Annotated in this window: 401 protein-coding genes, 1 tRNA gene, 49 pseudogenes and 1 riboswitch (2 of these 452 only partly in view); of the genes and pseudogenes, 201 read left to right on the plus strand and 250 right to left on the minus strand. The window is 63.9% G+C overall.

Going from position 1 to position 455,557, the window contains the following annotated elements; translation table 11 throughout:
- The 3 genes from ACVWYI_RS26445 to folE all read right to left on the minus strand — a co-directional run.
- On the minus strand, positions 1-530 hold the 5' end (the start) of the coding sequence (locus tag ACVWYI_RS26445; protein WP_456664577.1) for a lytic transglycosylase domain-containing protein. It extends 550 nt beyond the left edge of the window; only the first 530 of its 1,080 coding nucleotides appear in the window; the start codon lies at positions 528-530; the stop codon falls past the left edge of the window.
- Between the two features lie 87 nt (positions 531-617).
- Positions 618-1,040, minus strand: coding sequence for a phosphoribosyl-AMP cyclohydrolase (gene hisI / locus ACVWYI_RS26450; RefSeq protein WP_247353178.1), 423 nt, complete (start codon positions 1,038-1,040; stop codon positions 618-620).
- A gap of 28 nt (positions 1,041-1,068) precedes the next feature.
- Positions 1,069-1,758, minus strand: a complete 690-nt coding sequence (gene folE, locus ACVWYI_RS26455) for a GTP cyclohydrolase I FolE (RefSeq protein WP_247353176.1) — start codon at positions 1,756-1,758, stop codon at positions 1,069-1,071.
- 242 nt (positions 1,759-2,000) lie between these two features.
- Here folE and ACVWYI_RS26460 point away from each other — a divergent pair.
- A pseudogene (locus tag ACVWYI_RS26460) lies at positions 2,001-2,457 on the plus strand (iron-sulfur cluster assembly scaffold protein).
- Positions 2,458-2,506: 49 nt separating this feature from the next.
- Here ACVWYI_RS26460 and ACVWYI_RS26465 read toward each other — a convergent pair.
- Positions 2,507-3,406 (minus strand): COG3904 family protein, encoded by a 900-nt coding sequence (locus ACVWYI_RS26465; protein WP_247353172.1) that lies wholly within the window; start codon positions 3,404-3,406, stop codon positions 2,507-2,509.
- 231 nt (positions 3,407-3,637) lie between these two features.
- On the opposite strand from ACVWYI_RS26465, the gene yidD reads away from it, so the two are divergent.
- Complete coding sequence (gene yidD, locus ACVWYI_RS26470; protein ID WP_247443327.1) at positions 3,638-3,976, plus strand: membrane protein insertion efficiency factor YidD; 339 nt, start codon at positions 3,638-3,640, stop codon at positions 3,974-3,976.
- 79 nt (positions 3,977-4,055) lie between these two features.
- Positions 4,056-4,268, plus strand: coding sequence for a hypothetical protein (locus ACVWYI_RS26475; protein ID WP_247353168.1), 213 nt, complete (start codon positions 4,056-4,058; stop codon positions 4,266-4,268).
- On the opposite strand, the pseudogene ACVWYI_RS26480 reads toward ACVWYI_RS26475, so the two are convergent.
- Together ACVWYI_RS26480 and ACVWYI_RS26485 are read right to left on the minus strand one after the other, a co-directional pair.
- Positions 4,269-5,484 (minus strand): annotated as a pseudogene (locus ACVWYI_RS26480) (hypothetical protein). It abuts the gene before it with no gap.
- 2 nt (positions 5,485-5,486) lie between these two features.
- On the minus strand, positions 5,487-6,854 hold the full coding sequence (locus ACVWYI_RS26485) for an APC family permease (RefSeq protein WP_354104025.1): 1,368 nt from the start codon (positions 6,852-6,854) through the stop codon (positions 5,487-5,489).
- A gap of 329 nt (positions 6,855-7,183) precedes the next feature.
- Between ACVWYI_RS26485 and ACVWYI_RS26490 the strand changes: the two genes are divergently transcribed.
- The gene (locus ACVWYI_RS26490) at positions 7,184-8,506 is read left to right on the plus strand and encodes an alpha/beta hydrolase (protein WP_456664578.1); all 1,323 of its coding nucleotides are present in this window, start codon (positions 7,184-7,186) and stop codon (positions 8,504-8,506) included.
- Between the two features lie 42 nt (positions 8,507-8,548).
- On the opposite strand, the gene ACVWYI_RS26495 is transcribed toward ACVWYI_RS26490, so the two are convergent.
- Together ACVWYI_RS26495 and ACVWYI_RS26500 are read right to left on the minus strand one after the other, a co-directional pair.
- Positions 8,549-8,941 carry a hypothetical protein gene (locus ACVWYI_RS26495; protein ID WP_456663599.1) on the minus strand — a complete coding sequence of 131 codons (393 nt, stop codon included), beginning with the start codon at positions 8,939-8,941 and terminating at the stop codon, positions 8,549-8,551.
- Between the two features lie 92 nt (positions 8,942-9,033).
- Positions 9,034-10,206: an MFS transporter gene (locus ACVWYI_RS26500; RefSeq protein WP_456663600.1), complete on the minus strand. Its 1,173-nt coding sequence runs from the start codon at positions 10,204-10,206 to the stop codon at positions 9,034-9,036.
- Between the two features lie 186 nt (positions 10,207-10,392).
- Here ACVWYI_RS26500 and thrS point away from each other — a divergent pair, with 186 nt between their 5' ends.
- From thrS to ACVWYI_RS26515, 3 genes are all read left to right on the plus strand, one after another.
- The gene (gene thrS, locus ACVWYI_RS26505; RefSeq protein ID WP_456663601.1) at positions 10,393-12,492 is read left to right on the plus strand and encodes a threonine--tRNA ligase; all 2,100 of its coding nucleotides are present in this window, start codon (positions 10,393-10,395) and stop codon (positions 12,490-12,492) included.
- A 94-nt stretch (positions 12,493-12,586) separates the two neighbouring features.
- Positions 12,587-13,150, plus strand: coding sequence for a nitroreductase family protein (locus tag ACVWYI_RS26510; protein WP_247443315.1), 564 nt, complete (start codon positions 12,587-12,589; stop codon positions 13,148-13,150).
- Between the two features lie 63 nt (positions 13,151-13,213).
- Complete coding sequence (locus ACVWYI_RS26515; protein ID WP_247443314.1) at positions 13,214-14,482, plus strand: serine hydrolase domain-containing protein; 1,269 nt, start codon at positions 13,214-13,216, stop codon at positions 14,480-14,482.
- A gap of 860 nt (positions 14,483-15,342) precedes the next feature.
- Here ACVWYI_RS26515 and ACVWYI_RS26520 read toward each other — a convergent pair.
- A pseudogene (locus ACVWYI_RS26520) lies at positions 15,343-15,616 on the minus strand (LysR family transcriptional regulator); the annotation flags it as partial.
- Between ACVWYI_RS26520 and ACVWYI_RS26525 the strand changes: the two are divergent.
- Positions 15,554-15,736: a hypothetical protein gene (locus tag ACVWYI_RS26525; protein WP_456664635.1), complete on the plus strand. Its 183-nt coding sequence runs from the start codon at positions 15,554-15,556 to the stop codon at positions 15,734-15,736. The pseudogene ACVWYI_RS26520 and the gene ACVWYI_RS26525 overlap by 63 nt on opposite strands.
- 72 nt (positions 15,737-15,808) lie before the next feature.
- Here ACVWYI_RS26525 and ACVWYI_RS26530 read toward each other — a convergent pair whose 3' ends face one another.
- Complete coding sequence (locus tag ACVWYI_RS26530; protein WP_247353153.1) at positions 15,809-16,090, minus strand: hypothetical protein; 282 nt, start codon at positions 16,088-16,090, stop codon at positions 15,809-15,811.
- Between the two features lie 257 nt (positions 16,091-16,347).
- Positions 16,348-17,421 (minus strand): hypothetical protein, encoded by a 1,074-nt coding sequence (locus ACVWYI_RS26535; protein ID WP_456663602.1) that lies wholly within the window; start codon positions 17,419-17,421, stop codon positions 16,348-16,350.
- Positions 17,422-17,662: 241 nt separating this feature from the next.
- Here ACVWYI_RS26535 and ACVWYI_RS26540 point away from each other — a divergent pair, with 241 nt between their 5' ends.
- Positions 17,663-18,691 (plus strand): patatin-like phospholipase family protein, encoded by a 1,029-nt coding sequence (locus ACVWYI_RS26540; RefSeq protein WP_247353151.1) that lies wholly within the window; start codon positions 17,663-17,665, stop codon positions 18,689-18,691.
- Here ACVWYI_RS26540 and ACVWYI_RS26545 read toward each other — a convergent pair whose 3' ends face one another.
- Together ACVWYI_RS26545 and ACVWYI_RS26550 are read right to left on the minus strand one after the other, a co-directional pair.
- Positions 18,692-19,120: a CBS domain-containing protein gene (locus tag ACVWYI_RS26545; protein WP_247443311.1), complete on the minus strand. Its 429-nt coding sequence runs from the start codon at positions 19,118-19,120 to the stop codon at positions 18,692-18,694. It abuts the gene before it with no gap.
- Positions 19,121-19,359: 239 nt separating this feature from the next.
- A complete protein-coding gene (locus ACVWYI_RS26550) occupies positions 19,360-20,196 on the minus strand; it encodes a rhomboid family intramembrane serine protease (RefSeq protein WP_456663603.1) in 837 nt (278 codons plus the stop codon).
- A gap of 464 nt (positions 20,197-20,660) precedes the next feature.
- Between ACVWYI_RS26550 and ACVWYI_RS26555 the strand changes: the two genes are divergently transcribed.
- Together ACVWYI_RS26555 and ACVWYI_RS26560 are read left to right on the plus strand one after the other, a co-directional pair.
- Complete coding sequence (locus ACVWYI_RS26555; protein ID WP_354046464.1) at positions 20,661-21,215, plus strand: PAS domain-containing protein; 555 nt, start codon at positions 20,661-20,663, stop codon at positions 21,213-21,215.
- Between the two features lie 226 nt (positions 21,216-21,441).
- On the plus strand, positions 21,442-22,230 hold the full coding sequence (locus ACVWYI_RS26560; RefSeq protein ID WP_456663604.1) for a Crp/Fnr family transcriptional regulator: 789 nt from the start codon (positions 21,442-21,444) through the stop codon (positions 22,228-22,230).
- 256 nt (positions 22,231-22,486) lie between these two features.
- Here the strand turns inward: ACVWYI_RS26560 and ACVWYI_RS26565 are convergent, their stop codons facing one another.
- Positions 22,487-22,978 carry a phasin gene (locus ACVWYI_RS26565; protein WP_247353142.1) on the minus strand — a complete coding sequence of 164 codons (492 nt, stop codon included), beginning with the start codon at positions 22,976-22,978 and terminating at the stop codon, positions 22,487-22,489.
- 499 nt (positions 22,979-23,477) lie between these two features.
- Between ACVWYI_RS26565 and ACVWYI_RS26570 the strand changes: the two genes are divergently transcribed.
- Both ACVWYI_RS26570 and ACVWYI_RS26575 read left to right on the plus strand, forming a co-directional pair.
- Positions 23,478-23,906 carry a cupin domain-containing protein gene (locus tag ACVWYI_RS26570; protein WP_247353141.1) on the plus strand — a complete coding sequence of 143 codons (429 nt, stop codon included), beginning with the start codon at positions 23,478-23,480 and terminating at the stop codon, positions 23,904-23,906.
- A 281-nt stretch (positions 23,907-24,187) separates the two neighbouring features.
- Entirely contained in the window at positions 24,188-24,694 is a 507-nt protein-coding gene (locus tag ACVWYI_RS26575; RefSeq protein ID WP_456663605.1) for a GNAT family N-acetyltransferase, read from the plus strand.
- Positions 24,695-24,751: 57 nt separating this feature from the next.
- Here ACVWYI_RS26575 and ACVWYI_RS26580 read toward each other — a convergent pair.
- From ACVWYI_RS26580 to ACVWYI_RS26595, 4 genes and pseudogenes are all read right to left on the minus strand, one after another.
- A pseudogene (locus ACVWYI_RS26580) lies at positions 24,752-26,745 on the minus strand (DEAD/DEAH box helicase).
- A 310-nt stretch (positions 26,746-27,055) separates the two neighbouring features.
- Positions 27,056-27,568 carry a hypothetical protein gene (locus ACVWYI_RS26585; RefSeq protein WP_456663606.1) on the minus strand — a complete coding sequence of 171 codons (513 nt, stop codon included), beginning with the start codon at positions 27,566-27,568 and terminating at the stop codon, positions 27,056-27,058.
- A gap of 113 nt (positions 27,569-27,681) precedes the next feature.
- Positions 27,682-28,110 (minus strand): VOC family protein, encoded by a 429-nt coding sequence (locus ACVWYI_RS26590; protein WP_456663607.1) that lies wholly within the window; start codon positions 28,108-28,110, stop codon positions 27,682-27,684.
- Between the two features lie 111 nt (positions 28,111-28,221).
- Positions 28,222-29,374, minus strand: a pseudogene (locus ACVWYI_RS26595) (zinc-binding dehydrogenase).
- Positions 29,375-29,806: 432 nt separating this feature from the next.
- Between ACVWYI_RS26595 and ACVWYI_RS26600 the strand changes: the two are divergent.
- The 4 genes from ACVWYI_RS26600 to ACVWYI_RS26615 all read left to right on the plus strand — a co-directional run bounded on the left by ACVWYI_RS26600 (position 29,807) and on the right by ACVWYI_RS26615 (position 33,909).
- Positions 29,807-31,054, plus strand: coding sequence for an MFS transporter (locus ACVWYI_RS26600; RefSeq protein ID WP_456663608.1), 1,248 nt, complete (start codon positions 29,807-29,809; stop codon positions 31,052-31,054).
- A gap of 51 nt (positions 31,055-31,105) precedes the next feature.
- Positions 31,106-32,272: an MFS transporter gene (locus ACVWYI_RS26605; RefSeq protein WP_456663609.1), complete on the plus strand. Its 1,167-nt coding sequence runs from the start codon at positions 31,106-31,108 to the stop codon at positions 32,270-32,272.
- Between the two features lie 67 nt (positions 32,273-32,339).
- Complete coding sequence (locus tag ACVWYI_RS26610) at positions 32,340-32,951, plus strand: PilZ domain-containing protein (RefSeq protein WP_247353131.1); 612 nt, start codon at positions 32,340-32,342, stop codon at positions 32,949-32,951.
- A 331-nt stretch (positions 32,952-33,282) separates the two neighbouring features.
- Positions 33,283-33,909: a transglutaminase-like cysteine peptidase gene (locus ACVWYI_RS26615; RefSeq protein WP_456663610.1), complete on the plus strand. Its 627-nt coding sequence runs from the start codon at positions 33,283-33,285 to the stop codon at positions 33,907-33,909.
- Positions 33,910-34,032: 123 nt separating this feature from the next.
- Here ACVWYI_RS26615 and ACVWYI_RS26620 read toward each other — a convergent pair whose 3' ends face one another.
- On the minus strand, positions 34,033-35,781 hold the full coding sequence (locus ACVWYI_RS26620) for a CYTH and CHAD domain-containing protein (protein ID WP_456663611.1): 1,749 nt from the start codon (positions 35,779-35,781) through the stop codon (positions 34,033-34,035).
- Between the two features lie 169 nt (positions 35,782-35,950).
- On the minus strand, positions 35,951-37,258 hold the full coding sequence (locus tag ACVWYI_RS26625) for an amidohydrolase family protein (protein ID WP_456664579.1): 1,308 nt from the start codon (positions 37,256-37,258) through the stop codon (positions 35,951-35,953).
- A 391-nt stretch (positions 37,259-37,649) separates the two neighbouring features.
- Between ACVWYI_RS26625 and ACVWYI_RS26630 the strand changes: the two genes are divergently transcribed.
- Positions 37,650-37,829 (plus strand): hypothetical protein, encoded by a 180-nt coding sequence (locus ACVWYI_RS26630; RefSeq protein ID WP_456663612.1) that lies wholly within the window; start codon positions 37,650-37,652, stop codon positions 37,827-37,829.
- Between the two features lie 17 nt (positions 37,830-37,846).
- Here the strand turns inward: ACVWYI_RS26630 and ACVWYI_RS26635 are convergent, their stop codons facing one another.
- Complete coding sequence (locus tag ACVWYI_RS26635; protein ID WP_456663613.1) at positions 37,847-38,554, minus strand: GntR family transcriptional regulator; 708 nt, start codon at positions 38,552-38,554, stop codon at positions 37,847-37,849.
- Between the two features lie 266 nt (positions 38,555-38,820).
- Between ACVWYI_RS26635 and ACVWYI_RS26640 the strand changes: the two genes are divergently transcribed.
- The 6 genes and pseudogenes from ACVWYI_RS26640 (at position 38,821) to ACVWYI_RS26665 (ending at position 44,390) form a co-directional block, all read left to right on the plus strand.
- Positions 38,821-39,807, plus strand: coding sequence for an ABC transporter ATP-binding protein (locus tag ACVWYI_RS26640; RefSeq protein ID WP_456663614.1), 987 nt, complete (start codon positions 38,821-38,823; stop codon positions 39,805-39,807).
- Between the two features lie 40 nt (positions 39,808-39,847).
- Positions 39,848-41,137, plus strand: coding sequence for an ABC transporter substrate-binding protein (locus ACVWYI_RS26645; protein ID WP_456663615.1), 1,290 nt, complete (start codon positions 39,848-39,850; stop codon positions 41,135-41,137).
- 4 nt (positions 41,138-41,141) lie between these two features.
- Entirely contained in the window at positions 41,142-42,101 is a 960-nt protein-coding gene (locus tag ACVWYI_RS26650; protein ID WP_456663616.1) for an ABC transporter permease, read from the plus strand.
- Positions 42,102-42,107: 6 nt separating this feature from the next.
- On the plus strand, positions 42,108-42,986 hold the full coding sequence (locus ACVWYI_RS26655; RefSeq protein WP_247338811.1) for an ABC transporter permease: 879 nt from the start codon (positions 42,108-42,110) through the stop codon (positions 42,984-42,986).
- Positions 42,986-43,719, plus strand: a pseudogene (locus tag ACVWYI_RS26660) (aspartate/glutamate racemase family protein). The gene ACVWYI_RS26655 and the pseudogene ACVWYI_RS26660 overlap by 1 nt, the downstream one beginning before the upstream one ends.
- 176 nt (positions 43,720-43,895) lie before the next feature.
- Positions 43,896-44,390, plus strand: a complete 495-nt coding sequence (locus tag ACVWYI_RS26665) for a hypothetical protein (RefSeq protein WP_456663617.1) — start codon at positions 43,896-43,898, stop codon at positions 44,388-44,390.
- A 177-nt stretch (positions 44,391-44,567) separates the two neighbouring features.
- Here the strand turns inward: ACVWYI_RS26665 and ACVWYI_RS26670 are convergent, their stop codons facing one another.
- Both ACVWYI_RS26670 and ACVWYI_RS26675 read right to left on the minus strand, forming a co-directional pair.
- Positions 44,568-44,948, minus strand: a complete 381-nt coding sequence (locus tag ACVWYI_RS26670) for a hypothetical protein (RefSeq protein ID WP_456663618.1) — start codon at positions 44,946-44,948, stop codon at positions 44,568-44,570.
- 103 nt (positions 44,949-45,051) lie between these two features.
- Positions 45,052-45,369 (minus strand): hypothetical protein, encoded by a 318-nt coding sequence (locus ACVWYI_RS26675; protein WP_247338819.1) that lies wholly within the window; start codon positions 45,367-45,369, stop codon positions 45,052-45,054.
- A gap of 96 nt (positions 45,370-45,465) precedes the next feature.
- Here ACVWYI_RS26675 and ACVWYI_RS26680 point away from each other — a divergent pair, with 96 nt between their 5' ends.
- Positions 45,466-45,681 carry a hypothetical protein gene (locus ACVWYI_RS26680; protein ID WP_456664636.1) on the plus strand — a complete coding sequence of 72 codons (216 nt, stop codon included), beginning with the start codon at positions 45,466-45,468 and terminating at the stop codon, positions 45,679-45,681.
- Between the two features lie 59 nt (positions 45,682-45,740).
- On the opposite strand, the gene ACVWYI_RS26685 is transcribed toward ACVWYI_RS26680, so the two are convergent.
- Both ACVWYI_RS26685 and ACVWYI_RS26690 read right to left on the minus strand, forming a co-directional pair.
- A complete protein-coding gene (locus ACVWYI_RS26685) occupies positions 45,741-46,271 on the minus strand; it encodes a gamma carbonic anhydrase family protein (RefSeq protein WP_247446455.1) in 531 nt (176 codons plus the stop codon).
- 90 nt (positions 46,272-46,361) lie between these two features.
- Complete coding sequence (locus ACVWYI_RS26690; RefSeq protein WP_247338823.1) at positions 46,362-46,691, minus strand: DUF6949 family protein; 330 nt, start codon at positions 46,689-46,691, stop codon at positions 46,362-46,364.
- A gap of 220 nt (positions 46,692-46,911) precedes the next feature.
- On the opposite strand from ACVWYI_RS26690, the gene ACVWYI_RS26695 reads away from it, so the two are divergent.
- A complete protein-coding gene (locus tag ACVWYI_RS26695) occupies positions 46,912-47,619 on the plus strand; it encodes a hypothetical protein (RefSeq protein WP_456663619.1) in 708 nt (235 codons plus the stop codon).
- Positions 47,620-47,634: 15 nt separating this feature from the next.
- Here the strand turns inward: ACVWYI_RS26695 and ACVWYI_RS26700 are convergent, their stop codons facing one another.
- Both ACVWYI_RS26700 and cysE read right to left on the minus strand, forming a co-directional pair.
- Positions 47,635-47,853 carry a DUF3126 family protein gene (locus ACVWYI_RS26700; protein ID WP_027567779.1) on the minus strand — a complete coding sequence of 73 codons (219 nt, stop codon included), beginning with the start codon at positions 47,851-47,853 and terminating at the stop codon, positions 47,635-47,637.
- Between the two features lie 149 nt (positions 47,854-48,002).
- Positions 48,003-48,827, minus strand: coding sequence for a serine O-acetyltransferase (gene cysE / locus ACVWYI_RS26705; protein WP_247338828.1), 825 nt, complete (start codon positions 48,825-48,827; stop codon positions 48,003-48,005).
- 275 nt (positions 48,828-49,102) lie between these two features.
- Here cysE and ACVWYI_RS26710 point away from each other — a divergent pair, with 275 nt between their 5' ends.
- Entirely contained in the window at positions 49,103-50,482 is a 1,380-nt protein-coding gene (locus ACVWYI_RS26710) for a hypothetical protein (protein WP_456663620.1), read from the plus strand.
- Here ACVWYI_RS26710 and ACVWYI_RS26715 read toward each other — a convergent pair.
- Both ACVWYI_RS26715 and ACVWYI_RS26720 read right to left on the minus strand, forming a co-directional pair.
- Entirely contained in the window at positions 50,468-51,223 is a 756-nt protein-coding gene (locus ACVWYI_RS26715) for an alpha/beta fold hydrolase (protein ID WP_247338830.1), read from the minus strand. The genes ACVWYI_RS26710 and ACVWYI_RS26715 overlap by 15 nt on opposite strands.
- 36 nt (positions 51,224-51,259) lie before the next feature.
- A complete protein-coding gene (locus tag ACVWYI_RS26720; RefSeq protein WP_456663621.1) occupies positions 51,260-52,396 on the minus strand; it encodes a hypothetical protein in 1,137 nt (378 codons plus the stop codon).
- Positions 52,397-52,716: 320 nt separating this feature from the next.
- On the opposite strand from ACVWYI_RS26720, the gene ACVWYI_RS26725 reads away from it, so the two are divergent.
- Complete coding sequence (locus ACVWYI_RS26725) at positions 52,717-52,962, plus strand: zinc-finger domain-containing protein (protein ID WP_007602543.1); 246 nt, start codon at positions 52,717-52,719, stop codon at positions 52,960-52,962.
- A gap of 19 nt (positions 52,963-52,981) precedes the next feature.
- Positions 52,982-54,184, plus strand: coding sequence for an FAD-dependent monooxygenase (locus ACVWYI_RS26730; protein ID WP_456663622.1), 1,203 nt, complete (start codon positions 52,982-52,984; stop codon positions 54,182-54,184).
- A gap of 25 nt (positions 54,185-54,209) precedes the next feature.
- Here ACVWYI_RS26730 and ACVWYI_RS26735 read toward each other — a convergent pair whose 3' ends face one another.
- Positions 54,210-54,629, minus strand: coding sequence for a twin-arginine translocation pathway signal (locus tag ACVWYI_RS26735; RefSeq protein WP_456649399.1), 420 nt, complete (start codon positions 54,627-54,629; stop codon positions 54,210-54,212).
- Between the two features lie 172 nt (positions 54,630-54,801).
- Between ACVWYI_RS26735 and ACVWYI_RS26740 the strand changes: the two genes are divergently transcribed.
- The 3 genes from ACVWYI_RS26740 (at position 54,802) to ACVWYI_RS26750 (ending at position 56,548) form a co-directional block, all read left to right on the plus strand.
- Positions 54,802-54,890 (plus strand) — tRNA-Leu (locus ACVWYI_RS26740).
- Positions 54,891-55,103: 213 nt separating this feature from the next.
- Complete coding sequence (locus tag ACVWYI_RS26745) at positions 55,104-56,354, plus strand: multidrug effflux MFS transporter (RefSeq protein WP_456663623.1); 1,251 nt, start codon at positions 55,104-55,106, stop codon at positions 56,352-56,354.
- 53 nt (positions 56,355-56,407) lie between these two features.
- Entirely contained in the window at positions 56,408-56,548 is a 141-nt protein-coding gene (locus ACVWYI_RS26750) for a hypothetical protein (protein WP_456663624.1), read from the plus strand.
- 9 nt (positions 56,549-56,557) lie between these two features.
- Here the strand turns inward: ACVWYI_RS26750 and ACVWYI_RS26755 are convergent, their stop codons facing one another.
- Positions 56,558-58,180 (minus strand): glycosyltransferase family 39 protein, encoded by a 1,623-nt coding sequence (locus ACVWYI_RS26755; RefSeq protein ID WP_456663625.1) that lies wholly within the window; start codon positions 58,178-58,180, stop codon positions 56,558-56,560.
- Between the two features lie 17 nt (positions 58,181-58,197).
- On the opposite strand from ACVWYI_RS26755, the gene ACVWYI_RS26760 reads away from it, so the two are divergent.
- On the plus strand, positions 58,198-58,341 hold the full coding sequence (locus tag ACVWYI_RS26760) for a hypothetical protein (protein ID WP_247446446.1): 144 nt from the start codon (positions 58,198-58,200) through the stop codon (positions 58,339-58,341).
- A 37-nt stretch (positions 58,342-58,378) separates the two neighbouring features.
- On the opposite strand, the gene ACVWYI_RS26765 is transcribed toward ACVWYI_RS26760, so the two are convergent.
- On the minus strand, positions 58,379-59,989 hold the full coding sequence (locus tag ACVWYI_RS26765; protein ID WP_247446445.1) for an ABC transporter substrate-binding protein: 1,611 nt from the start codon (positions 59,987-59,989) through the stop codon (positions 58,379-58,381).
- A gap of 16 nt (positions 59,990-60,005) precedes the next feature.
- Here ACVWYI_RS26765 and ACVWYI_RS26770 point away from each other — a divergent pair, with 16 nt between their 5' ends.
- From ACVWYI_RS26770 to ACVWYI_RS26810, 9 genes and pseudogenes are all read left to right on the plus strand, one after another.
- On the plus strand, positions 60,006-60,245 hold the full coding sequence (locus ACVWYI_RS26770) for a hypothetical protein (protein ID WP_456663626.1): 240 nt from the start codon (positions 60,006-60,008) through the stop codon (positions 60,243-60,245).
- A gap of 11 nt (positions 60,246-60,256) precedes the next feature.
- Positions 60,257-61,388 (plus strand): annotated as a pseudogene (locus ACVWYI_RS26775) (M20/M25/M40 family metallo-hydrolase).
- Between the two features lie 167 nt (positions 61,389-61,555).
- Positions 61,556-62,497, plus strand: coding sequence for an ABC transporter permease (locus tag ACVWYI_RS26780; RefSeq protein WP_007602533.1), 942 nt, complete (start codon positions 61,556-61,558; stop codon positions 62,495-62,497).
- Between the two features lie 19 nt (positions 62,498-62,516).
- Complete coding sequence (locus ACVWYI_RS26785; protein WP_354103988.1) at positions 62,517-63,404, plus strand: ABC transporter permease; 888 nt, start codon at positions 62,517-62,519, stop codon at positions 63,402-63,404.
- Positions 63,404-65,053: an ABC transporter ATP-binding protein gene (locus ACVWYI_RS26790; protein WP_456663627.1), complete on the plus strand. Its 1,650-nt coding sequence runs from the start codon at positions 63,404-63,406 to the stop codon at positions 65,051-65,053. The genes ACVWYI_RS26785 and ACVWYI_RS26790 overlap by 1 nt, the downstream gene beginning before the upstream one ends.
- Before the next feature lie 142 nt (positions 65,054-65,195).
- Positions 65,196-66,701: a M81 family metallopeptidase gene (locus ACVWYI_RS26795; RefSeq protein WP_456663628.1), complete on the plus strand. Its 1,506-nt coding sequence runs from the start codon at positions 65,196-65,198 to the stop codon at positions 66,699-66,701.
- A gap of 13 nt (positions 66,702-66,714) precedes the next feature.
- Positions 66,715-67,887 (plus strand): M20 aminoacylase family protein, encoded by a 1,173-nt coding sequence (locus ACVWYI_RS26800; protein ID WP_456649393.1) that lies wholly within the window; start codon positions 66,715-66,717, stop codon positions 67,885-67,887.
- Positions 67,880-69,303: pseudogene (locus tag ACVWYI_RS26805) on the plus strand (amidase). Before ACVWYI_RS26800 ends, ACVWYI_RS26805 begins: the two are co-directional and overlap by 8 nt.
- 99 nt (positions 69,304-69,402) lie before the next feature.
- Positions 69,403-70,293: a crotonase/enoyl-CoA hydratase family protein gene (locus ACVWYI_RS26810; RefSeq protein WP_456663629.1), complete on the plus strand. Its 891-nt coding sequence runs from the start codon at positions 69,403-69,405 to the stop codon at positions 70,291-70,293.
- Positions 70,294-70,351: 58 nt separating this feature from the next.
- On the opposite strand, the gene ACVWYI_RS26815 is transcribed toward ACVWYI_RS26810, so the two are convergent.
- Positions 70,352-71,338 carry an NADPH:quinone oxidoreductase family protein gene (locus ACVWYI_RS26815; protein ID WP_456663630.1) on the minus strand — a complete coding sequence of 329 codons (987 nt, stop codon included), beginning with the start codon at positions 71,336-71,338 and terminating at the stop codon, positions 70,352-70,354.
- Positions 71,338-71,946: a DsbA family protein gene (locus ACVWYI_RS26820; protein ID WP_456663631.1), complete on the minus strand. Its 609-nt coding sequence runs from the start codon at positions 71,944-71,946 to the stop codon at positions 71,338-71,340. The genes ACVWYI_RS26815 and ACVWYI_RS26820 overlap by 1 nt, the downstream gene beginning before the upstream one ends.
- 109 nt (positions 71,947-72,055) lie before the next feature.
- Here ACVWYI_RS26820 and ACVWYI_RS26825 point away from each other — a divergent pair, with 109 nt between their 5' ends.
- Both ACVWYI_RS26825 and ACVWYI_RS26830 read left to right on the plus strand, forming a co-directional pair.
- Positions 72,056-73,078 (plus strand): methionine synthase, encoded by a 1,023-nt coding sequence (locus ACVWYI_RS26825; protein ID WP_456649388.1) that lies wholly within the window; start codon positions 72,056-72,058, stop codon positions 73,076-73,078.
- Complete coding sequence (locus ACVWYI_RS26830) at positions 73,075-73,311, plus strand: hypothetical protein (protein ID WP_354103981.1); 237 nt, start codon at positions 73,075-73,077, stop codon at positions 73,309-73,311. The genes ACVWYI_RS26825 and ACVWYI_RS26830 overlap by 4 nt, the downstream gene beginning before the upstream one ends.
- On the opposite strand, the gene ACVWYI_RS26835 is transcribed toward ACVWYI_RS26830, so the two are convergent.
- The 3 genes and pseudogenes from ACVWYI_RS26835 to ACVWYI_RS26845 all read right to left on the minus strand — a co-directional run bounded on the left by ACVWYI_RS26835 (position 73,308) and on the right by ACVWYI_RS26845 (position 75,248).
- Positions 73,308-73,925, minus strand: a complete 618-nt coding sequence (locus ACVWYI_RS26835) for a hypothetical protein (protein ID WP_456663632.1) — start codon at positions 73,923-73,925, stop codon at positions 73,308-73,310. The genes ACVWYI_RS26830 and ACVWYI_RS26835 overlap by 4 nt on opposite strands.
- Positions 73,926-73,953: 28 nt before the next feature.
- Positions 73,954-74,481, minus strand: a complete 528-nt coding sequence (gpt, locus tag ACVWYI_RS26840; protein ID WP_247338869.1) for a xanthine phosphoribosyltransferase — start codon at positions 74,479-74,481, stop codon at positions 73,954-73,956.
- 28 nt (positions 74,482-74,509) lie between these two features.
- Positions 74,510-75,248, minus strand: a pseudogene (locus ACVWYI_RS26845) (competence/damage-inducible protein A).
- Between the two features lie 275 nt (positions 75,249-75,523).
- Between ACVWYI_RS26845 and ACVWYI_RS26850 the strand changes: the two are divergent.
- From ACVWYI_RS26850 to ACVWYI_RS26870, 5 genes are all read left to right on the plus strand, one after another.
- The gene (locus tag ACVWYI_RS26850; protein ID WP_247446432.1) at positions 75,524-76,942 is read left to right on the plus strand and encodes a circularly permuted type 2 ATP-grasp protein; all 1,419 of its coding nucleotides are present in this window, start codon (positions 75,524-75,526) and stop codon (positions 76,940-76,942) included.
- A 4-nt stretch (positions 76,943-76,946) separates the two neighbouring features.
- Positions 76,947-77,891: an alpha-E domain-containing protein gene (locus ACVWYI_RS26855; protein ID WP_247338872.1), complete on the plus strand. Its 945-nt coding sequence runs from the start codon at positions 76,947-76,949 to the stop codon at positions 77,889-77,891.
- A gap of 151 nt (positions 77,892-78,042) precedes the next feature.
- Complete coding sequence (locus ACVWYI_RS26860) at positions 78,043-78,891, plus strand: transglutaminase family protein (RefSeq protein WP_247338873.1); 849 nt, start codon at positions 78,043-78,045, stop codon at positions 78,889-78,891.
- Between the two features lie 122 nt (positions 78,892-79,013).
- On the plus strand, positions 79,014-79,772 hold the full coding sequence (locus ACVWYI_RS26865) for a proteasome-type protease (RefSeq protein WP_247338874.1): 759 nt from the start codon (positions 79,014-79,016) through the stop codon (positions 79,770-79,772).
- A gap of 26 nt (positions 79,773-79,798) precedes the next feature.
- Positions 79,799-80,557 (plus strand): SDR family oxidoreductase, encoded by a 759-nt coding sequence (locus tag ACVWYI_RS26870; RefSeq protein ID WP_247338875.1) that lies wholly within the window; start codon positions 79,799-79,801, stop codon positions 80,555-80,557.
- Between the two features lie 185 nt (positions 80,558-80,742).
- On the opposite strand, the gene ACVWYI_RS26875 is transcribed toward ACVWYI_RS26870, so the two are convergent.
- Entirely contained in the window at positions 80,743-81,981 is a 1,239-nt protein-coding gene (locus ACVWYI_RS26875) for an MFS transporter (RefSeq protein WP_456663633.1), read from the minus strand.
- 156 nt (positions 81,982-82,137) lie between these two features.
- Here ACVWYI_RS26875 and ACVWYI_RS26880 point away from each other — a divergent pair, with 156 nt between their 5' ends.
- Complete coding sequence (locus tag ACVWYI_RS26880; protein WP_456663634.1) at positions 82,138-83,388, plus strand: NupC/NupG family nucleoside CNT transporter; 1,251 nt, start codon at positions 82,138-82,140, stop codon at positions 83,386-83,388.
- Positions 83,389-83,491: 103 nt separating this feature from the next.
- The gene (locus ACVWYI_RS26885) at positions 83,492-85,627 is read left to right on the plus strand and encodes an O-linked N-acetylglucosamine transferase, SPINDLY family protein (protein WP_456663635.1); all 2,136 of its coding nucleotides are present in this window, start codon (positions 83,492-83,494) and stop codon (positions 85,625-85,627) included.
- 12 nt (positions 85,628-85,639) lie between these two features.
- Here the strand turns inward: ACVWYI_RS26885 and ACVWYI_RS26890 are convergent, their stop codons facing one another.
- Positions 85,640-86,167, minus strand: a complete 528-nt coding sequence (locus tag ACVWYI_RS26890) for a cupin domain-containing protein (RefSeq protein WP_354046394.1) — start codon at positions 86,165-86,167, stop codon at positions 85,640-85,642.
- Between the two features lie 155 nt (positions 86,168-86,322).
- A complete protein-coding gene (locus ACVWYI_RS26895) occupies positions 86,323-86,610 on the minus strand; it encodes an usg protein (RefSeq protein ID WP_247338894.1) in 288 nt (95 codons plus the stop codon).
- A gap of 380 nt (positions 86,611-86,990) precedes the next feature.
- On the opposite strand from ACVWYI_RS26895, the gene ACVWYI_RS26900 reads away from it, so the two are divergent.
- Both ACVWYI_RS26900 and groL read left to right on the plus strand, forming a co-directional pair.
- Entirely contained in the window at positions 86,991-87,305 is a 315-nt protein-coding gene (locus ACVWYI_RS26900; RefSeq protein ID WP_247338897.1) for a co-chaperone GroES, read from the plus strand.
- A gap of 46 nt (positions 87,306-87,351) precedes the next feature.
- Positions 87,352-88,992: a chaperonin GroEL gene (groL, locus tag ACVWYI_RS26905; protein WP_456663636.1), complete on the plus strand. Its 1,641-nt coding sequence runs from the start codon at positions 87,352-87,354 to the stop codon at positions 88,990-88,992.
- Between the two features lie 103 nt (positions 88,993-89,095).
- Here groL and lepB read toward each other — a convergent pair whose 3' ends face one another.
- Both lepB and ACVWYI_RS26915 read right to left on the minus strand, forming a co-directional pair.
- A complete protein-coding gene (lepB, locus tag ACVWYI_RS26910; protein ID WP_456663637.1) occupies positions 89,096-89,842 on the minus strand; it encodes a signal peptidase I in 747 nt (248 codons plus the stop codon).
- Between the two features lie 116 nt (positions 89,843-89,958).
- On the minus strand, positions 89,959-90,798 hold the full coding sequence (locus ACVWYI_RS26915; protein WP_456663638.1) for a LysR family transcriptional regulator: 840 nt from the start codon (positions 90,796-90,798) through the stop codon (positions 89,959-89,961).
- A 131-nt stretch (positions 90,799-90,929) separates the two neighbouring features.
- Between ACVWYI_RS26915 and ACVWYI_RS26920 the strand changes: the two genes are divergently transcribed.
- Positions 90,930-91,523 (plus strand): cysteine hydrolase family protein, encoded by a 594-nt coding sequence (locus ACVWYI_RS26920; RefSeq protein ID WP_456663639.1) that lies wholly within the window; start codon positions 90,930-90,932, stop codon positions 91,521-91,523.
- Positions 91,524-91,536: 13 nt separating this feature from the next.
- Positions 91,537-92,175: a glutathione binding-like protein gene (locus tag ACVWYI_RS26925; RefSeq protein ID WP_456649377.1), complete on the plus strand. Its 639-nt coding sequence runs from the start codon at positions 91,537-91,539 to the stop codon at positions 92,173-92,175.
- A gap of 116 nt (positions 92,176-92,291) precedes the next feature.
- Here ACVWYI_RS26925 and ACVWYI_RS26930 read toward each other — a convergent pair whose 3' ends face one another.
- Complete coding sequence (locus tag ACVWYI_RS26930; RefSeq protein WP_456663640.1) at positions 92,292-93,356, minus strand: tlde1 domain-containing protein; 1,065 nt, start codon at positions 93,354-93,356, stop codon at positions 92,292-92,294.
- A 654-nt stretch (positions 93,357-94,010) separates the two neighbouring features.
- On the opposite strand from ACVWYI_RS26930, the gene ACVWYI_RS26935 reads away from it, so the two are divergent.
- The gene (locus ACVWYI_RS26935) at positions 94,011-94,535 is read left to right on the plus strand and encodes a FecR domain-containing protein (protein WP_247338934.1); all 525 of its coding nucleotides are present in this window, start codon (positions 94,011-94,013) and stop codon (positions 94,533-94,535) included.
- 91 nt (positions 94,536-94,626) lie between these two features.
- Positions 94,627-96,514, plus strand: a pseudogene (locus tag ACVWYI_RS26940) (CHASE2 domain-containing protein).
- A gap of 27 nt (positions 96,515-96,541) precedes the next feature.
- Here the strand turns inward: ACVWYI_RS26940 and ACVWYI_RS26945 are convergent.
- The 4 genes from ACVWYI_RS26945 to ACVWYI_RS26960 all read right to left on the minus strand — a co-directional run bounded on the left by ACVWYI_RS26945 (position 96,542) and on the right by ACVWYI_RS26960 (position 100,160).
- Positions 96,542-98,044 (minus strand): glycosyltransferase family 39 protein, encoded by a 1,503-nt coding sequence (locus tag ACVWYI_RS26945; RefSeq protein ID WP_456663641.1) that lies wholly within the window; start codon positions 98,042-98,044, stop codon positions 96,542-96,544.
- A 6-nt stretch (positions 98,045-98,050) separates the two neighbouring features.
- Entirely contained in the window at positions 98,051-99,196 is a 1,146-nt protein-coding gene (locus tag ACVWYI_RS26950) for a glycosyltransferase family 2 protein (protein ID WP_456663642.1), read from the minus strand.
- Between the two features lie 289 nt (positions 99,197-99,485).
- Positions 99,486-99,689 (minus strand): hypothetical protein, encoded by a 204-nt coding sequence (locus ACVWYI_RS26955; protein WP_354046373.1) that lies wholly within the window; start codon positions 99,687-99,689, stop codon positions 99,486-99,488.
- Between the two features lie 90 nt (positions 99,690-99,779).
- Positions 99,780-100,160, minus strand: coding sequence for a hypothetical protein (locus tag ACVWYI_RS26960; RefSeq protein ID WP_247338945.1), 381 nt, complete (start codon positions 100,158-100,160; stop codon positions 99,780-99,782).
- Positions 100,161-100,273: 113 nt separating this feature from the next.
- Here ACVWYI_RS26960 and ACVWYI_RS26965 point away from each other — a divergent pair, with 113 nt between their 5' ends.
- Both ACVWYI_RS26965 and ACVWYI_RS26970 read left to right on the plus strand, forming a co-directional pair.
- Entirely contained in the window at positions 100,274-101,095 is an 822-nt protein-coding gene (locus ACVWYI_RS26965; protein ID WP_247338947.1) for a DUF72 domain-containing protein, read from the plus strand.
- Positions 101,096-101,103: 8 nt separating this feature from the next.
- Positions 101,104-101,565 (plus strand): DUF488 domain-containing protein, encoded by a 462-nt coding sequence (locus ACVWYI_RS26970; protein ID WP_247444518.1) that lies wholly within the window; start codon positions 101,104-101,106, stop codon positions 101,563-101,565.
- Positions 101,566-101,769: 204 nt separating this feature from the next.
- On the opposite strand, the gene ACVWYI_RS26975 is transcribed toward ACVWYI_RS26970, so the two are convergent.
- From ACVWYI_RS26975 to ACVWYI_RS27000, 6 genes are all read right to left on the minus strand, one after another.
- Positions 101,770-102,684: a PhzF family phenazine biosynthesis protein gene (locus ACVWYI_RS26975; RefSeq protein WP_456663643.1), complete on the minus strand. Its 915-nt coding sequence runs from the start codon at positions 102,682-102,684 to the stop codon at positions 101,770-101,772.
- A gap of 240 nt (positions 102,685-102,924) precedes the next feature.
- The gene (locus ACVWYI_RS26980) at positions 102,925-104,235 is read right to left on the minus strand and encodes an adenylate/guanylate cyclase domain-containing protein (RefSeq protein WP_456663644.1); all 1,311 of its coding nucleotides are present in this window, start codon (positions 104,233-104,235) and stop codon (positions 102,925-102,927) included.
- Positions 104,236-104,264: 29 nt separating this feature from the next.
- A complete protein-coding gene (locus ACVWYI_RS26985; protein ID WP_456663645.1) occupies positions 104,265-105,428 on the minus strand; it encodes an ABC transporter permease in 1,164 nt (387 codons plus the stop codon).
- Positions 105,425-106,357 carry an ABC transporter ATP-binding protein gene (locus tag ACVWYI_RS26990; RefSeq protein ID WP_456663646.1) on the minus strand — a complete coding sequence of 311 codons (933 nt, stop codon included), beginning with the start codon at positions 106,355-106,357 and terminating at the stop codon, positions 105,425-105,427. The genes ACVWYI_RS26985 and ACVWYI_RS26990 overlap by 4 nt, the downstream gene beginning before the upstream one ends.
- Entirely contained in the window at positions 106,354-107,295 is a 942-nt protein-coding gene (locus ACVWYI_RS26995) for an HlyD family secretion protein (RefSeq protein ID WP_456663647.1), read from the minus strand. The genes ACVWYI_RS26990 and ACVWYI_RS26995 overlap by 4 nt, the downstream gene beginning before the upstream one ends.
- Positions 107,292-107,987 (minus strand): TetR/AcrR family transcriptional regulator, encoded by a 696-nt coding sequence (locus ACVWYI_RS27000; protein WP_456663648.1) that lies wholly within the window; start codon positions 107,985-107,987, stop codon positions 107,292-107,294. The genes ACVWYI_RS26995 and ACVWYI_RS27000 overlap by 4 nt, the downstream gene beginning before the upstream one ends.
- 109 nt (positions 107,988-108,096) lie before the next feature.
- Between ACVWYI_RS27000 and ACVWYI_RS27005 the strand changes: the two genes are divergently transcribed.
- The 3 genes and pseudogenes from ACVWYI_RS27005 to ACVWYI_RS27015 all read left to right on the plus strand — a co-directional run bounded on the left by ACVWYI_RS27005 (position 108,097) and on the right by ACVWYI_RS27015 (position 109,320).
- Entirely contained in the window at positions 108,097-108,432 is a 336-nt protein-coding gene (locus ACVWYI_RS27005; protein WP_247338966.1) for an ArsR/SmtB family transcription factor, read from the plus strand.
- Positions 108,429-108,893 (plus strand): SRPBCC family protein, encoded by a 465-nt coding sequence (locus ACVWYI_RS27010; protein WP_456663649.1) that lies wholly within the window; start codon positions 108,429-108,431, stop codon positions 108,891-108,893. The genes ACVWYI_RS27005 and ACVWYI_RS27010 overlap by 4 nt, the downstream gene beginning before the upstream one ends.
- 12 nt (positions 108,894-108,905) lie before the next feature.
- Positions 108,906-109,320 (plus strand): annotated as a pseudogene (locus ACVWYI_RS27015) (GFA family protein).
- Positions 109,321-109,487: 167 nt separating this feature from the next.
- Here the strand turns inward: ACVWYI_RS27015 and ACVWYI_RS27020 are convergent.
- From ACVWYI_RS27020 to ACVWYI_RS27065, 10 genes and pseudogenes are all read right to left on the minus strand, one after another.
- On the minus strand, positions 109,488-109,898 hold the full coding sequence (locus ACVWYI_RS27020; protein ID WP_456663650.1) for a DUF2000 family protein: 411 nt from the start codon (positions 109,896-109,898) through the stop codon (positions 109,488-109,490).
- A gap of 65 nt (positions 109,899-109,963) precedes the next feature.
- The gene (locus tag ACVWYI_RS27025) at positions 109,964-110,353 is read right to left on the minus strand and encodes a DUF4189 domain-containing protein (protein WP_247444508.1); all 390 of its coding nucleotides are present in this window, start codon (positions 110,351-110,353) and stop codon (positions 109,964-109,966) included.
- Between the two features lie 189 nt (positions 110,354-110,542).
- Positions 110,543-112,148: pseudogene (locus ACVWYI_RS27030) on the minus strand (NTP transferase domain-containing protein).
- Positions 112,145-112,846 (minus strand): XdhC family protein, encoded by a 702-nt coding sequence (locus ACVWYI_RS27035; protein WP_456663651.1) that lies wholly within the window; start codon positions 112,844-112,846, stop codon positions 112,145-112,147. The pseudogene ACVWYI_RS27030 and the gene ACVWYI_RS27035 overlap by 4 nt, the downstream one beginning before the upstream one ends.
- A 2-nt stretch (positions 112,847-112,848) precedes the next feature.
- The gene (locus tag ACVWYI_RS27040; RefSeq protein ID WP_007602422.1) at positions 112,849-113,172 is read right to left on the minus strand and encodes an XdhC family protein; all 324 of its coding nucleotides are present in this window, start codon (positions 113,170-113,172) and stop codon (positions 112,849-112,851) included.
- Between the two features lie 9 nt (positions 113,173-113,181).
- A complete protein-coding gene (locus tag ACVWYI_RS27045) occupies positions 113,182-114,384 on the minus strand; it encodes a vWA domain-containing protein (protein ID WP_354046348.1) in 1,203 nt (400 codons plus the stop codon).
- A gap of 71 nt (positions 114,385-114,455) precedes the next feature.
- A complete protein-coding gene (locus ACVWYI_RS27050; protein WP_247444504.1) occupies positions 114,456-115,379 on the minus strand; it encodes an AAA family ATPase in 924 nt (307 codons plus the stop codon).
- A 62-nt stretch (positions 115,380-115,441) separates the two neighbouring features.
- On the minus strand, positions 115,442-116,248 hold the full coding sequence (locus tag ACVWYI_RS27055) for an FAD binding domain-containing protein (protein WP_247338985.1): 807 nt from the start codon (positions 116,246-116,248) through the stop codon (positions 115,442-115,444).
- A gap of 32 nt (positions 116,249-116,280) precedes the next feature.
- Positions 116,281-116,766 carry a (2Fe-2S)-binding protein gene (locus ACVWYI_RS27060; protein ID WP_247338997.1) on the minus strand — a complete coding sequence of 162 codons (486 nt, stop codon included), beginning with the start codon at positions 116,764-116,766 and terminating at the stop codon, positions 116,281-116,283.
- 149 nt (positions 116,767-116,915) lie between these two features.
- A complete protein-coding gene (locus tag ACVWYI_RS27065) occupies positions 116,916-117,362 on the minus strand; it encodes an SRPBCC family protein (protein WP_247338999.1) in 447 nt (148 codons plus the stop codon).
- Positions 117,363-117,533: 171 nt separating this feature from the next.
- On the opposite strand from ACVWYI_RS27065, the gene ACVWYI_RS27070 reads away from it, so the two are divergent.
- From ACVWYI_RS27070 to ACVWYI_RS27080, 3 genes and pseudogenes are all read left to right on the plus strand, one after another.
- A complete protein-coding gene (locus tag ACVWYI_RS27070) occupies positions 117,534-118,889 on the plus strand; it encodes a 3-carboxy-cis,cis-muconate cycloisomerase (RefSeq protein WP_456663652.1) in 1,356 nt (451 codons plus the stop codon).
- Between the two features lie 36 nt (positions 118,890-118,925).
- Positions 118,926-119,708 (plus strand): 3-oxoadipate enol-lactonase, encoded by a 783-nt coding sequence (gene pcaD, locus ACVWYI_RS27075; protein WP_456663653.1) that lies wholly within the window; start codon positions 118,926-118,928, stop codon positions 119,706-119,708.
- Positions 119,709-119,813: 105 nt separating this feature from the next.
- Positions 119,814-120,207 (plus strand): annotated as a pseudogene (locus ACVWYI_RS27080) (carboxymuconolactone decarboxylase family protein).
- On the opposite strand, the gene ACVWYI_RS27085 reads toward ACVWYI_RS27080, so the two are convergent.
- Complete coding sequence (locus ACVWYI_RS27085) at positions 120,169-120,693, minus strand: hypothetical protein (RefSeq protein WP_247339008.1); 525 nt, start codon at positions 120,691-120,693, stop codon at positions 120,169-120,171. The pseudogene ACVWYI_RS27080 and the gene ACVWYI_RS27085 overlap by 39 nt on opposite strands.
- A 639-nt stretch (positions 120,694-121,332) precedes the next feature.
- Between ACVWYI_RS27085 and ACVWYI_RS27090 the strand changes: the two genes are divergently transcribed.
- From ACVWYI_RS27090 to ACVWYI_RS27110, 5 genes and pseudogenes are all read left to right on the plus strand, one after another.
- Complete coding sequence (locus ACVWYI_RS27090; protein ID WP_247339012.1) at positions 121,333-122,250, plus strand: ABC transporter permease subunit; 918 nt, start codon at positions 121,333-121,335, stop codon at positions 122,248-122,250.
- Between the two features lie 11 nt (positions 122,251-122,261).
- Positions 122,262-123,582, plus strand: a pseudogene (gene livM, locus ACVWYI_RS27095) (high-affinity branched-chain amino acid ABC transporter permease LivM).
- Complete coding sequence (locus tag ACVWYI_RS27100; protein WP_456663654.1) at positions 123,579-124,412, plus strand: ABC transporter ATP-binding protein; 834 nt, start codon at positions 123,579-123,581, stop codon at positions 124,410-124,412. The pseudogene livM and the gene ACVWYI_RS27100 overlap by 4 nt, the downstream one beginning before the upstream one ends.
- Positions 124,409-125,152: an ABC transporter ATP-binding protein gene (locus ACVWYI_RS27105; protein ID WP_247444497.1), complete on the plus strand. Its 744-nt coding sequence runs from the start codon at positions 124,409-124,411 to the stop codon at positions 125,150-125,152. Before ACVWYI_RS27100 ends, ACVWYI_RS27105 begins: the two co-directional genes overlap by 4 nt.
- A 184-nt stretch (positions 125,153-125,336) precedes the next feature.
- Positions 125,337-126,455: a branched-chain amino acid ABC transporter substrate-binding protein gene (locus tag ACVWYI_RS27110; RefSeq protein ID WP_247339034.1), complete on the plus strand. Its 1,119-nt coding sequence runs from the start codon at positions 125,337-125,339 to the stop codon at positions 126,453-126,455.
- A gap of 81 nt (positions 126,456-126,536) precedes the next feature.
- On the opposite strand, the gene ACVWYI_RS27115 is transcribed toward ACVWYI_RS27110, so the two are convergent.
- Positions 126,537-126,923, minus strand: a complete 387-nt coding sequence (locus ACVWYI_RS27115) for a response regulator (RefSeq protein WP_247339044.1) — start codon at positions 126,921-126,923, stop codon at positions 126,537-126,539.
- 241 nt (positions 126,924-127,164) lie between these two features.
- Between ACVWYI_RS27115 and ACVWYI_RS27120 the strand changes: the two are divergent.
- Positions 127,165-129,976 (plus strand): annotated as a pseudogene (locus ACVWYI_RS27120) (PAS domain S-box protein).
- Between the two features lie 58 nt (positions 129,977-130,034).
- Entirely contained in the window at positions 130,035-131,033 is a 999-nt protein-coding gene (locus tag ACVWYI_RS27125) for a P1 family peptidase (protein WP_456663655.1), read from the plus strand.
- A gap of 164 nt (positions 131,034-131,197) precedes the next feature.
- Here the strand turns inward: ACVWYI_RS27125 and ACVWYI_RS27130 are convergent, their stop codons facing one another.
- Entirely contained in the window at positions 131,198-132,004 is an 807-nt protein-coding gene (locus ACVWYI_RS27130) for an EF-hand domain-containing protein (RefSeq protein ID WP_247339061.1), read from the minus strand.
- Positions 132,005-132,255: 251 nt separating this feature from the next.
- Between ACVWYI_RS27130 and rpe the strand changes: the two genes are divergently transcribed.
- From rpe to ACVWYI_RS27145, 3 genes are all read left to right on the plus strand, one after another.
- Positions 132,256-132,957, plus strand: coding sequence for a ribulose-phosphate 3-epimerase (gene rpe, locus ACVWYI_RS27135; RefSeq protein WP_456649355.1), 702 nt, complete (start codon positions 132,256-132,258; stop codon positions 132,955-132,957).
- Between the two features lie 291 nt (positions 132,958-133,248).
- Positions 133,249-133,428, plus strand: a complete 180-nt coding sequence (locus ACVWYI_RS27140) for a hypothetical protein (RefSeq protein WP_456663656.1) — start codon at positions 133,249-133,251, stop codon at positions 133,426-133,428.
- A gap of 21 nt (positions 133,429-133,449) precedes the next feature.
- Positions 133,450-133,632 (plus strand): hypothetical protein, encoded by a 183-nt coding sequence (locus ACVWYI_RS27145; protein WP_247339077.1) that lies wholly within the window; start codon positions 133,450-133,452, stop codon positions 133,630-133,632.
- Between the two features lie 25 nt (positions 133,633-133,657).
- Here ACVWYI_RS27145 and ACVWYI_RS27150 read toward each other — a convergent pair whose 3' ends face one another.
- The 5 genes from ACVWYI_RS27150 to ACVWYI_RS27170 all read right to left on the minus strand — a co-directional run bounded on the left by ACVWYI_RS27150 (position 133,658) and on the right by ACVWYI_RS27170 (position 137,994).
- The gene (locus ACVWYI_RS27150) at positions 133,658-135,082 is read right to left on the minus strand and encodes a serine/threonine protein kinase (RefSeq protein ID WP_456663657.1); all 1,425 of its coding nucleotides are present in this window, start codon (positions 135,080-135,082) and stop codon (positions 133,658-133,660) included.
- Between the two features lie 5 nt (positions 135,083-135,087).
- Positions 135,088-135,828, minus strand: coding sequence for a metallophosphoesterase family protein (locus tag ACVWYI_RS27155; RefSeq protein ID WP_247444490.1), 741 nt, complete (start codon positions 135,826-135,828; stop codon positions 135,088-135,090).
- Between the two features lie 114 nt (positions 135,829-135,942).
- Positions 135,943-136,548, minus strand: coding sequence for a hypothetical protein (locus ACVWYI_RS27160; protein WP_247339080.1), 606 nt, complete (start codon positions 136,546-136,548; stop codon positions 135,943-135,945).
- Positions 136,541-137,227, minus strand: coding sequence for a hypothetical protein (locus tag ACVWYI_RS27165; RefSeq protein WP_247339081.1), 687 nt, complete (start codon positions 137,225-137,227; stop codon positions 136,541-136,543). Before ACVWYI_RS27165 ends, ACVWYI_RS27160 begins: the two co-directional genes overlap by 8 nt.
- Complete coding sequence (locus ACVWYI_RS27170) at positions 137,224-137,994, minus strand: MotA/TolQ/ExbB proton channel family protein (RefSeq protein WP_247444488.1); 771 nt, start codon at positions 137,992-137,994, stop codon at positions 137,224-137,226. Before ACVWYI_RS27170 ends, ACVWYI_RS27165 begins: the two co-directional genes overlap by 4 nt.
- 198 nt (positions 137,995-138,192) lie before the next feature.
- Here ACVWYI_RS27170 and ACVWYI_RS27175 point away from each other — a divergent pair, with 198 nt between their 5' ends.
- The 3 genes from ACVWYI_RS27175 to ACVWYI_RS27185 all read left to right on the plus strand — a co-directional run bounded on the left by ACVWYI_RS27175 (position 138,193) and on the right by ACVWYI_RS27185 (position 140,667).
- Positions 138,193-139,563 carry a sensor histidine kinase gene (locus ACVWYI_RS27175; protein ID WP_456663658.1) on the plus strand — a complete coding sequence of 457 codons (1,371 nt, stop codon included), beginning with the start codon at positions 138,193-138,195 and terminating at the stop codon, positions 139,561-139,563.
- A gap of 7 nt (positions 139,564-139,570) precedes the next feature.
- On the plus strand, positions 139,571-140,221 hold the full coding sequence (locus ACVWYI_RS27180) for a response regulator (RefSeq protein ID WP_247444486.1): 651 nt from the start codon (positions 139,571-139,573) through the stop codon (positions 140,219-140,221).
- A 143-nt stretch (positions 140,222-140,364) separates the two neighbouring features.
- Positions 140,365-140,667 (plus strand): hypothetical protein, encoded by a 303-nt coding sequence (locus ACVWYI_RS27185; protein ID WP_247339087.1) that lies wholly within the window; start codon positions 140,365-140,367, stop codon positions 140,665-140,667.
- Positions 140,668-140,721: 54 nt separating this feature from the next.
- Here ACVWYI_RS27185 and ACVWYI_RS27190 read toward each other — a convergent pair whose 3' ends face one another.
- Entirely contained in the window at positions 140,722-141,306 is a 585-nt protein-coding gene (locus tag ACVWYI_RS27190) for a TetR family transcriptional regulator (RefSeq protein ID WP_247339089.1), read from the minus strand.
- A 519-nt stretch (positions 141,307-141,825) separates the two neighbouring features.
- Between ACVWYI_RS27190 and purB the strand changes: the two genes are divergently transcribed.
- The gene (gene purB, locus ACVWYI_RS27195; protein WP_456663659.1) at positions 141,826-143,133 is read left to right on the plus strand and encodes an adenylosuccinate lyase; all 1,308 of its coding nucleotides are present in this window, start codon (positions 141,826-141,828) and stop codon (positions 143,131-143,133) included.
- 124 nt (positions 143,134-143,257) lie between these two features.
- A complete protein-coding gene (locus ACVWYI_RS27200; protein ID WP_354103940.1) occupies positions 143,258-144,430 on the plus strand; it encodes a M20 aminoacylase family protein in 1,173 nt (390 codons plus the stop codon).
- 181 nt (positions 144,431-144,611) lie between these two features.
- On the opposite strand, the gene ACVWYI_RS27205 is transcribed toward ACVWYI_RS27200, so the two are convergent.
- The 4 genes and pseudogenes from ACVWYI_RS27205 to ACVWYI_RS27220 form a co-directional block, all read right to left on the minus strand.
- Positions 144,612-144,773 (minus strand): hypothetical protein, encoded by a 162-nt coding sequence (locus tag ACVWYI_RS27205; protein ID WP_456664637.1) that lies wholly within the window; start codon positions 144,771-144,773, stop codon positions 144,612-144,614.
- The gene (locus ACVWYI_RS27210; protein WP_456663660.1) at positions 144,773-146,581 is read right to left on the minus strand and encodes a caspase family protein; all 1,809 of its coding nucleotides are present in this window, start codon (positions 146,579-146,581) and stop codon (positions 144,773-144,775) included. The genes ACVWYI_RS27205 and ACVWYI_RS27210 overlap by 1 nt, the downstream gene beginning before the upstream one ends.
- 38 nt (positions 146,582-146,619) lie before the next feature.
- A pseudogene (locus ACVWYI_RS27215) lies at positions 146,620-148,469 on the minus strand (caspase family protein).
- A 166-nt stretch (positions 148,470-148,635) separates the two neighbouring features.
- The gene (locus ACVWYI_RS27220) at positions 148,636-150,543 is read right to left on the minus strand and encodes an acyl-CoA synthetase (RefSeq protein ID WP_456663661.1); all 1,908 of its coding nucleotides are present in this window, start codon (positions 150,541-150,543) and stop codon (positions 148,636-148,638) included.
- Positions 150,544-150,783: 240 nt separating this feature from the next.
- On the opposite strand from ACVWYI_RS27220, the gene ACVWYI_RS27225 reads away from it, so the two are divergent.
- Both ACVWYI_RS27225 and ACVWYI_RS27230 read left to right on the plus strand, forming a co-directional pair.
- On the plus strand, positions 150,784-151,881 hold the full coding sequence (locus ACVWYI_RS27225; protein ID WP_456663662.1) for a SecDF P1 head subdomain-containing protein: 1,098 nt from the start codon (positions 150,784-150,786) through the stop codon (positions 151,879-151,881).
- A 248-nt stretch (positions 151,882-152,129) separates the two neighbouring features.
- Positions 152,130-152,938: pseudogene (locus tag ACVWYI_RS27230) on the plus strand (Crp/Fnr family transcriptional regulator).
- An 18-nt stretch (positions 152,939-152,956) separates the two neighbouring features.
- Here ACVWYI_RS27230 and ACVWYI_RS27235 read toward each other — a convergent pair.
- Both ACVWYI_RS27235 and ACVWYI_RS27240 read right to left on the minus strand, forming a co-directional pair.
- A pseudogene (locus tag ACVWYI_RS27235) lies at positions 152,957-153,600 on the minus strand (glutathione S-transferase family protein).
- 64 nt (positions 153,601-153,664) lie between these two features.
- Entirely contained in the window at positions 153,665-154,213 is a 549-nt protein-coding gene (locus tag ACVWYI_RS27240) for a cytochrome b (protein WP_456663663.1), read from the minus strand.
- A 173-nt stretch (positions 154,214-154,386) separates the two neighbouring features.
- Between ACVWYI_RS27240 and murI the strand changes: the two genes are divergently transcribed.
- The 7 genes from murI (at position 154,387) to ACVWYI_RS27275 (ending at position 159,882) form a co-directional block, all read left to right on the plus strand.
- On the plus strand, positions 154,387-155,184 hold the full coding sequence (gene murI, locus ACVWYI_RS27245; RefSeq protein ID WP_456663664.1) for a glutamate racemase: 798 nt from the start codon (positions 154,387-154,389) through the stop codon (positions 155,182-155,184).
- A gap of 61 nt (positions 155,185-155,245) precedes the next feature.
- Positions 155,246-156,019, plus strand: a complete 774-nt coding sequence (locus tag ACVWYI_RS27250) for an HpcH/HpaI aldolase family protein (RefSeq protein ID WP_456663665.1) — start codon at positions 155,246-155,248, stop codon at positions 156,017-156,019.
- 59 nt (positions 156,020-156,078) lie between these two features.
- Positions 156,079-156,477, plus strand: a complete 399-nt coding sequence (locus ACVWYI_RS27255; RefSeq protein ID WP_456663666.1) for a cupin domain-containing protein — start codon at positions 156,079-156,081, stop codon at positions 156,475-156,477.
- A 105-nt stretch (positions 156,478-156,582) separates the two neighbouring features.
- On the plus strand, positions 156,583-157,350 hold the full coding sequence (locus ACVWYI_RS27260) for an acyltransferase (protein WP_456663667.1): 768 nt from the start codon (positions 156,583-156,585) through the stop codon (positions 157,348-157,350).
- 198 nt (positions 157,351-157,548) lie between these two features.
- Positions 157,549-158,166: a 30S ribosomal protein S4 gene (rpsD, locus tag ACVWYI_RS27265; protein WP_247339107.1), complete on the plus strand. Its 618-nt coding sequence runs from the start codon at positions 157,549-157,551 to the stop codon at positions 158,164-158,166.
- A gap of 114 nt (positions 158,167-158,280) precedes the next feature.
- Complete coding sequence (locus ACVWYI_RS27270) at positions 158,281-158,508, plus strand: hypothetical protein (RefSeq protein WP_456649339.1); 228 nt, start codon at positions 158,281-158,283, stop codon at positions 158,506-158,508.
- A 306-nt stretch (positions 158,509-158,814) separates the two neighbouring features.
- On the plus strand, positions 158,815-159,882 hold the full coding sequence (locus ACVWYI_RS27275) for a threonine aldolase family protein (protein ID WP_247444471.1): 1,068 nt from the start codon (positions 158,815-158,817) through the stop codon (positions 159,880-159,882).
- 19 nt (positions 159,883-159,901) lie between these two features.
- On the opposite strand, the pseudogene ACVWYI_RS27280 reads toward ACVWYI_RS27275, so the two are convergent.
- The 4 genes and pseudogenes from ACVWYI_RS27280 to grxD all read right to left on the minus strand — a co-directional run bounded on the left by ACVWYI_RS27280 (position 159,902) and on the right by grxD (position 163,378).
- Positions 159,902-161,163 (minus strand): annotated as a pseudogene (locus ACVWYI_RS27280) (serine hydrolase domain-containing protein).
- Between the two features lies 1 nt (position 161,164).
- The gene (locus tag ACVWYI_RS27285; protein ID WP_456663668.1) at positions 161,165-162,451 is read right to left on the minus strand and encodes a serine hydrolase domain-containing protein; all 1,287 of its coding nucleotides are present in this window, start codon (positions 162,449-162,451) and stop codon (positions 161,165-161,167) included.
- Between the two features lie 45 nt (positions 162,452-162,496).
- Positions 162,497-163,048 (minus strand): O-acetyl-ADP-ribose deacetylase, encoded by a 552-nt coding sequence (locus ACVWYI_RS27290; RefSeq protein WP_456663669.1) that lies wholly within the window; start codon positions 163,046-163,048, stop codon positions 162,497-162,499.
- A 3-nt stretch (positions 163,049-163,051) separates the two neighbouring features.
- On the minus strand, positions 163,052-163,378 hold the full coding sequence (grxD, locus tag ACVWYI_RS27295) for a Grx4 family monothiol glutaredoxin (RefSeq protein ID WP_247339126.1): 327 nt from the start codon (positions 163,376-163,378) through the stop codon (positions 163,052-163,054).
- A 241-nt stretch (positions 163,379-163,619) separates the two neighbouring features.
- Here grxD and egtB point away from each other — a divergent pair, with 241 nt between their 5' ends.
- Together egtB and egtD are read left to right on the plus strand one after the other, a co-directional pair.
- Positions 163,620-164,918, plus strand: coding sequence for an ergothioneine biosynthesis protein EgtB (egtB, locus tag ACVWYI_RS27300; RefSeq protein ID WP_456663670.1), 1,299 nt, complete (start codon positions 163,620-163,622; stop codon positions 164,916-164,918).
- A gap of 50 nt (positions 164,919-164,968) precedes the next feature.
- Positions 164,969-165,940, plus strand: coding sequence for an L-histidine N(alpha)-methyltransferase (gene egtD / locus ACVWYI_RS27305; protein WP_456663671.1), 972 nt, complete (start codon positions 164,969-164,971; stop codon positions 165,938-165,940).
- A 56-nt stretch (positions 165,941-165,996) separates the two neighbouring features.
- Here egtD and ACVWYI_RS27310 read toward each other — a convergent pair.
- Positions 165,997-167,191 (minus strand): annotated as a pseudogene (locus tag ACVWYI_RS27310) (low temperature requirement protein A).
- A 25-nt stretch (positions 167,192-167,216) separates the two neighbouring features.
- Positions 167,217-167,462: a BolA family protein gene (locus ACVWYI_RS27315; protein WP_212487351.1), complete on the minus strand. Its 246-nt coding sequence runs from the start codon at positions 167,460-167,462 to the stop codon at positions 167,217-167,219.
- Between the two features lie 205 nt (positions 167,463-167,667).
- Between ACVWYI_RS27315 and ACVWYI_RS27320 the strand changes: the two are divergent.
- A pseudogene (locus tag ACVWYI_RS27320) lies at positions 167,668-168,024 on the plus strand (DUF427 domain-containing protein); the annotation flags it as partial.
- 136 nt (positions 168,025-168,160) lie between these two features.
- On the opposite strand, the gene ACVWYI_RS27325 reads toward ACVWYI_RS27320, so the two are convergent.
- Entirely contained in the window at positions 168,161-168,334 is a 174-nt protein-coding gene (locus tag ACVWYI_RS27325; protein WP_007612121.1) for a DUF1328 domain-containing protein, read from the minus strand.
- A gap of 189 nt (positions 168,335-168,523) precedes the next feature.
- Here ACVWYI_RS27325 and ACVWYI_RS27330 point away from each other — a divergent pair, with 189 nt between their 5' ends.
- A complete protein-coding gene (locus tag ACVWYI_RS27330) occupies positions 168,524-169,702 on the plus strand; it encodes an acyltransferase family protein (protein ID WP_456663672.1) in 1,179 nt (392 codons plus the stop codon).
- A 122-nt stretch (positions 169,703-169,824) separates the two neighbouring features.
- On the opposite strand, the gene purL is transcribed toward ACVWYI_RS27330, so the two are convergent.
- Positions 169,825-172,035: a phosphoribosylformylglycinamidine synthase subunit PurL gene (purL, locus tag ACVWYI_RS27335; RefSeq protein ID WP_456663673.1), complete on the minus strand. Its 2,211-nt coding sequence runs from the start codon at positions 172,033-172,035 to the stop codon at positions 169,825-169,827.
- Between the two features lie 183 nt (positions 172,036-172,218).
- Between purL and ACVWYI_RS27340 the strand changes: the two genes are divergently transcribed.
- Together ACVWYI_RS27340 and ACVWYI_RS27345 are read left to right on the plus strand one after the other, a co-directional pair.
- A complete protein-coding gene (locus ACVWYI_RS27340) occupies positions 172,219-172,698 on the plus strand; it encodes a PaaI family thioesterase (protein WP_456649330.1) in 480 nt (159 codons plus the stop codon).
- Between the two features lie 74 nt (positions 172,699-172,772).
- On the plus strand, positions 172,773-173,729 hold the full coding sequence (locus tag ACVWYI_RS27345) for a DMT family transporter (RefSeq protein ID WP_456663674.1): 957 nt from the start codon (positions 172,773-172,775) through the stop codon (positions 173,727-173,729).
- A gap of 14 nt (positions 173,730-173,743) precedes the next feature.
- Here the strand turns inward: ACVWYI_RS27345 and ACVWYI_RS27350 are convergent, their stop codons facing one another.
- Positions 173,744-174,715 carry a tripartite tricarboxylate transporter substrate binding protein BugD gene (locus ACVWYI_RS27350; RefSeq protein WP_456663675.1) on the minus strand — a complete coding sequence of 324 codons (972 nt, stop codon included), beginning with the start codon at positions 174,713-174,715 and terminating at the stop codon, positions 173,744-173,746.
- Positions 174,712-175,413 carry a phosphoribosylformylglycinamidine synthase subunit PurQ gene (gene purQ / locus ACVWYI_RS27355; RefSeq protein WP_247444459.1) on the minus strand — a complete coding sequence of 234 codons (702 nt, stop codon included), beginning with the start codon at positions 175,411-175,413 and terminating at the stop codon, positions 174,712-174,714. The genes ACVWYI_RS27350 and purQ overlap by 4 nt, the downstream gene beginning before the upstream one ends.
- A gap of 163 nt (positions 175,414-175,576) precedes the next feature.
- On the opposite strand from purQ, the pseudogene ACVWYI_RS27360 reads away from it, so the two are divergent.
- Positions 175,577-176,594, plus strand: a pseudogene (locus tag ACVWYI_RS27360) (magnesium and cobalt transport protein CorA).
- 10 nt (positions 176,595-176,604) lie between these two features.
- On the opposite strand, the gene purS reads toward ACVWYI_RS27360, so the two are convergent.
- Positions 176,605-176,847, minus strand: coding sequence for a phosphoribosylformylglycinamidine synthase subunit PurS (gene purS, locus ACVWYI_RS27365; protein ID WP_007602264.1), 243 nt, complete (start codon positions 176,845-176,847; stop codon positions 176,605-176,607).
- A gap of 12 nt (positions 176,848-176,859) precedes the next feature.
- Positions 176,860-177,628 (minus strand): annotated as a pseudogene (gene purC, locus ACVWYI_RS27370) (phosphoribosylaminoimidazolesuccinocarboxamide synthase).
- Positions 177,629-177,948: 320 nt separating this feature from the next.
- On the opposite strand from purC, the gene ACVWYI_RS27375 reads away from it, so the two are divergent.
- Positions 177,949-178,272: a DUF1476 domain-containing protein gene (locus ACVWYI_RS27375; RefSeq protein ID WP_247339149.1), complete on the plus strand. Its 324-nt coding sequence runs from the start codon at positions 177,949-177,951 to the stop codon at positions 178,270-178,272.
- Positions 178,273-178,281: 9 nt separating this feature from the next.
- On the opposite strand, the gene ACVWYI_RS27380 is transcribed toward ACVWYI_RS27375, so the two are convergent.
- Together ACVWYI_RS27380 and ACVWYI_RS27385 are read right to left on the minus strand one after the other, a co-directional pair.
- On the minus strand, positions 178,282-179,043 hold the full coding sequence (locus tag ACVWYI_RS27380; RefSeq protein ID WP_456663676.1) for a substrate-binding domain-containing protein: 762 nt from the start codon (positions 179,041-179,043) through the stop codon (positions 178,282-178,284).
- A 73-nt stretch (positions 179,044-179,116) separates the two neighbouring features.
- Positions 179,117-179,386: pseudogene (locus ACVWYI_RS27385) on the minus strand (LysR family transcriptional regulator); the annotation flags it as partial.
- Between ACVWYI_RS27385 and ACVWYI_RS27390 the strand changes: the two are divergent.
- Positions 179,375-180,202 (plus strand): isocitrate lyase/PEP mutase family protein, encoded by an 828-nt coding sequence (locus ACVWYI_RS27390; RefSeq protein WP_456664580.1) that lies wholly within the window; start codon positions 179,375-179,377, stop codon positions 180,200-180,202. The pseudogene ACVWYI_RS27385 and the gene ACVWYI_RS27390 sit on opposite strands and share 12 nt — an antisense overlap.
- Here the strand turns inward: ACVWYI_RS27390 and cynS are convergent.
- Both cynS and ACVWYI_RS27400 read right to left on the minus strand, forming a co-directional pair.
- Positions 180,189-180,678 (minus strand): annotated as a pseudogene (gene cynS / locus ACVWYI_RS27395) (cyanase). The gene ACVWYI_RS27390 and the pseudogene cynS overlap by 14 nt on opposite strands.
- Positions 180,679-180,766: 88 nt before the next feature.
- The gene (locus ACVWYI_RS27400) at positions 180,767-182,335 is read right to left on the minus strand and encodes an alpha/beta fold hydrolase (protein ID WP_456663677.1); all 1,569 of its coding nucleotides are present in this window, start codon (positions 182,333-182,335) and stop codon (positions 180,767-180,769) included.
- Positions 182,336-182,483: 148 nt separating this feature from the next.
- Here ACVWYI_RS27400 and mddA point away from each other — a divergent pair, with 148 nt between their 5' ends.
- From mddA to ACVWYI_RS27420, 4 genes are read left to right on the plus strand one after another with little or no spacing between them, the layout of a single operon-like run.
- Positions 182,484-183,254, plus strand: coding sequence for a methanethiol S-methyltransferase (gene mddA, locus ACVWYI_RS27405; RefSeq protein WP_456663678.1), 771 nt, complete (start codon positions 182,484-182,486; stop codon positions 183,252-183,254).
- The gene (locus tag ACVWYI_RS27410; RefSeq protein ID WP_456663679.1) at positions 183,251-183,922 is read left to right on the plus strand and encodes a helix-turn-helix transcriptional regulator; all 672 of its coding nucleotides are present in this window, start codon (positions 183,251-183,253) and stop codon (positions 183,920-183,922) included. The genes mddA and ACVWYI_RS27410 overlap by 4 nt, the downstream gene beginning before the upstream one ends.
- A complete protein-coding gene (locus ACVWYI_RS27415; RefSeq protein WP_456663680.1) occupies positions 183,919-184,896 on the plus strand; it encodes an NADPH:quinone oxidoreductase family protein in 978 nt (325 codons plus the stop codon). The genes ACVWYI_RS27410 and ACVWYI_RS27415 overlap by 4 nt, the downstream gene beginning before the upstream one ends.
- Positions 184,897-184,920: 24 nt before the next feature.
- Entirely contained in the window at positions 184,921-185,673 is a 753-nt protein-coding gene (locus tag ACVWYI_RS27420) for a PaaI family thioesterase (RefSeq protein ID WP_456663681.1), read from the plus strand.
- 114 nt (positions 185,674-185,787) lie between these two features.
- On the opposite strand, the gene ACVWYI_RS27425 is transcribed toward ACVWYI_RS27420, so the two are convergent.
- Positions 185,788-186,987 carry a TrmJ/YjtD family RNA methyltransferase gene (locus ACVWYI_RS27425; protein ID WP_456663682.1) on the minus strand — a complete coding sequence of 400 codons (1,200 nt, stop codon included), beginning with the start codon at positions 186,985-186,987 and terminating at the stop codon, positions 185,788-185,790.
- A gap of 334 nt (positions 186,988-187,321) precedes the next feature.
- Between ACVWYI_RS27425 and ACVWYI_RS27430 the strand changes: the two genes are divergently transcribed.
- Complete coding sequence (locus tag ACVWYI_RS27430) at positions 187,322-188,533, plus strand: NADP-dependent isocitrate dehydrogenase (protein ID WP_247444450.1); 1,212 nt, start codon at positions 187,322-187,324, stop codon at positions 188,531-188,533.
- A gap of 92 nt (positions 188,534-188,625) precedes the next feature.
- Positions 188,626-189,120 carry a DUF3455 domain-containing protein gene (locus ACVWYI_RS27435; RefSeq protein WP_456663683.1) on the plus strand — a complete coding sequence of 165 codons (495 nt, stop codon included), beginning with the start codon at positions 188,626-188,628 and terminating at the stop codon, positions 189,118-189,120.
- A gap of 20 nt (positions 189,121-189,140) precedes the next feature.
- Here the strand turns inward: ACVWYI_RS27435 and alaS are convergent, their stop codons facing one another.
- On the minus strand, positions 189,141-191,813 hold the full coding sequence (gene alaS, locus ACVWYI_RS27440; RefSeq protein WP_456663684.1) for an alanine--tRNA ligase: 2,673 nt from the start codon (positions 191,811-191,813) through the stop codon (positions 189,141-189,143).
- A gap of 222 nt (positions 191,814-192,035) precedes the next feature.
- Positions 192,036-192,126: riboswitch (glycine riboswitch) on the plus strand.
- A gap of 167 nt (positions 192,127-192,293) precedes the next feature.
- Here alaS and gcvT point away from each other — a divergent pair.
- From gcvT to gcvP, 3 genes are read left to right on the plus strand one after another with little or no spacing between them, the layout of a single operon-like run.
- On the plus strand, positions 192,294-193,442 hold the full coding sequence (gcvT, locus tag ACVWYI_RS27445) for a glycine cleavage system aminomethyltransferase GcvT (RefSeq protein WP_456663685.1): 1,149 nt from the start codon (positions 192,294-192,296) through the stop codon (positions 193,440-193,442).
- A gap of 10 nt (positions 193,443-193,452) precedes the next feature.
- Positions 193,453-193,821 carry a glycine cleavage system protein GcvH gene (gene gcvH / locus ACVWYI_RS27450; RefSeq protein ID WP_247339164.1) on the plus strand — a complete coding sequence of 123 codons (369 nt, stop codon included), beginning with the start codon at positions 193,453-193,455 and terminating at the stop codon, positions 193,819-193,821.
- A gap of 17 nt (positions 193,822-193,838) precedes the next feature.
- Entirely contained in the window at positions 193,839-196,703 is a 2,865-nt protein-coding gene (gene gcvP, locus ACVWYI_RS27455) for an aminomethyl-transferring glycine dehydrogenase (protein WP_456663686.1), read from the plus strand.
- Positions 196,704-196,844: 141 nt separating this feature from the next.
- Here the strand turns inward: gcvP and ACVWYI_RS27460 are convergent, their stop codons facing one another.
- The 4 genes from ACVWYI_RS27460 to recA form a co-directional block, all read right to left on the minus strand.
- On the minus strand, positions 196,845-197,819 hold the full coding sequence (locus ACVWYI_RS27460) for a hypothetical protein (RefSeq protein WP_456663687.1): 975 nt from the start codon (positions 197,817-197,819) through the stop codon (positions 196,845-196,847).
- Between the two features lie 54 nt (positions 197,820-197,873).
- Complete coding sequence (locus ACVWYI_RS27465; protein ID WP_456663688.1) at positions 197,874-198,872, minus strand: hypothetical protein; 999 nt, start codon at positions 198,870-198,872, stop codon at positions 197,874-197,876.
- A 10-nt stretch (positions 198,873-198,882) separates the two neighbouring features.
- Positions 198,883-199,869, minus strand: a complete 987-nt coding sequence (locus tag ACVWYI_RS27470; RefSeq protein WP_456663689.1) for a hypothetical protein — start codon at positions 199,867-199,869, stop codon at positions 198,883-198,885.
- Positions 199,870-199,973: 104 nt separating this feature from the next.
- On the minus strand, positions 199,974-201,062 hold the full coding sequence (gene recA / locus ACVWYI_RS27475) for a recombinase RecA (RefSeq protein WP_456649315.1): 1,089 nt from the start codon (positions 201,060-201,062) through the stop codon (positions 199,974-199,976).
- Positions 201,063-201,766: 704 nt separating this feature from the next.
- Here recA and ACVWYI_RS27480 point away from each other — a divergent pair.
- Positions 201,767-202,018 carry a hypothetical protein gene (locus tag ACVWYI_RS27480; protein ID WP_456663690.1) on the plus strand — a complete coding sequence of 84 codons (252 nt, stop codon included), beginning with the start codon at positions 201,767-201,769 and terminating at the stop codon, positions 202,016-202,018.
- A 635-nt stretch (positions 202,019-202,653) separates the two neighbouring features.
- Here ACVWYI_RS27480 and ACVWYI_RS27485 read toward each other — a convergent pair.
- Positions 202,654-202,911 (minus strand): DUF2798 domain-containing protein, encoded by a 258-nt coding sequence (locus tag ACVWYI_RS27485; protein WP_247352184.1) that lies wholly within the window; start codon positions 202,909-202,911, stop codon positions 202,654-202,656.
- Between the two features lie 274 nt (positions 202,912-203,185).
- Between ACVWYI_RS27485 and ACVWYI_RS27490 the strand changes: the two genes are divergently transcribed.
- Positions 203,186-203,419 carry a DUF6894 family protein gene (locus ACVWYI_RS27490; protein ID WP_247351877.1) on the plus strand — a complete coding sequence of 78 codons (234 nt, stop codon included), beginning with the start codon at positions 203,186-203,188 and terminating at the stop codon, positions 203,417-203,419.
- An 8-nt stretch (positions 203,420-203,427) separates the two neighbouring features.
- Here ACVWYI_RS27490 and ACVWYI_RS27495 read toward each other — a convergent pair whose 3' ends face one another.
- The 3 genes from ACVWYI_RS27495 to ACVWYI_RS27505 form a co-directional block, all read right to left on the minus strand.
- On the minus strand, positions 203,428-203,682 hold the full coding sequence (locus tag ACVWYI_RS27495; protein ID WP_247351879.1) for a hypothetical protein: 255 nt from the start codon (positions 203,680-203,682) through the stop codon (positions 203,428-203,430).
- A 101-nt stretch (positions 203,683-203,783) separates the two neighbouring features.
- Positions 203,784-204,095, minus strand: a complete 312-nt coding sequence (locus ACVWYI_RS27500; protein WP_247444440.1) for a hypothetical protein — start codon at positions 204,093-204,095, stop codon at positions 203,784-203,786.
- 92 nt (positions 204,096-204,187) lie between these two features.
- Positions 204,188-204,322: a peptidylprolyl isomerase gene (locus ACVWYI_RS27505; RefSeq protein WP_247351882.1), complete on the minus strand. Its 135-nt coding sequence runs from the start codon at positions 204,320-204,322 to the stop codon at positions 204,188-204,190.
- Between the two features lie 144 nt (positions 204,323-204,466).
- Here ACVWYI_RS27505 and ACVWYI_RS27510 point away from each other — a divergent pair, with 144 nt between their 5' ends.
- Positions 204,467-204,931: a PaaI family thioesterase gene (locus tag ACVWYI_RS27510; RefSeq protein ID WP_247351884.1), complete on the plus strand. Its 465-nt coding sequence runs from the start codon at positions 204,467-204,469 to the stop codon at positions 204,929-204,931.
- A gap of 111 nt (positions 204,932-205,042) precedes the next feature.
- On the opposite strand, the gene ACVWYI_RS27515 is transcribed toward ACVWYI_RS27510, so the two are convergent.
- A complete protein-coding gene (locus ACVWYI_RS27515; RefSeq protein ID WP_247444439.1) occupies positions 205,043-205,336 on the minus strand; it encodes an HdeA/HdeB family chaperone in 294 nt (97 codons plus the stop codon).
- A 180-nt stretch (positions 205,337-205,516) separates the two neighbouring features.
- On the opposite strand from ACVWYI_RS27515, the gene ACVWYI_RS27520 reads away from it, so the two are divergent.
- Positions 205,517-205,759 (plus strand): PilZ domain-containing protein, encoded by a 243-nt coding sequence (locus ACVWYI_RS27520; protein WP_456663691.1) that lies wholly within the window; start codon positions 205,517-205,519, stop codon positions 205,757-205,759.
- A gap of 46 nt (positions 205,760-205,805) precedes the next feature.
- On the opposite strand, the gene ACVWYI_RS27525 is transcribed toward ACVWYI_RS27520, so the two are convergent.
- Both ACVWYI_RS27525 and ACVWYI_RS27530 read right to left on the minus strand, forming a co-directional pair.
- Positions 205,806-207,854, minus strand: a complete 2,049-nt coding sequence (locus ACVWYI_RS27525) for a pyrroloquinoline quinone-dependent dehydrogenase (RefSeq protein ID WP_456663692.1) — start codon at positions 207,852-207,854, stop codon at positions 205,806-205,808.
- Positions 207,855-208,088, minus strand: a complete 234-nt coding sequence (locus ACVWYI_RS27530; protein ID WP_247351890.1) for a hypothetical protein — start codon at positions 208,086-208,088, stop codon at positions 207,855-207,857.
- Positions 208,089-208,250: 162 nt separating this feature from the next.
- On the opposite strand from ACVWYI_RS27530, the gene ACVWYI_RS27535 reads away from it, so the two are divergent.
- Positions 208,251-208,760, plus strand: coding sequence for a hypothetical protein (locus tag ACVWYI_RS27535; protein ID WP_456663693.1), 510 nt, complete (start codon positions 208,251-208,253; stop codon positions 208,758-208,760).
- 10 nt (positions 208,761-208,770) lie between these two features.
- The gene (locus tag ACVWYI_RS27540) at positions 208,771-209,100 is read left to right on the plus strand and encodes a hypothetical protein (RefSeq protein WP_247444436.1); all 330 of its coding nucleotides are present in this window, start codon (positions 208,771-208,773) and stop codon (positions 209,098-209,100) included.
- A 72-nt stretch (positions 209,101-209,172) separates the two neighbouring features.
- Here ACVWYI_RS27540 and ACVWYI_RS27545 read toward each other — a convergent pair.
- Both ACVWYI_RS27545 and ACVWYI_RS27550 read right to left on the minus strand, forming a co-directional pair.
- Positions 209,173-209,641, minus strand: a pseudogene (locus tag ACVWYI_RS27545) (DUF6691 family protein).
- A gap of 5 nt (positions 209,642-209,646) precedes the next feature.
- Positions 209,647-210,075: a YeeE/YedE family protein gene (locus ACVWYI_RS27550; protein ID WP_456663694.1), complete on the minus strand. Its 429-nt coding sequence runs from the start codon at positions 210,073-210,075 to the stop codon at positions 209,647-209,649.
- Between the two features lie 171 nt (positions 210,076-210,246).
- Between ACVWYI_RS27550 and ACVWYI_RS27555 the strand changes: the two genes are divergently transcribed.
- Positions 210,247-211,416: a GNAT family N-acetyltransferase gene (locus tag ACVWYI_RS27555; RefSeq protein WP_456663695.1), complete on the plus strand. Its 1,170-nt coding sequence runs from the start codon at positions 210,247-210,249 to the stop codon at positions 211,414-211,416.
- Between the two features lie 7 nt (positions 211,417-211,423).
- Here ACVWYI_RS27555 and ACVWYI_RS27560 read toward each other — a convergent pair whose 3' ends face one another.
- Entirely contained in the window at positions 211,424-212,089 is a 666-nt protein-coding gene (locus ACVWYI_RS27560) for a DsbA family oxidoreductase (RefSeq protein WP_456663696.1), read from the minus strand.
- Positions 212,090-212,173: 84 nt separating this feature from the next.
- Positions 212,174-212,995 carry a helix-turn-helix domain-containing protein gene (locus tag ACVWYI_RS27565; RefSeq protein ID WP_456663697.1) on the minus strand — a complete coding sequence of 274 codons (822 nt, stop codon included), beginning with the start codon at positions 212,993-212,995 and terminating at the stop codon, positions 212,174-212,176.
- A gap of 102 nt (positions 212,996-213,097) precedes the next feature.
- Between ACVWYI_RS27565 and ACVWYI_RS27570 the strand changes: the two genes are divergently transcribed.
- Positions 213,098-213,328, plus strand: a complete 231-nt coding sequence (locus ACVWYI_RS27570) for a hypothetical protein (RefSeq protein WP_354046215.1) — start codon at positions 213,098-213,100, stop codon at positions 213,326-213,328.
- A 37-nt stretch (positions 213,329-213,365) separates the two neighbouring features.
- Entirely contained in the window at positions 213,366-213,764 is a 399-nt protein-coding gene (locus tag ACVWYI_RS27575) for a hypothetical protein (RefSeq protein WP_456663698.1), read from the plus strand.
- Between the two features lie 162 nt (positions 213,765-213,926).
- On the opposite strand, the gene ACVWYI_RS27580 is transcribed toward ACVWYI_RS27575, so the two are convergent.
- The gene (locus tag ACVWYI_RS27580; RefSeq protein WP_247352186.1) at positions 213,927-214,487 is read right to left on the minus strand and encodes an SET domain-containing protein; all 561 of its coding nucleotides are present in this window, start codon (positions 214,485-214,487) and stop codon (positions 213,927-213,929) included.
- A 164-nt stretch (positions 214,488-214,651) separates the two neighbouring features.
- On the opposite strand from ACVWYI_RS27580, the gene ACVWYI_RS27585 reads away from it, so the two are divergent.
- Entirely contained in the window at positions 214,652-215,257 is a 606-nt protein-coding gene (locus ACVWYI_RS27585) for a hypothetical protein (protein WP_456663699.1), read from the plus strand.
- 29 nt (positions 215,258-215,286) lie between these two features.
- Here ACVWYI_RS27585 and ACVWYI_RS27590 read toward each other — a convergent pair whose 3' ends face one another.
- Positions 215,287-216,021 carry a TetR/AcrR family transcriptional regulator gene (locus ACVWYI_RS27590; protein WP_456663700.1) on the minus strand — a complete coding sequence of 245 codons (735 nt, stop codon included), beginning with the start codon at positions 216,019-216,021 and terminating at the stop codon, positions 215,287-215,289.
- A 107-nt stretch (positions 216,022-216,128) separates the two neighbouring features.
- On the opposite strand from ACVWYI_RS27590, the gene ACVWYI_RS27595 reads away from it, so the two are divergent.
- The 6 genes and pseudogenes from ACVWYI_RS27595 to ACVWYI_RS27620 all read left to right on the plus strand — a co-directional run.
- Positions 216,129-217,526 (plus strand): carotenoid oxygenase family protein, encoded by a 1,398-nt coding sequence (locus ACVWYI_RS27595; RefSeq protein ID WP_456663701.1) that lies wholly within the window; start codon positions 216,129-216,131, stop codon positions 217,524-217,526.
- A 40-nt stretch (positions 217,527-217,566) separates the two neighbouring features.
- The gene (locus ACVWYI_RS27600) at positions 217,567-217,830 is read left to right on the plus strand and encodes a hypothetical protein (protein ID WP_456649302.1); all 264 of its coding nucleotides are present in this window, start codon (positions 217,567-217,569) and stop codon (positions 217,828-217,830) included.
- A 77-nt stretch (positions 217,831-217,907) separates the two neighbouring features.
- Positions 217,908-218,479, plus strand: a pseudogene (locus tag ACVWYI_RS27605) (hypothetical protein).
- Positions 218,480-218,491: 12 nt separating this feature from the next.
- Positions 218,492-219,067: an inner membrane-spanning protein YciB gene (locus ACVWYI_RS27610; RefSeq protein ID WP_456663702.1), complete on the plus strand. Its 576-nt coding sequence runs from the start codon at positions 218,492-218,494 to the stop codon at positions 219,065-219,067.
- Between the two features lie 84 nt (positions 219,068-219,151).
- A complete protein-coding gene (locus ACVWYI_RS27615) occupies positions 219,152-219,448 on the plus strand; it encodes a hypothetical protein (RefSeq protein ID WP_247351923.1) in 297 nt (98 codons plus the stop codon).
- Positions 219,449-219,565: 117 nt separating this feature from the next.
- Positions 219,566-219,688 (plus strand): annotated as a pseudogene (locus ACVWYI_RS27620) (SH3 domain-containing protein); the annotation flags it as partial.
- Between the two features lie 134 nt (positions 219,689-219,822).
- On the opposite strand, the gene ACVWYI_RS27625 reads toward ACVWYI_RS27620, so the two are convergent.
- Positions 219,823-221,478, minus strand: coding sequence for a fumarate hydratase (locus ACVWYI_RS27625; protein WP_456663703.1), 1,656 nt, complete (start codon positions 221,476-221,478; stop codon positions 219,823-219,825).
- Between the two features lie 247 nt (positions 221,479-221,725).
- On the opposite strand from ACVWYI_RS27625, the pseudogene ACVWYI_RS27630 reads away from it, so the two are divergent.
- Together ACVWYI_RS27630 and ACVWYI_RS27635 are read left to right on the plus strand one after the other, a co-directional pair.
- Positions 221,726-222,200, plus strand: a pseudogene (locus ACVWYI_RS27630) (hypothetical protein).
- A 496-nt stretch (positions 222,201-222,696) separates the two neighbouring features.
- Entirely contained in the window at positions 222,697-223,371 is a 675-nt protein-coding gene (locus ACVWYI_RS27635; RefSeq protein ID WP_456663704.1) for a methyltransferase family protein, read from the plus strand.
- Positions 223,372-223,529: 158 nt separating this feature from the next.
- Here the strand turns inward: ACVWYI_RS27635 and ACVWYI_RS27640 are convergent, their stop codons facing one another.
- From ACVWYI_RS27640 to flgB, 10 genes and pseudogenes are all read right to left on the minus strand, one after another.
- Entirely contained in the window at positions 223,530-224,237 is a 708-nt protein-coding gene (locus ACVWYI_RS27640; RefSeq protein WP_456663705.1) for a glutathione S-transferase, read from the minus strand.
- An 83-nt stretch (positions 224,238-224,320) separates the two neighbouring features.
- A pseudogene (locus tag ACVWYI_RS27645) lies at positions 224,321-224,570 on the minus strand (lectin); the annotation flags it as partial.
- Between the two features lie 126 nt (positions 224,571-224,696).
- On the minus strand, positions 224,697-225,689 hold the full coding sequence (locus ACVWYI_RS27650) for a Tim44 domain-containing protein (RefSeq protein WP_247351935.1): 993 nt from the start codon (positions 225,687-225,689) through the stop codon (positions 224,697-224,699).
- Between the two features lie 191 nt (positions 225,690-225,880).
- On the minus strand, positions 225,881-228,451 hold the full coding sequence (gene cckA, locus ACVWYI_RS27655; protein WP_247351937.1) for a cell cycle histidine kinase CckA: 2,571 nt from the start codon (positions 228,449-228,451) through the stop codon (positions 225,881-225,883).
- Between the two features lie 154 nt (positions 228,452-228,605).
- Positions 228,606-229,685, minus strand: coding sequence for a flagellar biosynthesis protein FlhB (gene flhB / locus ACVWYI_RS27660; protein ID WP_456649296.1), 1,080 nt, complete (start codon positions 229,683-229,685; stop codon positions 228,606-228,608).
- A gap of 11 nt (positions 229,686-229,696) precedes the next feature.
- Entirely contained in the window at positions 229,697-230,467 is a 771-nt protein-coding gene (gene fliR / locus ACVWYI_RS27665) for a flagellar biosynthetic protein FliR (RefSeq protein ID WP_247351941.1), read from the minus strand.
- Between the two features lie 17 nt (positions 230,468-230,484).
- A pseudogene (gene fliQ / locus ACVWYI_RS27670) lies at positions 230,485-230,749 on the minus strand (flagellar biosynthesis protein FliQ).
- Between the two features lie 134 nt (positions 230,750-230,883).
- A pseudogene (fliE, locus tag ACVWYI_RS27675) lies at positions 230,884-231,193 on the minus strand (flagellar hook-basal body complex protein FliE).
- A gap of 16 nt (positions 231,194-231,209) precedes the next feature.
- Positions 231,210-231,635, minus strand: coding sequence for a flagellar basal body rod protein FlgC (gene flgC / locus ACVWYI_RS27680; RefSeq protein WP_027567607.1), 426 nt, complete (start codon positions 231,633-231,635; stop codon positions 231,210-231,212).
- 76 nt (positions 231,636-231,711) lie between these two features.
- Positions 231,712-232,116, minus strand: a complete 405-nt coding sequence (gene flgB, locus ACVWYI_RS27685; RefSeq protein WP_247351945.1) for a flagellar basal body rod protein FlgB — start codon at positions 232,114-232,116, stop codon at positions 231,712-231,714.
- A gap of 347 nt (positions 232,117-232,463) precedes the next feature.
- On the opposite strand from flgB, the gene ACVWYI_RS27690 reads away from it, so the two are divergent.
- Together ACVWYI_RS27690 and fliP are read left to right on the plus strand one after the other, a co-directional pair.
- Positions 232,464-233,414, plus strand: coding sequence for a flagellar biosynthetic protein FliO (locus ACVWYI_RS27690; RefSeq protein ID WP_456663706.1), 951 nt, complete (start codon positions 232,464-232,466; stop codon positions 233,412-233,414).
- A complete protein-coding gene (gene fliP, locus ACVWYI_RS27695; protein ID WP_456663707.1) occupies positions 233,411-234,169 on the plus strand; it encodes a flagellar type III secretion system pore protein FliP in 759 nt (252 codons plus the stop codon). The genes ACVWYI_RS27690 and fliP overlap by 4 nt, the downstream gene beginning before the upstream one ends.
- 53 nt (positions 234,170-234,222) lie before the next feature.
- On the opposite strand, the gene ACVWYI_RS27700 is transcribed toward fliP, so the two are convergent.
- From ACVWYI_RS27700 to fliL, 5 genes are all read right to left on the minus strand, one after another.
- Entirely contained in the window at positions 234,223-237,951 is a 3,729-nt protein-coding gene (locus ACVWYI_RS27700; protein ID WP_456663708.1) for a tetratricopeptide repeat protein, read from the minus strand.
- 1,094 nt (positions 237,952-239,045) lie between these two features.
- Positions 239,046-239,795 carry a MotE family protein gene (locus ACVWYI_RS27705; RefSeq protein ID WP_247351952.1) on the minus strand — a complete coding sequence of 250 codons (750 nt, stop codon included), beginning with the start codon at positions 239,793-239,795 and terminating at the stop codon, positions 239,046-239,048.
- A 9-nt stretch (positions 239,796-239,804) separates the two neighbouring features.
- Positions 239,805-240,251 (minus strand): DUF6468 domain-containing protein, encoded by a 447-nt coding sequence (locus ACVWYI_RS27710; protein WP_456649293.1) that lies wholly within the window; start codon positions 240,249-240,251, stop codon positions 239,805-239,807.
- The gene (fliM, locus tag ACVWYI_RS27715) at positions 240,248-241,450 is read right to left on the minus strand and encodes a flagellar motor switch protein FliM (protein ID WP_456663709.1); all 1,203 of its coding nucleotides are present in this window, start codon (positions 241,448-241,450) and stop codon (positions 240,248-240,250) included. The genes ACVWYI_RS27710 and fliM overlap by 4 nt, the downstream gene beginning before the upstream one ends.
- 19 nt (positions 241,451-241,469) lie before the next feature.
- Positions 241,470-241,961 (minus strand): flagellar basal body-associated protein FliL, encoded by a 492-nt coding sequence (gene fliL, locus ACVWYI_RS27720; protein WP_247351957.1) that lies wholly within the window; start codon positions 241,959-241,961, stop codon positions 241,470-241,472.
- 380 nt (positions 241,962-242,341) lie between these two features.
- On the opposite strand from fliL, the pseudogene flgF reads away from it, so the two are divergent.
- The 4 genes and pseudogenes from flgF (at position 242,342) to flgH (ending at position 245,830) form a co-directional block, all read left to right on the plus strand.
- A pseudogene (gene flgF, locus ACVWYI_RS27725) lies at positions 242,342-243,104 on the plus strand (flagellar basal-body rod protein FlgF).
- Positions 243,105-243,120: 16 nt separating this feature from the next.
- On the plus strand, positions 243,121-243,909 hold the full coding sequence (gene flgG / locus ACVWYI_RS27730; RefSeq protein WP_211397591.1) for a flagellar basal-body rod protein FlgG: 789 nt from the start codon (positions 243,121-243,123) through the stop codon (positions 243,907-243,909).
- 10 nt (positions 243,910-243,919) lie between these two features.
- Positions 243,920-245,062, plus strand: a complete 1,143-nt coding sequence (flgA, locus tag ACVWYI_RS27735; RefSeq protein WP_456663710.1) for a flagellar basal body P-ring formation chaperone FlgA — start codon at positions 243,920-243,922, stop codon at positions 245,060-245,062.
- Between the two features lie 3 nt (positions 245,063-245,065).
- Positions 245,066-245,830 carry a flagellar basal body L-ring protein FlgH gene (flgH, locus tag ACVWYI_RS27740; RefSeq protein WP_247351962.1) on the plus strand — a complete coding sequence of 255 codons (765 nt, stop codon included), beginning with the start codon at positions 245,066-245,068 and terminating at the stop codon, positions 245,828-245,830.
- A 275-nt stretch (positions 245,831-246,105) separates the two neighbouring features.
- Here flgH and ACVWYI_RS27745 read toward each other — a convergent pair whose 3' ends face one another.
- The 10 genes and pseudogenes from ACVWYI_RS27745 to ACVWYI_RS27790 form a co-directional block, all read right to left on the minus strand.
- Entirely contained in the window at positions 246,106-246,432 is a 327-nt protein-coding gene (locus tag ACVWYI_RS27745) for a helix-turn-helix domain-containing transcriptional regulator (RefSeq protein ID WP_247351964.1), read from the minus strand.
- Positions 246,433-246,436: 4 nt separating this feature from the next.
- Positions 246,437-246,760 (minus strand): type II toxin-antitoxin system RelE/ParE family toxin, encoded by a 324-nt coding sequence (locus ACVWYI_RS27750; RefSeq protein WP_456664581.1) that lies wholly within the window; start codon positions 246,758-246,760, stop codon positions 246,437-246,439.
- A gap of 809 nt (positions 246,761-247,569) precedes the next feature.
- Entirely contained in the window at positions 247,570-248,349 is a 780-nt protein-coding gene (locus ACVWYI_RS27755) for a 2-keto-4-pentenoate hydratase (RefSeq protein ID WP_354103878.1), read from the minus strand.
- Positions 248,350-249,069: 720 nt separating this feature from the next.
- Positions 249,070-249,804, minus strand: a pseudogene (locus ACVWYI_RS27760) (class I SAM-dependent methyltransferase).
- Positions 249,805-249,821: 17 nt separating this feature from the next.
- Positions 249,822-250,280, minus strand: coding sequence for a nuclear transport factor 2 family protein (locus ACVWYI_RS27765; protein WP_247456121.1), 459 nt, complete (start codon positions 250,278-250,280; stop codon positions 249,822-249,824).
- A gap of 143 nt (positions 250,281-250,423) precedes the next feature.
- A complete protein-coding gene (locus ACVWYI_RS27770) occupies positions 250,424-250,897 on the minus strand; it encodes a methyltransferase family protein (RefSeq protein WP_354046175.1) in 474 nt (157 codons plus the stop codon).
- 21 nt (positions 250,898-250,918) lie between these two features.
- Entirely contained in the window at positions 250,919-251,812 is an 894-nt protein-coding gene (locus tag ACVWYI_RS27775) for an NAD(P)/FAD-dependent oxidoreductase (protein ID WP_354046173.1), read from the minus strand.
- A gap of 49 nt (positions 251,813-251,861) precedes the next feature.
- Positions 251,862-252,476 (minus strand): TetR/AcrR family transcriptional regulator, encoded by a 615-nt coding sequence (locus ACVWYI_RS27780; RefSeq protein ID WP_354046171.1) that lies wholly within the window; start codon positions 252,474-252,476, stop codon positions 251,862-251,864.
- 15 nt (positions 252,477-252,491) lie between these two features.
- Positions 252,492-255,602 (minus strand): efflux RND transporter permease subunit, encoded by a 3,111-nt coding sequence (locus ACVWYI_RS27785; protein ID WP_354068872.1) that lies wholly within the window; start codon positions 255,600-255,602, stop codon positions 252,492-252,494.
- Positions 255,602-256,705, minus strand: coding sequence for an efflux RND transporter periplasmic adaptor subunit (locus ACVWYI_RS27790; protein ID WP_354046167.1), 1,104 nt, complete (start codon positions 256,703-256,705; stop codon positions 255,602-255,604). The genes ACVWYI_RS27785 and ACVWYI_RS27790 overlap by 1 nt, the downstream gene beginning before the upstream one ends.
- A 233-nt stretch (positions 256,706-256,938) precedes the next feature.
- On the opposite strand from ACVWYI_RS27790, the gene ACVWYI_RS27795 reads away from it, so the two are divergent.
- The 6 genes and pseudogenes from ACVWYI_RS27795 (at position 256,939) to ACVWYI_RS27820 (ending at position 260,523) form a co-directional block, all read left to right on the plus strand.
- Positions 256,939-257,517 carry a TetR/AcrR family transcriptional regulator gene (locus ACVWYI_RS27795; RefSeq protein WP_247295401.1) on the plus strand — a complete coding sequence of 193 codons (579 nt, stop codon included), beginning with the start codon at positions 256,939-256,941 and terminating at the stop codon, positions 257,515-257,517.
- Positions 257,518-257,591: 74 nt separating this feature from the next.
- Positions 257,592-258,392 (plus strand): SDR family NAD(P)-dependent oxidoreductase, encoded by an 801-nt coding sequence (locus ACVWYI_RS27800; RefSeq protein WP_354046165.1) that lies wholly within the window; start codon positions 257,592-257,594, stop codon positions 258,390-258,392.
- Positions 258,393-258,770: 378 nt separating this feature from the next.
- Positions 258,771-259,280 (plus strand): annotated as a pseudogene (locus tag ACVWYI_RS27805) (alpha/beta fold hydrolase); the annotation flags it as partial.
- A gap of 82 nt (positions 259,281-259,362) precedes the next feature.
- On the plus strand, positions 259,363-259,701 hold the full coding sequence (locus ACVWYI_RS27810; protein WP_354125601.1) for an alpha/beta fold hydrolase: 339 nt from the start codon (positions 259,363-259,365) through the stop codon (positions 259,699-259,701).
- Between the two features lie 68 nt (positions 259,702-259,769).
- The gene (locus tag ACVWYI_RS27815) at positions 259,770-260,027 is read left to right on the plus strand and encodes an NAD(P)H-binding protein (protein WP_456663711.1); all 258 of its coding nucleotides are present in this window, start codon (positions 259,770-259,772) and stop codon (positions 260,025-260,027) included.
- Between the two features lie 16 nt (positions 260,028-260,043).
- Entirely contained in the window at positions 260,044-260,523 is a 480-nt protein-coding gene (locus tag ACVWYI_RS27820) for a hypothetical protein (RefSeq protein ID WP_456663712.1), read from the plus strand.
- A gap of 257 nt (positions 260,524-260,780) precedes the next feature.
- Here ACVWYI_RS27820 and ACVWYI_RS27825 read toward each other — a convergent pair whose 3' ends face one another.
- A complete protein-coding gene (locus ACVWYI_RS27825; protein ID WP_247495113.1) occupies positions 260,781-261,122 on the minus strand; it encodes a hypothetical protein in 342 nt (113 codons plus the stop codon).
- Positions 261,123-261,447: 325 nt separating this feature from the next.
- Between ACVWYI_RS27825 and ACVWYI_RS27830 the strand changes: the two genes are divergently transcribed.
- Complete coding sequence (locus ACVWYI_RS27830) at positions 261,448-261,915, plus strand: MarR family winged helix-turn-helix transcriptional regulator (protein ID WP_354046159.1); 468 nt, start codon at positions 261,448-261,450, stop codon at positions 261,913-261,915.
- A gap of 122 nt (positions 261,916-262,037) precedes the next feature.
- Positions 262,038-262,250, plus strand: coding sequence for a hypothetical protein (locus ACVWYI_RS27835; RefSeq protein WP_354046550.1), 213 nt, complete (start codon positions 262,038-262,040; stop codon positions 262,248-262,250).
- On the opposite strand, the gene ACVWYI_RS27840 is transcribed toward ACVWYI_RS27835, so the two are convergent.
- The gene (locus tag ACVWYI_RS27840; RefSeq protein ID WP_354046157.1) at positions 262,157-262,600 is read right to left on the minus strand and encodes an ABC transporter substrate binding protein; all 444 of its coding nucleotides are present in this window, start codon (positions 262,598-262,600) and stop codon (positions 262,157-262,159) included. The genes ACVWYI_RS27835 and ACVWYI_RS27840 overlap by 94 nt on opposite strands.
- A gap of 315 nt (positions 262,601-262,915) precedes the next feature.
- On the opposite strand from ACVWYI_RS27840, the gene ACVWYI_RS27845 reads away from it, so the two are divergent.
- The 5 genes from ACVWYI_RS27845 (at position 262,916) to ACVWYI_RS27865 (ending at position 267,050) form a co-directional block, all read left to right on the plus strand.
- A complete protein-coding gene (locus ACVWYI_RS27845; RefSeq protein ID WP_354046155.1) occupies positions 262,916-263,452 on the plus strand; it encodes a DUF4142 domain-containing protein in 537 nt (178 codons plus the stop codon).
- A 460-nt stretch (positions 263,453-263,912) separates the two neighbouring features.
- A complete protein-coding gene (locus ACVWYI_RS27850) occupies positions 263,913-264,311 on the plus strand; it encodes a response regulator (RefSeq protein ID WP_456663713.1) in 399 nt (132 codons plus the stop codon).
- Between the two features lie 88 nt (positions 264,312-264,399).
- Positions 264,400-265,188, plus strand: a complete 789-nt coding sequence (locus tag ACVWYI_RS27855; RefSeq protein ID WP_354046151.1) for an alpha/beta fold hydrolase — start codon at positions 264,400-264,402, stop codon at positions 265,186-265,188.
- Positions 265,189-266,370, plus strand: coding sequence for a PAS domain-containing sensor histidine kinase (locus ACVWYI_RS27860; RefSeq protein WP_354046149.1), 1,182 nt, complete (start codon positions 265,189-265,191; stop codon positions 266,368-266,370).
- A gap of 182 nt (positions 266,371-266,552) precedes the next feature.
- Positions 266,553-267,050 (plus strand): hypothetical protein, encoded by a 498-nt coding sequence (locus ACVWYI_RS27865; RefSeq protein ID WP_354046147.1) that lies wholly within the window; start codon positions 266,553-266,555, stop codon positions 267,048-267,050.
- Between the two features lie 30 nt (positions 267,051-267,080).
- Here the strand turns inward: ACVWYI_RS27865 and ACVWYI_RS27870 are convergent, their stop codons facing one another.
- From ACVWYI_RS27870 to ACVWYI_RS27900, 7 genes are all read right to left on the minus strand, one after another.
- Positions 267,081-267,518 (minus strand): hypothetical protein, encoded by a 438-nt coding sequence (locus tag ACVWYI_RS27870; protein ID WP_456663714.1) that lies wholly within the window; start codon positions 267,516-267,518, stop codon positions 267,081-267,083.
- A gap of 136 nt (positions 267,519-267,654) precedes the next feature.
- The gene (locus tag ACVWYI_RS27875) at positions 267,655-269,433 is read right to left on the minus strand and encodes a hypothetical protein (protein WP_456663715.1); all 1,779 of its coding nucleotides are present in this window, start codon (positions 269,431-269,433) and stop codon (positions 267,655-267,657) included.
- Between the two features lie 3 nt (positions 269,434-269,436).
- Positions 269,437-270,501, minus strand: a complete 1,065-nt coding sequence (locus ACVWYI_RS27880; RefSeq protein WP_354046143.1) for an ATP-binding protein — start codon at positions 270,499-270,501, stop codon at positions 269,437-269,439.
- Positions 270,502-270,507: 6 nt separating this feature from the next.
- Entirely contained in the window at positions 270,508-270,948 is a 441-nt protein-coding gene (locus ACVWYI_RS27885) for a hypothetical protein (RefSeq protein ID WP_456663716.1), read from the minus strand.
- Between the two features lie 70 nt (positions 270,949-271,018).
- Positions 271,019-272,713 (minus strand): hypothetical protein, encoded by a 1,695-nt coding sequence (locus ACVWYI_RS27890; RefSeq protein ID WP_456663717.1) that lies wholly within the window; start codon positions 272,711-272,713, stop codon positions 271,019-271,021.
- Positions 272,714-272,865: 152 nt separating this feature from the next.
- The gene (locus ACVWYI_RS27895; protein ID WP_354046139.1) at positions 272,866-273,639 is read right to left on the minus strand and encodes a Tn7 transposase TnsA N-terminal domain-containing protein; all 774 of its coding nucleotides are present in this window, start codon (positions 273,637-273,639) and stop codon (positions 272,866-272,868) included.
- Positions 273,636-275,534 carry an AAA family ATPase gene (locus ACVWYI_RS27900; protein ID WP_456663718.1) on the minus strand — a complete coding sequence of 633 codons (1,899 nt, stop codon included), beginning with the start codon at positions 275,532-275,534 and terminating at the stop codon, positions 273,636-273,638. The genes ACVWYI_RS27895 and ACVWYI_RS27900 overlap by 4 nt, the downstream gene beginning before the upstream one ends.
- Before the next feature lie 1,052 nt (positions 275,535-276,586).
- Between ACVWYI_RS27900 and ACVWYI_RS27905 the strand changes: the two genes are divergently transcribed.
- Positions 276,587-276,901 carry a hypothetical protein gene (locus tag ACVWYI_RS27905; RefSeq protein WP_456663719.1) on the plus strand — a complete coding sequence of 105 codons (315 nt, stop codon included), beginning with the start codon at positions 276,587-276,589 and terminating at the stop codon, positions 276,899-276,901.
- A 30-nt stretch (positions 276,902-276,931) separates the two neighbouring features.
- Here ACVWYI_RS27905 and ACVWYI_RS27910 read toward each other — a convergent pair whose 3' ends face one another.
- Together ACVWYI_RS27910 and ACVWYI_RS27915 are read right to left on the minus strand one after the other, a co-directional pair.
- A complete protein-coding gene (locus ACVWYI_RS27910) occupies positions 276,932-277,780 on the minus strand; it encodes a metallophosphoesterase (RefSeq protein WP_354046134.1) in 849 nt (282 codons plus the stop codon).
- A 1,144-nt stretch (positions 277,781-278,924) separates the two neighbouring features.
- The gene (locus tag ACVWYI_RS27915; RefSeq protein ID WP_456663720.1) at positions 278,925-279,203 is read right to left on the minus strand and encodes a helix-turn-helix domain-containing protein; all 279 of its coding nucleotides are present in this window, start codon (positions 279,201-279,203) and stop codon (positions 278,925-278,927) included.
- Between the two features lie 377 nt (positions 279,204-279,580).
- Here ACVWYI_RS27915 and ACVWYI_RS27920 point away from each other — a divergent pair, with 377 nt between their 5' ends.
- On the plus strand, positions 279,581-281,050 hold the full coding sequence (locus ACVWYI_RS27920) for a TM0106 family RecB-like putative nuclease (RefSeq protein ID WP_354125602.1): 1,470 nt from the start codon (positions 279,581-279,583) through the stop codon (positions 281,048-281,050).
- A gap of 177 nt (positions 281,051-281,227) precedes the next feature.
- Positions 281,228-281,689 carry a hypothetical protein gene (locus ACVWYI_RS27925; RefSeq protein ID WP_354046128.1) on the plus strand — a complete coding sequence of 154 codons (462 nt, stop codon included), beginning with the start codon at positions 281,228-281,230 and terminating at the stop codon, positions 281,687-281,689.
- 191 nt (positions 281,690-281,880) lie between these two features.
- Here the strand turns inward: ACVWYI_RS27925 and ACVWYI_RS27930 are convergent, their stop codons facing one another.
- Positions 281,881-282,051 carry a hypothetical protein gene (locus tag ACVWYI_RS27930; RefSeq protein WP_354046126.1) on the minus strand — a complete coding sequence of 57 codons (171 nt, stop codon included), beginning with the start codon at positions 282,049-282,051 and terminating at the stop codon, positions 281,881-281,883.
- 1,294 nt (positions 282,052-283,345) lie between these two features.
- Between ACVWYI_RS27930 and ACVWYI_RS27935 the strand changes: the two genes are divergently transcribed.
- From ACVWYI_RS27935 to ACVWYI_RS27945, 3 genes are all read left to right on the plus strand, one after another.
- The gene (locus ACVWYI_RS27935; protein ID WP_354052817.1) at positions 283,346-283,537 is read left to right on the plus strand and encodes a hypothetical protein; all 192 of its coding nucleotides are present in this window, start codon (positions 283,346-283,348) and stop codon (positions 283,535-283,537) included.
- A 489-nt stretch (positions 283,538-284,026) separates the two neighbouring features.
- Entirely contained in the window at positions 284,027-285,307 is a 1,281-nt protein-coding gene (gene nhaD / locus ACVWYI_RS27940; protein ID WP_354052815.1) for a sodium:proton antiporter NhaD, read from the plus strand.
- Between the two features lie 293 nt (positions 285,308-285,600).
- The gene (locus ACVWYI_RS27945; RefSeq protein WP_354052813.1) at positions 285,601-286,821 is read left to right on the plus strand and encodes a cytochrome P450 family protein; all 1,221 of its coding nucleotides are present in this window, start codon (positions 285,601-285,603) and stop codon (positions 286,819-286,821) included.
- A 72-nt stretch (positions 286,822-286,893) separates the two neighbouring features.
- Here ACVWYI_RS27945 and ACVWYI_RS27950 read toward each other — a convergent pair whose 3' ends face one another.
- The 13 genes and pseudogenes from ACVWYI_RS27950 to ACVWYI_RS28010 all read right to left on the minus strand — a co-directional run bounded on the left by ACVWYI_RS27950 (position 286,894) and on the right by ACVWYI_RS28010 (position 296,296).
- Positions 286,894-287,067: a hypothetical protein gene (locus ACVWYI_RS27950; protein ID WP_354052811.1), complete on the minus strand. Its 174-nt coding sequence runs from the start codon at positions 287,065-287,067 to the stop codon at positions 286,894-286,896.
- A gap of 363 nt (positions 287,068-287,430) precedes the next feature.
- The gene (locus ACVWYI_RS27955) at positions 287,431-287,634 is read right to left on the minus strand and encodes a hypothetical protein (protein WP_354052809.1); all 204 of its coding nucleotides are present in this window, start codon (positions 287,632-287,634) and stop codon (positions 287,431-287,433) included.
- Positions 287,635-287,675: 41 nt separating this feature from the next.
- Positions 287,676-289,049, minus strand: a complete 1,374-nt coding sequence (gene nhaA / locus ACVWYI_RS27960; RefSeq protein WP_354052807.1) for a Na+/H+ antiporter NhaA — start codon at positions 289,047-289,049, stop codon at positions 287,676-287,678.
- Between the two features lie 936 nt (positions 289,050-289,985).
- Positions 289,986-290,177, minus strand: a complete 192-nt coding sequence (locus ACVWYI_RS27965; RefSeq protein WP_354052805.1) for a hypothetical protein — start codon at positions 290,175-290,177, stop codon at positions 289,986-289,988.
- A gap of 134 nt (positions 290,178-290,311) precedes the next feature.
- Positions 290,312-290,527 (minus strand): hypothetical protein, encoded by a 216-nt coding sequence (locus ACVWYI_RS27970; RefSeq protein WP_456664638.1) that lies wholly within the window; start codon positions 290,525-290,527, stop codon positions 290,312-290,314.
- Positions 290,528-290,576: 49 nt separating this feature from the next.
- Positions 290,577-290,981, minus strand: a pseudogene (locus tag ACVWYI_RS27975) (trehalose-6-phosphate synthase); the annotation flags it as partial.
- The gene (locus tag ACVWYI_RS27980; RefSeq protein ID WP_456663721.1) at positions 290,947-292,581 is read right to left on the minus strand and encodes an alpha,alpha-trehalose-phosphate synthase (UDP-forming); all 1,635 of its coding nucleotides are present in this window, start codon (positions 292,579-292,581) and stop codon (positions 290,947-290,949) included. The pseudogene ACVWYI_RS27975 and the gene ACVWYI_RS27980, both read right to left, overlap by 35 nt.
- 532 nt (positions 292,582-293,113) lie before the next feature.
- A complete protein-coding gene (locus ACVWYI_RS27985) occupies positions 293,114-293,473 on the minus strand; it encodes a BA14K family protein (RefSeq protein ID WP_456663722.1) in 360 nt (119 codons plus the stop codon).
- Between the two features lie 193 nt (positions 293,474-293,666).
- On the minus strand, positions 293,667-293,942 hold the full coding sequence (locus ACVWYI_RS27990; protein WP_354052801.1) for a DUF5985 family protein: 276 nt from the start codon (positions 293,940-293,942) through the stop codon (positions 293,667-293,669).
- Entirely contained in the window at positions 293,942-294,199 is a 258-nt protein-coding gene (locus ACVWYI_RS27995; protein WP_354052799.1) for a DUF5985 family protein, read from the minus strand. The genes ACVWYI_RS27990 and ACVWYI_RS27995 overlap by 1 nt, the downstream gene beginning before the upstream one ends.
- A gap of 2 nt (positions 294,200-294,201) precedes the next feature.
- Entirely contained in the window at positions 294,202-294,573 is a 372-nt protein-coding gene (locus tag ACVWYI_RS28000) for a hypothetical protein (protein ID WP_354052797.1), read from the minus strand.
- Positions 294,574-294,743: 170 nt separating this feature from the next.
- Complete coding sequence (locus ACVWYI_RS28005; RefSeq protein ID WP_354052796.1) at positions 294,744-295,253, minus strand: PRC-barrel domain-containing protein; 510 nt, start codon at positions 295,251-295,253, stop codon at positions 294,744-294,746.
- 401 nt (positions 295,254-295,654) lie between these two features.
- The gene (locus ACVWYI_RS28010) at positions 295,655-296,296 is read right to left on the minus strand and encodes a Crp/Fnr family transcriptional regulator (RefSeq protein WP_354052794.1); all 642 of its coding nucleotides are present in this window, start codon (positions 296,294-296,296) and stop codon (positions 295,655-295,657) included.
- A 293-nt stretch (positions 296,297-296,589) separates the two neighbouring features.
- Between ACVWYI_RS28010 and ACVWYI_RS28015 the strand changes: the two genes are divergently transcribed.
- Together ACVWYI_RS28015 and ACVWYI_RS28020 are read left to right on the plus strand one after the other, a co-directional pair.
- The gene (locus ACVWYI_RS28015; RefSeq protein WP_354052791.1) at positions 296,590-298,683 is read left to right on the plus strand and encodes a sensor histidine kinase; all 2,094 of its coding nucleotides are present in this window, start codon (positions 296,590-296,592) and stop codon (positions 298,681-298,683) included.
- Complete coding sequence (locus tag ACVWYI_RS28020) at positions 298,655-299,329, plus strand: response regulator transcription factor (RefSeq protein ID WP_354052789.1); 675 nt, start codon at positions 298,655-298,657, stop codon at positions 299,327-299,329. The genes ACVWYI_RS28015 and ACVWYI_RS28020 overlap by 29 nt, the downstream gene beginning before the upstream one ends.
- A 381-nt stretch (positions 299,330-299,710) precedes the next feature.
- On the opposite strand, the gene ACVWYI_RS28025 is transcribed toward ACVWYI_RS28020, so the two are convergent.
- On the minus strand, positions 299,711-299,911 hold the full coding sequence (locus ACVWYI_RS28025; RefSeq protein WP_456663723.1) for a hypothetical protein: 201 nt from the start codon (positions 299,909-299,911) through the stop codon (positions 299,711-299,713).
- A 24-nt stretch (positions 299,912-299,935) separates the two neighbouring features.
- Here ACVWYI_RS28025 and ACVWYI_RS28030 point away from each other — a divergent pair, with 24 nt between their 5' ends.
- From ACVWYI_RS28030 to ACVWYI_RS28040, 3 genes are all read left to right on the plus strand, one after another.
- Positions 299,936-301,135 (plus strand): IS256 family transposase, encoded by a 1,200-nt coding sequence (locus ACVWYI_RS28030; RefSeq protein WP_354052785.1) that lies wholly within the window; start codon positions 299,936-299,938, stop codon positions 301,133-301,135.
- 504 nt (positions 301,136-301,639) lie between these two features.
- Positions 301,640-301,825, plus strand: a complete 186-nt coding sequence (locus tag ACVWYI_RS28035; RefSeq protein ID WP_354052783.1) for a hypothetical protein — start codon at positions 301,640-301,642, stop codon at positions 301,823-301,825.
- Positions 301,826-302,047: 222 nt separating this feature from the next.
- Positions 302,048-303,298 carry a cation:proton antiporter gene (locus ACVWYI_RS28040; RefSeq protein WP_354052781.1) on the plus strand — a complete coding sequence of 417 codons (1,251 nt, stop codon included), beginning with the start codon at positions 302,048-302,050 and terminating at the stop codon, positions 303,296-303,298.
- 35 nt (positions 303,299-303,333) lie between these two features.
- Here the strand turns inward: ACVWYI_RS28040 and ACVWYI_RS28045 are convergent, their stop codons facing one another.
- Both ACVWYI_RS28045 and ACVWYI_RS28050 read right to left on the minus strand, forming a co-directional pair.
- On the minus strand, positions 303,334-305,151 hold the full coding sequence (locus ACVWYI_RS28045) for a chloride channel protein (RefSeq protein WP_354052779.1): 1,818 nt from the start codon (positions 305,149-305,151) through the stop codon (positions 303,334-303,336).
- 158 nt (positions 305,152-305,309) lie between these two features.
- The gene (locus tag ACVWYI_RS28050; protein WP_354052778.1) at positions 305,310-306,488 is read right to left on the minus strand and encodes an FAD-binding domain; all 1,179 of its coding nucleotides are present in this window, start codon (positions 306,486-306,488) and stop codon (positions 305,310-305,312) included.
- Positions 306,489-306,788: 300 nt separating this feature from the next.
- On the opposite strand from ACVWYI_RS28050, the gene ACVWYI_RS28055 reads away from it, so the two are divergent.
- Positions 306,789-307,844, plus strand: a complete 1,056-nt coding sequence (locus ACVWYI_RS28055; RefSeq protein ID WP_354052776.1) for an AI-2E family transporter — start codon at positions 306,789-306,791, stop codon at positions 307,842-307,844.
- Positions 307,845-308,601: 757 nt separating this feature from the next.
- Here the strand turns inward: ACVWYI_RS28055 and ACVWYI_RS28060 are convergent.
- The 4 genes and pseudogenes from ACVWYI_RS28060 to ACVWYI_RS28075 form a co-directional block, all read right to left on the minus strand.
- Positions 308,602-308,805 (minus strand): annotated as a pseudogene (locus tag ACVWYI_RS28060) (DUF4396 domain-containing protein); the annotation flags it as partial.
- Positions 308,806-308,989: 184 nt separating this feature from the next.
- Positions 308,990-309,238, minus strand: coding sequence for a helix-turn-helix domain-containing protein (locus tag ACVWYI_RS28065; RefSeq protein ID WP_456663724.1), 249 nt, complete (start codon positions 309,236-309,238; stop codon positions 308,990-308,992).
- Between the two features lie 362 nt (positions 309,239-309,600).
- On the minus strand, positions 309,601-310,101 hold the full coding sequence (locus ACVWYI_RS28070; RefSeq protein ID WP_354052772.1) for a DUF417 family protein: 501 nt from the start codon (positions 310,099-310,101) through the stop codon (positions 309,601-309,603).
- Positions 310,102-310,270: 169 nt separating this feature from the next.
- Positions 310,271-312,250: a BTAD domain-containing putative transcriptional regulator gene (locus ACVWYI_RS28075; protein WP_456664582.1), complete on the minus strand. Its 1,980-nt coding sequence runs from the start codon at positions 312,248-312,250 to the stop codon at positions 310,271-310,273.
- A gap of 232 nt (positions 312,251-312,482) precedes the next feature.
- On the opposite strand from ACVWYI_RS28075, the gene ACVWYI_RS28080 reads away from it, so the two are divergent.
- The 5 genes from ACVWYI_RS28080 to ACVWYI_RS28100 all read left to right on the plus strand — a co-directional run bounded on the left by ACVWYI_RS28080 (position 312,483) and on the right by ACVWYI_RS28100 (position 317,077).
- Entirely contained in the window at positions 312,483-313,049 is a 567-nt protein-coding gene (locus ACVWYI_RS28080; protein WP_354052770.1) for a TMEM175 family protein, read from the plus strand.
- On the plus strand, positions 313,036-313,929 hold the full coding sequence (locus ACVWYI_RS28085; protein ID WP_354052768.1) for an alpha/beta fold hydrolase: 894 nt from the start codon (positions 313,036-313,038) through the stop codon (positions 313,927-313,929). Before ACVWYI_RS28080 ends, ACVWYI_RS28085 begins: the two co-directional genes overlap by 14 nt.
- A gap of 79 nt (positions 313,930-314,008) precedes the next feature.
- Entirely contained in the window at positions 314,009-314,803 is a 795-nt protein-coding gene (locus ACVWYI_RS28090; protein ID WP_456663725.1) for a DUF427 domain-containing protein, read from the plus strand.
- A gap of 41 nt (positions 314,804-314,844) precedes the next feature.
- Positions 314,845-316,605, plus strand: coding sequence for an MOSC and FAD-binding oxidoreductase domain-containing protein (locus ACVWYI_RS28095; RefSeq protein ID WP_354052765.1), 1,761 nt, complete (start codon positions 314,845-314,847; stop codon positions 316,603-316,605).
- The gene (locus tag ACVWYI_RS28100; protein ID WP_354052763.1) at positions 316,586-317,077 is read left to right on the plus strand and encodes a VOC family protein; all 492 of its coding nucleotides are present in this window, start codon (positions 316,586-316,588) and stop codon (positions 317,075-317,077) included. Before ACVWYI_RS28095 ends, ACVWYI_RS28100 begins: the two co-directional genes overlap by 20 nt.
- 170 nt (positions 317,078-317,247) lie before the next feature.
- Here the strand turns inward: ACVWYI_RS28100 and ACVWYI_RS28105 are convergent, their stop codons facing one another.
- From ACVWYI_RS28105 to ACVWYI_RS28140, 8 genes and pseudogenes are all read right to left on the minus strand, one after another.
- Positions 317,248-319,548 carry a hypothetical protein gene (locus ACVWYI_RS28105; RefSeq protein ID WP_354052762.1) on the minus strand — a complete coding sequence of 767 codons (2,301 nt, stop codon included), beginning with the start codon at positions 319,546-319,548 and terminating at the stop codon, positions 317,248-317,250.
- 3 nt (positions 319,549-319,551) lie between these two features.
- Positions 319,552-320,622, minus strand: a complete 1,071-nt coding sequence (locus ACVWYI_RS28110) for an ATP-binding protein (RefSeq protein WP_456663726.1) — start codon at positions 320,620-320,622, stop codon at positions 319,552-319,554.
- Between the two features lie 6 nt (positions 320,623-320,628).
- The gene (locus tag ACVWYI_RS28115; RefSeq protein ID WP_354052759.1) at positions 320,629-321,000 is read right to left on the minus strand and encodes a hypothetical protein; all 372 of its coding nucleotides are present in this window, start codon (positions 320,998-321,000) and stop codon (positions 320,629-320,631) included.
- 245 nt (positions 321,001-321,245) lie between these two features.
- On the minus strand, positions 321,246-322,985 hold the full coding sequence (locus tag ACVWYI_RS28120; protein ID WP_456664639.1) for a hypothetical protein: 1,740 nt from the start codon (positions 322,983-322,985) through the stop codon (positions 321,246-321,248).
- A complete protein-coding gene (locus tag ACVWYI_RS28125; RefSeq protein WP_456664640.1) occupies positions 322,982-323,221 on the minus strand; it encodes a hypothetical protein in 240 nt (79 codons plus the stop codon). The genes ACVWYI_RS28120 and ACVWYI_RS28125 overlap by 4 nt, the downstream gene beginning before the upstream one ends.
- Positions 323,222-323,327: 106 nt before the next feature.
- Positions 323,328-323,498, minus strand: a pseudogene (locus tag ACVWYI_RS28130) (hypothetical protein); the annotation flags it as partial.
- 7 nt (positions 323,499-323,505) lie between these two features.
- A complete protein-coding gene (locus ACVWYI_RS28135) occupies positions 323,506-323,745 on the minus strand; it encodes a hypothetical protein (protein WP_456663727.1) in 240 nt (79 codons plus the stop codon).
- A complete protein-coding gene (locus tag ACVWYI_RS28140; protein ID WP_354052755.1) occupies positions 323,742-325,820 on the minus strand; it encodes an AAA family ATPase in 2,079 nt (692 codons plus the stop codon). The genes ACVWYI_RS28135 and ACVWYI_RS28140 overlap by 4 nt, the downstream gene beginning before the upstream one ends.
- A gap of 1,104 nt (positions 325,821-326,924) precedes the next feature.
- Here ACVWYI_RS28140 and ACVWYI_RS28145 point away from each other — a divergent pair.
- Positions 326,925-328,871: a hypothetical protein gene (locus tag ACVWYI_RS28145; RefSeq protein ID WP_354052753.1), complete on the plus strand. Its 1,947-nt coding sequence runs from the start codon at positions 326,925-326,927 to the stop codon at positions 328,869-328,871.
- A 249-nt stretch (positions 328,872-329,120) separates the two neighbouring features.
- On the opposite strand, the gene dksA is transcribed toward ACVWYI_RS28145, so the two are convergent.
- Together dksA and ACVWYI_RS28155 are read right to left on the minus strand one after the other, a co-directional pair.
- Positions 329,121-329,486 (minus strand): RNA polymerase-binding protein DksA, encoded by a 366-nt coding sequence (dksA, locus tag ACVWYI_RS28150; RefSeq protein WP_008554760.1) that lies wholly within the window; start codon positions 329,484-329,486, stop codon positions 329,121-329,123.
- Positions 329,487-329,703: 217 nt separating this feature from the next.
- The gene (locus ACVWYI_RS28155; RefSeq protein WP_456663728.1) at positions 329,704-330,315 is read right to left on the minus strand and encodes an NAD(P)-dependent oxidoreductase; all 612 of its coding nucleotides are present in this window, start codon (positions 330,313-330,315) and stop codon (positions 329,704-329,706) included.
- 149 nt (positions 330,316-330,464) lie between these two features.
- Between ACVWYI_RS28155 and ACVWYI_RS28160 the strand changes: the two genes are divergently transcribed.
- Positions 330,465-330,833 carry a winged helix-turn-helix transcriptional regulator gene (locus tag ACVWYI_RS28160; protein ID WP_456649815.1) on the plus strand — a complete coding sequence of 123 codons (369 nt, stop codon included), beginning with the start codon at positions 330,465-330,467 and terminating at the stop codon, positions 330,831-330,833.
- 4 nt (positions 330,834-330,837) lie between these two features.
- Here ACVWYI_RS28160 and ACVWYI_RS28165 read toward each other — a convergent pair whose 3' ends face one another.
- Positions 330,838-331,251, minus strand: a complete 414-nt coding sequence (locus ACVWYI_RS28165) for a flagellar assembly protein FliX (protein WP_247351970.1) — start codon at positions 331,249-331,251, stop codon at positions 330,838-330,840.
- Between the two features lie 270 nt (positions 331,252-331,521).
- Between ACVWYI_RS28165 and ACVWYI_RS28170 the strand changes: the two genes are divergently transcribed.
- From ACVWYI_RS28170 to ACVWYI_RS28185, 4 genes are all read left to right on the plus strand, one after another.
- Positions 331,522-332,646: a flagellar basal body P-ring protein FlgI gene (locus ACVWYI_RS28170; RefSeq protein WP_247351972.1), complete on the plus strand. Its 1,125-nt coding sequence runs from the start codon at positions 331,522-331,524 to the stop codon at positions 332,644-332,646.
- On the plus strand, positions 332,646-333,011 hold the full coding sequence (flgJ, locus tag ACVWYI_RS28175) for a flagellar assembly peptidoglycan hydrolase FlgJ (protein ID WP_247351973.1): 366 nt from the start codon (positions 332,646-332,648) through the stop codon (positions 333,009-333,011). The genes ACVWYI_RS28170 and flgJ overlap by 1 nt, the downstream gene beginning before the upstream one ends.
- Positions 333,012-333,022: 11 nt before the next feature.
- The gene (locus tag ACVWYI_RS28180) at positions 333,023-333,520 is read left to right on the plus strand and encodes a hypothetical protein (RefSeq protein WP_456649289.1); all 498 of its coding nucleotides are present in this window, start codon (positions 333,023-333,025) and stop codon (positions 333,518-333,520) included.
- Positions 333,521-333,679: 159 nt separating this feature from the next.
- On the plus strand, positions 333,680-334,039 hold the full coding sequence (locus ACVWYI_RS28185) for a hypothetical protein (RefSeq protein ID WP_247351977.1): 360 nt from the start codon (positions 333,680-333,682) through the stop codon (positions 334,037-334,039).
- Between the two features lie 3 nt (positions 334,040-334,042).
- Here the strand turns inward: ACVWYI_RS28185 and ACVWYI_RS28190 are convergent.
- The 6 genes and pseudogenes from ACVWYI_RS28190 to ACVWYI_RS28215 all read right to left on the minus strand — a co-directional run.
- Positions 334,043-334,186 (minus strand): annotated as a pseudogene (locus tag ACVWYI_RS28190) (hypothetical protein); the annotation flags it as partial.
- Entirely contained in the window at positions 334,183-334,551 is a 369-nt protein-coding gene (gene flaF, locus ACVWYI_RS28195; RefSeq protein WP_247351981.1) for a flagellar biosynthesis regulator FlaF, read from the minus strand. The pseudogene ACVWYI_RS28190 and the gene flaF, both read right to left, overlap by 4 nt.
- A gap of 287 nt (positions 334,552-334,838) precedes the next feature.
- The gene (locus ACVWYI_RS28200) at positions 334,839-337,130 is read right to left on the minus strand and encodes a DUF1522 domain-containing protein (protein ID WP_456663729.1); all 2,292 of its coding nucleotides are present in this window, start codon (positions 337,128-337,130) and stop codon (positions 334,839-334,841) included.
- Between the two features lie 215 nt (positions 337,131-337,345).
- A complete protein-coding gene (locus ACVWYI_RS28205) occupies positions 337,346-339,625 on the minus strand; it encodes a DUF1522 domain-containing protein (protein WP_247351985.1) in 2,280 nt (759 codons plus the stop codon).
- 324 nt (positions 339,626-339,949) lie between these two features.
- A pseudogene (locus ACVWYI_RS28210) lies at positions 339,950-342,230 on the minus strand (DUF1522 domain-containing protein).
- A gap of 358 nt (positions 342,231-342,588) precedes the next feature.
- A pseudogene (locus ACVWYI_RS28215) lies at positions 342,589-344,870 on the minus strand (DUF1522 domain-containing protein).
- 321 nt (positions 344,871-345,191) lie between these two features.
- Between ACVWYI_RS28215 and flbT the strand changes: the two are divergent.
- Positions 345,192-345,632, plus strand: coding sequence for a flagellar biosynthesis repressor FlbT (gene flbT / locus ACVWYI_RS28220; protein WP_247351989.1), 441 nt, complete (start codon positions 345,192-345,194; stop codon positions 345,630-345,632).
- 99 nt (positions 345,633-345,731) lie between these two features.
- Here flbT and ACVWYI_RS28225 read toward each other — a convergent pair whose 3' ends face one another.
- From ACVWYI_RS28225 to ACVWYI_RS28265, 9 genes and pseudogenes are all read right to left on the minus strand, one after another.
- On the minus strand, positions 345,732-347,237 hold the full coding sequence (locus tag ACVWYI_RS28225; protein WP_456663730.1) for a pyridoxal phosphate-dependent decarboxylase family protein: 1,506 nt from the start codon (positions 347,235-347,237) through the stop codon (positions 345,732-345,734).
- A complete protein-coding gene (locus ACVWYI_RS28230; protein WP_456649284.1) occupies positions 347,234-348,487 on the minus strand; it encodes a hypothetical protein in 1,254 nt (417 codons plus the stop codon). Before ACVWYI_RS28230 ends, ACVWYI_RS28225 begins: the two co-directional genes overlap by 4 nt.
- An 85-nt stretch (positions 348,488-348,572) precedes the next feature.
- A pseudogene (locus tag ACVWYI_RS28235) lies at positions 348,573-348,979 on the minus strand (hypothetical protein); the annotation flags it as partial.
- A 67-nt stretch (positions 348,980-349,046) separates the two neighbouring features.
- Positions 349,047-349,832 (minus strand): hypothetical protein, encoded by a 786-nt coding sequence (locus ACVWYI_RS28240; protein ID WP_456649283.1) that lies wholly within the window; start codon positions 349,830-349,832, stop codon positions 349,047-349,049.
- Positions 349,833-349,903: 71 nt separating this feature from the next.
- A complete protein-coding gene (locus ACVWYI_RS28245) occupies positions 349,904-351,784 on the minus strand; it encodes a flagellar protein (RefSeq protein ID WP_456663731.1) in 1,881 nt (626 codons plus the stop codon).
- Positions 351,785-351,805: 21 nt separating this feature from the next.
- Positions 351,806-353,689 (minus strand): flagellar hook-associated protein FlgK, encoded by a 1,884-nt coding sequence (gene flgK, locus ACVWYI_RS28250; protein ID WP_456663732.1) that lies wholly within the window; start codon positions 353,687-353,689, stop codon positions 351,806-351,808.
- Positions 353,690-353,724: 35 nt separating this feature from the next.
- Positions 353,725-355,977, minus strand: coding sequence for a flagellar hook-basal body complex protein (locus tag ACVWYI_RS28255; protein ID WP_354052867.1), 2,253 nt, complete (start codon positions 355,975-355,977; stop codon positions 353,725-353,727).
- 239 nt (positions 355,978-356,216) lie between these two features.
- Entirely contained in the window at positions 356,217-356,741 is a 525-nt protein-coding gene (gene msrB / locus ACVWYI_RS28260; RefSeq protein ID WP_456663733.1) for a peptide-methionine (R)-S-oxide reductase MsrB, read from the minus strand.
- A gap of 86 nt (positions 356,742-356,827) precedes the next feature.
- Positions 356,828-358,285, minus strand: coding sequence for an NAD(P)/FAD-dependent oxidoreductase (locus ACVWYI_RS28265; RefSeq protein ID WP_456663734.1), 1,458 nt, complete (start codon positions 358,283-358,285; stop codon positions 356,828-356,830).
- 195 nt (positions 358,286-358,480) lie between these two features.
- On the opposite strand from ACVWYI_RS28265, the gene ACVWYI_RS28270 reads away from it, so the two are divergent.
- On the plus strand, positions 358,481-359,011 hold the full coding sequence (locus ACVWYI_RS28270) for a SixA phosphatase family protein (RefSeq protein ID WP_456663735.1): 531 nt from the start codon (positions 358,481-358,483) through the stop codon (positions 359,009-359,011).
- A 101-nt stretch (positions 359,012-359,112) separates the two neighbouring features.
- A pseudogene (locus tag ACVWYI_RS28275) lies at positions 359,113-359,539 on the plus strand (universal stress protein).
- A gap of 881 nt (positions 359,540-360,420) precedes the next feature.
- Here the strand turns inward: ACVWYI_RS28275 and ACVWYI_RS28280 are convergent.
- The gene (locus tag ACVWYI_RS28280; protein ID WP_247352012.1) at positions 360,421-360,657 is read right to left on the minus strand and encodes a DUF1127 domain-containing protein; all 237 of its coding nucleotides are present in this window, start codon (positions 360,655-360,657) and stop codon (positions 360,421-360,423) included.
- Positions 360,658-360,841: 184 nt separating this feature from the next.
- Between ACVWYI_RS28280 and ACVWYI_RS28285 the strand changes: the two genes are divergently transcribed.
- A complete protein-coding gene (locus ACVWYI_RS28285; protein WP_247352014.1) occupies positions 360,842-362,185 on the plus strand; it encodes an aminotransferase-like domain-containing protein in 1,344 nt (447 codons plus the stop codon).
- A 26-nt stretch (positions 362,186-362,211) separates the two neighbouring features.
- Here the strand turns inward: ACVWYI_RS28285 and ACVWYI_RS28290 are convergent, their stop codons facing one another.
- Entirely contained in the window at positions 362,212-362,811 is a 600-nt protein-coding gene (locus ACVWYI_RS28290) for a YdcF family protein (RefSeq protein WP_456663736.1), read from the minus strand.
- Between the two features lie 100 nt (positions 362,812-362,911).
- Positions 362,912-363,499 (minus strand): hypothetical protein, encoded by a 588-nt coding sequence (locus ACVWYI_RS28295; protein ID WP_456663737.1) that lies wholly within the window; start codon positions 363,497-363,499, stop codon positions 362,912-362,914.
- A 78-nt stretch (positions 363,500-363,577) separates the two neighbouring features.
- Between ACVWYI_RS28295 and ACVWYI_RS28300 the strand changes: the two genes are divergently transcribed.
- Positions 363,578-364,012, plus strand: coding sequence for a hypothetical protein (locus tag ACVWYI_RS28300; protein WP_354052852.1), 435 nt, complete (start codon positions 363,578-363,580; stop codon positions 364,010-364,012).
- Positions 364,013-364,073: 61 nt separating this feature from the next.
- Here the strand turns inward: ACVWYI_RS28300 and ACVWYI_RS28305 are convergent, their stop codons facing one another.
- From ACVWYI_RS28305 to ACVWYI_RS28315, 3 genes are all read right to left on the minus strand, one after another.
- Complete coding sequence (locus tag ACVWYI_RS28305) at positions 364,074-366,473, minus strand: bifunctional diguanylate cyclase/phosphodiesterase (protein WP_456663738.1); 2,400 nt, start codon at positions 366,471-366,473, stop codon at positions 364,074-364,076.
- A 113-nt stretch (positions 366,474-366,586) separates the two neighbouring features.
- Positions 366,587-367,990 (minus strand): MFS transporter, encoded by a 1,404-nt coding sequence (locus ACVWYI_RS28310; protein ID WP_456663739.1) that lies wholly within the window; start codon positions 367,988-367,990, stop codon positions 366,587-366,589.
- 143 nt (positions 367,991-368,133) lie between these two features.
- The gene (locus ACVWYI_RS28315) at positions 368,134-368,640 is read right to left on the minus strand and encodes a YciE/YciF ferroxidase family protein (RefSeq protein ID WP_247352026.1); all 507 of its coding nucleotides are present in this window, start codon (positions 368,638-368,640) and stop codon (positions 368,134-368,136) included.
- 438 nt (positions 368,641-369,078) lie between these two features.
- On the opposite strand from ACVWYI_RS28315, the gene ACVWYI_RS28320 reads away from it, so the two are divergent.
- The 9 genes and pseudogenes from ACVWYI_RS28320 to ACVWYI_RS28360 all read left to right on the plus strand — a co-directional run bounded on the left by ACVWYI_RS28320 (position 369,079) and on the right by ACVWYI_RS28360 (position 381,681).
- Positions 369,079-370,161 carry a lysylphosphatidylglycerol synthase transmembrane domain-containing protein gene (locus ACVWYI_RS28320; protein WP_456663740.1) on the plus strand — a complete coding sequence of 361 codons (1,083 nt, stop codon included), beginning with the start codon at positions 369,079-369,081 and terminating at the stop codon, positions 370,159-370,161.
- Between the two features lie 94 nt (positions 370,162-370,255).
- Positions 370,256-372,208: a hypothetical protein gene (locus ACVWYI_RS28325; RefSeq protein WP_456663741.1), complete on the plus strand. Its 1,953-nt coding sequence runs from the start codon at positions 370,256-370,258 to the stop codon at positions 372,206-372,208.
- Positions 372,209-372,526: 318 nt separating this feature from the next.
- The gene (locus ACVWYI_RS28330) at positions 372,527-373,879 is read left to right on the plus strand and encodes an MFS transporter (protein WP_247352031.1); all 1,353 of its coding nucleotides are present in this window, start codon (positions 372,527-372,529) and stop codon (positions 373,877-373,879) included.
- Between the two features lie 122 nt (positions 373,880-374,001).
- On the plus strand, positions 374,002-374,907 hold the full coding sequence (locus ACVWYI_RS28335; RefSeq protein WP_247352033.1) for a LysR substrate-binding domain-containing protein: 906 nt from the start codon (positions 374,002-374,004) through the stop codon (positions 374,905-374,907).
- Positions 374,908-375,030: 123 nt separating this feature from the next.
- On the plus strand, positions 375,031-375,975 hold the full coding sequence (kdgD, locus tag ACVWYI_RS28340) for a 5-dehydro-4-deoxyglucarate dehydratase (RefSeq protein WP_247352035.1): 945 nt from the start codon (positions 375,031-375,033) through the stop codon (positions 375,973-375,975).
- Between the two features lie 29 nt (positions 375,976-376,004).
- A complete protein-coding gene (gene gudD / locus ACVWYI_RS28345) occupies positions 376,005-377,348 on the plus strand; it encodes a glucarate dehydratase (RefSeq protein ID WP_247352037.1) in 1,344 nt (447 codons plus the stop codon).
- Positions 377,349-377,424: 76 nt separating this feature from the next.
- A complete protein-coding gene (locus ACVWYI_RS28350) occupies positions 377,425-378,873 on the plus strand; it encodes an aldehyde dehydrogenase family protein (RefSeq protein WP_247352039.1) in 1,449 nt (482 codons plus the stop codon).
- Positions 378,874-378,889: 16 nt separating this feature from the next.
- Positions 378,890-380,432: pseudogene (gene garD, locus ACVWYI_RS28355) on the plus strand (galactarate dehydratase).
- A 43-nt stretch (positions 380,433-380,475) separates the two neighbouring features.
- Positions 380,476-381,681, plus strand: coding sequence for a mandelate racemase/muconate lactonizing enzyme family protein (locus ACVWYI_RS28360; RefSeq protein WP_456663742.1), 1,206 nt, complete (start codon positions 380,476-380,478; stop codon positions 381,679-381,681).
- A 69-nt stretch (positions 381,682-381,750) separates the two neighbouring features.
- On the opposite strand, the gene ACVWYI_RS28365 is transcribed toward ACVWYI_RS28360, so the two are convergent.
- Together ACVWYI_RS28365 and ACVWYI_RS28370 are read right to left on the minus strand one after the other, a co-directional pair.
- Positions 381,751-382,353, minus strand: a complete 603-nt coding sequence (locus ACVWYI_RS28365; protein ID WP_247352043.1) for a DUF2147 domain-containing protein — start codon at positions 382,351-382,353, stop codon at positions 381,751-381,753.
- 123 nt (positions 382,354-382,476) lie between these two features.
- Positions 382,477-383,506, minus strand: a pseudogene (locus tag ACVWYI_RS28370) (NAD(P)/FAD-dependent oxidoreductase).
- A 183-nt stretch (positions 383,507-383,689) separates the two neighbouring features.
- On the opposite strand from ACVWYI_RS28370, the gene ACVWYI_RS28375 reads away from it, so the two are divergent.
- A complete protein-coding gene (locus tag ACVWYI_RS28375) occupies positions 383,690-384,157 on the plus strand; it encodes an acyl-CoA thioesterase (RefSeq protein WP_247352047.1) in 468 nt (155 codons plus the stop codon).
- 13 nt (positions 384,158-384,170) lie between these two features.
- Here the strand turns inward: ACVWYI_RS28375 and ACVWYI_RS28380 are convergent, their stop codons facing one another.
- Together ACVWYI_RS28380 and ACVWYI_RS28385 are read right to left on the minus strand one after the other, a co-directional pair.
- Positions 384,171-384,491 carry a 2Fe-2S iron-sulfur cluster-binding protein gene (locus ACVWYI_RS28380; RefSeq protein ID WP_045008721.1) on the minus strand — a complete coding sequence of 107 codons (321 nt, stop codon included), beginning with the start codon at positions 384,489-384,491 and terminating at the stop codon, positions 384,171-384,173.
- 164 nt (positions 384,492-384,655) lie between these two features.
- Positions 384,656-385,030, minus strand: a complete 375-nt coding sequence (locus tag ACVWYI_RS28385) for an Hpt domain-containing protein (protein ID WP_247352049.1) — start codon at positions 385,028-385,030, stop codon at positions 384,656-384,658.
- On the opposite strand from ACVWYI_RS28385, the gene ACVWYI_RS28390 reads away from it, so the two are divergent.
- Both ACVWYI_RS28390 and ACVWYI_RS28395 read left to right on the plus strand, forming a co-directional pair.
- On the plus strand, positions 385,029-385,283 hold the full coding sequence (locus tag ACVWYI_RS28390) for a hypothetical protein (protein ID WP_247352051.1): 255 nt from the start codon (positions 385,029-385,031) through the stop codon (positions 385,281-385,283). The genes ACVWYI_RS28385 and ACVWYI_RS28390 overlap by 2 nt on opposite strands.
- 143 nt (positions 385,284-385,426) lie before the next feature.
- Positions 385,427-391,138 (plus strand): apolipoprotein A-IV repeat region-like domain-containing protein, encoded by a 5,712-nt coding sequence (locus ACVWYI_RS28395; protein WP_456663743.1) that lies wholly within the window; start codon positions 385,427-385,429, stop codon positions 391,136-391,138.
- Between the two features lie 282 nt (positions 391,139-391,420).
- On the opposite strand, the gene ACVWYI_RS28400 is transcribed toward ACVWYI_RS28395, so the two are convergent.
- The 3 genes and pseudogenes from ACVWYI_RS28400 to ACVWYI_RS28410 form a co-directional block, all read right to left on the minus strand.
- Positions 391,421-392,299 carry an MlaD family protein gene (locus tag ACVWYI_RS28400; RefSeq protein WP_456663744.1) on the minus strand — a complete coding sequence of 293 codons (879 nt, stop codon included), beginning with the start codon at positions 392,297-392,299 and terminating at the stop codon, positions 391,421-391,423.
- A gap of 16 nt (positions 392,300-392,315) precedes the next feature.
- Positions 392,316-393,098, minus strand: coding sequence for an ABC transporter ATP-binding protein (locus ACVWYI_RS28405; RefSeq protein ID WP_456663745.1), 783 nt, complete (start codon positions 393,096-393,098; stop codon positions 392,316-392,318).
- A 2-nt stretch (positions 393,099-393,100) separates the two neighbouring features.
- Positions 393,101-394,235, minus strand: a pseudogene (locus ACVWYI_RS28410) (MlaE family ABC transporter permease).
- A gap of 143 nt (positions 394,236-394,378) precedes the next feature.
- On the opposite strand from ACVWYI_RS28410, the gene dgcA reads away from it, so the two are divergent.
- On the plus strand, positions 394,379-395,374 hold the full coding sequence (gene dgcA, locus ACVWYI_RS28415; protein WP_456663746.1) for an N-acetyl-D-Glu racemase DgcA: 996 nt from the start codon (positions 394,379-394,381) through the stop codon (positions 395,372-395,374).
- Here dgcA and ACVWYI_RS28420 read toward each other — a convergent pair.
- Entirely contained in the window at positions 395,344-396,540 is a 1,197-nt protein-coding gene (locus tag ACVWYI_RS28420; protein ID WP_456663747.1) for an MFS transporter, read from the minus strand. The two genes, dgcA and ACVWYI_RS28420, sit on opposite strands and share 31 nt — an antisense overlap.
- 75 nt (positions 396,541-396,615) lie before the next feature.
- On the opposite strand from ACVWYI_RS28420, the gene ACVWYI_RS28425 reads away from it, so the two are divergent.
- Positions 396,616-397,995, plus strand: coding sequence for a hypothetical protein (locus ACVWYI_RS28425; protein WP_456663748.1), 1,380 nt, complete (start codon positions 396,616-396,618; stop codon positions 397,993-397,995).
- Between the two features lie 283 nt (positions 397,996-398,278).
- On the opposite strand, the gene ACVWYI_RS28430 is transcribed toward ACVWYI_RS28425, so the two are convergent.
- Together ACVWYI_RS28430 and ACVWYI_RS28435 are read right to left on the minus strand one after the other, a co-directional pair.
- Positions 398,279-398,641 carry a hypothetical protein gene (locus tag ACVWYI_RS28430; RefSeq protein WP_456663749.1) on the minus strand — a complete coding sequence of 121 codons (363 nt, stop codon included), beginning with the start codon at positions 398,639-398,641 and terminating at the stop codon, positions 398,279-398,281.
- 98 nt (positions 398,642-398,739) lie between these two features.
- The gene (locus ACVWYI_RS28435) at positions 398,740-399,183 is read right to left on the minus strand and encodes an RbsD/FucU family protein (protein ID WP_456663750.1); all 444 of its coding nucleotides are present in this window, start codon (positions 399,181-399,183) and stop codon (positions 398,740-398,742) included.
- Between the two features lie 349 nt (positions 399,184-399,532).
- Between ACVWYI_RS28435 and ACVWYI_RS28440 the strand changes: the two are divergent.
- Together ACVWYI_RS28440 and ACVWYI_RS28445 are read left to right on the plus strand one after the other, a co-directional pair.
- Positions 399,533-400,625 (plus strand): annotated as a pseudogene (locus ACVWYI_RS28440) (caspase family protein).
- Positions 400,606-401,061, plus strand: a complete 456-nt coding sequence (locus ACVWYI_RS28445; protein WP_456663751.1) for a hypothetical protein — start codon at positions 400,606-400,608, stop codon at positions 401,059-401,061. Before ACVWYI_RS28440 ends, ACVWYI_RS28445 begins: the two are co-directional and overlap by 20 nt.
- A gap of 75 nt (positions 401,062-401,136) precedes the next feature.
- Here ACVWYI_RS28445 and ACVWYI_RS28450 read toward each other — a convergent pair whose 3' ends face one another.
- The 4 genes from ACVWYI_RS28450 to thiD form a co-directional block, all read right to left on the minus strand.
- Positions 401,137-402,120: a threonine/serine dehydratase gene (locus tag ACVWYI_RS28450; RefSeq protein ID WP_247352069.1), complete on the minus strand. Its 984-nt coding sequence runs from the start codon at positions 402,118-402,120 to the stop codon at positions 401,137-401,139.
- A 63-nt stretch (positions 402,121-402,183) separates the two neighbouring features.
- Positions 402,184-403,002 carry a glycosyltransferase gene (locus tag ACVWYI_RS28455; protein WP_456663752.1) on the minus strand — a complete coding sequence of 273 codons (819 nt, stop codon included), beginning with the start codon at positions 403,000-403,002 and terminating at the stop codon, positions 402,184-402,186.
- A gap of 13 nt (positions 403,003-403,015) precedes the next feature.
- Positions 403,016-403,828 carry a UDP-2,3-diacylglucosamine diphosphatase gene (locus ACVWYI_RS28460; RefSeq protein WP_456663753.1) on the minus strand — a complete coding sequence of 271 codons (813 nt, stop codon included), beginning with the start codon at positions 403,826-403,828 and terminating at the stop codon, positions 403,016-403,018.
- Positions 403,829-404,033: 205 nt separating this feature from the next.
- Positions 404,034-404,834, minus strand: a complete 801-nt coding sequence (thiD, locus tag ACVWYI_RS28465; protein WP_456663754.1) for a bifunctional hydroxymethylpyrimidine kinase/phosphomethylpyrimidine kinase — start codon at positions 404,832-404,834, stop codon at positions 404,034-404,036.
- Between the two features lie 130 nt (positions 404,835-404,964).
- On the opposite strand from thiD, the gene ACVWYI_RS28470 reads away from it, so the two are divergent.
- A complete protein-coding gene (locus ACVWYI_RS28470) occupies positions 404,965-405,210 on the plus strand; it encodes an Lrp/AsnC ligand binding domain-containing protein (RefSeq protein WP_247352077.1) in 246 nt (81 codons plus the stop codon).
- Here the strand turns inward: ACVWYI_RS28470 and ACVWYI_RS28475 are convergent.
- Complete coding sequence (locus ACVWYI_RS28475; protein ID WP_456663755.1) at positions 405,207-406,133, minus strand: c-type cytochrome; 927 nt, start codon at positions 406,131-406,133, stop codon at positions 405,207-405,209. The two genes, ACVWYI_RS28470 and ACVWYI_RS28475, sit on opposite strands and share 4 nt — an antisense overlap.
- A gap of 156 nt (positions 406,134-406,289) precedes the next feature.
- Here ACVWYI_RS28475 and ACVWYI_RS28480 point away from each other — a divergent pair, with 156 nt between their 5' ends.
- Positions 406,290-406,706, plus strand: a complete 417-nt coding sequence (locus ACVWYI_RS28480) for a CHRD domain-containing protein (protein ID WP_456663756.1) — start codon at positions 406,290-406,292, stop codon at positions 406,704-406,706.
- A gap of 80 nt (positions 406,707-406,786) precedes the next feature.
- Here the strand turns inward: ACVWYI_RS28480 and ACVWYI_RS28485 are convergent.
- The 9 genes and pseudogenes from ACVWYI_RS28485 to ACVWYI_RS28525 all read right to left on the minus strand — a co-directional run bounded on the left by ACVWYI_RS28485 (position 406,787) and on the right by ACVWYI_RS28525 (position 418,577).
- Positions 406,787-408,083 (minus strand): annotated as a pseudogene (locus tag ACVWYI_RS28485) (cystathionine gamma-synthase family protein).
- 224 nt (positions 408,084-408,307) lie between these two features.
- Complete coding sequence (locus ACVWYI_RS28490; RefSeq protein WP_456663757.1) at positions 408,308-408,757, minus strand: cytochrome c; 450 nt, start codon at positions 408,755-408,757, stop codon at positions 408,308-408,310.
- Between the two features lie 91 nt (positions 408,758-408,848).
- Positions 408,849-411,158 carry a xanthine dehydrogenase family protein molybdopterin-binding subunit gene (locus ACVWYI_RS28495; protein ID WP_456663758.1) on the minus strand — a complete coding sequence of 770 codons (2,310 nt, stop codon included), beginning with the start codon at positions 411,156-411,158 and terminating at the stop codon, positions 408,849-408,851.
- 386 nt (positions 411,159-411,544) lie between these two features.
- Positions 411,545-411,961, minus strand: a complete 417-nt coding sequence (locus ACVWYI_RS28500) for an SRPBCC family protein (protein ID WP_456663759.1) — start codon at positions 411,959-411,961, stop codon at positions 411,545-411,547.
- Between the two features lie 162 nt (positions 411,962-412,123).
- A complete protein-coding gene (gene murJ / locus ACVWYI_RS28505; RefSeq protein WP_456663760.1) occupies positions 412,124-413,650 on the minus strand; it encodes a murein biosynthesis integral membrane protein MurJ in 1,527 nt (508 codons plus the stop codon).
- Between the two features lie 137 nt (positions 413,651-413,787).
- The gene (locus tag ACVWYI_RS28510; protein ID WP_456664583.1) at positions 413,788-414,939 is read right to left on the minus strand and encodes a DegT/DnrJ/EryC1/StrS family aminotransferase; all 1,152 of its coding nucleotides are present in this window, start codon (positions 414,937-414,939) and stop codon (positions 413,788-413,790) included.
- Between the two features lie 39 nt (positions 414,940-414,978).
- Positions 414,979-415,983 (minus strand): Gfo/Idh/MocA family oxidoreductase, encoded by a 1,005-nt coding sequence (locus tag ACVWYI_RS28515; RefSeq protein WP_456663761.1) that lies wholly within the window; start codon positions 415,981-415,983, stop codon positions 414,979-414,981.
- A 184-nt stretch (positions 415,984-416,167) separates the two neighbouring features.
- Complete coding sequence (locus tag ACVWYI_RS28520; protein WP_456663762.1) at positions 416,168-417,580, minus strand: mannose-1-phosphate guanylyltransferase/mannose-6-phosphate isomerase; 1,413 nt, start codon at positions 417,578-417,580, stop codon at positions 416,168-416,170.
- A 7-nt stretch (positions 417,581-417,587) separates the two neighbouring features.
- Positions 417,588-418,577, minus strand: coding sequence for an SDR family NAD(P)-dependent oxidoreductase (locus tag ACVWYI_RS28525; protein WP_456663763.1), 990 nt, complete (start codon positions 418,575-418,577; stop codon positions 417,588-417,590).
- A gap of 193 nt (positions 418,578-418,770) precedes the next feature.
- Here ACVWYI_RS28525 and ACVWYI_RS28530 point away from each other — a divergent pair, with 193 nt between their 5' ends.
- A complete protein-coding gene (locus ACVWYI_RS28530; RefSeq protein WP_247443624.1) occupies positions 418,771-419,730 on the plus strand; it encodes a lysylphosphatidylglycerol synthase transmembrane domain-containing protein in 960 nt (319 codons plus the stop codon).
- Entirely contained in the window at positions 419,727-420,746 is a 1,020-nt protein-coding gene (locus ACVWYI_RS28535) for a glycosyl transferase (RefSeq protein ID WP_456663764.1), read from the plus strand. Before ACVWYI_RS28530 ends, ACVWYI_RS28535 begins: the two co-directional genes overlap by 4 nt.
- On the opposite strand, the gene ACVWYI_RS28540 is transcribed toward ACVWYI_RS28535, so the two are convergent.
- The 6 genes from ACVWYI_RS28540 to rfaD all read right to left on the minus strand — a co-directional run bounded on the left by ACVWYI_RS28540 (position 420,734) and on the right by rfaD (position 428,692).
- Positions 420,734-421,681 (minus strand): NAD-dependent epimerase/dehydratase family protein, encoded by a 948-nt coding sequence (locus tag ACVWYI_RS28540; protein ID WP_456663765.1) that lies wholly within the window; start codon positions 421,679-421,681, stop codon positions 420,734-420,736. The two genes, ACVWYI_RS28535 and ACVWYI_RS28540, sit on opposite strands and share 13 nt — an antisense overlap.
- Positions 421,678-422,898, minus strand: coding sequence for a glycosyltransferase family 4 protein (locus tag ACVWYI_RS28545; protein WP_456663766.1), 1,221 nt, complete (start codon positions 422,896-422,898; stop codon positions 421,678-421,680). The genes ACVWYI_RS28540 and ACVWYI_RS28545 overlap by 4 nt, the downstream gene beginning before the upstream one ends.
- Positions 422,899-422,900: 2 nt before the next feature.
- Complete coding sequence (locus ACVWYI_RS28550) at positions 422,901-424,814, minus strand: SDR family NAD(P)-dependent oxidoreductase (protein ID WP_456663767.1); 1,914 nt, start codon at positions 424,812-424,814, stop codon at positions 422,901-422,903.
- Positions 424,815-424,929: 115 nt separating this feature from the next.
- Positions 424,930-426,219: an O-antigen ligase family protein gene (locus tag ACVWYI_RS28555; protein ID WP_456663768.1), complete on the minus strand. Its 1,290-nt coding sequence runs from the start codon at positions 426,217-426,219 to the stop codon at positions 424,930-424,932.
- Positions 426,216-427,700 (minus strand): D-glycero-beta-D-manno-heptose-7-phosphate kinase, encoded by a 1,485-nt coding sequence (rfaE1, locus tag ACVWYI_RS28560; protein ID WP_456663769.1) that lies wholly within the window; start codon positions 427,698-427,700, stop codon positions 426,216-426,218. Before rfaE1 ends, ACVWYI_RS28555 begins: the two co-directional genes overlap by 4 nt.
- Before the next feature lie 11 nt (positions 427,701-427,711).
- The gene (gene rfaD, locus ACVWYI_RS28565; protein WP_456663770.1) at positions 427,712-428,692 is read right to left on the minus strand and encodes an ADP-glyceromanno-heptose 6-epimerase; all 981 of its coding nucleotides are present in this window, start codon (positions 428,690-428,692) and stop codon (positions 427,712-427,714) included.
- Between the two features lie 176 nt (positions 428,693-428,868).
- Between rfaD and waaF the strand changes: the two genes are divergently transcribed.
- Positions 428,869-429,939 (plus strand): lipopolysaccharide heptosyltransferase II, encoded by a 1,071-nt coding sequence (gene waaF / locus ACVWYI_RS28570; protein ID WP_456663771.1) that lies wholly within the window; start codon positions 428,869-428,871, stop codon positions 429,937-429,939.
- Between the two features lie 177 nt (positions 429,940-430,116).
- Here waaF and ACVWYI_RS28575 read toward each other — a convergent pair whose 3' ends face one another.
- Entirely contained in the window at positions 430,117-431,154 is a 1,038-nt protein-coding gene (locus tag ACVWYI_RS28575; RefSeq protein WP_456663772.1) for a glycosyltransferase family 4 protein, read from the minus strand.
- 126 nt (positions 431,155-431,280) lie between these two features.
- On the opposite strand from ACVWYI_RS28575, the gene galE reads away from it, so the two are divergent.
- From galE to ACVWYI_RS28590, 3 genes are all read left to right on the plus strand, one after another.
- On the plus strand, positions 431,281-432,294 hold the full coding sequence (gene galE / locus ACVWYI_RS28580; RefSeq protein WP_456663773.1) for a UDP-glucose 4-epimerase GalE: 1,014 nt from the start codon (positions 431,281-431,283) through the stop codon (positions 432,292-432,294).
- Between the two features lie 119 nt (positions 432,295-432,413).
- The gene (locus ACVWYI_RS28585; RefSeq protein ID WP_456663774.1) at positions 432,414-434,216 is read left to right on the plus strand and encodes an ABC transporter ATP-binding protein; all 1,803 of its coding nucleotides are present in this window, start codon (positions 432,414-432,416) and stop codon (positions 434,214-434,216) included.
- 35 nt (positions 434,217-434,251) lie between these two features.
- Positions 434,252-434,953, plus strand: coding sequence for a fumarylacetoacetate hydrolase family protein (locus tag ACVWYI_RS28590; RefSeq protein WP_027566820.1), 702 nt, complete (start codon positions 434,252-434,254; stop codon positions 434,951-434,953).
- A 78-nt stretch (positions 434,954-435,031) separates the two neighbouring features.
- Here the strand turns inward: ACVWYI_RS28590 and ACVWYI_RS28595 are convergent, their stop codons facing one another.
- A complete protein-coding gene (locus tag ACVWYI_RS28595; protein ID WP_456663775.1) occupies positions 435,032-435,490 on the minus strand; it encodes a YybH family protein in 459 nt (152 codons plus the stop codon).
- A gap of 128 nt (positions 435,491-435,618) precedes the next feature.
- On the opposite strand from ACVWYI_RS28595, the gene ACVWYI_RS28600 reads away from it, so the two are divergent.
- Positions 435,619-436,161, plus strand: a complete 543-nt coding sequence (locus tag ACVWYI_RS28600; RefSeq protein ID WP_456663776.1) for a periplasmic heavy metal sensor — start codon at positions 435,619-435,621, stop codon at positions 436,159-436,161.
- A 41-nt stretch (positions 436,162-436,202) separates the two neighbouring features.
- Here the strand turns inward: ACVWYI_RS28600 and ACVWYI_RS28605 are convergent, their stop codons facing one another.
- From ACVWYI_RS28605 to ACVWYI_RS28615, 3 genes are all read right to left on the minus strand, one after another.
- On the minus strand, positions 436,203-437,132 hold the full coding sequence (locus ACVWYI_RS28605) for an aspartyl/asparaginyl beta-hydroxylase domain-containing protein (protein ID WP_456663777.1): 930 nt from the start codon (positions 437,130-437,132) through the stop codon (positions 436,203-436,205).
- A 134-nt stretch (positions 437,133-437,266) separates the two neighbouring features.
- The gene (locus ACVWYI_RS28610) at positions 437,267-437,422 is read right to left on the minus strand and encodes a hypothetical protein (RefSeq protein WP_247352127.1); all 156 of its coding nucleotides are present in this window, start codon (positions 437,420-437,422) and stop codon (positions 437,267-437,269) included.
- A 145-nt stretch (positions 437,423-437,567) separates the two neighbouring features.
- Positions 437,568-438,491, minus strand: coding sequence for a LysR family transcriptional regulator (locus tag ACVWYI_RS28615; protein WP_456663778.1), 924 nt, complete (start codon positions 438,489-438,491; stop codon positions 437,568-437,570).
- A gap of 213 nt (positions 438,492-438,704) precedes the next feature.
- Here ACVWYI_RS28615 and ACVWYI_RS28620 point away from each other — a divergent pair, with 213 nt between their 5' ends.
- The 3 genes and pseudogenes from ACVWYI_RS28620 (at position 438,705) to ACVWYI_RS28630 (ending at position 440,808) form a co-directional block, all read left to right on the plus strand.
- A complete protein-coding gene (locus ACVWYI_RS28620) occupies positions 438,705-439,415 on the plus strand; it encodes an SDR family NAD(P)-dependent oxidoreductase (RefSeq protein ID WP_247352131.1) in 711 nt (236 codons plus the stop codon).
- A 15-nt stretch (positions 439,416-439,430) separates the two neighbouring features.
- A pseudogene (locus ACVWYI_RS28625) lies at positions 439,431-439,511 on the plus strand (4-oxalocrotonate tautomerase); the annotation flags it as partial.
- Positions 439,512-439,566: 55 nt separating this feature from the next.
- Positions 439,567-440,808 (plus strand): MFS transporter, encoded by a 1,242-nt coding sequence (locus ACVWYI_RS28630; protein WP_456663779.1) that lies wholly within the window; start codon positions 439,567-439,569, stop codon positions 440,806-440,808.
- 18 nt (positions 440,809-440,826) lie between these two features.
- Here ACVWYI_RS28630 and ACVWYI_RS28635 read toward each other — a convergent pair whose 3' ends face one another.
- The 6 genes from ACVWYI_RS28635 to ACVWYI_RS28660 all read right to left on the minus strand — a co-directional run bounded on the left by ACVWYI_RS28635 (position 440,827) and on the right by ACVWYI_RS28660 (position 448,477).
- Entirely contained in the window at positions 440,827-442,287 is a 1,461-nt protein-coding gene (locus tag ACVWYI_RS28635; protein WP_456663780.1) for a flavin-containing monooxygenase, read from the minus strand.
- Between the two features lie 174 nt (positions 442,288-442,461).
- Positions 442,462-443,619 carry a group II intron reverse transcriptase/maturase gene (gene ltrA / locus ACVWYI_RS28640; RefSeq protein ID WP_456664584.1) on the minus strand — a complete coding sequence of 386 codons (1,158 nt, stop codon included), beginning with the start codon at positions 443,617-443,619 and terminating at the stop codon, positions 442,462-442,464.
- Positions 443,620-443,651: 32 nt separating this feature from the next.
- Complete coding sequence (locus ACVWYI_RS28645; RefSeq protein WP_456663781.1) at positions 443,652-443,837, minus strand: hypothetical protein; 186 nt, start codon at positions 443,835-443,837, stop codon at positions 443,652-443,654.
- 478 nt (positions 443,838-444,315) lie between these two features.
- Positions 444,316-445,737, minus strand: a complete 1,422-nt coding sequence (gene ahcY / locus ACVWYI_RS28650; protein ID WP_456663782.1) for an adenosylhomocysteinase — start codon at positions 445,735-445,737, stop codon at positions 444,316-444,318.
- A 127-nt stretch (positions 445,738-445,864) separates the two neighbouring features.
- Entirely contained in the window at positions 445,865-447,061 is a 1,197-nt protein-coding gene (gene metK, locus ACVWYI_RS28655) for a methionine adenosyltransferase (RefSeq protein ID WP_247352142.1), read from the minus strand.
- Positions 447,062-447,121: 60 nt separating this feature from the next.
- A complete protein-coding gene (locus tag ACVWYI_RS28660; protein WP_247352192.1) occupies positions 447,122-448,477 on the minus strand; it encodes a hypothetical protein in 1,356 nt (451 codons plus the stop codon).
- Positions 448,478-448,652: 175 nt separating this feature from the next.
- On the opposite strand from ACVWYI_RS28660, the gene ACVWYI_RS28665 reads away from it, so the two are divergent.
- Positions 448,653-450,365 (plus strand): caspase family protein, encoded by a 1,713-nt coding sequence (locus ACVWYI_RS28665; protein WP_456663783.1) that lies wholly within the window; start codon positions 448,653-448,655, stop codon positions 450,363-450,365.
- A 173-nt stretch (positions 450,366-450,538) separates the two neighbouring features.
- Here the strand turns inward: ACVWYI_RS28665 and ACVWYI_RS28670 are convergent, their stop codons facing one another.
- The 6 genes from ACVWYI_RS28670 to ACVWYI_RS28695 form a co-directional block, all read right to left on the minus strand.
- Positions 450,539-451,657 carry a cobalamin-independent methionine synthase II family protein gene (locus ACVWYI_RS28670; RefSeq protein ID WP_456663784.1) on the minus strand — a complete coding sequence of 373 codons (1,119 nt, stop codon included), beginning with the start codon at positions 451,655-451,657 and terminating at the stop codon, positions 450,539-450,541.
- A gap of 20 nt (positions 451,658-451,677) precedes the next feature.
- The gene (locus tag ACVWYI_RS28675; RefSeq protein WP_247352147.1) at positions 451,678-452,394 is read right to left on the minus strand and encodes an ABC transporter ATP-binding protein; all 717 of its coding nucleotides are present in this window, start codon (positions 452,392-452,394) and stop codon (positions 451,678-451,680) included.
- Positions 452,387-453,142: an ABC transporter ATP-binding protein gene (locus ACVWYI_RS28680; RefSeq protein ID WP_456663785.1), complete on the minus strand. Its 756-nt coding sequence runs from the start codon at positions 453,140-453,142 to the stop codon at positions 452,387-452,389. The genes ACVWYI_RS28675 and ACVWYI_RS28680 overlap by 8 nt, the downstream gene beginning before the upstream one ends.
- Positions 453,139-454,167 (minus strand): branched-chain amino acid ABC transporter permease, encoded by a 1,029-nt coding sequence (locus tag ACVWYI_RS28685; protein WP_247443644.1) that lies wholly within the window; start codon positions 454,165-454,167, stop codon positions 453,139-453,141. The genes ACVWYI_RS28680 and ACVWYI_RS28685 overlap by 4 nt, the downstream gene beginning before the upstream one ends.
- A gap of 8 nt (positions 454,168-454,175) precedes the next feature.
- On the minus strand, positions 454,176-455,045 hold the full coding sequence (locus tag ACVWYI_RS28690; protein WP_456663786.1) for a branched-chain amino acid ABC transporter permease: 870 nt from the start codon (positions 455,043-455,045) through the stop codon (positions 454,176-454,178).
- A gap of 150 nt (positions 455,046-455,195) precedes the next feature.
- Positions 455,196-455,557, minus strand: partial view of an ABC transporter substrate-binding protein gene (locus ACVWYI_RS28695; RefSeq protein ID WP_456663787.1) — the final stretch only. It continues 829 nt past the right edge of the window; only the last 362 of its 1,191 coding nucleotides appear in the window; the start codon falls outside the window, past its right edge — the gene reads right to left on this strand; its stop codon occupies positions 455,196-455,198.

The following is a 455,557-nucleotide window of genomic DNA, read 5'->3' on the forward strand; positions in this document are numbered from 1 at the left end:
ATCAGCTTTGCGGCGCCGCCGAGGCCCATGAAATGGGCCATGTAGAGTTCGCTGTCGCTCGGCCTGCGGCCAAGCAGTCCAGTAAGCTTGAAGCTGTTCGACTGCGTCAGCGCAGCCGCCATGCTGGATGCGGCCTCCGGATCGTCGCGCAGCTTCATGATCGATCGCTTCATCGCGGGATCATCGACGGTGTAGGTGCCCGACGAGGTCCTGGTGATGGCGTCGGAATAATTGCCATAGCCGAGCTGGGCGCCCGCCTCCTTCACCGTGCCGAGCCAGGTCTGGTCGATGAACTGGTAGAGCCCATGCGCCGACGATGTGGTGGCACCGGCGCTCGGATCGAAATCCGATTCCATCTTGGCGGTGGTCAGCATGTATTGGAAGCTGACGCCCGCGACGTTCGAGGCCTGCTTGATCGCACCGGCGACGCGTGCCCGCGACGGATCGAGAACCGCCGTCTGCGAGCCACTGGAATTGTCGACCGACATGATGGAGGGCCCGCCCCGCGCGGCATTGAGCGACGCCGGCAATTCGGCGCCCTGTCGTCTCACCGTGGGACAGGTATGGTTAATGCGGGGTTAATTCGGCCGCCAGCCCGCCTCCGCATGACGGCAGGACTATTTCTTGTAGACCGCGTCCGGATCGAACAGCCGCTCCGCATCGACGAAGACGAGCTTGGCACCGCCGTCTTCGGCCTCGACCTTGCGATAGAAGCAGGAGCGTCGGCCGGTATGACACGCGGCGCCGATCTGCTCGACACGGAGCCAGACCGCGTCCTGGTCGCAATCGGTACGCATCTCGACCACGCGCTGGGTCTGACCCGACGTCTCACCTTTTCGCCACAAGGCATTGCGCGAGCGGCTGAAGTACCAGGCTTCGCCGGTCGCGATGGTCTTGCGCAACGCTTCGAGGTTCATGTGCGCGACCATCAGCACGTCGCCGGTCGCGACGTCGGTCGCGACGACGGTCACGAGGCCAGCGGCGTCGAACCGCGGCTGGAAGGACAGCCCTTCCTCGGTCTCATGGGAGTGAGCGGACACAACGCCCTCGCCGGTCAATTTCGCAAGGTCAGCGCGTGCCTCGCACCAGGGACAGGAAACGAGCCTGCTCCGCCGGATTGTCGCGGAACATGCCGGTGAAGCGGCTGGTGAAGGTGGAGGCGCCATGCTTGGCGACGCCGCGCACCGACATGCAGGTATGCTCAGCCTCGATCAGCACGGCAACGCCGCGCGGCTTGAGGACCTCGTCGATCGCCGCAGCGATCTGCGCGGTCATGTGCTCCTGGGTCTGGAGCCGGCGGGCGAAGATGTCGGTAAGGCGCGCAAGCTTCGACAGGCCGACCACGCGTTCCACCGGCGTGTAGGCGATGTGCGCCTTGCCGTAGAACGGCATCATGTGGTGCTCGCACTGCGAGGTGAACTCGATGTCGCGCACCAGCACGAAATCGTCATACCCGGCGGTCTCGCCGAAGGTCCGATCGAGCACCTCGGCCGGGCACTGGTGGTAGCCCTGGTAGAGCTCGTCGAAAGCCTCGACCACGCGGCGCGGTGTGTCGAGCAGGCCCTCGCGGTTGGTGTTCTCGCCAATATAAGCGAGCAGCGTCTTCACCGCCTGCTCGGCCTCGGCGCGCGCCGGGCGCGGCTGGTCGGCGCGGACGGCAGCCGCGAGGAATTCGGAAGGATCAAGCTCTGCCGGGCGGCTCTCGGGCTGCCGATCGGAGGGCTTGCTGGGGCGGATGGATTTGATTGTAGCGTCCATGTCTACTCCGTTCGACGGCCTTGCGGCCGGAGTGTCACCGGCAGACGGGGCGGCGAAGCCGCCGGACGCCTGTAGAGAACAGCTTTGACGAAAAAGGTCCTTGGGTCATCACGCTGGCAGCGCAGATCTGAAAGACCGCCAGCGCACCGCTGGGCTGTTTTTCCGCCAGTTCCAGCACTATATAGGACCATGGACGCCGCCCGCCAAGGCCGATCGGGTGAGGAAGTGCTGGACTCCATCACATGCTGAACGACATCTATAACAAGCGGATTCATCGAACTAGCCGGGAATATTCCGCGACTCGGGCGGTTGTCGGATCCCGATGCCACCGCGACCGCCCACTCCAAGCTGTGCGGCTCGACCGTGAAAATCGACCTCAAGATGGAGGGCGACAAGGTCACCGACTTCGCCCATGACGTGAAGGCCTGCGCGCTGGGCCAGGCCTCTTCATCCATCATGGCAAGTCAGATCGTCGGATCGACTGCGAGCGAACTCCGTGAGTTACGCGAAACTGTTCGCAAGATGCTGAAGGAGAACGGCGCGCCTCCTGAAGGCAAATGGGAAGAGATCAAATTCCTTGAGCCGGTCCGCGACTACAAGGCGCGCCACGCCTCGACGCTCCTGACCTTCGATGCGGTGGTCGATGCCATCGGTCAGGTCGAGGCCAAGGCCAAGCAGCCGGCTCCAGTGCAAGGCTGACTCCGGGCTCGTAGCCAGAGACCCCGGAAACGAAATCGGACATTCGAGGCTACTTCTGCGACGCCGTGCCCGGCTTGGCTACGCCGCCCGTCGGCACCAGGGCTTCCGCCGTCTTGGTCGACTTGGCAGGCTGCTCCGATTCCGCGCCGAACCTCGCCTGCGTCTTCGGTGCAAGCTCCGCCATTGCCGGCGCTGAGATGTCCACATGCGGCAGCACGTCGGCCACGAGATCAGTGGTCACAAGATTGGTGAGCTTGAGCTCGCCTGCGTCGAGCTCGTGTAAATCTTCCCACGGCGGGACGCTGAGCGCGAGCGACAGCAGATCGCCGGCACCGCCCATGTCGAATGTGTATTTGGCGAGCCGACCGATGTCGCGCTCCACGATCATCAGGTCCTGCGCGCTGTAGCTCGCCGCCCTGGCATCGTCGGCGCGATCGCCCATCCAGATCTGGTGGACCCGGACATGGGCCGCGTCTGGCACGTAGCGCTTCTTGCCGGCCAGCAGCAGGAACACGCACATGGATTCACAATAGGCCTCAGGCGCGACCGCCGGACGGGCCGACTGGCCGCCGCGGTTCTGAACGCTGATGCCGACCGTGGTCAAAAGTCCGAGATTGCGGAAGCGCCGGCCGAGCGTGATCGCGTCGTTGACGGAACCGCCGCTGGAATCGAGCACCACAGTGGCGCCGCCGAGCTGGCGTCCGCGAGAAAATTCCTCGAAATCCCTGGGCGTATCAGCGGTGATGATGCCGGTCGCGCTGACCCATCCGCGGCAATTCGGCTCGCAGGCGATCCAGCCAAACTTCATTGGCAGCTTGCGCTCTTCGAGGGCAACACCGGCTCGGGCCGACGACCCGAATGTGGCGACGGCGCCAGCCACCATGACCCCACAGGCAGCGGCTCCCACCAGCAACCAGCCGCGAAGATTGAGCGCCTTCAGAAATTTCAAACCGGTCCCTTCCCCAAGGCTCCTAAAGCGATTCAGGTAAGCCCTGCTCCGACGTTCCAATAAGTCTCACATGAACGTCACAAAAATGGTATCCGGGGGAATACAGATCGTCCACCGGTACTTGCTGCACTGCTCCCAAAAAGCACGTAAAATGTGGCGTACAAACAACAGCTTACAGTTCCCTGCGTCGGAACCGCGCAAAACCTCGCTCACGATCGCGGCAAAGCGCCCATGAAGCATTCAGCCTGCGAGCACTGTTCCACTCCCGTCGCGGGCGCGTTCCGGCTACCGCGCAGATTCGGCCGCGCTCTGATCTGGCTGTATCGCCACACGCTCTCGCCGTTGGTTGGCTACAATTGCCGGCACCTGCCGACCTGCTCCATCTATGGCGATGAGGCGATCGAACGGTTCGGGCTCTGGGCTGGCGGCTGGATGACGCTCGCTCGCCTGCTCCGCTGTAACCCGTTCGGTACCTCGGGCATCGACAACGTGCCCCTTACCGCACCACAAAGCGCGCGCTGGTATTTGCCGTGGCGTTACGCCCGCTGGCGCGGCGTCAACGCCCCCTAAGCGGGATGGAGCGCTGCCTTGAGTGGAACCGGAATGCTCCGTTCGCGTTGATGTGATGCTCCCACGGGAGGAAACAACAATGCGCTGGAAAATCAGCCCTCATTCTCGCTTCAGCCTTGGGCTGGGTTCCCGGGGTGGTTCGAGAGGCCACGACCCCAGAACCCTCGACATGATCGCCATCGTCGCCCTGCTGGTGCTCGTCGTCGGCTCCGGCTGGTACTTGGCGACGAGTATTGCAACGCCGCCCAGCACGACGGCGTTCATCGTGCCGAGCCAGAGCGTTCACTGGTAATCAGCGGGACCAGAAAAAGCGTCCGGGCGGCGGTGGGATCGGCTCCGGCGGACGTGGCCGCTTCGGACGCGGCGGTTTCGCCGATGGCTCTGCGGATGAGGTCGTCTCCGCATCCGGCACTGTGTCGCTTCCCGGTACCCTCACCGACAGCAGCAAGTTCGATTCATGCATGCGCCAGCGATAGCCGACGCCGAAATCGATCGGCTGGGCGCGCGTGAACAGGTTGGCGTAGCGCTCCTGATGGCGACCGGGAAATTCGCTGATCGGCCCGAGGTAGCGGCCGAACGGGAAGAACCGCCATTGCCGCGCGTTGTAGCTGGAAAGCGGAATGCCGGAATCGTCCTGGATGATGGTCGCGCTGTTGGCAAGCAGCCAGTCGCGCGCGACGGTGAAATTGCCGGAGTGCAAGAGATAGGACGCGCTCTTGATCAGGCTGTTGCCGGGGCCGAGCGTCTCGCAGAACTTCAGGAAACCCGCCGCGCGTGCACCTGAATTGGAGAGATCGGTCGAAAAATAATACAGGGTGCGCGCTTCGCCGTCGCTGCCGACGAAAGTGATGCGGGCGCCGCGCGTCGCGTTCGGTCCTGGATTGTCGTTGCCGACATGTATCCCGCCCTTGTCGTCGAGCGCGACCATCTCGACATTGCGGATGGTCTTGCCGGAGCGGACCAGGAAGACATAGAGGATCGGCAAGGTGCCATTGACCTGGTTGGTGTGCAGGTCGACTTTCATTTGCTTGGTGATGAAGAAGGAAAAATTTCAGGATCGAGCCGAGCGATCGCTCGACATTGTAGAGCGCGGCGCCCACCGAACCGCGCGGCAGCCGCGTCAGGTCGGGCACCGCACCGACCGGCTCCAGCGCGCCGAGCACATAGGTGCTGGCCTTCGAATAAAAGGCGTTGGCATAGAGGAAGTCGGGGCCGCTGAACAAATAGAACACGGTCGGCCTGGGTGCCGCCAGATTGACATCGGACCAGTTGCGGATCTTCGCGAGCTGACGCTGCTCGAGCTGCGCGAAGGCGCCGTCGAAGAACTTTGCGTGGCGCTGCCAGCCCGGGTCCTTCGTGAGCGGCACCAGCGGCGAATCCGCCGAAGGCTGCATGCCCGCAAGGAAGCGCGCGGTATCGTCGAAAGTGACGTCGGCGGCACGCGCGGACGAAACGGCCGCAGCCAGCAAGGCGAGAGCGACGGCCGCAATTCTCATGGGTCGAAACATGTCTATTCGCGATGTGATGACGTGCCAGCGGCGACCGGCCGCCTGCGGAAAACAGCATAAATCAACAGGCCCGAGAGCATGACGAGCATTCCCGACAGCGACTGCAGGGGCCGCTCGGTCAAAAGGTAGTACATCATGAAGGCGGTCACGAGCAGGAAAACGAGCGGAGTGAACGGGTATCCCCAAGCCCGATAGGGCCGCGACAAATCGGGATCGGTGATGCGCAGCTTGATGACGCCGGCGACCGTGAAGAACGAGCAGAACAGCAGCGCGAACTGGATGAAATCGAGCACCGCCTCGAAACTGCGCGTGAACAGCAGCAGATTGGCGACGGCGAGCTGAAACAGGATGGCATAGGCCGGCGCGCCGCTCGTCGACTTGCGGGAGAACACACGCAGCGCCGGAATGTCCTCGCCCATCGTCATCATCACGCGCGGGCCGATCCACATCATCGCGCTGATCGAGGAGATCAGGCCGAAGCAGATCATCGCGCCAACGATCCGGCCGCCAAGGTTGCCGAAGATCGCGCTGCCGGCGACGCTGGCGACGTCGAGCTGACCCGCGAGCGCGCCGACCGGCGTAGAATAGAGAAACACCGCATTCAGCGCGACGTACAGCACGAGCACGATCAGCGTGCCCGCGAGCAGTGCACGCGGTAGGTCCCGCTGCGGCATGTTCATTTCGCCGATGATGTAGGTCGCGGCATTCCAGCCCGAAAACGAGTACATCACAAACACAAGCCCGATCGCGAAGGGGGCGCTGACGATGTGTGCGAGGTCACCAGCCTGCGGGGTGAAGGCGATTGGCTGCGGGGTGCCAATGATGAAGCCGGCAACCAGGAAGGCCACGATCAGTACGACCTTCAGGATGGTCGAGATCAACTGGAAGGTCGAGGAGTGCCTGACGCCGGTCAGTTGCACGAGCGAGACCAGCCACACCACGGCGATGGCAAGCGGGATCGGCGGCACACCGGGCACGACCGATTTGGCGTATTCGCCGAACGCCATTGCGGCGAGCGCGACGGGCGCTGCAAAGCCAACCGTCGCCGACACCCAGCCCGCGAGAAAGCCGAAGGCGGGGTGATAGGTGCGGCCGAGGAAATTGTATTCGCCGCTGGAGCGCGGAAACATCGCGCCGAGTTCGCTGTAGGCGAACACCCCGCACAGCGCGACAATGCCGCCGATGGTCCACAGCAAGAGGATCGAGAAGCCCGAGGGGATGTCCTTGACCTGAAAGCCGAGGCTGGTGAAGACGCCGACCCCGATCATGTCGGCAACGACGATGGCGGTTGCGACCAGAACGGAGACCCCCGATCCGCTTCCGGTCAGCCGGCCAGTCCAGGCCGCGGTACCCGCATCTGATGCCGTCATCGGGGTCCTCAACCTCAGGCGTCATGCCTCGTGGGAAGCATCGTGCAGTTCGAGCCAGTCAATTCAAGCAGGGTTAACAAGGGTTAAATGAGGCGGGCTAAATCGGTACTCCGGCACCCTTGCTGCGCGGTCTTGGCCAATAAACCTGCGCAAACACCGGGACGTCCCGTCTCCCTTCCCCACAATCGCGACACGATTACGTGGTCCTTTTGGCCGTTCCGGATGTGGGGAAGTTTCTCCGGACACTTAACGTCGCCTAAACGCCCATCGGTTCAGTTGTCTTAATGATTGCCGATGGACTTGTGGTCATGACTTGGGGTCATGGGTGGATGGTCGGGGCCGTTCCGAAACTGAGAGCTGACATTCGTGCCGACCGGACGACGTCCGGTGCGCGCGGTCGTGCGCTCCGGATCGCTCTGATCCCGGCCGTGGTGCCGCTGTCGCTCACATTGGTTCAATGCGGCAAGGCGCCCAATCCGGCGGCGCTCGCGGCGAACTCGCAGGCCAACGTCCAGATCGTTGCGAAGACAAATCAGCAGGTCGCAAGCAGTGACACGTTCGAGGATCGCTTCCCGGCCCCGCAGTTCACGGAGCGGTTCCCGTCCGCAAGCGAGGGTTTTCTGCAACGGCAAATGTCGGACTTCTCGCCCAAGCGCGCCGTGCAGCAGCCACAGCCGGAGCAGGCGCCCTACAGGGTCGCTTCGCTCGCGCCGCAGGCCCCCTACCAACGTCCGGTGCGCGAGGACCTGACGACGCTCGTCAGCATGAAGTCGTCAGCATTCCCCTATTTCGGCAACAACCCCGCCTCCGACTCGCCGTTCCTCAACATCGCCAAGGGCGACCGCCGCGGCCACCGCAGCTATTCCGGGCGCGTGTTCTGGCAGGACGAGACCTACAGCGACAACCGCGTGCTGATGCACGTGCCCGAACATTTCGACGTGCGTAAGCCAGGCGTGATCGTGGTGTTCTTCCACGGCAACGGCGCAACGCTCGAGCGTGACGTGCGCGACCGGCAGCTGGTGCCGCAGCAGGTCACCGATTCCGGCGCCAACGCCATCCTGCTTGCTCCGCAAATGGCGGTGGACGCCGCCGATTCCAGCGCCGGCAAGTTCTGGCAGGCAGGCGGCCTCAAGCGCTTCCTGGAGGAGTCTGCGAACCATCTGGCCCGGCTCACCGGCGATCCCAACAGCGCGCGCGCCTTCGCCAATATGCCGATCGTGATCGTCGGCTACAGCGGCGGCTTCCTGCCGACGGCCTGGAGCCTCGAGGTCGGCGGCATCAGCGACCGCGTCCGCGGCGTCGTGCTGCTCGACGCCGTCTACGGCGAAATGGACAAGTTCGCCTCATGGATCGAGAGCCACCGCTCCGGCTTCTTCGTCAGCTCCTACACCCGCTACACCGCGCGGCGCGACCGCGAGCTGATGAGCACGCTGCGGCAGAAAGGCATCAGCGTCTCCGAAGACATGGACGGACCGTTGCGTCCCGGCAGCGTGGTGTTCGTCGAAACCGGTGACGGCATCACCCATCGCGACTATGTGACCCGTGCCTGGACGCGGGACCCGCTCAAGGACGTGCTGGTGAAAATGTCAGCGACGCCATCACTCGCACTGACGCGCGTGGCCTCCACCAATCCATCCCCGTCGAGTCGCTGATCAGCGACTAACCGTCCGGCTTGCAGACCTTAGCCATTGGCCTCAGGTTTTGGGCAGCTTCGGAATGCTCTCGGCAAATCCGTTGAAGCAGGCCAGCCGCTCGTCCTCTTCCTTGAAGAATCGGCAATCGGCGTAGCCCTTGGCCTTCGGCGGCTTCGGCTTCGGCGTCGGCGCGATCACCGCGTCGTAGCAATTGAGCCGGTCCTTGGTGCCGTCATCGAGGTCGAGGCAGGCCTGGAGCCGCGCCGCGATCGATTGTGGCTTGCCCTTCGGCGCCGCGGCGGGCTTGGCAGCCGCCTCTTGGATCCCGGCCTTGGGCCCCTTGGGCTTGACCTGCATCAACGGCTTGTCCCCGACCATCGGTGGTGGCTTGTCGGCTTGCGCAAACGCGGAGGCCGAATAGAGCACCGCGGCAACCGCCAGAATCATCCTCATTTCAGTCAACTCTCTTTGGTCCCCATACCTCGCCTTCTACCGCTCCTGCGCGCGGTTTGCCAAGCGCCTTGCGCACACGAAAACCCTTCCGTTCAGGCCGGGGCGGCGGTAGCCGGCCGGGGCCGGGTCAGGACTACCAGGGTCAGCGCCAGCACGACGAAACCGACCGCGACGAAGCCGAGCGTATGCAGGAGCTCGCGGGCGAACAGCAGTCCGCCGACGGCAGAGCCGACAGCCTGGCCGATATAGAGGACGGAGGTGTTGAGTGCGACGGTCGCCGATGCCAGCGACGGTGCGGCCGAGACCAGCCGCACCTGCTGCATCGAATTGGTCGAGGCAAAGCCGAGGCCCCAGATCGCGACCGCACCCGCCATCAATGCGAGCGTGCCGGCACTGAGCGCCCAGCCCGTGATCCCCGCAAGCAGCAGGCAGGTGAACAGCAGCGAGGTGCGATAGGGTCCCGAGGTGTCGACGATGCGGGTCGCGATGACAACGCCGAGGAAGCCGCAGACGCCATAGAGAGCGAACACCATGCCGATCGCATCGGGCCCGGCGCCGGTCAGCTTCTTGAGCAGCGGGCCCATGAAGGTGAACACCACGAACTGCCCGGCCATCTGCAGCATCGTGATCGCAAGCAGCAGCAGGATCGTCCCGTCGCGGCCGACGGCGCTCCAGGTCTTCAGGTCCACCGGCGTGCCCTTCAAGCCGGCCGGCAGCCGGATCAGCAACAGCAGGAAGCTGATGCAGCCGAGCGCGCCGATCCCGCCATAGGCCGCGCGCCAGCCATATCGGCTGGCGATGAAGGTGATCAGCGGCAGGCCGACGGCGGCAGCGAGCGACCAGCCGAGAAAGATGTAGGCGATCGTGCTGCCGCGACGCTCCACCGGCACGATCAGTGCCGCCGTGCCGGCGGCCTGCGGCGTGTAGAGCGCGCCGACCGCGAGCATCGCCAGGCGGGTGACAAGGAGGCTCGTGTAGTCGGGCGCAAATGCCGATGCGAGATTGCCAAAGGCGAGCACCGCCAGCGTCGTGGTGAGCAGCCTCCGGCGCTCGATCCGGCTGGTGAGCCAGGCCGTCAGCGGCGATCCGATGCACAGGATGATGGCGCCGAAGGTGATCAGGAGCGCGGCCGCGTGGATGCTGACGTCGAGCCCCGCCGCCAATTCCGGCAGCATGCCCGCCGGTGCCAATACCGAGCAGCCGGTGACGAGATTGCCGAGCATCAGGGCAGTAGGCGCGAAACGGCCGGCGCGTGCATTTTCCATGCAGATGCATGTAGAGCAGACCTGCGACCGGTTAAAGGGCGTCGCCCAGAATAGTTCGTGCGGCGCCCCGGCTTTTGCGCGCCAGTTTCTTGGAAATGCCGGATTGCGCAGGCCGAATCGCCTGATATATCGCTCGTTCCCGCTTACCTGCGCTCGTTCGCAGGAGTGAGCCTCAGGAGACATGCAATGACCGACCAGCCCAAGGACCAATCCAGGTCCGAACAAGCCAAGGCCGAACAGACCAAGGCCGAACAAGCCAAATCCGAATCCGGCTTCCAATACAGCCTCAGCAATTTGAGACCCGTGACCCCACCGGAAAAAATCACTCTCACCTTCCCGGACGGCGCCCGGCGTGAATATGCCAAGAGCATCACCGGCCTCGAACTCGCCAAGGGCATTTCGCCGTCGCTGGCCAAGCGCACGGTCGCGATGGCGCTCGACGGCGTGGTCTCCGACCTCGATGATCCCATCGAAGCCGATGCCAAGCTCGAGCTGATCAACCGCGACGATCCGCGCGCGCTCGAGTTGATCCGCCACGACTGCGCCCACGTGCTCGCCGAAGCCGTGCAGACGCTGTGGCCGGGAACCCAGGTCACCATCGGTCCCGTGATCGAGAACGGCTTCTATTACGATTTCTTCCGCAACGAGCCGTTCACGCCGGAAGACTTTGCCGCAATCGAGAAAAAGATGCGCGAGCTCATCGCGCGCGACAAGCCTTTTACGAAAGAGGTTTGGGATCGCGAAAAAACCAAACAGGTGTTCCGCGACAAGGGCGAGGCGTTCAAGGTTGAGCTGGTCGACGCCATCCCCGGCAACGAGCCGATCAAGATCTACTATCAGGGCGACTGGTTCGATCTCTGCCGCGGCCCGCACATGACCTCGACCGGCAAGGTCGGCAACGCCTTCAAGCTGATGAAGGTGGCCGGCGCCTATTGGCGCGGCGACAGCAACAACCCGATGCTGACCCGCATCTACGGCACGGCGTTCGCCAAGCAGGAGGACCTCGACGCTTATCTGAAGCAGATCGAGGAAGCCGAAAAGCGCGACCATCGCAAGCTCGGGCGCGAGCTCGACCTCTTCCATTTCCAGGAGGAAGGTCCGGGCGTGGTGTTCTGGCACGCCAAGGGCTGGACCATCTTCCAGCAGCTGATCGCCTATATGCGCCGACGCCTGAGCGGCGACTACAGCGAGGTCAACGCGCCGCAGATCCTCGACAAGTCGCTGTGGGAGACCTCCGGCCATTGGGGCTGGTACCGCGAGAACATGTTTGCGGCGCAGTCGGCCGGCGACGAAGCCGAAGACAAGCGCTGGTTTGCGCTGAAGCCAATGAATTGCCCAGGCCACGTGCAGATCTTCAAGCACGGCTTGAAGAGCTACCGCGATTTGCCGCTGCGGCTCGCCGAGTTCGGCGTAGTGCACCGCTATGAGCCGTCCGGCGCCATGCACGGCTTGATGCGCGTGCGCGGCTTCACGCAGGACGACGCTCATATCTTCTGCATGGAGGATCAGCTCGCCGACGAGTGCCTGAAGATCAACGAGCTGATCCTGTCGACTTACGCCGATTTCGGCTTCACCGGCGATCTCACGGTGAAGTTGTCGACCCGACCGGAGAAACGCGTCGGTACCGACGCGATGTGGGATCACGCCGAGCGCGTGATGGCCACCGTGCTGCGCGAGATCCAGACGCAGAACAATCACATCAAGACCGAGATCAATCCGGGCGAAGGCGCCTTCTACGGGCCGAAGTTCGAATATGTGCTGCGCGACGCCATCGGCCGCGACTGGCAATGCGGCACCACGCAGGTCGACTTCAACCTGCCGGAAAGGTTCGGTGCGTTCTACATCGACCACGACAGCGGCAAGAAGCCGCCGGTGATGGTGCACCGCGCGATCTGCGGTTCGATGGAGCGCTTCATCGGCATCCTGATCGAGCACTATGCCGGCAACTTCCCGCTTTGGCTGTCGCCGGTGCAGGTGGTGGTCACCACCATCACGTCGGAGGCCGACGAATACGCCAAGCAGGTTCTGGAGCAGGTCCGGCGTGCGGGACTTCGGGCCGAGATCGACCTGCGCAACGAAAAGATCAACTACAAGGTCCGCGAGCATTCGCTGGCCAAGATTCCGGCACTGCTCGTGGTCGGCAAGAAAGAGGCCGAGACACAGTCGGTCTCGATCCGGCGGCTCGGCAGCGACGGCCAGAACGTGACCACGACGGTGGAGGCGCTCGCCGCCCTCGTCGACGAGGCGACCCCGCCGGATGTGAAGCGGGCGCGTGGCGCGGCCTGATTCCTGAAATCGATCTAAACCCGCTTTCGGTTGCGGAGCGTGCATGCTTATCTCGGCATGGCACGCCCGACGACCAGCCGAAGAGGATATCGCAGTGCCTGACGCCATCGAACTCCTGAAGACCCGCCGCTCGGTCAAGCCGCGCGAGATGTCCGGACCCGGGCCCTCCCCGGCCGAGCTCGAGACCATCCTCACCATCGGTTCGCGCGTGCCCGACCATGGCAAGCTTGCGCCCTGGCGCTTCATCATTTTCGAGGGCGATGCGCGTCGGCGCGCCGGCGAGGTGATCGCAAAGGTGTTTGCCCGGAAGAATCCTGGCGCGCCTGCCGCCGATGTCGAGACCGAGCGCAAACGCCTCACGGATGCGCCGCTGGTGATCGGCATCGTCAGCTTCACCAAGCCGCATCCGAAGGTGCCGGCCTTCGAGCAGGAATTGTCGGCCGGCGCCAGCGTCATGAACATCGTCACGGCCGCGACCGCGCTCGGCTACGGCGCCTGCTGGCTGACCGGCTGGTTCTCGTTCGATCGCGACGTGCTGGATGGCCTCGGCCTCAAGCCGGACGAGAAGCTCGCCGGATTCGTCCATATCGGCACCCCGACCAAGCAGAGCGATGACCGTCCGCGACCGGTCCTTTCTGAAATCGTGACGCGATTTTAATCGAAGGCGTGTTGACGCCTTCGACGTCTTGCGGCTTTGATCCCGGCGAGGGAGGAAGCCCGGATGAAGCGTCGTGAATTTCTGGTCGGAGCCGCGCTGCTGGCCGGCACGATGGCGCGGAGCCGCGCCGCCGATATCCCCGCTCCGTCGTCCGACGGGCTCGACCGCATCACAAAGTATTTTGACAACGAGGTGACGAGCGGCCGGCTGCCGGGCGCCGTGGTCCTGGTGCAGCAGCACGGCAAGCCGGTCTATCTGAAGACTTTTGGCGTGCGCGACACCAGGACGGGTCTCGCGATGACGCCCGATACGATCTTCGCCATCCACTCGATGACCAAGCCGGTCACGTGCCTCGGCGCGATGATGCTGATCGACAAGGGCAAGCTTGCGCTCACCGACCCCGTGTCGAAATACATTCCCCTCTTTGCCGACACCAAGGTGGGACTGGAGGTCACCAATCCCGACGGCACGTTGCATCTGGATCTCGTGGCCCCGGTCCGTCCCGTCAACATCGAGGATCTGCTGCGGCACACCTCGGGCATCAGCTACGATTATATCGGCGGCAAATGGGTCGAGCAGGCCTACAAGGCTGCCGACATCTTCGAAGGTCAATTCAACAACAGGGAATTCGCCCAACGCATCGCAAAGCTGCCGCTGGCGCGGCAGCCGGGAACGCTGTGGCGCTACGGTCATTCCACCGACGTGCTCGGCAGCGTCATCGAGATCATCTCGGGCCAGACGCTGTACGAATTCCTCAAGCAGCGCATCCTCGATCCGCTCGGCATGAGCAGCACCAAATTCGCGCTGGCGAGCGCGGACGAGCTCGCTCGGATGGCGCGGCCGCTGCCCAATGACTTCATCCTGCTTGCTGCCGAGCGCGACCGCCTCGACCATCCCGAATGGCAATCCGGCGGCGGCGGGCTGCTCTCGACCATCACCGACTATCGGCGTTTCTCGCAGATGCTGCTCAACGGCGGCGAATTCGAGGGCAAGCGCTATCTGAGCCCCGCGGCTTTCAAAGCCATGACCACGGATCACGTCGGGCCCGGCTCCGGCGTTGGACGCGATTATTTCTATTTTCCGGGCGACGGCTTCGGTTATGGCTATGGCCTTGCGGTGCGGACCGATCCCGGCAACGCCAAACCGCCGCCGCCGGGCTCGCTCGGCGAGTTGAAATGGGACAGTGGCAGCGGCACCTATTTCGGCGTCGATCCCAAGCTCGACATGGTCTACCTCCTGATGCAGCAGACCCAGAACGAGCGCAGCCGCATCACGCCTGCCTTCAAGGCGCTGGTCTATGACTGTTATCCGTCCGAGTTACGCCGCCCGTGAAGCACGCTGGCCGAAATCGGCGAGCAGCTTTGCGGTCTCGGCGCCGCAATGACGAACTGTGACGACAACGCTCGTCTTTCTCGTGTCCCGGACGCGGTGCGGCACGCAGTGACGCGCCGCAGAGCCGGGATCCAGGAAGCCGCGCCGTTCGCTGTTGCATGGGCCCCGGCCCTGCAGCGCACAGCGAAGAGGCGCTGCGCTGCGTCCGGGGCACGAGATCGTTGTTGAATAACTGACATGGGCTTGCATCCTCGCGGCGTGTTTCGCCCGAGCTTTGCTTCGTCGCTTCACCCTCAATTGAAAGAGGGTGCAGGGAAGACCGGGAGCCGGCTGGCTCCTATTGCTCCGCTATGCCAAGGGCAGATTGCGCTACATTGCACAGCGGGAAACAGGGCAACCGGAGCATCCCGGCCTTCCCTGCGCAATGGTTGGAACGGCTTATGTCGTGTTCTCCCCGGGAAGCGATGCACTATTGCCCCCGTCGCCCTGCGGATGGCTGATGCGTGTGCCCGGTCGGGCTGCACCCATCACCGCAAGACTTGGCGCACAGACCCCGGGCGCCAGGACGACACGATTTGGCCGTACGCCGATCACACCGGTCGTGCGCGCGACGCCCTCGCTCACGGCTCTCCGCCCTGCGAAACCCTTCGCGCCGATGTGATCGGCGTCCACCGCCGCCCGGCCCGCGTTCGTGACGATCGCGATACGCCCTCTTCCTTGGGCCGGAGTGAGCAGAAGATACGATAATTCCGAATTCTGTAAAGGCGAATATTTTTACGCCTGCCCGTTGACCGACAATTTGTGTGTGTTGCCCGACAGGCACCGCAAGGTCTCGCGTAGCCCGGGATGAGCGAAGCGACCTCGCGGCGCGGCAGGCTGTAGAGGCGCGCATCGGTCAGAAGCTCGACAATTATCTTGGGATGGCGTTTGCCGAAGGCGGCTATTCACCGGCGAGAGCATCACCGTCCCGAACCAGTCCGACGACGACAGGCGCAGCAAGCCGTCGAGCTGCGTCTCCGCGCCGGACGCACGCCGCTCCAAAGCGAGCGCCTCCTCTTCAATCCGCTCGGCATGGCGCAGCACGGCTGTGCCCTCGTCGGTCAGCACGAAACCATCCGTCGTGCGCTGGAACAGCGTCTGTCCGAGCGACTGTTCGAGCGCAATGCCCGGCACTTCACACTGGAGAAAGTCGGCAATGCCTATGCGCTGATCCGCGATCACGCGGCGCAGGGCAAGCTCGTCGTCGACATCTGACGGCGCTCGCAGAGACGTTTCGGAGCCCGGAGGGAGCGAAGCGCAATCCGGGCTACGGAGCTGTGCCTGCCGCTAGTCCTCGCTGGGGGCGGCGGAGCGGTTGCGCAGATGGGCCTGCGACAACAGGAAGAACAATGCGCGCTCGCCATGATATTTGGCAGACGGCCGGGAGCGCTCGAAGCCATCGGCAAATATCTTGCCGGCGTGGTCGCACACCCGCCACCGCCAGCCAAACCGCTTTCGCCTGGTGAGGATCACTTCGAACATGCCGACGAGCTTGGTCCCCTGCTCCTTGCCGGTCTCGCAGACGCACGAGGCTGCTCCGGCCTCCCCCGTTAGAGGGATGCCCGACATATAACGCAGCAGGATGGAAAGCGAATAAAATTGATTGTCGGAAATAGGTATCTTGCACCGGCTGTGAGGAAGTCGAGACGCTTCCGGAATAAGCGGATGGTGCCGGTGTTGATTGGCGCGTAGCGAAAAGCATCTGCTTCCCGCACGCGCGACGCGACTGACGGTACTAAGATATGGGACATTCGTGCGCTGAATGAGAAGCGTTCGCCAAGCGCACGAACGACAGCGTCGGCCGCATGCGGGATCCCGCTTAAGCGTTAGCGCGCGACGACTTCCACTTCGCCGTCGACGCCGTTGACGACGTTGAAGCCGCGCTCGTAGACCTTGCCCTCGTTCTTGGCGATGGCGCGGTATTCGCCTTCGGAGAGCACCACGCGCGGGAAGGCGCCGATCGATTCCTTGATGACGTCGCCGCCCGGGGTCAGCACCGACCAGGCGGTGTTGGCGAGCGCCTCGCCCCCTCTGTCGCTGACCAGCTTGAGCGTGATGACGGCGGCGCGGTGGGTGATGGTGACGTCGGTGAGCTTGCTTGCCTGGACGCGGATGTCCGAGCGCACCACCGAATTGGCGTCGCCGTAGTTCGAGATGATGTAGTAGGTGCCTTCCGGCAGCAGCACGACGTCGCCGGCGGCGACGTTCGGCACCAGGGAGGCGCGCTCGCCGGACTCGAACTGGCTTCCCTTGTAGATCGCGAACGATATCTGGTTCTGCGGAATGCGGCTGGTGCCGACCCGGCCCTCGATGCGCAAGCCGCCGGCCGGCAGCACGAATGATTCGCGGTCGGTCTCGGCCTTCAGGCTGACTGTGCGCACCGCGCTGACGAGGCCAAAGGCAACGTGCACGACGTAATTGCCGGGCGGCAGCACGATGTTGGGCGTGGCGTTGCGGTCCTCGCGGATCAGCTTGAAGGTGCCGTTCTCGTCGGGACGATCGGCAAATACGCGCCAGACCAAGCCGTTGGTGATCGGCGGGGTGTCCTTGCCGTATTTCGCGGTCAGCGACAGTACGCCCTGTCCGGGCACGGCCGCGTTGAGTGGCGCGGCGGACGGCACGGTCGTGACCGCAGGCGGCGGCATGCTGGGCGTGGTCGGCTGCATGAGGGTCGGCGGCAGGCTCGGAGGTCCGGCACCCGGGCCGGACGGCGGCGCCAGGCTGACGGCGCCGCCGGGGTCCGGCACCGAAGCGGGCGGCACCGGCGGCGGACGATCAGAGAAAAGCTGCGCCTGCGCAGCGTTTTGGCCGAGGGAATAGAGGCAGGCAGCAAGGATCAGCATCGGCAGCAGCGATGCGCCGCGCCGCCATCCGATGATGCCGTCACCCCCGAGAGTCATGCCACCTGCTTTTCACCGAAAACGCGGCAAATTCAAGCCTCCGAAACCCCAAGAAATACGGCCCAATCCGGTTTTGGAACCCGGTTGACGCCCGCGCGATTACCCCACACGCAACCGCCCGTCGCCATACTCCTGCCCCGTGTCCTTCCCAAACCGGCATAAACCATGCTCCGGCCCGGTTCTGGCGGAGCGCGAGTACGGCGCCTAATCTGATGGCGGGTCCAGGTGTAGGAGAGTTTCGGTGCTGGATATATTGAAGGGTCGGGGTTCGAACGGCGAGAAGGTCGGCCTCGGCAGCATCCGCCGGCCGGTCATTGGCCTAGCCCTCGGCGGCGGCGCCGCGCGCGGCTTCGCCCATATCGGGATCCTGAGAACCCTCTTGGCCAATGGCATCGTGCCTGACGTGGTGGTCGGTACCTCGATCGGCGCGGTGGTGGGCGGCCTCCATGCGGCCGGCCGGCTCGATACGCTGGAGGAGTGGGGGCGCAGTCTGCAAGGTATGCGCAACATCCTCGGCTATCTGGACATCCGCCTCAATGGCTCCGGCCTGATCGGCGGCGAGAAGCTTGCAACGCGACTTGAGGAGGCGGTCGGCCAGACCCTGATCGAAGATCTTCCGATCAAGTTCGCGAGCGTCGCGACCGAGGTCCGCACCGGCCACGAAATCTGGCTGACGCGCGGCCGCGTGGTCGACGCGATGCGTGCCTCCTATGCGCTGCCCGGCATCTTCTCTCCGGTCCTGATCGGGGATCGCTGGCTGGTCGACGGCGCATTGGTGAACCCGGTGCCGGTCTCGGCCGCCCGCGCGCTCGGCGCCGAAATCGTCGTCGCTGCAAATCTTTCCAGCGATATCTTCACCTATTCGACGACGGTCTATTCGCACGGCGCGATGCCTGAACCGGTCGTTCCTGCGGCCGAAGAGACGACGTCAAAGCGGCGCTTCCCGAGATTCTTCTCGCCCGAAAAAACGGTGAAGCGCGAATTCTTCGGCGGCGGCAGCGCCCGGCCCGGCCTCTCTTCGGTGATGGTCGATGCCTTCAACATCATGCAGGACCGCATCACCCGCGCCCGCCTCGCCGGCGATCCGCCCGATATGCTGATCACACCGCGGGTCGGCCATTTCGGCTGGTTCGACTTCCACCGCTCCGAAGACCTCATCGCCCTGGGTACCCGCGCTGCCGAGCGAGCGCTGGAGTCCATCCAGGAGGCAATCCACGAGCTGGCGCCCGCGCCCGAGGGCACCGCGCCGAAAGCCGGCCAGCAGGACTGATCAGGCCGTCTTGATGTAGTCGCGCAGGGCTTCCTGCTCGGACTCGTATTCCTGCACCCGGCGCTTGACGATGTCGCCGATCGAGATCAGGCCCACCACCTTGCCGCTGTCGATCACGGGCAGATGCCGGAACTTGCCGGTGGTCATCACCTCCATGAGCTCGGCGACCGTGTCGGTCTCCTTGCAGGTGACGACCTTGCGGGTCATGACCTGAGAAACCGGCTCCTCGAGCGCGCCGGCGCCGCGCTCGCCGATCACCCGCACGATGTCACGCTCCGACAGGATGCCTTCGAGCCGGCTCTGGTTCATCACCAGCACCGCGCCGATCTTCTTCTCACCGAGCAGCTTGACCGCGGCCGCCAGCTTCGCGTCCGGCTCGACGCTCATGACCTGGTGGCCCTTGTTGTTGAGAATCGAACGTACCGTCATTGTCGCCTCCCTGAATCCGAACCGCCCGCTTTTCGCGGTTGGACTTGTTCATCGAGTCTTCAACCAACAGACTTGGAGTCTTCAACTAACAGTCTTGAACTAACAGTCCTGAACTAAACAGGCTTGGCGCCGGTTTCACCCTCAGGCGCTTGTCGAGGCATTGCCTCTACGGGCTTGTCGCTTCGGAACATTCTTCACGAGAATGATGGATGAATTCGGGCGGCGCCGCAAGCGCAGCTTCAAATACGGTCTGAAATGTCCTGTGATGACGCATCCGCAGCATCGCTTCGCACGCGCGGCACGGGATCGAACAGCGTGAACAGCAACAGGCCGGCAAGGAAGCCGCCGATATGCGCCTGCCAGGCAACGCTCGTGGTCTCGCTATCGACGCCGATCGCGCCGACACCGAAGACGATATTGACGCCGAACCACACCGCGAGGAAACCGAGCACCCGCCCGTCGCGCAGCGCGCGCGACAGCGGCAGCGCCGGAACTCTTGCGGCGGTATCGGCATCCGATCGGCTGAACGACAGGAAGCTGCCGCGAACGAAGGCGAAGCGGATCGCCGCCGCCATCGCGCCGGACACCGAAGCCGAAGCGCCGATCATCGGCGCCACCGCGTGCTCATGGGTGACGAGATGGGCGAGCGCGCCGGCCGCCGCCGTCACCGCGAGGAACAGGAAGAACCTGATGGTGCCAAAGCGCCGCGCCAGCGCGCTCCCGAACGGCAACAGCCACAGCACGTTGAAGCCGAGATGGGTGAGATTGGCGTGCAGCAGCGAATAGGTGACGAAGCTCCAGATTTTTGCGCCGGCGCCGCCCGGAATCTCCAAATTAAGCAGCGAGGAATCGTAGCGCTTGGGGATGAAGCCGAAGACGTCGATGGTCCAGTTCTCCAGTTCCGGCGGCAGCAGCACGCGCAGATGGATCACCGCCAGCAGGATGATGTAGGCGGTCAGCGCCACGGGCAGCGTCAGGATCGGCTCGCGCGGAGCCTCCTCATTGACGGCCGGCACGTCCATCGAAGCATCATGCAACGAAGGATCTTGCGGCGGGGAATCTTGCGGGGAATCCAAGGCAGCTTCGCTTTCAGGCGCGATCGGAGCGACAGGCTTAACGACAGGCCTTGGAGATAGTCGCCTTTGCCCGCCCTGCGCAAGTGCACAAAAGGAAAAGGCAGGGCCCTGGGAAAGCCCTGCCTGTCCGTGTCGGACTTCCGGTACCCAGAGAGACAGGGGTATCCACCCCTCCCCCGCGGCCGGTGACCAAACTGTTTGACGCCTGTGTACAGGCCTCGCCGAGAACCTGGAGAAAAGCGGCGAGGCTTGCGACTGCGGTCACCATAGCAGCGGGGCGGCGGACGGAAAGCGCATAGTTAATTTAACGTTAACGACGCAAAGGCAGCGTCAGGGAGGCCGAAAACGCCTCCACGGCATGGACGGTGCAAATCCCCTCCTGCACAACAACACAGGGATCGCGGCTGCACTGAAGCGGGACAGGATTGTCCCGCGAGGTTGCGCCCGGGGATAAGCGTTCAGTCATGAAACATCCGTCGAACCGCGAGTTCTTCGCGTATTGGGACAAGAAGCGCGGCACCGAGCGGGCCCCTGACAGGGCCGATATCGATCCGGCTGCCGTGCGCGGCCTGCTGGGCGACATCTTCGTGCTGTCCTGCGAGCCCAGTCTCGGCTTTCCGTTTCGCGTCGCCGGCACGCGCGTCTGCGCGCTCGCAGGATGCGACCTCAAGGACGCGAGCTTTGCAGCGCTGTTCAACGAGGCCAGCCGCCGCGAGATCGAGGAGATCACGACCGTTGTCGCCGACGAGAGCCTCGGCGCGATCGCCGGTATCACCGCCACGCGTGAGGACGGCAGCAAGGCGCATCTCGAGCTGTTGCTGCTCCCGTTCAACGCCCGCCCGCATACGCCGGTAAGCGTGACAGGCGTGCTTGCGCCATTCGACGACGAATGCGGGGCGCTTGGCCCGTTCACCCTCACCTCCTGGCGTTATCTGCACCAGCCGGAGAAGCTCTTGCCGCGCGCGATCCGCAAGCTGCAGATCGCACGCGGGCTGATGGTGTATGAGGGACTGAGGTAGGAGTGACCCTCGTCTCAGGGCGCGCAGCGTTTGCCAGCCGCCCTATCTTCATTGCAGTCAGACGCGCCGGCCCCCCGGCGCGCAGGCTCGCGATCCGTGATTGGAACCTTATCTGTTGAAGTGCGTTTATCCGCTTGCCGTCGCTGGTGTCTGCGCGGCAACGCGGCTCGGTCGGAGGCGATGCGTTTGCTAGCCGCCGGGCCTCCGTCGAGGGGCGATTCCCGTGATGGAGCACGCGACCAGAGTTGGTAATCGCCTGTTAGCTGCGTTACCGCCGGCCGACTTCGCTTTGCTTGCACCGCATTTGCGGAAAGTACCGCTCCAGCACGACGCAGTCCTGGTCGGGTCGGGCGACCGCATCGAACATCTCTACTTCCCCTGCAGCGGCGCGATCGCCCTCATCATGGAGTTGCCGAACGGACAAACGGCCGCAACCGCAGTGATCGGCAACGACGGCGCCGTCGGACTCATGACGGCGCTCGGGCCCGTCCGATCCCCCCTGACCGCGGTTGTCCGCGTGGCCGGGACCGCACTGCAGATCTCGCCCGCGCGATTTCACGCGATGCTCGAACGCAGTCCCGCCGTCGCAAGCGCGGTTCAGATTGTCACCAGGGCGTTGATGACGCAATTCCTGCACGTCGCGGCCTGCAATGCGCTGCACTCGGTCGAAGCGCGCCTCGCCCGCTGGCTGCTGCACATTCACGATCGGACGGATGGCGGTGATGTCCTGCCCTTGACCCAGGAGACGTTGTCGGAATTGCTCGGCGTCCGCCGTACCACGGTCACGCACGTCGTGAGTGCACTTCGAACATCAAGCGCGATCAAATCCAATCGACGCGGCCAACTCGAGATCGACAGGCAACGGCTCGAGGTCGTCGCATGCGAGTGCTACAAGGTGATGAGCCGCAGGATCGATCGGATCGTTTCGCAGGATGCGCCAAGGCTCCTTCACGCCGCGCCGGCGCGGGACGGCTGCCCGTCTCCAGACTTCCCGTTCGCCAAAACCGACTCGTAAACCCAGGCCTCCCTGGCGAACCACTCGTGCGTCGCCGCGCACATCCGGCAATAGGTACGCGAAAAGAACACAGTACTGCAGCGAAACCTTTCGCCATCCATCTCGATGCCTGTCGGAATTGCGCTCCCCGTTTCCGGACACTTGATCATCACCATACCCATCCTGATTTCCCTCCAGCTTGGCATCACCTCACGGCAAGGCTGGCCGCCATCGGCTGGACGGCGTCTCTTCTTGCGAAGACGCTCGTCCAGCCGATTCAAGCAGCCCTATGCAGAACCCGGTTGAAGCTGTTCTTGATCGGCTCGGCCGTCTCGGTCGCGACCTTCTGGGCCAGATCCCAAAGCTCCCGATTCTGGGCGGAAGCCGCTTCAAAGGTCTTGCGGCCGTGAGCGGTGGAGAGGTTCACGAGGTCCGCAAACGACTTCGCGTCTGCAAGCTGGGAGAGGAATTCCAGCGCGGAGCTGGTATTGTTGTTGGATATTTCGATGACCTTGGTGCCGTAGTCGGCGGCACGCCTGGCATTGGTCGAACAGGCATCGCGGAGAGCTTCGGTGATCTCCTCGGAAGTCGCCTTCATCTGCTCGAAATTTGCCTTGGCCCGCGTGGCGGTCGGCGCGGCGAGATCGCCGAAGATCGCCTGGATGTTGAAAAACGGTATGTCGAATTTGAAGTTTGCATTTCCGTTCGCCGTCCCATTTGGCGGAGCGGCATTCGTTTCGGCTTTCACATTGGCATCACTCACGGGCATTCATCCTTTCAAGCGAAACTAGATAATGGATTGAAGACTCCCCGACGCGCCCAGGTGCGTACTGCACCGGGACCCCAGTGCCTCTACTTTCACGATGGTGGGATGCTGCTGCATATGCAGCTCTTGCCCCCTGCCGGAGGCAACTATGACCGACGAAGGTCGAAGCTTCGGTTCGCTTTCGGACTCTCAATTTGAATTAGTTCGACTCGTGCGATGCTGCGGCGCAATCAAAATTCTGCATCTTTGAAGTTGCTGCTGTTGCATGCGCCAACCTGAGATCAGCGCCGGCGAGCTATTAAGAGGCTCGATCCCGGAGCCGTTTGAGCCGGAATGTTCTGCCGCTTGCGCAACCGGCAGGTCGACCTGCAACGGTCCCTGTGCGATAAATTGGCCGGTCACACGCGGGCTGATGGGTGTATCAGGGGGCTGCGGTAGTTCTCGTTTCGACGTGAGCGAGCGCCGCGATCTCGATGCAGCCTCTCACCTGGACGAAACGACCATGTCCGACATCATCAATTTCGGCTCGCTTCAGCTCCGCTTCCTGCAGAGCAAGGATGACACCGGCGGCAGCGTCGATATTTTCGAAATGACGTTGCAGCCGAATGCGCGGATGCCGATCCCGCATTATCACGACCGCTGGGACGAAACGATCTACGGGCTGTCCGGCGTCTCGACCTGGACGATCGATGGCAAGCAGAACGATCTCGGCCCCGGAGAATCCGTCTTCATCAAGCGCGGCATCGTGCACGGCTTTACCAACCGCTCGACCGGGCCGGCGACATGCCTGTGCATCCTGAGCCCCGGGGTACTGGGCACGCAATATTTCACGGAGATGGCCGCGCTCCTGTCGGCGGGCGCGCCACCCGACCCCGCGAAGATGAAAGAGACGATGCTGCGCTATGGACTGGTGCCGGCGCCGGCTGCGTGAGCCAAGGTCGCCGCCCAGCGGAAATGGCCGGTCCCGCGCTAGCGATCCATCACGGCCGGCGACGCGGCGAATGCGGTGGGAATCATCGCGAGCGATATTGCGAGCGTGAGCGCGAGGCGGATCGAGGACGTCATCGTATCTCCTGTCATGCAATGGGCTTGCATGGGGTAGGACGCCGCGCGAGCCGTGGTATTCCTGAGATAACGGCAAAGATATTTTTCGCTGCGTGCCTCGTCGCATCGGAATAAACTGGGATGATTGAGACGGAACGACGGATCGACATGAGCAAGCCGCATTGGCGTCCCGCGCGCGCGTCCGACCTGCCGGCGATCAGCGCGATCGCAGCGCGCATCCACCCCGATCTGCCTGAACGCCCCGAGGTGTTCGCGGAAAAGATGCGGCTCTATCCCGATGGTTGCCGCGTGCTTGCCGCGGAGGACGAGATCGTCGGCTACGGACTCGCCCATCCCTGGACGCAACACCGGATTCCGCCGCTCGACGGCTTCCTCGAACAACTGCCCGGCGATGCGGACTGCCTCTATGTGCATGACGTCGCGGTGCTGTCCGACTTTCGCGGCGGCGTCGCGGGCGATTATGTCGCTGCGATCGAGCAGCTCGCGCGCGCGTCAGGGATCGCGACGCTCGCGCTGGTGTCGGTCTACGCCACGCGGCCGCTGTGGGAACGCCTCGGCTTTCGGGCCGTCACGGCGAACGCAGAGCTGCGTGCAAAGCTCGCGTCCTACGGCGACAACGCGACCTACATGCTCCGCGATCTCGCTGCGACGTAATGCCCCTTCACGGTGCAATCCCGCGGCAACATTCTTGCCGACGCCGGAAGGCAGCCGTCAGTCTCGATGCTTCTTTTTCGTCTTCGGCTTCTTTCCGGGTGCGCTCTTCCCAGGCCACGAAGTGACCGAAGGCTCTGCGTGGCCCGGCTTGTTCTTCTTCTTTTTCTTTGCGAAGGAAGGAGCATCGTCGAATTTCGGTCCACGCTCGCCCTGCGCCTTGTCGTATGGCTTGCCGTGTGGTTTGCCGTGCGACTTGAACCCACCCGGCTCGCGCGGGCGATCGTCGCGACGTTCACGATGGTCGCTGTCGCCGCTCTCGCGCCGCGGCGCGTGGGACCGCTCTTCCGAAGGCGCCTGCCGCTGCGGCGCATCCGCCATCGACTCGATGCGGATGTTGTCTTCCTTGTCCGGACGCTTGATCTTGGCGGCGAAAGATTCCACGACCCGCTCGGAAATCTCGAACTCGGTCGTGGTGTCCATGATCTTGATAGCGCCGATGTCGTTCTTGTCTATGCCGCCGCGGCGGCAGATCATCGGCAACAGCCAGCGCGCTTCCGCATTCTTGCGTCGCCCGATGTTGGCCCGGAACCAGACGGTGGCCTCCCCCATGCCGTGACGCGGCGAGGATTTCCCCTTGGAGCGCGGCCCCGCAGGGCGATCATCGCCGCGCGAGGTGCGGACATCGTCGCGCGGTGCGCGGGCATCGTTGCGACCGCGATCGTCGCGCGGCCGGCTGCTTCGCTCGCCCGGGTCCATGATGTCTTCGGGCGACGGCAGCCGCGCGCGATAGAGCCGTGCGAGCGACGCGGCGATCTCCTCAGCCGACCGCTCTCGGCCAGCAACGCCTGCGCCAGCGCCAGATCGTCGGCGGTCGTCTCCTCGGTGAACAACACGTCCTTCATGCGCTCGTGATCGAGCTTGCGGATCTCATCCGGCTGCGGCGCCGTCCCCCAGACCGCGTCGATCCCCGAGACATTCAGCAGCATTTCCGCACGCCGCCGTCGCACGGGCGGCACCAGCAGGATACTCGTCCCCTTGCGACCGGCGCGACCGGTGCGGCCCGAGCGATGCTGCATGACCTCGGCGTCGTTGGGCAGGTCGGCATGAATGACAAGGTCGAGGCTCGGCAGATCGATGCCGCGGGCGGCGACGTCGGTCGCCACACAGACGCGCGAACGTCCGTCCCGCAGCGACTGCAGCGCCGTGGTTCGCTCGTTCTGCGTCAATTCGCCTGACAGCGCGACCACCGAGAAGCCGCGCTCCAGCAGCGCCGCCTGCAAATGCCTGACGTGATCGCGCGTGCTGCAGAAGACCAGAGCGCTCGGCGCCTCGTAGAAGCGCAACACGTTGACGACCGCGTGCTCGGCATCGCCGGGCGCGATTCGGATCGCGCGGTACTCGATATCGGCGTGACCGCCTTCGTCGCCGGCGACCTCGATCCGGAAGGCCTGCTGCTGATACTGCTTCGCCAGCGCGACGATGCCGCGCGGGAACGTGGCCGAGAACATCAGGGTGCGGCGCGTGTCCGGCGTGGTCTTGAGGATGAACTCCATGTCCTCGCGAAAGCCGAGATTGAGCATCTCGTCGGCCTCGTCGAGAACCACCACCTTCAATTCGGAGATGTCGAGACGGTTGCGCCGCAGATGATCGCATAGCCGGCCGGGCGTACCGACGACGATGTGAGCGCCGGCCGCAAGCTCGCGCTGCTCGCGCCGCGGATCCATGCCGCCGACGCAGGAGACGACGCGCCCGCTCGCATGCTCGTACAGCCACGCCAGCTCGCGATGGACCTGCAAGGCAAGCTCACGGGTCGGCGCCACGATCAGGGCAAGCGGTGCACCCGCCCGCTCGAACCGCTCGGCGCCATCAAGCAGATCCTTGAACAGGTCCTTGGCCATGGCCAGCCCATAGGCCAGCGTCTTGCCGGAGCCGGTCTGGGCCGAAACCAGCAGGTCGCGGTCAGTGGCCTCGTCGGTGAGCACGGCGAGCTGAACGGGGGTCGGACGGTCGTAGTTGCGCTCGGCCAAAGCTCGGGCGAGCGGCGGACTCATGGTCGGAAAAGACACGGGATAAAACCTTGGTTGGTCCAGGCGCGGAACGTTGAGCCGCGCGACCTGAAGCTGCGTAGGCGGCAAATGGTCCAGCCGCACGCGTGGTGATTTGATTTGCACGCTCTTTACGCCAAGCGCGGGCAAATCACCATGCCTATGACGCATGGCTTTGGCGGCATCGAGAATAAGCTTACCGCTGGCGCCACCCACTACATCCAGCGTTTTCCGGCCGTTTTTCTGCATATAGCGAAATTTTGCGTCAAAGCCACCACCGCAGCGTGCAAGCTCGCATAGAGACGACGCGCCGGCCCTAATCCCGGGAGGTCACCAGCCTGCCGAAGCCGCCGACCAGCCTGACTCTTGCCCGCGCAACGGCGTCTCTTGCCGCGCGGCTCAAGGCATGGACCGCGCGCCAGGCTTCGGTGGCTTGCAGCCATGCTCTCACCTCGGCGAACTTCCCATAGACCCAGGCAAAAGCCGGAATCCGCATCAGCTTGTCGCGCGTGAGATGGAACAGGCGCTCGACCAGCACGAGCTTGAGCAACTCGCCGACGATGAGAGTCGCGGCGCCACTCACGAACTGACCGGTTGCGGCGAGATAGGCCGCCACAGGCTTGATCGGCTCCAAAATGATCACGGGCACGGAAAACAGGGCGAGCGACGGATAAGGCGGCAGCGATCTGATCCAGGCGCGCAATCGCCTGAATTGGAAATGCCGCCCAATCCAGCGCGAGATTGGCCTCGCCACAGCCATGAAGACCGCATCCACCAGGAAGTAGATGGCGGCCAGGATGTAAGTGACCGGTTTCAGGATTCGCTTCACGATACCTCTCCTGCGAACTGAAAGCCGGAACTGGGGCCTAAGTTTCACCTCGGCGTGAATAACTCGCGGATTTCCGATGGAACTTTTCGGGCGGCGGCCCGGCTCCCCGCATTTCAGATCTCCGCATAGACCTCCAAAAGATAGCCGTCGGGGTCGCGGAAGAACAGCGTCCGATGCCCGAACGACTGGTTCGTCGGCGGCGACAGCAGCGCAACGCCCCGCCGCACGAGTTCGTCAGCGCACGCATCGACTTCGGCCGCGGAGACCTTGAAGGCAAGCTGCAGCGAGGCGCTGCCCGCTGGCGTCGGCGCATCGGCCGCGGTCCGGCTCGATTTTGCGAGAGCGAGCGTGTTGCTGCCCAAGCCGTACTCGATCCAGTTCGTCGACAACTCGCGCAGCAGCGGAAAGGCAAGGACGTCTTCATAGAAGCGGCGCATCGCCACCATGTCGCGCACGAAGATGACGGTGTAGTCGATCGCGCGGATGGCGTGGAAGGGGGAGCGCGTGCGTTGGTCTGGTTCGGGTGTCTCGTCCATCATCATGCCTTTCACTCCAAACGTCCGCACGCAGCTTGTATGGAGCGTAGCGGAATACGAGGAGCCACAAGCGAGAATCCCGGCTTACGCTACAGCGCAATCCGGGCCACGAATTTCTCACTCCACCAATTCCGGCCACGGCACGATGGTCGACTTCACCGTCTTCATCGCCATGGCGTCCCTGACCGCCTGCGCGACGCCTTCTTCCATGAAGGGGTAGATCGTCTGCATCTTCAGCCAGGGATATTTGTCGCGGGTGCGATAGAGCATGTCGACGCCGAGCGGAAGATCATTACCGGTAAAGCCCCAGGATCCCAGCACGTTGAGGTCTTTGGTGCAGATGCGGTGCCAGGACGTCTCGATCGAGCCGGCGTCGGTGAACTGGCCCATCTCGACATAGGTGCCGCCGTCGCGCAGCATCTCGATGCCTTCGGGGCCGGCGGTCGGATGGCCCGAACAATCCATCACGAGATCGGCGCCGAAGCCCCCGACAATCTCGCGCACGCGCGCGATACGATCTTGCGGCGATTTGATCTCCTCGATGTTCACAGTCGCCTCCGCGCCGAATTCGCGCGCGAGCTTGAGCCGCGGCTCCTCCGGCGCACCGACGCAGATCACGCGCCCTGCTCCCATCTCCTTTGCGGCCGCGACGGCGAGAATGCCGATCGGACCCGAGCCCTGGATCACCACCGTGTCGCCCCAGGTGAAACCGCCGGCTCGGCCAGCGCGGTTGAAGGCGCGAATGCAGGAGGTCAGCGGCTCCGACAACGCGCCCAGCCGCAGCGACATGTCGTCGGGCAATTTGTAGATCTTGGTGCCCGGCAGCATGTCGAGATCGACATAGACATATTCGGCCCAGCCGCCCCACATGTGAGGCGCTTTGTCGAAGCCGAGATATCGGCCGTAGTAGACCGGCGTACAGGCACTTGTTGGCTACTTGCGGATAATGGATGCAGTAATAGCAGCGGCCGCAGGGCATCAGCGGCGGGATCATCACTTTCGATCCCACCTTGAGCGGCTTGCTCATGAAGTCCTCGGTGAATTCGTCGCCGCATTCGACGATCACGCCGCCGATTTCATGACCGAGCGTGAACGGCCAAGGCAGCGGCTTCGGCCAATGTCCCTTCAGAATGTGCAGGTCCGTGCCGCAGACGCCGCACGCGCCGACCTTGATCAGCGCGGCCTTTTTGCCGACCTTTGGCCATGGCACGCTGCGGATGACAGGCTCGCTGCCCGGTCCCGCGTGGGTGCAGACGCGGATTTGGTCCATGGCTGTTTCCTCGATGCCCGCTTTTGTTATGTTTGGTGGTGCGGGCTGCGGGGAAGCGTATTTGAGATGCGCGGTCGTGCCAAGGTGCGGTCTCGTAGCCCGCATGAGCGAAGCGGAATGCGGGACCGGCGCTCCCGGATTTCGCTGCGCTCCGTCCGGGCTACGGCGCCCAACACATTCACCGCCGTCATCCTGAGGTGCGAACCTTGCGATGCATTTGCATCGCAAGGTAAAGCCTCGAAGGATGGGCCACAGGCGCTCGCGGCCTATCCTTCGAGGCGCGCAAGGGCGCGCACCTCAGGATGACGGTTGAGCTTGTGGCAGCAGCGCATGGCTGATCTCCAAGCACACCCAAGTAGCTTGAGCGCTTAAGTATCTTGAGCGCTTACCGGCGAACGTGTAAGGCCCCAAGAGTCCCACCCAGGTGCCCCCTTGAACCCCCTCCCCCAAAATCCTGTCGTCGCGTCCGGATCGTTCGCGGCGATGAAGTCGGTGCCGTACCGCCTCCAGTTCATGGCCTACGTGCTGGCGATGATGGCTGACAATATCGAGCATGTGATCAGCTACTGGGTGGTGTTCCAGAAATTCCATTCGCCGGCGCTGGCGGGCTTTGCCGTGCTGTCGCACTGGCTGCCGTTCCTGTTGTTCTCGGTCGCGGTCGGGGGGCTCGCCGACCGCTTCGATCCGCGCCGCATCATCCAGTGCGGCATGCTGCTGTTCATCGTGGCCTCGAGCGGATGGGGCTTCTTCTTCATCACCGATACGATCCAGATGTGGCACGCGATGCTGCTGCTGGTGGTCCATGGCTGCGCCGGCGTGTTGTGGCAGACGCCGAACCAGCTCCTGCTCTACGACCTCGTCGGTCCCGCCGATCTTCCGAGCGCGGTGCGGCTGAACGCGATGGCGCGCTATCTCGGCATCCTGGTCGGGCCTGCCGTCGGCGGAATCATCATGCTGACGCTCGGCACCTCGCATGGCATCATCTTCAACACGCTGTTCTACCTGCCGATGCTGCTGTGGCTGTTCTGGGCGCCGGTACGAGACAAGAGTGTCGCCGTGCGGCGCTTCGCGGTGCGCGGCCTTGCCGACATCATGTTGACGATGCGCGCGATCGGCACGCAGCCGGTGCTCACGGCGATGACATGGCTTGCCGGCCTCACCTCCTTCATGATCGGCAACGCCTATCACGCCCAGATGCCGGGCTTTGCCGGCGATCTCGGCCACGGCGACCCCGGAATCTCCTACAGCGTGCTGCTCGCGGCCGATGCTGCGGGCGCACTGCTCGCGGGCATCGCGCTGGAATCCTGGGGACGGCTCAAGGGCACGCCGCGCACCGCGATCATGCTCGCCATGTTGTGGAGCGTGGCGCTGCTCGGCTTCGCCTCGGTGCGGATCTATCCGGTTGCAATCGTGCTGTTGTTCTTTGCAGGCCTCTTCGAGCTGTCGTTCAACACCATGGCGCAGGCGCTGGTGCAGTTGAACGCGCCGTCCGACATTCGCGGCCGCGTCGTCGGCCTCTACAACATGGCGGGGCTCGGGATGCGGGCGTTCAGCGGCATCACCGTCGGGCTATCAGGTGCGGCGATCGGCATTCACTGGTCGCTCGGCCTGTCGGCCGCGGTGCTGCTGGCGCTGCTGTGTCTCCTGTACCAGCGCGCGATGAGGAAGGCAGCCGGTTGACTCCGGCCTCGCTCCACCGCACCCTCGATACAGGGCTGGGGAGATGAGGCGTTGCGCAATCGCTGGTGCATTCTTGCGATCCTGTTCGTCGTTCGCCTCACCATTGCGTTCCAGTTCCAGAGCGTGGCTGCGGTCGCGCCGCTGCTGCAACAGACTTTTGGAGTCGGGCTCGCCGACATCGGCATCCTGATCGGGCTGTATTTCACACCCGGCATCGTGCTGGCGCTGCCGGGCGGCGCGATCGGCCGGACCCTTGGCGACAAGCCCACGACCATCGCGGCACTGCTGCTGATGACGGCCGGCAGCCTCGTCATGGCCGCCACCGATGTCTGGGGCTGGCAGATGGCGGGCCGGCTTGCCTCCGGCGCCGGCGGCGTGCTGCTGACCGTGCAACTCACCAAGATGGGCACCGACTGGTTCGCCGATAAGGAGATCGCCACCGCGATGGCTATCTTCGTCAACTCCTGGCCGGCGGGCGTTGCGATCTCGCTGCTGGTGCTGCCGGCGATCGGCACCGCCTATGGCGCGGGCGCCGTGTTCCTCGTGGCCGGTGCGCTGACCGCGATCGGCATTGTGCTGATCACGTTTTATCAACCGCCGCCGGGAGCCACCGCCAGCGCAGCCGGCTCCGGGCGGCTTGATCCGCTTGCTCTCTTGGCGGTGATCGTCGCGGGCGCGATCTGGGGCCTCTATAATGTGGGCTTCGCCATGATCTTCTCGTTCGGCCCGTCATTGCTCGCCGAGCGCGGCTGGAGCATTGCCACGGCGGGATCGGCGATCAGCCTCGTAATGTGGCTGTCGGTGATCTCGGTGCCGGCAGGCGGCTATCTCGCCGATCGCTTCAAGCGACCGCTCGTGCTGGCGATCGCGGCCAGCCTCGTGGTGGCGGGGCTGTTGGCCTGGCTGACCCGATCCGACGCCGTGATCACGATCCTGGTCCTGATCGGCCTGATCGGCGGCCATCCGGCCGGCCCGATCATGAGCCTGACCGCCCGCGTGCTCGTGTCGGAAACGAGGGCGATCGGGATGGGCGTGTTCTACACTCTCTTCTATGCCGCGATGATGCTGGGACCGGCGGTGGCGGGGCGGCTCGCCAAATCGGCCGGGACCGCCGCGGTCGCGCTCGACCTCGGCGCATTGACGGTGCTGGCCTGCCCGCCGCTGATGTGGCTTTTCGAGCGCATCGTGTCTGTCCGTAATCGACGCGCCCAATCCTAACGCGGCATTAACCCTGTGCACCTTAGGGTCGTCCCGGACTCCGCCAGGCGGGGGGTCGGGTGTGAAAATGGCGTTGGCGAACAAAAAATTTCTTCCGGCCGCCGAGGAACGTCGGCGTTTCCAGCGGGTGAAGGTTCACCTGCTCGGCCGCTACATGCTGCCGGACCGCCGTGAATTCCCCTGCCAGGTAATCAACATGTCGCCGGGCGGGCTGGCACTGCTGGCCCCCGGCATCGGCAATGTCGGCGACCGCGTGGTCGCCTATCTCGACCATATCGGCCGCGTCGAGGGCAAGATCACCCGCATCATCGACAATGGCTTCGCCATGACCGTGGGTGCGACGCCGCGCAAGCGCGACAAGCTCGCCGCGCAGCTCACCTGGCTCGCCAACCGCGACATCCTCAATCTGCCGGAAGACCGCCGCCATGACCGTATCGTGCCGCGCAACCCGATCGCGGTGCTGACGCTCGAGGACGGCACCAAGATGACCTGCCGCATCATCGACCTCTCGCTGTCGGGCGCCGCCATTGCCGCCGAGAACCGCCCGCCGCTGAACTCGACGGTTCTGCTCGGCCGGGTGCAGGGCCGCGTGGTTCGAAACCTCGAAGATGGCTTCGCGCTCGAGTTCATGCATTCGCAGCCGATCGAGACACTCGAAGAGAGCGTTACCGCGCGGTAAAGCGCGAAGGCGCCAAAACCACTGTATTTCACGCCCTGATGGCGGCCTCCGCGATGCGGACGCCGCCTTTTTCATGGGTCGTGACGAGCCTCGCGCGGGTTAACGCGAGGGCTGCGGACGCGTGCAAACAACGGTTCCGCCAGCGTTTCTGCGTTAATCGATAAAATTTGAATCAATTGCAGTCATATCGAATTTTATTCGAATTTGATTCAAGTATAGTTTGAATTCGTCGCGCCTTTTACTTGTATTCGTCTCGACTTTACTTGGCCGATTTAGCGGCAACTCAAAAGCTGCGTGCGCAATGTGGTCCCAACAAGAAACGGGGGCCGCAATGTTTGATTTCAGGGGACAGGGGAAGGGAATGGCGCTGGCCGCCATGCTCTTCGGAATGAACGCGGCAGCGCAGGCCGGCGAAGGCCGTCTGCTCTATGCAAGCCTCGGCGACACCACGCGTTCGCCGATCGGCTGGGTCGAATTCTGTGCGGACAATGCCGCTCAGTGCCAGGGCGCGCCGACGCAACCGCGCGACATCGTGATGTCGCAGGCCGCATGGCGCGACCTCGTCAAGGTCAATCGCTGGGTCAACGAGACCGTCAAGCCTTTGACCGACCAGGAGCACTGGGGCGTGATCGAGAAGTGGTCGCTGCCGTCGGACGGTTACGGCGACTGTGAAGACTACGTGCTGTTGAAGCGCAAGATGCTGATCGATGCCGGATGGCCGCGCGAGGCCCTGCTCATCACCGTCGTGCGCGACAAGAAGGGTGAAGGACACGCGGTGCTGACGGTGAAGACCGACAAGGGCGAGTTCGTTCTCGACAATCAGAACGAGAACATCGTTGCCTGGACGGAGACCGGCTACCGCTTCGTCAAGCGCCAGTCACAGAGCGATCCCAACGTCTGGGTTTCGCTGGGCGATACCAGGCCGGCGGTCTCCACCGCCAGCGCAAGAGACCAGTAAGAACGAGACAAGGAGTTACGCGACCCGGTCACATCCCCACCCCTCCCCGTCCCAGACCGGTTCGCGCGCGGCCAGCCATCCCCCAATGGCTGGCCGCAACTTTTTTTGGGGATGTCGTTTCGTTCAATCCTGCTGCGTCTGCCGCGACCAGGGCACGCGCGCGGCGGTGAAATCGCGCCACGTGCTTTGCAGAGCGGGCTGCACCCCGACCGACGCGCGCGCCTGCCAGCCGGCGATCGCCGCCGCGGCGATGGCGCTGTCAGGCCCGGCACCGAGCCCTTCGAGCAATGATGCCGTGACCGCCATGTCATTGAAGGCGCCGAGCTGCTCCTGCAAGCCGGCGAGCCTGCGCGAGAATTTTCGCGCGGATTTGCGGTCCTCGTAGAGCGGCAGCAGGAACTCGCTGAGATAGCGCAGCCGCTTGGTCGCGAGCCGCACCCGGTGCAGATCTTCGGCGGCAAGCGACTTGAAGCGGCGGCCGCGCTTGAGCAGCTTCGCATGTTGCTCCGACAGAATGCGCTGCGCGAAGTTGATGGCGGGCTCGGCGAGCCGGCCGGGGTCTTCGGCGGCGACGTCGTTGCGCCAGCCCCGCGTCTCGATCCAGTTTCCGAGGCCGATCAGGAACGTGGTGCAGCGGCGATCGTCAAGTGCGTGATGCGCCTTGCGATAGGCGTCGGACCGACGCGCGGCCGCAACCCGGCCCAGTGCATCGAAGCCTGCGACCGACGGACAGGCCTTTGCGATGGTCGGCAAGGTCTCGAGCCGGAACACGTCCCAGTCACGCGCGGCGGAGAGGTCTTGCGCCAGCCATCTGGCTTCCGACCGCAGCGCATCGAGATTGCTGAGCGCGCCGACCGATCGCATCAGGTCCAGCGCCGATCGAAGCCTGCGCAGCGAGACGCGAAGCTGATGCACCCCTTCCGGATTGCGACCGTCCTCGGCCGCGGGCAGTGATTGAAGCAAATGGAGGAAGCAGGAGCGCAGGATCGTCGCGAACGCCTCGTCGAGCGTAACCGACGCATCGAGGCGAAGTTTTCGCGGACGTCGCGCCGAGGGCGGTTTGTCGGCGGCAAGATCGAAGCCGCGCGCCGATTTGGTGCGAACCGACGGCTTCACCGCCCCGTGCTCGGCAAGCCGCAATGCGATCTCGTAGATCGCGCTCGCGCTGCCGCTCTTCAGCTCAAGTTCGATCTCGCTCACCGGTAACGTCCGGTCGCCGGCCGTGAGGACGCCCCGGTCAAACGCGATTTCGACCGTGCCGGACGGCAGGTCAATCATCCGCGCATGACGATGAACGTCGGCCGTGAACACCGCTTCGAGCGGCTGCGCTTCGAGATGGCTGCGAAGCTTCTCCGCAATGAAAGGCATCGCCAGAGCCGGGTCGGGCGCAAGCGACGACACCCTCGCCTCCCACTCGCCGCGGCGCAGTGGATCATGCACCGCATCGGTTTTCACGGTTTGCACGAAGCGTGCGCCGCTCTGACGAACGCGCAAGCTCAAGCCGTTGCGACGCAGCGTCCGCTCCGGCGTGTCATAATAGACCGACTTGAGATGTTTGCGCGCGCCCTTGTTGCGCGCGTTCGCCGCGATGACGGGCGCTGCGTTGAAATGCGCCATGCGATCGGCATCGACGAGAAGCTTGAGCTCGATTTCACCGGCGGGCCGCGCGGCGGCGTTCGACTGGGTTGGCCCGGGTGCGGGCGTCGCCTCTTGCGATGGCGTCTGGTCGATCACAGCGCCCTCGACGATCCCTGGTTCCACGCCGGGCTCGGCCGGTTCACGCTGCCTGAAGAAGCCGGCGGCGACTTGCGTCCGGCGCGCTCGAAGTCTTGCAAGCCGGCTTAGCGTCTGATTGAGCATTTCCGGTGACATGACAGTTCAATGACAGAGCGCCATTCTATAGCCGGTACCGTCCGCAAGGAATAGTCACGTTACGCCGCGGTGCGTGGCCGTCGACACGATGTCACGCGCAAAAATCGGGCAACGCCTGTCACAATCCGGGGTAACGATGCGAATTAAATTGCTGCACTGCGCGTGCGCGTCAGCGTGCCAGACTGTTCTTGTAGATCCTGCCGCCCTTCATGATCAGCACAAAATTCTTCGCGGGATCTTCGACGAGATTGATGTTGTCGAGCGGATTGCCGTCGACCAGCAAGAGATCGGCAAGCGCGCCCTCCTCCACCACGCCGAGCTTACCTGGGTAAGGATTGCGCAGGCCTGACAGGTTCAGCAGCTCCGCATTGGTCGACGTCGCCATCGCCAGCGCTTCGGCCGGTGTGTACCAGCGCGTCAGCGCGGCCAACATCGAGCCCTGCCTGTCCGCCAAGGCCTTCGAGAACAGCACGTCAGTGCCGAACGCGGTCTTGATGCCGTACTTCTTCACCAGCGCGTAGACGCGATCGGTGCCGGCAACCACCTGCCGCATCTTATCCTGCTCCGCTGGCCCCAACCCCGCCGCGGCGGAGAGGTCGAGGAATGGCTGCGTGCTGAGCCAAATCCCCTTCTCCGCGATCAGCTTCGCGCTCGCCTCGTCCATGAGGTGACCGTGCTCGATGCATCTCACGCCGGCTGCGATCGAGCGCTGGATCGCGACCGGCGTGTAGGCGTGGGTGGCGACATAGGTGCCCCAATTGTCGGCGGCCTCGACGGCGGCGCGCAGCTCGGGCTCGGTGAAGGTGGAGACATCGAGCGGGCTGAAGGGCGACGCGACGCCGCCGCCCGCCGTGAGCTTGACCTGCGAAGCACCCTGCATGAGCTGCTCGCGCGCGCGCACGCGCACCTCGTCGGGACTGTCGGCGACCATGCTGCCGCCGATCCGCTCCATGCGGCTGAGCATGCCGCCGATGGTGCGCGGCAGATCGGAGAGCTGGCGGAAATCACCATGACCGCTGGTGATGGTGATGATGGCGCCCGAGGGATAGATGCGGGGACCGGCGACAAGATCCTCGTCGATGGCCTGCTTGAGGCCGAAGCTCGGCCCGCCCATGTCGCGCACGGTGGTGAAGCCGCGCATCAGCGTCGCGGTCGCCTCGCTGGCCGCAAGCAGGTTGTTGTAGCCGATATCGCCTGCGAGCGCGGCCATCGGCGTCGGGCGCACCAGCATCGTGTGCCAATGCGCATCGATCAGCCCCGGCATCAGCACGCGGCCGCCGCCGTCGATCACCTGACCGGTGGCTGCGATGTCGGCAGTCGATATCTTCTCGATCTTCCTGTCCCTGACCAGAACATTGGACGCAACCGAGAGCGTCGCGTTCTTTCCGTCGAAAATCCTGACGTTACGGAACAGGACGGCAGCGTCCTGCTGGGCCGCCGCAGGCGACGCATTGCAGAGAAGCACTGCAAGCAGCATCGCGAGCCCGCCCCGCACTTTCAATCCCGGCATGATCTCCCGCTCCAGAACCCAACCGCGCGATGGTAGTTGATGCCTCGTGCCCCATGGAGTCAATTTGCAACCCTAGGGAGATTCTGCAATTCAGCCATCCGACTGCGGCAAAGGTGCACCGCGAACTTTGCTCGGGAATATCAGGAAACTGAGTAAGCGCGGCTGTCTCACATACATCGAACTCAAATCAAATGCAGACGCTGCAAAAGTCCAGGATCAACGCCAGATTGCAATTTGCGCATTCGAGAGTACGATCGCGCCGGCCTGCTCGACTGGGGAGAGAAGTAACAGGGACCGCGAGCGCAGGCGCGAAATGACGAGGCGCAACATGGTGGCACAAACAACTGACGGACACGTCATGCTGGTCAAGAAACTCGGCGGACTCCTCGCAATCATCATCGGATGTCTGCTGACGGGAATCGGCGTGACCTTCGAATACGGCGGCACGACGTTCGCCGGCGTTCTTTTCCTGATCCTCGGCGCGATCCTGCTCGTGCTGAAGATCATGAAGCGCAACGAAGGGTCTTCGCTGCCGTAGCCAAACGATGCGGTTCGTTAGGCGCCCAGCACGTCCGCGAGCCGCAACTCGTCCGCGGCGGGATCTTTCAGAAACAGCTCGGCCTCGATCTCGTTCAGATGCGACAACATCTGCGCGCGGGCGGCCGCTCTGTCGCGTTTGCGGATCGCGGCGACGATGCCGGCGTGATGATCAGTGCCGCAGGCCGGCGTGTCGTGGCGGCGATAGAGCAGGATGATGAGCGAGGAGCGCGCGATCAGCTCCTTCAGGAAACCGAGATAGATGCTGTGACCACTCATCTCGGCGACGAGGCGATGAAAGTCGCCGGAGAGCCGGACCGAGGCGCGCGCGTCGCCGCGTGATTCCGCCTCGCGTTCCTCGGCAAGATGCCGCTGGAGACGATGGATCCAAGCCGGTGACACCGCGTCAACCGCGTGATCGACGATCGTCGGCTCGACCAGGCGGCGCGCCTCGAACACTTCGCGGGCATCCGCAGGCGTCGGACGTGCGATGAAGGCGCCGCGGTTCTTCTCGATGTTGACGATGCCCTCATGCGCGAGCTGCTGGAGCGCGGTGCGAACCAGCGTGCGGCTTGAGCCGTAGATCTCGCCGATCTCGTCCTCGCCGAGTTTCGTACCCGGCAGCAGACGATGCTCGAGGATCGCCGCGGTCACGCCTTCCCGGATGCGGCTGACGCGATCGTTCGCATCTGGCGCGTCGGATTTCGGTCGGGACTTGGCGGCCATGGGTGTGAGGACTCGATCGGCAACGTTCGGCCTCGAATGGTAGTCGACGAGCTGTATCCAATCACAGGCGAAACTTTATACAATCCGCGCCTGTTTTGTGTGCACGCAATTGCGAAGGCAGCGAGCCGACCGGACGCACGAGATTCGATCTAACGATCTGACTCCGCAGCACTGTTTTGCAATTCGGCCAGCCCAGGACGATTCAAGCGCGCTTGGCACGGACCTTGCGGAGAGAGGCGAAGCATCGCCCTCTCCCCGGACACGCCATGGCCACTCCCGCCGCTCTCGAACTGGTCGCCGTCACCAAGCGTTACGACACGACGCTGGCGGTCGACACCGTCAATCTGAAGATCCCGGCAGGCACCTATTGCTGCCTGCTCGGCCCCTCCGGCTGCGGCAAGACTTCGACCTTGCGCATGATCGCGGGCCACGAGGCGGTCAGCGAAGGCGACATCATCCTTGGCCCGCAAAACGTCACCGACCTCGCGCCCGCCAAGCGCGGTACAGCGATGATGTTCCAGTCCTACGCGCTGTTTCCGCACCTGACCGTGCTCGACAATGTTGCGTTTGCCCTGAAAATGCGCGGTGTCGACCGCGCTATCAGGCACAAGCGTGCCGGCGAACTGCTCGAGCTCGTCGCAATGAGCTCCTATGCCGGCCGACTGCCGGCCCAGCTCTCCGGCGGCCAGCAGCAGCGCGTGGCGCTCGCCCGCGCGCTGATCACCGAGCCGCAGATCCTCTTGCTCGACGAGCCGCTCTCCGCGCTCGATCCGTTCCTGCGGGTCAGGATGCGCGGCGAGCTGAAGCGGCTGCAGCGCGAGCTCGGCATCAGTTTCATCCAGGTCACCCACGGCCAGGAAGAGGCAATGGCGCTTGCCGACCACATCGTGGTGATGAACCAGGGCAAGATCGAGCAGCAGGGCTCGGCCCGCGACATCTTCCATCACCCCAGCACCGAATTCGTGGCGCGCTTCATCGGCGGCCACAACGTCCTCAGCGACGCCGGCAAACTCATTGCCGTGCGCGCCGATCAACTCGGCATCACGCCGTTTGTTGAGGGTGCGTTCGGCGCGCCGGCGCTGCTGACCCAGACCGAGTACCAGGGCTCATATGTCGCCGTCTCGCTTACGCTCGACGACGGCACTGCCTTGTTCGCCCACGTTCCCGAGACCGTGTTCGACGCCCGCCCTTTCCGTCCGGGCGATCGCGTTCTGGTCACCTGGGATCCCGCCAAGGCGCAGCGCCTGCAATAGCGTCCATTGATCGAAAATGCGCAACAGAGGAGTGACTGGTATGACCGAGACGACCAAAAAGACCGGCGTCAGCCGCCGCACGCTATTGAAGAGCACCGCTGGTCTCGCCGGCCTTGCCGCCGGCTCCGGCGCAATCACCGGCTTCCCCTACGTGATGTCGGCCGAGCCGAAGGTGCTGCGCTATCTCGGCACCGCCGTGAACGAGGGCGACGACATCTCCAAGCAGTGCCTGAACGACACCGGCATCAAGATCGAATACATCACCGCGACCACCGACGACGTCACCAAGCGCGTGATGACCCAGCCGAACTCCTTCGACGTGCTGGACACCGAATATTTCTCGCTGAAGAAGATCGTGCCGTCGGGCAACATCCTTGCCCTCGACTCCAGGAAGATCAAGGAATTCGACAACATCACGCCCGTCTTCACCAAGGGCCAGACGCCCGGCGGCAAGAAGATCGGCGGCCAGGGCACCGCGCCCTGGAAGGTGCTGTATCTCGAAGGCAAGGACTCCAAGAAGTTCGCGACGTCGGCGACCGAATTCGTCACGCTGATTCCGACCGTCTACAACGCCGACACGCTCGGCGTCCGTCCCGACCTGATCAAGCGGCCGATCAGCTCGTGGGCCGAGCTGCTCAACCCGGAGTTCAAGGGCAAGGCCTCGATCCTCAACATCCCCTCGATCGGCATCATGGATGCCGCGATGGTCGTGGAAGCCTCCGGCAAGTACAAATATGCCGACAAGGGCAACATGACCAAGGAAGAGATCGATCTCACCATGAAGGTGATGATCGAAGCCAAGAAGGCCGGCCAGTTCCGCGCGTTCTGGAAGGACTTCAACGAGAGCGTCAACCTGATGGCGTCGGGCGAAACCGTGATCCAGTCGATGTGGTCGCCGGCGGTGACGAAGGTGCGCTCGATGGGGATCGCCTGCACCTTCCAGCCGCTTAAGGAAGGCTATCGTTCCTGGGCTTCCGGCTTCTGCGTCTCCAAGGGCGTGTCGGACGCCAAGCTCGAATGGGCCTACGAGTTCGTCAACTGGTTCCTGGCCGGCTATGCCGGCGCCTATCTCAACCGCCAGGGCTATTACTCCGCCGTGCTCTCCACCGCGAAAGCGCATATGGAGCCCTACGAGTGGGCCTACTGGATGGAAGGCAAGGCAGCCGAGAAGGACATCAAGGCGCCCGACGGCTCGCTGCTCGAAAAGGCCGGCGCCGTGCGCGACGGCGGCTCCTACGAGGACCGCATGGGCGGCGTTGCCTGCTGGAACGCGGTGATGGACGAGAACGACTACATGGTCCGCAAGTGGAACGAGTTCATCGCGGCGTAATCTGATGGACACGTCGGAGGACATCCTGCAACAGGCATCCCCGGACCTCGTCCGGGGGTCAGGCACAGCGCGCGCCGCGAAAGCGGCGCGCCTGTCGCCATCCTTCGTCTCCTGGCTCCAGGCCGGGCCGATGATGTTGGTGTTTCTCGCCTTCTTCTTGATCCCGCTGGCCTTCGTCGTCATCGTCTCCTTCTGGGACTACAACGAATACCAGTTGCTGCCGGCCTTCTCCGGCCGCGGCTACACCGACACGTTCGAGGGCTGCATCGCGCAGCTCCCCGATCTCTGCACCATCGCCAAGACCTATTTGAAAACGCTGAAGCTGTGCTTCCTGGTCTCGGCAATCACGCTGTTCATCGGCTTCTGGGTCGCCTATTTCCTGGCCTTCCACGTCAAGTCCAGGACCTGGCAGATGGGATTGTCGCTGCTCTGCACGATCCCGTTCTGGACCTCCAACGTGATCCGCATGATCGCGTGGATCCCGCTGCTCGGGCGCAACGGCCTGGTCAATTCCGGTCTGGTCAAGACCGGTGCGATCAATCAGCCGCTGGAATGGCTGCTGTTCTCCGAGTTCTCCGTGGTGCTGGCGCTGGTCCACCTCTTCACCTTCTTCATGGTGGTGCCGATCTTCAATTCGATGGTGCGCATCGACAATTCGCTGATCGAGGCCGCCTATGATGCCGGCGCCACCGGCTTCCAGACGCTCGTCAACGTCATCATCCCGCTGGCCAAACCCGGCATCGTGATCGGCTCGATCTTCGTCATCACCATCGTGATGGGCGACTTCATCACCATCGGCGTGATGGGCGGCCAGCAGATCGCGGCCGCCGGCAAGATCATCGAGACGCGGGTGAACGCGCTGCAATTCCCGGCAGCGGCCGCAAACGCCGTGATCCTGCTTGTCATCACCTTCCTGATCATCACCATGATGTCGCGCATCGTCGACATCAAGAAGGAGCTATAGGAGGCGATGAAGGAGGGACGCCCGCGCAGCTTCTACGTGCTCGCGATCTTCTTCGCGGCCTACACGCTGTTCCTCTACGGCCCGATGATCGCGATCTACGTGCTGTCGTTCCAGGGGCCGCAGGGCGGCCTCACCTTCCCGATGAACGGCGTCTCGACCTTCTGGATCGCAAAACTGTTCCAGGGAACCGGCATCGTCGATCTCGGCGCGGCCTTTCGCCGTTCGCTGCTGCTTGGCATCATCGTGATGATCGTTACCGTCGTGCTGTCGGTTGCTGCCGGCATGGCGTTCCGCAGGAAGTTCAAGGCGCAAAGCATCTTGTTCTATTCGGCGATCGCGAGCCTCATCGTTCCCTCGATCATCACCTCACTCGGCATCTCGCTTGAATTCCGCATCATCGACGATCTGATCAAGGCGCATTGGAACGAGAACTTCGAGACCTCGATGGGCCTGCTGACCTCGGGCCTTGGCGCACATCTGACCTGGACGCTGCCATTCGGCCTGCTCATCATGTTCGCGATCTTCAACCGCTTTGATCCCCGGCTCGAAGAAGCCGCACGCGACCTCGGTGCGACGCCGTGGCAGGCCTTCCGTCATGTCGTGCTGCCGATCATCCTGCCGTCGGTGATCGGCATCGGTCTGTTCGGATTCACGCTGTCCTGGGACGAGCTGGCGCGCTCGAGTCAGGCGATCGGCGCGGTGAACACATTGCCGCTCGATCTCCAGGGCCTTACCACGACGGTGACGAACCCGGATATCTATGCGCTCGGCACCATCATCTCCGCGGTTTCGTTTGCGGTGATCACGCTTGCGCTCGGCACCATCCACATGCTCAACAAGCGGCAGGCGGCGAAGGGCTCGGACGCCGGCAAGGGACTTGTCTGATGCGGCTTCACGTCGTCAATCCCAACACTACGGGCGTCGATGACAACGAAGATCGCCGCCGCCGCGCGCGCGATCGCCCTGCCCGACACATTGATCGATGCGCGCCAGCCGGCGATGGGCCCGGTCTCGATCGAGGGATTTTACGACGAGGCCTTTGCGGCGCCCGGCATGCTCGGCTGCATCCGCGACGCCGATCGCGACGGCGCGGACGCCCACATCATCGCCTGCTTCGACGACACCGGCCTCGACGCCGCGCGCGCGATCGCGACGGCACCGGTGATCGGCATTGGCGAAGCGGGCTTCCACATGGCGAGCCTGATCGCCGCGCGCTTCGCCGTGGTGACGACGCTCGGTGTCTCCATCGTGCCGATCGAGCATAATCTTAAGAGGTACGGTCTCATCGAGCGCTGTGCCCGCGTCCGCGCTGCCGAGGTGCCGGTGCTCGCGCTTGAGGAGCGCAATACTGATGCGCTCGCAAAAATCTCCGCGGAGATCACAGCCGCGATCCGCGACGACCGCGCGGAGGCCATCGTTGCTCGGTTGCGCCGGCATGGCCGATCTCGCTGCAGAACTCGCCGCCACGCACGGCCTGCCCGTGATCGACGGCGTCGCCGCCGCAGTGACCTTGGCGGAATCACTGGTGCGCCTGGCGCTGAAGACCTCCCGGCTCGGGCCCTATGCGGCGCCGCGATCGAAGACCTATGCCGGGCCGTTTTCTCCGTTTCAGCCCTGATCCCTATCCTGAAGAGACCTTCGGAGGTCTCAAGGCCTGTGTTTGCTGGCTTTTTTTGCTCTTAGCCTCTTTTTGGTCCCATTCCTTGCCGAAACGTAACGCTTTCGGGACACCCCGGTGATCTCAGGGTTGCCGGTTTTCGTCACTCACCAAGTTTCAATTTGGGTTTGTCAGCGATGATCGATCTCGCAGAGGACGCACCGTCCAACCCCCTCCTTCGTCTCGGCGCCCAGCCCATCGCGCTGACCGCTGCCACCCTCCTCCTGCTGATCGCCGGCGTGACCTCGATCGCGATCTGGCGCGCCTATACCGGCTCAGCTCCTGAGACCGACCGGGTGGTGGCGTCGCGGCAGCTTCAAGCCCGCACCGCACAGGCCTCCGAGCAGCTGTTCGAGAAGACCAAGGGACTGGAGGCGACCCAGCAGGAATCGATCGACCAGCTCCAGGTCGTGCAGGACCAGCTCCAGACGGTGAAGCGGTTGCTCGCATTCCAGCAGGCCGACACCAAGCGCCTGTCCGAGCAGGTCGCAACGCTGAACGAGTCGATCGACGGCCTGCGGCAGTCCTTTGCCAGCGTCCGGACGACCGAGGTGGAGACCCCCTCGGTTACCCGCAGGAAACCGGTGCGGCAGCGCGTCCACGCCAGCGCGCGCAAGCGCTCGCGCGGCTGAGCTGCTCGCGACGCAGCTTTAAATTTTTTGACTTGTGAACTGGATCACATTCGCCAATATGAATCTGAGCGATGCTAGCCGTTACCGGATGGCGTGAGCCGATTTCAATGTCCGGGGCTGGCAAGGTCGTTGACGGTATACTGCGTCGACGACCTTGTTTTTTGATGGGTACAGCGCCTATTCGCAGACATCCACACGGCGGATACGCCAGCCTGACTGCGTCATGACGCGCTTCCGCACGACGTAGCAGCCGCCATAGCCACCATCGTCGTAGCCGGTACCATAGTAATACGGATTGCCGTAATAGGGTTGGCCGTAGCCGTAATAGCCGCCGTAGTAGCCGGCTCCGGCGATACCCGCCCCGATCGCGATTCCCGGCCAGAAGCCGCCGCCACGCCAGCCGCCGCCATGACCCCAGCCACCGCCATGGCCCCAACCGCCGCCGTGGCCCCAGCCGCCGCCGCCGTGACCGAAACCGCCGCGCGCCTGGGCCGCCTCTGGGGCCGACAGCCCGACTATCGCGACGGCCAGCGCCGCCATCATCATCTTGCGTAACATCACTCGATCCTCCGCGTGGACACGCTCCACGCCTCAAAGCAGGACCAAGCTAGCGTCCCTTGGGCATTCCGGACAGCTATACTGCCTCACTTCCGCGCGAGCATCAGCAGCCGCGGCAGATGCTCTTGAGCTTCTTGTCGAGCAGCCGGTTCTCGGTGTTGACGGTGGCATCAGCCTCACCTGCGCCTGTGCCGGTGCCGGTGGTGACGCCGGGCGAACCACCAGATGATTGCGCCGTACCCAGGCTGTTGGTGCCGGGTGGCGAGGCGGGAGAGTTTGAGACACCACCACTACCCGTGCCGGTCGATCCAGCGGAGCCGGTTGCGCCGCCGGTCGCTTGCGCGAACGATACGGCCGGCATCGCCGCAAGGACAAAGATCACGAGGACGGTCTTGAGGAGGACTGTGGACAATCTGGCCATCGGAAATTCTCCTTCGCCGGTCAACGGCCGCAGCCAAGGCCGGTTCCGGAACAAAGGCCGTTGCATCAACTTGAAAGCGGCAAGGCAGGCACGATCATGCCCAAACCAAACGCGTTCGACGCGGCAAAACCGACAGGCGAAATCACGATGACGGATCGCGATCCTCTTGCAGAGGGCGAACGTTCCGCGCGCGAGAACATCCCGGCAGCAGCCAATCCATACCGGGACGGCAGCAACGAGCATGCGTTGTGGGCCGCCGGGCACGAGAAGGTCGCCGGCCCGATCGAAGCGAGCGAGTCCGAGGGAAGCTGACGCGCGGGTGTTTCTACGGTACGAAACCAAATGCCGGCCGCGCACGGCCTGCGTGCATCTCAGCCGATCCGTTTCAGGCCCTTGGCGAACCGAGGACCGTTTGCGGCATAGAATCTGGCTGCGCTCCCCATCTTCTGGACCTGGCTGTCGTCGAGCGTGCGGATCACGCGCGCCGGCGAGCCGATGATCAGGGACCGTTCGGGGAATTCCTTGCCCTCGGTGATGACGGACCCGGCGCCAACGATGCTGTTGCGGCCGATCCTGGCGCCGTTCATCACGATCGAGCCCATGCCGATGAGCGCGCCCTCCTCGATGGTGCAGCCGTGCAGGATGACATTGTGGCCGACCGTGCAGTTGCTGCCGATGACGAGGGGAAAGCCGAGGTCGGTGTGGCAGGTCGAGCCGTCCTGTACGTTGGCACCCTCGCCGATCTCGATCCACTCATTGTCGCCGCGCAGCACGGCACCGAACCAGACGCTCGCACCCGGCTTCAGCCGCACGCGGCCGATCACAGTGGCGGTCTCCGCGATGTAGTAATTGCCGTCGGCGGGAAGGTCGGGCGCCTGCCCGTCGAGCTCGTAGATCGCCATGAGGGTCTCCTGTCACGCTAAGACTGGCATAGCGAAACGGAGGCCTCGACGCAAAGGGCCGCCGCGCCGGCAGCTCTTAAAGCGCGCGCATCAGACCAGAACGCCGGCCGCGCGCAGCGTCATCAGGAAGAAGGTGCCGCTCATCATGCTCCAGAAGCCGGCGATGACGGTCGCCATCATCACGAACTCGACTCGGCGGCTTTCCACCTGCATGCCGCGCAGGGTGTTGCGCATGATGATGAAGGGCGCCGCGAACACCAGGAACGGAACCGCCGCGAAGGTCTTCGGCGCCACGCCGTCCTGCAGCAGGCCGAAGCCGGCAGGCCGCTGTGCGACCGCCTGGTATCCGCTCACGAGTGCGCCCGCGAGCGCAAAACCGATGAAGATGGAGAAGAAAGTGTTGAGAGCTTCAGGTGTCATCGGAACGGTCCGCCTTACGCAACGCCGGGGCCTTCCTGTGACAAATAGGGCTGGTTAACGCTACATTATCCTTAAGGGAAGGTTAACGCCGCCGGCCATCCCGCGCAGGCCCCTCTCCCTTTCCCGCAGCCGGCGAACGCTCCGCGAAATCGCCGCCGCGTGGCATATTCGCGGCTGATTCGTCGGCCATCGGCCGACCTCGGACTCATTCGCGCGGCTCATGACGGTGTTTTCGGCAACCTCTCCTCAGTCCCCCCGAACGCGAACCCGGGCGCATGTCGTCCCGATCGTGCTCGGCGGCGCGGCCGCGGTGTGCGCGGTCGCGCTCGTCGCCTATTTGTTGTGGCCGACCTGGGGCAGTAGCGGCGCGAACGCCCCGGACAAGCTGCCCGTGAGCGTCGGCGGTACGCTGTTCAACCTGCCGATGACAGCGATCCGAATGAAGATCCAGCGCCACTCCGGGCCGCAGGAGCGGATCGATCTCGACTTCCTGTACCCTTCGCTGGAACCGCCGGGCGCGCCGAAGCACGTCACCGCCGATAGCGTGGATGCGGCAATGCAGCCGATCGACCGCATCTTCCTGTCGATCGCCGCGCATCGCGATGCGCTCTCGCCCGAGCAGCGTACCGCCACGATATATCCGCGCTATCTCGACCAGGCTGCGGCGATGCCCGCGGACGGGCTGACGATGCGGATGTTCCGCGCCGATACGCCTTACGGCAGCGAGGATTTCTATTCTGCTGCAAGTCCCGCGCTGACCGCGCGCTGTACGCGCGATGCAGCGACGCCCGGCATGTGCCTGTCCGAACGCCGCGTCGGCGGCGCCGACCTCACCTTCCGCTTTCCGCGGAGTTGGCTCTCGCAATGGCGCGATGCGGCGGAAGCGATGGACCGGCTCGCCGCGCAGTTGCGCGGGCCGCGGCTCTAACACCCGTGGTGACGATTATTCCTGATCGACGAGATCGTCCTCGAGGATCGCCATCTGGAATTGGAACGAGCGATCGTCGTCCTCGTCGTCGACGAAGAGCACGCCGATGAATTCCTCGCCAATATAAACCTCGGCGGAATCATCCTTCTTCGGCCGCGGCACGACGCGGATCTTGGAATTGCCGAATACGCGCTTCAGGTACGCGTCGAGCTTCCTAACTTCCTTGACGTCCACGGCAAGTCTCCAATCGAAATCTGGGTTGGCGGGGTTTTAGGACGAGACGCGACGAACCGCCAGCATGAATTGCCAAAGAATTTGGGGACCAAAGGGCCGGAAAATCCGACCCTTCTGACAAGCTCAAAGTCCCGTCTCAGAGTCCCGTCTCAGAGTCCCATGGCGTTGATCATCTGATCCATGGTGCGCGACGGCTCGGCGCAGCCGGCTTCGCCGACGACCTTGGCGGGCACGCCCGCGACCGTGACGTTGTGCGGCACGGGCTTGACCACGACCGAGCCGGCCGCGATGCGCGCGCAATGGCCGATCTCGATGTTGCCGAGGATTTTTGCGCCGGCGCCGATCAGGACGCCGTGACGGATTTTCGGATGGCGGTCCTCGTTCTCCTTGCCGGTGCCGCCGAGCGTGACGCCATGCAGGATCGAGACGTCGTCTTCGATCACGGCGGTCTCACCGCAGACGAAGCCGGTGGCGTGGTCGAGGAAGATGCCGCGGCCGATGCGCGCGGCAGGATTGATGTCGGTCTGGAACACCGCAGACGCGCGGCTCTGGAGATAATACGCAAAATCCTTGCGGCCCTTCAGCCAGAGCCAGTGCGCGAGGCGATGGGTCTGGATGGCGTGAAAGCCCTTGAAGTAGAGCAAGGGATCGATGAAGCGCGAGGTCGCGGGGTCGCGGTCGTAGACGGCGACGAGGTCGGCGCGGAAGGCGTTGCCGAGATCGGGATCGTCGCGCAGCGCCTCGTCATAGGTCTGGCGCACGAGATCGCCCGACAGCGCGGAGTGATCGAGCCGGTCGGCGACACGATGGATCACCGCATCTTCCAGGCGGCTGTGATGCAGCACCGTCGAATAGATGAAGGTCGCAAGCTCCGGCTCGCGGTGGACGATGTCCTCAGCTTCGCCGCGGATCCGATCCCAGATCGGATCAAGCGTTGCGAGCTTCCCTCCCGGATTGACCTGATGCACTGCCATGGGATCTGTTCTTTCGAATTGGCTAGTTTTGCTGGCTCTATAACACAGTCTAGGCGACAAAGTCCCGACGGGCTTGCCTGAGAGTGAACAGTGCGTTGTCCCGCGAAAGTATGCCAACGCGTTGAATCACAACTACTTATTCTGACGCCCCAAGCGGCAAGGTCGGCTCAAAATGGTCAGGGTTTCGCCAAATTCAAGCCGGGCGGCGTCAAACTATTGGTGAATTCCGCCTCAACGGTGATTGCGGGCATGGTCCGCGCGAGGACGGAGCGGATTTGACCACCACCACCACCGATCATTTGCGCGCGGGGGCCGCGGGCTCATTCTGGCTGCGGTTGGCCGCGATGGCCCTGCCGCTCATGATGATCGCACCGGCGTTCTGGAACGGCTATCCGCTGTTGCAGTGGGATACCGGCGGCTATCTGGCGCGCTGGTACGAGGGCTACCTCGTCCCGAGCCGCTCCACCGTGTTCGGCCTCTATCTGCATTATGGCGAGAGTTTTGGTTTCTGGATCAACCTCGCGGTCCAGTCGGTGGCAACGCTGTGGCTGCTGCAGCTCACCTTGCGCGTGCTCGGCCTGATGCAGACGTTCCGCTTCGTCGCGATCAGCCTGCTCTTGATCCTGTCGACCGCGCTGCCCTGGCTTGCCAGCATGCTGCTCACCGACATCTTTGCAGGGCTGTCCGTGCTATCGCTGTTCCTGCTGGTCGTCGCTGGACCGCGGACCTCCGTGCTCGAGGAAATCTCGCTGTTCGTCTTCACCGCCTTTGCTGCCGCGACCCACAGCGCCACGCTCGGCGTGCTGCTCGGGCTCTGCGTCGCCGGCTGGATGGCGCGGCCGTTGCTGGGGCGCCGGCTTCCGATCGCCGGATTGGCTCAAGCGAGTATGACGATCGTCGCCGGCGGCCTGATGCTGGTGTCGGCGAACCATGCCTTGTCGGGCAAATGGGCCTGGACCCCCGGCGGCTACGGCGTCGCGTTCGGCCGCATGATGCAGGACGGCATCGTCGCGCGCTACCTCAACGACCATTGCCCGCGCGAGCGCTACAAGCTCTGTCCCTATCGCAACGAATTGCCGGCGACCGCCGACGAATTCCTGTGGGGCAAGAGCATGTTCAACACGCTCGGCCGCTTCGAAGGCATGAACGACGAGATGGGCACCATCGTCGTGCATTCGCTCACCGACTATCCGGCGTGGCAGGCCGGCGCAGCCTTGAGAGCCATGGGCCAGCAATTGCTGCATGTGGCGACCGGCGAAGGCACCAATGGCTGGATCCCGCACACCTATGGCGTCATCGAGCGCTACATCCCCGCGCAGGTCGCGCAGATGCGCGCGGCGCGCCAGCAGCACTGGGCTGTCAATTTCGACGACGTCAACTGGCTGCACGTTCCCGTCGCGCTGGCCTCGATGCTGGCGCTGGTCGTGTTGCTCGCGCTTTCGCTCAGGGACCGCCGGCTCGACGATCTGACATTGCTGGCGGCAACCGTCGGGCTGGCACTGCTCGGCAACGCCTTCATCTGCGGCGTGATTTCCGGACCACACGACCGCTATGGCGCGCGGATGGTGTGGGTTGCTACCTTCGTGGTGTTGACGGCACTGGCGCGGCGCTTGAGCAACGACGAACCGGCGGACGAGACCTCAGCTGCGGCGTGACAGGAAATCGAGTACGCCGGTCTTGTAGACCTTGTCGCCGACCGCACGCATGTGATCGCGGTTCGGAATGTCGAGCACTTCCGAACCCGGGATGATGGCACCAAGTGCGCTGGCCGAGCCCGCGACGTCGTCGGTGCTGCCAACCGCGATCAGCACGGGCAAATCGATCCGCGCGGCCTCGTCCTTCGTCATGAGGTCGCGCGTGCCGCGCAGGCAGGCGGCAAGTGCCTTGCGGTCGGAACGGGTTTGGTCTGCAAAAGCACGAAAAGTGCGCCCGACGGGATCGGTGACGTCGTCGAGCGAGGGCGCTTCCAACGCCTTCGCCACGTTCTCGCCGGGCCCGGTGCCCTCGATCAGGCCGCCGATGCCGATGCCGCCGAGGATTGCCGAACGCAGGCGCTGCGGCTCGTTGAGGGAGAGCCAGGCCGTCATCCGTCCACCCATCGAATAGCCCATGAGATCGGCCTGCGGGATGGCGAGATGATCCATCAGCGCGAGCACGTCGCCGCCCATGGTGGGGATCGAGTACTGCGAGGGCTCGTAGAGCTTTGCGCTTTCGCCATGGCCGCGATTGTCGAGCGCAATGACGCGGCGGCCGTTCTTGCGCAGCTCCGAAACCCAGGTCGGATAGACCCAGTTCACGTTCTTGCTGGAGGCAAAGCCGTGCACCAGGATGATCGGATCGCCCTCGCCTTCGTCGAGATAGGCGATTTCAACGGCGCCGTTGTGAAAGCTCGGCATCATCAGTTCCGCAATCTTGAGGGGAAGAAGTCGATCTTAGGCGGTGACGGCAGCGCTTGCCAGAGCGGCTTCGGCTGCGATTTGGGCCCGGCGAAGTCGCCGCGTCCGTCTGCGATCGCACCAGGCCTGGGTCAGGCGCTCCGTCGTCGCCTTGATCGACGACAACAGGCCGAACAGCGTCAGGGCCGCACCGAACAGCCAGAGTGCGAGATTGAACGCGCCGCCGATCAGCAGCAGCGCGCCGCGGCCGAACAGCTTCATGATCGCGCGCGTCTTGCCGCCCTGCGCTTCCGCGAGCCGGGCCGCGCGTGCGACATCCTTGGGGCCTTCGGCGATACGCAAGCTATCCATAGCGCCGCGCGTGCCGGTCTTCTCGACGACGCGCGTGACATCCTTGCCGAGCCGAACCAGTGCGCCGGCCTTCTCGGCGTGGAACGCGGTCTTGATCGCGCTCACGGTCTGGCCCGGCCGCAGCACCGAGCCGGAGGCGACCGCGTTCTGGAGCATCGGGGTATCGACGACCTCGCGCGCGGACCGGCCGGCCCATGCAGCGAGTCCTTCGCCGAGTCGCCCCACCTTGCGCGCGTCCTTCACCAGCGTCAGCCCCGCGCGCACCGGCGCGGCGCCGCCGACGGAGACGTAGGTCATGGCCGTGACCGCGAGACCAGCGGCCGCAAGGCCCAGCACCAGGCGATCGGTCTCCTCGCCCATGGCGAGATGCTTGCCCTCGCGGACGACGTCCCTGATGTCGCCGATCACGAAGAGATCGCCGGCCACGGTTCCCGACAGGCTCGCAACATCGTCCGCGTTGCCGGTGACGAGCCCGGCGGCAAACCGTTTTGCGAAATGCGAGGTGGAATTTTCGTCTTTGACCGCGTCGCTGACGCGGCTCAGGAGGTCGTCAGGCAGCGCGACGTTGCGGTCGTGCGCCAACGCGACAAAACTGTCCGCGAGATCGGCGTCGCCCGATGCGAGCGCGGCCTCGATGTTGCTCTGAATCAGACGATCGTTTTGCCGCAGCAGCGCATCGAGCTTGAGTTCGGAGAGCGCGGCGGGATCCTCCTGGGCGGCCAAAATCGCGCCGGCCTCGCGCGCATGCGGTGCTACCTGCGCGAGCATGAAGCCGCATGCCGCAATACCGGTCAACGCTGTGCTGATTCGCAGCCATTTCATGCGGAAAACCTGGACGGTCCTGAGATCGTTGACGCCTTGACGGTTCGTCTTTCGTCGCAATTGCGCTCGCCCACCGACATAGTATGCCAAAGTTGTATGCCAAAGTTGCGACACAACGTCCCCGACGAAAGAAGGGCTTCTCTCAAGCCGCAAGATTGTGTCGAATTTGCATGAGCAAAACGAGCATGGGGCAAGTGCGGACTTTCGGTTCCGCTGGACTAGCAATCATCTGCACCCGCCAGTATGGTCCGCGGCGCCATAATGATGCCGCGTCTGTCGTGATTGTATCTGCTGCCATTGCCACTCCAGGATGAACTACGATGTCCGACCATGTCGTCCCGCACTTCCATAACGATGCCGGTGTCCCCGTCATCGAAATCGGCTCGCAAGAGTTCATGTGCGTGGGCGCCAACCCTCCGTTCGACCATCCGCACGTCTTCCTCGACCTCGGCAACGACAACGAGATCATCTGTCCCTACTGCTCGACGCTGTACCGCTTCGCCGCCGACCTGAAGGCGGGCGAAGCCCGTCCGCCGGAATGCGTCCTGAAGGACAAGGTGGCCTGACCGCTGCCATCGGTCAGGGGTGGCGCTCTCCCGAACCATTGTCATTGCCGGTGCCGGCATAGGTGGACTGACGGCTGCGCTTGCGCTCGCGGCCCGCGGCTTCCGCATCGTCGTGCTGGAAAAGGCCGAGCGGCTCGAGGAAGTCGGCGCCGGTCTGCAACTCTCCCCCAATGCCAGCCGCGTGCTGGTCGAGCTCGGCCTCACCGAGCGGCTCAAGCTGCGCGCCGTGACCCCGGAGGCGGTCTCGATCATGAGCGCGCGGGCCGGCGGCGAACTTTTGCGCATGCCGCTGGGAGAAGCTGCCGCCGCGCGCGCCGGCGCCCCCTATTGGGTGGTGCACCGCGCCGACCTGCAATCCGCCCTCGCCGGCGCAGTCGCCGACCATCCCGATATCGACCTGAAACTCGGCGCGACCTTCGAAGACGTCGCGCCTCACGCCAAGGGGCTGACGGTCGTCCATCGCAGCGGCACGATCCGCCGCAGCGATCTCGCCAGTGCGCTGATCGGCGCCGACGGCATCTGGTCGACGGTGCGCCAGCATCTGTTTCCCGAGGTGCAGCCGCGCTTCTCCGGGTTGATCGCCTGGCGCGGCACGCTCGATGCCACGCAACTGCCGAAGGACTACACCGCGCGCCGGGTCCAGCTCTGGATGGGGCCGAACGCCCATCTCGTCGCCTACCCGATCGCAGCCGGACGCCAGATCAACGTGGTCGCGGTGCTGCCGGGCACTTGGAACAGGCCGGGCTGGAGCACGCCCGGCGATCCCGTCGAGGTGATGGAAGCCTTCGGCGCGCGGCGCTGGCCGCCGGCGGCGCGGATGATGCTCGCCACGGTCGATAGCTGGCGGAAATGGGCGCTGTTCGGCGTGCCTGACGACTGCCCCTGGAGCAAAGGCCCGGTCGCACTGCTCGGCGACGCCGTGCATGCGATGCTGCCGTTTGCGGCCCAGGGCGCCGGCATGGCGATCGAGGATGCCGCCGTGCTCGCGCAGCATTTGACCCTTGAGACCGCCGAGAGCACCGCGGGCATCGCTGCTGCACTGAGACAATACGGCCGTGCGCGCCAGACGCGCGTGCGGCGGGTGCAGCGGACGGCGCGGCAGCAGGGCCGCATCTATCATTTCAGTGGGCCGCTCGCGTTCGCACGCGATCTTGCGATCCGCACGCTCGGCCCGGACCGCATGCTGGCGCAGCAGGACTGGATCTACGACTGGCGTCCGTGATGCGAGGCGCCGTCGGCGCGATGTCTCAGCGCACCGATCTTGCGGATTTCGAGGAAGGCTTGGCGCCAGGCGCGGGCGCGGCGGCCGGTGTCGCCTCGGGTGGCGTTTCCCGGCACTTGTTGCGACGCCAGGCGTCTTCGGCTAGCTGCGCCTGCCCGCGCACCGAGATGTATTCGTTGCGATAGGCGAGCTCTGACACGACGGCGCCACCGGTGCCCGTCTGCGCCTTGTCCATCAACCTCTGCAAGTCCGCGGTGCGGGTGGCGAGCGTCTTGCGCTCCGACTCGAGCTGCTTGCACTCGTACAATTCGTATTTGGCGGGATCGGCAAAGGCCGGGGCGACCGTCTCGCTCATGCCGGCACAACCAGACAGCGCCAAGCCGGCCGCAACCAGTGCGACGGCCATGCAGCACGCGCGCAGGCGATATTGGATCAAAGCTGACATGCCGGATGAATAGTCCCAGTGGATTGAGAATGCCTAAAGCAGCAACAGATGTCCGCATTGAGGCTTTGCCTTGTGCGGCCGGCTCGCTTAAGGAAGAACCGCCCGACCGGCTCACCAGGCGCCAATTCCAGACGGCCGGAAGGGACTTAAGTGTTTGATCTCTTTGGATCAAGCGGGCATGGCGGAATTGGTAGACGCAAGGGACTTAAAATCCCTCGGCGCGCAAGCGCCGTGCCGGTTCGACCCCGGCTGCCCGCACCACGAGAGCTGACGGCGCGAACGTGCAGCAGCATGATCCACAAGATGCACTGATGACGACCTCCCGCATTCAATCCTTCAGCGTGCAGGCGATGACGCAATCATCGTGCACTCGCAGGTGCCGTTCCGGCTCCGCCTGCCAGCCATCCCGAAACATAGCTTGTGCAATGCAGCATGGGCGTTAGATAAAGCCTCTGAAATCAGAGGTGAACTTCCTTGTCCGACGTCAATGCCGACGATTGGGTGTCCGCGGGACATCGTCCGATGGGTTTTCCCGAATTCGTCATCGTGATCGCGTCGATCATGGCGCTGAATCCGCTTGCGATGGACATGATGCTGCCGGCGCTCCCCAATATCGGGTCAGCCTTCGATATCCCCGTCGCCAACCATCTTCAGCTGGTGCTGTCGACCTTCCTGATCGGCTTCGGCGCCGGCCAGTTCGTCATGGGCCCATTGTCGGACCGCTTCGGGCGCCGCCCAGTGCTGCTCGGCGGCATGGCGGTCTATGCGGTCGCGAGCGTGCTGGCGGTCGCGGCGCCTTCGTTCGAGACGCTGCTGCTGGCGCGTGCGCTGCAAGGGCTCGGCACCTCGGCAACGCGCGTGATCGCAACCTCGATCGTGCGCGACTGCTATGTCGGCCGCCGGATGGCGAGCGTGATGTCGCTCGCCATGATGGTGTTCATCGCGGTGCCCGTGATCGCGCCCTCGTTCGGTCAGGCGGTTTTGCTGGTGACGGCGTGGCGCGGCATCTTCGTCGTGCTCATGCTCTACGGCCTGCTCGCGCTCGCATGGAGCGTGCTGCGACTGCCTGAAACCCTTCCCGAGTCCGAACGCAGATCGCTGGCGCCTGCCGACGTGCTCTCGGCGTTCCGGCAGACTGTGACCAACCGCCAGACCATCGGCTATGCGACGGCTGCCGGCAGCGTCATAGGCGCGCTATTTGCCTATGTCTTCTCGGCCCAGCAGGTCTTCACCGGCATCTATCACCTCGGCCATTACTTCCCGATCGCCTTCGCTGCGATCGCGGCCGGTACGGCCATTGCCGGCTTCCTCAATGCAAAGCTGGTCGGGACCCTCGGCATGCGCGTGATCTCGCACGGCGCGCTGACGCTTTACACCGCGGTCGCGGCTGTGATGCTGCTGACGGAAAGCCTCGGCATGCTGCCGCTTCCCGTATTCATGGTGCTCTCGGCGCTGATGATGTTCTCGTTCGGCATGATGGTCGCCAACTTCACCGCACTCGCGATGGAGCCGCAGGGCCACATCGCCGGCACGGCGTCCTCGCTCTACGGCTCGATCACGACGTTGATCGGCATCGTCGTCGGCATGGCGATCGGACAAAGTTTCGACGGCACGCTGATGCCGTTCTCGGTCGGCTTCTTCGTGTCGTCACTCGCAGCTCTCGCGATCGTGCTGGTGGTGGAAAAGGGACGGCTGTTTAAGCCGCATCATCGCTCTATCGCGTGAGGAACTTCGCGGCGTTCTCGATGTTGTACTGCAGCAATTTGAAAGGCTGCTCCATGGAACCGGAACACCGTAAAGACCACGATGCCGCGGAGCGAGCCAAGACGGAACGCACGCCGTCGAACGCCGAGAAGCCCGCCTTTACCGTACCATTCGCGAGCGAAGGGCTCGAGCGGGTCCGCGACAGCCACTGCTGAGCGCGACGCCTATTCCGCCGCGCGTCTGCTGGCGCTGAAATCGTCTGCGGCGCTCTCGGGCGTTCCACGGGGCGGCACCATCATCACTATCACTTCCCGCGAGAGACCGGGCCGGCCCCATAGCTGCGCCTGCGCGGTGAACTCCCGCCTGACGAAGTGCCCGGCGCGCCCGGACACCAACTCCATCCACCGGCTGCAATCATCCTGATCGCGGAAACAGAGCGCGGCCCAGCCGCGGTCCAGCGTCGTCTTGCGCGGCAAGCCCGAGGCATCTTGATACGCGAACGGCCGCGCGTAGTGCGGGTGGTCCGGGCTGTAGAACGCCGTCGCGAAGGCCAGCGAATCGTCGCCACTGACGGCGGCGAGCGGCTCGCCGGTCAGTTCGCGCCACTGGCGTGTCAGTTCGCTGGCCGCCTGCGCGTAAAGATTGCGCCCCTCCTCGTAACCGTGATCGTTGCGATAGACTGCATGGATCGGCGCAGCGACGAGGACGGCCGCGAGCGCGACGCCGGCCACGATCACGGTGAGGTTGACGGTGTAGAAGCGCTGGATCGGGTAGCTTGTGCCGCAGACCACGAGAACGGCGAACAGAAACAACCCCTGCAACGCCCACAGCGACGGCAGATCGGTGCCGATCACCAGCGAGATCAGGACCGGCAGCGCAATCGTGCCGATGGCAACATAGAAGAGAAGCCGCAGGCCTGGATTCATCGCGGCGAAATCGGCCGGAAACTGCTTCAGCCGCGTACCGGCGATCAGGACCCAGAGCACGACCGACGCACTCATCGCCGCCGCCAGCCCCAGCAGGAAGTTCCTGACCTCACCGAGCGAGCTCGCAGCATTGCCGTTGGCATGGTTCAGCGCATAGGCGAAGGTCGATGCCCCCGTCGTCGCGAGCCAATAAAGATGCGGTGACAGAGCAGCAAGCCCGACAACCACCGAGATCCAGGGCGAAGCCGACGTGAAATAGGCACGTCGCGCCGGATGCGCCAGCGCGGCAAACGCGAAGCTCGCGATCAGGAAGATCGAATAATATTTGCCGACCATTGCCAGCGCAGTTGTCCATCCCACCGCGACGGCCCACAGTGGCGCGCGCGTCTCGAACGCGCGCAGGAAGCACCAGGTCGCCAGCGGCCAGGTCGCGAGCAGCACGGCATTGGCGTTGAAGCGTTGGGCGTGGAATTGATAGGCCGGCGTCAGCATCAGGAGCGAGAGCACCAGGATACGCTTATGCCCGCTCACGAATTGACGCGCGACCAGATCGACGAAGACCAGCGCGAGCCCGGCATTGGCCATCGCCATCAATTGCAGCGACCAGTCGCTGAGCGGAAAGACGGAGGTCCAGCTCGCGGCAACCCAGCCGGTCAACGGCGGGTGCTTGTCATAACCCCACGCGAAATGCCGCCCCAGCGTCCAGGCCTCCAGCGTATCAGGATGCAGGCCGCCGCCGGCATAGGCGACGGCGAGATAGAGCGTCCAGATCGCAACGAAGCAAGCGATGAGAAGCGGCACGGCCCAGCCCGCCTCGACGCCGTCGAGCCAACGCAGGAATGGCAGGCGCCATCGCGCCGGCGTGCGATCGGACCGCTCGGCCATCGCCTGGAATGCAAAATCGATCGGCACGGGAATCAAATGGAGGAAGGAAGGTGATGCGCGAGAACGACACATCTACTTCAGAACAGAAACAAATAGCAATGATTGGAAACTGGAAGATTTTGAAAGTGTCCGCCTTCTCAGCTTGCGCAAGATCGACGAAAGAAAACGGCGCCGCTGATGACAGCGGCGCCGCATGATGATGCGGACGAAATGTGCCGAGGAGGCGCCTTCGCCTTACTCCGACTTGTCGATGTTCCAGAACAGCGGCGTCGCGGGACCGTCGAGCACGCCGGTCAGCGATTTGCGCCAGCCGCTCGGCAGGAGATACTGCCCCAGCGGGATGTAGATCACCTGCTCATAGGCTTCCTTCTGGATGTCCGCCGCGATCTTCTTCTGCTCGTCGAGCGAGGGCGCGCGGACGAAAGCGTCCTTGAGCTGCTCGATCTTGGCGTCTTCCGCCCAGCCGAACCAGCCGCCCTTCTTGCCCTGGCCGCCGATCGAGAGATTGGCGATCGGGTTGGAGACGTCGGCCGCGACCCAGTTCGTGAAGAACATGTTCCAGCCGCCCTCCTTCGGCGGCTTCTGGCTGGCGCGGCGGCTCACCACCGTCTGCCAATCTGTCGCTTGCAGGTCGACCTTGAAGCCGGCCTCGCGCAGCAACTGAGCCGCAACGATCGGCTGCGCCTTCAGCGTCGTGACGTCACCGGGCGCCATGATCACGACCGGGGTGCCGTCATAGCCGGACTCGGCGAGCGCCTTCTTGGCTTCCGCCATGCCGTTGCCCTTGATCAAGGTCTCGGCACCGACCTCGGTCGCGAATGGCGTATCGCACACGAAGAAGGCGCCGCAGATCTTCTGATATTTGGCGTTGCCGACGAGCGCGTCGAGAACGTCCTTCTGGTTTATCGCCAGAAAGGCAGCACGGCGCACTTTGACATTATCAAACGGCGGATAAAGGAAGTTCATCCGGCCGAGCGTCTGGAAACCGAACTTGTTCGAGACCTCGAGCGTGATCTCCTTGTTCGCCTCCAGCAACGGCAGCAGGTCGTAGGGCAGATTCTCCATGAAATCGATGTCGCCCGACTGCAACGCGTTCACTGCGGTCTGCGAGTCCGGCATGGTGATCCATTCGACACGGTCGACCTTCACCACCTTGCCTCCGGAGGTCCAGCTCGACGGTTCCTTGCGCGGCACGTAGTCGGTGTTCTTGACGTAGACCGCCTTCACGCCCGGCTGGAATTCCGATTGCACGAACTTGAAAGGACCCGAGCCGATCTGCTCGGGGATCTGCTTGTCCGGCGGCGTCTCGGCGAGGCGCTTCGGCATCATGAAGGCAACGCGGGAGGACGGCTTGCCGATCGAGTCGAGCACGAGGCCGTAGGGCTCCTTCAGCTTCAGCGTGATGGTCTTGGCATCGGTCGCCTCGATGCTCGCGGTGAAGTCGAGCAGCTTCTGGCCCATGCCGTCGACAGCGGCCCAGCGCTTGAGCGAGGCAACGCAGTCTTCCGCCGTGACCGGCGCACCGTCATGCCACTTCAAGCCGTCGCGCAGCGTGAAGGTGTAGGTGAGCTTGTCGTCGGAGATCTTCCAGTCCGCCATCTGCGGCTGGATCTTGAAGTTCGAATCGGGCGCCACCAGCGTGTCATAGATCATGTAGCCATGATCACGCGTGATGTAGGCCGTGGTGAAGATCGGATCGATGATGCGCAGATCCGAATGCATCACCGCCGTGATGGTCTTGCCGGCCGCAAGCGCCGGCGAGGCCAGCGCGGTCGAAAGCGCGACGACCGACAGCGCAAGTTTGGAGGCGAACGCGCGAGTCCCCCGGCGCATCAACTTAAACATAAAAATTTCTCCTGACGTGAAACTGTTCAAAGGCAGGTTATTGGTTGAGCATCCGGTTCGTTCTTTAGGCGAACCAACCTCATGCAATGCCTTTATCTTCCCGAGACTTGCAGACAGTGCCGAGCGCGTCAATCCGGTTTCGCTGCAAGCCCAAGCGGCGCGCGCACGGGCTCCGCAAGGATCGGTTTGGCTCTACAACACTTTCCGCCTGTCCCGCCCCGCCGATGCAATGCGCGTTCCATCTTCCGAAGCTTGAGAGACATTGAGATGAATCCAGCCAATCTCCCCTTTGATCCCGAAGCGATGCTCCAGGGCCTGCGCGGCTGGGTGGAATGCGAAAGCCCGACCTGGGACGCGGGCGCCGTGAATCGCATGCTCGATATCGCAGCGCGGGAGATGGCGATCATGGGTGCGACGATCGAGCGCATCGCCGGCCGCCAAGGCTATGGAGGCGTGATCCGCGCACGCTTTCCGCATCCGAAGCAGGGCGAGCCGGGCATTCTGATCGCCGGACACATGGATACCGTCCCACCCCGTTGGCACCATCGAGAAGCTGAAATGGCGCCGCGAAGGCAGCAAGTGCTACGGGCCCGGCATCTACGACATGAAGGGCGGCAACTATCTTTCGCTGGAAGCGATCCGCCAACTGGCCCGCGCCGCGTTCACGACGCCGCTGCCGATCACCGTGCTGTTCACGCCCGACGAGGAAGTCGGCACACCCTCCACGCGGGATATCATCGAGGCGGAGGCCGCGCGCAATAAATACGTGCTGGTGCCCGAGCCCGGCCGCGCCGACAACGGCGTCACCACCGGACGTTACGCCATCGCGCGCTTCAATCTCGAGGCGACGGGCCGGCCCAGCCACGCCGGCGCGACCTTGTCGGCGGGCCGCTCGGCTATTCGCGAGATGGCGCGGCAAATCCTCGCCATCGACGCGATGACGAGCGAGGACTGCACCTTTTCGGTCGGCGTCGTGCATGGCGGACAATGGGTCAATTGCGTTGCCACGACCGCCACCGGCGAGGCGCTGTCGATGGCCAAGCGCCAGGCCGACCTCGATCGCGGCGTCGAGAGGATGCTGGCGCTCTCCGGTACAACCAATGATGTCGCCTTCAAGGTGACGCGCGGCGTGACACGTCCCGTGTGGGAGCCTGATGCCAGCACCATGGCGCTTTACGAAAAGGCGCGCGGTATCGCCAAATCGCTCGGCGCAGAACTGCCGCATGCGAGTTCCGGCGGCGGCTCCGACGGCAATTTCACGGGCTCAAGGGGAATCCCGACTCTCGACGGCCTGGGCGTGCGTGGCGGCAACGGCCACACGCTCGAAGAGTATATTGAGGTCGAGAGCCTAGCCGAACGCGGCCGGCTGATGGCGGGGCTGCTCGCGACTCTGGAGTGACAACGCGCGCCAGCTCACCAAAACCGAGCCAAATCGCCAAAACAGGGTGACCGCACTGCAAAAACTGTGGTCCGGATGGCACGGGAATTGCTGAAATGTTAGGCTGATGGCAGAACCCTGGCTGCAGCCGCGGCCTCTGTGTTGACTCTAATCTGACGGGATCCAACTTGCTCGGATATCTCCTTCGCCGAATTCTCGCAGCTGTGCCCGTGATGGGCGTGGTGGCGCTGTTCGTGTTCCTCCTGCTCCGCCTCACCCCGGGCGATCCCGCGGCAATTCTCGCCGGCGACAACGCCACGCCGGAACGGCTCGAGCGCATCCGCACCTCGCTCGGTCTAAACGAGCCGCTGATCGTGCAGTTCATCACCTGGCTGAACAAGCTGCTGCACGGCGATCTCGGGACTTCCCTGATCTCCAACCTGCCCGTCATGAAGATGATCGGCCAGCGCGTCGAGCCGTCGATCTCGATCGCGCTGTCGACCATCATTCTCGCCGTCATTGTCGCTGTTCCCCTGGGCGTCATCGCGGCGTGGAAGCACGGCACCTGGATCGACCGCTTCGTGATGGGCCTGTCCGTGCTCGGCTTCTCGGTGCCGGTGTTCGTGGTCGGCTACATCCTGATCGAAGTCTTCGCCATCGACCTGCGCTGGGTGCCGGTGCAGGGCTTCCGCAGCATCTCGAACGGTTTTGGACCGTTCTTCGAGCGCATCATCCTGCCGACCTGCGCGCTGTCCTTCATCTACATCGCGCTGATCGCGCGCATGACGCGCGCGGCGATGCTCGACGTGCTCGGCGAGGACTACGTCCGCACCGCGCGCGCAAAAGGCATCAACGAGGTCGCCGTGATGATGCGCCACGCGCTGCGGAACGCGGCCGTGCCCGTGATCACGGTGATCGGTACCGGCTTTGCGCTTTTGATCTCCGGGGTCGTGGTCACCGAGAGCGTGTTCAACATCCCCGGCATCGGCCGCCTCACGGTGGATGCGGTGCTGGCGCGCGACTATCCAGTGATCCAGGCGATGATTTTGCTGACGTCGTTGATCTATGTCGTGGTCAATCTCCTGATCGACGTCGCCTACACGCTGCTCGATCCCCGGATCCGGTACTGAGGCAAGGATAGCAACAAAAATGTCGGTCGATACCCTTCCCCAGTCGTCCATTCCGATCACGTCGCCGCTGCGGCCGCGCTTCGGATTCCTCACCTCGACGCCGATCATCGCCACGGCAACGGTCTTGCTCGTGCTGATCGTGCTGATCTCGATCCTCGCGCCGCTGATCGCGCCGCATGATCCGATTCAGCTCGCGCCCTCGCAGCGGCTGAAGCCCTCTTCGGCGCAATTCCTGCTCGGCACCGACGCCTATGGCCGCGACCTGCTGTCGCGCGTCATGTATGGCGGACGCATCTCGCTTCTGATCGGCATCGGCTCGGCGATCATGTCGATCGTCATTGGGCTGGCGATCGGCCTCGTCTCCGGCTTCTTCAAGCTGGTCGATTCCGTCATGATGCGGATCATGGATGGCCTGATGGCGATGCCGAGCATCCTGCTCGCGATCGCCGTGGTGTCGCTGTCCGGCGCCAGCCTCTGGACCGTGCTGATCGCGATCACGATTCCCGAAGTTCCGCGTGTGGCACGCCTGGTGCGCTCGGTCGTGCTGTCGGCGCGCGAAGAGCCCTATGTTGAAGCGGCGATCTCGGTCGGCTCGTCGCTGCCAAAGATCATGTGGCGGCATTTGATGCCGAACACGATCGCACCTCTGATCGTGCAGGGCAGTTACGTCTGTGCCTCCGCGATCCTCACCGAGGCGATCCTCTCCTTCCTCGGCGCCGGCATCTCGCCGGAGACGCCGACCTGGGGCAACATCATGGCCGAGGGCCGTCAGTATTTCCAGCTCAAGCCGACGCTGATCTTCTGGCCGGGCCTGCTGCTCTCGATCGCGATCCTCAGCATCAATTTGATCGGCGACGCCGCCCGCGACGCACTCGATCCGCGCATGAAGCAGCGGGAAGGCAAGTGATGACCAACCCGATCCTCGACATCAACAACCTCGTCGTCTCCGTCGGCAAGAAGCCTAATGGGCCGAAGATCATCGACGGCATCTCGATCCAGGTCCATGAGCGCGAGACGCTGTGCCTCGTCGGCGAAAGCGGCTCGGGCAAGTCGGTGACCTCGCTGACCACGATGGGCCTGCTGCCGAAGGGCACGCTCGTGCCTACCGGCGGCAGCGTCAAGCTGGTCGGCGAAGAGCTGCTCACCGCGACCGACCGCCGCCTGCGCCAGCTGCGCGCGACGCGGATGGCGATGATTTTTCAAGAGCCGATGACAGCACTCAATCCGGTGGTCCCGGTCGGCCGCCAGATCGACGAAGTCCTGCGCGCGCACACCAATCTCGACGCGAAGGCGCGGAAGAAGCGCATCCTCGACATGATGGAGCAGGTGCGCCTGCCCCAGGTCGAGCGCATCTTTGCCTCCTACCCTCACCGACTCTCCGGCGGTCAGCGCCAGCGCATCATGATTGCGATGGCGCTCGTGCTCGAACCGAAGCTGCTCATTGCCGACGAGCCGACCACCGCGCTCGACGTCACAACGCAGAAGCAGATTTTGACCCTGATCCGCGACCTCCAGCGCGATCACGGAACCGCCGTGCTGTTCATTACCCATGACATGGGCGTGGTCGCCGAGATCGCCGACCGCGTCGCGGTGATGCGGCAGGGCCGATTGGTCGAGACCGGCACACTCGATTCCATCCTGCGCAATCCGACCATGGAGTACACCCGCAACCTGCTCTCCGCGGTGCCTAGCCTGGTGCCACGCGCCGCGCGGCCCGAGACAAAGGAGCCGGTCGTGCTGGAGGCCAACGAGCTCGGCAAGGTCTACAAGGAGCGCGCGTTCTTCGGCAAAGGCCGCGAGGTCGTCGCCGCCGACAAGGTCACGCTGACGCTGCGCAAGGGTCGCACGCTCGGCATCGTCGGCGAGAGCGGCTCGGGCAAGTCGACCGTCGCGCGCTGCATCGTGCGCCTGATCGATCCGACCTCCGGCGGCGTGCGCCTTTCCGGCCGCGAGATATCGGACCTGTCGCGCCGCCTGCTCCAGCCGCACCGGCAGAAGATCCAGATCGTGTTCCAGGATCCCTACCGTTCACTCAACCCGCGCGTCACTGTCGGTGAGACCATCGCGGAGGGTCCAATCAACTATGGTGTCTCCCACGCCGATGCGATGAAACGCGCGCGCGAGCTGCTCGAGCTGGTCGGCCTGCCGGTCGATGCGGTCTCGCGCTATCCGCACCAGTTCTCCGGCGGTCAGCGCCAGCGTATCGCCATCGCCCGTGCGCTCGCGCTCGATCCCGACGTGCTGGTGGCGGACGAAGCAGTCTCGGCGCTCGACGTCTCCGTGCAGGCGCAAGTGCTGGAACTGTTCGACGAGATACAGAAGCGGCTCGGCATCGCGATCCTGTTCATCACCCACGATCTGCGGGTCGCAGCACAGATTTGCGACGAGGTCGTGGTGATGCAGCACGGCCGTGTCGTCGAGCAGGGCCCGGCCGCCGAAGTGCTGACGCATCCGAAGGAGGCTTACACCAGAGCCTTGCTCGAGGCAGCGCCCGGCCGCGGCTGGGACTTTGCGAATTTCCGGCCGGTGTCGGAGGGTGTGGCGGCGAGCGCTTAGTCTCTCCCTCGCAATGACGGCGATTGCGGCAAGCATTCCCAAAACAGCTTGACGCCATGCACGGCGCGATTGCTTCCCACCTTGCTCTCGCCTCAGCGGCAGGGCTAACGTCGCGCACTTTCAATTGCCTGGACTTGAGTTGATGACACGTATCGCCGTCGGCGGCTTCCTGCACGAGACCAACACCTTCGCTCCGACGAAGGCGACTTTCGCAGACTTCCAGCACGGCGGCGGATGGCCGGCGATGACTGAAGGCGCCGACGTGCTGAGGGTGATGCGCCGCATCAATGTCGGCCTCGCCGGTTTCGTCGACAGCGCCGAAGCCAAGGGCTGGGAACTCGTTCCGACGATCGCGTGCGGTGCCAGCCCCTCCGCGCATGTCACCAGGGACGCCTTCGAGCGCATCGTCAAGGTGATGGTCGACGGCATCGCGGCCGCCGGCGCGATCGACGCCGTCTATCTCGACCTGCATGGCGCCATGGTGACCGAGCATCTCGACGACGGCGAAGGCGAGATTCTGGCGCGCGTGCGCCGCGTCATCGGCAAGGACGTTCCGCTGATCACCAGCCTCGATCTCCATGCCAACGTCACCCCCGACATGATGGAACATGCGGATGCGCTGATCGCCTACCGCACCTATCCCCATGTCGACATGGCCGAGACGGGCCGCGCCTCCGCAAGGCATCTCGCGCTGCTGCTGGACACGAAACAGCGATTCGCAAAAGCCTTCAGGCAATTGCCGTTCCTGATCCCGATCAGCTGGCAATGCACCAACGACCAGCCGACCAAGCGCATCTACGAAAAGCTCGCCGCGCTGGAGAGTGATGCGGTTCCGACGCTGTCCTTCGCGCCCGGCTTCCCCGCCGCCGATTTCCGCGATTGCGGGCCGAGCGTGTTCGCCTATGGCAAGACGCAAGCCGATGCCGATCGCGCAGCGGATGCGATCGTAAAACTGATCGAAAGCCACGAGGACGATTTCGACGGCAAGATCTGGTCACCCGATGACGGCGTGCGCCACGCGATGGAACTCTCGAAGGGCGCGAGCAAACCGATCATCATCGCCGACACCCAGGACAATCCCGGCGCCGGCGGCGATTCCGACACCACGGGCATGCTGCGCGCACTGGTACGCAACAAGGCGAGTGCTGCGACCGGCGCGATCTACGATCCGGAATCCGCCAAGGCCGCCCATGTGGCCGGCGTCGGCGCCACCGTGACGCTGTCACTCGGCGGCAAGTCCGGCATTCCCGGCGACGAGCCCTATCGCGAGTCCTTCGTCGTCGAAAAACTCTCCGACGGCCGCTTCGTCGCGCCCGGCCCTTACTATGGCGGCCGCGAGATGGAGATGGGCCCCTCTGCCTGCCTGCGCATCGGCGACGTCCGCGTCGTCGTGAGCTCGCACAAGGCGCAGCTCGCCGACCAGGCGATGTACCGCTATGTCGGCATCGAGCCGACCGAAGAGAAGATTCTGGTCAACAAGAGCTCGGTCCACTTCCGCGCCGATTTCGAGCCGATCGCGGAAATGCTGATGATCTGCGCCGCGCCCGGCGCGATGCCGGCGGACACAGCCACCCTGCCATGGACGCGCCTGCGGCCGGGTATTCGCATCAAGCCGAACGGCCCGGTTTTCACTCCCTCCTCACGCTAACTGGACACAACACATGCCCACGATTGACCGCATCGACGGCTATGCCGACGAACTCACAGCCATTCGCCGCGACCTCCACGCCCATCCGGAGATCGGCTTCGAGGAAGTGCGCACCTCCGGCATCGTCGCGGACAAGCTGAAGAGCTGGGGCATCGAGGTGCATCGCGGTCTCGGCGGCACCGGCGTGATCGGCGTCATCAAGGGCAAGGGATCTAGCGGCAAGCGCATCGGCCTGCGCGCCGACATGGACGCGCTGCCGATGGAGGAGAACACCAATCTGAAATGGAGCTCGAAAATCCCCGGCCGCTTCCACGGCTGCGGCCATGACGGCCACACGACCATGCTACTGGGCACCGCGCGCTACCTCGCCGAGACCAAAAACTTCGACGGCACGGTGCATCTGATCTTCCAGCCGGCCGAGGAAGGCCTTGGCGGCGCCCGCGCGATGATCAAGGACGGCTTGTTCGAGAAGTTTCCGTGCGACGAGCTCTACGGTCTGCACAACGCGCCCGACCTCAACCACGGCGAGATCGCGATCCTGCCCGGCCCGGCGATGGCCAGCGCCGACTTCTTCGACCTCCGCATTACCGGCTACGGCGCGCATGGCGCGATGCCCGAACGCTCAAAGGACGCGGTGATCATCGCGACCACGCTGGCGCAGGCGATCCAGACCATCGTCAGCCGCAACGTCGAGCCGCTGCAGGCCGCCGTCATCTCGATCACGCAGATTCACGCCGGTTCCGCCTACAACGTCATCCCCGGCGAGGCGCATCTCTGCGGCACCATCCGCACCTTCTCCGATGAAGTCCGCGCCCTGATCAGCCAACGCATCCGCACGATCTGCGCCGGCATCGCGAGCGCCTTCCAGTGCGAGATCGAAGCCGACATCCGCGACACCTTCGGCGTGCTGGTCAACCAGGTCGAGCAGTCCAAGGTGGTCGAGGAGGTCGCGCGCACCGTCGTCGATCCTGCCAAGGTGATTACCCGCACCCAGCCGAAGATGGGCAGCGAGGATTTTGCCGACATGCTGCAAACCATTCCCGGCGCCTATTTCTGGGTCGGCCACGACGGCTCGGTGCCCGTGCACAATCCCGGCTTCGTGCTCGACGACAAGATCCTGCCGATCGGTGCCAGCATGTTCGCCCGGATCATCGAGACCCGCATGCCGGTAGGTAGCAATGCATAAAAAGAGCGTCGAAGAGGCGGTCACCTCGCTGCACGATCTTTCCGCGGTCGATCTGATCGCGGGCTATCGCGCCAAACAATTCTCGCCAAGCGAGGTGCTGGAAGACGTGCTCGCGCACGTCGCAGCGTGGGGGAGCCGCATCTTAAAGCGCTCTATGCATTCGATCCCGACGGCGCGCGCGAGACCGCGAAGGCCTCGACCGCGCGCTGGACCGGCGGCGAGCCGTCGGGCTCGCTAGACGGCGTGCCTGTGACGGTAAAGGACAACATCGCGACCAAGGGCGTGCCCGTGCCGCTGGGGGCCGCGAGCGTTAAGCTGGTGCCGGCCGAGAAGGACGCACCGCCCGCCGCGCGCCTGCGCGAAGCCGGTGCGATCATCTTCGCAAAAACCACCATGCCCGATTACGGCATGCTGTCCTCGGGGCTCTCCAGCTTCCATGCGCTCGCGCGCAATCCCTGGGACCTCTCCAAGAATCCCGGCGGGTCCAGCGCCGGCGCGGGCGCCGCTGCGGCAGCCGGCTATGGTCCGCTGCATCTCGGGACCGATATCGGCGGCTCGGTTCGTTTGCCCGCGGGCTGGTGCGGCCTGGTCGGATTGAAGCCAAGCTTTGGCCGCGTGCCGATTGATCCCGCCTATGTCGGCCGCGTCGCGGGGCCGATGACCCGCACCGTCGATGATTGCGCGCTGATGATGAGCGTGATGGCAAAACCCGACCGGCGCGACGGCATGAGCCTCCCCGCCGAGCCGCTGAACTGGAAGGGGCTGGAGAAATCGCCGCGCAAACTCCGTATCGGATTGATGCTCGATCCCGGCGTTGGCCAGGCGCTGGAGAAGCCGGTGCGCGAGGTCGCGGTGAAGGCGGCGAAAGCGTTCGAATCCGCAGGCGCCGTCGTCACCGAAGTCGACGGCATCCTCACGCGCGAAATGCTCGACGGCCTCGACAACTTTTGGCGCGCACGGATGTGGGATGATCTGTCGAAGCTGACGCCCGCCGAGCAGGCAAAGATACTGCCCTACATTTTCAAGTGGGGCGAGTCTGGCGCGAAGCTCTCGGGTGTCGACGTCATCAGGGGCTTCAACCAGACCATGGCGATCCGCGCCGCGGCATCAAAGCTGTTCTGCGAGCTCGACTATGTGATCTCGCCGACCGCGCCGAACGTGAACTATCCGGCGGAATGGGCCTCGCCGACCAACGATCCCATGAAGCCGTTCGAGCACATCGCCTATACCGTGCCGTGGAATATGTCGGAGAATCCGGCGATCTCCATCAACGGCGGCTTTGACGCCAGGGGTTTCCCCATCGGCGTCCAGATCGTCGGACGCCGCTTCGACGATATCGGCGTGCTCGGCATGGCCAAGGCGTTCGAGAGCTTGCGCGGCCCGCAGAAGCCCTGGCCCAGCCCGCCCGCGACGTAGAGCTTGGCCACCACACGCCCAGTCCGCGCAAGACGGACGCTGGCGGCCGTGCGTGACGTCTCCTCGATACGGAAATTCAGGACAGGGAAGGAAACCACCATGGCGTATGAGACGATCAAATACGAAATCGCCGAGCAGATCCTCACCATCACGCTGAACCGGCCCGACAAGCTCAACGCCTTCAACGCGAAGATGCAAGGGGAGCTGATCGACGCGTTCGATGCCGCTGACAAGGACGACGACGTCCGCGCCATCATCGTCACCGGCGCCGGCCGCGGTTTCTGCGCGGGCGCAGACCTTTCGTCGGGCGCCGACACCTTTGATCGCGACGCACGGCGCGGGCCCGTAAAACGCTTCGCCGACGGCAAGGTCGACTACAGCGATTCCCAGGTGCGCGACGGCGGTGGCCAGGTGACGCTGCGCATCTTCAAATGCTTAAAGCCGGTGATTGCCGCGGTGAACGGTCCCGCGGTCGGCATCGGCGTCACCATGCAGCTCGCGATGGACATCCGCATCGCCTCCGACGCCGCCCGGTTCGGCTTCGTGTTCTCCCAGCGCGGCATCGTGCCGGAGGCGGCCTCGAGTTGGTTCCTACCGCGCATCGTCGGCATTTCCCAGGCGCTGGAATGGTGTTATTCGGGCCGCGTCTTCCCAGCCCAGGAAGCCCTCGCCGGCCGTCTCGTCAGCAAGGTCGTAGCCCCGGATGATCTGCTGCCGACCGCCCGCGCGCTCGCCAAGGAGTTTGCCGCCAAGACCGCACCGGTGTCGGTGGCACTGATCCGCCAGATGATGTGGCGCATGATGGGCGCCGACGATCCGATGGAAGCCCATAAGGTCGACAGCCGTGGCATCTACGCCCGCGGCCGCTCGGACGATGTGAAGGAAGGCGTGACATCGTTCCTTGAGAAACGCCCTGCGCAGTTCAAGAACAAGGTGTCGAGCGACATGCCGGACTATTTCCCGTGGTGGACCGAGCGGGAGTACAAGTGAGGCCTCTTAACTTTCTGCGCTTCGAGAGAAGTGGTGGGTTACGCTTCGCTAGCCCACCTTACTTTTCTCCATGCATCATCAGCGCCACACGCCCGATCGCCTTGCGGTCAAGCAACAGCCGCATCGCCTTCGCATAATCTTCCAGCGGCAGGCGGTGCGAGATGTTGGGCCGCAGCTTGCCCTCCTCCGCCCATGTCAGCAGCGCCTTTAGACGCACCTCGCCAAGCGCGGGATTTTTCCGCACGGCTTCGCCGGCACGCACACCGAGCACGCTGGCGCCTTTGATCAGCAACAAATTGGTCTTGGCCGAGCCGATGCCGCCGGTAAAGCCGATCACGAGGAGCCGCGCGCCCCAGGCGATACAGCGCATCGAATTCTCGAACACCTCGCCGCCGACGGGATCGAACACGACGTCGGCCCCGCGACCGTCAGTGATACGCTTGACCGCATCACGAAACGGCTCGCGGTCGTAGCGGATAAGATGATCGGCGCCGCGGGATTTCGCGATGGCAAGCTTCTCGTCGCTGGAAGCGGTCGCGATCACGGTCGCGCCCAGCATCTTGCCGATCTCGACGGCAGCAAGGCCAACGCCCCCGCCGGCGCCATGCACCAGCAGCACCTCGCCCGGCTCGACTCGACCGCGGTCGATCAGCGCGTGATAGGCAGTGCCATGCCCGGCGAGATAAGTCGCAGCTTCGGCATAGTCGAACGTCGATGGCATCGGCGTGAGCTGCGACGGCGTCACCACGGCTTCATCCGTGAAGGCGCCGTGCCGCATCTTGACGATGACCTTGTCGCCGACGGCGACGCCGCTTGCCTCTGCGCCGACCTCGGTAACGTCGCCGGCCGCCTCCATACCCGGCGTGAACGGCAGCTCGGGCTTGAGCTGGTATTCGCCGGCCGCCATCAGCACGTCGGGAAAATTCAAGCCAGCGGCGCGGATCGCGACCCGCACTTCGCTCGGCTTCAGGTCGTGCGACGGAAACTCCTCCAGCCGCAACGTTTCGGGCGCGCCGAGCGCCCGGCAGACGACAGCCCGCACCATCAGGCCGCGCTCGCCTTGCGGCGCAGGATCGCCTCACGGATCAGCGGGAGGCGGTCGTTGCCGAAATACATGTCGGTCTTGCCAACGAAGATCGTCGGCGAGCCGAAGCCGCCGCGGGCTACGACCTCTTCGGTGTTGGCCTTGAGCTGGTCCTTGATCGGCTGCCCGGAAATGCCCGCGAAGAATTTCTGCTCGTCGACGCCGACCTTCCTGCAGATGTCGGCGAGCACTGCGTCCTGCGAGATATCCTTGTCCTCGCCCCAATAGGTCTCGAACACCGCCATGGCGAAAGGCACCGATTCCTGCCCGAGCCAGATGCAGCCGCGCATCGCTTTCACACTGTTCACCGGAAACACCGTCGGCGGCATCTTGATCGACAGGCCGGCCGAGCGCGTCCAGTCGGCAAGGTCCTTTTTCATGTAGCGCGCCTTCAGCGGCACCGGCGTCTCGCGCTGCGCATAGACGCTCGGATTGACCGTGTTGAAGATGCCGCCGACCAGGATCGGCCGCCAGATGATCTCCGCGCCGAGTTCTTTGGCGAGCGGCTGGATGTTGTGGAAGGCGAGATAGGTCCAGGGGCTGGAACAGTCGAAGAAGAACTCGATCATGGCGTTTCCGGTCCGGCGTCGCGGGTTTCAAGGCGACTTTTGTTGTTCTGTACCTCGACGTTAAGACATGGCAGGAAGGGGCGCAACACAACCCGCCGGGAGGGCCGCCATGCTGTTTCCAACCACGATCGCCGGCTCCTTGCCGAAGCCGGAATGGCTCGCCGAGCCCAACATGCTCTGGGCGCCATGGAAGTCGCAAGGCGACGAGCTCGTCCGCGCCAAGCGCGATGCGACCATGCTTGCCGTCAAAGTCCAGGAGGACGCCGGCATCGACATCGTCACCGAGGGCGAGCAGGCCCGACAGCATTTCGTCCACGGTTTTCTGGAGAAGATCGAGGGCATCGATTTTGCCCACAAGGTCGAGATGGGCATCCGCAAGGATCGCTACAAGGCGATGGTGCCGCAGGTGGTCGCCCCGCTCCGGCTGAAGAGCCGCGTTCACGCCGATGAGGCGCGCGTCGCGCGGATGCATACAAAGAAGAAGCTCAAGTTCACCCTGCCCGGCCCGATGACCATCATCGACACCATTGCCGATCGCTACTATGGCGACCGCGTCAAGATGGCCTTTGCATTCGCCGAACTCCTGAACGAGGAAGCCAAGGCGCTCCAGGCCGACGGCGTCGATCTCGTGCAGTTCGACGAGCCCGCCTTCAACGTCTACATGGACGAGGTCAACGACTGGGGCATCAAGGCGCTGGAGCGCGCGGCGCAAGGCCTGACCTGCGTCACCGCCGTGCACATCTGCTACGGCTACGGCATCAAGGCCAACACCGACTGGAAGGAGACGCTCGGCGCACAATGGCGGCAGTATGAGCAGATCTTCCCTGCGATCGACGCCAGCCCTATCCAGCAGGTCGCGATCGAATGCCGCAATTCGAAGGTGCCGCTCGATCTCCTCGCGCTGCTCAAGAACAAGATCGTGCAGGCCGGTGTGATCGATGTCGCTAGCGACACGGTGGAGACCGCCGAGGACGTCGTGCAGGTGATCGACGCTGTGTCGAAATTCGTACCCAAGAGCAACATCATCGCCACCACCAATTGCGGCATGGCGCCGATGCGGCGGGAGATCGCCGAAGCCAAGTTGATGGCGCTCGGTGCCGGTGCCGCCCTGGCACGCGAGAAGCTCGGATGATGACGGTGATCCGGACGGCGCTCGTCGTCGCAACATTTGCGGCGATCACCTCGTCTGCGCGCGCGGAGGATCGCTCCGTGCTCCTTACCTGCAAGGCGATGGTGGAGCGCGCATCGCGAGATGCGAATGCCGCGAGCGAAGTCGAGCTGACCCGGTGCCGCCAGGTGATCCGCGAATGGGCATTGCGCGATGCGCGGACAAATGTGGATGAAGAAGGCAGGCCGCTCCGCTAATCCAGGGCGGTGGGATGCAGCAGCAACTGATATCCGGCACTGAGCGCGCGCAGTGTGGACGGGGGAGTCAGCAGCATCGCGCTCGCCAGCTCACCCGTAGCGCGGACATAGCCGGCAGGCGACCACGTTAGCGCTCGTCCCTGTATCACCAGAAAACTCTCTTCACCCTGCTGCACCATCGCGCCGTCAGGCAATTCTGCGAGGGGCGCAGGCAGCGGGTGCAAACGCTTGCGACCATGATCCAGACGTTCCAGGTGCAGTTGGACATCAATCTCCTTCGCACGCGCGTTGCTCACGCCGTTGCCCGTCTCCCACGCTGCGCGAAAGCGCTTGGCGTCGTCGCGGCGGCAGAAGAAGCAGGGACGGTGACCCGCGGCAAACGCCGTGGCCTCGTCGAGAAAGAACAGCTCGGTCCAGCTCCGCCGCGCCATCACCGGCCGCCGCCAGCCGCGGAATTCACACAGGCAAACGATCCAAGCCGACGACGACCACCGCTTCCTCAGCAGCGTCTTCGTCGCGGGATCATGGATGATGCCGCGGTTGCCGGTGAACAGGCCGCGGTGCGGTGTGGCAATGATCTCGCCGGTCGGCGTGACGCGGTTTTGAAGGGGCATCGATGGCTCCGCCGCGCGGTCGCAATAGTCACGCCGCCCCGTCGCGGAGCGGCGGGTGGTAGGACAGCGCTGTGTCCCACGGGAAGAATATCCAGGTGTCCTGCGAGACTTCGGTGATGAAGGTGTCGACCAGCGGACGTCCCTTCGGCTTGGCGTAGACGGTTGCGAAATGCGCATCGGGAAGCATCGCGCGCACCAGCTTGCCGGTCTTGCCGGTATCGACGAGATCGTCGACGATCAGGAGCCCCTTGCCGGTGCCGCCGCCGAGTTTCATCGCCGCATCTGAAATGCCCTTGAGAACCTGCAAGTCACCCTGCTTGTCGTGATCGTAGCTGGCGATGCAGACCGTATCGATCACGCGCACGCCGAGCTCGCGCGCGACGATCGCGGCCGGCACCAGGCCGCCGCGCGTGATCGCGATCACCGCGTGGAACGGGCCGACCTCGTTGAGCCGCCAGGTCAACGCCCGGCAGTCCCGATGGAACTGGTCCCACGAGACAGGAAAAGCCTTGCCTGCACGTTCCTGCGCGCTCAGTTCCGGTGCATCACCAGCCATTGTCGTCTCCTAATTCGTCTGCCGGCAGCTAGCGGGTGATATTCAATCCCGCCAGCATTTCCTTCACCGCCACCATCGCTGCCGCCAGCTTGTCCGCGTCGCGCGAGCGCACCACCAGGTTGGTGTTGGGCTTCTGCTCTTCATCCATGAAGGGATAGCTGCCGATGATGGTGTCGGGGTGCTCGGCGGCAATCACTCGCAGTGGGCTGCCGATGTCACCCTCACGCGCATTGGCGCGGACCGATTCGGAAAGCATGCGCACGCCCGATTTCAGCTTGGGCGAGACGATGTCCATCATCGCCTGCATGATCGAGGGCACGCCGGCCATCACGATCACATTGCCGATCTTGAAGCCGGGGGCGAGGATGGTCGCGCTCTGGATCAACTCCGCACCGTCGGGAATGCGGGCCATGCGCAGGCGGGCCTCGTTGAGATCCTGCTCGCTCCATCGCTCGCGGAAACGGGCGACCACCTCCGGGTGATGGTCGATGCCGACGCCGAACGCCTTGGCGACGCTGTCGGCGGTGATGTCGTCGTTGGGTCGGGCCAATGCCGCCGGTGGTGAAGACATAGGTGTAGCGATGCCGCAGTGCATCCAACGCGGCAATGATGTCGGGCTCGTCGTCGGAGACGACCCGGACCTCCTTCAGGTCAATGCCGATATTGGTCAGGTATTCGGCGATGAAGCCGATATTCTTGTCCTTGGTCCGGCCGGACAGGATTTCGTCCCCAATAACCAGAATGCCCGCCGTGACGATCTCGCTCATAAACTATCCCTCACTTTTAGGGTCGACTTTGCCGAGGTAACGCGTTGAAGTCACGCGCTTTTGCTGCCGAAATAAGCAGTCCTCAGCCATTTTTTCAGGCAAGCCGCCGGCCATCCCCGGCAAATGTCCTCTGCCCATGCTTATCGCGCTGGCCCGGCCCTTGCTACCGCATGAAAGTCATGCACTCTTGCCGCATGGCCAGGACGTTGCGGTCTCCATCAAGGCCTGACGACCTGTCGAATGGCGCAACGCCTTGCGGAGACAAGTCGGGATCTATGGCACTCGCGTTTGATGAAATGAACATTCCCGGTGGGGACCTTCGCCCCGCCTATCAGGAGCTGGCACGCTGGCTCAAGGAGACGCCGCCCGAGGCGCTCGAATATCGCCGCCAGGAAGCCGAGCTCCTCTTCCGCCGCATCGGCATTACCTTCGCGGTCTACGGCGATACCGAGTCCACCGAACGCCTGATCCCCTTCGACGTGATCCCGCGGATCATGTCCGGCAAGGAATGGGCGCTGCTCGAGAAGGGCCTGAAGCAGCGGGTGCGCGCGCTCAACATGTTCCTGCGCGACATCTATCACGGCCGTGACATCCTCCGCGCCGAGGTCGTGCCCGACGACCTCATCTTTCAGAACCCGGTCTTCCGGCCCGAGATGAACGGCCAGCAGGTGCCGCACGACGTCTACGTGCACATCGCCGGCATCGACATCGTCCGGGTCGATGCAGAGGACTTCATCGTGCTGGAGGACAATGCGCGCACGCCCTCGGGCGTGTCGTACATGCTGGAAAACCGCGAGATCATGATGCGGCTGTTTCCGGACCTGTTCGCCCGCCACAGAGTGGCGCCGGTCGAGCGCTATCCGGACGAGTTGCTGTCCGCCCTGCGCTCAGTGGCACCGCAAAGCGCCTCCGGCGAGCCGACCGTCGCGTTGCTTACCCCTGGCGTTTACAACTCGGCCTATTACGAGCACTCCTTCCTCGCCGACAAGCTCGGCATCGAGCTGGTCGAGGGCCGCGACCTCATCGTCAAGAACAACGAAGTGTTCATGCGGACGACCGAAGGCGTGAAGCGCGTTGACGTGATCTACCGTCGCGTCGACGACGACTACCTCGATCCCCTCACCTTCCGCCCCGACTCCGCGCTCGGCGTGCCCGGGCTGATGTCGGCCTATGCGGCCGGCAACATCACGCTTGCCAACGCGGTCGGCACCGGGATCGCCGATGACAAGGCGATCTACTCCTACATGCCGGACATCGTAAAATTCTATCTCGGCGAGGAGCCGATCCTGAAGAACGTGCCGACCTGGCGCTGCCGCGAGCCGAAGGATCTCGCCTATGTGCTCGACCATCTGAACGAACTCGTCGTGAAGGAGGTGCATGGCTCCGGCGGCTACGGCATGCTGATCGGTCCTGCCGCGACCAAGGCGACGATCGAAGCCTTCCGCGAAAAGCTCAAGCGCGAGCCCGAGGGCTTCATTGCGCAGCCGACGCTGGCGCTCTCGACCTGCCCGACCTGCACGGCATCCGGCCTTGCGCCGCGCCACGTGGACCTGCGGCCGTTCGTGCTCACCGGCAGCAAGAGCACCACGATCGTGCCGGGCGGGCTGACACGCGTTGCGCTGAAGGAAGGCTCCCTGGTGGTGAATTCGAGCCAGGGCGGCGGCACGAAAGACACCTGGATTCTGGACGAGTAGAGAGATGCTGTCGCGTACCGCCGAAAACCTCTATTGGCTCGCCCGCTACGTCGAACGGGCCGAGTATCTCGCGCGCACCATCGATGCGACGCTGCGCGTCACCGCGCTTCCCGCCGCCTATATCGGCAAGACCAACGAATGGGACTCGGCGCTTTTGACCGCCGGCGTCGCCGCGAGCTTCTATCAACAGTACGAAGAAGCCAACGAGCACAACGTCGTCGATTATCTCTCGTTCTCGGCCGATAATCCGTCCTCGATCAGGAATTGCATCGAGGCGGCGCGGCTGAATTCGCGCTCGGTGCGCACAGCGCTGACGAGCGAGATGTGGGACACCATCAACTCGGCCTGGATCGAGTTGCAGGAGGTCTGGAGCAGAGGAACCTCCACGCGCGAGGATCTCGCAAAATTCCTGCGCTTCGTGCAGGAGACCTCGCTGCGCTTCGACGGCTCGGCCTACCGGACCATGCTGCGCAACGACGCCTACTGGTTCTCGCGGATGGGCCTGCATCTCGAACGCGCCGACAACACCGCGCGCATTCTCGACGTGAAATACCACGTGCTGTTGCCCGAGGAGGAGCATGTCGGCGGCCCGCTCGATTTCTACCAGTGGACCTCGATCCTGCGCTCGGTCTCGGCGCTGACGGCCTATCACTGGGTCTATCGCGAGACGCTGAAACCCTGGCTGATCGCGGATTTGCTCATCCTCAACGACTCGCTGCCGCGTTCGCTTGCAAGCTGCTACGGCAATCTCGTGCGCAATCTCGACCAGATCGGCGTCGCCTATGGCCGCCAGGGCCCCGCCCAGCGCCATGCCCGCGGCATCCGCAATCGGCTGGAACACAGCAATATGAACGACATTTTCCAGCACGGCGTGCATGAATTCATTCAGGAATTCATCGCGGACAATGCCAGGCTGGGCGAAATCATCACGAAGCAGTATTTGATCTGATGTCCCCCGGCTGACGAAAACGGGATATCGTCATGGCCCGGGCTTGTCCCGGCCATCCACGTTCCTGCTTTCGCGCGCGAAGACAAGCCCGGCCATGACGAGCTTCTTCGCAGCAGGCAGTCGGGTCTAACCACTAACTTCACGGTCCACCATGCGCCTGCGAATCCTGCACACCACGACCTATCGCTACGAGCCGGAGGCCACGAGCGTCATCCAGATCCTGCGCATGACGCCCGGCAGCCATGACGGGCAATATGTGGCGGAGTGGCAGATCGACGTTTCGACCGACACCAAGCTCGACACCCACGAGGACGCATTCGGCAACGTCACCCATGTGCTGTCCTGCGGACCCGTCAGCGACATCAGGATCACCGCCGAGGGCCTGATCGAAACCCATGACACCGGCGGCGTGCTGCGCGGCGCCGATGAGCGCTTTCCGGCAGGTATGTTCTTGCGCGCCACCGACCTCACCACCGTCAATCCGGGGATGAATGCGGTTGCGCGCCAGCTGCGCAGCGAGGCCGAGAGCGACACGCTCGGCTTCCTGCACACGCTGATGACGCAGATCGGCGATCACATGACTTTCGACGAGGACCCGACCAACAGCGGCACGTCAGCGGCGGAAGCGTTCACGCTCAAGCGCGGCGTGTGCCAGGACTACGCGCATATCTTCATCGCCTGCGCTCGCAGCGGCGGCGTGCCTGCGCGGTTCGTCTCCGGCCACTTCCTGCGCTCCGACGGCACGGTGCATCAGGACGCCGGCCATGCCTGGGCGGAGGCTTACGTTGACGGCCTTGGCTGGGTCGGTTTCGACCCCGCCAACAGCATCTGCGCCACCGACGCACATGTCCGCGTCGCGATCGGGCTCGATTATCTCGGCGCCGCCCCCGTGCGCGGCACCCGTTATGGCGGCGGCCCCGAGACGCTGGCGGTGGCCGTGAAGGTCGAGCAGGCCGGCCGCAGCGGCCAGTCGCAATCGCAGTCCCAGCGGCAAAGCTGAGCCGCGCCACCCAAGCCCCTCACCGGCCGACTGCTTTCGGCCCGCCGCCCGCGGGAATCGGGGGTTGGAGCGGCCCTTGAAATTGGCTAGTAATTCCGCGCAAACGCGTTCGGGGACTGGAAATGACCTATTGTTGCGGAATCCTGGTTCGGGACGGTCTGGTGATGATCGCCGACACCCGCACCAATGCCGGCCTCGACAACGTCTCGACCTTCCGCAAGCTGCACATCTTCTCCAATCCCGGCGACCGCATCATGGCGATCGCCAGCGCCGGCAACCTCGCGATCAGCCAGTCGGTGCTCTCCACGTTGACCGAAGGCCTCGAAGACCCCAACACGGGCGAGATCGAGACGCTGATGAACGCGCCGACCATGTTCCAGGCGGCCCAGCGCATCGGCCGGGCGATCCGGGCCGTGCACGCGACCGAAGGGCCGGCGCTGAAATCCGAGGACGTGTCCTTCGACGTCTCCTTCCTGTTCGGCGGCCAGATCAAGGGTGCGCGCATGCGCCTGTTCATGGTTTACACCGCGGGTAACTTCATTGAGTGCACCACCGACACGCCCTATTTGCAGATCGGCGAGCACAAATACGGCAAGCCGGTACTCGACCGCGCCATGCATTACGACGTCGAACTCTACGAGGCGCTGAAGACCGGCCTGATCTCGATGGATTCGACCATGCGCTCGAATCTCGGCGTCGGCCTGCCGATCGACGTACTGGTGGTGCGTGCCGACGCCTGCGAGGCCGATCTCAACCACCGCATCGAGGCGGGCGAGCCCTATTTCCACGATTTGCGCTCGCGCTGGTCTGCGGCCTTGCGCGCCGCGCATCAGAACATTCCGCGGCCGCCCTACAAGAACGAAAAAGAACCCAAAACCTGACAATTTAAGAGAAAAGGCAGGAAACGATGAGTGAAGCGAAAAAGATCGCAGTGGTGACGGGCGCCGGCACCGGAGTCGGGCGCGCGGCGTCGCTGGCGCTGATGAACACCGGCTTCACCGTGGTGCTCGTCGGGCGCCGGCTCGACATGCTCGAGGAGACCGCGAAGCTTGGCCCCGCGGGGAAAAGCCTCTGCGTCACCGCCGACATGACCAAGCCGGACTCGATTGCCGCGCTGTTCGCCAAGGTGAAGGACACCTATGGCCGGCTCGACGTGCTCTTCAACAATGCCGGCATGGGCGCACCGCCGGTGAATTTCGAGGATCTGACCCTCGAACAGTGGCAAGCGGTGGTGAACACCAACCTCACCGGCCCGTTCCTGTGCACCCAGCACGCCTTCCGTATCATGAAGGACCAGAGCCCCCGCGGCGGCCGCGTCATCAACAACGGCTCGATCTCGGCGCATGCGCCGCGGCCGTTCTCGGCGGCCTACACCTCGACCAAGCACGCCATCACCGGCCTCACCAAGGCTTCTAACCTTGACGGCCGCATGTACGACATCGCGGTCGGCCAGGTCGATATCGGTAACGCCGCCACCCCCATGACCGATCGCATGGTCAACGGCCCCGGCGTGCTGCAGCCCGACGGCACGTCGAAGCAGGAGCCGCGCATGGACGCGAAGGCGGTCGGCGATGCCGTTGCCTACATGGCCGGCCTGCCGCTCGACGCCAACGTGCTGACCATGACTGTCATGGCCACCAAGATGCCATTCGTCGGACGGGGCTAACCAAAAATCTCGAAAACAACCCCATGCACAGTAGGCGCGCAGCGGCGCCCTATTGATTCATCTGCGCTATTTCCGCAGTTGTCATTGCGAGCGAAGCGAAGCAATCCAGTATCCCTCCGGGGCAACAATCTGGATTGCTTCGTCGCAAGGGCTCCTCGCAATGACGAGAGGAGAGAGCTCCCGCCCTACTCCAAACTCTCCACCTGCCGCAGGCTTGGAAACAGCTTCATCCATAGCAGCGCCACTGCGACCGTGCAGGCGCCACCGAGAACGGCCGCCGGCATGGCGCCGAACAGTGCGGCGGCGACCCCGCTCTCGAACTGGCCGAGCTGGTTGGACGCGTTGATGAAGAGGAAGTTCACCGCACCGACCCGGCCGCGCATCTCGTCGGGGGTCGCGAGCTGCACCAGCGAGAAGCGGATCACGACACTGATCGTATCGGCCGCGCCGAGAATAGCGAGCGCGAGCACCGACAGCCACATGCAGGACGACAGTGCGAACACGATCGTCGCCACGCCGAACACGATCACCGCCTGGAACATGCGCAGGCCCACATGCCGCGAAATGGCGTGCCGCGCCAGCACCATGGTCATCGCCAGCGCGCCGACCGCGGGCGCGGCGCGTAGGATCCCCAGCCCCATCGGACCGGTCTGGAGGATGTCGCGGGCATAGATCGGCAGCAGCGCGGTGACGCCGCCGAACAGCACCGCGAACAGATCGAGCGAGATGGTGCCGAGGATCGCCGGATTGCTGCGGATGAAGCGGACGCCGGCGAAGACATTGTCCGAGTTCGTCCCCTCCTTGGCGATCGCCTGCGGGCGCGGCCGGATGAAGCCGGTCAGGATCATTCCAAAGATCCAGAACAGTACCATCATTGCGTAGGCAAGATGCGGCGCGACCGCGTAGGCAAAACCGCCGAGGGCCGGCCCGGTGATGGTCGCGACCTGCGCCGCACCGCTGGCGACGGCGGTGGCGCGCTGCAGCGAGCCCTGCGGCGCGATCGCCGGCAGCAGCGCCGCGGTGGTCGGACTTTCGAAGGCTCCGGCAATGCCGAGCACGAAGGTCGCCACAAAGATCTGCACTTCGCTGACCAAGCCGAGATAGGTGATGACGCCGAGATAGAGCGCGGTCGCGGCTTCCACCAATTGGCAGAGCTGGACGACGCGCTTGCGCTCGTAGCGATCGGCGGCATGGCCGGCGACGAACACCAGCAGCGCTGTGGGCAGGAATTGCACGAGGCCGACCATGCCGAGGTCGAAGGCCGAACCTGTGAGATCGTAGATCTGCCAGCCGATCGCGACCGCCGCGATCTGGCTGGAAAAGCGCGACAGGCTGCGCGAGAGCAGGAAGAACAGGAAGGCGCGGTGAGAGAGGAGCGCGCGGGCGCTGACCGGCGGATTTCCGGATATTGGCTGGTCTGGCATCGCCTCTTCGGTCACGCTCGGACTATCCGGCTCCTGATGTCGACGCTCCGCGTGGCTGACGCGGGCCTGCTTGTCAACAGAGGGATGCTCCGACAATCTCCCGGCATTGCGTTTGCAACGCACGGGCGGCCATAATCATCGGGGTTTGGGGACATCATGCTGCGGCTGCAATCGGCACTCGGCGTTTTCGCATTGCTGTTGATCGCCTTGGTACTGAGCGAAAATCGCCGCGCAGTCTCGCTGCGCCAGGCGGCGATCGGGCTCGTCGCCACTTTCGTCACCGCGATCGTGCTCCTGAAGGTGCCCGTCGTCGCGCGCACCTTCGGTGCCATCAACGATGCCGTGGGCGCGATCTCGGCGGCCTCGCGCGCCGGCTCGTCCTTCGTGTTCGGCTATATCGGCGGCGGGCCCCTGCCCTTCGACCTGAAAGTGCCGGGCGCCGATTTCATCCTGGCCTTCCAGGCGCTTCCGATCGTGCTGGTCATGAGCGTGCTGACGACGCTCTTGTTCTATTGGCACGTGCTGCCGCCAGTCGTGCGCGGCATGGCCTGGCTGCTGGAGCGGACGCTGGGGGTCGGCGGCGCGGTCGGACTCTCGACTGCCGCCAACATCTTTCTCGGCATGGTCGAAGCACCGCTGTTCGTGCGGCCGTATCTCGCGCAGATGACCCGCAGCGAATTGTTCCTGGTGATGACCGGCGGCATGGCCGGCATCGCCGGCACGGTGCTGGTGCTCTATGCGACGCTCCTTGCTCCCCTCATTCCTGACGCCGCCGCGCATTTCGTCATTGCCTCGGTGCTGGGCGCGCCGGCCGCGATCCTCGTCAGCCTGATCATGGTTCCGGAAACATCCGACAAGCGCACCGGCGGCGCGCTGGAGGATCCCGAGATGGAAGTCTCCGGCACGATGGATGCAATCGTGAAAGGCACCGGCGCGGGGATCGAACTGCTGATCAACATCGTCGCGATGCTGCTGGTGCTTGTCGCGCTGGTCTATCTCGTCAACGCCATCCTCGGCCTGCTGCCGAACGTCGGCGGCGCCGCGATCTCTTTGCAGCGCCTGCTCGGACTCGTGATGGCGCCGGTGTGCTGGTTGATGGGATTACCCTGGAATCAGGCCGTCACCGCCGGGAGCCTGATGGGCACCAAGACCGTGCTCAACGAATTGATCGCCTATGTCGACTTCTCAAAGCTGTCGCACGATGCGCTCGATCCGCGCTCGCGGCTGATCATGCTGTACGCGATGTGCGGCTTCGCCAATTTCGCCAGCCTCGGCATCATGATCGGCGGCCTCGGCGTGATGGCGCCGGAACGGCGCAAGGAAATCAACGCGCTCGGGCTGAAGTCGATCGTATCAGGCACGCTGACGACGTGTTTGATGGGCGCGATCGTGGGGGTGTTGACGTGAGGCTTGCGTGGGGCTTGCGTCCTTGTCGCCGGGATGGAGCGCAGCGCAATCGAGGCAATACTTCCATGTTAATCTCGCCTGGAGATTCGGGTGGAATTGATTCATGGGCAACGGCGTTGGTCAGCGTGCATTTCAAAATGCCCGGATTCAGAAACGGCAAAAAGCCGAAGTGACGCCTCTGCTCGAGCGCGCCCTCCATCTGCATAAGGCGGGGCTTCTCACCGAGGCTCAGGCCGCCTATCGCCAACTCCTGGAGCTTGCGCCCGATCAGTTCGTAGCGCTGCATTTGCTCGGCGTGCTGGAGTCTCAAGCCAAAAACTATCAGCAAGCCGAAATTCTACTAAGCCGAGCGGTTGCCGTGGATCCGCGGTCTGCTGAGGCCCAGATGAGCCGTGGCGTCGCGCTGAACGGGCTGCAACGTCATGATGAGGCCCGCAAGAGCTATCAAAAAGCCATCGCTTTGCGGCCCAATTACGCCGTTGCCCTGTCCAATCTCGGTAACGTATGCCTCGCCCTGGATCTTCACCATGAAGCGCTCGAAAGTTTCGACAAGGCGCTCGCAATCGATGAAAACCTTGCCGATGCCCATAACGGCCGAGGCTGGGCGCTCTGCAGTCTGCGCGACTATGGTGAGGCCATTGCGAGCTTGAACCGCGCGCTATCGATCCAGCCTAATCATGTCTCGGCACTGACGAACCGCGCTGCTGCATGGCTGGAACTTCTGCGATTTGACGAAGCCTCAGCGGATTACAACCGGGTGATCGCTCTCGCACCCGACAACGCGAACGGGTGGTACGGGCGGGCCACTGTCCTGGTCCGAAACAAAGGAATTGCCGACGCATTGCCTGATTGCGAGAAGGCTCTCGCGATCAATCCCGCTTTCTTTCAGGCCCACATCCTCCTTGGCCAATGTCTCGCGGGACTTGGCCGGGTCGACGAAGCCCACGCCAGTTTCGACAGGGCTCTTGCCATCAAGCCTGACTTCGAGGACGCGATCACCAACAAGATCTTCGCGCTCGATTTTGTGGCGGACGCCAGCGTTGCGCAGCATCAACAAGCGCGGCGGCTTTGGTGGGAACGGGTCGGCGCGAAGATCGCTTCAGCAGCGGTAGGACCGCATGACAACAGCTGCGATCCGGATCGCCGTCTGGTGCTGGGTTATGTCTCTTCGGATTTTCACGCGCATTCGGCGGCGTTCATTTTCAAGCCGGTCCTGCAACACCATGATCGGACACAGTTCGAGATCGTGTGCTACTCTTGTTCGCCGAAAGCGGATGCGACGACCGGCGAATTTCAAGGGATCGCCGACCGCTGGCGCGACGCCTCGCAATGGACCGACGATCACCTCGCCGCTCAAATCCGCGCCGATGGCATCGACATCCTGATCGATCTGTCCGGCCATACCAAGGGACACCGGCTCGGCGTGTTTGCGCGGAAGCCGGCACCGGTCCAGGTGCATGGCTGGGGCCACGGCACCGGCACCGGGCTGCGAACGATCGATTATCTGTTCTCGGACCCGGTCGCGATTCCTTTTGCGGTTCGGCAGCTGTTTGCGGAGACCGTTGTCGACCTGCCATGCTTTGTGACGCTGGTGCCGCTGCCGGACGGGATTGCGCGGGCGCCAACGCCGGCGATCTCGAACGGTTTCATCACATTCGGCGTCTTCAACCGTATCAGCAAGATTTCGGACGAGGCGGTGGAAGTCTGGTCCAGGATTCTCGAGCAGGTGCCGGGTTCGCGACTGCTGATCAAGGATTTTGCGCTGGACGATCGGCTGGTCCGCGACAATCTGCTGGCGCGGTTTGCAGCTTGCCGGTTGCCGGCCGAACGCGTCGACCTGCTCGGAGCCACCTCGCGAACCGAGCATCTGGCATCCTTCAATCGCGTCGATATTGGCCTCGATCCGTTCCCGCAGAATGGCGGCGTCAGCACTTGGGAAGCCTTGCAGATGGGCGTGCCGGTGGTGGCGAAGCTCGGTAACAGCCTGCCTAGCCGTGCTGCGGGCTCTATCCTCACCGCGCTTGGCCTGCCGGACTGGGTCGCGAATAGCGATGAGGCGTATGTCGAAATCGCGGCTGCCCGTGGATTGCAGATCGGCGACCTCCAGAAGTTGCGCTGCGAACTGCCCGGACAGATCAGGGCTGCAGCCGCCGGCAACCCCGTCTCATACACGCAAGCAGTGGACGATGCCTATCGCGCGATGTGGAAACGCTATTGCAATGGCCGCTCCCCGCAATGACGACGAGAGAGCTTACGCTTTCAACTCCACCGTCCTGAACTCCGCCGGCAGGATTACCTCCAGCAGCTCGACGTCGTCCGAATAGTCCAAAATCATGTGCTTGATCTTCGGCGGCTGAGTCCAGGCGCTGCCTTCTTTCATCAGCGTCTCGCCCTCTCCGTCCATATAGGTCTTCACCCAACCCTTGAGCACGTAGACCATCTGGAATTCGACGGCGTGGAAGTGCAGCTTCGACACTTCGTTCGGATTGCAGGGACCTTGCAGCCGGATCACGTGCGCTTGCGCGAGGCCGTGGCTTGCAGCAGCGATGCCGAGATCGCGATACTTCGCGTAGGTGCGCAGACCGTCGGCCTTGAAGTCTTCCTCGCGGTGATGGCTGATGGCGATGCGCTGCTTGGGACGCACTGGCTTTTTCGGGGTGACAGTGCGCGCCTTCGCTTTCACCGCCTTGCGCGCCGATAATCGGGGCGCGGCCTTGGCGCCGCTCCGCTTCTTCACCGCGACTTGCAATGCGCTGCGCGATTTTGCTTTCTTGGCCATGGGCCGGCCTCCCGTTTTGTTGTGGGGGAGACGCTAGCACAGAAAAAAGACTCGTAGGGTGGGTTAGCCGTAGGCGTAACCCACCTCTTTCGCTTCCGAGGATACAAACAGTGGTGGATCACGCTGCGCTCATCCAGGTCCTACGCATCCCGCGATCAATGCAACCGAAACACACCGTCGACCGCACGCAGCTCGGCCGGCTTGATCAGCTTGGAATGCACGACCGTCACTGAGAACAGTGGGCCGTCGAGCTTCTGCTGCCAAAACGCCAGGAAATCCGTCAGCGCCGGGAATTTCGGAAACATGTCGTAGTTCTGCCAGACATAGGTCTGGAGCAGCGAGCGATGATCCGGCATCCGGTAGAGAATTTCCGCCGTCGTCAGCCCGTAACCCAGCACCTGTTTCCGGAAATCGTCGGAAACAACCCCAACCCGCGAGACCATGCCAACCTCCTTTGCAGGAGCGCATATTCAAGGGGTGGCTTTCCGGTACGCGCCCTACGAGCCACCCGGTGGAGATGCGCTCACAAGATAGAAATGTGACGCAAACTGACAATCCATCTCAAGCCCAAAAGTTTAACAAGCTGTTGAAATTCAATGCGTTAGCAGCAGATGCGGCACCGTGCTAATAAGATCCGAGTTGGCCGGTTAACGATGGTAAAGAATTCTGGCAGGCAGCGCTTCTGAGTGCTGATTTTTCTGGTAGAAGCCCTTGCCCCCGCAAAAATCCTGGCCTATTTGAGGTTCACCCGCCTTAGCACTCGCGGGCTTCGGTTGCTAACATCCTGAAAACATCAATCCGCGCAAACGTTTAGGAGAACTGCATGAAATTCCGTCCGCTTCACGACCGCGTCGTGGTCAAGCGCATTGACGCAGAAGAGAAGACCGCTGGCGGCATCATCATTCCCGACACCGTCAAGGAAAAGCCCTCGCAGGGCGAAATCGTCGCTGTCGGCCCCGGTGGTCGCGACGAAGCCGGCAAGCTGATCCCGATCGACCTGAAGGTCGGCGACCGCGTGCTGTTCGGCAAGTGGTCCGGCACTGAAGTCAAGATCGACAACGTCGATCTGCTGATCATGAAGGAAAGCGATGTCATGGGCGTCCTCGACGTCCCCGCTTCCAAGAAGAAGGCGGCCTAACAGCCCCCTCTCCCCCACCCAGCTAGACACCTAAGGAAAAATCCAGATGGCAGCTAAAGAAGTCAAATTCGGCGTCGATGCACGCGACAAGATGCTGCGTGGCGTCGACATCCTCGCCAACGCCGTCAAGGTGACGCTCGGCCCCAAGGGCCGCAACGTCGTCCTCGACAAGTCGTTCGGCGCTCCCCGCATCACCAAGGACGGCGTCACCGTCGCCAAGGAGATCGAGCTCGACGACAAGTTCGAGAACATGGGCGCGCAGATGGTGCGCGAAGTCGCCTCCAAGTCGGCTGACGCGGCCGGCGACGGCACCACCACCGCAACCGTGCTCGCGGCTGCGATCGTTCGTGAAGGCGCCAAGTCGGTTGCCGCCGGCATGAACCCGATGGACCTGAAGCGTGGTATCGACCTGGCCGTGGAAGCCGTGGTCGCCGACCTCGTCAAGAACTCCAAGAAGGTCACCTCGAACGAGGAAATCGCCCAGGTCGGAACCATCTCCGCCAACGGCGATGCCGAAATCGGCAAGTTCCTCTCCGACGCCATGAAGAAGGTCGGCAACGAGGGCGTCATCACGGTTGAAGAAGCCAAGTCGCTCGAGACCGAACTCGAGGTTGTCGAAGGCATGCAGTTCGACCGCGGCTACATCTCGCCCTACTTCGTCACCAACGCCGACAAGATGCGCGTTGAAATGGAAGATGCTTACGTCCTCATCAACGAAAAGAAGCTATCTCAGTTGAATGAATTGCTTCCCTTGTTGGAAGCCGTGGTGCAGAGCGGCAAACCGCTAGTGATTATCGCCGAAGACGTCGAAGGCGAAGCTCTTGCCACCCTGGTCGTCAACCGTCTCCGCGGCGGCCTGAAGGTCGCGGCCGTCAAGGCTCCGGGCTTCGGCGATCGCCGCAAGGCCATGCTGCAGGACATCGCGGTTCTGACCGGTGGTCAGGCGATCTCGGAAGATCTCGGCATCAAGATGGAGAATGTGACGCTCACCATGCTCGGTCGCGCCAAGAAGGTGATGATCGACAAGGAAAACACCACCATCGTCAGCGGGGCCGGCAAGAAGGCCGACATCGAGGCGCGCGTAGCCCAGATCAAGGCGCAGATCGAGGAAACCACCTCGGACTACGACCGTGAGAAGCTCCAGGAGCGTCTGGCCAAGCTCGCTGGCGGCGTCGCGGTGATCCGCGTCGGCGGCGCGACCGAGGTCGAGGTGAAGGAGCGCAAGGATCGCGTTGATGACGCGATGCATGCGACCCGCGCGGCTGTGGAAGAAGGCATTGTCCCGGGCGGCGGCGTCGCCCTGCTCCGTGCTTCCGAGCAGCTCAAGGGCCTGCGCACCAAGAACGACGACCAGAAGACCGGCGTCGAGATCGTGCGCAAGGCGCTCTCCGCGCCCGCTCGCCAGATCGCGATCAACGCCGGTGAAGACGGCTCGGTGATCGTCGGCAAGATCCTGGAGAACAAGACGTATGCTTACGGCTTCGACTCCCAGACCGGCGAGTACGTCAACCTGGTCACCAAGGGCATCATCGACCCGACCAAGGTCGTGCGTACCGCGATCCAGAACGCAGCCTCGGTTGCGGCCCTGCTGATCACCACGGAAGCCATGGTCGCCGAGTTGCCCAAGAAGGGCGGCTCCGGCCCCGCAATGCCCCCGGGCGGCGGCATGGGCGGCATGGATTTCTGATCCAGCCACTCCGGCAAACCACAAAATGCGAAACCCCGGCAGCAATGCCGGGGTTTTTGTTTTGGGGAATGATCGTTTCGCGCCGCCAGAATGACGGGAGGCCTCACCACACCTTCCCCAGCCGCTCCATGTGCGGCTCGCCGTGTTCGTCGAGCGACCAGAAGATCCGCGTCACCTTGCCGACGAGATTATCCATCGGGATGAACCCCATCACGGACATCATGCGGCTGTCGGTGGAGTTGTCGCGGTTGTCGCCAAGCGCGAAGAAATGACCTGATGGCACCGTGAAGACGCTGGTGTTGTCGAGATAACCGTTGTCGACGCAGTCATATGTCACATAGCTCGCGCCGTTCGGCAGGGTCTCGCGCCAGCGCTTGATCCCGGCGCCGGCATCCACACCGCAGGCGGAGCCCCCGGGCACGCTCGCGAGAGCGACGCGCGTCGCCGGACGGTCATTGAGGAAGAGCTGGCCCTGCCGCATCTGGATGCGGTCGCCGGGCAGCCCGACCACGCGCTTGACGTAGTCGACCGAATTGTCCTTCGGCGTCCGGAACACCACCACGTCGCCAAACTCGGGCTCGGCCGCAAAGACGCGACCCGATATCCATGACGGCGCGAAAGGAAAGGAATAGCGGCCATAGCCATAGGCATATTTGGCGGCGAACACGTAGTCGCCGACGACCAGCGTCGGCCTCATCGAGCCGGACGGGATGTTGAACGGCTGAAACAGGAAGATGCGAAACAGGAACGGCGGCGACCACAGCACCGGGATCAAGAGGATCAGGATAACGATCGCCTTCCATTCCCGCGATTTGGCCTGCGGGTGGGTGGTGTCCTGGAGAGTGGTCATGCACCTGCCCCGATCAAGCCTGTGGTCGTCGCCAGACTACGCAACCTTCGCGCGAGCGCAATCTCATAACTTGGTTACGCGGCGTGTGGATCGCGTTCACACTCAGCCGCGGGCGATCAGTCGCGCGAAAGATCCCTGAAGCAGTGGCGCACCCATTCAATGGTGAGCCGCGTCGCGGGATCGCGCTTGAGGTGGTTCTGTACCAAAAGCCAAACGTCGCGGCGCCGGGGCAGCAGTGTGGCGCGCAGACTGTGGTCGGAGAGCAATCCTCCGCAGCTATGTTCGGGCAGCACGCCGACGGCTTGGTGCGACTGGATCATGGTCCGGACAATGCGGACATTGTCGGTTACAGAGCGCGCGTTTGTCAGCCGCCTGGCGCGCAAATACTGCGCCTCGGGAATGGCGTCGAGCTCATCGGGAAAGCCGCAAACGACAGGCTCGCCACCCCCGAAATCGACGGGCTCGAAGAAATACAGTCTGACCTCGCCGAGCTTGGAGATGGTGAAGTCGCCCTTCTCCGGCTTCCGCAAGCGGATGGCGAGGTCGGCCTGCCAGCGCGAGAATTTGACGTTGCCGCTGGAGGTGAGGAACTGAAGGGTGAGGCCGGGGTGATCGCGCAGGAAGGCGCAGGCATGCGGCGCCAGCAGCTCCTCGGCGACCGCATTGGTCGAGGCGATGCGCAGGCGGCCGACCGGGCCGGGCTGACTCTCGCCGATGCGATCAATCGCGGCGACGTGCGCCGCCATCGCACCGACATGCTCGAGCACCGCCTCGCAATGCCGGGTCGGCCGTCGCAGGCCGTCAACGGCATCGAACAGCGGTACGCCGAGATCGCGCTGGATGCGCGCGAGACGGCGGCCGACGGTCGTCTCGTCGATGCGCAGCCGCGCGCTGGCGCCGGCATAGGTGCCCTCGTCCCTCACCGCGGCGATGATGCGCAGATCGTCCCAGTTCATGGGCACGAGCCTAGCAGGTGCGGCCAATCCCTGCAAATTCGCAGCCATCTGCTGCAATAGTCCTGCACAATGGCAGGCCGCCGCCGCGCTAATGTTGCGTCACCAATACTCCCTTAGAAGGCCTGACCAGCATGACCGCTCCAAAAACCCTGCTCGAATTGTCCGGCGCTGATCTCAATCCGCCCAAACTCAGAGAGTCCTGTCTCGTGCTGATCGACATCCAGAACGAATACCGCGCCGGCCCCCTCGCTTTGCCAGACGCCGAGCCCGCAATCGCCGTCGCTGCGAAGCTTCTCGCCCGCGCCCGGAAGTCGGGCGCCGCGATCTTCCACATCGCGCACAAGGGCCGCGCCGGCAGCCTGTTCGATCGCGCCGCCGATCGCGGCGCCATCGTCGCCGAGCTCGCGCCGCTTGCGGGCGAGCTCGTGATCGAGAAGGAGCTGCCGAACGCCTTCGCCGGGACCGATCTAAAGGCGCAGCTCGCCGCGAGCGGACGCAAGAACATCGTGCTGGCGGGCTTCATGACGCATATGTGCGTGAGCTCGACCGCGCGGGCTGCGCTCGACCTCGGCTTTCGCACGACGATCGATGCCGATTCCTGCGCCACGCGCGATCTGCCCGACGGCCGCGGCGGAACGCTCGCCGCAAGAACCATTCACGAGGTCGCGTTGGCCGAATTGTCGGATCGCTTCGCGATCATTGCGCGCGGCGATGCGCTAAGCTGACGGAGCGTTCGTGATGCTGCAACTCTATTTCTTCCCGATGGCCTGCTCGCTCGCCAGCCGTATCGCGCTGACCGAGGCCGGCGTCGAGGCGCAGTATCTCCTCGCCCATATCTGGACCAAGACAGTCGTGGACGACGGCAGCGATTTCCTCGGCGTGTCGCCGAAGGGCGCGGTGCCGGTCCTGGTTCTGGAGAACGGCGAGCGGCTAACCGAGAGCGCGGCGGTACTGCAATACATCGCTGATCTGAAACCCGAGGCCGGCCTCGCGCCGCGCTTCGGCGATCCCGACCGCTACCGCTTGCAGGAATGGCTGAGCTTCATCGGCGCCGAGATCCACAAGGCGTTCCTGTTTCCGACCTTCTGGTACAAGGACGACGGCTCGCTCGCCAAGCCGCGGGCAAGGATTACACAGACATTGTCGGTGCCAGCCACGCATCTGGCGGACCGCGAATTCCTGATCGGTAACAGATTCACCGTCGCGGATGCCCACCTCATTTGGGCCTTGCTGCTGCTCCGTCCGGCAGGCGTCGACATTGCGCAATGGCCGTCCTTGTCGGCTTATCTCGCGCGCATGCAGGCGCGCCCCGCGGTGCGGGAGGCGATCGCAACCGAGATGGCGCTGCGCAAGACCGTGGCGGCGAGCCCGGCGTGACAGGATGCCACGGCCGCCAGATGTGAGGGTTCCATAACGACCGCAGCCGGGCTGAAACGAAGCGCAAAAAAGGGCCGCAACAAGCGGCCCTTTATATCATCTGGAATGAGCCGAGATCACTCCACTCGCGCCAGAACCGCGAGCCTGCGGATGCCCTTGTTGCGATAGGCGTCGAGGAACGCGTAGTAGTCCTTGAACGACACACAGCCGTTGGAGTCGCCATTCGGGCCGAGCATGAAGGTGTGCGCGAGCAGGCCGTCGCGGCCGTAGATCGCGCTCTCGCCGCCGATCGGGGTCAGGCGCAGCGCGGGAACGCCGTGGAATAGCGCTTCGCGCGGCTTCAGATCGTAGATGTGCGGCGGCGTCACGCCGCGCATGCGGATGCGCGAGGAACGGGGATCGTCGAGATTGGAGCCGAGGCCGGAATGCGCCTCGAGCTTGGTGCCGTCGGGTAGATACACCGTCTTCGCGCTGATGTCGTAGACCGCGGTGGAGCGGTCATAGGGCGCCGAACCGCCGAGCATGGGGTTCTGTTCCTTCGGCGCGATGGAAGCGGTCACGCTCGCATCAGCCGAGGCATAGGCGAGCAGGCCGCCGGACGGCTCACGCTTGCCCCAGAGCTTTTCCACCATCGACTGCCGCGGCCCGGTAACCGACATCACCGCGGCCTTGGCGCGATCGGCGAACGATTTTGGCTTCGCCTCCGGCGTCGGCACGATTTCGGCCGGATCTGCCGAGGCAAGCTGCACCGGCGCGTCGGCGCGCTTGGACTTCGCAGCGTCAGCGATCTTGGCGGGACCTGACTTCAGGACTTCCGCGACCCTCGCGATCACGCTCGGCTTCGCCGTGGCTTCGGCTACCTTGGTTGCGGGCGCGGCGCTCGCTGCATTCGATGTCACGCCTTGGGTCGCAGCGGCGGCAAAGCGATCGTTGAACATCTCGCGCGAGATTGGCGCGGCCACCTGCAACCGGTCGGGCAAGAGCGCAAAGGCTTCCTTGACGGCCTCACCGGCTTCGCGCAGTGCGACCCTGGGCGCCCGCTTGATCACGGGCTCGTCGTAGGCGCTGCTGCCGACGGTCGGATAGACGCTGGCGGCAAAAATGTTGCTGTAGACGGTCCAGCCGGCACCAAGCACGACGCAGCCGATCACGGCGGCGCCAAGCGCGCTTTGGGTGGTCATTTTTCGGGAAGGCTTCCGATAAGAATTGCTCGATAATTCTTTGGACTTCCGTGCCGCGATACCTTGCGCAGCGATACTCGTACTCATTCGCCTTGCGTCCAGAACGGTGTCACTCAATCCCCCTTCGAAGCGCCGCTGGTCACGATCCGGGAACAGCATCTCGCAGAGGGTCGGAGCGTCATTAGGGCCACTTTTAGTTAAATGCGGATTAAGTTCGGGCGAATGTGGGGCAATGCATTAACGTCGTCCCATTTCGAGAAAAAAGCCCGCAGAACTACGGACTTAAGCGCATCTGTTAACTATAATTCTCGGCCGGATCGATGCGGTCAGCGAACGTCTCCGACCGCATTTCTAAACGCATCCAACCAAGTCGCTTTCGTGGTCTTCAATGCCGCCGACCATAGCGGCGAAGCGTTGCGCCAGGCTGGTGGACGCCGCTTTTGTCACTCCGCGCGTGATGCGATGTGCTTCGCCTCTCCCCGTCAGAACGGTGGGAGGAGAAAGACCCTGACCGAAAGTTGATCGCACCGGTCTGGAAAAGACCGTGCCGAGAAAATAGCTGCTGCCTCGGCACTTTTCAGCAGCCTCTGTGTGCGATACGGTACCGTATCAACATCGCCTTGAACTGCGCCGGGCACGCAAACGGAGGCTGGCATGAGAGCGATCGCACGCGCTGGATTTTTCACTCTGGCATCGTCGTTTCTGTTGATCGGATCTGCGATTGCGCAGCCTGCTGCCAATGCCGGCTGCACGGCGTCACCGTCGGCCGCAGGCACACAGACCTGGCGTTGCGACAACGGCATCACGATCGTTGCGGAAAGCGGCGCCAGATTTGAACTTAAGGACGCCAACCGCGACGGACATATAGACTCCGTGGAGTTGAGCAGCAAAGCGCTGCTGGTCGAGGTCCCCAAGAAGCCCGGCGGCACCCCCTTCAAGGTGCTGACGCCGCAGGCGATCGCCGCGGTGCGCGGCACGAAATGGGCGGTCGATGTCACGGAGGCCAAGACCTCCGTCTTCGTCGCCGACGGCCGTGTCGGCGTCAGCCGCAGGAGCCGTGGACGCGGCGTCGTTTTAGCCCCCGGTGAAGGGGTCGACGTGGAAGCGACCGGTCCGTTGACCGTCAAGACATGGGGCCAGCCGCGCGTCGATGCGCTGATGGCAAGACTCGGTCAATAGGACTTGGTCAATAGGACTTGGCCAATAAGGTTTGGTCGATACGGCCCGATCAGTCAGGCCCTGACAACAGAGAAGATTGCAGTACGACGTAATGAAAAGACGCGTTCAGATCCTGGTGGCACTCGCCCTTACCGCCCTGTGGGGCGCGGGCATCTATGCCGGCCATGCCAACGGTCATCTTCGCTTTCTCGATCGCCTCGAGGCGACGCTGACGGATTGGCGGACGCAGGTCCGCGGCGTACAGGCTCCACCCGATCTCGTCACCATCGTCGCGATCGACGACACCGTGGTCAAGCGCGGCGGCAGCTATCCGCTGCCACGCGCCGATCTCGCCCGCGTCGTCGACACCATCGTGCAGTTCAAGCCGAAGGTCGTCGCGATCGACCTGCTGCTGGTCGACCGCAGCGCTGCGATCGGTGACGCCACGCTGGCAAATACGCTGGCTACGGGTCCCATGATCCTCGCCGCCGCGGCGATTTTTCCGTCCGCCAGCGAGACCGTGGCGCCGAGCAGCGACGGTCCCCTCGCCGTGCTGCCGCAGGCCGAGCGCTTCCTGCTGCCCTTGCCGGCATTCGCCGACCACGCCGAGGTCGGCGTCGTCAACGTTGCGACCGGACAATCGGGCTCGCCGCTCTCGGTGCCGATGCTGTTCCGGACGAGCGACAAGGTCGAGCTGTCATTTCCGCTGCGCGTCGCGATACGCGCGCTCGACAAGCCGCTGACGATCGCGCCGGACCACCTCCTGCTCGGCGACCACACGGTGCCGACCGACACCGATTTCGCGCTGCCGATCACCTATTACGGCCCGCGCCGCACCATCCGCACTGTCAGCGCGCAGAGCATCTTCGATGGCACGCTCAATCGCTCGGCGATCGAGAACCGGATTGTCGTGATCGGCGCCTCGGTCGCAGGCGGCGGTGACTTCTATCCGACACCGTTCGATTCCCTGATGCCCGGCGTCGAGGTGGTCTCGACCGCGATCACCCATCTCGTCGCCGGTGACGGCATCGTGCGTGACCGCAAGGTCCACATCGCCGACGCGCTCATCGCGATCCTGTTGCCAATGCTGCTGGTGGGCCTGCTCGCCTGGCGGCGCAGCGCGCTCGGCCTCGTCGCGGCGGCCGGGGTGATGATCGCCTGGGCCGGGCTCAATCTGTTCGCGTTCACGCACGGCGTCTGGCTGAATGCCGCGACCACGCTCGCCGCGGCAGTGCCGCCGGTGGTGGTCTTCGGCGGCGTGCAGCTGTGGGCGGGAGGCCGGCGCACGCAATATCTTGCCGCGAAGAGCCGGTCGCTCGCGCAATTCCAGGCACCCGCCGTGCAGGACTGGCTGGCGCGCGATCCGAATTTCCTGTCAAAACCCGTCCGGCAGGACGCGGCCGTGGTCTTCATCGATCTCTCCGGTTTCACGGCGCTGAGCGAGCGAATCGATCCGGACGAGCTCCAGGACATTCTGAAGGCGCTTCACGCGCTGATCGACAAAGGCCGCGGTCGATTGCGGCGGCATGATCAGCGGCTTTCTCGGCGACGGCGCCATGATCCTGTTCGGCCTGCCCGGCGCGATGCCCGACGACGCCGCACGCGCGCTGAAATGCGCGATCGACCTGCACCGCGGCGTCGAACGCTGGATCGTGTCATTGCCCCCTGCGATCAGGGATCAGCTCGGCTTCAAGATCGGCGCGCATTTCGGCCCGATCGTCGCCTCCCGCCTCGGCGAAAGCCATCAGCACATCACGGCGACGGGCGACACCGTCAATGTCGCGAGCCGGTTAATGGAGGTCGCCGTCCAGAACGACGCGCGGCTCGCGCTCAGCGATACGCTGCTGGATACCGCCGACTTCCACGGCGCTCCCGACGGCATTCTGGCGGGCCCCCTGCTCACGCAGGTCCGCGGCCGCTCCGGCATCGTGACCGTGTGGTTCTGGCGCGACCAGAACAGGCCGAACCAGGCCATGACCAAGGCTGAGATGATCGACTGAACGCTCCGCCGTCGTGCCGACGAAGAGCTACCGCGCTTCCGGCGGCGGTGAGCGGTCCAGCACGTCGCCCTTGGCGCCTTCGAGCAGATCGATGCCGTAGGTCTCGACCACGAGCGGACCGCGCTTGCGCTGCAATTGCGCAATTTGCGTCACCTTCGCAAAGAGGTCATGGACGGCGGGATGGCCGTCGCTGCGCAGCTCGTCGACATAGATCAGTTTGCCGGCAAGCAGCTTTGGATCTGGCTCGGCCATGTTGACCCAGCGGATGCGCTGGTTCTGCTGGGCCACGCAGGTGCCGCGCGGCAGATAGAAAGCGAGCCAGCCCGTGGTGCCGTAGTCAGGCGCAAGCACGCAGGTCGCGCCATTGCGGGCGCGCACGGCTTCGATCTCCGCGGCAAGCTCGCGCCAGCCGACGCCGACGCTGCGCACGGTCGCATCGCGGCGATAGAGGGACAGCCAACCGGTGTTGGCCTGCACGATCAGCGCGGCAAACATCACGATGCCCACGGGCGCAGCCCAGCGAAGGCAGAAATCCGCCAGGCGCCGCTGGCGCGGCTTCCACTGCACGAGATTGGCGGCGGCGGCCGCCGCGATAACGAAGGGCGGATAGACCGGCGCGAACCAGTTGGCCTCGACGCGGGCATGCAGCGAATGCCAGACGAAATAGGCGACGACGGTCCAGAACATCGTTTCGATCAGCACGCGCGAGGCCAGCGCGCCGGCGCGGCGCCAGGTCAGCGCGTGCAGCCCCATTGCGCCGAGCACGAAGACGAGCGGAGTTGCGAACGCGATCTGGGTCGGGATCAGCTCGGCGATAAAGACCGGCCGAAAGCCCTCGATCTTGGCGCGGCCGAGCTGCTTTGCGAACGAGACCCATTGATGGTCCGCATTCCAGAGGATCACCGGCGAGAATAGCGCGAGCGCAACGAGGCCACCGAGATAGGGCCAGGGCGAGAGAAACCAATGCCGCAGTTTCGGCACGGTCGCGAGCCAGATCAGGATCGCCAGGCCAAAGAACATCGCGGTGTATTTCGACAACAGCGCCGCGCCGACGGCTACGCCGACCGCGAGCCACCAGGCGCCGCGACCGGTTTCCAGCACTTTTGCGAGAAAGAACAGCACGAAGCTGGAGGCAACCAGAAGCGGCGCATCGGGCGTGACGATCAGCGTTCCGACCGAGGCCAGCAGCGTCACGTTGAGCAGGATGGCGCTGGTCGCCGCCACCCGCGCGCCGCCGAACAGGATCGCGGCGGAGCGATAGATCGCGTAGCTCATCGGCAGCGCGAGCAGGATCGATACCAGGCGGACGCCGAGCTCGGTGTCGCCGGCGATCATGGTGCCGGCGCGGATGACGTAGGCAACCATCGGCGGGTGGTCGTAATACCCCCCGGCGAGATTCTTCGACCACATCCAGTAATAGGCTTCGTCGAAGGTGATCGGCGTGAAGGCGGCTGCAACGAGCCGCAAGCCGACCAGCGCAAGGATCACCAGCGCCGTATTGCGGACGATCCGCGCGTCAGCCCCGCCCATCGTGAGCTACTTCTTGCGCCAGACGAACAGTCCGGACATCGCGTAGTTCCACACCACGCCCATCAGCGCACCGGCCGCACCCGCAAGCCACCAGATCGGCTCCTGGTCGTAGACCGAGAAGGCGACGCCGACATTGGCGAGCAGGCCGACGCTGCACACGATGTAGAACGCGATCAGGCCGCGCAGCAGCGCAAAGCCCTTCAGCCGCTGGTCGCGATAGGTGAGGAAGTTGTTGAGGACGAAATTGCTGGTCATCGCGATGATGGCGCCGGAGGCCTGCGCTTCCGCGAACGGCTGCTTGAACAGCTCAAGCGATATGAACAGGGTGGTGAGATGCACCACGAGGCCGATGCCGCCGACCATTGCGAACAGCAGGAAGCGTAGCGAGACAGCATCGTTGGTGAACTTCGCCAGCACCAGGCCGAGAAAATCCAGCGCGACCATGGAATCGAGTTTGCTTTCGCCGTGCTGGCGCTCTCCGAACGTGTAGGGAATTTCGATGGCGCGCAAGGTGCCGTTCGCGCTCGCGACGAGGTCGAGCAGGATCTTGAAGCCGTGCACGGAAAGTTTCGGCGCGAGCTGCTCGAAGCGGTCGCGGCGAACCATGAAGAAGCCGCTCATGGGATCGGCGATCTCGACCCGCAGCGCCTTCCTGGCGAGCTCGGTCGCCAATGCACTGGCGCCGGCGCGCTGCTTGTTGAAGCCTTCGCTCTTGTAGCCCTCGATGTAGCGGCTGCCGACCACGAGCTCGGCCTGCCCGCTCGCGAGCAGCGACAGCATTTTCGGCAGCTGCGTCTCGTCGTGCTGGAGGTCGGCGTCGATCACGGCCGCATAGGGCGCGCTTGAGGCCAGGATGCCCTCGATGCAGGCCCCCGACAGGCCGCGGCGGCCGATACGGCGGACACAGCGCACGCGGCGGTCGCGCCGGGCCAGCGCGCGCACGACGTCCCAGGTGCCATCAGGCGAATTATCATCGACGAACACGACTTCCCAGGCGATGCCGGCCAGCACTGCCTCCAGCCGCCGGTACAGCACCGTGACATTGTCGCGCTCGTTGAAGGTCGGGACGACGACCGACAATTCCGGCGAGGGGGAAGCCGCCTGCGGGGCCTGCGGCGTGTTGTCGGAGCCCGGTCTGATCGCTTCGTTCATGAGGGCAGCGTATATCCGCCGCGTCTTGCGCTGCCAAGAACTTGCGCTACCAAGAACTTGCGCTACCAAGAACTTGCGCTACCAAGCCGGGGGTTCTCTGGAGAATGGCCCAAAAGGGCCCTAAAATGCCAACGACCCCGGAACGGCGGGCCGCGCGTACATCCGGCGCAGCCTGAGCTATCCCAAGGTCGTTCCAGCGCCGGAGTTTTTCGCTCAACGTCGCCGTTAGAAACTAAATAGGAACGACAAAGCCGGTTTGCAAGGGGCGAAAGGCACCCTTTTCAGGCCTTTATTGGTTCGGGACTTCCTTGATCACCGGCCCGCGTGGCGCGGGCGCGGCAGGGGCCGCCGGGGCCGTAGCCGCGGCCGGGTCAACTTTCACGGGCTTGGGCGGCTTGCCGTACTGGCCGATCGGCCCGAAGACGACGGCGACCGCAAGCACGATCGCCGCGACGATCGCCCCCAAAATGCCACCCACCGACTCAGACGACATGGAAACCCATCCCTGTTCCAGATGCCCCCACTGATACCATGGATCAGCGCACAGCCGGAAGGGCTTGCGGGACGCCAACACTCAAGGGGGCTATTTCTGGGGCGGCCTGTGCTTGACGAAGGCCGTCACGATGTCCTTCTGCGCCGCTTCCACGGCCCTGTTCGCGGTGGCGAGATGGGCGCCGCCATCAATGGTCGGATACTGCGTGGTGAGAAAGTCGAGCAGTGCCACACGGTAATATTGCCGCTCCGACGGACAGGCGCCGGCGACCGAGCGGCCGAAATCCTGCTCAGACTTGCCCTGATTGCTATCACGCGAATATTCCCGCGCCAGGCAATGCCAGTAATCGTCGCGGCCCTGCATGGCGAGCTTCTGCGCACCCTTGGCATCGTCATCGTCGGCCATGACTGAAGATATCATGGCAGCAGATGTCATCATAACGAGCGCCGCTCCCACCATCAGCATCCGCATCTTGTTCTCCTTTTTTTGCGGGTCCTGTCGCGACCTTAGACGGGGCGTCGCAACTGGCCAATCACATCTGGTTTGACTAGGATGAGGTCCCTCCCCTCGATGCGAGTCCTCCCGTGGCCAAAGCAAAAACCGCGTCCAAAAAATCCGGCAACATCTTCATCGGCATCGGCGGCTGGACTTTCGAGCCTTGGCGCGGCGTGTTCTATCCGGAGAAGCTGACGCAGGCGAAGGAGCTGTCCTACGCGGCCTCGAAGCTGACCTCGATCGAGATCAACGGCACCTATTACGGCTCGCAGAAGCCGGAGAGCTTTCGCAAATGGGCAGGCGAAGTACCGGAGGGTTTCGTGTTTTCATTGAAGGGACCGCGCTTCGCCACCAACCGCCGCGTGCTGGCGGAAGCCGGCGATTCCATCAAGCGTTTCTATGATTCCGGCGTACTGGAACTCGGCGATCATCTTGGGCCGGTGCTGTGGCAGTTCGCGCCGACCAAGAAATTCGACGGCGCCGATTTCGGCAAGTTCCTCGAGCTGTTGCCGCGCAAGCTCGAGGGGCGCGCACTGCGCCATGTCGTCGAGGTCCGTCACGACAGTTTTTGCACGCCAGACTTCGTCGCGCTGATCCGCGAATTCGAGACGCCCGTCGTGTTCGCCGAACACGGCAAATATCCGGCGATCGCCGACGTTGCCGGCGATTTCGTCTATGCGCGGCTCCAGAAGGGCAATGACGAGATCAAGACCTGCTATCCGCCGAAGCAGCTCGATGCCTGGGCCAAGCGGTTTCAGGACTGGGCCGAGGGAAGTGAACCCGATGACCTGCCGAAGGTCGACCAGGCCAAGCCGAAGAAGGAGCCGCGCGACGTGTTTGCCTATGTCATCCACGAGGGCAAGGTGCGCGCGCCGGCCGGCGCCATGGAACTGATCGCGCGAGTGACCTGAGGTGTTTCATGGCAAAGGCAAAAAAACTCTTCACCATCGGCTATGAGCAGACGCCGCCCAAGGCCGTGCTCGACGAGCTGGAGCGAGCCGGCGTCAAGCTCGTTGTCGACGTGCGCGCGGTGACGTCATCGCGCCGGCCCGGCTTTTCCAAGAATCAATTATCCGCAGGCCTCGATGAACGCGGCATCGCCTATGTCCATCTCGCCGCCCTCGGCACACCCAAGGAAGGCCGCCTCGCCGCCCGCAGCGGGCAATACGATGTGCTGGAAAAGATCTACGCAAAGCACCTGAAGACGCCGCAGGCCAGGGAAGAGATGGACGAGCTTGCGGCGCTCGTGAAGAAGGCAGGCCCCGTGTGCCTGCTCTGCTACGAGCGCGACCACACCCACTGCCACCGCCAGATGATCGCGGAGGTGATCGAGGAGCGGGATGGGGTGGAGGTGAGGAATTTGGCGGGCCGGCAGGTCTAGCCTCCTTCGCGCGGGAGGACGAAACGACGGCTTTAACCGTAGCCGTCATCCTGAGGTGGCCGCTTCCTCAGCGGCCCTCGAAGGACGACGGCGTGACGCCAATGCAGCAGCCGTGCATCCTTGGAGGCCCGCAAGTGCTCGCACCTCATGATGACGGGCTTATCTTGGGCTGTGGCGCGAGCCCGAAATGACGAGTGGACAGGCCTATCCCTCACCCGCCAACCGGAACGTCCCTTCCATCATCTGCACGCAGCTGCCGCCGACATGGGCTGAGACGATCTTGCCGTCCTGCTTGCGCACGCGCGTCAGCAGGATGCTCGGCCTGCCCATGTCAAAGCCCTGGCCGACCGTCAGCTTCAATTCACCGTCGCGCGCTGAATCGAGATCGGCGAACAGCGCGGCGGCTGCGACCGTGGCACTGCCGGTGGCGGGATCCTCGACGAGGCCGCTGGCGCCGCGCATGAACATCCGCGCCTGGCGCTCGCAAGGCGCCTCTGCCGCAGGCACATCGCGCGTATAGAACCACGCCGAGAATGCGCCATCGCGCGGAAATAGCCTGCCGAAGGCCGCCGCGTCGGGCCTCGCCCGTTTGAGCGCATCGCGCGAATGCACCTCGATCACCAGAAACGGCGTTCCAACGCTGACGACCTGCGGCGCGTGACGGTCGACCTTGATGTCCTCAGCGCTGAGCGAGATGCAGCGCGCGGCATCAGCGGCAGACAATTGCGACAGCCGAGACAGCGGCTGCGGCGCTGTGAGCTCGGTGCTGATGACATGGCCCTGCTCTCGAAAGATATCGACCGGCACCAGCCCGGCCTTCTCCTCGAACCGCAGGCACGATTTCGGCTCCTTCGCGATCGTCGCCAGCACGAAGGCGGTACCGACATTGGGATGGCCAGCGAAAGGAAGCTCCCTGACCGGCGTGAAGATGCGCACCTCGGCATCATTCGCCTTGTCGCGCGGCGGCAGCACGAAGGTCGTCTCGGAATAGTTGAACTCGGTCGCGATCGACTGCATCTGCGTGGTCGACAACCTGCCGGCATCGAGCACCACGGCGAGCTGGTTGCCGCCGAAGGCGCGGTCGGTGAACACGTCGACGGTGATGTAGCGGCGCTGCATCTTCACTTCCTCGTGCAAGTCGCGGCCGCGACCGGCCGCGTCGCCGGCAGTCTACAAGCCGTCGACGTCGGCCGTCATGCCCCAATATTCGGAGCAATCGGAGCAATTGCGGTGACGGGTTGAAAGCCGAGAAGCGGCTTCCACAAATGCAAGACCCGAAAGCTAGCAGAGATAGTTCATCACCCGCCCTCACCGAAGCGCGATCCGCTTCAACGAAAGGCAACTCGCATTGACGGCGCGTTACCCCAATTGAAACACCGCGACCTTCTGCTCATAGCCCCGCACCTCTACCTCGCCGAGCGCGACGGCATCGTCGCAGTCCTCACCAAGCGCTTCGCGAACGGACGCGGAGATCAAGAGCTGCGAGCCGAACTCCTTGTTCAGGGCCTCCAGCCGCGAGGCGAAGTTCACGGTGTCGCCAATGACCGTATATTCCTTGCGCCGGGGCGAGCCGATATTGCCGGCGACGACCTCGCCGAAATGGATGCCGATTCCGATTTTGAGCGGCCAGCTCGTCTCGGCGTTGATGCGGCCCATCGCGGTCAGCATCTCGCGGCCTGCGGCGACCGCGCGATGCACGGCGTCGGAGGCCTCCAGCGGGGCGCCGAACAGTGCGAGAAAGCCGTCGCCCAAAAATTTGTTCACGATGCCGCCCTCGCGATCGAGGATATCGACGAGCACGGCGAAGGCCCCATCGAGCCGGTCGACCACCTCTTGCGGGGTGCGCGTCTGCGCGCCGGCAGTGAAGCCGCGGAAATCGACGAACATCACGGCGACGCGGCGAAGGTCGCCGCCTGCGCTGGTTCCCGCCGCCATCAGCCGCTCCACCACCTGAGGAGAAACGTGCTGGCCGAACAGGTTCGTCACCCGGTCGCGCGCGGTGGCCGCGGCAATGCTCGCAGCAAACTGTCGCCGGAGTTGCGCACCGACCGCGCCCGCGAGCACGCCGCAGACCAGGATGATGATGCTGCGCACCGCATGGAAATAGGTCTGCGGCTCACCAACGCCGCTGGCGCGATCGTAGATCAGCGCCACGGCGAGCAGCTCGGCTGCGGCGACAAAGCCAGTGAAGGTCGAAAGCCGAAAATCCAGCCGCAGTGTCGAGAGAATGATGAAGATGAAATACATCAGCGGCACGGCAAAGCCGAGCGCCTGGCTCGCGCCCATGGTCCGGATCTGCAGGATCAAGATCAGCGTCGGCAGCGACGTTTCGATCAGTGCACCGATATAGCGCCTGATCACCGGGAGGTCGCGATCGAGCCGGAGGTTCCTTCTGATCTGGACGTGGACCCAGACCTCGAACAGGATGAAGCCGACCAGCAGGCCGTAGGAGACCTCGGCCAGGCCTTCCGTCCCGCGCCAGACCCGGTTCACGACGGCTGGATCGACCAGATAGATGGCAGTGAGAAACACGGTCATGACGCAGCCCGTGAGGATCAGCGTCCGCACCCGCAACAGCTCGGTGCGCAGCACCTCTCGCGTCAGCTCGCGCTCGAAATCCTCCGATAGCGCGGCGTGCTGCCGCGTCTTCCTGCTCGCGAACCTGACCATTCCACCCCTCGATTCCGGGGCATTGTGCCTCAATCCAACGTGCGGCGGAAGCGCGTCACAGCGATGGTCATGGCGAGCAGCATCAGGACCGCTAATGCCAGCGCATCGAAACGCAGATTCTGCATGGTCGCGCCCTTCAGCATGATGGCGCGGACGATGCGCAAATAGTGCGTCAGCGGCAGGCACTCGCCGACATATTGCGCCCAGACCGGCATGCCCGCGAACGGAAACATGAAGCCCGACAACAAAATGCTCGGCAGGAAGAACATCATCGACATCTGCATGGCCTGGAGCTGGTTCTGCACCAGCGTCGAGATCGTGTAGCCGATCGCAAGATTAGTACTGATGAACAGGGTCGACAGAACGGCCAGCAGGAACAAGTTGCCGAGTATCGGCACGCCAAACAGGACGACGCCGATGCCGATGATCAGGAAGGCCTGGACGAACCCGACCAGCACGTAAGGGATGATCTTGCCGAACATCACCTCGACTGGCTTGATCGGCATCGACAGCAGGTTCTCCATCGTGCCGCGCTCGACCTCGCGCGTGACCGAGAGCGCGGTGAAGATCAGCATGGTCATGGTGAGGATGGTGCCGACGAGACCGGGAACGATGTTGAGGCTCGACGCCGCGGCGGGGTTGTAGCGCGCATGTGCGCGGATCTCGAACGGCATCTCCGGGGGATCGCCGATGTAGAGATCGTGCTTGAGTGCGGTCTGCACGACCATGCCGAGTGAGCCGATCGCCGCGCTCGCTGCGACCGGATCGGTCGCGTCGGCGGCGACCAGCAGCGCCGGTCTGTCGCCGCGCCGCACCGCCCGCTCGAAGCCGCGCGGAATCTCGACGCCGAACAGAACCTTGCCGGATTTCAGGAGATTGTCGAAATCCTCGACATCGTGCACCTCGTAGAGGAAGCGGAAATATTTGGTGTTCTCCAGCGCCTTCAGAATCGAGCGGGCGAGATCAGAGTCCTCCTGGAGCAGCACCGCACTCGGCAGATTGTGGGGTGTGGTGTTGATGGCATAGCCGAACAACAGGAGCTGCATCACCGGCAGCATCACGATCATCGCGAACGACACGCGATCGCGCTTGAGCTGGATGAACTCCTTGACCAGCATCGCATAGGAGCGTGTCCAGAAACCAAAGCGCTCCCGGATCGCGTGCTGTGGTTCGCGATGATCGACGGCGCTCATTGGAAATTGTCCTTGGAACGGCCCATCAATTCGATGAACACGTCCTCCAGTGACGGCGACGATTTATTCCAGTGCAGCCCGCTTTTCGCCTGCCACGGCGCGATGCTGCCCTCAAGCGCGGCGATGTCGCGCCCCGAAACGTGCAGCGAGGTGCCGAACGGCGCCACCATGTCGATTCCGGGCTTGCCGGTGAGCCCGGCCGCGAGCTCGTTCAGCCCCTCGCCTGTCACGGTGTAGGTCGTCAGCGCGGATTTGGCGATCACCTCCTCCACGGTGCCGTGCACCAGCAGATGGCCATAGGCGATGTAAGCAATCTCGTGACAGCGTTCGGCCTCGTCCATGTAGTGGGTCGAGACCAGCACGGTGAGACCGTCGGCCGCGAGCGCATGGATCTCGTTCCAGAAATCGCGCCGCGCCTTGGGATCGACGCCGGCGGTCGGCTCGTCCAGCAGCAGCAATTTTGGACTGGACAGCGTGCAGGCGCCTAGCGCCAGCCGCTGCTTCCAGCCGCCGGAGAGTTCGCCCGCGAGCTGCTCCTCGCGGCCCGAGAGCCCCAGCCGCTTGATCATGTCGCGCGCGGCGCCGCGCGCATCGCGAAGGCCATACAGCCGCGCGACGAATTCGAGGTTCTCGCGGACAGAGAGATCCTGATAGAGGCTGAAGCGCTGGGTCATGTAGCCGACCTGGCGCTTGATCTTGTCAGCGTCGCGCCGGATGTCGTAGCCGAGACAGGTGCCCTCGCCGCTGTCGGGCGTGAGCAGGCCGCAGAGGATGCGGATGGTCGTCGTCTTGCCCGAACCGTTCGGGCCGAGGAAGCCGTAGATCGAGCCGCGCTTCACCTGCATCGACAGATCGTGCACGACCTCGCGGCCGCCGAACGACTTGGTCAGGCCCTTGACGTCGATCGCGATGCCGTTGTCGCCGCTCATCGCTTGTCCGCCACGGGCGTTTTTGGAGTGAGATAGACGTCGATCGGCTGTCCGACCCGCAACGCGTCGGGCCGCGACGGCCGCGCCTGGATCAGATAGACGAGCTTGTTGCGCTCCTCCAGGCTGTAGATGACAGGCGGGGTGTATTCGGCCGAAGTCGCAATGAAATAAATCTTTGCGGTGAGATCGGCCGCGCAATTGTCGCACGCGATCCGCACCGTGTCGCCGATCGCAAGCTTCGGCAGCTCGGTCTCCGGCACGAAGAAGCGCAGCTTCATGTTGCCGGGCGGCATGATCGAGAGCACGGGCCGCTGCGCCGCCACCATCTCGCCCTCGCGAAAATAGATCTGCTGGATGGTGCCGGCGACTGGCGCAAAACCTTTGCGCCGCGCCATCCGCGTCTCCGAGGTCGCCACCCGTGCCTCGGCAACGCGCAAGGAGGAGACCGCGGAATCGAGATTGGCCTGCGTGCCCGAGCCGGTCTTGCTTAGCGAAGCCGCGCGATCGTAGGTTTGCTGCGCATTCGCCAGCGTCGCCTTGTTCTGGTTGAGGTCGGCAAGCTGGAGATCGTCGTCGACGGAATAAAGGTGATCACCGACCTTGACCTCGTCGCCCTCGCGGATGTTCAGCTTCGTCACGCGGCCGGCCTCGTCCGGGCTGACATAGATCATGTCGGCCTCGACCCAGCCCTGGAAGCCGGGATCGCGCTTCTCCTTGCAACCGGCAAGTCCGGTTGCGAGGGCTAGAATCGCGATCGAACAGAACCGCGCCGAAAACTGAATCGCGTTTGGCGGGAGCAACCGTTGTCGACCGCTCAACCTGAGCAGCCGCGAAGCGGCGTCTCGAAGGGCAAAAGGCCACAGCCGGGGCTGCATCCTTCGAGACGCGCGTTCCGCGCTCCTCAGGATGAGGTGAGAGATGTTTAGCGACGACTTCATGTCGTCCTCCGTTCGCCAAAAATCAAATCGAGATGGACCCGCAGCATGTCCTGCGCATCAAGCGGCGCGTGCCGCGCAAACAGGCTCTGCCAGATCACCGCGATCATCGCCGGCGCAACCAGGATTTGCGGGTAGCGCGCGAGGTTCTTCTCGCGGATCTCGCCGCGGGCAATGCCGAGCTCGATCAGCGCGCGCATGCCGGCCATTCCGCGCGAGACGACCTCGCGGTAGTAGAAGTCGGCGACGGAAGGAAAGCGCGGCCCCTCCGCTACGATCAGTCGCACGAGATCGCCGCGCCTGGTGCCGATGACCTCCTTCAAAAAATTGCTGGCAAAAGCCTCGACGAGATCGCGCACCGAGCCTGTCGGCGGCGGCAACGCATTCAGCTTCGCCACGACGGGCACGATCACGGTGCGCACCAACTCCTCGAACATCGATTCCTTGTCCTTGAAGTGCAGATAGATCGTGCCCTTCGCCACGCCCGCGCGCTTAGCAATGTCGTCGAGCCGCGTCGCGGTAAAGCCGCGCACGATGAACTCCTCCATCGCCGCGTCCACGATCGCCGCGCGCCGTTCCGCCGCACGCGTGGCGCGGCTCGACGCGGGCGCCTCGTCGCTTCTGGCGACCACAGAGGCCTTCGCATTGGCTCGAGCTGCGGATGGGGCGGCGGTTTTGGTCGGCTTCCTTGCCATGCCAAAGAAATGACTGACTAGTCAGTCATTGTCAAGTCAGGGCCACAGACGTAAACCGGCTAATGAATTAGTATTGACTAATTCATTAGCCAATGCTAATTGAACTACTATGATTGAAACCGCCCGAAACCCAGTCACCAGCGTCATGCGCGCCCTCGCCGATCCAACCCGGCGCGCCGTGTTCGAGCGCGTATTCGAGAGCAAGGAGATCAGCGTCGCCGAACTCACGCGCGGCAGCGGCGTGACCCAAGGCGCGATCTCGCAACATTTGAAGTCCCTCAAGCAGGCCGGCCTCGTCGCCGAGCGCGCCGAGGGCCGCAACGTCTATTACCGCGCCGCGCCGCAAGGACTCGAGCCGCTGGTCACCTGGATGGACCATTACGGCGTGTTCTGGCGCGAGCGCTTCCAAAACCTGCGTGACCTCTTGAAGGAGATCGATCCGTGAGTGCTGTTGAATTGAAAGCCGAGGCAAAAGACATCGTCATCGACGAGGTGCTCCCTCACGCGCCGGAGACGATCTGGAAGGCGCTGACCAGCGCCCAGCTGATCGCGCGCTGGCTGATGCCGCCGACCGGTTTCGAGGCCGTCGAAGGCAACACTTTCACCTACCAGACCACGCCGGGCGGCGCCTGGGATGGCGTCATCCATTGCCGCGTCCTGGAAGTCATGCCGAACCGGCGCCTCGTCTACGCCTGGAAGGGCGGGGATGAGCGCAACACCGGCTACGGCGCGCCGCTCGACACTGTCGTGACGTGGTCCCTCACCCCGGTCGAGGCCGGCACGCGGATCCGTCTGGTTCATGCGGGCTTCGTCATACCCAGGAACGAATCGGCCTACACGGGCATGAGCGGCGGCTGGAAGAAGGTCGTCCGCCAGCTCGACGAGATCAGCGGCGAAGACAAGTAAGGAGTTATCGCAATGACCAAGCCCTTTACCGGCGGCTGCGCCTGCGGCTCGATCCGCTATTCGATCTCCAGTGAGCCCCTGTTCAGCAATCACTGCCAGTGCCGGGACTGCCAGCGGGAAAAGCGGCAGCGGCCATGGCTCGTACATGACCTTCGCGCGCGCCGGTGTCACAGTGATGGGCGAGGCGAAGCACTGGGACATGGTCGGCGACAGTGGCAACGTGAAGACTCGCGGTTTCTGCTCCGTCTGCGGCTTGCCGGTCTACATGACCTTCGCGGCGATGCCTGACATCTTCACCATCCGCGCCGCAAGCCTCGACGAGCCCGCCCGCTACAAGCCGCAAGTGGTGACCTACGCCGCGCGCGGTCATGACTGGGATCGCCTCGACCCGGACCTGCCGAAGTTTGAGGGCATGCCGCCGGGGTGAGGCACTGGCCCCACGTGGGGGGTGTGCTCCCTCTCCCGCTTGCGGGAGAGGGTTGGGGAGAGGGTGTCTCACCAACGGGACAATCCCCTAGTGGAGAGAACCCTCACCCGGCGCGTTGCGCCGACCTCTCCCGCAAGCGGGAGAGGTGAAACCAACCGGCACCTACGTCAGCTATGGAATTTCAAGCCATCGACGATCTTGTCGATCACCTTGCGCTCGGCGCGCATTGCGAGACCGACGAGATTGAGGTCAGTGCGCGCCACCGCCCTCACCGCCTCGCGATTGGCGGCATCGTGCGTGGTCCTGAACATGTCCTCGGTGTAGACCCCCGCCGCGACGTTGCGCGTCAGGGCCCGATCGAGCGCGCGCGCGAGCGCCTGACCGTCGGCGCCGTAGATCAGGATCGGCTGGCCGATCAGCGCGTGATATTTGGTGCCTGATGCATCTTCATAGGGTTCGCCGATGCATTCCGGAAAGGCCGCGGCGATGCCGCTTGTGAGGAAGGACGCGACGTTGAGCTTCTGCCAGGCCGCAAGATCGGCGCGGATCACGATGGCGACCTTGGTATCGAACTCCATGCATATCCCTAACTGTTATTCCGGATACGATGCTACGCATCGCCCCGGAATGACAGCAAGAGGAATTACCCCTTGACGTCGCAGGCCCAGGCGCGGATCACGCATTCCTTGCCGCCGAACTTGTAGCATTCGCGCGTCGCGGCATTAAGCGAGGCCGAGATCTTCGGCTTGACGGCATAGCCATAGGCGCCGCAGGGATTGGAAAGGTCGACCGACATCGCCGCGCAAGCACGCTTCATCGTCACGGTCGTGCAATCGCCCTTGCATTGCTTCTGCGCCGCCGCACGCGCTTCGTGCTCGGCACCATAATCGAAGGCCTGGCCGTAGGCGCCGCACTTGCCGACTGCAAATGCGCCGGCGGCGTGCGCATCCGTGATGTGGCGCGCGCCGGCGACAAAAACCGACAGCGCAAAGAAAAACATCGCGCAACGGTGCGCGACGACGTTCGAAGGCATGGAAATCCCCTCCCCCAAGGCAGGCGAAGGCGACTGTAAGCCGCGGTCGTTTCCAGATGGTGAACGGAGGGTTGAAAACAGCCGTGTAGGGCGGATTGGCCGAGCGCAATCCACCAAAGTACCTCACCGCGGAAGCAGAATTGGTCGGTTACCCTAGCGGACTGCGCAAGCGCGCAACCGCAAGGCTAACTATCCCCGTCTTGCCGCTTCCAGCGCCTGCGGCGTGTCGATATCGAGGAAGGCACTCTTGCCGTCGACCGGCACTTCGGCAACCGCTTCGGTGTGCTTGGCGATCAGATGGCGCGCGCCGACATCGCCGTCGAGCGTCATCAACTCCTTGAAGAAGCGGCGCGACCACAGCACGGGGTTGCCGCGGCGGCCTTCGCTGACCGGCACGACGATGAGATTGCCGCGGTCCGGCGCAAAGGCGTCGATGAGGCGGTCGATCAGGCCGGCATCGATCAGCGGCATGTCGCCGAGGCAGACCACAGCACCGTCGGACGTCTCGGGGACGGCCGCGATGCCTGCCTTGACCGAGCTTGCGATGCCGCCGGCAAAATCCGGATTCTTGACGAACCGCACCTTCAGGCCTTGCAGTGCCTGCTCGACCAACTCGGCCTGATGGCCGGTGACGACGATCACCTCGGATGCTTTCGACGCCCAGTGCCTGTTCGGTCGCAATCCGCACCAGCTTCCTGTCGTCGAGCTCGGCGAGCAGCTTGTTCGGTCCGCCCATGCGGGTCGAGCGTCCTGCCGCGAGCACGATGGCCGCGATATTGCTGTTGCCTTCGATCTCCGGCTTGGCGCGCGGCTGCGGCCGCGTCACGATCTCCATCAGGAGGCCGCCGACGCCCATGCCCATCAGCTCGGAACGCGTCACCTTGATGCCGGCGAGGAGCCGCATCAGCACCCAATCAAAACCGTTCTCGACCGGCGAACGCGCGCAGCCGGGCGCCCCGAGCACCGGCACGCTGCCGGCACGGGCGATCAGCAGCAGATTGCCGGGATCGACCGGCATGCCGAAATGCTCGATCTCGCCGCCAATCCCGGTGACGGCTGCCGGAATCACGTCGCGGCGGTCGGCGATCGCGGACGCGCCGAACACGATCACGAGTTCAGCGCCAAGAGCGAGCAATTCCTTGATCGCGGCTGAAAGCGCCTGCTCCTCGTGCTGGACCCGCCGCTCCGCGATGATGCCGGCGCCGGCCGGCGCGAGCCGCTCGGCGGTGACGCGCAACGTCTTGTCGATCACCTTGGAGGACAGGCCTGGCAGCAGCGTCGAAACCACGCCAACGCGCTTGATCACGTACGGCGCGATCTTCAGCACGTCGAGGCCCGCAGCCTTCACCGCGGCATCGCGCAAGTTTCCTTCGACGCCGAACGGGATGATCTTGACGGTGCCGACCATCTCGCCCTCGACCACCGGCTTGAAGGCGGAGAGCGTCGCGAAGGTGATGGCCTCGTCGATATTGTTGATGCGGTCGACCGCGCCGCGGTCGATCACCAGCACGCCCGGGCGAGCCGCAAACAGATTGGCGCGGCCGGTGAAGGCGCGCTCGACATGAATGCCCTCGCCGCCGACGGCGAGCGCGATGCTTGCGGCGGCAATGTCCTCGGAGACATCGCCCTCCTCCATCCGCACCACCACGACGTCCTTGATGCCGGCCCGCTCCAGCGCCTCGATCTCGGCCGGGCCGATCGTCGTGCCTTTCTTCAGCACCAGCGGTCCCTGGCGAAGGGTGTGGACGGTCACCCCGCCGATCGCATCCTTGGGGCTCGCCGGGCCGAATTTCATGCCGCTTCTTCTTTTTCTTTGGGCGGCAGGCGGAGCACCGCCGTGATCTCGGCCATGATCGACACCGCAATCTCGGATGGCGAGACCGCGCCGATTGCAAGCCCGATGGGCGCGTGGATGCGCGCGATGTCAGAGTCATCGGCGCCTTGCGCCCGCAGCCGGTCGCCGCGCTTGGCATGCGTCTTCCGCGAGCCGAGCGCGCCGATATAGAAGCAGTTGCGCTCGAAGGCGTGCAGCAGCGCGGGGTCGTCGATCTTGGGATCGTGCGTCACCGCGACGAAAGCCGTGTAAGCATCGACGTTGAGCGGCGGCAGCGCCGTGTCGGGCCATTCCGCGACCAAGGGAACGTCGGGGAAGCGCTCGGGGCTTGCAAAGGCCGTGCGCGGATCGACCACCGTGACGTCGTAGCCGAGCGAGCGCGCCAGCGGCGCCAAGGCCTGGCTGATGTGGACCGCGCCGACGATGACGAGCTTTGCGGTCGGCGCGTAGACGTTGAGGAAAATCTTCTTGCCGCCGGCTTCGACACTGGCGCTCTTGCCCATGCGCAGTTGTTTGTCGAGCTCAGCTCGCAAGGGATCCTTGGCAAAATCGCTGGCCTTCACCAGGCGCTGCTCGCCGCTCTCGGTGTCCGTCACCAGAATGACTGGCCGGCGCGCGGCGCGCTCGGCATTGAGTTCGTGCAAAATTGCGAGCTTCACGGCTAGCCGACCTTCTCGACGAAGACGCGGATGGTGCCGCCGCAGGACAGCCCGACATTCCAGGCAGTCTCGTCGGCCACGCCAAACTCCAGCATCCTGGGCTTGCCGCTCTGGATCACATCCATGGCCTCGGTCACCACGGCGCCCTCGACACAGCCGCCGGAGACCGAGCCCAGGAACGTGCCCTCGTCGTTGATGACAAGGCTCGAGCCTGCCGGGCGCGGTGCCGAGCCCCAGGTCTCCACCACGGTTGCGAGCGCGACGCCACGGCCGGCCTTTTGCCAGTCCTCGGCGGCCTTCAGAATATCCTCGTCGCGATCGAGCATGGCTACCTCTCAAGCTGCGGAGCGGATCAGGCTGCGGTGATGCGGCGGCAGCGGCCGGGAGAGCGTGCTGATCAGCTCGTGGATCGAACTCAAATTATGCACGGGACGGAATTCGTCAACGTGCGGCAGCATCATTTTGATGCCCTGCGCCTTGGCCTCGAAGCCTCCAAACCGCAGCAGCGGGTTGAGCCAGATCAGCCGCCTGCAGGAGCGGTGCAGCCGGTCCATCTCGAAGGCGAGCTTGGAATCGGCTTCCCGCTCCAGCCCGTCGGAGATCAGCAGCACGATGGCCCCCTGGCTCAGCACGCGCCGCGCCCACAATTTGTTGAAATTGTGCAGCGAGGCCGATATCCGCGTGCCGCCGGCCCAGTCCTCGACCGAGGCCGAGCAGCTCGCCAGCGCCTCGTCAGGGTCGCGCTGGCGCAGCGCCCGGGTCACGTTGGTGAGCCGGGTGCCGAACAGGAACACCGAGACTCGCTTGCGGGCGTCGCCGACAGCATGGAGGAAATGCAGGAACAGGCGGGTGTACTCGCTCATCGAGCCCGAGATATCCACCAGCGCCACGATCGGCGCCGGTTTCTCGATCCGCCCGAGGCGATGGATGTCGATGATCTCGCCGCTGGTGCGCAGGGACGCGCGCAGCGTGCGGCGCAAATCGATGCGCAGGCCATGGGGATCGGGCCGGTGCCGGCGCGTGAGCAGTTCGGCCTGCGGCAGCCGCATCCGCTCGATGGCGCGCAACGCCTCGGTAATCTCCGCCGCGCTCATCTGCGCAAAGTCCTTCTTCTGGAGGATCTCCTTGTCGGAGACCGACAGGCGCAGATCCTGCTCCTGGTGCTGCGGTGTCTCCGTCATGCGCGGCTGCGACATCGCCTCCTGCACGCGGCGCGAGCCGGCCTGCGGCTTCTTCTTGGCCTGCTCCGGCAGCGGCACCGAATCCAGCATGTGCTTCCACTCTTCCGAGGCGCGGAAGAAAAGGTGGAAGGCCTGTTTGAAGATCAGCGCATGCTCGTGGCGCTTGACGAAGATCGCCTCCAGCGTGGTGAAGACGTCGGCGCGGTTGCCGATGTCGATCACCTGAAGCGCGCTCATGGCATCGATAACGGCGCCCGGCCCGACCGGCATGCCCGCCGAACGCAATGCGCGGGCGAAGCCGACAATATTGTCGGCGAACTGCTCGGTTTGCTCAGGTGCCAAGTGATTGATGGCCATGGTTCAGGTACTCTCACTCGTCATCCCGTCGCGGCGCGCCGAATGACGAGCTCAGTCGTGACGCGGAGGCGTCAATTCTCGCTCGTCGCTTCCTTCAGCACCTTCTGCAAGCTGTCGCCCTGCATCCGCGTGATGTCGTCCTGATACTTGAGCAGCGCACCCAGCGTGTCGCCGACCACTTGCGGGGTCAGCGAGCGGGCGTCGAGCTCGGACAAAGCGGTGGCCCAGTCGATGGTCTCGGCAACGCCGGGGGATTTGTAAAAATCCTGGTTACGCAGCACCTGGACGAAGCGCACGACCTGCTGCGACAGTTTTGCGGAGATGCCGGGCACGCGCGACTTGACGATCGCGAGCTCGCGATCGGCATCGGGATAATCGACCCAATGATAGAGACAGCGCCGCTTCAGCGCGTCGTGAATCTCACGGGTGCGGTTGGAGGTGATGATGACGATCGGAGGGTTCGGTGCCTTCACCGTGCCGAATTCGGGGATCGTCACCTGGAAGTCGCTGAGGATTTCGAGCAGATATGCTTCGAATGCCTCGTCGGCGCGGTCGAGCTCGTCGATCAGCAGCACCGGCGGCCCGGCGACGTCAGGCTCGAGCGCCTGAAGCAGCGGCCGCTTGATCATGTAGCGCTCGGCGAAGATGTCGGACGACAATTGATCGCGATCAGTGTCGCCTGCGGCTTCCGCCATCCGGATCGCGATCATCTGCGCGGCGCTGTTCCACTCGTAGACTGCCGAGGAGACGTCGAGGCCTTCGTAGCATTGCAGGCGGATCAGCTTCCGTCCCAACGCCGCCGACAGCACTTTTGCGATCTCGGTCTTGCCGACGCCGGCCTCGCCTTCCAGAAACAGCGGCCGGCCCATGCGCAGCGACAGGTAGGTCACCGTGGCAAGCGATCGCTCGGAGAGATAGCCGCGCGACGTCAGGAGTTCGAGCATCGCATCGACCGATGCCGGCAAGGCACCGGACGTATTGGCCATTGAAGTCATGAAAAAGCCAGTCTCGCTACGCCCTCACCGGGGACAAGTTTGGGCCGAGGCGTGAGGATCACTCACTCCTTGGCGTTGGCGGCGTCGAGGGCACGCCGCGTCAGCACTCCGATGAGGTGCGCACGGTATTCGGCACTGCCATGGATGTCGCTGTTGAGGCCGTCCGCCGGCACCTCGATGCCATCAAGCGCCTTCGCGGCGAAGCGCTTCTTCAGAGCTTCCTCGAAGGCGGTGACACGGAACACGCCATCCGAACCGGCGCCTGTGACCGCGACCCGCACATCGGAGGGACGCCGCGCCACGAACACGCCGACCAGCGCATAGCGCGAGGCCTGGTTGCGGAACTTGATATAAGCCGCCTTCTTCGGCAGCGGGAACATCACCTTGGTGATGATCTCGTCGGCTTCGAGCGCGGTCGTGAACAGGCCCTGGAAATACTCTTCCGCCTTGAGGCGGCGCTTGTTGGTGACGATGGTGGCGCCGAGCGCCAAGACCGCAGCCGGATAGTCCGCGGTCGGATCGTTATTGGCGAGCGAGCCGCCGAGCGTGCCCTTGTGGCGCACGGCTGGATCGCCGATCTGGCTGGCAAGATCGGCCAGCGCCGGGATGGCTTCACCGACGATCGCGGAGCTTGCGACCTCGGCATGCCTGGCGGTGGCGCCGATCACGAGCGCGCGGCCCTTCATCTCGATCGTGTTGAGCCCCTCGATGTGGGAGAGGTCGACCAGATGTGGTGGGCTGGCAAGGCGCTGCTTCATGACCGGAATCAGCGTGTGACCGCCGGCGATCACCTTGGCGTCCTCGTTCTTCACCAGGAGGTTGGCGGCCTGCCGCACGGTCCCGGGGCGATGGTATTTGAAATCGTACATCTGAATGTCCTGATCGCAGAGTGCGCGCGCGGTTACGCGAGGTCGGATTTCGCCATCGCCTTGGCGCCGGCGGAGATCGAGGTGACGATGTTCTGGTAGCCGGTGCAGCGGCAGAGATTGCCTTCCAGCTCCTCGCGGATGGTGTGATCGTCGAGCTCGTTGCCCTTGCGATGGACGAGGTCGATCGCGGTCATGATCATGCCGGGCGTGCAGAAGCCGCACTGCAGGCCATGGTGCTCGCGGAAGGCCTCCTGCATCGGATGCAGCGGCGCGCCGTCGGCGGCCAGCCCCTCGATCGTCTTGACCTCGTGGCCATCAGCCATCACGGCCAACGTGGTGCAGGACTTCACGGCCTTGCCGTCGAGATGGACGACGCAGGCGCCGCACTGCGAGGTGTCGCAGCCGACATGGGTACCAGTCAGGCGCAGATTTTCGCGCAGGAACTGCACCAGCAGGGTACGGGGATCGACATTGGCCGTTACAGGATTGCCGTTCACGATGAGGGAGATTTTTGCCATAAGCACTCTCTATCAGCGCCCCGACGGGTCCCGTCGAAGCGGTTCTTATAATTATTCCAACCCATCATATGGGCCATTATGCCCCGGGGCAACATCACAGGGAACGCAAGGCGCCATGCCGAAAGGCGCAATGCTTAAGGTATTGGCCTTCAGCCCTGTACCGCCTTGGCGAAGTTCGCGAAAAATTCGTCGCCCAGTTTCTTGGCGGCGCCGTTGATCAGGCGCTGGCCCAGCTGCGCCAACTTGCCGCCGATCTGCGCCTCGACCTCGTACGACAAAAGCGTGCCGCCGTCCTTCTCCGCAAGCTTGACCACGGCGCCGCCCTTGGCGAAGCCGGCCACCCCGCCCTCGCCTTCGCCGGAGATCTTGTAGCCGTTCGGCGGGTCGAGATCGCTCAGCGTGACCTTGCCTTTGAAGCGCGCCGACACCGGGCCGACCTTCATTTTCGCGGTCGCACGAAAGCCGCCGTCGTCGGTCTTCTCCAGCTCCTCGCAGCCGGGGATGCAGGTCTTCAGCACCTCGGGATTGTTGAGCTTCTCCCACACGGCCTCGCGCGGCGCCGCAAGCTGGACTTCGCCGTTCATCGTCATGGCCATGGGGTGCCTCCCGGGATGCGTCACTATGATGCTGCTCAAGTAACGCACGGAGGCCACAAAGGAAAGGGTGGCACCCGGTCACGTGCAATGCATATTCGCACCTGCAAAAAGCCTGCGCCCGATGGTTGGGGATTGGCAGAGCCGAGGCATGGTGATTAGGTCCCGCACGATATGAGCACATCCCTCTCCCCCCTGCTCGCGCCGATGCTGTCGAGCGCGGCCATGCGTGCAGTCTGCGACGACCGGACGACCCTTCAGAATATGCTCGATTTCGAGGCAGCCTTGGCCCGGGCCGAAGCGGCCATGGGTGTGATTCCCGCATCCGCGGTGGGCCCGATCGAAGCCGCATGCAAGGCTGATACCTTTGATATGGCTGCGCTGGCCGAGGCCGCGACGCGATCCGGCAATCTCGCGATCCCTCTGGTCAAGACGCTGACCTCCAACGTCGGCAAGGCCGACGCGGAGGCCGCGCGCTACGTGCATTGGGGCGCTACCAGCCAGGACGTCATCGACAGCGCGACCATGCTCACGCTGCGCGCCGGCATCGATGCGCTGGACGCCGACCTCAGCCGCGCCATCAAGGGCTTTGCCGCGCTGGCACGGAAGCACCGCAACACCGCGATGGTGGCGCGGACCTGGCTCCAGCACGCGCTGCCGATGCCGTTCGGGCTGAAGGCCGCCGAATACGCCGCAAGCCTTGCCCGCGCCCGCTGCCGCCTGCGGCGGCTCTCCCGCGAGGGCCTCGCGCTGCAATTCGGCGGAGCGGCCGGAACGCTCGCAGCACTCGGCGACAAAGGGCTCGTGGTGGCCGAACGGCTGGCGCAGGAGCTGAACCTGCCGCTACCGGAAGCGCCCTGGCACACCCATCGCGACCGGATCGCGGAGGCGGCATCGAGCTTTGCGATTCTCGCCGGCAGCTGCGGCAAGATCGCGCGCGATGTCTCGCTGCTGATGCAAACCGACGTTGCCGAAGCGTTCGAGCCCGCCGGGGAAGGCCGCGGCGGCTCCTCGACCATGCCGCACAAGCGCAACCCGGTCGCCGCCGCGAGCGCGCTGGGCTGCGCGACCATGGCGCCGCAACTCGCCGCGACGATATTCGCTGCTCAAGTGCAGGACCACGAGCGCAGCGCCGGGCCCTGGCATGCGGAATGGCCGACGCTGCCGCAACTGATGCTGGTCACCTCGGGCGCGCTGGCCGCGATTGTCGACATCGCCGAAGGGCTCGATGTCGATGCGGCGCGCATGCGCAGCAATCTCGAAGCGACGCACGGCCTGATCATGGCGGAAGCGGTCACCTTTGCGCTGGCCGAGACGATCGGCAAGAGCGATGCGCATCATCTCGTCGAAGCCGCGAGCAAGCGCGCGGTTGCCGAGAGGAAGCATCTGCGCGAGGTGCTGTCGGCCGATTCGCAGGTCACCGCGCATCTTTCGCCGGAAAAAATTACGGCATTGTTCGAGCCGATGGCCTATCAAGGGGCTTCCCAAACCCTGATCGACCGCTTGCTCGACAGCCTCGAGCGCGAATAGAGCAGCCCTGAGCGGAAACAAGACGGAGACGCCCGCATGCCCATGATCGATGCCGACGGTTGCCTGATCAACGTCTCCGTCGAGGGCCGCGACGGCGGGCCGACCTTGATGCTCTCCAACTCGCTCGGCTGCACGCTGCAGATGTGGGAGCCGCAGATGAAGGCGCTGACGCAGATATTCCGCGTCATTCGCTACGACCGCCGCGGCCACGGCAAGTCCAACGTTCCGGCCGGCCCGTACACGATGGAGCGCTTCGGCCGCGACGTCCTGGCGATCCTCGACGACCTCAACATCGAGAAGGTGCATTGGTGCGGCCTCTCGATGGGCGGCATGGTGGGGCAATGGCTGGGCGCCAACGCGCCGGAGCGGTTCGGCAAGCTGATCCTTGCCAACACCTCCTGCTACTACGCCGAGCCGACCAAGTGGCTCGAGCGCATCGACGCCGTGAAGAAAGGCGGTATCGCGGCGGTCGCTGATGCCGTTATCGCCGGCTGGCTCACCCAGGATTTCCGCGAGCGCGCGCCTGACGTCTCCGCCAGGATGAAGTCGATGCTGCTCGCCACTCCCGTCGAAGGCTATCTCGCCTGCTGCGAGGCGCTGTCGACGCTCGACCAGCGCGCGCTGCTGCCGAAGATCAAAAGCCCGACGCTGATGATCGCCGGCCGCCAGGACATGGCGACGCCGATTTCGGCGGGTGAATTGATCCGCTCGAACATTCCCGGCGCGAGCATGACCATCATCGACGCCGCCCACATTTCCAATGTCGAACAGCCGCACGCGTTCACCGACGCGGTGGTGGGATTCCTGACGCAACGTTAGTCACAGCCGTCATTGCGAGCGCAACGAAGCAATCCAGAATCTTTCCGCGACAGACTGGATTGCTTCGTCCCTTCGCTCCTCGCAATGACGGAGAGGAGGATGAATATGGACGACCAGAAGCGCCGCGATGCCGGCATGAATGTACGCCGAAAAGTGCTGGGCAATGCCTGGGTCGACAAGTCGATCGCGGGCCGCAATGCCTTCAACACCGACTTCCAGGACATGATCACCCGCTATGCCTGGGGCGAGATCTGGACGCGGCCGCATTTCGACGAGCGCACGCGGCGGGTGCTGGTGATCGGCACCCATGGTCGCGCTCGGGCAATGGGACGAATTCCGCCTGCATGTGCGCGCGGCGCTCGCCGAGGGCGGCTTCACCCCCGACGACATCAAGGAAATCCTGCTGCAGCAGGCGATCTATTGCGGCGTGCCGGCGACGAACCACGCCGTCAAGGAAGCCTCAGCGATTGTGCAGGAGCTCGGCCTGCTCAAGACCTAGCGGCGGAGTAGCCTCGACGGTCTGCGGGACCGCTGCCGGCCGCTCGATCACAATCACGATGGCGGCACCGAGCAAGAGCAGGAGCTCGGTGGCGTGCAGCCGCAGCGCGGCCATCTCGCCGACCTTCGAAGCCATGATCATGCTGGCAAACGAGATCAGGCTGCCGATCGCAAGCGCAATGCCGAGCGCCTCGTCGCTGCCGCCGTTCTTGCGGATGCGGGGAACGCAGAGCAGCGCGAGGTAGATCGCAAAGAACGCCACCACGGTCGCTCGGCCCAGCGCCAGCAGCCAGGCGGCGCGCACGGTGTCCATTCCCGCCATCTGAAGATGGTCGCTGAGGAAAAGAGCCACTGCGACGCTCGGCCGCTCATAGAGACCGTGCACCGGCGCCACCATGATGTTGAAGGCAACGAGGGTCCAGGCCGGGATGAAATAGGCCGCCAGAAGTACGCCGTTGACCGAACCGATCCGCCAATTTCCGAACATGCCGCTTCCCGTTTCGCTTGGCCCGCGCCTTCGATCGAAGGCTTTGCCGGGAGCTAACTCGCATCAGACTGTGGCGGCAATTTAAACCCTTTGTTTACCTTAACTGCCCGGCCGGGCGACGCGGCCCACGAAAAAAGCCCCGCCTTGCGGCGGGGCCCTCTGCGATGGCCATTGTTCTTGGCTCTCAACTCTACTTGTTGTCCTGACCGTGCTGGCCGGACTTACCACCCTGTTGCTGGCCCGGCTTGTCACCCTGGCGCTGCGGACTCTGTTGCTGCTGGCCCGGTTTCTGGCCGCCGCCCTGCTGCTGACCGGGGGTCCTGGCCCTGCTGGCCGGGATTCTGGTTCTGCTGGTTCGTCATATCGGGAAACTCCCTTGTCGGACGTCCGAGGTGAGATAACGGCCGGCCCCGATTTTGGTTGCCCCGCGGAACCCGGTTCCTCGCGCGTGTCGGAACCGGATCATGACGTCCGTAACGAAATCAGTTCTGTACAAGCCTTTATGCCGAGGCGATGGCCAGTTGCAGCACCCAGTTCCCTCCTGTTACAAAACCAGGAGAATGCTCAGGGGTTGCCGGGGCCCGAGAACTCTTCAAAGAGCTCCCTTTGAGCCCTCGTCAGGTTTGGTAACGGCAGCCCATGGATTATTTCGCCCAGCAACTCATCAACGGACTCGTGCTCGGCTCCATCTACGGCCTGATCGCGATAGGCTACACGATGGTCTACGGCATCGTCGGCATGATCAACTTCGCTCATGGCGACATCTTCATGATCGGCGGGTTCATCGCCCTCATCACCTTTCTGCTCCTGATCTCGACCGGCCTGACCGCGATCCCGGTGATCCTGCTGATCGTGCTTCTGGTCTCGATGGCGATCACGGCACTTTACGGCTGGACCATCGAGCGCATCGCCTACCGCCCGCTGCGCCACTCCTTCCGCCTCGCTCCGATGCTGTCGGCGATCGGCATGTCCTTCGTGCTGACCAACTATTCGCAAGTGGCGCAAGGCGCCCGCGTCAAGCCGATCCCGCCGCTCATCACCGGCGGCTATACGCTGCATGAGAGCGCGGACGGCTTCGTGATCCAGCTCTCCAACATCCAGATCATGGTTGTCGTCACCACCATCGTGCTGCTGGCGATCTTCACCTGGCTGGTGTCGCGCACCCGACTCGGGCGCGACATGCGCGCCTGCGAGCAGGACCAGACCATGGCGGCACTGCTCGGCGTCAACGTCGACCGCACCATCTCCATGACCTTCGTGATCGGTGCTGCGCTCGCCGCGGTGGCCGGTCTGATGTACCTGCTCTATTACGGGCTGGTCGATTTCTTCATGGGCTTCGTCGCCGGCATCAAGGCGTTCACCGCTGCCGTGCTCGGCGGCATCGGCTCGCTGCCGGGCGCGATGCTCGGGGGGCTCGCGATCGGGCTGATCGAGACGTTCTGGTCGGCTTATTTCTCGGTCGAGTACAAGGACGTCGCCGCCTTCTCGATCCTGATCGTCGTGCTGATCTTCATGCCGACCGGCCTGCTCGGCCGCCCCGAAGTCGAAAAAGTCTGACGGTCGCGCGCGTGAAAACTCCCTCGATCAATACGGCCAAAGCTCCATCGGGCATCCCCGCTCTCCTGAAGACCGCCTGCTTCAACGCGTTGATCGCGCTGGTGCTGTTCTCGCTGATGATCGGCATCCGCACCGAGGCGGGTTCCGACGGCCAGCTCACCTACTGGACGCGATTCGGCGACCTCGCATCCATCGTCGCCGCCGTGTTCGGCGGCTCGATCGTGATCGAGCTGCTCAGGCAATGGATCGGCCCGACCGGCGCCTGAGAAGCTGGTGCCGCCTGCGTTGCAAAGCGGCATGTCGTTCGTCGGCCGCTATCTCGCACCGGCGCTCCTGATCTTCACGCTGCTGGTGCCTGTGATCTTCTATGACCAGCGCTACATCCTCGACCTCGCAATCCTCGTGCTCACCTATGTCATGCTGGGCTGGGGACTGAACGTCGTGGTTGGCCTCGCCGGCCTGCTCGATCTCGGCTACGTCGCCTTCTATGCGGTGGGCGCCTATTCCTACGCGCTGCTCGCCACCAATTTCGGCTGGTCGTTCTGGGTCTGCCTGCCGCTTGCCGGCATCCTTGCCGCATTCTGGGGCGTGCTGCTCGGCTTCCCCGTGCTGCGCCTGCGCGGCGATTACCTCGCCATTGTGACGCTTGCCTTCGGCGAGATCATCCGCCTGGTCATCATCAACTGGCAGGACCTCACCGGGGGCCCCAACGGCGTCTCCAGCATTCCTCGCCCCTCCTTCTTCGGCATCCCGCTCGACAACAGCGACAACGGGCTCGCCGCCAAACTCGGCATCGAGTATTCGCCGACCCACCGTATCGTCTTCCTGTTCTATCTGATCCTGGCGCTTGCGCTCCTCACCAACTGGGTGACGATCCGGCTGCGCCGCCTGCCGATCGGCCGTGCCTGGGAGGCGCTTCGCGAGGACGAGGTCGCCTGCCGCGCGCTCGGCATCAACACCACGACCACCAAGCTCACGGCATTCGCGACCGGTGCGATGTTCGGCGGCTTTGCCGGCGCGTTCTTCGCGACCCGCCAGGGCTTCATCAGTCCGGAGTCTTTCACTTTCCAGGAATCGGCGCTGGTCCTCGCCATCGTCGTGCTCGGCGGCATGGGCTCGCAGCTTGGCGTGGCACTCGCCGCGCTCGCCATGATCGGCGGCTTCGAGCTGTTCCGCGGCCTCGAGAATTACCGCATGCTGGTGTTCGGCATGGCGATGGTGCTGATCATGATCTGGCGGCCGCGCGGCCTGATCGGCCATCGCGCACCAACCGTGTATCTGACCAAGGCGCAGGCGATCTCCTCCGACCTCGTCAAGGAAGGGCACGGATGAGCGCCGACGAGATTCTCAGCGTCGACCGGCTGACCATGCGCTTCGGCGGCATCGTCGCCGTGCAGGACCTGTCGTTTGCAGCCGAGCGGAAGAAGATCACCGCGCTGATCGGGCCGAACGGCGCCGGCAAGACCACAGTCTTCAATTGCATCACCGGCTTCTACAAGCCGAGCGGCGGCGCCATTCGCCTCACCCATGGCGACGGCAAGGTGATCGCGCTGGAGCGACTGAACGATTTCCGTATCGCCAAGCAGGCCAGGGTCGCCCGCACCTTCCAGAACATCCGCCTGTTTCCCGGCATGACGGCGCTGGAAAACCTGATGGTGGCGCAGCACAACGTACTGATGCGCGCCTCCGGCTTCACCTTCCTGGGCCTTGTCGGCGCCCCCGTCTATCGCGACGCCGAAAAGCAGGCGATCGATCTCGCCACCGACTGGCTCAAGCGCATCAATCTGCTCGATCGCGCCGACGACGCCGCTGGCAATCTCGCCTATGGCGACCAGCGCCGGCTGGAGATCGCGCGCGCGATGTGCACCGAGCCCGCGCTTCTGTGCCTCGACGAACCCGCCGCCGGCCTCAACGCGCGCGAGAGCGCGGCCCTGAGCGAGCTGTTGCTTTCGATCCGCAACGATCTCGGCACCTCGATCCTGCTGATCGAGCACGACATGTCGGTCGTGATGGCGATCTCCGACCATATCGTGGTGATGGACCATGGCGTGAGGATCGCGGAAGGCTCCCCGCGCGAGGTTCGCGACGATCCCAAGGTCATCGCCGCCTATCTCGGCACCGATGAGGAAGAGGCCGTGGCCGTGATGGAGAGCGGGTCGTGACGCCGGCCCCCGCTCCGCTGCTCGCGATCCGCAGCCTTCGCGCCGCCTACGGCAAGATCGAGGCGCTGAAAGGCGTCGACGTCGAGATCAACGCCGGCGAGATCGTGGCGCTGATCGGCGCCAACGGAGCCGGCAAGTCGACGCTGATGATGACGATCTTCGGCAAGCCGCGCGCCCGCGCCGGCCAGATCCTGTACGAAGGCCGCGACATCACCGGCGTTCCCACCCACGAGATCGCACATTTGCGCATCGCGCAATCGCCGGAAGGCCGCCGCATCTTCCCGCGCATGAGCGTGGCGGAAAACCTCCAGATGGGGGCGGACGCGACCGAATGTACCGACGCCGAACGCGAGGCGACGCTCCAACGCGTGTTCGCGCTGTTTCCGCGGCTGAAGGAACGCTACGCCCAGCGCGGCGGAACCCTGTCCGGAGGCGAGCAACAGATGCTGGCGATCGGCCGCGCCTTGATGAGCCGTCCTCGCCTGCTCCTGCTCGACGAGCCTTCGCTTGGGCTGGCGCCGCTGATCGCGCGCCAGATTTTCGACGCGATCCGCACTCTGAACCGGCAGGACGGCCTGACCGTGCTGATCGTCGAGCAGAACGCCAACCATGCGCTCAAGCTCGCCCATCGCGGCTATGTCATGGTCAACGGCCTGATCACGCTGGCCGGGACCGGCGCCGAATTGCTGCAGCGCCCCGAGATTCGCGCCGCCTACCTGGAAGGCGGGCGGCACGGCTGAGGCGCCCGAGAACGAACCCTCAAGAGCCAAGCCTGCGGACCCGCGTGCGGCTGAATGTGGCGAGATATCTGCGCCAATGCCCGTATTTTGCCGGTGACTTCTCCCAAGATTCATTCAAGAATGGCGCCGGTTTGAACCGGGCATGCCCGGCAACGTCCACAGGCGACCACCCTCGAGGTATCTCATGAAATCACTGAAGCTCATCGGTCTGGCATTCGGCGCTTCGATCGCGCTGTCGAGCGCGGCGTTCGCGCAGGATGTCAACATCGCAGTCGCAGGTCCGATGACCGGCGGCGAGTCCGCCTTCGGCCGCCAGATGAAGAACGGCGCCGAGATGGCCGTGGCTGATATCAACGCCGCCGGCGGCGTCAACGGCAAGAAGCTCGCGCTCTCTGTCGAGGACGATGCCTGCGATCCCAAGCAGGCGCGCTCGGTCGCCGAGAAGATCGCCAGTGCCAAGATGCCGTTCGTCGCCGGGCACTATTGCTCGTCGTCGTCGATCCCGGCTTCGGAAGCCTATGCCGACGGCAACGTGCTCCAGATCACGCCTGCCTCCACCAATCCGAAGTTCACCGATAGCGGACTGTGGAACGTGGCGCGCGTCTGCGGCCGCGACGACCAGCAGGGCCTGGTCGCCGCCCAGTACATCGCCAAGAACTACAAGGGCAAGAACATCGCCATCCTCAACGACAAGACCACCTACGGCAAGGGTCTTGCGGATGAAACCAAGAAGGCGCTGAACAAGGCCGGCGTTACCGAGAAGATGTACGAGTCCTACAACAAGGGCGACAAGGACTTCAACGCGATCGTCTCGCGGCTGAAGCGTGACAACATCGATCTCGTCTATGTCGGCGGCTACCACCAGGAGAGCGGCCTCATCCTTCGCCAGATGCGCGACCAGGGCCTCAAGACCGTGCTGATGGCCGGCGACGCGCTCGCCGACAAGGAATACGCCTCCATCACCGGCCCGGCCGGCGAAGGCACACTGTTCACCTTCGGCCCCGATCCGCGCAACAAGCCGACCGCGAAGAAGATCGTCGACGCCTTCAAGGCCAAGAACATCGACCCCGAGGGCTACACGCTCTACACCTATGCGGCGATGCAGGTCTGGTCGCAGGCGGCCAAGAAGGCCGGCACCACCGACGCCAAGAAGGTCATGGCGGCCATCAAGGCCGGCAAGTGGGACACCGTGATCGGACCGATCGAGTATGACGCCAAGGGCGACATCAAGCAGCTCGACTACGTCGTCTACAAATGGGATGCCAAGGGCGGCTACGCCGCGATCAGCGGCAACGGCACCTGAGCGCACTTGCCGGGCCTGAAGGCCTCCTCCAATCATCATCGCGCCCCGGGTTACCCCGGGGCGTTGCTTCCTGCGGCAAGGTCAGACGGCTGCGGGCAGTTCGCCGTCCGCTGCGGCCTGGGCCCTCCGCAGCGCTTGCAGAAGATCGTTCGGCCGAAATGGCTTTTGCAGGCAGACCACGTTGGCGAGGTGGGGCGATTGTTCCATGAAGTCCAGCGCGGTCATCCCCGACACGGCAATGACCGGGAGGCGGGGTGCAAGCTCGCGCAGAGTCGAGATGACCTCGACGCCGCTGGTGTCGCCGAGGAAAATGTCCACGATGGCCGCGTCGAAGGAGGCCGCGCTGAACGCTTTCACTCCGGCCGCGCCGCTGTCGGCCTCGACGACCTCGTAACGGTTGACGCGCAGCACGATCGCGACCATCGCACGGACGTCCTTCTGGTCGTCGATGATGAGAACGCGGGCCATAGGGAACAACTCCCGGATCCTGAAATCAAAATGCCTGATTCAAACCTGGAACCCATAGCAGTGGGAGGGCATTATGGCACCGTCCAGTAAAAGCGCATCTTACCCGATCCCTAGTGCGCGTTCCCAACAAGATTAAGCAAGCTGTAACCTTCGGTTGAGTCGCGGTGGGTTTTGTCATGATGCGTGCCCAGAACGAGCTACCATGGACGGAATTTCATTGGGCCAAATGAGACTGGCGAAGATGCTCAAGACCGATTCGCGAGAGCTGGACCTGTCCGCGACGACCGAGCGAAACACATTCCTGTCGACCTTGCCGGCCACCGCGTCGGACCGCACCGCAGCATTGGCGATCGTCGGCGTCGCCTCGATCCTGTTCGCACTGGCCGTACCGTTCGCAGGTATCCCGCTGCTGCCTGTGCCAGCCTTCGTCGCGAGCTATCAATCCGCCCTCGCCGCCGCGGACATCATCACCGCGGTCCTTCTGCTGTCGCAGTTTGCGGTGCTCCGGACCCGCGCACTGCTCGTGCTAGCAACGGGCTATCTGTTCACTGCCGCGGCGGCCACATGCCATGCCCTCACCTTCCCGGGACTTTTCTCGCCGACGGGGTTGCTGCGTGCCGATCAGCAGACCGCGGTCTGGCTCTACATGATCTGGCACGGCGGCTTCCCGCTCTGCGTGCTGGCCTATGCCTGGCTGAAGGAGGCCGACGGCGGCGCCAGGATCTCAGGCTCGGCAAGCAAGGCGATCTGCGCCAGCGCGCTCGGCGTCGTTGCGGTCTCGATCGTCTTGACCTGGATCGTCACTGCCCAGCACGATCTGCTGCCGGTCCTGCTGCGCGACGGCCGTTACACGCAGCTCATGATCGGCGTGGTGTCCTTCGTTTGGTCCCTGAGCTTCGCCGCACTGGTCTCGCTGTGGTTCCGGCGTCCGCATTCGATCATCGACGTCTGGCTCATGGTCGTGATGTGCGCCTGGCTGTTCGACATCGCACTGTCGGCGATCGTCAACGTCGCGCGCTTCGATCTCGGCTTCTACGCTGGCCGCTTCTACGGCCTCTGCGCAGCTACCTTCGTGCTTGCGGTGCTTCTGACTCGAAAATGTCCGCCTCCAGGCCCACACGGTGGGCCTGGTCGGCAGGCTGCGCCAGCAGTCAGCATTGGATCGCGACTACTACGGCAAGCGCCTTGCCCTGTACGGCGCCGTCGTCGAATCCGCCAATGACGCCATCATCACGAAGACGCTCGACGGTGTCATCACCGGCTGGAACAAGGCCGCCGAACATCTGTTCGGCTATGCCGCCACGGAGGCCATCGGCAAGCCGATCGACATCATTGTGCCGGACGACCGCAAGGCCGAGGTCAGGGGTATCCTGAACCGGGTCGGCGGCAACGAAACGATCGCCCAGCACGAGACGGTCCGCATCCGAAAGGACGGCCGTCGGCTCGACGTCGTGCTCAATATTTTTCCGCTCAAAACAGCTGGCGGAGAGATCATTGGCGCCTCCAAGATCGCCCACGACATCACGGAGGAGAAGCAGTCACGGGAGAAACTGCGCCGCGAGATCGAGGAGCGGCAGCGCATCTTCGAGACCTCGCAGGATCTCATCCTGGTCACCGACGGTTTTGGCAATTTCGTCCAGGTCAGCCCGAGCGTGAAGGATATCCTCGGATTCGGTCCGGAGGACATGGTCGGACACAGCGCAACCGAGTTCATCCATCCCGACGATCTCGACAGGACACGAAGCGAGATGCGCGCGGCGCGGCGCGGCGCCGTCAAGCGCAGCTTCGAGGCGCGCTACTACCACTACGACGGTCACGAGGTCACGCTGAATTGGATGGGCACGTGGTCCGATCCGGTCAAGCGCCATTTCTTCATCGGCCGCGACCTCACCGAGAAGCAGGCGGCCGAGGCGCAGTTCAGGCACGTCCAGAAGATGGATTCCATCGGTCAATTGACCGGCGGTGTCGCGCACGACTTCAACAATGTGCTGACCGTCATCACCGGCACGATCGGCATTTTGGCGGATGCGGTCGCTGACCGTCCCGAACTCGCCGCCATCACCAAGCTGATCGACGATGCCGCCGAACGCGGCGCGCAACTGACCAAGCATCTGCTCGCCTTCGCCCGCAAGCAGCCGCTCCAGCCGCGCGAAATCGACGTCAACGCCCTGACGCTCGAGGCCGCAAAGCTCCTGCATCCCACCCTCGGCGAGCAGATCACCATCCTGCCGCAGCTCACCGAGGATGCATGGCCGGCACTGATCGACCCGGGTCAGCTTTCCACCGCGATCCTCAATCTCGCGCTGAACGCGCGCGATGCCATGCCCGACGGCGGCACGCTGGTGCTGGAGACCCGCAACATCTTCCTCGACGACGGTTATGCCAGCATGAATCCCGACGTGCTGGCCGGCAATTACGTGATGATCGCCGTCAGCGACACCGGCTCCGGAATCCCGCCGGAGTTGATCGACCGGGTGTTCGATCCCTTCTTCACCACCAAGGAGGTCGGCAAGGGCACCGGCCTCGGGCTCAGCATGGTGTTCGGCTTCGTCAAGCAGTCCGGCGGCCACGTCAAGATCTACAGCGAGGAAGGCCACGGCACGAGCGTGAAGATCTACCTGCCGCGCTCGAGCGGCGTGCAGGAGACCGAGTTCGAGGCGCTCCAGAACGCGCCCGTCACCGGTGGCGACGAGAAGATCTTGATCGTCGAGGACGACGCGCTGGTGCGGCAATATGTCGTGACCCAGATCAAGAGCCTCGGTTATGCCGCCCTCGAGGCCGGCAACGCGGCCGAGGCCCTCATCATCATCGACTCCGACAAGGACATCGACCTGCTGTTCACGGACGTCATCATGCCGGGCAACATGAACGGCCGCCAGCTCGCCGATGAGGCGGCGCGCCGGCGCCCCGACCTCAAGACGCTGTTCACTTCGGGCTACACCGAGAACGCCATCGTCCACCACGGCCGGCTCGATTCCGGCGTGCTGCTGCTGGCAAAGCCCTACCGCAAGTCCGAGCTCGCCAAGATGCTCAGGACCGCGCTCGCCGGTTGAGCCTGCGGCATCCCTGCGATATCGCTGGAGCGATCGCCTTTCAGCCTGCGGAGCCGTCTTGAAAAACCTTCTCACCGATATCGCCGGCGTCCGCGTCGGCCATGCCGAGGATGCGAAACTCGCCTCGGGCGCGACCGCGATCATCTTCGACCAACCGGCGGTCGCGGCGATCGACATCCGCGGCGGCGGACCGGGTACCCGCGAGGATGCCCTGCTCGATCTTGCCAGCACGCAAGAACGGGTCGATGCGATCGCGTTGTCCGGTGGCTCCGCCTTCGGGATCGAGACCGGCGGCGGCGTGCAGGCCTGGCTCGCCGAGCAGGGTCGCGGTCTCAATATCCGCGGCGCGGTGATCCCGCTCGTGCCGGGTGCGATCGTGTTCGACCTGCTCAATGGTGGCGACAAGGCCTGGGGGCGCTTCGCGCCCTATCGCGATCTCGGTTACGCGGCGGCCTTGGCCGCAAGCCACGATTTCGCGCTGGGCAGCGTCGGCGCCGGCCTGGGTGCCACCACTGCGACCTTCAAGGGCGGGCTGGGGTCAGCTTCCGCGGTCCTGGCCAACGGCATCAAGGTCGCCGCGATTATCGTCGTCAACGCGGTCGGCAGCGCCACCGTCGGCGACGGGCCGTGGTTCTGGGCAGCGCCATTCGAGGAGAACGGCGAGTTCGGCGGGCGCGGCCTACCGACTGCGTTCACACGGGACATGCTGGCGATGCGCATCAAGGGCGGGCTCGCCGCGACCGCGCGCGAAAACACCACGATCGGCCTCGTCGTCACCGACGCGACGCTGACCAAGGCACAGGCCAAGCGGCTTGCGATGATCGCGCATACCGGGTTTGCCCGCGCGATCTATCCGGTGCATGCCCCGACCGACGGCGACGTGCTGTTTGCCGCCGCGACTGGCGAGAAGCCGGTCGAGCCGTTGGTCGGCCTCACCGAACTCGGCACGGTCGCCGCCAACGTGGTCGCGCGCGCGATCGCACGTGGCATTTACAATGCGACAGCACTGCCGTTCGCAGGGGCACTACCGGCGTGGAAGGATCGCTTCGGCGCGTAAGTAGCACTCGCATCTCGCAACACGTCACACGTCATCGCCCGGCGAAGACCGGGCGATCCAGTATTCCAGAGACGATAAATGATTGAACCGAAAGGCCGCGGCGTACTGGATGCCCCGTCTCCGCGAGGCACGACGACGCAATTTGCGGAGGGAGAGCTTCTCGCTCACACGCTCATCGACATGGACGAGCCGGCAGCCGCTGAGGCGCCTTGCCCGTGCCCGCCTTGCCGCTGCATCAACTGCGCAAACAGATCATAAGCCGAATTACCGGAGGCGCTGGGGGCGCCCGGGACCGTTGTCGACATCTTGAAGCCGTCGGTATAGGTGACGGTGGTGGTGGACGAGCCGTCGGCGCCGGTCGTCGTGGTCGAGGTCGAACCGCCGCTCGACTGCGAGGAAGCATCCGAACCGGTGCCGGACGCATCGCCCGCACCTTGCGCGCGATGGTGGCCGTGATGGCCGCTCTTCAGCGCCTTCGACATCTCGTCGAGGCTGACGCTGCCGTCGGAATTCGAATCCAGCTTGGAGAACACGTCGTCGGCCTGCGCCGTGTTGGTGCCGCCGGCACCCAGCGCATTCTCGAATTCGGACTTGGTGATCTTGCCGTCGCCGTCTCCGTCGATCTGCGAAAAAAGGTCCTTCAGCGCGGCGTCACGGCTCGTCGAGGACGTCGACGTGGAGGACGTGGGGTTCGACGAGGTCGAGCTGGCTGTGCTGCTCGTACTGTCAGAGGACTGGCTCTGCGCGGCGAGCAACGCGTTCATCGTCTCCGGCGAGATCTTCGGATATTTGCCCGAATTGACCGAAGAGGTCGCGCCGCTGGTCGTGCTGTTGCTGCCGCTGTCGATCGCGAACGGATTGGTCGCGCCTTTCGAAGACCCCGTCTTCTGGGTCGACGAGGACGATTTCGAATTCGTCAGCGACTGGATCGCGTCGAGCGCACTCGATGCGGCACCAAGGGCAAACAACATCGCAAAACTCCAACCGATGCGGCATGCCGCGGCCAATGTCCTGGAGGTGACGTCAGCAAGCGCCGTGCCAACGAAAAAAGCTCAATGAAATCCGCCTTCGCCGCACTTTGCACGGCCCGGGAACACCGGCAATTCATGCCGATCGCGGCAGAAATTTCCGCCCACAGAAAGCTCGCCACCCCTGCATTGCCCGGCTGAGAGGCCCATGTTAGGCGAGTTCATCTTTCACGGCCGCCACGGGAAACCGCGCTATGACCCAAGCCTTCGCCCCCCGCCCCCTGGCAATCGCGCCCTCGATCTTGGCCTCGGATTTCTCCAAGCTTGGCGAGGAGGTGCGCGCCGTGGACGCCGCCGGCGCCGACTGGATCCATCTCGACGTGATGGACGGGCACTTCGTTCCGAACATTTCCTATGGCCCCGACATCATCAAGGCGATGCGCCCGCATACGAAGAAAATCTTCGACGCCCATCTGATGATCTCACCGTGCGACCCCTTTCTCGAGGCCTTTGCGAAAGCCGGCTGCGACCACATCACCGTGCATGCGGAGGCAGGTCCGCATTTGCACCGCTCGCTCCAGGCGATCCGCGCGCTCGGCAAGAAGGCCGGCGTTTCGCTCAATCCAGGCACGCCGATCAGCGTGCTCGAATACGTCATCGACCTCGTCGACCTTGTGCTGGTGATGTCGGTCAATCCCGGCTTCGGCGGCCAGGCCTTCATCCCCTCCGCGATCGGCAAGATCCGCGATATCCGCGCGATGACGGCAGGCCGTCCGATCGACATCGAGGTCGATGGCGGCGTCGGTCCCGACGTCGCAGGTCTCCTGGCCGCGGCTGGCGCCAACGCCTTCGTCGCCGGCACGTCCGTGTTCAGGGGCGGCACGCAGGAAGCGTACAAGACCAACATTGCCGCGATCCGCAACGCGGCCGCAGGCGCACGCGGCGAAGCGATCTGAGGCGTCACGCGCTTTCCGCGAATGAGCGGCTTCTACGGATGCTGCGACGCGCAGTGCCTAAAATTGCAATCTTGATCCGTACTCCTCCGGGCTTCCCTGATTCGCGCAAATCACCGCTAGTGATTCTTGCCTGTTTTCGCGGGAGCACATCATGACGACGACCCTGGTTTGGACTGGCGTGGCGTTGTGGCTTGGTTTCAGTGCGTTTGTTGTGTTTGGGCCGTCGGCCGGACCGGTGCAGGTCCCGGCATGTTCGTTGCGTACCACCCGTCGCCATTGGATCTGACGCAAGTGCAGTTCGCGCTCGTGAAGCGTCAGCCGAAGCGCAGGCGCCGCATTCCGCGGCGCCCGCACCCGGACCTCGATTATTTCTTCGGCCGGCTCGAACGCTCCGAAGGCGAGATGCGCGACGACACCGGGCCCGAAGCGGCGGACCTGGATCACCCGCTCCGGTCACCGCGCCGGCATTGAATTCTTTTCTGGACCAAGCACATGAAGCCGCACTGCCCGAACTGCCTGAAGGAAATGACCAAGGCATCCGCGTCGCGTAACCTCTTCAACTGCGAGCCCTGCCGCGAGCTCATCCAGTTCTTCGGCGGCAGCGCGGATCACGGCGAGCCCGGCCCCCAGTTCTCCTGGCCGATCCGCCGCAAGCGCTCCGCCCACGCGGCCTGAACCTTCCAGCATCCAGAGCACGGCCCTATCCGGCCTCCTCGCCCGCATCCGCAGCCAGCCGCGGCGGCCGCACCACGGTGACAGTGCAGGCCGCTTCCGAGGCCACCTTGGCCGAGACGCTGCCGAGCAGCGTGCGGCGGAACGAGCTCTGCCGCGCGCCAATGATGAGGTGGTCGACCTGGTTGACCTCGGCGAATTCCAGGAGCGCCGCAGCGGGATCGACCGCTTCCAGCACATGAACCGACAGCCGGCTCTCATCCAGCTTGAGCGGCGTCGCCCAATGCCTCAGCGCCACCAGGCGGTCAATATGCTTGTTGGAGCCCTGCTCGTCGAGCGTCCGATCGATCGCGATCCGGTTGAGCTTGAGCACGTTGACGCAAGCGAGCCGCGCCGACGGCAGCGTCGCGAGAATGCGCTCGGTGGTGACGCGCAGCGCCTCGTTCAGCTCCGGCGCGCCTTCCACCGTCTCGAGCGCAACCGCGAGGATCGGACTCGATGCGATTTGGGCTGCGACATCCGATTTCGCGCGGGGCGCCATGACACCCTGGTTGAACCGGCGGCGCCAGGCGACGCTGAGCGGATCGCGCTTCAGCCGCTCCGAACGCGCGGTGAGCTTGATCTGGTCGGGATGGGCGAGATCGAACGCAAGCTGTGACGCCGTCGGATAGCGCCACACCGGCTCGATCTCGAGGCACCTCAGCACGACCTCCTGGAGCCAGGGCGGATAGTCGGCGCGTAAGCCGCGCGGCGGGTACGGATCGCGCCACAGCCTCCTCCTCATCGCACGCAGCGTCTCGCCCTCGCCAAAGGGACGCTCGCCCGTCGTGAAGAAATAGAGCAGCACGCCGAGCGAAAACAGATCGCTGCGCGGATCATCGCGCACGCCTGACAGCCGTTCCGGCGCCATATAGGGCGCAGTGCCGTAAGGCAGGCGGAATTCCTCCTGCAGCAGATCCGGCAGATGGTTGTGGTGCGACAGGCCATAGTCGATCAGCACGGCCTCGCCGCTCTCGCGGAACATGATGCTGCTCGGCTTGATGTCGTGGTGGATCACGTTCTGCCGGTGCAAATCGGCGAGCCCCGTCGCGATCCTGGCGACGAGCCGCCGCGCCTCGTCATACGGCAGCGGCAAGTCGGGCAATCGCTTGTAGAGCGTGGTCCCGGAGATGCGCTCGATCACGACATAAGCCTGGTGGGCGAAATCGCCGGTGCCGAAACATGAAGGTACATGCGGCCCGGCCAGCCGCGGCAGGATCATCATCTCCATCTCGAAGGAGACGATCGCCGCAGGGTCCTCGCCCTCCGACACCCGCGGAATCTTCATCAGCAGCGGCACGTCGATGCCGGGATAGGTGACCGTCCACAGCGTCGCCATCCCGCCGGCATGGATGCATTCGCAGATGGTGTAGCCGTTGATCTCTGCGCCTGATTTGACCAGGGGTTTCGGCATCGCCTCTAGCGCCCCTGCGACAGCCGGTCGGCAAGCCAACGTGGCAGGCCGTTCTCGCGGATCCGGTTCGCGGCCGTCTCGACATCGTAGGGCGCGCGGCAATAGGTGATCAGGCAAGAGACCGTGTCGAACAGCACGAAAGCGGCGGATGGATCGCTATCACGTGGCTGGCCGACCGAGCCGAGCACCGCAAGCCATTGCCGCCCGCGCAGTAGCGGTACGGAGACGTCGGTCTTGGGCACCAATCCCGACATCTTCGCCGTCACCGACATCGAATAGATCGCCGGACGGTGGATGTGGCCGCAGAACGTGACATGGGCCGGCGTCGCGATCAGGCTCTTGGCGGCGTCCGCCGTCGATCGGACATAGTGCCAGCTTCGGGGGCTGGAGGCTTCCGAATGCACGAACAGGCGATCGCCGTCCTGCACCAGCATCGGCAATTCCGCCAGGAACCGGCGCTGCACGGTGTCGAGCCGACCGCGGGTCCATTCGATCGCGATCTGCGCCTCGGCATTCATCGTCTCGGCCGAGGAATTGACCGCCTGGTCATGGTTGCCGCGCACGGCGACGGCGCCTTGGGCAACCAGCTCCATCGCGGTATCCACCACCCATTCCGGATCGGCGCCATAGCCGACGAAGTCGCCGAGCAGGATGAATCGCTCGGCGCCACGCGCCCGCGCGACCTTCAGGCACGCCTCGAACGCCTGCCGGTTGCCATGGATATCCGAGAAGACAGCGAGAAGCACGCACCCTCCACCCCAAATGTCTTGTCGGAAGCCGATAAGGCCAAATTGAGCGACGTCAAGATGCGTCTGCGCGGTTCGGTTTTCCAGCGGGTCCCTGCGGCGAGGGTGAAGGGCCTATTGCTCGTCCTTGGGCGGCATCCGGGGTGGCGGCACAGGGGTGAAACCGGCGCCTTGCGCGCCGGCCTGCGGAGCGCTGAACTCGCCGGTCGAGGAATCGCCGCCGCTCGTCTCCATGATGGTCTTGGGCGTCACATATTCCCGGACCATGTCGATGAGGCTGCCGTCGCCGCCGCCGAAATCGGCGGCGCGGCCGCCTTGCGGATGTCCCAGCGCGATCTCGTTCTCCGCTGCATGGGTCTTGTCGGCCAGCCTGTCGTTGTAGGGGATGCGGAAGGCTCGGGGGATGCCGCTTGGGCGATTGTCCTCATCCAGTTGCTCGACCCACAGATAGATCGAGCCGGGATCGCCCTCCAACGAATGCGGCTCGACGATGCGGGACTTCAGCAGCTTGAAGTTCCCCGGCAGCCGATCGGCGCTGGCCCAGCCGAGCAGCCCGCGCATTTCCGTGAAGCTCACGACATAGAACGCACTGGTCACGACCACCGCGACTGCCTTGAACGACCAGTGCAGCCGCGCATAGACCAGCACGATCAGCAGCAGCGCGCCGATGACGGTGTAGGCTATCGATAGCGTGAGGATGATCGTTTGCAGGCTAGTCACGGCGCACCCTCGCAGCGTTCTTGCTCACACCGGTGCTCGGGTCGAGATCGGCGCCGTTGCGCCAGCCGCTGCGAAAGGTCTCGAGCAGCGATTTCGGCCGCTGGTCCACATTGACCACCTTGCCTTCGGCATCGAGCCGGAACCGCACCGCGGTCTTCTCGTCGCCGGTGTGATCGAGCATGAACTTGTTGTCGAAGACCACCTGCGCCGTCGGATTGAGCTTCTGCACCTTCACATTGGCCTCGACCGGGACGCCGGTCGTCGCCACGAAATGCGATACGTTGACGGTGTATTCGCCGGGAACGATGCCGCGCACCGTGACGATCTCCTCGCGGATCGGCGAGGCGATCTTCTTGCCGTTGACCATGATGAAGTCGTTGGCCCCGCCGCGGTCATCGCGGTCGAGCGTCAGGAAGCCGGCCTCGCGGTGGCGATACCAGGCGATGTTGCCGGCGGGATCCTGCACGAACAGGTCGAGATCGTCGGGATGGCTGTCCGGCCAGTCCAGCGTGATCATGAACTCGGCCTTGGAGTCGATCTTGCCGTCCTTGGCATCCGGCGAGACCGCGAGCAGTGCGAGGAAGAACAGGAACGCGATCACCTGGAGCGCCTTGAACAGCATCACGCCCAGGGGATCGAACGGCTCCTCGCGCGGATAGAGACCAAAGTCATCCATCATGACGGCGTTCCAGCGCCCTTGCGCTCCAGTACCGGCGTCACATAGGTCTCGGTCAGCACCACCGCGTCCGAGAACACCTTCTGGGTCGCGGCGTCCAGCATGTAATACTGGATGCGGACCAGGATCGAGCCGACGAGGCCCGCCAGCGTCGTGTACATCGCGACCGCCATGCCATCGCTCATCAGCCCCATCGAGGATCGCATTGCGACCTTGTCGGCGGCGTCGAGCCCCGCGATCGGCGCCAGCATGATGATGAAGCCGACGATGGTGCCGAGCAGGCCGAGCTTCATCAGCGTATCCGAGACGAAGGCCCCGAAGCCGTTTGACCCGCGCAGGCGATCGGCGAGCGTCCGCAATAACAGCGTCTGGTCGACCGGACGGTAGTCCTGCGCCGTGGCCTTGGTCACGAGACTCTCGATGTGGTCCCGCACCAGCCCGCGCGGCAGCGCGGTCGCGCCGGCGTCCAGCGCCTTGCCGCCCTCGGGCGCCGCGAGCACCGCGCGGCAGCGCCGGGCCGCCGCGCCCTCGCGGGCAATTGCCCGCGTGCGCAGGAAGCAGTGACCGCAGGTGAGGACATAGAGCAGCGCGATCACGCTGGAAATGTAGGTGCGGTCCGACGACAACATCAGACGGATCAGGCCGAAGCGCCACAGCAGCACGACGGCGAAGACCGAAAGCCCGGTGAAGATCATCCAGAACAGGAGCGCGCTGCGCTCGGATGGGTCGGTCGCGGTCCCCGCGATCGGTCCAATCGTCATCGAACTCATGCTGCACTGCTCCTGGCCTGCAAAGATTGGCCTACCGCGATTTCCCGCCCATTAGATCAAAGCCGCCGCGCCCGGTCCAAAGAGCCATGCCCAATCCGGCTTGGGAAATTTGCCCGAGCTGCCATCCTGCCATACCTCGCAATTGGCAAGGCGCGGCGGCGTTGTTAGGCTGACCTTACCAAACTTTGGGGTGATCGCATGCGCCTTGTGCTTGAGCTTGTCGCCCGTCTGTTTCTTATCGTCGCGCTCTGCCTTGGAGCGGCGACCGTCTGGGCGACGTTCGACGCCTATCGCAGCGTCGACCGGGCGACCGCGGCCTCGGCGCAACGGGTCGCGCAGGCGCTTCAGGCGCTGTACTGGCACGAATTCTTGTTGCGTAGCAGCAGAACACGCGAGCAGCTTCTGCCGGTTCCGGAGTGGCGCACGCTGGAGACGATGAAGCTGATCTCGCCCGGCGTCTGCGTCGAGTTCCAGCCGGTCATCGCGTTCGAAAAGCCGCTCTGCGGCCAGAGCGAGGGGCTAGGCAAGACGCCGCCGCGCTGGTTCGCATCGATCGTGCCGACCTTCCTCGGCAGCCACGCCGAAGTGATACGGCCCGTCAGTCCTCGCGCGGCGACCGCCGGAACGGTGGTCGCGACGCCGGATGCCGCGGCCGCCATCTCGCTCGCCTGGGAGTACATCCTCAACGTGATCGACGTCGCGCTTTTGATGGCGGCGGCGATCGCACTGCTGGCTTCGCTCGCGATCGCGCATGCGCTGGCGCCGGCGCGCACGATCGTGACCGCCTTGCAGCGCATGGCGCGCGGTCAGTATCGCACGAAACTGCCGCGCTTCCGCTCGATGGAGCTGGCGATGATCGGCAGCGCCGTCGGCGAGCTCGGCGGCCGGCTGGAGGAAGCGACCGAACAGCGCGCGGCGCTGACGCGGCGCCTGATCGAGATCCGCGACGATGAGCGCCGCGCGCTCGCCCGCGAACTGCACGACGAGTTCGGGCAAAATCTCTCGGCCATCCTCGCCTTCGCCAACACCATCGAGACGGCGGGCACGAAGGAAGACAAGGACAACGGCATCGCGCAGGACGCGCGGATGATCTCGCAGGCCACGCATCATCTGATGGCCTCGCTGCGCGACGCGCTGAAGCGCCTGCGCAATCCCCTTCCCGCAGAGCTTGGACTGGAGGCGAGCCTGGTGAATTTGGTGGATAGCTGGCGTTCGCAGAGCGCGGCGCGGCCGACGATCCAGCTCGATCTCAAGGGCGACCTCACCGACATCAGCGGCCCGGCCGCCACCACCGCCTATCGCGTCGCGCAGGAGTGCCTGACCAACGCATTGCGCCACGGCGCGGCACGCGAGATTTCCCTGCGCGTCGAGCGGCGCACGGGCGATGACGATGCATTGCTGATCAGTGTCGAGGACGACGGCGGCGGCGATGCGGTACGCGTGGCGCAGTCGGCCGGCTTCGGCCTCACCGGCATCCGCGAGCGCATCGCTGCGGCGGGCGGATCATTGTCGATCCTGCCCGCCCATCGCGGCCTCAGTGTCGCCGCCACCATCCCGCTCGCCGCATGAGGCCGGGATGAACGAGATTGCGGCAACAGGAATCTCCGTGCTGCTGGTCGACGACCATCCGATCGTGCGGCAAGGCTACCGGCGCGTGCTGGAAAGCCAGGGCGATCTGCATGTCGTGGCGGAAGCCGATAACGCCGCGGATGCCTACAGCGCCTTCAAGGCGCGCGATCCTGACGTCGTCGTGCTCGATATCTCGATGCCCGGCGCGAGCGGGCTGGAGGCGATCCGCAACATCCGCGCGCGCAGCCCGCGGGCGCGCATCCTCGTTTTCACCATGCACAACGAGGCCGTGCTGGTGAAAGCCGCCTTCAGTGCCGGCGCCAGCGGCTTCGTCACCAAGAGCAGCGAGCCGTCCGCGGTCGTATCCGCGATCCGCAGCGTTGCCCGCGGCGAACGCGCCATGAGCGACGACATCGCGCACATCCTGGCCGAGGACAGCCTCTCGGCGGGCTCGGCGCTGGATCAACTGGGAGAACGCGAGATCGAGATCCTGCGCCAGTTCGCGGGCGGCGCCACCACCGAACAGATCGCGACGCATCTCAATCTCAGCGTCAAGACGGTGCAGAACTATCACTATCTGATCAAGACCAAGACCGGCGCGCGCACGGATGCGCAGCTCGTGCGGCTCGCCGCGGCTTGCGGGCTGACGAAGATCTAAGTGTTCGCCCGTCCCTGGACACAGGGCGCGCAGAGCCCTCCTCCGCACGCGGGGCCTCCAAGAATATTTCGATCGCCTTAGCGATGCGGATTGGAACGGAGGCGGTCGAACTCTGGTTAGTACCAGAGCGAAGGAGTTCCGCCATGAGTAAGGCTATCCGCGAAGCCACCTATCCCGCGATCATCACTGTCGGCGAGCTCATCGATGAACTCTGCCGCCTGCCAGACACAGCAACGATTCGATTCCACTGCCCCCTGCTCGGACAAGAGCTTGCATTCTACCGGCTTCGAAAGCGGGCGAAGGACCTTGTCGAAATTGAAGTCAATGCGTATCCGGAAAGCCCGCCGGTCGTGCCATTGGCCGGTGCCGCGCTTGGTGGGCGGAAAAAATCTCACCATCCGCGTTCGCTCCGCGATGGTGCCCTTGCACATAAGGTGGGGGGATAACAAACGCCGGCCAGGTCGGCTACCGCTGGCTTTGGAGCGGGTGGGTTGTTCGGCCTAAGCCTTCAATCCGCGCAACAGCAGCGCCAGCGTCGCATCGACGCGCGCCGGCAGATCGGCGTCCTTCCACTCGTCGGCGTGGGCCGGATGGTGGAAGCGGACGGTGGCATCGAACATGGCGCGCGCGGTTGCCTTGACGTCGCCAACCTCGAACACGCCCTGCTTCACGCCGTCGGTCAGGATCGCCCCGATCTGGTCGATCATGGTGTCCTTGTGACACCTGACGGCTGCGCAGGCCTCGCGCGCCAGGGTCAGATAGGTGTCGAACATCTCGGGGTCGTCGAGCACGCGCGAACGCTTGGCGTCGAACAGCGTGCGCAGCCAGCGGTCGAGCCTGACTGGCGCCGGACCCTGCTCCTCGGCGATCGCCAGCAACGGCGCGTCGATACGGTCCAGCCAACGTTTGGCAACGGCCTCGCGCAGCGAGGCCTTGCTCGGGAAATGGCGGTAGACGCTGCCGTGGCTCACATCGAGCGCACGGGCAACGTCGACCACGGTGGCCTTGGCAAGTCCGTAGCGCCGCAACACGTCCTCGGTGACTTCGAGGATCCGCTCCGGCGTCAAGATAACGGCTTCATTCATGCCAGCACCATGGTCCCGTTGAGGGCTCAGTTACCCGGCGATGGAGCTGCTTTCCGAAGCGCCCGTGCCGGTCGTTTCGGAAAGCTCTCGCCTTAATGAGGCAGTTTTGCAGCCTGCGCCGCGATCTGGCGCGCCACCAGTAAATTGAGCCAATGCCCAATCGTCCCGGTCAGATTGATGATTTCGGTCGTCATTGTCTTAAGTCTCCAATCGTCCGCGGTTTCTCCTCGGGGAGAACCACGAGACGCCCAATCGGAGCGTCCAAGAACGGATATACACGTCTCGCTGACAGATTTCAATATCTGTCAGTCAATGATCCGTGATTGACAGCCGATTTTTGCGGGCCTCCTCTCCGGCCGCCCTTGGGCCGGCTGGTCCGGTGGATAGTTCGGCGATCTCCCTCTTCCCGGGCTCGGATCGTTTGTTTCGCCCTCTCCGCTCTGCTAAATCACGGCGTAAAAAGCATTTTGGCAGGTAGCGCTCTCTTGGGTCGCCCGCCCACCTTCCTGGAGCAGTCCAATGATCCCCCGCTATACCCGCCCGGAAATGGCCTCGATCTGGGAACCGCAGACCCGGTTCAAGATCTGGTTCGAGATCGAGGCGCACGCGGCTGACGCCCTCGCCGAGCTCGGGACGATCCCCAAGGAAGCCGCCAAAACGGTCTGGGCCAAGGCCAAGGACGTCACCTTCGACGTCGCCCGCATCGACGCGATCGAGCGCGAGACCAAGCACGACGTCATCGCCTTCCTCACCCACCTTGCCGAGATCGTCGGCCCCGAGGCGCGCTTCGTGCATCAGGGCATGACCTCCTCCGACGTGCTCGACACTTGCCTCAACGTCCAGCTCACCCGCGCAGCCGACCTGCTGCTCGCCGACCTCGACAAGGTGCTGGCGGCGCTGAAGAAGCGCGCCTTCGAGCACAAGATGACGCCCACCATCGGCCGCAGCCACGGTATCCATGCCGAGCCCGTGACCTTCGGTCTCAAGCTCGCTTATGCCTATGCCGAATTCACGCGCGCCAAGGAGCGCCTGATCGCGGCGAGGAAAGAGGTCGCGACCTGCGCCATCTCCGGCGCCGTCGGCACCTTCGCGCAGATTGATCCGCGCGTGGAAGAACACGTCGCCAAGGCCATGGGCCTTGTCCCCGAGCCGATCTCGACGCAGGTGATCCCGCGCGATCGCCACGCGATGTATTTCTCGGTCCTCGGTGTGATCGCCTCCTCGGTCGAGCGCTTCGCGGTGGAGATCCGCCACATGCAGCGCACCGAGGTGCTGGAGGCCGAAGAGTTCTTCTCCGAAGGGCAGAAGGGTTCGTCCGCGATGCCGCACAAGCGCAACCCCGTGCTCTCGGAGAACCTCACCGGCCTCTCGCGCATGGTGCGCGCTTATGTGACACCGGCGCTGGAGAACGTCGTGCTCTGGCACGAGCGCGACATTTCGCATTCCTCCGCCGAGCGCATGATGGCCCCCGACGCGACCGTGACGCTCGACTTCGCGCTGGTGCGCCTCGCCGGCCTGATCGACAAGCTGCTGGTGTATCCCGCCAACATGCAGAAGAACCTCGACCGCCTCGGCGGCCTCGTGCACTCCCAGCGCGTGCTGCTGGCGCTGACGCAGAAGGGCGCCAGCCGCGAGGACGCCTACAAGCTCGTGCAGCGCAATGCCATGCCGGTCTGGCGCGGCGAAGGCGACTTCCTCCAGCTCCTGAAGAAGGACGCTGAGGTGAAGAAATATCTCACCGACTCCGAGATCGAGGAGCAGTTCGATCTCGGCTATCACCTCAAGCACGTCGACACGATCTTCAAACGCGTGTTCGGGGAAAGCTGAGTGTCGCGTCCGTAGTCCGTAGCCTGGGTGAGCGCAGCGATACCCGGGGAGCCGCCAACAAAGATCCCGGATGTCGCTTCGCTCATCCGGCTACAACAATAACAACAACAGAGACGGAGCCCCCATGCCGATCGTCAACCGCGTTGCCGCCCTGTCCGACGAAATGGCCGCCTGGCGCCATGACTTCCATGAGAACCCGGAACTGCAATACGACGTCCATCGCACCGCCGGCATCGTCGCCGATCGTTTGCGCGAGTTCGGCTGCGACGAGGTGGTGACTGGCATCGGCCGCACCGGCGTCGTCGGCGTGATCCGCGGCCGCAAGTCGGCCTCCGGCAAGACCATTGGCCTGCGCGCCGACATGGACGCGCTGCCGATCATGGAGACGTCAGGCGTCGCCTACGCCTCCAAGGTACCCGGCAAAATGCACGCCTGCGGCCATGACGGCCACACCGCCATGCTGCTCGGCGCCGCCAAATATCTGGCCGAGACGCGCAACTTTGACGGCACCGCGATCGTGATCTTCCAGCCCGCCGAGGAAGGTGGCGGCGGCGGCAAGGCGATGGTCGAGGACGGGCTGATGACGCGCTGGAACATCCAGGAGGTCTACGGCATGCACAACATGCCGGGCCTGCCCGAGGGCCATTTCGCGACCACGCCGGGTGCGATGCTCGCCTCCTCCGACAACATCCAGATCACGGTCCACGGCAAGGGCGGCCACGCCGGCGCGGGTCCGCACAAATCGATCGACAGCGTGCTGATCGGCGCACAGATCGTCAACGCGCTGCAATCGATCGTCGCGCGCAACGTCGATCCGCTGAAGTCAGCCGTCATCTCGATCACGCAATTCCACTCCGGCACGGCCTTCAATATCATTCCGGAGATCGCCGAGCTCGGCGGTACTGTGCGCACGCTCGATCCTGAGGTGCGCGATCTCGTCGAACGCCGCATCGGCGAGGTCGCCGACAGCGTCGCCCGTGCCTATGGCGGCTCGGCGGAGACGAAATACACGCGCATGTATCCGGTGACGATGAACCATGCGCGCGAGGCCGGCCTTGCCGCTGACGTCGCCCGCGACATCGTCGGCGCCGAGCGCGTCAACGACAAGTTCATTCCCATGATGGGCGCCGAAGACTTCTCGTTCATGCTGGAAGCGCGCCCCGGCGCGATGATCCTGGTCGGCATGGGCGACGGCAACGAGTGCCACCACCCCAGCTACATCTTCAACGACAACATTCTCGGCCACGGCGCGTCCTATTGGGCACGCCTGGTGGAGACGCGGATGCCGGCGGGGTAACTCGGCGAAGAGTATCCCCCTATCGAGGCCCGTGGCGTCTGCACCAAACCACAATAGATAATCCTGCGCGGTTTGGGGCGGGCTTGCCAGCCATGCCACCGCGAGGCTACCGCTTCAGATCAGTTGCAAACCTCTCTCTGCTGCCCAACACCGCCGCTCCCCTGCGATTGCCCCGTACCAATTACTTGCCGAGCTTGGGCGCGCTCTTGTAGGCGGAATTGCCGATCACGAGCGCAACGCGCTTCTCGGCCTGCGCGGCGGTACAGCCGAGCCAGCTTGCAAGAACAAGAGAAGCAAGAGCTCTGAGCCCGATGGCGGAAGCCCGGCAATTGTGCTTCGTCATCAATTGCATATTTCGGCGGGTAGCTTGACCGTAGGAGTGGCTGGATGATTGGCCGTGCCGAGCCGGCATCCCTTGGCGATCGGCCTGCATCCGGCGTTGTTGCAGATCATTTGCCCGGAGGCCTGCGGCGTCGACGGCGCAGCCTCCGTTTGCTTCCGGTCCGTATCCCGCCTCCTCGAATCCTCGCGCGTTGCGACCGGCTTCTTCTCCTGAATCTTCTCGCACTCGTTGTCGTCACCGACGCGGTAGCCAGCGCGGCAGGCGATCTTCGCGCATTGATCGCCATCGGCCTTGAAGCCGAAATTGCATATAAGCGGGCAGACGCGTCCCGGCTTCGCCTTCAGCGCATCGAGCGCGTCGACGCTCGCAAGCTTCACGTCCAGCTGGGTGCCGGCATATTTGTTGAACAGTGTCAGCGAGCGCTGCGATGCGGCGCTCCAGTCGCCGTCGGCAGCGGCGGACAGGCAGCCGACGCGACGCAATTCGCTCTGCACGGATTTCGTGATGTCGCCGGGCGGCGGATCACTTGGCGGCGGCGACAGCGCGGCGATTTTCCTACCCTCGGCATCGGCCGCCTTCTTGTCCGCCGCCTGCTTCGCTGCCGCCTCGGTCGCCGCCTTCTCGAGCGCCCGCTTCTCCGCGAGCGACTTGGCCGCGGCAGCTTCCGCCGCCTTGCGATCTCGTTCGGCCACCTCCGCCTTGGCCTGCTCGATCTGCTTGGCCTTCTCGGCCGCAATCCTCGCCTCTTCCGCGGCTTTCGCAGCGGCGGCCGCTTTCTCCAGCTCGGCCTTCTGGGCTCGTTCGGTCGCGAGCCTCGCCTTCTCCTGTTCGGCCAGGCGCGCCTTCTCCGTCGCCAGCGTGCGATCCTCCTCGGCGGCAATCTTCTTCAACTGCACGCGGGCGAGGTTGGCGTAAAAGCCCTCCGGATAGGTCTGGAGGAATGCTTCCCAGGCTTCACGCAGGCCGGCCTGAAGGGCAAGCTCGTAGTCTTTGCGCACACTGTCCTGTGGATTTGCCTGCGGACCGGCTGCGGCGGCCGGCCTTGCCGGCACCAGCGGCACATCGCTGCCGCCCAGGGAGCCATAGACATACGGCTCCTGCTTGTTGCCGGTCTTTTTCAAGACGTCGTCACGGACAAACCCGAACGCCTTGCGCAAGTCGAGCCCGGGCTTTGGCAGATGATCGGTCAGCGCCACCGCGAACGGGCTGTTCCGGGAGTCGCCATCGGACGCCGTCGACCCCGCCTTGGCCGCAAATGCGATCATCGTGTTCGGACTGGTCGGCTCGACCTTGGCAAGCCCGCCACCAATCGCGCGCGAGGCCAGGGTGCGCTTCATCGTCTTGGCGAAAGGGTTGTCGCGACAGGCATCGAGGATGACGAGACGGAGTTGTTTGGCTGGTTCGACCGCGTACAGCGCGCGGTCGAGTGCGATCGTCTCGTCGAGGACATCGCCATCGGTTTCCAGCATGGCATCGGTCGGAACGAGGTAGTTGCTGCCGTCCAGCTCGATGCCATGGCCCGCATAGTAGATCACCGCCATGTCGGCATCGCGCGTCCTGGCCGCGAACTCGCGTAGCGATCGCCGCATTTCGCTGGCATTGAGGTCCAGCTTGATCTCGACCGTATCGAAACCCGCATTCCTGAACATGCCGCCGACCAGTCCGGCGTCGTTCACCGGGTTCGCGAGCCGCGGCGCGTTCTTGTAGGCGGAATTGCCGATGACGAGCGCAACGCGCTTGTCGGCCTGGGCCGATCCGCACCCCAGCCAAAGACTGAATATCAGTATCAAAACGTTTCTAACAATCATGAAAACGCTCAAGCCTATACGGCCATTCAGGTGATACCCTAATTGCACACTTCTTTCGTCCGGCCAGACATCACTGAGCTCGCATCAGAGGTGCTGGCGCGTTCTATTCTGCATCCCTTGCCGACAGGGCGGCAGCCAGCGGAATTGCAGAATATCTGGCCAGATGCTTGCGGCTTCGATGGCGTGGACTCTGTGTCCTTGCGATCCGTATCCCGCCTCCGCGAATCCTCGCGCGTCGCGACCGGCTTCTTCTCCGATATCTTCTCGCACTCGTTGTCGTCACCGACGTGATAGCCGGCGCGGCAGGTGATCTTCACGCATTGATCGCCGTCGGCCTTGAAGCCGAAATTGCAAATGAGCGGGCAGACTCGTCCGGGTTTTGCTTTCAGCGCATCGAGCGCGTCGATGCTTGCAAGCTTCGCGTCGAGCTGGGTGCCGGCATATTTGTTGAAGAGCGTGAGCGAGCGCTGTGATGCGGCGCTCCAGTCGCCGTCCGCAGTCGTGGACAGGCAGCCCACACGGCGCAATTCGCTCTGTAGGGATTTTGTCAGATCAACCACCGACAATGTGGATGCCGGCGTCGGCGAAAGGACTGCAACTTTTTGCTCGACCTCAGGCATCTGCCGATCGGCCGTCGGCTTTGCCACCTGCTCCGCCTTCTCGGCGGCCTGCTTGGCGGCAAGCTCGGCCTTGGCCTTCTCCGCCGCCTGCTTCTCGGCCTGTGCTTTCGCCGCAGCAGCCTCAGCCAGCTTGCGCTGGTGCTCCGCCGCGTCCGCCCTAGCCTGCTCGATCTGCTTCTGCTTCTCCGCCGCGATCCGGGCCTCTTCGGCAGCTTTGGCCGCCGCGGCCGCCTTGTCCTGCTCGGTCTTCTGGGCGCGTTCGGCAATAAGCCTTGCCTTCTGCTGCTCGGCCGCATTCGCCTTTTGCTCGGCCGGGACGCCCGCGTCTCTTCAGCGGCGATCTTGTTCATCTGGCCCTTGGCCAGATTGGCATAAAAACCTTCGGGATATTGCGCCAGGAAGGCTTCCCAACCGTCGCGCGTGGCAAGCTGCAGCGCCAGCTCGTAATCCCTGCGAATAGAATCCTGCGGGTTGGCCTGCGCCCCAGACGCGGCCGGTTTGACCGCAACCAATGGCACGTCGTCGCCACCGAGCGAGCCGTACACGTACGGCTCCTGCTTGTAGCCCGTGCTCTTGAGCACGTCGTCGCGCACGAAGCCGAAAGCCTTGCGCAGGTCGAGGCCCGGCTTCGGCAGGTGCTCGACCAAGGCGACGGCGAACGGGCTGTTCTTGGAGTCGCCGTCAGACGCGGTCGATCCCGCTTTCGCGGCGAAGGCGATCATGGTGTTGGGGCTGGTCGGCTCGACCTTGGCGAGCCCGCGTCCGATCGCGCGGGAGGCCAGCGTCCGTTTCATGGTCTTGGAAAACGGATTGTCGCGGCACGCGTCCAGGATGATCAGGCGCAGCTGCTTGGCCGGCTCGACCGCGAACAGCGCGCGCTCGACCGGGATGGTCTCGTCGAGCACGTCGCCATCCGTCTCCAGCGTCGCATCGGTCGGAATGAGATAGTTGGTGCCTTCCAGCTCGATGCCGTGGCCGGCGTAATAGATCACCGCCACATCCGCATCGCGGGTCCTGCCGGCGAACTCACGCAACATGCGCCGCATCTCGCTCGCACTGAGATCCAGCCTGACGTCGACGGAATCAAAGCCCGCCTTCTTGAACATGCCGCCGACCAGAGTGGCATCGTTCACGGGATTGCCGAGCTTGGGAGCGCTCTTGTAAGCGGAATTGCCGATCACGAGCGCAACCCGCCGGTCCGCATGGGCCGGTCCGCAGGCAAGGCCAATGGCCAAAATCAACAAAGCAAATAACCGAAACGGAATCACTTGCGTCCCCCAGGATGCAATTCCATGAGAATATCCGGGAGCGTGGCCGATTGCCAATTCTTCCTATGTGATAATTGTCACACAAGACCCTCTATCGGGGTATGGATAATGCGGCGAAGCGTCGCTCTGCTTTCGCAGCTGACGCCAAAGCCGGCTGTTGGGTCCGTTACATCTGCACCACCTCGTGGCGCATCACGAACGGTGCAAGCAGTGCGTGCACCTCGCTCGCAACCGCCTCGCGCTGATCAGCCGGCAGGCCCGCCAGCGTAACCGTGGCGATCGAGCCGTGGCTGCCGTGAGCGCCGACCCTGACCTTGCAGTCGATGCCGCGCTCGGCGAGCGGTGTCAGCACCTTCGTGAACACGCGCCGGGCTGCGTCCCAGCGCAGTTGCGGCTTGAATACCTTGCCGACGCCGGTGACAGGCATCGGGTCGATCGGAATGACCTGCACCGGAACGGCGGCGCGCTCCGGCGTGCGCTCGCGCACCCATGTCTCCAACTCGCCCGGTTCGACAGTCGCACCCGGCTTCAGCTGCACGTAACCCACCGGCAATTCGCCGGCATAGGCGTCGGGCTGACCGACCACCGCGGCAAAGCCGACGGCGGGATGCCGGAACATGATCTCCTCGATCGGCGCCGGATCGATGTTGTGGCCGCCGCGGATCACGAGATCCTTGGCGCGGCCGGTGATCCAGAGATAGCCGTCGGCATCGAGCCGGCCGAGATCGCCGGAATTGACCCAGACCTCGTCGACGAAGGCGCCCTTGTTGTGCTCGTCGTTGAGATAGCCGCCGAACACGCCGGGCCCGGCCATGATGACGACACCGATCTCGTCCGGCGCGCAGTCGCGGATCAGCCGGCCGTCGGCATCGAGTTGCACGATGCGGACCCGCGCGTAAGGCATGGGCAGGCCGACCGAGCCGAGCCGGATCGGCCGCGACGGATAGGCCAGCGTGTGCACGCTCGAGGTCTCGGTCATGCCGTAGACCTCGACGACCGGCAGCTTGAGCTTGTCCTGGATCGCAGACCCCACCGCGACCGGGATCGCCGAGCCGCCGCCGGCGGCATATCTCAGGCTGGAGATGTCGGCATTGCCGGGCGGCACCGCGAGCGTCGCGGCGAGCACCGTCGGCACGCTCGACAGCGCCTCCGGCTTGAAGCGCTCGACCAGTTGCCAGATGTTCTTCACCGCACTCGGATTGCGCCATCCGCTCGGCGACAGCACGACCAGCGATCCGCCGGCGGACAGCGTCAGCAGCACCTGGGTCAGCGAACCCCCGACATGAAACAGCGGCATGCCGAACAGCATGTTGGCGCCGGGCTTGGACTTCAGCAGCAGATTGAGCGCCCAGGCCTGATAGACCTGGTTGGCATGGGTGTGCCGCACCAGCTTTGGCGTTCCGGTGGTGCCTCCAGTGTGGAAATAGGCCGCGATGTCGCTGCCGAGAATCTTGCGTCCGCTGATAAGCCGGTCCGACGGCTGCTGCTTGATCAGATCGCTGAAGGCAAAGATTCCCTTTGCCGGATCGCCGCCGCCGAACACCTGCACGACCGCCTTGAGATGCTTGAGTCGTGGGCGGATCTGTTCGACCTTCTGCCAGATGTCAGTGCCGGGCATCGGCCCCAGCGCCACCAGAATTTTCGTGTTCGCTGCCTCCAGGATCTCCGCGATCTGGTGCGGCTCCAAGAGCGGATTGACGGGATTGGCGATGCCCGCGGCTTCCGCGCCGAACAGCGTCACGAAGGCATCGGGCACCAGCGGCAGCATGAAGCTGATAACGTCGCCCTTCTCGACGCCGAGCGCGTGAAACATGTTGGCGGCCTGCGTGACGCGCGCGATGAAATCGCGGTATGTCACAACGACAGGCGTGTCGGCGGGATCGGCATTTTGCAGGAACTGGATCGCCGGCCCGTCGGGGTTACGCGCCGCACCCAGCCTGATCGCGTCGTAGGTGCTCTCGGCCGCGACGCGATCGGCGTAAGGGACCTGCTCGAAGGCTCGAACCTCTACGTCTGTTGCCAGGTCCGGATAGCCGCTGCCGATGAACCGATCGAGCGCGTGGATGCCCGCCATGGAATTCCGTCCTCCCTCAGATGCATTCCCCGCGCCCTGTCTTTTGACTTTTTGGGTCGAGGAGGCCTCGACCGATGACCGGTCGAGCACGGACAGAATGATGGATGATTTGGCGTTCGTCCATGACCTAACGTCCCCTACGATCGGGCTCGGGCCTTTGAACCTGCGGGCCATATCCGGGGACCAAGAATTGGCATCGGACCATCATGCCAGCGCCCTGCCGCAAGACTTGAGGTGATCATGACTACGCCCCTGCGGGATTGCGCCACTCGGCCCTTCATCGCGTTCGCCATGACACTTGCGATCATGGCATCGGCGATCGCCCTGCCCCGCGCGGCACTCGCCGAGGACGGCCAGTTCGACAAGATGCGCGCCAAGATCGCGGCCTTCGTCGCCGACAAGATGGAGAAGCTCGGCGGGTCGCGCATCATCTACAAGGTGGACACCGATGGCCTGCGCGAGAGCGTCGTCACGGATTTGCGCGACGACGTCTACAAGAACCTGCGCGAGGGCCGGATCGCCTTCTCCGGTCTTGCGATCCGCGACGGCGGCGTCGAGTTGAAGATCGCCGACGCCAAGGGCCGCGAGCAGCTCGCGCGCAAGCTCGCGTCAGCCGCAGAGGGATTGCCGTCGTATGCACTCGCCGTGACCGACGGCGGCGACGGAATGGTCAGGCTCGCGCCGACCGATGCCGCGTCCTCCGCGCGGCTGCACGAGTTCGTCGAAGATGCCATCGCCATGATCGAGCAGCGTCTGAAGGAGGCCGGCGTCCAGCTCGCCAGCGTCCAGCCCGACGGGACCGATCGCATCCGCATCTTCCTGCCCGGTGTGATGGAGCCCGAGCGCGTCACCGCGGTCTTCGCCCGAAAGGTCAAGGTCGGCTTCCGCCTGATCGACCTCTCGATGCCGCCGGAGCAGGCGCAATCCGGCGCGCCGCCGGCAGGCACGGAAGTCCTGCCCGGCTTCAAGGACAAGAGCCTTTATCTGGTCACCAAGGACAGCGTGCTCGACGGCGACGACATCAGCTATGCAGGCCCGGGTTTTGCAAGCGGCATGAAGGACCCGATCGCCTCGTTCCGCTTCAACGGCCGCGGCACGCGGCGCTTTGCCCACGTCACCGAAGAGAACATCGGGAAGCCCTTCGCCATCGTGCTCGACGGCAAGGTGATCTCCGCCCCCGTGATCCGCGAGCCCATCACCGGCGGTTCGGGCCAGATCTCCGGCAATTTCACCCTGGAGGAAGCGAACAGCGTCGCCATGATGCTGCGCGCCGGTTCGCTGCCGGGGCACCTGGGCCTGGTCGAGCAGCAGATCGTGCAGCCCGCCGCCAAGCCCTAAGGCGGAGATCGCCCACGCCCCCGCCCCGTCGGGCGCCGAGGTCCACCACGCCGAGGCTCGTACCCCGTGGGCCCGAATCACGGGGGCGCCACGGCCAAACAGGCAATTGCCGAAACCACCGATCCCGCTAAAATTTGCCTCTTGCGGCATGACGGCCGGAGGCTTCATTCAAGTGGTCGTCATTCGATTTCGGCTATACGGGTCGAGAATACCGACCAGGACTGAAGGCCTTACGTGGGGATAGTACCATGCCGTCCGGCAGCGCAGACATTTCGTCGATCCTCGACCGCATTCTCGATGCGGCGACGGATAACCTGAAGATCGCGAAGATCCTGGTCCAGATGGGCCTCGATCCGAACAACGTCACCTACGACGCGATTTTCAATCGGATGCTGGAGATCTTCGTCCACAACATCACGCTGGCCAATATGTTCGCGGCGATCGGCGCCGGTTTCTTCGTCGCCACCCTCCTGATGCGGACGATGGTGCCGCTGCGCGTCGCCAACATGGTCGGTTGCGCGTTCTTCGCCGTTTTCGGCGCGCTCTCAGCCAACGTCTCGACCTTCCTGCTCTATCTGCTGCTGCTTCCGATCAACGCCGTGCGGCTGCGGCAGATGCTCAAGCTCGTCAAGAAAAGGCGCGCCATGCGGCCGAAGGCGACATGTCGATCGAATGGCTCAAGCCGTTCATGACCGAACGCAAATACCGCCGTGGCGACACGCTCTTCAAACTAGGCGATCCAGCCAAGGACATGCTCCTGACCGTCACCGGCAAGTTCCTGGTCAAGGAGATCAATATCGAGATCATGCCGGGCGCGCTGATGGGAGAGCTCGGCTTCCTGACGCCGGGCAACCGGCGCACCGGAACGATCGAATGCATCGAAGACGGGCAGGTGCTGACGATTACCTACGACCGATTGCTCGAGATCTACTTCCAGGATCCGCAGTTCGGCTACTACTTCCTGGTGCTGACCAGCCAGCGCCTGCTGCAAAACATCGATCGGTTGCAGAAGCAGCTGGCCACGGAGCGGGCCGCCACCACGAACAGGATCGCGTGATCGATTGCGCGTCGCCGTTCAGTTCAAGAGCAACGCCATGCCCGGATCGCCCTTCTCCATCGCACGCCGATAGCCCGCCCCCGCGCGCTGATGCGGCCGAGATATTTGACCACGTTCGGACAGCGCGACAGGTCATAGGGCTGGAAGTAGCGCATCGTGGTGAGCGAGAAAGCTGTCATGATATCGGCGGTCGTGAAAGCGCTGCCCGCAAGGTATTCGGCCTCGCGAAGCCTTGCATCGAGAAGATCGTAGGCTCGATCGAGACGCCCCTTCATCGCGAGCAGGGTCGGATTGTCCTTGGCGAGATCGAGCCGGCTCAGGATCATCATCCGCCCCATGCCGGGTTGCAGGGTGCCATTGGCGAAATGAAGCCAATACAGAAACTGAGCGAAGGCGGGGTCAGTGGGACCGAGCACGAGTCGGCCGTTGCCATGTTTTGCAACGATGTAGTCGACGACCGCCCCGGATTCCGCGAGCACCAGCTCGCCGTCGGTGATCACCGGCGCCGTGCCAGCCGGATGCAGCGCCTTGTACTCGGCAGGAGCCAGCATGGTGACGGGATCGCGCGTATAGCGCTTCAGCTCGTAGGGAATCCCCAGCTCCTCGCACAACCAGACGATACGCTCAGACTGCGACTTGCCGAGATGATGGACGGTGAGCATGAGGCCTCCTGAAGAGATGAAGCAGAACGTGGGATGTGCCACGAACGCACAGGTGTGGTTGCGATTACGCCTCGTCCGTCACCATCCGCGCCACGACGCGGTCGCGGCGGATGAAGTGGTGCCAGAGGGCCGCGATCATGTGAACCGCGATCAAGGCGAGCAGCACATAGGCGAAGAGGATGTGGCGGTCCTCATAGACGCCCGCCGCCGCGCGGTCGGGCGTGGTGAATTGCGGCACGTGAAACAGGCCGAAGAAGTCCGAATAGTCAGGCGCGTGCGCACCGGAATGGGCCCAGCCGAGCATGGTGACGACGACAACGGCGAGGTAGAGCGCGCCGTGGCTGACATGGGCCGCGATCTTCTGCCAGCGCGAGGTCTCGGCCGGCAGGGGCGGCGTCGGGTTGACGAGGCGCCACACCAGGCGCAGCACGGTGAGCAGCAGGATCACATAGCCGATATCGGCGTGGATCGAGCGGTAGAAGAAGCGGTCGGGACGCGCCGGGATGTGGTTCATCCACCAGCCGAAGCCGATCATGCCGATGATGGTCAGCGCCAAAATCCAGTGCAGCCACCGGGAAACGCTGCCCCAGCCGTGACTGGTGTTTCTGATCATGTCGGCTCTCCGGAGTTTTGCGGGCCTGCCCCTGTCCGCACCGCAGTACGGCAGCTGATAGCGGGAACACGCGGCAATCGTGAAATTGAATCGTTCCAAATTGGTCCCAAACGCCCCTGCCGCAAAACCGCCCCAAAAACCGAATGGTAACCATGGCGGGCTAAGGTAACGACGTGATCAATTCCCCGACGATCCTGGTGTTCGATTCCGGCCTTGGTGGGCTCACGGTGCTGCGTGAGGTCGTGGCCGCATGCCCGGACGCGCATTACGTCTACGTCGCCGACGACGCCTTCTTCCCCTACGGCCACCACAGCGAGGACCAGATCATCGCCCGCGTGGTGCCGCTGATGGGGGAATTGATCGGCACGCACGATCCTGACCTCGTCGTCATCGCCTGCAACACGGCGTCCACCCTGGTCCTATCTCACTTACGCGCCGCTTATTCCCTGCCCTTCGTCGGCACCGTGCCGGCGATCAAGCCGGCCTGCGCGCAGTCGAAGACCCGGCGCGTCTCCGTGCTCGGTACCAAGGGCACGGTGAAGCGCGAATACACCAAGGCGCTGATCCGCGATTTCGCGCTGGGTTGCGAGGTGACGCTGGTCGGCTCCCCCGAACTGGCCTCGCTGGCTGAAGCTGAACTCAGCGGCACCCCGATCAGTGACGGCGACATCCTCGCCGAGCTTACCCCCTGCTTCGTCGGCGATGCCGCGGATGCGGGCGCACGCACCGACATAGTCGTGCTCGCCTGCACGCATTATCCGCTGCTGCTCGACCGGATGAAAAAGCTCGCGCCCTGGCCGGTCGACTGGATCGATCCGGCACCCGCGATCGCCCGCCGCGTCTCGGATCTACTCGGCCCGCAGATCGGCGGCATCGCGCAATCCGGTGCCGAGATGATCTTCACCTCGAATCGCGTACATGGCCTCAGCGCCACGCTGACGCCATTCTTCGGCGGCCGCGCATTGGCCTGACTTTCCGCGGACACGGCACGCTGCTAGGCTTCGCCGCCGTCATCTCTCCGCAGGTCATCTCATGTCGATCCCCGCAATACCGCTCAATCGCCTCCGCCAATTGTGGCGCGAGGGTCGTCCCGCGTTCGGCGCGATCGCGACGATCCCGAGCGTGCAGACCGTGCAGATCATGGCCCGCTCGCTCGACTGGATCATCGTCGATCTCGAGCATGGTCCGATTGGACTGACCGAGGCGCATGCCATGATCGCGGCAACGACCGGCACGCCATGCACACCATTGGTGCGGATCGCGGCCAACGAGCCGTGGCTGGCGAAAGCACCGATGGACATCGGCGCCTTCGGCATCAATTTCCCGATGATCACCAATCGCGCCGATGCCGAGAAAGCGGTCCGCAGCGTGCGCTATCCGCCGCGCGGCGATCGTCTCTGGGGTCCGTTCCACGCGCCGTTCCGCTGGGGCCAGTCGATGCCGGACTACATGGCCTCAGCCGATGACGAGATGATCTGCATGATCACCATCGAGCATGTCGACGCCGTCAACCGCATCGACGAGATCATGGCGACGCCAGGCATCGATGTTGCGGTGATCGGCCCCGGCGATCTCGCCACGTCCATCAACAAGCGCGGGCAGATGGACGATCCCGAGCTGCTGGAGTTGGTCGCCCGCGCGGAAGCCGGCATCCTCAGAAGCGGCGTGCCGATCGGTGGCGTGGCGCGTACCGCAGACCAGGCCAACCAGCTGATCGACCGCGGCTACCGCGCGATCGCGCTCGGCTTCGACTGGTCGCTATTCCAGCGCGGCATCATGGCGGCGTTCGAGGGGATCAAACGCTGAGCGGCGGGCTTGCCGGGAACGGCGGCGCTGTTAGGGTCGGCCGTTCCAGGGAGGAAACAATGCTCAAAAAGACTTTGCTCGCTCTTGCCTTCACCGGTCTTGCCTTCACCGGCCTTGCCGCTGCCGCCTTCGCCCAGCAGCCCGGCATCAAACGCACCCCACTCCAGAAGGTCGAATTTCCGGACGGCTACAACACCATCACCGCCATCGCGGAAGTGCCGGCGGGCGGCGCGGCCGGACGCCATACCCATCCGGGAATCGAGACCGGCTACGTGCTCGAAGGCGAGCTGAATCTTCTCATTGACGGTCAGCCGGAGAAAACCCTGAAAGCCGGTGATTCCTACCAGATCCCCGCAGGTGTCGTGCACGACGCCAAAGCCCACGGCGACAAGGGCATGAAAGTGCTTGGAGTTTACGTCGTCGACAAGACCAAGCCGCTGGCTTCGCCGGCACCCTGATGCGGCGAACCGACCGGCCCCAGGCGGGTTGGTTCGTGCTAGAGCAGGCGGCGAGCGGGAATCCGCTCGCTCCACATTGTCTAATCTGCGGGAACCGAAAGAGCGATGCGCGGGAAAGCAAAGACCATTTCGCTGCCGCGCCGCCTGATTATCGATCTCATGCGCGCCTCGATCGGCGTGCCATTCGTGTCGCTTTCCCGTTCGCTCAACATCCGCCCTCTGCTGGACGCCCGCGCGGGCGCGATGGCGCCGGCCGGCTGGGCCGCGATGTTCGTCAAGGCCTTCGCTCTGGTGGCCAGGGACGAGCCGCTCCTGCGCACGGTTTACGCCAAATGGCCCTGGCCGATGCTCTATGAGCTGCCGAAGAGCGTAGCCTCGGTCGCCATCGCCCGGGTCGAGGACGGCGAGGAATGCGTGCTGTTGCAGCGGATCGCAGGCCCAGAGGCCATAGCCTTGGCCGAAATCGACGCCGAGATCCGGCGCGCCAAGACAGCCCCGATCGACGAAATTCCCATGTTCCGCAAGATCATGCGGGCGACCCGTCTGCCGCTGCCGCTGCGGCGCCTGTCCTGGGCGATCGGGCTGAATTTCGGCCGGCAGCGCGGCAACTGGTTCGGCAGCTTCGCCGTGAGCTCGGTGGCCGCGTATGGCGGGGGCGAGCTTCACCCCATCACGCCCGGCCCTTTCATCGTCAGCTATGGGGTGGTCGGGGCTGACCAGAGCATCCATGTCGTGATCCGCTGGGATCACCGGGTGACCGACGCTGCCCCCATCGCCAGGGTCCTGACCCGGCTGGAACAGGTCCTGAACACTGAAATCGCTGCCGAATTGCGGGCAGCCGGCCCCGAGCCGATCCGAGCGGTCAGGACGTGATTCCAGGGCCATTCGCATTGACAGCGAGCCCCGAACTCCCCTAAAAGCCGCTTGCTCGCGGGCCGATTTCGGCCCGCGAAGCGTTTCGCGACCCGTGGTCCTTTCCCCCACGCTTTGGGGATCGGACCTGTCAGTGCCGGGCTAGCCCGTCACACAGGAGGGCGCGTTTCCTCAAATCATGAACCTACAGAGGACGCGATGACTAAGCGCAGTGAAGCCAAGTACAAGCTCGACCGCCGTATGGGCCAGAACATCTGGGGCCGCCCGAAGAGCCCCGTCAATCGCCGCGAGTACGGTCCCGGCCAGCACGGCCAGCGCCGCAAGGGCAAGCTCTCCGACTTCGGCGTGCAGCTGCGCGCCAAGCAGAAGCTGAAGGGCTACTACGCCAACATCTCCGAGCGCCAGTTCCACAGCATCTATGTCGAGGCCAGCCGCCTCAAGGGTGACACCGGCGAGAACCTGATCGGCCTGCTCGAGCGTCGTCTCGACGCGGTCGTGTACCGCGCCAAGTTCGTCTCGACGATCTTCGCCGCGCGCCAGTTCATCAACCACGGCCACGTCAAGGTGAACGGCCGCAAGGTCAACATCTCAAGCTATCAGGTCAAGATCAGCGACGTGATCGAGGTCAAGGAAGCCTCCAAGCAGCTCGCCCACGTCCTCGAAGCCAGCCAGCTCTCTGAGCGTGACACCCCGGACTATCTCGAGGTGGACCACAACAAGATGACCGCGAAATACGTGCGCATCCCGCACCTCTCCGACGTGCCGTTCCCGGTGCAGATGGAGCCGCATCTGGTCGTCGAATTCTATTCGCGCTGATAGTTCGGCAGATCAATTCCTCAAAGGCCCCGGTTTCCGGGGCCTTTTTGTTTGAGCCGGCCATTTCCATGTCCCAGGCCATATGTGCTAGGATTGCGCATTGCAGAGTTAAGCATGACGCGTCTTCTGGAAGAGGCCTTTAGCAAAGTGTCCGGCCTGCCTGATTCAGAGCAGGACGAATTGGCGCGGACCCTGCTTGAACTTGCTGGAGTCGATCAGCCTCCGATCCAGCTGACGCCGGCGGAAGAGGCCGATCTCGCCGGGGCCGAAGCCGAAATCGCTCGCGGTGAGCTTGCCAGCGTCGACGAAATCCACGCGATGTGGGCTAAGCACGGGCTGTGAAGGTCCGCTATACGAAGCGGGCGCTCGTCCAAATCGACGAGGTTCTGACCTACATCGAAGCGCGCTCGCCCCAAGGAGCAGACCACATGCGTGACCGCGTTATAGCGCTCTTCAGGATCACCCTTATGCAGGGCGACCGACCACCCGTGCATACGTCCGTCGCTTGCCGGTCAACCCTTATCCGTATCTGATCGATTATCGTGTGACTGCGACAGAAGTCGTGATCATGCGTTTCGTCACGCCGCCCGGCGTCCACCCAGAACTCGCTGACCGCGAGTGAGTGCAATTCCCTCAGGGAGCAAGTTGATGCTCTATACCCCTCCCCCCATCGATCCCAAGGCACCGCCGGTGCGCATCAATCTGCTCTCGGACACGCAGACCAAGCCAACGGCTGCGATGCGCGAGGCGATGGCGCGCGCCGAAGTCGGCGACGAGCAGGTCGGCGACGATCCGACCGTGAATGCGCTGTGCGAGCGCGTCGCCGAGCTGCTCGGCAAGGAAGCCGCGGTCTACATGCCATCAGGCACGATGTGCAACGTCACCGCGACGCTGGTGCATTGTCGTCCCGGTGACGAGATCCTCGCCCATGAGAGCGCGCACATCATCGCGCGCGAAGGCGGCGCACATGCCGCCATCGGCGGCTTCCAGGTCACGCAATTGAAGGGACCCGACGGCCAGTTCACGCCGGAGACATTCCGCAAGGCACTGCACCCGCGCACGCGCTACCAGCCACCGCAGACCGTGGTCAGCGTCGAGCAGACCGCCAATATCGGCGGCGGCACGATCTGGAAGAAGGCCGCGCTCGACGAAATCGTCGCGATCGCCAAACAACACGGCCTCGTCACCCACATGGATGGCGCGCGTCTGCTCAATGCCACCGTGGCGAGCGGCATCTCCCCGCGCGACATGACGGCGGGGTGGGATTCGGCCTGGATCGACTTCTCGAAGGGCCTGGGCGCGCCGATCGGCGGCGTACTCGCAGGCTCCCGCGCCTTCATCGACGCGGTGTGGCAGTGGAAGCAGCGCCTCGGTGGCTCAATGCGGCAGGCCGGAATCTGCGCGGCCGCGTGCATCTACGCACTCGACCATCACGTCGATCGTCTCGCCGACGACCACGCCAACGCGCGCGCACTCGCCCGCGGACTGTCGCAGATCCCTGGCGTCGACGTGCAGGAGCCCGAGACCAATCTCGTGTTCTTCAAGCCCGATGGCGCCGGCATTGCCGGCGACAAGATGGTTGCGGCGCTCCGCCAGCGCGGCGTGACGCTTGCGATGATGGACGGCCGCATCCGTGCCTGCACCCATCTCGACGTCAATGCGACCCAGATCGAGGAAATGATCGGCTACGTGCGCGAGATCGTGCGCGGGGCGTAAGCCCCGCGAACCGCCGCGATCACCGCCCCATCGCCTGATAGATCAGCGTCTTCAGCGCCAGTTGAATCCGGCCGCGCTGCGACGGGGTCTGCACCATGAATATCCCGAACAGATCGTCTTCGGGATCGATGAAGAAGAAGGTGCCGCCGACGCCGTCCCAGCGATATTCGCCAAGTGGCCAGGATGTACCGGGCGGCACTGACGTGCGCACCGCGAAGCCGAGGCCAAACCCAGAAGACCCGCCCGGATAATAGTTCTGGTCGCGCGCGGTCTTGGTCTCGGGCCCGATATGATCCGACGCCATCAGCGCGATGGTCTCGGGCTTGAGATAGCGCCGGCCGTCATAGGTGCCGCCATTCAGCAGCATCTGTGCGAAACGGGCATAGTCGCCGACGGTGCCGACCATGCCGCCGCCGCCCGATTCCCATTTCGCGGGCTGCCTGATGTCGCGGACCTGCGTCGTCGGATTGATGTTGCGATCCTCCGGCATCGGCTCGGCAATGCGCGGGAATTTGGCGGGATCGGCGACGAAGAAAGCCGTCTCGGTCATGCCGAGCGGATCGAGCAGCCGTTCCTTCTCGAACTGAAGCAGCGTCTTTCCCGCGATGACCTCGACGACGCGGCCGAGCACGTCGGGTGGAATAGCCGTAGTCCCACACCGTGCCGGGCTGCTCGACCAGCGGCAGCGTGGCGATCTTGGCGACGAAGTCGGCATTGTTGAGATTGCTGTTGAAGAGATTGGCCTCGGCATAGAGTTCGCGCACCATGCCGCCGCCATGATAGCCGTAGGGCAGCCCGGAGGTGTGGCGCAGCAGGTCCTTGATTGTGACCGGACGAATGACCGGCTCCAGCACCAGCGCGACCTTGCCATCTTCGGCCTTCTTCTCGACGCCGACCTTCATGCCGGCAAAGGCCGGAATGTATTTCGAGACAGGATCGTCGAGCTTGAGCTTGCCCTCCTCGACCAGCATCATCGCCATGACTGACGTGACCGGCTTCGACATCGAATAGAGGCGGAAGATCGTGTCCGCGCTCATCGACATCTCGGTCGCGACGTCGCGGACGCCGAAATTCTCGTAATAGACCGGCTTGCCGTGCTGCTGGAGGAGCAGGATGGCGCCGGGGATCTTGCCGGGTCGCGATCTCGTTCCGGATGTAGTCGGAGACTTTTGCCAGGCCTTCGGGCGAGAGATTGTGCGCGGCGCGCTCGGAGCCTGCCTTCAAACCAACGACGCCTAACACAAGGACGAGCGCCGCGATCAGCGCGCGGCGCCCGCGCATGTCAGTTCTCCATTGCTTCATAGACCAGCTGCTTCAATGTCCGCTGCACGCGCTGGCGCTCGGTCGGGGTCTGCTCCAGCAGCACGAAGAACATGTCCTGCTTGGGATCAATCACGAAATAGCAGCCGGAGGCGCCGTCCCATTTCAGTTCGCCGAGATCGCCGGGCGGCGGCGGTTTTGCGTTGCCGGGGTCGGTGCGCACCGCGAGTCCGAGGCCGAAGCCAAAACCGTCGCCGGGGAAGTAGAAATAATCGCGATCGACGCCCGATTTGGGGCCGATCTGATCGGTCACCATCAGCTTGAACGTCTCCGGTTTGAGGATGGTCTTGCCATCGAGGGTGCCGCCGTTGAGCAGCATCTGCGCGAAGCGCGCATAGTCCGCCATGGTGGAGACCATGCCGCCGCTGGCGGACTGCCATTTCTTGGCGACGGTCGGATCGTTGATCCGGCCGACCCGGAAATCACTGTCATTCGGCACCGGCTGCGCCAGCAGCTTCTGCTTCTCGGGATCGGTGACGAAGAAGCCGGTGTCGACCATGCCGAGCGGCACCAGCAGCTTCTCCCGCTCGATCTCGAGCAACGGCTTTCCACTCGCGACCTCCATGACGCGCGCCAGGATGTCGGTGGAATGGCCGTACTGCCAGAGCGCGCCGGGCTGGTTGTGCAGCGGCAGCTTTGCAATGCGCTCGGCGAACTCAGCGAGGTCAAAATCGCCGGCATAGATGTTGGCGTCGCGATAGGCCTTGCGGACCAGGGTGTCGCCGTAGAAGCCATAGGTGACGCCCGAGGTGTGCGTCATCAAATCGTGCACCGTCATCGGCTGGTTAGGTGGCACGAGTTCGAGCGACTTGGTGCCGTCCTCGGCCTTCTTCTCGACGCCGACCTTCACATTGGCGAAAGAAGGAATGTATTTCGAGACCGGATCGTCGGGCTTGATCATGCCGTCCTCGACCAATTGCATCGCGACAACAGAGGTGATCGCCTTGGTCATCGAGAACAGGCGGAAGATCGTCTTGTCGGTTATCGGCGCCTTGCTCGCCACGTCCTGCACGCCGAAGGCTTCGCGGAAGACCGGTTTGCCGCGCTGCTGGATCAGCACGGTTGCGCCGGCGATCTTGCCGGTCGCGACCTCGTTCTTGAAGAACTCACTGATCTTGGCGAGCTTGTCCCGGTTAAAATGCGCGCCGGCCGGAATCTCGTAGGTGCCCTCCGCTCGCGCGAACGACATCGCGCCCAGCGACACCAGCGCGCCGCAGAGCAACGCACGCAGTCCAGACTGTAAGATCATATCCCCTCCCCGGAACATCGCGGGCGGAGTGTACTGACCGCGGCATCAGGCACAAGGGCTGCTGTGTCGCGCAACCGCCTCGGCGTGGAGCTTGCCGCTCGGCTCAGCGAAGCAGCAGAACACCACGCGAGCGACGGATGGTGCGGCCGCGAGCCCTTCGATCGTGGTGCGCACGGCAATATCGGCCGCCCGGTAGGCAGGAAAGCGGAAAATGCCGGTCGAAATCGCGGGAAATGCCACCGAGGTCAGCTTGTGCTCCCCGCACAGCTCCATCGAGCGGCGATAGCAGGAGGCGAGCAGATCATCCTCGCCGAGCGTACCGCCGTTCCAGACCGGCCCGACGGTGTGGATCACATGGGCGGCCTTGAGGCGATAGCCCTTGGTGATCTTGGCATCGCCGGTCTTGCAGCCGTGAAGCATGCGGCATTCGGCGACCAGATCGGGCCCGGCCGCCCGATGGATGGCGCCGTCCACGCCGCCCCCGCCCAGGAGCGACGTGTTGGCCGCGTTGACGATTGCGTCAACGCTCAGTGTGGTGATGTCAGCAACGATAACCTCGAGTTCGGCGCCACCAATCCGGCGCGTCAGCTCGGTCACGTATCAGGCTGCGACAGCGACGCCCTTTTCGGAGAACAGCTGCTGCAATTCACCTGCCTGGAACATTTCGCGGATGATGTCGCAGCCGCCGACGAACTCGCCCTTTACATAGAGCTGCGGAATGGTCGGCCAGTTCGAGTAGTCCTTGATGCCGTTGCGCAGTTCGGCGGATTCGAGAACGTTGAGGCCCTTATAGCCGACGCCGACGTGGTCGAGGATCTGCACGACCTGGCCGGAGAACCCGCACTGCGGAAATTGCGGCGTACCCTTCATGAACAGAACCACGTCGTTCGACTTCACTTCGTTGGCGATGAATTCCTCGATGCTCATATCCGTGTCCTTATGGGGCTGAGCCCACTCCAATCGCTTCGGGCTGGCTCAGCCGATCTAACCCGATACCTGCCCATATATGTAGCCCAAACCGTTGTGCATCCAAAGTAAAATGGCGGCGACCGGCCCCCTGCGCCGACGGTCTGGGCAGCGCCGGCCCATTGCATGATGGCACGAATATCATCGCCGGGGAGGACTTTCATACCGTCACGGAGCCCCTATCTAGGACGAACCCCGCGTTTTGGAACCGGGCAGCGCCAACAACGTTCTCTTGTCCTGTCTGGAGAAAAACGTGACGAAACAAGCCTCCGCTACGGCCCCCGCCCCGCTTTCGTCACCGTCGGCCGATTTGGGCGGCCTTGCGCGGAATCTCGAAGACGCATTTCTCACCGTCCGCGACGAGACCGAGCGCCGGGCCTCGCCGCTGTCGCCGGAGGACCAGCAGATCCAGTCCATGCCGGATGCGAGCCCGACGAAATGGCACCGGGCGCACACCACCTGGTTCTGGGAGCAATTTCTGCTCGGCGGGCACTGTGCGGGTTACCGGCCCTTTCACCCTGACTTCGCCTTCCTGTTCAATTCCTATTACGTCAGCGCCGGTCCCCGCCATTCCCGCAATCATCGCGGCGACATCACCCGTCCCAGCGCCGATCAGGTCGGCGCCTACCGAAAATATGTCGACGCTGCAGTCGTAAAATTCTTCCGCGAGGCCGGCGAGGACAAGCTGCGCGAGATCGCACCGCTGGTCGAGGTCGGCCTCAACCACGAGCAGCAGCATCAGGAATTGATGTTCACCGACATCCTGCACGCCTTCGCGCAGAACCCGATCCCGCCGGCCTATGATCCGGACTGGTGCTTCCCGACCACGACGCCGGCCGGTGAGGATTGGCTGATGCTGAACGAAGGCATCCACACCGTCGGTCATGTCGACGACAGTTTTCATTTCGATAACGAAAAGCCGGCGCATCGCGCCCTCGTCGGCCCGGTCAAGGTCGCACGCAATCTCGTCACCAATGGCCAATGGCTCGCCTTCATGCGCGCCGGCGGCTATCGGACCGCAACGCTGTGGCTGATGGACGGTTTTGCGGCCGTCAACAACGAGGGCTGGGACGCTCCCGGCCATTGGCGCGAGATCGACGGCCAATGGCATGTGATGACGCTGGCCGGCCTCAAGCCGGTCGATCCCACCGCGCCGGTCTGCCACGTCAGCTATTACGAGGCCGATGCGTTTGCGCGCTGGGCCGGAAAACATCTGCCGACCGAGATGGAATGGGAAGTCGCGGCCCGCGCCGGCCAGCTCAACGATGCCTTCGGCATCGTCTGGCAGTGGACGCGATCGTCCTACTCACCCTACCCCGGCTATCGCGCTATCGAAGGCGCGCTCGGCGAGTACAACGGCAAGTTCATGGTCAACCAGCTGGTGCTGCGCGGCTCCTCGCTTGCAACCCCGGAGGGGCACAGCCGTATCACCTATCGCAACTTCTTCTATCCGCACCACCGCTGGCAGTTCACGGGATTGCGGCTCGCCGACTACGAATAACAATTATCCGACGACAACCGCGCGCCGGACAGCGCGTTCAGGAGAGTATCATGAATGTGCACGCCAGCGCTTTGGCTGAAGCCCATCTTCCCGACGCTCAGACCACTGCCTTCGCCCGCGAGGCCATCGGGGACCTCTCGCAGCAGCCGAAAAAGCTGTCGCCGAAATATTTCTATGATGCGGCCGGATCTGAACTGTTCGAGGCAATCACACGCCTGCCGGAATATTACCCGACGCGCACGGAGCTTGCGATCCTGAAAGAGCGCGGCAGCGAAATCGCGAAAATCATTCCGGAGCACGCGGCGCTGGTCGAGTTCGGCGCGGGCGCGACCACAAAAGTCCGCCTGCTGCTCAACCATTGCAAATTCGCGGCCTATGTGCCCGTCGACATCTCCGGCGACTTCCTGAAGGCGCAGGCGAACGGCCTGAAGCGGGATTTTCCGTCACTCGGCATCCACCCGGTGGCGGCCGACTTCACCACGCCGTTCGAGCTTCCCAAGGCGGTGGCATCCATGCCCAAGGTCGGCTTCTTCCCGGGCTCGACCATCGGCAATTTCGAGCCGCATGAAGCGCAGGCCTTCTTGAAGAGCGCGCGAGCTATTCTGGGCCGGGGCGCGCAGATGATCATCGGCGCCGATCTCGAGAAGGAAGAGCGCGTGCTTCACGACGCCTACAACGACGCCGCCGGTATCACCGCACGCTTTAACCTGAATGTTCTCGTCCGCATCAACCGCGAACTCGGCGGCAATTTCGATCTCTCCGCCTTCACCCATCGCGCGATTTACAATCGCGAGCGGCACCGCATCGAGATGCACCTGATCAGCAAGAAGAGCCAGACCGTGCGCCTGCTCGGTACCAGCTTCTCGTTCCGTGCGGGCGAGAGCATCCACACCGAGAACAGCTACAAATACAGCCTCGACCGCTTCGCCGCCCTGGCGCAAGGCGCGGGCTGGCAAGTGCGCGAGAGCTGGACGGATACGGCGAAGATGTTCTCGGTGCACGCGCTGGAGGCGGCGGAGTAAGCGTTCAGCGCATGCCGCCGGGCGGGCTGCTTGGCATTCTCCCCGCAGCCCGCGCCTCAATGCTCCTCTGCCTCCTCACGGCGTCGATCCCAGCGAAACCGATTCCCATACTGCCACGACGATCATGATCACCGTGGTCGCGACCGACAGCCAAAGCGGCGACAGTTCGGCAGCGAACCAGCTCAGCACCAGAAGCAGGATGATGCCGATGCCGTGCGAGAGCTGGAGGAAGCCGCGGATCGCGTGCTTGAACAGGACGGTGCCGACCAGGAACAGCAGCGGTCCGCCGATTGTGCTGACGATGGTCCTCAGGTCGGAATGGCCGGCCGGATGCTTCAACACCAGCTCGTCCGACACCGCAGTCAGGATGATGCCGGCGACGATCGGCATATGCAGATAGGTATAGGCGAGCCGCGCCAGCCGGCCGGATTCGGCGGATTTCGAGATACGTTCGGAGCCGGCCTCGGCGCCTTTGTGGAAATAGACCCACCACATCGCGATGGCCCCCACCAGCGCCGACACAAAGGCAAAGATGTTGTCCGCGGTCCAGTCCAGCTCGGCAAAGGTCGCACCATTGACGACGACAGCCTCGCCAAGCGCGATGATGACGAAGAGAGAGCAGCGCTCGGCCATGTGGCCGCCCTCGACAGCCCATGCCTCGACCGACGAGAAGCCCAGCTTCGGGACCCAGAAACGTACCGCTGGCGAGATGTATTCCCAGCTGACCGCCGCGATCCACAGCCATAGCCGCGTCTCTCCCTCGGAAAGGCCGCCTGCGATCCACAACACCGCGGAGATCGAGAGCCACGTCAGGATGCGGATCGCGTTGTGCCGGACCGCAGTTCGATGCCGCGGCGTTGCAAACATCCAGAACGCAGTACGTCCGACCTGCATCGTTGCGTAGGCGATCGCAAACCACAGGCCCCGCCCCTCGAAGGCGGTCGGGATCGTCGTCGACAGCACCAGCCCGCCCAGCATCATCAGGAAGAGCATGATCCGGACCGGCGTCAGCTCTGGATTGAGCCAGTTGGTGACCCAGGCGGTGTAGACCCACACCCACCACACCGCGAGAAACAGCACCGTGACATGCACCGCACCGAGCGGCGTGAAATGGTGCAGCAGCGTGTGCGAGACCTGCGTGATCGCGAAAACGAAGACGAGGTCGAAGAACAGCTCGGCATTGGTGACGCGGCTGTGCTGGTTCGGCAGGATGACGCGAAACATCGCGCCGCGAGGATTGTCCGCAACCATCGTCATCCCCCGTCACAGGATCAAATCAGGCCCCGGGCGCCCCAGGCACCCCGGTCTGCAGCGCCAACGCATGCAGCACGCCGCCCATCTGGCCGCGCAGGGACTGATAGACGATCTGGTGCTGCTGGACGCGGGACTTGCCGCGGAAGGATTCCGAGATCACGGTCGCGGCATAGTGGTCGCCGTCGCCGGCGAGGTCACGGATGGTCACCTCGGCATCGGGGATCGCCGCCTTGATCATCGCCTCGATATCGTGAGCGTCCATGGGCATTCGGGTCGTACTCCTTGTCGCGGCTGCAATCAGCCTTGTCGTCGAATCGCTGCCGGGGGTCCGGATCTGCAAAGCCAAACTTGCCAGCAGGGACAAACTTAGCGTGAACGGCCTTCTACGTCACGCCTTCCGGCACTATATCCCATCCTGATAAAGGCACGACAAAGTGCCACGCACGGCAGATTGATCGAAAAGGCGTGAAGTCATGAAGCTTCCAGGGCCCGACCACCCCATCACCATCACCCAGAACCCCCGGCGCGTCCGCGTTACGGCGGGCGATATCGTGATCGCCGAGACCAGCAAGGCGCTGATCTTGAAGGAGGCCAAATATCCGGCGGTGCAATATGTCCCGAGACAGGACGCCAATATGGCGCTGCTGGAGCGCACCGATCGCGTCACCCATTGCCCCTACAAGGGGGACGCGAGCTATTACAGCGTCAAGGCCAACGGCCAGACGCTCGACAACGCGATCTGGACCTACGAGACGCCCTTCCCCGCGATGACCGAGATTTCCGGTCACCTCGCCTTCTATCCGGACAAGGTGAAGATCGAGGAAGGTGGGGTAGCACCGACACGGGCCTCCCGTCAGGGCCGGGCTTGCCCCGGCCATCCACGTTCTTGGCTGCCGCGGATACAAAAGGACGTGGATGCCCGGGACGGGCCCGGGCACGACGACTGGGAATGCTGGAGCAGTCCCGCTACGCCCTGAAGATCGTGAGCCCCAGGATCAGCAGCACCAGGAAAATCACGACGAACACGTAGAACAGGAAGCGGGCGATGTCGGCGGAGGCGGCCGAGATGCCGGTGAAGCCGAGCACGCCGGCCACGATCGAGACAAGTAAGAAGATCAGCGCCCATTTCAGGATCGTCATCGCCAGCTCCGAAATTGTACCGCTTGTCGCGGTCCTCAAGCCCTCTTGGCGAACGCTAACTTCGTCGCAGGGAACTGGTTCCTAGCGGCGTCGGGACCTGCGGACGTCTCAAACGACCCTTGCTGAATCCGGTTCCCGACGGCAAAGTCCGGCCGGGACGGAAGCGCGACCGGGGCGGCCACGATGACGATGTCACATTCAGCGACGATCGGCGCAGACGTGCACGCCGCGCCGAGGAGCAAGGCGCGCAATCTGTCGCTCGATCGCGCCCGCACCTTCCTCACGCTGGTAGTGCTGCTGCACCACGCCGTCATTCCCTACACCTATTTCGGGCACACCGATCCGACCTCCTGGATCGGTTTCGACATCGTCGTGCTGGCCACCGACAGCTTCTTCATGGCGATGTTCTTCTTCCTGTCGGGACTGTTCACGTGGCCCGGCATCGCGCGTAAGGCGCCGTCGGTCTTTCTCCGCGATCGCCTGTTGCGGCTCGGGCTGCCGTTCGCGATCGCGGCCTTCACCGTCATCCCGCTCGCCTATTACGCTATCGCGCTGCGGCATGAGCCCGGGCTGAGCTTCACGGCGTTCTGGTGGAAGACGGTGACGGTTGGTCCGTGGCCGAGCGGGCCGATCTGGTTCGTGTGGGTGCTGCTGGCATTCGACCTGACCGCGAGCCTGCTCTACCGGGTCTCGGCCCATTTGGTCGATCCGGGCAACCGTATCTCGCTGCGCGGATTTGAGCAGCCGGCCGCATTCTGGCTGATGCTCGTGGTCGTCACCGCCCTTGTCTACGTGCCGTCGCTGCTCTATTTCGGCGGCAGCAAATGGTTCGAGCTCGGGCCGTTCTCGGTACAGGCGAGCCGCATCCTGCTCTACTTCGCCTATTTCTTCATCGGCGTCAGCGTTGGTGCGGCGAACTTCGATCGCGGCATCCTCAGCGCCGACGGCCAGTTGCCGAAACAGCGCTGGCTATGGGTGTTCGCGACGCTGATCCCGTACTGCCTGATGTGGGGCATGATCTACATCAAGCGTGAAGTTTTGGGGAATCCCGACCCGCAGCCGCACTGGTACCAGGCGATCTACAGCACGTTCTTCGTGCTGTTCTCAGGCTCGATCCTGCTCGCGATCCTCGCCTTCTTCCTGCACCAGAAGGCGCCCGGGCCGAACCTGCTCGACCGCATGCAGGCGGATGCCTACGGCATGTTCCTGGTGCACTATCCGATTGCGCTGTGGATTCAGTACGCGCTGTATGACTACTCGCTGCCGGCGATCGTGAAGGCCGCGATCGGCTTCGTGCTCACGGTGATCCTGAGCTGGGCACTGACGGCGGGCTTACGTAAGATTCCAGGGGCGTCGCACGTGTTGTGAGACCAAGGCCTCTCCGCTCGTCATTGCGAGGAGCCCTTGCGACGAAGCAATCCAGACTGCCTCCTCGGTGAGACTCTGGATTGCTTCGCTACGCTCGCAATGACGGAATGTGCGGCAGCCCCTCAGGCCGCCTTCCCGCCCATATACTCCGGCAGCCAGCATTCGAACGAGGTCCGCAGCGCCTCGATCGTAACCGGCGCTTCGCCTGCGATCGCGACGGCGTCACCACCGGTGGTGCCGATCCGCACGCAGGGCACCTCGCAACCGCGCATCTTGGCGAGCACCCGGCCGGCTTCCGTTTCCGGCACGGTGACGAGATAGCGCGCCTGGTCCTCGCCGAACCAATAGGCCTGCGGCACCAGCGCGGTCGGCGCCGCGAGCAGTTCTGCGCCGATGCCGCTCGCCATCGCCATCTCGGCGAGCGCGATCAGAAGACCGCCGTCGGAGAGATCGTGCACGGCGGTCGCGGTGCCCGCATGGATCATGCCACGCACGCAGTCGCCGTTGCGCTTCTCGGCGGCGAGGTCGACCGGCGGTGGTGCGCCCTCCTCGCGACCGCAGATGTCGCGGAGATACACCGACTGGCCGAGCCAGCCATGGTTCTCGCCGATCAAGAGGATCGCCTCGCCTTCGGCCTTGAAGGCGAGCGAGGCTGACTTGGTGAAATCATCCAGCAGGCCGACGCCGCCGATCGAGGGCGTCGGCAGGATCGCGCGGCCGTTGGTCTCGTTGTAGAGCGAGACATTGCCGGAGACGACCGGGAAGTCGAGCGTGCGGCAGGCTTCCGAGATGCCCTTCAGGCAGCCGACGAACTGGCCCATGATCTCGGGCCTTTCAGGATTGCCGAAATTGAGATTGTCGGTGATCGCGAGCGGCTTGCCGCCGACGGCGGTGATGTTGCGCCAGGCTTCAGCCACCGCCTGCATGCCGCCTTGATAGGGATCGGCCTCGCAATAGCGCGGCGTCACGTCGACGGTCAGCGCCAAGCCCTTCGGGCCGTCCTGCACGCGCACCACGGCGGCATCGCCGCCAGGACGCTGCATGGTGTTGCCGAGAATGACGTGGTCGTACTGCTCCCAGACCCAGCGTTTGCTGCACAGCTCGGGCGTGCCGATCAGCTTTTCCAGCGCAGCGCCGAGACCCATCGGCGACGGCACCTCGCGCGCGTGCACGACCGGCAGCGCGGTCGAGGGGACATGCGGACGGTCATAGAGCGGCGCCTCGTCGCCGAGCTCCTTGATCGGCAAATCGGCCATGACGTCGCCGCCGTGCTTGACCACAAAGCGCTTGCTGGGCGTGGTGTAGCCGACCACGGCGAAATCGAGACCCCACTTTTTGAAGATCGCCTCAGCTTCCTTCTCTTTCTCGGGCTTGAGCACCATGAGCATGCGCTCCTGGCTCTCCGAGAGCATCATCTCGTAGGCGCTCATGCCGGTCTCGCGCGTCGGCACAGCGTCGAGATCAAGGTCGACGCCGAGGTCGCCCTTGGCACCCATCTCGACCGCCGAGCAGGTCAGGCCAGCCGCACCCATGTCCTGGATCGCGATGACGCAGCCACTCTCCATGATCTCGAGGCAGGCCTCTAACAGCAGCTTCTCGGCGAAGGGATCGCCGACCTGCACCGTCGGGCGCTTCTCCTCGGACTTGTCGTCGAACTCGGCCGAGGCCATCGAGGCGCCGTGGATGCCGTCGCGGCCGGTCTTGGAGCCGAGATAGACGATCGGCATGTTCACGCCGGAGGCGGCTGCATAGAAGATCTTGTCGGTATCGGCGAGGCCCACCGCCATCGCGTTGACGAGAATGTTGCCGTCATAGCGGGTATGGAAGCGGACCTGGCCGCCGACCGTCGGCACGCCGAAGGAATTGCCATAGCCGCCGACCCCGGCGACGACGCCGGAGACGAGATGCCGGGTTCTGGCATGTTCGGGCGCGCCAAAACTCAGTGCGTTGAGGCAGGCGATCGGACGCGCGCCCATCGTGAAGACGTCGCGCAAGATGCCGCCGACACCGGTGGTCGCGCCCTGGTAAGGCTCGATGTAGCTCGGGTGGTTGTGGCTCTCCATCTTGAAGACCACGGCCTGGCCGTCGCCAATGTCGATCACGCCGGCGTTCTCGCCGGGACCCTGGATCACCCAGGGCGCCTTGGTCGGCAGACCCTTCAGATGAAGGCGCGAGGATTTGTACGAGCAGTGCTCGTTCCACATCGCCGAGAAGATGCCGAGCTCGGTGAAGGTCGGCTCCCGCCCAATCAGCTTCAGGATGCGCTCGTACTCGTCGGGCTTGAGCCCGTGGGCGGCAATCAGCTCGGGGGTGATCTTGGGTTCGTTCTTCATGGAGTTTGGGCTTTCGGCAGCAGTTGGCCGTTCTTAGGAACATCGGGCGGCTTGGAAAAGCCCTTTATGGCGCATTTTCCCGCTGTCCCACGTTTTGCGGCCGTGGGCTGCGGGAACAGGAATTGCACAGCGCGGACAGATCGGATTTAAGGGCAAAAGACCCGCAATTGAAGGCCCATTTCCTTGCATGAATTGACCAAAGCGCCCCCGCCCCGCCGCCCCGACCTCCACATCGCCACTGATGGGGAATTCGAGGGCTGGCGAACCTGGATTCGCGACAGTTTTGAGAGCCACATCGGCCCGTTCTGGCACAAGATCGAGGACGACGGCAGCGTCCGCTCGGCGTTCCGAGTCGAGAAAAAGCACCTCAACGGCTCCGGAAACGTCCATGGCGGCTGCTTCATGGCGTTTTCCGACTATTGCCTGTTCGCGATCGCCACCCACGAACTGGATGGGCCGGCCGTGACCACCAATTTCGCCTGCGACTTCCTCGACGCTGCACGCGAGGGCGAACTGATCGAATGCGTCGGCGAAGTCTCACGCGCCGGCGGCTCGCTGATATTCCTGCGCGGCAAGCTGACATCAGGCGGGCGGCCCCTCTTCACCTTCTCCGGCACGATCAAGCGGGTGAAGCGGAAGCCGGCACCGCAGCCAAACGCATAGCTCGCCGCCTTCCCTTTTGGTGCCCCCTCGCCCAGACTTGTGTCCAGCGCTGTCGCGCGGGGAGCAACATCAAGGTGCCGCAGAGCACATCGCCGACAGGTCGCGCCACGGCCTCGCAATTGCCGTCCATGCCCGCCGCCGGCGCGCGCAACTCGCGTGACTATGCGCTGCTGGTCGCGCTGGCCTGCTGCTGGAGCTCCACCTATCCGCTGGCCAAGCTCGCGCTGGACACGATCCCGCCTGTTACCTTCATCTCGGCACGCTCGCTGATCGCGGCCGCCTTCCTGTTCGCGATCCTGTGGATGCGCGGCGTCAGGATCCCGACTGACGCCAAGGCCTGGAAGCTGTTCGCGACCCAGCAATTGATCAACTCGACCTTCCCGTTCCTGATCATCACCTGGGCGCAGCAATATGTGCCGGCGTCGAACACGGTGGTGCTGGCCTCGACCACGCCGATCTTCGCCTTCCTGATCACGTCGCTGATCACGCGGCACGAGCCGGCAACGCTGTTGAAGCTCGCAGGCGCGATCCTCGGCCTTGCCGGTACAATCGTCATCGTCGGCCTGGATGCGCTGCGCGGCTTCGGTAGCGAGATCGTGGCGGAGATCGCGATCCTCCTCGCCACCATCTCCTTTGCCTGCGCCACGATCTTCGGCCTGCGGCTCTCCGAATACGACCCGATGGTGGTGGCGGCCGGCTCGCTGCTGTTCGGCGGTCTCCTGCTGCTGCCACCTTCGTTGATCATCGACCAGCCCTGGACGCTGCACCCGACGCCGACGGCAATCACAGCCACCATCGTCATGGGCATCGTCTCCAGCGCCTTGGGGCTGATGCTGTTCTACATGTGCCTGGGACGGCTCGGCACGCTGACGACGAACGCACAAGGCTATTTGCGCATTCCGATCGGTGTTGGCCTGTCCGTGCTGCTGCTGGGCGAGAGCGTGCCGTCGAATTTGGCGCTGGGCCTGCTGCTGGTGATGGCGGGTGTTGCCGCCATGACGTTGCCGGCGGAACGGCTGAAGCTGCGGTAGCTATTACTTGGCGTCTACTTGGCGTCGTCAGCCAGTATCTTCCGATACTTCTCGACGTCGCGCGTCACCAGCTGCTGAAGCAGCTCCGGCGCATGTTCGTTGTCATCGGGGGCAACGGTCGAGAGGTCGGCAAAGCGCTTCTTCACCGCGTCGGTCTCCACCGCCGTGCGCGCGGCGGCGTTCAGCCTGGCGATCACGGCGGGCGGGGTGCCCTTGGGCGCGAACAGACCGTTCCAGCCCTGCGCCTCGAATTCAGGCAGGCCGGCTTCGGCTGATGTCGGCAGATCGGGCAGCGTGGCAAGCCGCACGGTCGAGCCGACCACGAGGCCCCGCACCAGCTTCTCGTTGACCGATTGCGAGACGGAGGCCGCCGCATCGCAGACGCCGTCGATCTGGCCGCCGATCGCATCCGTGAGCGCAGGCGCGGCGCCGCGATAGCCGACCAGCGTCGGGTCGATCCCGGCGGCTGTGACGAAGCTTTTGCAAATGAGGTAGTTCGACGAACCGACACCGGCGTGGCCGAGATTGATCTTGCCGGGGTTGGCCTTGGCGTAGGCGATGAACTCCTTGAGGTCCTTTGCCGGAAAATCCTTGCGCACGGCGATGATGCCGAACGTCTTCGCCACCATGGCGATCGGCACGAAGGAGTCCGGTGTGAACGGGAGTTTTGGATAGATCGTATACGTCGCGGCGTTGGTGCCGGCATTGCCGATCGCAACGGTGTAGCCGTCAGGCTCGGCGCGGGAGGCGCGCGCCAGTGCGGTCGAGCCGCCGGCGCCGGCGACGTTCTCGATCACGATGGTCTGGCCGAGCGCGATGCCCATCTGCTCGGCGACCGTGCGCGCGATCACGTCGGAAGTGCCGCCGGCCGCGAACGGCACGATCATGGTGACGGGACGCTTGGGGAAATCCTGCGCGAACGCGACGGTCGCGAACGCAACGACGGCGACAGCGGCCGACAGCCGCTTCAGCACGAACGCAATCACGCGGCCTTTTCCAGATGCGCGGTGAGGCCTGCGAACAGGCCGCGGCCGTCGGTGCAACCCATGATGTCTTCGACGTGGTTTTCCGGATGCGGCATCATGCCGAGCACGTTACCCTTGTCGTTGACGATGCCGGCGATGGATTGCGCGGCGCCATTGATGTTGCTGATATCGTCGATCGCGCCGTCGGCGGAGCAATAGCGGTACAGCACGCGACCCTCGCCTTCGAGCCGCTTGATGGTCTCTGCGTCTGCCGCATAATTGCCCTCGCCATGCGCGATGGGCACGCGGATCACCTGCCCTGCATTGTAGCCACGCGTGAACGGCGTGTCGGAGCGCTCGACGCGCAGATGCACGTCGTGGCAGATGAATTTCAGCCGTGCATTGCGCATCAACACGCCAGGCAAGAGGCCGGACTCGCAGAGGATCTGAAAACCGTTGCAGACGCCGAGCACGAGGCCGCCCTTGGCCGCATAGTCGCGCACAGCGTCCATCACCGGCGCCCGCGCCGCAATCGCGCCACAGCGTAAGTAATCGCCATAGGAGAAGCCGCCGGGTACCACCACGAGATCGGTGCCATGAGGCAGCGACGTCTCGGCGTGCCACACCATCGCCGGCTCATGGCCCGAGATCAGCTTCAGCGCGCGCGCCATGTCGCGCTCGCGGTTGATTCCGGGAAACACGAGGATGGCGGCTTTCATGGCGGAGGTTCCGAACGAGATTGGAATGGGCTGGCACGGCGGCCAAATCGCCAGCAGACATAACCATTTGACGGGGATTTTACCAGTGCTAGCCTTGCCAGCGAGCGTTGTGCACAGGCCATAGCCCGCCATTCGGCTGATCGACTTGCCCGGGATTGAAGCCATGAATGTCCCGTCGCTGCCCGCATCCCTCTCCGAGCCGGTGTCCGCCGAGGGTGTCGTCGCCGCCGGCGCATATGTCGACGGTCGGCGCGTCGCCAATATCGCCATCAGCGAAGCTTCGAGCTGGCGGGCAAAACCCGGCCACGTGGTCTGGATCGGGCTGCACGAGCCCGACATGGCGCTGCTCAGCGCGGTGCAGAAGCAGTTCGATTTGCACGAGCTCGCGATCGAGGACGCCAACAACGCGCACCAACGGCCGAAGATCGAGCAATATGGCGAGGCCCTGTTCATCGTGGCGCGGACGGCGCAACTGATCGAAGGCCGGATCGCCTTCGGCGAGACGCACATCTTCGTCGGCGAAGGCTATCTGGTCTCGGTGCGCCACGGCGCCTCGACGTCCTACACGCCGGTGCGCGAACGCTGCGAGAGCTGCCCGCGGGCGCTCGCGCGCGGCGAGGACTACATCCTCTACGCCATCCTCGATTTCATCGTCGACAACTACTCGCCCGTGCTCGAGAGCATTCACGAAGAGGTCGAGAGCATAGAGGACGACGTACTCTCCCAGCCGATCAGCAAGGCCCAGATCGAGCGGCTCTACATGCTGCGCCGCGACCTGCTGCGGCTCAGGACTGCGATCGGCCCCCTGGTCGAGGTCTGTCGCAGGCTGGAGCATGACGAACTGGCGATGGTGCGCGCGACGATGCAGCCGCTGTTCCGCGACGTCACCGACCACGTCAGGAACATTCAGGAGCGGATCGATTCGATGCGCGAGGTGCTGGCCTTCGCCTTCGAAGCAAGCTTGCTGGTCGGCCAGGCCCAGGAGACGGCGGTCTCCAAGAAGCTCGCCTCCTGGCTCGCCATCATCGCGATCCCGACCGCGCTCGCCGGCATCTACGGCATGAACTTCAAGCACATGCCGGAGCTGGACTGGGAGTACGGCTATTAACACGCTGCTCGGCGTGATGCTGACGGCGTGCGGCGCGCTGTACTGGCGCTTTCGCAGGGTCGGATGGCTGTGAGCCATCCCGTTCACCCGATCAGCTCCACCCGATAATTCTCGATCACGGTGTTCGCGAGCAGCTTGTCGGCGGCGTCCTTCAACGCCGCCTCGGCCTTGGCCTTGTCGGCGCCGGCGAGTTCGATGTCGAACACCTTGCCCTGCCGGACGCTGGCGACGCCGTCGACGCCGAGCGACTTCAGCGCGCCTTCGATGGCCTTGCCTTGCGGATCGAGGATGCCCGTCTTCAAGGTAACGGTGACACGTGCCTTCACGTCGAAAACCCCTTAGCTCTTCACCAGCACCGGGCCGGAGCCCTGCGGACGCTCGTTCTCCATGAGGATGCCGAGACGCTTTGCGACTTCGGTATAGGCCTCGAGCAGCCCGCCGAGATCCCTGCGGAAACGATCCTTGTCGAGCTTCTCGTTCGACTTGATGTCCCACAGACGGGCAGGAGTCCGGGGAGATCTCGTCGGCGACGATGATCCGCATCATCTCGTTCTCGAACAGCCGGCCGCACTCCATCTTGAAGTCGACGAGGCGGATGCCGATGCCGAGGAAGAGACCGGTGAGGAAATCGTTGACACGAATGGCGAGCGCCATGATGTCGTCGATCTCCTGCGGGGTCGCCCAGCCGAAGGCGGTGATGTGCTCTTCCGACACCATGGGGTCGTTGAGCTGGTCGTTCTTGTAGTAGAATTCGATGATCGAGCGGGGCAGCTGCGTGCCTTCCTCGATGCCAAGGCGCTGCGACAGCGAGCCGGCGGCGACGTTCCGCACCACCACTTCCAGCGGCACGATCTCGACCTCGCGAATCAACTGCTCGCGCATGTTGAGGCGGCGGATGAAGTGGGTCGGCACCCCGATGTCGTTGAGGTGCTGAAACAGGTACTCCGAGATCCGGTTGTTGAGGACACCCTTGCCCTCGATCACCTGATGCTTTTTCGCGTTGAACGCGGTGGCGTCGTCCTTGAAGTGCTGGATCAGGGTACCGGGCTCCGGGCCTTCATACAGAACCTTTGCCTTGCCTTCATAAATGCGACGCCGACGGCTCATGGGGATGTACCGTGTTTTGTTGAAATCCATGTATTTGGTGTGCTCCGGTTACTAGGGATTACGACCCACAGCGGAGCGGCTGTGAATGGCCTGGAACCGATCTGCAACCCTTGGAAACAGAACGGGAACCGGACCTTCAGGCAACCTATCCGATTGGCTGTCCCAGCACAATCGATCCGGCTCATCCGATGCCAACTTATACCGCCTTGCCTGCGGCTTAACGGCTCGTTGTTTTGCCGATTCGTGCCCCCTATCTAGGCATGCGAAGGGGCCGTCGCAACGAGGGCGCCGGGTCCAGTCAGCAGGGAATTGGAAAAGGCATGAGCACGTTCGACAAGCGCCAGGAAGGTTTCGAGAAGAAATTCGCCCTCGACGAGGAGCAGAAATTCAAGGCGGAGGCCCGCCGCAACCGGCTGCTCGGCCTGTGGGCGGCCGAGCAGCTCGGCATCACCGGCGACGCGGCGACGGCCTATGCCAAGGACGTGGTCGCGGCCGATTTCGAGGAAGCCGGCGACGCCGACGTCCTGCGCAAGGTCGCGGCCGATTTCGCCGCCAAGAACGTGTCCGTCACCGAGCAGGCGATTCGCGCCAAGATGAACGAGCTGATCGCGGTGGCGGCGGCCGAGGTGAAGGCGGGGAAATAGCGCCCGCTCCTACGCGTCAGGCCGGCGTGCGGAATTTTTGCGCGCCGGCCGTTTTATTCCCCGACTTCGCGAAGCGCCATAGCCGCCTCGAATGGCGTCCAGCAGACGTTGCGCGGCCAGGCTCAGAAAGCCGTCGCGCCGGGTGACGATCGCCACGTTGTGGCTGGCAGAGAGATCACCGACCGCAATCGTCGACATCGCGCCCGAGCCGAGTTCTTCTGCGACATGACTTTGCGCGAGCAGCGCCAGGCCGAACCCTGACTCCACCAGCCGCTTCTGGGCGGTCAGGCTGTCGACCGCGGTCCACACCACGTCACCCAGGCCCTGCGTCAAAAACAACGCGAAGATATGCGCGGCCGCGACCTCGGGTCGGCCCTGTATCTCGGGAAAGGCGATCCAGCGCTCGCTCGCGAGCTGAGCCAACCGCTTCACCCGGCGTCCGGCGAGCGGATGGTCGGGGGCGCAGACGACCTGGAGCTTCTCGGACAGGATCGGCTCGCAGTCGAGATCGCGCGAACGGTCGAGGTTGTAGCGCAGGCCAATCGTCGCCTCGCCACGGCGGACGAGCGCGCTGACCTCGGCGCTGGTCGCCGTGCGCAAGGTGAGCGCGACACCCCGATGAGCCCTCGCAAATCCCTTCATGATCCCTGACAGGCGGCTGTCGGCAAACGTCCCGGTCACAGCCAGCGAAACCGGTCCCGATGTCTGCTTGGTCAGCGCGCGGACGGCTTGCTCGGCATCCTGTGCGGGCCGCAACGGCCCGCTCCGCATAGGGGATCAGAACACGCCCCGCATCGCTGAGAAGCGTGCGCCCCGCCACACGTTCGAACAGCGGCACACCGAGCTCCTGCTCCAGCAGCGCAATGCGGCGGGAGATCGCCGGCTGCGACCGGTGCAGGAATCTTGCGGCATTCGAGATTCCGCCACGGCGATGAACCGCAAGGAAAGTGTTGAGCGCATCGCTGTCCATGAGGTCATCCCATGCAAAAAACTGATGATATAGAGAGAAATAACAAATTTGGTGGATGTCGTGAAGTCGCCTATGGCTGCACCGAACCGACCATCCCGCGCGGAGTAAAGAGACATGGCTACTCAAAAAGACATGGCGACCCATTTGGAGAAGGCGAAAGCGTTTCAGGACCTGCACACCCGGTCGGGCGCCTTCATCATTCCCAACCCATGGGATGCCGGCACCGCGAAGCTGCTTGCCGCGATGGGTTTCGAGGCGCTCGCAACCACCAGCCTTGGGTTGGCCAACACGCTCGGGAGTTCGACCGTCAGCCTGGATGCCATCCTCGACAATTGCCGCGCGATCGCCGAAGCTACGCCACTACCCGTCAGCGTGGACCTCGAAAACTGCGGCGCGCATGAGCCGCGGCGCGCGGCGGACGCGATCCGGCGCGCCGCCGAAGCTGGCGCGGTCGGCGGCTCGATCGAGGACTCGACGGGAGACCGGAGCCGGCCGATCTACGATTTCGCACGCGCCGTCGAGCGTGTGCAGGCCGCGGTGGAGGCGGCCCGCTCCCTGCCCATTCCGTTCACACTGACGGCCAGAGCCGAAAATCTTCTGCACGGCCGCAACGATCTCGACGACACGATCAAGCGCCTCCAGGCGTTCGAGGCCGCCGGCGCCGACGTGCTCTACGCGCCCGGCGTGCACGATCTCGCGACCATCAAGACGGTGGTTTCGTCGATTGGAAAACCGTTCAATCTCGTGATGGGCTTTGCCGATCCGACCCTGACGCTCGCGCAGCTGTCGGAAGCCGGCGTCAAGCGCATCAGCGTCGGCGGCGCGATGTCGCGATTTGCGCTCGCGGCATTCCTGACGAGCGCACGCGAGATGAAGGAGCACGGCTCCTTCACTTATGTTCGCGAGATGGCGCCGATCAAGGAATTGCGCGACGCGTTCGCCGCGGTCAGCCTTCCTTGAAGCCATACTCCGGCACGTTGCCGCTGGCGCCGTAATATTTGTACGGCAGGAATTTGCCGCTCATGGTGAACTTGACGCGGTCGCCCTTCGGGTTGGCGACGCGCTCGATCGCCATGTCGAAGTCGATCGCTGACATGATGCCGTCGCCGAACTCCTCCTCGATCAGCGCCTTCCACGCGGGGCCGTTGACCATCACCATCTCGTAGAAGCGGTAGATCAGGGGATCGGTCGGCGGCATCGGCGTGCCGGTGCCCCGCATCGGCACCTCGTTGAGCATCGCGGTCTCGGCCTTCGACAGGCCGAACAGCTCGCCGGCGTTGCGCGGCCTGCGGTTTTGTCAATTTCATCTGACCGAGGATCGCGCCGACGATCAGCACCTCCGCATAGCCGCCGACCTGGCCGCAGATGTATTTCCAGCTCCAGCCCTTCTCGCGCTTGATGTCGAGCAGCTTCTCGGTGAGGTCTTCGCGTTTCATGTCAGGATCTCCCTTCGCTAAGCACTGTGTACGTCGTTTCGTGCCGCTTAGGAGGCACGAAACGTGCCAATAAATGAGGCTTAAGGCTTCACCGCCTCGACCTCCCCTCAAGCGGCAAAGCCTCCGCAAATCGCTTGATCGCATCGAGCACGGGCTGCTGATCGCCGGCAAAGAACCAATGATCATGGCCGTCGAGCTCAAGGAATTCCGCACCACGGATCCGGCTCGCCACATCGCGGCCGGCCGCGATCCGTACGGCCTTGTCGTCCCGACGATGCAGCACCAGCGTCGGCACCGCAATCTGCGCCAGAAGATGTCGCACGTCGGCGTCGCGAAACGCCTCGAGCACCGCCGAGATGCCGCCGGGACTGGACGCCGCGCGCAGCAGCCCCGCCCACCAGGCCCGCGCCTTGGGATCGCCGGCAAGGCTCGGCGCGAAGGTTTCGATCCCCACCGGGCCGCCCCATTGCGCGATGAGGTGCTTGCTCCAGGCATCGTACTGGCTGGCGCGCAACGCGTGCGGATAGTCCTGTGACCAGCAACCCTTGGCCAATGCGCCGAACAGAATGAGCCCGGCCACGAGACGCGGCTCATCGACCGCAAATTTGATGCAGGCCGGCCCGCATTCGGACGCGCCGAACAGCACGACATGGCGCGCATCCACCGCCCGCAGCACGGTACCGATATCCTCCGCGGTGAGGTCGATGCCAGGCGCCGATCCGACCCGGTCGGACAGCCCGATGCCGCGGCGATCGAATACGATCAGCCGCCCCAGCTTCATCAATGAGTCCAGAAACGTCCGGCTCGCGGGATGCTCCCAGGCGCGTTCCACATGCGACACGAAGCCGGGCATGACCAGGATATCGAGCGGGCCGCTTCCGTAGGTCTGATACGCCAGATGCACGCCGGCACCCTTGACGTAGCGCGTCGTCGGAACGGCGGCGAGCGACGACGCCGCGCCGGGGTCCATGAGCGCCTCGGTCTCGGCTTCAGGCGCGACGCCAAGCTCGTCGCGCAGCCGCTGCGTCAGTGCCGCGTGATGCCGTTCTGCCGCGCTTCGGTCGCCGGCCAGCAAAAGGCTGCGCACCAGATGCCGGCCGTACACCTCGCTCAACGGATCGAGCTCGACCAGACGTCCCGCGTGCACCGTGGCGGCAAAATGGTCGCCGGCGGCATTCCTGTCCTGCACGAGGCGCTCCAGCGCGTGCACGAGCCGTCCCCGCAGCGCCTCGCGGCGAAAAAACGCCCAATCGTCGAATTCAGGGCAATCGTCCGGAGCGAAGCCCGCGAGGAAGTCACCCCGATACATCTGGCAGGCCTGCTCGAAGGCGCCGCGATCGCACGCACTCTCGAACTGCTGCGTGTCGACCTTCAGCGCGACTGCCGGGGACCATCGCACGCTGGTGCGGTCGGTCTCGAAAACCGGCTGGCCGAGCGTGAGCTCGATGCGATGAAGCAGGCGCCGCAGCCGCGCGAGGCCCGTCTCGCGGGGAGTTTCGGGCCACAGCAGCGTGGCGATCACGTCTCGCGCGACCGCGCCCTTGGCCTCCGCGAGATAGATCAGCAGCGCAAGTCCCTTGCGCAGGTTCAGCTTGATCGGGCGGTCGTCAGCGTGGATCTCCGGGAACCCGAACGTCCCGAGCGAGACAGCCGTCATGGAAGTCCTCTCTCCCCGGTCGGCGTCCCCGGGGGACGCGCAGGGGACGGTCCGCCGTTACGAGTCGGACAAGATCGAGCCAGGCCGCCAGCGAGCGCACCAACCTCCTGCATGCGGCACCGCTGTATCAGGCACAATAGGAAAAAACATGTTCGCGCGCCTCGCAATCCTGCTCTACGCCATCGTCAGCTATGGCGTATTCACCCTTTCATTTCTCTACGCGCTCGGTTTCGTCGGCAATTATGTCGTGCCGAAGTCGATTGATGTCGGCAGTCACACGAATTTGAGCGAGGCCATTGTCGTCAACCTGCTGCTGCTGGGCCTGTTTGCCATCCAGCACAGTGCCATGGCGCGTCCATCCTTCAAACGATGGATGACAAAACTCCTTCCCGCGGCCTGCCAGCGCAGCACCTACGTTCTGCTCTCCAGCCTGATCCTGCTGCTGCTGTTCTGGCAATGGCGTCCGATCCCGACACCGATCTGGCAGATTGACGGACTTGCCGCCTGGTTGCTGATCGGCCTGCACTGGCTCGGCTGGGTGATCGTGTTTGCCTCGACCTACATGATCGATCATTTCGATCTGTTCGGCCTGCGCCAGGCTATCTTCGCGCTCCGCGGGGCGGAGATGCCAGGTCAATCGTTCAGGACGCCGCTGCTCTACAAGATCGTGCGGCATCCGCTCATGCCGGGCTTTCTGCTCGCGTTCTGGGCCACGCCTGAGATGACCGCCGGTCATTTGCTGTTCGCGCTAGGGAATACAGTCTACATCCTGGTCGGGTTGCAGTTCGAGGAGCGGGATCTGATCGCCGAGTTCGGCGCGACTTATCAAGAGTATCGCCGCCGCGTTCCCATGTTGGTGCCGCGTCCTTTCGCTCGTCGCCGGACGGAAGATCGTCGGCCTGCTGGAGCTCCGCGATGAACGCGCTGTTTCCTTTCCCCCGAATGTCCGTGGATGCCGCCACATTCGCCGACACGCTCGATGGGCTCGACGTCGGCCTATATCTCGTCGACGCGCACGCGCGGCTCGTTCACGCCAATACGGCCGGCCAAGCCATCCTCGATGCGCGCGACATCCTGCTTGAGATCCGCGGGCGTCTCGTGGCCAGCGATCCAGCGGTCAACCAGACTTTGCAACATTTTTTCACGGTGGCCGGGCAAGGAAACGCCATCCTGGGCACCAGCGGAGTGCCGATGCTCGGGAGGGATGGGCAACGTCATGTCGCCCACGCTTTGCCGTTGACTTCCGGTACGCGCCGAAGTGCGGGCGTAGCGTACAGCGCCGTGGCGGCCTTGTTCGTTCGCAAGACGGCGCTGACGATACCGCCGCGTTCCGAATTGATCGCCAAGGCATTCAAATTGACGCCGACCGAGTTGCGCGTGCTGCTCGCGATCGTCGAGCTCGGCAGCGTTCCCGAAGTCGCTGCAGCGCTCGGCGTTGCCGGCACGACGGTCAAGACGCATGTCCGCCATTTGTTTGAAAAGACCGGTGCAGCGCGACAGGCCGATTTCGTCAAGCTCGTGGCGGGATATGCGACGCTGTTGAGAGAACCTGCCGAATATAGGCAATCCGCTGGAGCGATACGATGAGAGCAGTTCTATGCAGCTCGTTCACCGGACCAGGCGATTTGCGCCTCGGCGAGATCGACGAGCCGAAGCCGGCCGCCGACGAAATTCTCATCGACGTCCACGCGGCCTCGGTCAGTTTCATGGACCAGTTGCTGGTCTCGGGCCTCTACCAGATGCGTCCGCCGACGCCCTTCGTGCCCGGCACGGAAGCATCCGGCGTCGTCGTCGCGGTCGGCGACAAGGTTACGACATTCGTGCCCGGCGATCGTGTGGCATGCAGCGCCTGGACCGGCGGCTACGCCGAACGGATGACAGCGAAGGACTCGAAGAGCGTGCTTCTGCCTGACGGCGTCGCGTTCGAAGTCGCGGCGACCGTCCTGCACAATTACGGCACGGCCTATTATGCGCTGGTCGAGCCGGCACGGGCGCAACGCGGCGAAACCGTTTTCATTACTGGCGCGGCCGGTGGAGTTGGGCTTGCCGCCGTCGACCTCGGCCGCCATCTGGGCTTGCGCGTCGTCGCCGGTATCGGCTCCGACGACAAGGCCGCCCTGGTGCGAAGCTACGGCGCCGGCGAAATCGTCAACTATCGCAGCGAAGATCTGCGCGACCGGATCAAGTCGATCACATCAGGAGAAGGCATCGACATCGGCTTCGACAATATTGGCGGTGCGATCTTCGAGCAGATGGCCCGGCTGATGAAATGGGGCGGACGGCTGATGCCGATCGGCTTCACCAGCGGCGAGATTCCACAGCTCCCGATGAACTTGCCGCTGCTGAAGAACTATTCCATCCTCGGTGTCTTCGTCGGCGCCTGGGCGGAGAAATTTTCCGCCGATGCCGCGCGCATGAACGCCACGCTGATGCAATTGCTGGCCGAGCGAAAAATCCGTCCGCACATCGATCGCGTCCTCCCTTTGGAGGAGGCCGGAGAAGCCATGCGTGCCGTGGCCAACCGAACGGTTCAGGGACGAATCGTTCTCAAGATCAGGTAAAGTGCACCGGGAAGAGAAAGACCGATGACACCGATCATCATCGACAAACGCTATTGCGGCCCGCCAAACTCCGGGAATGGCGGCTATGTCTGCGGCCGTCTGGCCCGCCACATTCCCGGCGGCGCGGAAGTGACGTTGCGGGCACCGCCTCCGCTGGAAAAGCCGCTCGATGCGATCGCGACGGACGACGGCACATGGGAGCTTCGCGATGACGGCAACATCGTCGCGACCGGGCGACCGGCAAATGTCGAGCTTGCGCGTCTGGAAAAAGCCAGCTTCGAGGAAGCCTGCGCCGCAGAATTGCTGACCCCGGTCAAACCGAACGAGCATCCCCTGCCGACCTGCTTCGTCTGCGGTCCCGCAAGGGCGAAGGGAGATGGTTTGCGCATCTTCGCCGGATCGCTCGCGCGTCCCTCGCAGAGCGCCGTTCTCGCAGCGAGCTGGACACCGGATCCAAATCTGGCAGCCGATGACGGCCTGATCGCGCCCGAATTTCTCTGGTCGGCGCTCGATTGCCCCACCGGCTTTGCCTGCAACTGCGATCAGCAGAGCGGCGTCTTCGACAAGACACCGCTCCTGCTGGGACGGATGTCAGCGCGGATCGAAGCCCGCCCGCGTCCGGGAGAGCACTGCATCATCACAGCCTGGCCTACAGGCCGCGACGGCCGCAAACGAACAGCCGAGGCGGCCGCGCATGATAAAGCCGGGAGGTTGCTGGCGGTGGCGAGGGCGACTTGGATTGCGGTCGAGCGCGAAGTGCAGCTCGGCCGGGGGTGATAAAAGCTCGATCTCGTAGGGTAGGCAAAGGCGCGTAGCGCCGTGCCCACCATTCTGTCTCAGCTTTGTTGCGCGACATGGTGGGCACGCTTGGCTTTGCCCGCCCTACGAGACCTATGCGCTTTGCTCGATCATCCCCTGCAATCTCACCAGCTCCGCCTCCAGATCGCGCTCGACATCCGCCGCCCGCATCTCGATCACACGATAATCCCGCGCCTCCAGCCATGACCGCCGCGAAGCCCGATCAGCGGCGATCGTCTCGCCCTCGCCTGGGTTCACCAGTTCGATCGCGATCCGGTGCGGGAACGAGACGAAATCAGGGATGTGCCGGCCGACCGGGGTCTGGCGCTTAAACGCTCCTGCGAAGCGGCGATCGCGGGTCAGGGCCTGCCAGAGCAGGCGCTCCGCATCGGTCGGGTTGCGACGGAGCAGACGCGCAAGGCCGCGCACCGTCGAGCCGCTGTCGGAAACACCGCCGCCCTGCCCGTGCTCGGCCAGAAGGGCGCGCAGCCGCGTGGCCTGCTCGCCGTCGAGCACGCCGCCCTTGGCCGGGCCCTTGCGGCCCTCGGCGATCGCCATCACCACCCCGTGCAGGGTGTGCATGTCCTGCTTGGTCGGCTCCATCCGGCTGAAGATGTTGCGCAGGTTCACCAGCATGGTGTCGCGCTTCTCGGCCGGGCGCAAAAACTCGACCCGGTCGAGCTCGCGGATCAGGTTGTCGAAGAAGGCCTGCATCTGGTGCTGCGAGGCGCGCTCGGAGCGTTCCGGCATGCTGTGCGGCAGCTCGCCCGAGGTCGCACGCTTGAACCATTCGTAGCCCACCAGCAGCACCGCCTGGGCGAGGTTGAGCGAGGCAAAGCCCGGATTGACCGGAAAGGTGATGATGCGGTTGGAGAGCCCGACCTCCTCATTGGTCAGGCCCCAGCGCTCCCGGCCGAACAGGATGCCGGCCTTGCCGCCCGTGGCGACGTGGCCTGAGATCTCCGCCGCGGCGGCCTCCGGCCCGACCACGGGCTTGGCCTGGTCGTGCGGCCGGGCGGTGGTGGCGAACAAGAGGTCGAGATCAGCGACAGCCTCGCCGACCGTGTCGAACAATTCGACCTTTTCCAGGATGTGATCGGCGCCGGCGGCGGCGCGCTGGGCGGCAATGTTGGGCCAGCCGTCGCGGGGGTTGACGATGCGCAAGGCGCCGAGCGCAAAATTGCCCATGGCGCGCGCGGCCATGCCGATGTTTTCGCCTAACTGCGGCTCGACCAGGATCACGATGGGACCGTCGAGGGAAAGGCCGGCCTTGCTCTTGTCAGTCCCCGACATCTCGTCTCGCTTTCACGCTGGTTCTCAAGGCCTTGTGGGAGCCGCCTCAGGAATTGATTCAGGCCGACCCGGCCGGCTGCCCCCTGCGCCTGTCGTTTGCCTGTCCTGACAGAATTCTCAAGGGAAATAACGGGTTGGATTCGACTTTTAAATCTCGCCTGAAACTTCACCCCGGCCCCCGCGGCAGGGCCGCTTTCCGCCCCCCATCTGCGGAGGCTGGATGAGCTAAAAGTGCATAATCCCTTGGCTTTCGCCGGCCGCGTCCCGGTGCTAAGAGGCGGCGGATATTCCCGTGGCGCACCAAAAGCGCCGTTCCCAAGAGGCTTCCCCGAACATGGCAAAAATCAAGGTGTCCAACCCCGTCGTCGAACTCGATGGCGACGAGATGACCCGGATCATCTGGCAGTACATCAAGGACAAGCTGATCAACCCGTTCCTGGATGTCGAGCTGCAGTATTTCGACTTGGGGATGGAGTACCGCGACCAGACCAACGATCAAGTGACCATCGACGCCGCCGAGGCGATCAAGAAGGTCGGCGTCGGTGTCAAGTGCGCCACCATCACCCCGGACGAGGCCCGGGTGAAGGAGTTCAACCTCAAGCAGATGTGGAAGTCGCCGAACGGCACCATCCGCAACATTCTCGGCGGCTGCATCTTCCGCGAGCCGATCATCTGCAAGAACGTGCCGCGCCTCGTTCCCGGCTGGAGCAAGCCGATCATCATCGGCCGCCACGCCTATGGCGACCAGTACCGCGCCACCGACATCAAGTTCCCGGGCAAGGGCACGCTGTCGATGAAGTTCGTCGGCGAGGACGGCACCGTCATCGAGAGGGAAGTGTTCAAGACGCCCGGCGCCGGTGTCGCCATGCAGATGTACAATCTCGACGATTCCATCATCGACTTCGCCCGCGCCTCGCTGAACTACGGCCTGCTGCGCAACTACCCGGTCTATCTCTCGACCAAGAACACCATCCTCAAGGTCTATGACGGCCGCTTCAAGGACATCTTCCAGGACATCTACGACCGCGAATTCAAGAAGGAATTCGAGGCCAAGGGCCTGACCTACGAGCACCGCCTGATCGACGACATGGTGGCCTCGGCCCTGAAGTGGTCCGGCGGCTATGTCTGGGCCTGCAAGAACTACGACGGCGACGTGCAGTCCGACACGGTCGCGCAGGGCTACGGCTCGCTCGGCCTGATGACCTCGGTCCTGCTCACCCCCGACGGCAAGACCGTGGAAGCCGAAGCCGCCCACGGCACGGTGACCCGCCACTACCGCGAGCACCAGAAAGGCAAGGAGACCTCGACCAACTCGATCGCGTCGATCTTCGCCTGGACCCGTGGCCTCGCCCACCGCGCCAAGCTCGACAACAATGCCGAGCTCGCCAAGTTCGCGAACACCCTGGAGAAGGTCTGCGTCGACACCGTCGAGGACGGCTACATGACCAAGGACCTCGCGCTCCTGGTCGGCGCCGACCAGCGCTGGCTCTCGACCACCGGCTTTCTCGACAAGGTCGCCGAGAACCTCGAAAAGGCGATGGCGTAAGCCGTCCGCGATTTCGCCCGACTGGGCCGGACATCTCACGGGTCGCGCCAAAGCGCGGCCCGTTGTTTTTTGAGACCCTTGGAGACGCGACCATGTCGATCAAGCTTGCCGTGCCCTGCCTTCTGTTGCTTGCCGGACCGGCTGCGGCCGCGGACCCGCTCCCCGCCGCCATCGCCGCCCCCGGCGAGACCGTCGTGCTCAGCGTCCACGCCGAGGGCGCGCAGGTCTATGAGTGCAAGGCCGGCACCGACGGCAAGCTCGCCTGGGCATTTCGCGAGCCGATCGCCACCCTGCTTTCCGAGGGCAAGACGGTCGGCCGGCACTATGCCGGGCCGAACTGGGAGCATGCCGACGGCAGCGCCGTGGCCGCCAAGGCCGCCGGCAACGCGCCGGGCGCGACGCCGGCCGATATTCCCTGGCTGAAGCTGGAAGTGAACGCCCACCGGGGCAACGGCGTCCTCACGTCCGCCACGACGGTTCAGCGCATCAACACCCATGGCGGCAAGCTCGACGGCGCCTGCGACAAGGCCGGCGAGTTCAAGAGCGCGCCCTATTCGGCCGAATACGTCTTCCTGAAGAAGGGCTGAGGAACGAGGAGAGACGGCCCTTACGCGCCGGCTATGGCTTTTTGGATCTCCGACAGGGCGTCCAGAGCCTTTGCCCCATCAGGCCCGCCGCCTTGCGCCATTTCGGCTCGGCCGCCGCCGCCCTTTCCGCCCACGACAGGCACGCCAATCTTGACAAGGCTTGCGGCGTCGAAACGGGTTGATAGATCCTTGGTCACGCCGACAACGAGGCTGGCTTTTCCGTCAGCCGTCGTATTTGCAACCGCGACAACGCCCGACTTGATCTCTGCCTTGGCTTGATCAACGAGGGATTTGAGTTCGTCGCTCGGCAATCCCGTCACGTGAAGTTTGTAAAATTTGACGTCACCGATTTCCACGACGTTGGAATTTCCGCCGTCGCCGGCACCGCCGCCCATCGCCAGCTTCTTGCGGGCGTCGGAGAGCTCGCGCTCGAGCTTCTTGCGCTCGTCCATCAATGCACTGATGCGCGCCGGGACGTCGTCGATCGAGGTGCGCAGCTCGTTGGCCGCGGTCTTGGCCAGCGCCATGGTGTCGTTGGCATGCTTGCGCGCGTAGTTGCCGGTCAGCGCTTCGATGCGGCGCACGCCGGAGGCGACCGCGCTCTCGCCCGTCAGCGTGATCAGGCCGATGTCGCCGGTGCGCCTGACATGGGTGCCGCCGCAGAGCTCGACCGACCAACCGAGCGCGTTGGTGCCGCGCTCACGCGCGGTCCGGCCCATCGAGACGACGCGAACCTCGTCGCCGTATTTCTCGCCGAACAGCGCACGCGCGCCGGCCTCGCGGGCCTCGTCCACGCCCATGACGCGGGTCGAGACCTCGTCGTTCTCCAGCACCACGTCGTTGGCGATGTCCTCGACGCGCGCAAGTTCTTCCGCGGTGATCGGCTTCGGATGCACGAAATCGAAGCGCAGGCGGTCAGGCGCAACCATCGAGCCGCGCTGGGCGATGTGATCGCCGAGCACCTGACGCAGCGCCTCGTGAATGAGATGCGTGGCCGAATGATGCGCGCGGATCGACGAGCGCCTGCTGTGATCGACCTCGAGCTGGAGCGCGGTGCCGGGCTTCAGCTCGCCGCTCTCCAAGGTGCCGACATGAACGAAGAGATCGCCAAGCTTCTTCTGCGTCTCGGTGACGCGGAATTTGATGCCGCCCTCGCCGACCAGCACGCCGGTGTCGCCGACCTGGCCGCCGGACTCCGCATAGAACGGCGTCTGGTTCAGCAGCAACGCACCGCTGTCGCCGGCCTTGAGGCTGTCGGTTTCCTTGCCATCCTTGATCAGGGCCGAGACGACGCCCTCAGCGATCTCGGTCTCGTAGCCCAAAAATTCAGTCGCGCCGAGCTTCTCGCGCAGCGGGAACCAGATCGCCTCTGAGGCCGCCTCACCCGAACCCGACCAGGACGCGCGCGCCTTCACGCGCTGACGTTCCATCGCATCGGCGAAGGAAGCCTGGTCGACGCTGATGCCGCGCGACTTCAGCGCGTCCTGCGTCAGATCGAGCGGAAAACCGTAGGTGTCGTACAACGTGAAGGCGACGTCGCCGTCGAACATGTCGCCCTTCTTCAAGGACGCACTCTTCTCGTCGAGGATGGCGAGGCCGCGCGTCAGCGTCTTGCGGAAACGGGTCTCTTCCAACCGCAGCGTTTCCTCGATCAGGTTTTCCGCGCGCATCAAATCGGGATAGGCCTGGCCCATCTCGCGCACCAGCGCCCAGACCAGGCGATGCATCAGCGGATCTTTCGCGCCGAGCAGTTGCGCATGGCGCATCGCGCGGCGCATGATCCGGCGCAGCACATAGCCGCGGCCCTCGTTCGAGGGCAGCACGCCATCGGCGACGAGGAAGGCCGACGAACGCAGATGGTCGGCGATGACGCGGAACGAGGCGACGGTCTTCTCGTCCGGTCCGCTTCCAAGAGCAGACGCGGTCGCGTCGATCAGATGACGGAACAGATCGGTCTCGAAGATGCTGTCGACGCCCTGCATGATGCTGGCCATGCGCTCTAGGCCCATGCCGGTGTCGATCGAGGGACGCGGAAGCGCTACGCGCTCCTCCTTCGTCACCTGCTCGTACTGCATGAACACCAGGTTCCAGAACTCGAGGAAGCGGTCGCCGTCCTCTTCCGGTGAGCCCGGAGGTCCGCCCCAGATGTGCTCGCCGCGATCGATGAAGATCTCCGAGCACGGACCGCACGGGCCGGTGTCGCCCATCGCCCAGAAATTGTCCGAGGTCGGGATGCGAATGATGCGGTCATCCGAGAAACCCGCGATCTTCTTCCAGAGGCCCGCCGCCTCGTCGTCGGTGTGGTAGACCGTGACGAGCAGCTTGTCCTTCTTCAGCCCGAATTCCTTCGTGATCAGCGTCCAGGCAAGCTCGATCGCGCGCTCCTTGAAATAGTCGCCGAACGAGAAATTGCCGAGCATCTCGAAGAAGGTGAGATGGCGCGCGGTGTAGCCGACATTGTCGAGGTCGTTGTGCTTGCCGCCGGCGCGCACGCATTTCTGCGAGGTGGTGGCGCGCTGATAGGGCCGCCTCTCGACGCCGGTGAAGACGTTCTTGAACTGCACCATGCCGGCATTGGTGAACATTAACGTCGGGTCATTGCGCGGCACCAACGGCGAGGACGACACGATCTCGTGGCCGTTCTCGGCAAAGAAGTTCAGAAAGGTCGACCTGATCTCGTTGACGCCGCTCATGTTCATCCAATCGGGTGTGCTTGGACCCGCCATACGCCATCCAAACCGCGAGTTTGGGCTGATATCTGCGGGCCAAAGCGCTTTTAGACAAGGCCAGCTTCGCTGTCCAGAAACTGTGCAACCGGATCAGTGGGTTGCCGCAGGCGCGCAATCCCGTTGGAAAGCCGCTGATGCCGCGTTGACAGGCTTGGCCAGCTTGTGATCTCTACCCATCTGTATCGTACGGCCACGTCGGGAGAGACCGGCTTTGGGTAGCCGGCGCCGAAGGAGCAACCGCCCCGGAAACTCTCAGGCAAAAGGACCGCGTGGCTTTGACAGCATCTGGAAAGAGGCGCCGACGGGCCTAGACCTTTTTAAAAGAAAGGGTTGGTCCGGACAGCGTCCGCCGACGGGATAATACTCTCAGGCACAGCGACAGATGGGGCTTCGACTGGTTGCTTCCGGGGAATCATCCCCGGGGAACCACCGAGGGCCCCTGTGATGCTTGCGCGCGACGACCAAGATTCCCTTAAGAGCACGCCCCTTCACGGGCTTCATGTGTCCCTCGGCGGCAAGATGGTGCCGTTCGCGGGCTATGACATGCCGGTGCAATATCCCGCGGGCGTGCTGAAGGAACACCTCCATACCCGCTCGTCCGCCGGCCTGTTCGACGTCTCCCACATGGGCCAGATCGCGCTCCGGCCGAAGTCGGGCAAGGTCGAGGACGCCGCGCGCGCGCTGGAGCGGCTGGTGCCGCAGGACATCGTGGCTATTGCGCCGGGGCGGCAGCGCTACGCCCAGTTCACCAATGCCGAGGGTGGAATTCTGGACGATCTGATGGTCGCCAATTTCGGCGACCATCTGTTCCTGGTCGTCAACGCCGCCTGCAAGTCCGGGGACGAGGCGCATCTGCGCGCGAAGCTGTCGGACGACTGCATCATCGATTCGCTTACCGACCGCGCGCTGATCGCGTTGCAGGGCCCGAAGGCGGAATCGGCGCTGGCGAAATTATGTGCAGAGGCTCCGTCCATGAAGTTCATGGATTCCGGCCCGCGCAAGGTCGCCGGGATCGACTGCTTCGTCTCGCGCTCCGGCTACACCGGCGAGGACGGCTTTGAAATTTCGGTTCGTGCTGGCGATGCCGAGCGGCTCGCCAAGGCGCTGCTGGAAAATCCCGACGTGCTGCCGATCGGGCTCGGCGCCCGCGACAGCCTGCGGCTCGAGGGCGGACTCTGCCTCTATGGCCACGACATCGACACCACGACCACGCCGGTCGAGGCCGCACTGGAATGGTCGGTGCAGAAGAGCCGCCGCACCGGCGGCGCGCGCGCCGGCGGCTTTCCCGGCGCGGAGAAGATTCTGGCCCATTTCGACCACGGCGCGGCCCGTCGCCGCGTCGGGCTGCGCACCGAGGGCCGCGCGCCGGTGCGCGAGGGCGCGCTGCTGTTTGCGAACGCGACCTCGAGCGAGTCGATCGGAACAGTCACCTCGGGCGGTTTCGGCCCAAGCCTGAATGCGCCGGTCGCGATGGGTTATGTGCCCACAAGCCAGAGCGCGCTTGGAACACAAATTTTCGCCGAGGTGCGCGGCCAGCGGCTGCCCCTGCAAATCGCCACCATGCCTTTCGTGAAAAACACCTACAAACGCTGAGGACAAGAAAATGACCACGACGCTGTACACCTCCGACCACGAATGGCTCGCCATCGACGGCGATGTCGCCACCGTCGGCATCACCGACTACGCGCAGTCCCAGCTCGGCGACGTCGTGTTCGTCGAACTGCCCAAGCTCGGCCGCGCCCTGAAGAAGACGGAAGCCGCAGCCGTCGTGGAATCCGTGAAGGCCGCCTCGGACATCTACGCGCCTGTTACGGGCGAGGTCACCGAAATCAACGACGCCCTCGCCGCCGAGCCGGCGCTGGTGAATTCGGATGCGCAAGGCAAGGCGTGGTTTTTCAAGATCAAGATTGCCGACAAGAGCGAGCTAGGCGGCCTCATGGATGACGCCGCCTACAAGGCCCACACGGCTTAAAGACGATGGAGCAAGCGATGACCGCGCACCGCAAATCCAACGGCGATACCGCCGCTTTCGTTCGCCGCCACATCGGCCCCTCGGCACGCGACGTCACTGCAATGCTCGAGGCCGTCGGCGCGAAAAGCGTCGATGCGCTGATGGCGGAGACGTTGCCGGCCTCGATCCGGCAGGCCGCCCCGCTCGATCTCGGCAAGCCCTTGAGCGAGACCGAGGCGATCGCGCATATGGGCGAGCTCGCCGCCCAGAACCAGGTCTTCGCCTCGCTGATCGGCCAAGGCTATTCCGGCACGATTCTGCCTGCGGTGATCCAGCGCAACATTCTGGAGAACCCGGCCTGGTACACGGCTTACACGCCCTATCAGCCGGAGATCAGCCAGGGCCGGCTTGAGGCGCTGCTCAACTTCCAGACCATGATCTGCGATCTCACCGGGCTCGATGTCGCCAACGCCTCGCTGCTCGACGAGGCGACGGCTGCCGCCGAGGCGATGGCGCTCGCGGAGCGGCACTCGCGGGTCGAAGCAAAGGCCTTCTTCGTCGACAAGGACGTGCATCCGCAGACGCTCGCGGTGATGCGCACCCGCGCGGAGCCCTTGGGCTGGACCCTGGTCGTCGGCGATCCCTTCACCGATCTCGACAAGACCGACGTGCTTGGTGCGCTGCTGCAATATCCTGGAACGTCGGGCGCTGTGCGCGACCTCAGGCCCGCGATCGCAGCACTGAAGGCGAAGGGCGCACTCGCGATCGTTGCCGCCGATCTGCTGGCACTGACCCTGCTCGCCTCGCCAGGCGAACTCGGCGCCGACATCGCGATCGGCTCGGCGCAGCGTTTTGGCGTGCCGATGGGTTATGGCGGGCCGCACGCCGCCTATATGGCGGTGCGCGATGCGCTGAAGCGCTCGCTGCCCGGCCGCATCGTCGGCCTCTCCGTCGACTCCCGCGGCGCGCCCGCCTATCGCCTCGCGCTCCAGACCCGCGAGCAGCACATCCGCCGCGAGAAGGCGACCTCCAACATCTGCACCGCGCAGGTGCTGCTCGCCGTGATCGCCTCAATGTACGCGGTCTATCACGGCCCCGAAGGCTTGACGCAGATCGCCCGTAACGTGCACCGCCGCACGGCGGTGCTTGCCGCCGGCCTGCGCAAGCTCGGCTTTGCGCCGAGTAGCGAAAACTTCTTCGACACGCTCTGCGTCGATGCGGGTGCGAAGCGTGCCGAGATCGTCGCTCGCGCGGTCGCCGAGAAGATCAATCTCGGCATCGGTGATGGCGCTTTGCGTATCGCGCTCGACGAGACCACCACGCCTGCGACGGTGGAAGCGGTCTGGCGCGCCTTCGGCGGCACGCTTGCTTACGCCGAGATCGATGCCACCACGCGCGAGGCGCTGCCGGAGATGCTCAAGCGCGCGACCTCTTTCCTCACCCATCCGGTGTTCCACGCGCATCGCTCGGAGACCGAGATGCTGCGCTACATGCGCAAGCTCAGCGACCGCGACCTCGCGCTCGACCGCGCGATGATTCCGCTGGGATCGTGCACCATGAAGCTGAACGCGACCACCGAGATGATGCCGCTGACCTGGCCGGAATTCGGCTCGTTGCATCCCTTCGCCCCGCGCGAGCAGGCACGCGGCTATCACGCGCTGTTCGCGCGCCTGGAGAAGTGGCTGTGCGACATCACCGGCTATGACGCGATCTCGCTGCAGCCGAATTCGGGCGCGCAAGGAGAATATGCCGGGCTGCTCGCGATCCGCGGCTATCACGCCGCGCGCGGCGAGACGCACCGCAAGATCTGCCTGATCCCCTCCTCCGCCCACGGCACCAACCCGGCTTCCGCTGCGATGGTTGGCATGGACGTGGTGGTGGTCGCCTGCGAAAAGAATGGCGACGTCGACGTCAATGATCTCAGGGCGAAGGCGGAGAAGCACTCCAACGACCTCGCTGCGGTCATGATTACCTATCCCTCGACGCATGGTGTGTTCGAGGAGCACATTCGCGAGATTTGCGACATCGTGCATGGCCATGGCGGCCAGGTCTATCTCGACGGCGCCAACCTCAACGCGCAGGTCGGCTTGTCCCGGCCCGGCGACTACGGCGCCGATGTCAGCCATCTCAACCTGCACAAGACCTTCTGCATCCCGCATGGCGGCGGCGGCCCGGGCATGGGCCCGATCGGCGTGAAGGCGCATCTCGCGCCGTTCCTGCCAGGTCATCCGGCGGCGAATGGGGATGCGCCGGTCGGCCCGGTCTCGGCCGCGCCGTTCGGCTCAGCTTCGATCCTCACCATCTCCTACATCTACATCCTGATGATGGGCGGCGAAGGCCTGAAGCGCGCCACCGAGATCGCGATCCTCAACGCCAACTATGTCGCCGCGCGCCTCGATGCGCATTTTCCGGTGCTCTACAAGAACGAGAAGGGCCGCGTCGCGCATGAATGCATCGTCGATCCCCGCGCGCTGAAGACGACGTCCGGCGTCACCGTCGACGACATCGCAAAACGCCTGATCGACTACGGCTTCCACGCGCCCACGATGAGCTTCCCGGTGCCGGGCACACTGATGATCGAACCGACCGAATCGGAATCGAAGGCCGAGCTGGACCGCTTCTGCGACGCGATGATCGCGATCCGGAAGGAGATCACGGAGGTCGAGGGCGGCCGCTTCAAGATCGAGGCCTCGCCGCTGCGCCACGCCCCGCACACGGTGCACGACATCGCGGACGATGCATGGAATCGCGCCTACACCCGCGCCGAGGGCTGCTTCCCCGCGGGCACCTCGCGCACCGACAAATATTGGAGCCCGGTCGGGCGCGTCGACAACGTCTATGGCGACCGCAACCTGGTGTGCTCGTGCCCGCCGGTGAGCGATTATGCGGAAGCCGCGGAGTAGGACCCCGACGGAGGTTTCGTAGGGTGGGTTAGCGGGCGGCTGCGCGAAGGCGCAGACCGCCGGCGTAACCCACCGCTTTAGCTTCCGCGGCGACAAAGATGGTGGATTACGCCTTCGGCTAATCCACCCTACGGCAATGATTTACGGCGCAATCAGCAATCGGGTTTCGCGATCCCACCGCCAGAGCCGTTCGTTGGTCAATTCAGTCCCGCCCCACCAACGCTTGATCGGGTTGTGGCGCCACAAGTCATCTTCTCGGGCGACAAGGGAACGTCCGAGTTCAGTTAGCGTGACCCTCCACTCGCTCCTGCCGAAGTAGCGATCCTCATTGTCGAACGCCGGATCGCCCAACAGAACGGGCGGCGCCGAATGTTCCGCCAATGCGATCAAGGCATCGCTCGCCTCACCCTCTTCGAACACATCGCGATACCACCTCGCTTCGGAGATGTATTTTGGGTCGGTGTGCCCTTCATTCACACAGCCCAGCATATCCATCTCGCTGGCACCGAGCCCCGTCACCTTGTCCGGAAGCTCTTCAAGCAGCGCAATGAGCGCCGATCGAAGTCTCGGAAAGATCATCAGATCCGTCATCAGCAGATCGAAACAGGATTTTGGCGTTTCAGCCCGATAGGCGCGCCAGGCGCGGCTTGCCATCACCAAATGATCGTCGGCGACCTCGAAGGCCGGCAACTTCCATTTTGCGACGGACTCCGCAGCATAGTCCGCAACACTGTCATCCGTATGCACCAGGCTCAGCTTCGTCGTGATCTCCTTGTAGGGACGAAGCAGGTCGAGCAGCCAGACAAGCACGAGCTGATCGTTCGGCAGAGGGTCGACCCATATTTCGATCGAGTCGAACTTCGTACACAGTTCTAAGAAATCGATATCGCGCGTGCCGAAATCTTCCAGCCAGTCTCGACAAACCTCGTTGAGCCAGTGATCGCCTGGATTGCAGTGCTTTGCCGACCGCCGCTCCAGCCCCATCAAAAGCTGCTCTGCGGAGGGCAATTGACCGAAGACGAAGCGCATGCAGAAGCCGAGTGCGATATTCGCCAGTTTGGTTTGCCGAAGCGTAGCTGCCGCAAGATGGTTCGTGGTCAGAATCAAATGTGACACGGTGGCCTCGCGATTAACAAGCAATACCAAAACACCTCGAGCAGCACGCACGCATCAGACAGGGGAAAGCAATGCCCGGCTGTCGCGATCCCAACGCCAGAGCCGATCGCTGGTCAGGTGGGTGCCGCCCCACCAGCGACTGATCGGGTTATGGCGGCAGAAATCCTCTTCTCCCGCCAGCACCGCTTTCCCGAGGTCAGTGAGCGACAAGCGGGATTGCTTGTACCGCGCGTGACGGGAGGGATCGACATGCATGTCCAGCGAGAACGGTCCCTCCTCCAACCCCGATATGGCCGGCACCGGACAACGTGCGAGACCATCAAGCAGCGTCCCGACTTCCCAGTAATCGAAAACGCGTCGCTCGTTGGGCTTTTGATCGCCCGGAAAAACGTCGAAAGGCCGCACCTTGCCTGGCGCAACCAACTCCAGGATCCGCGTTTCCGTGGTGCCAAGCCCGGTGGCGACGCCCGGAAGCTCCTCGAGCAGGTCCACAACAGTCCGGCCAAGCTGCGGTAGCAGGCCGAGATCCGACTTCGGAAGTTCGAACCAGCTTTGCGGCGTCGGCGCACAATAGGCTTGCCACGCACGACCGGCCAGATCGAAGTGATCTTGAGTCAGTCTGATAGCCGGCGGGACGAGCTTCGCAAGTCGCTCCGGATCGAGGTTACCGAGGGTGATGTCGAGGTGACGCATCACAAATTCGGAAGCCGCCATGCCTTCGATGCGACAATGGTCGAGCAGCCAGAGCAGAAGCAATTGTGCGTTTGGGTTTGGCTCTATCCACAGCTCGGCCGAGTCGCATTCGAACAACAGCTCGATCAATCCCCGCCCCTTCACTCCCGACTTATCGAGGCGCCAAGCCGGCGTGTCATCCAGCCAATGAAGGCCGGGTGGCTGCGTCGTATGCGGAGCAAAGAACGTTTCAAGCTCTGCGCCCGATGGCGGCGCACCCCAGACAAGCCGACGATTGATCGCAAGCACGAGATCGCCCAGGCCGGCCTGTTCGAGGGCGCCGGCAGCGGAAGAGTCTGTTGTCAGCACAAGCCGCGTCATGCTCGGGGCCTCAAGGCTTGGTTAAAACAGAGCCGTAACGCCACAGCCGGTCGTTGGTCAGCCGCGTGCCGCCCCACCAGCGGTCGATCGGATTGTGGCGACTGAAGTCTTCCTTGCCCGCAAGAACTGCCTCGCCAAACTCCGTCAGCGACAACCGGCTGCGGAGATATGCGGCATGCCGATCCCGGTGATTCTCGCGATCGATCGTGCGCAGTTCGTCGTCCAATCCGGCCACTGCAGGACTGGGGCCAAGCGCTAGCCCGTCGAGCAACCGGCCTAACTCAGTCTCTCCAAACACGAACGTCCGCCGTTGCGAACGCAGATGAAACAACGCATTCGAGTTTGCAAACCCTCTGGCAAGCATCTCCAGGAATCGCATCGCGGTCGCACCGAGTCCTGTCGAAGGAGACGGGAGTTCTGCCAGAAGATCCAGCACGGCAGGCCGCAGCATCAACAATGCACTGAGATCTTGGTGAACGAGATCGACGCAAGCCTCAGGGGTCGCCGCGCGGTAGGCCGACCACGCCAACTTGGCAGTCTCGAACTCTCGGGCCGTGATACGCGCGACATGAATGTGCGGCTCGGACGCGGCGAGATCCTCACCGCTTTCTATCATCAGATCGGATGCCACAAGTCGAAGTCTAAGCTTTCGCACCAGCGAGGAGCAGGAGCTGAGGTAGTCCAGCAAGCAGACGAGCTGCAATTGATCGCTGGGAGCTGGATCGAACCAAAGTTCGATCACGTCATATCGCTCGCAGAAGTCCGCAAGGGGCAAATCTTTGCGATCCTTGATGCCCTTGGGCCACCGGATGCCCCAATCAGACCAATGATCACCTGGCCCGAGATTCGCGGAGCGCGCCGCGAAATAGGCTGCGAGCTTTTCGGGCGAGGGCAGCGGTCCCCACTCGAAGTGAAACGAGAATGAAATGACAAGCTCCGCCAACCCCGATCGGGCGAGCGCGCTTCCGGACGAACTGGTCAAGATCAGACGCTTCATCGCACCACCTGATCAATGCAACGCAAAACGAAACGGGCACTGACGACGTCGGCAACTCAACGTCTTCAGCGCCCGCTCCTCGCGAAAAACTCTAGGCTTGACGCTTACTCGTCCGCCGGCTCGTCGCCGTCGGCGTCACGCTCGGGGCTGCCGGCGAGAATCTGCTCGGCGATCAGGCCGGAGTTCTGGCGGATCGAGGTTTCGATTTTGGCGGTGATGTCGGGGTTGGCCTTCAGGAACGCTTTCGAATTCTCGCGGCCCTGGCCAAGACGCTGGCTGTCATAGGAGAACCATGCGCCGGATTTTTCGACGATGCCGGCCTTGACGCCGAGATCGAGGATCTCGCCCATCTTGGAGACGCCTTCGCCATACATGATGTCGAACTCGACCTGCTTGAAAGGCGGCGCCAGCTTGTTCTTCACCACCTTGACCCGCGTGGTGTTGCCGACCACCTCGTCACGCTCCTTGATCGCGCCGATGCGGCGAATGTCCAAACGGATGGAGGCGTAGAACTTCAGCGCGTTGCCGCCGGTGGTGGTTTCCGGCGAACCGTACATCACGCCGATCTTCATCCGGATCTGGTTGATGAAAATGACCATGGTGTTGGACTTGTTGATGGACGCGGTCAGCTTGCGCAGCGCCTGGCTCATCAGGCGGGCCTGCAGACCCGGCAACGCATCGCCCATCTCGCCCTCGAGCTCGGCTTTCGGTACCAGCGCCGCAACCGAATCGATCACCAGCACATCCACCGCGCCCGAGCGCACCAGCGTGTCGCAGATTTCCAGCGCCTGCTCGCCGGTGTCCGGCTGGGAGATCAGGAGCTCGTCGATGTTGACGCCCAGCTTGCGCGCATAGACCGGGTCGAGCGCGTGTTCGGCGTCGATGAAGGCGCAGATGCCGCCCTTCTTCTGCCCTTCCGCCACCGTGTGCAGCGCCAGCGTGGTCTTGCCCGAGGATTCCGGCCCGTAGATTTCCACGACGCGCCCCCTCGGCAAGCCGCCGATCCCGAGCGCAATATCAAGCCCAAGCGAGCCCGAGGAGATCGCCTCGACATCCATCGAGCGGTCGTTCTTGCCGAGCTTCATCACCGAGCCCTTGCCGAACTGCCGCTCGATCTGGGAAAGCGCGGCGGCCAGGGCTTTACTCTTGTCCATGGAGGATCCTTCGACGATACGCAGCGCAGTGGTGGACATCGGGTCGTGCTCCTTATGACGAGGATTCGCGTGAGGGACAAACGATTGGCGAGGCGGTCCGTCGATAAAGATAATGTACCCTATTTGTTCTAGGTTCGCAATATGTTCTTTTGCAGATTTGGGTGCTGGCCTGTTTCGACCCCTGGCGGCCCAGTTTGAAAAGGTCCCGTGGCCCGTTTTGAAAACGAGCAATTTTTCCTATCGCAACTCTCTCCGCTTTCCTGATCGCCCATACGAGAGAGGCGATTTCCCTCGGATGGTATGTATGATCTGCCGGATTGAATGGGGGAGACGTAATGAACAAGTGGTTGGTTTTGTGGATTGCTGCTTCAATCGGGATTGTCACGGCGCATCCTGCTCAAGCAATGTCATGCTCAGACTACAAAAATATCTGCCTGTCTAAGGGCTCAAAGAAGTGCGAGGGGGCTTGGAAGCAATGTATGCGGACCGGCACATACATTGGTCCGGATAGCGGAACAAATCACGGGCAAGCTGATAAGCGATAGTCGAAGAAGAGCCGCCTCAGTGGGCGGCCTCTTTCGTTCCATCGTAATTCCGGCGTCCCTCCTCGACCAAAGCTGACGCACATCAAAGACCGATGACCTGGACGCCGTCAGAATTCCGTAATCCTGCGGCACCGAACCTTTTTTGCGGTCTGGGGCCTTCTTCCGGGACACGGGACCGCAACTCCGGGGACCTCAGTCATGACGGACACGCACCACGATACGACCAGGCGCAATCGCCTGCTGGAGGCCGCGCAGCAAGAGAGCAGCAAGAGAAAGGACACGCTGCCGGACGCGGCAGGCGGTGGCGGTGCCCGCCGCCCGGTCCGCACCGGAGACAATGCCCGCCGGGAGCGGCCGCCTGTTCATCGCAAGAGACCGGCACGGGAATCGGGATTCGTATATCCCGGTGGCGAATCCGAGCACGATATGGCATCTAGATACTACCAGTAAGCCATTGATTGAACGGCGACATTTCCCAGAGAGCTACTGTGCATGGGGTTGTTTTCGATTTTTTGGAAAGGCGCGCATGCGCCTTTTACTTACCACCGAAGCGCAATTTGGATCGGGCCTGCCGCCGTCTCACGGCATGCCTGCACCACCCCTACAGCAGAACCAGCAACCCGATGCCGATCACCAGCACCACGAAGCCAGCCGCCGTCGCGGCGGCGAATGACCGCTCTACGTTGTCCATGATGCCACCCCGTTGCCGGCGCGCCACGTTTCCCCCATGGCTGCACCGTCGGTGCGAAATCTCGCCCGCCCTTGTGTCCTGAGTTGTGCGAACGGATGTCGAAATTGGGACGCGTGCGGGGCCAGTCTGCGGCCTCGACTTTCGCCGCCACTGTCAGGCGCGCGCAAGCCTGCTCTCCTGGTCTGGGCCTCCATACCCAGACGACGACCCCGCTCTCCCCGCGCGGGGTTTTTTGCCGGGCACGAGCGAACGCAGCGGACCGGATCCGATTCGCGTCTTTGTCAGGCTGTCGTAAGCCGAGCCGGCTAGGCTCATCTGGCTATGGTGTTGCAGCCCAGCACCTCAGCCTCCAATAACCTTCTGCCCCGCTTGGCTCTCCCCAAGCGGGGTTTTTTCATGCCGGCCGGCCGGTTTGCGAGCCCCCCTCTTCCCGCGTCAGCCGCAGCGAGAAGGCGCGGATCGCCGGCGCTGCGAGCAGCACGATCGGCAGCATTGCGACCCATGCGATCAGCCACGACACCATCCAGTGCGTGAGGAAGACCATCGCGGTCCCTGCGGGAAAGCTGGCAATCCCCGCCGCGATCAGCGAGGTCAGGCCGGACTGGATGACACCGAAGACGAAATGAGAGTAGCGGCGAGGAATGCCGAGCATGATGCGCCCATGTTGTTTGGCCGTCATCAGGCCAAGCAAGCCACATGCCGTCGCAGCGCCCCTGCGGGACCCAGGAACTTTGTTCATGGTCGGAGAACCACGGGCACGGGCGCCCCGGATGTATTCCGTAGCCGCCCGGAATTGATCTCAGGATGGTTTGGGATTGGAGTGCGCGCGCCCATGACCTTGAGGGATGACCTTGAGGGATGGCCTTGAGGGATGGCCTTGAGGGATGGCCTTCCCTGGGGGATGTCACGCGCGATCGGTGCCAACCATGCCGCTCTACTTCTTCCGAATCCGGAACGGCCGCTATTCCGGCTGTGCCGACCAGGCGTCGGAATTTGCCGATCGCGATTTGGCCTGGAAGGAGATGACCAGCGTCTGCGCCGACATGGCCGCCGGCATCGCCCGCAAGCTCCAGGAAAATTCCGAATGGCACATGGAGCTGCTGGACGAGGCCAAGGAGCCCGTGTTCCGGATCCGCATCACATCCGAAACCTTCGAATAGGGCTGGCCCTAATCCGCGCTGGGCAGCCGCCGCATCGTGAATTCGATGTCGCCGCCGGGCAGCTCGCGCCAGTTCTCGACCGCGCTCATATAGCCGGCCTTGGGGTAGCGAGCGAAGAAAGCCTGCGCCCTCTCCCGCGCCGCCGCGCGCGGCAGCGTGAAGGTCTCGCGCAGATAGCCGTCGCCGGCCGTCGGGCCGGGCTTGCCGCCTAGCTTGCGCCGGCGCGCCATCCGCTCGGCGAGATCCCGCGGACGATCGGCCATGTCCTGCCTCCTCGCAATACGCTCTCACGAGATGTAGGAAGCAGGCCGGTCGAACAGGAGTCCCGGCCGGAGGCGTCAGCCGCCTCCGATCGGTCAGACGGTCAATTGGCAGTCGTGCCGGATTTCTTCTTCGGCGCACCGGTTGCGGCCGAGGCCTTTGGCGCCGCCGGCTGCTTCGGCGGATCGGAGCGCATGCCGCCCCATGGATCGTTAGACGCCTTGGAGTCCGGAATCTTCTTCAGCGTTTCCTTGTAGGCCTTGTCACGCTCGGCTTCCGCGGCCTTCTCCTCGGGGGTCTTGCTCGGCCCTTCCTGCAGCAAATTGAGATTGGGCATTTGCGCATAGGCCGGTCCCGCCAGCACGGCCGGTACCGCCAGGACAGCCAGCACCGCGGCCATACGGAAAAGCTTCATCATTGACTCCTTGATCATCCATGGCGGCGCGGATCGCCCGCGCCTTGTCACCCTTGTCGCAGCCGGGTCGTGACCGCGGGGACCGCTCGGCCCTAGAGCCGGTCCGATTTGCACGATTTCGGCGCCTGTAGCCAGTCGTCCCAGATCGGCCCGCACTTGGTGCACCCGTTCAGCGCGAGGCCGAGCGCCACCAGACCAAACACGAGGACATATCGACGCAACATCATCCACCCATACCCACTCCGGGCCATCATATCGGGCGAAGTCAGGCATTTTCAAGCCGACAGGACCCGCGGCTGACCGGGTGACTTTGCCGCGCTGATCCGCTCACATGGCCGAAATATCCGGCAACACGGGAGGGATCGACAGCAATGCCATCGCAGCCAGAAGCCGAGTTCGGCATCACCGACGCCAGACGCATCCTCGGCGAGGTCTTTGCGCCCTGGGTCCAGGATCTCAACCTGTCGGTCGAGAGCATCGAGCACGTGCCGCCGCCGGACATGCCGGACTGGCAGCCGGCAGCGCTCCTGCGCATGCCGTTCTCGGAACGGCTGTGCCGCAACGGCGGCGTGGTCTGCGGCCAGGCGCTGATGGCGCTCGCCGACACGGCGATGGTGATCGCGAACCTCGCCGCCAACCGCGGCTATCGTCCGATGACGACGGTCGACCAGACCACGCATTTCATGCGCGCCGTCTCCTCGTCGGACGTGCTGGCCGACGCCCGCGTGGTGCGACTCGGACGCACCATGAGCTTTGGCCGAGTCACGCTGCTCTCGGCCACCGACAACAAGCCGGTGGCGATGGTGTCGAGCGCGTTCGCGATGCTGCCGGGGTGAGCATCAGTCGAAAAGAAGAAGCCGCGTGAGCGCAAGGCGCACCGCGGCTTTCGATGGAGTTATGCCGCGAGGCGAAACGCGATCGCGCGTCGCGCCGTCGCACACGAGAAGTTACTTGCCGAGCACCTCGTCGGCCGCAGTGACGATGCTGACGTTCGGATTTTTTCCGCAATATGTGCCGAACTGCTTGGCGTTCTCGACGAACACGTCGGTGTCGATGATCGCGTTCTCTTCGTCGCCCTTGTACCAGCCGTCCATCCAGGTCAGCACCATCTTGATGGTGTCGTCGCCGCTCTCGAGGAACTGCTTGCAGCTCATGGTCGCAAGATCGAGCTTGGTGGCGTGCGCGGGCATCGACGACAGCGAGAGCGCCGCGGCGAACAGTAGCGAAAGCGTGGTCTTCATCAATATCTCCCTCGGCGCGTAACGCCATAAAGGAAAGGCTCGTGGGGAAAGTCGGCGGAGTGACCTCCGCTTCGACGTCGTAAACGAAGTCTGAAGCGCAGTGCAAGTAGCGCCACTATTGAGTTTATTTCAACGTAATTTCTATTCGCTATTTCACAAACGTCATTATGGATTAACGCGATGATCGAGAAACGTGCAGCGCAGCGCTACCGTGTTTTCAAGGGTGGAGCGATCACCTTTGAAAACAACGGCATCGCGTGCACGGTGCGAAACATGTCGGCGAACGGCGCCGCGATCGACCTCGACGCCGCCGTCACATTACCGCAATCGTTCACGCTCGCGATCGCGCGCGACAATTTCGTGCGGAATTGCCGCACCATCTGGCGTAGCGACAGGCGCATCGGCCTCGCTTTCGTACAGTAGTCCATATGATGTGAATGAACGTTCGCATCGCGCGCGCGATGCTGGGTCATGTTCGCGCGATACGACGCCGGCGCCGCCAGCGTAGGCTTGCGACCACGAGCGCGACGATCGCGAGCGCGACCGCCGACGATGCCGCAAAAAATCGTCCACCGGGACGATCGATGGTACGCGACCATAGCGACGGCCCCTCGCCCGGCCGAGCCAAGCGAAAGGAAACGACGCTGTCGCCGATCGAGGTGCCTGCTTCGGAGTGGCCGCCGGCGCCGATGGCGACATACTGCTCGCCCTTCCAGAGATAGGTCATGGGATTGGCGACGCCGGGCACCGGCAGCCGGCCTTGCCACAGTTCGCTTCCGCTTCGCGCATCGAAGGCGCGCAAATAGGCGTCCATCGCGCCGGTGAAGACGAGCCCGCCTGCGGTAACCGCGAGCCCGTTGAGGAGCGGAGCGCCCCAGGGGAGCGGCACGCCGAGCGGCGCCAGATCCTCGGTTGTGCCGACGGTCGAACGCCAGAGGATCTTGCCGGCCTTCAGATCGACCGCGACCATCTCGCCCCAGGGCGGCTTGTTACAAAGAAAACCGAGCGGCGATGTCACCATCGCCCGCGACATCGCAAACGGCGCGCCATTCTGCTGGCCAAAATCATGGCCGGGCGGCGGATTGAATCCGGCAGCCTCCGCACGCGGGATCAGCTTGATCAGATGGACGGCGCGACTGGTGTTGGCATAGAGGATCTGGTTGACAGGATCGAAGGCCGCACTGCCCCAGTTCACACCGCCGCCGGTGAAGGGGTATTCCAGCGTGCCTTGCGTTGAAGGCGGTGTGAACAGCCCCTCGTTGCGCGCTTCCGCGAACTGGCGTTCGCAAGAGGACCGGCGCAAGCCGGGCAAGAACGAGAGCGCATCATCTGCCGAGATCGTCTGCGACGTCAGCGCCGGCACATGTGTCGGGAATGGCTGCGTGGGCGACAGCCGTTCACCTTCCGCGGCCCCCTGCGGAACGCTGCGCTCCTCGACCGGCCACACCGGCTTGCCGGTATCGCGATCGAGCACGAAGACAAAGCCCTGCTTGGTTGGCTGGATCACGACATCGCGCTGACCTTCTCCAGTGTCGATGCGCGTGAGCGTCGGCTGCGCCGGCAGATCGTAATCCCAGACGTCGTGGTGCACGGTCTGGAATGCCCATACGAGCTCGCCGGTCTCGATGCGCAGCGCGACCACCGAATTGGCATGCTCGTTGTTGCCCGGCCGCTTGCCGCCCCAGAAATCCGGCGATGGAGAGGATGTCGGCAGGAACACCAACCCGCGCGTGGCGTCGACCGACATCGGCGCCCAGACATTGGCGTGACCGGCTTCGATACCGTCGCGCTTCAGCGGCTCGAATGTCCACCGCATTTGACCGGTGCGCGCGTCGAACGCGCGCACGACGCCACTTGGCGCGTCGACGCGGCGGTTGTCGCCGATCGCGGATCCGATCACGACGACACCGCGGCCGACCGCCGGCGGCGAGGTGATCTGGAATTCGCCCGGCCATTCCAGCTTCGTGCCGATATCGGGCCTGACCTCACCGTTGTTGCCGAAGCCGGCGCAGGGGATTCCCGTCTTCGCATCGAGCGCGATCAAGCGGACATCGTTCGTGCCCATGAAGATGCGCGATCGACATGTGGCATCTACAGGCGCCTCATCGTCGATCCAGTAGGTGACGCCGCGGCAGACGTAGCGATTGGCGGGACGCTGGTTGATCGCGATCTTCGGATCGTAACGCCATTTCTGCGCGCCCGTGCCGGGATCGAGCGCAATCACCTCGTTGAAAGGCGAGCAGAAGACCAGGCTGTCCTCGACGAACAGCGGCGTCGCCTGGAATTTGGTTCGCCGCATCACCCCGGGCGGCCGCGCCGCGAGATCGCCCGTGTGGAATTCGAAGGCCCGAACCAGATTGCCGACATTGTCGGGCGTGATCTCTCGCAATGGCGAGAAGCGCGAGCCGCCGGGATCGCCACCCCAGCTCTCCCAGGCGATGCCTGGCCGCGACGAAAACAGGAGGAGCGTGATGAGAGCGGCCAAATAGCAGGGGCGGGTCGCCAACGCCCGCCTCATCTATTTCGGCTTCTTGGCAGGTTCAGGCGGACGCGCCCCGCTCCACGGATCATACTTCTCCTTGGACTCGGGAATGCGTTCGAGCGCGGCCTTGTAGGCCTTCTCGTCGACCTTTGGCTTGTTGTCCGCCTTCTGCCCGCCCTCGTTAGGCTGGCGTCTGCCGCCGCCCATCTGCGCTTGCGCCGAGACAACCGTCAGCGCCAGCACCGCGGCCGCTATGACCAAAATCCTCATTGGCTCCCCACCGTCTGGGTACAAACTAGCCCGCAATCCCGGAATAGCAAATACGACGGGTTCCAGGCCCTCAGGAATCTTGCCTTCAGGAAATCTTGATCGGCCGGGACTTCGTCGGATCGCATTCGTGCCTATCTGTTGGCCCGCAGGGGACCTTCACGGATGTTGCGGATTATTGCTCAAGCAGTGCTGCTGGCCGGCGTGCTCGCGCTCGGTGCGTGCGGCTTTGCCGATAGCCGCGCACCGGTGCCGGAGTTCATGCGCATCAAAGAAGCCGAGCAGGCGCCGCCCGAATCGCCCCCCGACGTCAAGCGCGTCGTGCGCGAGCAGATCGAATTCGTTTTCCTCAGCACGTCCAATCCCCGCGAGGTGCATGTCGCCACGCCCCATCGTGAGGTGAGGGGACCGGGCTGGACAGCCTGCGTCCGCGCCCCAGCTGACCTCCGCGACCGGCTCGGCGCTCGGCGCCCAGACCTACATCGTGACCATCACCGGCGGAAAAGTGGTCGATCGCCGGCGCGCCGAAGCGGACGACATTTGCGGGTCGGAAAGCTACCAGCCGATCTAGGAACAAATCACGCCGACACGCGATCCGGTTCCGGGAAAAACCAGCATGACGGCCGGGAACGATCACCGCCTCCCCTTCTTGTTACCGCCGAGGGCAGTTTCTGAGGAGGACACGATGAGGACATTCACGATTGCACTGCTGGCCGGCGTCGGGGCCCTGGCCACAGCGAGCGGCGCGAAGGCCGCCGACATCTATACGACCAGCGAATACACCAGCCCCGATCTCGTTCAGCAGGTCCGGCTCGTCTGCGACGATTCCGGCAATTGCTACCGCAGCCGTGGCGGTGAGCGCGTGATCGTGCGCGATTCCTATAACACCATGCCGCGCGAGCGCTATTACGAGCGCCGCAGCCATCGCGACTGGGACGATGGTCCGCGCGGCGGCGTCGGCATTCGCACACCCGGCGTCAGCGTGGGCGTCGGTGTCGGCGGGGACCGCTGGTAGTCAATAAGATTGAAATGGGGCAGGACCGGACGAGACAACTCGCCCGGTCCTGTTCCATGTCAAGTTTCGAGCTCAGGTTTCGAGCGGATCGGTCGGCGCGACGATGCGCGTTGACGACGTGAGCTGCGCGATGAAGCGGGCGAGCACCATGCCGGCGCACATCGCAACGACGAAGATGAACGCGGAGACCGAACCGAATCCAAGCGCGGTCAAAGCCGGCCCTGGACAAAAGCCAACAAGGCCCCAGCCGATTCCGAAGATGGCGGGACCGGCGATAATCTTGGGGTCGATGTCTCTTCGCGTCGGAATGTAGAAGCGGTCGGCGAAGACAGGCCGCGCGAGCTTCAAGACGCGGCTGAAGCCGACGAAGGTCACCGCGACCGCGCCGGCCATCACGAAAGCGAGGCTCGCATCCCAGGTCCCCTCTCGGGATCCCGCCGACGTCCAGAAAGTTCAGCACCTTTGCCGGGTTCGACATGCCGGAGACGATGAGGCCAAGACCAAAGACCAGACCGATCGCGAATTGAATGAGGATTGTCATCGCAGTCAACCCCAGTGCCGCATCGCGAAAACCGTCGCCACGCCGGTCGCCATGAAGGTGATGGTCGCGACCAGCGAGCGCACCGACAGCCGCGACAGGCCGCAAACGCCATGGCCGGACGTGCAGCCGCTGCCCCACACCGCGCCGAAGCCGGTGAGCAATCCGGCGACAATCAGAAGCGGCGTTGCCGCCGCGATCGTTTGCGCCGGCAGGCTTCCCGTGACTAGGCGCACCAGGATGGGCGCGATGACGAGGCCTGCGACGAAGGCGAGCCGGCCCGCGAATTGCCGATCCTCGTAAGGCGGAAACAGCCGCGCCACGATACCGCTGACCCCGGCGATCCGACCCGCCGTCCACATCAGGAGCACGGCGGCGAGACCGATCAATGCGCCACCAAGGAGCGACGCAATCGGCGTGAAAGGTGTGGCAACCATGATGATCCTCCGGGTCGAGAGCAATTCCGGCGTATCCATCGGGGCGTCCGGCCGCCGAGCGCCCTCGTGCTCAATGAGACGTTAATATTACCACTCGAATTGAAGCGGCGTCTCAACTGTATTTTCCAATCTTTGCGCTAAGCATGGCCTCCTGAACGGGGACGACGGGACGTGCTCGATATCGCGCACCAGGCTGCGACCAATCCAGCATCGGCAAAGCATGCCGCGGCGTCGCGCGCACGCGTTCCTCTTACGGCGATCGAACCCGGCCAATGGCGCGCGCTCGCGCAGCGCGCGATCGAACCGAATGGATATTATTTGCCGGGCTGGGAGCTCGCCGTGAACGCATCCGCGCGCGGCCGCACGGATGCCTCGGCGCTTCCCGCTTTCGACGGAGCCTCGGCCCGGCTGATCGGGCTGATGCCGGTGACCTCGCTCTGGCGCGCGTGGAAGATCCCCCTGCCCGCGCTGGTGAGCGCGCATCCCTATGGCACGCTGTGCAGCCCGCTGATCGACCGCGACGCTCCGATGGAAGCCGCGGCGCGTCTGTTGCAGCGGGCGCGCGAAGCCCGAGCGCATGCGCTCGTGCTCAACGACGTCGCGCTCGACGGAGCAGCGATGACCGCCCTCAATCAGGTTCTGAATCGCGACGGCCTGCAGCCGAAAATCCTCAGCTCCTACATCCGCGCCAGCCTCGATGCGACGCAGGATGGCGAGACGCTGTTGCAGGAGGCGCTCGGCGCCAAAAAGCTCAAGGAGCTGCGCCGCCAGCGCCATCGTCTCGAAGAGCATGGCGCCGTCGCGTTCGACGTCGCACGGCGGCCCGACCAGATCGGACCTGCGCTCGAAGCGTTCCTGCAGCTCGAAGCCAGCGGCTGGAAAGGCAAGCGCGGCACCGCGCTGATCCAGCATGCGGGCGATGCGACCTTCATCCGCCGCGCCGTAGCGGCGCTGGCAGAGACCGCGCAGTGCGAGATTGTAACCTTGCGCGCCGGTACGATTCCGGTGGCCGCCGGCATCGTGCTGCGTCATCAGGACCGCGCCTTCTTCTTCAAGCTCGGCATCGACGAACGCTTTGCAAAATATTCGCCAGGCGTGCAGCTCACTCTCGAGCTCACCCGCCACCTCTGCGCCGATCCCGCCATCGCCAGCGCGGATTCGACCGCAAGCGCTGACCACCCCATGATCAACCCGATCTGGCGCGGGCGCTTCGCAATCGGCGATGTGCTGATCCCGCTGCGGCGGAACGATCCGATCGTGGCGCTTGTTCATGGAGCGCTGATCGGCCTCAACGTCGCGCACGAGACCGCGCGACGCGCGGTCCGCCTGCTCCGCAAATAAGAGAAAGCTACTCCGCCGCCTGAGCGTTGATCTCCGCCGAGACCTCACGGATGGCACGCGCGAGCATGTTGGGATCCTGTGCGCCGGAGACGGCGTATTTCTGCGCAAACACATAGGTCGGCACGCCGGAGATGCCCTTCTCGGCGGCTTCCTGTGCGTCCGCCGAAACGCGCGCGACGTCCTCGTCGGTGGCAAGGCGCTTGCGCACGTCGTCGGCGTCGAGGCCGACATCGGCAGCCGCCTGCACCAGCACGCTCACATCGGTGAGGTCGCCGCCGTCGCGGAAGTACAGCTCCATCAGGCGCTGCTTCATCTCGGGTGCCTTGCCGATCGTCTCGGCCCAGAGGATCAGGCGGTGGCAGTCGGTCGTGTTGGGCTGACGCGCGACAAGCTCGGGCTTGTAAGTGAGGCCCTCTTCGCTTGCGGCCGCGACCACACGGCCGGCAATGCCCTTATAAGCCTCGACCGAGCCGAATTTCTGGGTGAGATAGGCCTCGCGGCTGATGCCTTCGCGCGGCACCCAGGGATTGAGAAAGAACGGGCGGAATTTCAGCTTGACCGGAACGTCGGGCACCAGCGCCAGCGCGCTCTCGATCCGGTGCTTGCCGATATAGCACCAGGGGCACACCACGTCGGAGACGACGTCGATCTGGAGCGGCTTTAGCGTGCTCATATCAGGGCCTCCTTCGGGCACTTCGCGGGTTCGCCCCAAGATAAGCCGAACCCGCCCCGAGGCAAGGGTGCTAGGTCATGGGTGCTAGGTCATGGCTGCCGCCATCTGCTTCAGCCGTTCGGCTGTGCGCTCGTCGGCCGGAAAGAACGTCTCCAGCGCCAGCTCCGACAGCGTGATGTCGACGGGCGTGCCGAACACCATTGTGGTGGAGAAGAAACTTAGTATCTCTCCGTCATGGCGCAGCTTGAAGGGGATCGCGACATTGTCGCTCGACAGCGGCGCCGCGCGCGCCGGGATCGGATAGCTCTTCAGGTCGTTGTGGAGCCTGATCAGCTCGGGGTCGGCGGTTGCCTCGCATTGCCGGTGCAGCCGCTCCAAAAGATGCCCGCACCATTCCGCGAGGTTGACCGTGCGCGGCGCCAGCGCCTCGGGATGCAAGGCGAGCCGCAGCACGTTCAAGGGCCGGCCTAGCAGCCGCTCCGGGATGCCGGCGAGCAGCGGCGCCAGCATGCGGTTGGCGGAGACCAGATTCCAGTGCCTGTCATAAGCCAGCGCCGGGTTGGGTTCATGCGCTTTGAGGACGAGGTCGATCGCCTGGCGGGCTGATTTCAAGGCGGGATCCTCCAGCGGGCGCTGCGGAAAGGCCGGGGCATAGCCGGCCGCGACCAGCAGCACGTTGCGTTCGCGCAAGGGCACGTCGAGACGTTCGGCGAGCCTCAGCACCATGTCACGCGAGGGTGCGGCGCGGCCGGTCTCGACGAAACTCAAATGCCGCGCCGAGATCTCGGCCTCGCCTGCGAGATCGAGCTGGCTCATGCGACGGCGCTGCCGCCATTCGCGCAAATGGTCGCCGATATGGGCTGGCTGGCTGGGTTCGGCCTGTGCCGTGGATGCATGTGCGTTCATGGTCGAAAACCTAGCACGCGCATTTTCGGCTCTTCCATTACGTCGGAGGTAATCGAATTGGGCCACGGGCCGGCGCATCTTCGGTCGCAACAGGAGACGACCATGATCGCACTGCTGCTCTACCGGACCGTCGCAGACCACCTTGTTCCCTGGGCCATGGCGTTCGCAACCCGGATGCTGGCGCGCAGCCTCAACATGCCCGAGCCGCTGGTGCATTCGACCGGCGACTATGTCGTCGCGCAGGTCACAGCCTTCGAGCACAGCGTCGGCAGGACGCTCTGCCCGTTCCGTCTCGCCCGCCTGCTCCGCGCCTGGTGGCGCGGATTGCACTGAGTTTCACCTCGAGCCCAACCCAACCATGGAGACCACGATGATCGACGCATCCAGCTTCCTCCGCCGCGCGCTTCTTGCCGACGCAATCTTCAGCGGCGTCTCCGCTCTCGGTCTCACTTTCGGCGCCAGCGCGTTCGCGTCGTTGTTCAACCTGCCCGAAGCGCTGCTGCGCGAGACCGGCCTGTTCCTGATCGCCTACGCCGCGCTCGTCGGCTGGCTTGCCTCGCGCGCCTCTGTGGCGAAGCCGCTCGTGCTGCTGGTCGTGGTCGGCAACGCGGCCTGGACGGTCGGCAGCATCGCGTTGCTGCTCTCGGGCGCGGTGTCGCCAAACCTTGCCGGCGAGCTCATGGTCGTGGCGCAGGCGATTGCGACCGGCGTGTTTGCCGAGCTGCAGTATGTGGGATTGCGCAAGAGCGGCAGCGTGGTGGCGGCGTAAGGCTTATCGCTGCCAGTCGTCGCCCGGTTTAACCGGGCGACGCATTATTCCAGAGACAGTATTCCAGAGACAGTGGACGTATGCGGATAAGCCGCGCCGTCCTGGATGCCCCGGTCAAGCCAGGGCATCCAGGACGGCGGGAGGCAGCTGCGCAAGTGCAGGCTACGCCCGCGCGCGGCCGTTCTTCTTGCCAACCGCGTGGCCGTTGAGCTTCTTCTTTTTGGGGGCCTTCGCCCCCGCCTTCTGCGCTTTACGTTCCGCGCGCGCCTTCACCTTGGCGCGCTCGACCCGCGCTTCCGCGCGAAGCTTCTTGCGCTTCTTCTCGCACGAGGCGCATTTGCAGCCGATCGGCTTCAGATAGGCTTTGAAATAGTCGGTGCCGTAGTCATAGTTGATCTCGTCGCCCGGCTCGATGTTCTTGATGGCGCGGATGAAGACCTTGCGCTCGCGCGGCCGGACGTCGGATTCGGCGTTGGGCCGGCACGAATGGTTGATGTAGCGCGCGAGGTTCTTGCGCACCGAGCCGTCGATGGTCCAGCGGCCGTTGAGCTCGAACAGGTATTTGTTCTCGATGTCGTCCTGCTCGGGAATCCGCGAGTCCAGGATCGGTCCGTAATAACGGATGATCCGGGTGCCCTTCTTGATCGGCTGAGTGGCGAAGAGGCCGAGCCCGGTTTTCGAGCGGCCGACACGATAGGATTTTTGCGAGGAGATGGCTGTCATGATCAGGAGAAAGAGGACCGCGAACGAGGCCCGATGCCTCAAGCGAAGCCGCCCTTCTAGAACGATTCCGCACCGCTGTCAGGTGTCTGTCGACGCTGTTTGAACCTTGCCCACAATCAAGACGTCTGATGGTACGGAGTTCCCGCTCGATCAAAGGCGTTGTCATGAACCGCATCACCACCGCAGGCATGGCCGTGTTGCTGTTGTGCACCGGTCTCGACTGCGCCGCAGCCCAATCCATGGGCAGCGCCTACACCTCGACGGCGCCGAAGGATTGCCGTCAAATCGGCAAGCCCGGCGAGCTCGACGGCAGCACCACGCGGGTCTGCAAGGGCAAGGATGGTCTCGTGGTCCTGATTGCCGAGGACGATCTTCGCGAAATCGTTTCCGTCGGCCGCAATCGCAAGGCGGCGGCCGAGGAACCGGCGGCAAAAGTCTGGTTCGGCCCGTTCAACTCGTCCGAAACCACCGTCGAGTGGCGCGCAGCGGCCGCAAAACCGTTTGCGATCATTCAGCGCTGGCACATCGCCGATGGCACCGACCCCGACAAGCAGGGGCGGCCGAACACCAAGGCCATGCTCGTCGTGACCCGGCTGCCGCCGGGACCGGTCTGCCACGTCGCCTATATCGACGCGATCGCTAACCCGAACAGCAATGAGCTCGCCCGCAAGGCCGCAGATGACTTTGCCCGCAGTTTTCGCTGCGGCAAGGACGAGGTGAAGATCATCGGCGCCCGCGGCCGCGCCGTGGAGCTGGCGACGATGCGCTAGGCGTTCGCCTGGCATCATGTCCCAATTGATCAGGGACCCGGCGGCTTCCCGGTTATGGGTGCCACCAGCATCGCCTCGAGCAGGCGTTCGGCCGTCGTCCCCTCGGGCAGCCGTCCCAGAATGTCCGAAAGCCGTCCGTCGAGCAGCAGCGTGGTAAAACCGTGCACCATCGACCAGGCGCGCGCGATCGCGGCGCCCTGATTGAGCGTCAGCGCATCGCCGCTGATCTGCTCCTGCCGCATCATGCCGACGGCATTGGCGAGCCCGGCGAAAGAAGCTTCGGCCGCTTCGTGCAGCGACGGCCTGGAATAGTCGAGGCGCTCGGTGCGGAACATGATGCCGTACATGCCGGGATGAGCCTGGGCATAGGCGACATAGGCTTTGGGCCGCGCCAGCGCGCGCGCGAGCGGCGTGGTAGCGGCGTCACAGGATGACGCCATCGCCGCATTGAACTGGCGGAAGCCGACCGCCGCGAGCTCACTGAGAAGCCCCATGAGGTCGCCGAAATGATGGGTGGGCGCGGCATGCGAGACGCCCGCCTCGCGCGCCACCGCGCGCAATGTCAGGCCGGCGAGCCCCTCGCGCTCCAGCACCCGTTCGGCGGCCCGGAGCAGCGCCTCGCGCAGCGCGCCGTGGTGATATGGCGCCTCGGTCTTGACGCTCGCCGGCCGTCGCGCGGAACGCGGCGTAGTCGCTGCCGATGATGTCTTTCGCGACGTGCGCGCGCGCCGCGGGGATTCGGTCCTGGTATCGCTCTTGCCCAATCAGCAAGCTATAAGACGCAATATTGACAGTGTAAAGATTTCACTTGACGGCCGGGACGATCGGAACTATTTCATCTTTACGATGTAAAGATAGAGAGAGATAGACCGTGCAGCAGGACGCCGTTGCCGAACGCCGCCACAACCTCGCGCCGATTCCATTCGAGGCCGACGCACCGTTCCTCACGATCATCGGCGAATTGCCGCGCGAATTGAACGGCACGCTCTATCGCAACGGCCCCAATCCCCAGTTCGATGCACCCGGCGCGCATTGGTTCGTCGGCGACGGCATGCTGCACGCCTTTCACCTCGATAACGGCCGCGCCAGCTATTGCAACCGCTGGGTCCGCACGCCGAAATGGCTGGCCGAGCACGATGCCGGCCGCGCATTGTTCGGCGGGTTCGGCCGCAAGCTGCCGAATGCGCCAGCGAACCTCACCGACGGCGGCGTCGCGAACACCAACATCATCTTCCATGCCGGCAAGCTGCTGGCGCTGGAAGAAGCGCACCTGCCGACCGAGATCGAGCCGGGCACGCTCGCAACGCGCGGCTATCACAATTATCAGGGCCGCGTCGCGGGCAGTTTTACAGCCCATCCCAAGGTCGATCCCGTCACCGGCGAGTTGGTGTTCTTCGGCTACAACGCCGCGGGACCGCTGACGCCTGCCCTCTCCTACGGGTCGATCGACGCGTCCGGCAAGGCGACGCGCTTCGAACGGTTCGAAGCGCCTTATGCCAGCATGGTGCACGACTTCATCGTCACCGCGAACCATGTGTTGTTTCCGATCCTGCCCGTCACCGGCAGCATGGAGCGTGCGATGAGCGGGCGGCCGCCCTATGCCTGGGAGCCGGACAAGGGCGCCTATGTCGGCGTGGTCAAGCGCAAGGGCAGCGCGAAGGACATCGTCTGGTTTCGCGCAGAAGCCTGCTACGTCTTCCACGTCATGAATGCGTGGGAGGACGGCGACCGCATCATCGCCGACGTCATGCAGTTCGAGGAAGCACCGCTATTTACCCATCCCGACGGCACACCCACCGATCCCAAGAAATCGTTTGCCCGGCACTGCCGCTGGACCTTCGATCTCTCGGGGAATACCGACCGCTTCCAGCAGACCTATCTCGACGATCTCACCGGCGAATTCCCGCGCATCGACGACCGCCGCGCCGGACTGATGAACCGTCACGGCTGGTACGCCTGCGCCAATCCGCGGCTGCCGATGTTCGGCGCGCTGTCCGGCATCGTCCATGTCGACGGCAATGGAAAGCGCCTCGGCCATTATCTGCTGCCGGCCGGCGACACCATTTCCGAACCGGTGTTCGTCGAGCGATCGACGGATGCAGCGGAAGGCGACGGCTGGCTGCTCGCAGTCGTCTGGCGTGCGCGAGAGAACCGCAGCGACCTCGCCGCGTTCAATGCCACCGATGTCGAGGCCGGCCCCGTCGCACTGGTGCAGCTCGGCCACCGCGTGCCCGATGGCTTTCACGGCAATTGGGTCGGCGCGCAGTAGCTATCCCTCGTCATCGCGGATATCACCGTAGAGGTCTCTGATGCACATGCCCTCGATTACTGCGGACTGTCTCGTCGTCCTCATCCTGATCTGCGCCGCGCTCTCACTCCAGATGATCCGGCTGAGGCGGAGCGGCCAAACCATCTTCAACGGCGGTATCTTGCTCGCCCTCGGCCTCTCGATCGCCTGCGCGCTACCCGTCCTGTCGCGCCTGCCCTGGGCGGAATTCGCTGACGAAATCACCGAGCAAGCCGTTGCCACAATTCAGTTTTTGGAAGTCGCTTACGTCATTTTGACACTGTAAAGATATCGCTTGACCCTGCTTCGTCCCTGAACTACTGATCTTTACATCGTAAAGATTTGGCCTGACCGAGGCGGACCATGGCGATTTTCCTGATCCTCGCGCCCTACGGCGCCTACACCTTCCTGATGCTGACGACATCGGCCACGATCAGCGTGTTCGTGGCCGCGGCAATCTGTCTCGCCACCGTCGCGATCGATGTCGTGCGCGGCCGCTCCGTGAAGATCCTGGCCATGGGCTCGGCGCTGCTGTTTGCCGCGATCGGACTCCACCTCGCGCTGTTCGACCCGGCGCTCGGCACGCTCGGTGTCAAGCTGTCGGTCGACATCGGCATCTTCGTCATCTCGCTCGGTTCGATGCTGGTCCGCCGTCCCTTCACGCTGCAATACGCGCTCGAGTCCGTGCCGGCCGAGACCGCGGCGTTGCCCGTCTTTCTCAATGCCAATTACGTCATCACCGGTGCATGGACCGCGGCCGCGCTGTTGATGGCGGCTGCCAATCTCGTGCTGCTCTATGTCCCCGGCCTGCCGCTGTGGTCGAGCCTTGCGGTCGCCTTCGCGGCCCGCAACAGCGCGATCTATTTCACAAAGTGGTATCCGGAGTATCGATCAAGTACGGTACGCCATCCAGCGCAATGCCCCACACACGCTGAACAGGATCGACGATGAAGGACGTATTCGCCCGCCTCGCTTCCGACTTTCTCTCCGCCATCGTCTTCCTGGTCATCTACCTCATCACCGACAACATCGTCCTGGCAACGTCGGTGGCGATTGCCGGAGCAATCGCGCAGGTGATCTACGCCCGCGTCAAGGGACAGCAGCTCAACTACATGACCTATGCGAGCGTCGCGCTCGTCGTGGTGCTGGGCACGGTCACGCTGCTGACCAACGATCCCCGCTTCATGCTGGCGAAGCCCTCGATCGCGCATTTCGCGATCGGCCTCATCATGCTCAAGCGCGGCTGGATGCTGCGCTACATGCCGGCGATCGTCGTCGAGACCGTCCCGGAATATGTGACGGCCGCGGGCTATGCCTGGGCGGGGCTGATGTTCGTGATCGGTGCCGGCATGATCGCGGTCGCCTCCACAGGCGATCTGAAGCTGTGGGTGTTCTACATCACGGTGGTCGCAGGCGGCGCCAAGATCCTCGCCTTTGCCGTGCAGTATGTCGTGCTTCGCCTCATCGTCACCAGCCGGACGACGCGCGGCCGCCCGCGCCTGAATGCCTCCAACGGAGCGTAGGCAGCTGCTGCGAGTTGCGCTATACGCTCGACCCGGGACTGGCCCGCGGATCGTCGCGGTCCGCCGGAATTTTGGGAGACCCGAATGGCCGTGGACGGCAACTGGACTCTGACCATGACGACGCCCATGGGCGAGCGCAAGGCGACGCTGAGCCTCACGGCCGCTGGCGGCACGCTCAACGGCACGCAGGGTGCGGAAGGCAATACCGCCGAGATTTTCGACGGCGCCGTCAGCGGAGATGCCGTCAACTGGAAGGTCTCGATCACCAATCCGATGCCATTGACGCTCGAGTTCATCGGAACGGTCTCCGGCGACAGCATGAGCGGCGAAATGGGCATCGGCCCGATGGGCAGCTTCCCGTTCACCGGCACGCGCGCGTAAGCCGCGCGGCAACCGTGCGCGCACTCGGCGCGCGCGGACGATGCCGAACCGGCGTGGCAGGCAAGCGCGCTCGCTATGGTGCCGGCAGGCTATGTCGCCGGCACGGCCTATCGGACCACCGACGGCGGGCCGAAGCGCAGCCTTGCTTGCAGCGGCCTCCGGGGCCTTGTCGAGAGTCAGGACGACGTCCGTGGCTGGTGGCGCGCGCAGTGCTCCAACCAGGTCACCAATTGTAGCTGAGCGAGTAAGTCTCGTGTCGCGGACGCGATGCAGCGCGAAGCGGTGCGTCGCAGAGCCGGGACCCATGCTGCCAAAATGGACCCCGGATCAGCAGCGCATCATTTCATGCTGCGCAGCATCCGGGGAACGCCGCCTCAGCCCAAATTCAACTCCTTGAAGAAGTCGTTGCCCTTGTCGTCGATGATGATGAACGCCGGGAAGTCGACGACTTCGATGCGCCAGATCGCTTCCATGCCGAGCTCGGGATATTCGAGCACCTCCACCTTCTTGATGCAGTGCTCGGCAAGGTTCGCCGCGGCGCCACCAATCGAGCCGAGATAGAAGCCGCCATACTTCTTGCAGGCCTCGCGCACGGCAGGTGCCCGGTTGCCCTTGGCGACCATCACCATCGAACCGCCGGCAGCCTGGAATTGGTCGACGAAGGAATCCATGCGGCCTGCGGTGGTCGGGCCGAACGCGCCGGAGGCATAGCCCTCGGGCGTCTTGGCGGGCCCGGCGTAATAGACCGGGTGGTTCTTGAAATAGTCCGGCAGCGGCTCGCCCTTATCCAACCGCTCGCGCAGCTTGGCATGCGCGGAATCGCGCGCGACAATCATGGTGCCGCTCATCGAGACCCGTGTCTTGGTCGGATACTTCGAGAACGTCGCCAAAATATCCTTCATCGGCTGGTTGAGGTCGATCTTGACGACCTCGCCGCCGAGCGCCTGCTCCACCTGCGGCAGATACTGCGCCGGGTTGTGCTCGAGCTCTTCGAGATAGACGCCGTCCTTCGTGATCTTGCCGAGCACCTGGCGGTCAGCGGAGCAGGACACGCCGAGCCCGATGGGCAACGAGGCGCCATGACGCGGCAGACGGATCACGCGCACGTCGTGGCAGAAATACTTGCCGCCGAACTGCGCGCCGACGCCGAGCGACTGCGTCATCTTCAGAATTTCCTGCTCCATTTCGAGATCGCGGAACGCGTTGCCGTCGGGCGAACCGTGGGTCGGCAGCGCGTCGAGATAACGAGCCGAGGCGAGCTTCACCGTCTTCATGCAGAGTTCGGCCGAGGTGCCGCCGATCACGATGGCGAGGTGATAGGGCGGGCACGCCGCAGTGCCCAGCGTCAACACTTTCTCCTTCAGGAAGGCGAGCAGCCGGTCCTTGGTCAGCACCGAGGGCGTGGCCTGGAACAGGAAGCTCTTGTTGGCGCTGCCGCCGCCCTTCGCCATGAACATGAACTTGTAGGCGTCATCGCCCTCGGCGTAGATCTCGCACTGCGCCGGCATGTTGTTGGCGGTGTTCTTCTCCTCGTACATCGAGAGCGGCGCGACCTGCGAGTAGCGCAAATTGCGGCGCAGGTAAGCATCGCGCGCGCCTTCCGAGAGCGCGGCCTCGTCGTCGCCGTCGCTGATGACGTTGCAGCCCTTCTTGCCCATGATGATCGCGGTGCCGGTGTCCTGACACATCGGCAGCACGCCGCCGGCCGCGATGTTGGCGTTCTTCAGAAAATCCAGCGCGACGAACTTGTCGTTCGGGCTCGCCTCGCCGTCCTCCAGGATCGCGCGGAGCTGCTTCAGATGCCCCGGCCGCAAATAGTGGTTGATGTCGCCAAAGGCCGCTTCCGACAGTGCCCGCAGCGCCTCACGCGACACCACCAGCATGTCTTTCCCCAGGACCTTTTCGACCCGCACGCCGTCGGCCGTGATCTTCTTGTAGGGCGTCTCGTCCCTGCCCAGCGGAAACAGCGGCGTGTGCTTGTAGGGCGGAACGGGCTTTGACCGGTCGGGGAAAGCGGTGGGAGCGTTCATGGGCTGAAATCCCGGGGTTTTGGGGCCCTCGCATGGGCCCCTTTCATAGAGGCGTTCTAAGCTTTTTTGCCGCAAAGGGAAGGCGGTCTGGTGCGGTCGGGGCATCCCGATTCGGCGGCATGGCGATCCTTTTTCGGCGGCTCTCGGGCGGACACGTGTCCCTCATGATGCCGGTGAAGACCCTGGGCGCACCCCTTGCGCTTCGCATCCGCCGACGCTTGAATACGCCCATAAGGGGCTTTTTATCATGACATTGAACTTGAACGTCCGCGGCGCGATCCTGGTCGCCGCCGCCATCACTGGCCTTGTGACCCTCGCCTCGCCCGCACGCGCCGACCGCTGCGACGACAGCGCCAAGGAGCTGGCGAACCAGGTCGATCGCCTCAAGGTGAATTTCCGCGCTGCCAATGTCGTCTACCTGACGCACCCCGCGGCCAAGGAATTGTCTGTGGCCTGCCGTGGCGACAAATATTCGATCGAGCTCTATGCCAAGGGCGATCGCAAGCCCAAGCCGGAGTTCTTTGCGCTGGTGGGGGCGATGGCGGGCGATCGTCTTCACCGTGACGAAGGACGATACGACGACGGGCGCGACACGCTGCCTGAAGCGGATGGGACTCCTGCGCGGCGACAAGATCAGCATGCGTTATCGGCGTCTCAACATGGAATGCACCCGCACCAAAACCGACGCGTCCATCACGATCACGCGCGGCAAGGACGAATAGGCCGGGCGAGCGTAGCGAAGCACATCCAAACTGTCTCCGCGGTGACAGACTGGATTGCTTCGTCGCAAGGGCTCCTCGCAATGACGAGGAGAGGTCCGAGAGCACATCCCACCGCACCGGATCGCTCGCATTTTAACGATTGCCTTGAAGGAAATTTCGCGCCTCGCGGTGCAAGGTCAATTGTTTCCATGCGTGAGGATTTGTGGATGAGCGTTTCTACCGTTTCGCCGCCGCCGATCGCGATCGTGGTGCCGAGCTACGACGCGACCAAGCAGCAGGACGATCAGACCAAGACCAAGGACAACGACCCGACCTATAAGCCGCCGCCGCCTGCGCCGCTGCCGCCGGGTCAGGGTACGCGGATCGATCAGCTCGCCTGATCCGTCCGTTTCGCAATGAAGCGCCCGATCCGGTCGATCGGGCCTTTCGCGCATCCGGCCGCATCTTTGCCGGATAATGGGACCAATATCGTGCGCGTCTACCCTGAGACCTGCGCATGATCGCAAAACTGCTGCTACAGAACACGATTACCACTGTCGCAATGGGCGCGCTGCTGTTCGCTTGCGCCGGGACGATGCGTTGGTCTTCGGCCTGGGTGTTCCTTGCCACCTGCGCCCTGCTCGGCCCGCTCTGCGGCTGGTGGCTCTACCGGATCGACCCTGCCTTGCTCGCCGAACGTCTGCGGCCTGTCCTGCAAAAGGACCAGCCGGCCGCCGACAAGGTGTTCATGATCGCCTTCGTCGTCGTGATGCTGGTCTGGCTGGCCGCGATGGGGCTCGACCGGCGCACGCTATCCTCCGACATGCCGCTCGCGCTGCAGATGCTCGGCCTCGCACTGTTCCTGCTCTCGACGCTCTTCATCCTCTGGGTCTTCCGCGAGAACTCGTTCGCCGCGCCCGTGGTGAAGCTGCAAGCCGAGCGCGCGCAGCGCGTGATCTCGACCGGGCCTTATGCGCATGTGCGCCATCCCATGTACAGCGGCATGATCCTGTTCTTCGCCGGCGTGCCGCTGCTGCTGGGCTCGTGGTGGGGACTTCTGATGGTGCCGCTCGTCCTCGTATTGTTTGCAGCCCGCATTCGCATCGAGGAGCGCACGTTGCGCGAAGGCCTGCCGGGCTACTCCGATTATATGACGCGCGTGCGCTATCGCCTGCTGCCCGGCGCGTGGTGAGTTGCGCATCACTCTCCTGTGCGATGCACGGAAGGAAGGCGCGACGATGTTCTGAAGCGTTGGCAAGCGCTCGAAAGCCACGACGTGTTCGGGCGATTGATCGCGCCCGAAACGGCCGGTCCGGAACGGGGGCTGACGCCAGCCTCCCTCCAGACCGGCTAATTATCGAGCTCTTTATACCGACGGAAGATGCCCTGCTCGTTGAAGGGAATACGGCGCTCGCTTTCGAGATAAGCCTTGATGTTCGACCGCGCGGCGACCCGATCGCGCAGGCCGACGAGGCCCGGGATATCTTTCTCGAACGCCTTCATGCGCTTCGGGAACGCGTAGCGCAGGCCGTCGACGATCTGAAACAGCGAGAGATCGACATAGGTCAGCTTGCGGCCAGTGATATAGGCGCCGCCATTGCCGGCGAAAAGGTCTTCGAAATAGCCGAGATATTTCGGCACGCGCTCGCCCCAGAAATCGGCCGTGCGCTTCTTCGCCGTCGGCTTCTGGTCTTCGTAATAGAGCGAGGGTCCGAGCGGATGATGGGTGTCGTGAATCTCGACCACAAGGTCGGTGATCGTGAGCTGAAGCTGATGCAGCCAGAGTTGGCCGGCCTCCGTCTTCGGGGCGAGGGCGTGGCGGGCGCCGAGATAGAGCAGGATGTTGGCGGTCTGGCCGACGATGAGTTTTCCCGCTTTGAGGAACGGCGGCGCAAAGGGCGGCGTGCCCTGGTGCGCGTCCATCATCTTCATCATCGCAGCCGTGCCGTGCGGACCGCGCGCCACGTCGACGTAGGCCGCCCCCGCCTCTTCCAGCGCCAGCCGCACATATTCGCCGCGGCCCTGGATCTCGGGCCAATAGTAGAGTTCGTACTTCATGGGAGGGATCCGTGATTGCGTTGCGGCGAGTGTAGCACGCAAGCACGAACGCCATGACGGGGAAGAGAGTTCCGCGTCTCAATCGCCGCGAAGCAATACAGCAAGCCGTCGCCGCCGGTGCTCTTCAGATCGGCCTGCGAGCAGCCGCCATCGGGGCCGCGCGAGGGATGCGAGTTGTTCCACGATTTCGATGGTTCGTCATCGCGCAGGCCTTGACGATCGGCGTGGCCGACGACCGCCGCGCCTTGCGTGCTCGACGTCCAGTTCTTGCAGGTCTTGTCGTCACCCCGCGGGAAATCCGGCGCCGTCAGCTTGCGAAGCCGTGAGGATGTTTATCGTTGGCCGCCGGATTTCAACCCGAGGCGCGTCCGCTTATTCCGGTTCCGCGATACGAGACGTCCCAAAAGAAAAAGGCGCCGTGCAAGAAGCACGACGCCCTGGCTTTCATGTCGTCTGCGATCAGTTGGTCTGCTGGATCGCCGACAATTCCCAGCCGCTGCCCGGGCGTCGGGCAAAGGTCCAGACTTCGGTGGCCTCGCCCGGCTGCTCGCTGCCGGCGACAACCGCGCCGGTGTTGCGGTCGAGCGTCTTGTCCGTGAGCGCGAAGCGCAGCGCCACTGTCGCGTAGTCGGTCTCGCCTTCGCGCCAGGATTCCGCGAGGTCGCCCTGCAACAGCTTCACATCGCTGACCTTGTTGACGACGTTGCGCCCGCGGTTCTGGCCGAGGTCCTGCTCGAAATAGGAGACCATTTCCGGCGTCGCGAGCGTGTGCAGCTTGGCCACGTCCTCGTTGGACCAAGCGGCCTGGACGTCGCCGAGCAGACGCTCGAACGCCTCATAGTCCGCCGGCTTGATCTCGAGCGGCGCGTTGTTGGCACCAAAGCCGAAGCCACTGCCAAGACCAATGCGGGAGTTCGTATCAGGTCCCGGGCCGGCACCGGCATTCGCGTTGGCATAGGCAGCCTGCGGCGTGTGGCGGCGCTGCCACCACGACATCGCCAGCCGCACCACGACTACCACCAGCACGATCTGGATGATCAGGCCCAGGATCGAGGACAGGCCGCCAAGGCCGCCGAACAGGCCACCGCCGAACAGCATGCCGAGCAGGCCCGCGCCGAGGAACCCGGCCGCAAGGCCGCCCAGGAAGCCACCGCCGCGGCCGAACAGGCCGCCGCGCGCAGGCGCGGTTGCGGCCGAATTCATGCCTGCACCGGGCTGGGTGTAGGTGCGGTTGAACTGCGACGTCGAACCCGGCGCGGTCGTGGTCGACGGCGGGGCCGAATAGGTCCGCGCGCCGCGCGAACCCGACGACATGCCGCCGCCGACGCGCGCGTCGGCTGACGAGATCGCCAGCGCAGTCGGCAGCGCAAGCGCCAGCACGACAGCGATCGTCTTGAAGAGACTGCGGGAGCGTTGCGAGAACTTCATGTGCGTTTCCCAAATCCCCGGCATGGGGACGTGTCCTTAAGATGGGCAGACTTCCCGAAAAGTGAAGATGGTTTCGGAACTTATGGCTGCGGCCCTCAGTCGCGGGGATGTGGCAAAAGCCCATATTTGGCGGGCGCTTGGCCGGGTGTGCGAGGAACTGTGGTCACGGGTTACCGGCGGCTTGGAGGGGAGAATTCCGCTTTTTCCTCAAAGCCTCACCCTACCTTCGTCATCGTCTCCTTCACAGCCGCCACGAGTTGGCTGAGCGTGAAAGGCTTTGGCAGGAAGTCGAACTGCTGGCCTTGGGGCAAGCTCTTCTCGAACGCGTCCTCGGCATAGCCGGAGACGAAGATGAACTTGATGTCGGGATTCTTCTCGCGCATCGCCTTGAGCAGGGTCGGGCCGTCCATCTCCGGCATCACGACATCGGAGACGACGAGATCGATGCCGCCGCTCTGCTCGTCCAGCAACTCCATGGCCTCGACGCCATTCTCGGCCTCGACCACGGTGTAGCCGCGCGAGCGCAGGCCGCGTGCGTTGAGCGCGCGCAGGCCCTCTTCGTCCTCGACCAGGAGGATGGTGCCCTGCCCGGTGAGATCGGTGCGGGGCTTGGCTTCCGCCGCAAGCCCGGCCTCCTTCGCCGCACCAACGACCGCCGCGGGCTGCTCGACCTGCTCTTCAGGCTCGGCGTGATGCCGCGGCAGGAAGATGTGGAACGAGGTGCCCTGCCCCGGCTCGGAGTCCACGTAAATGAAGCCGCCGGTCTGCTTGACGATGCCGTAGACGGTGGAGAGCCCGAGGCCGGTGCCCTTGCCGACTTCCTTGGTCGAGAAGAACGGCTCGAAGATCTTGTCGCGGATGTCGGCGGGAATGCCGGTGCCGGTGTCGGCGACCTCGATCCGCACATAGTCCGCGGCCGGCATGCCCTTGTAGGCGAGCCTGGCGGCTTCCTCTGTGGTGACGTTGGCGGTGCGGATGATCAGCTTGCCGCCTTCCGGCATGGCGTCGCGCGCGTTGACCGCGAGATTGACGACCACCTGCTCGAACTGGGAGACGTCGACCTTGACCGGCCAGAGATCGCGGCCGTGGATGGTCTCCTGCTTGACCTTCTCGCCGATCAGCCGACGCAGCAGCATCGCGAGGTCGGAAAGTGCGTCGCCGAGATCGAGCACCTGCGGCCGCAGCGTCTGTCGCCGCGAGAACGCCAGCAACTGCCGCACCAGCGTGGCGGCGCGCGTCGCGTTCTGCTTGATCTGCATGATATCCTGGAACGACGGATCGGTCGGCTTGTGCGCGTTCAGCAGGAAGTCGTTCGCCATCATGATGGCGGAGAGCACGTTGTTGAAGTCGTGAGCGATGCCGCCGGCGAGTTGGCCGACCGTCTCCATCTTCTGCGACTGGTTGATCTGGTTCTCCAGCGCGCGCCGCTCGGTGGTCTCGAGCATGTGCACGATGGCGGCTTCGGCGTCGTTCTCGGCCGCGTCCACCGGCGTAACGAAGAACTGGCCCCAGCGCTCCTTGGTGCCTTCGAGTGCGACTTCGACCGGCGCGACATCGGCCTGTCCCTCCGCGGCCTGGTTGATGGCCGCGATCAAAAGGTGCCGGTCGCGCGAACTGACTGCGCGGAAGATCGACTTGCTGGCGCTGTCGAGCCCCAGCGCCTGCCCGAGCTTGGCGTAGCGCGCATTGGAGCGCACGACGTTGCCGCCGCGGTCCACCGTCGCGATCGCCATCGGCGTATGGTCGAAGAAGCGCATGAAGCGCACTTCGGCGGCGCGGTCCGGATCGCTGCGCTCATCGCGGGCACGGCTGATCACCAGCGTGCGCGACGGCCCCGGCGCACCGTCGGCGCCGAAGGCGAGCTTGTGATAGAGCCGCACCGGCATGGTCTTGCCGGTGCGCATGCGCAGGTCGATGTCGAAGACTTCGGTCTTCACCTCGCCCGGCACCGCCACGATCGCGGTGAGCAGCGAAGCGCCGTCGCCGGAGACGATGTCGGTGAGCTTCAGCCCGCCCGAGCCGATCTCGGCGAGGTCGTGGTCGAGCCAGTTCGCCAGCGTCGCGTTGACATAAGCGAGCTCGCCGGCCGGATTGACCGAGAAGAAGCCGCAGGGCGCGTGATCGAGATATTCGATCGCGTGCTGGAGTTCCTGGAACACGTCCTCCTGGCGCTCGCGGTCGCGGGTGATGTCGGCGATCGACCACACCGCGTATTTCGTCTCGCGCTTTCCCGTGCCAAGGGGCCGCACCCGCATGCGCAGCCAGCGGCCCTGGCTGCCGTCCTGGCCGGAGATCCGCACCTCTTCCTGCTGCCGCTTGCCTTCGCGCGCGGCTTTCAACAGGCGGAACACGGCTTCGGAGACGTCGGGGTTGCCGATGAAGACGCGCTCGACGGGGCGCACCTCCTGCGGGCCGGTGGCGCCGGTCAGCGTCAGATAGGCGGCGTTGGAATAGACCACGTGGCCGCGCGGGTCGGTCACGGCCAGGCCATCGAAAGCGTGATCGGCGATGCGCCCCATCACCGGATCATCGAGATTGCGGTCCACGAAGCGGATGATGCCGGCTGCAAAGGCGAACAGGTTGAACAGGCCGACCATCGCCAGCACGGCGAGGATGCCGAGGATATAGGGCTGCGCCTGCGCGCGCCCGAGCGTCATCAGCCCGATGGCGACGGCGACGAGGCCGGCGGCCACCAGCAGCACCAGCGCAATGCTGCCCGAGCGCGGCGACGGTTCGGGCGCCGCAACGGGCTCGCGTGTGAGGTCGTGGTCGGTCTCAGCAGTCATCTCAAGCTGGCGCAGCCTGTCGGCAGAGAATCAACGCGCTACAGGGCGCGTGGGGTCCTCCCTGCCTGAATCGGACCCGCAGGCGCAAGGGCAGCAGGGACGAAAGGTACGCTGATTCCCAGATTACGGCCATGTCCAGTACTTTTCAGGGGTTTTATTGCCGGCTGGCGCCGAATCCGCTCTTCAGACGCATGACGTAGCCGATGACTTCGGCGACTGCATGGTAGTGCTCGGTCGGGATTTCCTGGTCGATCTCGACGGTGGCGTAGAGCGCGCGGGCGAGCGGCACGTTCTCGACGATCGGGATGTCGTGCTCGCGCGCGATCTCCCGGATCTTGAAAGCGAGGTTGTCGACGCCCTTGGCGACGCAGATCGGCGCCGACATGCCGCGCTCGTAGGACAGCGCGATCGAATAGTGGGTCGGGTTGGTGATGATCACGGAGGCCTTGGGAACCGCCGCCATCATGCGCTTCTTGGAGCGCTGCTGGCGCAGCTGCCTGAGCTTGCCTTTGATGTGCGGGTCGCCTTCGGACTGCTTGAACTCTTCCTTGATCTCCTGGAGCGACATCTTCTGCCGCTGGAACCAGCTGCGATACTGGAAAAAATAGTCGCCAATGGCGATGATCGCGAGCGCCGCGACCACCGCGCCGAGCAGATGAATGGTCAGGCTGGTGGTGGCGCCGAGCATGGCGGCCGGATCGAGCCTGACCATCGCCTCCATACGATGCCGCTCCGGCCACAGGATCGTGGTCATGACCGCGCCGAGCACGATCAGTTTGCCCAGACCCTTGAGGAAGTTCGCAGCCGCTTGCTTGCCGAAGATGCGCTTGAGGCCTTCGGCGGGCGACAGCTTGCTGAATTTGGGCTTGAGGGATTCGGCCGACCACACCAGGCGGTGCTGCAGCATGTTGCCCGCAATTGCCGCCAGCACCAGCATCAGCAGCGGCACGCCGACCGCCGCGAGCACCGCGACTTCGATCTGCTGCATCAGGGCGAGCAGAGCCCGGCCGTCGGTCTTGATCATCCAGGAATTGGCAAGCAGGTTGCGCATCGGCGTCATCAGCCCGCTGCCGACCGAGCCTGAGAAGCTCGATACCACAAGCGTAGCGCCCGCGATCATAAACCAGGTGTTGATCTCCTGGCTCTTGGCAACGTCACCGCGTTCGAGCGCATCTTCGAGACGTTTTTGCGTCGGGTCTTCTGTTTGACTCTCTGGATCGTTGTCTTCCGCCATCGATCACCCGGTCACTTGAGTGGCATCATCTGGTGCATGACACCGATGAAATAGTCGAGATAGGTGCCCATCATCGCCGTGAGCACCACGGCGAGCACCAGGAAACCGGCGAAGATCGACAGCGGCACGCCGACGAAATAGACCTGCATCTGCGGCATCAGCCGCGCCAGCACGCCAAGCCCGATGTTGAAGACGAGGCCGAACACCAGGAACGGGCCGGAAAGCTGCAAACCCAAGCGGAATGCGGCGGCGAAGGCGCGCGTCGCCAGCGCGGCGACATCGCCGCTCGACACGGTCTCGCCCGGCGCGAAGATCGCGTAGCTGTCGTTCAGCGCCGCGATCACCAGATGATGGCTGTCGGTGGCGAACAGCAGCGTCACCCCCAGTATTGTCAGGAAGTTGCCGACCAGCACGCCCTGTTGTCCCTGCGTCGGATCGACCGAGGTGACGAAACCGAGCCCCATCTGCTGCGCGATCACGGCACCGGCAACCTGCAGCGCCGACAACGTCACCCGCGCGGTCGCCCCCAGCACGATGCCGATCACGATCTCATGCAGCATCAGGACGAGCAGCGCCGCGATCGATTCCATGTCGACGTGGTAGGCGCTCCGATGCAGCGGCAGGATGATCAGCGTGAGCAGCAGCGCGATCGACAGCTTGATCCGCGTCGGGATATTGGTCTCGCCCAGGCCCGGCAACAGCATCACCATCGCGCCGACCCGGGCGAAGGCGAGCATGAAGGAGGCGGCAAGCGCCGGCAGCAGCGAGACGTCGATGCGCATGACCGGCGCATTGTGCCTCAGCCGCCGATGATTCGCGACGATATCCGCAGCATGTGGGGAATGCAGTGCGTCGGCCATGAACGGCAGCGCCAGCAGCATTGTGGCAAAGATCGCCAAAATCTTCGGCACGTAGATCAGCGTCTGCTCCTGGATCTGCGTCAGCGCCTGGAACAGCGACACGACGACGCCGACCACGAGCCCCACGATCATCAGGGGCGACGACACGATCACGATGGTCCAGATCGCATCACGCGCGACGTCGAGGGTTTCCGGTCCGGTCATTGCCAACTTCCTTTGTTCAAGTCTCATCCCCGCGCCTCGCGGTGATCGAACGCCCCCTCCCCGTCATTGCGAGCGCAGCGAAGCAATCCAGGCTGCCGCCCTGGAAAGATTCGCAATGACGACGGAGGTCGAAATCAGATCGGCATCTTCATGATGTCTTCATAGGCCGCGATCACACGGTCGCGGACGGAGACCAGCGTGGACACCGCGACGTCGGTGTCCGCGACTGCCGTCACCACGTCCATCACGTTGGCCTTGCCGGCGGCCATCGCCATCCGTCTGCGCATCGGATTTGCGGCCGGACTCCAGGACGCTGCCGACGGTGTCTTTCAGAAGCGAGGCGAAGGACTGCCCGCTCGGCTCGCTGCCCTTGCCGGCACCGCTGTTCTCCAGCACGCGGGCGAGGTTTGCATAGGCGTTGGCGGCAATTGTCGGTGTTGCCATGGCTCAAATGTCCTGTTCAGCTCTTGAGGATGTCGAGGGTGCGCTGGATCATCCGGCGCGTCGCACTGATGATGTTGAGATTGGCCTCGTAGGACCGCTGCGCGTCGCGCATGTCGGTCATCTCGACCACCGAGTTCACGTTGGGATATTTGACATTGCCGGTCGCATCCGCCGCCGGATTGTTCGGCTCGTATTTGGTGCGGAAGTTCGACTGGTCGGGCTTGATCCGGCCGAGGGTGACGACCTGCGCGTCGAGCGTTCGGTCGAGCGCGGAGGAGAAAGTCGGCACCTTGCGCCGGTAGGGATCGCCGCCGGCACTCTGCGACGTCGAATCCGCGTTCGCGATGTTCTCCGAGATCACCCGCATGCGCCCGGCCTGCGCCCGCAGACCGGAGGTCGCAATCGCCATCGAGCGGGCAAAGTCGCTGCTGTCATTCGCCATGATGCGCTTCCTCCTAGCTCTCTTTTTTGAGCATGATCTGGTCGGAAAACCGCTGCGCACTTTTCCGGATCATGCTCTAGCCTTTGCCGATCGCGGTCTTGAGCAGATGCAGGCTCTTCGAATAGAGCGAGGTCGCGGCCGCATAATCCATCTGGTTGCTGGCGGCCTTCATCATCTCCTCTTCGAGATTGACGGCGTTGCCCGCGGGGCGGGTCTCAAAACCCGCATTCTTGTTCTGGTCGAATCCGGAGGCCCCGCCTGATGGCGCGATGTGGGAACCGCTGGTGCGGGTGAGCGCCAGGGGGCCCATCGAACCCGTGACGGCGCCGGCCTTGTCCAGTTTCGGCTCGACCAGGTCGCGTGGCCGGAATTTGGGCGTGTCGGAATTGGAGACGTTCTCGGACAGGACGCGCTGGCGCTCCTGGTGCCATTGCATCTTGGTGCGAAGCGCCGACAGCACCGGGAGATCGTTGATTGACATCGTTGCGGCTCCTTCCGCCTCACGGACCAAGTCCGAAGCTAGGCAGAATTTGCCGCGTGTATGGTTAACAGCTGGTTAAGGACGTCACGGGCGGAGGTCCCCCGCCGGAACACGAATGCGCGCCCCCGTGATTCTACGCCTTCCAAAACGGCATTAACCCAACCCCTTGGCGGCGCGTGCACAGGCCAAGAAGTCGTTTTGGATCGAGCGATTCATAGGTTATTAAGAGTTGGGGACGGCAAAACTTGCCGTGGGACGTTAAGAAATCGCAGTTTGGGGCATCGTATGCCGGTGGTTGGCGCATCTGACCACGGGCACGAGAGAAGCGCCATTTGTCGGGGACAAGTATGCAAGGCAGCCCTATCACCTTCATCGTCGCGTTCATCGTCGTTCTGGCGTTGATCGGCGTCGCTGCATGGCTGGTTCGCCGATTCGCCACCAGCCGGCTCGGCGCCAACACCCAGCGCGGCCGCATGCCCCGGCTCGCCGTGATCGATGCCGCCGCGGTCGACGGCCGCCGCCGCCTCGTGCTGGTCCGGCGTGACAATGTCGAGCATCTGCTGATGATCGGCGGCCCCACCGACATCGTCGTCGAGCCCAACATCGTGCGCGCAGCGCCCGGCCGCGACCAGCTCCCGCAGCGTCCGAATGCCGCCGAGCCGCCGCGTCTTGCGCCAATGCCTGATACCAGCGGCTGGGCCGACGAAGCACCGCGGCCCGAACTGCTCGATCATCCCGAACCGCAGATGCCCGAGCCGCCGCCGCGGCCCGCGCGCCCGTCCTTCGCCGACGAAGTGCGCCGGCCCGCTCCCGCCATGGCCGAACGCCGCAACGAGCCGCCGCGGGGCGGCTTCATGTCCGAGCCGCTCGCGCCGCGCCCCGAGCGCGAGCTGCGTCCCGAACCTATTCCGCCGCGCGTTGCCCGCAACGAACCCCCTCTGATGCCGCGTCCGCCGCGCCAGAGCGAGCCCGTGAAGGTGCCTCCCGAGCGCGCAGCCGCGCCTCCTCCGCCTGTGCCGCAGGCTCCGCCCGTTCCGCCGCCGGCGCCCGCTCCTGCGGCGCCATCGAGTGCCGAGCAGAATCTCGCCGAGATGGCGCAGCGGCTCGAAGCTGCGCTGCGCCGCCCCGCCGGCGAGACGCTTGCCCCTCCGGTCGCGCCGGAGCCCCCGCGTGCGGCCCGCAGCGAACCGCCGGCACCACCGGCCTCACCCGCAAAGCCGGCCCCGGAAAAGACCAGCTTTGAAAATCTCGAAGACGAAATGGCCTCGCTGCTTGGCCGTCCAAAGCCGTCTTCGTGAGGCTGCCGGCCCTCCCGCGTAGAGTTTTTTTTCTTTCTGTCCTGATCGGCGCGGCATCGCTCGCGATGCCGGCGCATGCGCAGGACATCAGCATCAATCTCGGAGGCAGTCCGGGCGGCGGCGGCGTCACCGAGCGTGCGATTCAGCTGATCGCGCTGCTGACGGTGCTGTCGATCGCACCGTCGATCCTGATCATGATGACGTCGTTCACGCGCATCGTGGTCGTGCTGTCACTGCTGCGCACCGCGATGGGCACGGCGACCGCTCCGCCGAACTCGGTGATCATCGCGCTGGCGATGTTCCTTACCTTCTTCGTGATGGGACCGGTGTTGCAGAAATCCTACGACGACGGCATCCGCCCGCTCGTCGCCAATCAGCTCAGCGTCGAGGACGCGCTTCAGCGCGCCTCCGTCCCCCTGCGCGGCTTCATGCAGAAGAACGTACGCGAGAAGGACCTCAAGCTGTTCCTGGATCTCTCCGGCGAGCCGCCACCCGCCACCCCCGACGAACTCGGCTTACGCATCCTGGTCCCCGCCTTCATGATCTCCGAGCTGAAGCGTGCCTTCGAGATCGGCTTCCTGCTGTTCCTTCCCTTCCTGATCATCGACCTCGTCGTCGCCTCCGTGCTGATGTCGATGGGCATGATGATGCTGCCGCCGGCAACCATCTCGCTGCCGTTCAAGCTGATCTTCTTCGTGCTGGTCGACGGCTGGTCGCTGGTAGCGGGAAGCCTTGTGCAGAGCTACGGGGGGTAATCTCCACCGCCGTCATGCCCGCGAAGGTCGAGAGGCGAGAGGTAGCGGGGTTCCTAACGCGTCATCTTGATCTGTCGCACGACGGGGATCGTGGGCAGCGAGCCGGTGTGGTCGGATTCGTCCTTGGCCTGCGGCGAGGCCGGCGCGCGGGCGGTGGCGTCGGGGAAGCGCTGCTTCATCTCGCGCAGGAAGCCGTCGAGCGTGTCGACGCTGGCAGCCAGCTTGGCGATCTCGGCGAATTCGGCGCTGGAGGCGCCGGACGGCTTGCTCGCGATGTCGAAGGCGAGCCGATCGGCGCTCTCGCTCATCAGCGGCGCGTATTTCTCGCGGAAGCGCGACACGCCGATCGAGTCGTCAGCCAGCGCATAACCGACGGCAGCGCGAATGATGTCGCTTTTCTCCACCGAGTTGAGCGGCTTGAAGTCACGGAAACGCTCGCCGTAATAGAGCTCGATCTGCTCGGCGGATTCACGCCAGCGCCGCGCGGCCCAGAAGATGTCGGAGCGCAGGCGCAGCACTTCACGTCCCGAGACGTTGGAGACGATGTCGAGCGCGAGATCGTGGCGGCCGACGTCGCTCTGCGCGCGCGCCTCCAGCAGCAGGCGCTGCTGCCTGAGCTCGCCGGAGAGGTCGCTGATGCGGCTCGCGCGCAGCGCCGTAATCGCCATGTCGGGTCTGCGGTTGGCGAGATAGATCATGGAGAGGCGCGCGGCAACTTGTGCACGCGCCGCGCCTTCGAGGCGGTGGTCGACCTGGTATTGCAGGAGCTCGGCGGCCTGGTCGAGCAGATCGATCGAGGCGAGACGGTCGGCGAGGCGTCGGATCAGTTCGTCGCCGCGGCGGCCGATCGGCGTCAGCTCGCGGAACTCGTAGAACATCCCGAGCGCTTCGACCGGCGGCAGCTCGTCGCCTTTTGGCCCCAGGAAGATCTGCGTGAACAGGTCGGAGGCGAGGTCCTGCGCCTGCCGCGAGGCTTCCGCGTTCGGCTGCAGCTTCGTCGCGGTACGCGCCGCGGTGAGCGCGTCCCGGTAGCGCCCGTTCTCCGAATAGATCTGCGACAGCATCTGAAGCGTCTTGACCTCGATGGAGTCGCCGCGCCAGGTCATCGAGAGCGTCTCGAGCTCGCGCAGCGCATCCTCCTTGCTGATCTCGTCGCGCTTCTGTCGCAGCGCGACCTCGAGCTGCTTGGCCTCGGCCGCGGCCGGCCGGTCGGTCGAGCCGACTGCGAACTTGTAGTCGTCGAGCGCGTCCTTGTCGTGGCCGAGCGCCTCGGCGAGCCGGCCGCGCAGCACAGCGAAGCCGGGAGCGGCCTCGGGCGGGACGCCGACCACCTCGAGCTCGCTGCGGCGCTTGGAGGCGCCGGCATAGTCCTTCACCTCGAGCGAAGCGCGCATCGCCTCCATCGTCACGATGCGCTGGATGTCGAGCGGCAGCGAGGCGATGGCGAATTCGACGTTCTTGAATTTCTCGCGCGCATCGGCCCATTTGCCCTGACGCGCATAGGCGAGCGCCTTCCAGAGCTGGGAATCGTGGCTGTTGCCGATCACGGGGTTGGCGAGGTCCTTGAGGCCCTGCGCCGGCCTGCCGATCAGGATGCTTGCGACCGCATGCATGATCAGCGCACCGCTCTCCTCCTTGTTGAGAGGATCAGCCAGCATCAATTCGGTGACGGCCTTGGCCTCGTGATACATCGCGCGCGACATGTAGAATTGCGCGAGGTCGAGCCGCGGCAGCGAACGCAGCGCCGGTTCGACGATGGAGATCGCCGTGATCAGGTCGTTCTGGCGCGCTATGAAGTTTTCCGACTGGCCCTTGCGCCAGCCTTCGGGGTTGAAGATCGGCCGCACTGCGGTCGGGGCGCGCTCGGCCGAGATGTCGACCGGCGACAGCGTCAGCCCGCCCTTCTTGCCGAGGATGACCTTGTCCGCCCCGACCTCGACGGCGACCTCGTCGGAATTCGGCCGGATCGCGATGCCGTGCGCGGATTCCAGCAACGCGAGATCGACCAGGTCCTGCCGCTTGATGAAGCCGCGCACCGGACGTTGCGCGGTGACGACATAGAGCGTGTCGCCGGCGTCGGGATCGGTGAGCTTGTGCAGAAGGCCCGGATTGGCGAAGGGGATCGCGATGTTGGCAAGCGCGGGGTCGGTGATGTTGCGCGACATCATCAGCGGCAGCGGCGTCGCCTGGATCTTGTCGGCGAGGGTCAGGAGCCAGTTGGTCTCCTTGCCGACCTCCTCGCTCGTCAGCGAATAGACCAGCGGCCGGGTGAGACGGATACGCACCGCCTGTCCCTTGTCGAGCGGGATGCGGCCGACGTCGCCGATCATCGCACCGCCCTTGGTGCGGATCGCTTCGACGTCGATCGGCGTCGGCGTATCGAACACCAGCCAAACGGTGTCGCCACGGCGGAACGCCGCCGCAGGCGTTGCGACCTGAAGCGGGAAAGTCACGCGCAGGCCGTCGCTGTCGCGGCGGGCATCGACGCTGGCAACAGTGGGCTGCGGCGCGGCAGGCGCCTCTGCCGGCGCAGCCTTGACGGCTTCCTTGACCGGATCCTTCGCAGTCTCCTTGGCGGCTTCCTTCACAACCTCTTTGGGCGCTTCGGCCATGACGGGCTTGGCAGGCGCAGCGTGCTCCGCTTCGGCCGCGGGAGCCGGCGCCGATTTCGGCGCTTCAACGGGCGGCATGGCGGCCGGCGCTTCCGGCTTCACCTCGGGCTTGACATCGATCTTGGCTTCGCGCGCGATCGCCTCGGAGGTCGGCGGTGCAATCTCGCGATGGGCGTCCTTCGGCTTCTCGGCCGCCGGCTTTTCAGGCGCAGGCGCAGGTCCGTGGGCGGCGGGCTTGGCCTGCGCGATCGCGGCCTCGGCTGTCGCGGCGATCTTGCCCTTGTCCGGCTGGAAGGAAATGTCGACGACGTAGTTCTTGTCGTCGCGGAATGAATGCACGTCGGAATCGCCGATCAGCGCGATCTCGACACTGGTCTGGTCGATGTCGCCCTTCTGCTTGATCGAGGCGACGTTCGGCGGCGCTGCGACGACCGCGTCCGCCAGATCGAAATTGAGGTTGGCGTTGAAGGCGAGCGTCAGCTTCTGTTCGTTGAGCACGGAGGACACGCCCACGCCGTCGGGCATCTCGAACACGAAGCGGACGAAGGTCGGCTGCACCGAAGCGCGCACGCGGATCTGCGGACGCTTCTTGCTCTCGGCCGCGGCGCGCTGGGCGCGCAGGGCCCGTTCGGCGACGCGCGCGCGCTCGGCGAGTTCCTTGACCACGTCCATGGGCAGGCTCGGCGGCGGTCCCTTCCAACCCTCCGGCAAGAGGTCGATGAAGGTGCGTTCGCCGGCATTCATGGTGTTGACGGTGACGCGCCGCGCCAGCGACAGGCGGATGGCGCCGCCGTCGGGATCGCGGCGGGCGGAGTTGACGTAGTCGGGCGCGCCTTCCGGGACGCGATCGACGGGAACATCGACCGTCCGGTCGAAGCGGATAACGAGAATGGAACCGGCCGTCGTCACCTCGGAGGGGACGTCCTCGCCGAGCTTGATCACGAGACGGGCAAAGCCGCCCGCGGCCGAGAAAGTCGCCTCGCCCCTGACAGTATCGGCCGCCCGGGACGGTGCGCTGAAGCCGATCAGGAGGCTTGCTGCCAGTAGCGGCGCCACCCGGACGTGACGCGACAGCCCCCGCGCCAAAGCGCGGGCTCGCGACACAAATCCAGCGGCAGCCTCTCGCGCCATTGGCAGCATTTCTTCCGGTTCGACGGTCCACGCCGGCATTGGTGCCGACCCCTGCCCTCGACTGTAGGTTTTGCCAATTAAGGACTTGTTAATGCTGTAATGACGACTGATCCCGGCGCAGCGTGTCGCGACGCCCTGGATGCGGGCTGAAGCGTTCGCCCTTGCGAATTTGGAGAGCAAGTGGTTAGGGAGGTGTTAACATCCGGCCGTCGCCCGCACCTCAAGGCCCGCGATTGGCATCGACCGGCGACGCCAATCACGCCTTCAGTGTTGCTTTCCCGCGCAATCCGGCGCCGAGGAGTGCTCCCGCTCGAGACAAGCGTCATCAGAGTCGTCTTCTTCCTCTTGCGGCGGCCATGCATGCTGATGGTCTAGCGCGGACGTCCATGCGAACGTCATTGCTGCGATGAGTAGCCGATTGACGGCTTCGATTGCGCGTTCTGCTACGGACGAGTAATTCATAGCTTCCTCCCGCGCTGCTGATTGCGAATGGCGGAAGCCTAGGACGAACGCTTCAGCGCCACTGTACTCCACTTCACATTTGTACGCGTCAACTCATCGCAGCCTCAGAAGATGCCGCTTGCTTCGGCTGCATCCGCAACGCGAGTCGAATCGCTCCGTGCGGCAAGGAAGTCAACTCGCGGCGATCACCCCACTCCCAGGCGTGTTTGATCTGCGTGTTTGATCTGCGTGCTTGGTTGCCGATTATGCGCGCACAACCCCAAAGGTGTTGCGGTCCATCAACGACTCTGAATCAATGTGATCACGGCGATGCGAATTCGATTGGTCGACTTTTGGGGGGCAATCAATGAGCGGAGAAGCCAACTGCATTGTATGCAGCCGGACAAGAACGGTCGTAGCCGTCTTTCCAATCGCGCGGGGCTATGCCCTCAAGGTATACGAGTGCTCCTGCTGCCACAGCACCTTGCATCTCGTCACTCGAATGACGAAGGCGGCGCTGATCAAGCAGCACTGCGAGACCCTCCTTCCCGTCGAGAAACCGTTGAGCTCGGCCGGTCGCAGGGTTCAACAGCGGCACGCAAGCTAGACACGCAGGGCGTCTAGCCGCGCGCTGGCCGAACGGCCGCGCGACAACGCGCAGGTTGCCGCGGTGTGCCGCGCCTCTTGAGCCCTCAATTCGGCTTTTGCGTCGGCTTGCCGTCGATCTTGGGCAGATCGCCGGCCGAGGCGGACTGATCGCCGCCGCCGTTGGCCCGGCGGGCCATCTCGACCGTCAGCCGCTCGGCGGCCTCTGGCGACATCAGTCCCATGATGTCCGACATCTTTCGCGGCGCGATCTGCGAGGCGATCTCGATCAGCACGCCCATCTCCAGGCGGTCGAACACGCGCGCGGCGTCCTTGGGCTTCATGCCCTCATACATGGTCACGAGGCCCTTCATGCGCTGGGCTTCGGCGGCCTTCTGCTCGGCCTGGGTCGCGGAGATGCGGGTTTCCACCGCCTTCATCTCCTCGACCTTGTTTTCGATGCGCTTCTCGGCGGATTTCAACAGGCTCTCGCGGATGTCGATCTCGCGCTGGCGGGCCTCGATCTCCTGGCGGCGCGACTGCAAGCGTTCCAGGATTGCGCGCTCCGAGGCCGAGATCTGCGGCTGGGCTTCCTCCACCTTGACCACGGTGCCTTCGGGCTTGGTCTCGGGCGCGGCCGGCTTCGGCGCGCCGTGGGTCGAGCCCGTAATGTCGGGGTCCTCGCGGCTGCTCGGAAAGTTCAGATTCTCCTGCGCCCAGGATTTTTTGACCTGGTTCGGCTTGTAGTCGAAGACATAGCCGCCATTGAGCACGAGGCCCGCGACCTTCAGCGTGGCGAGGCCAGCGACGGCAACCAGCACGATCGGGATGACGCGGATGTTGCGAAAGGACTTCATACCCTGACTTTATGCGGCAAGACCGTTGGACCGTCGGCGCTCGGAGAAGGCTTCGGCCGCAGCCGCCACCGCCTTCGCCGACGAAGGCTTGGCTGCGGGCGCGGCGACCATTTCCGGGTTCGTCATGGGACGCGCGGCGATCGCGATCTTGGACAGGCGCCGTACCACGTTGTCGGCTTCACCGAGCTGCTTGTAGAGCTGTTCGGACATCTGCGTCGCCGCCACAAGCTGGCTGCCGAGGTTCTCGTTGACGTCGCGCACGGCGAGCTTCAGCCCGCCGATCGCGCGCTCGGCGATCTCGGTTGCGGTGATCAGCTCGCCGATGACCGCCTTCAGCGAATGCTCGTCCGCCTTCAGCCGCGTCAGCCGCTTGTTGAGCATCACGCAGTAGAAGATGGTCAGCATCAGCAGGATAGCCACCAGCGTCTCGATCGCCATTCCCAGGGAGTGGTTCATGGGGCCTCCATCATCTTGTTCTGCTCGTCGACCTTTTCGAACATCGCAAGTGTCGTACTTGGCTTGCGCAGGGGTTTCGTCACCCGAATCGCGACGCGATCGCCGACCCGGCCCATGCGTCCTTCGGTGATCGCGACGTCGCCGCAGCGAACAGTGACATTGGCATCCGCGCGCATGTCCAGCGGCAGCGTGTCGCCGACCTTCAGCCGCATCAGCTGCTTGAGCGGAATGTCGGCTTCGTAGAGCACGGCGTCGACGGAGATCTCGGCCTGGACGATCTCGGTTGCGAAATGGCCTTCCCAAACCTGGTCGCGGCCGAACTTTTCGCCCATGAACATCTGGAGCAGGACGCCCCGGATCGGCTCGATGGTCGCGTAAGGCAGCAAGAGCTCGATGTTGCCGCCGCGATCTTCCATGTCGATGCGCAGGCGCACCAGGATCGCGGCGTTGGCAGGCCGGCTGATCGCGGCGAAACGCGGATTGGTCTCGAGCCGGTCGATCGTGAAGGTCACCGGCGACAGCGGCCGGAACGCCTGTTCGGCATCGGCCATGACCACCTCGACCAGCCGCTTGACCAACTCTGTCTCGATCGTGGTGTAGGGCCGGCCCTCGATGCGGAGCTGGCTCGAGCCGCGGCGGCCGCCGAGCAGCACGTCGATCATCGAGTAGATCAGGCTGGAATCGACCACCGCCATGCCGAAATTGTCCCACTCCTCGGCCTTGAAGACGGTGAGGACGGCGGGCAGCGGGATCGAGTTCATGTAGTCGCCGAAGCGCACCGAGGTGATGCGGTCGAGCGAGACTTCGACGTTGTCGGAGGTGAAATTGCGCAAGGATGTCGTCAGCAACCGCACCAGGCGGTCGAAGACGATTTCGAGCATCGGCAGACGCTCGTAGGAGACCATCGCCGAATCGATGATGGCGCGAATGCCGGAATGGTCGTCGAGTGTGACGTCGCCGGCTGTGAAGCCGAGGAGGTTGTCGATCTCCTCCTGCGACAGCACCCGCTCGCCGGAATTCTTGCCGGCGCCGAGATCGCGGCTGCCGTCCTCGACCATGGCCGCCCATTGCAGGGCCATGGTCTCGGATAGTTCGTTTTCGGCAGCAGCCTTCGCGGCCTCGGCGGGATCCTCGGAATCGAGCGAGGCCTCCCATTGGGCGGCAATTGCATCCTGGTCCGGTTGGTCGGTGCCTGCCATGATCCCTAGACCGTCATGCTCACTGGATCACGACTTCCTTGAACAGCACCGCGCTGACCTGGACCGGGGCTACCGCCGCGTTGACGCGCTTGGTCAGCTCTTCCTTGAGACGGAAGACGCCGGCGGAGCCATTGAGGTCGGAGGAGCGCAGCTCGCGCACATAGGTCTGGAAGATGTCGGTGATGCGCGGCATCGTCGGCTTGATCGCCTCGATCTGCTTCTCTTCCTTCAGCTCCAGCACGATCTTGAGCTTCAGATATTGCACGCGCTCGCCCGGCGCACCGGCGAGGTTGACCATGATGTCGGGAACGTCGACGAAAGCCGGCGGCTTCGGCGGGGGCGCCGCCTCGGCGTGATGCTCGTCGTCGCCGTGACGGAAAAAGAAGAACCAGGTCGCGGCACCGCCGCCGAGGACCGCGAGCAGGCCCACGGCCATGACGATGATCTTGAGCTTGTTCTTCGGTGGAGCGGCTTCCGCGCCTGAGCCGCCTTCCGCTTCATTCTCTGCCATGATCGCCGCGCTCGTTCATTTCTCAAAGGGATCGAAAGAGCGAAGCTCCTGGCAGACAGTGACGCGATACAAATGCCCCAGCGCAGTGCGCTCCTCTTATGTGCAAACGCTACGGTAATAATGGTTAACGGAACCTTTCGATTGGGCTCCCACTAGGAAAAATCTGCCGGGCAAACATGGCTAACAGTTCCTTTCTGCCGCCTCCCCGCGCCCTCAGAAAATAGATAAACGATTGAATTTACGTAATTTTCCCGGTTGGCACGACTTTCGCTAAGAAAGGGCCGAGACCTAAGGTTTGGGAGAACCGAGGTCTCGTTCACGGGATCGGCCAAGGCGCTTGGGAGAGCGAGCTGGCGGATCTCACTCAGGGGAGATTTCCGATGCAGAACGCGCTTCTGATCGGCTTGTCACGGCAGATGACGTTGGAACGGCAGATGGATGTCGTCGCCAACAACGTCGCCAACGCCAATACCAACGGCTTCAAGGCCGACCATTCGTTGTTCGAGGAGTACCTCAATTCGAACGCGCGTGAGGACAATTTCGTCGGCTCCGACCGCCGGGTCTCCTATGTGCAGGACCGCGGCACCTTCCGCGACGTCAGCCAGGGGCCGATGGAGCCGACCAAGAATCCGCTCGACATGGCGATCAGCGGCGACGCCTATTTCGCGGTGCAGGCCAATGGCGCCGAGCGCTATACCCGCGACGGCAAATTCTCGCTCAACAGCACCGGCCAGCTCGTCACCTCCGACGGCAACCTCGTGCTCGGCACCGGCGGCCCGATCACTTTCCAGCCGACCGACCACGACATCAACGTCGCCCCCGACGGCACTGTCACCGTGCTTGAGGGCACGGCCAAGAACGACTCGATCCGCGGCAAGATCCGCATGGCCGCGTTCGACGACCCGGCCAAGCTGACCAAGCTCGGCGCCAACCTTTACAGCGCCGGCTCCGCGACCGCGCAGGCCGACACCAAGTCGATCGTGCAGCAGGGCTACGTCGAGAAGTCGAACGTGAACTCGGTCGGTGAGATGAGCCGCATGGTCGAAGTCATGCGCAGCTACAACCGCCATCGCCAACCTGCTCCAGCAGCAGAGTGACATGCACAAATCGGCGATCGAGAAACTCGCCGACGTTCCGGCTTGATTGAGGGAGAACTGACATGCAGGCGCTTCACACCGCAGCGACCGGAATGGCGGCACAGGAACTCAACGTTCAGGTGATCTCCAACAACATCGCGAACTTGCGCACCACCGGCTTCAAGAAGCAGACCGCGGCGTTCCAGGACCTGATCTACGAACACGTCCGCCGCGTCGGCGCCCAGTCGTCCGACCAGGGCACCATCCTGCCGGTCGGCGTCGACATCGGCGGCGGCGTCAAGACCGTCGGTACGCCGCGCAGCATGACCCAGGGCACGCTGTCGCAGACCGGCAACGACCTCGACATGGCCATCACGGGCGAAGGTTTCTTCAAGATCCTGATGCCCGACGGCAGCTACCAGTACACCCGCGACGGCACCTTCCAGATGGACAATCAGGGGCGCATCGTCACCGCGCAGGGCAACCCGGTCCAGCCGACGATCACGATCCCGAACAACGCCTCGGGTCTCACCATCAACGTGCAGGGCCAGGTCTCGGTGACGCTGCCGGGTTCGTCGACCTCGGCGGTCCAGGGCCAGATCGGCCTGACCCGATTCATCAACAAGGCGGGCCTCCAGCCGGTCGGCAACAATCAGTTCACTGAGACGCCCTCCTCCGGCCCGCCGCAGGACGGCACGGCGACCGCCGAAGGTTTCGGCAACATCACCCAGAGCAGCCTCGAGCAGGCCAATGTCGACGTCGTCTCGGAAATGAGCGACCTGATCGCCGCCCAGCGCGCCTACGAGATGAACGCCAAGGTGATCAGCGCCGCCGACCAGATGATGCAATCGACCACGGCGCTGTTCCGCTGAGGTGATGACCATGATCCGCACCACCCTCGCCACGATCTCCGCTCTCCTCGTGCTGGCGCTGCCTGCACGGGCCGCCGACGATTTCATCGCAACGCCGACGCTGCGCGCGAGCATCTCCGTGACCTCGGACGTGGTGCGGGTCGGCGATCTCATCGACAATGCCGGATCCGCCGCGCTGATCCCGGTCTACCGCTCGCCCGATCTCGGCACCACCGGCGCGCTGCCGGTCGCCCACGTCCTGAGCGTGCTCCGTGCAAAGCAGGTGATCGGCGTGATGACCGGCGACATCAAGGAGGTCCAGGTTACCCGTCTCGCCCGCACGCTGGTGAACAAGGACCTCGAAACCGCGGTCGCCTCGGCGCTCGAGCGCCGCTTCGGACTTGGCGATGCCGCCAACATCACCGTGACGTTCGACCGCGGTGTCGCCGACATGCGGCTGGATGCCTCTAACACCGGCGCGCTGCAGCCGGTCGCAACCCGCTATGACGCCCGCAGCGGCCGCTTCGACATCGCCTTCGAGATCAACAACGACAACAATCCGGCGCCGACCAAGCTGCGCTTTACCGGCAATGCGATCGAAACGGTGGAAGTGGCCGTGCTGACGCGCGACATCGACCGCGCCGATCTCCTGAAGTCCTCCGACGTCGCCGTGGAACGCCGGCCGAAGGCCGAGGTCACCGGTGAGGCCGCCTCGCGCGATCGGACGCTCGGCATGCAGCTCCGCCGACCGATGCGGGCGGGGATGCCGATCCGCGTCGCCGATATCGTCAAGCCGGAATTCGTGCAGCGCGACCAGAACGTCACGGTCATCTACCAGGTCCCCGGGATCTATCTCACCACGCGCGGCAAGGCGATCGAGAGCGGCGCCGAGGGCGACATCATCAGCGTGCTCAACCTGCAGACCAAGCGCACGCTCACAGGCGTGGTCACGGCCCGCGGCCAGGTGACGGTCCAGGGCGCCAGCCAGGCCGCGCCGATGCCGGCCGCGGTCGAGCAGACCTCATCGCTCAAGCGTGACGAAACGCCCGCCCCCGCCCCCACGGCCGCAGCTCTCGCCCAGAGCCTGATCCAGACCCCGGCGTCCCCGGCCCAGATCGCACAAGCCCAGATCCCGCCAGTTCGCGTCTCGCAAGCTCCAGCCAAGTCAGAGTAAGTCATGTCCAGTTTCAGTTCGGCTTCCCGTCCTCGTCGCATCGCGATTACTGCCCTGCTGCTGGCGACTTGCGCGCTGGCGAGCGGCTGCTCCTCGATCGACCGCCTGTCGCAGATCGGCGAGCAGCCGAAGCTCGCGGCGATCGAAAACCCGACGACGCAGCCCGGCTACAAGCCGGTGCAGATGCCGATGCCGAAGCCGGAAGTCGCCTCCTACAATCCGAACTCGCTGTGGCGCAACGGCAGCCGAGCCTTCTTCAAAGACCAGCGCGCGACCCACGTCGGCGACCTCCTGACCGTCACCGTGAACATCACCGACAAGGCCAACCTCTCCAACGAGACCCAGCGCAGCCGCACCTCCAAGGAAGACTCGGGAATTACCGATTTTATCGGCAGCCAGACGGTCACGCAGCCACTCAAGATCCTGCCGGGTCGGCTTCTCACCACCGACTCGACATCCTCCGCCGATGGCAAGGGCTCGGTCAACCGCCAGGAAGCATTGCAGACCAACGTCGCAGCAGTCGTCACCCAGGTGCTGCCGAATGGCAACCTCGTGGTCGAGGGCAAGCAGGAGATCCGCGTCAACTACGAGATTCGCGAGCTCATCGTCGCCGGCATCGTCCGCCCCGAAGACATCCAGAGCGACAACACCATCGATTCCAGCAAGATCGCGCAGGCCCGCATCGCATACGGCGGCCGCGGCCAGATCATGGACGTGCAGCAACCACGCTACGGCCAACAAGTCATGGACGTGCTGCTGCCCTTCTAGTCTTCTCCCGAGCTCCCACATCGTGTTCGCGGACCTAGGCGCGAACGACGATGTACGACGCGGCCCTCGCTAGCTCCCCTAGCGAGGGCCGCATGTATTTTGGCGACGGCGTCGGCTGCAAGAAGCAAGTCAGAGGCGAGAAATTGTAGCGACACCGCTGCCCCAAACTCCGTCATTGTGGGCGCGGCGAAGCAATTCGGAGCGTCCGCGGAAAGATTCTAGATTGCTTTCGTCGCGAAGGGCTCCTCGCAACGATGGAGGCGAGAGCGTGCACATCACGCCACATCCATGACTGCGCGTATCTCCAGATGCACGCCGGTCTCCTCCTGAAGCGCGCGGATCACCGCCACCAAGTTGCCCATTGTTGGGTTTCCGCCCGGCCCGAACATCCGCATCAGACTCTTCTGCGGACGATCAAGCACCTCGCTCAATCGTTCGAAACCGATAGTGGCATTGATGTAAGTCCGCAGCGCGGTGCGACCGTAATCGGTGTCCCCCTGCAACAGGGTCTGCATCGCCTCCTGAAACAGCGCCTCGCGGAAAGTTGGATCGCGCTCTGCCCGCGCGCGAATGGTCTCTTGAAAACTGTGGGTCAACGGCATCGGGTCATCCCTCATTGCGCTTTCGCACCTTGTAGTCACGCCATCGACGAAGCGCGACGCTGATATCGCTCTGTTGCCTCTGCTTGGTGCCGCCACCCAGGAGGATCACCAGCACGCTGCCGTCCCACCCGAAATAGACCCGGTAGCCGGGGCCGCGGTTGATCTTCAGTTCGGCCGCGCCCTCACCGATCGACTTGACGTTCGAGGTATTTCCATCGGCAAGTCGTCCAATTGCAACGGCGACAGCTGCGGCGGCCTGCGCATCGAGCCGGTCATACCAATCCCGAAACGGGATACGACCGTCGATGCTGTATTCCGCGATCTCGATTTTTGGTACCATATTCGTTACCAATTTTCTATTTCAGAATTTTCGGATTTTAGAAATTTATTGTTGACGCGCTCCGATCGCTTCATTATGTTCCCTCTTTGTTCCTTCCCACAAGAGGGCGTCTCGCGACCGTCACGAAACGAGGGATGGAATGCAGTGGACGCGACGGCGTCGGGCGCGAAGAGCTTTGCAGGGCGGGAATCCTTCGATGGTATTCCGTGAGCAGAACCTCTCGCGTGACGACACGACGCTGACGGCGTCCCGGTTCGGCTTCGATGGTGAGCGCACGCCAGCCGTCGATGATGCGAGCGGGGATGCGCGCGGACGGAGAAGTCGTGTGGTCCTGACACCCGGGGTCTGTGCGTCAAGTCTTGTAGTGATGTGTGCTGTCCGACCGGGCACGCGCATCAGCCATCTGCATGGCGACGGGGGCAATAGTGCATCGCTCCCCGGGGAGAGCACGAAGGACACCGTTAAAACCATTCGCGCAGGGAAGGCCGGGATGTCCCGGCGTCACCTGTGATCCACCCGTGCGCGTTTGATCCGCACACGGGATTGCGGGTGCCAGCCGGCGCCCGGCCTTCCCTGCACCTTCTTGATCTTCAGGAGGGCGAGACGATTGCAAAACTCGGGCGGAAGATGCCGCGAGGATGTGGTGGTGCGTCCGCAATTGCGATGCAAATTGAAAGAACGAAATCGTGCCCCAACCTCCGTCATTGCGAGCGCAGCGAAAGCAATCCAGACTGCCGCCGCGGAAAAATTCTGGATTGCCTCGTCGCGACGGGTTCCTCGCAATGACGGCGGAGACGTCACGTAAACTCCGCCTCGACCGTCCCCAGCCCATCCAGCTCCATCCGCACCTTGTCGCCGGCCTTCAGCCACAGCGTCTTCACCAGGCTCCCCGTCAGCACGAGCTGTCCCGCGTGCAAGCCCTTGCCCTCGGCGGCGAGATGGTTGGCGAGCCAGGCGAGTGCGTTGTGGGGATGGCCGAGCACGTCGGCGCCGGTGCCGTGGCTGACCTCCTCACCGTTGACGATGGCGCGGCCCTTGACGGCCTTCAGGTCCGGCACGGACGAGCGCGGCACCCTCTCACCCAGCACGCAGCCGGCGGCGAAGAAATCGTCGGCGATCAAGGTCGGCGCGCCCATCGTCTCCCACTTCACATAGCGGTCGTCTACGATCTCGATCGCGGGATGATAGGCCTCGACGGCCTCGCCGACCCATTCGGCCGTGAACGGCGCCTCGCTGGCGGCAAGATTGCGCTTGAGCCGCACGGCGATTTCGCATTCGACGCCGACCCGGACATAGTCGGCAGCCGCAAGCTGCACGCCGCTTTCGTGCACGCCCTTCTTGAACACGCCGCCACCGCAAGGGTGCGGAATGCCGATATAATCCTGCATCACCTGGCTGGTGCAGCCGATCTTGTAACCGACGAGCGGGCCGACATGTGGCAGCAGCAGATCGTGCAGCGCGCGCTGGACCTGATAGCCCTCGGCTTCATCGGCCGGAGGAACTTCGAGCGCCGCGAGCGGCGCGTGGTTGCGGCGCGCGAGCGCAATCGCCTTTGCGGCTTTGAGAATATTGTCCATTGGCGCCGCCTCCCACGCTACGCAATCGAGGGCGGCACTTCAGCATCCCCGCCGGGGTGTGACAAGCGCGGGGCCGCACGGCAGCACGTCATTGCCAGCCCAAGCTGGATGAGCTGCGGACGCAGATCGGCCACATCACATGGGACAGCCTCTGCTGCCAGCGTTTAAGGAAATATTGAACTGGTCCAGGCTTTATGGGGAAGCGCGCCTTTTAGGGGCGCAACAGGCCTGATTGCAGCGACGCGTGAAGCTGCTGGATCGGTGTCTCAGCATTCGAGTCGATGTCGTTGACGCGACTCGCGAAACCTCCCGCACCCGAAGTGAAGGCTGTTGCTCATCCGAACTCACGTGAGCTCGGAGGAGTTAAGTCCAGCCCATTGATTACGATTCACTTTTCGCGATTGCGCTCGCGCGCCGCGGGGTTGCAAGCGACAGGCAAAATGCTAATCACGGCGCGAAACGGCGCTTTGCATCCAATATGCGACCACATTAAGAACGAGTCGTCTAAGCCCTTGAATTTGCTTGATACCCCGCCGAATGAGCGAGTCGTGTTTGACCTTAAGAACGGGGCAATCGGAGGCCTTTGACGATAGGATCGAGTCGCTGCTCGCAAGGCATTGAAATTGAGCGCTTGTGACCCGAGGTGAACAGGGGCCTGAATCCGTGAATCCGCAAACTCATCGAAGAAGGCGCGAGCGGGGCGTCTCCCCTGTTAATCGCTCAGCTCGCCGGATTGCGCGCCGTGACGATCCACGTCGCGCTGTCGATCATCACCGACCGCTCGCCGGGGCGGCCCGCGAAGGCGGCACGAACCGCGGCCGAGGCGCGGGCGCGGATGTCGTCGGGCTGATCAGCAAGCGCGCGCGACAGCGGGCCGACCTCCAACGTCATCTTCACCGCGTCGTCGATCGCCGCGTCCCGCGTCGCGCCCTCGCCAAACGGGACGGAAGCATCGAAGGGCGCGATAGCGATATTGGTGAACCCGGCCGCCGTCAGGATCCGACCCACCCGCCCCCGGTCGCCGAACGAGAATGGACCGGGCGCTTCGGGATCGGGCGGCGCCGTCGGCGGGACGATACCCTTGATCGCGCCCATCGGCAGGCGCATCCAATCGTTTTCGGTCGCACCGCGCCAGCAGACGAATGCGACCCGGCCGCCCGGCCGGAGCGCGGGCGGCGCATATGCGCGAACGCCCCTGTCGGATCGTCGAAGAACATCACTCCGAAACGCGAGAACAGGATGTCGAACGCGCCCTCGGGCAGCTCGGCGCTGCTGGCGTCGGCTACCCGGAACAGGGCCGGCGTCCAGCACGCGCTCGCCCGTCGCGGGCGCGGCGGCTTCGATCGCGGCCTGGCCGAGCACCGCCAGCCTGGCGTCGAGCCGGGCCTGGTGGGCGACCCAGCGCTCCCCGCTTTGGCCATTCCAGTCGGCGACCTGATAGGCTGATGGCGGCATCACACGAATGATCAGCGTTAGCTCACGATTGGTCCAGCCGCAGCTTCATCCAAACCGGCACGAGCTTGGATAGCGAGGCTTCTTTCTGCAGCCTGCGAGTCGAAGTATTCCTCAATCGAATAAACCTTGCCCCATCGCAACTTGAAGACGTGGACGCCTCTGTTCACATACGAGCTTTGGCCGTCAAGTAGCCTCGCGTTGGCCCGCCACTTGACGAACACTGTGGTATTCCATGGCCAACCCGTCACCTCCACCTGCTCAACATCTATGTGCAGCTTCGGGAAAACACGGCCCATGCGCTCGAACCACTGCTTCACGGATTGCTTTCCATGTCGCTCACCCCCCAACGCATGATCTCCGGCAACCCAGTGATACGCGTTTGGTGTTAGGCCTTTTGCAGCATCATCCCAACGCTGGTTGTTGACATGATCGAAGCTCCTGCGGATCTCTTTTTTGACAATTAGACTGTAGACCATTGATGTCCCCTGTTGTTGGATAGCCGACGGCTCTGCAAGACGGGATGGATACTTTCCAGATACTGAAAGCTGCTCCGGGTAACGACGGCGATCCGTTGGCAAAGCTGGCTGACGGGCGGCCACGCAGACGGCAGCGGCGCAAGTCACAGCCAGCGGCGAACCTCGGCCTTGTAGCGGCGGTAGTCGTCGCCGAACTTCGTTTCGAGATAGCGCTCCTCGCGGGCGATCACCTGCGTCTGGATCGCGATCAGCACCAACGGGAGCAAGGCGAAGGCGATCGGCCCGTCCAAGCCGATCGCCAGGCCGGCATAGATAAGCGCCATGCCGAGATACATGGGATTGCGGGTCCACCGATAAAGGCCGGTCGTTGCGATGAGGGTCGTTGGCTGCGACGGCGGAACGTTGGTGCCCAGCCGCCGGAACAGCCCCGCCGCCGCAAGCATCATCGCCGCACCGGCAACGAACAGCAGCGCGCCCGTCGCGACCAGCAACCGCCAGTCGATGCCAAAAGAGCGCAAGGTGACGAACCGCTCCGCCGCCAGCCCCAACAGCAGCGCTCCCAGATAGACCAAGGGCGGAGGGAAGCGCACACCCGCGCTGTCCGGTTCGACGGCCATGCTCATCTCCAATCTGTGCTCTCAAACCAGCATCGACTGCTGGGCGAAGATACCCGCCATCGCGCCTTGCCATGATGCCGTGGTGACCGAGGGCATGAGGGGGTTGGCGAGGTCTCCGGCGGCGTAGATGCCGGGCATGCTGGTTTGGCGGCGCTCGTCGACCTTGAGCGCGATGCCGCCGGGCGTATCCACCGTGGCGAGACCCAGCGATTCATGCAGGCTTGCGGACGGCTTGTTGCGCGGATGTGCGAACAGGATGTCGACCGCGAAATCGGGGCCGGTATCGAGCTTGACCGTGGCGCTATGGCCCCCGTGATGGGCGATCCCGGTGATCCGGCCCTCGACGACAGGTATGTTGCGGCGCGCCAGATCGGCCCGGATATCGGGCGGAATGTCGTGACCATCGGCGAAGAGCGTCAACCTGTCGGTCCAATCGTGGAACAGCCTGACCTGATTGTGCGACTGCGGGCCGGACCAGACGAGGCCCCAATGCTGGCCGGCGACTTCAAAGCCGTCGCAATAGGGGCAGGGCACGATGGACGTGCCCCAGCCTTCGGCAAAGCCCGGAACATCTGGCATCTGGTCGGCGACGCCATAGCTCAGGATCAGACGACGCGCCCCAAGGCTTTCGCCGTCGGAAGTGAGGACGGAGAAATCGTCGATGGCGCCGGAGACGCTGTCGGCCCGGGCACTGACCAGCTTGATCGTGGGATAACGCGCCAGCTGCTGCCGCGCCTCGGCCAGGATGTCCAGCGGCGGCTTGTGATCGTGGCCGAGCAGGCCATGCGAGTGGCCGGCAAAGCGGTTGCGCGGCAGGCCGGTATCGAGAACGGTGACCTTGCGGCGGGCACGGCCGAGCTGCAGGGCGCCGGCTAGACCGGCAAAGCTGCCGCCGATGATGATGACGTCATCCATGGTGATGGGCTCCGTGTTGTGGATGGAGGGGTTGAACGCAGCAGACCGCTCAGCCCGATTTGCGGAGTGCTTTCAGTATGAAACGAATCTGGTCGCGCAGGCCTGCTTCCGTGTCTTCGCCGTGTACAACGCAGTGCTCGATCAGAATCGGATGGAAGAATGGCATAAACGCGGATCTGACTGCTCGCGCCGCTTCCGCGGGATCTTCGACATCGAATTGGCCCGCTTGGGCGCCCCCGCGTATGATCGCCTCGAAGATCGTCTCCATCCGCTCGATTTGCGCCTTGATGATCGGCCAGTTCTCCTGCGTGGCGACAACGATCAGATCGTGCATGGGCTTCGCCTTGACCAACGTCATCTTGCTGTGATGGTGAACAGTGCTCAGCAGTTCCTCGAGTTTCTCGGTGGCCGGCGCGTCCCTCCGTGCGATCGCAAAGGCGAGGTCGGCAAGCTCGTTCATGAGACGCCCGCAGATGTACTCGTCGATTGCATTCCTGGAGGGAAAGAACCGGTAGATGTTCGCCGGGCTCATGCCGAGCTCGGCGGCGATGTCGGCCACCGACGTCCTGTGGTGACCGACACGCCGAAAGCGCTCTTCCGCCGCTCCCAGGATCCGGGCGCGGGCCTCGTCGGACTCTCTTCCTGTTCGGACCGGACGATCCATTGGAGCGACAGCGCCTTATTCGGCAGCCAATGCTGGCTGCAGTTCCGGCCTCTTGGGTGAAACCTCATGCATGTCATCTGCGGTCGGCTTGATCCGAAACCACGCGGCATAAAGCGCAGGAAGGAACAGCAGAATCAGAACCGTTCCGACCGCGGTGCCGCCGATCAGCGTGTAGGCCATGGATCCCCAGAAAACGGAATGCGTAAGGGGGATGAAGGCCAGCACGGCTGCAAGCGCGGTCAGGATCACGGGCCTCGTACGTTGTACCGTGGCCTCGATGACGGCGTGATAGTCGTCAAGGCCAGCGGCAAGGTTCTCCTTGATTTGGTCGGTCAAGATAAGTGTGTTGCGCATCAGGATGCCCGCCAGTCCTATCAGGCCAAGAATGGCGTTGAATCCGAAGGGCTGGTGAAAAATCAACAACATCGGCACGACGCCGGCGAGGCCAAGTGGTCCGGTCAGCACGACCATGGCCATCATCGAGAAGGATCGCACCTGCAGCATGATGACGATCAGCATGGCGGCAATCATGACCGGAAAGATTGTCGCCAACGCGTCGTTGGCTTTGGTTGCCTCCTCGATCGATCCGCCCAGCTCGATGCGATAACCGGCCGGAAGAGATGCGATCAGCGGCTGAAGAGCCGTCTGGATATCCTTGGAGACCTCCGGAGGCTGAGTTGCCTCGTTGATGTCCGACCTGATCATGACGACGGGGGTGCGGTCGCGACGCTTCATGATCGGTTCTTCAAGCTGGACTTCCGAATGGCCCACCTGGTCGAGCGGAACGGCGCGGCCGTCTCGGCTCATCAATGAGAAATCCGCCAGTCGCGTCGGATCCAGCCGCTCGCCGCCGGCGCTGCGCGCCACGATGGGGACATTGCGAATGTCCTCGCGGACCTGTGTCACGGCGATGCCAGTGAGAAGGAACTGGAGTTGCCGGCCCACTTCCGCGGGCGAAAGTCCGATGAGGTTCAGCCGGTCTTGATCAGGGATGAAGCGGAGCACGGGCGTGCGATCACCCCAATCGCGGTTCGCCTGGCGCACATCGGCAACGCCACGCATGATACCGAGCGCCTTTTCAGAGATAGCGTACAATTCCGCTGGGTCAGGCCCCATGATCCGAAACTCGACGGGGAATGGCGTATAGGGTCCGAACACGAGCTGCGTGACGCGCACATTCGCCTCAGGCGCAAGCCCATCCGACACCGCCTGTCGGAGCCGATGCTTCAAGACCTCGCGGGCTTCAGCGTCCGGTGTCAGCACGACGATCTTTGCGAAGGCCGGATCGGGCAGCTCCGGCGCCATCGCGAAAAAGAAGCGCGGCGCACCCTGACCGACATAGCTCGTGACGATCTTGGCCTCCGACTGGCCTTCCAGCCAGCGTTCAAGCTTTGCGACGGTGGCGGTCGTCGTCCCGATGCTGGTGCCTTCCGGCAGACGGACCTCCACCAGCACTTCAGGGCGGTCGGACGTCGGGAAGAACTGCTGTTTGAGGCCACCCATGCCGGCGACGGAAAGCGCGAAAGCGACCGCGACGACGCCGCAGGTCATGAACTTCTGGCGCACGACGAAGGTAATGAGAGCGCGCAAGCGCCGATAGTTGGGCGTACCGTAAATCGCGTGGTGGCCGCCTTCGATCGGCTTGATCGCGGGCAGCATCTTGACGCCGAGATAGGGCGTGAAGACGACCGCGACGATCCAGGAGACGATGAGAGCGAACCCCACGACCCAGAAGATGTTGCCGGCGTATTCGCCGGCCGTCGAGCGGGCGAAGCCCACCGGCAGGAAGCCTGCGATCGTCACGAGTGTTCCGGACAGCATCGGTGCCGCAGTGTGGCTCCAGGCATAGGCTGCCGCCGAGATGCGGTCCATGCCCTCTTCCATTTTCACCACCATCACCTCGATGGCGATGATGGCGTCGTCCACGAGAAGGCCAAGCGCCAGGATGAGGGCGCCCAGCGTGATGCGGTCGAAGAAACGGCCGGTCTCCAGCATGATGAGGAACACGACGGCAAGCGTCAGTGGGACGGCAGCCGCGACAACGATGCCGACGCGCCAGCCGAGGCTGAGCAGGCTCACCAGCAGCACCACGCCGAGCGCCATCGCAAACTTCATCATGAATTCGTTCACCGATGAGGAGATGTTGACGGCCTGGTCGCTGACCTTTGCCAACGTCATCCCGAGTGGCAGTGTCCGGGAGATCGCTGCGGACCTCTCCTCCAGCGCCTTGCCGAGCGCGAGACCATTCCAGCCCTCCTGCATGACCGCCGCGAGCATGATGGTGGGCTCGCCCTGGTGCCGGATGAGGTAGGTGGGAGGATCCTCGTAACCGCGACGGACTTCGGCGATGTCGGAAAGCTTCAGCGTTCGCCCGGCTGCGACGATCGGAGTGTCGGCGATCGCCTGGACGCTGTCATAGGCCCCCTCGACCCGGATGAAGACCTGCGGCCCCTTGGTATCGATCGAGCCCGCGGGTGTGACCGTGTTCTGCCGCTGCAAAGCGGCAACGATATCCGTTGCCGATACGCCGAGAGTTGCCAGTTTGGGATAGGAGAACTCGACAAATATCTGCTCGGGGCGTTCACCGAGGATGTTGATCTTCTTGACGCCGGGCACGTGCAGGAGATCCTGGCGAATGGTCTCTGCTTGCCTGGCGAGCTCCCGCATCGGCATGCCCTTGGCCTTCAGGGCATAAAGGGCGAAGCTGACGTCCGAATATTCGTCATTGATGAAGGGGCCGAGCACACCGGGGGGCAGCTTGCGCGCTTCATCGCCCAGCTTCTTGCGGGCCTGGTAGAATTCCTCCTGCACGCTCGATGGCGGTGTGTTGTCCTTCAGCGTCACGGTCATGTACGCATAACCCGGCCGTGTGGTCGTCTCCACCCGGTCGTACCAGGTCAGTTCCTGAATCCGCTTCTCGAGCGGTTCGGCGACCTGGTCCTGCATCTCGCGTGCGGTCGCACCCGGCCACACGGTCGTGACCGTCAGGGTCTTGATGGTGAAGGAGGGATCCTCGGCCCGTCCGAGCATGAGGAAGGCGTAGGCCCCCGCGGCCGCCAGCAAAAGCAAGAAGAACAGCGTTGCGGCCCGTTCACGGACTGCGATCGCCGAAAGATTGAAGCTCATCAGTTGCTCCTGTCTTGAGAGGCTGTCCTGACGTGAGCGTCCTCCTGCAGGAGATGTGCGCCCAGAGAGACAACCCGATCACCGGAGCTCAGGCCGGAGATAACGGCATTTTCGCTGGTCACACGCACAAGCTTGATGGTCTGAAAACGGACGGTCGAGGTGCCGCCGTCGAACACCCAAACGCCGGTCTTTCTGCCGTCGTCGAGCACGGCTCCCAGCGGCACCTGAACTTCCGGCTGGCTCCCCTGGCTTGCAAGCCGAATGGTGATCGTCGCGCCAAGCGGTGCCGCCGCGGCCTCACCATCGAGCACGTAACGTGCCTCATAAGTGCGGGTCTGGATATCGGCGGAATCCGACAACTGCCGCAGATGCGCAGTAAACCGCCCATCGCTCCCATACAGGCTCGCCTCAGCGAGCGAGCCGATCGCCGGCCGGATCGTTTCGGGGAGCGCCACCACAGCTTCGCGAGGACCGGACTGCGCGACCCGAACGACCGCTTGGCCGGCGGACACAACTTGTCCCGGCTCGCCCAGCGTTTGGGTGACCGTACCATCCGCATCGGCCACCAGGACCGAATAGGTCGCCTGGTTCTCGGCAACCCCGGCGTCGGCTTCCGCCGCGGCAAGCTGCGCTTTGGCTGTATCCGACGCGGCCTTCGCCTGCTCGTAGCGCTGCTTGGAAGTCCATCCGTCGCTGACCAGGTTGGCGTATCGCCGCTCATCGGCGTCGGTCTGAACGACAGCTGCACGCGCAGCGGCGACGGCGTTGCGCTTCGCTGCGAGCGCCAGGCGGAGGTCGGTTTCGTCGATCCGCATCAGCGGCTGCCCGGATTTGACCTGCTCACCGACACTGACGAGCCGCTCGACGATCTTACCGGCGACGCGAAAACCGAGATTGCTTTCCACCCTCGCCCCGATGGTGCCGGTGAAACCGCGTTCGGATCCGCCGACCGGCGCGGCCATCGCGAGACGAACCATTGGGGGCTCTTGCCTGGGGTCACCGACCGCAGAGGCTTCCCGGGGCGGGATCCCGAGGGCAACGAAGGTCGCCACCCCGGCCGAGATCAAAATACCAGCCAAAACCGCAAAACCCCGCATCCTCATGTCAATCTCCCAATTTAGATTTCGTCCGAACTCTGTATTCCGTTTAGATTTCGAACGCAATCTAAAAAGGAAGGGAGACAAAGAAAATGTGATTCCGGGCCCTCGGGCGACGTTAAGAGCGCCGGCTGAAGCCCTCCACCAAAGAGATTCGGCGTTGGGGCCCCTTGATAGATTGCGCTCGGCTTCTATATTGTCGTATTAGAGTTCAAATGCAATCTAAGTTGGAGGTGCCAATGCGAGTCAGTCGCGTTCAGGCCGCGGAGAACCGCAAAACCGTGATCAATGTGGCAAGTCGCCTCTTCAGGGAGCGCGGCTTCGATGGCATCGGGCTCAAGGATCTGATGGAAGGGGCGGGGCTAACCCAAGGCGCCTTCTACAAGCAATTCGCGTCAAAAGAGGATTTGGCTGTCGAGGCGTCCAGGCGAGCATTGGAGAGCGCGTCGGGCCGATGGTCGGACGCGGCTGCTCAGAATCCCGATGATCCGCTGAGCGCGGTGATCGGGTTTTACCTCAGCGGCGACCATCGCGGAGAAAAGATGGACGGCTGCCCCATCGTGGCACTCGGCTCAGACGCCGCCCGACAGGGCCCCGAGGTGAAGGCGGAATTCGAAGCAGGAATCAAGGCGCATCTCGACGTGCTCGACCGCTTTCTCGCCGGGGCCGGCGACGAGGCCTCCCGCAGCAAGGCCATGGCCATTCTCGCGACGATGGTTGGCGCGGTGACGCTATCGCGCGTGATCAACGATCCTGATCTGGCGCAGGCCGTTCTGGATGCCGCGGCGAAACAGGTTCGCGGCGCCGCCGCAGCTTGAAAGGATGGGCCAGTGTTTCTGATTGAGATCTGGCCGAGCCCCATTCGCTGACCAACTAGATGAGGACGAGAACGATGTCGAATGAAGCAATGAACAGCTTCGCCGGAAAATGGGCGCTGGTCACGGGAGCGTCGAGTGGCCTCGGTCTTGAATTCGCAGATCTCCTGGCGGCGCAGAAAGTCAATCTCGTCTTGGCGGCTCGACGGCGGGAGTGGATGGAAAAGCTTGCCTCCGATCTCCGCAGCAAATACGGGGTGGATGTGCTCGTCGAGGCGATCAATCTTGCCGCGCCGAGCGCGGCCAGCCGCCTGAAAAGCAGTCTCGACGCGAGGTCGGTGACGATCGACATCTTAGTGAACAATGCCGGATTCGGCTTGCACGGCGATTTTTTGGACACGCCGATCGAGCAGACCGCGAACATGATCCAGCTCAACATCACGACGCTCACAGAGCTGACCTATCTTTTCGGACGCGACATGTCCAAGCGGCGGTCTGGACATATCCTTCTGGTCGCCAGCCTCCTGGCTTTCCAGGCCGTTCCCAGCTACGCGGCCTATGCGGCGACCAAGGCTTATGTACTCGCCTTTGGCGAGGCCCTGCATGACGAACTCCGCCCGCACGGCGTGGTCGTTACCAGTCTCTGCCCGGGGCACACCGCGACCGGTTTCGATGCGGCGGCCGGCGCAACCACATCGGCCATGCTGCGGCTCCTCACCATGAAGCCGCGTCCGGTTGCCGAGAGCGGCGTTCGGGCGCTCTCGCAAGGAAAGGCCATGGTGATCCCGGGCCTGGCGAACAACATGGCTGCCTTTTCAAATCGCCTGACGCCGCGATCGATGCAAAGGGCCACGATGAAAAGAATCATGGACGCTTGACGCCTGGAGCGGTTGCGGCGCTGTGGAAAAGCGTAGGCCTCTGTCGAGCACCCGTCCGAGCTGGCTCGCCTGACATTGGCGGCAGCGCATCCATGAACAGCGATAGCGAACGCCGCCGCCTCCGAATCTATCCGCGCCGAGGCGGAGCGACTTGACGCAAAGCGCGTCTTCCTCATTGCCAGTCGGACCCTGAACTCCAACACGGACGAGATCGAGAAGATCAGGCACTCCGTAAGACGAAGCCGATATCGTCGATCTGCTGCGAATGGCCGCGTAGCAGTGGCGCCTCGCTCGTGGGGCCTCTAATCGGGAAGCGCGCGCTCGCTCGTTCAGACAGGCTCTACGAAGGAAAACCCGAGCATGAACGCCTCCGCTTCAATGGCCCAACAACGGCACGCCGATAGTCCAGGGCGCTCGCGGGAGAACTCTCTGGCGAGCGGCCATATCCGCAACCGCACGGTTCACGCCAACGGGCTCGATTTCCCGATTCTGGAGGCTGGACATGGTCCCCTCGTGCTCTGCCTGCACGGCTTTCCCGATCATGCGCAGAGTTGGATCCCCTTTCTCGATCGCCTCGAGCGAGAAGGATATTGGGCGGTGGCGCCGGCGCTCCGTGGATATTGGGTCGGCGGCGCTGCACCGGACGGGTCGTACCGCGCCTTGGCAACAGGTCAGGACGTACTAGCGCTCATCGAATCGCTTGGAGCTGAGCAAGCCGTTCTCGTCGGCCATGATTTGGGCGCACGTGCAGCCTACGCTGCGGCAAGCCTCGATGCGGGACGCGTCCGCAAGCTTGTCGGGCTGGCCGTGCCCTATGGAAAGGGACTGGCGTCGGCGTTCGTTGCCGACGGTGATCAGCAGCGGCGAAGCTGGTACATGTTCTTCTTCCAGACACGTCTGGCCGAGATCGCCGTTCAGCTGAACGACTTTGCATTCCTCGACCGCCTGTGGCGGGAATGGTCACCGGGCTATGTGCTGCCAGCTCCGGCTCGATCTGCACTCAACGAGGCCTTTGCCCAGCCCGGCCTCCTCACGCAGGACTCTGGCCTATTATCGGCAGTTGTTCGCCCCGCCATCCGACGCGGCAGCGCAAGCTCTCGAGGCTCTCGCGACTGGCCCAATTACTGTCCCGTCGCTCTATCTTCATGGGGCAGACGACGGCTGCATCTCCGCCCAGCTTAGCGAAGGCATGGAGGCGGCGTTCACAAATGGTCTTGAGCGTGTCGTGATGCCTGAAGTCGGGCACTTTCTCCATCTTGAACAACCCGACGCCGTCTTCGACCACATCCTCCGCTTCATGAGAGCCTAACTGATCCCGCGCGCGAGGATCGGACCTGTCGACGAACCACTCGGTCACTCAGCCAACAGGACAAATCGATGTCGAAGCGGCCCCCAATATTGATCACCGGTGCCGGTGGCGAGGTTGGCTCTGTCAGCAGGACGATGATCAAGATGCTGCTGCAGCAATATCCGGTGCGCGCCTTCGTTAGGACGGACGACGAGCGGGCTGAGGCGCTTCGACAGGCCGGAGCCGAGGTATTCGTCGGCGATCTTCTTAATGCCTCCGATGTCGCGGCTGCCCTGAAAGGTTGTCGCCGGATCTACTTCAGCATGAGCTTGAACCCCTTACTATAGCGACGCGACCATCCTGATGGCCGCCGCTGCGCGTGCGCAAGGCGGCATCGAGGTTTTCGTGAACATCTCGGAGTTCGAGCAGACCTTCATGACGTTCGATCGAATGACCGCCGAGCGGGAGGCGCGAATAGCCTGGCTGGGCGGATCTGTCGCCGAGTGGTCGCCGCAACAGCGGGCACATTGGGCGTCGGAGCAGGCGTTGCAATGGTCTGGTCTCCCGGTCGTCAACATCCGAGCAACGATGTTCGCCGAGAACCCGATCCTTTCCTGGTTTCCGCTCAAGCAATTGCTGAGTGCGGGCGAACTTCATCTGCCGTTTGCCACGCAGAAGATCGCGCCAATCGCTGCCTATGACGTTGCGGAACTTTGCGCGAAAATCCTGACCGACCCGCCGTCGCACATATCAATGTCGTATGCGCTCACGGGACCGGTGTTGAAGGACATGCACGGGTTTGCTGAGGACTACGGCGCCGCGCTGGGGCGCCAGGTTTCGTAGTACCCCAGGACCTGGACGCCTGGATCGGCACATACATCAACAGGGCTCTGGCATCTCGCAATCCGCACATTGCGGACCACCTGAAAGCCATCACCCGCCTGGTCGCAGGCGGACGTTATGACGTTGTCACCGATGAGCTCGAGCGATTGCTTGGGCGCGCTCCAAAGACCGTCCAATGGGCTCTCGAACACAACCCGCGTATCCGCAAAGCACTGGAGGGCGCATGATCGGCGTGACTGCGGCTCGAGCCCCACATGTCACATCATGGTGCCCGGCAAAAAGCAGCGCACCCGCGGGTGGCCATCAATGTAGTAGTTCCAAACCATAGTTCGCCCGACCTTGTTAGGCTGTGTGATCACGGCCCCGTCCGGCACCATCACCCACTCATTGTTGATGCGCACACGATAGTGGCCGTGGTCGGATTCCCAGTCGACATCCGCGACGAAGTATCCATCCGCATCCGAGCAGCACTGCCCAAAGTCGCTGGACAGGCTTTCGAACCAAGGCTTCAGTGGTGAACCGGTGTAGCGCCCATCGTCACGCGCCAGCGCGGAGGTGGCCAGCATGATCAGGCCCAGCGACAAGCCCATGCGGTTCATAGCGCGCAGCCCGGGTTTCCAGCCATGTACAAATCCACGTGGCGCACGAGAGCTCTGAGCTTGGAGACCTGTCGGATCAGCAGCTCGCATACGGCATGATCGACAGTCCCTGCGGCATCCGAGATCAAGACAGGAAAATCCATATCTCCTCCTCCGGAGCCCCCAGCGAGCCGGGGCGGCGTCGGGCAGAAATAGGGGCATATCAAACTATATTGGATATACAGCAGGAGGAGCCCTCGTTCAACTGGTCCCTCGGATCCCGCCGCTCTGGAACTATCGACAGCAAACACGCGCGGGTGATATCTTGCGCATCGGAGGGGGATCGATGACGAGAGCAGCTGTAGGAGCATCGAATTTCGTTGATGACCCAGCGCGCTGTAACTGCAATCAGGTCCGGCGCGCAGCCCGTCGTCTCTCCCGCTACTATGACCTCGCCCTCGCCCCGACTGGGCTCAAAGCGACGCAATATAGTCTGTTGAGCTATCTGGTGACGTCGGGGCCAATGACGATGGCGCGTCTCGCCAAGCTGATGTCCATGGACCGCGCCACCACAGGCCATAACCTCAGACCGCTGGTGCGTGACGGTTTCGTTGAAATTTCAGTCGGCGAAACTGACCGGCGGGAACGGATCGTTACCGTCACAAAGCTGGGTCACAGAACGCATACCAGAGCCCTGGCCGCATGGCGCCGCGCGCAGACCGCCTTTGAAAAGGTCGTGGGCGAACGGGAGGCCTCTGATCTCCGCGATTTGATGAACCGAATCGTTGACCTTCCTCTTCCCGACCCTGAGTAGATCGCATGATCCAGTTCAGCCGACAACGTGAGCTCAAGCTGGTCAATGAAATCCTGGTCGCGTTTCTTGACTCCGCAGCCGCAGAGCACTCAAGTGTGGACAGTGATGTTGAGGGGGGTGTCATGGAGCAGGAGTTCTACAGAGGCCTGGCCCAACGGGTCCGCGGTATGGCCGAAAAGGCTGATCCGTTCACCCGGCGTCGTCTCCTGGATCTCGCAAAGCGGTACGACTCCAAGGGCGGTCAGCGGTCGGCATCCGGACCCGCCGAGCGTCCGCTGCCGGTGCCGCGCACGAAGCCGCCTGCATCAAGCTTCTCCGGACCCGGCGAGGCCTGACGCCCACGCCCCTGCTCGTTCTTGATGGTGGCGCAGCGCGCCCTGACGAGGCAGCCCACCACGGCAAGGCTCGGCCTCAACTCCCGTGCGGCCTCCAGTTGCCTCACGACGATTGCGCTGGCTTGCGAGGTCGTGCCGGTCACGTTGGCTCCCGGCCGGTTGAGGCTGGCCACCAGGCCGAGTTGCACCGGATCGCTGCCGATGGTGAACACGACAGGCACGATTTCCTTGCCGCGTTTGGCAGCCGCTGCGACACTCGGGCCAGCCGCCCGCCCGTGGATCAACTCGGCGACCAATGCCGGCAGCCGATCGTTCTGGCCATCCGCCCCGATGCCAATTGGGGTTCCCACTCCGCGGCCGACGCTAGTTGCTGGTCCTCTGGGCACATCAGTTCGAACGCCTGAAACTTCGAGGCAACCTCCTTTGGACTGGTGCAGCCAGGCCCGATCTTTGTGCCTGCGCCGCGATCAGGAGAGACGTCGTTTCTGAGGAAACTTCCGCTCATCACGACGTTTGAAGCCTGCTGCCCCCGTCACATGCAAGGAGACTTTCAAATGCTCGAACGACGCATTCTTCCCGCCGGCATCGCTGCGACAATGGCCGCGCCGGCTCTCGCTCAAACCGCCGGCAAAGAAAGGACGAATGACGCCTCCAAGGACTCGTCGATGTCTCAAACCACTGGCGCAGGAACCGGCACGATGGGGGATGCCGAGCAGAAGCACATGACGGACACGATGGCCGTGGGCTCGATGTCGCTGCTCGCCTCGCGTGTGGCGGTCAAGAAGGTCCGCGACGACGACATCAAGGAGTTTGCCGAATTCGAGGTCGCCGAGCAGGAAACCATTGCCGACGTGCTGATGTCGATGATGGACCCGAGCAAGGCGACAGGTAAATCGAATCCGCCGTCCGAGTCCGAGGCTCGCAAGCACGTCCCGCAGGACCAGCAGGCGACGCTGCAGAAGATGGAGCAGATGGAGGGCAAGGAGTTCGAGACGGCCTATGTCCGCGCGCAGACCGAAGGCCATCAGAAGCTGCTGCGCATTCAGGAGACTTATCTCGCGAGCGGCAAGGATCCGGCCCACATCAACGTGGCCAAGCTGGCGCGTGGGCAGATCAAGGAACATCTGCAATTGCTGGCGGACCTGCACGACGACGACGACAAGAACGCCACAACAGGTCGATCATCACGCGTCAAGAAGTAAGGCACCTGAGAGCCACAGCTTCGGCCATGCGTGGCGCGCCGGAGCGGCTCGCCGCTGGCTTCGACTTTGGCGCCGCCGCCTGCGGTCAGGAGCTTGCCCGTAGTCCCTGCTGCAGCGCGCGGAGAGGCGGCGGGAAAGCGTCGGCTGGCTGATGGGCGTACCGGCTTTTTCCAAGGCAGCAAGTATCTGGCCGGCCGTCCGGGCGCCGGCCTTGTGGCGGCCAGAATGGCAAGACCGTATCGCCCACGGTCCTGTGAGTGTGCATCGCGGGCCACCTTACAACGAATAGCCAATTGACCGCGGCCGTCAAAATCAGGGAACGCTGCAACCACCGTTTGTCGCTGCCCCCGAGGGTTCCCGACGCCCGCGACTTGCCTAGGCAAGGTGAAGCGTTTTCCGCTATCATCACGGGTCGTGGACTCCAGGTGTCCTTGAGAATGAGAGATGCGCGAGGATGCAGTTGAGCAACTCCCAAGAGGCCGCAGGAAGACCGAAAATCCTCCTGGTCGAGGACGAAGATCTTCTCCGCGAGATGCTTGAGGAGACCTTGAAGGAGGCAGGTTACCGCGGCGTCGTATGCGCCGCATCCGGCGAGGAGGCCGCGGATCTGCTGGGTGGGGCGCCGCTACCGCGAGCTCTCATCACCGACATCAATCTGGGCCGCATCAGGATGGACGGCTGGACGCTCGCCCGTCTCGCACGCCAGCATGATCCGGGCTGCGGGATCCTCTACGTCTCCGGCGATAGCGCCCATCGGTGGACCTCGAACGGCGTGGCGTGCAGCGTCATGCTATCCAAGCCCTTCGCACCCGCGCAGTTGGTCGAGGCTTTGTCGGATCTCCTGATCCGGAAGTCCTAATCACCTGCCGACTCCAAAAAGGATGCCCGTCAAGTTGCCCCTAGGCTTGTCCAAAGAATGATAATCGCCTGAAGCGAAGGAGAATTGGGTGTCAGTCGAATTCCGCAACAACGTTCAGGTCCGTGGCCGCGGTGAGCGTGCCATGATGTTCGCCCATGGTTTCGGATGCGATCAGAACATGTGGCGCTTCGTGGCGCCGGCCTTCGAGGCGGAATTCAGCACGGTGCTGTTCGACCACGTCGGAGCCGGCCGCTCGGACCTCGGCGCTTACGACCGCCGGAAGTATTCGGCGCTGTCCGGCTATGCCGACGACGTCGTCGAGATCGGCCGCTCGCTGCGCCTGAAGGACGCCGTATTCGTGGGGCATTCCGTCAGTGCGATGATCGGAGTGCTTGCCGCGATCAAGGATCCGGAACTGTTCGAAAGCCTGGTGCTGGTGGGGCCTTCGGCGCGGTACATCGACGATGGGGACTATGTCGGTGGCTTCAGCGCCCAGCAGATCGAAGAGCTTCTTTCGTTTCTGGAGGAGAACCACATGGGCTGGTCGGCGCAGATGGCGCCCGCCATCATGGGCAATTCCGATCGTCCCGAACTCGGCGAGGAGCTGACCAACAGCTTCTGCCGTACGGATCCCGCGATCGCCAAGGAGTTCGCCCGGGTCACGTTCCTGTCCGACAATCGCGCGGACTTGGCCAAGGTCAACGCTCGCACGCTGATCCTCCAGTGCAGCGAAGACATCATCGCGGGGCAACAGGTGGGTGCGTACGTCCAGCGCAATATCCCGAACAGCAAAATGGTGACCCTGAAAGCAACCGGCCATTGTCCCAACCTGAGCGCGCCCGAAGAAGTCGTCGCCGCAATTCGAGATTTCGTCTGAGTGAACAACAATCATCCTGCCGACAGCGATTTCGAAGACCTCTACGAAAACGCGCCTTGCGGGTACCTCTCGATTCGTCCGGACGGCCGTATCGATCGGGCGAATCGGACCCTTGCGGGCTGGATGGGGTACCAGCCCGATGACCTTCCCGGGATGCGGCTGAGCGACTTGCTCAACATGGCGGGACGCATATTCCTCGAGACCCATGTCGCGCCGCTGCTCCGGATGCAGGGCTTCTTCGACGAATTCGCGCTCGATCTCCTCACGAAGACCGGGGCTCGGCTGCCGGCCATCGCCAACGCCCGCGAGCGGCGGACCGACACGGACGCGCTTCTGTTCACCCGCCTGACGATCATGCGCGCGGCGGACCGGCGCCGCTACGAGCGCGGGCTGATCGACGCCCGCAAGGAAAGCGACGAGCTCAAGACGGTGCTGGAGGAGCGCCTGCAGCAGGAGCGTGAAAACGCAGAACTGCGTGAGCAGTTCATCGCTGTGCTTGGACACGATCTGCGCAATCCCCTCGCATCGATTGCGGCCGGCGCACGGCTGATGCTCAAGGCCAAGACTTCGGAAGACGCGCTTCGGCTCGAGTCCATGATGCAAAGCAGCGTGGACCGGATGGCCAAGATGATCGAGAGCATCATGGACCTGGCGCGAGGCCGCCTCGGCGGAGGCATTACGCTCTCGAAGGCCATCACCGGAATAGAGCCCGTGCTCGATCAGGTCGTCGCGGAGTTGGCCACCGCCCATCCGGATCGCGGCATCGAAACGATGTTCGAGGTTGAGACGCCCGTCTTTTGCGATCCGGCCCGCATCGCCCAGTTGTTCTCAAACCTTCTCGGCAACGCGATCAGCCACGGCGCGCCTGACCGCACCGTGCGGGTCGAGGCGAGCGCCAAAGCAGATAAGTTCGAGCTTTCAGTCGCCAACGCAGGCGCGGCCATTCCGGAAGACGCGCGCAAGCGCCTGTTTCAGCCATTCTACCGCGGAGAGGCGCAGGGGCATTCGCAGGGACTTGGGCTGGGCCTCTATATCGCGGCGGAAATCGCCAAGGCGCACGGTGGCACGATCGAAGTGGATTCGTCCCAGACGGAGACCAGGTTCACGTTCCGGATGCCACTGGAAGGCGACGGGTCGCTGCGGCCTGGTCCCAGTGGAGACCGGCCGCGTCCCGCGGGATAGAAAGCATCGAGAGCGTCTGGGCGCTGCCCATGATTTGATCCAGACAAGCCAGCGAAAATGCGGCGGCCGCGCCAGACCAACGCGCTTTCTTCTCGATAGCGTTGAGGTCAGTGATGTCGGGCGTCGTTGGAAATTGGAGGCGACGTAGACCCCCGCCTCTCTCGGCATCGAGGAGACGTGAGATGGCGACCGGCTTGCAGCGCGACCTCATGTTGCGGCACGTCCGACTGTTCCTCCCCATAGCGGAGGAGCCCAGCCGCTCGTTCGGCTACCCGCGTTGCGAACGCGGCTGGCAGGATATCCTGGTGCGGCTCTGTCAGCGGATCGAAATCGCTCTGGCCGAGCCCGAGGAATTCGAATTCATTCGGATCAAGCAGAAGTTCGGAATCTTGCGAGTCGACTGGGACACTGAGGCCCCCGAGGACACCGAGCTCAAAATCGGCCACGCCATCGATCTTGCCGTCGCCCACTCCGCCTGCACCTGCGAGAGCTGCGGCGCTGAGGGCCGCCTGTACGACAACAATGGCTGGCTCGGCTCCCGCTGCGTCGAACACGCCGCAGGCGCGATCCGGTGGCGCCTCGGTATGGACAGGCCTCGGAGAACATGCGCCGGTTGCGCAGATGGCGTAGCTAGGCCGGCGTCTACTACGCGCTGTACGACCGCATGGCCGACACGCTGACCGAGATGACGGAGGAAAAGAGGCGCTGAGTCAGACCGGCCGTACCCGACGGAACCGCCCTGTCGCGGGATCGCGCGAAAAACCAATCTCCGAGATGAAGCGGGCGAACCTGCCGTAAGTTATTTCGAAGCGCTCCTTCTTCTTGAACTCCGCCCATAGTCGGTTCGTGCTGCACGCCGGGTCCGCCTCGATCAAGGACGCGATGCGATCGGCGTACGGATCGAGCTTGCCGGCGGGCTCGATCCGACCGGTCTTCTCGAAATGTTGGACCCACCTGGCGATGGACTTGTGGTGGATCCGGAGGCGCTTTCCGACGTAGTGCGCCGCGAGCCCGCTACGAACCGCCTGGATTGCCTCTCTCTTCAAGTTCGCGGAAACGCGCGCGCCTTGGCGCGCGGAAGGTTCGATCTCATCGTGCCGAGCGGGCTGCCGTCCGAGGGCCGCTTCGACTTCCGCGCGCAGGAACACGGAAATTGTTCCGTCGCGCAGCGTGAAATCCCGCATGATGCCGACCGATCGCAGCCAGGCGTTCAATTCGCGCCCATTTCCGAAGACGCTGCGCGCGCGCATTTCCTCACCGAATATCCAGCGCTTTGCCGCCGCCTCAACGTCCGCGCGCGCGAACATCGCAACCGTCCCCGACCGCTTCGGCAGGATGCCACCACGTCCCATGGCCCAGACCGTGGTCTCGTCGGTACAGAGCATCTGGGCGGCCTGGTCGCGCGTGAGCCATTCTTCCCGCGCGCTCGCTGACCCCGGCCTCGCCACCCCATTCAAGAACTGGTTGAGCTCCGCCTGGTCGACGGTGACGGCGTGCCGCCAATCGCGCCCGAACGGTCTCTCCGCGTGGATGCGCAAGGCGCCCCTCGCGATCCCTTCGATGACGTCCGACCAAGGCGCTGCCCGAGCGACCCTGCGCATGGCCGCGATCAGCTTGGCGCGTCGGCCCGGCTCTCCCGAAGCCTGCGCACCGCGCGTGGATCGCGATCAGGAGCGCCTTGGCGGAGGATTCCCGGTAGTAGCTCCCCGCCTTCAACATCGCCGCTGCGGGACCACCGATGCGCTGGATGAGCTTCCGGGCGGCGAGTTCGTCTAGCACCGCCCCCGGCACCCGCAGGAAAGCGGTGATAGTCCTCGCCAGTGCGGCATCCTTGTACACCGCCGCAAGGGGTACGACGTCGGAGATCTTCATGAGCACGGGCGAATGCTCTCCCTTGGCGCGCCGGACGTCGACTGCTCCGCTGTCCGCCAGGCGGCCGAGTGCGTGTTTCGAGAGGCCGAGTTCGGCCGAGAGCGCGTCCATGTTCCGCCAGAGCCCGCCCGTCCCGCGGAGCAAGCGCGGCACGCCCCGCCGCACGTATCCGTCGTCCTGCGTGCGGGCCAGATCGCGGGCGATGGCGTCATTCGCGAAGCGTCTGACAAGGGGACTGAGATGGCGATCGAGCGGCATGCGCGCGAGCGGGCCCAACTCCTTGTAGAGGCCGTGCGACGAGGGTCTGTCGTCGGCGAACAGGCGCATCCTGGCGGCGAGCGCCGCGAAACCGCTCTCGCCTCCGATGAGCGCCCTTCCGCCAGCCTCCAGCATATCGGGGGTGAGGCTTGCGAAGTCGGACGCCCGCAGCGGCCGCCCCAACCGGTTCATCATTGTGCCGGCCGCGGAGCGCAGCGCGCTTGCCATGCACATGGCGGCCTCGAACAACTCGCCGCTGGTTGCGCCGCCGAGTTCGTCCGGAACGAGGGCCATGGCGGCCCGGCGGCGCTCCGGATCCGGATGAACCAGACCCACGACGAACTCAATCGCCTCCGGATCCCGGAACTCGATAACCGGCCGCGGATGGTCGCGCAGGTCGGTGGAGGGGTAGCCGTCCGGCCCGGTGCAATGGTCGCACTTGCTGGGCCCCCGCATCGAGATCCATCCGAAGCGGCGTCGACAGACCGGGCAAGCCTCGAGCAACGGTTCCCCCGTATCCGGATCGAAGCCGAAGCAGCGGATTTCCCAGATCGCGCGATGATAGCACCGAGTGGCGAGCGCCCTGGGGGACAGGCGCCGGAATCGCGACTCCCAATACTGCGCGCGGATCGTCGTGCCGAAGAAGTCGATTCTGCCCGAGCTCCCGTGCTCGCGCAGGTATCGCCGGCGCCTCACCTCTTCGGGATCGAGCTTGAAGAGGACGGCCAGGCCGGCCACCGCTTCCTCCGTCAGCTTCCCCGCGTTCGGTGTCGTGTTCGGATCAGGATCGAATCCGGCCAGCCGGAAGGTTGTCCGAACGTTCCGGATCATCGTGTCCTGGAGGGCGCGGTCCATGTAGCCCAGCAGACTCTCATCGGTCAGCGGCGGCGGCATCTTCGCGACGAAGGGGCGGACGGTGGCAGCCTTGGCCATCGTTCACGCCGCCGGGTTCGACATCTCGCGGATCACCTCCAGCGTCGTCGGACGGGGCTGGGAGAGCCACGGGTCATAGATCTCGATGGGCTCGCCGTTCTCGTCGCGCTGCTCGCCCTTCCAGACCCAGAAGGCCTGCTTGACGTCCTCCCATGTGATGATGCGGCGCTTGTCGCGCTGGGAGATCCGCAGCGCTCCGAGGAGGACCCTGCTCACCGTGCCGGGAATGCCCTGACTGAAATCGTAGGTCATCGCGCGGCTGCGGACGTCGTCGATCAGGCCGATGGGCTCGTCGACGATGCCCTCGCGCACCATCTGACGGTCGATGCGGCCGACGAAGCGGAAGAAGTAGTGGTAGTCCGCCGGCCTGCGCAAATCGACAGGCTCGAGCGAGATGCCCTCGATCCTGCGGTTGTTCAGCTCGTCGCTGGTTTCGAAGTAGAGGGCCGCGTCGGGCGTCCCCATCACGATGATGGAAAACAAACCATCGTTGATGAGGGATTTAAAGTGCGGCGCTATGCTTCCAGCGCGTTCCAGCTTCTTGATCGTCCCCAGGGGCGTGTTCGCCTCGTCGAGCACGACGACGAAGGTGCCGGCGGCGCGTGCGGCCTTGCGGATCGCTCGCGTCACGATGTCCTGCTCGTAGCGGTCGCCGAACTGCCTGGAAAGGACCTCCTTGGCCTGCGGATCGCCGAGCGCTTCCAGAATCAAAGCCTGCGCGGCTTTCATGGTGCGGGTATTGGAGCGGCACTTGACGACGAGCACGGGCGTGCCGCCGTAGTCCTTCTTCAGCTTCTGCGCCACGCGCAGCATCGAGGTCGTCTTCGTCGAGCCCGATGGACCGATGATCGACATGATCGGGAGCTCGACGTAGGTGAATGTCTGCCCGGGCGGGACGTCGGCATCGTCGGAGAGGATGTCGTCGGCCATCAGAGCCTTCGTTTCCTCGAGGAGCTCCCGGGTGTACTCTTCGATCATGTCGAGACGGCTGTTCTCGACGACCATCTTCTTCAGGCGGGCCTTGAGCTGCCCATTGCTGGCGAAGGTGCTACGATCGTCCTGCTTCATGGTCGCTCACTCCTCGTCGAGGTACTTGTCAATGTCAGCGCGGTCGAGCTTCGCTTCTACTTCCACCTTGGTGCGGGAGGCGCTGTCGGGCGCTGCGGCCTTGCGAGCGCGTTCCTTGGCGTTCTCGACGGCCTGCCCGGCGCGCTCTTCGGCCGCCTCAGCCGCCTTCTCGCGCCGCGTCCTGGCGGCTTTCGCCTGGCCTTTCTTGCCGGCGCCGCGACCCTTGGGCTGAAAGTGTTCATCTTCCTCGCGCTCGTAGGCGGCGACCTGCTGCGGGATCAGCGTCGCGCGTTCCATGCCGCTGGGGGTGGAGGGCGCGGTGGCGAACACGACCTGGGAGGGCTCGATGGCGATCGGCGGCGACTTTACAGTCACCAGTTGGTCGAAGGTCCCTTGCGACTGCGCGAGGCCGCGGATTGCGTCCTTGGTTTCGCGCAGCGGCAGCAACCCCGCGGTCTTCTCCCACTTCGCGCGCAGCCGGTTGCGCGCGACCCACTTCTCTTCATCGGTGCGGAAGTTAGATCCGGTTCTTCTCGGCGTACTCCCGAATTTGGTCGGCGTGCCAGAAGCTGATTGGGATCGGAAGCTCGCGGCGCGGGTCGCGCTGGGCGCCGTCGATGTTGACTCCGTAGACGAATTTTCGGTCTCGGTTGGGCAACGTTTCCCAACGCGGCGGCTTCTCGGCGTCGTTCCAGATCCGGACGCAGGATGCGTCCAGATCGTCGTACCGGATCTTCGCCGAGCATCGGGCGCTGCCGACCGGTGAGCGCGACTGGTCGCGCCGCTTTGCGCGCGCCGACATCGGACCGAGAATCCGGCTGACGACGGCCGCGTCATGGAAGGTATGGCGACGAAACTTCACGCCCTTGCGCGTGAGGCGTACCGTCGCCGTCCTACCCAGCAGCGCGTCGAGACTGTGATTGTCCGAGATGATGCGACGCGTCTTGAGCCGCCGTTTCCATGCGGAGGCGGGAGCCTCGCCCAATGTCGAGTGTTCTTCGAGATGGTACATCTGGATCGTTTCGTGGATGAGCTCGTCGAGCATGCCCAGCGGAATTGTGGCCTCCTTCCGCGGCTCTAGGTCATGGAGACGAGCCTCGGTCGGACCGAACGGCACGGCTCCGGGAATCTTGTGGAAGAGCTTCATGTTCAGAGTGCGGAAGAACCTCTCGCCGATCGCCTTGTAGGTGGGCCGACGCACGGGCGACCAGATCGGCTCGATGCCGAGATCGCGTAGCGAATCCTGGAAGCTGGGCGACTTGAATTCCCATCCACTATCGAGGAGCAAAGTTCGGGGAAATCCCCACCCGTCCCATGCGTCCGGTGCGTAATCGATGTCCGGAAAAACGTGTTGGACGTATGATTTCGAGCGCACGACCCTCTTCAAAGTTGTGACCGCACTGTAGACCGAGGCCGGCTCATAGCTGATGAGATACCCGAGCGTCACGCGGGTGCAGATGTCGAAGGCGACCGTCAACGTCGGCCTGCCGAGAGGCAACCCGGTCGCCGTGTCGAGGACCGTCCAGGAATCCGCGCGCGTGTGGTCCATGATGACGATCTCGAGCGGCTCGTCGGCGGACGGGCTGTCTTTGATGCCGCTGAACTTCATCGTCGCTTCGTGGACGCTGTATTTCCGCGCCCAGTTGTCGCGATTGATCGTCTTGTTGATGCGCCGGCGGATCGTCTCCGACCTGCGCGGATACTTCTCGATCTCCTTTTCCCCGGCGACCCTCCTGCGTGCGTTCTCCTCGGCGATCTTGGCGCGGAAGCTTGCGTAGGCATCGTCATGGGTGCGGGGCCGCAGCGACCAGTAGAAGTCGATCGTTTCAAGGATGGCATTGTCGACGAAGCGACCGAAACGCTTGCGCTGGCTCTTGCCGCGGCGCGACCGGAACAGTCGGAGCGGTCTGTTGCCCGGTTCGCCGCGTTGGGTGATGGCATCGTAGAGACGACCGGGCTTCACGGGCCAGTTCAGATGCGCAGGCTGGGTCCGCTTAGCGTCGACGATGAATTTGCCCAACCATGTTTTGCCCAGTTTTGCATCGGGCGTGTTGTCCCAGCGGCGCACAAGATACTGGAAGGTTTTGGCCCTCACCGCGTCGGGCGAGTGTTCTTCGTCCGGACCGAATTCAGGGTTGTCGTTGCACGACCGAGGCTTCCCGTCCCGGCCGCGGAAAATGTCGATACGGCGCGCCGTGCCGAGGTCGAGCATCTCGACGAGCTCCAATTCGGTCAGCGGAAAGCGCTTCTTGGTCGCTTCCTTCGCGAACCAGAGGGTGCTGTCAGTGTCGTCCCACTCTTCGTAAAAGCGGGCGGGCCCCTCCGGCATATCGAAACGGTCGCCGACCTTCAGATCGAGCTTGCTCATGGCGAGATTCCGGTCGGCCGCTTGCGCGATCCGGTCGCCTGTTCGGGCCTGGTGACGGAACTGTCGCGGCAGACCCGGCGGCTCACGTCGACGGCGACGCGGCGCGTGCACATCATCGCGCGCAGGATCGCCGTGGCGCGGTCGAACGGGACGTCGGCGGCCTTTGCCACGATCTCCTCTGCCTTGCCGAGTGCAATCGCCGTCTCGACGTGGAATATCTCCTCGATCGCGAGCACGGCGGGCCGGAGAATGAGGGAGAATCTGTCCGCGCAGATGCTCTTGGCGTTCGAATAGATCGGATCGACTTCGATCTCCTCCTCTGCAATCACGAGCCGAAACCGCCACCCGAGGGCGGCGTAGACGGCTTCGGCACCGGCGAGCTTCTCGGCATAGTCCGCATCCTGCAACTCCTCTTCCGAGCGCTTCACCTCCACGATCTCCGTCGTGCCGTCGGCGTACTCGACGCGCACGTCGGGGAAGTAGATGAGCGGCCGCGGAGCGCGGCCGTTCATGATTTCCATGCGGTGCGGCTGGGCGAGAAAACGCGTGACGTTCGGATCGACCTCGCAGCATCTGAAAAAATGCCGCTCCGCGTAGGACTCCCAGGGCAGCGCTCGGCGGGATTTGCGGGAGGTCCAGCGACCGACCGCTTTAGAATGGGCAAATTCGACGAAGGTTCGGATCGGCCGCCACCCTGGCGCCTCCACGATCATGGCTTTCGCCGGTGCGAGGATTTCGGCGCGCGAAGAGGGCGTGAAGTTGTCGTTCATGACGCCCGTCCCCTCGCCTTCGTCGGACGGCGCAGCGCCCCGCCGCCTGCGCCGGCGAAGATCCGGCGGACCGCCGCATCGTCCAGATGGCGCGCTTTGCTCAGGGCGAGCGCGACTGCGAGCACGGCGTCCCGATGCCTTTCGACCAGCGCTGTGGTCTCTTTCTGGAGTTCCTGGAGCTGCGCCTCGACTGTCTGGCGCAGCTCGCCGTCGTAGCGCAGCTGTTCGAGAGCCTGGTCGGGCGAGGCGACGTAGAGGAGCGTGTCGCCCAGACCGGCGCTCAAATTCATCGCGGCCAGCTCCTGGGAAGCACGTGCGAGATCGGAATCGCTCCCGCCGCCGCTGCCGGCCGAAATGCCGTTCGGCAGCCAGGCTTCGGCTGCGCGGGCCGCCAGGTAGATCATGACCTTCTTCTTGAAGGTCTCTCGAGTGGGCACGGTATCGTGCATGCCCTGAATGAGCGTGCGGTTGGCATTGCCGACGACGGCTCCCACGACGACGTCGATTTTCCCGAAGCCGAGGACGATGGCCATGACCGCGTGGGCAGCTTCATGCACGCAGGCGCGCCAGATCTTCTCGGGAGCCTGCACCGCGGGCGGCAACAGCCTCGCCCGCAGATGGTCCACCGACAGCGCGACGCCCGCGTGCCGCGCCGCTTGCCGGGCTTCCCGGACGAGCATCATGATGTCCGCGCCAGTCCCTCCCTGCCCGATGGCGGCGATGTCGGAGAGATCGTAGTCCTGCAGTTGACCGTCGAGGTGGAAACGCAGCATGCGTTCCAGCCCGGCGGCGTCGGGGCGCGGGATGTGAACGATGCGCTCGAGTCGCCCGGCCCTGGCGAGCGCCGGGTCGACGCGAGTGATGTCGTTGGTCGCCGCGATGACGATGACGTTTCGTCTGGTCTCGGACGAGAGGACTCCATCCAGCCGGATGAGGGCGGCATCTAATACGGGAAACCAGAAGTCTTTTCCGCGACTATCGATGGTGTCGCGGCGCGGCAAAGACGAAAGCTCGTCCCAATAGAGCAAGGAGGGCGACGCCGCGAGCGCGAGGTCGAACGCGGCGTTCATCCGTTGAATCACATCATGGAGGTACCCGGAGCCTTCGAACCAGGCGGACACCGAGGTGTGAAAAATGGGCAAGTCACACGCAACGGCCAAGGATTTTGCGTAGGTATTTTTGCCTCCGCCGGCGTCGCTCGTGAGGATCAGACCGCGCGGCAATGCGTCCCAGGTCAGCTCGTTCCGCCTGAATGCGGCAATGTCGCGCGCCAGTCCGAGGCCCCAGGTTCTTGCCTCCCCGAACTCGGTCGCATGCTCGAGCTCCGGCACTCGTTCGCCGGCCACGACGCGGCGCTTCGCCGTTGACGCGGCGACGATGCGTTCGGCAACCTTTTGCGCGCCGGTACCCGGACGAAAACAGGCGACGAGTTCGTTGAGGGAAAGACCTGCGCCAAGGGCGGCGTCGTCGCCGCCCGGGACGCGACCGGCGAACCGGCGGATGGCGGTCCGCACGACTTGGCCGACCGCCGGCGCGAGGCGGATGGTGATATCGGCGGTCGCGGTCAGCGGCGACGGCAACCGGCCGGGGTCGCTGGTGATGCCCACTACGCAGAGGCCGTTGCTCAGCGCGCCCGCCACCCGGGTCGAACCGGCAGCCTTGTGGCTCGACCCGGACCCGTCGCGTTCGATCCGCCAACGGGGGCCGAACGTCGCGCCGAAATACGCAGCGGCAGGTTCCACCCATTCCGATTCCGGAACGCGGACGATCACTCCCACAGCCTGCGTGCGCCGGAGCGTGCGGCGAAGTTCGGGCGGTATCGACGCCTCGAAGGCCGCCGCCACAATTGCGGAGATGGCGCTGCGATCTCGGGGCGGCGCGGACGGTCTCGTCATCCTCGTCGACCAGGTAGAAAGCTGCGTCGTTCAGACGATTTCCTGAACACGAAACGTCGAATTGCCGAACGAGTTCGTCCGGTCCGGACGCGATGCGATGGAACAGGGTTTTTCGTACTTTCCTTAGTTCTTTTTTCTTGCTCACGTGATCCTCGCTTTTTGGACAGAGGTTCCCGTTCGCCGGAAGGAGGTTTCCGGCGTCGGTATCGATCGATGGTTTGTGAATGGAGCTGGACAGCCGTGCGCTTGCGCTCCCTGAGCAGCCGTGGTCTGCTCAGGGCGCACTCTGTGGTGCACGCCTATCAGCGGGGGTGGCTGCTCGTTACAGCCATCTCCTCATCCACGCCATTCCGGGCGTTCGGTGCTGGTAGTTCTACGTCATGATCTACATCTGGCTTCTCCGTTGGTCGTCCGCGAACCAGCTGCAGTTTCTACCCCTCTTCCTTTATTGAAAAGGCGGCCGCGGCGATCGTAGGTTGCGGCGGGAATTTTCGTCGCGGACCGGCCTCGATGTTTCTCTCGCCGCAACACATGAAATCGAATCCTAGCGTCCCGACGAAAGCAACCGCCTCGCGCTCGGCGTGCGGATTCGTCCGGCGCCCGCCACGAACTGTGGATTCCCTCTCGGAGCAAGCAAGGACTCGGCCCTCGCGGCAACAGCGGCGCGCGCTTTGATACGAGTCCTTGCATGAAGTCCCGGATTTCGGATTTTCGGCGCAGCCGGAGCGGGAGCCGTTCACGGGGATGTGAGGGCCCTTCGAGGCGGCTTGCGTCCAATCCTTCATGTGCGGAGCCTTCATCTGCGCGCCCTCACCACGCTGTCGGGTCCGAGCGGCCGCGACACGAGGTCCAGCTCGACTAGATCGTCGCAGCACATGGAGAGGGCCGACGGGCGCCGGATCCCGGTCCGCGTGGAGTCCTTCCAGCAACCGCCCGAGCTCCAGGGGACCGTCGTCGCGTAGCGCCTGCAGCACGCGCGTCCTAATCCCGATTAGGACTTGCCGCCCGCGATAGGTCCACACAAACGCGCAATTGCCGCGGCGCGGCTGAATTTGACTATCCTCCAGCGTGAGCGTGCGCGGCTGCAGGGCGAGTCCGCGCGGCGCCAGGCGGACCAAGCCCTCCTCCTCAAGGTCGCGCAACTGGCGCGCCGGCACGACATCGAGCAGATATCGTCCGTCGTGCTGGTGCAGGATCACGGCGTCGATCGCGACCTCGGCGCTCCCGACGGCCGCTTTCGCCTGGTAGCCGATCGGGCGCACCAGCGGATCGAGGCTCGCCTGCACGAAGGCTTCGTGCAGCGCGGGATGACGCGCACGAATGGCGCACGTCGTCTTCGCGGACGTGAAGAGATCGAACCGGCCTAGCAGCCGACTGTCGGACATCGGCTCGCCTCCTCAAATCTCGATGACGAAGTCGTTGCGGAAGAACGGATTCTCCCAGGTCTCGCCGGCGCGCTCTCCGTAGGGGCCATATCCTTTACTGTTCGAGACCACGAGGGTCTCGCCGACAACGACCTCCATCGTTTCGTGGGTGTGCGCGAAAATCCAAGCCTGGGCGGGACGCAGCGCGTCCTTGCTGTCGGCGGCCGGCTGCGGCCGCATCAGCTCCGTGAGGTCCGAGCGGAACGCCGCGCTCAACATGGTTTCGTCGCTGATCCTCTCGTTCGGCCGATGCGGCGCGATCCGGAAGCCGATCTCCGGCATCGGTGCGTGATGCGACACGACGACGAGTTTCTGGCCATCGCCCCGCGGCTTGCGCAACTCGCCTTCCAGGAAGGTCCGCGACGCCACATGTCTGGCGAGCGCGTCCTGCGGCAGGAAGCGCTGCTTGTAATTGTTCTTCCTGATGCGGCGATAATCGTTCATCCGGTCGCCGGCGACCGCCATGCCACGGCGCTGATCGCCGAACAGGTTGAAGTCCGTCCAGAGGCAGCACCCCGCGAAGACTGTGCCCCCGATCATGACGGCGCGATCCTGGAGCACGTGCACATTCGTACCGTCGGCGGCTCGCAGCGCCTTCTCCACGGTGATGTCGGCATCGACGCCCCAAAGTTCGTGGTTGCCGGGAACATAGATGGTCGGCCGGTCGACGCGCTCGGCGAGCCATTTGACCCCTCTTTCCATGCGCGTGATGAGATCGCCCGGAACGACCAGCACGTCGTGATCCGGACGGTCCGCAGGCGGCGGCAAATCCCAGCCGCGGGTAGTTTCCATGTGAAGATCGCCCATGATCCAGAGCCGCATGTCAGCGGTCCTTCCGGCTAGTTAGTCCCCCAGCCGTTCGCAGCCCAGCTCGCAAGTGGCCGCACTCCGCGCAAGGGCCAGGAAGGTCTCTTCGACCCGAGCACTCGCTTCGAGCGACAGAGCGCAATCCAGGTGAATGCTGCTCGAAACGGCCTTCTGAGTGGACGCGATCGAATTTCCCGCCGTCAAGCTGCCCCGTTATCAGGCTCGGTACGGCGCCTCGTTCGAGGCGATTGCGCCATGTGAACGCATCAGTTGCGAGGCCCGGCACGTTAGCAGCTGGATGAAAGACGACGGACAAGGCCTGCGCCGGCTTGATTCTCCTGCTCCGAACCGAACTCGGCATTTAAACCTCCACGATCGTGTGGCGACCAAGGGGAGCGTCGCGCAACCTGACGTGCACAAGATTTTCGCAGGCGAGAGCGCAAAGCGCAGCAACAATGTCGCAATCGGGACTAATTCGGCCCTCGAGTTCGAAGATGCGAAGCGGTCCGCCTTCGAGTGCGATCGAAAGTCTCAACCTGTCTGCGAGGGACACGCTTTCGCCGGCATGGGACCAGACTTTACGTGCGTTTGAAAACATGGGCTCGCACAACACGTCTCCCGCACTTCTCTCAAGTAACTGCAATCTATGGCGCTCAAGGACGAATCTGATGCGCGCATCGTCCTCCTCGTTGCGTTGACAGCTCACGTTATGGACTCGAAGGAGAAACGCGCCGGCTGCGCTTCGAAGCACCACACCTGCGAGCGAAAGGGGCGGACATTCTATGCGAGGACCACTGCGATATTGGATCTCGCGTACGGTCGTATCCAGCGAAGCCTGCTCCAGCGCGTGACGAACAAGAACATGTTGCACCGGTATAGGGCCGCGGCATTTGGGCGATCTGAACAGCGATGGCTGCGCGTCTCGGTGGGGAGTTGTCGGGAATTGGAGAAGCATGATCCAAATCCGGTAGATCGGCTAGGCTCGTCGCTCTTCGGCCGCTTCCAGGTCCTCTGGATCACGGGAACGCCTCGCGCCGAAATCCAATCCGTGCTGATGTTCGGTATACCGTACATACGAACTTGCGTCAAAGCGTTCCGCACATCCATTTCGCGCCTATCGGAAGTTTGCCCAACGCGTCGACGACTATCTTTCGACACCTCAGGGGTCGGAGCTCAGCAGTTCGGCAGGCTCGATTTTGAGCGCCGCCGCGATGCGCACGAGCGAGTCCAGCCTCGGATTGGCCTCGCCTCGCTCCAACAACTCAATCACCATTGCACGGCGGACACCCGCGCGCATCGCCAGGTCGGCCTGCGTCAGCTCGAGCGCGCGTCGACGGTCCTTGACTTGTCGCCCGAGAGCGGATCGGACCTGCTTCTGAATTTCGGCGAAGGACTCAGATCCAGCCACGGCTTCCCCGCAAATCCTTACCTTTTTCATGCAGCAGACGCGGTAAGGCAAGAAACGAAGAGAATCTCTGCCACGGCTCTCCCGCGAGCACCACAGCAAAATAAGAAATGTCCAAGGACTCGAGTGTCGGCTGCTCAGTTCAGGCACTCGCAGGGTCCGAGCTCTCCAAAGCTTATACGGATTTTCCGACTCTGGATACGGTAAGCTGCTGCGGACACCTCGCTCCTGCGGCCTCCTCGTGCGGTTCTGCGGCGGTGCTCTGCCGGTTCGTGCTCGCCGACGGAAAGGAAGGCATACGCGTTCTTTAGCGGACATCCGCCGTATCGAAAGTGCGAAGCGGCACGTCTTGCAGATCATGGAGCCGGGAAGCATGCTTGGGGACGAGCAGTGTTTGACGGAGGCCCCGCGTGACCGTGACCGCGTCGGTTCTATACAACCTCGTCGAGTGCCCGCAGCGTGTTGCCCTCGATGTCTTTGGCCCGCCCCCCCAGCGGGACGCGATCAGTCCCTTCATACGGATGCTGTGGGAACGAGGAGCCCTGTTCGAGCGGGAGACGGTCGCTAACTTGCGACAGCCGTTCGTCGATCTGTCGGACGTCCGCGAGCCGGATTGTCAACGGCTGACCCTCATCGCCATGGCGAACGGCGAGCAGCTGATCTACGGAGGGTCCATAAAAACAGGAGATTTGTTCGGCAAGCCCGACTTGTTGCGCAAGGAGCTCGATGGTTATGTACCGGGCGACATCAAATCAGGACGCGGCAAAGAAGGTGCTGACGACCGGCATGAGGGCAGACCAAAGCGGCACTACGGCGTCCAGCTGGCGCTCTATGTTGACATTCTCGAGCGCTTGGGGCTTTCCGCCGGTCGTCGCGCGTTCGTGTTGGACATCCGAGGCGACGAGGTCGCGTACGATTTTGTCGATCCGCCCGGTCGGGATCTTTGGCGGGACTATGAGAAAGCGCTCGTTCAGGCGCGATCGATACTTGTGAGAGAAACGGTGCCGAGGGCTGCTTACTCGAGCGCCTGCAAGCTTTGTCACTGGTACACCTTCTGCATCCGCGCACTCACTGCGGCGGACGACCTCACGCTGATCCCGTTTCTACGGCGATCCGACCGCGACATCATGAGCGATCGAATCCCTACCATCGCCTCCTTCGCTTCGATCAATCCCGAGGAGTTCATCAAGGGCCGGAGGAGCGCGTTTTCCGGGATCGGGGCGGACCGCTTCCGATCTCTGCAGGCGCGTGCCGTCATGCTGAAGGCTCCTTTCCCTCGGCCCTATTTGCGTCGGCCCATAAGTCTGGGATATTTCTCGACCGAGCTATTTTTCGATATCGAAGTCGATCCGCTGCGCGACGTCTGCTACCTGCACGGCTGTGTGGAGCGCAAGAATGGAGACAACGAAACTGAGCAATACGTCGCATTTTTCGCGGACCAGGCCACGCCGGCGGCGGAACGCCGCGCGTTTGCCGCTGCGCTAGGCTATTTTGCCGCCCGACCGGCTGCCGGAATCTTTTACTATTCCAAGTACGAACGCACGATCTACCGCAAACTCCAGCAAAAGTACCCCGACCTCTGCACGCCCGAGGACGTGGAGCGGCTGTTTGCCCCCGATCGCGCGGTCGATCTGTACGCAGACGTGGTGCTCAAAGCGACCGAGTGGCCGACGAGAGATCACTCCATCAAGACCCTCGCCAGGTTTCTGGGGTTCGCCTGGAGGGATGCGCATCCCTCAGGAGCTGCTTCGGTAGAGTGGGCCGATCGGTGGTGGCGCGAACAAACCCCCAGCATCATGCAACGAATACTCGACTACAACGAAGACGATTGCCGAGCCACTCGAGTTCTGCTGGACGGAATCAGACGCCTTGCGGCTTGAGCCGCCCAGGTTCGAGGCTCGGATCGCTACGCCACGCTCCTCTCGCGCGCCACCCGCCCGGACTGTCAATCGGCTTGCAACTTTGAATGACACTTCAACGGCAAGCGCGCGGAGTCCACCATCGCCCGCGTCGAGCGCGGGATCGCGGAGCTCGGGCGCAAGAAGGACTTCCTGATCGTGTACTACGGCTCCGACCGCGCAGGCGGCTGGCAGCGGCTCGACCGGCCGCTGCGCACGCTGACGACGCTCGACCGCTTCGGTCTCGTGCAGTGGATCGACGGACAAACCACCCTGCGCATGCTGCAGATTCCCGAGCTCAAGCGCGCGATGGGCCTAACACATCTGAAGGACGAGAACGGCGAAGGCGTGAAATTCCTGCTCGATCACGGCACTCGCAGGGACAAGGTAAAGGTCATCGGAAACGGCGTCTGCGCGCCCGTCATGCGTGCGGTCGTGGGCTCCCTGCTCGGCGGGAGCAGCCACGATGTCATGGCCGAAGACCTGGTCTCTCCCAAGTCCACGCGCACCTCGCGATGCCTTTCCCGCGCCCTGACCGAAAAGGAAAAGGCGCTCGCGGCACTCCAATCCGGAAAGCAGGCAGCCCGCGCGGCCAGCGCGGCGAGGTCGCTCGCGCTCTAGCAGGCGGCTCGTGTCGAACATCAGCTCCGGCGCTCGTCTCCCGAGCGGATGCGTCCCGATGAAGATGTCGCCCCGACTTCAGGATGCCACCGATGTCCGCCGGCCGAACATTCAGCCTCAACGTGTCATTCGGCCTGCAATATTTGAACGCCGATTGACAAGCATCTCCAGAAGGCGGTCGCGAGACGGCCCTACTGGCGCTCATGTGCTAATTGTTCGGCAAGTCCGTTATATTCTTCCGTCAGATCCTTGAGCTTTTCAGCGAATTGCGGGTGAGCCGCCCCTTCAGCTAGTTGACGCAACCACACGGCCCTCTTGCGCGACCTTTCCGTGTCAAGGTCGATAGGGACTTTCAGATGCATTTGCTTTACCCCCGTGCTCACAGAAAAGCCGCCCCGAAGAGCGGCCTTTCCATCCTTGGACGTAATTGTGTGCGGCGTTCGAGCGCCGTCTTTGGCAGACGTCGAAGCATACTCCCACTCCTCGGGCGATTACCATCGTGCAGCGCACCAAACCCTTCGTGCTGCCGCACATCCACCGGCAGTGTTGCGCTAGGTCGCCGAGACGCCGCGCTTCCCTAGCCTGATCACCGAATGAGCCTACGAATGTGCCAAGCCGCGGTCGCGGCATAAACAAGTAGAGCAATGCAGATGCCACCTGCCAGTTGAGGTTCTGACTTTGAGCCACTTGACCGAACCTTCCTCGCCCGAACGGAGGTCTTCATAGTCAGGATTTTCCTGACGGGCGACAAGCGATCTCCCGACTGCCTGGCGAGCTGCCAATCACTACGTTCCGTTTGGCCCGAAGTGTCGTTCGTGGAGACTCCCGTGAGAAACGTATTTTTTGAGGGCGCCCCGACCGGCAACTTTTTGCGCAGTATCAGAAACTACCCCGCCGTAGAGCCGAGAAAACTCGCGTGTAGATGCCGGCAAGGCTCGGGCTGCAGGCCTGGGCCTTACCTGCGTACACACAACTGCCTGCTTATGTCCGCATGTGCAATTGCTTGATCGACAACTTCACTCTACCTGCGACGTCGACGCCGCACGTTGTTGAACCACGCGCTCCTCACAGGAGCAGCTCGGTAGGAGCCATCTGAATGTACGGCAGCCTGCTGCTACTCGTCATGCTTATCGCTCTCTCCGCCTTCGGCCTCGTGGCCTTGGAGGTCGCGGCGCGTCGATCGCCTGGCGGCAAACCTCAAACGACCAGGCCGAAGCGGCCTGTGAGATAATCCACTTCTCTCGCTAGATCTGCTGGAGATTGCTCGTCAAGCAGCCGTGCAACGGCGGCGACTGCGGCGGTCTGTCCTTTATCGGCAGATGCGCACCCGGTTGGCAATACGCCCTCCGCGGCAGCAGCGTTGACCATGGTCCGTACCGTACGCACTTTGATGGTGAGCTTCCATGGCCATGCGCATACTTGCGGGACTCCCGCCACCATTCTAAAATCTTTTCTAGATTAACTAGTCCAGCAAGTCGGACTTGTGCGATGCGTCTGCGTCAGGAATCCTGACCCGCTGCTCGACACCTCTGCATGCGACGGGACCGTTCTGACGCTATATGAGCCGCGCATGTCAGGCCGTGGATGCGACCATTGACCAACTTGCCCTCTGACGATGGGGTCGGTCTGCTTCCCGCGTCACGGGAGGAAGCGGACATGAACATCTGGACCGGAGTTGCGATGTTGGCAATCGCAGCAGTGCTCATCTTCATCGGTCGCCCCAACAAGGCTGGCGAGCATCCAAAATTCTTGCGCTTCGAAGCGGCGTTGGTGCTCTACCCGCCCATCATTTTGAGTTTCATCGGACTCGGCGCGGCGGCGCTCATTTCGAGCCTGCTGACCAGGTAACGACGCCAATATCGCGGCTCACAAGATCAGGCTGTTGCTGCGGGAACTTGCGAGTAGAGCTTGCCGAAACGGCCTCGGCCGATGCGGCACATTGCTAAGCTTCTTGCTTGTCCGGCTTGAGCAATGCCCCTGCGGCGAACGATTTTGGAACGCCAAGTAGTTGCTAGGGCCTTACTTGCTCGGTGCTGAGAGACGAGCCGGCGAGTGATCACTTGATCTGCCCGTCCCATTCCGAGGCGAAGTCCGTGGGCCACTCGTTGCATACACGTACAGGGCCACGACAAACATCAGAACGGATACGACGGTGACAATCCAGCCGACGGGGCCGTTCGCGCGGGAGCCCCACAAGTTTGATCTGCTACCGTTTGGTTGAGGCATTTTATTCTCCCGAACCAACAATACTGGACCGCGGCCTTTCAGCACATGAGGCTTCTTAGCGCAGTTCGGTTCGGGCATGATCCCCACGAAATCCGGATTCGGAGGCTCGTTTTGCTGGTCGCACTCGTAGTCGTTTTCGTTGTGGTTTATGCCGCTATAGCGCTTGAGCACCCGATCCAAATAGAGAAATCAGCTTCTGCCCTTTTTGGCGCCGGCCTGCTCTGGACGATGTATGCCGTGGGGGCAGCCGACCACGAAGCTATCGCCGATCAGCTCCGCGAGACCATCAGTTCGACGGCAGGGATCATATTTTTCCTGATGGGCGCTATGACCATTGTCGAGGTCATAGACGCCCACGACGGCTTCGAGATCATCACCTCGCAGATCAACACAAAGAAGTTGACGACCCTGCTGTGGCTCATCTGCGCCGTAACGTTCTTTCTGAGCGCAGCGTTGGATAATCTCACCACCACGATCGTCATGGTCTCGTTAATCAGGAAGCTGCTGGACAAGAAGAGTGATCGGTTGTTGTTCGTCGCTATGATCGTGATCGCTGCGAACGCAGGCGGCGCATGGTCCCCCATTGGGGACGTCACCACGACCATGCTGTGGATCGGCGGCCAGATCACCGCTCTCGCCATAGTCAAGACGCTATTCCTCGCCTCCGTAACAAACATGCTGATCCCGCTGCTCATCGTGAATTACCAGCTGCGCGGGCGAACTTTCGCGACTCCCAAGCTGGAGGGCAGCGTCGACGCTTTCACGCCGGCCTTTGAACGAAACGTCATGTTCACTCTCGGTGTTGCCATCCTCATCCTGGTGCCAGCGTTCAAAACTGTTACCCACCTGCCGCCTTTCATGGGCATCCTCTTCGGCTTGGGAACATTGTGGCTCGTCGGAGAGATCATTCATCGCCAGAAGCAGCCGCAGGAGAGGAGGCGGTTGACCGTGGCGCACGCTCTCACCCAGATCGACCTCAGCTCAATCGTCTTCTTCTTGGGCATTCTGCTGGCTGTTGCCACGCTGGAGCACACCCATATTCTCGCCGCCCTTGCAGCCTGGCTGGATCAAAGCATCGGCCGCACCGACGCAATCGTGCTTGCGTTGGGGCTGCTCAGCGCGATCGTCGACAACGTTCCCTTGGTCGCAGCGTCGATGGGGATGTATGGAATGAGCCAGTATCCACCGGACAGCTTCCTTTGGGAATTTATCGCCTACTGCGCCGGAACGGGCGGATCGATACTGATCATCGGCTCCGCTGCTGGAGTTGCCGCGATGGGAATCGAGAAGATCCAGTTCATCTGGTACATGCGAAACATTAGCGTACTCGCGCTCCTCGGATACTTCGCCGGAGCGGCGGTCTACATTCTGCAGTTCCAATACTTTCACTGAACGCACGGCGCGCGCGTCGAGGCAGTTTGAATGGACCCGCTTGCTCTTCAGAGCCAACGCTCCCCTGTGGCCCTGCGCTGCGGCATACGCGTCGCGCGTGCCTATCCTTGCCCGACAATCCACGCAACGCCCTTGATCCAGGCGGGGACCTACGTTCCCTGTTCTTTTCAGTGTGTCGTTCCAGGGATGCATCCCCTCGGCAGAGCGGCGCCGCCCCGTCCGCACCAGCGCGGCATGAAGGACGGAGCACCGCTCAATTTGTACCCCCAACAAGCAGAAGCGCGGAAACGAACATGACCGACGAGCGACGGTTCGACATTTTATCTCCGGAGTTCCACGCCAACCCTTTTGCGACACTCGACCGCATGCGGACCGAAGGCTCGGTGGTGCGCTTGAGATTGCCGATCGTCGGCCGCACTTGGCTCGCGACAAGTCATGAGAGCTGCGCGGAACTGTTGAAAAACAGCCAGGACTTCGCGCGCGATCCCGCAAACGCCGGAAGCAGGACGCAGGAGCGGATATTGAAAGTTCTTCCGAGGACGCTCGGCCTCCTTGCGTCGAACATGCTCGGCCACGACGATCCGGAGCACCGTCGCCTGCGTGCCCTCGTTGATGACGCCTTCCAGAGGCGAACGATTGCAGTCCTCAAGCCCACGATCGTTGAGATGGCTGATCGGCTGCTCGACAAGTTGGACGGCAAGCCCGAGGCCGATCTCATGACCGAGTTCTGCCGAGATCTGCCCCTTTCGGTAATCTGCGCGATGCTAGGGTTGCCGGAGAAGGATCACGACCGTTTCAAGAACTGGTTGGGCGGGCTGAAGGATACGGCGAATGTCTTTGCGGTGATACGCGCGATCCCCGGCGTGATCAGCGTTGTCCGGTACCTTCGGCGCGTTTCGAGACCCGGCGGCGGGGCCCGGCCCGAGGGCCTGATCGCTGCGCTGCGCGAGGTAGAAATCGAAGGCCAAACGCTCAGCGAGGACGAAATTGTCTCCATGATCTTCCTGCTCTTCGGTGCAGGGCAGGAAACCACCACGCATCTCATAGCGGGCGGTCTCTACGCGCTGCTCACCAACGCGGACCAGTCGAGCCGGTTGCGCCAAGACCCGGCCCTGATGCCGACATGCATCGAGGAATGTCTTCGTTACGTCTCTCCCGTGCAGATGACCAAGCCCCGTTTCGCGACCCGAGATCTGATCTGGCAAGGACGTCAGTTCCGGCGCGGCGAGATGTTCGCGGCATTTCTTGCTGCGGCGAACTGCGACCCCGCAAGGTTTGAGCAGCCCCACACGTTTGACATCACGCGCCACCCCAATCCGCACCTTTCTTTCGGCACCGGCGTGCACTTTTGCCTCGGCTTCCAGCTTGCGCGTGCAGAGGCATCGATAGGAATTCAGCGTATCTTGGATCGCTTTCCCGACTTGCGGCTTGCCAAGCGGCCCGAAGACATCAGGTGGCACAAGCGGCTTGGCATCCGCGCCTTGGCGCGATTGCCGGTTCGACTGACGGCCTAAGGGCCGGTCGCTGCTCCAGGACTCCGAAGACCTGGGGCATTGGCTGCTCAGCCCCTTCGCCGCCTCTCTCGATCACCGAAGGATGTTGCGGATATGCCAGGCCATGGTGGCGGCATAGACGAGTAGAGCAATGCAAATGCCAGCTGCCAGTTGAGGCGTTGAAAGAGACACTCTCGTCAGGAAGAAGACGATGCAAAACAGGACGACGACGCCCAGCAACGACGGCACATGTTTCATCTTGGTCACCAATCATTTCCGAGCAGCCGCAGCAATGCTGCCCTTGCCGAGCACGTCGGGGAAAATAGAACAGCCTGTCGATCATCTGCCCCGCGGCTCAGAAGTAACACCGGGATTGCGACGCCTGATCTCCGCTGCGCGAACCTCGACCGACATTTTGGTGCGGTCCAGCGTTTCGGCGATCGCCTCCCACGACGCCCCAGCGGCCCGCATCTCCAGGAGTGTAGCCTCCTCCCTGTCGGTCCAGGCCTTACGGCGCCGCACGGGCCTTTTCCATTTGTCGGTCCACCCTGCTTAGCTTCCCATGCGGGCCCCGGTCAGCCGCTCCGGCATCGGCCATCAGTGAGGCGACTGATGCCCGAATGATACGCATCAAATTTCCCCGCTGCGGGTCGAGACGAGCCGAATGGAAGAAGGGCCTTCCACATTGGCATTCGTGTAGGCCTGTGCGGCTGCGATCAGTTGCGTCACGGCCGACCTATCGTAGGCGGGATGCCTTGGATTGAGGTGCAGGTCCGTTTCCACGATCATCACCTGAGTGACCCCCGAGGACAATATCTCGACGGCGAACGACACGAACGACACATGCGGAGCTCTAAAGGGCATCGGTTAGACTTTCACAAACGTCGGGCGTTGCTGAAGCCCCAGCCGAGGCCGAGCATGGCCGCGAGAAGCGAGCCGAGGAGGACCCCCAATTTGGCGGCCGTCAACAATCCTTCATCCGCGAAGGCGAGCATGGAGATGAAGATGGACATCGTAAAACCGATGCCAGCCAGCAGCCCGACCAGCCAGACCCCGGTCCACGAAACTCCCGGAGCGAGCCGGCACCAGCCGAGTCGCACTGCCGCCCAGGTCGCGCCAACGACGCCGAGTGGTTTCCCGGCGACCAAAGCCAGCGCAGTGCCCAGCATCACCCACTGACCGCCGGCGGGCAGGTTGGTGTTCGTCAAGCCTACCCCGGCATTTGCCAGCGCGAAGATCGGCATGATGCCGTAAGCCACCCACGGATGCAGTGCCATCTGTACCCGCGAGACCGGCGGCAACATCTCCCGGTGAGCCACGCGAAGGTCTCGCAGCGGTTGCGCCAATCTGTGCGGATCCTTTTCCATGACCGCATCGCTGCTTCGCAACTGCTTCACAACGCGAGACACCATTTCCAGCGGTGGCTCCCGCAAAGGAATTGCGCGCGCCGGAGTCATCAGCCCAAGCACCACACCCGCAAGGGTAGGATGGATTCCGGCCGTCATGAACCCGATCCAAACCAAAGAACCGGGCAAGACGTACAAGAGCGCTGACCCGAACCCGATCCGCTGAAAGCACAGAACTGCGAGAACGCCGACCGACGCGATGACGAAGCCACCAAGCTGAATATCTGCGGTGTAGAACAGAGCAATGATCAGGACCGCAATGATGTCGTCGATGATCGCAAGAGCAAGGAGGAAGACCCGCAAATTGACCGGGATTCTTCGTCCAAGCAGGGCGAGAACTCCAACCGCGAACGCGATGTCCGTGGCCGTTGGCACCGCCCAGCCCTGCCCGCGATCCGGACCGGCGTTGAGGCTCAGATAGATCAGTGCCGGGAGGATCACGCCACCGGCCGCCGCGATCAGCGGCAGAATGGCCTGGTCCAACCTGCTCAGTGCGCCTTCGTGAATTTCGCGCCGGATCTCCATGCCAACGACGAGAAAGAAGACGGTCATCAGCACGTCGTTGACCCAGAAGTGCAACGAGCGTGAAAAGACGAGTTCCCCCAAACCGATGGTCGCGGGAAGATGCCAGAAATCCCGATAGTTATGAGCGACCGGAGAGTTCGCCCAGATCAGTGCAGCGGCGGCGGCAGCGAGCAGGACCGCACCGCTGACGGCCTCGACATGCAGGAACCGCTGAAGGGTGTTGAGGGCCTGTTCGGCCAGCCGCTGGGCTTTCGGCAGATCGTGAAACGGAGGATTGTGGTTCACGGGCGCAGGATCTCCGCGTGGCGGCCCGACCATCGCTCTTCCTGTCGCTGCCGATACAGCGAACACCCGAGCCCCATTATACGTCGCACGGGCGGCATTTCAACCTTCGACGACGGAACAGGGCCTGCCGGGAATGGGCGGTGGAGAGGATTAGTCGCAACGGCTGCATCATCCGTGCTCTTGGGTGGCACTCGTTCGCTCGAGCGCTTGACGGCACCTTACCGACGTACTGAAATCCCGCTCTGGTTGGTGTTGCGGGGTGGCGTGATGGAAGAGTTCTACAGAGGGTTTGCGCAGCGTGCCCGCGATCTGGCGGAGAAGGCGGATCACACGACGGCGACTACTCGATCTGAGCGAAGCGGTACGATGCCCAAAGCAAACGGAATCGCGAAACGGGGGCTGCCGGCGCCCCGAACCATTCCGCCTGCGGCAATCTTCTCCTCGGCCGGCGAAACATGACGAAGGACCGGGTGGACGAGACCAAATGCGAGGCTTGCAGCGGGACCGGATCCTTACCGGTGCGGCGGCCTGAGTCAGGCCGAAAATCTATCCGAGGCGGTGCTCGAAATGCGGTGGCAAAGGCTTTGTGCCAAGGCCGAAGTGATCGGGGCGGGACCTCTGTCGGCTGGGCTTCAGGCGGTGCTCGGCACGAAGCCTTTGTCCATCCAGACCCCGCCGCCGTTTTTACGTCGCGGCTCCCGCTGATCTGACACCACTCCGCTGTTGATCGGTCAATCGACTCTCGAAACTTGGGTTTGTGGGCCGGTTTGCAGACCCATAGGATGCTCGGCCGGCGCTAATCGCCTGGTTTCGAAACTCCAGCGGGCTAGAGTTCGGAAGGCTACACCCCTCTGGATTGGCGGCATCGGCGTTGCGCATAACTTCCATGGCTTTTGGCTCTCCGACTACGCAGCGGCCATGCTTGCGATTGGCAGATCAGGAGGTGCTTCTCTCATGTCTCGAGAGGCGCTATCTAGTTAGCAGGCCCGAAATCAGGCCCGCAGCGCCGAGTCCTATGAACGACAAAATAATTGGAGGATACAGAACCAGCGCTGGTTCAAAGCGCAGGAACTTCGGTTGCTCGCCGGTCCGATCGGGAAGCCCAATGAAGATCAAAATGCCTGCTACCGCAAGCATAGCAGCTCCGATCAGGATGTTCATATTCGCCTTCCTCCACATCAAGGAGCAAAAAGTCGCGAGCACGAGAGTGCGACCGAGCTGTTCGTTTTTGGAAAGAACCAACAGTACGCTTTGGTTACCGATTTTCTCGAAGACCGCCTTTTGAGAGATCCCGCTCAGATCGGCTTCAGGCCCTGACGGGCCTTAGTGGCCAGACCAAGAACCCGCTCGCGGGTGCGACTTCTCGCTGCGTCCACCAGCATCGCGCCTGCCCAGCGATAGACGTTATGCTCCTTCACCTGCTGTCGCATGAGCTTCATGCGCTCGGCTTGCTCCTCCGCTGGCATGGTAAGTGCAAGCTCGATCGCCGATGCCATTTCTTCGAGCGTCATAGGGATTGACAATGAGAGCTTCGGACAATTCTCGTGACGCCCCAGTGAAGCTCGATAAGATAAGGACCCCAGCGTTGTCTTCTCGCGAGCTAACGAACTCCTTTGCGACTAGGTTCATTCCGTCATGCAGGCTGCTGACGACGCAGGCATCGGCTCCTCTAAACAGCCGGAACACGTCTGACGGCTCGTAGTGCCGCGCGATCAAGTGCATCACGGGTTGGCGACCGTGGTGCCGCTCGTTTATTTCGGCAGCGAGCGCCTCCGCCTCAGCTTGTAACTTCGAGTACGAGCTGAGTTTGCTACGCGTCGGTGCTGCGACCTGGATCAAGGCAACCCTGTCCCTCCAGGCCGGATCTCGCAACAAAAGCGCATCGACCGCCCGCATGCGATCAAGGATGCCTTTGGTGTAGTCGAAGCGTTCAACACCGACAATCAGTCTCGTTCCTTCCGCCAACTCGAACTGCGAGATGATACCGGATCGGCATTCCGCGGGAGGGTGGCAGCTTTTCCAGCTCCCTTGGCGGCCATTCGATCGAGATTGGATAGGCACGTATTCTGGTCTCATGCCCGCCGAGGCTGACCGTTTGTACTTCGCGATCAATCCTGCTTTCGACAAACCGATCGACACCCTCGATGAAGTTGTTGCAGTGAAACTGGGTGTGAAAACCAACGATTGTGCTACCGAGCATACCTGCGATGATTTCCGCCTTCCATGGGCAGATGCTGAACGTCTCGGCATTCGGCCATGGGATGTGCCAGAAGGTTATGATTGTTGCCTTCGGCAAGCGTTCGCGAATCATTCTCGGAGCGAGTGCGAAGTGATAGTCTTGGACCAGCACGACCGGATCCTCGGTGCGTGCCTCGGCAACGACCGCGTCGGCGAAGCGCTGATTGATCTGGCGATACATTTGCCAATCGCTGAACCTGAATGTGGGACGCACGAAGACGATGTGGCAGAGCGGCCAGAGCCCTTCATTGGCAAAACCGTAGTAATATCCGTCCTGCTCCTCTTCGGAAATCCAGATGCGCCGGAGCGTGTATGCCGGAGCTGCCTCGGGCACGCGGATTCTATCGTTCTCGTCGACCGTTTCCCGATCTGCGCTGCCGCTACCGTGTGCGATCCACGTGCCACCGCAGGCACGCATGATCGGCTCGAGTGCCGAGACCAAGCCACTCGCCGGCCTCTGCACCACAGGTCCATCTTCCGAACCGTTGTGAATGTATGGCTCCCGATTGGAAACGACGAGAACTTCGGCGCCCGGAAGCACGCTTTGCAGGACCTCTTGAAGCGATTTTGGCGTCCACTCGATCTGGCTTGTAACCGTAGCGTGTTCGGCATTGCGCAACAGCTTGTGAATTTCGCGATCAATAGACGAGCCTCCGAGCTGTATCGGCCCTCCCTGAGGGCCTCGACGCACCTCCTCAACCGCGCGTCGCAAGGCGTCCATCCAACCGCGCATCATGAGGACGGCAAATATGATCGTGCCGACGGTCAAGACCAGGACGACCCCGGCAAGAGCGGCAAGGAGATACGCCAGCACCTGACTGGAGCGCGCCGCTGCGAAGCTGAGGTCGGTCAGAATGACCAGGTAAGAGCGACCTCGGCTGCTCGTGACCGGAAACGCAGCAACAAGAATGCGCCGCCCGCCGCTGACTATGCTGGTGAAACTGTCGTTCTCAGACCTTGCAGCTGACTTTTCGCACGAGAAGTTCGCGGGCATCTCCGGCGTTGGCGCCACCAGCGTCCCTTCCGGGTCGCAAAAGCCTACTGCCAGGATTTTCTTATCAAGCGCCACTCTCTTGAAGAGGTCCGAAAGCCGGTCCCACGCATGGTCTTCTACATCACGGTTGAGCAGAGGCTGGATGGTGTTGAAGACCAGTTTGGATCTGGCTTCAACATCGCTTCGCGACCATTGCTGTACGATTCCTCCGGTGAACGGGGAGATGCCGAACGCCACCACCGCAGCCACCGCCAGGCCGAAAAAGCCATAGCGAAAGAAATCCCTATACGATATCGGCAGCACTCCGAGGTCACCCCGGTCGTCCGCAGACAACTAGTCGAGCCTTCGAGCGGGCGCAGCCATAGGGGCGACCCACCGACTGCGCCGATCTCGATGCGCAACATTGCGCAAACAATTGCCAGATCCCAGAACGGCGGCCCTTAGGTCGGACTGGCGAGTTGCTTGTGCGGCTCAAAACCGGTGTGCTCATTGTTGCAGGCGAGACAAATCGAGCGGGCCACTTGCGCTCCTCGGATTGCCAGTCGTTCATGCTGATGGGGCGTGCTTTCTTCGCAGGATAGGCAGTATGCCTGCGGAAACACATTGAGTGCCGTTCGACTCGATTTGCTCATCATGATGGCTGCCCCCCAAGCGCAATAGCGCGTATCGCCGCCCGCGAGCAAGCGGCGGCGGGGCGGCCCAACGGCCTTTGGTACGTAACTGTACCGTGTTTCGTTGCGCGGCAGCACTACGACGACTATTTCCGCAAAATGCTGCCTCGGCACGGTGACAAATCGCCAATCGTCGGCGCAAAGGCCAGCGGAGTAGACCCCTAGCGGTTCACTGCGCTGGGACCTCCCGCAAGTCAGGGACACGGATGCCGCATTCTATCGTTCCCTAGATACGTTCCTGACGGAGGGTCATACGAGCGATATCGCCGGGAGCAGTATGCATCCGCATTCGCCTGCGCCTGGCTGTTGGCAATCGCACCTCCGATGACCGCGCCAGCCGCCAGCCCGCCCAGCACTGCGGCGCCAGAGCCATAGTGATGCCTGTGCCTTCCGCCCCAGCGCTGGCCCCCGTGGCCGTGCCAGTGCCGGTACTGCACTTGCTGGACTTGAGCATCCTGTGTGATGGCTGTCGGCGAGATGGGAGCGGCAAGCACTGGGGTGCATGCGATCGACATCAACGCCGTTACGAGTATCATGGGCTTCGTAGCTATCATAAGATCCCTTCTGCTTCAACGAAGTGCAAACGGCGAGACGCGAGCCGCGTTCCGAGATTGATCCATGTGATCGATGGTCAAAACGTCGCAAGAGAGATGATGCAATGACCTGTTGTGCCGGTTCATCTCCACGGGTGGAATCGGTTGTAGGCTTGCGCACCGAACTGGTCTCGTAAGCCATCTTCCGCGAGCTTCACTTCCGCTTCTTCGGCAGCGCGTTCTTGCCGACGATAGAAAGCGCGATCAGGCTGAACGTGATCAGGCGCGGGATGAAGTAGACTGGTTCACTCGCATTCGTCACTTGCACCACTGCCAGGATAAACCTCGCAACGGCGTCAATCGCAAACGCCGCGGCAAAGAACAAAAAAAGTGTGTCGCCCGTCTTACGCCAAAACTTCAGGAAATATATGCTCGCCAGCAGCGATGCGAATGCCGTCGCACCTGAAAGAACGGGATCCAGATGGTCCATCACTCGGCCTCCCAAACCATGCCGATAAGCAGCACCGCCATGGCGAACAGGCCGATCGACAGCCGCACGGCGGAAAGGTCGATTTGAGGAAACACGATCTTATCGATCCATAGTGCAACATTTTCTAAAGTCAGACCCGCGAAGCAGACCGCGCTCCATAGGAGTAGCCTTGACCGATTACCGATGTACGCCCGAACGAGCAGCCAAGTACAAAAGCCGCTCGTGATCGCGCAAAGCGTGTAAATCACCGCAGCCATGACTAGTCCTTTCGAATCCTGAAAGCATCTGAAAATGCCTGGATACGGCGCGGGCTATTGTGGATAATATGTGTGATCGGGATCAGGTGCCGTGAATAGGCCTTCGCCAAGCTATCTACCACAGGCCGCAACTCGGGTCGGGGCGCGAACACATAGAGTCCCGCCTCATCGTCCAGGAATTCATCTCTCCTGAGGGACCTTAGAGCATCTGCCATCTCGATCTTGCCCGCGTAAAGGCGTGCAGCGAGAGACTCCACGTCCCAGCGCTCGCCAGGCCGCCTATGGAAGAACAACAACGCTTCAAGCTGCGCCACGGAATGTATGTAGCGGCGGACCAACTCCTTCACATCTTGCGGCAGTGCTTCATCAGACATCGTCGACCTCGCCAGCGAGACGCAAGCTGATCGATTCAAAACGGAAGTTCAAGGCTGCTTTCTTGTTACCGCAAACATAGGCCGGCCGGACGAAAGACGGCCGAAAAGGCGGCGTCATCTCAGATGACACCGCCGCCGATAAGCATGATCAGCTATCGGCCGAAGTCGGCTCAGTACTTGAATTCCGGCATCTTCTTCAGCTGATCCTTGTTTGCGTTCAGCACCACGTGGTCCGGATACCAATTGTCGCTTCGGTTGGCCGACGATGATGCGCTCCCCGTCGTGTTCATCGAACTGGCGCTGCCGGTTTTTCCAGCGCCATCGTTGGACGCTGTCTTCACCGGTTCTTTGGCGAATTTGAGCTGATCGAATCCCACGGCGACGTTGTGCTCGCCCATTCCAAGGAATCCTCCCACTCCGATCACCACGTTCGCAACTCGCCCGCTCGAATCCAGGATCAGATCGTTGATGTCGCCGATCTTCTCGTTGCTGTCGTTATAGACGTTCACACCGACGAGCTTCGATGCACGCCATTCGCCGTCCTTGTGCATGGAAGCCGTCGCACCAGTTGTCGACTGCATGTTCGGCGCCGCGGTCGTCGCGTTGTTCTGGGGCGACTGCGCCATGGCCGGGGTGGCCAGCAACATCGCGGCTGTAAGAATGCAGAGAGGTGTCTTCATGACGATAACTCCTAGTGTTGTTGGATCATCGTCAACTCCCCTGACGATCGGAAGTTTCGTTTGACCGCATTCGAGGTGCGCTCCCGCGCGAGGTTTATCCCACTAGCTTGAGGCGGCTGCGCATCTTTTGCCGAAGCATTGCTCGTGTGACGGATGGGTTGCATATGATGAACTCGACCATGGCGACAATGTCGTCTCTGGTACGATTGCAGTAAGGGTTCTCGCGGGCGGCAAGAAGTCGTTGGGCCTCCTCCAACGCCGCCACCAGGACCTCGGTATCGGCTCGAATCTTGCCCTCTTGAGATGTCATTTTTCGACTCTACGTTCGCCAACGCGCTCCAATGACGTCTGAACACTGTTCGCTGCCGTACATTGAGCTCGACCGTCGCCGGGACTACTGTTTACGAATACGCAATGCGAAGGGGCGGCACCGTATAAGAGCGGTCGTGCGCCGAGAGAATGATGCTTTGGCAATCGCACGACATTGCCTTCAGTCTGGTTACATCCGTGACTACTATCCCTGCCCTGCGACATCTGATCACTCCTTCGCGCACCATATCCCCGAGCGCGACCGTAACTCCGGCGCGCCTGACCGCGAGAGCATTCGCTATGTAACTGTGCGTGAAAGGCACCTCGCGAGACCCGAGCCGGTCGCTGGCGACCAGCAGCCACCGCGCAAGGCGCTGGTGCAGCGTGTGCCTCGAGTTGCAGGCGGATAATTGCGAACTATGGATCAGGATCGCCTGCACATAGCCCAAAAGCAGCTTTTCAAGTTCGACCTCTCGCTTGATCAGAAAGATCAGCTGCTCGGACTGGATGCGTAACGCTTGACCCGGCACTCGTACGCTGCAGCGGTGCGGCGACACCTGCATGCCGAGGACCAGCGGCACACCGACAAAATCCTTCATCCCGAGCGTATGGATCTCTACGGGGAGGCAGTCGCCCGCACGTGTCGTGACGGAACATCCGCCCGACTCGATGAAGAAAGCGTAGCGAAGAAGAGTACCACGATCGTAGAGAACTTGCCCCTTGCTCAGGGGCACTGTCTCGCATCTTTCGAGCAAGCGACTCCGCGATGAGGCCGATAGCCGTGAGACGAGTTCGTTCCGGCTGGGACCGCAGAAGGGTTCGTCAGAGGGAGGCCGCTTCAGCTTGAACTCGCTCTCGATCAACAGCGGCGACGATGATGAGTGTTCCATGGCAAGCCCAATTCTAGACCGCAACAATGATTGTCTATACTATGGGATGGATCGAACAGTGCTGGGAGTCAGGGCGACCGTTAGCGCTGTCAGGAAAAACCTGACGTGAACCAGAAGCCTCGAGAAAGTGCCGAGACGTGGGTGTTGCGCTGTCTCATTTGATACCTACCCGCAAGGAGGCGCCTGCTTCGGCTGCCCGGCGCGCAGCGCGTCGCCCCCTGATCCTCGTCTTCATAGCAGCAGCGATGCCTCTGGCGCTTTTTGCGGGTTGGGTCGTTTTCCTGAATGCCCAGCAGCAGCGCAAGGATTCTCAGGCGGCCGCGGTGGAAACCCTCGATAGCGTCGTAAACCGGCTTGCCTCGGAGATCAGCCTCCAGCTCGAGATCGCCGAGACTGTCGCGGCTTCCGCCACGCTCGATAAGCCGGATCTCGATGCATTTTATCGAGAAGCGACGCGCGTCAACGAAGCGCGTCCTCTTTGGCAAACGATACAGCTAGTCGATCCCGACGGAAATCAGGTGCTGGACGTTAGCCGCCCGCTAGGAGATGGGATGCGCGCCACCGCCGACCGCGAGAATTTCGAACGGATCCTGAAGACGAGAAAGCCGGCGATTGGCGGAATAGGGCCACGCGGTCCTGTCACCGGCAAACGCGTGGTTGCCGTCAGGGCCCCCGTTGAGCGCGATGGACAATTAAAGTTTGTACTCACCGTGGCTTTGGTGCCCGATGCAATAAGCCAGATTTTGAAGAGCGCAGGAGCCCCGGCAGGCTGGGTTGGGTTCGTAGTCGATGCCAAGGGCAACATCGTCGCCCGCACCTTCGGTGAGCAATCCGAGCTCGGACAATCTGCCAGCGTCACAGTCCGCCAAGCGATCGCCTCTGCGCCAGAAGGAAGCTACATCAAAACAACACCTGCCGGCGACCAAGTCGACTCAATCTATAAGCTCATCCCCGGAACCAGCGGATGGTCAGTCCATTTTGGAATACCGACGCAGGAACTCAACGGTCCGGTCCAGCGCTCAGCCATTTTTCTTGCCGGGGGTGGAGTCCTGAGCTTCGTCCTTGCCCTCACTTTAGCCTGGTACACGATACGCGACATTTCGCTGCGCCGACGCGAGCAAGAGGCGCAGGCGGCAATGGCACTCAGCGCAAGTGAAGAGCGACGCAGGCTGACGATCGATGCCGCAGATCTCGGCGTATTCAGCTGTGACTTTGCGACCAGAGAGGCGGTTGTATCGCCCCGCGCACGAGAGATGCTCCAGATCGAAGGTTCGCGCTCCGAAGGGGATATGAGCCTACCGATTGATCGGATGCTGAGCAGCATTGACCCCGCCGACCAGCAGAACTTTGAGGCATCCTTGCTGAGTTGCCGTTCGGGAAACGTCGCGATCGCCGATTTCCGGATCGCTCCCCCTCACAGCCGGTGGCTGCGGGCCAGCGGACGGCTATCTCGGCTCGATGACAAGAACTTGGACGTTGTATATGGGGTCATTCTGGATATCGATGAGACCAAGCGAGCCGAGCTGGAACGACAGCAACTGCTTCGACGTCTTTCGGAGGCGGAAGAAAACGAACGTCGTCGAATCGCAAGAGAGCTCCACGATCAGATCGGCCAGACAGTAACAGGTCTCCTCCTCGGCCTGAAAAGCCTGGAGCCGTTTCTCGGCACGAGCCCCAGACGCAAGCTCGGATTGGAGAAGCTCAATTGGCTGCAAGGACTCGCAAGAGGGATCGGTCGCGATATCCATCAAATCGCCTCTGATCTGCGCCCGACTGCCCTTGATGACCTGGGCCTTTACAAGGCGCTGGAGGCATTCTGTGCGGAGATCCAGCGCCGGTTCGGGATCAGCGTTGATCTTCAGCCTCTGGGCAGAAAAGATCGTCTCGGCCAGGACGTCGAAATCGCGGTCTACCGCGCAGTTCAGGAGGCCGTAAACAACGTGGTCAAACACGCGCGAGCTCGAAATGTCAGCGTGGTAATCGACCGGCGCACAGCGGAGCTGAGGATCGTCGTCGAAGACGACGGGAACGGCTTCGACGTTCAGGAATTCTCGCAGGGCGAGAGCCGCCACGCAAAATTGGGCCTGTCCGTAATCGAGGAACGCCTCACGCTGCTGGGCGGATCTTTGGCGATTGAATCTGAACCCGCCCACGGCACTTCTCTCTTCATGAGAATACCGGTGCCAACAAAGGAGATCGGCTATGTGCCCGATCCGGATCACGTTGACTGACGATCATCCGCTTGTTCTGGCCGGAATGAAAGCGTTGCTCCAGGACGTGCAGGACATCGAGATCGTCGGGGAAGCAACGGATGGACAAACCGCCCTTGATATCATTCGCCAGGCGACGCCAGACATTGCCATCCTGGACATCTCACTCCCCGGCGTCAGTGGCCTTGAAGTCGCTCGCACCCTAGCGACACAGCTGCCTCAGGTTCGTCTGCTGGCGCTTACCGTGCACGAGGACCACGCCTACGTTCAGCCCATGCTGCAGGCGGGAGCTCGCGGCTATCTTCTGAAGCGCTCTGCGGCCGACGAGCTCGAGCGCGCAGTTCGCGCGATTGCCGGAGGTGGATTGTATCTGGATCCCGCAATAGCGGAGAAGGCACTTCCATCCACGCGGGGCGCACATCCGTCTTCCGGCGCTTCCGCAGCCAGCGAGCTGACACCGCGCGAGAGTGAGGTTCTCAGACTCATCGCACAAGGCTTCAGCAACAAGGAAATCGCCAATCAGCTAAACATCAGCATCAAGACCGTCGAAACCTACAAGGCCAGAGCAGTGGAAAAGCTCGGACTGTTCACGCGTGCCGACATAGTGCGCCACGGCGTGGCCCTTGGCTGGTTGGGCCATCCGGCAAAGAGTACCGATCAAGTCTGACCCGGAATTGAGCCAGGCGGCCGCACGGCGTGCGGACGTCAGGGATATCCCGACAAGCCACGCTCATCTCCTGACTGTCCGATGAGGCGCCGTGAACTATCCTCCGTGTAGCGGATGAGACAGCCGGAACCCGATTTCTTCCCGAACCTGCACTTCGCACCTGGAACGGATCAACTTGTTTGGAGGCAGACATGCGAAATGTACTTTTCCGCGGACGTGCCGGTCGCCAGCTTTTTGCGCAATATGAGAAATTGCCGAGGCTCGCAGCCAGGACAAACTCGCGGGTTGATGCCCGCATGGCGAGAACCGCGGAAATTGGCCTCGCGTGTGTATACCTCACCTGCCTTCTGTTCTCGGCGTATGCAATTGCTTGAACGGCAATCAGCGCGTTAAGCACCAGACATTGATCAGAATCGTCGAAGCGCGGACTCTCATCAGGCCGGAATTTTCGGTCGTGTCCCCGGTGGTGGTGTAGCTCGGTAGAGCAAAGCCGTCCGGACGCGCGCCTCCCATAGCGCCGTAGCGGGCGGGCGGCTTTGCGGTGGTCACCGGCAGTTCTCCGGTAGGATCGGGTTGCGACACGCCAACGCAACCGAGGAACCACCGATGACCGACGACATGTTGAACCTGCGCACGCTTGTAGAGAAGACCCCAGACGCCGATCTGCTGCGCGAGATGATCGGCTTTGCCGCCCAGCGTCTGATGGAGCTGGAAGTCGAAAGCCAGACCGGGGCGGCCTATGGCGAGAAGACTCCCGGGCGTCTGGCCCAGCGCAACGGCTACCGCGACCGGATCTGGGAGACTCGTGCCGGTGCGGTCGAGCTGCGTATCCCCAAGCTGCGCAAGGGCTCCTACTTCCCGGGCTTCCTCGAGCCACGGCGGATAGCCGAGAAGGCGCTCACGGCCGTGGTGCAGGAAGCCTACGTGCAGGGCGTATCGACCCGCTCGGTGGACGATCTGGTGCAGGCCATGGACATGACCGGGATCTCCAAGAGCCAGGTCAGCCGGCTGTGCGGCGAGATCGACGACAAAGTGAAGGCGTTCCTCGCCCGTCCGATCGAGGGCGACTGGCCGTATCTGTGGATCGACGCCACCTACGTGAAGGTGCGCCAGAATGGCCGCATCGTCTCAGTCGCGGTGATTGTCGCGGTCGGCGTCAACAGCGACGGCCGGCGCGAGGTTCTGGGCATGGATATTGGCCCCTCCGAGGCCGAGACGTTCTGGACGGCCTTCCTGCGCAAGCTCGCCCGCCGCGGCCTGCGCGGTGTCAAGCTGGTGGTGTCCGACGCCCACGAGGGCATCAAGGCCACCGTAGCCAAGGTGCTCAACGCCAGCTGGCAACGCTGCCGCGTCCACTTCATGCGCAACGCGCTGGCGCATGCCGGCAAGAGCGGCCGGCGGGTGGTCTCCGCCTTCATTGCCACAGCATTTGCCCAGGACGATGCCGAGGCCGCGCGAACCCAGTGGCGCAAGGTCGCCGACCAGCTCCGGCCAAAACTGCCGAAGCTTGCCGGCTTCCTGGACGAGGCCGAGACCGACGTGCTGGCCTATATGACGTTCCCGCTGCAGCACCGGACCAAGCTGCACTCCACCAACCCGATCGAGCGCCTCAACGGCGAGATCAAGCGGCGCACCGAGGTGGTCGGCATCTTCCCCAACGAGGATGCCATCGTTCGCCTCATCGGCGCGATCCTGCTCGAACAGAACGATGAATGGGCCGTCCAGCGCGCCCGTTACATGACACTGGAAACAATCGCGCCGTTGAGCGATGATCCGAGTGTCAGCCTCACGGCTATCGCCAGCTGACCAGCCCGGCTCTCGCCGGCGAACGCGGTGATCCACCGCCAGCTACACCACGCCACGGGACACGATCGAATTTTCGGCAGGAACTTTGTCTGATCATGAATACACTCCTTGCGCCCATCGTCCTCGGCACGTTGCTCATGGCTATCGGTGTCGCGGCGCGGAAGTCGCAGCTCGTCGCTTTTCCCGAGTTCTTACTCGTCAGCGGCCGATGTAAGCGCGGTGCCTCCCTCTGGACGCGTAGACTGACCGTACGCAACCCCCTCGCCTTAGGATCAAGGGTTCTCGTATCGAAGGCGAGGGCCGCCTGGACAGCGACCCTCGGGTTCGCAACTATCGGCAGACACGCACGTGCTTGACGATACGCCGGCCATGATAACCGCGCTTGACTATGGTCCGCACCGTGCAAACCCTCCGATGATGATTGTAATAGCGGACCTGCACCGTCTCGGATGTTGCCCCTGCGCCGACCGGAGGCGCCGTCATCGCACTGGCGGGAACCGCGAAATGAGTGCCCGCAAGCAAAGCAGCGGCGGCGAGACCATAGGCGAATTTCTTCATATTTTTTCCTTGCGTATGCCCCGCTTCGCACTTTCACGTCTGTTCAATGAACGCGGAGTGAACGACGGCGTCGATAATTGTTGTCGCGATCTTTGGCCGCAGGAGCATCAGTACAAAGCTGACAAGCAATAGATCCTCTTCAAAGCTCGAAGAGCGGCAAATCCCGCAGAGAGAGGTAACTGGGAGTTCAGAAGCACCTGGCTTCGCTTGCATGGGTCGCAAGAATGGGCGGAGGCCGCTTTTTGGTTGTTGCCATCCCAGAAGTCGCTATTTTGAATCTGACTGCCTCGATAGATTAAGCAGCGGCCTATAGCGGGCGGAGCAAACGCACTCACCAGAACAACGGAACTTGCCGTGCTTTCGCTGATGGATATTGCCGCCGTTCTGCTTACGCTGTCAGCCGTCTTCGGCTGGCTCAATCACAAATTTCTGCCACTGTCCCGCAGCGTAGGACTTCTCGTGATGAGCGTCCTGACGTCATTGCTCCTGATCGGCTTGGATGCGGCAATTCCCAACATTCAGCTGCTCGACCAGCTTGCCAGTGGGCTCCGGCAGATCGACTTTGCCGAAGTCGTAGTGAATGGGATGCTTGCATTTCTTCTGTTCGCTGGCGCCCTGCACGTGGATCTGGAGACACTCAGGAGCCGCGCATTTCCGGTGCTTCTTCTGGCCGTGTTCGGCACGCTGATCTCTACGGCGCTCGTCGGTCTAATCTTTTGGCTGATCTGCGGCCTTATGAACTTACCTGTGCCGCTCGCCTGGGCGTTCGTCTTCGGAGCCTTGATAAGCCCGACGGATCCAGTGGCCGTTCTCACCACACTTCGCAACACGAATGTGCCGAAAGAGCTACAGATCGAGGCCGAAGGCGAAGCGTTGTTCAACGACGGCGTCGGAATTGTCCTGTTCACGATTCTGCTTCGTTTCGCGAGCTCGGGCGATGGTGCGCATGTTTCGATTGCCGATGTCGCGCAGTTACTGGTTCGCGAAGCTGGTGGCGGGATCGTGCTCGGCTTATTGAGCGGCTATATCGCGTATCGCGCGATGCGGCTCATTGACGATTATGCAATCGAGGTGCTGATCTCCCTCGCGCTCGTCACTGCGACCTATGCTCTCGCGCTTCATTTGCACGTTAGCGGGCCGCTTTCCATGGTCGCCGCAGGTCTTCTCATCGGCGACCGAGGACCGCGATATGCGATGAGCGAGCGGACAAAGGGGTATCTTTTCGCGCTCTGGACACTTATCGACGAAATTCTTAACTCTGTTCTTTTTCTGCTTATCGGGCTCGAGACCTTGATACTGCGATTTGATCTCCGCAGTCTCGTTCTGGCGGCGGCAACTGTGCCAATCGTCCTCTTGGCGCGGTTTGCCTCGGTTGCAGTACAGCCGTTTCTGTTCGGATGGACACGGCTGCTCTCGTTGCGCAACGCACCTTTCCTGACCTGGGCAGGCGTGCGTGGCGGCATTTCAGTTGCCCTAGCCTTGTCGCTGCCGGATAACTCGGCCAAGGCCGCCATACTCGCCTCAACCTATGCGGTCGTCCTGTTCAGCATCATCATCCAAAGCTCGACTCTGGGCTGGGTTGCAAGACGTACTGTAGGTCAATAGGTCAGCTCTCCTCGAGCCGACCTGGCTCCGCTCGGTCAATCCTCATAGCTGTCGATAACCGCATCTGCGATCACACGTTTGGTGACGACGCCGACGACATCGTTCACGCGCGGGCGTGAAGCAGTGCGGACAGCGATTGCAGCGCCGGCCCGATGGCGCTTCAACCTGGCGAACACCAAGCTCAAAAGATCCTGATCGCGGCAAACGACCATTCGTCGCTCGACGAAGTGCTCGACCACGAGCGTCGGATTCGATTGCGATTCCGCCCATAATCCGGAACGCGGCGGAATGAGCCCAACAATCCGGCCTTCTCGCTCGACAACGATCGCAAGCGCATCGTTGATATCTTCCGCAGCCATAGCCTGTTTTAGGGTTGTCCCCACCCTCGCGATAATAAAGCGCCTTTCCATGATGTCTTGGGCCTGCTTCACCAGGTAGAGGTTGATATGCCGTTCCTTCGGAATGCGGTGCCCACGGTGGCGCAGCTTGACGGTGTAGATCGTCTCATTGACAAGTGCGCGCCTGACGCCTGCCGCCAGCGCCACCGCAACGATCACCGGAACGATGATTGCGTAATCGCGCGTCATTTCGAAGACCATGACGATCGCCGTCATGACGCCGCCCGTCCCTGCGCCGACGATGGCCGCCATTCCGACGATCGCGGCCGAAGATGGCGTCAGCCCTGAATGAGGCAGAAAGGAATTGCTTGCAGCGGCAAAAGCGGCGCCCAGAGTGGCGCCAAGGTAAAGCGAGGGCGAGAAGATCCCGCCCGACGCTCCGCAGCCGAGACTAACCGTGGTCGCAACCAGTTTCAGCACAAACAGCAGCGCCAATAGCCCGGCCGCTACCATCTTGTGGTTCAGTATCTCCTGAATGACAGAGTAGCCCACACCATCGATGTAGGAGTGACCATAGGCATGGGTGAGGGCCACCATCATCAGGCCGATTGACGACATGCCAATGATGTTTTGAACATACTCGTTGCCAGACAGCTTTGGAAAGCCGTCTTCCATGAAGACGAGCAGACGGATGAACGCCCAAGCTGCCGCGCCCGACAACACGCCGAGCAGGATGAATGCAATGGCCTCCTGGATATTGAACGATGCAACCATGCTGAATTGAATGTCCGGAACCGTAAATGCCGGGTCCGGGCCGATCAGGATGCGCCCAATCGTGGTCGCAGCCCCCGTGGCCACGACGACAGGAAGGAATGTTCGATTCGAGACTTCCGGCAGAAGAATTTCCAGAGCAAACAGCACGCCGCCCAGCGGAGTATTGAAGGTTGCGGCAATACCGGCGCCGGCGCCCGCTGACAGCAGCGTGATCCTTTGTCGGGTCGAGAGTCCGATGAATTGAGCAAAGGCTGAGCCGAGCGCCGAGCCTATCTGGATAATAGGGCCCTCTCGTCCCACGGCGGCGCCGCTTCCGATCGATACTGCGGAAGCGAGCGCCTTTATCAAGGCCACTGTGCCGCGAATTTTGCCGCGCTTGTAGAAGATCGAGTCCATGACTTCGGGCACGCCATGACCCTTTGCCTCAGGAGCGAAGCGCCTGACGAGGAAGACGACGACGAGGCCGCCGATCACAGGTGCAAGTAGAATAAAGTCACCAAACGGGCTGGGCCCCTCACTGATGTTCGCGTTATAAACGACGCTTAGCGTGCCCTTATAGAACAAATTATGCACCAGGCCGATCAGAGCGCGGAAGGCGACGGCGCCAAGCCCGGTCATGACGCCAATTGCCAAGGCAAGCGCGCAAAGTACGAGAAGGCTGACTCTCCGCTCTTCAGCAAACGGATTAACGCCGCTGCCGATCAGGGATTTTCTTGGGCCGTAAGTCAGGACTGAGGGCATTTTGTCACAAGAGCGTAAAACATCACGATATGAACTCCTGGCTCCGGAAAGCGGTTCCTGCCGAGAGGCCAAGCGAGACTAGAGGCCAATCCGCACCGCAGCGTCCACCCCACTAGCGGACGCTCTCATCGGGCGCGCATCAATTCATGGTGTGCGGGTCACCGGTAATCAGGAAGCTCTAGCTCGTCGGCAATGTCTCGCCCGATTGCGAGCCTGGCCAACCCTGGTATCGAAAAGCTTCTGATCACGAGGTTGCGGAAGAGCATTCCTGAGCGTGTCCGCGGCGCCAGCGCCCCAGCAAAGCGCTCGGCGCCCCGCTGTTTTCGGTCTATATAGCTCCTGAGCAACGCCTCATATCTGGCAAACGCCTCCGGATATCGTCCGTCGGCCGCGGCGAGTTCGCCGGCCAGCACATAAGCTGAAGTCATTGCCAGCGCCGACCCCTGACCGGCCAGCAGCGAGACGCAACAGGCGGCATCGCCGATGAGTGCCACACGACCTCTTGACCAGTTCGGCATCCTGATCTGACTGACAGCGTCGAAGTAGAGTTCGCCGGTGCGCTCCAGTTCAGTAAGCATATGTTCGCACTCCCAGCCATCGCCGCCATAGACCTTTCGGAGGAGCGCCTTCTGCGAGCCCGGCGTTTCAGGCAAAATCGCGCTATCCGCCGCAAATACCAGGAGGAACAACGTACGATTGTCACGCAGCGTGAAGCGGCCGACCATGCGGCCCGGTTGGCCGTAGATCAGATACACATCCTCGTTGCGCGGCCGATAGCCGCGAGCTTCGAACGCCGCCACGACATACCCTAGATGCCGCTCGAACCGTGCCTGGGGTCCAAAGACCAGCTTGCGAACGGCCGAATGCAGGCCGTCCGCACCAATGAGAAGATCGCACCTGCGCCTGCCGCCGTGCTTCAGCTGGACTTCGACGCAATCTGCTTTTTCTTCGACGAGAATGATCTCGTCGCCGAAAATGCTTTCAGCGCAGCCGTTAGATCGTTCGAACAGCAGGCGCGAGAGGTGGCTGCGTTGAACGGTGGCGTATCGTCCGTTCGTCAATTCCGCGAAAACGCGCGTGCCGAAGCCGGCTAGTCGATGGCCGGCCTCGTCTACAATCCGCAATTCCTGAACGTGGTAGCCGTCGCGATTGATCTCCGGGAGCAATCCCATCCGTTCGGCGATGGTGTAGCCAAGCCCCCAGAAGTCGATGACATAGCCTCCTCCACGCAGAGCTGGAGCGTGCTCGACAAGCGTAGGCTCGAAGCCTGCTGCCCTCAGCCAGTAGGCAAGTGTGGGCCCAGCAATTCCAATGCCGGAGATTAGAACATTCTTCATGTCCTCGCCTCAGAGACGAACCACAATGTTAGCGCAGCGCCCCAGGTCGCTCTGGTGCTCCGACACTGCTCCCCTATTTGTCGTGCGACAAATTTCGCTCTGGTAGCTAGGACATTTAAGGCCGCGACGGAGTATTACCTTCAAGCTGAGCAAAGTACCGAAGGACAGTTCCGTCTGAACGCGCGGGTCGCTGGCTCTCGGTCGCGGTGCGATCGTTCCGTTCATGTTCCGAGTTGTCCCATCTGCGCCGGCGGACATCACCAACCTGAAGTTCCGGACCGTTTCGACAAAGGAGACGAATTGGAAGACAAGTTGACTGTTCATATCCGGCATATAGAGCGCACCCTCCGAGTAAGCGCGATGGGCCTATTTCTCGCCGTCTCGGTATGGTTGCTTCGCGATATTTTATTACTCTCGTTCAGCGCCGTCGTCATCGCTTGCGTTTTGCGGGGTGCAAGCAACGCCGTCCAGCGGGCAACGCGCCTCGGTCCATACACCTCGTTACTCTCCGTCATCCTCGTGACTGGACTGGCACTCGGTGCGCTACTGTGGTGGCGCGGCAGCGCAATTTTCAACCAGGCCGACGAAATCAGTCAGCAACTGAGAATCCAACTGGAGCGGATATGGGGCGAACTGGAACATAGCTCGTGGGGCTCGATCTTGGCCCAACAGTTGCTGATCGCCGGAAAGTCTCTGCGCGCTGGCCTGACTGGCTACGTCCCAGGCGTCGTTGGCTCCGTTCTCGGCATCAGTGGCACTCTTGTCGTCACGGGGGCGACAGCAATATTCCTCGCCGCATCGCCTCAACTGTATCTCGAAGGCTCGCTTCGTCTGCTTCCAATGACATGGCGGCCTCGTGGCCGGGAAGTTGCCAGGGAGCTCGGTGCTACGCTCAGGCTCTGGTTTCTTGGACAATTCATCGACATGCTGATCGTGGGGCTGTTCCTCGGATTGGGCCTTCTGTCGATCGGTTCGCCCTTGGCACTTTCACTGGCCCTGCTGGCGGGTTTGCTGAACTTCGTGCCTTACATCGGGGCGCTTGCCGGCGCCGTGCCGGCGATCCTTGTGGCCTTGTCTCAGTCTCCTATTCTAGCCGCTTGGGTCGCTCTCTTGTTTTTGTCGATCCAGCTATTGGAGGGAAATGTAATCGCACCATGGATCCAGAAAAGGACGATTTCGCTACCGCCGGCACTTACGATACTTTCCCAAACCGTGCTCGGGACTCTTTTCGGATTGATCGGGCTAATCGTTGCAACGCCTTTGATCGCGGTCCTGCTCGTTGCTGTCCGGATGATCTATGTTGAAGGGTTCTTGGAGCGCGAGAGTAAACAGTCCTCCCCAGAAACACATCGCTAAACGGTGCGGCGGCTATGCCGTTGGTACGGTGTCGTACACGCGCAAGTCTGGTCCGGCACTCGGCGCGACATAGTGTCCCGAACTCTTGACGCGAGAAACCAACATTGCAGGCTCAAGTTGAGACCGCGTTCTGAAATCACAGGAGCCACAGATGCGGAGACTCACACTTGCACTTTCTCTCACCGGCCTGATCGCAATTTCTCCTGTCAGCAGTACTCAGGCTGCACCTCTGACAGCGCTGTCTGCGGCCGCGGGCCCGACGGTGCACATCTCGGCGGTTCAGGATAATCTCACGCAGGTTCGCTGGCGCGGGGGCTGGGGGATCGGCGCAGGACTACTGGCAGGAGCGCTGATCGGCTCTGCCATTGCTGCCCCGTACTATGGGGAATATCCGCCGTACTATGGGTACAGATACCCATATGCGCGCTACGGTGGGTACTATCCAGCATACACCTATACACCTTACGGAAGTAGCTATGGCTGGGGACCGCAACCATACGCCTGGGGCCCGCGCCCCTGGCGCTATAGCTACGGCTGGTCCGCGCCGAGGCCGTGGGGATATACGGTCCGGCGTGCGCATCCCTGGCGTCATAGCTACGGCTGGGCGCCACGGCCCTACCGGCATCATCATGGCGTGATCCGTGCGCACCATCGGTGGTGACGCGCCGCGCTTGCAGCAAAGTGCCCGGCGCGTTCAGCAGGATCGTGCCGGGGAAGCTGCAGTCGCGGAATAGTTCTTGGAATGGGTTCGACCCGCCTACATGCGTTCTTTCACGCCGAGCTCTATCAGCCACCAATTCACTGGATAGCTCGTGAAAAATCCCGCGACCATCGCGATCTGCATCATGAACCAAAACTCTGGCATTGACGGCTCGAGCCTCACCCCGAGGACATTCCTAAAAATCGCGAACTGCGCGATTGCCATGAAACCGTACATACCGATTTGCCACGCAGTGAGCGAGGACTATCCCGTCTACAACTTCAAAGGTCAGTTCCGGTTGAACGTGACTTGGTAGCGGCACGATCGGCAGCTGTCGAATGCGACGACTCTCTTTCCATGAGTTTAGTCGTGGAATCTCGGACAAACCCCAGTTCCGAGATGAACTTCGAGAACCGGGTATATGCGACCTTCACCTGCTCGCGTTTTATGAATTCGGTATGCAGCGAGTTCGTGCTGCGCGCGACGGGTCCTCCGCGATCATTGCGCTGATTCGCTCCGCGTAGGGATCGAGCTTTCCGGCCGGAGCGACCTGGCCGGTCTTTTCGAATTCCTTGAACCATTTCGCGACCGTCGAATGATACACGCACATGCGCTTGCCGACATGGTGCGGCGTCAGACCGCTTTTCATGGCTTCGACCGCCAACAGCTTGTCCTTCTGCGGGACGCGGTGCATGCGACGAGGTTCGGTTACGGACTCGACCGGAGCTGGCGGCTGCCGTTGCAAGACGGCCTCGAATTGCGCGCGATCGTAGACCTTGCCTTGCGTTTTCTCGAGGGAGAATATTGGAAGCGCTCCGATCGATCTGAGCCAGCAGCTTCGTCTGGGCGTCGCGCACGAAACCCAGTTCCGTGATGGATTGCGAGAACCGCGTGTAGGCGACCTTTATGCCCCCGCGGTTCATGAACTCCAGGTCGAGTGCGAGCGTGCTGCGCGCCGGGTCCGCCTCGATCATGGAGACGATCGCGTCGGCGTACTGATCGAGCTTGCCGCTCTCCGCCGTGTCAAGATCAGCCCCCTCGGGTCGAAGCGCACGATCAGGGATAGGTGCGTAGCCGGGTGATCGTCTCAGGCAGCGATGCCATGAGCAGCACTACGCAGACGCACAGCAGCACGATATCCTTGAATAAGAACTCGCCGGCCAGATTCCAGGCCATCGGGTCCGTCGAAATGCTCCATTTGACGACGCCGGGAGTCGTGAAGAAGAACGACCAGGTCACCATGAAAGTAATGACTCCCATGAGGGACCCCAATGCCGACATCAAAGGACTGAATGCGCCGACAGCCAGCAAGATTGCGATGATGAATTCCGTCACGCCAAGGAAATAAGCTTCCCCCCTGAAACCGAACAGCGATAGCCAGGAAACGAACGGACTATGGCTTATGAACTGCTCTATGCCCTGAGCCGACTGCAAGGTGAACTTCTGCATGCCGAAGGATACGAAAATCACGACCATGACCCACCGCAGAATCGCCAAAAGTCGATAGGAGCCTGCTCCGGTTTCTGCAATATTGAAGGTTTTCTTCAGCTCTCGCATCTTGCCGCTCCTTTGTGGTCGATGCTGGCTGTACGTGGGCGTGGGTTCAATCGTTACGGACGCTGCGAACCTTTCGGTTCACGATCCCGTGCACCGTTCAGTTGCACGAACACCAAGTAAACATTTGCTGCCGAGGCTCCCAGATTTCGCTCCATCGCAGACTTTCGGCTTACTCAGGTATTTCCAGCAACCTTGCGGCTTTTTTGTAGATCTTCGTTAGATCGTCGAGCATGTGAAGGACCTCTTTGAATTGCCCAAAGGAATAGTCCGGCCTTAGCTCGCTGATTCGTCGACGCTCTGCTCGAGCTTCGTCCAGCCGTCCGGCCGCCGCAAGCGTCAACGCCGAAACAGCGTGCGCATGAACATGATCTCCGGCATTCAGCCCGACAAGCTGGGCGCATTCGCCGGCCTCTTGCACTTTGCCGAGACGGAGCAACGCGAACGTCCGCACCCTAAAAGTTCCAAACATCATGGGATCGAACGGGCTGAGGCGGGCCGCGATATCGGCGGCACCTATCGCGCTCTCAGGGGGACCCGTCTGGCATTGCACGAATGCGAGAGAGTAGTGAGCGAACGCGTAGTTGGGACTCAAATCGATCGATCGATTGAGGCTGTCGACGGCTCCCACGTGGGCATACGCCAGCCATTTTGCGTGACCGACCGCGCAATGCGCCGCCGGGTCGTTAGGATCCGCCAAGAGCGCCTGCTCGGCAGTCTCCCATGCCAAAGCTATCTCGCGTTTCGATTCCAGCACATTCAGATGGAAAGCGTTGTGAAAATGCGTGAACGACAGTCCCGCGTAGCTTCGCGAAAACATCGGATCGCGGGCGATCGCCATGCTGAAGAAGTGCTGGGCCTCGAGGTTACCATCGCTTGTGAAGCGAGACATGCTGGTAAGTCCTCGATGGTACGCCTGCCACGCATCGAGCGAAGCTGGCGGTGTGAGCAGCGCACGGTTTCGTTCGATAATATGGATCTCTGCATCGAGGCCCGTTATGATGCGCGCCGCGAGCAAAGGAGGCACGGCGTAGGAATCGCCGGCATCGCACCTGAACTCGTCGACCCAGAAAATGCGATCGCTTGTGGGGTCGATCAACTCCACCGAAACAACGTAGCTTTTCCCGTCCCGTCGCAAATGGCCGGTCGCCACGTATTGCGCATTCACCAGGGCGGCTGCCGTTCCTGGAGGCAAGCTGCGCAACGAAAAGGCCGTCCCCCGGGCAATAACGCTGAAGCTTCGCAATTTCGCTAAACCGAAGATGATGTCGCAGGTGATGCTGTCGGCGTCCGCGATGCCTTCCGGCGCCGCCGTGAAAGGCAGCAAAAGCAGAGTGGATTTTCCCACGTTCCTCGTTGGCGGCTTCGGGGGAACGTCGAAACGCGCGTTTTCAATCAAGCTTGCGACGGTAGGCCTCGAGCAGCTCCGCCGCGCTGCCGCGAAAGCGGTCTCGAGCGATCCTGGATCGATGGCTTCAGCGCGAAAACGCGCCAAGGACAACTCGATCTGGTGCTGAGCTTCCGTATGAAGACCGCGATGGAGCAGCGCGCGAACAAGTTCGAGGTGAGCCGCTTCGTCGAACGGCGCCAATTCGATGCATTCTCGCAAGAATTCGATGCGTTCGTCGCTCTCTGGCGGCAGGACCGAAGTGAGACGTTCGAGAAGCTGCTGGCGCATCTGACGGAAACGGTGCCGCTGGCCAGCAAGCCAGTTTTCGATCGAAGGAGCGCCGTCGACCGAGAGACCTTCGAGGAACTCTCCCTTGAACAACGCCAACAGCGACCGAAGCTCTCCGGGCGACGCCGTCGCCAAGGCCTTCTGCATCCTTAGTGTGACGGACTGGGCATCGACATCGAGCGAACCTGCGTCGATCCAAACCTGCTTGCGGTCGGCGACGATCCGCCTCTCCGTCGGCCTGTCCATGAGGGGGCGCAGCTTGGAAAGACACCAGCGCAACTCACCCCGCGGGTCGTCCGCGACATCCCAAAACAACTCGCACAGCTTCTCGCGGGTGACCGGGCGCGGCGACATTGCCAGATACGCAAGAAGAGCCCGGACTTTACGCGAGGGCGGCTGATCCAAGGGGACATCGTCGCGGATGACCTGGAGCGGTCCCAGCAACTGCACTCGATCCGTCGACTGATGCGCCATTTCCACGGTCGCTCCAACGCTCGCTCCAACGAGGACCGCTTACAGCGGGGAGTAGGACATCTTCTGGCTACCGTGCACTAACACATCGCAGCCGTGCCATGGAAGTTCAACGTGATCAATTACATGTCTCGTCAGCCGTTGGCCGGTGCTCGGACAAGTCGCGGATCCGCCTTGACCAAGGCGCCCAGGACGCGTGGCAATGGTGAATAGAGGGATAGCCTCTCCTGAGAGAATGAACGCCTTCTCCGACGGCGTATTCGCCGTGATCATCACGGTTCTGGTGCTGGAGCTCCATCCTCCGAGGAAGGCCAGCTTAGGAGCGCTCTTGGAACTTTGGCCGACCGCGATCAGCTACATTATCAGCTACCTGTTCATCGCGATCGTTTGGGTAAACCACCATCACCTTTTGAGGTTTCCCGATGCTGCGACGCAACGTTTGATATGGGGAAACTTTGCGCATCTGTTCGCCGTCTCGTTGATCCCATTCGCCACTGCATGGGTCGCGACCACTCGACTGAGCGCCGCCGCCGTAGCTTTCTATGCTGGTGATTTCTTCTTGGTCAACGCGACGTATCTGCTGCTGTGCCTTGAGGCCGTCGACCGATCTGCACCTCACAAAGTAGAGCGGAAAGTCCGATCGATGATGCGCATGCGCTCGCTTGCGACGCTGGCGGTGTTCGCCGCCGCAGGAATCGTAGCGCTTCGCTATCCGATCGTCGGCATGGCGCTGATCTGCCTTTGCCTGTTCGTTTACCTCAGTCCAGCGCGGATAATAGGAGCGTCTGATGACTCCGGTTAGATACAAGACAGTCGAAGTTAGCGGCATTACCATCTTCTATCGCGAAGCGCGAAATGCCGGCGCCCCGAAGCTGCTACTCTTGCACGGCTTTCCGACCGCAAGCCATATGTTCCGCGGCCTGCTTCCGCTCCTTGCCGAAAGATTTGACGTGATCGCGCCGGACCTTCCCGGCTTCGGTCAATCCGAGATGCCGGTGCGGGAGAAGTTTCTCTACACGTTCGAGAACATCGCTCGAGTAATCGAGCGCTTTACGGAGATCGTGGAGTACGATCGCTTCGCTCTCTACGTCTTCGATTACGGTGCGCCGACCGGCTTTCGGATGGCGGTCCGGCGCCCAGAACGCATCACGGCGATCGTCTCCCAAAACGGAAATGCCTACGAAGAGGGCCTCAGTGACGGGTGGGCTCCGATCAGGGCGTACTGGGAGAACGCCTCGCAAGCGAATCGGGAAGCGCTGCGCGCCTTTCTCACGCCCGAAACGACCGCTTGGCAATACACCAAAGGCGTTCCCGATCCCTCGATCGTGTCGCCGGACGGCCAGAATCTCGACAATTTTTACTTGGCACGTCCCGGAGCAGACGGAATTCAGCTCGACCTTCTCGGCGATTATAAGACCAATATTGCACTTTACCCCTCATTCCAACGATATTTCCGTACACATAAACCGCCATTCCTGGCGGTATGGGGCAAGAACGATCCGTTCTTCCTTGCGGCAGGCGCCGAAGCATTCAAGCGAGACATTCCGGGGGCAACGGTTCGGTTCTTCGATACCGGCCACTTCGCGCTGGAAACGCACTGCGCCGAAATCGCCCAGGCCATCAACGAATTCTTGGGTGATCCTGGGGGACGGCAAAAGATCCCTCACCGCCTCGAGCATTAGGAGAAACCTCATGGGATTATCCTGGCAACAAGGTCCGCTATCAACCGGCGCTGTCGGCCGCTTCATCGTGCCGGAGCCCTTGCCGAAGCGACTGCTTTACGTCGAGCGCTTGCGCCGCCGGATGCGGGTGCGTTTTGGCGGAACTTGGGTCGCTGACAGCGAAAACGTTGTTCTGCTGTTCGAGCCGGCTCGTTATCCGGTCGCGTACTTTCCCGAGAACGATATACCGCCTGGCGTTCTCGAGCGCGCCGAGCAGGTCACCAGGCATGCCGATCTCGGAACTACCTCCTGGTATAGCGTCCGCGCCGACGACGAGCACGTAGCGGCCCGCGGGGCGTGGCAGCACACCGATCTTCCGGCCCACGCCAGCGATCTGCGGGGGCGCATTGCCTTCGCATGGCGCGCGATGGATGCGTTCTACGAGGAGGACGAGCGGATCGTCGGTCACGCCGCCGATCCTTACCACCGCATCGACATTCGCCAGGCTTCGCGCAATCTTGTGGTTCGCTACGGAGACCGCCTGGTCGCCGACACCAGGCGGCCGCTTGTGCTCTATGAGTCGGGTTTCGCGCCGCGCTGGTACGTTCCGCGCGAAGACATCGACGAAGCGGCGCTTGCGCCGGTGAAGCTGCAGACCTTCTGTCCATACAAGGGACTGTGCAGCTACTTCTCCGTCGGCGAGGCGCGGCAGGCGGCGTGGTCGTATCCCGACCCGTACCCCGAAGTGCGCCGTATCTCCAACATGGTCTCGTTCGAGCCTGACGTCGTCACAGTCCAGTTGGACGGCGTTCAGCTTCGTCTCGAGCCCGGGCAATCGGTGGTACCGCACGGTCCCGACCGCAACCTCGATGTCGAAGAGTTCGCCCGCGCGTGAACCCGGCTGGCCAAGCCAAACCATCTGAAGCGGAGCTGGGCATGGCGCGACTGCTTTCGGTGAATGTCGGACTGCCGCGCGACATCGCGTGGAAGGGCCGCACGGTGCATACCGGCATCTGGAAGGACCCGGTGCCCGGTCGCTGCAAGGTCGGTCGTCTTAATCTCGCCGGCGACGGCCAGGGCGACCTCGACGGCCATGGGGGCGAGATGCGCGCCGTGTTCGTCTACCAGATCGAGTCCTATCGCCATTGGCAGGATAAGCTGCAGCGCTCCGACTTCGTCCACGGCCAATTCGGAGAAAATTTCACCGTCGAAGGCTTGCCGGATGATGCCGTGTGCATCGGTGACCGCTACCGCATCGGCAGCTCATTGTTCGAGGTAACGCAGCCGCGCGTGACATGTTATCGCGTGGGCGTCCGGCTCGGCGAGCCGCGCATGCCGGCCCTGCTGACGTCGAGCGGGCGGCCGGGCTTCTACTTCCGCGTCCTCGCGGAGGGCGAGGTCGGCGCCGGCGATGTGATCGTCAGGGTCGGAGAGGCGGACGAGCGCATGACCGTCGCCGAGATCAACGCGCTCCTCTACTCGTCCGAACATCCGCGCGAGCGCCTCGAGCGGGCTTTGAGAATCGGAGCGCTCTCGCTGGGATGGCGCTCGTCATTCGGAGCTCTTCTCAACGGGCAGGCCGCCAACGCAAGCGGCAATGCGGGGCTCGCGCCTGCATCCGCCGCCCACCCTGCTGCGTCTGGATTTCGCCCGCTCGCGATCACCGCGATCGAACAGGAATCCGCGGATGTGCTCTCGTTGACGATGCGCGATCCGGACGGCAAGAAGCTGCTTCCGGCTCTGCCCGGTCAGTATGTCGTTCTGCGGCTGCGGCCTGGGGGAGACCGTCCGCCGCTGCTGCGCAGCTACTCGCTGTCTGGCCCTCCGTCGAGCGAACAATGTCGCATCAGCATCAAGATTGAGCCGGACGGGGCCGCCGGCGCCTATCTCCGCGACCATGTCCGAGTCTATGATCTTATCGAGGTCAGTTCGCCGCGCGGAAGCTTCATCCTGCAATCAGGCGAACGACCCGTGGTGCTGCTCAGCGCCGGGATCGGCGCAACGCCGGTGCTTGCGATGCTATCTGCGCTGGCTGCGGCGCGTTCGCCGCGACAAATCCTGTGGCTGCATGCGGCGCGCGACGGGCGGCATCATCCCTTTGCCGCCGAGGTCCGCCTCCTGATGGGCGCGCTCTCGCACGGCCGCCTCCATGTCTGTTACAGCAGGCCGGGTGCATATGACAAGATTGGCGAGAATTTCGATGAGCCCGGCCACCTGTCACGATCGACGTTCGATGCAATCGGTATGCCGCGCGACGCGGACGTCTATATCTGCGGGCCCAATCGTTTCATGACCGACATGAAGGCGGGGCTCGCAGCTTATGGCGTGGCGCCGGAACGGCAGCATCTCGAGATTTTCAACGGTGGCGAGGCGCTCAATCCTGGCATCGTGGGCACCACGCCGCGCGCACCACATCCGCCAGCCGACGATGCCGCAACCGGTCCGCTGGTCTCGTTCGCACGCAGCGGCGTTGCCGCGCACTGGAACGCTTCGACCTATCAAAACATCCTAGAACTCGCCGAGGCATGCGACGTACCGGTGCGCTGGTCGTGCCGGACCGGCATTTGCCACAACTGCGAAAGTGGCCTGATATCAGGCGCGGCCGCCTATGAACCGCAGCCCCTCGACATGCCGCCAGAAGGCAACGTGCTGATCTGTTGCTCGCAGCCGACCGACGATGTCGTCATCGATCTTTGAAACGATGGATGCAAACGCAATGAAGGCAACCAACACAGCAATCAAATTCTCGGTCGAGGTAGTCGTACTGCCGGTGAGCGATGTCGATCGTGCGCTTCGGTTCTACGTTAACCAGGTCGGCTTCACTCTGGACGTTGATTATGCGCCGAATGACCTGTTCCGCGTGGTGCAGCTCACACCTCCGGGCTCCGGCTGTTCGATCCAGATCGGCAAAGGAACCACTGCCGCTCCTGCCGGATCCGTGCAGAACATCTATCTCGTCGTGAACGATGTCGAGGTCGCACGCAACCTACTGAGCGAGCGGGGCGTCGCCGTTGGGGAGATCAGACATAAGACTCCAATTGATGCATGGGACGGCAGTTTCGCGCCCGGACTCGATGCGGCTCGGAAGGATTACGCGAGCTTCTGCGAATTCTTCGACCCGGACGGCAATCATTGGCTGCTCCAGGAACGCGGTTACCGCAGCTCATAATTGACCCTTGAAGCACTGGCCTTTCCCGCGTCCCGCCGCGAAGCTTATGCAAGGATGACTTACTCCGGACAGCGCTCGGTTCTGGGTCTCAAGATCCAATATGACTTCAGGTTCACTATGCCGGTTGGAATCAAGCTGGTCGTATTCGCCGGAACAGACCTGTGCCAGGATCACGCGCAAACCCGATTACGGCGATGAAGTGAGAAAAACTGGTGTACGCCACATCGAGGCCGTGAGTCTCGTTGAAATCCTTCCAGAGCGCGTGCGTACTGCGCCCCGTATCTGCCTCGATCATGCCGATGATAACGTCGGCATAGGGATCGGGCTTGCCGGCGGGCTCGATCCGACCGGTCTTCTCGAAATGCTGGGCCCATTTTGTGATCGACTTGTGGGCGATGCCGAGGCGCTTGCCGACGTAGTACGCGGCGAGGCCGCTCCGCACCGCCTCGACCGCCTGCCGCTTCAAATCCGCAGAAACGCGCGCGCCGGCGCGGACCGGACGTTCCACTTCGTCGTGCCGGGGCGGCTGCACTGCGAGGGCCGCTTCGACCTGCGTGCGCGAATAGACGGAAACCCAACCGTCGCGGAGCGTGAATTCTGGCATGATGCCGATCGATCGCAACCAGGCGTTCCTTTCGCGCCCGTTTCCGAATACGGTGCGCGCTCATTTCCTGTCCGAATATCCAGCGCTTCGCCCCTGCCTCCACGTCCGCGCGCGTGAACATAGCGACCTCTCCCTTGCGCTTCGGCAGGATGCCGTCCCGTCCCATGGCCCAGACCACGGTCTCGTCGGTGCCGAGCATCTGGGCGGCCTGGTCGCGCGTAAGCCATGCTTCCTGGGCACCCGCCGTTGCCGGCCTAGCCGCTTGCTTCAGGAAGGCTTCGAGTTCCGACTGGTCGACGGAGACCGCGTGCCGCCAGTCGCGACCGAAGGGCGCCTCGGTTCGGATCTGCAAGGCGCCGGTCACGATGCCTTCGACGATGGCGGCCCAGGGCGCCACTCCGCCCAGCTCGCGGACCGCGGCGATGAGCTTGACGCGGCCCTCGCCGGCGGCGGGCGCTGCGCGCTCGCGGATGGCGATCAGAACGGCCTTGGCCGAGGATTCGCGGTAGTACCGCTTGCGCGGCAGCATCGCGGCGGCCGGCCCCTGGACGCGCTGGATCAGCTCGCGATCGGCGAGATCTTCGATCGCCGAAGCAGGCACCCGCAGCAGCGCCGTCACCATCCTGCCGGTCACGGCATCCTTGTAGACGGCCGCGAGCGGAGCGACGTCGGCGATCTTCATCAGCACGGGCGATTGTTCGGCATCGGCGCGGCGGGTTTCGACGGCTCCGCTTTCCGCCAGTCGGCCGAGCGCGTGCTTCCGGAGGCCCAGCTCGGCCGACAGCGCGTCCATGGTCAACCAGGCGCCGCCTTGGGCGTCGGCCAGGCGCGGGACGCTGCGGCGGACGAACCCATCGTCCCGGGTGCGTGCGAGATCGCGGGCGATGGCATCGTTGGCGAAGCGTCGAATGACGGGACTGAGGTGCCGGTCGAGCGGCATGGCAGCCAGCGGGCCGAGCTCCTTGTAGAGTCCGTGCGAAGAGGTCCTCTCGTCGGCGGAAACACGCATACGGGCGGCGAGCGCCGCAAATCCGTCTTCGCCCCCGATCAGCGCCCTTCCCGCAGCCTCCAGCATTTCCGCCGACAGCTCCGTGAAGTCCGGCGCCCGCAGCGGCCGGCCGGCGTCGGTCAATTTGGTACTGGCGCCGGGGCGGAGTGCGCTGGCCATGCACATGACTGCCTCGAACAATTCCCCGTTGGTGGCGCCGGCGAGCTCCTGCGGAACGAGAGCCATGGCTGCGCGCCGGCGCTGCGGGTCCGGGTGCAGCAGGGCGACGACGAAGCCGATCGCTTCCGGATCCCGGAATTCGATGATCGGCTGGGGATGGTCCCGCAGGTCGGTCGACGGGTAGCCGTCGCGGTCCGTGCAGTGGTCGCACTTGGTCGGACCGCGCATGGACGTCCAGCCGAAGCGGCGGCCGCAGACCGGACAGACTTCGACCAGCGGTTCTCTGGTGTCCGGATCGAATCCGAAGCACCGGATCTCCCACAGGGCGCGGTAGTACGGGTCGCCGGCGAGCGCCCGAGGCGAGAGCCGCCGGTATCGGGATTCCCAATACTGGGCCCGGATCGGCGTCCCGAAGAACTCGATCATGGCGGAGCTGCCGTGTTCGCGCCGGTACCAGCGGCGCCTCACCTCTTCAGGATCGAGCTTGAACAGGGCGGCTAGTCCGGCGACCGCCTCCTCCGTCAGCTTGGCCGCGTTCGGCGGCGCGTTCGGATCGGGATCGAGCCCCGCCATCCGCAAGGCCTGTCGCGAGTTCCGGATCATCGTGTTCTGCAGCGCGCGGTCCATGTAGCCGAGCAGGCCTTCGTCGATGCGCGGGACCGGCATTCTGGCGACGAAGGGGCGGACGACGGATGCCATCGTTCACGCCGCGGCCGGCTTCCACATCACGCGGACCGTCTCCAGCGTGGTCGGCCTGGGCTCGGAGACCCAGGGATCGTAGATCTCGATCGGCTCGCCGTTCTCGTCGACCTGTTCGCGTTTCCAAGCCCAGAACGACTCCTTGATGTCGTCCCAGGTGACGACGCGACGTTTGTCGCGCTGGGATATCCGCAGCGCGCCCATCAGGATCCGGCTGACCAGGCCGGCGATCCCTTGCGACATGTCGTAGACCATGGCGCGGCTGCGCACGTTATCGATGAGCCTGATCGGCTGCTCGATGATCCCCTCGCGCACCATCTGGCGTTCGATGCGTCCGACGAACTTGTAGAAATAATGGTAGTGGTCGGCTCGGCGCAGGTCGACCGGCTCCAGCGATACCCCTTCGATCTTGCGGTTGTTGAGCTCGGCGCTCATCTCGAAATACAACTCCGCATCCGAAGTGCCCATCAGTACGATGGCAAACAGCCCGTCGTTGACGAGGCTCTTGAAGTGCGAAGCGATGGTCGCGGCCCGTTCACGCTTGTTGACGCTTCCGAGCGGAGTGTGGCTCTCGTCGAGCGCCACGACGTAGGTGCCGGCCTCGCGGGCGACCTTGCGGATCGCCCGCGTCACGATATCCTGCTCATAGCGGTCGGCGAACTGCTTCTGGAGCACCTCTTTGGCTTGGGGATCCCCGAACGCTTCGAGAACGAGCGCTTGCAAACTCTTCATCGTGCGCGTGTTCGACCGGCACTTGACAATGAGTACGGGCGTCGTGCCCGGATAATCCTTCTTCAGCTTCTCGGCGACGCGCAGCATCGACGTCGTCTTGGTCGATCCGGAGGGTCCGATGATCGGCATGACCGGCAGTTCCGTGTAGGTGAAGGTCTGTCCGGGCGCGGCGTTGTCGTCGTCCGAAAGGCAATCGTCGGCCATCAACGCCCTGGTTTCCTCCACGAGCTCGCGGGTGTATCGTTCGATCGTGTCGAGCCGGCTGTTTTCGACCACCATCTTCTTCAGCCTGGCCCTGAGCTGCGCCTGGCTGACGAAGCTGTCGCGGTCATCCTGCTTCATGGTCGCTCACTCCTCGTCGAGGTACTTGTCGATGTCTTCCCGGCTGGCCCGCTGCTCGGATGCCGGTTCCTTCTTGCGGGATGGCTGCTCGGACGCGGCCGCCTTGCGGGCGCGCTCCTTGACGCGCGCGACGGCCTTTTCGGCGCGTTCCTCGGCCGCCGCTTCGGCCTTCTCGCGTATGGTCCGCTTCGCCTTCGCCTGGGCCTTCTTTCCGGCGCCGCGGCCTTTCGGCTGGAAATACTCGTCGGTCTCCCGTTCCAAAGCCGCGACCTGCTGCGGGATCAAGGTCGCGCGCGCCATGCCGCCCGGCGTCGAGGGCGCGGTCGCGAACACCACCTGCGACGCCTCGACCGCGAGCGGGGGGGACTTCACCTTCACCAATTGCTCGAAGGTCCCCAAGGACTGCGCAAGGCCCCGAATTGCATCCTTCGTTTCCCGCAGGGGCAGCAGCCCCGCCGTCTTCTCCCACTTCGCGCGCAGCTTGTTGCGTGCGACCCACTTCTCCTCGTCGGTCCTGAATCGGAAGCCGTTCTTCTTGGCGTATTCCCTGATCTGGTCGGCGTGCCAGAAGCTGATCGGGATCGGAAGCTCGCGGCGGGCGTCGCGCTGGGCTCCGTCGATCTTTACGCCGTAGCAGAATTTGCGGTCGCGGTTGGGCAGCGTTTCCCAGCGCGGGGGCTTGACGGCGTCGTTCCAGATGCGGACGCAGGATACGTCGAAAGGATCGTACCGGATCTTCGCCCAACAGCGCGCGCTGCCGACCGGCGATGAGACTGGTCCCGCCGGGCGGCGAGCGCGGACATCGGGCCGAGAATCCGGCTGACCACGTCCGCGTCGAGGAAGGTCTGATGACGGAATGTGACGCCCTTGCGCGTGAAACGGACTCTAGCTGTCCGTCCGAGCAGGGCGTCGAGGGAATGGACATCCGAGATGATGCGACGCGTCTTCAACTTCCGCTTCCACGCGGAGGCGGGCGACTCGCCGAGCGAGGAGTGCTCATCGAGATGGTACTCCTGGATGGTTTCGTGGATGAGTTCGTCGAGCATGCCGAGCGAAATCGTCGCCTCTTTGCGCGGCTCATGATCGACGAGACGCGCTTCGGTCGGCCCGAACGGCACGGCACCGGGAATCTTGTGGAATAATTTCTGGTTCAGCGTCTTGAAGAAGCGCTCCCCGATCGCCTTGTAGGTCGGGCGGTGTACCGGCGACCAGACCGGCTCGATGCCGATGTCACGCAGCGCGTCCTGGAAGCTGGGAGACTTGAATTCCCAGCCGCTGTCCACCAGGATCGTCTGCGGAAGACCCCATCCGTCCCACGCGTCCGGTTCATAGTCGATATCCGGAAATACGTGCTGTACGTAGTTCTTCGACCGGACGACGCGTTTCACGCACGTCATGACGTTGTAGATCGAAGGGTCCTCATACGTGACGACGTAGCCGAGAATGACGCGCGGGCAGGCATCGATTGCGATCGTCAGCGTCGGCCGGCGCAGCGGCAGTCCGGTGGCCGTGTCGAGCACGGTCCACGCGTCAGCGGTCGTGTGGTCGATGATGACGATCTCGAGCGGCGCGTCGGCGGTCGGGCTGTCCTTGATGCCACTGAATTTCAAAGTGGCCGCATGGACGGTGTATTTTCGCGCCCAGTTGTCGCGATTGATCGTCTTGTTGATGCGCCGGCGGATCGTCTCTGAACGGCGCGGGTATTTTTCGATCTCCCCTTCGCCGACATCCCTTCTGCGGGCGTTCTCCGCTGCGATCTTGTCGCGGAAAAAAGCGTATGCGTCGTCGTAGGTGCGGGCCCGCAGATCCCAGTAGAAGACGATCGTCTGACCGATCGCTTCTTCCACGAAGCGCTCGAACCGCTTGCGCGGTGTCTTGCCGCGGCGCGAACGGAAAAGCCGGAGCGGCCGGTTGCCAGGCTCGCCGCACAGAGTGATGGCATCGTAGAGGCGCCCCGGCGCTACGGGCCAGGAGAGATGACTCGGCTGCGTTCGTTTGGCGTCGACTATGAAGTTGCCGAGCCATTTCTTCCCTAATTTTGCGTCCGGCGTATTGTCCCAGCGGGGGACAAGCCACTGGAATGTCCGCGCGCGAACGGCGTCGGGCGAATGCTCCTCGTCCGGCCCGAACTCTGCGTTGTCATTGCACGACTGCGGTTTGCGGTCTTTGCCGCGGAAGACGTCGATACGCCGCGCGGTGCCGAGGTCGAGCATTTCGACCAACGCGGGTTCGGCAAGCGGGAAGCGTTTTTTCGTCGTTTCCTTCCAGAACCATAAAGTTCCGTCGTCCCACTCTTCATGGAATCGGTGGCGGCCATCCGGGAATTCGTAGATGTCGCCGACGTTGATATCGAGCGTGGTCATGGCTGGGCCCCCGACGACCGCTTGCGCGAACCGACCGCCTCCTCCGGCTTGCCGACGGGGCTGTCGTGGCGGATGCGGCGACGGGGATCGACGGCGACCCGACGGGTGCACATCATGGCACGCACGATCGCGGTGGCGCGATCGAGCGGAATGCGTGCCGCTTCCGCTACGATCTCCTCGGCCTTCCCGAGCGCGATCTCGCGTTCGACGTGGAATGCTTCCTCGATCGCGAGCACGGCCGGGCGAACGATCAGCGCGAACCGGTCCGCGCAGACCGCCTTGGCGTTTGGAAAAGACCGGGTCGATCTCGAACTCGTCCTCCGCGATCGCGACGCGGAATTTCCAGCCGAGCGCCCTGTACACGGCCTCGGCGCCGGCCAGTTTCTCGAGGTAGTCCGGATCCTCCAGCTCCTCCTCCGTCTTCTTCACCTCCACGATCTCGGTCGTGCCGTCGGCGTAGTCGACCCGGACGTCGGGAAAATAGATGAGCGGCCGCGGCGCGCCCGTCATCATCTCGAGTCTATGGGGCTGCGCGAGTGAAGCGCGTGACTTTCGGGTCTACCTCGCAGCACCGGAACAGATGTCGCTCGGCATAGGATTCCCAAGGCAAAGCGCGCCGGCTCTTTCTCGACGTCCAGCGGCCGGTCGGTTTCGAGTGCGCGGCCTCGACAAAAGTCCGGATCGGCCTGAATCCTTCCGCTTGCACGATGACGGCTTTCGCGGGCGCGAGGATCTCGGCGCGCTGGCTGATATCGCTCATCGGCCCGCCCTCCCGATCTTTCCGGCCTTGCCCGCGGGCCTGGCGGAATCGAAAATCCGCTTGAGCTCGGCACCGCTCATATAGCGGGCGCTTTTCAGGGCCTGCGCGATGGCGATCACGGTGCCTAGATGCTCGGCGACGATAGCGTCGGCACGCTTCTGCAGCCGCCGCAGGTCTTCTTCCACTAGCCTGCGCAGATCCGGATCGCAGCGGGCCGCTTCCACGGCCTCCTGCGGGGTACCGTGAAAGAACATCTCGTCCGCGACGCAGTAGGACAGCCGCAACGCCGAGATGACCTTGGTAGCGAGCCCGACGTCCGACTGCTCGTCGCCGCCGGCGCCGATGGAGTAGTCACCGTAAAGCGCCATCTCCGCCGCCCGCCCGCCGAGCGTCATGGTGACGCCGTCCTCGAGGGTGCTGCGGGTAGCCAGGCAGCCTTCAGGAACCTCGATCAATGTCCGGTTCGACGGTCCGACGCGCGCCCCGATCGCGCAATGACGGACCCGCCCGTAGGAAAGCGCCAGTGCCAGCACCACGTGCCCGGTCTCATGCGCGAAGACACGGTCGTCGACCAAGGCTACCTTGTCGCCGAGGAGCGCCACCTTGAGGTCGTCGGCCTGAAGCGCCCGCCCGGCCCGGCGCGCGATGGCTCGTCCCTCACGGACCGTCGCCATGACTTCTGCCGCCGTGGAGCGACCGATCAGTTGGGCCACCTCGACGAGTTCGTTCTCGCCGACCTCGCCGTTCACCTGAAACTTCAGCATGGAAAGAATGCCGGAAGCATCCGCTGGCCCCAGCGTGACCATGCGTTCGAGCCGTCCCGGCCGCAGCAATGCGTCGTCCAGCGCAGCGGGCCGATTGGTCGCCGATATCACGATGACGCCGGTGCGGCTCGACGAACTCCCGCTATCCAGCCTCAGGAGCACCTCCGCCAAAATCGCCGACCAGAAGTCGGAATTGCGGGAGGCCGAGTTGCGGCTAGGGATAGCGTCGACCTCGTCGAGCATGAGGATCGCGACGCCGTGCGCGCGCGCAGCGGCCGCAGCGGAGTCGAACGTGTTGCGGACTGCACGGAGGCAATCGTCGAGGAACCCGGTTTTTCCGGCCAGAAACCACGCGGGGACGTTGGAGAAAATAATGGGGCAGTTGCAATGGCGGGCCAGGGAACGGGCCCAGACGCTCTTCCCCGTGCCGGGCGGGCCCGCCACGCAAATTCCATGAGGCACGTCTGACCAGGAGCATGCTTTTCGACGGTATGACTCGATCGCCTCGCCGAGCTCTACGCTCCACGTCCGCAATGCGCCGTATTCGACGGCCTCGGCCAGAACAGGCAGCCGTTCATCCGGCTGGACCTTCAGCAGCCGCGAGGCATTGGCCAGGCGGGCGGCGATGCGCTGCGCTCCGGAGCCTGGCCGGAAGCACGCGATAAGAGCCGGATAGGCCAATCCCTCCCCGTCGCCGGCGCGAAGGCTGATCTGCCCGCCGGCGAACCTGTCGATTGCCCGGCGCAACACCTCCGTATCCGGCGGCGCTATCTCGATGGTGATATCAGCGGTCAGACGGAGCGCTTCCGGAGCGTCGGTCTCGTCGACGCAAACCGTAGCGACGCAACGGCCCTCGCTCAGGTAATCTGCCGCCTGAGCCGAGAGGTCGGGCCTGTAGGGCGTCCAACCTGAGGTGCTGCGGCCAATCATCACCCAGCGCGGGCCGAAAGCAGACCGGAACTCGCGCTGCACCGGCTCGATCCAGTCCGGGCCGGGCACCTGCACGACCACCGCGAGCGCCTGGACATGGCGCAGCTGTCGCCGGAGATTTCGCGGGATGGAGGCGTCCAGCACCGCGCCCATGATCGCCGTGGCGGCCGAAACGCGACGCTTCTGACTGTTCGGATCCGTCTGATGATCCTCCTCGTCCTCGTCATCCTCGACGAGCTCGAACGAGGGCGGCTCGGAAATCGCTCGGGTGCCGTACTTTGCGCGCAAGCGCGCGATGCCGCGCTGGAACTCAGCACGGGGATCGGGCAAGCGGACCAAAGGATCGACTTTCGTCGCGGAGGTCGTCGGCTTTTTGCTCATGTTCTCATCTCTCCCAACCGAAGTTCGGCGGCCCGCGGTGGCTGGAGACGGAGCTGCCCGGCCATCGGCAAGGCTCCGCCGGCCGCCGGAAAGCAGGGCTCGCCGGCGGGGGTATCGATCGATGGATTGTGAGGAGCGGGAGGTGGGCGCGCGCTTGCGTTCCCGGAGCAGAGGTGGTCTGCTCAGAGTCGCACTTTGCGGTGCGCGCCTACCAGAGAGAGTGCTCGCTCCTAACGGGCGCTCTCTCGCTCTCACTGTTCACCGCCGATGCGGGTATCCCCCGGGGCTGTTACGAGCTGCCGCCCCTTCGGAAGACTTTCCGCGTTTCGCGGGTAGGCTCTCTTTTTCTACATTCCTTTTTTCCTCAGAACCGCCTCAGCCGGTGGCGGGTAAACATGAACCGAGCTAAGTCTCGCGAAAAGGCCCGCCTGGTTCCGGAGTGACGATCGTAAGTTGAGGCGATCCGACCCGTCAGCCATGTCGGCGTTTTCCTCGACCGATGCTCTCCTAAAATCGAATCCTTTCGCATCGACGGCGCCGAACGGCTTCGCGAAGCCGGATCCGAATCTCGGGACGAGGCCGCGGCACTTGAGTTCGTCGAGTGTGCGCAAAGGAATCGCTCCGTGCGGATTCCGCTCCGCTCCCGCAGATTCCGAATCCTTTCTCGCGCATTCCGAGTCGCCGGCGGCGCCACAACCGGAATCGAGGATTCTCACATCGGCGTGAGCGGGCTCTCTCGGGCGTGCCAGATCCGATCCTTGGGCGCCGTTCGACGGAGAAGGATTGCTAAGGATGGATTCCCAAGCCGTTCCGGTCGTCATGTCCGCGCCCTCACCACGCTGCCGGGCCCCAGCCGCTGCGAGATCAGGTCCAACTCGATCAGGTCGTCGCAAGCTGGCCATGACCGTCGGCGCCGGATCTTGGTTCGCCTGCAATCCTTCGAGTAGGCGCCGCGCTAAGCTGCCGCGACGGCGAGCGAACGCGAAACATATCGAGTCGACGCACCTCTCCCAAAATGCTACATTTCTAGGCTTAAACTCCTGTTCCTGAGACGATTTCCGACTCCCAGGTCGCATCCCGCGATTGGATGACGAGAGCGCGTGCATGAATATTCAAACCAAGGCGGGCGGAGAGGATCCGCTTGTCGTAACGCAGTTTTACTACTCGCAGACGTTGCCGTATTTGATGTTCAAACATCACGCGGAAATTCGTCGGCGGCTCGTCGACGTTCCTCGCGAACTGCGACAACGCGAGTTGGCACCTCAACTCATCGCGCTGGGCGAAGCCGCAGGCGATCAGGCGTGGCTCGTCTTCCGCGCGTATCTGGACAAGGTTGAAGCGGAGATCGCAAAGCTCGTTCGAATTCATTCTCCTGGATTTTGGTTTCATCTCCATCGGCGTCGGCGCCCCATGCTCGCGGAGGCGCACGGGTTCAACAACGACGATGCCACCGTGATGTTGGTGCGCAGCATCGCCGAGCTCGCATACGCGAAGCACGGTGCGCTTAGCAAAACCGATGACCTTGGTCCTGTCCGCCGGACGCGATTACAGACCCTACTCGACGGCGCCTGGTATGAAGCCATGGCCGAAGCGTATGGAGGAAAATTGAAGGCGAAGAAGGCCTACCAGGCTTTGCGCGAAACAGACCAGATCGTGATGACCGACTTCCGCCGGTCCGACTTGATAGACGTGTTCGCCATCGAGGGGCTTTGCTACGAATACTGGCGGGCATCGGCCGCGATGCGATGCATCGGCAAGGGATCGATGATCAAGTGGGACCTTGCGCTAGGGTCGCACCGCTACAAGGATAGCGTCGTCAACCCTCTCACGTTCGAGCTTCACGACGCGAGGAACGCTGAAACCTTTGGCTTTCATACGCGGCTTGGCACCTGGCTCGACGAAGAAAATGCCGGCGAGACTGAAGCCGAAGGTGGCGACACGATCAAGTTCGCCCAGTTGAAGCCGAACCCGAAGACGGAAGAGTATCCCGCCTGGAACAGCGTCGCGGGTCGCATCGGGCGCGGGTACGGCGCCACCAGCTTCGAGATCGGCACGTTCTCCTTGGCGCAGTTCCGAAAGGAAAACGCATTTATGGGCGAACCGTTCAGGCTGAAGTACGGAATCGATTTTGACGCGGTACTGTTCGCGGTGTGGGCTGCCGCGTTCTTTGGCACCTACCTCGGCATCACGATGCATAATTCGACGTGGGCGCAGCGCCGCGACCGGACGATGAACAACTTCACGAACCTGATGTTCCGCGGCTACACGATGGTCAGCTTCGACCTCGACGAATTCGCGAGTGAAGCGGTTTGGTTCGCAGAGCAACTCGGGCACGAAAAGGTTTTTACTGTCGAAGAGGTGCGCAAAGCCGTCGAGTTCATATCCTTGAGCGAAGAAGCTCAGAAGAACATTGGTCTCTGGAGTGGCGGCAAGCGCCCAATCCTTCTTCCATCGATGGGCAAGGTAATGATCGATCTGGCGGCGATCCTACCTGCCCTGCATACGATCTTCGTGGGTCTGCGCAAGGCCGCCGGCGGCGGCGAAAGCTTTGAGAACTCTGTGCGCAGCGCGATCCGGGCTCGAGGACTTGATCTCTGCCTCGAAGGCGACCTCAAGTGGTCAAGCGGCAGTCCACGCGAAGTCGACGCCGCCGTCCGGCTGAACGACCGGCTTATCTTAATCGAGTGCTTCTCTTACGAGCTACCTCTCGACTTCGAAGTGGGAAAGCCGAGCGTCTTCGACAAGAGAAAGAAGTTCATCCTGGAGAAGGTCGACCAAGCGCGGTCGCTTGCAGACCGGGTCGCGAAGGAGCCAAAGGGCACAAATTTCGACGTGTCCTGGGCTAAGTCGATCGAATGGAGAGTCGTGTCGCCATTCGTCGAATTCGCGTGGCTGATCGACGAGCCGCTGTACGATGAAGCGGGAATGCCGCGTGTTCTTCAAGTCCAAGAGCTATTGGACCACCTGACAGATGGACGGGTGCCGACCGAAGGTTTGGTCCCGCTGCTCAATGAACTGAGAGGGGTCGAACTCCAAGGCAACTGGTACTGAAGGATCAACGTCCTGCAGTCGTTGCCCCCTTCAACAGACCCTGCTGGCGCCGCTCAATTCATTTTTAGAAAAACGTTCTTCCGCACGCGCAGAACCGAGCGCGATCGAGAACGTTTTTCTAGCCGCGCGCCGACTGTCGGTTGAAGAGATGCCTTGGCACCAACCGACTCGTTCTTATTGCGCGACCGACTCGTTCTTTCGGTGGCGGCATATCCAAAAACAAAGAGCCGCATCTCTGCGGCTCAGGCTCTATTCGTCGCGATAGACCTTCTCGCGTTTCTCGTGGCGCTCCTGCGCTTCCACCGAGAGCGTCGCGATCGGCCGGGCCTCGAGCCGCTTCAACGAGATCGGCTCCCCCGTGTCCTCGCAATAGCCGTAGGTGTTGTCCTCGATACGCTGGAGCGCGGCATCGATCTTGGCGATCAACTTGCGCTGGCGGTCGCGGGCACGGAGTTCGATGGCGCGGTCGGTTTCGGACGATGCCCGATCGGCGAGATCGGGGTGGTTCACGTTCTCCTCCTGCAGGGCTTGCAGGGTGAGCTTGGACTCTTTGAGGATCTCATCCTTCCAGGCGAGGAGCTTCAAACGGAAGTACTCCTTCTGCCTGTCGTTCATGAAAGGCTCTTTTTCGGTCGGTCGGTAGTTTTTCAACTTTTCCAAGGGCGGCCTATCTGTCTAAGCAACGACTCGCAAACGGAACGGAGTCCGCTGAGCGGGGCGTTATATAGCGGCCTCATGTGACAGACAATGTTTCCCTGATCGCCCGATTGGCGCTCCCAAGCCCTTGCACAGGAAGGTTTATCCTGGAGGGCCCCGGGGGGCGGCCGAAGGCCTAGTAGCCGACCGTGAAACGCTGCTTCACATGGGCCGGCCGCTCGATCTCGTCGGCGAGCGCGATGGCGTAGTCCGCGAAGGTGATCCAGCTCTTCCCGTTCGCATCTGCGAGAAGCTGATCGGTCCCAAGCCGGAACTTGCCGGTGCGCTCCCCCTCGACGAACAGGGCCGACGGCGAGATGAAGGTCCAGTTCAGCTCCTTTTCCTGCCGCAGCAGGTCGAGAAAGGCCGAACCCGCCTCCGCCTCAGCCTTGTACTGAACCGGAAAACCGGGAGTTGTAACCAGTTTGACGCCAGGAGCGACCTCAAGGCTGCCGGCCCCGCCGACCACGAGGTAACGACCGACCTTGGAATCCTTTGCCGCGCCGATCAGCTTGAGCGCGTCGCTGGCCAGAAAGTGCACGGAACTCACGGCGACGTCGTGCCCAACCCACAGCTTGGCAAGACCGGACCGGTCGAGGACGTCCCCCTTGGTGGGCGTGACGTTCGGCAGGACTGCGATCTTCTCGGGGTTGCGGGCGATGGCCGTGACCGCGTGGCCGCGGCGGGACAGTTCCTTGGTGATCTCCGACCCGGCCCGGCCCGAGGCGCCGGCAACTGCGATTTTCATGAAAGGCTCCTTTGCTTCGTTGGTAACTATCAGTAACTAGATATCATAAAGAATGCTGGTGTTAAGAGAGCACTTTGTGCTTACCTGCTTACGCAGGAGTAACCGGCGGCGGCCGGCAAATGAGCGGAATGGATCGTGAGGACCCGACGATGAAGCCGGACGTCTATGCAGCGAACTGCCCCACGCGACAGATCCTCGACCGCGTCGGCGACAAATGGGCGGTGCTGATCCTGCTACTGCTGCGCGAGGAGCCGATGCGCTTCAATCAGTTGCGCCGCACGATTGAAGGCATTTCGCAGAAGATGCTGAGCCAGGTTCTCAAGTCGCTCGAGCGCGACGGATTAATCAAGCGTCACGCCATCGCAACCGTGCCGGTGACCGTGGAATACTCGATCACGCAGCTCGGCGTGACGCTCGCAGCTGCGGTCGATCCGCTCCGAGATTGGGCCGAGCAGAATCTGAAAGACGTGCTCGCCGCCCAGCGCCGCTACGACGCGCAGAAGGATGAAGCGGCGTAAGACGCTATGCCTGCCCGGCCTTGGCGAGCTCGACCTCGACGCGCAGCTCGATCTCGGACAGCACCGAGTCCAGACCGGGATCGCCGGAAGACGATTTCAGGTTCGCCGCAGCGTCACGCAGCCGCATCACGGTCGACGCATCGAGTTTGCCGGAGAGGAGCCCCATCTTCAGATCGTCGAGCACGTCGAGCGCGGTCTTGCCGCGCGTGACCGAGCGCTTGCGACGCTCGACGGGGTTCTCTTCGATGCCTTGCAGCGCGAGCAGCCCGTCGATGTTGGCGGCGGCCTTCGGTGCGGCAGCGCCCCGCGTCTCCTGCGCCGACGAGGTGTCGGGCAGCACGAAGGTGCCGGAGCTCGTCCGCCTGGCCTGGCTGGCCGGCGTTCCAAGCGTGGTGCCGTTCGGTCCGTAGATGCGCATCGGAAGCAATCCGGGTGATCGATGCGCCACATTCGCCGTTTTATGGTTAACGGCCCGTAAACAGCCCGGCAAAATCTGCCGACAGGCGGCAGTTTCGCTCCTCAGGGACAACACCGGCTGAGACCGCTCGAAACAGATTTACTCAACCTGTTCAACCACCTACCCCCGCTGCTCCGAGTTGGCACAGCGCTCGCAAGGACAGCGTCGGACCAGCTCGTCATGGGAGTGTCGTGAGGATCCGTCGATTTGAGGAGCCTCGGGGAGCAGAGGATGCCAAGCGTTCGTTGGGTGAGGATTGTTGGGGTGGCCTGCGCCGCGCTGTCAGCGCTGGCGCTCTCGGTCACGTCTGCAAGCGCGACATCGCGCATCAAGGATCTCGCCAACATCGAAGGCGTGCGGCAGAATCAGCTCATCGGCTACGGCCTCGTCGTCGGCCTGAACGGCACCGGCGACACCCTCAACAACATCCCCTTCACCAAGCAGTCGCTGCAAGCGATGCTCGAGCGCATGGGCGTCAACATCCGCGGCGCCACCATCCGCACCGGCAACGTCGCCGCCGTCATGGTGACAGGCAATCTGCCGGCCTTCGCCACCCAGGGCACGCGCATGGACGTCACCGTCTCTGCGCTCGGCGACGCCAAGAATCTCCAGGGCGGCACCCTGCTCGTCACCCCCCTCCTCGGCGCCGACGGCAACGTCTACTCGGTCGCACAGGGCTCGCTCGCGATCTCCGGCTTCCAGGCCGAGGGCGAAGCGGCGAAAATCGTGCGTGGCGTGCCGACCGTCGGACGCATCGCCAACGGCGCCATCATCGAGCGCGAGATCGAGTTCGCGCTCAATCGCCTGCCCAACGTCCGCCTTGCGCTGCGCAACGCCGACTTCACCACGGCCAAGCGGATCGCCGCCGCGATCAACGACTATCTCGGCGTCAAAACCGCCGAGCCGATCGACCCGTCGACGGTGCAGCTTGCGATCCCACCGGAGTTCAAGGGCAACGTCGTCGCCTTTCTCACCGAGATCGAGCAGCTCCAGGTCGAGCCGGATCTCGCCGCCAAGATCATCATCGACGAACGCAGCGGCATCATCGTGATGGGCCGCGACGTCCGCGTCGCCACCGTTGCAGTCGCACAGGGCAACCTCACCGTCACGATCTCCGAGAGCCCGCAGGTGAGCCAGCCCAACCCGCTGTCGCGGGGACGGACCGTGGTCGCGCCGCGCAGCAGCGTCAGCGTCACCGAGGACGGCAAGAAGTTCGCCGTCGTCAAGGACGGCGTCTCGCTTCAGCAGCTCGTCGACGGCCTCAACGGCCTCGGCATCGGCCCGCGCGATCTCATCAGCATCCTGCAGGCGATCAAGGCCGCCGGTGCGATCGAAGCCGACATCGAGGTGATGTGATGCAGACCGGCATGGTCAACACCGCACGCGTCGCCAGCTCCGCCTTCTCAGTGGAGAGCCGCAACGGCCGGCCGGATTTCGACCTCGCCGCGGCCCTGCAGAAGGTCCCGCAGAAGCAGCAGGCCAAGGCGCAGAAGACCGCCACCGACTTCGAGGCGATGTTCCTCAACAGCATGTTCTCGCAGATGACCTCGAGTCTGAAGGGCGAAGGCCCGTTCGGCGACACGCCGGGCACCGGCGTGTGGCGCTCGATGTTGACCGAGCAATATTCCAAGAACTTCGCCAATGCCGGCGGCGTCGGCGTCGCCACCGAAGTCTATCGCACCCTCATCATGCAGCAGGCGAAAACCATCCGCACGGCATAAGGTCAAACGAGATGAACCACTTCAACGCCTCGCGTCAGCCGGTGCAAGCGCAGCGCCCGAACACCGCACCCGGCAGCGCCGAGGCGCGCAAGGTCGCCGGGCAGTTGATGGATGCGATGAGCGCCCTGCTCGGACTGATCGAGCGCGAGACCGAGCTCGTGCGCGCCGGCCAGGTCCGCGAGGCGATGACCCTCGAGAGCAAGAAGCAAGAGCTGTCGCGAAACTATGTCGGCGCCGTCAGCCAGTTGAAGGCCAACCAGGCCCAGCTCGCGAAATCCGAACCCGAACTGCTCTCGACGCTGCATCGGCACCACGATGCATTCCGCGCGATGCTCCAGGTCAATCTCACCGTGCTCGCAACCGCACACGCGGTCTCGGAAAGCGTCGTGCGCGGCGTCAATGCCGAGATCCAGAAGCGCAACGTGCCGAACACCTACACGGCCGCGGGGCGGCGCGCCGCTCCGGGCCCGCGCCACATCACCCCGCTGGCGGTCAGCCGCTCGCTCTGAGCGCGCGCAAGAACAAGCGACAATTTTACGAAAAACCGCGCGGCAACGTGGTCGCGCGGTTAGGCACGTTTCCTTACCGGGTCTTCAATCCTGGTGTTCCATGGTTGCGCATTGAGAGGGGTTGGGATTTGACTCACGTGAGGCAACCAGGAGGCTGCCATGAGTACAGATTTCAGCATCAGGCCGGTGGGGATACCGGCCGCCGTGCAGATCGTAACGACGTCGAACGCGGCGGCACACGAAGCCGTGCAAACCGAGCTGCCAGTGAGCCAGACAGTGGCCGCTGGCGATGCGAGCGCGCCTGCACGCAATGATTTGCGGAGCAACGAAAACGTCTCACGCCAGGTCGTGTTCGACCAGGCGGCGGCGTCCTTCGTCTTCCAGGTCGTCAACGACAGGACCGACGCCGTGGTCAACCAGTTCCCCGACGAAGCAATGCTTCGCCGGCGGGCCTATTTCCATGCGCAGGATTTGAAATCCGAGCCCTCGCGTCCGGCCAGCACCGACCTCAGCGCCTGACGATCAGGCGTCGAGCGTCGCAACGGCAGTGTCGAGATAGCTCGACCCGGTCGCAGGATCGGTGACGACGTTCTTGATCTGCGCCTTGCCGGTATCCGTCAGCGTGAATTTGGTGTTGCCGAAGCGGAACGAGCCGTCCTTGATCACGGACGGCCGGACAGACCGGCGGCGATATTGCGGTTGATCTCGATCAGCGGACGGAAGTGATCGAACTGCGGGCTCATCTGCAGCGCGGCGGTCTGGCTCAGCACGAACACGCTGATGTTGGCGATCTTCTGCCGGACGTCGAGCGGCTGCGGATTGTTCTCGCGCATGGCCTCGCTCAGGAAAATCGTCCAGAGCTTGCGATTGAACATCAGGGCTTGCGTGGTCTGCTCGCTGAACGGCTCGGCGTTGTTGATCGCATCCTGAAGCTTGTTGGCAGCCTTGAGCAGGGTCTGCGCCTCGACGTCGCGAGGGGATGCTGTGGTCGTTGCAACACGCGCGTAGGCCGAGGCAGCGGAATTCGACATCAATCACACCTTGGAGGTTACCTAGCCCGTTGAACGCGCTTAAGGATTTCTTTCCCAACCCTAGGCAGCACCGCTTAAGATTTGCTTACATGTGTGCTTGGAAGCACTCCGGAGTATTACGGGTCCCGAAGTCCTTCATCACGAAGCTAGATGTGCACGTGCACGCTGTAAACAAGCCTCGCACGATGCGCATCAATCTCAGCTAATCCTGTCTTAGCGATCTGCGTAAAATGAACGGCGGAGCCTTGGCCCCGCCGCGAAATTGAGTAGCGATCTTGCGCTGCGAATTAGCGGAGCAGCTGCAGCACGCTCTGTTGCGACTGGTTGGCCAGCGACAGCGCGGACACCGCGATCGACTGGCGGGTCGACAGCGCCTGGCTGTTCGCCGCTTCCTCGTTGGTGTCGGCGAGCGTCAGGTTGGACGAGCCGGTCTGGAGAACGTTGATCAGGTTCTTGGAGAAATCCTGACGCACCTGAACGATCGACAGGTTCGAACCGAGCGACGAACCTTCGGAGCGCAGCGTGCTCGAGGCCGCATTCAGGCTGGCCAGCACCTTGTTGGTGGCACCGTTGTCGATGAAGTCCGTGCCGGGAACGAGGTTGCTGAGACCGAGGCCGGCCGCGTTGAACACCACGCCGTTGATGCCGAGCGTCGAGCTGCCGTTCTCGTTGAAGACCAGCTTCAGCGTGTCGCCGTTGAGCAGGTTGACGCCGTTGAAGGACGAGTCCTGCGAGGTCGTGTCGATCTGCGCCAGGATGTTGTTGAACTGACTGACCAGGCCGGAGCGCGCCGTCTGCGCGACGGGATCCTGAATCGGGGGCTGCGCGGTGGTGAAGGCCAGCACGCCGGTGAGCGTACCGCCGACCGTGCCGCCCGCGGCAGTCGAGCCGAGGGTCGAGGACGCGTACTCGTTGACGGTGGTGACCGTAAGCACGCCGTTGGCGTCGATCGTCGCCGTCAGGTGGTTGGCCTGAAGCTGCACATTGAGCTGGTCGAGCGTCTTGACGGTGCCGTTGGTGCCGTCGCCGAAGGTGACGCTCACCGGGGTGCCGCCGTTAAAGGAGGTGAAGGTCAGCGTCTTGCCGCTGACGCCACCAACACCGGAGTTGCGGGCCGCGGCGAAAGCGGTTGCCGTTCCCGTGTTGCCGCTGAGACCGAACGCGTTGAGCGCGTTGCCGGTGCCGGTGATCGACAGGTCGGCGTTGATGCCGGTCGAGAGTGCAAGCTGACCGCTGCTGTTGACCGACGACGGGATCTGGCCCGCGGTGGTCGACAGGGTCGCCGCGCCGTTGAAGATGCTGGCGGTCTTGACGCCGGTGGCAAGGTCGATCGAGTTGAGCAAATCGGTGAGTGTCGCGCTCTGGATGTAGACGGTCGAATTGCCGTTGCCGTCGGTGACGACGTTGCCGTTGACGCCGCCGGAGGTGACGCTCAACGCCGACTGGGGCGTTTGGGCGTTCTTGAAGGTGATGGTGTGGCCGTCGATGTTCAGGGTCGAACCGTCTTGAACAAGACTGCCCAGCGAGCCGGCCGTCGTCGACCGATTTGCGGTCACGTTGGCATTGCCTGCGCCGGTCGCTGTGGTCAGACCGAGCGCCTTGAGGAAATCGGCCTTTCCGGTCAAGTTTACGTCGGCGCCGGTCGAGCTCTTCAGCGTAACCGCGCCGCCTCCCGAGATGGACGATGCCACCTGGAGCGTGCCGATCGGACCGGCCGAGCCGCTGACAACGATGGTCGCAGCGCCGGCGCTGATGGTCGCGGTCTTGACGCCACTGGCGAGGTCGATCGCGCTGAGGACGTCGTTGACTGTCGCCCCCGGTGCAGCCGCCGTTCCCTCATAGACGATCGAATTGCCGTTGCCGTCGGTGGCGATGTGTCCGCTGGGGTTGAGGCCCCAGCCGGTCGGCTGCGTGTTCGGAGCGACGCCGGTGCGGAAAGTGATGCTCTTGCCGTTGACCGTGATGGTGTCGCCGTCAGCGGGCGCCGTGCTGAAGGTGGCGGATGCCGTGGTGCCGAGCAACGTGGCGGTACCGGACAGTGCGGTGGTGCCGTCGGCGGCGAGCGCTGCTGTTCCGGTAAAGGCGCCGGCGGTCGAGCCCAGCGAGGCGCCAAGTGCGGCGGTCCCCGTGACCGGGGTCACGCCACCGGGTGCGCCGGTATAGAGCACGTTGCTGTTGGCGGTCGCGCTTGCATAGGAGGTCGTGCCGCGCAGGTCGGCGGGCGTCGCACCGGGAATCGTGGTGGAGACGTTCGACTTGGTGGAATAGCCGACCGTGGTCTGGAGCGCCTGGTTGGCGATCGACTTGGCGCTGTCGATCAGCTTCTGCAGCGATGTGATGCCGGTATTGGCCGCCTGGAGCACCTGCACACCGTTGTTGATGCCATCCAGCAGGTTGCTGATGTCGCTCGCCCGGTTGTCCAACCCCTGCGCTGTGAAGAAGTTGGTGGGATTGTCGAGCGCCGTGTTGACCTTCTTACCGGTCGACAGCCGCTCCTGCGTCGTGGCCAGCAAGTCGGCCGTCGACTGCAGCGACAACAGGTTCTGGCGAACGGACGCCGAGAGAACGATGTTGGACATTGGCGAGTCTTCCTCTTGAACCGGGTACGAATCGGCCGCGCGGTCTGGAAAGCGGGCTTTTGTCCAGTCTTAGAGGGTGTCCTTTAAAGTATGGTTAACGCCGGTTTAAGGGATAGGGTTAATAGCGGGTGAACGCCCCTGCCCGCCTCCGGACGCAAAAAAGAGCGGCGGGGCAACTGGCCCCGTCGCTCGATTTATTTAGTAGTTTCAGCCGCTTAGCGGAGCAACTGAAGCACGCTCTGCTGCGAGGTGTTGGCCAGCGACAGCGCGGAGACCGCGATCGACTGGCGGGTCGAGAGCGCCTGGCTGTTGGCCGCTTCGACGTTGGTGTCGGCCAGGGTCAGGTTGGACGAGCCGGTCTGCAGCACGTTGATCAGGTTCTTGTTGAAGTCCTGACGCACCTGCACCACCGAGAGGTTCGAACCGAGCGCTGAGGCTTCCGAGCGCAGCGTGCTCGACGCGGCGTTCAAATTGGTCAGCACGCGGTTGGACGCGGCGTTGTCGATGAAGTCGACACCGACGGTCAGCGCCGCAAGGCCGAGACCCTTGGAGTTGTAGGTCACGCCGGTGATGTTGAGGCTCGACTTGCCGGTCTCGTCGAACACCAGCTTGAGCTGGTCGCCGTTCAGCAGGTTGACGCCGTTGAACGAGGAGTCCTGCGAGGTCGTGTCGATCTGGTTCAGGATGTTGTTGTACTGAGACACCAGATTCGCACGGGCCGTCTGCGCGACGGCATCCTGGACGGGGCTGGAAGCCGTCGAGAATGTCAGCGCCGAAGTGAGCGTGCCGCCGATCCCACCGCCTGCGACGGTCGAACCGATCGTCGAGGACGCGTAGTCGTTGGACGCCGTGATGGTCAGCCGGCCGTTGGCGTCGATCGTGGCAGCCAGGTTGTTGGCCAGAAGCTGCGTGTTGAGCTGATCGAGCGTCTTGACGGTGCCGTTGGTGCCGTCGCCGAAGGTGACGTTGACCGCCGTGCCGCCGTTGAAGGCGGAGAAGGTCAAGGTCTTGCCGGCAATGCCGCCGACACCGGAGGTGCGCGCCGCAGTGAACGCCGACGCGCTGCCGGTGTTGCCGGCGAGCCCGAACACATTCAGCGCATTGCCTGAGCCCGTGATCGACAGATCGGCGTTGATGCCGGTCGAGAGCTTGAGCTGACCGGACGTATTGATCGTCGAGTTCGATTGGCCGGTCGCGGTCGTAAGCGCAGCAACGCCGCTGGCGTTGATCGTCGCGGTCTGCACGCCGGTGGCAAGGTCGATCGCCTTCAGCACGTCGGCAACCGTGCCGGACTGCAGATAGACGGTCGAGTTGCCGTTACCGTCGGTGACGATCGCGCCGTTCGCACCATACCCGCTCGGAACGCTCGGAGCACCGGTCGTACCCGGGGTCGGCGCGTTCTTGAAGGTGATGGTGTGACCATCGACGTTCAGCGACGAACCATCCGTAAGGGTCGCACCCAGCGAGCCCGCGCTCGTGGTCCGGTTGACGGACACGCTTGCATTGCCTGCACCGGAAGACGTCGTCAGGGCGAGAGCCTTGAGCAGGTCGGCCTTGCCGGTGACGCTCAGATCCGCACCCGTCGAGCTCTTCAGCGTGACGGCGCCGCCAGCAGCGCTCGAGGCGGTCTGGCCGACGCTGGTGGCGATCGTCGCGGCACCCGCAGTGATCGAAACCGTCTTCACGCCGCTGGCGAGATCGATCGCGGTCAAGAGATCGTTGACGTTTGCAGCCGGCGTGCCGGCGGTGCCTAGATAGACGGTGGTGTTGCCGCTGCCGTCGGTGACGAGATTGCCGCTGACGCCCGAACCGGACGTAACCGCAGTCGAGGCCGGAGCAGAACCCGAGCGGAAGGTGATGGTCTTGCCGTTCACGGTCAGTGTGTCGCCGTCGGCGGGCTGGGCGTTGCCGACCAGACCGGTTGCGGTCGTGCCCGAGGTGGCGATCAGGGTGATGGTGCCGGTCAGGGCCGTGGTGCCGTCGCCGGCCGTTGCGCCAGTGCTTGCAAAGGAGCCGATGGTGGCGCCGAGCGTCGTGGTGCCGCTTGCCGCCGTGGTGCCGCCGGCCGTGCCGTTATAGAGCACGTTGCTGCTTGCAGTCGCGCTGGCGAAGGACGTAGTGCCGCGCAGGTCGGCCGCCGTCGCACCCGCGATCGAGGTGGAGACGTTGGACTTGGTGGAGTAGCCGACAGTGGTCTGCAGCGCCTGGTTGGCGATCGACTTCGCAGAGTCGATCAGCTTCTGCAGCGAGGTCAGGCCGGTGTTGGCGGCCTGCAGCACCTGCACGCCGTTGGCGATGCCGTCGAGCAGATTGTTGATGTCGCTGGCGCGGTTGTCGAGCGACTGGGCTGTGAAGAAGTTGGTGGGATTGTCCAGGGCCGAATTGACGCTCTTGCCGGTCGACAGACGGTTCTGTGTGGTGGCGAGGAGGTCGGCGGTGGACTGGAGAGACAGCAGGTTCTGACGAACCGACGCAGAGAGAACAATACCGGACATAACACTTACCCTTCTGGTTTACGCGTCTTCGTTCGATCGCTTCGGATCGAGTGACGGGGACAGCGTGCCGCGACATGGCTAACAAAGGGTGAAACGACACGCGCCCGCATTAAGCGCGGGTTCACCATAAGTGCGCGGAAGGCGTGGTCGCGGCCGGCAATCAGGCTGAAATCATTGGCGTTTATCCGCGCTTACCCTCCATTAACCATAACCGCTGGTTACTTTTTCAGAGCGTTGCGTGGCTGCGAATGTCGGCTGACGCACGAAAAAAACGGCGGGGCCGAAGCCCCGCCGCCGGATCTTGCTTGCGATGTCTTCCGCTTGTTAGCGGAGCAGCTGGAGCACGCTCTGCTGCGACTGGTTGGCCAGCGACAGCGCGGAGACCGCGATCGACTGGCGGGTCGACAGCGCCTGGCTGTTGGCGGCTTCGACGTTGGTGTCGGCCAGGGTCAGGTTGGACGAACCGGTCTGCAGCACGTTGATCAGGTTCTTGTTGAAGTCCTGACGAACCTGCACGATCGTCAGGTTCGAACCGAGGCTCGACGCTTCCGAACGCAGCGTGCTCGAGGCCGTGTTCAGGTTGGTCAGCACCTTGTTGGTGGCGGCGTTGTCGATGAAGTCGACACCGCCGGTCAACGCAGCGAGGCCGAGACCCTTGGAGTTGTAGGTCACGCCGGTGATGCTGAGGTTCGACTTGCCGGTCTCGTCGAACACCAGCTTGAGCTGGTCGCCGTTCAACAAATTGACGCCGTTGAACGAGGAGTCCTGCGAAGTCGAGTCGATCTGCTGAAGGATGTTGTTGTACTGGTTGACGAGATTCGCCCGCGACGTCTGGGCAACTGTATCCTGGACGGGGCTGGAGGCCGTCGAGAAGGTCAGCGCCGAAGTGAGCGTGCCGCCGATCGAACCACCTGCGGAGCTTGAGCCGATGGTCGAGGACGCGTAGTCGTTGGTGGTCGAGACCGTCAGCAGGCCGTTGGCGTCGATCGTCGCGGTCAGGTTGTTGGCCTGAAGCTTCGAGTTGAGCTGGTCGAGCGTCTTGACGGTGCCGTTGGTGCCGTCGCCGAAGGTGGCATTGACCGCCGTGCCGCCGTTGAAGGCGGAGAAGGTCAGGGTCTTGCCCGTGAGGCCGCCAACGCCCGAAGTCCGTGCCGCGGTGAAGGCGCTCGCAGTGCCGGTGTTGCCGGCAAAGCCGAGCCCGTTCAGCGCGTTGCCGGTGCCTGTGATCGAGAGGTCGGCATTGACGCCGGTCGAGATCTTGAGCTGACCCGAAGCGTTGATCGACGAGTTGGTCTGGCCGGTTGCAGTCGTAAGCGCAGCAACGCCGCTGGCGTTGATCGTCGCGGTCTGCACGCCGGTGGCAAGGTCGATCGCCTTCAGCACGTCGTTAACCGTGCCGGACTGCAGATAGACGGTCGAGTTGCCGCTGCCGTCGGTGACGACCGCACCGCTCGCACCATACCCGCTCGGAACGCTCGGAGCACCGGTCGTACCCGGGGTCGGCGCGTTCTTGAAGGTGATGACGTGACCGTCGACGTTCAGCGTCGAACCGTCAGCGATCGTCGCACCCAGCGAGCCAGCGCTCGTGGTCCGGTTGACGCTCACGGTGGCGTTGCCGCCGCCCACTGCCGAGCTCAGGCCGAGAGCCTTGAGCAGGTCGGCCTTGCCGGTGACGCTCAGATCCGCGCCCGTCGAGCTCTTCAGCGTGACGGCGCCGCCGCCGACGCTCGAAGCGGTCTGGTTGACGCTGGTGGCGAGCGTCGCGGCACCCGCGGTGATGGACGCCGTCTTCACGCCGCTGGCGAGATCGACCGCGGTCAAGAGATCGTTAACGGTCGCAGTCGGGGTGCCCGCGGTGCCGAGATAGACGGTGGAGTTGCCGCTGCCGTCGGTGACGAGGTTACCGCTGACGCCAGAACCGGAGGCCACCGCAGTCGACGCCGGAGCAGAGCCCGAGCGGAAGGTGATGGTCTTGCCGTTCACGGTCAGCGTGTCGCCGTCGGCGGGCTGGGCGTTGCCGACCAGGCCGGTTGCGGTCGTGCCCGAAGTGGCGATCAGGGTGATGGCGCCGGTCAGGGCCGTGGTGCCGTCGCCGGCCGTTCCCGCGGTACCCGTGAAGGTGCCGAGGGTGGCGCCAAGCGTCGTGGTGCCGCCTGCCGCCGTGGTGCCGCCGGCCGTGCCGTTATACACGACGTTGCTGCTCGCGGTCGCGCTGGCGAAGGACGTGGTGCCGCGCAGGTCGGCCGCCGTCGCACCCGAGATCGAGGTGGAGACGTTGGACTTGGTGGAGTAGCCGACCGTGGTCTGCAGCGCCTGGTTGGCGATCGACTTCGCAGAGTCGATCAGCTTCTGCAGCGAGGTGATGCCGGTGTTGGCAGCCTGCAGCACCTGCACGCCCGTTGGCGATGCCGTCGAGCAAATTGTTGATGTCGCTGGCGCGGTTGTCGAGCGACTGGGCCGTGAAAAAGTTGGTGGGATTGTCCAGGGCCGAGTTGACGCTCTTGCCGGTCGACAGACGGCTCTGCGTGGTGGCGAGAAGATCAGCGGTGGACTGGAGGGAGAGCAGGTTCTGACGAACTGACGAGGAGAGAACGATACCGGACATTGAGTGTTACCCTTCTGGTACGCAACGCAACAAACTTCGATTAGGATTAATCGATGCCGGAACCGTGAACACAGACGGCTAACAAAGCATGAAGCGTGTCGCTCCAATCCTTGCGCAGATTCACCATACGAGCGATCGGAGCCGGATCCGGTTCTCCCATATCGCCATGATAGGATGACGCTTTTTCGTGCAGCGACCCGGCGTTTGCGACTTGTCAACCATAACTCAGAGTGAGCGATCGGCTGCATCCGAATGCATCGTCTCCGCTTCGCCGAGCGGCACTCTGATGCCGTCGCAAAAAGAAAGCGGCGGAGCCGAAGCCCCGCCGCCGGATCTTGCTTGCGATGTCTTCCGCTTGTTAGCGGAGCAGCTGGAGCACGCTCTGCTGCGACTGGTTGGCCAGCGACAGCGCGGAGACCGCGATCGACTGGCGGGTCGACAGCGCCTGGCTGTTCGCCGCTTCGGTGTTGGTGTCGGCCAGGGTCAGGTTGGACGAACCGGTCTGCAACACGTTGATCAGGCTCTTGTTGAAGTCCTGACGAACCTGCACCACCGAGAGGTTCGAACCGAGGCTCGACGCTTCCGAGCGCAGTGTGCTCGACGCGGCGTTCAGGTTCGACAGCACCTTGTTGGTCGCGGAGTTGTCGATGAAGTCGACACCGCTGGTCAACGCAGCGAGGCCGAGACCCTTGGAGTTGTAGGTCACGCCGGTGATGCTGAGGTTCGACTTGCCGGTCTCGTCGAACACCAGCTTGAGCTGGTCGCCGTTCAACAAATTGACGCCGTTGAACGAGGAGTCCTGCGAGGTCGTGTCGATCTGGTTCAGGATGTTGTTGTACTGAGACACCAGGTTCGAACGCGACGTCTGGGCAACCGTATCCTGGACGGGGCTGGAAGCCGTCGAGAAGGTCAGCGCCGAAGTGAGCGTGCCGCCGATCGAACCACCTGCGGCGCTCGATCCGATGGTCGAGGACGCGTAGTCGTTGGTGGTCGAGACCGTCAGCAGGCCGTTGGCGTCGATCGTCGCGGTCAGGTTGTTGGCCTGAAGCTTCGTGTTGAGCTGATCGAGCGTCTTGACGGTGCCGTTGGTGCCGTCGCCGAAGGTGACATTGACCGCCGTGCCGCCGTTGAAGGCGGAGAAGGTCAAAGACTTGCCGCTGATGCCGCCGACGCCCGAGGTCCGTGCCGCGGTGAAGGCGCTCGCAGTGCCGGTGTTGCCGGCAAAGCCGAGCCCGTTCAGCGCGTTGCCGGTGCCTGTGATCGAGAGGTCGGCATTGACGCCGGTCGAGATCTTGAGCTGACCAGATGCGTTGATCGACGAGTTGGTCTGGCCGGTCGCAGTCGTAAGCGCAGCAACGCCGCTGGCGTTGATCGTCGCGGTCTGCACGCCGGTGGCAAGGTCGATCGCCTTCAGCACGTCGTTAACCGTGCCGGACTGCAGATAGACGGTCGAGTTGCCGCTGCCGTCGGTGACGACCGCACCGCTCGCACCATACCCGCTCGGAACGCTCGGAGCACCGGTCGTACCCGGGGTCGGCGCGTTCTTGAAGGTGATGACGTGACCGTCGACGTTCAGCGTCGAACCGTCAGCGATCGTCGCACCCAGCGAGCCAGCGCTCGTGGTCCGGTTGACGCTTACGGTGGCGTTGCCGCCGCCCACTGCCGAGCTCAGGCCGAGAGCCTTGAGCAGGTCGGCCTTACCGGTGACGCTCAGATCCGCGCCCGTCGAGCTCTTCAGCGTGACGGCGCCGCCGCCGACGCTCGAAGCGGTCTGGTTGACGCTGGTGGCGAGCGCGTCGCGGCACCCGCGGTGATGGACGCCGTCTTCACGCCGCTGGCGAGATCGACCGCGGTCAAGAGATCGTTAACGGTCGCAGTCGGGGTGCCCGCGGTGCCGAGATAGACGGTGGAGTTGCCGCTGCCGTCGGTGACGAGGTTACCGCTGACGCCAGAACCGGAGGCCACCGCAGTCGACGCCGGAGCAGAGCCCGAGCGGAAGGTGATGGTCTTGCCGTTCACGGTCAGCGTGTCGCCGTCGGCGGGCTGGGCGTTGCCGACCAGGCCGGTTGCGGTCGTGCCCGAAGTGGCGATCAGGGTGATGGCGCCGGTCAGGGCCGTGGTGCCGTCGCCTGCCGTTCCCGCGGTACCCGTGAAGGTGCCGAGGGTGGCGCCGAGCGTCGTGGTGCCGCCTGCTGCCGTGGTGCCGCCGGCCGTGCCGTTATACACGACGTTGCTGCTCGCGGTCGCGCTGGCGAAGGACGTGGTGCCGCGCAGGTCGGCCGCCGTCGCACCCGAGATCGAGGCGGAGACGTTGGACTTGGTGGAGTAGCCGACCGTGGTCTGCAGCGCCTGGTTGGCGATCGACTTCGCAGAGTCGATCAGCTTCTGCAGCGAGGTGATGCCGGTGTTGGCAGCCTGCAGCACCTGCACGCCGTTGGCGATGCCGTCGAGCAGATTGTTGATGTCGCTGGCGCGGTTGTCGAGCGACTGCGCGGTGAAGAAGTTGGTGGGATTGTCCAGGGCCGAGTTGACGCTCTTGCCGGTCGACAGACGGTTCTGCGTGGTGGCGAGAAGGTCAGCGGTGGACTGGAGGGAGAGCAGGTTCTGGCGAACCGACGAGGAGAGGACGATACCTGACATGACTCTGTTACCTTTCTGGTAAACGACGCTACTGTTACTCGTCTGCTTGGATCGAGATGGACCCAGCGACCGGCGGACCGTGGGGCGGAGTCCTCTAACGAAACATGAAATGGAATCGGCGCTTTTGCTGAGTCGGCGCGCGATTCGCCCGATCTGCACACGAGCGACGCTGCGCCGCCGGGCGAATTCGACGTTGATGTAATTGAGCTTTTCGGCGGCGTGGGCCGGGATTTACAACTCGTTAACTAGTCTTGATGGAGTATTGCGCCCTGACCCGCCGCAACACACGCTCGGTTACGAAAGCGTTGATGGAGAACAGGCATGGCCCTCAAGGTCGAGCTCAGACCGCACGAACGCATCATCGTCGGTAACTGCGTGATAACCAACACGGACCAGCGCGCCCGCCTTCTGATCGACGGCGACAACGTGCCGATCCTGCGCGAGCGCGACATCCTCACGCCGGAGACCGCCGACACGCCCGCCAAGCTCGTCTATCTGGCGGTCCAGCTCATGTACATCTCGCCGGATCCGCAGACCCAGCACGGCACCTATTTCAACCTCGTGCGCGACATCGTCACCGCGGTGCCGAGCTCCTGGCCCATCATCGAAGGCATCAACAACAACATCCTCAACGGCGATCTCTATCGCGCACTGAAGGACGCCCGCAAGTTGATCGCCTACGAAGAAAAGCTGCGGGGCCAGTTCGAGGCCACGCGTCCCAAGGCAGAAGCGGACCAGGACGACGTCAGCACCGCCGCCTGATATAGCCCGTTCGCGCGGCAGCGCTGCGCAAACGACCAGACCGCGCAAACGACAACGGCCCCGGATCGCCTCCGGGGCCGTTGTCGTTTCAGGCCTGCATCAATACTCCTGCGCCGCGAGCGGCGGCGCTTCGACCTCGATCACAGTATCGCGGCTCCGCCGTCCGCCGAATTCCAGCACCGCTGCGACCAGCGCGTCGATGTCCGTCTCGTCGGTTCGGTGATTGACGATCGCGGCGCGGATCGCAAACTTGCCGCCCAGCGTCGTGCTTGAGGGCGCCGCGATACCGGACTCCTGGATGTCGGCGACGATCTCCCGATTGACCTCATCGGGGGCGCGGTAACGGAAGCAGACGATGTTGAGATTGACCGGTGCCAGCAATTCCAGCCGCGGCTCGGCGAGAACGCGCGTCTCCAGATATTTCGCCAGGGCACAGCTTCGCGCGATCACCGCGCCGAGCCGATCGGTGCCGAACGTCTTCAGCGTGAACCACGTCTTCAGCGCACGGAAGCCACGCGATAGATCGGGACCGAGATCACAGGGCCAGATCGCGCCCGCCGCAAGCCCTCTCGCCTCGCGGCGCAGATAGGCCGCGGGCTGCGCAAAGGCCTGCCGATGCTGCTCGCCGTCGCGCACCAGCAGAAAGCCGGCGTCATAAGGCACCTGCCCCCATTTGTGGAAGTCGAGCGCGATAGAATCCGCAAGCTCGATGCCGCCGATCAGCGGCGCAAGCTCGGGCGACAGGATCGCCAGCGCTCCGAAGGCGCCGTCGACGTGAAACCAGATTCCCTCCTCGCGGCACAGCTCCGCGATCGCCTTGAGATCGTCGACCGCGCCGATGTCGACCGTACCGGCGGATGCGACGACCAGGAACGGCTTGAAACCGACATCGCGATCAATCGCGATCTGCGCACGCAGCGCGGCGACGTCGATACGATGATCGGCATCGACGCCGATCTTGCGCAGCGCATCGGTGCCGAGCCCGGCGACGTCCATCGCCCTCGCCACGCAACCATGCGCGGCCTGCGACGTGTAGGCGGTCAGAAGTGCGCCATCGTTGCCGATGCCGTACTGCCGCGCCAGCGTGCCGAGCGCGCTCGTACGTGCCACCAGCACCGCCATCAGATTGGCCATCGACGTGCCCGTCACGAAGATGCCGCTCGCGCTGTCGGGAAAGGCGAACAGGCGGCGCATCCAGCCGACGATCTGGCGTTCGACCTCGATCGGCATGTGGTCGCGGCCACCGAGATTGGCGTTGAGGCCTGCCGCGAGCATTTCCGCGACCATGCCGACCGCGGTGCCGCCGCCATGCACCCAGCCCATGAAACCCGGATGGACATTCCCCGTCGCGTAGGGCGCGACGTGCTCGGCGAATTCGCGATAGACGTCGGCGAGATCGCTTGCCTCGCGCGGCACGTCGGCCTTGAATGCCGCACGGACGCCGTCGGGGATCGGCTGCCACACCGGACGTGCGCGAACGTTGACGATGCCGTCGATCGTCTCGTCAAGCATGCGATGGGCGAGCGCACGAAACTCGCCCCAGTCCTGCGGATCGAGCGAAGTGTGCGTGACGGAGCTTTGCGTGTTGCGGATGATCTCGTTCATGCTGCACTCTCCTCGCCCGCTCTTGCATGCCGCGACAGCATCGTCGTGAATGCCGCAAAGATCTTGCGCATCTGCGGCGGCTTGTACGGAAACACGGCCGGCGGATCCATGTTGTGCACGACGGCAGTATTGTCGGCTTCGAAGACCAGCAGCTCGCGGTTCTGGTTCTCGGCGCAATCGACGATGAAGTAATCGAGGCCGACGCGCCTGCTCATCTCGTCGAGCGCGACTTTGTGGCGCGCGGCGAAAGCATGGTCGAAGTCGAGCATGAAGACGGCTTCTTCGGCCCGCTTCTCTTCGCTGAACGCCATGAAGGCGTTGAGATACCAGATGTCCCAGCGATCGGCGATCGCCATGTGGCAGGCATAGGGTTTGCCGTCGACCATGGCGAGGCGATATTTGCGGTAGAGCCCATCGGGACTCGCATAGTCGACGAAACGCGCAAGGAAGAAGTCGTTCTCTTGCCGCTCGGCAAGATAGGCCGCGAGCGCCGCCGCGTCATCGAGCTTGGCAAGCCCGACGCCGGCATGCGAGCCGCGCGGCCGCGCGATCATCGGAAAGTGCGGTTCGCCCGCGATGTCTTCGCAGGCGATGTTCCCTGTCGAGAGATCCGACAATTGCGCGCGCGTCGCGTGGATGGTCGCGGGAATGTCGAGGCCGGGCACGCCCGCCAGCAACCGATACAGCTTGTCGCGATCGAGATTGCCGATGAGATCGGGGCGATTGAGCAGCGGCCGCGGCCAGCGCGGCGCCGCCTTCTCGATCAGCGCGAGCGCCTCCCGGCATTCTTCGGAATCGGATGCAATCACGATGGCGACGTCGTGCTCGGGCAGATTTTCCGGCAGGCCGATGCCCTTGACCACGTAGAGCGTCAACAGCTCAATGTCGGAGTCTTCAAGCAGGAAGTCGATCGGCGTGTTGCCGCCCATGTCGATATCGGCGGCGAGTGCGAGCACGCGCAGGCGGGGTTTTGGAACAGCGCAAGGCGTACGAAACAATTGGTGGAAGGAGAGCACCTCGGTCTGGATCACGAGCCCGGCCTCCTTCTCGCCGAGAAGCTGGGCAATCAGCGACAGATCCAGGCCTTCGCCCGCCTCCGCCGTCCCCTCATCGATCCGCGTCAGGAGCCGGTCGCGCAACGGATGCAGGTCGCCGCCCTCGAATGCCCGGCGCGTCAATTGCGCAAAGCCGATGCGGTCGGCATGGTTCGGCGCGGTCACGCCGATCGGCGCGGAAACTGGATGTTGCATCTCACACCTCGAACGCGGACTTCTCGATCTTCACCAGGACATGGGCGATGCGATCGAGAACGTGTTGCACATTGCGTTGCGCCTGCAGGCCTTTCAGCACCAGCAGCGCGCCGCTGAAAGCGGGGCCGCCAAAGAATTTCGAGCCGGTGGTCAGCACCATGTAACCGCGGTCGAGCGCAGCCGCCGGCGACCGAGCCGCGCCTGACGGGCGTCGACGACAATTTGAACCTTGCGCGGCCAGCGCCACGCGATCTCATCAAGACACGCCTCGCTTGGGGCACGCCAACCGAGTTTTGACGAATCCATGATCTGCAACAAAACGCGCCGACCTTGCGCGAGGCTGGTGTCGACCGCGCGCAGCACCGCTGCACCGGCGTCCGGGCGCATCGCAATGCCGGCCGCCATGTCAATCAGCGGCACCGCCATGCTATCGCCGGCGAGCCCCGTCACCGCGCCGTCCTTGCGCACGGCAATTCCGCCTGCCGTCTGCGAGATCGTCGAGCCGCTCTCGGGCTCGGTAGCTGACAGACGGGATGCGCCGGCGCTCATCCCGAAAGACTCACGCCGCATCGGCAGCGGCGGCCGCAGGCGCCGGTGCGAATTGCGAGGTGATGTCGCCGTGGAACACCGACGGCCCGACATGATCGAGCGAGCTCTGGATGTCGGCCCAGATCTCGCCGCCGATGTCGGTCCAGCGCTTGCAGAAGGCGAAGTCCTCGGAGAGATAGGTGCCGGTCGCCGGATCGATCATGCATTCGAACAGGGCAAACCGGTTCTGGCTCGCCACCAGCGTGTCGTGCGAATGCTCGCGGAAGAATTGCAGGCTGGCGTAGTCCGGATGGCGGCACATCGCCTCCAGCACGTGGCGCCGGATCATCAGGAAGCCGGTGCCGGCGTAGCGCACGCGCGTGAAGCCGTTGACCACCACGATGCGGTCTGGATCCTCGATCTCGAGCACGTAATCGAGCGATGCGGCCGGCACGTCGGTGCGGCCGGCTTCGATCGCGCGCTTCGCCTTGTCCCAGTTGACCCGCTTGATCGGATAGCAGCCGGCCACGACATCCGCGCCGCACTCCATCAGCCGGAACACCTGCTCCGGCTTGAAGCCGATGTCGGCGTCGATGAACAGGAAATGCGTCGCCTCGGGATCGTCGAGGAACATCGCGGCCAGATTGGCCCGCGCCCGCGTGATCAGCGCGTCGCCGTCCCGCAGCAGCACCTTGAGCTCGATATTGGCCATGCCGTGGACGGCGCGCTGGAGCGCGAAGATCGAGCTCGCATAGATGCTCGTCACCTGCCCGCCAAAACATGGCGTGGCCACCACCAGCTTCATCTTGTCCGACATCGGCAGCTCCGCCTCGCTCCAATCCTCACCAAGAGGTAAAGAGGCATGGTTAACGACGCCTTAACGCCCCCTTACAGGAACTTGACGAGCGAGAGCTGCGAGAGGTTCGAGGTGACCTGGTAGGACGCCTGGAGCGCGTTCTGGAGCGACAGGATCTCGCTCGCGACCTGGTCCGGCGAAGCCGATTCCGCCTGGTCGATGATGGTCTGGAGCTGCGCCTTGGCCTGGGTCTGGCGCGAGCTTGCGTCCTTCATCGTGTTCTGGGACATCGCGAGGTCGGTCTGGATGTCCTCGATGCGCTGCTGGCCGGGCTGCTTGGTCAGCGCCTGCGTCACCCGCAGGCTGAGCGCGGCGACCTGCCCGCCCGAATATTGTCCGGCCGGCGAGGTCGAGAACGTCCCGAACACGGCGACCGCCTGCAATTCCTTGCGGATCGCGTCCTCGTTGGCCTGCGCGCCGTACTGCACCGTGACGGAATCGTCGACCCGCGCCATCGCGGTGGAGCGCGGCGAGCCGGGTCCGTCATTGCCCTGGTACCATTTCACGGTGGTGGCCGATCCGTTGACCAGCGTCGTCGCCGAGCTTGCGGGCGACGAGCCGATGCGCAGCGGCGGTTGCGTGGCGGTCACGGGTGTGGAAGCGAAACCAAGCGAACCCAGCGCTCCCGTATTCGAGGTCGTGATGCTCAGGTTCGCCGCATCGTCGGTGTTGATCGTGATAGAGCCGCCATGGACCGTCGAGGGCTTCGAGGTCCCCGTGATCTGGTCGATCTTGCTCATCAGCGTCTGGATGCTGTCGCCGACGTTGAGCTGGTTGCCGGTCGCCCCCGAACTGACGAAGGAGAGCGTGGTGCCGTTGACGGTGATGGTGTCGCCGGCGACGAAGCCCGGCGAGATCGAGTCCGAGGGGCTCGCGCCGGACAACGCCGTCGCGCCGGTCACGGGCGCCGGCGGCGCCGCCTGGTTGTTGACGGGCGTGCCGATCGCCGAGCTCGCGGTGTTGAAGAAGTTGTCGCCGGCAGTCACCGCGGATGCCGCCACCAGCGCAGTGTTGGCGAGCTTCGTGATCGCGGTGTTCAGCTCGGTGTTGAGACTGGTCTGGGTGTTGGCCGGGTTGACCGGAACGCTTGCATCGATTGCAAAGCTGCCGACTGGCGTTGGCGTGGCGGTAGACGCAGTCAGGTCGATCTGCTCGGTCGAGCCGTCGGGCAGCGTGAACTTCACGCTGAGCTTGTCGCCATTGTTCGGATTGGTGCCGTTGAGATTCACCGAGAATGACACCGGCGAGCCGCTCGGGCCGGTGACCGTCGCGCCAGTCAGCGTCGAGGAGACCGCCGCGATCTTGAGCCCGAATGGCGATCCGGCAACGTCCTCGGACACCTGCACCGCGCCCGACGGCAATGACGTCTGCACCAACCGCCCCGTGCCGGTGCCGAGATCGGCGGCCTGGCGCTCGGCCAGGACGGTCTTGAAGCCCGCCTGCGTCGTGGTGCCGTTGATGATGTCGCCGGCATCCGCGACCGGCTGCGTGTTGACGGCGGTTCCGGAGAACAGATAGCGGTTGCCCGCCTGCGTGTTGAGCACGCCGACCATCGACCCGAACTGGGCGGCGGCGGTGTTCTGCGCGACTGTCTGGCCGTTGACGTTGAGATCCTGCGCGGTGTTGGCCGAGCCCGTCTGCACCGTATTGCGGATCGTGGTCAGCGCCTGCAGCGCGGTGTTGGCGAGGTTGATGCTGACATTGACGTTGGTGATCGTGTCGGTATAGGCGGCGATATTGGACAGCTGCGCGCGCGAGGCGATCGCGAACCCCTCGTTGGTCCCCATCCCGGAGTAGTTCTGCGACAGCTTGCCGGTCGACAGTTGCGTCGACAAATCGGTGAGCTGCGTGTTGATGTTGCGGATCTGCGAGCCGAGAACCGACGAGGAGTAGTTGATGCTGCTGATCGACATATTTCAGAGCCCTGTTACTAGTTACACTTGAGCCTGGAGCAACGTGTTCATCATACTCTGCACCACCGACATGACGTGGGCGTTGGCGGCGTAGGCATTCTGGAGCTGGATCAGGTTCGACATCTCCGAGTCCAGATTGACGCTGGAGGTCGAGTTGAACTTGGCCTGCAGCGTCGAGACCACGACGCTCTGGCCCTGCTGGAGCTGGGTCGCCTGGGTCGCGGCATTGCCCTGAACGCTCAGGAACTGCTGGAGATAGTTCGAAACACTGCCGGTGAAGGGCTGGCTCGCCGAGCCGAGACCGCTCTGCGGCGAATAGGAGAACACCGCCGAGGTGAGCTGCGAATAGAGAAAGTCGGAGCGCGTGGTGTCGCCCGCGGGCGTCACCGGCGAGGTGTTGTAGACCGACAGCCTGGTCGGGTCGGTGGTCAGCTGCGTGTTCACGGCGATGCGCCCGGCAAGTCCGGTCATCTGCGAACCCGATGCGGTGATCGCGCCGGTGTAGAGCGCCTGCCCGCCGTCGGTGAACAGCGGCAATTGCGGATTGCCCGAGGTCAGCGACGAGATCGTCTTGGTGATCGAGGACGAATTGACCTTGGCGAGGCCGGTGTTGTCGTCGGTTACCCGCAGTGTGGTGGCCGTCGCCGGCGACGGCGCGGCGGCGAACGACAGATGCGAGCTGGAAAGCGCGGTGTTGAGCGCCGAGGCGATCGCGCCCATGCCGCCGGAGAAGTTCACCCCGATCTGCATCGGATTGGCGTTGGTCGCGTTCTGGAGCGGCAGCGCCGCCGGATCGGTCACGTTGACCAGCGTGATCTGGCGCTGCGTGTTGGTGCTCGTGTCCGTGTAGGTGATGTTGACGCTGTTGCCCGGCGCGGCCCCGGCGAGGTCGAGATCGAACCCGGCCGGCGGACCGGACACCGTGCTGCCGGCCATGGTCTTGTCCGACAGCGCGCTCGACATCGTCGCGGCGAGCTGGTCGATCTGGTTCTGCGCCTGCACCAGCGTCTGGTCGCGCAGCTTCAGATCGGCCGCGATCTGGCCCGAAGAGACCACGTTGTTGGCGACGACGTCGACCTGCGCGCCGTTCGGGAGCTTGATGTTGAACGCCCCCACACCGGACTTGGCCGGATCGATGTTGTAGAGCGAGGTCGCCGACAGCGCACCGGCAGACGCAAAGGTGAATTGCGAGGCGAGCCCGGCGCCGACCAGCTGGATGCCGGTGGTGGTGTAGATGTTGGCCTGGTTGGAGCCGTCGGTGGTGACGCGGACGTCGACATATTTCGACAGATTGTTGATGGCCTGGTCGCGCTGGTCCATCAGCGTCGCAGCCGAGGGGTCGGTTGCCGGCAGGCCCTGGAGCCTGGTGTTGATGTCGGCGATCTGCTGCATCGACGCGTTGGCGGCTAGCGCCGAGGTGCCGAGATCCTGCTCGACATTGGAGCGCAGCGACTGGATGCCCTTGGTGGTGAGGTTGAGCTGCTGCGCCAGCGTCTGCGCCGCACCGAGAGCGACCGTTTGCGCCGACGACGAGCCCGCGCTGGTCGACAGCGCCTGCAATGCCGTGGTGAAATTGTTCAGCGCGGTTTCGAGCGTGCCGCTGTTGCCGGGCGTGCCATAGACATTCTGAAGCTGCTTCAGGATGTTGGCCATCTGGTCGGCGTAGCCGCTGCCGCCGGTCTCGGTGCGCAGCTGGTTCTGCACATAGGTGTCGAGCTCGCGGCTGACGCCGGTCGTCATCGCCGTCGAGCCGAAGTCGCCGGTGGTGACCTCGATCTGGTTCGGCTTCTGGACGACGTAACCCGGCGTCTGCGAGTTGGCGACGTTCGAGGAAACGATCGAGAGCGCGGCCTGGTTGGCACGCAGACCGCTCATCGCACTGGCGAGGGCTGAACTCAAACCCATGTTGACTTGCCGCCTTTGGTTACGTCACGCGCCAATCAGCGCAACACGTTCAAGAGGTCCTGCACCATCGAATTCGCCGTCGTGATCACCTTGGTGTTGGCCGAATAGGCCTGCTGGGTCACGATCAGCTTGGTGAATTCGTCGGCGATGTCGGTGTTCGAGCCTTCCAGCGACGAGCCGCTGATGGTGCCCGAAGCGCCGTCGATCGCCGGCCCCGACTGTTCGGTCGCAGCGTAAGCGCCGCCGTCGAGGGCCTTGAGGTAATTGGTGCCGTTGAAGTGCGACAACGCTACCTGTGCAAGGGCGAGGTTCTGGCCGTTGGAGAAGGTTCCGACCACGAGGCCGTTGTTGTTGACGGCGACGGAGCGGAGCTGACCCGCGGCGTAGCCGTTCTGGGTGATGGTGTTGATGGTCACCGCGCCGCTGGTGCTGGCATATTGCGTCAGCCCGCCCGAGGAGATGTTGAAGGAGACGGAGCCGAGCGACTGCCCGCTGACGCTGACGTTGTTGATGGTGATGCCCGAGCCGCTCGGAGAGGTCAGCGAGCCGTCGGAGGCAAAGGTGAAGGCCTGGCCGGTGTTGACCCAGCCGACCGTCGTGCCGGTCGCATTCGGGTCGGTCTGGTAGAACATGTTCCAGGTGTCGGCATGGCCCGCGCCCAGCGAGGCGCTGTCGGATTTGGCCCAGCGCAATTGCAGGTTCACCGGCGTGCCGGCGGCGTTGTAGGCGGTCACCGCGCCACCACTGATCGATTCCTTGGTGAAGGTCGCAATGTCGTTGCCGACCACGCCGCCCGTGCCGGCGGTGCCGCCGCCATCGCGGTTCTTGGTGATGGTCGACGTGAAGCCGAGCGCGGCGAAGGCCGCACTGTTGGAGCTGGCTACCGACAGGTTGGAGACGGTGCCGGTGTTCAGCGTGATCACGCCGCCGGTGCTGACCGCAGACCCCGACGCACCGGAGAGAGCGTCGATCTTGCCGAGCAACGTCGTGATGTTGTCAGTGATGTTGATCTGGTTCGCGCCTGATGCACCCGACGCCATGAAGGTCAGCGTCTGTCCGTCGACCGTGATGGTGTCGCCGGCCGCAAAGCCCGACGAGAGCACCTGGGCGCCGCCGGCCGACGCCGCGCCGCTCAGCACCGTGGAGCCCGAGATCGCGGGCGATGACAGCACGTTGCCGCCACGCGTCACGCTGCTGATGCCGAGCGCGGTGGCTGCCGTGCCGCTGTTGACCGCCACGTCGGTTCCGATGCCGCTCGATATCTGGATATTGCCGGTGGCGCTCAGCGACGCCGTGACGCCGGCACCGCCGGCGGTCTGGATCGCTTGCAGGATGTCGGCCACCGTGGCCGTCGTGCCCGCGCCGAGACCGATGGTGGTGTTGCTGCCGACCGTCGCAACGGTGGTGCCGCCGTTGAAGGTAACCGTGTTGCCGTTGATGGTCAGCGTCTGGCCGCCGAGCGCTGTGAGGATGCTGGAGGCGAGATGCGTGCCCACGGCATTATCAAGGGAGGTGGTGGTCGAGGCCACCGCGGACGAGTTGTTCTGGAGCGCAACCGTGCCCGTCCCCGTGGTCGACGAGTAAGCGGAGCGGATGTTACCCGTGGCGGCCGCACCGGCAGCCGTCGCGTTGGCATAGGGGGCGGGCGGTGTGCCCACGGGCAGCGGGTTGGCTGAGAAGTCCGACGGATTGAGTCCGCCAGCCGCCAGCAGCGTGCCGGTCGACGCCGTCGTGCTCGCCACCGTGTTCGGCTGGGTCGGCAGGTTCGCCGCGTACTGGATCGAGGTGGTCGCCTGCGCCGGGATGAAATTGTTCTGGAATTTCAGGACCGTCGCCACGTTGCCCTGCGGGTTGCCGGTCTTCGGGTCGACCGTGACGCCCATCAGATAGTAGCCGGCGCCATTGACCAGATTGCCATTGGCATTGAGCTGGAAGTCGCCGCGCCTCGTGTAATAGGTGACGCCGCTGAACACCGGCACGTTGTCGACGATGCCGGTTGCCTTCTGGATCGAGAAGAAGCCGTCGCCGGTGATCGCCATGTTGGTGGCGACGGTGGAGCCCGAGATCGTGCCCTGCGTGGTGATGGTGGCCTTGGCGTTGGCCGTCACGCCGCCGGCGACCTGCTTGCTCGGCACCGAGGAGTCCGGAATGAGATCGACGAAGCTGGTCCCGATGCCCTTGTAACCGGTGGTGGATGAGTTCGCGATGTTGCCGGAAATGTTCTGCAGCGCGTAGGACTGCGCCTGCAGGCCACCCACCGAGGTGTTCATTGCATCGAAGATACCCATAACTTTGTCTCCAGATCCGATCTCGGCGGCCGGTCGACCATGGCCGCAGTCGGAGGAGACTGTCGCAAGGGCTATGCCAATGCGGGTTTTCTCAGGAAATCAATGACTTAAATAGGAATGCCCCGGTCACATGACCGGGGCACAATTGCCGGGCCGGCAACAATTGCCGGGATCTCATAGCGTTTTCGAGCGAAGTGGCACCCGGTTCGCGTGAAGAAAACGCATCAATCAAAGAGCCTTCACGTCGCCGATGCAGCAGCAGGGTGGAATACCATCCCGAAACCGTCGATGCAGTAGCGCAATCCGGTTGGCTTCGGACCGTCGTCGAAGACGTGGCCGAGATGGCCGCCGCAACGGCGGCAATGCACTTCGGTGCGGAGCATGCCGAAAGTGCGGTCCTCGGTCTTGCCGACATTGCCCTCAATCGGCTGGTAGAAGCTCGGCCAGCCGGTGCCGCTCTCGAATTTGGTGTCGGACGCAAACAGCGCCAGGTCGCAGCCGGCGCAGGCGAAGACGCCCTTGCGATGCTCCTTGAGCAACGGGCTGGAGCCCGGCCGCTCGGTGCCCTCCTTGCGCAGGATCTCATATTGCTGCGGCGTGAGCTGGGCACGCCATTCGGCGTCCGTCTTCTCGATCTCGAATTTCTGCTCGAATTTTTGCGCGGCCTTCTCACCGGCTTCCGCGGGCGATGCTCTGAGCCAGCGGAAGGCCGCAAGGCCGAACAGGTCGGCGACAGTCGTCAACAGGATGCGGCGGTCAAACATCTCATTCTCCGTACGCAGGAAGTCCACGCTCTGAGATACGGGCTCTAACGGCCGACGTTACACTTCCGGGCGGAATTCTTCTCAACTTATTGCGAGACGCCCTGGTCTTGCGAGGCCGGTTCCAACGCCTCGGCCGAAGGTTTCGGCGGCTGGGCCAGCCGCGGCCTGACGCCCGGCGGCGGGCGGCGCGGACCGGTGCCGGCGGCCCGGTTGGCTTCGGCGAGGCGCGCCTCGCGTTCCCGGTCCTTGACCCGCGCCCGTTCACGGTAGCGGGCGAGCGAGCCTGCGGTAGCGGAACTCGCCCTGCTCCAGATCCCGACCATCTGGCCCGCGACGCGGCCGGTCGCGCCGCCCGCCCAGACCAGCTCGAACGGCGAGAACAGCCGCCAGCGCTCGTCGCCCAACAGAATGCTGCGCGCGATCATCTGCCCGGCCATGGCCGAGGTGTTCATGCCCTGGCGGCCGAACCCGCTCGCCACCCACAGGCCTTTGCGCAACTGGCCGATCTGCGGCATGCCGTGCACGGTCTGGCCAGCGGCGCCGCCGAATGTTTCGGTGATTTCGACATTGCCGAGTTGGGGGAAGATGGACCGGACCCGCCGCCTGACGGCGCCCGCAAAGCGTTGCGGTCGCGCCGCCCAGGTGGTCTCCGGGCTTTCCCACATCAGGCGGTCGCCATCGACGATCCGGAAATGGTCGATGCCATCGGAATCCATCACCGATCCCTTGAAGGCGATGATCTCGTGCACGCGCTCGCCGAGCGGCGCGGTGATTCCGGCATAGCGCCAGACCGGCAGCAGCGTTTCCGACAGGCGCCGCAGCGGCGCACCAAGATGGATGTTGCCGGCGAGCACGATGTGGGTGGCGCGCAGCCGCGCCGAGGGCGTGACGATGCGCTTGCGAATGCCGGAATGATCGATGCTGACGACCGGCGTGTCCTCGAAGATGCGCGCTCCGGCCCGCCGCGCCAGCGCCGCGAGGCCGTGCACATATTTGCGGCCGTCGAGCTGGAACGCCCGCGGATAGTACACCCCGTGGAAATAGCGATCGGTCTTGAGCACCTCGCGGATGCGGTCTGCCTGCCAGCCCTCGACCTCGGTGTCGAAATCCCCGGCAAGCATCTGCAACCGGCTGATCAGCCGATCGCCGGCATCGACGTTGGAGACCTCCAGCACGCCGTCGCTCGGGCCGATCCCCGGCATGTTCGCTTCCTTAGCGTTGGCCCGGACAAACTCGGCCCCCTCCTTCGACAACGTCCACAATTCCCGCGCGTCCTCGAAACCGATGCGCTCGATCAGCTCGGTGAGCGGCAGCGCAAATCCCGGCATCACGGTGCCGAGCTGGTTGCCCGAGGCGTTCCAGCCGATATGGCGGCCCTCGAGCACCGCGACGCTGGCCCCGAGCCGGGCCGCCTCCAGCGCGATGGAGAGCCCGGCAAGCCCGGCCCCGATGACGCAGATGTCCGCATCGAGGTCGAACGACAGCCGCGCGCGGTCGCGAAAGCCGGCTTCTTCCTGGGACACGCTTGTGAAAGTCTCGTTCATGTTGTTTTCTTAGAGCATGATCCGGAAAAGTGTGCAGCGGTTTTCCGAAAAGATCATGCTCAAGACAATAATTTAAAGCACGATGATCATTTGTCCCAATCTCATAGCGATTTAAAGGACTGAGCGGCCGCTTGTCAGCTTGTCCTCGACCAGCGCCTGTAGATTATCCTGGTCGCGTAACGATTCGAGAATGCCATGCGCCGTTTACTGCTGCTGCGTCACGCCAAGACCGAGATCGACGCGCCGAGCGGCCGTGACCAGGATCGCCGTCTCGACGACCGCGGCCAACGGGATTCCGCGCAGCTCGGCGACTGGATCGCCGCTCATCCGCCGTTCCCCGAGGCCGTGCTGGTGTCGCATGCCGTCCGGGCCCGGCAGACCTGGGACATCGTCTGGGAGGCGATGAAGGACCGCGTCGCGGCGCCGCAGGTCGAAATCCTGCCGGAACTCTACGGCGCAGATCCCGCGCAGATCCTGGAGACCATTCGCACTGCAACCGTCCCGGCCGACCCGAAGCAGTTGCTGCTGATCGGGCACAATCCGGGCATGCATGAGGTCGCCTTGATGCTGATGGGTGGCGGCGATCCGGCCGGCGCCAAGGCGATCGCCGACAACCTGCCCACCGCAGGGCTTGCTATCTTCGATTTTGACGTCAAGGATTGGGGCGATGTGGCCTACCGCCGCGGCAAACTGGTGCAGTTCGTCAGCCCAAAGCTGCTTCGTTAGCTTAAGGCTGCTTCGATCGGAATGAGACGCGCGGGCGCCGTCTCGACCGTTTGATCCAGCCTGGTCAAAAGAACTTCCTGACCGGAAGATTGGAGGCGTAGATGTTCAAGTCCATCCTCGTACCCATCGACCTCGCCGACACCGACCTCGCCAAGCCGGCGATCGCGACCGCGGCCACGCTGTCGCAGACCTGGAGCGGCGTGGTGCGCCTGCTCAACGTGCTGCCGATGACGCCGGTGATGCTGGCCGAATACGTGCCGGCCGATTTCGACGAACAGCAGCGCCAGGCCTCGGAAGAAGCCCTCGCCATCGTCGCGCGCGAATCCGGCATCGAGGCTTCCCACATCTCCAGCGTGGTGCGCCAGGGCGGCATCTACCACGAGATCCTGGAGGAAGCCGTGCACATGAAGGCCGAGCTGATCGTGATGACCTCGCACCGGCCGGCGATGCGCACCTATTTCCTCGGCTCCAACGCCGGGCATGTCGTGCGTTACGCGAAATGCTCGGTGCTGGGTGGTCAGGCACTGAGCGGTGCTCCGTCATTGCGAGCGCAGCGAAGCAATCCAAAATCTTTCCGCGGCGACAGTCTGGATTGCTTCGCTGCGCTCGCAATGACGATGTTGAAGCATTGTGCGCCTATCACCCCGGCTACGAGATCTTGCGTTGCCTGACGGGCAAAACACGTCAGCGGTGGGTCAACACCATCGCCGATAATATTCCACTTTACCGAAATTCGGAAACGGCGTATATCTCGCCTCACTCCGGCCCAAGGAAGAGGGGCGTATCGCGATCGTCACGAACGCGGGCCGGACGGCGGCGGACGCTGATAACATCGGCGCGAACGGCTTCGTAGGGCGGGCAACCGTGAGCGAAGACCTCGCGCACACGACCGGTGTGATCGGCGTACGGCAAAATCGTGTGGTCCTGGCGCCCGGGGTCTGTGCGCCAAGTCTTGCGGTGATGTGGCGGCCCGACCGGGTCCGCGCATCAGCCATCGCAAGGCGACGGGGGCAATAGTGCACCGCTCCCCGAGGAGAGCACGGCATAAGCCGTAAAACCGCTGCGCAGGGAAGGCCGGTTGTTTGGCTTCACCTGTATGCCGCTGTGCAATTTTCTTACGACAACTTCGCACAGTGGACCGCGGGTGCCAGCCGGCACCCGGTCTTCCCTGCGCCCTCTTTCTTGAGAGGGCAAGGCGACGAAGCAAAGCTCGGGCGAAACAAGCCGCGAGGATGAACAGCTATGTCTATCGATGAGCAACGGTCTCGTGCCCCGGACGCAGCGCAGCGCTACTTCAGCGGTGCGCAGAGCCGGGGCCCATGCGTCAGCGAGTGCAGTTGGCCTTTGGGTCCCGGCTCTGCGCCGCAACGCTTGCGCGCTGCGTCGCGTCCGGGACACGAGAGAGCGTCTTACAAATACCGCGTCAGTTCGGCTTTGACCTGACCGTAGACCGCGTCCTCGATCTGGCTGCGCGTGATCCCGATGTCGCGCAGCGCGCGGTCGTCGAGCTCGTTCAGTGTCTTGACGGCGGAGCGGTGCTCCAGGCGCTCGAACAGCGCATAGGCGCCGTTGGCGAGGGTGCGGAAGAATCCGCCCGTCGAGGATGAGCGTAAACTCCGCCCGGCAGTCTGCGAGATCGTGGTCATTGTCCTTCTCCGGCCTATGGTCCACGCGGCGAAGCGGATGCCGTTGGCGCAAGCGCTTGAGCGCCTGCACCTGATCTGCCGTCGGATTGCTCTCGCTCTCCTCGGCTCAATCGTGGACCTTGATGGAACTTAAATGCTCCAGTACACTACTCGGAGCAAGTGAAACATTGCTCTCGGTGCAATAATGTCCAAGTTCGAATACGTGAAGCTTGCCGATGCCATTGCTCTCGATATCTCTAACGGCACGTTAAGGCCCGGCGACCGGCTGCCGCCGCAGCGCAATTTTGCCTATGACCGTGGCATTGCGGTCTCGACCGCGAGCCGGGTTTATACGGAGCTTTTGCGCCGCGGGCTTGCCGTCGGCGAGGTCGGACGCGGCACCTTCATCTCCGGCGACGTCAGGCGCGAAGTCGAGACGTTGAGCGAGCCGCGCGAGGCGCGGATCGACTTCGAGGTCAATTACCCGCTGCTGCCGCAGCAATGGGCGATGATCGCGAAGAGCCTTGCGGGGCTGGAGCGCGTCGACGCGCTCGAATCCGCATTGCGCGTCTCCACCAGTACCGGCACCAAAAGTGCGCGCAATGCAGCCGCCGCCTATCTCGCGCGCAAGGATTTTGCGCCGCAGGCCGAGCAGATCGTCTTCACCGCCAACGGCAAGCAATCGCTCGCGGCTGCGCTCGCAGCCCTCGTCCCCACCGGCGGCCGCTGCGGCGTCGAGGCGCTGACCTATCCTTACGTCAAGAGCATCGCGGCGCGGCTCGGCGTGACGCTGGTCCCGATTCCGATGGACGAATTCGGCGCGCGTCCCGACGCCATCCAGAAGGCGCATCGCGAGGCCCACCTGTCGGCACTGTATCTCCAGCCCATCATCCAGAATCCGCTCGGCGTCACCATGAACGCGGCACGGCGCGCCGACATCATGCGCGTCGCCGAAAAGCTCGACCTCACCATCATCGAAGACGCCGTCTACGGCTTCCTGGCCGACGACACGCCGCTTGCGGCACTCGGACCCGACCGCTGCATCGTGCTCGACAGCCTGTCCAAGAAGGTCGCGCCGGGCCTTGCGCTCGGCATCCTGGTCGCGCCGCCGCACTTGCGCGAAAGCGTGATGAGCGCAGTGCGGACCGGCGGCTGGATCGCCTCCGGCCATGCGTTGGCGGCGGGGCACCGCCTAATGGCCGACGGCACCGTCGCCGAGCTGACGCGGCTGAAACGCATCGACGCCGCGCGCCGCCAGCAGACCGCAGCAAGGCTGCTGGCCGGCTACCAGCTCGCCGCCGATCCCCGCTCCTATCATCTCTGGCTGACGCTGCCGGCACACTGGCGCTCGCAGACCTTCGTCGCCGCAGCAGCCCGGCGCGGCATCGCGCTGACGCCGTCCTCGACATTCGCGATCGCCCATGGCCATGCCCCGAATGCGGTCCGGCTCGCGCTTGCCCCGCCCTCGTTCGAGCAGCTCGATTCCGGCCTGCGCACGATCGTGTCGCTGCTCGGCACCAAGGAAGAGGATTTTGACTCGACCGAATAGCTAAAGCGCAAGGATCTCGAGCCTGCTCAGGCTTCCGGCCATTCCGCGATGAAGCCTTTCGCCTTGTACGGCTCGATCTTGTCCCATTCGTGCAGCATGCGGCGGCGAAATTCCGTGTCGGTGTGCCAGAGCGCGCGCGGCGTCGCAAAGCTGTCGACGGTGAGCAACATCTTCTCGACCTCCGGCCAATGCCGGTGCAGCGTCATCGGATAACGCCGCGCGGTCCACGTATTGCCGAGGCAAATCACGCTCCGGATATTGTCCAACCCCAGCGCGGCCTCGATGATCGGCAGCGAGAAAATCACGTTCTCGCCGGTGTTCATCGCACGATGCTCCTCGAGGATACGGTCCGCCGGAATGCCCGCCGCGGCCATCGCCGCCCTGATGATGGTGCACTCGGATTGCTCCGAGCCTGGCGTCACGCCCCCGCTGACAATCGACCAGCGGAACAGGCCCTCGCGCCACAGTCTCGCGGCGGTGTCGGCGCGTAGCGCGACATCCTCTCGGGTTCCGAACATGAACAAGAGGTCGGCCGGCCGGAGCGGCGTATCGATCAGATGCGCGCGGTTGATCTCGGAGATCTCATCCGCCGAAGGCCTACGCGTGCTGCGATCCATGGCTGACATGGCCGCACGATGCGACACCCGCGCAGGCGCGCGAAGTCACGTTTGATTGCGGCCGATTGCACCTAGGGCAGCAAAGCCATTCAGGGCAGCAAGGCCTTGTCTAGGGCAGCAAGGCCTTGGGCACATGATCGAAGCTGTAGCTCTGCGGCTGGTTGCGCCGCACGAAGCCGCCGACCTGCCAGGCGAACAGCGCGGCAAAGCCGATGATGAACAGCGCGCCGGCGAATTCGCCGATCATGATTGCGCGGATCAGGAGCCCCGTCATCGCCACGGTCAGCACCGCCAGAAACGCCAGCACCGCGGCATAGGTCCTGCGGCCGAGGCCTGCGGTCAATTCGGCGCGGCTGCCGGCCTTCGCCATTCGCGCGTGCAGTTCGACGATGAACGTGCGGAAACCGTTGTCCTGCGGCGCCATCAGGGCCGCGGTCTGCCAGCTCGTCGACAGGATCGCGATGCGGCCGCCGCCGGTGTGGCTGACATCGGCGCGAAAGCGGTGCTGCTGCATCGACACGGGGCGGAACGACAGCCGGATTGCACTGATCTCGTCGTAACGCCACAGGCCCGAACGGCCGCCGATGTGCCAGGACAGCCCCTCGTCCGTCAGCTCGAAGCGATGCGCCGAACCGATCAGCGACGCCTTGTAGGCATAGCTCGCGCCCGCAGCCGCCTCGGCTCCCGAATCCTGCATGTTCACATCAATCCAATCCGCGTGGTCACGTCTGCGATCCGCTTGCGCGATCGCCCTGCCCCATCCTACAAGCGAGACATGGCTGAGACGATTTTTTTTCCGCGCCGCCTGATTCTCGGCGCCGCCGTGATCTCCGGCGTGCTGCTGGCGCTCGCCGTGCACATGCTGGGCGCGCGCTACGGGCTCGACCTCGGCGGCCTCTGGCACTCCGACACGCATGAGTTCATACCGGCGGGCGCGGCGATCGCCTGGTGGCTGATCGCCTCCGTCGGCTTCTCCGGCGGCTATTTCACGGCGACATTGATGCAGAGCGCCGTCTCAGGCCAGATCCCGCAACGGATGCGGCAATTCCTGATCGCGGTCGGCGTGCTGCTGCTGGCGGGTGCGGGCCAGGTGGCCTCGGCGCCGAGCGCGATCCCGACGGTCTCGGGCGTGCTGGCCGGGCTTGCTGCGCTGTGCCTCGGTGCCGTGATGGCGTTCTGCGGCGCGCGTTTCGCGCTGCACCGCGGCTAGAGCATGATCCGGAAAAGTGCGCAGCGGCTTTCCGACGGGATCATGCTCAAACAACAGACTATCACGCCGACGCGCGCAGCTGCGGCCGGTTCAGCATGATCGCGACATCGCAGGCGGGCCGCGGCTTGCTGAACAGATAGCCCTGCGCCTGAGTGCAGCCTTCGCGCCGGAGCAGCTCGAGCTGGGCGTCGTTCTCGACGCCTTCCGCGGTGGTGACGATGCCGAGGCTCCGCCCCAGCCCGGTCACGGCGCGGATGATCGCCATGGAATCCTCGCGGGTCGCGAGTTCCGACACGAAGGAGCGGTCGATCTTGATCTTGTCGAAGGGGAAGCTGCGCAGATAGCTCAGCGACGAATAGCCGGTGCCGAAATCGTCGAGCGAGATGCGCACGCCCATGGCGCGGAGCTCATGCAGCGTGGTCAGCGTCGCCTCGCTGTTCTGGAGCAGCACGGATTCGGTGATCTCGAGCTCGAGCCGGCGCGCATCGAGTCCCGAAGCGGCCAGCGCCGCGGTGACGGACGCGATCAGGTTCGGATTCTTGAACTGCACCGGTGACAGGTTGACGGCGACGTCGACATCGTCGGGCCAGGTGGCTGCGTCGGCGCAGGCGGAGCGCAGCACGAACTCGCCGAGCTGGATGATCAGTCCGGTCTCCTCGGCCAGCGGAATGAAGTTGAGGGGCGCGATCAGGCCGCGCTGCGGATGGTTCCAGCGCAGCAGCGCCTCGAAGGCGACGACGCGACCGCTGGCGACGTCGCGGATCGGCTGATAATACGCCTCGAACTCGTCGCGTTGCACCGCGGCGCGCAGGTCCATCTCCAGCAGGCGCCGCGCCTGCGCGCGCGCATCCATGCCGGTCTCGAAGAACCGATATGTGCCGCGGCCGTCCGCCTTGGCGCGATACAATGCGAGGTCGGCATTCTTCAACAGCTCGTCCGGATTGCTGCCGTCCTGCGGCGACAGCGAGATGCCGATCGAGACGCCGATGACGATCTGATGATCGTCGATCTCGTAAGGCGCCGAAATCACCTCGACGAGGCGGCCGGCAAGGGATCGTGCCGCAGTTTCCTCGGAACGTCCGATCTGGACCACGGCGAACTCGTCGCCACCGAGTCGCGCGACGGTGTCGCTCTCGCCGACGGTGGCCTTCAGCCTGCGGCCGACCTCCTTGAGCAACGCATCGCCGATGGGATGGCCAAGCGAGTCGTTGATGTCCTTGAAGTGATCGAGATCGAGACAAAGCACCGCAAGCTGGTCGCCCGATCGGGTCCGGCGCAGTCCCTGCACGAGCTGCTCGTGGAACAGCACGCGGTTCGGCAGACTGGTCAGCGCGTCATGACGGGCCATGTGCGAGATCTTGGCCTGGGCCTCCAGCCATTCGGTGATGTCCTCGAAGGTCGCGACCCAGCCGCCGCCCTGCATCGGCTGGTTGACGACCCGGATGGACCGGCCGAACCTGGTCGCGACGTCGGTCGTGGTGCGGCTCTCGCGCGCATCGGCGACAAGGCGCGCGAAGAACTCGCCCGCATCGCCCTGCCACTGACCCTTGGCCTGCTCCTCCCGCAGCACGTCGACCAGCAGGCGGCCCGTGAGCAGGATGTCGGTGCGGCCGAGCATGGCGGCATAGCGCTCGTTGAACAGGATGATCTTGCCGTCCGCGTCGAACATGCACAGTCCCTGCGACATGTTCTCGAGCGCCGTGTCCAGCACGATCTGCTGCCGGCCCAGTTCGCCCTTGGCGCGGCGGTCGAGCAACGCGGCTACGAGCGCAATCGCGATGATCGCGACCGCGGCACCCGCGGTGAGGAAGGACAACGAGGCCGGCGGGATCGATAACCCGCTGATCGCGAGCGTCGGATCCGGCGTCAGCACAGCCGCGCCCATTGCGGTGAAATGATGCGCGACGATGGCGACCGTCAGCAGGGTGGTCGCGCTCAGCGCATGGAAGAGGTCGTCGCGCCGCGCGGCGACGAACAGCGCGAGCGCTGCAAAGACAACTCCGAACAGCACCGAGACGGTAACCGTGCTTCCGATCCAGTCGACGCGTGCCGGCATCTCCAGCGCCGCCATGCCGGTGTAATGCATCGTCGCGACCCCGGCGCCGACGATGGCACCGCCGAGCACGATCCACGGGGCGCGCGAGGACGATACCGCGATGCTCAGCCCCACGAACGTCACGGCGATCGCGAAGATCAGCGAAAGGATGGTCACCGGGATGTTGTAGGCGCCGGCGCCGCCCGGCCCGTAGGCGAGCATCGCGATGAAATGCGTCGCCCAGATGCCGCATCCGCTGACGGCGGCATCCAGGGCGATCCAGACCAGACGCCCGGGGCCGTGCGTCGCGCGCGCCCGGTGAAACAGACTGATCGCCGCCGCGCTTGCGAGCAGGCACACCGCGCCGCCAAGCGCGACCAGCCGCCAGTCGTGCTCCTCGGTGAGACAGTAGAGAACTTGATACATTGCGGGGCCCCTATCGACCCGCACTTGAACCGACAGAGATGGACAGTCGGTAACCGGCTACGTGCCTGTTTCGGGAATGGTGAACGGAAGATGTGTTCGTTCACTCGGATTGTTCATCCGCGCGGAGGCGCGCCGAAGCCGATCACGGCGGCGGCGAGCAGCAGCACGGCCGCGGACACGACCAGCGACAGATGCAGGCCCGTCATGAACGCCCCCTCCGAGGCCACCAGCGAGCCGAACAGCGCGACGCCGAGGACACTGCCGGTCTGCCGCGTCGCGTTCAGGACTCCCGCGGCGATGCCGGAGCGCGCCTTCTCGACGCTGCCCAGCAAGGTCGAGGTCAGCGGCGGCACCAGCAGCCCAAGTCCGCCGCTGATCGCGATCATCTGCGCGAAGATCGCCCAATAGCTCGTGCCGGCTTCGATCCGGAGCAGGCCGAGGCAACCAAGCGCCGAGACGCAGGCGCCGACGACGATGGTCGGGCATGAGCCGATACGCTCGGCGAGGCGCGGCGCCAGCAGATTGACCGGCAGCACCGCCCCCATCATCGGCACGAAGGCGAGACCGGTCCACCACGCCGACAGCCCGTTGATCCTCTGGAAATACAGGCTGAGCACGAAGATCAGGCCGTAGATCGCGACGTTGACGAGCAGGCCGACGAGCGAGGTCAGCGCGAACAGCCGATGGCCGAACAGCGACAGCGGCAGCATCGGCTGCGCTGCGCGGCTCTCGCGCCAGATGAAGAGCACGGCGAGAATTGCGGCTGCGACAAAGGCTACGATCACGGCTGGATGTTCCCAGCCAAGCGCGCCGCCTTCGATGATCGCGCCGGCGAGCGCCCCCAGCGCACCGATCGCGGCAAGCTGGCCGGGCAGATCGATCTCGCGCGAGCGCGACCGCGTGGTTTCGGCCGCATAGCGCCAGCTCAGCCACAGGCCGGTCAGCCCGATCGGCAGATTGACCAGGAAGATCGCGCGCCAGCCGACCAGTGTGATCAGCGCGCCGCCGACGAAGGGACCGGCCGTGAGCGCGAGGCTCGCACCGGCGGCCCAGACCGCAACGGCGCGGCCGCGCTGCCGGTCGTCCGGATAGGCATGGCTGAGCAGCGCCAGAGAATTCGGCACCAGGATCGCGGCCGCCAGCCCCTGGACCAGCCGCGCTGCGATTAGCACGGTCGCATTGGGCGATAGCGCGCAGGCGAGCGAGGCTGCGGTGAAGATGGCGAAGCCCGCCATGAAGACGCGCTTGGCGCCGATCCGGTCACCGAGCGCGCCGGCGGTCAGGATGAAGGCAGCAAACGCGATGGTGTAGGCGCTGACCACCCATTGCAGCTCGGCGACGCCGCCGCCGAGCGTCTTGCCCATCGCATCGAGCGCGGTGTTGACGATGGTGACGTCGAGCTGCACCACGCCATAACCAAGGCTCATCGCGGCAAGGGTGAGGGAAGTCGCAAGATGCGAGCCGGCATGCGACGCGCCGGCCCCGAAGGCTTCGTATCTGATGGTGCTTACTCGCATGCTGCCACCTCGGTTGCAGCCCCATGCGAAACATATACTTCCAGCCCGCCGTCATGTTTCGACAACGATCGAATTATGGATGCGTAACGTGCGAGCGTCGCGCGGATGACCGCGCGACGCTCTATCCTTGGCTACGCCTGGTCCTAGCTCGCCGCGCGCAAGTTCACCTTGCTCTCGGCGAGCGTGGTCAGCTTCTTGTCGGTCGCCTTCTCCTCTTCCAACGTCTTGGCGAGCACGCTGGCGCAGTCCGTGCGGCCGAGTTGCTTGGCCCAGGCGATCAGGCTGCCGTAGCGGACGATCTCGTAATGCTCCGCGGCCTGTGCCGCGTTGATCAGCGCGGCGTCGAGCACCGCCTTGTCGGCGACTTCGCCTGCAGTCTCGTCGGCTTCCTCGATGATGCCGTCGATCGCGGGGCAGTCGACCGCCTTTACCTCCGCACCGTGCATCTTGAACACTTCCTCGAGGCGCTTGACGTGCTGCTTGGTTTCTTCGAGGTGCGTCAAAAAGCCCTGCTTCAGCTGCGGATCCGTCGCCTTATCTGCCATTTTCGGCAGCGCCTTGGTGAGCTGCTGCTCGGCGTAATAGATGTCCTGGAGCTGGTGCACGAACAGGTCGTTCATGGTCTTGATGTCTTTTGTGAACAGTCCCATCGGTCCGATCCTCTCGGTTTTTTGGAACACGGAGGCATCGGCTTGCGCGAAAAGCCGCCTATTCCGCCATGTTCAATTGCTGATGGGGCGCTAACCGGCGCACGGCATTGACGTTCCAAAAAAGCCCGCACCCTTTGCGCTGGAACAATGCCGGCCGTGCAGGATCTGAAACCATGTCAGATAGGGACGCGATCGGGCCCACGACTCATATGCTTAACGCGCCTCCGATGTGAACCGCGTATGACAAAAGTAGCGTGTCCAGCGCAGAACCTATCGTTGTCAAGGGCTGCACAAGTCACTGTTTTTGCCTTAAATGAGCTACATCATGCCTAAATGAGCTACATCATGCCTAGCGATCAACGCCGACCTTTGGCCTTGGATCGTAACCCGACCGGCCAATGTCTGGCCTGGTTGGTCTTGCCCCTGCCGGGAGGATGAATGCACGGATTGCTGCCCGCGCTGAAACGCGGCTTCACGAGATGGATCGGCTGGCGACGCCTCGGCATTGCGGCGAGCGTCTTCATCATCGCTTTCGCCATCACCACGCTGGTGCGGACCCTCAAGGGCATCGATACCGGGGTCATCCTGACCGCGCTGACCGAGATTCCCCGCGGCAATATCGGACTGGCGGCGATCTGCGTGTGCTTCGCGTTCTGTACGCTGACCTTCTACGATTTTTTTGCACTGCGAACGATCGGCAAGAAGCACGTGCCCTATCGCATCGCAGCGCTCTCCAGCTTCACGTCCTATTCGATCGGTCACAATATCGGCGCCACGGTTTTTACCGGCGGAGCGATCCGCTTCCGGATCTATTCGGATTACGGGCTGAATGCGATCGACGTCGCGAAAATCTGCTTCCTGTCCGGCCTGACCTTCTGGCTCGGTAACATCTTCGTGCTCTCGATCGGCATGGCCATCCACCCGGCTGCCGCCTCCTACATGGATCAGCTGCCGTCGTCGATCAATCGGCTGATCGCGCTCGGCGGCCTCGCCTCGATCGGCGCCTATCTGGTCTGGCTCTGCATGGGCGAGAAGCGCCGCGAGCTCGGCCAGAAGGGCTGGAAGGTGGTGCTGCCGTCGGCGCCGCTGACGCTGGTGCAGGTCCTGATCGGCGTCGTCGATCTCGGTTTCTGCGCGCTGGCGATGTACCTTCTGGTGCCGGCCAATCCGCAGATCGACTTCCTGTCGCTCTCGGTGGTGTTCATCCTGGCGACACTGCTCGGCTTCGCCAGCCACGCTCCCGGCTCGCTCGGCGTGTTCGACGCCGCCATGCTGGTGGCGCTGCCCGAATTCGGCCGCGAGCAGCTTTTGGCCACGCTCCTCGTCTTCCGCATCCTCTATTTCGTCATCCCGTTCGGTCTTGCCATCTCCATCATGGGCGCACGCGAGCTCTGGATGAATGTGGTGGAGCCCTGGCAGGAGCGCCGACGACTGGCGGAGGCCTGCGCGCAGTCCAACCTGCCACAGCAGGTGGCAGCGATGGAGCGCGAGCGGTCGCTTCGGCAGGCCAGCAAACGCTAGACGGCGGCCAGCAAAGCCGTCAGACCAATGTTGCAGGCGGGGGAGCTGTTCCTCTCTTATTTCCGCCTCAACTTTGCCGTTGAAGACGCGGGCCATGATCCCTGTATCCCTTCGCCGTTTCCTCGCCGGCGCCCTGCTGCTCGCCGGGCTCCTCACCGCCTTGCCGCTGGAGCGGGTGGCCGCGCAAGATGCGGGCGCCATGCAGATCAGCTGGGAGGTGCGCAACCGCTTCCGGTTGTTCCGCGAGGAGCGCGACTTCCAGCTCCATGTCGAGAGTGCGCGTAACCGCAGCATCCTCTCCGCCGAGCAGTCGCTCGAACTCCAGAGCGAGGGCCGCGGCTGGGCCCGCAACATGGTCAACCGACTCTGCATCGACCTACAGGGCCGGGTCAACCAGCCCTGCACCCGCGACAATACAAAGGAAGACTATATCACCCCGATTGACCACCCCGTCACCGTGCGCCTCACCGGTGCAGTGCCGGTCGGCGCCACCTGCGCCTGGTCGTTCGACGACGGCGAAGGGCCGCAACAATCCACCTTCGACTGCGCCGAGCCGGTCAATCTGCGGGTCCGCTACGGCAAGCAGACGGTCGCGAGCGTCGACGTCTCCTCCGGCTCCGATCCGACCCAACGCGTCCAGACTGAGATCCAGGTCCGCGACATCTTCGTCGCTGGCCTCGGGGATAGCATCGCCTCGGGCGAAGGCAATCCGGACCGGCCGCTGGCGCTGTCGGACGAAGGTTTTTGCTTCCGCTCTTATCTCGGCACCGCCGGCGCGCAGTATTACCGGCCGAGCCGGGCCGGATATAAAGGCGGCCGCGCCTGCGAGGCGCCGGATACGCTCGCCAATTGGCAGCGTTACAGCGCGCTCTGGTTCAACTCGCCCTGCCATCGCTCACTCTACAGCTACCAGGCCCGCACCGCGCTGGCGCTCGCGGTACGCTACACCCACGTGGCCGTGACCTTTCTGCCGCTCGCCTGCACCGGCGCCAGCATCGGCGACGGGCTGCTCGGCTCGCAGCGCGCCCGCGAATGCCCGCCCGGCAAGACCGGCGTCTGCAACACCAGCGTGAACGCACAAGTCGCCGAGCTGCGCGAGGCGCTGACCGCCGCAAAGAAGCGCCAGCCCGAGCGCACGCTCGACCTCGTGCTGCTCTCGGTCGGCGCCAACGACGTCTATTTCTCCGGCCTCGTCGCCGACGTGATCGTCGAGACCGCAACTGAGCGCGCGCTATTCCGCCGCTCCGGCGTGATGGCGAGCGTCGATGATTCCCGCGATGCGCTGGCGCGCGAGCTGCCGCAGAATTTCGTCAAGCTGCGCGAGGCGCTGAAGCCGCTGGTCGGCGGCGACCTCTCGCACGTGGTCTACGTCTCCTACGCCAACCCAGCGCTCGCAGACGGCGGCGTGCCCTGCCGCGGCGGCCGCGCCGGGTTCGACATCCATCCCGCCTTCAACGCCGATCCGCAGCGCCTCGCCCGCGTCTCGACTTTCGTCGACACCGAATTCTTGCCGGCGCTAAAGGGGCTCGCCACCTGCACCCGGGGCGCGCTGTGCCGCGATCCCGAGGCCGACCGCATGACCTTCGTGGATTCGCATCAGGCGGCTTTCGCCGATCACGGCTTCTGCGCGCATTCGGGCAACGATCCCGAATTCGACCGCACCTGCTTTGCCGAGAACGGCCAGAGCTTCAATCCTGATATCGTGAGCGCGGCGAGCCAGCCGATGCTGTGCGGCCGCGGCGCCTCCGAATTCCGCGCCTATTTGCCGCGCGCGCGCTGGATCCGCGACGCCAATGACAGTTACTTCGCCGCGATGACCTATCCGCAAGGCTTGCCGGCGGCGAGCCAGCCGACCGACATCCACGACGCGACCTGGGGCGTGCTCTCCGCCATCTATGGCGGCGCCGTGCACCCAAGCGCCGAAGGCCACGCCGCGATGGCGGATGCCGCACTGCCGGCCGCGGCCGCAGTGCTTGGTCTGGATGCCGCGCCGCCGGGCGTGACACGCGGGCTGCTCGCACCGTTGCTGCCGGGCGCGCAGCAATAGTTCACGCAACCTCTACACGCACACTGCCATCGCCCGCCTTGTGCGCCCTTGCGCACTGGGGCGGGCGATCGAGTACTCCGTGACAGACGTGATTGAATCGAGACGTCGCGGCGTCCAGGATTCCCCGCCTTCGCGGGGAATGACAACGGCACGCGTGGCGCAATCGGGTTCGCCATCACCACACATCGTTCCCGCTCACCTGCCGTTCCATCAATCCAAAAACGGCATCGATCGATGCTGCCTTGAGCTTGGACACTTTGCCGCGCGCGCCTCTAGGAGTCGTCGTGAGGAAACGTTCGAGTTCTAAGGAGGCGCGTAATGAGCGCAGTGATGTCCACAGCGGACGTGAGGAGGTCTCGCGTCAGGCTGTTCATCGTGACCATGTTGTTCCTGGTCACGACCGTCAATTATGCCGACCGCGCCACGCTGTCGATCGCGGGTCCCGCGCTCTCCAAGGAGCTGCATCTCGATCCCGTCGCCATGGGCTACATCTTCTCGGCCTTCGGCTGGTCCTATGTGCTCGCGCAGGTGCCGGGCGGCTGGCTGCTCGACCGCTACGGCTCGCGCCTCGTCTATGCCTTCAGCATCATCGTCTGGTCGCTGTTCACGACCCTGCAGGGTTGGGTCGGCTTCTTGAGCGCCGGCACCGCAATCACCGTGCTGTTCGGCCTGCGCTTCCTGGTCGGCATCGCCGAAGCGCCCTCATTCCCCGCCAATGCCCGCATCGTTGCGGCCTGGTTTCCGAGCAACGAGCGCGGAACCGCGTCCGCCTTCTTCAATTCCGGGCAGTATTTCGCGACCGTGATCTTCGCGCCGCTGATGGGCTGGATCGCGCATGACTACGGCTGGCGCTACGTGTTCTTCGTGATGGGCGCGCTCGGCGTCGTGATGGGTCTGGTCTGGATCAAGACCATCTACGGTCCGAAGGAGCATCCTGGCATCAACGAGGCCGAGTTCGACTACATCAAAGAAGGCGGTGCACTGGTTGACCTCGATGCGCCCAAAGACGATCTGAAACATGAGCGCGCGGCGGCTTCCGGCCCCGGCTGGGATCACATCCGCCAGCTGCTCTCCAACCGCATGATGCTCGGCGTTTATCTCGGCCAGTACTGCATCAACACGCTGACTTATTTCTTCCTGACCTGGTTCCCGGTCTATCTCGTCAAGGAGCGCGGCCTGTCGATCCTGCAGGCCGGCTTCGTCGCGACGCTGCCGGCGCTGTGCGGCTTCATCGGCGGCGTGCTCGGCGGCGTCATCTCCGACGCCATCCTGCGCAAGACGGGTTCGCTGACCATGGCACGCAAGATCCCGATCGTCGGCGGCATGCTGCTCTCGATGTCGATCATCGCCTGCAACTATGTCGACGGGCAGGCGCTGGTGGTCGGCTTCATGGCGCTCGCCTTCTTCGGCAAGGGCATCGGCGCGCTCGGCTGGGCTGTCGTCTCCGATACCTCGCCCAAGGAAGCCGGCGGCGTCTCGGGCGGCCTGTTCAACACCTTCGGCAATCTCTCCTCGATCAGCACCCCGATCGTGATCGGCTACATCCTGGCCGCGACCGGCTCGTTCAACGGCGCGCTGATATTCGTCGGCGCCAATGCGCTGGTGGCCGCATTCGCCTATCTCGTGATCGTGGGCAAGATCGAGCGCGTGGTGCTCAAACGTTCCTCCTGAGGGCTCCCATGGGAGCTTGACCAGGCAACTTAACGGCGGCTTCACAGCCGCCGTCTTTGTTTTGGGGGTAATCGATGCTAGAAGTGCCGGGGAAACGCCTTATCCATCTAAGGCATGTATCGATGTTTGACCTTAACCAGCTCCGCTGTTTCGTCACGGTGGCGGAAGAATTGCATTTCGGCCGCGCCGCGGCGCGGCTGAACATGACCCAGCCGCCGCTGTCCCGGCAGATCCAGGTGCTCGAGCACATCATCGACGCGCCGCTGCTGGAGCGCACCAGCCGCTCGGTGCGGCTGACGCCTGCCGGGCGCAGCTTCCTGCCGGAAGCGCGGCGCATCCTGAAGCTTGCGGAAAGCGCCTCGCAAGTCGCCCGTCGCATCGCGCTCGGCAAGACCGGCTCGCTGAAGATTGGCTTCACCGCGGCCGCCGCCTACGGCTTCCTGCCCGAGCTCGTCGCGGCCTGCCGCGCCAAGCTGCCCGAGGTGGACTTCTCACTGAAGGAGATGGTGTCCGGCGACCAGTTCGAGGCGCTGTCCTCGGGCCAGATCGATGCCGGCCTGCTCAGGCCTCCGATCGCGCGTCCCGAGATCGCCAGCCGCCGCGTCGTCGCCGAGCCCCTGCTCGCCGCGATCCCGAAAAAACATCCGCTGGCGAATGCCGAGAGCATCACCATCAAGGATTTCGACAACCAGCCCTTCGTGATGTATTCGCCCTATGAGAGCCGCTATTTTCACGACGTGCTGGTGGCGATGTTCACCCGCGCCGACATTTTGCCGCGCTACGTGCAGCACCTGAGCCAGATCCACTCGATCCTCGCCATGGTGCGCGCCGGCCTCGGCCTTGCGATCGTGCCGGCGGCGGCGGCGAGCCTGAAGATCGCGGACGTCCGCCTGCGGCCGCTCAAGCTGCGCACGCGCGTTCCCGTCGAGCTGTTCATGGTCTGGCGGCGCGACGACGAGAATCCGCTGCTCTCGGCGCTCGTCAAAATCGCGAGCGAATTGTCCTCGGCGGAGGTGAGGGAAGATTGATGCTGATTTCGCATTGGTCGATATAGGCTTTGGCTTGGACGCGCATCGAACGGTCTCCTAAACCACGGCGCATGGACGCGCAGGCTTGCGTCCTCCACAACACGAGACAAGGGAGCAGCGCCCATGAGCAAGATGACCCCGCAGGAAATGGCCCAGAAGATCGGATCCGGCCTCCTGTCCTTCCCCGTCACACCGTTCAAGGCGGATTACTCCTTCGACGAGACGACCTACCGCGCCAACATGGACTGGCTGTGCGGCTATGACGTTGCCGGCCTGTTCGCCGCCGGCGGCACCGGCGAGTTCTTCTCGCTGACCGCGGCAGAGGTTCCGCATATCGTCAAGATCGCCGTGGACGAGACCAAGGGCCGCGTGCCCGTGCTCGCCGGCACCGGCTACGGCACCGCCACCGCGCGCGAGATCGCGATCGGCGCCGAGAAGGCCGGCGCCGACGGCCTTCTACTGCTGCCGCCCTATCTCACCCATGCCGAGCAGGACGGCCTCGCTGCCCATGTCGAAGCGATCTGCGCCTCCGTGAAGATCGGCGTCATCGTCTACAACCGCGACAACGCGATCCTTCAGCCCGATACGCTCGCTCGCCTTGCCGAGCGCTGCCCGAACCTCGTCGGCTACAAGGACGGCATCGGCGACATCGAGCTGATGACCCGCGTCTACACCAAGCTCGGCGATCGCCTCACCTATATCGGGGGCCTGCCGACCGCGGAGACGTTCGCGCTGCCCTATCTCGACATGGGCGTGACGACCTACTCCTCCGCCGTGTTCAACTTCGTTCCGGAATTCGCCACCAACTTCTACGCCGCCGTGCGCAAGCGCGACCATGCGACGATCCACGCCGGGCTGAAGGATTTCATCCTGCCGCTGATCGCGATCCGCAACCGCAAGAAGGGCTATGCGGTCTCGATCATCAAGGCCGGCATGAAGGTGATCGGCCGCGATTCCGGTCCGGTCCGCCCGCCGCTCACCGACCTCTCCGAGCAGGAGATCGCAGAAGTGGCCGCGCTGGTGAAGAACCTGCCCGCCATTCGATCGTCACAACAGGCGGCAGAATAACGATAGAACACAACAGGGAGGAGCGTGCGATGGCCCAGACTGAAATCTCGGGTGCACCGGTCGTCACGGCGATGCAAGTGATCCCGGTCGCGGGCCGTGACAGCATGCTCCTCAATCTGAGCGGCGCGCATGCGCCGTTCTTCACCCGCAACATCGTCATCCTCACCGACAATGCCGGTCACACCGGCGTCGGCGAGGTGCCGGGCGGGCAGAAGATCTGGCAGACGCTGCAGGACGCCCGTGATCTCGTGATTGGCAAGACCGTCGGCGCGATGAACAACATCCTCGCCGATATCAGGACCGCCTTCGCCGATCGCGATTCCGGCGGCCGTGGCAAGCAGACCTTTGATCTCCGCGTCATGATCCACGCCGTCACGGCCGTGGAGTCCGCGCTGCTCGATTTGCTCGGCCAGCATCTCAACCTGCCGGTCGCAGCCCTGCTCGGCGAGGGCCAGCAGCGCAACAGCGTCGAGACGCTCGGCTATCTCTTCTTCGTCGGCGACGTCAGCAAGAGCAAACTCGCCTACGTCAAGGGCGAGACCGGCAAGGCCGAATGGTTCAACCTCCGCCATCAGCAGGCGATGACGCCGGAAACCGTGGTGCGGCTCGCGGAAGCCACCCACGACCGTTACGGCTTCGCCGATTTCAAGCTGAAGGGCGGCGTGCTGCGCGGCGAGCAGGAGATCGAAGCCGTCACCGCGATCGCCAGACGCTTTCCGAACGCGCGCGTGACGCTCGATCCGAACGGCGCATGGTCGCTCGACGAGGCTGTCAGCCTCTGCAAGGACATGCACGGCATCCTCGCCTATGCCGAAGACCCCTGCGGCGCGGAAAGCGGCTTCTCCGGCCGTGAGATCATGGCCGAGTTCCGCCGTGCAACTGGCCTGCCGACCGCGACCAACATGATCGCAACCGACTGGCGGCAGCTCTCTCATGCGTTGCGGCTGGGCGCGGTGGACATTCCGCTGGCCGATCCCCATTTTTGGACCATGCAAGGCTCGGTGCGCGTGGCCCAGACCTGCCGCGACAACGGCCTGACCTGGGGCTCGCACTCCAACAACCATTTCGACATCTCGCTCGCCATGTTCACCCATGTCGGCGCCGCCGCCCCCGGCAAGGTCACCGCGATCGACACCCACTGGATCTGGCAGGACGGCCAGGCGCTAACCAAGGAGCCGCTCCAGATCAAGGGCGGCAAGATCGCCGTGCCTGACAGGCCGGGCCTGGGTATCGAAATCGACAGGGCCGCCATCGACGCAGCGCATGACCTCTACAAGCAGCATGGACTCGGCGCCCGCGATGACGCTATTGCCATGCAGGACCTGATCCCCGGCTGGACCTTCGACGACAAGCGTCCCTGCCTCGTGCGTTAAGAATTCAGGCATGATCCCGGACAATTGGACACCGGTTTTCCGACAAGGATCATGCTTCTCAAATAAGGAGGACAACATGACTGCGATCCTGAAGAACTTCATCGGCGGCGAATGGGTCGATGGCTCCGCCGTCACCAGGAACATCAACCCCTCCAACACCAACGACGTCGTCGGCGAATACGCCAAGGCCGACAAGGCGCAGACCGAGAAGGCCGTGGCCGCCGCCAAGGCCGCCTTCCCCGCCTGGGCGCAGTCGACGCCGCAGGTGCGCTATGACGCGCTGAACAAGATCTCTCTCGAGATCATCGCCCGCAAGGAAGAACTCGGCCGCCTGCTCGCCCGCGAGGAAGGCAAGACGCTGCCCGAAGGTATCGGCGAGGTCGCGCGCGCCGGCCAGATTTTTGCGTTCTTCGCCGGCGAAGCGCTGCGCCTGATCGGCGAGAAGGGCGCCTCGGTGCGTCCCGGCATCGACGTCGAGCTCACCCGTGAGCCGGTCGGAGTCGTCGGCATGATCACGCCCTGGAATTTCCCGATCGCGATCCCCGCCTGGAAGATCGCGCCGGCGCTCTGCTACGGCAACACTGTCGTCTTCAAGCCGGCCGAGCTGGTGCCGGGCTCGGCGCATGCGCTGTCCGAGATCATCACCCGTTCCGGCATTCCTGCCGGCGTGTTCAACCTCGTGATCGGCTCCGGCTCGGTGGTCGGGCAGACCCTGCTCGAGCACCCGGATGTCGCCGCGATCTCCTTCACCGGCTCGGTGCAGACGGGGCGCAAGATCGCGCAGGCCTGCGTGCTCTCGAACCCGATGAAGAAGTTCCAGCTCGAGATGGGCGGCAAGAACCCGCTGGTCGTGCTCGACGACGCCGATCTCAAGACCGCCGTCGAGGTCGCCGTCAACGGCGCCTATTTCTCGACCGGCCAGCGCTGCACTGCTTCGTCCCGCCTGATCGTCACCGAAGGCATCCATGACCGCTTCGTCGCCGCAATGGCCGAGCGCCTGAAGGGCCTGTCGGTGGACGACGCGCTCAAGGCCGGCGTGCATATCGGTCCCGTGGTCGACCAGAGCCAGCTCGACCAGGACCTGCGCTACATCAAGATCGGCCAGGACGAGGGCGCCAAGCTCGCTTGGGGCGGCGAGCTGCTCAAGCGCGAGACGCCCGGCCACTACCTGCAGCCGGCGCTGTTCACCGAAGCCAACAACAACATGCGCATCGCGCGCGAAGAGATCTTCGGGCCGGTGGCTACCGTCATTCGCGCCAAGAACTACGAAGAGGCGCTGGCGATCTCCAACGACACCGAGTTCGGCCTCGCTTCCGGCATCTGCACCTCCAGCCTGAAATACGCCTCGCACTACAAGCGCAACAGCGAGTCCGGCATGGTGATGGTCAATCTGCCGACCGCCGGCGTCGACTATCACGTGCCGTTCGGCGGCCGGAAGGGTTCGAGCTACGGTGCCCGCGAGCAGGGCTCGTATGCCCGCGAGTTCTACACGACGGTGAAGACCGCCTATACGTATCCCGGCTAACCACGGGGAATATCAAATGGACCAGGACGTCGCAGCGAAAGAACAGCCGCGCTACATCAAGCTCAACGAGCGCGACAATGTCGCGATCGTGGTCAATGATTTCGGGCTTCCCGCCGGCTCCCGCTTTGCCTGCGGGCTGACGCTGCGCGCCTTCGTGCCGCAAGGACACAAGACGGCCCTGGTCGACATTGCACAGGATCAGCCGATCATCCGCTACGGCGAGGTGATCGGCCACGCGCTCTCGCCGATCCTGGCCGGCGAATGGGTGGACGAGGCGCGCATCCGCATGCCGGAGGCCCCTGCCCTCGACAAGCTCGAAATCTCGACCGCCGTGCCCGCGCCGCTGCCGCCGCTCGAAGGTTTTACCTTCGAGGGCTTTCGCAACTCGGACGGTTCGGTCGGCACCAAGAACATCCTCGGCATCTCCTCCTCCGTGCAATGCGTCAAGGGCACGATGGAATATGCGGTCAAGCGCATCCGCGCCGAACTGCTGCCGAAGTACCCGAACGTCGATGACGTCGTGCCGCTGACGCATGCCTATGGCTGCGGCGTCGCCATCAACGCGCCCGACGCCGTGATTCCGATCCGCACGCTGCAAAACATCGCGCAGAACCCGAACTTCGGTGGCGAGATCCTGGTCATCAGCCTCGGCTTGCGAAAAGCTCGCGCCCGAGCGGCTGGTGCCCGAAGGCGTCAGCAACGCCATCGTGCGCATGCAGGACGAAGCCTTCGACGGGTTTGGCGCGATCGTCGACGCGATCATGACCCAGGCCGAAGCCCGCCTGAAAATCCTCAACAGGCGCACCCGCGAGACCTGCCCGGCCGCCGATCTCGTCATCGGCCTGCAATGCGGCGGTAGCGACGCCTTCTCCGGCGTCACCGCGAACCCGGCCGTCGGCTTCGCCGCGGACCTGCTGGTGCGCGCCGGCGCCACCGTGATGTTCTCCGAAGTCACCGAAGTGCGCGATGCGATCCAGCTGCTCACCCGGCGCGCCATCAACGAGGACGTCGGCCGCGCGCTGGTGCGCGAGATGGCCTGGTACGATTCCTATCTGGCCCGCGGCGGCGCCGATCGCAGCGCCAACACCACGCCTGGCAACAAGAAGGGCGGGCTTGCCAACATCGTCGAGAAGTCATTGGGCTCGATCGTCAAGTCCGGATCAAGCGCCATCACCGGCGTGCTCTCGCCCGGCGAGAAGGCAACGCAGAAGGGCATGCTGTTCGCGGCGACTCCTGCGTCCGACTTCATCTGCGGCACGCTGCAGCTCGCCTCCGGCATGACGCTGCAAGTGTTCACCACCGGCCGCGGCACGCCTTACGGCCTTGCGGCGGCGCCCGTGATCAAGGTCGCGACCCGCAGCGAGCTTGCGCGCCGCTGGAAGGACCTGATCGATTTCGATGCCGGCAGCATCGCCACCGGCGAGAAGACCATCGAGGAAACCGGCTGGGACCTGTTCCGCTTGATCCTCGACGTCGCCAGCGGCCGCACGCAACCCTGGTCGGATCGCTGGGGCATCCACAACGATCTCACGCTGTTCAATCCGGCGCCGGTGACCTGAGCGCCGATCGCGGCGCCGGCCAACGACCCAAGAGGACGTTTGAATGTCCCGCATCACGACCCTGCGCACGATCCGCATCGACGAGCGGCCGAACCTGATCTGGGTCGAGGTCGAGACCGACGAAGGACTGACCGGCCTCGGCGAAAGCTTTCGGGGCGCGCAGGCCGTTGAGGCTGCCGTCCATGAGCTCGCAGCACCGCTGGTGCTCGGCCAGGATTCCCGCCGCATCGAAGCCGTATCGCGTCAGTTGCTGACGCCGTATCTCGGCTTCCACAGCGTCAGCGCCGAGGTGCGCGCCGCCAGCGCCATCGACATCGCGTTGTGGGACCTCAAGGGCCAGCGCCACGGCATTCCCGTGCACGAGGCGCTCGGCGGCGCGAGCCGACTCGAAATCCGCGCCTACAACACTTGCGCCGGCTATGCCTACAATACAAAGAGCGCCAGGCGCCGCGAGATCGGTGCGGACGACGTCGCGCTCGGCCCCTATGACGATCAGATCGCCTTCATGCGCGACGCCGGAGCGCTCGCCGAAAGCCTTTTGAGCGAAGGCTATGGCGCCATGAAGATCTGGCCATTCGACCCCTTTGCCGCCAATGGCGGCCATTCGATTTCCCTGATCGACCTCAAGACCGGTCTCGAACCGTTCCGGAAGATCCGCGCCGCCGTCGGCGAACGCATCGAGATCATGTGCGAGCTGCACAGCCTGTGGGGCGCGCAGACCGCCGAGCGCATCTGCCGCGCGCTCGAAGATTACGGCGTGTTCTGGGTCGAGGATCCCCTCGGCAAGATGGACGATGTGCAGGGCCTTGCCGACCTCAGACGGCGCGTGAAAACGCCGATCTGCGGCAGCGAAACGCTGGCGGGCGCGGCGAGCTTCCGCAATCTGCTCGCGGCCGACGCCATCGACGTGGTGATGCTCGACATCGCCTGGTGTGGCGGATTGACCGAGGCGCGCAAAATCGCCGCCCTGGCCGAAGCCTACAACAAGCCGCTCGCCCCGCACGATTGTACCGGCCCGGTCGCGCTGATGGCGGGGCTGCATCTGGCGCTGCATGCGCCGACCGCGATCTTCCAGGAGGTCGTGCGCGCGACGCTCTCGACCTGGTATCGCGATCTCGTCACCGCTCTTCCGACCGTGAACAACGGCATCGTGTCTGCGCCGCGTGCGCCCGGCCTCGGGCTTGCGCTCAATCCGGACGTGCGCCGCCGCGCGGACGTAGTGGTCCGAGAGTCCATTTTCAGCGCGTAGGGCACGACCGACGCGTCACCGCGCGACGACTCCCGCGGGGAATGACAGCGGAGCTAAGCGGGAAACGGCCTACTGCTTCGGCGCGGGCGCCATCATCGCGCCGCCCTTCTTCGCCGCGGGCGCGGGCACGGGCTTGGTCGCGGCGGTCGCTTGCGCCGGGAGATATTTCGCGACGATGGCGGGGTCGACCTGGGCAATGTTGGCGTCGGGCAGACGCGTCCAGGTCTCGTCCTTGCCGAACAGGGAGATGCCGAGGAAGCCGCGCATCGTCAGCGTCTGGCCATCAGGGCTGACCGTCATCTTGGCCTTCCAGACGTTGCCGTCGCGCGGATTGACCACGTTGCCGCCGTCGTACTTCAAGCCGTCGCGCTTCATGTCGCGGATGAAGGAGAGCCCGAGCACCGGCGCGTTCTTGCGATCGTCCGTGCATTTCGCGCAGATCTCGTTCGGATCGTCGCCGGGCCGCGGAAAGGTTTTTGCGATCACGCCTTCGAACACACCGCTGTGGTCGATGAAGAGAAACCATCCCACCGTCTTGCCGTCTTCGACCTTCTGCCAAAGACCCGCGGCGGTTGGCTGCTGGACTTGCGCCGCAGCCGGGCTCACCGCACCGAGCGACATCGCGAGCGCGAGGAGCGAGAACAGCCGAAAGCTGGAAAAGAGATTCCGCATTATCATCACCTTGCTAAGCCAATCGGCCTTGCTGAGCCGTCACTCCAATGGCCGCAGACTACGGCGATTTCGCGAACGGTTCCAGCACCAGGAACATGGGCACCGCCTCCCCGCTCGCCGCCGTCAGTTGACACCGAGCTTCTTTTGCAGGCTGGAGGACGAAGTCGTGTACTGGGAACACGAGCCGCTTCTCCGGATAGACATAGCGATGGGCTTTTTGCGACATCAGCGCGCCCTCGTGGAAACCGCACAGGATCAGCTTGAGCTTGCCGGGATAGGTGTTGATGTCGCCGATCGCGAAGATGCCGCGCACATTTGTCTCGAACGCGGACGTCTCGACCGGCACCAGATTGTTCTCCAGCGAGATGCCCCAGTTCGCGACCGGACCGAGTTTCATGGTCAGCCCGAAGAACGGCAGCATGGTGTCGCAGGCAATATCGGTCACATTGTTGTCGTTGCCCTTGATCGTGGCACCGGTCAGCTTGCCCTCGTTGCCTGACAGCGCGGTGACCTGGCCGAGCCGCAGATCCATCTTGCCGCCAGCGACCAGCGCGCGCATCTGCTCGACGCTGTGGGGGGCGGCGCGAAAATCGTCGCGACGGTGCAGCAGCGTGATGCGGTTGGCAATCGGATGCAGATTGAGCGTCCAGTCGAGCGCGGAATCGCCGCCGCCGACGATCAGCACGTTCTTGTCGCGGAACGTCTCCATCTTGCGCACGGCGTAGTGCACCGAGCTTCCTTCATAGGCTTCGATCCCCGGCACCGGCGGACGCTTGGGCTGGAACGAGCCGCCGCCGGCAGCGATCACCAGCACCTTGCATTCGAACACCTTGCCGGCGTCGGTGGTGCAGCGGAACAAGGGATCGCCGATCTTCTCCACGGTCTCGATCATCTCGCCAAGATGGAAGGTCGGATGGAACGGCTTGATCTGCTCCATCAGCGCCTCGGTGAGACCCTGGCCCGAAACCTGCGGAATGCCGGGAATGTCGTAGATCGGCTTTTCCGGATAGAGTTCGGCGCACTGGCCGCCGACCTTGTCGAGGATGTCGACGAAATGCGCCTTCATGTCGAGAAGGCCAAGCTCGAAGGCGGCGAACAGACCGCAGGGGCCGGCGCCAATAATCAGCACATCGGTTTTGATCACATCGCTCATGTCGTCTCTTTTATCGGTCGTTATCGGTGGGCCGGCGCCCGGCGGGCAGAGGTGACCCTGCCTGTCTAGCCAACGGGGATGGATCAGGGAAGGCATAAAAGCGGGAGCGCCCCGCAGCCGCGCCCACTTGCCGGGTCAGGATAACTGGGCTGTAACGAGCAACGATATGACGGAGATCAATCGGTGAACGCACCACGCCGCCTCGATACGACGCCGCGCCTGGAGGACTACCCTTTTCGCCTCAGCGACAATGTCCGCTTCGGTGATCTCGATCCCAACCAGCACGTCAATAACGCGGTCTACGCCACCTACTTCGAGACCGGCCGTGTCACGCTGATGAAGCTTCCGGAATACGGCCTGACGCCGCCGGGACTTGCCTGGATCATGGTGCGGCTCGACATGCATTTTCGCGCCGAGTTGCACTGGCCGAATACGATCGAGCTCGGCCTCGGCGTGGTGAAGCTCGGGCGGACATCGGTGACCTTCGAGCAGGTCGTGTTTTCGAACGGGAAATGTATTGCGTCTGCGACGTCAGTCGGCGTCATGCTCGACGAGACGACGCGACGGCCGGCACCGCTGACCTCAGAAGTGCTCGAGAAGCTCAGACCCTGGCACAAGCGCGGCATTGAGGTCGCGCCGCCGAGCACATGATAGCTACGGAGAGTTAGGCCTGGCGTTCCGGCGTCGCCACGACGAGGCCGTCGAGTTCGTCGGAGACCTTGATCTGGCAGGACAGGCGCGAGTTCGGGCGCACGTCGAAGCCGAAGTCGAGCATGTCCTCTTCCATCGGTGTCGGGCTGCCGACCTTCTCGCGCCAGGCTTCGTCGACATAGACATGGCAGGTGGCGCAGGCGCAGGCGCCACCGCATTCAGCCTCGATGCCGGGAATGCTGTTGCGGATGGCGGCTTCCATCACGGTCGCGCCGTTCTCGACGTCCACCGTACGGGTTTCGCCCTTGTGATCGACAAAGTGAATTTTGGCCATGTGTGCTCGTACTGCCGCGATCTTGGGAATGAAGGAGGGTCCGGGCTGTCCTATAACGGGTCGGTCAGCCCGGCGCCATAGCGTTTTGATAAGACGTTAATCCCGCTTCGCGGCAAGAAAACCCGTCAAAACAAAAGACTAGGGCACGGGTCGGCCCTGTCGTCCTAAGGCTTCAGGATCGTCTCGATGGCGGCGCGAGCCTCGGTCACCGCCTCTTTCAGCGCGGCGAAGGCGTGGGGCCGGCCCTGGCCGGTCCGGATCGCGGTCTCGAGGCTGGCTGCGGCATCCGCCACCGCAAAAGCGCCGATCCCGCGCGCCGAGCCCTTGAGCTTGTGGGCGAGTGCGCCGGCATCACTCGGCAGCGCTGCCATAGCCGCAATCAGGCGGACCGCCTGCTCGGCAAACATCGCCAGCACTTCCTGTTCCAGCTCAGCGTCGCCGAGCGTCATGCGGGAGAGGTGATCGAGGTCGAGCAGGTTGTCGATGGGTGCAAGCGGGGGCGAGGGCATCCAGTCCATCCGTTGCAGTTCAGGCATCATGGCGCAGGCCCCGGCATCGCGCGATGTCCGCCGGTTCGGCGGTCAGGTTCCCTCCACCGAAGCATGGAAATGGTTAACGAAGTGTTCCGGCAGTTTTGCGCAAATCCGCCTGTTTATTGACGAAAAGTTGCCGCAATCCGGCGAGTCCGGTGGAGAATTTCATGTATTGCTAAGGCGTTACGGCGCGATCCTGTTAACGATGATTAAGAATGTCTTAATCGCAGCCATTTCATTCGCGACGCTCTGCCAATAGGATGTTTTGGAAATTGGCGGACAAGCCGTCCGGGTGGGGACGGCTCGGAAATCCGCGCAAGCGGCATGATCCGGACTGTGGGCTTGCGTAGCGCGCAGAGCTCGCGGAGGGACGCGTACAAGTAACGAGGGCTCGGACTGAACATGGCAAACACTCCGAAAAAGGTCAAAGACCCGACAGAAGATGCGCTTTCTGCGATCCAGGAAGCCCTGAACATCAGCGACACGGCTGCGGACACCAGCCGCAACGCCTCGATGCGTAACGAAACGTCGCCTCCGGCCGCGCCACCGACCCCCCCGATGTTCGACGAACCGAGCTTCGACCCGCGTCCTGCCGCGAACGAACGCGCGATGTTCGACCAGATCGAGGAGCCGCGCTCCTCGCGCCGCGCCGCCAATGACGACCGTGCGACCATCGGCCAGCTCTTGCAGACGTTGCAGACGGGACGCCCGACCCGCAACATCTACACCGGCGCGACAATCTTCACCGTCATCTGGCTCGCGGCCTGCGCCGCGCTGACGGTCGGCTTCCTGCCTTCGATCCAGGCGGCGATGGGGCAGAGCGGCGGCGTGTTGGCCATTGCCGGCCTCGTCACGATGTTCTTCGCGCCGATCATGCTGTTCTTCTTCCTGGCGAGCCTCGTCTGGCGCGGCCAGCAAATGAGCTCGGTCGCGCAGGCGATGGCGCAGGTTGCGATCCGCTTCTCCGAGCCGGAAGGCTCGGCTTCGGATTCCATGGTGACCGTCGGCCAGGCCATCCGCCGCGAGGTTGCGGCGATGGGCGACGGCATCGAGCGCGCGATCGCGCGCGCCGGCGAACTCGAGACGCTGGTCGCCAACGAGGTCGCGGCGCTCGAACGCGCCTATTCCGACAACGAAGTGCGCATCCGCGCCCTGCTCCAGGACATCGCGCATCAGCGCGACAATCTGGTCGGCCAGGCCGAGCAGGTCCGCAGCGCCATCTCCGGCGTGCAGATCGATCTGCGCCATGACATCGCGCTGATCTCGGACGCGATCGCCTCGCGCGTCGACGAGGTCGCCAAGTCCATCACCGGCGCGCTCGAAGAGCGCGGCGCCCACATCACCGGTGCACTCAGCAACGCCGGCGACAACATGATCCTCGCGCTCGGCGAGCGCGGCGGAGACCTGCTCGACCGCCTCGAAGAGGCCAGCAACGAGACCACGCGCGCGGTGCTCGACGCCAGCGAGCGGCTGACCACCAGCCTCAATTTCAAGACCGGCCACGTCCACGACGAGTTCGTGGACCTCGCCGACCGCGTCCACGAGATGCTGAACGAGCGCATCGACCGCATCACCGGCGAGTTCGAGCAGCGCTCCGCCGCGATCGTCGACGGCATCTCCGAGCGCACCGAGCAGGTGCACGACAGCCTGAAGAATTCGTCGGACTCGCTGCTGCTCGAGCTCGAGCTGCGCTCCAACGACCTCTCCGCCAAGATCGACGACGCCGGAAACCGCCTCGCCGGCCACATCATGACCTCCGGCGACAAGGCGAGCGAAGCGCTCGACGCCACCGTCAACACGCTGGTCGCCAAGGTCGTCAGCCAGACCGAGACCGCGCACGACTCGCTGTCGCTCCAGATGAGCGCCTTCGACGAGCTGGTGAGGAACCAGGGCAGCGAGCTGGTCGAGAAATTCGCCCGCGACTCCGGCACGCTGGGAGCATTGATCACCCGCCACATCTCCGAATTCGACCGCACCGTGAAGACGTTCGGCGGCGAGATCGTCGATCGCATGGGCCAGCGCACCCAGGACATCCACGAGAGCCTGAAGAGCTATGTCGACAATTTCGACACCCGCTTCACCTCCAACGGCGGCGCGATCACGGCTGTCCTCGACCAGCGCCTGGTGCAGTTCGAGACCACGATCGGCGAGCGTGTCACCAACTTCGATGCCTCGCTGAACGGCAAGATCTCCGGCCTCGACTCTGCAATCGACGGTCACATCAAGATCTTCGACGAACAGCTCGTCGGCCGCGTCGCCGCGCTCGAACAGTCGTTCGATACCCGCGCGAAGTCGGTCACCGAGACCATCGACGGACGGCTCAACACGCTCTCCTCGTCGCTGACCGACGGTGCCGCGCAGGCGATCCAGTCGATCGACTCCCGCCTCACCCACCTCACGACGTCGCTGACCGACGGCGCATCGCAGGCGATCGAGACGATCGACACCCGCCTCAACTACCTCGCGACCTCGCTGACCGATGGCGCATCGCAGACCATCCAGACGATCGATACGCGGCTGACGCATCTGACGACCACCCTCACCGGCGGCGCCTCGCAGGCGCTCGAATCCATCGACTCCCGCCTCACCTACCTGACCACCGCAGTGACGAACGGCGCCTCGCAGGCCGTGCAGTCGATCGACACCCGCCTCACCCTCCTGACCTCGACGCTCACGGACGGCACCGCGCAGGCGATCGAGGCGGTCGACCGCCGCATCACCAGCGTCGGCGAACTCATCGACGGCCGCAGCATGCATCTGACCGACACGGTCACGGCGCGCTTCCAGGACATCCACCAGGCCATCGAGACCAAGGTCGGTTCGGTCGCCAGCGACATCGACATGCGCGTGGCGCAGTTCGAGGACCTGCTCGGCTCGCGCGTCGAGGCAGTCGCCGGCCGCATCGAGAGCAGCGGACGCCAGGCCAGCGAGGACATGATGTCCCGCGCCGAGATGATCTCGACCGCGATCCGCTCGCATGTCGAGGACGCCGAGCGCTCGCTCACCAACCTCGTGGTCAACACCAGCGAGACCATCCAGACCGGTGCGCGCACCGCGCAGCAGTCGCTGATGACGGTTTCCTCCGACGTCAACGCTCAGCTCAAGATGACCTCCGCCGAGGTCGAGCGCGCGCTGACCGCGGTCGGTACCGGTGCCGCGAACTCGATCCTGAGCAGCGCCCGCGAAGCACAGTCGACGCTGGTCGCCGCATCCGGCGAGGCCTCCAACCAGATCAAGGGGCTCGCGGCCGACGTGGAACGCACGCTGTCGTCGGCGGGCTCGGCGACCGCAGCCTCGATCCTGGCCGGTGCCCGCGAGGTGCAGACGACGCTGGTCACGGCGTCCTCGGACGCGGCCAACCACGTCAAGACCCTCACCGCCGACGTGCAGCGCTCGCTGTCGATGGCCGGCTCCTCCACGGCGGAATCGATCACCGCCGGCGCCCGCGATGCGCAGAGCACGCTGATCGCGGCCTCGAGCGAGACCGCCAACCAGATCAAGGCGCTGTCCTCGGACGTGCAGCGCTCGCTCTCGATGGCCGGCACCGCGACGGCCGAGACCATCATGACCGGCGCCCGCGAAGCCCAGAGCACGCTCGTCAACGCGTCCTCGGATGCGGCCAGCCAGGTCAAGTCGCTGGCGGCCGAAGTGCATCGGTCGCTCTCGCAGGTCGGCCAGTCGACCGCCGAGACGATCACGACCAGCGCCCGCGACGCCCAGAGCACCCTGCTGGCGGTCTCCGCCGAACAGACCGGCCAGGTCCGTTCGCTGGCGGCCGAGATGCAGCGCGCGCTGGCGACCGCCGGCGGCGCCACCATCGAGGCGCTCACCAGCGGCGTACGCGAGGCCCAGGGCACGCTAATCTCCGCCTCGACGGATGCAGCGAGCCAGATCAAGTCGCTGACCACGGACATCGAGCGCACGCTGACCTCGGTCGGCGCCGATACCGCCTCGACCATCCTCAACAGCGCACGCGAGGCGCAGACCTCGCTGACCACGACGTCGGCGGACGCCGCAAGCCAGATCCGCACGATCTCGACCGAGATCGAGCGCACGCTGAGCACGGCCACCGCGAACGCGACCAACGACATCCAGACCAGCGCGCTCAACGCCCAGAACGCGCTGATCAACGCCTCCAACGAGGCAAGTTCGCGGGTCAAGTCGAGCTCGGCGGACGTCGAGCGCTCGGTGCTCGCCGCCAGCAGCAGCTTCGGCCAGGCCATGACCGGCAAGACCGACGAGATCGTCACCTACGTGCAGCAGCAGTCCGACCGTCTTGCCAACATGATCGATGCCAAGCGCGGCTCGCTCGTGGACGCGATCGGCTCGAAGACCAGCCAGCTCACGCTCGACATCGACCGCGTCACGTCCGACGCGCTGAAGTCGATCGAGACGCGCGGCCACGCGTTCTCGCAGACGATGATGGGCAACGGCTCCGAGGTGGCACGGACCATCAACTCGGCGAGCGAGATGGCGACGGGTGCCGTCAACAAGTCGCTCAAGGACCTCGAGCAGGCCTCGCGCGTGGCGATCGACCAGTCGCGCCAGGTCTCGATCGCGGCCGTCACCGAGATGCAGGAGACCAGCAAGATCCTGCGCACCGACACGGTCGCCCTGTTCGAGCGACTGCGCGAAGGCAACATCCTGCTCCAGGAGGTGCTGACCGGTGCGCACGACAACCTCAACTCGCTCGAGCGGGCGCTGGTGACGCGCGTCGCCGACTTCGTCTCGGCGATGAACGACGTCACCTCGCGCAACGGCGCTGCGACGCAGAACCTGGAAGACCAGCTCAACGTCTTCAACAGCAAGACCACGCGGGCGCTCCAGGATCTCGGCGAGCTGTCGACCCAGTTCGACGCGCACGGCAAGGCACTCGTCGAAGCCGCGCAGGTCGTGGAGCAGAGCAACAAGAACACCACCGCCTCGCTCGCCGAACGCAAGCTGGCGCTGGAATCGCTCGTCACCACGATCGACCTGCGCACGGCCGATCTCGACCAGCGTCTGTCGCGCTTCACCGGCCTGCTCGATGAATCGCTGGCGGCCGCCGAAGAGCGCGCTCGCGACATCGCCCGTGTCGTGGCCGAGACAGCCGGCGCCGGTTCCGCCGCGATCACCCGCCAGTTCGAGGCGGTACGGTCGGCCTCCGAAGAGGAGCACCGGCAGACAGTCGAGGCCATGCACGACATCTACCGCCAGACCACCGACGAGGCGGATACGATGTTCAAGCAATCGACCGAGAAGTTCACCAACCTCGTCTCCAGCATGAAGCAGATGGCGTTCGAGATGCACAACGAGCTCGAAGCCACCCGCAACGAGCTGCGCCGCGGCGTGCTCGAGATGCCGCAGGAGGCCGCCGAGAGCACTGCGCAGATGCGCAAGGTGATCGTCGACCAGATCGAGGCACTCGCCGAGCTCAACCGCATCGTGGCCCAGCATGGCCGCGGCCTCGACGTCTCCACGACGGGCCGCGCCAGCGTGCAGCGCCAGGAAGAGCCGATGCTGGCGACCGCGGGCGGCCGCAGCACAGAGACCCGCATGCGCGACACCGGCAGCGCCTCCACGCTGCCGCCGCCGGACCTCGGCATGCCGGCCTCCTCGCGCCGCACCGAAGCTCCGCCGGTCGCGCCCGCCGGCAACGATCAGGGCCGCGACGGCTGGCTGTCGGACCTGTTGAGCCGCACGGACGCCAACCAGGGTGCGCCGACCGGACGTGAAGCTCAGCGCGGCCGCCAAGCCGCCGCACCGGCTCCGCAGCCACAGGCGCCGCAAGGTGGCGGAAATCCGCTGGAATCGCTGTCGCTCGACATCGGCCGGCTGATGGACCGCAACCTCGCTGCCGAGATGTGGGACCGCTACCAGCGCGGCGAGAACAAGGCCTTCACCAAGCGCCTCTACACGCCCGCCGGCCAGAAGGCTTTTGACGAGGTCGCCCGCAAGTACCGCTCCGATCGCAACTTCAAGGGCACGGTCGACCGCTACGTCGCCGAGTTCGAACGCCTGCTCGACGAAGTCGCCCGCGACGGCCGCGGCCCGCAGGAGCTGCGCAATCACCTGACCTCGGAGACGGGTCTGGTCTACACCCTGCTCGCGCACAGCGCGGGACGGCTGGGGTAAGCGGCTCGCAGCGATAGCGAATAGCGAATGAAAAACGGAGCCCTCGCGGGCTCCGTTTTGTTTGAAGTTACGCCGGTGCAATGATGGGGATGGGAAAAGCGAACGCATCATTTGCTCTCGTGCCCCGGACGCAGCGCAGCGCCCTCGGCGGTGCGCTGCAGAGCCGGGGCCCATATCGCGGCATTGTACCGTGTTGCCTTCTGGGTCCCGGCTCTGCGCAGCAGCGTTACACGCTGCAGCGCGTCCGGGACACGAGACCCAGCGCTACGACCAGGCCGAGCCCTACTGCCGCCTGCGCTCCGGTGTCGCGGGCTTTAGCGGCTCCGGCGGTGGCGGCGCGGCGGCCGGTGCGCTGTTGCTGGCGCCGAACAGCACGCGGGTCGGGTTGCGGTCGAAATTGTTCACGGCGCGGCTGATGTCGCCCAAGGTACGGCGGCCGTCGGTCATCAGCGCGCCGGAGCGCTTGTCGAAATCGTCGGCCAGTTCGCGGATCGACTTCACCGCCAGGAACAGCTCACCGCCGTCCTTGCCGCCGGCGAGCGTGTTGAGGCCGAGCATGAGGCTGTCGGCCTTGAGCATGACACCGTCGACCCTGGCCATCACGCCATCGATCTTCTCGGAGTTGCGGGCGAGCGAGTTGGTGAAGGTCTCGAGATTCTTCAGCGAATTCTTCACCGATTCCTGATTGTCGGCGACGATCTTGTTGATGTTCTGGAGCGTGCCGCGGATCGCCTCGGTGACGTCCTGGAGCTTGTTGGGATCCGCCGTCAGCGACGGGATGCCGTCCTCGTCGAGCGGTGGCGGAGGTGCCGCCTCCTCGCCGCCCTTGAGCGAGATCGCGGCGACGCCGGTCAGGCCCTGGAATTCGAGGCCGACCAGGGTGTCCTTGCGGATCGGGGCGTTGTTCTCGACCATGGCGAGTGCGACAACCCGCCGCGGGTTGTCGAGCTTCACCGAGACCACCTCGCCCACTCGGATACCGTTGAAATTGACGCTGCCGCCGTTGCGCAGGCCCGCCGCCGGGCCCTCGAAAACGACGCGCAGGGGGCTGCGCTGCTTGGTGGTGTGCAACGACTGAAACCACAACACGAAGCCGATCGCAGCGGCGATGACCGCCAGCGTGAACGATCCGATCAGCACGTAATTTGCACGCGTTTCCATCAGCTACTCCGGCACCTCAGCCCATCACCGCGCGAGCGCGCTTGCCATGGAAATATTGCCTCAGCCAGGGATGCTGCGAGGCCTGCATGTCGGAGATCGACCCTGCCGCAATGATCTTACCGTTCCCTAAAACGGCGATGCGGTCACATGCTGTGTAAAGGCTATCGAGATCGTGGGTTACCATGAAAACAGTCAGCCCCAAAGTGCGCTGGAGGGTCCTCACCAGCTCGTCGAAGTCGCCGGCGCCGATCGGGTCCAGGCCCGAAGTCGGCTCGTCCAGAAACACCAGATCCGGATCGAGCGACAGTGCGCGCGCAAGCGCCACGCGCTTGATCATGCCGCCCGACAATTCGGAGGGAAAGCGATCGGCGACTTCGGGCTTGAGACCCACCATGGTGAGCTTGGCGATGGTGATCTCGTCCATCAGCCGCTGCGACACCCGCAGATATTCGCGCATCGGAAACTGGATGTTCTGCCGCACCGTCAGCGAGGAGAACAGCGCGCCCTGCTGGAACAGCACGCCCCAGCGCCGCTCCACGTTGCGACGCTGCGACGTATTGGAGGCGTCCAGATCGACGCCGAACACCTCGATGCTGCCTGCGACCTTCGGCACGAGGCCGATGATGGTGCGCGTCAGCACCGATTTGCCGGCCCCCGAGGGGCCGACGAAGCCAAGAATCTCGCCGCGCTTGACGTCGAGGTCGAGGCCGTCGAGCACGCGCGTCGCGCCGAACTGCACGGTGATATCGCGGACGCGGATGATCGGGTTTTGAATTCCGTTTCGAACTTCCTGCGCCATCGTCACATCCCGATCGAGGCGAAGAAGATGGCGAACACACCGTCCATGACGATGACGAAGAAGATGCCCTTCACCACGGACGCCGTCGTGTGCTGTCCGAGCGATTCCGCGCTGCCCTGCACGGCGAGCCCTTCGACACAGGCGACGATGCCGATCACAGCGGCCATCACAGGTGCTTTCACGATGCCGACGATGAAATGGTCGATCGAGATGGCGTCGCGCAAGCGCAGCAAAAACGCTTCGGGATCGACACCGCCATAGAGCCAGGCGACGAGACCGCCGCCATAGAGCGCGGCCATGGCGCCGAGGAAGGCCAGGATCGGCAGCGCCAGCACCAGCGCCAGCATGCGCGGCAGCACCAGCACCTCGATCGGATCGAACCCCATGGTGCGCAATGCGTCGATCTCCTCGCGCATCTTCATCGAGCCGAGCTCGGCGGTGTAGGCGCTGCCCGAGCGGCCCGCGACCATGATCGCGACCAGGAGCACGCCGATCTCGCGCAGCACCAGTACGCCGAGCATGTCGACGACGAAGATGTCGGCGCCGAACCTGCGGAAATGGAAGATACCTTGCTGGGCGATGATGCAGCCGATCAGGAAGGTGATCAGCACCACGATCGGCACCGCGCGCCAGCAGACCTGCTCGAGATGATGCACGGTCGAGGTCAGGCGGAACGAGCGCGGGTGAATCAGGGTGCGCGCGCCCGCCGCGAGCACCGCGCCGAGCATGTCGATCAGGCCCGCCACGGTGCCGCCAACGCCAGCCACGGCCCGGCCGATCTGCTCCAGCATGCCGGTGATGGTGACGGCACTGGTGTCGATCACGGGCGTCGCCCTGACCCGCCGCACCTCGTCCACGAGGCTCGAATAATTGGCGGACAGCCCCGCGATCTGCGCCTCGACGGCGCCTTGGGTCAGGCTGCGGCGCAGCCCGTTCGATGAGCCAGGCGCCGAACGTGTCCAGCTTGGCCACCTCGGAAACGTCGATGAAGACGCTTTGCGAACCGCCCGCGAGCTTCTCGGCGTCAGCCACCATGCGCTCCAGGACCGGCGCGAAGCTCGCGGTCCAGGTTCCGGTGGCGCAGAGTGCCAGCGCGTTGCCTTTCGCAATCCGTTCCAGCTTCGGATCGCCGCTCAAGATGTCCGCTCCCGTGCCGGGGCGCTGGAAACGGATGAAATCAGATGGTTGCGCACGCGCCCTTACCCAGAGAAGGTGTCCCCGACCGGTTAACCTTAGTTGCTAGAGGTAACTAGCAGGTTCAGATTTCGCCAGAGTTCAAAATGACTTCCAGCAAAGTTCCGGCCCTCGTCGCGCGAATCGAGCGCTTTCCCATCGCGGGCAGTTTCACCATCAGCCGGGGCGCCAAGACCGAGGCCGTGACCGTCGTGGCCGAGGTCGGCCGGGACGGCCTGACCGGCCGCGGCGAATGCGTGCCCTATCCCCGCTATGGCGAGACGCCCGAGGTAACCCTTGCCGCCATCCAGGCCATGCAGGAGGCCGTGGCGGGCGGACTCACCCGGCGGACCCTGCAGGCCGCCATGCCGCCCGGTGCGGCCCGCAATGCCCTGGATTGCGCCCTGATCGATCTGGAAGCCAAGGCGGCGGGCCTGCGGGCCTGGAGCCTGCTCGACCGTCCGGTGCCGGGCGAGCGCACCACGGCCTACACGATCTCGCTGGGCACCCCCGAGGCCATGGCGGCGGCGACCGCCAAAGCGGCGCACCGGCCGCTGCTCAAGATCAAGCTCGGCGGTGACGGCGACGGGGAGCGGATCGCGGCGGTGCGTAAGGCCGCCCCCGAATCCGAGCTGATCGTGGACGCCAACGAGGCCTGGACCGAGGCCAATCTGGAGCACAATCTCGCGGCCTGCGAGGCCGCCGGCGTCACCCTGGTCGAGCAGCCGCTACCGGCCGGGAAGGACGACGCGCTGGCGCGGATCAAACGGCCGCTCGCGGTCTGCGCCGACGAGAGCGTGCATGACCGCCACTCGCTCGCACCCTTGCGTGAGCGCTACGACGCCGTGAACATCAAGCTCGACAAGACCGGCGGCCTTACCGAGGCGCTGGCGATGGCGGATGCCGCGCAGGCGCTCGGCTTCGAGATCATGATCGGCTGCATGGTCGCAACCTCGCTGTCGATGGCGCCGGCAATGCTGGTGACGCCGCAGGCCCGCTTCGTCGATCTCGACGGCCCGCTGCTGCTGGCGCGCGACCGCGATCATGGACTTCGGTATGACGACAGTCTGGTCTATCCGCCGGATTCTTCGCTCTGGGGCTGAGCCTTGAGCCGGTGCCGCGCCGACCAGATCAGAAGTGCACCGGCGCCGGCCATCGCAGCCATGACGTAATACAGGCCGTCGCCGATGCGGGCGTAGATCGCGCCTGACGCGATCGAGGTGGTCGCACCGAGCAGCCCGTTGCACGCGGCGTAGTAGCCCTGCCCCCGCGCGATCTGATGCGACGGCACGCGCTGCACCAGGAGATTCATGGTGCCGAGGATGGTCATCCCGAAGGTCAGGCCGTGGCCGAGCTGCACGACCGCGAGCAGCGCGAGCGGCGGATCGTGCGCGGTGACGACCCAGCGCACCACCGCGCTCGCGCCCCCGATCGCCATGAGCGAGGACGGGTGCAGCGAGAAGCGCGGCGACAGCGCGAACACGATGATCTCGGCGATCACGCCCAGCGTCCAGAGGCCCGCGATCGTCAGCCCGCCGAGGCCCTGGGCCTGCCAGTTGATGGCCGAGAACGTATAGTAGGCGACGTGACTGCCCTGGATCAGCGCGGCGGAAACGATGATGGCCCAGAAGCCGGCATCGTGCAGCAGCGCCTTGCCGGCGCGCGCCGCTGTCGTCCTTCGCCTGACATCGTCGAGGGGCTGGAGCAGCACGCTGGCGGCGACCGCAACAACGGCCCAAGCGACGATGACCCAGATCAGATCGCGCGCCGCGATGTGGTCTACGAGATAGCCGCAGGCGAGCGAGCCGGCGGCGAAGGCTGCCGAGCCCCACAGCCGCACCGGCCCGTAATCGAACCCGTAGCGGGCGACGCCACGTAGCGCATAGGCATCGGTCAACGGGGTCGTCGGCGTCCACATCATGCAGGTCAGCGCGTAGATCAGGAACAGCGCCAGCGGCTGCCCCTGCAGGCCGACGGCTGTAAATCCGATCGCCGTCGCGAGCACGGACACCATGATGCCGGTGCGAATGGCATGTCGCTTTTCGGCAAGGGCCGTGATTTGCGGCAGCGTGGTGAAGCGCGTGATCGCCGGCAGCGCGTTGATGAGGCCGATCCAGGCCGCGTCGATGCCGATCGCCTTCAGCCAGACAGGAAAGAACGGCAGATGCGTACCCGACACCGCGAACACGGCCGAGTAGAACACGGCGAGGCTCACGGCGAATCGCCGCTTCTGAGATACCGCGATGGGGATTTGTGATTCGGGTGCCATCAAACCAATTGCGATTCGGTCGATATCGTGATGATCGTTACTGTAACGCGCCCTGATTTGCGCGACGAGATTGACATGGCCAACGAAGCATTCGCCCTCTCGCCTATGTCTGCCCGCGCGGCCGAGCCGAACGAGCAGGATTACGACGCGATCCGCGAAGCCTTCATGGAGACCGCGCGCGGCCGCTGGTTCCTCGGTGAATACGCCAAGCGCAACCGCAATGCGGACACCCGCATGGTGCTCGACGCGGTCGCGAAAATCGAAGAAACCCTTGCGACACAGCGCCAACCCGTGGTCGAGGACCTCCTGCCCGAGGCGCTGGTCGCCATCCGGCAAGCGATCCGCGAAGCCGAGACGATCGCAATCGCGGCCTTCGATCCCGCGGCGTTCGAGGCGAGCCTCGCGCCGATCCCGCGCGGCCTCCGCATCATCAAGGAGATCTCCTGGCGCTGGCGCGAGATCGGCGCCGACGGGCGAATCTGCGACCTGATTGATTCGCAGCTTGCCTCCATCGAGGCGGCCTGCGCGCAAGTTTCGACCATCGACCCCCATACCGACCTCAAGGCCGCATTCGATCTGCTCAAGGACCGGATCGACCAGATCGACGGCGACGCAACGCCGCAGGCTGCGCACCCCTCGCCGGCCCCGGTGCAAGACGCGCCGTCGTCCGTGGCGGAAGCTCCGCTTGCGGAGGTCGCGCCTGCCGCAATGGCCAGCGAAGCAGCCGTGGCTTTTGCCGAGGCGCCGCAGGACATAGCAGCGATCGAGCCCGAAGCAGCCGGGGAAGCGGCCGGCGTCGCTGAGACCTTCTCCGTTGCCGAGCAGGCGATGGACGCCGCCCTGGAGCCGGAGATCGTCGCCGAGAGCCAGACCGCGCCTGAAGCCGCCAGTTTTGAAGAGCCGGCCGCTGAGCCCGCCGCCTTCACCGAGGTGACGGACGAATTTTCGCTCGACGCCGCCGCGGAAGCCGAGGACGACGCCATACTCGAGGCCATCGCGCTGGAGATGGCCGCGCCCGATCCGGAGTTCGACGAGATCATCGAGCCGGTCGAGATGGAAGCGGCCATTCCGGAGCCGATGGTTGCGGAGGCCGCAGCGCCCATTGCAGCCGAGATGCCGGAGCCGATCGCACTTGAGCCCGCCGCCGCGCCGGTCGTGGAGGAGCCCGAAGAGGAAGCGCCGATCGCGATGGAATCGCTTGCGCGCCTCACCAACGCCATTGCGGAAGCCGCCGCCGAAGTGATGGAGCAGCCGGCGTCGGCCATGGCAGCCGCCGCGACATTCGGCGCAGCGCCGAGCACGACGCTGCCGATGCCCTCGCCGGTCCCGGAAGCCTCACTCGGCGCCACCATCCTCGCCAGCGGCATCCTGCAAAAGCCCCGCGCCGCCGCAAACGATCCCATGGCGCCGATCCGCCGCATGACCCAGGCCGAGAAGATCGCGTTCTTCTCGTAAGGGGACGCGGCATGCTCCGTCTCGTGTCCCGGACAAGCGAAGCGCAGATCCGGGACCCAGGAGCCACAGCTTCCGTCGCAACGTGGGCCCCGGCTCTGCAGCGCACCGTCGAAGAGACGCTGCGCTGCGTCCGGGGCACGAGAGCGGAGTGAGGAGAACACTCTCTCCTCAACGTCATTGCGAGTTGGGACCGGCATTGAGGAGCCGGCGAAGCAATCCAGATTGTCACCGCGGAAAGACTCTGGACTGCTTCGCTACGCTAGGAATGACGGATGATCAGCGATCACCCGCAATTCCACACCGCGCCGATCGGTGTCCGCGTCCAGCACGGCCCAAAACTGCCGCCATTGTAGCGGCCGCCGCCAAAACCGGGCCGGCCGAAATAGCGCCACTCGCCGTCCCAGCCGTAATATTGGGGGACCGGATCGATGTACCAATGGCGCCGCTCGCTGCGCGACATCCGCCGCATCGCTTCCTTCTGCTTGTAGAGCGGAACGCTGTTGCTGAGCGGCTGGCGATAGCCCGGCAGGAAGCCTCCGTAGCCATGCCAGGCTTGCTTGGGACGCTTTTGAATTGACGCAGCCGGCGCGACAGCCGGCAGCAGCGACAGGACGACGGCAACAGACAGACACATAAGGCGCGACATGGATTGACGATAGACAGTCGAGTCCGGGAACGCCATTCAAATTCGAGTGCCAAGCTATTTGCACGATCGCGCACCAATCGGATGGTCCGAGAATTCCTCTAGCTGACCACACCCTTCCTGATCAGGAAGCATCCGTAACCCCTGCTGTCGCCGACCTGCACGACGCCAAAGCTCGCTGCCGCTGCCCGGTAAAAATCCGGCCGCAAGAGTTTTCCGGACGTGACGGGGCGGCCGACGGCGCGTTCGATCTCGGCCAGCACCACACGCTGTACGTCGGGGACGCGGTCGGGATCGTCGACCGGCACCATCACGCGCACCGGATCGGGATCGAAATCGTCGAGCGGGTAGACCGACATGATGGCGCGGATCGCGGTCTCCATGGTCATGCCCGGCAACTGGATCAGGCGCTGCGACGCCGTGCTCTGCGCGATGCGGGTTGCCGGGTGATTGGCATCGACGAAAACGAGGTCGTCGCCGTGGCCCATGGCGGCGAGCAGCCAGAGCAGGTCGGGCGTGAGGATCGGATCAATCGATTTCAACATGTGACGGCGTTTCCTTGAAAAGCATGTCATCGCCGGCGACCCGGCCCGGCCGGACACCGGCCGCTCATCCTAGCAGGTTCCAAGCGTGATTCAGATCACGTAGGCCACCATGGTGATCGCGATCACGGACCAAAGGCTCGAACGCGGCCAAGCTTCCTCGCAACCAATCTCGTATCGAGATCAGTGCCAGAGGAGCACGCCATGTTCCGCCTAAAGCCTTTCCTGATGACTGCGGGCCTCGTGGGAAGCCTGTTCGGCTTCGCCTGCGGCCCTGTTTCCGCGCAAGTCGCCCCGGTCGAGCCAGCTCCCACCGCACTGCAAGGCCCTGAGCAGCGGGTCGCGCTGGTGAATCGGCAATTCGAACTACCAGAACGCGCCGCAGCTCGCCAATCCCGACAACGACGCGGAGTCGATGGCGAAGTTCCTGAACTCCGCCGGCTTCGAGGTGGTCGCCGCGACCGACCTGACCCAGAACGACATGCTCCGCGTGGTGCAGGACTTTTCGGCAAAAGTGTCCGCGCGCGGCCCGAACACGGTGGCGATGGTCTATTACGCCGGTCACGGCGTGCAGCTCGCCGGCGAGAATTACCTCGTTCCCGTCGATGCCAAGGTCTCGAGTCAGACCGAGCTGGTCAACTATTCGGTGCGTCTGGTCGACGTGATGTCGACGCTGGAGACGATCCCGAGCCGCATGCGCATCGTCATCCTCGACGCCTGCCGCAACAACCCCTTCCCCAACGTCAACGACGCCGGCCGCGGCTTGGCAATCGTCGATGCCCCGAACGGCTCGATCGTCGGCTACTCGACCGCGCCGGGCGCCGAAGCGCAGGACGGCTCGGGCGGCCACAGCCCCCTACACGCAAGCCTTCCTGAACGTCGCGCGCGAGCCCAACGTCCCGATCGAGCAGCTGTTCAAGCGCGTGCGCCTCGAAGTGAACCAGACCACCAGCGGCGCACAGATCCCCTGGGAGAGCTCGTCGCTGACCTCTGACTTCACCTTCTTCGGCGACACCGCTGTTGCCGCCAACCGCGCGCCGGTGAATGCGCCGGTGGTGCAGATGGCCTCCAACCTGCCGAGCCGCTCGACGCGCCAGGCCTATGACTACGTCGTGTCCGAAGCCCGTCCGGAGTACTATCAGGAGTTCATCACGATGTATCCGCACGACCCGCTGTGCGATCACGTCCGCTGGCTGCTCAATAACCTGCTGCTCACGCAGGCCTGGCACAAGGCGGTGCTCGCGAACTCGCCGCTCGGCTACAAGAACTTCTACGACAGCTACGGCAACACGCCCTATGCGCAGGTCGCGCTGAAGCTCCAGATGCAGCCGAAGCAGATCCCCTTGATGCAGGCCGACCAAATTACTGGCGCCGCAGAACATCGCCCCGACCTTCAAGATCGGCAATCTCGGCCAGCCCAAATACATGCCGCTGCAGCAGGGTAATGGCGGCGCGCAAGTGAACGGCAATTTGCCGATCGTGCAGAAGTCGAGCGACAACAACGGCATCGGCAAGCTCGGCAATGGCGGTCAGATCGCAACCCTGCCGGCGCCGACCAACACCACGACCAGCAATGGCGGCATCGGCAAGATCGTGACGCTGCCTGCGACCAACAATACGCAGAATGGCCGCGGCAATTCCGGCACCGCCGATGCGAAGCCGGTCATCGTTCGGACGCAGAACAATCCGATCCGCATCAACAACGGCGCGAAGATCAACAACAACCCGGTGAACAAGGTGCAGGTGCAGAACAACACCCGCCCGCAGTTCAACACCACCAACCGGATCGGCAATGGCGGCAGCAACAATTTTCGCCAGTCGATGAACCAGAGCCAGGGCAACAACGGTGGCGGCAACAATCACCGCGGCTTCATGCACTGATCGCGGTCGGCCACACACGACAAAGGAGCAGAGCGGCAACGCTCTGCCCCTTCTTCATGTGAGACGATTAGAAAATCAGGCCACCAGCTCCGCGAACAGATCGGCATCGACATTGCCGCCGGAGAGCACGATGACGACGTTCTTGCCGGCAACATCAAGACGCCCCGCAAGCAACGCGGCCAAGCCCACCGCTCCGCCCGGCTCGACCACGAGCTTCAGCTCGCGATAGGCGAACGCGACGGCCGCGCCGACTTCCTTGTCCGACGCGGTCACGCCGCGCGCGAGCAGCTTGCTGTTGATCGCAAACGTCATCTCGCCGGGGATCAGGGCCATCAGCGCATCGCAGATGGTGCGGCCTGCCGGCCCGTGCGGCTCGCGATGACCTGCGGTCAGCGAAAGGCCGTGATCGTCGAACGACTCGGGCTCGGCGACGACGATTTGGGCTAACGGATAGCGCGCCTTTACTGCCGTCGCGACGCCCGCGATCAGGCCGCCGCCGGAGGCCGGCGCGACCACGATGTCAGGGGCGAGACCGAGCGCTGCCATGTCTTCCGCAATCTCGCGACCGGCAGTGCCTTGGCCTGCGATCACGAAGGGATCATCATAGGGCCTGACCAGCGTTGCGCCGCGCTTCTCGGCGATGCCGCGCGAGATCGCCTCGCGGTCGTCGCGATCGCGGTCGTACAGCACGACCTCGGCGCCATAGGATTTGGTGCGCTCGCGCTTCGACAGCGGCGCATCCGCGGGCATCACGATGGTCGCCTGCATGTCGAGGATCTTTGCCGCCGCCGCCACGCCCTGGGCATGGTTGCCGGAGGAGAACGCGACCACGCCACCGGCGCGCTTGTCCTGCGGGATCGAGGCGACCTTGTTGAAAGCACCGCGAAACTTGAACGAACCGGTGCGCTGGAGCATCTCCGGCTTCAGGAACACCTTTGCGCCGACGCGCTCGTTGAGCACGGGAAAGGACAGCAGCGGGGTGCGGACCGCGAAGGGCGCGATCACGCGCGCTGCGGCATCGATATCGGCAGGGCCGATCGGGAGGAGCTGTTCGGTCATAACCGACCATATCGCGGCTATCGAGCCGCGGGCAAGACACCTCCACGCGAGGATTTCTTCCGCTCAGGCGACGAAGCGCGCCGGCTCCGCCCCGTTCCGGCCCGGCAGCACCGCGCCGACCGCCAAAATGCTGTCGATAAAATCCCCGGCCGAGGCTTCCCAGGTGTAGTTGGCGGCGAATTCGACACAGTCCTGCCGGGAGATGTCGAGCGCGGCGAAGCAGGCGCTGTGCAGATCGTGATCGAGCGCCCCGACTAACGCATCGCCGATCACGTCGCGGGGCCCCTTCACCGGGAACGCCGCAACCGGCAGGCCGCTTGCGAGCGCTTCCAGGAGGACAAGGCCAAAAGTGTCGGTCCTGCTCGGAAACACGAAAACGTCGGCGGCCGCGTAAATGTCGGCCAGCTCCTCGCCGTGCTTCTCGCCGAGGAAGATCGCGTCCGGCTCGCGGGCGAGCGCAGGCGTTGCCGCCATCACGGCGCGGCTGGGGCTGTGGAATCGGCGCAGAGCCCGCCAGATCAGCGAGCCCGGCACCGGCACGCGGGCGCGGACATATTCGGGAAAGCGGGTGTGGAAGCTGGTCGTGAAGGGCAGCTTGCGCTGGCGGCAATAGCGGCGGACCATCAGGCCGATCGGCCCCTCCGTCGCGATGTGGATGCTGTCCGGGCGCGCCTCTTCGATCAGCTTCGCGATCCGTGCCGGGCGCGGCATGGCCAGCCGCACGTCACGATAGCTCGGCATCGCAAAAGTGCGGAACGATTGCGGCGTCAGGAACGCGAATTCGACGCCGAGGCTTTTGGCGGCGTCAGCCAGCTTGGTCAGCGTCCGAACCACACCGTTGACTTGCGGGTGCCAGGCGTCGGTCGCGACCAGAATGCGCATCAGGCTGCCCTTGTTATGCAGCTTTGGCTGCGACCTGCGGGATCTGTGCCGGCTTCTCGGCCTGGTCCGCCCAGGTGATGATCTCGAAACGGCCGTCGTCGTGCTCGACCAGCGCCGTGCAGCTCTCGACCCAGTCGCCGCAATTCATGTAGCGGATGCCGCCCTCGTTGCGGATCACGGCGTAGTGGATGTGCCCGCAGATCACGCCATCGGCATCATGGCGCCGCGCCTCGGCGGCGAGCGCCTGCTCGAACGCGCCGATATAGTTGACCGCGTTCTTGACCTTCTGCTTGGCCCATTGCGACAGCGACCAATAGGGCACTTTGAACATGCGGCGGAAGAAGTTGACGAAGCGATTCATCTGGATCGCGAAGTCGTAAGCCTTGTCGCCGAGATGGGCGAGCCAGCGCGCGTTCTGCACCACGAGGTCGAAGATGTCGCCGTGGATGACGAGATAGCGCTTGCCGTCCGCGCCGGTGTGGACGGTGTTCTCGACGACGTCGATGCCGCCGAAATGCGTGCCGTAATAGTTGCGCAGGAACTCGTCGTGATTGCCGGGGATGTAGATGACCTTGGCGCCTTTGCGCGCCTTGCGCAAAAGCTTCTGGACGAGGTCGTTATGCGATTGCGGCCAGTGCCAGCTCGATCTCAGCGCCCAGCCGTCGACGATGTCGCCGACGAGATAGATCGTGTCTGCATCATGGAAACGCAGGAAGTCGAGCAGAAGGTCGGCTTGAGAACCGCGGGCTCCGAGATGAACGTCGGAGATGAACAACGTGCGAAAGCGCCGCTCAGGGCTCTCGTCACTCACATCGTAACTTCCCATGCGACAGCCTGTAACAATGTCCCGTGACAGGGGGATGACCAATTGAACCTTTGAGGCACCCTCGGATACGAATCGCGCCTTGCCTCGCCTTCCCCGCGAATATCAGTCGCATGCGACAATCAGGCGACATCACGCCGCAGCAACCTCCGCAAGAACCCGAAACTGCTGGCTGGATGGGTTAACGGCCGCGCGCTCGCGGCCGGTCTCAGTAAAACCTGTGGAAATGATGGATCGGCCCGTGGCCGTGGCCGACGCTGAAGCGGTCGGCGGCCGCGATCGCCGCGCTGATCCAGGTCTTGGCGTTGCGCACGGCGCGCTCGAGATCCTCGCCTCTGGCCAGCCCCGCGGCGACCGCCGAGGACAGCGAACAGCCGGTACCATGGGTGTTGCTTGTGGCCACGCGCGGCGCGGCGAGCGCGATCGTATTCTTGGCATCGACGAAATAGTCGGTGCTCTCGGCGCCCTCGCCGTGCCCGCCCTTGATCAGGACCGCACGGCAGCCCAACGCCAGCAGCCGGCGCCCCTGGCTCTCGATCTCGGCCTCGCTGGTCGCGACCGGCTCGTCGAGCAGAGCCGCAGCTTCCGGCAGATTGGGCGTGATCACCGAGGCCAGCGGCATCAGTTTGATGCGCAGGGCGTCGATGGCTTCGGACGCGAGCAGGCGATCCCCCGATGTCGCCACCATCACGGGATCGAGCACGATGTGTTGGGGTTTCCAACGCGACAGTGCGGCCGCGATCGCATCGATGCTTGCGGCCTGCGCCACCATGCCGATCTTGACCGCGCCGACCTCGAGATCGGAGAATACCGCGTCGATCTGCGCGGTGACGAATTCGGCCGGCACGGCGTGAATGCCGGTGACGCCGCGCGTGTTCTGCGCCGTCAGCGCCGTGATGGCGGAAGCGCCGAAGACACCGAGCGCGGCAAAGGTCTTCAGGTCTGCCTGGATGCCGGCCCCGCCGCTCGAATCGGAGCCGGCGATGGTGAGCGCCACGGGGGTCGTCATGGGCCGATTTTCCGCTTCCTGGGGACCATCTCCTGTCCTAGCGCGCATATACAGAGGCAGCAAGTTCGCTTGCCAAATCCGGCCGGTTTTGGCCTATTAGCCGGTCAGATATGCCTTCGGAGTGACTGCAATGGTTCCTTTTTTCGTTCAGATCAAATGCAAGCTCGGCCAGTCCTATGTGGTCGCCAATGCGCTTGCCGAAGCCGAGATCGCCTCCGAGATCTATTCCACGGCCGGTCAATACGACCTGCTGGTGAAGTTCTACGTCGACAACGACACCGATATCGGCCACTTCGTCAACGAGAAGGTGCAGGTGCTGCCGGGCATCCAGGACACCCTGACCATCATCACCTTCAAGGCGTTTGGCGCGACCTAGCTGCCTTCTTTGCGCTTCGGTCGCGGCGGGCCGTCCACCGGCGGCAGCGATTTGAGATAGTCCGCCATCGCCGCGAGATCCTCGTCCGGCAATTGTGAGGTGTTCTTGATTACCCGCGTCATCGCACCGCCGACGCTGTCGCCGTCGGGGAGTTCGCCGGTCTTCAGGAAATAGGCAATATCCTTCGCGCTCCACTCCCCAAGGCCCTTCTGCGTGATGTTGGGCACCCAGCCCTCGCCTTCCGGATTGGGCCCGCCGGCGAAGCGTTCTCCGGCGATGATGCCGCCAAGCGCATTGCGCGGGCTGTGGCATTCCGCGCAATGGCCAAAACTGCTGACGAGATAGGCGCCACGATTCCATTGCGGCAACTTCGCGCTGTCGGCGACGAAAGGCTTGCCGTCCATAAACAAAAATTTCCAGATGCCGACGTTGCGCCGGATGTCGAAGGGAAAGCGCACATCGTGGTCGCGCACCTTGCCTGCAACGGCCGGCAGCGTTTTCAGATAGGCGAAGAGATCGAGCACGTCCTCGCGCCTGGCATGCTGATAGGAGGTATAGGGAAAGGCCGGAAAATAATGCTGTCCATCGGGCGAGACCCCGTGCATCACCGCGTTGACGAATTCAGCGTCGCTCCATTTGCCGATACCGTAGCTCGGATCGGAGGAGATGTTCGGCGCGTAGAACGTTCCGAACGGCGACTTGATCGCGACGCCGCCGCCGAGCCTGAGACGATCGGGCTGGTCGGGGACGGCATGGCATGAGGCGCAGCCGCCAGCGTTGAACATCACCTCGCCATTGGCAAGATCAGGCACGTGGGCAGGCGCGCCACCGGCGGCCGCCACCACCGGCGCGCTGAGCCACCGATAGGCGCCGGCTGCGGCGAGTGCGGCGAGCAGCGCCACGGAGATGGTTCGTCGCAACATGCGGTCCTTTCGTGCGTCGCGGCGAACCTTATGACCGATGTCTTCCCCGCTCCAGCCACGAAGAATTTAGCCCACGGCGGCCTGAAACGGGAATAAACTGAAATGCCGGCTGTTGGAAGTTTGGCAGCCCAAACGGGTTCAGCAGGGAGAAGAGTCATGAACAAGACCGTCATCGCCATGTCAGTGCTCGGCGCCGTTGCCTTTGCGGGTTCGGCCAGCGCGGAAAAGCTGAAAGCGACGCTCAACGCCAAGTCCGAGGTGCCCGCAACGAGCAGCAGCGGCACCGGAACGGCCGATCTGGACTACGACGCCGCCAGCAAGAAGTTGTCCTGGAAGCTCACCTATTCCGGCCTGTCCGGACCCGCCACCGCCGCGCATTTCCACGGGCCCGCCGAGGCCGGCAAGAACGCCGGCGTCGCGGTCCCGATCCCCGGCGCCGCCAAGAGCCCGGCCGAGGGCTCGGCGACATTGACCGACGCACAGGCCGCCGATCTCCTGGCCGGCAAGCTCTATGTCAACATTCACACCGCGGCCAATCCGGGCGGAGAGATCCGCGGTCAGGTGATGAAGTAACCTTTCGCACTGTCCGACAAAAGGGCGGCTGCTTACGCAACCGCCCTTTTCGATTCACGTGGCCCGCGCTGGCGCATACGTCACACGTCAGGCTCGGCCGCGTTCAACGCCTGCGCGAGGTCGGCGATCAGGTCCGAGGGGTGTTCGATGCCGATCGACAGCCGGATCGTGGAATCGAGGACGCCGATTTTCCGGCGGATGTCGGCGGGAACGCCGGAATGGGTCATGGTGGCAGGCAGGCTCGCAAGCGACTCCGTTCCACCAAGGCTCACCGCCAGCTTGAGGATCTGCAGCGCGTTGAGGAATTTCATGGCCGCCGCCTTGCCGCCGACGATGTCGAACGAGAACGTGGATCCCGCACCTGAGCATTGCCGCGCGAACACAAGTCCGGCCGGCGAAGCCGCTTCGTGATGACCGAGATAGTGGACCTTGGCCACTTTGGGATGATCGCGCAGATAGTCCGCCACGAGGCGCGCATTCGCATCGGCCTTTTCCATGCGCAGACTCAGCGTCTCGAGCGAGCGGTTGATCATCCAGCAGGAATGCGGATCGAGCTGGGTGCCGATGGCGCCCCGGAGCGCCTTGATGCCCTTCACGACCGCCTTCGCGCCGAGCGCGGCGCCCGCGATCAGGTCTGAATGACCGCCGACATATTTCGTGAGCGAGTACAAGGAAATATCCGCGCCGTGCTCGATCGGCCGCTGAAACACCGGTCCGAGCAGCGTATTGTCGCAGGCGATGATCGGAACGTGTCCTTGCTTCTTTCCGATGACGTCGGCGACACGCCGCATCATCGCGACGTCGACCAGCCCGTTGGTCGGGTTGGCCGGGGTTTCGATCAGGATCATCGAGACCCGGCCCTTGCCCATGGCCTCTTCCGCGGCCTGGCTGACCACAACTTCGTCAACACCATCGGCGAAGCCGACGGCGCCGATCGACAGACGCCCAAGCGTATTCGTCAGCAGGGTTTCCGTCCCGCCATAGAGCGGCTGGGAGTGCAGAATGACATCGCCAGGGCGGGCGAAAGCCAGGATCGTGGTTGCGATGGCCGCCATGCCCGATGAGAACAGCGCACAGCTCTCGGTGCGCTCGTAGATCGCGAGCCTGTCTTCGACGATTTCGCTGTTGGGATGATTGAAGCGCGAATAGACTAGGCCCGCCCCCATCCCCTCCGGCGGCTCGCGCCGGCCGGAGACGAAATCGAAGAAGTCCTGCCCATCCTCGGCCGTCTTGAACACGAACGTGGAGGTCAGGAACACCGGCGGCTTGACGGCGCCTTCCGACAATTGCGGATCATAGCCATAGGTCAGCATCAGCGTTTCGGAGATGCAGCATATGGTTGCCGATGTGCGTCTTCGACGGGAACGGTTTCACCATGGCTTGTCTCGCTGTTCCTGGTTGAGCAAAGATAACTGCTCCGACAGCGATCCGTCAGGCCTTGCGAACATAATTTGCTGCTGCGCTGCGCGTGCAGACTTCGCGGCTGGCGGCCGTGTTCCGGCAGCCCAGAGGGAGCAAAAGCGGAATTCGGGATGGACCTGTCGGCTCGCGCACGCTCCTCGGATTTCGCTTCGCTCCGTCCGGGCGACAAGCTACGGCCGCTACTTCAGCTTCAGCCGGTACGTCTCGTGGCAATCGGTGCAGCGATCGTTGATTGCGGTATAGGCGGCCTTCAGGCTCGCCACGTCGGTGATCTTGCCCTTGACGTCCGCGATCGCCTTCTGGACCGGTGGGATCTTGGAGTCGAAATCGGCTTTGTTCTGCCAAACCTTCGACGACGCCCCATAGGTCGCGTTCACGACGTCCTGCTTGGGATTGACCTCGAAAGTCTTGGCAATCTTGGCGACGTCGCCCTCGAGATTGGCGATCGCCTCGTCGACGGCCTTCTGGTTGTAGGGGATGTCGCCCTTGGTCATCTTCTGGATGACGGTGTAGAGGCTCTTGGCCTGCGAGCGCATCAGATTGTCCTGCTGGACGGCAATCTCCTGTTGCGCCATCACGGCGCCCGCACCTAGCACCAAGGTGCCCACGACAATCATCGTCCGTTTCATCGGCTTGTTTCTCCGGCTTGTATGGGTTGGGGGAGCGCCATCATGATAGAACCCGGCGGCGGGTGTTTATTCCCGCCGCGGAGATCGCCGTTTACAGGCTGTGACGGCGATGGTGCTCGTTGATGGCGATCCACACCCGCTCCGCGGTCGCGGGCATGTCGATGTGGTCGATCTTGTACTCGCGCCAGAGCCCGTCGACGATGGCGTTGACGACGGCCGGACAGGAGCCGATCGCGCCGGCCTCGCCCGCGCCCTTCACTCCCAGCGGGTTGGTCGTGCAGGGAACGTTGGCAGTCTCGAACACGAACGCAGGCCCGTCCGCCGCGCGCGGCAGCGCGTAGTCCATGAAGGTCGCGGTGATGAGCTGGCCGTCGCTGGCGCCATAGACAACCTGCTCCATCAGCGCCTGGCCGATGCCCTGCATGGCGCCGCCATGCACCTGGCCGGCCAGCAGCAGCGGATTGAGCGTCTTGCCGAAATCGTCGACGATCACGTAGTTGACGATTTTGATGATGCCGGTGGCCGGATCGATCTCGACTTCGGCGACATGCGTGCCGTTCGGATACGTGCCATCGGCGCTGGCGAAGGTTGCACTCGCGTTCAGCTTCGACGGGTCGGCGCCGGGGCGCTTGGCGAGATCGGCGAACGAGATCGAACGGTCGGTGCCGGCGATGCGCACCACGCCTTCTGAAATCTCGAGGTCGCCGGCGCTGGCCTCCAGCGCCTGCGCCGCGATCTCCTTAAGCTTCGCGCCGAGTTCGCGGGTCGCACGCTCGACGCTGACACCGCCTGAGGGAATCGAGGCCGAGCCGCCGGTGCCGAGGCCCGTGGCGATCATATCGGTGTCGCCCTGGTGGACGTGCACGCGCTCGGGCGCAACGCCGAACTGCTCGGCGACGATCTGCGCATAGGCGGTCTGGTGGCCCTGCCCGCTCGACTGCGTGCCGATCAGGACGGTGATGTCGCCATTGGGATCCATCCGCACATTGGCGGTCTCCTCGCCCATGGTACCGCAGACCTCGACATAGCTCGCAAGCCCGATGCCGCGGATCAGGCCGTTCTTCTTGGCGAGCTTTGCGCGCTTTCCAAACTCCTTCCACTCGGCGATCTCCATCGCGCGCTTGAGATGCGCGGCGAAGTCGCCGGAATCGTAGACCTTGCCGGTCGCGGTCTTGTACGGCAGCGCCTTCGGCTGAATGAAATTCTTGCGGCGGATGGCGTCCGGCGTCATGTCGAGTTTTCGCGCGCAGGCATCCACGAGGCGCTCGATGACATAAGCGGCCTCAGGCCGCCCCGCACCGCGATAGGCGTCGACCGGCACGCTGTTGGTGAAGATGGTGCGCACCCGGCAGTGGAACGCCTGGATATCGTAGAGGCCCGGCAGCATGCCGGCGCCGCCATGCGGGATGTAGGGACCGAAGGTCGACAGATACGCGCCCATGTCGCCCATCAGGTCGCAATCCATCGCGAGGAACTTGCCGTCCTCGGCCAGCGCCATCTTCGCGGTGGTGACGTTGTCGCGGCCTTGCGCATCACCCATGAAATGCTCGGTGCGGTCGGCCGCCCATTTCACCGCCTTTTTCAGCTGTCGCGCGGCGACTGCCAACAGGGCGTATTCCCGGTATGGAAACAACTTTGTGCCAAAACCGCCGCCGACGTCGGGGCAGATCACCCGCATCTTCTCGGTCGGGATATTGAGCACGTTCTGGCAGAGGATGTCGCGCAGGCGGTGACTGCCCTGACTGCCGACTGTGAGCGTCAGATGGTCGCGCTTGGCGTCATATTCGCAGACGGCAGCGCGTGCCTCCATGAAGCTCGCGACCACACGCGGATTGACGATGGAGATTTCGGCGACCGCATGCGCCTTGGCAAACACTGCTTCGGCCGCGGCCTTGTCGCCGATCGAGACGTCGAACAGCACATTGCCGGCCTTGTCCGGCCAGACCTGCGGCGCGCCCTTCTTGATGGCGTTGACGACGCCGGTCACCGCCGGCAGCGGGCTCCATTTGACCTCGATCGCCTCGATCGCGTCGCGGGCCTGGTCGATGGTGTCGGCGACAACGAAGGCGATGGAATCGCCGACATGGCGCACCTCGCCCCCAGCCAGGATCGGGTAAGGCGGGCCGGTGAAGGGATCGGTCTCGAGATTGAACAGGCAGGGCAGATTGCCGAGATCCTTGACGTCATCGGCGGTCAGGATCAGCGCGACGCCGGGAAACCCGCGGGCGCGGCTCGCATCGATGGTGTATTTGGCATGGGCATGCGGCGAGCGCAGCATCAGGCAGCGGAGCGCAGCCTGCGGCGCGTAATCGTCGGTGTAGCGGCCTTTGCCGCGGATGAGTGCGTCATCCTCCTTGCGCAGCACGCTTTGGCCAACGCCGAACTTGATGGGAGCCGCCATTTTCTCTTCCCGTTCTCATGGTTGTTTTGCCGGCATATTGCCGTGGAAAAAGTTGCAAGGCAAATGGCTTTGGCTGGGCACGGTCCGCCGGTCAGAAGGGGATGGGACGGAAAGGTCGCGGCTCGCTCATTTCCCTGTGAAGATCGATGATCCTGCGGACCTCCCCGGCACGCTCGGAAAACCCCTTACAGGTCGCAATGAGCACATTGGTCGTGCCGGCCAGTCATCGGCCAATGGGAGTCAAGCGGACGTTTTGCGACCGCTCTGAGAGGTTAGCCAATGAGCCGAAGGCGATCATTCCCCGACGGTTCAGTTTCCGTCAGGTGCTGGGCGAGGAAAGCCGACGACGCCTGTCGGGAATCTCATCTCTTCCCCCCTACCCGCCTTCACGACTTCTTCTGCCTCGCTTCCACGTGTCGTGCGAAGTTGTCGAGGATGGCCTGCCAACCGCCTTGCTGCTGCTCGACCGAGTGCGTCGATTCGCCATCGAAGACAACGCGGACGAGAATGCCCTTCGGGCCGGGCACAAACTCGACTTCGGCTTTTCGCTCGCCGAACGCGTATTCGATCCGCTTGTGTTCGACGATCTTCGTGTAGGTACCGGCGAAGTCAAAACCCATGCTGCCGTCCTTGGCCTCCATGCGAGATGAGAAGGCACCGCCTTCTCGCAGGTCGACGGTAGCCTTGGTCGTATGCCAGTCGTCGGACGCGGCGTTCCACTTCATGATGTCGGCAGGCGTCGTATAAGCGCGCCAGACCTGATCGATGGGGGCTGCTACGTTGGTTTCGACGGTGATCCTCATAAACAGTGCTCCTGGTTCGATTTTGCCGGATCGAGGTGACGGCATCACTTCACGTGTACGGGGTCCATCCACGGCACTTCCGGGAGGTCTCCATCCAAGGACGATCGAGACTGGTCCGTGCCGACAAGGTCGAGCCGTCGATGCGTTGAAAATTCGAAGAAGCTAGCCGCGCACCAGCGAGACCAGCCAGCGGCGGCCGAACAGAACCAGGATCGCGAGCGCGTAGACGATGGTGCCCCCGAGGGCCAACAGGACCAGCGTCAGTTCGTCTTGGAAGTGCATCGAGGCAAGATAGGCGCCGCTGAACCGTGCGATCAGCCAGAAGGCGGCGGCCAGGATGATGCCGGTCAGCAGGAATTTGGCCAGCGACAACAGCCAGGCACGGTCCAGCACGAGAAAGCCCCGCCGCACTGCGAAGAAGAGCACCAGCAGCAGATTGGTCCAGACACCGATGGCTGTTGCGAGCGCCAGGCCGATCTGGGCGAGCGATCCCATCAAGGCGACTTTCAGGGCGACGTTGACCGCGATGCCGGTCAGTGACGCTCGAACCGGCGTCGCCGTGTCCTTGCGCGCATAGAAGGTCGCGACCGCGCTGCGGATCAGCACGAAGGGGATCAGGCCGATGGCATAGGCGGCGAGCGTGGCGCCGGCGACGGCGGCATCGGCTTTCGAGAACGCCCCGCGGGCGAACAGCGCACGCATGATCGCATCGGGCACGGTGAGGAAGGCGGCGACGAACGGCACCGAGAACAGCAGCGTGAAATCGAACGCGCGGCGCTGCGCCTTCATCGCGCCGTCATGGTCGTTGGCGGTGATCCGCCGCGACATCTCCGGCAGCAGCACCGTGCCGATGGCGATACCGATGACGCCGATCGGCAGCTGGTTGAGGCGGTCGGCATAGTAGAGCGCCGACAGCGCGCCCGCGGGCAGGAAGGTCGCGATGATGGTGTCGGCAAACAGCGCGACCTGCGTGCCCATCGAGCCCAGCGTCGCGGGCCCGAGCGCCCTAAAGAAGCCGCGGACGTCTTCGTCGAGCTTGAGTGGCGCGAAGCGCGGCAGGCCGCCGTGGCGCGCGAGATCGCCCGCCAGCAGGAAATATTGCAGGAAGCCCGAGATCAGGACGCCCCAGGCGGCGGCATGGCCCGCGCTGGGAAACCAGACAGCGAGCGCCAGCGTCATCATCATCGAGATGTTGAGGAAGATCGAGGCCGCCGCAGCGCTGGCGAAGCGCTGCATCACGTTGAGCATGCCGCCATAGAGCGTGACCAGCGTGATCAGCAGCAGATAGGGAAAGGTGATCCGGGTGAGCTCGATCGCGAGCCTGCGCTGCTCGGCATCCTCGCTAAAGCCGGGCGCCAAAATGCTCATGGCCTGCGGCATGAACAGCCAGGCGACGATCAGCAGCACCACTTGCGAGGCCAGCAGCAGCGTGAAAATGCGGTCGGCGAACAATCTTGCCGCCCCCTCCCCGCGCTCGCCATGGACGTGGGCATAGGCCGGCACCCAGGCGGCGTTGAACGCGCCTTCGGCAAAGATCGCGCGGAAATGATTGGGCAGCCGCAGCGCCACGAAAAAGGCGTCGGCCACCGGGCCGGCGCCGAGGATCGCCGCGAGCATGATGTCGCGGGCAAATCCCGTCAGCCGCGAGAGCAGCGTATATCCGCCAACCGTGAAGATGCGTCCGAGCATGCGTCTTTTCTAGAGACTTATCGAACAGAGGTCGATTGCATCTTGCGATACGCATTGCTGTGTCCTCTCCCTTTGTGGGAGAGGGCAGCGCCGCAATTCGACACAAGCTCATCGGGGTGAGGGTAAAAATGACAAAATCAGGTTGAAAGCGCGCCGCGCACGGCCGCGATGACCCGTTCCTGATCGGCCTCGGTCAGATAAGCGTGCATCGGCAGGCTGATGACGTCCTGCGACAGGCTCTCGCAGCCCGGCAGGCCGCCTTCTGCGACCGGATACTGCTTGTAGGCGGTCTGCTGATGCATCGACTTGCCGTAATAGATCGCAGTCGGCACGCCCTGGGCCTTCAGCGCGGCGGCAAAGCCGTCGCGGTCGGTGCCCGCAGGGAGGCGGATGGTGTACTGCGCCCAGACCGAACTATTGCCGGGAGCCACGCGCGGCGCGGTCACCACATTGCCGAGCCCGCGCGCGTAGCGCTCGGCGACCTTGTTGCGGGCGGCGATCTCGTCGTCGAAGATCATCAGCTTCTCGATCAGGATCGCGGCCTGCATGGTGTCGATCCGGCCGGTCAGGCCGAGGCGGACGTTGTCGTATTTGTCGACGCCCTGCCCGTGCACGCGGATGCTGCGCAGCGTCGCCGCGAGTTCGTCATCATCGGTGAAGATCGCGCCGCCGTCGCCGAAGCAGCCGAGCGGCTTTGCGGGAAAGAAGCTGGTCGCGGTGGCGAGCCCAAAGGTGCCGAGCTTGCGGCCCTTGTAGCTCGCGCCAAAGCCTTGGGCTGCGTCATCGAGCACGAACAGGCCTTCGGCCTTGGCGATCTCGGCGATGGCGTCATGATCGGCGGGCTGGCCGAACAGGTCGACCGGAATGACCGCGACCGGCTTGAGGCCAGCCTTGCGGGCGGTCGCGATGCCCCGCTTGAGCGATTCCGGGCTCATGTTGAAGGTGGCTTCGTCCACGTCGACATAGACCGGCGTTGCGCCGGTCCGCGCCACTGGCGAAGCCGTCGCGATGAAGGTGAACGACGGACAGAACACGGCGTCGCCCGGTCCGACATTCTTCGCCATCATCACCATCAGGATCGCATCGGTGCCGCTGGCGCAGCCGATGACGTGCTTGGCGCCGCAATAGGCCGCAAGCTGCTTCTCGAGTTCGGCGACTTCGGGGCCGTTGACGAACTGACAATGGTCGAGAACGCGCTTCACGGCTGTATCGAGCGAGTCGCCGAGCCGGCGGCGCTGCGAGGCGACGTCGATGAAGGGAATGGGTTCGGAACGCAGATGCTGGTTCATGGCGCCTTGCGGGTTTTGATCGGTCAACATGGAATGGGATCAGCCGGCGACGCGGCGCGGGCCCTTGAGGGCGGCCGACTTGGCGGCGGGCCGCGACGGCGTTTCCAGGCACTGCGTGGCGATCTCGAGGCTGGCGACGCCTTCGTCGCCGGTGACCGCCGGCGTCTCGCCGCTACGCACGGCCTTGAGGAACGCGATCAGCTCGGCGCGGAGCGGCTCGTCATGGCCGACCGGCAGATGCCGCATCGAATAGCTGCCGTCAGGCTTGAAGCCGAAGCATTCGGTGACCTGACGCGTCAGGAGATCGCCCATCACGTATTTGCCGCGGGTCGCGACCGTGACGCTCCGCGCCTTGAACGGCGTCAGCCAGTTGGTGTTGATGTGCGCGAGCACGCCGTTGGCGGTGCGGAACTGCAGCAGCGCGATATCCTCGCGCTCGGCGATCGCGCTCGACAATTGCGGTTGCACCTCGACGATGTCGGATTCGGTGAACCATCGGATCAGGTCGATATCATGCACGGCAAGATCGATGACCACGCCGACATTGGACATGCGCGGCGGGAACGGGCCGACCCGCGTGATCGCGATGGAGAGAATATCCTCGCCCGCGATCGCCTGCTTGACGGCGGCGACCGCCGGGTTGAAGCGCTCGACATGGCCGACCATCAGCGTCACGCCGGCCTTTTGCGCGGCGGTGACGATCTCGCGGCCTTCCGCGACCGTGGAGGCGATCGGCTTCTCGACCAGCACGTGGATGTTCTTGGCGATGCAGGCGAGCGAGACCTCGTGATGCAGATGGGTCGGCGCCGCGATGGTGACAGCGTCGATGCCCTCGGCGAAGAGCTGGTCGAGCGTCTCGAAGCCCGTGCAATTGGCAAGTTCCATTGCCCGCGTGCGATGTGCCGGTGAAGGATCGACGACGCCGACAAGGTTGACCCCGGGCAAGCCGCTCAGCACGCGCGCGTGGTTGCTGCCCATCACGCCCGCGCCAATGACGCCGACGCGCAAGCCGACCTTTGCCGGTGCAGATCCGTTGGAACTCATCTGAGCAAACCCCGATTCAAAGCAAATCCCCGGCGCAGCTCTAGCACGGACGCCACATTTGTGGCGAATGCCGCCCTCACGATCCGGACACGATTTGATTCAAAAAGTTACACGTTCCCCGGGCCTTAAGCCTCTGAAAGAGACCATTGTTTTAGGCCGGGTCGCGTGATTCGGAGCGTGCTGGTTACGACCTTTGATAGTCGTCTTCAATCCGGATGATGTCGTCTTCGCCTAGATAACTTCCAGTCTGGACCTCGATCAGCTCCAGCATGATCTTGCCGGGGTTCTCCATCCGGTGCACCGCGCCCATCGGGATGTAGATCGATTCGTTCTCGTGCACCGTCTTGACGGTCTCGTTGACGGTGACGCGAGCGGCGCCGCGGACCACGATCCAGTGCTCGGCGCGATGATGGTGCTTCTGCAGCGACAGCCGCCCGCCCGGCTTCACCACGATGCGCTTGACCTGGTGGCGCTCGCCATTGTCGACCGACTGGTAGCTGCCCCAGGGCCGATGCACCCTAAGGTGCTCCTCGGTGACCTTCGGTGCGACCGCCTTGAGCTTGGTCACGAGCCGCTTCAGGCCGTTGGCATCCTTCTGACGCGAGACCAGCACCGCATCCGCGGTCGCGACCACGACGAGATCGTCGACGCCTTCGAGCGCGACCAGCGCGGAATCGGTGGTGACGTTGCAGTTGCGGCTATCTTCGAACACGGCGGCGCCGTGCGAAGCATTGCCTTGCGCGTCCTTGTCGGACAATTCCCACACCGCGTGCCAGGAGCCGACGTCGGACCAGCCGCAGGACACCGGCACCACCGCTGCGCGCGAGGTCTTTTCCATCACCGCATAGTCGATCGAGATCGCCTTGGCCGCGCCGAACGCCTCGGGCTCCAGCGTCACGAAGCCGAGATCGCGGCCGGCATTGGCGACCGCATTGGAGATCGCCTCCACGCTCGCCGCGTCGACCTTGCGGTATTCGTCGAGCAGCACGCTGGCCGGGAACATGAAGTTGCCGCTGTTCCAGAGATAGCCGGAATTGACGTAGTCGGCCGCCTTCACCGCGTCCGGCTTCTCGACGAAGCGTGTGACTGCGCGCACCTCGCCGGAGATCACATCGCCCGGGCTGATATAGCCGTATTCGGTCGCCGGCCGCTCCGGCTTGACGCCGAAGGTGACGATCCGCCCGGCGCTCGCAGCGATGAGACCTTCGCGGCACGCCGCGACGAAGGCGGCATTGTCCTGCACCACATGGTCGGCGGCGAGCGCGAGCACGATGGCTTCACTGGCGCGGTTCTGCGCGAACACCGCGCCCGCGGCAATCGCGGGGCCGGAATCGCGCCGCATCGGCTCGAGGATCACGTCGGCCTCGATGCCGATCTCGGCGAGCTGCTCCAGCACCATGAAGCGATAGGAGGCATTGGTGATCACGATCGGGCGATCGAACAGCGAGGCCTCCGAGACGCGTAGCAGCGTGTCCTGAAAGGTCGAGCGCGTGCCGAACAGCGGCAGGAATTGCTTGGGGCGCACCTCGCGCGAAGCCGGCCACAGCCGCGTGCCGGCACCGCCGCACATGATCAGGGGGATAATGCGTTTGTCCATCGTCATTTCAAACCTTGAAGTAGTCCCGATACCAGGTGACAAAATTACGAACCCCGTGCGCAATCGGCGTTGACGGTGCAAAGCCGGTGTCGCGCATCAGATCCGAGACATCCGCGAACGTTTCCAAAACGTCTCCCGGCTGCATCGGCAGCAATTCTTTGACCGCCGTCCGACCCAGCTCCTGCTCCAGAAGTCCGACGACATGCATCAGTTCTTCCGGATGGTGGTTGCCGACATTGTAGACCTTAGACGGCGCATTTGCGGCAGCCGGGTCATCCGCGGGCACCTGATCAATCAGCTTGGACACCACGCGGGTGACGTCGTCAATATAGGTGAAGTCGCGACGCATTTTGCCATGGTTAAAGAGCCGGATCGGCCGATCGGCGATGATGGCGTTCACGAACAGAAACATGGCCATATCGGGCCGACCCCAGGGGCCGTAGATGGTAAAGAAGCGCAGGCCCGTGACCGGCAGCCGATAGAGATGGCTGTAGGACTGCGCCATCACCTCGTTCGCCTTCTTGGTCGCAGCGTAGAGGCTCACGGGATGGTCGGTCCGGTCCTGCACGGCAAATGGCAGTTTTGTGTTGGCGCCATAAACGGAGGATGACGAAGCGTAGACGAGATGACGACAGCCATTGTGGCGGCAGCCCTCCAGCACGTTGAGAAAGCCCTGGAGATTGGAATCGGCGTAGGCGTGCGGCTGCTCGATCGAATAGCGCACGCCGGCCTGGGCCGCGAGATGCACGACTTTGGCAAATCGGTGTCGCGCAAACAGCGCCGCGATGGTCTCGCGGTCGGCGAGATCGGCCTCGACGAAGGAGAAACGGGAATCCCCGCGCAACAGCGCAAGGCGCGCCTGTTTCAACGCCGGGTCGTAATAGCTGTTGAGATTGTCGAGCCCGACGACGGGCCGGCCCTCGCTCAGAAGCTGCCGGGCGACGTGAAAGCCGATGAAACCGGCCGCACCCGTAATCAAAATCGCCTGATCCGTCATTCTGTTCCCGAGAAATCCTTCGGCCGTGGGGCCTCTTTAGCGGGGAGCGCAATAGCTCCGCCACCCTGCATGGGGCTGTTCATGAGAGCTGTTAATAACCGCTATTGCAAGATCGACGCCAAAACCATACCAAAGCGGCCGAATTCGGCGCCTCGCGTCGGGTGGTTTCAAAACCCTTGTTCATGCGGGCGAAATGCGCCGAATCCTGCTGTCGACGGCCAAGATCCTGATTTCCGGAGCGCTGCTCTATTTGGCGCTGCGCAAGGTCGATCTGTCCGAACTGTTTTCGCGTTTCACCGTGACCAGCCTGTTCTGGATCGGCCTGGCAATCGCGATCACGTTCCTGCAAATCTTCGTCGGCGTGCTGCGCTGGCGCGAGATCAGCGCGGAATGCGGCGCGCCGCTCGAGCTCGGCCGGGCCATGCGCTACAACGTGATCGGATCGTTCTTCAACCAGACCCTGCCGTCGGCGATCGGCGGCGATGCGGTCCGGCTCTGGCTCGTCGCGCGCGCGGGCGCCGGCTGGCGCGCTGCGACCTACTCGATCTTCGTCGACCGCGCGATCGGTTTGATCGCGCTCGCGATCATCATCGTCGCGAGCCTGCCCTGGAGCTACGCCCTCATCGCCGATCCGCACGGGCGCTCGGCGCTGCTGCTCGTCGACCTCGCGGCGCTCGCGGGTGGTCTCGGCTTCCTGGTCTTCGGCGCGCTGAAATGGCACTGGCTGAAAACCTGGTGGGCCACGCATCACATTCACGCCTGTGCCGTGATCGCCAACCGCGTGATCTTCAGCCGCTCGCGCGGACCGGCGGTCGTGATCCTGTCGCTCGCCGTGCATGTGCTGGCCGTCGTGGTCGCCTGGTGCGTCGTGCAGTCGATCGCGGCGCCGGTCGGCTTCAGCGACGTCTTTATGCTCGTACCGCCGGTGATGCTGATCACGATGATGCCGATCTCGATCGCCGGCTGGGGCGTGCGTGAAGCCACCATGGGCCTCGCGTTCGGCTTCGCGGGACTTGCCACGAACGAGGGCGTCAACGTCTCGCTCCTGTTCGGCGCCGTATACTTCATCGTCGGCGCTATCGGCGGCCTGGTCTGGATCCTCAGCGCGGAGAAAGCCGCGCAGGGGTCGGCGCCGCTCGGGGTGCCGGAGTGAACGCGGCCGTTGACGCGCTCGGCGCCCTACCCTCGCTGCTTGCCGTTGCCATTGCCGCGCTGGTGTCGGCCGCCATCACCTGGACCAGCCGCCCCCTGCTCCAGCGCTACGCATTGGCGCGCCCCAACGCGCGGTCCTCGCATCGTATCCCGACCCCGCAGGGTGCGGGCATCGCGGTAATCGCCGCGACGCTGCTGGTCGCATCAGCCTGGGCAGCCTGGGCGAACGTCGCGATTCCACCCGCGCTGATCGCTGCGACGATCCTGATCGCCCTGGTCGGATTTGCCGACGACATCGTGTCGCTGCCCGTGCTCGTGCGGCTCGTGCTGCAGGCCGCCGCGGTCGGCGCCGTCGTGTTCACCGCGCCCGAGACCGCGCGCATCGCGCCGGCGCTGCCGCTGGCGCTGGAGCGCGGCCTCATCCTGCTGGCGGGCGTGTGGTTCGTGAACCTCGTCAACTTCATGGACGGGCTCGACCTGATGACGGCGGCGGAAGTCGTGCCCGTCACCGCGGCGCTGCTGCTGCTGGGACTGCTCGGCGATTTGTCGTGGCCGGCCGCGCTGATCGCCGCGGCGCTGTGCGGCGCCGTGCTCGGCTTTGCGCCGTTCAACAAGCCGCTCGCAAAAGTCTTCCTGGGCGATGTCGGCAGCCTGCCGATCGGCCTTTTGCTCGGATGGTGCCTGCTCGAGCTCGCCTGGCACGGACAAGCCGCCGCAGCGCTGCTGCTGCCGGCCTATTACCTCGCGGATGCCACCATCACGCTGTTTCGCCGCATCGCGCGCCGCGAACAATTCTGGTCGGCGCATCGCTCGCACTTCTACCAGCGCGCCACCGACAACGCCTTCACGGTCCCGCAAGTGATTCGCGAAGTGTTCGTGCTCAACCTCGTGCTGGCATTGCTTGCCATCGTCACCGTGCGTGCCGGCGCGATCGCGATCACGCTTCTCTCCCTGCTCGCCGGCGCGATCGCGATCGGATTTATGCTGCGGCGTTTCTCCCGCCCTCAGGCGTCCTGAGCCGACAACGCCAGCCGCAAGCCCTCGTCGAGAGAGACCTGCGGCTGCCAGCCGGTTGCGGTTACCTTGGCGAGGTTGAGCTCGAGCGAGCCGATCAGGCTGTCATGCGTATCCTGCCGGCCCATCACGCTCAGGAGCGTTGAGAGCAGGTCCGGCGGCATGCCGAACAGCCGCGAGTTCTTGCCGGCAGCTTTCGCCAGCCGCTCGATGAATTCGGGCGTGGAGACCTGCTCCTTGTCGGCCACCAGGAAGATCTCGTAGTTGCTCGTGGGATCGGGATGGGAGAGCCGGCGCAGGATGAACGACGACAGGTTCTGCACGGCAAGGAAGGCGCGGTGATTGTGGATCGCGGCAAAGGGCAGCGGCAGCCCGAGGTTCACGGCACGCGTCAACAGCGCGAAATTGCCCTTGGCGCCCGCACCATAGACCAGCGGCGGCCTGATCACCGAAATCTTCATGGCGCTGTCGCGCGCCAGCGTCTTCAAGCCTGCCTCGGCCGCGGCCTTGGACATGCCGTAGAGGCCGCGCGGCGTCAGGATATCGTCCTCGCTGAACGGCGCGCGGCCCTCGTTGCTGCGGCCGTGCACGAGAACTGTGCTGACGAAGATGAACTGGCGCACGCCAGCCGTCGCCGCGCTGCGCGCCAGGTGCAGCGTGCCGGCAATGTTGACGTTGCGGTAGAGCTGGACCGCATGCTCCTCGTGCTTGTGATGCACGCGCGCGGCGAGATGGACCACCGCGTCGACGCCTTGAAGCGCGGCCTGCCAGTCGGTCTCGGGGCCGATCGTCTCGATCACGACCTCGTCGTCCATGCCTTCCGGGCTGCGCACCGCGCGGCGGACCGACCATCCCTCGCGCGCCAGCGCGGGCACGACATGACGGCCGACGAAACCGCTCGCCCCCGTCACCAAGACGACTGGCTTGCGCTCGTTCATCGTTGCTCCGCCAGTTCGGGGTTGCGCAGCAATTCGTCGACCACGGCAGCATAGGCGTTCATCGCGGTGACGCGATCGAACTTCGCTGCCGCCTTCACCGCGCGCTCCGCAATAGTGACATCGTCGGAGCGAGACGCCGCGCGGATCGCCTCGGCCAGTTGATCGGCACGGCCCGGCGTCACGACCCAGCCCAGCCCGTTCTCCACCACCGTCAACGCGGCCTCGGCCTCCGGCTCGGAGACCAGCACCACGGGACGGCCAACCGCCAGCAGATTGTAGAACCGGCTCGGCACCGACACTCCCGCAACGTCCTTCCGGTACGGAATGATCCAGAGATTGGCCGCCGCCAGGAATGCCTCGAGCTCGGCATCCTCGACCCGCGCCACGAAGGAGACATTGGGCAAGTTCGCTTCGGCCTGCAACTGCGTCAGCCGCTCGAAGCCGATGCCCCAGCCGGAGAGCAGGAAGTGGATGTCCGGATCGTCCTTCAAAAGGCGCGCCGCCTCGAACACGATCTCCGGATCGTGCGTGAAGCCGAGATTTCCCGAAAGGCCGACAATGAAACGCGCGCGATGCGCCTTGCGGAACGGATTGTCCGCCGTCACCGGGCGGGGTCCGGGCGCGAGCGTCGCCCAGTTCGGGATGAAGCGGATCTTGTTCCGCGTCATGCCGGAATAGCTCAGCAGCGGCCGTTCCGCATCGCGGCCGATGGTGATGACGGCATTGAGCGCGCGGAACATCAGGCTGTTGGCGGCGCGCATCGTCATGGTCACGATCGAACCTGGCTTGAGCAGGCCCGCCATCACCAGCACGTCGGGGAAGAGGTCGTGCATGATCAGCGCCGAGCGCGCGCCCTTCAGCCTTGCCGCCGCCGCGACCGCATAAGGCAGCATGAACGGCGCGGTGACGGTGAGCACGACGTCACCTCGCTTCAGCTCCCGTGTCAACGCCAGGAACGTGCGCGCCGCGAACAGCAGTTCGGAGATGCCGCGCCGCACCAGCGCCGTCTTGCCCGCGATACGGTTCTTGACGGCGACGACGCGCGGCTTGCCGGGTCCGCTCTGCGACGCCGGCAGCGCGCCGGATGAGCCCGACAGCACCACGACCTCGTGATCCCCGGCGATGCGGCAGGCGATCTCGGCCATGATCGCCGCCGTCGTGCTCGGATCAGGCGGGTAATGCTGGCTCGCCACGACGATCTTGCCTCGAGGCTGCATGATCAGGCCGCGGTCGACCCGAATTCCGGAACCGCGTCCTTCAGGATGGTCCTGATGGTGGCGCGATCGTCGCGCGCGATCGCCTGCTCCAGCGCCGCAATCCATTTGCGCAGCGTCTGCATCGGCGGCTCGTTCGGCTGTGCGGCCATGATGCCGGCGACGCCGATCTCGCGGGTCGGCTCCTCGGAGGCGAACAGGATTTCGTGCAGGCGTTCGCCGGGCCGCATGCCCGTGAACACGATTTCGATGTCGTAGCCGGGTTGCAAGCCCGAGAGGCGGATCATGCGCTCGGCGAGATCGACGATCTTCACCGGCTGGCCCATGTTGAGCACGTAGACCGACACGTCCGAACGCTGCGTTCCGAGCGCATGCGTTGCCGCCGTGATGACAAGATCGCAAGCCTCGCGGATGGTCATGAAGTAACGGACCATGTCGGGATGCGTGACCGTCACGGGGCCGCCGGCATCGATCTGGGCCTTGAACTTCGGCACCACCGAGCCGTTCGACGCCAGCACATTGCCGAACCGGACCGAGATCAGCCGCATCGACCGCCTTGCGCCGCCGTGACCTGCCGCGAGATCATGGTCGAGCGCCTGGCAATACATCTCGGCGAAGCGCTTGGTGAGGCCGAGCATCGACACCGGCTCGATCGCCTTGTCGGTCGAGATCATCACCATAGCTTCGGCGCCGGCGCCGTGCGCGGCATCGGCAACGTTGATCGAGCCGAAGATATTGGTCTTCACGCCCTCGCTCCAGTCGCGCTCGAGGATCGGCACGTGCTTGAGCGCGGCGGCATGGAACACGATGTCCGGCTTGAAGTCGGCCATCAGGCGCATGATGCGCTCACGGTCGCGAATGTCGGCGATCCGCCCTTCGATCGAAACAGCCGCGCCGTGCGCCGCGAGCGCTTCCGTGATCGCGTAGAGCGCGGGCTCGGAATTTTCCACGATCAGGAGGCGCGCCGCGCCGAACGCGACGACACGCTCGCAGATCTCGGAACCGATCGAGCCGCCCCCGCCGGTGACAATCACCGCCTTGCCCTCGATCAGGGCCTCGAGCCGCGCATAGTCGATCGTCTCGCTCGGCCGTAGCAGCAGGTCCTCGACGGCGACGGCGGTGAGCCGCGGCGTGTCGCCGCTCTCGAGCGAGGGCATGCGGCTCACGATCACGCCGAGCTTGCGCGCCCGCATCAGGATCGATTCGGGATGGGCCTCCGGCTCGAATGCCGTCGGCGTCATCACCACGCGCGCGATCGGCTTGCCGCGCTTGGCGAAGTCGGCGACGACATCCTCGATGTCATCGACGCCGCCCAGAACCGGGACGTTGCGGATGGACTGGCCGCGATCGGAACTCGACGGCGACAGCACGCCGACCGGCCAGATGCGCTTGATCGCCCCGCTCTCGATTCCGCGCAACAGCACCTCGGCATCCGCGGCGCGGCCGATCAGCAGCGTCGGCGCGGCATCCCCGATGCGGGCCTGACGCCGCACCCGCGTATAGCGGAAATAACGGTAGGCCATGCGCAACGCGCTGAGGAAGGAGATCTCGATGAACCAATAGAGGACGATCGTCACCTTGCCGAGGAAGAAGGCGCCGCGGACGTTGGGGGCGACGAAGATGTAATCGAGCACCAGGAGCGCAACCGTCAGCACGGTCGCGACGCGGATGATGTTCAGCGCGTCGGGCAGTGAGATGAAGCGCCATTTCGTCGTGGTCAGGTTGAAGACGAAGAACACGACCACGCTGAAGGCGAGGAAATAGGGCAGGATTTGGATCAGCAGCGGCAGGCGGTCGAAGAAACCTTCGCCGCCCTCGAAGCGCAGATAGAAGGCAGCGAACAGCGCCGCCGTGGTCGCCAGCAGGTCGTGGAGCGCGATGAAGAAATTGCGCAAGGTGAGATGCGAAAGACGCGTCATCCGCTGACCGATGAAAATCCAGTTAGGTGCAACCTGACCGCGCTGATAACCCATCTCGGCAAGACATGCCAGTCAAGGCTTGCCAGTCAAGGCTTGCTGCTCAACACGCGGCCGTTCAGGAACCGGCTTCCGCCGCCTTCGTCTCGGCCTGCTGGGCCCGAATCACCATGCCGCCGGCAACGCCGACACCGATGACGTACATCCAGCCCTCGTGGAAGTCGAACAGATGGGAATTGAACAGCGAGGTGAAGACGTTCTGGACCACGACCAGGAGGCCGACCCAGTTTGCCAGCCCGTCGCCGCGAAACAACAGCAGATGCAGAATCCAGATGGCGTAGAGAACGACAATTCCGATGATGCCCCATTGCACCGCAACGTTCAGCGTCTGGTTATGCGGGTTGCCGATCACCTCGGATGATGCCTGGTACAGGCCGACGCCCGGCGTCGCGGCCCGCTCGAACAATCCGCGCGTCGAGCCCGTGCCGTGCCCCTTGATCGGCGCTTCCGCGAAGAAGCCGAGGGATTTCCGCCAGAATTCGAGCCGCAAGCCGGCCGAGGTCGGCGCGCCGTTTTCCACATAGCGTGTGTAGTCGCTGGCAAAGCTGTCGGCGGTCTTGCGCAATTGCGGCGAGGCCTGCCAGGCGAGAACCGCGCCCACGAGCAGGGCGGCGGAGATGATCGCGATGCTGCGCCATTTCAGATGAAGCAACGCGAACACACCGAACATGATCGGAACAGTGACGAGCGCAGTGCGCGACACCACCACGAAGGCCATGTTGACGAAGAAGCTGAGCGCAAGCACCGTGAGCAGCCCGGCGATCCAGTAGCGCTTCTGGCGCAGCAACTGCACGATCGGATAGGCGAGCGCGACCGCGCAGAGCGCGAACTCCTGGCTCTGGTCGATGTAGTTCTTGACGAAGATGCCGCGTTCGACGCGGTCCGACTTGAGCGCGAGGTCGGGGTAGAAGGCGACCAGCCAGGACATCACCGACAGCAGCGCGCAGGACACCAGGAACGCGACGAACACCCAATGTCCGCGCGGCGAGCGCGCAAAGTGATAGAGCAGGACCGGCAGCACCAGCAGCTTGACGGTCGGATTGACCGCGTAGAAGCGCGCGCCCCAGGCCGCGTCCGACCACAGCGTCCCCACCAGTGCGAGCAGGACCAGCGCAATCGGCGCCGCGCAGATCGGACGCTTGAGCGATTGCAGGACCTCGCGGATGTCGAGAAACGGCGCCATGCAGAGCAGCATCAAAACATTGAAGATCGCCGCAAGCGACGTCGACCATGGCAGCGAGGCCGCAGTCAGGATCGCGAACAGATCAACCGTCTCGGACCAGGCCGCCGGACTGCGCAGACGCCGCCACAGCACCTGGCCGGTCGTCTCCCCCGCGAGCGTCGTCACTTGCCCTCTCCGCGCGCGCGATGAACCAGCGCCGTCGTGCTGAAGCCCCGGAGGATGTCGACCAGCACGACCGTCCCGCCCGCGGCTTCGACGACCTCATGGCCAACCACCTGCTCGCGGGTGTAATCGCCGCCCTTCACCAGCGCGCTCGGCTTGATGCGAGTGATGAGGTCGATCGGCGTATCCTCATCGAAGATGACGACGAGATCGACGGCTTCGAGCGCCGCCAGCACTTCCGCGCGCGCCCGCTCGTCCTGAACGGGGCGATCCGCGCCCTTCAGCCGCCGCACCGATGCGTCGCTGTTGAGGCCCACGATGAGACGGTCGCAGGCGGCGCGCGCCGCGGTCAGCACCTTGACGTGACCGGGATGCAGGATGTCGAAGCAGCCATTGGTGAAGCCGATGCGCTGGCCCTGCTGCTTCCATTCCGCGAGTTGCGTGTCGAGCGTATCAGGCTCGAGCACGATCTTCTCCTCGGCCGCGAGATAGGCATGCGGCAATATCTTTCGCTTCAGCTCGGCCGTGCTCACGGTGGCGGTGCCCTGCTTGCCGACGGCGACGGCGGCGGCGGCACTGGCCATGCGCAGGGCCGTATCCCAGTCCGCGCCCGTGGCGAGCGACACCGCGAGCGCGGCGGCGACGGTGTCGCCGGCGCCGGAGACGTCACGCACCTTGACCGGGACCGCCGGAACGTGAACGGCCTCGCCGTTGCGCGGCACCAGCGTCATGCCGTGCTGGCCTTGCGTGACCAGGATCGCCTCGCAATCGGCGAGCCGCATCACGTCCTCGCTTGCGTCGACGATGCTTTGTGAAGTGTCGGCGCGGCTTCTGGTCGCCTCCGAAAATTCCTTGCGATTGGGCGTGAGGAGCGTCGCGCCGCGATAGATCGCCCAATTGAGACTCTTCGGATCGACGATCACGGACTTGCCGAGCTTTCGCGCGGCGTCGATGGTGTGGCGGATCACGCGGGCGGTCAGCACGCCCTTGGCGTAGTCGGAGAGCAGCACAATGTCGGCGCGCGGGATCTGCGGCAGGATCGCTTCGATCAGCCTGGTCTCGATCGGATCGGAGGCAGGCTGTGCCTGCTCCCAATCCGCACGCAGCATGTGCGTGGAAAAATGCTCGGAGACGAAGCGGACCTTTCGCGTGGTCGGGCGCGAGGGATCGCACACCAGCACGCTTTCGATTGCACCCTGCTCCGCAAGCGCCGAGGCGAGCTGCCTGCCCGCATCGTCCTCGCCGACGAGGCCGACGAAGATGCAGCGCGCGCCGAGGGAAGCGACGTTGCGCGCGACATTGCCGGCACCGCCGATATGGATCTCGCTGCGTTGCGCCGCGAGGACGGGCGCCGGCGCTTCCGGCGAGATCCGCGACACCTCGCCATAGACGAACTCGTCCAGCATGATGTCGCCGATGCACAGCACCGTGCGGCCTGAGATGGCTTGCGCGAGGGCATCGAAATCGAGAATGGGCGTCGGCATGGTGATGGGCCTCAGCGGAAGCGGTCGGGCCGGTCGAGGTAATCCCCGACATAGGCCTTCACCGCGTCCTCGAGCGTCGTGAAACCACCATTATAGCCGGCGCAATGGAGGCGATCGACCTCGCTCTGGGTGAAGTACTGGTAGCTGCCGCGGATCTGCTCGGGCATGTCGATATATTCGATGTTGGGCCTCGCGCCGAGCGCGGAATAGGCCGCGAGCATCAGATCCCTGAAGCTGCGTGCCTTGCCGGTGCCGACGTTGAAGATGCCGGACACCGACGGCGTCGCCAGCAGCCACATGACGACGCGCACGACGTCGTCGACATAGATGAAATCGCGGCGCTGATCGCCGTCGGCGATGCCCTCGCGATGCGACTTGAACAATTGCACGACGCGGCCCGCTTTGACGTCGTCGAAGCGGCGCGCCAGCACGCTCATCATCGAGCCCTTGTGGTATTCGTTGGGGCCGAACACGTTGAAGAATTTCAGGCCGGCCCATTGCGGCGGCAGCTTCTCGCCGTTCGCTGCGCGCTCGGCGACGGCGAGATCGAACAGGTGCTTGCTCCAGCCGTAGAGATTCATCGGCCGCAGTTTTTTCAGCGCAGGCACAGAGCTGTCGTCGTCAAATCCTGCCTCGCCATCGCCATAGGTCGCCGCCGAGGAGGCGTAGATCAACGGCACCGCATTCGCCGTGCACCAGTCCAGGAGGCGCATCGACAGGCGGAAGTTGGTCTGGAATACGAGGTCGCCGTCGGTCGCGGTGGTCGCGGAAATCGCCCCGAGATGGATCACGGCATCGAGCTTGCGGCCCTTCAGCCAGTCCGGCAGCTCAGCCGGCGGCACGATATCCACAAGCTGCCGCTTGGCGAGATTGCGCCATTTGCCGTCGTTGCCGAGGAAATCACAAACCACGACGTCGCTATGGCCGGCCTCATTCAGCGCGGCGACGACATTCGATCCGATAAAACCGGCCCCGCCGGTCACCAGCAACATTCCAACTTCCCCGCCAGATTTCGCTTGCCCGAAGTTTTGCGGCCCGGTCTTGCCCTAGCGCATGATCCGCCAAAGTGTAAGCGGTTTTGGGATTGCCGCTCCTGCCGGCTTTACCTGCCGGCCCGGAGCGGCTAACCGAACCGCCACATCAGCGAACCCACGGTCCAATATAACGAATGAACAAAGATTCGCAATTTGGCGGAGACACAGATCGGAGCGACACACGCCCGATCCTGATCGTCCCGTACATGTGGATCGGCGATTTCGTCCGGAATCACACCGTGGTGCGGGTCCTGAAGGAGCGCTGGCCGAACCGGCCGATTGATCTCCTGACGACATCCCTGTGCGCTCCTCTGGTCGACTACATGCCCGGCGTGCGCGAGGGCGTCGTCTGGGACCTGCCGCGCAGCCAACTCGCCGTGGGCCGCCAGCTCGGCTTGGCGAAGCTCCTGCGGGAGCGGAACTACGGCACCGCCCTGGTGCTGCCCCGGACCTGGAAGGCCGCCATCGCGCCCGCTTTGGCCGGGATTCCGGAAAGGGTCGGCTTCGTCGGCGAATTCCGGTTCGGCCTGCTCAACCGCTGGCGCTGGGGCGAAAAGAAGCTGCCCCGCTTCATCGACAAGAACGCCGCCCTCGCCCAGCCCGATGGCGCCCCCCTGCCCCCCGAATGGCCGGTGCCGCAATTGCGGGTCCCGGCTGAGGAAATCGTCCGCTGGCGGCAGGCCAATGGCCTGAGCGCTGGCGCCGCGGTGGCGCTCGCCCCCGGCTCGGTCGGCGCCTCAAAGCGCTGGACCTACTATCCCGAGGCCGCCCGCTTGCTGGCCGAGCGCGGCCTTGAGGTCTGGGTGGTCGGCGGCCCAGGGGAAAAGGGCTTGGCCCAGGAGATCGTCGCGGCCGGCGGCCCGGGGGTCCGGGACCTCGCCGGCAACGATCTGCGCAACGGCGTGCTGGCCATGGCCGCGGCCGGCGTCGCAATCTCCAACGATTCCGGGCTGATGCACATCGCAGCCGCCCTGGGCACGCCGACCATGGGCATCTTCGGCCCGACCAGCCCCTACCTCTGGGCCCCCCTCAACGGCCTCGCCGCGACGGTGGTCCAGGACAAGAGCGTGCTGTCGTGCCAGCCCTGCCAGAGCACGATCTGCAAGATGAACGACCACCGCTGCATGCGGGATATCGCGGGGAGCGAGGTGGTGGCGATTGCGGAGCGGGTGCTGGGTGAGGCTGGGGGGCGCGTTACGACTTGAGGCCATTGGGGCTGCGCCGATGATGACATCCTGCCAGTGTTTTGCCCGACGCGTCAAATCGATTTCGTAAAATCAGCAGAACATCGACCCGCCGCCAAGCCATTGATTTCGCTGTCCCCGGCTACTGTGCATGGGGTTGTTTTCGCGTTTTTTGTTTGCGGTCACGAAAGCGCAGGCTCAGAGCAGCCGCCGATAGACCTCGCCGATCCGCACCGCTTCGGCATCGAGGCTGAATCGTTCGAGCACCCGTGCCCGCCCGCGCTCACCCATAGCGATCGCGGTGGCCACATCGCCCATCAGCGGCTCCAGCGCTGCCGCCAGCGCATCCGCGTCACCGGTCGGGATCAGCACACCGGTCACGCCATCCTCGACCACGAGCTCGGCCGCGCCGGCGCGCGCGGCGACCAGCGCGCTGCCGGCTGCCATCGCCTCGATCAGCGTCAAACCGAAGCCTTCGTTGCGTGAGGTGAAGGCGTAGATCGTCAGCCGCTGGTACCAGCGCTGCACGTGTTCGATGGGCAGCTCGCCGGTGATGACGATGCGCGATTGCAGGCCGGCGGCCTCGATCCGCTTCTTGAGGTCGTTTGCAAAAACAGTTTGCTCGGGCGTGACCTGTCCGACGATGACAGCGGTGAAATCCGGATAGCGCGGCAGCAAGCGGCACATCGCATCGACAAACAAATCAGTGCCCTTCTGCGCGCGCACGCGGCCGAAGCAGCCGATCGCATAGCGGCCCGGCAGCGCAGCTTCCGCGAACGCGGCGGCGCGATCAAGCGGCAGCGCATAGACGTCGGTGTCGACGCCATGCGGGATCACCGTCGCCTGCACTTTCAGGAACGAGGCCGAGAGATCTGAGGTCGCGATGATCGCGTCCATGCGCCGGATCAGCCAGCGCGTGATCCAGCTATGGTGCCGCTGTGCCGCTGAGGTGAAGACGAGCTTGAGCGGCCAGCCGAGCGCGCGCAGCACGACGCCCGCGATCATCTCGTTGTTGCGCCGCGCATGCCAGATCAAGGGCTGCTTGCGGCGCCACAATTTCAGGAGATCGGCACTGCTCAGTCGCGCGATCCCCTCCGGCGCGTCGGAGCCGAACCAGCCTGCGCGAAACAGCTTTGCCAGCCGCGGCGCCACCATCCGGTTGGTCGCGGTGACCCCGGAATAGCGCCTGTGCAGATTTGGCACGATCACTTCGAGATCGCTCGGGGAATTCGCCACGTCATGCTCCGCTTCGTTGGCCCCCTATACGCAACATTAAGCATAGTGACCAGTTCAGCCGCGCCGATACCCCCTCTTCACCACGCAGACGTTAACTTGCAGCGTTGATCGAAGACGGGTGAGACCATGACTGTGCTAGTCACCGGCGGCGCCGGCTATATCGGAAGTCACACGGTTCTGGCGCTGGCGGAAGCCGGCGAGGACGTCGTCGTGATCGACGATCTCTCCACCGGTTTCTCCGCGTATCTGCCCGAAGGCGTGCCGCTGTTCATTGGCGATGCCGGCGACGAGAACCTGCTCGAAGGCGTGATCGCCCAGCACAATATCGAGAGCATCATCCATTTCGCGGGCTCGGTGGTCGTGCCGGATTCGATGCGCGATCCGCTCGGCTATTACCGCAACAATTTCATGACCGCCCGCAACCTGCTCAACGTCGCAGTCAAGCGCGGCATCAACCGCTTCATCTTCTCCTCGACCGCCGCCGTCTACGGCAATCCGGACCTGGTACCGGTGCCCGAACACGCGCCGACGCGGCCGCTGTCGCCCTACGGCTCGTCGAAGCTGATGACCGAGATCATGCTGCACGACGTTGCCGCCGCCTACGGCATGCAATACGCGACCTTGCGCTACTTCAACGTTGCGGGTGCCGATCCGCAGGCCCGCATCGGCCTCGCAACCGTCGGTGCTACGCATCTGCTCAAGATCGCAGTGGAAGCCGCGACCGGTCAGCGTGCCAAGATCGACGTGTTCGGCACCGACTATCCGACCCAGGACGGCAGCTGCATTCGCGACTTCATCCACGTCACGGACCTGTCGCAGGCGCATCGCTCGGCGCTCGCCTATTTGCGCAACGGCGGCGCCTCGACGACGCTGAATTGCGGCTATGGCCGCGGCTATTCCGTGCTGGAAACCATCGACGCGGTGCGCCGGGTATCCGGCCGCAGCTTCGCCGTGCAATACGCCCCGCGCCGGTCCGGCGACATCATGACCATGGTCGCCGACACCAGCCGCATCCGCGGCCTGCTCGACTGGAAGCCGCAATACGACGACCTCGAGACCATCGCCGCGCACGCGCTGGCATGGGAGGACAAGCTGTTCCGCGAGCGCCACGGCGAGCTCCGCCACGCCGCCTCGGCCTAGATTCCATCCGGGCGCAAGTCCTTAATTGGGCTTGAAAAGCGCGGCTTTAGCGGGCACAGAGGCCGTTCGATCCCTGACGCGCGGGCAGGCTTTTTTCCTGTGCCGTCAATGGACTACGGATGGCCCAGTTTCCAAAGAAAATCACCGACGATCCCTATGCGGCAGCGGTCCTCGTTCGCCGCCTTGTCACGGAACAAGGGGTCATCTACTGGCGGCGTTACCTCGTCGCCTTCGCGCTGATGGCGCTTGCCGCCGGATCGACCGCGGGCGCGACCTACGTGCTCGGCCAGGTCATCAACCAGGCCTATGTCGACAAGAACATCCCGGGCATCGCGATGTTCTCGGGCATCACCGTAATCCTGCTCTTCATCAAGGGCGTGGCGACTTACGGCCACATGGTGATCCTCACCAAGATCTCCAACGCCATCCTCGCCACCAACCAGCGCCAGCTGTTCGCCAAGCTGATGCGCGAGAGCGTCGGATTCTTCTCCGAGCGGCATTCATCGGAATTTTTGGCGCGGCTGACGGCCGGCGCAAAGTCCATCACCGATGTCCTCAACATGCTGGTCAACGCCGTCGGGCGCGACCTCATGATGCTGCTCGCCATGATCGGCGTGATGGTGTGGCAGGACCCGGTGATGTCGTTCATCGGCCTTGTCGTGGTGCCGCCGGCGATGCTGGTGCTGCGCAAGCTGGTCAAGCGCATCAAGGGCCTCGCCTATAACCAGTTCACCGGCACCGCCGACATCCTGGAGACGATGCAGGAATCGCTGCAAGGCATCCGCACAGTGAAGGCGTTCACGCTCGAAGACGCCATGCAGAACCGCATCGACGAGAACATCGCGATCGTCGAGCGCAACGCCAACAAGATGGCCCGCGTCGCCAACCGCTCCAACCCGCTGATGGAGATGCTCGGCGGCTTCGCGGTCGCCGGCTGCCTGCTTTATGGCGGCTATAGCGTGGTCGCGCTCAACGCCACGCCCGGCGCGTTCTTCTCGTTCATGACCGCGTTCCTGATGGCGACCGAGCCAGCCAAGCGGCTGGCGCGGCTCAACATCGACCTCAACAGCCAGCTCGTCGGCGCCCGCATGCTGCTCGAAGTCGTCGACAGCCCCGCGAGCGAGCACTCTGACGACGACAAGCCGGCACTGAAACTGTCGGATGCACGCATCGAGCTCAACGACGTCAGCTTCTCTTACCGGACTGGCGAGACCGTTCTCAACCGCATGAGTTTCGTTGCCGAGCCCGGCAAGGTCACCGCATTGGTCGGCCCCTCCGGCGGCGGCAAGTCGACCGTGCTGGCGCTGCTGCTGCGCTTCTACGAGGTGACCCAAGGCGACATCGTGATCGACGGGCAGTCGATCGGCTCGATCTCGCGCAAATCGCTTCGCGCACAGACCGCCTATGTCGGCCAGGACGTCTATCTGTTCCGCGACACCATCCGCAGCAACATCGCCTTCGGCCGGTCTGGTGCGACCGAAGAACAAATCATCGATGCTGCCAAGGCGGCCTGCGCACATGATTTCATCATGAGCTTCCCGCTCGGCTACGACACGCCGGTCGGCGAGCACGGCACGCAGCTGTCCGGCGGCCAGCGTCAGCGCATCGCGGTGGCGCGCGCGCTGATCAAGAACGCGCCGATCATCCTGCTCGACGAAGCCACGGCCGCGCTGGATTCCGAGTCCGAGCGGCAAGTGCAGGAGGCGATCGAGCATCTCTGCCGGAACCGCACCACCATCGTGATCGCGCACCGCCTGCACACTATCATGCACGCGGATGCGATCCTGGTGGTCGAGGGCGGCGAGATCGTCGAGCAGGGTCGGCATGACGAGCTGCTCCGCCGCGGCGGACGCTACGCTTCGTTCTTCCGCCTGCAACATCACGACGCCGGCGCTCTGGCGCCGATCAGCGCAACCGCATAGAGTTCGTTTTACCCCAAGAGCAGCGAGACCGCTTCATGAACGCCGCCTCCTACGTCATCCCACTTCCGACCCAGGCTTCGCTTCCCGTCGTCGGGGAAAGCGGCCGTTATCCCGTGCGCCGCATCTGGTGTGTCGGCCGCAACTATCTCGAGCACATCCGCGAGATGGGCAACGACGAGCGCGCCCCGCCGTTCTTCTTCGCCAAGCACGCCGACATGCTGGTGCCTGACGGCGCCACCATTCCCTATCCGCCGCTGACCAAGGATCTCCATCACGAGGTCGAGCTGATCGTCGCGATGAAGAGCGGCGGCCTCAATATCCCCGCCGACAAGGCGCTCGACCATGTCTACGGCTACGCCGTCGGCATCGATCTCACCCGCCGCGACCTCCAGATTGCCTCGCGCAAGAAGGAGCGTCCGTGGGAGATCGGCAAGTCGTTCGACTATTCGGCGCCCTGCTCCGCGGTGCAGCCGGCATCGAAGATCGGCCATCCCGCCAAGGGCAAGATCTGGCTCACGGTCAACGGCAAGGAAGCGCAGAAGGGAGACCTCACCGAGCTGATCTGGAACGTGCCTGAGATCATCTGGCAGCTCTCGCAGCAGGTGAAGCTCGCCGCCGGCGACATCATCATGACGGGCACACCGGCCGGCGTGTCGCAGCTCCAGCCCGGCGACAAACTCGAATGCGGCGTCGATGGCGTCGGCACGCTGAAGGTGTCGATCGGCCAGCCGGAGTAAGGCGCGCGGCGTCGCACAAATAACAAGGCCCCGGACATGTCCGGGGCCTTTTGCATTTCGATGGCGGACGATGCCGATCTACCAGGCCTTCACCGGCCGATCAGCGTGGCTTGCCTGCGGCACACCGCGATTGAGCGACATGTGGGAATGCACGCACAGCCAACCATCGCCGTCTCTTGAAAACACCATCGTGGCCCGGCCGGGGCGCGGAAACGGGCTGCCATCGAGATGATAACCCGTGCTCGTCCACGGCGCGACCACCGTCGCCATCGCGCCGTCTGGGGATGCCAGGAACGCTGTCTGCTCCAGGACGAAGCGGAAGTCGGCCGTCTTCGGCCAGACGTTGTCCCATTGCGTGGTGACCCACTGGTCGAGGCCGGGAATGACATCGTTATGCGTGCCGAAGGCCAGCACATCCGGATGGAAGAGCGGCCGCGCCGAAGCATAGTCGACCTCGCGGACGTAGCCTGCGAACGTATTTAGCCACTCGCGGAAGAATTGCACCAGATCAGTGTTCGCAACTGGCAACGGGGCCATTGCCTGCTCCATGTTTGACAGCTCATCAGGCAATCCTGTTGCCATGGGGCGAACCGTCCAGCAAGATATGTGGAGAGCACCGGTGGAGATCGATCGACGAACCGGGCCAATTTCATGGAGCCAGACTCATGAGACGCCTTATCCTGCTTGCGGCCACACTTATCGTCTCGTGCAACGTTGCCAGCGCGCAGTCCAGTCAGCCCTATGCTGGCCTTGAGCAGCGCCCCATCAAGGCGCTGTCGCACCAGCAGGTCGACGATCTTCGAACCGGTCGTGGCATGGGCCTGGCGCTTGCCGCCGAACTCAACGGATATCCCGGTCCGAGCCATGTTCTTGAGTTCGGTGATCGGCTTGACTTGACCGCGGATCAGCGCATCCAGGTTCAGCGCCTCTTCGATGCCATGAAGCAAGAGGCGGTCCCGCTGGGTAACAAGCTTGTCGAGCAGGAAACGGAGTTGGACCGGCTCTTCTCTGCCCGCGTCGTGACCCCGGAGTCACTCAAGGCGACCCTCGTTGCTATTTCGGAAACCCAGGCACTGCTCCGCGAAAGCCACCTCAAATATCATCTGTCGACAACCGCCTTGCTCGATCAGAGCCAAATGCAGCGATACGCGGAGCTGCGAGGTTACCAGCGCCCTGATAGCTCCGAAGGACACAAGCACCATCACTAGAAAATGCTTGTGGTTTGCTTCGCCACCCCATGCATAAGCGATCACCGCAATGCCGACATCACGATGAGGCCGAGGATCAGCGCCGTCAGCGAGTATTTCACCGTGTAGTAGACGTTGCGATTCCATTGCTTGACCTTGCGGCTCGCAAGGTGGATCTCGTAGAGCTTGCCGAACAGCTTGTTGAGCACACCGACATCCTCGCCGTCGACGTTCTGCGTCGCCGACGCCTTGACGATGTGATGGCTGACCCAGCGGTTGATCGCGGTCATGAAGCCGTACTTCATCGGACGCTCGACGTCGCAGAACAGGATGATGCGGTTGACGTCGGTCTCATTCTCCGCGCTGTGGATGAAGGTCTCGTCGAACATGAAGGCCTCGCCGTCGCGCCAGACGCATTCGACGCCGTCGACCAGGATCCGGCACTTGTTCGAGTTCGGCGTGACGAGGCCGAGGTGGTAGCGCAGCGAGCCGGCGAAGGGATCGCGGTGGGCGCCGAGCTTGCCGCCCGGCGGCAGCATCGCGAACATCGCGCCATGCACGCTCGGGATAGAGTTGAGCAGCTCCACCGTCTTCGGGCACAGCGTGCGCGCCGAGGGTAGAAAGTCGTCGTACCATTTCAGGTAAAACCGCTTCCAGCCGCTCTTGAAGAACGAGTAGAAACCCCAATCGTTGTTCTTCGCCGCTGCGCGAATGAAGCCTTCGTCGAACAGGCGAACGGCCTCGTCGCGAATGGTCTCCCAATTCTCGCTGAGCGGCTTGAGCTCGGGAAACTGATCGACCGGGATCACCGGCCTGTTCGGCACCGCCGATCCCGCATACATCAGCACGTTGTAGGGCGAAAGATAGGTGGAGTGATCGCCGAGCTGGCGCGCAAAGCGCAGCCGGTGCTTGCCGCGAAAATGAATGTAGATCGTCGACGCCGCCAGCACATAGAGTATGACGAGCTGCGGTGCAAAAAGCTGTTTCAGCATCTCCCGTTCCCCCAGTGATCCAGCCGGGGACGTGATCTACCCCGACACCGCCCGACCGGCAAGATATTCACCGGTGGGTTGCAATCACGCTCGAGAGAGTAAGGACGGGTGACTTGAGGCTGAAACGAGCCGAATCAGAGCCGCGACAGCGCCTGGAGACCCTTGAAGGTCAGGCGCTTGGGATCGGTTACGCCGGCGAGATAGAGCCGGCGGATGAAGGCGATGACGGCGTCGCGGTCGCAATCGGTCAACGCGACGACGGCGTCGACCGCGATCTTCTGGGCTTCCATTGGGCTCACCTCGGCCTTGCAAGTAACCCCGGCCGAGACAGGCTAGGACTCCGCGGTTAATCCGGCGTTAACCGTTCGGCCAGCATCGCCGATTCACCGGGGTGACCGAATACGCGAAACAACGCATTGCCGAGCGCGCAGCCGTTCAACGCGCCTTGATGCTCTTCTTCAGTTGCGCAAAGTGCTTCTTCAGCCGGGGCGCGGCAAAGTCGGTGAAGGCTCGCACTTTGGGCACCGAGAGCCGGCCCTGCGGGCAGATCAAATGCGCGGGCATCTCCGGATCTTCGTCGCCGGCCAGCACGATCTCTAATTCGCCGCGCGCGACCTGCTCGGCTACCTGGTACGAATACATCCGCGCCACGCCACGCCCGGCGACGGCGGACGCCACCGCCGCATAGGTGCTGTTGACGGCGAGCCGCGGCGTGAACTGGACCGTCCGGGCTACCGAAGAGCCGGCCTGCGGCGCAAAAGTCCAGGAATTGGGAAGGTGCGCCATCGCGACGACCTGATGCTTGGCGAGATCGCCGGGCTCGGCGATGCGCGGGTGCTGCTTCAGATAGCGCGGTGATGCCACCACGACGCGGCTGATCTCGCCGACCCGCATCGCGACCATAGCCGAATCCGCGAGAGGACCGATGCGAAGCGCGACATCGACACCCTCCTCGATCAGATTGACCGCGCGGTCGAACAGCAGGAGTTTTGCCGTCACCGTGGGATAGGCGTCGAGAAACGCATCGAGGATCGGCCGCAGCACCATCTCGCCCGACACCACAGGGGCGGTGATCGTGAGCAGGCCGCGGGGGGCCGTGCGCGGACCGGCCGCGATGTCGTCGGCCTCCTCCAGCTCGGTCAGCACGCGGCGGCAGATCGCGACATAGCGCTCGCCCTCCTCGCTCAGCTTGATTGATCGCGTCGTCCGGTGCAGCAGCTCGGCACCGACGCGTTCCTCCAGAAAGGCGATGGCGCGGCTCACCGCCGCTGGCGAGCGGCCGAGCTTGCGCCCTGCGGCCGCGAGGCTGCCCTCGTCCACGGCAAGGACGAACACCTTCATCGCATCCAGACGATCCATACGTTTCCCGCCGGCCCATCAGAATCCGACTGCAAACTAGGCGTTCGCTCCCGTCGCGACAAGCATCGCCGACCGCCGGTCCGGCATTCGTTCGCGCCGCGAAAGAGTGTCTGCCGGACAGCGCGTATTCGCAGCCGGGCCATCGCGGCGTACCTCAGCGGGCAAGCCAGCCGCTGCTGGCGCAGGTTCTCAAGCCAACAACAGGAGCCCGTCATGGGTATCGAGCAGAAGGTCGCCATCATCACCGGAGCATCGCAAGGCATCGGCGCCGCACTGGTCCGGGGTTTTCGCGATCGGAACTATCGCGTCGTCGCAACCGCGCGCTCCATCAAGCCATCGGGCGACGATGATGTCCTTGCTATTCGCGGCGACATCGCCGACCGGAGCACCGCCGAACGCGTGGTCTCGCAAGCCATCGCCCGCTTCGGCCGCGTCGACACGCTCGTCAACAATGCCGGCATCTTCGTCGCGAAGCCGTTCACGCAGTATACGGCGGAGGACTACGCGGCGGTGATCGGGACCAATGTCGCAGGGTTCTTCCACATCACGCAGCTTGCCATCGCCGAGATGGAGAAGCAGGGTTCTGGCCACGTTGTCCAGATCACGACCACGCTCGCCGATCAGGCCAATTCGAACGTGCCCTCGGTGCTGGCCTCGCTGAGCAAGGGCGGGCTGAACGCCGCGACGAAGTCGCTGGCGATCGAATATGCCAAGCGCGGTATTCGCGTGAACGCGGTGTCGCCCGGCATCATCAAGTCGACGATGCACCCCGTGGCGACGCACGCGCAACTCGGCGCGCTGCACCCGGTGGGCCACATGGGCGAGACGTCCGACATCGTCGATGCCGTGCTCTATCTCGAGCAGGCGAGCTTCGTCACCGGCGAGATCCTGCATGTCGACGGCGGCCAGAGCGCCGGTCACTGAGCAGAGGAGAACCGAATGACCATCGTCACCATTCAAGTGACTCGGGAGGGAACGACGCCGGGAGCGGCGTCGCTCACCGCGGAGGAGAAGGCGGCGTCGCCGCGCCACCCGGACAGGATGAACCACGCGCCGTCGTGCACAAGAGGATGACATGACCGAGCTCAATGCAGATACCGAGCACAAGACCCGGCCGCATCAGCAGCCGGGATCAGACCTAAGATCGCCCCCGCAGCAAACCTGGCGATATGCCGGGGCGGGATTGTCGGCGTCGCTGGTCGGACTTGGCCTCGCCCGCTTTTCCTACACACCGCTGATCCCGGCGCTGATCGCCGCAAAGTGGTTCAGCGCGTCTGATGTTGTTTATCTCGGTGCGGCGAATTTGGCCGGCTATCTCGCGGGCGCGCTCGCGGCGCGGGCTGTGGCTACCCGCATCGGTGCGGTGCCTGCCCTGCGCGCGATGATGCTGCTTGCCACCCTCTCATTCTTTGCGAGTTCGACGCCGGTGTCGTTCACCTGGTTCTTTGCCTGGCGCTTCCTGTCCGGCCTCACCGGAGGAATCATCATGGTGCTGGCGGCCTCCGTCATTCTGCCGCACACTTCGACCGCGCGGCGCGGCATCGTCGGCGGCGTGATCTTTGCGGGCGTCGGGCTCGGCATCGCAGCGTCGGGCTCGCTGGTGCCGCTGCTGCTGCAACTGGGCCTGCAGCAGAGCTGGTATGGGCTTGGTGCGCTATCCGGCCTGCTCACGCTTGTGAGCTGGTGGAGCTGGCCCACTGAGGCCAAGGCCGATGCGGCGCCTTCGCATCATGCGAAGCACGACCATGCTTCGCCCGCTGTCCGCGCCCTGCTGGTCCAATACGGCCTCAACGCGGTGGCTCTGGTGCCGCACATGGTCTTCATCGTCGATTTCGTCGCGCGCCGCCTCGGCCAGGGCATCGCGGCCGGCTCGCGCTACTGGGTGCTGTACGGCCTCGGCGCAATCGTCGGCCCGCTGGTCACCGGCCATCTCGGCGACCGGTCGGGCTTCGGCCCAGCGCTGCGCGCCGCCTTCCTGATCGAAGCAGCCGCCGTGCTGCTCCCGACGGTCAGTACCGCACCTCTCTCGCTGATCGTGTCGAGCGTGGTGGTCGGCGGCTTCACGCCGGGGATCGTGCCGCTGGTGCTCGGACGCATCCATGAGCTGGTCCCACACTCTACCGAGCAACAGCGCGCGACGTGGAGCCACGCCACGACCAGCTTTGCGCTGTTCCAGGCGGCGGCGGCCTATGGCTTCTCCTGGATCTACGCGCAGACCGGCGGCGACTATCTGGTTCTGTTCGCACTCGGCGGCGGCGCCGCGGTGATGGCTCTTGCGATCGATCTCGCCCTCGCGCTCACCACGCGCAAGGCATAGAAGCTGGCGGCGGCGCGATCAGGAATACCGCATCACGCCGTCGTCGATCCGGCCGAACCGCAAGGAGACGATGTCGAACGCATAGTTCTGGTAGAGCCGCCACGGCTGCTTCGAGCCCTGCTTCGGCATCTTCGCGACCGAGCGCTGCACGTAACCGGAGGTGAAATCGAGCGACGGCTGCGCGGTGATCTCCGGGTCGTCGTTATGCGGCATGCACTGCCGGAAATTGTGCCGGTCCATGTAATTGATGAGCCGGCAGACATATTCGCAGGTGAGGTCGCATTTCAGCGTCCATGATGCGTTGGTGTAACCGAACGCCGAAGCCATGTTCGGCACGTCGGCGTACATCATGCCCTTGTAGGTCAGCGTATCGGCGAAATCGACGGCGCGGCCGTCGACACTGATGTCGAGACCGCCGACGACTTGGAGCACCAGCCCCGTCGCGGTCACGACGATGTCGGCCGCAAGCTCGCTGCCGTCCTTCAGGCGGATGCCGTCGTGCGTGAACGTGTCGATCTCTTTGGTGACCACGGAGGCGCGCTGCTCGCGGATCGCCTTGAACAGATCGCCATCCGGCACGAGGCAGAGCCGCTGGTCCCAGGGATTGTAGCGCGGCGTGAAATGGGTCGCGACGTCATAGTCGGAGCCGAGGGCCATCTGTACGCCCTTGAGAACCAGCGCCTTCACTTTCGCCGGGCGGCGGCGACTGAGCTGGAAGAAGAACATCCCCCACATCACGTTGCGCCATCGGATCAGATGATAGGCAAGGCGCGTCGGCAGATTGCGGCGCAATTTGTTGGCGACGGGATCCTGCGCCGGACGCGACACCACATAGGTCGGCGAGCGCTGGAGCATCGTGACCCGCGCAGCCGTCTTGGCGAGCTCCGGCACCAGCGTCACCGCAGTCGCGCCCGAGCCGATCACGACGACGCGCTTGCCCGCGCAGTCGATGTCGTCGGTCCATTTCTGCGGATGCACGATGCGGCCGTCGAAATCCGCGACGCCCGAAAACTCCGGCGTGTAGCCCGCCTCGTATTTGTAATAGCCCGAGCACATGAACAGAAAATTGCAGGTGAAGCGCACGGTTTCGGTCGCGCCCTCGCCCGTGATGCGCTCAACCTCGATCGTCCAGCGCGCCTCACTCGTCGACCACGCCGCACGCTTGACACGATGGCGGAAGCGAATGTGCTTTTCGATGCCGTTCTCGGCTGCGGTCTCGCGCACATAATTCAGGATCTGCGACCCGTCGGCGATCGCCTTCGGATCGGTCCACGGCTTGAAGGAATAGCCGAGCGTGAACATGTCGCTGTCGGAGCGAACGCCGGGATAGCGGAACAGGTCCCAGGTGCCGCCGATGCAGTCGCGCCCCTCGAGGATGACGTAGCTCTTGCCCGGGCATTTGGTCTGAAGATGATAGCCCGCGCCGATGCCGGAGAGGCCGGCGCCGACGATCAGCACATCGAAATGGTCTTGGGCCATGGTTTCCTCCGCCGCCAAGGATTGTCTGACCGAGATGATCGCGCGTCAAATCGGCCCTGACACAACCGCGAGGAGACACGTGCGTCGCGCTCAAATCGGGATAGGGGGACGCCTCGCGGCGTCGCCCCTCCCACACCACCGTACGTACGGGTCCGTATACGGCGGTTCGGTGGATTATGCGGGTCTCGGAGCCGCGATGGAAGCCAAGCCGAGTGACCTGAAGAAGACAGTTTGCAAGGCAATGTTAAGCGCAGGGCTCGCCGCCAACCGCCAAGGGCCATGTGGGCTGCCGGCAGTTTGAGCCGCCAGATCCCGGCCGACACCACGGCGTCGCAGTTCGGCAAAGCGAGTGCGACCACGCTTCCACTGCTTCCAGGCGATGGCGCGCAACCGCCGCCTGATCCACTGATCGAGTGCGCTCAACACCGACGGGGTTTGGCAGAAGCCGAAGTATCCGCGCCAGCCGACAAGGTAAGTGGACAGCTCCTTGGCGATCTGTTCGAGGCTTCGTCCGCACGTGCGTCGCGTCAGCTCCCGGACTCTCGCTTTGAAGCGGGTAATCGCCTGCGGTGCGATACGCCGCCGCGGCTCCTTCCCGCCTGTGAAGCTGAAGCCCAGGAACTTGCGGACGCTCGGCTTGGCAACCGCGCTCTTGGCCTTGTTGACCTTCAGCTTGAGGCGCTTTTCGAGGAACTTCTCGATGCCGGCCATCACCCGCTCGCCGGCCTTTCGACTGCGCACATAGATGTTGCAATCATCGGCGTAGCGCACGAAGCGGTGGCCGCGCTTCTCCAGCTCCTTGTCCAGCACATCCAGCATCAGGTTCGACAACAGCGGCGAGAGCGGGCCGCCTTGCGGCGTACCTTCCTCCGTCGCGCTGACCAGTCCCCCTTCCAGCACGCCCGCGGTCAGAAAGCCGCGGATCAGCTTCAGGAGGCGCTTGTCAGCAACCCGCTTGGCAACCAGCCCCATCAGGATGTCGTGGTTGACCCGGTCGAAGAACTTCTCCAGGTCGATGTCCACGACAAAGCCGTGGCCGGACGCGATGTACGCCTGCGCCTGTTCCACAGCCTGATGCGCCGAGTGCTTCGGCCGGAAGCCGAAGCTCGTTCCGGAGAACGTTCCGTCCCAATCCGCCTGCAGCACCTGCAGTACCGCCTGTTGGATGAAGCGATCGAGCACCGTGGGGATGCCGAGCGGCCGAGTGCCGCCCGATGCCTTCGGTATCTCGACGCGTCGTACCGGTTGCGGCTTGTAGGTGCCCTCCAGCAACTGGGCTCGGATCGTGGGCCAGTGCTCCTTCAGGTAGGTCGGCAGCTCATCAACGGACATGCCGTCGATGCCTGCCGCACCTTTATTGCGCTTCACTCGGCCAACGCTTCCTTCAGATTCTCACGCTCGACCACTGCTTCCATCAACGGCCCTGCGACCGCCGGGCGTTCGAGACTGGCTTTCGCCGCACGTGCTTCGGCCTCTTGGGCGGCGGCCTTCGGGGCTTCACCCCTCGCTCCGGTGCCCAAGTTCAGTTCGATCTGTTTCTTCTGCCGCATGGCTCGCACGAGATTACCGCTCTACTGGCCTCTTCCACCGTTCAGGCCTTCGGCAGCGCGCCGCCGCCTACTATGCCCTCGGCTGACTTCTGCACTGCGGTCAGGCCGCCTTGCGACGGCCTCAGTCCCGTTGCCGGGACACAGCACAGACCTCCCGAGGTAAGACCGACCGCCTTCACCGCACCCCCGCCGGATTTACCACCCCGGTCCTTGATGACTGTGGACTTCGCGATCAGTTGCTCGCTCGTCCGGCCGGGTAGGCCTCGTTATCCGGTGCTTGTCCATCGGGCCGCGGCTTTGCTCCACGCTGTCTTCAGACCCCACCTCACGATGACGCCCTTGCGCTTCGCTAATCCTTCGCCGCCATCAGGCTGGATAGAGGACTTCCACCTCCAAGCTGTCGTTCATACTCGGCACACAACAAAAAAGCCCCGGATCGCTCCGGGGCTTTGCGTCGATGATCGATACGATCAGCGCCTCAGTACCGATAGTGGTCCGACTTGTACGGACCTTCCTGCTTCACGCCGATGTAGTCGGCCTGGTCCTTGCGCAGTTCGGTGAGCTTGACGCCGATCTTGGCGAGGTGCAGGCGCGCGACCTTTTCGTCGAGCGACTTCGGCAGCACGTAGACTTCCTTCTTGTACTTGCCGTCCTTGTTGTTGGCGAAAAGCTCGATCTGCGCCAGCGTCTGGTTGGTGAAGGAGGCCGACATCACGAACGAGGGATGGCCCATGGCGTTGCCGAGATTCACCAGGCGGCCTTCCGACAGCATGATGATGCGGTGCTTGTCGGGGAATTCGATCTCGTCGACCTGCGGCTTGACGTTGGTCCACTTCAAGTTGCGCAGGCCCGCGATTTGGATCTCGTTGTCGAAGTGGCCGATGTTGCAGACGATGGCGCGATCCTTCATCGCGCGCATGTGCTCGATGGTAATGATGTCCTTGTTGCCGGTCGCGGTGACGAAGATGTCGGCGCGCGGGGCGGCGTCTTCCATGGTCACGACTTCGTAGCCTTCCATCGCAGCCTGGAGCGCGCAGATCGGATCGACTTCCGAGACCAGCACGCGGCAGCCGGCCTGGCGCAGCGAAGCGGCCGAACCCTTGCCGACGTCGCCGAAGCCCGCGACCATCGCGACCTTGCCCGACATCATCACGTCGGTGCCGCGACGGATACCGTCGACCAGCGATTCACGACAGCCATAGAGGTTGTCGAACTTCGACTTGGTGACGCTGTCGTTGACGTTGATGGCAGGCCACAGCAGTGTGCCCGCCTTCTGCATGTCATAGAGACGATGCACGCCCGTGGTGGTTTCTTCGGAAACGCCCTTGATGCTCTTGGCGATCCCGGCGAAGTAGCCCTTTGGCTTTTCCTTGAGCTGCTTCTTCAGAAGCGCGAAGAATACTTCCTCTTCTTCCGAACCCGGGTTGTCCAGGAACTTGGTGTCGCCGTTCTCGGCGCGCAAACCGAGATGGACGTACATGGTGGCGTCGCCGCCGTCGTCGAGGATCATGTTCGGGTGACCGCCGCCGTGCCAGTCGAACAGCTTGGCGGTGTAGTCCCAGTATTCGGTAAGACTCTCGCCCTTGACCGCGAACACCGGAATGCCGGCGGCCGCGATCGCAGCCGCGGCGTGGTCTTGCGTCGAATAGATGTTGCAGGAGACCCAGCGGATGTCGGCGCCGAGTGCGGCCAGCGTCTCGATCAGCACGCCAGTCTGGATCGTCATATGCAGCGAGCCGGCGATGCGTGCGCCCTTCAGCGGCTGCTTCGGGCCGTATTCTTCGCGCGTGGCCATCAGGCCGGGCATCTCTGTCTCGGCCAGCGAGAGTTCCTTGCGGCCGAAATCGGCGAGCGAAATGTCCTTGACGACGTAGTCGGTGAAGCCGGGCTTCGCATTCATAGCGGAGGTCCTGTTGTTGAATTGGTCATTCCGGGTCGCCCTCGAAGAGACGAACCCGGAATCTCGATACGATGGATAAGGTTCCGGGTTCGCCGCTGTCGCGGCGCCCCGGAAATGACGTCGGTGATCAGACGGCGCGCTTGAGCGCTTCGACGAGATCGGTCTTCTCCCAGGAGAAGCCGCCCTCGTTGTCGGGCGTGCGGCCGAAATGGCCGTAGGCGGAGGTGCGCGCATAGATCGGGCGGTTGAGATCGAGATGGCTGCGGATGCCGCGCGGGGTGAGATCCATCGCCTTGGCAGCGGCCTTCTCGAGCTGGTCTTCCGACACCTTACCGGTGCCGTGGGTGTCGATGTAGATCGACAGCGGGCGCGCCACGCCGATGGCGTAAGCGAGCTGCAGCGTGCAGCGATCGGCGAGACCGGCCGCGACGATGTTCTTGGCAACGTAGCGGGCAGCGTAAGCCGCGGAGCGGTCGACCTTGGTCGGATCCTTGCCGGAGAACGCGCCGCCGCCGTGCGGGGCCGCACCACCGTAGGTGTCGACGATGATCTTGCGGCCGGTCAGGCCGGAATCGCCGTCGGGACCGCCGATGTAGAACTTGCCGGTCGGGTTGATGTGCCAGATGGTCTTCGCCGTGATCCAATCCTTCGGCAGCGCCTCGCGCACGTAGGGCTCGACGATGTCGCGAATTTGCTTGGACGAGATGTCCTCGACGAGATGCTGATGCGACACCACGATCTCGCGCACGCCGACCGGCTTGCCGTTCTCGTACTGCACGGTGACCTGGCTCTTGGAGTCAGGGCCCAGCACCTTCTCGCGGCCGGAGTGGCGCGCTTCGGAGATGAGGCGGAGGATCTTGTGGGCGTAGAAGATCGGCGCCGGCATCAGATCGGGCGTCTCGTTGGTGGCGTAGCCGAACATGATGCCCTGGTCGCCCGCGCCCTCTTCCTTGACCTCGCCCGGCTGCAGCGCATCGACGCCCTGCGCGATGTCGGCGGATTGCGGATGCAAGAGGATCTCGATATCAGCGGTGTTCCAGTGGAAGCCGTCCTGCTCGTAGCCGATGTCCTTGATCGCGGCGCGGACGACGCCTTCGATCTGCTCGTTGGTGACGGATGCGGGACCGCGGGTCTCGCCGGCGATCACGACCTTGTTGGTGGTCGCGAGCGTTTCGCAGGCGGCACGAATTTGCCAGGGATCGATGCCTGCTTTCGGTCCCTCGCGGTAGAACAGATCGACGATCTCGTCGGAGATCCGGTCGCACACCTTGTCCGGATGGCCTTCGGACACGGACTCGCTGGTGAAGAGATAGGACGCGCGCATCAGTAACCCCTTGTTCCGCCGCTAGCTGGCGGACGTTGCGATATTTAGCTTTGGATGATGTCAATCACGCCGGCGCGAGATGACGTAGGATTCGTCGAGAAACCAGAGCCCATTGTACTTTCGCAGCACGTCCCTAGCGGCATCGAGAGTGCGGCCGTTTTGAGTCATTTCTGTCAACCGGTCGTCCTCGATCTGAGCGACGTACACTGCCGCATTCCACGCTGCAAAGGCCGTCGAGGTGCCGATAGTGCCTGTCACCTCGTTGGGCAGAGCTTCCATATCATACCTGAAGATCGAGCGGTTATCCGCATAAGCATTAAAATTTAAGTCGCGGCCCACCGAGCCGAGCTCGTACTTCACTGCGCGCAATAGCTCATGACGGCTCACTGAGAAAGGATTTTCTCCGGGCCAGATCGCCTGGATCATTTCCATGCCCGGATCCTGGCCGTGGGAGTGAATTCCGATCAGGCGGCCGCCTGCCCGCAAGGCCCGGGCCAGGGGCGCAATAATCCGTTTTGCCCGAAAATTGACCGAGGACAGCGCGCGGTATGGCTGGGATGCAATAACGAGGTCGAAATTTGCCTCGGTCTGCCCTGGCCGCGGAATGGTCGAATCGAGCAGAAACCGCTGGTCTTCCCGGTAAAGCACCAGCACGACGGGCCGCTCATATAGCGGCATGCCCGTGCGCGGGCTGACCGCCGCGCGCCAATTCTGCTCCAAAAACGGCTTCAGCTCCGCGATCTGGGTTTCGAACTCGCCCGAGGAAGCCCCCCGCAGGGGAACCTCGTGCCAGACCGTCGCGGCGGCCGCCGCGGGCGATGCCGGCGTGAGCCAGGGCGCCTCGGAGTAGAACATGTTGGTAAAGACGAACACCGACGCCGGATGCTCGAAAATGCGATCCGGCACCTTCTCCAGCGTCAGGCGGAGGTCTTCGAGGCTGAGCTCCTTGCCGGCGACGTAGAACGGCATGTGCGGAAAGCGCTGATGCATCGAGCGCAGCACGCGCGCCAGCACCGTGCCGTCGCCCACGCCGGCGTCGAACACGCGCAGCGCCGGGGGCCGCGGATGGATGCTGGCAAGCTCCAGCGCGACGCGCTCGGCGACCACCCGCTTCTCACTGCAAGTGTGGACGAACAGCAGGTATTTCTGGCGGTTCTCGAAAAAGCGGAAATTGCCGCGCGGATCGCGTTTTTCCGGCGGCACCTGAAGCCCCCGCGGGGGCGGCACGCCGCCGGCCATCGATGCGGCCATGTAGGCCTGGATCCGGTCCAGCGTGTCGATGGTGATGCGCTTGCCCTCGCGCAAGCGGTGCACGAGCTTCCCATCGTTCACCGCGCGCCGGCCGAACGTCGACTCCGCCATGTCCGCCTTACGGCAGAACTCGGTGATTTGGCTCAGGATTTCGTCGTTCTTCATGGAGTGGGACGCGGTGGGCAGAAGGGTTGGGTATTGCCTCCTAGCAAAATCTGCCCACCGAGGGAATAGGAGATCGAGCCGCCCTCAGTTTGCCGCGTGCACAACGGCGAGGCCGTGAACCACGGCGCCCCGCCGGGCAACAAACAGACGCCTCTCCTCAACAGGACCACCGCCAATGCGTCGCCTGCTCGTCGCACTCTGCCTGCTCGCCGCAACCCTGTGGTCGGCGCCCGCGTTCGCGCAGGCGCGCAACCAGCTTGGGCCGCTCTGCACCACCGACACCACGCCGGCGGACCAGATGATCGACGCCTGCACCAGGATCATTGCGCTGAAGGTGTTCAAAGGCGAGCAGCTCGCGACGGTCTACTTCTGGCGCGCGGTGGGCTGGAACAAGAAGGGCGATTACGCCAAGGTCATCACTGACGCCACGGAAGCGATCCGGCTCCAGCCGAACCAGGCAGTCTACAACCTGCGCGGCTCGGCGTATTACGACAAAGGCGACTACGAGATCGCGGTCGCCGATTTCGACGATGCGCTGAAGCTCGGCCCGCCTGATGGCACCATCTTCCACAATCGCGGCAATGCCTGGCGCGGCAAAGGCGATTACGCCAAGGCGATCGCCGACTACGACATGTCGATCAAGGCCAATCCAAAATCGGCATTCTCGTACCAGAACCGCGGCATCTCCAAGGAGGCGCTCGGTGACCTCGACGGCGCGCTCGCCGATATCAACCAGGCGATCCGGCTCGATCCGACGCTGCCGCAGCCGCTGATCAACCGGACCGCCATCTGGCGTGTCAGAGGCGATTACGGTCGCGCGATAGCCGACGGCAGCGAAGCGATCCGGCTCGCGAAGGAAAAGCCGCCCGTCAACATCATGACGCCGCCGAACAGCGTGCTGATCTCGGGCTACACCCATCGCGCGCTCGCCTATGAGGCAAAGGGCGACTACGCGCACGCGCGGGACGACTACAAGGCGACGCTGGCGATCATGGCATCCGATGCCGGCAGCAAGGCCAACCAGGCCACCGCAAAGGTGCGGCTGTCGCTGGTCACTGACGCGAGCGTGCCGATCCCGCGCGATGCTCCGTCGGCAGTGACGCAGCCGGCACAGGCACCGGCTCCTCAGCAAACGAACACAGCCCCCTCACCTGCTCCGGCCGCTCGCGGCACGCGCATGGCGCTGATCATCGGCAACGGCGCCTATGCGCATGTCAAGGCGCTGCCCAATCCGCCCAACGACGCACGCGCCGTCGCGAAGAGCCTGCGCGACATCGGCTTCACCGTGTCGGAAGGCGTCGATCTCGACCGCGCAACGATGCAGAGGATGACGCGCGACTTTTTGCGGGAGGCGGCGCGGGCGCAAGTCGTGGTGGTCTACTATGCGGGCCACGGCGTGCAGGTCGACGGTCGCAACTATCTCATTCCGGTCGACGTCGAACTCAAGCCGGGCACGAGCATGACGGACGCGATGATCGACATGGACACGATCATGGCCGGCCTCGACGACCAGGTCCGCACCAACATTCTGATCTTCGATGCCTGCCGCAATAATCCGATGGCACAACGGGTCGCATCGGCCGGCACCAACCGCGCTATCGAAAGTGCGTCGGGCCTCGCAGCGCCAACCAGCCTGGGGACCGGCGCGACGCTCGGCGCGGGCACGCTGATCGCCTTCGCCACCGCACCGGGCCAGGTCGCGCTCGACGGCGAAGGCGCCAACTCGCCGTTCTCCGCCGCGCTCTCCCGCCATCTCGGCACGCCCGGCCTGGAAGTGCAGCAGATGCTGACGCGGGTGCGGGCCGAGGTTGTCTCGAGCACGAAGAACAAGCAGGTGCCGTGGTCGAACTCGTCCCTGCTGGGCGAGGTTTATCTGGCGGAGAAGTGAGATATTCTCGTGCCCCGGACGCAGCGCAGCGCCTCTTCAGCGGTGCGCTGCAGAGCCGGGGCCCATGTCTCCGCGATGCGGTTCGTGGCCTTCTGGGTCCCGGCTCTGTGCAGCAACGCTAAAGCGTTGCAGCGCGTCCGGGACACGAGCGAGGCGAGCGTCGCACCAGCCTGTCAGTTGCCCCACACTTCCTTTGCGATCTCCACCGCAAGGCCGAGCTTGGCCCACTGCTCTTCTTCGGAGAGGACGTTGCCCTCTTCCGTCGACGCAAAACCGCACTGTGGGGAGAGCGCAAGCTGCTCAAGCGGCACGAACTTGGCGGCTTCCTCCAGACGGCGCTTGATGGCGTCCTTGTTTTCGAGCTCGCCGAATTTCGAGGTGATGACGCCGACCACGACGACCTTGTTGCCCTTGGGCAGGAAGCGCAGCGGCTCGAAGCCACCGGCGCGGTCGCTGTCGTATTCCAGGAAGTAACCGTCGTAATTTGTGCCGGCGAGCATGGTCTCGGCCACGGGCTCGTAGCCGCCTGAAGAAATCCAGGTCGAGCGGAAATTGCCGCGGCAGACATGGGTCGTTACCACCATGTCGGCCGGCTTCTCGGCCAGCGCGTAGTTGATGATGCGCGCATAGATCTGCTGGAGACCCTCGGGATTGTCGCCGCGCTCGCGCGCCTTCTGCAATTCGTCCTGCGAGCAGAGATAGGCCCACACGGTGTCGTCGAACTGGAGATAGCGGCAGCCGGCGTCGTAGAACGCCTTCACGGCCTTGCGGTAGGTCTTGCCGAGGTCCTCGTAGAAGGCGTCGAGATCGGGATAGACGTCCTTGGAGATCGCCTTGCGGCCGCCGCGGAAGTGCAGCACCGCCGGCGACGGGATCGTCATCTTGGCGGTGACGTGGGCCTGGTCGGCGACCTTCTTCAGGAAGCGGAAGTGATCCAGCATCAGGTGGTCATCGGGAAAGTCGAGCTTGCCGATCACCCGCACCGCGTCGTGCCGCGTCTCGACGCCCGCGAACTGGATGCCCGTGTCGGGGTGGAACATTTCGCAGCCGGTGAGCTTGGCCAGGAAGTCGAAATGCCACCAGGAGCGGCGGAATTCGCCGTCGGTTGCGAGCTTCAGGCCGACCGAGGCCTGCTTGTGCACGACCTTCTCGATCTCCATGTCCTCGATCTTGCGCAGATCGTCGGCCGAGATCTCCCCCTTCTCCAGCCTGGCGCGGGCTTCCTTGATCTTGGCAGGACGCAGAAGGCTGCCGACCTCGTCGGCGCGGAAGGGGGCTTTGGTTCGCTGCATTTCTTGTCTCTCCCGAATTTCTAGTGGGCCGCCGCCCCTGCGACGCCGAGGTGGCGCTCCAGCACCGACGGGTCGGCCTTCAGCGCGGCGCTCGGAGCGTCGTGGACGATCGTTCCGCGCTCCAATATCACAACGCGGTCGGCCAGCCCCAGAATCTTTTGGGCATTCTGCTCGACGATGATCGAGCAGATGCCGCCCGCCCGGGTGATGGCGCCGATCGCCTTTAACAGCTCCTCGACGATGATGGGGGCAAGGCCCTCGGTCGGCTCGTCCAGGAGAAGGACCTTCGGATTGAGGGTCAGTGCGCGGCCAATCGCCAGCATCTGCTGCTCGCCACCGGAGAGCTGGTTGCCAAAATTGCTCCGCCGCTCCTTCAGCCGCGGGAACATCTCGTAGACCCTCTCGACGGTCCAGGAACCGGGCTGGGCCACCGCGGTCATGTTTTCTTCTACCGTGAGCGAGCGAAAGATATTGCGCTCCTGCGGCACCCAGCCGATGCCGGCGCGCGCCCGCTGGTCGGGCCGCAAGGTCGTGACGTCAGCGCCGGCCAGCTCGACAGTGCCGGAGAAGCGCCGGGTCACGCCGACGATCGAATTGATCAGCGTGGTCTTGCCGGTGCCGTTGCGCCCCAACAGCGCCAGCACCTGGCCCTCGGCGAGACGCAGGGACATGTTCGGCAGCACCACCGCCTCGCCGTAGCCGGCGCGAAGCGAGTCGATCGCGAGCAGGTCAGACATTGACCGCCTCCTCGCCGAGATAGACCGCCTTGACCTGCGGGTCGCGCGCGACCTGCTCGGGCGGGCCTTCGGTGAGCAGCGCGCCCGAGACCAGCACCGAGATGCGGTCGGCAAAGGAGAAGACAAGGTCCATGTCGTGCTCGATCAGGAGCACGGTGACGTCGCGCGGCAGGCTGCCTACGACGGCGAGAATGTCGTGGCGCTCGCTCTCGGGCACGCCGGCGGCAGGCTCGTCCAGCAGCAGCACGCGCGGCTTGCCCGCGATCGCGACCGCGATCTCGAGCAGGCGCTGCTTGCCGTAAGGCAGCGTCACGGTCTGTTCGTTCATGACGTCGCGCAGATGGAAGCGCGTCAGGAGGTCGGCGATCTCGCCGTTGACGTCGCTGCGCGTGCCCATCCGCCGCCACCAGTCGCCGCCATGGCCGAGGCGCTCGGAAACCGCGAGACCGATGGTCTCGAGCGGCGTCAGGTCGGGATAGAGCTGGTTGATCTGGAAGGTGCGCGACAGGCCGCGCAACACGCGCTTGTGCACGGGAATATCGGTGATGTCCTGGCCTTCAAGCAGAATGCGGCCAGAGTTCGGCTTGAGCACGCCGGTGAGCTGGTTGATGACCGTGGTCTTGCCGGCGCCGTTCGGACCGATCAGCGCGTGGCGGGCGCCTTGTTCGATTTTTAGCGACAAGTCGCGGGTGACGCGCAGCCCGCCGAACTGCTTTTCGAGATTTTGGGTTTCGAGCGCGATGGTCATGCGTCGCTCTCCGGCACGGCAACCACGGCCTTGCGCCCGGCAATCTGTTTGATGACCAGGTTCGGCAAATACAGCACCCAGCGATGCAGGCGCTGACGGCCGATCAGGACGATCACGACCAGCACCAGGCCGATCCAGAACTGCCAGTATTGCGGGGTGATGGTGGAGAACAACTCCTGGAGCATGCGGAACAGCACCGCGCCAACCAGCCCGCCATAAAGATAGCCGGTGCCGCCGATCACGAGCACCAGCATCAGGTCCGCCGAGCGCTCGAAGGCGAACACATCGAGCGAGGCGATCGCGGTGGTCTGGGTGAACAGCGCGCCGGCGATGCCGGCATAGAACGCCGCGAGCGTGTAGATCGCGATCAGGCGGCGGTTGACGGGGATGCCGATGGCGGCAGCGCGCAACGGATTGTTCTTGATCGCCCGCAATGACAGGCCGAACGGGGAATGCACGACGCGGCGGGCGAACAGGAACAACAGGAACAGAACGGCGAGCGAATAGAAAAATCCGGTCTTGCCGAACATGTCGAACGGGATTTCGCCGAAGATCGGCTGCATCTCGATGCCTTGCAGCCCATCGGTGCCGCCGGTGATGTTGGAGAAGCGTTCGGCCAGCGCCTCAAGCAGCAGCGCGATGCCGAGCGTCACCATCAGCCGCGTCAGGTCGACGCCGCGGATCACCAGGAAGCTGGTGGCAAAGCCGAGCACCATCGCGACAAGGCCGGCGACGACAAGCGCAAGCACGGGCTCGTTGACGATCCCGTGCAGCGCAAGAAGCCCCGCCGCATAGGCGCCAACGCCGAAGAAGGCGGCATGGCCGAGCGAGACGATGCCGGCGTAGCCGAGGACGAGGTCGAGCGACATCGCAAACAGCGCCAGCCTCAGGATGTCGGTCATGATCAAATAGCGCGTGGGAAATGCGAAGCCGCAGGCCAGCACGATCAGCCAGAAAGCGGCCTCGCCATAGTGCCAGCGTGCCTGGCGCTGGGCGTGATAGCCGACGTCGGAGGAGGCGCTCATCGGCCAACTCAACGCGCGGCCGTGCGGCCGAACAGACCGTTCGGGCGCCAGATCAGGATCACGATCATCATGGTGTAGATCACGAAAGGTCCCATCTTCGGCACATAATATTTGCCGGCCACGTCGCCGATGCCGAGCAGGAGCGAGGCCAGAAACGGGCCGGTGATCGAGGACGAGCCGCCGACGGTGACCACGATCAGGAAGTAGATCATGAACTTCAGCGGGAAATACGGGTCGAGGCCGAGGATCTCGGCGCTCAGCGCGCCGCCGAGGCCGGCGAGGCCGCAACCGAAGGCAAATGTAAAGGCGAACACCTGCGGCACGTTGATGCCGAGGCCGCTGGCGGCGCGGGGATCATCGACCGCGGCGCGCAGGCGGCTGCCGAACCGGGTCTTGACCAGCACCATCTGGAGACCGATGGTGAGCAGCCCGCAGATCACGATGATCATCAGGCGGTAGCGACCGATGCCGACGCCGAACACGTCGAACTGGCCTTGGAGCGCGGCCGGCAGGTTGATGAAGACCCGCGACGAGCCCTGGATGTAATCGACAGCCGCGACCGACATGAAGGTAAGACCAATGGTGAACAGCACCTGGTCGAGATGGCTGCGCGCATAGAGGTGTCGGTACAGCGTGCGCTCGAGCACGATGCCGATCGCAGCAGCGGAGACGAAGGCAAGCGGAAGTGCGGCGAAGAACGGCCAGCCCATCCGGTTGACCAGCACCATGCAGACATAGCCGCCGGCCATGGCGAAGGCGCCATGGGCGAGGTTGACGAAGTTCATCAGGCCGAGCGTGACCGCAAGCCCGCAAGCGAGCACGAACAGCAGCATGCCGTAGGCAACGCCATCGAACAGGTTGGTGAGGATAGAGGTCATCGTCTCAGCTTGGAGTTGGGCGTCATGGCCGGGCTTGTCCCGGCCACCCACGTTCTGCCTGGTTTTCCCGGCTTTGCGTGGATGCCCGGGACAAGCCCGGGCATGACGCAGACACCGGAGGCGGGCTCCGGGATGACGCGCTTTCGCGCGTCACTTCTTGGTCTTACCGAGATCCTTGACAGCCTCGAAGGTCGCGAACTCTACGTTGTAGAGCTCGCCGCCGACCTTCTCGACCTTGCGGATGTAGATGTTCTGCACGATGTCGCGGGTCTCGGGGTCGATTGAGATCGGGCCGCGCGGGCTCTCCCACTTCTGGCCCTTCATGGCTTCGACCAGCTTGGTGCCGTCGGTGTCGCCGTTGGTCTTCTTCAGCGCTTCGTAGATCAGGTGAATGCCGTCATAGCCGCTCACCGCCATGAAGCCCGGCCGGTTTCCGTACGCCTTCTTGTAGGCCGCGACGAAATCCTTGTTCATCTGCGAGGGATGCGCCGCCGAATAGAGGTGCGCGGTGA

It is taken from the genome of Bradyrhizobium sp. LB13.1, assembly GCF_054056815.1.

Coding starts and splice junctions, on each gene's coding strand:
- ACVWYI_RS26615 (WP_456663610.1), top strand. CDS start 33,283: ATGTTTGATTTCAGGGGACAGGGGAAGGGAATGGCGCTGGCCGCCATG.
- ACVWYI_RS27225 (WP_456663662.1), top strand. CDS start 150,784: ATGACTACGCCCCTGCGGGATTGCGCCACTCGGCCCTTCATCGCGTTC.
- ACVWYI_RS26960 (WP_247338945.1), bottom strand. CDS start 100,160: ATGCGGATGCTGATGGTGGGAGCGGCGCTCGTTATGATGACATCTGCT.
- ACVWYI_RS28050 (WP_354052778.1), bottom strand. CDS start 306,488: ATGAAGAATGTTCTAATCTCCGGCATTGGAATTGCTGGGCCCACACTT.
- ACVWYI_RS27530 (WP_247351890.1), bottom strand. CDS start 208,088: ATGAGGATTTTGGTCATAGCGGCCGCGGTGCTGGCGCTGACGGTTGTC.
- ACVWYI_RS27040 (WP_007602422.1), bottom strand. CDS start 113,172: ATGCTCGATCGCGACGAGGATATTCTGAAGGCCGCCGAGGACTGGCAA.
- ACVWYI_RS27890 (WP_456663717.1), bottom strand. CDS start 272,713: ATGCTCGACCTCGGCACGGCGCGCCGTATCGACATTTTCCGCGGCCGG.
- ACVWYI_RS27070 (WP_456663652.1), top strand. CDS start 117,534: ATGAGCACATCCCTCTCCCCCCTGCTCGCGCCGATGCTGTCGAGCGCG.
- ACVWYI_RS27830 (WP_354046159.1), top strand. CDS start 261,448: ATGACGAGAGCAGCTGTAGGAGCATCGAATTTCGTTGATGACCCAGCG.
- ACVWYI_RS27420 (WP_456663681.1), top strand. CDS start 184,921: ATGACACCGATCATCATCGACAAACGCTATTGCGGCCCGCCAAACTCC.
- ACVWYI_RS27205 (WP_456664637.1), bottom strand. CDS start 144,773: ATGACGAAGCACAATTGCCGGGCTTCCGCCATCGGGCTCAGAGCTCTT.
- ACVWYI_RS27260 (WP_456663667.1), top strand. CDS start 156,583: ATGCGCGGGAAAGCAAAGACCATTTCGCTGCCGCGCCGCCTGATTATC.
- ACVWYI_RS28450 (WP_247352069.1), bottom strand. CDS start 402,120: ATGACCGAACAGCTCCTCCCGATCGGCCCTGCCGATATCGATGCCGCA.
- ACVWYI_RS27055 (WP_247338985.1), bottom strand. CDS start 116,248: ATGTACGATTTCAAATACCATCGCCCCGGGACCGTGCGGCAGGCCGCC.
- ACVWYI_RS27000 (WP_456663648.1), bottom strand. CDS start 107,987: ATGGCAAGGAAGCCGACCAAAACCGCCGCCCCATCCGCAGCTCGAGCC.
- ACVWYI_RS26735 (WP_456649399.1), bottom strand. CDS start 54,629: ATGTCAGCTTTGATCCAATATCGCCTGCGCGCGTGCTGCATGGCCGTC.
- ACVWYI_RS28145 (WP_354052753.1), top strand. CDS start 326,925: ATGAATATTCAAACCAAGGCGGGCGGAGAGGATCCGCTTGTCGTAACG.
- ACVWYI_RS26980 (WP_456663644.1), bottom strand. CDS start 104,235: ATGGTCAGGTTCGCGAGCAGGAAGACGCGGCAGCACGCCGCGCTATCG.
- ACVWYI_RS27570 (WP_354046215.1), top strand. CDS start 213,098: ATGATCGCACTGCTGCTCTACCGGACCGTCGCAGACCACCTTGTTCCC.
- ACVWYI_RS26725 (WP_007602543.1), top strand. CDS start 52,717: ATGTCCGACCATGTCGTCCCGCACTTCCATAACGATGCCGGTGTCCCC.
- ACVWYI_RS26750 (WP_456663624.1), top strand. CDS start 56,408: ATGGAACCGGAACACCGTAAAGACCACGATGCCGCGGAGCGAGCCAAG.
- ACVWYI_RS27375 (WP_247339149.1), top strand. CDS start 177,949: ATGAGCACGTTCGACAAGCGCCAGGAAGGTTTCGAGAAGAAATTCGCC.
- galE (WP_456663773.1), top strand. CDS start 431,281: ATGACTGTGCTAGTCACCGGCGGCGCCGGCTATATCGGAAGTCACACG.
- ACVWYI_RS27700 (WP_456663708.1), bottom strand. CDS start 237,951: ATGCCGGCGTGGACCGTCGAACCGGAAGAAATGCTGCCAATGGCGCGA.
- ACVWYI_RS27185 (WP_247339087.1), top strand. CDS start 140,365: ATGAGTAAGGCTATCCGCGAAGCCACCTATCCCGCGATCATCACTGTC.
- ACVWYI_RS28475 (WP_456663755.1), bottom strand. CDS start 406,133: ATGTTGCGACGAACCATCTCCGTGGCGCTGCTCGCCGCACTCGCCGCA.
- ACVWYI_RS27785 (WP_354068872.1), bottom strand. CDS start 255,602: ATGAGCTTCAATCTTTCGGCGATCGCAGTCCGTGAACGGGCCGCAACG.
- ACVWYI_RS26975 (WP_456663643.1), bottom strand. CDS start 102,684: ATGCAGCGCCGCTACATCACCGTCGACGTGTTCACCGACCGCGCCTTC.
- ACVWYI_RS27800 (WP_354046165.1), top strand. CDS start 257,592: ATGTCGAATGAAGCAATGAACAGCTTCGCCGGAAAATGGGCGCTGGTC.
- dgcA (WP_456663746.1), top strand. CDS start 394,379: ATGACTTCCAGCAAAGTTCCGGCCCTCGTCGCGCGAATCGAGCGCTTT.
- ACVWYI_RS28255 (WP_354052867.1), bottom strand. CDS start 355,977: ATGGGTATCTTCGATGCAATGAACACCTCGGTGGGTGGCCTGCAGGCG.
- ACVWYI_RS26530 (WP_247353153.1), bottom strand. CDS start 16,090: ATGTCGGGCATCCCTCTAACGGGGGAGGCCGGAGCAGCCTCGTGCGTC.
- flgA (WP_456663710.1), top strand. CDS start 243,920: ATGATCCGCACCACCCTCGCCACGATCTCCGCTCTCCTCGTGCTGGCG.
- ACVWYI_RS28430 (WP_456663749.1), bottom strand. CDS start 398,641: ATGTCGCGCCTTATGTGTCTGTCTGTTGCCGTCGTCCTGTCGCTGCTG.
- ACVWYI_RS28675 (WP_247352147.1), bottom strand. CDS start 452,394: ATGTCTGACCTGCTCGCGATCGACTCGCTTCGCGCCGGCTACGGCGAG.
- purQ (WP_247444459.1), bottom strand. CDS start 175,413: ATGAAAGCCGCCATCCTCGTGTTTCCCGGAATCAACCGCGAGCGCGAC.
- ACVWYI_RS26645 (WP_456663615.1), top strand. CDS start 39,848: ATGACCGAGACGACCAAAAAGACCGGCGTCAGCCGCCGCACGCTATTG.
- ACVWYI_RS27480 (WP_456663690.1), top strand. CDS start 201,767: ATGACGGACACGCACCACGATACGACCAGGCGCAATCGCCTGCTGGAG.
- ACVWYI_RS27535 (WP_456663693.1), top strand. CDS start 208,251: ATGTTGCGGATTATTGCTCAAGCAGTGCTGCTGGCCGGCGTGCTCGCG.
- ACVWYI_RS27745 (WP_247351964.1), bottom strand. CDS start 246,432: ATGCCGTTGACCCACAGTTTTCAAGAGACCATTCGCGCGCGGGCAGAG.
- ACVWYI_RS28545 (WP_456663766.1), bottom strand. CDS start 422,898: ATGCAGCCTCGAGGCAAGATCGTCGTGGCGAGCCAGCATTACCCGCCT.
- ACVWYI_RS27020 (WP_456663650.1), bottom strand. CDS start 109,898: ATGGAGTTCGATACCAAGGTCGCCATCGTGATCCGCGCCGATCTTGCG.
- ACVWYI_RS27285 (WP_456663668.1), bottom strand. CDS start 162,451: ATGATCTTACAGTCTGGACTGCGTGCGTTGCTCTGCGGCGCGCTGGTG.
- ACVWYI_RS27380 (WP_456663676.1), bottom strand. CDS start 179,043: ATGCGGAGCGGGCCGTTGCGGCCCGCACAGGATGCCGAGCAAGCCGTC.
- ACVWYI_RS28045 (WP_354052779.1), bottom strand. CDS start 305,151: ATGCCCTCAGTCCTGACTTACGGCCCAAGAAAATCCCTGATCGGCAGC.
- ACVWYI_RS28435 (WP_456663750.1), bottom strand. CDS start 399,183: ATGTTGAAATCGATTGATCCGATCCTCACGCCCGACCTGCTCTGGCTG.
- purL (WP_456663673.1), bottom strand. CDS start 172,035: ATGAAGAACGAACCCAAGATCACCCCCGAGCTGATTGCCGCCCACGGG.
- groL (WP_456663636.1), top strand. CDS start 87,352: ATGGCAGCTAAAGAAGTCAAATTCGGCGTCGATGCACGCGACAAGATG.
- ACVWYI_RS26990 (WP_456663646.1), bottom strand. CDS start 106,357: ATGAGCGGCGACAACGGCATCGCGATCGACGTCAAGGGCCTGACCAAG.
- flgG (WP_211397591.1), top strand. CDS start 243,121: ATGCAGGCGCTTCACACCGCAGCGACCGGAATGGCGGCACAGGAACTC.
- ACVWYI_RS28240 (WP_456649283.1), bottom strand. CDS start 349,832: ATGTCGGACAAGATGAAGCTGGTGGTGGCCACGCCATGTTTTGGCGGG.
- ACVWYI_RS28605 (WP_456663777.1), bottom strand. CDS start 437,132: ATGCTGAAACAGCTTTTTGCACCGCAGCTCGTCATACTCTATGTGCTG.
- ACVWYI_RS27330 (WP_456663672.1), top strand. CDS start 168,524: ATGTCACATTCAGCGACGATCGGCGCAGACGTGCACGCCGCGCCGAGG.
- ACVWYI_RS28495 (WP_456663758.1), bottom strand. CDS start 411,158: ATGGCGGCTCCCATCAAGTTCGGCGTTGGCCAAAGCGTGCTGCGCAAG.
- ACVWYI_RS26635 (WP_456663613.1), bottom strand. CDS start 38,554: ATGGCCGCCAAGTCCCGACCGAAATCCGACGCGCCAGATGCGAACGAT.
- ACVWYI_RS26890 (WP_354046394.1), bottom strand. CDS start 86,167: ATGGCCAAGAAAGCAAAATCGCGCAGCGCATTGCAAGTCGCGGTGAAG.
- ACVWYI_RS28170 (WP_247351972.1), top strand. CDS start 331,522: ATGCCAAGCGTTCGTTGGGTGAGGATTGTTGGGGTGGCCTGCGCCGCG.
- rfaD (WP_456663770.1), bottom strand. CDS start 428,692: ATGTTGCTGGTGACCGGCGGGGCCGGTTTTATCGGATCGAATGTCGTC.
- folE (WP_247353176.1), bottom strand. CDS start 1,758: ATGGACGCTACAATCAAATCCATCCGCCCCAGCAAGCCCTCCGATCGG.
- ACVWYI_RS26950 (WP_456663642.1), bottom strand. CDS start 99,196: ATGAACGAAGCGATCAGACCGGGCTCCGACAACACGCCGCAGGCCCCG.
- ACVWYI_RS27770 (WP_354046175.1), bottom strand. CDS start 250,897: ATGGCCGTCGAACCGGACAGCGCGGGTGTGCGCTTCCCTCCGCCCTTG.
- ACVWYI_RS28305 (WP_456663738.1), bottom strand. CDS start 366,473: ATGTATCAAGTTCTCTACTGTCTCACCGAGGAGCACGACTGGCGGCTG.
- ACVWYI_RS27315 (WP_212487351.1), bottom strand. CDS start 167,462: ATGCCCATGGACGCTCACGATATCGAGGCGATGATCAAGGCGGCGATC.
- ACVWYI_RS27930 (WP_354046126.1), bottom strand. CDS start 282,051: ATGCATCTGAAAGTCCCTATCGACCTTGACACGGAAAGGTCGCGCAAG.
- ACVWYI_RS27005 (WP_247338966.1), top strand. CDS start 108,097: ATGATTGAAACCGCCCGAAACCCAGTCACCAGCGTCATGCGCGCCCTC.
- ACVWYI_RS26865 (WP_247338874.1), top strand. CDS start 79,014: ATGACCTATTGTTGCGGAATCCTGGTTCGGGACGGTCTGGTGATGATC.
- cckA (WP_247351937.1), bottom strand. CDS start 228,451: ATGACTGCTGAGACCGACCACGACCTCACACGCGAGCCCGTTGCGGCG.
- flgH (WP_247351962.1), top strand. CDS start 245,066: ATGTCCAGTTTCAGTTCGGCTTCCCGTCCTCGTCGCATCGCGATTACT.
- ACVWYI_RS28315 (WP_247352026.1), bottom strand. CDS start 368,640: ATGGGACTGTTCACAAAAGACATCAAGACCATGAACGACCTGTTCGTG.
- ACVWYI_RS27465 (WP_456663688.1), bottom strand. CDS start 198,872: ATGACGCGGCTTGTGCTGACAACAGACTCTTCCGCTGCCGGCGCCCTC.
- ACVWYI_RS26875 (WP_456663633.1), bottom strand. CDS start 81,981: ATGCCAGACCAGCCAATATCCGGAAATCCGCCGGTCAGCGCCCGCGCG.
- ACVWYI_RS27755 (WP_354103878.1), bottom strand. CDS start 248,349: ATGGACAATATTCTCAAAGCCGCAAAGGCGATTGCGCTCGCGCGCCGC.
- ACVWYI_RS28400 (WP_456663744.1), bottom strand. CDS start 392,299: ATGGAAACGCGTGCAAATTACGTGCTGATCGGATCGTTCACGCTGGCG.
- ACVWYI_RS27425 (WP_456663682.1), bottom strand. CDS start 186,987: ATGTCGGGGACTGACAAGAGCAAGGCCGGCCTTTCCCTCGACGGTCCC.
- ACVWYI_RS27780 (WP_354046171.1), bottom strand. CDS start 252,476: ATGGATCGTCCGGTCCGAACAGGAAGAGAGTCCGACGAGGCCCGCGCC.
- lepB (WP_456663637.1), bottom strand. CDS start 89,842: ATGACCACTCTCCAGGACACCACCCACCCGCAGGCCAAATCGCGGGAA.
- ACVWYI_RS27130 (WP_247339061.1), bottom strand. CDS start 132,004: ATGTTGTTTGCCCTTGGTGCCGCATCGAGTGCGCTCGACGCGATCCAG.
- ACVWYI_RS27090 (WP_247339012.1), top strand. CDS start 121,333: ATGGATTATTTCGCCCAGCAACTCATCAACGGACTCGTGCTCGGCTCC.
- ACVWYI_RS28230 (WP_456649284.1), bottom strand. CDS start 348,487: ATGCAACATCCAGTTTCCGCGCCGATCGGCGTGACCGCGCCGAACCAT.
- ACVWYI_RS27150 (WP_456663657.1), bottom strand. CDS start 135,082: ATGCCGAAACCCCTGGTCAAATCAGGCGCAGAGATCAACGGCTACACC.
- ACVWYI_RS26955 (WP_354046373.1), bottom strand. CDS start 99,689: ATGTCGTCTGAGTCGGTGGGTGGCATTTTGGGGGCGATCGTCGCGGCG.
- purB (WP_456663659.1), top strand. CDS start 141,826: ATGATCCCCCGCTATACCCGCCCGGAAATGGCCTCGATCTGGGAACCG.
- ACVWYI_RS27045 (WP_354046348.1), bottom strand. CDS start 114,384: ATGGCCATCAATCACTTGGCACCTGAGCAAACCGAGCAGTTCGCCGAC.
- ACVWYI_RS28490 (WP_456663757.1), bottom strand. CDS start 408,757: ATGAAACGGACGATGATTGTCGTGGGCACCTTGGTGCTAGGTGCGGGC.
- ACVWYI_RS26560 (WP_456663604.1), top strand. CDS start 21,442: ATGGAGCACGCGACCAGAGTTGGTAATCGCCTGTTAGCTGCGTTACCG.
- ACVWYI_RS27540 (WP_247444436.1), top strand. CDS start 208,771: ATGAGGACATTCACGATTGCACTGCTGGCCGGCGTCGGGGCCCTGGCC.
- ACVWYI_RS26930 (WP_456663640.1), bottom strand. CDS start 93,356: ATGACCACCCAAAGCGCGCTTGGCGCCGCCGTGATCGGCTGCGTCGTG.
- ACVWYI_RS26920 (WP_456663639.1), top strand. CDS start 90,930: ATGACCGCTCCAAAAACCCTGCTCGAATTGTCCGGCGCTGATCTCAAT.
- ACVWYI_RS26620 (WP_456663611.1), bottom strand. CDS start 35,781: ATGTCACCGGAAATGCTCAATCAGACGCTAAGCCGGCTTGCAAGACTT.
- ACVWYI_RS28325 (WP_456663741.1), top strand. CDS start 370,256: ATGATCCCTGTATCCCTTCGCCGTTTCCTCGCCGGCGCCCTGCTGCTC.
- ACVWYI_RS28225 (WP_456663730.1), bottom strand. CDS start 347,237: ATGAACGAGATCATCCGCAACACGCAAAGCTCCGTCACGCACACTTCG.
- msrB (WP_456663733.1), bottom strand. CDS start 356,741: ATGTTTGACCGCCGCATCCTGTTGACGACTGTCGCCGACCTGTTCGGC.
- ACVWYI_RS27880 (WP_354046143.1), bottom strand. CDS start 270,501: ATGAAGCAGGACGATCGTAGCACCTTCGCCAGCAATGGGCAGCTCAAG.
- fliR (WP_247351941.1), bottom strand. CDS start 230,467: ATGCGCATCGACGTCTCGCTGCTGCCGGCGCTTGCCGCCTCCTTCATG.
- ACVWYI_RS27615 (WP_247351923.1), top strand. CDS start 219,152: ATGGCCGTGGACGGCAACTGGACTCTGACCATGACGACGCCCATGGGC.
- ACVWYI_RS28630 (WP_456663779.1), top strand. CDS start 439,567: ATGACCGAGCTCAATGCAGATACCGAGCACAAGACCCGGCCGCATCAG.
- ACVWYI_RS27255 (WP_456663666.1), top strand. CDS start 156,079: ATGCTCAAAAAGACTTTGCTCGCTCTTGCCTTCACCGGTCTTGCCTTC.
- gcvT (WP_456663685.1), top strand. CDS start 192,294: ATGCTTGCGCGCGACGACCAAGATTCCCTTAAGAGCACGCCCCTTCAC.
- ACVWYI_RS26790 (WP_456663627.1), top strand. CDS start 63,404: ATGACCAACCCGATCCTCGACATCAACAACCTCGTCGTCTCCGTCGGC.
- ACVWYI_RS28590 (WP_027566820.1), top strand. CDS start 434,252: ATGAACGCCGCCTCCTACGTCATCCCACTTCCGACCCAGGCTTCGCTT.
- ACVWYI_RS27815 (WP_456663711.1), top strand. CDS start 259,770: ATGTCGAAGCGGCCCCCAATATTGATCACCGGTGCCGGTGGCGAGGTT.
- ACVWYI_RS27110 (WP_247339034.1), top strand. CDS start 125,337: ATGAAATCACTGAAGCTCATCGGTCTGGCATTCGGCGCTTCGATCGCG.
- ACVWYI_RS26685 (WP_247446455.1), bottom strand. CDS start 46,271: ATGGCGATCTACGAGCTCGACGGGCAGGCGCCCGACCTTCCCGCCGAC.
- ACVWYI_RS27410 (WP_456663679.1), top strand. CDS start 183,251: ATGAACGCGCTGTTTCCTTTCCCCCGAATGTCCGTGGATGCCGCCACA.
- ACVWYI_RS28510 (WP_456664583.1), bottom strand. CDS start 414,939: ATGAACCAGCATCTGCGTTCCGAACCCATTCCCTTCATCGACGTCGCC.
- ACVWYI_RS27965 (WP_354052805.1), bottom strand. CDS start 290,177: ATGAACATCCTGATCGGAGCTGCTATGCTTGCGGTAGCAGGCATTTTG.
- rfaE1 (WP_456663769.1), bottom strand. CDS start 427,700: ATGCCGACGCCCATTCTCGATTTCGATGCCCTCGCGCAAGCCATCTCA.
- flbT (WP_247351989.1), top strand. CDS start 345,192: ATGGCCCTCAAGGTCGAGCTCAGACCGCACGAACGCATCATCGTCGGT.
- ACVWYI_RS27625 (WP_456663703.1), bottom strand. CDS start 221,478: ATGAACGCTCCCACCGCTTTCCCCGACCGGTCAAAGCCCGTTCCGCCC.
- ACVWYI_RS28085 (WP_354052768.1), top strand. CDS start 313,036: ATGACTCCGGTTAGATACAAGACAGTCGAAGTTAGCGGCATTACCATC.
- ACVWYI_RS28185 (WP_247351977.1), top strand. CDS start 333,680: ATGAGTACAGATTTCAGCATCAGGCCGGTGGGGATACCGGCCGCCGTG.
- ACVWYI_RS28690 (WP_456663786.1), bottom strand. CDS start 455,045: ATGACCTCTATCCTCACCAACCTGTTCGATGGCGTTGCCTACGGCATG.
- ACVWYI_RS26935 (WP_247338934.1), top strand. CDS start 94,011: ATGAGAGCGATCGCACGCGCTGGATTTTTCACTCTGGCATCGTCGTTT.
- rpsD (WP_247339107.1), top strand. CDS start 157,549: ATGACTAAGCGCAGTGAAGCCAAGTACAAGCTCGACCGCCGTATGGGC.
- ACVWYI_RS27845 (WP_354046155.1), top strand. CDS start 262,916: ATGTCTCAAACCACTGGCGCAGGAACCGGCACGATGGGGGATGCCGAG.
- flhB (WP_456649296.1), bottom strand. CDS start 229,685: ATGGCGGAAGACAACGATCCAGAGAGTCAAACAGAAGACCCGACGCAA.
- ACVWYI_RS28160 (WP_456649815.1), top strand. CDS start 330,465: ATGAAGCCGGACGTCTATGCAGCGAACTGCCCCACGCGACAGATCCTC.
- ACVWYI_RS27825 (WP_247495113.1), bottom strand. CDS start 261,122: ATGAACCGCATGGGCTTGTCGCTGGGCCTGATCATGCTGGCCACCTCC.
- ACVWYI_RS28065 (WP_456663724.1), bottom strand. CDS start 309,238: ATGCACCGCGTCCCGCAGAAGGACAAGCTGTTGGCGGTCGAAGCCATG.
- ACVWYI_RS26945 (WP_456663641.1), bottom strand. CDS start 98,044: ATGGGCGGGGCTGACGCGCGGATCGTCCGCAATACGGCGCTGGTGATC.
- ACVWYI_RS28460 (WP_456663753.1), bottom strand. CDS start 403,828: ATGGGAAGTTACGATGTGAGTGACGAGAGCCCTGAGCGGCGCTTTCGC.
- ACVWYI_RS28680 (WP_456663785.1), bottom strand. CDS start 453,142: ATGACCATCGCGCTCGAAACCCAAAATCTCGAAAAGCAGTTCGGCGGG.
- recA (WP_456649315.1), bottom strand. CDS start 201,062: ATGTCCACCACTGCGCTGCGTATCGTCGAAGGATCCTCCATGGACAAG.
- ACVWYI_RS26970 (WP_247444518.1), top strand. CDS start 101,104: ATGGCAAAGGCAAAAAAACTCTTCACCATCGGCTATGAGCAGACGCCG.
- ACVWYI_RS28075 (WP_456664582.1), bottom strand. CDS start 312,250: ATGGCGCATCAGTCGACGGATCGAGTGCAGTTGCTGGGACCGCTCCAG.
- ACVWYI_RS27945 (WP_354052813.1), top strand. CDS start 285,601: ATGACCGACGAGCGACGGTTCGACATTTTATCTCCGGAGTTCCACGCC.
- flgB (WP_247351945.1), bottom strand. CDS start 232,116: ATGTCAATCAACGATCTCCCGGTGCTGTCGGCGCTTCGCACCAAGATG.
- ACVWYI_RS27505 (WP_247351882.1), bottom strand. CDS start 204,322: ATGATGTTGCGTCGATATGTCCTCGTGTTTGGTCTGGTGGCGCTCGGC.
- ltrA (WP_456664584.1), bottom strand. CDS start 443,619: ATGTCCGTTGATGAGCTGCCGACCTACCTGAAGGAGCACTGGCCCACG.
- gcvP (WP_456663686.1), top strand. CDS start 193,839: ATGACCGCGCACCGCAAATCCAACGGCGATACCGCCGCTTTCGTTCGC.
- ACVWYI_RS28265 (WP_456663734.1), bottom strand. CDS start 358,285: ATGAACGAGACTTTCACAAGCGTGTCCCAGGAAGAAGCCGGCTTTCGC.
- grxD (WP_247339126.1), bottom strand. CDS start 163,378: ATGAGCATCGAGGAATTCATCGCCAACGAAGTGAAGTCGAACGACGTG.
- ACVWYI_RS28020 (WP_354052789.1), top strand. CDS start 298,655: ATGTGCCCGATCCGGATCACGTTGACTGACGATCATCCGCTTGTTCTG.
- ACVWYI_RS26925 (WP_456649377.1), top strand. CDS start 91,537: ATGCTGCAACTCTATTTCTTCCCGATGGCCTGCTCGCTCGCCAGCCGT.
- ACVWYI_RS28200 (WP_456663729.1), bottom strand. CDS start 337,130: ATGTCCAACATCGTTCTCTCGGCGTCCGTTCGCCAGAACCTGTTGTCG.
- ACVWYI_RS28070 (WP_354052772.1), bottom strand. CDS start 310,101: ATGCGAGAGCTGAAGAAAACCTTCAATATTGCAGAAACCGGAGCAGGC.
- ACVWYI_RS28455 (WP_456663752.1), bottom strand. CDS start 403,002: ATGCGCATTCTGGTCGCGACCGACGCCTGGCACCCGCAAGTCAACGGT.
- ACVWYI_RS27765 (WP_247456121.1), bottom strand. CDS start 250,280: ATGGTCTACAGTCTAATTGTCAAAAAAGAGATCCGCAGGAGCTTCGAT.
- ACVWYI_RS27565 (WP_456663697.1), bottom strand. CDS start 212,995: ATGAACGCACATGCATCCACGGCACAGGCCGAACCCAGCCAGCCAGCC.
- ACVWYI_RS27520 (WP_456663691.1), top strand. CDS start 205,517: ATGATCGAGAAACGTGCAGCGCAGCGCTACCGTGTTTTCAAGGGTGGA.
- ACVWYI_RS26515 (WP_247443314.1), top strand. CDS start 13,214: ATGAAGCGTCGTGAATTTCTGGTCGGAGCCGCGCTGCTGGCCGGCACG.
- ACVWYI_RS28390 (WP_247352051.1), top strand. CDS start 385,029: ATGGCGCAGGCCCCGGCATCGCGCGATGTCCGCCGGTTCGGCGGTCAG.
- ACVWYI_RS26760 (WP_247446446.1), top strand. CDS start 58,198: ATGCGCGAGAACGACACATCTACTTCAGAACAGAAACAAATAGCAATG.
- ACVWYI_RS28120 (WP_456664639.1), bottom strand. CDS start 322,985: ATGACCACGCTCGATATCAACGTCGGCGACATCTACGAATTCCCGGAT.
- ACVWYI_RS26995 (WP_456663647.1), bottom strand. CDS start 107,295: ATGAAGTCGTCGCTAAACATCTCTCACCTCATCCTGAGGAGCGCGGAA.
- ACVWYI_RS26575 (WP_456663605.1), top strand. CDS start 24,188: ATGAGCAAGCCGCATTGGCGTCCCGCGCGCGCGTCCGACCTGCCGGCG.
- ACVWYI_RS27240 (WP_456663663.1), bottom strand. CDS start 154,213: ATGATCAGAAACACCAGTCACGGCTGGGGCAGCGTTTCCCGGTGGCTG.
- ACVWYI_RS27190 (WP_247339089.1), bottom strand. CDS start 141,306: ATGAATGAAGCCGTTATCTTGACGCCGGAGCGGATCCTCGAAGTCACC.
- ACVWYI_RS28670 (WP_456663784.1), bottom strand. CDS start 451,657: ATGCAGCGAACCAAAGCCCCCTTCCGCGCCGACGAGGTCGGCAGCCTT.
- ACVWYI_RS27910 (WP_354046134.1), bottom strand. CDS start 277,780: ATGCGGCTCTGGATCATGGGCGATCTTCACATGGAAACTACCCGCGGC.
- ACVWYI_RS28290 (WP_456663736.1), bottom strand. CDS start 362,811: ATGTCAGCCATGGATCGCAGCACGCGTAGGCCTTCGGCGGATGAGATC.
- ACVWYI_RS27640 (WP_456663705.1), bottom strand. CDS start 224,237: ATGAAGTACGAACTCTACTATTGGCCCGAGATCCAGGGCCGCGGCGAA.
- ACVWYI_RS28310 (WP_456663739.1), bottom strand. CDS start 367,990: ATGCGAGTAAGCACCATCAGATACGAAGCCTTCGGGGCCGGCGCGTCG.
- ACVWYI_RS28080 (WP_354052770.1), top strand. CDS start 312,483: ATGAACGCCTTCTCCGACGGCGTATTCGCCGTGATCATCACGGTTCTG.
- ACVWYI_RS26490 (WP_456664578.1), top strand. CDS start 7,184: ATGGTCGGGGCCGTTCCGAAACTGAGAGCTGACATTCGTGCCGACCGG.
- ACVWYI_RS27525 (WP_456663692.1), bottom strand. CDS start 207,854: ATGAGGCGGGCGTTGGCGACCCGCCCCTGCTATTTGGCCGCTCTCATC.
- ACVWYI_RS27795 (WP_247295401.1), top strand. CDS start 256,939: ATGCGAGTCAGTCGCGTTCAGGCCGCGGAGAACCGCAAAACCGTGATC.
- flgJ (WP_247351973.1), top strand. CDS start 332,646: ATGCAGACCGGCATGGTCAACACCGCACGCGTCGCCAGCTCCGCCTTC.
- ACVWYI_RS27970 (WP_456664638.1), bottom strand. CDS start 290,527: ATGACGCTCGAAGAAATGGCATCGGCGATCGAGCTTGCACTTACCATG.
- ACVWYI_RS28135 (WP_456663727.1), bottom strand. CDS start 323,745: ATGAGCGATATCAGCCAGCGCGCCGAGATCCTCGCGCCCGCGAAAGCC.
- ACVWYI_RS27500 (WP_247444440.1), bottom strand. CDS start 204,095: ATGAAGCTTTTCCGTATGGCCGCGGTGCTGGCTGTCCTGGCGGTACCG.
- ACVWYI_RS28365 (WP_247352043.1), bottom strand. CDS start 382,353: ATGCGGAATCTCTTTTCCAGCTTTCGGCTGTTCTCGCTCCTCGCGCTC.
- ACVWYI_RS27875 (WP_456663715.1), bottom strand. CDS start 269,433: ATGGCCAAGGCTGCCACCGTCCGCCCCTTCGTCGCGAAGATGCCGCCG.
- ACVWYI_RS28520 (WP_456663762.1), bottom strand. CDS start 417,580: ATGGACAAACGCATTATCCCCCTGATCATGTGCGGCGGTGCCGGCACG.
- ACVWYI_RS28610 (WP_247352127.1), bottom strand. CDS start 437,422: ATGGAAGCCCAGAAGATCGCGGTCGACGCCGTCGTCGCGTTGACCGAT.
- ACVWYI_RS28380 (WP_045008721.1), bottom strand. CDS start 384,491: ATGGCCAAAATTCACTTTGTCGATCACAAGGGCGAAACCCGTACGGTG.
- ACVWYI_RS28540 (WP_456663765.1), bottom strand. CDS start 421,681: ATGAACGAGCGCAAGCCAGTCGTCTTGGTGACGGGGGCGAGCGGTTTC.
- fliL (WP_247351957.1), bottom strand. CDS start 241,961: ATGGCAGAGAATGAAGCGGAAGGCGGCTCAGGCGCGGAAGCCGCTCCA.
- ACVWYI_RS28620 (WP_247352131.1), top strand. CDS start 438,705: ATGGGTATCGAGCAGAAGGTCGCCATCATCACCGGAGCATCGCAAGGC.
- ACVWYI_RS27145 (WP_247339077.1), top strand. CDS start 133,450: ATGAAGCCGCACTGCCCGAACTGCCTGAAGGAAATGACCAAGGCATCC.
- ACVWYI_RS27275 (WP_247444471.1), top strand. CDS start 158,815: ATGCTCTATACCCCTCCCCCCATCGATCCCAAGGCACCGCCGGTGCGC.
- ACVWYI_RS26565 (WP_247353142.1), bottom strand. CDS start 22,978: ATGCCCGTGAGTGATGCCAATGTGAAAGCCGAAACGAATGCCGCTCCG.
- ACVWYI_RS27895 (WP_354046139.1), bottom strand. CDS start 273,639: ATGAACGACAACTTCACGCCCTCTTCGCGCGCCGAAATCCTCGCACCG.
- metK (WP_247352142.1), bottom strand. CDS start 447,061: ATGCGCGCGTCCTATCTCTTCACCAGCGAGTCCGTGTCCGAAGGCCAT.
- ACVWYI_RS28445 (WP_456663751.1), top strand. CDS start 400,606: ATGCCGCTGCAGCAGGGTAATGGCGGCGCGCAAGTGAACGGCAATTTG.
- ACVWYI_RS28335 (WP_247352033.1), top strand. CDS start 374,002: ATGTTTGACCTTAACCAGCTCCGCTGTTTCGTCACGGTGGCGGAAGAA.
- ACVWYI_RS27210 (WP_456663660.1), bottom strand. CDS start 146,581: ATGATTGTTAGAAACGTTTTGATACTGATATTCAGTCTTTGGCTGGGG.
- ACVWYI_RS26825 (WP_456649388.1), top strand. CDS start 72,056: ATGCTGTTTCCAACCACGATCGCCGGCTCCTTGCCGAAGCCGGAATGG.
- ACVWYI_RS26900 (WP_247338897.1), top strand. CDS start 86,991: ATGAAATTCCGTCCGCTTCACGACCGCGTCGTGGTCAAGCGCATTGAC.
- ACVWYI_RS28105 (WP_354052762.1), bottom strand. CDS start 319,548: ATGGCATCCGTCGTCCGCCCCTTCGTCGCCAGAATGCCGGTCCCGCGC.
- ACVWYI_RS28100 (WP_354052763.1), top strand. CDS start 316,586: ATGTCGTCATCGATCTTTGAAACGATGGATGCAAACGCAATGAAGGCA.
- ACVWYI_RS26655 (WP_247338811.1), top strand. CDS start 42,108: ATGAAGGAGGGACGCCCGCGCAGCTTCTACGTGCTCGCGATCTTCTTC.
- murJ (WP_456663760.1), bottom strand. CDS start 413,650: ATGCTCGGACGCATCTTCACGGTTGGCGGATATACGCTGCTCTCGCGG.
- ACVWYI_RS27400 (WP_456663677.1), bottom strand. CDS start 182,335: ATGACGGCTGTCTCGCTCGGGACGTTCGGGTTCCCGGAGATCCACGCT.
- ACVWYI_RS28030 (WP_354052785.1), top strand. CDS start 299,936: ATGACCGACGACATGTTGAACCTGCGCACGCTTGTAGAGAAGACCCCA.
- egtD (WP_456663671.1), top strand. CDS start 164,969: ATGAATGTGCACGCCAGCGCTTTGGCTGAAGCCCATCTTCCCGACGCT.
- ACVWYI_RS26545 (WP_247443311.1), bottom strand. CDS start 19,120: ATGACGGTACGTTCGATTCTCAACAACAAGGGCCACCAGGTCATGAGC.
- ACVWYI_RS26675 (WP_247338819.1), bottom strand. CDS start 45,369: ATGGCCAGATTGTCCACAGTCCTCCTCAAGACCGTCCTCGTGATCTTT.
- ACVWYI_RS27580 (WP_247352186.1), bottom strand. CDS start 214,487: ATGACAGCCATCTCCTCGCAAAAATCCTATCGTGTCGGCCGCTCGAAA.
- ACVWYI_RS27250 (WP_456663665.1), top strand. CDS start 155,246: ATGTCGATCCCCGCAATACCGCTCAATCGCCTCCGCCAATTGTGGCGC.
- ACVWYI_RS26525 (WP_456664635.1), top strand. CDS start 15,554: ATGGCGCAGCACGGCTGTGCCCTCGTCGGTCAGCACGAAACCATCCGT.
- ACVWYI_RS27820 (WP_456663712.1), top strand. CDS start 260,044: ATGGCCGCCGCTGCGCGTGCGCAAGGCGGCATCGAGGTTTTCGTGAAC.
- ACVWYI_RS28635 (WP_456663780.1), bottom strand. CDS start 442,287: ATGGCCCAAGACCATTTCGATGTGCTGATCGTCGGCGCCGGCCTCTCC.
- ACVWYI_RS28600 (WP_456663776.1), top strand. CDS start 435,619: ATGAGACGCCTTATCCTGCTTGCGGCCACACTTATCGTCTCGTGCAAC.
- ACVWYI_RS26830 (WP_354103981.1), top strand. CDS start 73,075: ATGATGACGGTGATCCGGACGGCGCTCGTCGTCGCAACATTTGCGGCG.
- ACVWYI_RS28515 (WP_456663761.1), bottom strand. CDS start 415,983: ATGAGTTCCAACGGATCTGCACCGGCAAAGGTCGGCTTGCGCGTCGGC.
- ACVWYI_RS28095 (WP_354052765.1), top strand. CDS start 314,845: ATGGCGCGACTGCTTTCGGTGAATGTCGGACTGCCGCGCGACATCGCG.
- kdgD (WP_247352035.1), top strand. CDS start 375,031: ATGAGCAAGATGACCCCGCAGGAAATGGCCCAGAAGATCGGATCCGGC.
- ACVWYI_RS27115 (WP_247339044.1), bottom strand. CDS start 126,923: ATGGCCCGCGTTCTCATCATCGACGACCAGAAGGACGTCCGTGCGATG.
- ACVWYI_RS28470 (WP_247352077.1), top strand. CDS start 404,965: ATGGTTCCTTTTTTCGTTCAGATCAAATGCAAGCTCGGCCAGTCCTAT.
- ACVWYI_RS26815 (WP_456663630.1), bottom strand. CDS start 71,338: ATGGTGCGGGCTGTCGTCTGCCGGGCGCTCGGCGCGCCCGAAACGTTG.
- thiD (WP_456663754.1), bottom strand. CDS start 404,834: ATGACGACCCCCGTGGCGCTCACCATCGCCGGCTCCGATTCGAGCGGC.
- waaF (WP_456663771.1), top strand. CDS start 428,869: ATGAACAAAGATTCGCAATTTGGCGGAGACACAGATCGGAGCGACACA.
- ACVWYI_RS28550 (WP_456663767.1), bottom strand. CDS start 424,814: ATGACGCGTCTTTCGCATCTCACCTTGCGCAATTTCTTCATCGCGCTC.
- ACVWYI_RS27705 (WP_247351952.1), bottom strand. CDS start 239,795: ATGAAGTCCTTTCGCAACATCCGCGTCATCCCGATCGTGCTGGTTGCC.
- ACVWYI_RS27025 (WP_247444508.1), bottom strand. CDS start 110,353: ATGCCTTCGAACGTCGTCGCGCACCGTTGCGCGATGTTTTTCTTTGCG.
- ACVWYI_RS26495 (WP_456663599.1), bottom strand. CDS start 8,941: ATGAGGATGATTCTGGCGGTTGCCGCGGTGCTCTATTCGGCCTCCGCG.
- ACVWYI_RS26720 (WP_456663621.1), bottom strand. CDS start 52,396: ATGAAATGGCTGCGAATCAGCACAGCGTTGACCGGTATTGCGGCATGC.
- ACVWYI_RS27435 (WP_456663683.1), top strand. CDS start 188,626: ATGTCGATCAAGCTTGCCGTGCCCTGCCTTCTGTTGCTTGCCGGACCG.
- ACVWYI_RS27560 (WP_456663696.1), bottom strand. CDS start 212,089: ATGAGCACGCTAAAGCCGCTCCAGATCGACGTCGTCTCCGACGTGGTG.
- ACVWYI_RS27550 (WP_456663694.1), bottom strand. CDS start 210,075: ATGGTTGCCACACCTTTCACGCCGATTGCGTCGCTCCTTGGTGGCGCA.
- ACVWYI_RS28420 (WP_456663747.1), bottom strand. CDS start 396,540: ATGGCACCCGAATCACAAATCCCCATCGCGGTATCTCAGAAGCGGCGA.
- ACVWYI_RS28645 (WP_456663781.1), bottom strand. CDS start 443,837: ATGCGGCAGAAGAAACAGATCGAACTGAACTTGGGCACCGGAGCGAGG.
- ACVWYI_RS26860 (WP_247338873.1), top strand. CDS start 78,043: ATGCGCCTGCGAATCCTGCACACCACGACCTATCGCTACGAGCCGGAG.
- ACVWYI_RS26535 (WP_456663602.1), bottom strand. CDS start 17,421: ATGACTCTCGGGGGTGACGGCATCATCGGATGGCGGCGCGGCGCATCG.
- ACVWYI_RS26570 (WP_247353141.1), top strand. CDS start 23,478: ATGTCCGACATCATCAATTTCGGCTCGCTTCAGCTCCGCTTCCTGCAG.
- ACVWYI_RS26715 (WP_247338830.1), bottom strand. CDS start 51,223: ATGCCGAGCTTTCACAACGGCGCCGTTGAAATCGCCTATCTCGACGAA.
- ACVWYI_RS27165 (WP_247339081.1), bottom strand. CDS start 137,227: ATGATGGATGACTTTGGTCTCTATCCGCGCGAGGAGCCGTTCGATCCC.
- ACVWYI_RS26880 (WP_456663634.1), top strand. CDS start 82,138: ATGCTGCGGCTGCAATCGGCACTCGGCGTTTTCGCATTGCTGTTGATC.
- ACVWYI_RS26590 (WP_456663607.1), bottom strand. CDS start 28,110: ATGATGATGGACGAGACACCCGAACCAGACCAACGCACGCGCTCCCCC.
- ACVWYI_RS26485 (WP_354104025.1), bottom strand. CDS start 6,854: ATGACGGCATCAGATGCGGGTACCGCGGCCTGGACTGGCCGGCTGACC.
- ACVWYI_RS27490 (WP_247351877.1), top strand. CDS start 203,186: ATGCCGCTCTACTTCTTCCGAATCCGGAACGGCCGCTATTCCGGCTGT.
- ACVWYI_RS27810 (WP_354125601.1), top strand. CDS start 259,363: ATGTGCTGCCAGCTCCGGCTCGATCTGCACTCAACGAGGCCTTTGCCC.
- ACVWYI_RS26885 (WP_456663635.1), top strand. CDS start 83,492: ATGGGCAACGGCGTTGGTCAGCGTGCATTTCAAAATGCCCGGATTCAG.
- ACVWYI_RS26765 (WP_247446445.1), bottom strand. CDS start 59,989: ATGTTTAAGTTGATGCGCCGGGGGACTCGCGCGTTCGCCTCCAAACTT.
- ACVWYI_RS26665 (WP_456663617.1), top strand. CDS start 43,896: ATGATCGATCTCGCAGAGGACGCACCGTCCAACCCCCTCCTTCGTCTC.
- yidD (WP_247443327.1), top strand. CDS start 3,638: ATGAAGCATTCAGCCTGCGAGCACTGTTCCACTCCCGTCGCGGGCGCG.
- ACVWYI_RS26800 (WP_456649393.1), top strand. CDS start 66,715: ATGCCCACGATTGACCGCATCGACGGCTATGCCGACGAACTCACAGCC.
- ACVWYI_RS27995 (WP_354052799.1), bottom strand. CDS start 294,199: ATGGCTGCGGTGATTTACACGCTTTGCGCGATCACGAGCGGCTTTTGT.
- ACVWYI_RS28110 (WP_456663726.1), bottom strand. CDS start 320,622: ATGAAGCAGGATGACCGCGACAGCTTCGTCAGCCAGGCGCAGCTCAGG.
- ACVWYI_RS28000 (WP_354052797.1), bottom strand. CDS start 294,573: ATGTCTGATGAAGCACTGCCGCAAGATGTGAAGGAGTTGGTCCGCCGC.
- ACVWYI_RS27610 (WP_456663702.1), top strand. CDS start 218,492: ATGAAGGACGTATTCGCCCGCCTCGCTTCCGACTTTCTCTCCGCCATC.
- ACVWYI_RS28155 (WP_456663728.1), bottom strand. CDS start 330,315: ATGAAAATCGCAGTTGCCGGCGCCTCGGGCCGGGCCGGGTCGGAGATC.
- ACVWYI_RS28585 (WP_456663774.1), top strand. CDS start 432,414: ATGGCCCAGTTTCCAAAGAAAATCACCGACGATCCCTATGCGGCAGCG.
- ACVWYI_RS26640 (WP_456663614.1), top strand. CDS start 38,821: ATGGCCACTCCCGCCGCTCTCGAACTGGTCGCCGTCACCAAGCGTTAC.
- ACVWYI_RS26625 (WP_456664579.1), bottom strand. CDS start 37,258: ATGCTGCTTGCAGTGCTTCTCTGCAATGCGTCGCCTGCGGCGGCCCAG.
- ACVWYI_RS26785 (WP_354103988.1), top strand. CDS start 62,517: ATGTCGGTCGATACCCTTCCCCAGTCGTCCATTCCGATCACGTCGCCG.
- ACVWYI_RS26915 (WP_456663638.1), bottom strand. CDS start 90,798: ATGAACTGGGACGATCTGCGCATCATCGCCGCGGTGAGGGACGAGGGC.
- ACVWYI_RS27600 (WP_456649302.1), top strand. CDS start 217,567: ATGCACATGCCCTCGATTACTGCGGACTGTCTCGTCGTCCTCATCCTG.
- ACVWYI_RS27985 (WP_456663722.1), bottom strand. CDS start 293,473: ATGATAGCTACGAAGCCCATGATACTCGTAACGGCGTTGATGTCGATC.
- ACVWYI_RS27065 (WP_247338999.1), bottom strand. CDS start 117,362: ATGGCCATGACGATGAACGGCGAAGTCCAGCTTGCGGCGCCGCGCGAG.
- ACVWYI_RS28685 (WP_247443644.1), bottom strand. CDS start 454,167: ATGAGCGCCTCCTCCGACGTCGGCTATCACGCCCAGCGCCAGGCACGC.
- ACVWYI_RS27050 (WP_247444504.1), bottom strand. CDS start 115,379: ATGACTTCAATGGCCAATACGTCCGGTGCCTTGCCGGCATCGGTCGAT.
- ACVWYI_RS27900 (WP_456663718.1), bottom strand. CDS start 275,534: ATGACGAGACCGTCCGCGCCGCCCCGAGATCGCAGCGCCATCTCCGCA.
- ACVWYI_RS26500 (WP_456663600.1), bottom strand. CDS start 10,206: ATGGAAAATGCACGCGCCGGCCGTTTCGCGCCTACTGCCCTGATGCTC.
- ACVWYI_RS28385 (WP_247352049.1), bottom strand. CDS start 385,030: ATGATGCCTGAACTGCAACGGATGGACTGGATGCCCTCGCCCCCGCTT.
- ACVWYI_RS28320 (WP_456663740.1), top strand. CDS start 369,079: ATGCACGGATTGCTGCCCGCGCTGAAACGCGGCTTCACGAGATGGATC.
- ACVWYI_RS26850 (WP_247446432.1), top strand. CDS start 75,524: ATGGCACTCGCGTTTGATGAAATGAACATTCCCGGTGGGGACCTTCGC.
- ACVWYI_RS26670 (WP_456663618.1), bottom strand. CDS start 44,948: ATGTTACGCAAGATGATGATGGCGGCGCTGGCCGTCGCGATAGTCGGG.
- ACVWYI_RS28500 (WP_456663759.1), bottom strand. CDS start 411,961: ATGAGGATCACCGTCGAAACCAACGTAGCAGCCCCCATCGATCAGGTC.
- ACVWYI_RS28165 (WP_247351970.1), bottom strand. CDS start 331,251: ATGCGCATCTACGGACCGAACGGCACCACGCTTGGAACGCCGGCCAGC.
- ACVWYI_RS27635 (WP_456663704.1), top strand. CDS start 222,697: ATGATCGCAAAACTGCTGCTACAGAACACGATTACCACTGTCGCAATG.
- ACVWYI_RS27650 (WP_247351935.1), bottom strand. CDS start 225,689: ATGCCGGGGATTTGGGAAACGCACATGAAGTTCTCGCAACGCTCCCGC.
- ACVWYI_RS26650 (WP_456663616.1), top strand. CDS start 41,142: ATGGACACGTCGGAGGACATCCTGCAACAGGCATCCCCGGACCTCGTC.
- ACVWYI_RS28595 (WP_456663775.1), bottom strand. CDS start 435,490: ATGGCCCCGTTGCCAGTTGCGAACACTGATCTGGTGCAATTCTTCCGC.
- ACVWYI_RS28180 (WP_456649289.1), top strand. CDS start 333,023: ATGAACCACTTCAACGCCTCGCGTCAGCCGGTGCAAGCGCAGCGCCCG.
- ACVWYI_RS27085 (WP_247339008.1), bottom strand. CDS start 120,693: ATGTTCGGAAATTGGCGGATCGGTTCGGTCAACGGCGTACTTCTGGCG.
- ACVWYI_RS27060 (WP_247338997.1), bottom strand. CDS start 116,766: ATGGCAAAAATCTCCCTCATCGTGAACGGCAATCCTGTAACGGCCAAT.
- ahcY (WP_456663782.1), bottom strand. CDS start 445,737: ATGAATGCGAAGCCCGGCTTCACCGACTACGTCGTCAAGGACATTTCG.
- ACVWYI_RS28270 (WP_456663735.1), top strand. CDS start 358,481: ATGCGCCGTTTACTGCTGCTGCGTCACGCCAAGACCGAGATCGACGCG.
- gudD (WP_247352037.1), top strand. CDS start 376,005: ATGGCCCAGACTGAAATCTCGGGTGCACCGGTCGTCACGGCGATGCAA.
- ACVWYI_RS28035 (WP_354052783.1), top strand. CDS start 301,640: ATGAGTGCCCGCAAGCAAAGCAGCGGCGGCGAGACCATAGGCGAATTT.
- ACVWYI_RS26475 (WP_247353168.1), top strand. CDS start 4,056: ATGCGCTGGAAAATCAGCCCTCATTCTCGCTTCAGCCTTGGGCTGGGT.
- ACVWYI_RS26985 (WP_456663645.1), bottom strand. CDS start 105,428: ATGAGCGCCGTCGATCATCGCGAACCACAGCACGCGATCCGGGAGCGC.
- ACVWYI_RS27935 (WP_354052817.1), top strand. CDS start 283,346: ATGAACATCTGGACCGGAGTTGCGATGTTGGCAATCGCAGCAGTGCTC.
- ACVWYI_RS26680 (WP_456664636.1), top strand. CDS start 45,466: ATGCCCAAACCAAACGCGTTCGACGCGGCAAAACCGACAGGCGAAATC.
- ACVWYI_RS27485 (WP_247352184.1), bottom strand. CDS start 202,911: ATGCTCGGCATTCCTCGCCGCTACTCTCATTTCGTCTTCGGTGTCATC.
- ACVWYI_RS27790 (WP_354046167.1), bottom strand. CDS start 256,705: ATGAGGATGCGGGGTTTTGCGGTTTTGGCTGGTATTTTGATCTCGGCC.
- nhaA (WP_354052807.1), bottom strand. CDS start 289,049: ATGGTCGGGCCGCCACGCGGAGATCCTGCGCCCGTGAACCACAATCCT.
- ACVWYI_RS28665 (WP_456663783.1), top strand. CDS start 448,653: ATGCGTCGCCTGCTCGTCGCACTCTGCCTGCTCGCCGCAACCCTGTGG.
- ACVWYI_RS28140 (WP_354052755.1), bottom strand. CDS start 325,820: ATGAGCAAAAAGCCGACGACCTCCGCGACGAAAGTCGATCCTTTGGTC.
- flgC (WP_027567607.1), bottom strand. CDS start 231,635: ATGGCGAATGACAGCAGCGACTTTGCCCGCTCGATGGCGATTGCGACC.
- fliM (WP_456663709.1), bottom strand. CDS start 241,450: ATGGCAGGCACCGACCAACCGGACCAGGATGCAATTGCCGCCCAATGG.
- dksA (WP_008554760.1), bottom strand. CDS start 329,486: ATGAACGACAGGCAGAAGGAGTACTTCCGTTTGAAGCTCCTCGCCTGG.
- ACVWYI_RS27775 (WP_354046173.1), bottom strand. CDS start 251,812: ATGGATGACGTCATCATCATCGGCGGCAGCTTTGCCGGTCTAGCCGGC.
- ACVWYI_RS27270 (WP_456649339.1), top strand. CDS start 158,281: ATGACGCGTCTTCTGGAAGAGGCCTTTAGCAAAGTGTCCGGCCTGCCT.
- ACVWYI_RS27180 (WP_247444486.1), top strand. CDS start 139,571: ATGAACGAGATTGCGGCAACAGGAATCTCCGTGCTGCTGGTCGACGAC.
- ACVWYI_RS28405 (WP_456663745.1), bottom strand. CDS start 393,098: ATGGCGCAGGAAGTTCGAAACGGAATTCAAAACCCGATCATCCGCGTC.
- ACVWYI_RS27390 (WP_456664580.1), top strand. CDS start 179,375: ATGGCGACCCATTTGGAGAAGGCGAAAGCGTTTCAGGACCTGCACACC.
- ACVWYI_RS27430 (WP_247444450.1), top strand. CDS start 187,322: ATGGCAAAAATCAAGGTGTCCAACCCCGTCGTCGAACTCGATGGCGAC.
- flaF (WP_247351981.1), bottom strand. CDS start 334,551: ATGTCGAATTCCGCTGCCTCGGCCTACGCGCGTGTTGCAACGACCACA.
- ACVWYI_RS27990 (WP_354052801.1), bottom strand. CDS start 293,942: ATGGACCATCTGGATCCCGTTCTTTCAGGTGCGACGGCATTCGCATCG.
- ACVWYI_RS28615 (WP_456663778.1), bottom strand. CDS start 438,491: ATGGATCGTCTGGATGCGATGAAGGTGTTCGTCCTTGCCGTGGACGAG.
- ACVWYI_RS26690 (WP_247338823.1), bottom strand. CDS start 46,691: ATGACACCTGAAGCTCTCAACACTTTCTTCTCCATCTTCATCGGTTTT.
- gcvH (WP_247339164.1), top strand. CDS start 193,453: ATGACCACGACGCTGTACACCTCCGACCACGAATGGCTCGCCATCGAC.
- ACVWYI_RS26820 (WP_456663631.1), bottom strand. CDS start 71,946: ATGATCGAGTTCTTCTTCGACTGTTCCAGCCCCTGGACCTATCTCGCC.
- ACVWYI_RS27415 (WP_456663680.1), top strand. CDS start 183,919: ATGAGAGCAGTTCTATGCAGCTCGTTCACCGGACCAGGCGATTTGCGC.
- ACVWYI_RS28280 (WP_247352012.1), bottom strand. CDS start 360,657: ATGACCACGATCTCGCAGACTGCCGGGCGGAGTTTACGCTCATCCTCG.
- ACVWYI_RS26895 (WP_247338894.1), bottom strand. CDS start 86,610: ATGGTCTCGCGGGTTGGGGTTGTTTCCGACGATTTCCGGAAACAGGTG.
- ACVWYI_RS28525 (WP_456663763.1), bottom strand. CDS start 418,577: ATGACGGATCAGGCGATTTTGATTACGGGTGCGGCCGGTTTCATCGGC.
- ACVWYI_RS26870 (WP_247338875.1), top strand. CDS start 79,799: ATGAGTGAAGCGAAAAAGATCGCAGTGGTGACGGGCGCCGGCACCGGA.
- ACVWYI_RS28285 (WP_247352014.1), top strand. CDS start 360,842: ATGTCCAAGTTCGAATACGTGAAGCTTGCCGATGCCATTGCTCTCGAT.
- ACVWYI_RS28245 (WP_456663731.1), bottom strand. CDS start 351,784: ATGTCGATCAGCAGCATCAACTACTCCTCGTCGGTTCTCGGCTCGCAG.
- ACVWYI_RS26810 (WP_456663629.1), top strand. CDS start 69,403: ATGGCGTATGAGACGATCAAATACGAAATCGCCGAGCAGATCCTCACC.
- ACVWYI_RS27470 (WP_456663689.1), bottom strand. CDS start 199,869: ATGAAGCGTCTGATCTTGACCAGTTCGTCCGGAAGCGCGCTCGCCCGA.
- flgK (WP_456663732.1), bottom strand. CDS start 353,689: ATGGGTTTGAGTTCAGCCCTCGCCAGTGCGATGAGCGGTCTGCGTGCC.
- ACVWYI_RS27515 (WP_247444439.1), bottom strand. CDS start 205,336: ATGAAGACCACGCTTTCGCTACTGTTCGCCGCGGCGCTCTCGCTGTCG.
- ACVWYI_RS27575 (WP_456663698.1), top strand. CDS start 213,366: ATGATCGACGCATCCAGCTTCCTCCGCCGCGCGCTTCTTGCCGACGCA.
- ACVWYI_RS27585 (WP_456663699.1), top strand. CDS start 214,652: ATGAACCGCATCACCACCGCAGGCATGGCCGTGTTGCTGTTGTGCACC.
- ACVWYI_RS27835 (WP_354046550.1), top strand. CDS start 262,038: ATGGAGCAGGAGTTCTACAGAGGCCTGGCCCAACGGGTCCGCGGTATG.
- rpe (WP_456649355.1), top strand. CDS start 132,256: ATGACCCAAGCCTTCGCCCCCCGCCCCCTGGCAATCGCGCCCTCGATC.
- ACVWYI_RS28300 (WP_354052852.1), top strand. CDS start 363,578: ATGGCTGAGACGATTTTTTTTCCGCGCCGCCTGATTCTCGGCGCCGCC.
- ACVWYI_RS28530 (WP_247443624.1), top strand. CDS start 418,771: ATGCGCCGAATCCTGCTGTCGACGGCCAAGATCCTGATTTCCGGAGCG.
- ACVWYI_RS27865 (WP_354046147.1), top strand. CDS start 266,553: ATGGCGACCGGCTTGCAGCGCGACCTCATGTTGCGGCACGTCCGACTG.
- ACVWYI_RS27100 (WP_456663654.1), top strand. CDS start 123,579: ATGAGCGCCGACGAGATTCTCAGCGTCGACCGGCTGACCATGCGCTTC.
- ACVWYI_RS27200 (WP_354103940.1), top strand. CDS start 143,258: ATGCCGATCGTCAACCGCGTTGCCGCCCTGTCCGACGAAATGGCCGCC.
- ACVWYI_RS28425 (WP_456663748.1), top strand. CDS start 396,616: ATGGCCAACGAAGCATTCGCCCTCTCGCCTATGTCTGCCCGCGCGGCC.
- ACVWYI_RS27690 (WP_456663706.1), top strand. CDS start 232,464: ATGCAAGGCAGCCCTATCACCTTCATCGTCGCGTTCATCGTCGTTCTG.
- mddA (WP_456663678.1), top strand. CDS start 182,484: ATGTTCGCGCGCCTCGCAATCCTGCTCTACGCCATCGTCAGCTATGGC.
- ACVWYI_RS27325 (WP_007612121.1), bottom strand. CDS start 168,334: ATGACGATCCTGAAATGGGCGCTGATCTTCTTACTTGTCTCGATCGTG.
- ACVWYI_RS28480 (WP_456663756.1), top strand. CDS start 406,290: ATGAACAAGACCGTCATCGCCATGTCAGTGCTCGGCGCCGTTGCCTTT.
- cysE (WP_247338828.1), bottom strand. CDS start 48,827: ATGGCAGTGCATCAGGTCAATCCGGGAGGGAAGCTCGCAACGCTTGAT.
- ACVWYI_RS28350 (WP_247352039.1), top strand. CDS start 377,425: ATGACTGCGATCCTGAAGAACTTCATCGGCGGCGAATGGGTCGATGGC.
- gpt (WP_247338869.1), bottom strand. CDS start 74,481: ATGGCTGGTGATGCACCGGAACTGAGCGCGCAGGAACGTGCAGGCAAG.
- thrS (WP_456663601.1), top strand. CDS start 10,393: ATGACCGACCAGCCCAAGGACCAATCCAGGTCCGAACAAGCCAAGGCC.
- pcaD (WP_456663653.1), top strand. CDS start 118,926: ATGCCCATGATCGATGCCGACGGTTGCCTGATCAACGTCTCCGTCGAG.
- ACVWYI_RS27170 (WP_247444488.1), bottom strand. CDS start 137,994: ATGAGTTCGATGACGATTGGACCGATCGCGGGGACCGCGACCGACCCA.
- ACVWYI_RS27510 (WP_247351884.1), top strand. CDS start 204,467: ATGCCATCGCAGCCAGAAGCCGAGTTCGGCATCACCGACGCCAGACGC.
- ACVWYI_RS26795 (WP_456663628.1), top strand. CDS start 65,196: ATGACACGTATCGCCGTCGGCGGCTTCCTGCACGAGACCAACACCTTC.
- ACVWYI_RS28330 (WP_247352031.1), top strand. CDS start 372,527: ATGAGCGCAGTGATGTCCACAGCGGACGTGAGGAGGTCTCGCGTCAGG.
- ACVWYI_RS26555 (WP_354046464.1), top strand. CDS start 20,661: ATGAAACATCCGTCGAACCGCGAGTTCTTCGCGTATTGGGACAAGAAG.
- ACVWYI_RS26835 (WP_456663632.1), bottom strand. CDS start 73,925: ATGCCCCTTCAAAACCGCGTCACGCCGACCGGCGAGATCATTGCCACA.
- ACVWYI_RS27710 (WP_456649293.1), bottom strand. CDS start 240,251: ATGAACCACTCCCTGGGAATGGCGATCGAGACGCTGGTGGCTATCCTG.
- ACVWYI_RS26855 (WP_247338872.1), top strand. CDS start 76,947: ATGCTGTCGCGTACCGCCGAAAACCTCTATTGGCTCGCCCGCTACGTC.
- ACVWYI_RS26610 (WP_247353131.1), top strand. CDS start 32,340: ATGGCGTTGGCGAACAAAAAATTTCTTCCGGCCGCCGAGGAACGTCGG.
- ACVWYI_RS28005 (WP_354052796.1), bottom strand. CDS start 295,253: ATGAAGACACCTCTCTGCATTCTTACAGCCGCGATGTTGCTGGCCACC.
- alaS (WP_456663684.1), bottom strand. CDS start 191,813: ATGAGCGGCGTCAACGAGATCAGGTCGACCTTTCTGAACTTCTTTGCC.
- ACVWYI_RS27495 (WP_247351879.1), bottom strand. CDS start 203,682: ATGGCCGATCGTCCGCGGGATCTCGCCGAGCGGATGGCGCGCCGGCGC.
- ACVWYI_RS27175 (WP_456663658.1), top strand. CDS start 138,193: ATGCGCCTTGTGCTTGAGCTTGTCGCCCGTCTGTTTCTTATCGTCGCG.
- ACVWYI_RS27220 (WP_456663661.1), bottom strand. CDS start 150,543: ATGGCGGGCATCCACGCGCTCGATCGGTTCATCGGCAGCGGCTATCCG.
- ACVWYI_RS28205 (WP_247351985.1), bottom strand. CDS start 339,625: ATGTCCGGTATTGTTCTCTCTGCGTCGGTTCGTCAGAACCTGCTGTCT.
- ACVWYI_RS28360 (WP_456663742.1), top strand. CDS start 380,476: ATGTCCCGCATCACGACCCTGCGCACGATCCGCATCGACGAGCGGCCG.
- ACVWYI_RS26630 (WP_456663612.1), top strand. CDS start 37,650: ATGCTGGTCAAGAAACTCGGCGGACTCCTCGCAATCATCATCGGATGT.
- ACVWYI_RS28295 (WP_456663737.1), bottom strand. CDS start 363,499: ATGCAGGATTCGGGAGCCGAGGCGGCTGCGGGCGCGAGCTATGCCTAC.
- ACVWYI_RS28395 (WP_456663743.1), top strand. CDS start 385,427: ATGGCAAACACTCCGAAAAAGGTCAAAGACCCGACAGAAGATGCGCTT.
- ACVWYI_RS28660 (WP_247352192.1), bottom strand. CDS start 448,477: ATGAAGAACGACGAAATCCTGAGCCAAATCACCGAGTTCTGCCGTAAG.
- ACVWYI_RS26695 (WP_456663619.1), top strand. CDS start 46,912: ATGACGGTGTTTTCGGCAACCTCTCCTCAGTCCCCCCGAACGCGAACC.
- ACVWYI_RS27915 (WP_456663720.1), bottom strand. CDS start 279,203: ATGAAAAAGGTAAGGATTTGCGGGGAAGCCGTGGCTGGATCTGAGTCC.